We start from the raw sequence: 457,714 nt of genomic DNA, 5'->3' as shown, positions 1-457,714 counted from the left end.
CTCCCACATCAGCTTCTCGATCTTCTCCGACACGTCGAACAGGGTCGGGTTGCCGCCTTCCGTGCACAGCTTGCGGGAGACTTCCTTGATGATCTCGTTGCGCGGATCGGACACCGTGTACACCGGGTGGCCAAAGCCGATGATGATTTCCTTGCGCTCCACGCGGGCGCGGATGTCCGCTTCCGCCTCGGCCGCGTTGCGGTAGCGGGCGATGATCTCCATCGCCACTTCGTTCGCGCCGCCGTGCTTGGGACCACGCAGCGCACCAATCGCACCGGTGATCGCCGAGTACATGTCCGAGCCCGTGCCGGCGATCACGCGTGCGGTGAAGGTGGACGCGTTGAACTCGTGCTCGGCGTACAGGATCAGCGACTTGTCCAACGAATGCGTGCACAGCTCGCTGGGCTTCTTGCCGTGCAGCAGGTGCAGGAAGTGACCGGCGATGGATTCGTCTTCGGTCACCGTTTCGATGCGCTTGCCGTTGTGGCTGAAGTGGAACCAGTACAGCAGGATCGAACCGAAGCTCGCCATCAGGCGGTCGGCGATGTCGCGCGCGCCGGTGACGTTGTGGTCATCCTTCTCCGGCAACACCGTGCCCAACACCGAGCAACCGGTGCGCATCACGTCCATCGGATGAGTGGCGGCAGGCAGCAGTTCCAGCGCGCTCTTCACCGGCGCCGGCAGGCCGCGCAGGCGCTTGAGCTTGGCGCGATAGGCATTCAACTCCGCCCAGTTCGGCAGCACGCCGTGCACCAGCAGGTAGGCCACTTCCTCGAAACAACCCTTGGCCGCCAGGTCATGGATGTCGTAACCGCGGTAATGCAAGTCGTTGCCGCTGCGGCCCACCGTGCACAGCGCGGTGTTGCCGGCAGCCACGCCCGACAGCGCGACGGATTTCTTGGGCTTGGGAAGAGTTTGCTCAGTCATTCGGTACATCTCCTGAAGACATGCTTGCGTCAAACGTGGACGGCACCGTGATGCCGGTTATCTCGATGGGGTCGATCAGCTCTTCTTGGAAAAGAGCTCATCCAGTCGGCGCTCGTAGTCGTGGTAGCCGATGCGGTCGTAAAGCTCTTCGCGCGTCTGCATGGTGTCGATCACGTTGCGCTGGTGGCCATCACGGCGGATGGCCTGGTAGACGTTCTCCGCCGCCTTGTTCATGGCGCGGAACGCCGAAAGCGGATACAGCACGATGCCCACGCCTGCGCTGGCGAGCTCTTCCACGCTGAACAGCGGCGTCTGGCCGAACTCGGTGATATTGGCCAGCACCGGCACCTTCACGGCATCGACAAAGCGGCGATAGGTCGGCAGGTCGTAGGCAGCCTCGGCAAAGATGCCGTCGGCGCCCGCTTCGACGCAGGCAATGGCGCGCTCGATCGCTGCATCCACACCGTCCACGGCAATCGCGTCGGTGCGCGCAATCAGGAAAAAATCGGCATCGGTTTTCGCATCTGCGGCTGCCTTGACGCGATCGGCCATCTCGCTGGTCGACACGATCTCCTTGCCGGGACGATGACCGCAGCGCTTGGCGCCCACCTGGTCCTCGATATGGCAGGCCGCGGCGCCGAACTTGATCAGGCTCTTCACGGTGCGGGCGATATTGAACGCGCTCGGACCGAAGCCGGTGTCGATGTCCACCATCAGCGGCAGGTCGCACACATCGGTGATGCGGCGCACGTCAGTCAGCACGTCGTCCAGCGTATTGATACCCAGATCCGGCAGCCCCAGCGAACCCGCCGCGACACCGCCGCCCGAGAGATAGATGGCGCGATAACCGGCTCGCTTGGCGAGCAACGCATGGTTCGCGTTGATGGCACCGATCACCTGCAAGGGGTGTTCTGCCGCGAGGGCGGCGCGGAATTTCGCGCCGGGGGATGCGATGTGGGCCATGAAACCTCCGCTTAAAGAGGAGATTTTAGCGCACCGTTTGTAAGGGGGCTGTTGCGCGGCAGCATGAATGGTTTCGAAGGGAGCGTGTAGTTAGTTGGTGGCTGCATCGTATGGTGCGGCGGTGTTTTCCTTGGGTTTTCGTGGGGCTAAAGCGCTGGGCTTGAACTGCCTGCGCGCTCGCCTGTGGGAGCGCACCCTGTGCGCGACCGCCACGTTGGGATGTATCGCTCCGTAGGCTTGTCGCGCACAGGGTGCGCTCCCACAGTAGCCCGTCAACGCGATGCACCCACTTCTCCCTCTCCCCGCCTGGGAGAGGGGCGGTGCTCGGGGGAACGTGTGTGTCTTCTTTTGTGGGAGCGCACTTGTGCACGACCGCCACGCGGGGATGTACCGCTCCGTAGGCTTGTCACGCACAAGTGCGCTCCCACAGTAGATCCGCAGCTCCTGGCTCCTGGCTCTTGGCTCTTGGCTCTTGGCTCTTGGCTCTTGGCTCTCGGGGGTCCCCGTATGACGCGGCGGGTGGGTGGAGGATCAGCCCGAAGGGTGGCCCGCAGGGATGCGGGCCAGTTTTTCGCCAGGGCAGGATGCCCTGTCGAAAAACCCCGCAACCCACTCGCGCACCTGGAGGGCCGCAGGCCCGGAAGGCGCGTCATCCGGGGGGCCCTTCTCTTTGGTTACTTTCTCTTGGGCAAGCAAGAGAAAGTGACCCGGCCTCCGGCAGGAGGACGGAAGCCCGCGGCAGGCGAGCCAGGTCGCCGTATCGCGACAACCGAAGACTGACGAAACTGGATGACCAGCCTTCGGCTGTTGAAAAACGCCTCCGGCCTGCGCCGGGATGACGAGCTAGGAGCGCTCCCGAGAGCACCCGCCCCTCACCCAACCCTTTCCCCGGAGGGGAGAGGGAGAAGGCTAGCGCCCGACTTATCCGCCTTGATCGGGTCCGCGCTCCAACGCCCGCCGCACCTCTTCCAACGCCCCCGGATCATCCAGCGTCGAAAGATCACCCGGATCGGCGTGATGCACCAGCGCCTGCAACGAACGTCTCAACAGTTTTCCCGAACGCGTCTTGGGCAACGCATTGACCACGTAGATACGCGCCGGCCGCGCGATCTTCCCAAGCTGGTCCACCACACATTGCTGCATGCCTTTGGCCACATCCACCGAACCTTCCGTCACACCTTGGCGTAGCGTGGCAAACACCACCGGCACCTGCCACTTCACTTCGTCCTGCATGCCGATTACCGCGGCCTCGGCACATGCGGGATGCATCGCCACGGACTCTTCGATCTCCCGCGTGCCCAAGCGGTGCCCTGCTACGTTGATCACGTCATCGGTGCGGCCGAGAATGGTCGTGTAGCCGTTCTCGTCGCGGATGGCCCAGTCCAGCGAGCTATACAGCAGTTCCTTGAAGTGGCTGAAATAGCTCGCCACGTAGCGTTCGTCGTTGCGCCATACGGTGGTGAGGCAGCCCGGTGGCAACGGCGGCACGAACACCAGCACGCCTTTCTGGTTCGGCGGAAGCTCCTCGCCGGTGACTTCGTCGATCACTTTCATGCGATAGCCGGGACTTGGAAATCCCGGGGAGCCGAACTTCACCTGCTTCAAGTCGAGGCCGGGCATCAAGGTGATCGCAGGCCATCCGGTTTCGGTCTGCCAGTAGTTGTCGATCACCGGCACGCCGAGTCCGTCGGTGGCCCAATGCGCGGTCGGTTCGTCGAGCGGTTCGCCGGCGAGGAACAGCCATTTGAGCCGGGACAGGTCGTACTTTTTCAGCCAGCTGGCGTCCTGCTTTTTCAGTACGCGAATGGCGGTAGGCGAGGAGAACATACTGCGCACGCCGTAACGCTCGCACAGGCGCCACCAGATGCCCGGATCGGGGTGGGCTGGCAGGCCTTCGTACAACAATGAGGTGGCACCGCCGATCAGCGGTGCGTACACGTTGTACGAATGGCCGACGGCCCAGCCCACGTCCGAGGTGGAAAACATCACCTGCCCCGGCTTGATGTCGAAGATCGTCTCGATCGACATCGCCATGGCCACCGCATAGCCGCCCACGTCGCGTTGGATGCCTTTGGGCTTGCCGGTAGTGCCCGAGGTGTAGAGCAGATAGCTCGGTTCGTTGGATTCGAGCCATTCCACCGGAACTTCGGCGCCCTCATAGGAAGCGCGCAAGCTCGCGTAGTCGAGATCGCGTCCGGCCACGCGGGTCATTTGCGGATCGAGCCCGCGATCGATCATGAGCACCCGCGGAGGCGGACGCTTCGCTTCTTCCAGCGCCGCATCCACCAGCGGTTTGTACGGGATCACCTTGCCGCCGCGCATGCCCGCGTCGGCGGCAATCAGCAGCGCCGGCTCGGCATCGTCGATGCGCAAGGCGAGGTTGTGCGCCGCGAAACCGCCGAATACCACCGAGTGGATGGCACCGATGCGCGCGCACGCCAGCATGGCGAAGACCGCTTCGGCGATGTTGGGCAGGTAGATCACCACGCGATCGCCGCTGACCACGCCCAGCGACGTCAGCACGGCGGCAAACGTATTCACTTCGCGATACAGATCGCGATAGCTCAGTTCGCGCGTGATGCCCGTTTCGGAGGAAATCGCCACCAGCGCCAGCTGGCCGCCGCGCGCTGGAAGATGCCGGTCGACGGCGTTGTAGCAGAGATTGGTGGTGCCGCCGACGAACCAGCGGCGAAACGGTGGCCGGGAAACATCGAGGATGCGTTCGGGCGGCGTATGCCAGTGGATGCGCTGCGCCTGCTCGGCCCAGAAGGCTTCGGGCTGCTCTATCGAACGCTGATAGAACTCCTCGTAACGCATCACAACATCCTCGTTGCAGCGGCTGATCGGTCTAGCCTAGATCAGCCGCGTCGAACGGGCTTTGCGACCTTGGTCGAGTCGGCTGCACGGGCCGTCGCCCGTGCAGTCAGCTCACAAGCAGGACACCGCCGCGTCGCGATAAGCGGGGTTGTAATCCTTCTTGAGGGCCTGGGTCTCGTACATCATCACCTGTGCGCCGGTACCGTCGGCAGTCACGCTGATCAGCTCATGCGCGCCCTGCTTGTCGTTGCCCGACAGCTCGCCCGACTGGTCCTTGTGCGAGGCGCTCACTTCGGCGGTCTCGGCCCACTTCGCGCGCACGCACTCCAGATAGGTCGGAATGTCCTTGTTGGTACGGCTGCTCATCTTCGGCGTGGTGTCGCGCAGACCGTGCGTGCCGCCGCAGGCGGTAAGCAAGGCGCAGAGGGAAAGGGTCGCAAGAAGTCGCTTCATGTCTTCGGTTCCGGTCGGTGCTCTGTCGATTCTACCGATACTCGGCCACATCGCCAGTCATCCGGCGAAAATCGGCGGCTGGCTCAAAAGAAATGGGCGGCCGAAGCCGCCCATTTCACACATCGCGAGGCTTGCTCGCGCGACTTACTTCTTGGCGAACAAGTGCTCGACGCCGGCGCGCTCTTCGCGCAGTTCCTTGTTGGTGGCGTCCATGCGGGCGCGCGAGAAATCGTTGATTTCCAGGCCCTGCACGATGGCGTACTTGCCGTCCTTCACGGTCACCGGGTAACCGTAGATCACGCCCGGCTCGATGCCGTACGAACCATCGGACGGAATGCCCATCGAGGCCCAGTCGCCTTCCGCGGTGCCCATCGCCCAGGTGCGCATGTGGTCGACGGCAGCCGAAGCAGCCGAAGCAGCCGAGGAAGCGCCGCGCGCCTTGATGATCGCCGCGCCGCGCTGCTGCACGGTCGGGATGAAATCGCTCTCGTACCAGGCCTGGTCGACCAGCGACAGCGCCGGCTTGCCGCCCACGGTGGCGTGGTGCAGGTCCGGGTACTGGGTGGAGCTGTGGTTGCCCCAGATGGTCATCTTCTTGATGTCGGTGCTGTGCTTGCCGGTCTTCTCGGCCAGCTGCGACAGCGCGCGGTTGTGGTCCAGGCGCACCATTGCGGTGAAGCACTTCGGATCCAGATCCGGTGCGTTCTGCTGGGCGATCAGCGCATTGGTGTTGGCCGGGTTGCCGACCACCAGCACGCGCACGTCGCGCTTGGCGTGATCGTTCAGCGCCTTGCCCTGCGGGCCGAAGATGGCGCCGTTCGCTTCGAGCAGATCCTTGCGCTCCATGCCCGGGCCGCGCGGACGCGCACCGACGAGCAGCGCGTAATCGACGTCCTTGAAGGCGACGTTGAGGTCGTCGGTGGCGACGACACCGGCCAGCGTCGGGAACGCGCAATCGTTGAGTTCCATCACCACGCCCTGCAGCGCGGGCAGCGCCGGGGTGATTTCCAGCAGGTGCAGGATCACCGGCTGATCCGGACCCAGCATGTCGCCCGCGGCAATGCGGAACAGCAGGGCGTAACCGATCTGGCCGGCAGCGCCGGTAACGGCAACACGAACGGGGGCTTTCATCGGAGAAACTCCTTCAACTTGGGCTTGTACAAAAGACAAAGGCCCACGCCGGTCGGCGCGAGCCCAAGACCATCAGGTCAGTTCAGCAAAGAACGCCTGGATGCGTTCCAACCCGGGCTGCAATTGTGCAGTTGGGCAGGTATAGGAAATGCGCATGGCGCGCGGTTCGCCAAAGGCCGAACCCGGCACGCAGGCCACGCCCGCGGCTTCGAGCAACACGGCGCACAGTTCCACGTCGTCGTTGATCTTCACGCCCTGGTGACTCTTGCCGAAGGCGACCGAGATATCGGGGAAGGCGTAGAACGCACCCTGCGGATACGGGCACACCACGCCGGGAATCGCACGCAGCGCATTGACGACCACGTCGCGCTTCTCGGCGAATTCCTTGCACTTGGCCTCGGGAATGGCCTGCGGGCCCGAGAACGCGGCAACCGCGGCCGCCGTGATCACTTCCGGCAGGCTGGTGATGTGGTTGGAATTGAGCGTGGTGATGGCCTTGGCCACGTTTTCCGGCGCCGCGATCAAACCCACGCGCCAGCCCGGCATGCCATAGGTCTTGGACACCGAGTCGACGAAGATCAGCCGCTCTTTCAGTTCCGGCTGCGCATGCACGAAGTTGTGATAGCCGATGCCGTCGAACACCATCGAGTTGTAGATGTCGTCGGTGATGATCCAGGTGTCGGGATACTTCATCAGCACGGCGGCCAGCGCGGCGATTTCATCGCGCGTATAGACCATGCCGGTGGGGTTGGACGGATTGTTGAACAGGAACACCTTGGGCTTGCGCGCGAGGGCCGCCTCAAGCTGCGCGGGCGTGAGCTTGTAGTTCTGCTCGGGACCGCAATGCAGGATGTTCGCCTTGGCGCCGAGGATGTCGGCGATGTCGCGGTAGGTGGTCCAGAACGGTGCGGCGAAGCAGATTTCCTCGCCTTCGTTCAACAGCGCTTCGCCCAGGTTGTAGAGCAGCTGCTTGGCACCGATGCCGATCGACAGATTCGCGCGGCCGTAGCCCTTGAAGCCCAGCTTTTCGATATGCACCAGGAACGCATCGAGCAGCGCATCCGCACCGCGGTTGCTGCCGTACTGGCCGGAGTCGTGCTGCAGCGCTTCGCGTGCGGCGGCGTAGACATGCTCGCCGGGAAGAAAATTGGGAACGCCGATGGAGAAGCTGATGATGTCGCGACCGGCAGCCTTGAGCTGCTTGGCCTTTTCGGCGATGACCATGATCGCGCTGGGCTTGGCGCGACCGACACGCTGGGCGAGCTGGGGCATGACTTCCTCGTAAGGGGGGACGAAGGCAGCAAACCCGGCAATTTTAGCATGTGGCGGCGCGGCATCCGACGCCCAGGGGCTACCCGATGGTCTAAAACCCGGTTCGCCCGAGCGGCCGCAGGGCGGCGTCAATGACGTTCGTCACTTGCCAAAGCGTGTCGTCAACTGGCTGATCCGCCTATAGATAAGGCCGCAACGCCGCTCTACATTCCAGCCACGACTGACAGCCAAAGGAACGTCCATGCACTGGCTTTGGGTAATCATTGTAGGTCTGGTGGTTGGCGTGATCGCCAAGATGCTCAAGCCGGGCAAGGACCCGGGTGGTTTCATCATCACCATTTCGCTCGGCATCGCCGGCTCCTTTCTTTCCACCTATGTCGGCGAAAAGCTGGGCTGGTGGGGCGAAACCGGACTGGTGCACTTCCTCGGCTCGATTGCCGGCGCCATCGTCCTGCTGTTGATCTATCACCTGCTGACCAGGCGCAGCACCACCTGACGCAGGGAAGCGAAACCGGCGGCGCCTTTGCGCGCCGCCGGCATTTTTTGGCCTCAGGCCGCGCTGGCCCCGCCAAACAGCTTGCCCGCCAGCGAGGCGAGCGAACCCAGGTCGAAACCACCCTGCCCCTGCGCCGGCACCTGGCCGTCGGGGGTGAGATGGTCGACCGCATGCGGCAACACCTGCGAAAGCTGCCCGAGCAGCTGGCCTTGATCGACGCCCAGCTTGCCCGCGGCTTCCTGCAATACCGAACCGAGGCCGCCGTTCTGCAACGCCTGGCCGAGCTGGTCGCCCGATACCTGCTGGTTGCCACCGGTGCCGACCCACGATTGCACCGCTTCGCCCATGCCGTGTTGCTGCAACATGGCGACCAGGCCCTGCACGCCGCCAGCCTTTTCGATCAGCTGGCCCGCGATCGCGACGAGAGAGGAACCGCCAGCCGGGTTGCCTTGGGCACCGCCGAGCAGATCATTGAGAAAGGACATGACTGCATCTCCTTGGGAAGGGGGAATGACACACATCATCTGACGCATGGAGCCGTTCGATTCTAGGCTCCTGAATTACGCCCCGCTATCGCGAAATCGCGCAAAAAAAACGCCGCCCGGGTGGGCGGCGTTTCTTCACGCAATCAACACGAAGGCGATCAGCCGCGCTCGTCGAGCACCGCGTTCCATTCCTTCACGCGGTCGGCCTGGGCCGCCAGCAGCGCATCGACGTCGCCTTCCACGGTGACCTTTTCGATCACGTCGCCCTGGCGGATGGCGTCGACCACGGCCTGGTCTTCCGCGCCGACGATTTCGCCGAACACGCTGTGCTTGCCGTCGAGCCACGGGGTGGCGCCATGGGTGATGAAGAACTGGCTGCCGTTGGTGCGCGGACCGGCATTGGCCATCGACAGCACGCCCGGCTTGTCATGACGCAGCGAGGCGTCGAACTCGTCCTCGAAACGGTAGCCCGGGCCACCGCGGCCGCTGCCTTCCGGGCAGCCGCCCTGGACCATGAAATCGGCGATCACGCGGTGGAAAGCCAGGCCATCGTAGTAGCCGCGACGGGCCAGATTGACGAAGCTGGCGACGGTCACCGGGGTCTTGTCCTCATGCAGGCGCAGGTGGATGGGACCGCGGTTGGTGGTCATGGTGACGTTGATGGTCATCGGAAATCCTTGTTTTAAAAGGCAGCGCGCAACCACAGGCGCCCTGCAAGCGCGCAAGGATACCGCAGCCGGTGTGGCGGACGCCGCCCCCGGCCGGGCCGACATTCAGCGAGGCGCCTGAGTCCAGGCAGGCGGCAGATCCAGCCTGAAACGGGCCAGCGGCAACGCACCTCGCGGTGTGGGCGACGGCGTAGGCACGATCGCCGGCCAGGGGGCACCCGCATAAATGTGCGCCCACAGGCGATCCAGCGCCGCGTAGCCATACGGCAGCAGCGGCACGTGCTGCTCGCCAAAACCGGGAATGGCCAGGAACGCGTCGAAATGCTGGGCGTACGGCACCTTCCAGTACAACGGATGCCCACCGTTGCTGCGCAGCCATGCCACATAAGGTTCGGAAGTGAATGCCGTGGGCAGCAGGCCATCGGAGGCGCCGTGCACGATCCACAACGGCAGACTGGGGCGCGGCGCTTTTACTGTGGTAGCGGCCACGCCATCGCGCAGGGGCTGCGTGCTCGCATCGGTGTCTTCCCACAGCGCACGCAGGCAGAGCGCGCCCGGCAAGGTCGGATCGGGCGAGTGATCCGTGCCGCCGAACAGGCCCACGCCGTTGCCGGGCGGAATGCCCGATGCATCGGCCCACCAGCTCGCGCGCAGCGCGGGATCCACCGCGGCCGCCGCCCCCTTGGCGCCGACACCGCCGTAGCGGAAACCGCAGGGCATATCGTCCGGACCGCGGCGCATATAGGCGGACGCATAGGCGGCCGTGATCGCTCGCCACAGATCCAGCGACGTGGTGGAAGCGGCGGTGGCCATCGCCTGGTCCGTCCAGCCGCCGGCACGCAGATGTTCGTAAGCCTGTGCAGCTTGTGCGGCTACGCGTGTGCCGCTCACCAATTCGCGTTCGTGCAGTTGGTGACAACGCTGCGCCCACGCCGGTGGCACTTCGCCTTCCGGCGTGCGCGCCATCGGTGTTTTGTCGAAGCGTGCATCGGCGAGTGCGCAGGGCAACCAGATCGACGCGTCGGTGGCGTAGTCGAACAAGGCGCGGCCCTGCTCCGGCACGCGCACATTCGGTTCCAGTGCGACCACGCCCGCGAACAGACGGTCATCGTCCAGGCCCGCTGCCTGCAGCACGGCGCCACCGCCGTTGGAAAGGCCCGTCGCGATGATGCGGGTGTTCTGCGCCGTGAAAGGCGCCTGATCGGGAAACGCGCGATCGAGCATGGCCAGCCCGAACCGCGCGGCCTGAAGTACGTGGCGACCCCAGTCGGCTTCCGGGTTGTCGCCCGAGTGCGCATGCTTCACCGCGACGCCGGTGTGCGCGGTGTCGGCGACCGGTTCGAACTCCAGCATGGCCGAACCGCGTTTGGCGCGCGTGCCATCGAGGGCGACGCCGCTGTTGTCGGCGAGATCGAAGTAGCCGCCGCTGGTGCCCTTGTCGGTATAGGCCACCGCGCAGCCACGCGGCAATCCCCAGGCACCCGCCAGCGCAATGGCGCCGTAGATGCCGCGCGAGCCCGACGATGCGGTCACCACCAGGCAACGGCGCGAACGGTCGAAATTGTCCGGCACCTGCAGCAGTACGCGATGCGGCGCATGTGCATCGGGGATCCATGCAAACGCCTGGTACTCGCGACCGGGTACATCGGGCACGCCGCCGTAGACGCGTCCATAGCCGCCGAGCGGACCCAGATCGGCAATGCCCTTCCAGCTGGCCTGGATCGCGCGACGCCGCAATTCAGCCGGCGTGGGCTGCAACGGATGGGCGATCGGCGCCGGCGCACCGGCCAGCCCTTCCAGTCCCAGGCCTGCACTCAGCAGATCGTCGCCCTGGCGATGTTCGGTCTCGCGCACGTCGCCGCGCACAAAATCGGGGGCCTGCATGCCGGACTCCTTGGTCACGGTCGGTGCTGCGCACGACACCAGCAGCGGTGCGATCAGCAGCATCCATCGGGAAAGGCGATTGGTCATGCCCACCACCATAACAAGCAGGCACCGGCCCGCCATCGTACGAAAGTCCAGCATAGAGGCAGTCGCCCTTAAGTGATGACGTGACTTTATGATCTCGACGTCAGCCGTGACCTTGGCTAACTTCAGCGTCATGACACGCCTGCTGATCGCCGACGACCATCCCCTGTTTCGCGCTGCACTGCGGCAAGCCGCCAACGACAGCGTGGACAATTGCGCCGTGGTCGAGGCCGACGACCTCGAAAGCGTGCTCGATGCGCTTGCCGGCGATCCGGACATCGACCTGGTGCTGCTGGATCTGCACATGCCCGGCAGCCAGGGGCTGTCGGGCCTGGCCACGCTGCGCGGCCAGTTTCCCGGCGTGGCCGTGCTGGTGGTATCGGCTCACGACGAAGTGCGCACCGTGCGTCGTGCGCTGGATCACGGCGCTGCGGGTTTCATTCCCAAGAGCGCCAGCCCTGTCGAGATCGGCGACGCCATCCGCAGCGTGCTCGATTGCGGCAGCTGGCTGCCGCCTGCCCTGGCGCAGGCCATCAAGGCGCTGCCTGCCGATCCTTCCGACCTCGACCTCGCTTCACGCCTCGCGCGCCTCACCGAGCAGCAGTACCGCGTGCTCGCGCTGTTGGGCGAAGGTCTGCTCAATAAGCAAATCGCGGATCGCCTGACCATTCAGGAGCGCACCGTGAAGGCGCACGTCACCGCCATTTTCGAAAAGCTGGGCGTGCGCAATCGTACGCAGGCGGGTGTGTTGCTGCACTCGCTGGATTTGAGCGACTCGGCGCGGATCTAGGCATCGCGGGGACGGATTTCGCCGGAGGTTGTGGCAGTCGCGCACAAGTGCGCTCCCACAGGGGCAATGGCAGGTCTCTTGTGGGAGCGCACTTGTGCGCGACAGGCCCGCACGAAGCTGAGCCACCACCGACAAGCGGCCTACTGCCGCGCCACCGCCACCCGCTGCAGCACCTGCCGCAACGCCAACGGCTTGAGCGGCTTGTACAACACATGGATGCCACGATCGAGCAAACGCTGACGCAATTCGCCGTCGCGGTCGGCAGTGAGGATCACCGTGGGCACGTCGCGTCCGCCGTCGCCGAGTTCGTGCAACACATCGAGTCCGGTTCGCCCGGCATCGAGGTGATAGTCGAAGATATGCAGGTCCGGCATCCACGGCGCCGTGCGCGCCTGCTCCAGCGTGCGTGCCGCATGCACCTGCCAGCCCCAGTTTGCCAGCAGCACGCTCAGCGCCGACAACGCCGCGGGCTCATTGTCGAGCACCAGTGCGCGCCCGGCGGGTAGCGGTTGCGGCGCGTCGACGGAAGGCAACGGCTGCGACGCCGCTTGTGCCAGCGGTACCGACAGGGCGAACACGCTGCCGCGCCCGGGCCACGAATGCAGGCTGATGGGATGATCGAGCAACGCCGCCATACGCTGGGCAATCGACAAGCCCAGTCCCAGCCCCTGCCCGCCCACGGCGCTGCCGCGACGGAACTCGTCGAAGATCCACGGCTGTTCGCTCGGCTCGATGCCCGGGCCGTTGTCCCACACCTGCAGCAACAGCCGGTCGCCGCGGCGACGCACACCGAGCAGCACGCGTCCGCGCTCGGCATAACGCAACGCGTTGGAGAGGAAATTCTGCAGCACGCGGCGCAACAGTTGCGGGTCCGATTGCACCCAGTGATGCGACGCGATCACATCCAGGCGGATGCCCTTGTCGCTCGCCATGGCGTGGAATTCGGCGGCCAACGGATCGAACACCTCGGCCAGCGCGAACGCGCGAATCTGCGGTTGCAGGCGCCCGGCCTCCAGCCGCGCCATGTCGAGCAGGCCGGCCAGTAAACCTTCGGTCGCCGACAAGGCACCGTGCAGATGACGCACGGTCGGTGCATCGGTACCGCGCTCGGCCAACGTGTGCGCAAACAACTGCGCGGCGTGCAGCGGCTGCATCAGGTCATGGCTTACCGCGGCGAGGAAGCGACTCTTCGCCTGATTCGCGCGTTGCGCTTCGGCTGTCGCTTCGACGAGTGCGCGGGTGCGTTCGTCCACGCGCTGCTCCAGCGTTTCGTTGGAAGCCTTGAGCGCCTGCTCAGCCTGACGGAATGCGGTGACATCGGTGAACGTCGCCACGAAGCCACCGCCCGGCATGGGATTGCCACGGATTTCCACCATCGTGCCATCGGGAAAACGCCGCTCGGACAGCTGCCGCGTGCCCGCACGCATATGCGTGAGGCGACGTTGCACGCCTTCGTCCGTGGCCACCGCGCCGATCATGCCTCGCGCGATGTTGTAGCGCGTCAGGTCGGCCACCGGCCGTCCTACCTGCAGCAGCTCGGCGGGGTAATCGAACAGGCTCGCGTAGCGCCGATTCCAGGCGACCAGGCGCAGTTCCGCGTCCACCACGCAGATGCCCTGGCTCATGTTCTCCAGCGCGGCCTCGAGCACGCGCTGGTTGAAGCGAAGATCCTGCGCTGCCTCGCCCACGATCGCGGCGACCGTGTCGAGTTCCTCGCGGCGATGTTGCCGCACGACTTCGAGCAACAGACGCGCGGATGCCGCGCCGATCACTGCAGCGAGATCATGTTCCACGGCCGCCACGCGCGCATTGCCGGCCATGCCCTGCATCGCGGCATCGTCGAACAGATGGGCAACGCGCTCGCCCGGCAGGAAACGCAAAGCCAGCGCGCGCAGTTCGGCCAGGCCGATGTCGCCGACGTTGACCGCACGCGGTGCATGGCCAAAGCGCGAACCGGACACGGCGGCCATCACGGCCACATTGGCCATAAGGTTGGCCATCACGGCGCGCCCCAGCCGACTCCAGTCACTGAGCCCCAGCAAGCCATCGGGGCCCAGCCAGGCGATGCCGAACGGCCCGTCGTGCCACCACGCGGGGCCGTGCGGCTCCATCGTCGGCAGCAGCACGTACAGCCACACCAGCGTGCCCACCGCGAGACCGGCAGCCACGGCGCGCGGCCCGAGTTGGGGACGATAGACCGCGGCCAGCAACGCCGGCGCAAGCCCTGCCAGTGCCGAGAACGAGATCGCGCCGATGTCGGCCAGCGCATCGTTGCGCGCCAGCACGCGGCTGTAGCACCACGCCAGCAGGATGACCGCGACAATCACCACGCGTCGCTGGTTGATCACTTCACCGCGTAGATCGCCCCGTTCATCGCGTCCCCAACCCGCACGTACCCGCAGCGGCGCGATGAAGTGGTTCACGATCATCAGGCTTAGCGCCAGCGTCGCCACCACCACCATGCTGGTCGCCGCGCTGAGGCCGCCGAGAAACGCCAGCAACGCGAGCCCATGCTGTCCGCGCGCCAACGGCAGCGCCAGCACGTAGAGATCGGAAGGCACACCGCCGGGCCCCAGCCACGCATCGCCCAAGCGCGCGAGCGGCAGGATCGGCAGCGAGATCAGCAACATGTACAGGGGAAACAGCCACCGCGCCGTGCGCAGATGCGAGCTGTCGCGGCATTCCACTACGCCGGCGTGGAACTGATGCGGCAAGGTGAACATCGCCAGCGCACCGAGCAGGATCAGCGCGGGAAAACCGGTGCTGTCGTGTTGCGTGGGCGCACTGGCGATCAAGTGGCGGCTGGTGGGCGACAACAGCAAGGTGCCCAGCGCCAGCATCGCGCCCAGCTTGAACAACGACTCGAATGCCATCGCCAGCACCAACCCGCGATTGTGCGCCATCGCCGAGGCGCGCCGCGTGCCGAACAGCATCGCGAACAGCGCCATCAGCAAGGCCACATAGAGCGCGCTGTCCTGCCAGGGATCGGTTTCGGACAACTGGCCGCGGCTCAACATGCCATAGCTCATCGCCACCGCTTTCAGCTGCAGCGCGATGTAGGGAACGATGCCGATCAGCACCACCACCGTCACCAGCGCAGCCAGCCCCGTATGCCGTCCCAGCCGCACCGCAATGAGGTCGGCCAGCGAACCGGCGTTGTAATCGCGCGCCAGTTGCACCAGCCGCCGCAAGACGACCACCGCGAAGACATACATGAGGATCGCGCCCACGAACGTGGGCGGCAGCCACCAGCCGGAACGACTGGCCTGGGTGACGGTGCCGTAGAACGTCCATGAGGTGCAGTGGATGGCCAGCGACAGCGCGTAGACCACCGACCAGCGCCGTGCGAACAGGTTGGGGCGGCGCTCGCCGATGAGGGCTACGCCGAACAGCAGGCCTAGCCATACGAGCGCGGCGACAGCGATGGTGCTGGCAGTCAGCATGCGCGCCGTTCACTCCCTCTCCCCTCCGGGGAGAGGGCTGGGGTGAGGGGGCAATCTAGCCTCAAGGTGTTGACCATGCGCGCGATTTTTTTCTTCAATGAGAAGCTCGCCCGGTGAACCGTTCCCGCGAGCACCCGCCCCTCACCCCAGCCCTCTCCCCAAAGGGGAGAGGGCGTCAGGGCGCGGGCAGTCCCAACGCTTTGACGGCATCGACCAGCCAGCGCAATTGCACGCCCTGGCGGCTGTCGTAGTTGTCCCCGGAGTATCCCCACCAGTCCCAGCATGCCTGCGGATTCATGGGCGCGGTGCTCGCGCGGGTTTGAGGATACAGGACGACCACGTCGTACACGTCGGCCCATCGATTGAAGCCGGCATCCTTCACGAATGCCTCGCCCACGGCGTCGGCGTTCTGCTTGCAGCCGTGGAACGCCACCAGCAGGCCGCAGCGTTTGCCGGCGATGCAATCGGGCGGCAGGTACACGTAGCCGGTCGAAGCGAGGAACGCATCGGCTGCGCCAGGACGGTAGGCGTCTTGATCGAATTGGCGCAGCTCACCCTTGGCGGCCGATGCAGCTGCGGCCGGCTTGCCGAACATCTGCTGGAAGATTTCCCCGGCCGCGTCGAAACCGCAATGACCCAGATACGGCGACACCGACTTGTCGCAATCGTCGCCGGTTGCCACCACCGGCAGGTTGTGTGCAAAGGCGCGCTGTCCATCGTCCTTGACCTGCAACGACTTCAGCGCGGGCACGCCATCGCGCAATTGCTCGTAGAAGCGTGCACCGGCTTCGGCCACGGCGGGAGCGACCAAGGCGTCGTCCTTGCCGTGCAGCAGATAGACGCGTCCGTGCGCGAGATCCTTCAGCGCACCGATCTCACCGGCGGCAGCACGCTGCTCCGCCTTCGCCGCCAGCGCGGCCGGATCGGGTGCCGGCACGCCCTTCATGCAGGTGCTGAGCGCCAGATCCAAGCGCCCCGCTGCACAGCCGAATGGACCGCCTGCCACCAGCGCAGCCGATGCAAACCACTCGGGATACGCCATCTGCAGCTGCGCGGCCATGTATGCACCGGACGACAGGCCGGCCACCGCCACTTTCGCCGGGTTGATCTTCAGCGTCGGCAACGGCGGCGCATCGCCCGCGCAGGCAACGCCGGACAGCAGAAACACCCCACAGATCAAGCCGGTCAAGCGTCGCATGCGCATCTCCTGGGAATCAGAACGTGTACTTGGCCGTGAGCGTAACCATGCGCGGCGCGCCGTAGTAGCCCGTGACGATGCCCAGCGCGGCAATGTTGTAGCCGGTAGTGCGATACGACTTGTTGGCCAGGTTGCTGCCCTGCAGGCTCAATGTCCACGGCTGATCGATGCGCCACACGATGCCTGCGTTCCACAGGCCGTAGGACGGCTGCATGATCAGCGGCGACAGCGTGGTCTCCGGATACACGCTCGTTTGATAGGTGTAGTTGATGCGCCCGCTGACGCTGCCGCCATTGCTCAGCGGAATGGTGTGCTCCAGGTTCAGGCCGCCCGACCATTTCGGCGCATTGGTGAAGCGCTGCGTGTCGGCGATGTTGACGCCGCCGCTTTCGAAGTCGGTGTATTTGGTATGCAGATAGGCCCAGTTGCCGCTCAGCGTCCAGTTTTCCACCGGCGTCCAGGCGAACTCCTCTTCCCAGCCGTCGATATGGCCCTTGCCGGCATTGGTGAAGTCGCCGAAGAAGCCTTGCGTGCCGTTGGGCAGCGTGTACGAGGTGAATACGGACAGCTGGATATCCGAGTAGATATTGTGGAAGAACGCCGTGTTCATCATCAGCGTGTCGTCGAAGAACGACATCTTGCTGCCCAGCTCGTACGAGGTGACCTTCTCGTCAGCGATCGGGCGGCACGAGGTGGGAATCGCCGAGCAGTTCGCGCGGATATTGTAGCCGCCCGAGTGGAAGCCCTGGCTGTAGCTGGCGTACAGCTTCACCTGATCGGTCAGGCTGTAATCGAGCGAGAGCTTGGGCGACACGTTGTGCGAGGTGTGCGCACCGGTGAAGTCGGCCAGCGTGGAGGTTGGCGTGGTAAACGTGGCATCCGAATAGCCGTAGTTCTGGATGACTGCCGACTTCTTCTCGCTGGTATAGCGCAGGCCCAGATCCAGGCTCCACTGCGGGCTGATGTCCCAGGTGAAGTCGCCGTAACCGGCATAACTCTTGGTGCCGATGTCGCCACCGGTGCCGCCGTACTGCGAGAACAGCGGGTAATACGGCGGCGAGCCCAGGAAGATGTTGTGGATGTAGCCCTTGGCCGTGCCGTCGAAATAGAACAGGCCGAACACGCCGTGGATCGAGCCGCCGTTGTCGTAGTTGGCCTGCAGCTCCTGGGTGAACTGGTGGTCCTTGTAGACCGCGTTCACGTCGGCGATCTTTTCCGGCAGCGTGTCGAAATCGATATTGGTGTCGGTGGACGAGCCGCGATACGCGGTGATGGATTTGAGCGTCCAGTCCTGGCTCACGATCCAGTTCAGCGTCAGCGCCGTGCCCCACAGCGTGGTGTTGTTGAGCTGGGCCATGCCGCTGCGCGTATCGTAGTCGCTCGACAACGGCGCATAGCCCGGGTCGAACGAGTTGGGCGTGAGCATCTTGGCGCCACGCGGATTGGAGTTGTCGCGCAGGCCATCCACCGACAGCTGCGCATTGAAGTCGGACGACGGGAAGAAGCCCAGCGACGCACGCGCCGCGTTGCTGTTCTTGTTGCCGTTGCGGCTGTCGGTGAGCAGGTTCGTGCCGTAGCCGTCGTTGTGCTCGCTGGCATAGGCAATGCGTCCGCGCCACACGCCATCGGACGTTGCGCCGCCCAGGCTGGCCTTGATGTCCTTCTCGCCGTGCGTGCCCACGGTGCCTTCCACCGAGCCGGTGGTCTGCGTGGGCAGCGGATTGGAGACGTACTTGATCGCGCCACCGATGGTGTTCTTGCCATACAGGCTGCCCTGCGGACCGCGCAGCACTTCGATGCGGTTGGTGTCGAACACGTCGAGCACAGTGCCCTGCGGGCGCGCCATGTAGACGTCGTCGAGATAGATGCCGACCGCCGGATCGAAGCCCCAGGTGGGATCGGCCTGGCCGACGCCGCGGATATACGCGGTCAGCGTGGTGTTGGAGCCGCGCGCCGCGTAGATCTGCAGCGACGGCACCTTGCCTTGCAGGTCGGCCAGGTTCTGCACGTTCTGGTTGAACAGGGTCTGCGCGGTGAACGCACTGACGGCGATGGGCACGTCCTGCAGTGTTTCCTCGCGTTTGCGCGCGGTGACCTTGATGCCTTCGAGCTGTTTGGCGTCGGAGGTTTTAGCCGTGGTCGCCGGCGCTGCGTTGTCTTGCGGCGCGTCCTCGGCATGCGCCATGGCAACACAGGACAGCCCCACCACCAGACCGATCGCCAGACTCAGATGCGTGCGTTTCATAAGCTCCCCAGCTCCCCTCGCTTTGACGCATCCCATGGACACCAGGATGCCGAATGCGATGGAGCTTAGGCAGCACCCACCCGCCTCACACTTGTACCTTCGTACAGTGCCGCCGGCCGGCAAGGCTCCGGATACTCGTGCCACGACGATGCTCATCGCGAGCGTCCGGGGAATCGACGATGGCATTTCTGATCGTGCTGGCCGCGCTGGGTTTTCTGATGTTGGCGGCGTATCGCGGCTACAGCGTGATCCTGTTTGCACCGGTGGCGGCACTGGGCGCGGTGCTGCTGACCGATCCGTCGCTGGTGGCACCGATCTTCACCGGCCTGTTCATGGACAAGATGGTCGGCTTCCTCAAGCTCTATTTCCCGGTGTTCATGCTGGGCGCGCTGTTTGGCAAGGTGATCGAACTCTCGGGGTTCTCCCAGTCCATCGTTGCCGCCACCATCGGCTTGGTCGGGCGCAGCCGCGCGATGCTGTCCATCGTGATCGTCTGCGCCTTGCTCACCTACGGCGGCGTGTCGCTGTTCGTGGTGGTGTTTGCGGTGTATCCGTTCGCGGCCGAGTTGTTCCGCCAGTCGAATATCCCCAAGCGGCTCATTCCCGGCACCATCGCGCTGGGCGCGTTTACTTTCACCATGGATTCGTTGCCGGGCACGCCGCAGATCCAGAACATCATTCCCACCTCGTTCTTCGGCACCACTACCTGGGCGGCACCGTGGCTGGGCACGCTGGGCGCGGTGTTCATCCTGATCGTGGGGCTGCTTTACCTGGAATCGCGCCGGCGCAAGGCGCTGGCATCGGGTGAGGGCTACGGCACCGAGCTGGTCAACGAGCCGGTGGCTTTCGAGGGCGGCAAGCTCACCCATCCGCTGATCGCGCTGCTGCCGCTGGTGTTGGTTGGCGTGTTGAACAAGCTGCTGGGCGATGCGATTCCACGCCTCTATGGCAGCAACCACAGCTTCGTGCCCGCGGTGATCGGCGAGGCCAAGCCGGTAGTGCAGGAAATTGCGAAGATCGCCGCCATCTGGGCGGTGGAAGGCGCGCTGCTGGTGGGCATCCTCTGCGTGCTCGCCTGCGCCTGGCGCCCGGTGACCCGGCGCTTTGCCGAGGGCAGCAAGGCCGCCGTGGGCGGGGCGTTGCTGGCGTCGATGAACACGGCCTCCGAATACGGCTTCGGCGCGGTCATCGCCGCCCTGCCCGGCTTCCGGCTGATCGCCAACGCGCTGCATGCCATTCCGCAACCGCTGGTGAACGAGGCCGTGACCGTCACCGCGCTGGCCGGCATCACCGGCTCGGCCTCGGGCGGCATGAGCATCGCCCTGGCCGCCATGGCCGAGACCTTCATCCATAACGCCCAGGCGGCCGGCATCCCGATGGAAGTGCTCCATCGCGTAGCCGCCATGGCCTCCGGCGGCATGGACACCCTGCCCCACAACGGCGCCGTGATCACCCTGCTGGCCGTGACGGGGCTCACCCATCGCCAGTCCTACCGGGACATTTTCGCCATCACCCTGATCAAGACGGCGGCCGTGTTCGTGGTGATTCTGATCTACTCGCTGACCGGTCTGGTCTAGCGGCCCCGATGTCTCCCCGAACCATCTACCCCTCACCGTCATTCCGGCGCAGGCCGGAATCCAGTGGCGGCCACAGGGAGTTGTCGCGATGCCCCCGCGCTCTGGAAGGGACGGCGAAAACCACTAACCGACGCCACTGGATTCCGGCCTGCGCCGGAATGACGGTGAGGGGAATGGGCGTCCCGCCGGGATTTTGAACCGACGCCAAGCCCCACCGGCCCCTCCCTCCAAAGCCTCTCCCCTTCGGCCCGCCAGCCTGCCTCGGCGGGCCGCTTTCTTTGCCTGAACGAATTTACTAAGACTTTTCAAGCAAGCGGTCACATAACCCCGTATAATTGGCGGGTTATCCCTACCGAAACCTCACGCGGCGGCTTCATCCCGCCCGAGCCGACCTCATGTCCATCGAAAATCTGCGCAATATCGCCATCGTCGCCCACGTCGACCATGGCAAGACCACGCTCGTCGACCAGCTGCTCAAGCAGTCCGGCACGCTCAATGAGCGCACCGTGCTCGCCGAGCGCGTGATGGACAGCAACGACCAGGAAAAGGAGCGTGGCATCACGATCCTGGCCAAGAACACGGCCATCACCTGGGAAAACAAGAAGACCGGCGCCAAGAACCGCATCAACATCGTCGACACCCCAGGCCATGCCGACTTCGGCGGCGAGGTGGAGCGCGTGCTGTCGATGGTGGACACCGTGCTGATCCTGGTCGACGCGATGGACGGCCCGATGCCGCAGACGCGCTTCGTGACCCAGAAGGCGTTCGCCATGGGCTTCAAGCCGATCGTGGTGGTCAACAAGGTCGACCGCCCCGGCGCCCGTCCAGAGTGGGTCGTTGAACAGGTATGGGATCTGTTCGAGAAGCTCGGCGCCACCGACGAGCAGATGGAATTCCCGATCGTCTACGCCTCGGCGCTGAACGGTTATGCCTCGCTGGACGAGAACGCCCGCGAAGGCGACATGACCCCGCTGTACGAAGCGATCATGCAGCACGCGCCCAAGCCGGACGTCGATCCGGACGGCGCCTTCCAGATGCGCATCAGCCAGCTCGACTACAACAACTTCGTCGGCGTCATCGGCATCGGCCGCATCCAGCGCGGCACCCTGAAGAAGGGCATGTCGGTCGCCGTGATCGACCGTGAAGGCAAGAAGCGCCAGGGCAAGATCGGCCAGGTGCTCGGCTTCCTCGGCCTTGAGCGCATCGAGCAGGATTCGGCCGAAGCCGGCGATATCGTCGCCATCTCGGGCATTTCCGAGCTGACCATTTCCGATACCGTCACCTCGCTCGAAGTGCCCGAAGCGCTGCCGGCGCTGAGCGTCGACGAGCCGATGATCAGCATGACCTTCCAGGTCAACAACTCGCCGTTCGTCGGCAACAAGGATCTGTCGGGCGGCAAGTTCCTCACCAGCCGCCAGCTGCGTGAGCGCCTGGACCGCGAGAAGGTGCACAACGTGGCCCTGCGCGTGGAAGACGGCTCCGACGCCGACAAGTTCCTGGTCTCGGGCCGTGGCGAACTGCATCTGTCGGTGCTGATCGAAAACATGCGTCGCGAAGGCTACGAGCTGGCCGTGTCGCGTCCGGAAGTGATCATCAAGGACATCGACGGCCAGAAGATGGAGCCGATCGAACAGCTGGTGGTCGACATCGAAGAGCAGCACCAGGGCGGCGTGATGGAGCGCCTGGGCATCCGCAAGGGTGACCTGAAGAACATGGTGTCGGACGGCAAGGGCCGCGTGCGCCTCGAGTACCTGATCCCGGCCCGTGGCCTGATCGGCTTCCAGAACCAGTTCAAGACCCTGACTCAGGGTTCGGGCCTGCTGTTCCACGTGTTCGACCATTACGGTCCGTACACCCCGGTGGCGATCGCCAAGCGCCTCAACGGCGTGATGATCGCCAACGCCGGCGGCACCACCCCGGCCTACTCGCTTGGACCGCTGCAGGATCGCGGCAAGCTGTTCGCCGCCGAAGGCGACTCGGTGTACGAAGGCCAGCTGATCGGCATCCACGCCAAGGACAACGACCTCACCGTCAACGCCATCAAGCCCAAGCCGCTGACCAACATGCGCGCCTCCGGCAAGGACGATGCGATCCAGCTCACCCCGGCGACCAAGTTCTCGCTGGAACAGGCGCTGGACTTCATCGACGACGACGAGCTGGTCGAAGTCACCCCGAAGGAAATCCGCATGCGCAAGAAGCACCTGACGGAAAACGACCGCAAGAAGGCTTCGCGCGGCGTGGCTTGATCTTCGGATCGCGTTGGGTAATGAAAAGGCCGCCGAAAGGCGGCCTTTTTGCGTCGTGAGGTGCGGTGACTCATGGCCGAACCCGGCAACCCTGTGGGAGTGCAGTTGCGCGACGGGTGAACTGCAGCGTTATCGCTACGTAGGCTTGTCGCGCACAAGTGCGCTCCCACAAGGTAACTAGAAACGGGTTGCGAAAAGGCCGCCCAAAGGCGGCCTTTTTTTATGAGCGGACTGCAGCAACTCATGGCTGCAATCACTGTGGGAGCGCACCCTGTGCGCGACCGCCACGCCTGGATGTATCGCTCCGTAGGTTTGTCGCGCACAGGGTGCGCTCCCACACGGGAGGGGTGTTTTCAAACGGCGGACTGCGCCCGCTCCAACGCCGCCACGCGCCGCTCCAACCGCGGCCCCAGATAGCAATGCGACCCGCACGGCATCAGCCCCGCTTCGTTGAACGCCTTCAGATACCAGGACGGCGCACGCGAATGGAACCCGTCCATGTCGCCATCCACGCCATCCTTGCTGGTGAACACTTCAAGGAAGGCCACGCCTTCCAGCATGTCGCTGATGCCGCCGAGGCCGGCGCGGATCTCGGCGGGCTTGAGGTAGTGCAAGACGTCGGTGCAAACGATCACGTCGAAACGCTGGTCGAAGCGCAGGTATTCCAGCTGTCCGAAGCTGGCCAGGCCGATGTTCCGTGCGCGGCCGTAACGCGCCACCGCGTACTCGCTCGCATCGATGCCCTGGTACAGCAAGCCGGGCCGCAACTTGAGCAAGGGTGCGCGCCACACGCCCTCGCCACAGCCGACGTCGAGCACCGAGCGCACGGGTCGCCCGAGGTAGTACTCCGCCTGGGCGATGACCATGGCGATCTTGCGGCGCAACTCGGCGGGCGAGGCCACCGTATGGTCCGGATGGCGATACCACTTGTCGAAATAAGCGCGGTCGTAAATCTTGGGCACAGGCGGGTCTCCGGCGTAGGCATGAATAGTAACGTAGCCCTGGCTCTCACCTGGCCTGTACATCGATTCTCGCAGCATAGGGGCGCAGGAAGCAGGAGCCGCCCCCATGACCACTATCCGCATCCGCATGACCGGCAGCCGTGAAGATGCCGACACCTTGCTCACCGTCCTTCATGGCATCGACGGCATCGAGCGCGTCGAAGAGCTCGACGATGAAACCGCGTACGCGCGTGACGATTCCAGTTCCAACGAACTGACCGATGACAATGGCAGCGAACTCTTCATGATCGAGGTGCTTGCCTCCGATCGATTGCATGGCGATGCCGTGCGAGCCGTCACCGAAGTGGAAGCTTCCCTGCTCGGCGCCGTCGTCGAGTTCGTCGACGAGTTCTGAAACACGCGTCGACGCCTCCCGAACGCCTGCCGCCAAAGACCTGCGGGACGAAATCCGCAGCGCATCACAGCACCGCAGGAGTGAAGCATCGACCATGCGGCCGACGGCGACGGTCGATGCCGGGCTTTCGTGAGCATGACGAAAATCCAACAAACGGCCGCAGCGCATGAATCCGCGCCGAACAAAATCGCGTTACCGGTCGCCTGTTCGTAATCCCTCGCACCCTGCACCGCGTTCCCATGCCTACCGTCGACACCTTCGTCATCAGGAACCCTGACGCATGCGTGATACCTCGTACCTCGGTCTTCGTCCCTGGATGGCGGCATGCAGCATGTTGCTGGTGCTGGCCTCCGGCTCCGCAGCAGCGCGCGATGCCCGCACGCTCTCGCCGGACGACGTGGATTGGCTGCGCCGGGACAGCTTCGAACTCGACAGCGCCACCGTCGCCCTGTATCGCGACCTGGGCCGCTCGCACCTGCTCGATCGCCAATTGGACGGGCGCATCAACGATGACCTGCCCCCGCCCATCACGGCCCTGGTCAACTCCTACGAGGCGGGCAATACGCCCACGGAGCAACTGCTGACCAACCTGCGCGACGAGCAGGAAAAGATCAAGAACATGCCCGATGGCGACGACAAGACCGCCGCCAAAAAAGCCCAGCAGCAACACGCCAACGACCTGCTGCAGCAGGCGCAACAGATCGAGATGCTGCACGCCATCTACGGGCCCAACCAGCTGAAGGAACAGATGGTGTGGTTCTGGCTCAACCACTTCAGCGTCTACGGCGCCAAGGGACGCGTGCGCTGGGTGGCCGCAGACTACGTGCAGAACACGATTCGTCCGCACGCGCTGGGCAAGTTCCGCGACCTGGTGATGGCCACGCTGCAAAGCCCGGCCATGATGGAGTTCCTCGACAACGCGCAGAACGCCAAGGGCCACATCAACGAAAACTATGCCCGCGAGCTGATGGAACTGCACACGCTGGGCGTGGGCTCGGGTTATACGCAGCAGGATGTGCAGCAGTTGGCGCTGGTTCTCACCGGTGCCGGTGTGGCGCCGCTGCGCGATCCCGGCGCCATGCGTCCGCGCGTGGCCGAGATGGTCGTGCGCAACGGCATGTTCGAGTTCAATCCCAAGCGGCACGACTTCAGCGACAAGGTGTTGTTGGGTCATACCATCAAGGGCAGCGGTTTCGATGAGATCACCCAAGCGGTGGACTTGATCACCAAGCAACCGGCTTGCGCACAGTTCGTCTCGAAGAAGATCGCCGAATACTTCGTCTCCGACAATCCATCGCCCGAACTGGTGGCGAAGATGGCGCGCACGTTCCAGCGCACCGACGGCGATATCGCCGAAGTGCTGCGCACGATGTTCGATTCGAAGGAGCTGGCCGCCAGCTACGGCAAGAAGTTCAAGGACCCCATGCAGTTCGTGGTGTCCTCGGTGCGCATGGCTTACGACGGCAAGCCCATCGCCAATGCCAAGCCGCTGCTCAACTGGCTCAACCAGCTGGGCGAGCCGGTGTTCGGCCGCCTGACGCCCGATGGCTGGCCGCTAGACAGTACCGGTTGGTCGAGTTCCGGGCAGATGGCCAAACGCTTCGAGATCGCCGGCGCGATCGGCTCCGGCAACAACCGCTTGCTGACGCCCGAAGGCCAGCCCAAGAGCGGCGGCGACTTCCCCCTGCTCACCACGCGCCTTTACTACGACACGTTCGAGCCCAAGCTCAGCGCGCCCACGCGCGACGCACTCGCCAAGGCCACGACGCAGCAGGAATGGAACACCTTCCTGCTCTCCTCACCCGACTTCAATTACCGCTGAGGTAGCCATGAAACGCCGCGAATTCCTGCTCGCTGCCGCCACCGCCGCCGTCGCTGCTCCGGCCCTGTCGTTCTCGGGCAAGTTGTTTGCCCAACCGGCGAATAGCCCGCGCTTCCTGCTGGTCTTCCTGCGCGGCGGATACGACTGCAACAACCTGCTGGTGCCCTACAGCAGCGATTTCTACTACGAATCGCGTCCCACGCTGGCCATTGCCAAGCCTGATCCGGGCAACGCCAACAGCGCCATCGCGCTGGACAGCAACTGGGGACTCAACCCCGTGTTGCGCGATTCCATCTATCCGTTGTGGCAGAAACGCCAGCTAGCCTTCATCCCGTTTGCCGGCACCGACGACATGTCGCGCAGCCATTTCGAAACGCAGGACAATATCGAATCGGGCGAACCGTCGGAGCAGCGCAGCAACTATCGCTCGGGTTTCATGGCGCGACTGTCGGGGCAGATGGCCAGCGTGCCCTCCATCGCCTTTACCGACGCGCTGCCACTGTCGTTCCAGGGCAGCGGCCGCGACATTCCCAATATCTCACTGCGCGGCAATCCCAAGCCGGTGTACGACGATCGGCAGGCGGGCATTCTCGCCGGCATGTATCGCAATACCACGCTGGCTTCCGCAGCGGCCGACGGCCTGGAGCTGCGCCAGACCGTTTCCAAGGAACTGCAGGACGAGATGGTGAAGGCCAATCGCGGCGCCCCGAACGCGAAGAACTTTGCCGATGAAACCCAGCGCATCGCCACCATGATGCGCGACCAGTATCGCCTCGGCTTCGTGGATGTGGGCGGCTGGGATACGCACGTCAATCAAGGCAATACCACCGGCCAGCTGGCCAACAACCTCGCCAATCTGGGCAAAGGTCTCGCCGCGTACGCCGATGCCCTGGGCGACGAGTGGAACAACACGGTGGTGGTGGTCGTTTCCGAATTCGGCCGCACGTTCCGCGAGAACGGAAACAAGGGCACCGATCACGGTCACGGCACCGTGTATTGGGTGCTGGGCGGCAAGGTGAATGGCGGACGCATCGCGGGTCAGCAGCTTGCCGTGAACGCGCAAAGCCTGCTGCAGAACCGCGACTATCCGGTGCTCAACAACTACCGCGACGTGCTGGCCGGACTGATGGGACGCATGTGGGGCTTGTCCAATAGCCAATCACAGTTGGTATTTCCCGGCGCGCACCCCAAGGATCTCCAACTGGTCTGAGCCTCAGGCCGCCTCGCTCACACTGCGCACCAACAAGCCCTTGGCGATGGCGCCATGCAGCTTGCCCAGGCCGCGCACCATGTGCAGCGTGGCAAACAACAGGAACACGCCAGCGATACAGGTCAGCACGGCCAACGGCCAATAGTTGTTGTCGCATAGCCAGTGCGGGATGCCGCATTGCAGATAGATCACGTCGTACGCGCTCAGCGCCTTGAGGATCGGCGTGCCGATGAAGGCCAGCGAGATGCTCAGGAACGTGATGGTCAGCGTGAAATAGATGATGCCCAGGGGCAGCATCAACATCATGTAGAAGATCGTGGTCCAGGTGCGTCCATCAGTGAAGATCGCACCCACGCGCTGCCAGAACGACTTGCCTCCATTGGACGGATACGGCGGCCGGCGCGGCATGCGTACGCCGAGCATGGTTTCGACGATGCGCCCTTCAATCAGCGACAACGCACGCACGGTGCCCAGGAAAAGAATGGCGAACGGCACGCCGATGATCAACACCGACAGACCCAGCGACAACGAAATGCCCGTCACCGCCCAGGTGAAATAGAAGATGCCGGTGGCCAGCGCCAGGATCATGTAGAACAGCGCACCCCAGGTATGGGAGTCGGCGGCCACGCCAAAGAAGCGTCCGAGCACCGAGCGGCGCCGCGGCATCGGCGGCGGACGCAACGCGCGCTGGATCTTGATCTCCTGGTCGCGGTAGATGTCAGCCACTTCTTCCGGTGCGCCGTACGTGCTGACCACATGCGCCAGCATGTCGGCTTCGCTGCGCTGCGGGTTGTCGGCCAGTTCGGCCCGCAAATGTTCTTCCGCGTCGTACAGTGCGTCCTGGATCAACGCACGGTCCGCGCCCTTGAGCGCAGCGCGCAGTTGATTCAGATATTCGGCAATCGTGCGTGGTGCGTTCATTACACCCCTCCTTGCAAAACGCCATCGACGGAATCGCGCGTGGCCGACCAGGCGTTCACCCAGTCGCGCAACACCTCGCGCCCTTGCTTCGTGATGCGGTAATAGCGCCGCGGCGGCCCACTGACGGAGGGCTCCACCTCGCTCGCCAACAAACCTGCCCCTTCGAGGTTGCGCAGCACGGGGTATAGCGCACTCTGCTTGCCCGCAAGCACGCCCTCGCCCACTTCTTCCAGGCGCTTGGCGATCTGGTAGCCATACATCGGCTGCCGCGTCTGCCCCAGCACCGCCAGCAGCACCAACGACACGGTGCCCGCCGACAGCTCCTTCTGGAATTTCTTCAGATGGCTGCTGTTGTCTTCCACGGCCCACCCGCACTGCCACTCATCTTGGAGTGAACAATAGTGTGAAGTTCACAGTAGTGCATGGGTATGAAGTCATGGGGGCATCTCGGTCCGTGTGGGCATGACACCAATGTACGTGCCGGTTCTACAAACATTGGTGTCAGCGGCCTCAGCTGGCCAAGAGACACACAGGAGCTTGGGCAATTGAGGGATCGATTGCGGCAGGCCAAAGGCTAAGCTTGGCCTCGCCTTAGTGGCTCACGAAAGGTCTGCTATGGATCGGAAGCAGACCTGAAGCCAGCTTATGGAACATCCCAAGTTGCCTGGCATCAGTCCGGAGCAGCCGCGGAATAAGCGTCGCTTCCTGCGTCGGCAAACGCCTCTACCGGCGACATTCAATCGCCCTCCAATACGCTGAATCTGCCCGGGTAAGCGCGCCCTCGCGACACAGTGCCAATACGACAGGTGCCCACTGTAGGCAGCTGCTCAACGGACAGTGACGGCTTCTCTTTACGGCTTCCAGTCCACCTTATATTCCTCAAGGTAGGCGTCTACGGCGGAACCGATGGTGGGATGGAGCGTGCCGAACCGCTCTAGTAGCGCGAAGCGTTTCAGCTTTTCCTTGACGGGATCTTTTATCTCGGCGAATCGAAGTTCGATGGCAGATTCGCGCAAAGCCCCTTCCAGCTCGGCGAGCATGTCCGCTGAGGTCACATCAATGCTGGTGACCGGCTCTGCGGCAACGACAATTCGTCGCACCGGTGTTGGCGATTGCGCCACCGCCTCGAGTATGCGCTGATGGAACAACTCGGCATTGGCGAAGAAGAGCGGCGCGTCCCAGCGGAACAGGATCAGACCTGGAATAAGGCGAGCCGAAGGATAACGCTTGATATCGTGATAGCCCCTGATGCCGTCGACTCGGCCCATCACGGCATAGTGCGGGCGCCATCCGTCCCAGAGAAATTCGATAATCGCGATGGCGATCGCAATGCCAATGCCGGGAATCACTCCGAGGGCCGCTACGCCGACGAAGCAAGCAATCGAAAGCCAGAATTCCCACGGCTGGATGCGGAAGATGCGGCGCAGATCATTGAACTCGAACAAGCCGATCGCCGCGGCGATCACAATCGCCGCCAGCGCGCTGCTGGGCAAGTCCTCCAGCAGGTCCGGTGCCAGTAGCAGCAAGAGCGCTACCGCCAAGGCACCGACCACACCTGCAAGCTGAGTCTTCGCGCCCGCGGCTTCGGCGACTGGTGTGCGCGACGAGCTGCTGCTGATCGGAAATCCCTGGAAAAGACCAGCCGCCAGGTTCGCGACGCCCAGGCCGATCATTTCTTGATTTGGATCGACTACAGCGCGGGTCTTGGCCGCATACGTGCGCGACAGGACACTGGTATCGGCGAACGCTACCATGGCCACGGCGCAGCCGCCGATCACCACCTGGCCAAGATCAGCCACACCGATCCATGGCATTGCAAATGATGGCAGGCCTTGTGGGAGTGGACCAAGCACCTTGATTCCGGCGCTGTCGGCCAGGCCGAACGAACCGACCACGATCGTGGCGGCTACAACGGCAATCAGAAGTCCGGGAACGCGCTTCCAACGCTTGAGAAACAAGATCAGCGTGAGAGTGCCGATGCCAACCAGGAACGCAGACCAATTGACCTGACCTCCCACAATCGCTTGGATAATCCGTATTAGGTTGCGCAGCGGCCCGGCACTATCGATGGAAAAGCCAAACAATTTGGGTAGCTGACTGATGAGCACCGTGAGCGCAATGCCGTTCATATAGCCATAGCGAATCGGCTTCGAGAGCAACTCGGTGACAAATCCCAGGCGCATGACTCCAATCAAGGTACACACCAGGCCAGACACTATCGCCATCAAGCTGGCGACGGCCACGGCGCGTATCGGATCGCCTGCAGACAGGGGGAGCACGACCGCCAGAATCACCGCGGCGAGTGAAGAATCCGGCCCCAACACGAGAATGCGGCTCGGGCCGAACACAGCATAGGCTAGCAACGGGACGATCGTGGCATACAGGCCATGGATGCCCGGGACACCCGAAGCCACGGCGTAGGCAATGCCGACCGGGACAAGCATGGTGGTCAGCACGAGGCCGGCCATCAAATCGTTCGCCAGCCAGGCCGCTTGGTATTGGCGGGCGATTTGCAGTCCGGGTAGCCAACGCGACCAGCCGTTCATGCTTTGTCCTTTATAGAGTGGAGCGCAAGCTCAGACATGCGCGGTCGCCACCTGCGCTCAGTACTGTTCCTTTACGTACTTGAATGGATAGTCCGGTTCGACGTAGTCGCCGCGCTTCTGCCGCTTCGGGAATGTAATCTTCTCGCGCGGCACTTCCTTATAGGGCACTTTGTCGAGCACGTGCCGGATAATGTTGAGACGTCCACGACGCTTGTCGTCAGTCCGCGCCACGTACCACGGCGCATACGGGGTATCGGTCGCGGCGAACATCTCATCCCGGGCTCGCGAGTAGTCGTACCACCGGCCATACGACTTCAGGTCCATCGGCGAGAGCTTCCAGAGCTTGCGTCCATCATTCGCCCGCTCCTTCAGTCGCCGGGTTTGCTCCGCTTCGCTGACTTCCAGCCAATACTTCAAAAGGACAACGCCCGACTCAACGATCGCCTTCTCCATGAGCGGCGCAACCTGCAAAAACCTGCGCACCTTTGCTTCCGGCGTGAACTCCATGACACGTTCAACACCCGCGCGGTTGTACCAGCTACGGTCGAAGATCACGATCTCCCCGGCTGCCGGCATGTGCTCCATATAGCGTTGCACATACATCTGGCTCTTCTCGCGATCCGTCGGCGCGGGCAACGCCACGACGCGGAACACCCGAGGACTTACCCGCTCCGTCAGGGCCTTGATCGTCCCGCCTTTCCCGGCCGTATCGCGCCCTTCAAATACCACGCAAACCTTGAGGCCTTTGGCGACAACCCACAGCTGCAGCTTGACCAGCTCGACGTGCAGCCTCTCCAGCTCTGCCTCGTATTCCTTCCGCTTCATCTTTTGCGGCTCTGCGCCGGCAGAGTCGTCTTGTTCGTCGCGTTTCATGTCGTTTGCTCCACTGTGGGTCGTGCTCGCCTGCAGTGATCTCAACCGTTCACCCGCCACCTCCAGATCGAAGTACACGCTCTTCGCCGAGGGTATTTCCAATTGCGTCCGCAAAAGTCCACTACCGAGTTCGGACGCGCGAGCAGCGGACATCTCTCCCCGCAGCCGCGATGTACCGTCTCGACCACGCTCTGCTGCGACCAATGATCGAGGTCCAAGATGACGTCAACCAAAGTGGGACGAACATCGCCCTCACCTGCGCCTCAACCTCCGTGTCGGCATCGCCGCACAGTCGGCTACAAGATGCGCGCGCTTCATCGCACGCCTTTCTCATTTTCGACGGCTTTATTGATGATTTCGCCATAGAGCTGGGCGATCCGCGCACCCAATGTATGGAACTCCGGATTCCGCACAACGAACTTCTCCGCGTCCTTGGCATCTTTGAGCGCATCTTTCAGAAATTCGAGTTCGGTGTCACTTAGGCGCTCGCCGCTGTCGATTCGCTGTTTTATCGCGAGCGTCCTGGGTAGCCGGAACTTCACGAGCCGTTCGAGCAGTACCTGGATCGTACCCGCGTCATCGGACTGGTCGGACATCAGGGACCTCCTACCTGCGAGCGAAGCCTGATTCTACTCTTCCACGCCGCGCAGCATCGCCTTCACGAAGGTTTCATCGCGCGATGCACGACGACGACATCTGGAGCCGGCTGTAGCCACAAATCGCGTCTGATTGGTCGGCGGCCGGGGCCTGGCCTAGGTACGGTTGGCATCGAAGCCGTATTGCATCAGCGTGCCAAAGAACGGGGTGAGAAGGCTCGACACATATTGTTCTACCGATCCCGACTTCGATGCGGTGCCCGAGGCACGCGCATCGGCATATGAACGGGAAAAGGGAAATGATACTGCGCTGAAAGCCAGTAGAACTACATAGGCAGCCGTGCTCATGGCCAAGCAAGGGCGTTTCGGCTAAGGGTTGGAGACGTTCATCTCGCTCTACTCAATTTAATGAGCTTTCTACTAACATCGCGATGGTCTTCGCTGTGCCGAGCGCCAAGAACTCATGCTTCTGTATGTCAGTGTCGCCATACCGTAAGCACATCTCCTGGCCGAACGGGTGCGATGTAAATGGACCGATCAAAACTGGGGTCAGAGTAGACTTTCCATGCAAGCAGACGGAAAAGTCCACTCTGACCCCAGTTTTGGACGCACATAAGCCCCCGTAATTTACGCCTGCTTTGGGTCGAAAGCTGACGCTTCTTCTTTGCAGCCTAGTATGTGATATCGCACTTCACAGCGCTTACTTCCGCAATGTCAGGCTGCGACTGTCCAAATCGCGCGATGGTTGTCGTTAGCAGGCCTGCTCTGCCAGAAATATCTAAACGATAGACGGATATCGATGGGTGAGGTCCTGGCCTCTCTACCGAGATAGCTAGCTGCTTAGTGTCATCCCATAGTGTGACCTGCTTCCAGCCATCGCCACCAAGCGTCGTCTCAAAATCAGCGCCCGCCAAAGTAATCGAAATTTTCCCTGCCCTCTTTGAAATCGTAGCCCGGTACGCCTTGATGTTCTCAACGCTAAGAAACGTACGTGCATCCTTCATTGCGGGATAGATGCTGCGAGTGGCACTGATACCGTCCGAGCAGTCTGCACTGAAATCTCCCTCCTCAGCAGTTGCGGCTTCACTGATCAGCATCAGTGCAACGACAGCAAACAGCCACCTTATGGGCAACCGGAGATTTGAGGGCATTGCATACTCCTTCGTACTCGTCAAAAAGACGTTCGTTCGGTGTTCTGTGAAGTTCGCTTCGGGTCGAAAGCGCACATTATGCCCCTCAGAAACCGTTGTCCGGTTTCCAAGCGGAAACGGGGCCAGGTTCACTTCTCGAGCCCAAAGCCAAGGCGTAAATGAACCTGACCCCGCTTTTGCGGATCACCCACCATGTCCATGCTCAAAGTCAAAACTTCTTGTGATGTAGAGCTCGTCGATGTCCTGAACTTGCGATGGAAAAGGATCAAATGGCGAAGCCTCATACACAGCTTTTAAAGCTTCATCATCTAGCGTCTGAAATCCGGAAGATCGCACAACGCTGGCGGATGACAACGTTCCGTCTCGCTTGACCACAGCCGTAATCAACACACTTCCATATTGCCTATCGCCTGCTGCCATGGCGAGGAATTTGCGATTGCCCACGGCCTGCACCCGACCGATCCAAGCTTTCGCATAGGCCCCCATTGCCTTTGACTGCCCAGGGTCACCTCGACGGGGGTGGAAGTTGGCCATTCGGCTCTTAACCTCCTGACGGAGCTGCTCGAGCTCTTTGGCTTTGTCAGCTTTCGACGCTTGCTCTGGAGTGCTCGCGATCTGGCCGGACTGGACTTGCGCATAAGTAACCTGCGCAGAAAGCAGCCACAGAGCGCAGCTAAAAACCAAGCAGCTCTTGATCTCCTTGATCAGTTTCATGTTCTCTCCTCACGACGCTGCCATCCCAATGGAACCCAGCGCCTGCTACGGGTCGGAAGCAGACATTGGCAATCAGATGCCTTCCCCTGCAAAGCAGGCTAGCAGAACCATCAGCGAGCCTTTCCATCCGGAATTCTCTGGAGCCGCCTCAACATTTTCTCGACAGAAACGTATGAGACAGAGCAAACGGGACGGAGGTAGTTAATTCGAGCAATGGCGGTAGGACTTAACCATCTCCGTTCCGTTTGTCGTGCGATCGTCTTTAATCAACGAGGGGACGGTAAGCGCGGACCACCGGCTTCGCTCTTTCCAGATCGTACCGCGCCTGCAGTGCCAGCCAGTAGAAGGCGGTCGTGTCGAAGGCCAGAGATAGCCGAATGGCGATCTGGGGGGTGATGGGGTGGGTGTCGGCGATGAAGGCTTTGATGTGGTGGGCGGGTATGCCGGTGCGGCGGGCGAGTTGCGCGGGGTTGAGTGCGCTTGGGATTAGGTAGGCGTGCAGCAGGATGTCGCCGGGGGCTCGCAGGGGTTGCGAGGGGTCTACTTCCGAGTGCGGGGTGAGTTGGATCAGTTCCATGGTGGTTCCTCCCTGTCGGACACGGCCGGGCAGCGGATAGGCGCTTACAGCGCTCCGTGTCAGTGAATGCTTGGCAGCTTCGTCGGTGATCGTCCGAATGCGGCGCATCGCCATGCTGGCCGATGCGCCGTAACGGCGATCATCGGAGGCGTGTGGTGGTCACTCGAGGCTCGTCGCCGAGCAGGCGGGCGTACTGCTGGAGGCAGTGGATGGCCGTGCCCAGGCTGGCCGTTACGGCCGCGGGAAGCGGCCATGGCAGCGGTCTGCCGGGGAATCCACGCGCCTGCGCAACGCGGCACTGCCCGCTGTCGATACGCAAGCGCGTGAGGGCGAGCACCGCCAGGGCGATGTCACCGCGAGCACTGCGAGTGCCATGACGCAGGGTTTCGGGCCATGCCGCAGCCGTGGATGACGGGCCGCCAAGCGGAGGAGTGAGGGTGTCGTCAGGGGGAACGGACGAGCGAATGCGTACCGTATGATCGCGGGTAGCCATGATCAACTTCCGTATGAGTTGGTGATGGTTAGCGGGTCGTGGGTGTTTGCCCACTCACGGCCCGCGCCTCATGACTTGGTAGTCATGGTCATTCGCGAGACCGTGCAATACGACAGCGCGAGTGACTGGCTGACCGTAGCAAGCCGGGTTGTCATCGTCTGTCAGGGTTGAGCGAGATGGACGTCCGCGTGGCCGCAGGCGAACGTGAGGCTCAGGGCTGTCGGTGTTATGCCCACAACCCGTAGGACATCACCACAAAGTGCCGCGCCCGAGGCGCCCCCCCCCTTTGCACGCCATCCCTTATAACGAGCTTATAAAAGAAAATTAATAATCCTTAGATTTACCTTATAAAATCAATTTCACAAATCTTACGATTATCTTAGCGAAATAAAATACGATTATTTTCTAATTATCGAATAATCATTTTGTTGCCATATTGTCATTTACCGTGACTACGGTGTCGCTCCACGTCGCCTCTCCCCAAAATCGACAACGGGCACACCATGACACGGCATATTTCGGCGCTATTCGGGCGCTCCCGCACTACGCTTGCTCTTTGCCTGGCCGCCGCCATCGCTTCCCCTGCATGGGCTGGCGACAACGCCACCGCCGACACGAGTGCCACGCCCCAACAGGCCAAGAGTCTGGATGCCGTACAGGTGACCGGCACCGACACGGTGACCACGATCGCCCCATCGCAAGCCTCCATGGTGTCCACCGAGCCGCAATCGACCATCGGCCGCGTCTACATCCAGGAGAACGTTCCGCCGACCGGCGACTACACCGACATCGCGCAGATCTCGCCGAGCGTGTACACCGTGACGCCGAACGGTTCGGGCCTGATGGAAGCGCCGGTCGTCTCCATCCGCGGCTTCCAGGACGGCCAGTACAACGTGACGTTCGACGGCATTCCGTGGATGGATTCCAACGACTTCACGCACCACTCCACCTCGTACTTCACCAACCAGCAGACCAACTCGGTGACGGTGGATCGCGGTCCGGGCACCGCCGGCACGCTCGGCAACGCCACCTTCGGCGGCACCATTTCGGTGGATTCGCTCAATCCGCAGAAGCAGTTCGGCATCAACCCGTACATCAGCCTGGGCAGCTGGGAAACGGCGATCGAAGGCGCAACGATCAATACGGGTGCATTCACCAGCAGCGGCACCAGCGCGGTGATCAACCTGCAGAACAGCTCGTCGGACGGCTACCTCACCTATGCCGGCCAGCGTCGCCAGACCGTGTTCGCCAAGCTGGTGCAGCCCCTGGGCGAGAACACCACGCTGACCTTCGTGGCCATGGACAACGAGCTGAACCAGTATGTGCCGTTCGGCGCCACCAAGGCGCAGATTGCACAGCACGGCGTCAACTATGGTCTGAACGACGATCCGGCCAGCCAGGCCTACTACCGCTACAACAAGGACGAGATCAACACCAATTTCGGTTACATCGGCCTGCATTCGGCGTTCGACGGCTGGACCATCGACAACAAGGTCTACACGTACGGCTACAACCATTTCGGCTTCAACGGCCTGGATCCGAATGGCGAAACGCCGAACGGTACGTTCTATAGCGCCACCGACGTTCCCGGCCAGCACATGCGCAACACGAACCGCTCGTGGGGCGACATCTTCCGCGTGGGCAAGGAACTGGGCCCGGGCGAATTGCGCGCCGGCGTGTGGTACGACCACCAGGACGACATCCGCTGGCTGTATGAGTTCGACGATACGATCAACCAGCTCAATCCGGTGATCGCGCCCGGCGCGTCCTCGCTGGCGCTTGCTTCAGCGGATCGGCGCATGACCGACACGCTGGTGACGATCCAGCCGTTCGTCGAGTACCAGTGGAACATCACCGACAATGCGTATGTCATCGGCGGCGTGAAGTACAACAACTTCGAGCGCGATCTGAACGCAACGGTCAACCAGAAGACCGAAACGCCGCTGGACTATTCCAAGAAGTGGAATGCCACCCTGCCTTCGGCCTCTTTCCACTACAACTTCAGCTCGAACTGGACGGCTTATGCGCAGTGGGCCAAGGGTTACCTGGCGCCCAACCTCAACCTGCTGTACGTGCCCAATCCGGCGGTTTCCGATAGCGCCGTGGCGCCGGAGAAGACCACCAATATCCAGCTCGGCACGACCTGGACCGACGATCGCCTGACGGTGTCGGGTGATGTGTACAAGATCGACTTCAACAACTTCGTCCAGAGCCAGAAGGTCGGCGGCGTCACCGAGTTCTACAACGGTGGCGGCGTGCACTACAAAGGCCTCGAGCTGGAGGGCACCTATCTGTTGGGCGCCGGCTTCAGCGTCTACGCCAACGGCTCGCTCAATCGTGCGATCCAGACCACCGACAACCAGTGGAATGCGAACACGCCGCACAAGACCGCCGCACTGGGCTTCATCTACAGCGACGGTCCCTTCTACGCCTCGCTGTTCGACAAGTTCGTCGGCAAGACCTACTACACGGCCAACGCGGAAGATGACACGCCGATCGGCGGCTATGCGATCACCAACTTTGCCGCCAGCTACAAGTTCGATCCCCACATCAGCGATGTGAAGGACATCAAGATCGGCGTGCAGCTCAACAATCTGTTCAACAACACCCACATCAACGCCCTGGCCGGCGTCACGGCGGCGGATAGTACGCCGCTGTACTGGACCATTCCGGCGCGCAACTTCAACTTCACCATTTCGGCTGATCTGTTCTGATGAAACGTATTGCGCTGTTGTCGTTGATGTTGCTGATCGGCCAGCCCGCGCTGGCCGACGGCACCGTTCCGGATCGTACGTCTATCGCGCTATCGACCCTGCTGCCGCCTCCCCCGGCAGCAGGGACGGCGGCGGCCACGCAGGATCTGCAGGCCGTGCTCGCCGCACAGCGATCGCGAACGTCCGCCGAACAGTCGGCGGCCAAAGCGGATATGGAACGTTCCGTGTTCCGCTTTGCGGATGCGCTCGGTCTATCCATGCAAGCGGCGACCTTGCCTAAGACGGCCCTATTCTTTGGACGCGTCGCTGACTTCGACAAGGCCGAGGTGAAGGACGCCAAGCTTTATTGGCGACGCGCCCGTCCTCCGGTGACGTCCGATCAGGTGCATCCGTTGTCCCAGGAAAAGCCGGACGACTGGAGCTATCCGAGCGGACACGCCACCTTCGGCTATACCGCGGCCGTCTTGCTGGCCAACATGGTGCCGGAAAAGCGCGCGGCGATTTTTGCCCGCGCCGACTTGTACGCGCAGCATCGCGTGGTGATGGGCGTGCATTTTCCGAGCGACGTGGAGGCCGGCCGTCTTGCCGGCACCGTGATCGGTGCGCAGTTGCTGCAGCAGGCCGACTGGCAGGCGGACTACCAGGCGGCGCGCGCCGAACTTCGGGCGGCACTGCAGTTGCCTGTTTCGCCCGCCCAAACACCTTGACGCCCACCCGAAGTGCGGGGCGTTACCAGCGCTCCGCACCTCGGGTCATCTGGATACCCGCGATAGCGCATCCCCATCGCGCGACCGCCAGATCTAAGGAGCGACTCTTTTTTGCTCACGGCGATCTACGGAGGAGCTTGTAGGCGGCGCGTCATTCGTGGAGACATTCGAGAGTGTATCGGCGCTCCAATTGCCTCCAACGGCCTTGATCAGGCGGATGTCCGACTCCAGTTCGCGCCGCGACAGCTCGACGTAGACGCGTCGCTGATCGAGGCTCACGCTTTGCGTGGTCACCACTTCAAGGTAGTCGGTGGCTCCCGCCTTGTAGCGTGCAAGTGCCAGCTTCTCGGCGAGACCTGAGGCAGCTACAGCGCGTTGCTGTGTGCCGGCTTCGTCGCTCAGTACCCGCACCGAAGACAAGTTGTCCTCGACATCCTGGAAAGCCGAGAGCACCGTCTGCCGATAATCCGCGGCGGCGCCCTCTTCACGGGCTTCGGCCTGGTGCAACTCCTGCTTGCGGCGGCCACCGTCGAACAGCGTGCTCACGAGTGCCGGTCCAATCGCCCAGAACCGGCTGGGCAAGGTTGCCAATTGGGTGAACCGCGACGCCTCCACGCCGCCCGATGCAGACAGCAACAAGTCGGGAAAGAACGCGGATGTGGCTTCACCGACATCGGCATTGGCGGCGGCTACCCGTCGCTCGGCAGCGGCGATGTCGGGGCGCCGCTGCAGCAGGGTCGAAGGCAGGCCCGCAGGAACCGCCGGCATGGCGATGGCGGCCGTAGATACGGGAATCGACAGCTCGGCCGGCGCCACGCCCATCAGCATGGCGATGGCATGTTCGTACCGTGCGCGGCTCTCACCGAGATCCACCAGCTGTGCGCTGGCTACCTGCAGCTGCGTTTCCGCCTCGGCCAGATCCGATTCCGATGCAATACCGCCGTTGAAGCGCACCTGCACGAGATCGTGTGCCTTCGTGTAGTCGGCCACGGTTTGTTGAAGCAATGCCGTCTCCGCGTCGACGCCACGGAGGTCCACATAATCGATGGCCAGTTCCGCATGCATCGCCAGCCGAATCGACGCAAGATCGGCTTGATCGGCCTGGTAGCGGGCCGTGGCGGCATCGACCTGATGACCGATGCGATCGAACAGATCGGGCTCCCACGACACATCCAGTCCAGCGGCATAGTCGGAGACGGTTTTCCCTGCCAATGAACGTCCCACGACATTTTGCGAGGTACGGTTGCGATTGGCGTCGACACCCGCCGTGATAGTCGGGTAATACGCGGCGCGCGCCTCCTTTGCCGCGGCCTTCGCGGCCTGCAGGTTGGCCAGGCCCTTGGCAATGGACTGATTGCCCCCATCGACACGCCCCTCCAGTGCGTTGAGCGTGTCGTCGCCGAACAGCGTCCACCAGTCACCGCGCATCGCCGTATCGCCCGGGTCGGCCGGAACCCAGCCCGGCGCTGCGCGCTGCGTTTCAGTCGCTGCCGTGGCCTTTTCCTTGAATTGATCGGGCACCTGGATGGACGGACGCACATAGGCCGGTCCCGGCGTGCAACCCACCATCAGTGTGGTTCCGACGGCGATGGCGAGCGCGCAAGTGGTGCGAGGAAGAAATGAGTTACGCATGGCTGTGTCCTCTTCGCTCAGGTTGCATCGGCAGGGTGTGCGTTGATGCGCACCGACTGTCCGTCGCTGACTGCGTCGCCCGGATTGACGATCACACGTTCATTGCCGTTCAAGCCCGCGCGAATTTCCACACGCGTTCCGAAGTCCCGGCCCAGCGTCACGGTCACCAATCGCACCAGACCCTTGGCATCGACCGTGGCTACCTGCACGCCCGCCGGTCGAAACAACAGCGTATTCGCCGGCAGCGACTGCATGGCCTTGGCGGACGTAAGCACGAGCGTGACCTGCGCATAGGCGCCCGGCGGCACGGCACCATCGGTGTTGTCCATGTCCACTTCCACGCGCAGCGTTCGGCTGACCGGATCGATCGCGCCGGCGGTTCGCGCCACGCTTCCCACGAATGACCTTCCCGGATACTGCGGCAAGGTCAGCGTTGCGCGGGCACCGATCGCCACATCGGCAGCATTGTCCTGCGGCACGTTGACGAAGACGCGCAGCTTGTCCGTTTCAGCCAGTTTGAAGAGCGCCGCAGGCGTGCCGCCGTTGCCGGCGTCGATAAGCGCACCCACATCGACATTGCGCATGGTGATGACGCCATCGAAGGGCGCATAAACCTTCTCGAACGACTGCAGCTGCTGCAACCGGTCCACGTTCGCCTGTGCGGCGGCGAGCATGGCCTGCTTGGCCCTCATGGTGCTCACGTTTTCCTGGCTCGATTGCTGGGATACGGCATTGCTCTTGAGCATTTCCTCCCAGCGAGACGCGGTGACCCGGGCGATCTGGTAGTTGGCCGACGCGGTCGCCGCATCGGCGCGGGCCTGTGCAAGCTGCGCATCGACTTCCGGCGATTCGATCTGGGCCAGCAACTGACCGGTGTGGACATGCGTGCCGATGTCGGTCAGCCAGTGACCGAGATAGCCACTGGTGCGTGCGTAGATGCTGGCCTCCTGTAATGCCTCCACGTCACCCGGCAGCACGAGTGACTGCTGCAGCGGCTCGTGGCCGGGGGCGACGACAGCCACGGTAGGCGTGCTGAGCGTGGCTGTCTGGCGCACCACGGCGGCGTGCGCGGATAGTCGCGGCAGTCCGCCGACAGCGAGCGCGAGACATACCGCGGCCACCGGCAGCACGACCAGGAGACGCGACCGCGAAGAGGGTTGAAATGGGGTGAGCGCGTTCATGGTGACTCTCCCGTCAGGGCATCGGATTAGGGGAAGGAAGGACTGGCAAGCTGTTCTGGCGACGGCCAAGCCATGCGTGCACGGCGGCGAACACCACCGGCACGAACACCAGCGTAGCCACGGTGCCGAACATCAGGCCGCCGATGACCGCACGCCCCAGCGGCGCGTTCTGCTCACCGCCGTCACCGAGGCCAAGCGCCATCGGGAGCATGCCAATGAGCATCGCCAGCGCCGTCATGAGAACCGGCCGGAAGCGCGTGCTGCCTGCATCGAAAGCGGCCTGGAGCGGCGTGGCACCATCGCGGATGCGATCACGCGCAAAGCTGATCACCAGGATGCTGTTGGCCGTCGCGATGCCGATGCACATGATCGCGCCGGTGAGCGCCGGCACGCTGATGGTGGTACGCGTCACGAACAGCATCCAGGCCATGCCGGCCAGTGCACCCGGAAGGCCGCTGATGATGATCAGGGGATCGGTCCACGACTGGAAGTTCACCACCATCAACGCGTACACCAGCAGCACCGCGAACGCGAGCCCAAGCAGCAGCCCCTTGAATGACGATTGCATGGTCTGCACTTCGCCGCGCACGGCGATACTGGAGCCGGCGGGAAGATGTCCCTTCACGCCGGCCACGAGACGATCAATGTCGCCCGCCACGGAACCCAGGTCGCGCCCCTGCACGCCCGCAAAAATGTCGATGACGGGTTGCACGTTGTAGTGCGACACAACAGCGTCCTGCGCGGTGCGGCTAAGCGTACTCAAGGACGCGAGAATGGGCGGCGCCGTTTGCGTGTTGGCGTTGCCGGCCGTCAGCGGAATATTGCCCAGGGCCTGCAGCGAATCGATGGTGTACTGCGGCGCTTCCGTCATCAACGGATAACTCACGCCATTCTTCGGATTCAACCAGAAGTTGGGCGACGTCTGCGAGCTTCCGGAAAGGGCGATGAGCAGGTTTTGCGCAATCGTGCGTTGCTGGAAGCCTGCTTCAATCGCCTTGACACGGTCCACATCCACGTTGATCGACGGCGCGTCGTTCGGCTGCTGGATACGCGGGTCCACCAGGCCGTCAACGTGGCGCAACTGGGCCAGCAATTCCTCGGCGACCTTGCGGTTGCCGGCCTTGTCGTTGCCGACCACTTGCACATCGATGGGCGAAGGCAGGCCAAAATCCAGCGTCTGGCTGATGATGTCCGCCGGAAGGAAGGAGAACGTCACCCCGGGGAACTCGCTGTTGAGATGATCGCGCAACGCGCTGACGTATTCCTCGGTGGGACGGTGACCGGCCTTGAGGGAAATCAGGATGTCCGCATCCGCCGAGCCCACGGGCAGCGACGAATCGTAGGTCATGTTGATGCCGCTCACCGGCAAACCGATGTTGTCCAGCACGCTGCCAAGCTCGCGCTGGGGGATGACTACGCGAATGCGTTGCTCCACCAGATCGACCAGGCGAGCGGTCTGTTCGATGCGCGTACCCGTGTGGGCCCGCATGTGCAACCGGATCTCACCGGTATCGGATGTCGGGAAGAAATCGCGCCCAAGGAACGGAATCAGCAACAACGATCCACCGCACACGATGGCGAACGTCACGGCCAGGCGGCCAGGATGGGCAAGCACCGTCCGCAACGCGCCTTCATAACGGGCGTGGAAGCTCTCGAAGCGGCGCTCGAAGCGTTGCTGGAACCTCCCGAGTGCACCCGGCTCCTTCTTTGCGCCCTGGGCAGCACGCTCGTTGCGGAGCATGTACATGGCCAGGGTGGGGATGAGGGCGCGCGAGAAGAAGTACGACGCCAGCATCGCGAACACCACCGCTTCGGCCAGCGGCACGAACAGATAGCGCGCCACACCGGAGAGCAGGAACATGGGCAGGAACACGATGCAGATGGAAAGCGTCGAGACCAGGGTGGGCAAGGCGATCTGCGCCGAGGCGTCGATGATCGCGTCGTGCAGCGACTTGCCCATGTCGCGATGGTGACTGATCGCCTCGATGGCCACGGTGGCATCGTCCACCAGGATGCCCACGGCCAGTGCCAGGCCACCCAGCGTCATGATGTTGATGGTCTGACCGAGCACGGAGAGCGCAATGAGCGACGTCAGCACGGACAAGGGAATGGTGATCGCAATGATCAGCGTCGAACGCCAGCTGCCAAGGAACAGCAGGATCATGATGGCCGTGAGCCCCGCGGCCACCACGCCCTCGCGAACGACGCCCGCCACGGCCGAGCTGACGAAGACCGACTGATCCGACACCGGCTTGATGTCGAGCGCTTTCGGAAGGCCCGCGGCAATCTTCGGCAGCAGACCCTTGACGGCAGCGATGATGTCGAGCGTCGACGCATCGCCCGACTTCTCCACCTGCAGCAAGGCGGACCGGGTGCCGTCCACACGCACGATATTCGTTTGCGGCGCGAAGCCATCGCGGACCGTCGCCACGTCGCGCAGATAGGTGACACCGCCGTTCGTCGCCTTGACCGGCATGAGGTTCAGTGCGTCGACCGAGGTCGGGCTGCCGTTGAGGTTCACGTTGTACTCGAGCGCGCCGATCTTGGCGGTGCCGCCTGGAAGGATCAGGTTCTGCGCATTCACCGCGTTGACCACATCCAGCGGCGAAAGGCCATGTGCCTGCAAGGCTTTCGGATCGATGTCCACCATGATCTGGCGCACCTTGCCGCCGAACGGCAACGGGATGGCGGCGCCTTGTACGGTGGCCAGCTGGGTGCGGATGAAGTTGTTGCCAAGGTCATACAGCTGCTGTTCCGGCAGCGAATGACTGGACAGCGCCAGCTGCAGGATCGGCACGGTGGACGCGTTGTACGAGATCACCAGCGGCGGCAGCGTGCCCGACGGAAGTACCCGGAGAATCGACTGCGCATTGGCCGAGGCTTCCGCAATGGCGCGATTGATGTCCGCGCCTTCGTGGAAATACACCTTGATCACGGCCACGCCGTTGACCGTCTGCGACTCCACGTGCTCGATATTGTCCACGTCGGAGGTCAACGCGCGCTCGTAGGGCGTGGTGATGCGGTTGGCCATGTCGTCCGCGGAGAATCCGTTGAACGACCACACGATGCTCAACACGGGGATATTGATGTTGGGAAAGATGTCGGTCGGCGTGCGCAGCACCATGAGCGGACCGATGATGGCCAGCAGCAAGGCCAGCACAATGAAGGTGTATGGCCGCCGTAGCGCCAGTTGGACGATCCACATAACGGGCTCCGCCTTGGACAGATCAGGTCATGCCAAGGCTAGATTTCCGGTGCTTGCCCACCCCTGACGGCTTCCTGACAAATCTGTAATCACGCTCCCGGGGCACCCCGCGTATGATCGGTTCAGGCACCACGCGAGAGTTCCCATGCGCCTGCTGGTTATCGAAGACGAGAAGAAGGCCGGCGAGTACCTGAAGAAGGGACTCGAGGAATCCGGCTTCACCGTGGATGTGGCGGCCAACGGCATCGACGGCTTGCACCATGCGCTCGAAGAGGCTTATGACCTGGTCGTACTGGACGTCATGCTTCCAGGCATCGATGGCTGGGAGGTGCTGCGCCGTATTCGTGCAAAGAAGGACACGCCGGTGCTGTTGCTCACCGCCATCGATGAGTTGGAAGAGCGCGTGCGCGGGCTGGAACTCGGCGGCGACGATTATCTGGTGAAGCCGTTCGCCTTCGTGGAACTGCTGGCGCGTATCCGCACCCTGCTCCGCCGCGGCCCGCCGCGCGATATCGAGCACGTCCATATCGGCGACCTGGAAATCGACGCCGTTCGCCGCCGCGTGCGCCGAAGCGGCCAGCGCATCGATCTGACGCCCAAGGAGTTCGCATTGCTGCAGCTCCTGGCCAGACGGCGTGGCGAAGTGTTGAGTCGCACGCAGATCGCGTCCTACGTGTGGGACATGAATTTCGACAGCGACACCAACGTGGTCGAGGTCGCCATCCGCCGCTTGCGCGCGAAGATCGATGATGGCCACGACCTCAAACTCATCCATACCGTTCGCGGCATGGGCTACGTGCTCGACGAAGACCGCGAGGCCGGCTGATGCGCAGCCTTTCCCTCAGTACGCGCCTCACCGCCACCTTCACGGTGATCACGGCGGTGTGCTTCATTCTGGTGGGATGGCTTCTGTACCGGGCGGCCGAGCAACGCATCTATGCGCAGGACGAGACGAACCTCGTGCTCTCTGCTCGCCATCTACGGCGGTTTGTCGCCGAGCTGGACTCCATAGCCGACCTGAAGGCCCATCAGGATCGCATGGTGGTCAGCGTCCTGGGCGATCCCAGCAATGCACTGCGCATCGTCGATGACACAGGGCAGATCATTGCCGACCACAACCCGACGGGCTTCCCCGTCGATCTGCAACCCGCGGTGCCCACGGGGCAGCGAATCCTCACCAGCATGCTGCGCACGTGGCGTGACGATCATGGCTTGTCCATACGGGGCGTGGCGGTGACCGGGCAACTGCGCGACGGTACACACGTGACCATTGCCGTGGCACGCTCGCTTGCCGATCGTGAAGCACTGCTGCGGCACTATCGGCGCGACATGGCGCTGCGCCTGCTGGCCGGCCTGATCGCAGCGATCGTGCTCAGCCACCTGCTGGTGCGCCGCGCACTGCGACCGTTGCGCTCCATGGCCATCGATGCCGCCACCATCCATGCGCAGAGCCTCCACAAGCGCTTGACGGCAGGCAACGCGCCGGCCGAGTTGCATGCGCTGTCGGGCGCCTTGAATGACATGCTCGATCGCCTCGAGGGCGGCTTCGCTCGCGTCTGGCAATTCACGGTGGATCTCGCCCATGACCTGCGCACGCCCATCGGGAACCTACGCGGCACCAACGAAGTGGCGCTCGCGCATCCGCGCACACCGGCCGAATACCAGGCCCTGCTCGGCTCCAACATCGAAGAGTGCGACCGCGTCAGCCGCACCATCGAAAGCGTGCTGTTCCTGGCCCGCGCGGACAATCCTCAGTTTGCACTTCAGCGCGCGCCACTCGACGTCGGCACGGAACTGGAGCGCATCACCGAGTACTTCGAAGGGTTGGCCTCGGAAGCCGGGGTCCATATCAAGGTGCAGGGGCGCGCGACCGTTCATGCGGATCGCGACCTCTTCCGAAGGGCGGTGGGAAATCTTCTGTCCAACGCCCTGCGCTATACCCCGCCCGGGGAGACGATTACGCTGCTTGCCGAGCGATCCGACGGCGCCGTCATGATTGCCGTGGAGAACCCCGGCGAGGGCATTCCGCCCGAGCATCTGGCGCAGCTGTTCGACCGTTTCTACCGGGTGGATCGCTCCCGCAACGACTCGGCGAACTCCACCGGCCTTGGCCTATCCATCGTGAAAAGCATCATGGAACTCCATGGCGGCCGGGTCAGCGTGGACAGCCAGCCGCACGGCATGACCCGCTTCACGCTATGGTTTCCGGGCGACTGAGTAACGAATCCTCCCTACGAGCAAACCAACCCGTTGCACTGCGCCCCGGAAGTAGTCACTTCGGGTCATGCCTGGCATCGAAAGATCACCGGTCAGTCCCCCAGATCACCTGTCCGCCACGGATGGTGTCGCGCACGCGAGCGAAGGCGGTGGGATCGCTAGCTGGATCGCCATCGAGGAGCACGAGATCGGCGTCCATGCCCGGAGCGATGCGTCCCTTGTGCGCGGCATAGCCAAAGCGAGACGCTGGCGCGGTGGTCAACGCGACCAATATCTGGCGCCAATCGAGAGCGCCGGACATGAGGCGGTATTCCTCGGTGGTGTCGTAGGCGTCGGTGTAACCGACGTCGGTGCCGAACAGGATTTCGCCGCCAGCGGCGGAGAAATCCTTCACTTCGGAGGTGATCAGTTTGATCGTCTGCGCCAGGATCTCCGGATTCTGGTGGATTTTCTGCGACTCCCACTCGAACAGCGTCATGGTGGGAGTCAGCGCCATGTGGTGCGCGCGTATGCGTGCGATCAGTGCGGGCGTCCAGCCATAAGGATCGTGGCTGCCGTCTTCCGTCGCCGTGGTGTGCGCCAGGATGTCCACGCCGGAGTCGATCGCCACGTTGATGCCGGCATAGTTGGAAGGATGCGCGAAAGCAGGTTTGCCACGCTTATGCGCTTCGGCCACCACGACCTTGGCGATGTCCAGGCGCATGGGCAGCACGCCAATGTCACCGCCCACGATGGCGCCAGCGAATATCTTCACCGCATCCGTGCCACGGTTGAGCTGCCGCACCGCGCGGTCGGCGGCCTCTTTCGGCGTCGTGACTTCCTCGTTGGCCCAGCCGTGATCAGCCAGGTATTGCCGCACGTAGATCGGCGTACCGCCTTCGGGAAAGAACGGATCGCCGCACGTAAGAATCATGGGCCCGGCAAGCTCTCCGGATGCGATGCGCTCACGCAATGCCAGCGTGTTGTCGGTAGAGGACCCCAGATCGAAGACGGTGGTGAAGCCCCAGCGCGTCAGCATCGCCTGCAGGCCGCCTTCGAGCGCCGCCGCCTTGGCTGTCTTCGCGCCCATGAGGTCGGACGGCATGATATGGACGTGACTGTTCCAGAAGCCGGCAGTGAGAACCGCGCCGTGCGCGTCAATGACGCGAGCGCCCTTGGGAACGGAAACCTCTGAACGGGTGCCTACTTTGACGATCTTGCCGTCCTGCACGAGGACGACACCGTCACGTATCTGGGGAGCGTTGGGCGACGGATAGATCTCGGTATTCACGATGGCGAGCGGCTTGGCCATGGCCTGCCCCGATAAAGCGCAGGCGACGGCCAGCACTGCGGCCGCGATTTTTGCGATGGCACTCACTGAGTTCTCCTTCAGGAAAAGGATTGAAGACAATGGCGGAGCTGGGCGCGAAACAGCGTCCGGAACTGTTTGTCGCTGGAAAAGCGCTTGGCGCGCTGCATGGAGACCAGCCCCTGCGCCATGCCTGCGAGCGCCAATGCGACATCCACCGCTGGCGTGCCGCCGAGACGTCCGTCCGCTTTGGCCTGGTCGATCCTGACCATGATCATCGCGATGACCGGCGAACGGCCCGCTACGAAGTCATCGGGATAGCGCCGGGCCTCGGGGGCCGGAAGGAAGAAGGCGGCGTCGAACCTGTGTGGTTGGGTGAGCGCGAATTTGAGGAACGCCTCGATCACCGCCTCCAGCCACTCCATCGGATCTTCGGCCCGGATGGCGCGGACGACCTTCTCCCAGGCGGCGAGGCCGTCATCCATCAGCGCGTTCAAGAGGGCATCCTTGTCGGCGAAATGCCGATACATCGCCATGGTCGAGACGCCGGCGCGTGCCGCCACTTTGCGCACCGAAAGCCCTTCGATCCCCTCGTGGTCGAGAATGGCCCTGGCGGCGTCGAAGATGCGGTCTTTGCTCATGTGTACATCGTACGCTCATAAGCGTACGCTGTACACAGCCATTCGGCGACCTTCTTCCGGAGGCGGCCGCGCGTCAGTGTGCCTGTGTCGCCGTTTGCGTCAGCAGGGCATCCACGGCGTTGGCCACGGCCACTGGCTGGTCCAGTTGGATATCGTGCGACGCATGGTCGACCAGGATGCGTCGGCCGTGGGTTGTCGTGGCTAGAATCTTCGCCTGGGTGGCGTCTCTCGCTGCTTCCAGCGTCCCGCGAATGTCGCCAGGAGCATCCGCATAAGTGTCGGAGGCAGTCAGTACGGTCACGGGCAATGCGCCCAAGGTTTCCCTGGGCGATACGGGCTGACCATAGATGACAGCGTTGTCCCGAAGTTCCGATTCCAAGGTGCGCCAGAACACCGGCTTGAATTTATATGCAGCAATGCTTGCATTCACCTTGGCGCTTGCGGCTGGATTGCCGCCGGCCACGCACGCCGCCAATGCGGACGGTGGCGAAGCCAGCTGATGTTTTTCGGCACCGGCTTCGCACTGGTGGATAAAGCTAAAGCGTTGCTCGCTCATCTGGGCCTCTTGCTTGGCCCACTCCGGCGCAACTGACGCTACATCCTGAGCTGGCGGGTCAATCAGGACCAGCCCATTCAAATCGGCTGGATATCGCTGCGCGTACAGTCGAGCGATATTGCTTCCCCTTGAGTGCCCGACCAGCAGCAATGGCGTATGTAACTTTGCGTGTTGGATCAAAGCATGCAAGTCCGCAACCTCGGCGGCCAGGTCTCGCGGCAATGGACCGCCGTCGCTGAAGCCATAACCGGCCCGATCGTACGAACACACCTTGGCCGACGCTGCCAGCAGCGGCTGCAACTTGAACCAGGTCGTGGTGTCGGCATGCGAGCCGGCTTCGAGAATCACGGTCTGGGGACCGTTGCCTTCGCAGCGTAGATTCAAACTTCGGCCCGGCGCGATCGCGACGAGGGTTCCCGCCTTGGCATAGCTGTCCGGAATGCGCTCGGGAACCGCTGCAAGCTCGGCGCTGCCAGCATGTGCGCAGCCCGCCAAAGCCATCCACAAGGTTACGTGTCCTGCCTTACGAAACGTTCCGTTCAAGGCTATCCCTCCGATGTGTGGCAACTCACCGAGCCGCCGGCTCAGTGCACATATCGACTCAACCGGCGCTGGAAAGTTCGCTACGGCGGGTACGAAGGCCATCGTGACCCAGGCCTCCCACCGGCACGCCTCGATCATGCATGTTGATGTTTCGCGGGATCGCTAAGGCAATAGGTACAGCGACTGCGGGGTCAACGTGCGCTTTTCGTCGACCTTTCAAAGAACTGAGAAAAGGCGCCTCTACCCCTCACTTGGGTCGAAGGTCGGCGCACACTGATCCTATGGGGCAAGCCATCGCCGGAGTTCAGATATCTTCACTTGAGCTCAAACGACGTGCGAAGCGGCACACTGGCCTTCCGGACATTGTCCTTCAGCAAGACGCGCAACACCCACGTGCCCGAAGAATCGCTGGAATCGCCAGTCCATCCGATAACCGAGGGGGCCAGGAAAGTATGGGTAACGGGTTCGTGGATGGCACCCTTGAAACAGGGTACGTCCAGCTGATGAAACGATGACTTCCCGTCGGGCCGAAGCACATCGATATCGCATGTTATATCTGCGGTGCCGTCCTCCTTTAAGAGGGGGTTGGCAAAGAAGATCAGGAAAAAAACCTGTTGCCCTCTGGGAACAATTTTCGCCACGGAGAAATGGGGAACGGTGTCGGATGGCGTTTGCCATTTGGCCTGCCAATCCGCATCTGGCGTGACCACCAATGAACCGCCGAATCCGTTGACCGACCGCCGGGAGTCAGTGTCACGTGCCGGATGCCCGTGCTCGTCTCTCCACCCGTCCTGGCAAAACGCTGGGAAGCACAGCAAGCTCAGAAGTAGAAAACTCAGTAGCTTTGACATGGATCCCCCATCCAGTTGAAAGCCACGCCAGTGTTCAGGCGTTTCCCGGTGGCGTCAATCCGTGCAGGAACGACTTCTTCCGGTTGCGGATTCTTCCGTTCGATGCAACACACCGAAGACTGCGCGAACAGCGGCGTGTTGCATCAAGCTGTTGAAGCGAACATTCCCTCGTTTGTGGACTCTGCTCCACTTACCCCTGGCAACGAAGATCCATCTCGGCAGCATGCTGACGTCGTGCCGCAAGGCCGAAGCCGCGCAGGTTCAACGCGCGGCTTGGAGACTCCTATCCGCCTTCGCCTGGATCTTGTCCTTGTCGGCTTCGATGACGTCGTCGGCAATCGCGTCGGGCAGGATGTCCTCCAGGCATCGGATCGGGCGATACGAGTACGCGGCCACGCTCCACAACACCACGAACGCGCCTGACAGCATCAGGATGAGCCCAATGCCACGGCCGGGGCCCATGCCGGTCAGCCAGGCAAACGTCGACGCCCACTCCCCTCCCTTCGCCATCAGGGGCTCGAAGACCCGGTCGGCGAGCGGGCCGGCGGCCAGATAGCCGAGCGGTACCGTGGCCTCCATCAACATGAAGTTGGTGGCGATCACGCGCCCCTGCAGTTCCTGGCCGACCTTCGCCTGGATGGTGGAGATCCAATGGGCGTTCGCCAAGGCCAGGGCAAAACCAAAACCGAACATGCCCAATGCCTGGATCAACACGGCGGGGTTGGAGCCCGCGATGGCGATGCACAATCCGGACAGGAGCACGCTGCCCAAGGCGCCGTCGATGCGACGACGGGTGCCGCCCCAGATGCTCATCACGGTGCTGCCGGCGAGTATGCCCGCGCCGTTCGCCGCCATGACGACGCCCAGCGACGCCGGATTGCCGGAAGCCAATACGAGTGGCGTGACCAGGGATTCGATGAGTCCGGCAACGAAGTTGGCGATGGTGGTCATCAGGATCATCGCAACCAGGCTGTGACGCTTGATGATGTAGCGCCAGCCTCCGATCATTTCCTTGAAGAAGGGTTCCTCCCGCCGCTCGAACAGGCTGTCGGGGAGTCGCACGGAAAGAAGCGCCGATACGGCAATCAGGAAGGTCACGAAGTCGGTCATCACGATGCCGCCGAGACCGATCAGGCCCATCAACGCACCCGCCAACGCCGGACCGAGGAAAGCGCCCAGGCCGGTACCGAGCTGCACGAACCCGTTGGCCTTGCCGTAATACCGCTTGGGCACGATCTGCGTCACCACGGACATGTACGCCGGCAACCGGAACGCATTGGCCACCGCGATCACCGCAGCGATGACATAGACGTGCCATATCTGCAGATGGTTGGTCCAGATCAGGGCTGCCGTGGTCGCCGTGGATAGTCCGGCGAGGCAGTTGTTGACGACCATGATCTTCTTTCGATCGATGCGGTCGGCGAGCGTGCCCGCGATGGGAGCAAGCGCGATTGCCGGCAGGATGATGAAAACCATCATCAAGGCATAGCTCGAGACGAGGGCGGTCTTCTGATAGACCCAGACACCCAGGGCGAAGGAGGTCAAGGTGCTTCCGATCACCGAGATGATCTCGCCGATGGCGACGGTGAAGAACGTCCTCAGGCTCGGCTTGGCGACCGTCTTTTCAGTTTTCGCGGGCGCCTCATCGAGGTGCGGTTTCGCCATCGGTTCCGGCAGCGCTACCGGCTCTTCCCGGGACTGCGCAATGCCGGCCTCGATGATCTCGCCGAGATCGCCCGGTTGGTGCTTGATGAAATAGTGGCCGGCCTTCGGGATCACCGCATAATCGACGAAGTCGCTGAAGTATTCCCACTCGCGGTAACGTTCCTGATACAGCGTGGTGGCGCGATCCATTTCGCCGATCACGCTGGTCAAGGGCGTCTTGAGCTTCTGGAACGGCGCGCTGTAGAGCTGGGTGTAGAAGTCTTCGATCTCCTGGTGCTCGCGCACGAAGTGCCCCATCACGAAGTCCTGCTGTGCCTTGTCGGTGATCTCGTCGAAGAAACCGAAGGATTTGAGCAGGTCGAAGGCGGAGCGATCGGACGCCCACTTGTGGATCGGGAAGACCCTGCGGAAAAACTCGAACACCTTTCCGGACAGGTGCGGCGTCGGGAAATGTCCGCCGATGAAAAGCCTCGAGATCTCCACGCCTGCCTGCTCGAGTTCGGCCGCAATGGCAATCGTCAGAGCGCCGCCGGCGCAGTGGCCGTAGAACGCGATAGGTCCGGTCACGTCGCGGCGTATTTCTGCGGCACAGCGACGGGCGATTTCCTCGAGAGGCAGCGTCTGCTCGTCGCGTCGACCGAAATCGTGCCCCGGTATCTCCAGACCCAACACCTTGCAGCCCGGCGGCATGACCCGGGCCAGCGGCTGATACGAGATCGGCCCGCCACCGGGGAACGGTATGCAGATGAGCGTCAACGTCTTCCGTTCGGCGGGAATGGGCTTGGTGAGTTCGTGCAGCATCCCATCCGATGTCGACCTGCCACCGGAGATGCGCTCGGCAAGTTGTCGCACGGTCGGATACTTGAACAGTTCCGTGACGCCGATGCCGCTGCCGATCCGGCCAACCACACGGAAGGCCTTGAACGATTCGCCACCGAGGTCGAAGAAATTGTCGTTGATGCCGATGTTCTCGATGCCGAGAACCTCGGTCCAGATCTGGGCAATACGGGTCTCTTGCTCGTTGCGCGGCGCCTGGAAATCCGACTCGGCACGGATGGGCGCTAGGTCGGGTGCCGGCAACGCCTTGCGATCGAGCTTGCCGTTGGGCAGCAATGGCATGGATTCCATCCAGACGAAGGCCTGGGGAACCATGTGCTTGGGCAATTGCGCGGAGAGGTGTGTCCTGAGCACTTCGGCTTTGAAGGCCTGCGGCGCCACATAGTAGGCGACGAGGGCTTTGTCGCCGGGCACGTCCTCACGCGCGAGCACTAGCGCCTCGCGAATGTCCGGGTGCTCGGTCAGTTTGGTCTCGATCTCGCCGAGTTCGATGCGGAAGCCGCGGAACTTCACCTGGTGATCGTTGCGGCCGAGAAACTCGATGTTGCCATCGGGCATCCAGCGGACCAGATCGCCGGTGCGGTACATGCGCGCGCCGGTGCTGCCGCAGAACGGATCGCGCACGAAGCGTTCCGCCGTCAGCTCGGGTCGATTCACATAGCCGCGCGCCACGCCCGCCCCGCCGATATAAAGCTCGCCCGCCACGCCCACCGGCACCGGGTGCAGGTGCGCATCGAGGATATAGGTCTGCGTATTGCCGATGGGCTGACCGATTGGTGCGTTGCGATGAAGATCCTTCATCGGCGCGTACGCGCTGGAGAACACCGTGGTCTCGGTGGGTCCATAGCCATTGACGATCTTCACCCCACGTCCCGGCTTGGACGACTGGATGCGATGCAACGTCGATTCCAGCAGCGGCTCGACGCCAACCAGCAGGTAGTCGAAGGGAAGTTCCAGCCCGGAGCCCGCCATCAGTTCATCCATCTGGCGAACGAAGAACGGCGGCAGATAGGCGAAGTTGATTCGATGCTGCGCAAACCATTCGAACAGCAGCGTCGGCTCACCGCGGATATCGTCGGGCACGATATTTACCGTCGCGCCCACGGACAGCGGAACGAACAGCTCGAACACGGAGACGTCGAAGCTGAAACTCGTCCACAGCGACGCCTGCAAAGGCGTGGTCCTTTCCAGATCCTCGAAACGATGCAGGCAATCGGTCATCAGGTTGATGACGTTGCGGTGCTCGACCATGACGCCCTTGGGCGTTCCGGTGGATCCCGATGTGTAGATCACATAGGCGAGGTTGGAAGCATGGAGCCCGATCGCATGCGTTGCTGGATTCGTGTCCGGCTGATCGGCGAAGGACTGCGCCAGGTCCAGCACGGGCATGTTGCCGTCGAGCGCGTCCGCGACGCCCTCGGGCAGATCGCCCAGCGTCAGCAGCGCCTTCGGAGCGCTGTCGGCGAGGATGTGCTTGAGTTGCTGCTGCGGATAGGTGGGGTCCATCGCCACGTAGGCAGCGCCTGCCTTGAGCGTTCCCAGTAGCCCGACCAGCATGTCGAGGCCCCGCTCCAGGCAGATGGCCACGCGGTCGTCCGGCTTTACGCCGATGGCTCTCAGTCGATGGGCCAGTCGATTCGCGCGTCGGTTGAGCTCCGCATAGGCAAGGCGCTCACCCTTGAAGGCGATAGCAGTTGCATCCGGCGTGCGCGATACCTGATCCTCGAAGATCTCGTGCACGCAGCGGTGACTCGGATACGGCGATGCCGTGGCGTTCCATGCTTGCGTGACGAGCGCGTGCTCCGCCTGGCCGAGGATCGGAATCGATGCGAGCGGACGAGCGTCGTTCTCGGCCATGCCGGCGAGCAACGCCTGGTAGTAGCCGGCTATCCGTTCGACGGTCTCCCGCTTGAACAGTGCCGTCGAGTACTCCAGCGCGCCTTCGAACTGCCCGTTCGATTCGCGCAGCGATATCGACAGATCGAACTTCGCCACCTTGTAGCTCGTGCCATCCAACGGCTCGGACGTCACGCCCGGCAACTGCGGACGAAGTCCGCCGTCTTCTTCCCAGGAGAACGCCACCTGGAACAACGGGCTGTGCGCGACATTGCGAGCAGGATTGACCAGCTCAACCACCTGCTCGAAAGGCAGGTCCTGGTTCTCTTGCGCGCCCAGCGAACAGGCCCTCACCCGATCCAGAAAACCGGCGACCGTGGGGTCACCCGACAGATCCAGTCGCAGCGCCAGGGTGTTCACGAAGAAACCGATCAGGCCTTCGATCTCTGCACGGCCGCGGTTCGCTGCTGGCGTGCCGACGACCACGTCGTCCTGCCCCGAAAGCCTGGACAGGAGCGCCGCCCATCCCGCCAGCAGAACCATGAATGGCGTCGCTCCATGACGCAGGCCCATGGACTTCAACGCCTTTGTGACCGTGCCGCTTACCACCAGCGGCACGGAGTCGCCCGCATAGCTTTGCTCGGGAGGGCGTGGGTAATCGATCGGCAAGGTCAGCAGTTCCGGCCCGCCAAGCAGGGAGGTTTTCCAGTACGCCTCCTGCTTCCTGAGCAACTCCCCGGACAGCCATGTTCTCTGCCACACCGCATAGTCGGCGTAGTGCAGATCCAAGGGCGGCAGCGGATCTTCTTCGCCCTTCGCGTAGGCCTCGTAGAGTCGGCCCAGTTCACCGACGAACACCCCCATCGACCAGCCGTCCGAGACAATGTGGTGCATGGTGATGAGCAGCGCGTGACGGTCTTCCGCCTCGCGTACGAGCAGACCGCGAATCAGCGGGCCGTGTTCGAGGTCGAAACGGGCCGCGATGTCGACGTTCGCCAGGCGTACCATCTCTTCGGCGTTGGCGGCTGTCTTTTCCGTCAACGCGAAGCCACCTTCTGTCGGCGATGCGATCCGCTGCCTTGGCTCGCCATCGATGGCAATGAAAGCGGTGCGAAGCGATTCGTGACGCGCGACGATACGATCGAGCGCCCGACGCAGCGCCGCGACATCGAGCGGCCCCTCTAGTTTCAGCCCGTAGGGCACGTGGTACGCGGCGGCCGCACCGTCGATCTGCGCCAGGAACCACTGCCGACGCTGGGCAAAGGACGTGGGCAGCAGTTCCCCGCGATCCGCCCTGGTCATCGGAGGAAGCTGGGCAGGCGCCGCCTCGGCCACCAGGCCGGCCAACTCAGCCAGCGTCGGGTGGCTGAACATGGCGCTGATCGGCACGTCGACATTCAACTTCACACGCAGCCGCGAGACCACTTTGGTGGTCAGCAGCGAATGTCCGCCGAGTTCGAAGAAGCCGTCCTGTCTTCCGATCCGCTCGACCTTCAGCAGCTCCGACCAGATGGCCGCGAGCACCGTTTCGAACTCGCCGACAGGCGCTTCGTAATCGCGTGAGGCGTAAGCCGTTCCCTCGGGAGCGGGCAACGCCTTTCGCGCCAACTTGCCATTCGGGTCGAGCGGGAAGGCTTCCATTCGAATGAAAGCCGCAGGAATCATGTGGCCGGGCAGACGATCGGACAGATGACCGCGGAGTGCCTCGACCTTCAAGTCGGTTCCACCGACGTAATACGCGACGAGACGCTTGTCGCCAGGGACGTCCTCGCGTGCGAGCACAACCGCTTCTTGCAGCCCGGCATATTCGCGCAACCGGGCTTCGATCTCGCCGAGCTCGATGCGGAACCCGCGAATCTTCACCTGGAAATCGTTGCGCCCCAGGAAATCGATGGTGCCGTCCGGACGCCAGCGGCCCAGGTCACCCGTCTTGTACATCCGGGCACTCGCATCCGTGCTGAAAGGATCGTCGAGGAAACGCTCGGCGGTCAGCTCGGGCCGATTCAGATAGCCGCGCGCCACGCCTGCGCCACCGATGTACAGCTCGCCAGCGACGCCGACAGGCACCGGCTCGCCGTGAGCGTCGAGGATGTAGATACGGGTGTTCGACATCGGCCGGCCGATCGGCGGCGTACCGGCAAAGTCCGACGGGCAGTCGTACAGCGAGGCCACCACCGTTATTTCGGTCGGGCCGTACGCGTTGACCAGGCGTCGCCCGTTCGCCCATCGCCGCACAATGTCTTGCGTCAGCACGTCGCCGCCCACAACAAGCAAGGTGAGCGTTTCGAGAGCTTCCTCCGCGGGAATGCCGGCCAGCACGGCAGGCGGGAGCAGCGCGTGGGTGATGGCGGCCGAGCGGATGCACTCGACCAGGCTTTCCCCGGCCAGGGGAATGTTCGATGCAGGGATGACGAGCGTCGCACCGCTACTGAATGCCAAGAGCATCTCGAAGACGCAGGCATCGAAGCTGTAGGAGGCAAACTGCAGCACGCGGCTGCCCTGCCCTGTCTCGAAATGCGCGGCTTGGGCTGCGATCAGATGGCAGGCGCTTTGGTGCTCGACCATCACACCCTTGGGCTTTCCCGTGGAACCCGAGGTGTAGATCACGTAGGCCAGATTCGCCGGCGAGAGCCCAACCTCTGCCGGCGGAAGATCCGTCGTGGCGCACTCCGGCAGCGCGTCGAGATCCAGGATCGGTACGTCGCCTGCAATGTCGGGACAGTTCCCCTTGACCAGCAACATGACGGGCGCGCTGTCGTCGACGATGTACCGCAGGCGCTCCATTGGATAGTTCGGGTCGAGCGGCACGTACGCGCCGCCCGCCTTGAGGATGCCGAGAACGCCGATCACCCGCTCGAATCCGCGGTCGATGCAGATCGCCACGCGGTCGTCCGGTTTCAGGCCAAGGGCGCGCAACCTGTGCGCCACTTTGTTTGCCGCGACGTTCAGTGCCTCGTAGCTCAGCGAAGCTTGGCCAAACTCCAGGGCCACGGCCGCTGGAGCAAGCCTGGCTTGTTCCTCAAAGAACTCATGGATGCAGCGATCCCGGCGATAAGGCGCCTCGGTCGTGTTGAACGTTTCCACGACTTGACCGCGAGCCTCCACGGAGAGCATCGGCAAGCGGCTGACGCTCAACCCATCGTCCGCAACCATGCCTTCCATCAGCGTTCGATAGCAGCTGGCGATTCGTTCCATCGTCGCCGGATCGAACAAGGATGTGGCGTACTCGAGGGTGGCTTCGACGGCGGATGGGGATTCCTTCATCGACAAGGTCAGGTCGAATTTGGAGATCAGGTAATCCGTCGGCCTGCGTGGCGTTACTTGCAGGCCCGACAATGCCAGAGCCTCCTGGTCATCCTTCTCCCAGGTGAACATCACCTGGAACAGCGGGTTGTACGCCAGGGACCGGGTGGGATTCACCAGCTCAACGACTTGTTCGAACGGAAGATCCTGATGCTCCTGCGCTTGCAACGCTTGCGTCTTCACGCGCTGCAGGAGCTTAGCCACCGAAGGATCGCCGGAGAGATCCAACCGCAACGCCAATGTGTTGACGAAGAAACCGATGAGCCCTTCGATTTCCGCCCGTCCCCGGTTGGCGGCCGCCGTGCCCACGACGATATCGTCCTGGCCGGCGAAGCGGGATAGCAGGATCGTCCAGCCCGCAAGCAGCGTCATGTACATGGTGGCGCCGTGGCGCGCACTCAGCGCCCGCAGGGAACGCGCCAGTGCTTCGTCCAGGACGAACGACATGCGCCGGCCCGCGTAGCTTTGCTCCGGTGGCCTTGGACGATCCGTCGGAAGCGAAAGAAGCTCCGGCGCGCCAGCCAGCGCGGATCGCCAATAATCCGCCTGCGCTTCCAGCAGACGTCCCGAGACACAGGCTTCCTGCCAGACGGCATAGTCGGCGTACTGCACGGTCAATGGCGGCAGTGGATCGGACGCGCCCTTGGCATAGGCGTTGTAGAGCGCGCTCAGCTCCTTGGCGAACACGCCCATCGACCAACCGTCCGAGACGATGTGATGCATCGTGATCAGCAGCGTATGCAGATCGTCCGACTCGCGCAGCAGCCGGCCGCGAACCGGCAGCGCCCGCTCCAGATCGAAGGGCGCCAACTCTTCTTCCCTGGCCAGCGTGACCAGGTCCTCGGGCGTCCTCGCTTCCATCTCGAGCAAGGGAAAGCCATGTTCTAGCGCCGAGCCGATGCGCTGCACCGGCTCGCCATCGACCCGCACGAAGGTCGTGCGCAAGGCCTCGTGGCGCTCGATGATCCGGTCCAGCGCGCGGCGCAGCGCTTGCCTGTCGAGCCGCCCCTGCAAGCGCAACGCATAAGGGATGTAATAGGCCTCGCTGCCGCCCTGCATCTGCGCCAGGAACCACAGGCGCCGCTGGGCAAACGACAGCGGAAGTTTTTCGTGACGCTGTACCTTGGTCACCGGCGGGAGCCGGTCGGCAGCGGCGCCCGACACCAGGCGCGCGAAGTCGGCGAGTACGGGCGAGGCGAAAAGCGCGTTCAATGGAACGTCGACACGGAGCGCCGTTCGCAAGCGCGAGATCACCTGCACGATCAGCAGGGAGTGTCCACCCAGCGCGAAGAAGCTGTCGCGGCGCCCGATCCGATCCACCTTGAGCAGTGCCGACCAGATCGAGGCAATGAGCGTCTCGGTCTCGTCAGCGGGGGCTTCGTACTCACTCGTCGCATAGGCATCCGCGTCAGGAGCAGGAAGCGCCCTCAGGTTGAGTTTTCCATTGGACGTCAAAGGCAGCGCCTGCATCGGCACATAGGCCGCCGGCACCATGTAGGCGGGCAATCGGCGTGAGAGCTGACTTCTGAAATCCTCGGCAGCGATGGTTCCGCTCGTCACGAGATAAGCGACCAACTGCGGTTCGCCTACTCTGCCTTCGCGCGAGACGACCGCGGCCTCTCGAACGGCGGGAAGCTCCAGCAGTGCCGCCTCGATTTCCCCAAGCTCGATGCGAAAGCCGCGAATCTTCACCTGGAAATCGTTGCGGCCCATGAACTCGATGGTTCCGTCCGGCAACCAGCGTCCCATGTCGCCGGTTTTGTACATCCGCCCCGCGGGATCGTCGCCGAACGGATCGGCGACGAACTGCTGCGCGGTCAGTTCAGGGCGATGCAGATAGCCTCGCGCCACTCCCGCGCCGCCGATATGAATTTGCCCCACCACGCCCACTGGCACGGGCGTGTCATGCGCATCCAGGATGTAGATGCGCGCGCTTGCGATCGGGCGACCGATCGGCACGCTGGTGCCCACGGCGTCCGTTGTGCAGGGATGCATCGTGGCCCAGACGGTACCTTCGGTCGGTCCGTATTCGTTGAACACGGTGGCCTGTGGTTCGCGCAGGGCCGACTTCGCCAGGAGCGTGGGTGGACAGGCCTCGCCGGCGACGATCACCTTGGTCAGGCGTCTGTCACGATGCTGCGAATCGCTGAAATCAAGGTAATTTCCGTAAAGCGAAGGAACGCACAGTAGCGTGTCGATCCTTTGCTCGCGCAGCATATCGTCGAGCTGCGAGGCATCCCGGATCACGGACTGTTCCGCCACCACCAGCGTGCCTGCGTTGGTGAGCGTTCCGAAGATGCCCGCGACGGAGCTGTCGAAGTAGATGGGAGAGAGCAGCAGGAACCGCCCCGTCTCCCCATAGGCGGCATGCCGCGCACGTGTCGACGCGACGAGGTTGCGATGTTCGACCATCACGCCCTTGGGCTTGCCCGTCGAACCGGATGTGTAGATCACGTACGCCAGATGCTGCGGCTTCAACCCGGTCTCGGCCGCATCGAGGTTCGTCTCGGTATAGCTCTCGAACGAGAGCGCCAGATCCACCACGCGAAGGTCTTCGGGCAGACCGGCCACGAGGCCCTCAGGCAGCTCGCCCATCGTCAATAGCGCGACAGGTGCACTGTCGGACAGCAAGTGGTGCAGGCGTTCCACCGGGAGCGAAGGATCCAAGGGCACATACGCACCGCCGGCTTTAAGCACGGCCAGCGGCCCCACGATCATCTCCAGGCTCCGCTCCGCGCAGATCGCCACCAGGCTGTCCGGCCCCACCCCAAGTGCACGGAGTCGATGTGCCAACCGGTTGGCTCGCGCATTCAACGCCGCATAGGTGAGCACCTGATCCCTGTAGACCACGGCAACGGCGTCAGGCGTCTTGCGTACTTGCTGCTCGAACAGTTCGTGGATGCAAAGCTCGCTAGCATCCGGAAGGCCCAGGGGATTCCGGGCCTGCAGCACCAGGGCATGCTCGGCGTCGGAGAGAATCGGGAGTTCGGCAATTCGCGCGGCATCGTTCGACGCCATGCCTGCAAGCAGAGCCTGGTAATACCCGATCATCCGCTCCACGGTGTCCCGTTCGAACAGCGCCGTCGAATATTCCAGTTCGCCGTGGATCCCTGCACGCGTTTCCCGCATGGTGAGAATCAGGTCGAACTGCGTGGTCCGATGATCGACGTCGACCGGCGATTGCTCGATCAATCCGGGGAACTCGAGGCGCAGGCCGTCGTCGTTCTCCCATACGAACATCACCTGGAACAGCGGGCTGTAGGCAAGGCTGCGGACCGGATTAACCAATTCCACCACGTGTTCGAACGGAACGTCCTGATGCTCCTGCGCCTCGAGCGCCCGATCGCTCACGTGTCGAAGGAATTCGGCGACGGTGGGGGCATTCGATAGATCCACCCTCAACGCCAGCGTGTTCACGAAGAACCCGATGAGCTGCTCGATCTCGGCCCGCCCGCGGTTTGCCATCGGCGTGCCGATGACGACGTCGTCCTGCCCCGAGAGCCGGGACAGCAACGCAGCCCAACCCGCGAGAAGCGTGACGAACCGGGTTGTGCCTTGCCGCAGGCTCAACGCGCCGAGTGCCCGCGCTTGCGATGCCTCGAGCGCGAAATCGATCTTCGCACCCGCAAAACTTTGTTCGTCCGGGCGCGCATGATCCAGCGGCAAGGTGAGCAGTTCCGGCGCGCCTGACAACGCGTTTTTCCAGTAGTCGCCCTTGGTTCGAAGAAGATCCCCCGAGATCCATTCCTTTTGCCAGGTCGCGTAATCCGCGTACTGGATGTCCAATGGCAGCAGTGGATCGTCCGCGCCCTTCAGGAAAGCGGCGTAGAGGGCGTTCAGCTCATGCATGAAGAGCCGCATCGACCATCCGTCGGACACGATGTGGTGCATCGTGATCAACAGCGCGTGGCGGTCCGCGCCCTCGCGAATCAGCCGGCCGCGGATCAGAGGACCGTTTTCCAGATCGAAGGGCTGCGCCGCCTCGTCGTTCGCCAGCTGCGCCAGTTCCTCGGGCGATCGCGCCTCCTGCTCAAGCAGATGCATGCCGCCTGCCTGCGCGGCGACGCGCTGCATGGGCGCTCCGTCGACTACGACGAACGTCGTTCGCAGCGCTTCGTGGCGTTCCACGATGCCATTCAGGGCGCGCCGAAGGGCGATGACATCGAGCGCGCCCCGCATCTTCCATCCAAAAGAAAGATGATAGGCCTCGCTCGCTCCCTTGATCTGGGCCAGAAACCAGAGGCGCTGCTGCGCAAAGGACAAGACCTCGCACGCCTTCCGCTCCTGGCGAATCACCGGAGGAATCTGCACGGGAACGGCGCCAGCCACCCGCTCGGCGAATTCCCACAGCGTATCGCTGGTGAAAAGCGCCCGGAACGGCACGTCCACATGCAGCGCATCGCGCAGTCGCGAGATGACCTGCATCGTCAACAGCGAGTGCCCGCCGAGTTCGAGGAAATTATCGTTTCTGCCGACGCGTTCCAGCTTGAGCAGCTCGGACCAGATCGCAGCAATGGTGATTTCGATACCGTTGCGCGGCGGCTCGAACGCGCGACTGGTGAAGGCCTCGTGGGACGGCGCGGGCAAGCGCTTCGCATCCAGCTTGCCGTTGGACGTCAGCGGCAGCCTGTCCAGTTGGACGAACGCCGCGGGCACCATGTAGTCGGGAAGATGGTCGGACAGGTGCTTCCTGAGCGCATCGATCTCCAGGCGCTCGGCGCCCGAGACATACGCTACGAGGCGCTGGTTTCCCGGCGAGTCCTCCCGTGCAAGCACGGCCGTTTCCGTGACCCCGGGATACTCGGCCAGCTTCGCCTCGATCTCGCCCAGCTCGACGCGAAAACCACGCACCTTCACCTGGGAATCGTTGCGCCCCAGGAATTCGATGGTTCCATCGGAAAGCCACCGCCCAAGGTCGCCAGTCCTGTACATCCGCGCCCCGGCAACACGGCTGAAGGGATCCGCCAGGAACCGCTCGGCCGTCAGGTCGGGATTGTTGAGATAGCCTCGTGCCACACCGGCTCCAGCGATGTGAATTTCCCCGGGCACGCCCACCGGCACGGGCTGCCGATGTTCATCGAGCATATAGATGCGCGTATTGGCGATCGGGCGGCCAATGGGCGCATGCCGATGTCGTTCGGCGATCTCCTGGTACGCCGTACAAAACACGGTCGCCTCGGTCGGCCCGTAACCATTGACGATCGCCAGCCCCGGCGTGACGCTTTGAATCCAGTGCAGATCAGCTTCGGAGAGCGACTCCACGCCGACGAGAACGTGTTTGAAGGGAAGCTGCCGTCCGGAGTTCTCCAACAGCCCCTTCAGATGGCGCACAAAGAAAGGAGGCAGGAAACCGAAGCTGATCTTTCTGCGAATGAACCAGTCCAGGAGCGCGGACGGATCAGCTCGAATGGCATCGGGAACGATATGGAGGGTTCCGCCCGCCGAGAGGGTGGCGAAGATCTCGAATACGGATACGTCAAAACAAAAGCTGGCCCACAGGGATGCCTGGAACGGATGGCTTTCTCCAAAGCCTTTACATCGATCCGTCCAGTCGAAGATCAGGTTCACCAGACTCTTGTGCTCGACGGCAACCGCTTTCGGCGTGCCTGTCGAGCCCGAGGTATAGATCACATAGGCCAATGAGCCGGACGTCGAATCTCCGCTGGCAGGAACAGGATTTGTATTGGGTTGATCGTCAAAATCATCCTGCAAATCGAGTTCTGGGATGCCATGCGCCCAAACGTGAGCGCCTTCACCCTTTTTAAGCAGCACCGTTGAACCGCTGTCCTCGAGCATGAAGCGCAGGCGGTCTTCCGGGTAGTCGGGATCAAGCGGTACGTAGCAGCCCCCTGCTTTCAGAATGGCGAGAATCCCGACCATCATCTCGACACTGCGTTCCACGCAGATCGCCACGCGCGTATCTGGTTTCACGCCCAGCCATTGCAGCCGATGGGCGAGACGATTGGCCCGGGAGTTCAACTCGCCGTAGGAGAGCTGCCTGTCGCCGAACACCACCGCTTGTGCAAGGGGATTCCGGGTGGCTTGCTCCTCGAAAAGCATGTGAATGCATCGGTCGCTAGGATACGGCGCCTCGGTCGCATTCCACGTGTCGATGACCAGGCAACGCTCGGCATCGGAAATCATCGGCAGACGCGTGATGCACGCCGTCTCATCGGCCAGCATTCCCTCCAGTAGGACGCCATAGTTCTCAGCGATCCGCTCCGCGGTTTCTCGTTTGAACAGGGAGGAAGCGTAAGAAAGACGGGCCGACATCTCTCCGTCATGATGTTGGATCAACAGGGCGAGGTGGAAAGCGGCAGCATCACGCTCATGGCCAACCGGTGCACGAGTCGAGCGAGGCGATTTCCCTGTCTCGTTGCCGCCCTGATCGAGCGCAAACATCGTCTGAAACAAGGGATGATACGAAGGATTTCGAACCAGGCCCGTTAGATCGATGATCTGATCAAGAGATAGGCCGCTGTTCTCTCGTGCATTGCGCGCTTCGCTCCTGCAGCGATCCAGGAACTCGGCCACGGTCGGTTGACCCGAAAGATTTAGCCTTAGTGGAAGCGTGGGCGCGGAAGATTCATTCGGCGCTGTTTCATCCAACGGATCGCATGTCGTCCCGACAACGACATCATCCTGACATGAAAGGCGTGCAATGAGCGCTGCCCACGCAGCCAGCAGCGATATGCATGGTGCTATCCCGCGATCGTGTTCAAGCCTTTCAAGGCCGTCCCTTACCGCCCTGCCGAACGTGAAAGTCACGACACCTTCGGCACCGTCCCCTATCGCGGGGCGCGGGAAATCCGTGTGTATCGTCAGGCGTTCCGGCGCACCGAAGAGCGTGGTTTTCCAGAAGGCTTCCTGCTTCTGGGGCGATTGATCATTCCATCCATTGCCACTGCTCAATTCCCGCTCCTTGTGGAAAAATGAATCGTGTCCTTCACATAACTGACGAGCATAGTTTGCGTGCGCGCACTTCCGCAACCGATGCTGCGATGACATGTTTCAATTCTGTCGAGAGGCTACTCACACCATGTATCGTCCGGAAAAATCACGAAGCAACCTGACTTTTGTTGCGCTGCCGCGCACCGCGCGCTTGTGATTTTCTTGAACCCAGGCCCGCAACATGCACGACGATCCTTTTGACGATGCTGAAGAAATTCGATCGAACATCCCGTCAGCAGCTCCAAAAGACGGACAAGCCGTGATGCTTCGCACCACGCAATGGCTCGACCTGGGGCACGACGATCCGCGAATGCCGCCGGCTTTCGTGATTGCATTTTCCGTTGCGGCATTCACCACGTCCGCGTTCGAACAGCACGGCGTGCCGTTCCCTGCGACGCTTCAAAAAGCCGTTCCAAAACGACAGGCCGAGTTCCTCATGGGCCGGTTGGCCGCGCGCCACGCCATCGAACACCTTGGCGTGGCTGCAGCAGCGCCGGGTATCGGCACCTCGAGGGAACCACTGTGGCAGACCGGTGTGACCGGCAGCATCACGCATACCAAGGACATGGCCGGCGCTATTGCCGTCGATTCATCGACCGTGCACGGCATTGGCATCGACATCGAGAACGTCGTCGACGCGGACGCTCGTCGTGCGCTGGAAGCATTGGCGATCACCGCGGAGGAGCGGGCGCTGCTGGAGGCGCGACGGGAGCATCTTTCCGTGGATGCCATTCTCACGATCGCCTTTTCGGCCAAGGAGAGCTTCTTCAAGGGCACCTTTGGCACCGTAGGCCGCTATTTTGATTTCAGCGCTGCGAGAGTGACATCCCTGCACGTGAATTCCGGCCGCTTGACGCTAACGCTGGAGGAGGACCTCGCCCCTGCCCTGCCCAAAGGCCGCTCTTTCACAGTCTGCTTCAGGATGCTTACCCTGGACACCGTGGTGACAAGCTTCGTCTGGTGAAGAGAACGTCGTTCGCGCTTCGCTTGTGAATCGAGCGCGCATGTCTGTTTCACGACGGTTGGATCCAGATCGATCCCTCAGAGGGGGCCGCACTGGATCGGAAGCGGACATTACCCGATAGGCCTTAAGGCGGCCGGAAACGCGGATGCGGCGTCCCGCCCGACGGCTTCTTCTGTATCGCCCTTGCTTGAGCTCCAAGCACGATTGAGATGCGCGTAGACATGGCCAAGATCTATTCGAAAAGTGTCCTGGTCATAGTCCGGAGTTTGGTCGATGTCCTTCACTAGCTTGTCGAGATGCTCAAGGGCGTCAGTCAGCTCATACATGACGTCGGACCATTCAAGCGGCCGAAGCTTTCGGTCAATCATCTGGCATCCGTTTGGCCAAATCTATTGATGTGAAAATGTTTGCTACGGGTCGGAAGCGGACGCTACTTCAAATCACCGCGAAACCGGGACGTCGCTGCTATGAATTTTTCCGCGTCTTCTGGCGAAGCGAACGGGCCAACCAAATCACCAGAATGCCTGTTCTTGAATGTGGTTCCTTCAACCCATTCCTGCTCGTCGAGATATGTCTCACCACTGTGGAATTCCAGCACCGCCGCAGCTCGCTTTCCATCCACGCTGTAAAGCGTGGACGCGGTTCGGTACTCCTGCCCATGTAGCGAAGGCTTATCCATTTATTTCCTCACATTTCATGCTTATGACTGGGGGAATACAGGTGGCTAGCCGTTTCAGGAAGGTCCGCTCTGGGTCGGAAGTGGACATTACTGAGCGCGCATGCTGCGGCACTCAACAACTGGATTGTGAGGCCGGCTAAGACCCCCGCAAATTGCCGAAAATACTTTTCCGCTCCGACTTGCGAGGACTGCCTTGCAGTTGAATGGTTGCCCGATTGTGCTGAAGAGGTCCGGGGCTTGGGCTTCCCCGAAGGTGCCAAACTCAACCAGAACTTTGGCAGCGGTGACCTCTGAGGAAGCAAAACCCTCCCGAGCCAAAGACGCGAACAGATACGCCGAGTAGTGCGCGATGAGCTCCCTGGCTATTGGTCCCTCCGGCGTCGCCTTGCCATGCAGCAAATCAAGCTCGACAACCGTGTCCGGGAGACCTTCGATCTCTCGCTGAATCTGCCCAATACCCCAGTAGCCTGAAACGTCATTGTTTCGGCTCACGAAGGTACCGACGAGACCGCTGGCAATGCTCTTTAGCACACGCGAACTTGGCATATGGCTGGTTTACGGTCCTCATCCATGCAGTTTCTGAAGCGTCTGCTTCGCGTCGAAAGCGGACCTTACAAGCAAGACAATCCGCTCAAGGGACCTTGTAGCCACTCAGAAGATCGGCCGGATTGCGGAATGTAGGGCCACCAGGATGCGATACCCGCCCAGTGTGCTTATCAATGATGATTGGCTCGCCACTCTTTGCGCCGGCAATACCTATTCTCGGCGTGACCTGCCAGCTCTCTCCCCGATCGACCAGGGTGTCAGCGCTTCCGCAACCGGCGATATAGCGCCCGAAATAGATCTGAGCCATGGCACCAGCTTGATCCTGAGTCACGCCCGCCTTGAGGTTAACCCCTTCAACAACAGTCCATGCGTCAGAGCCTTGTGTCGCAGAGACGACCCAGGATCCAAAGGTCAAAGGCAACAGGACCACCACTGCAATCCATTTGGTTCGACTCATGAGTCGTCGATCTCCGGGGCCATTAGTCACCAATCTGCGTCCACTTCGGGTTGGAAGCGGACCCCACTCATCATCAGTGATGTCGCAGTCGATACATGCCGTTGAAGGTAACGTTCAATCCTCCACAAGCATGGTTATCCGCAGCGATAAGGAAGTCACCGACCACGCGAACGGCTATCTGGCAACCATCCGACTCATTCACAACTAGGTCATTTTCTGGAACCGCGGTTACGTCGAAGCCTCCGAAGTGAGGATTGGCTTCAGGTCCCCAGATGGCGTTACCTTGAAGGTGCAGTTGGTTGGCGTCGGTTGATTCAATCGTGATCCTTGCCCATTCGTTCTGCCAGACGCCAACCCATTGGCCCGGTGACTGGGCATTGCTTTTGGAAGCGTGCCAGCGCTCGGCGGGTATCCAGCCGTATTGGGTGCCAAGCTTTCCTTTACCGGGCACGCTGATACAGACCCACGGACCTGACTGCCCAAGCTTCAAGCCATTGGCTCCCGCATTCGCGGCACACGAACCCTCATTGCAGGTCGATGCCGGGTTGTCCAGCACCTGACGCAGGCCAATGGGGCGTCCTCCGGTGACCGTTCCCGCGGAAACGTCCGCGATGCGCCCGGCCACCGTGTCACCGTCCGGCTGATTGGAAGTGCAGAGCGTACTTTCCTTTGCATTGGCGCTGCCGGCGATTGCGGCCAGCAAAATCAGCAGGAACGCAGCGAGATGACGCACGGCATGTTGCTTAGGGTTCATTCGGACACTCGGTTGCGATGACATATGCGCTCCCTTAGAGCAAGGGAGCTATTGGTAACGTCCGCTATGGGCCGGAAGCGGCCCCCTCAATCACTGTCGCCCTCTGAGCTTCGTCCATCAAGCGGAACATCGCAGTTGACGCATTTGGGAGAGAGGCCGCTCCAGTACCACGAGCAGTAGAACAACTGCTTGCACCGCGGGCACGTACTAAACGACCAAGCAACCACAGGAACGATCATCAAACCCAGGGTTACAAGCGCGATGTACGGAAACAGTTTGGGCGAGATCGCTGACGCCAGGGCAAAGATTAGAGGGGCGCAGAGCATGGCGCCGATGGCAAACCTTCTCCTTTGCATTATCCGCACAAGCCCGCCCGCGATGGCCGGAGAAATTGGATCTCCATACATGTACTTTCCGGTCACTTAAGTCCCCCTTCGAAAAGTCGGCTATGGGTCGGAAGCGGACTTTAGACACGACCTAACGACGCAATCCATATGGTGAAACTCAGTCCGACACCACTACGGCGACGTCAAGGGTCAACACCGCGCCATTGCTATTTCTCGATGAACTGCAGGATATGCGACACAAAGGTTTTGTCCTGACCAGCGAAGCCATGATGCGCGCTGAATCGGCAAGGATTCTCAGGATCGTCGTTTCCACCGCTCATCCAGATGACTTCGACTCGTTTGCCGCCCCATGCCTGGAATGGCGCTACACCGGCGGGATTCGTCCATCGGCAGCGGTCGTCGCGATGGTGGATCACCAAGGTTGAAGGCAGCAGCGCCGGCGACTTCAACAGCGAGGCGACGCTATCGGCCGGTCCCGATGCTTCACTCAAAAAGCCGGAAGAGAGCACCAGCTTATCCGGTCTGGCACCTTGTGCCAGACCTTCCGCCGCCCGCTGCGTTCCCTTGCTGGTTGCGACAATCACTACGGGACGCTTCAGCTTGGCCATGTAGTCGGTGGCGGCGGCAAGATTCGTCCCCAGTTCGAGCAGCAATACGTCGTAGCCCCCGTTTACCAGCGCATCGCGATTGCGAATGAGGACATTGTCTGCGCCCTCCGTAAAGCGAGCACTCGCCATCACATTCAATCGGCCGTCGCCTCCCGTGAGCAAGAGGATGCTCCCGTTGGGATGCTTCGCGCGAACCAAAATACTCGTCACGCCGCCGATGTCGACGGTTTCTCCTGCGTCGACGGTGACGGTGTTCTGGATATCGGCCGCACATGCGCCCCTCATGGGCAGCACGACCATTGCGGCGAATCCAAAAAACCATCCGGCCTTTCTAAGAGGATCCAACAAAAAACGCATGCATACCCTCGCTCGCCCAAACATGTTGAAGTGCGGACACAAGAACAAGACCCTGCAAGTATCGAATGGATCCACTACATGCGGCCGTGACTCATTGACCGCTCACGCGCTGAATGAGTCGGTGTCTCTCCCCTGCCCCGCCGCTCTGTAGGGTCATGGACATATCAGCTCCGGCGACTCACATGCGCCGTCACTTTACGAAGCCCATGCTAGTTGGCCGTCTGATCAATGCCATATCTCATCGCCGCTTTCAGCGTCTCTACGCTGATGTCGCTCAGCGTTCTGAACTTGATGCAGTACCCGGTGACCTTGGCCTTGCCAAGATCCCTTCCAAAGGCCTGGGCCAGGTATTTTCTGTCTTCGAGGCCAAGAATGTAGACGGAAATACCGGTGGTGTTTGCACTGATGCCAATCTGGTAGAACTCCCGGGTGTCTCCGTTGGCATACTTCAGCGCCTGAGTTCCGTACCCTACGTTTGGGTTGGAAACGGTTTTTCCCGAACCGTCCTTGCCATCCATGAACCACAATTTGCACTTCGGCATGAGACCCAGGATGGCGCGATGCAACTCCCTCATATCCGTACGCTTGGGCTCCGGCTGAGCAGCGAAATAATCGTCGATTTGTTCGTCAATGCGCGGCATATGGGAAACCAGTATGTATCTTCTGAATAAGGAGATTCAGTGCCACGAACTCACCCGCTTTTGAAGAACTGTCCGCCTATCCTCGCTCTCGCCACCACTTGGCCACCACCGGCCAGAACGCCCAGATCGCACCCACGACGAGAATTCCCAAGGTTATCCAGGTCTCCACCCGGGAGGGCGGATTGAGATGGTTCCACCGCAATAGCGCCAGTGCAATGGTGTCGTTCGGACTGCCGGATTGCATTTGCATCCCCGATAAGCTGCCTGGTCTGAGTATCCGTTCCGAGCCGGAAGCGGACGCAACCAGATCGGACTCTTCAGCCTGCCTTTTCAGTTTCGCCATCTTGCATGAGGCGGGAGGGCCAGCCGATGCGGACGAGAAGCCCATCTGGACCGGCTATCCCGACTTCATAGAGACCCCACTCGCGGTGCCGCAGGACGCCTCCAGGGCGAATAATGAGGTCATCCACGCGTGCGGCGATAGCGTCCACGTCCGGCGTACGGATGAAGACGCCGAAGGGGTTGTGCTCTTCCGGGACGGCCCGGGGGCCAGTTCCTGCCTGGGTGAGGTGCACCTCGCAGCCCCAGCCGGTCATGATGAAGTAGTTGGCGTCACCGCCCGTGCGGGCAAAGCCCATGCGCTCCCAGAAGGGAATCGCGGCGTGCAGATCATTGCTGGGAACGATGGCGAATGCACCGACGGTAGAGGGAATGGTCATACATCTACTCCGGACAGGGGTGGCTCTCGCGGGATGCACTGGTGCCTGGTCTTGTCACCTCTGTTAGAGGCATGTCTGCCATACGTAGAAATCGCAATCCATGCCTTGGCGCCGCTGCCTGTCGTTGACCAGGATGACTGCGCGGCGGTGCTGCGCGTCGACACACCCGCCATCCTCTACGAGGCCGCGTGCACACCGCCATCGACGACCGGCTATGACTGCGCATTCTAGCGTTCGAAGAGCTTCCAGTGCCCCTCGGAGACGATCTCGACGATGCCGTCCACGACCTTGATCGCCGTCTCGTCATCGACCGCGTAGCCCGGCACGGGCAGGCGTGCGGCCCACTTCACGGCATCGGCCATGGTGTTCTCCGGACACATGGCGTTGTCCAGATGCGGAAAGATCGAGAAACCGACCATGCCCAATGCGCTGTCGCCGCCAGCGGCCGGCTTCCAGCCGACGAACCTCTCGCCGACGCAGGGAGCCATCACCATACTGCCGGCGCTCAGCCCCACGTAAACCGTCTCGGTGAGCGACGGAAACAGATCCGCCAAGCCGGATTCACGCATCCAGTGATGCAAGTACAGAGTGTCGCCGCCGCACACCAACAGTGCATCCGTCTCCCGGACCAAGGGGACCCAATTCCTTTCGTCAATGCTGGGCAGCGCAGTCAGCTCAAGCATCCCAACAGACTTCCATCCCAGCTCGACCAGGGGCGTGGGTGTCTGCCCGGCTATCTGCCGCCACGTCATGACCGCAGTGTCGGGCAGCATGCCGTACATCGCGGTGGGAGTGCACAGGGCGGTGGACTCGGCGATGGGTTTGCCCAACATGTCGACGAGGGCATCGCGGATGCTCTGATTGCTGACGCCGCCTGAGGTGAGGAGAAGTTTCATCGTGCCGTCCTTGTCTATCGAGAGCCGGGATCGAGCACGGTGAGGTGTGCAAGCGTTCGAACATCGGATGCGGCGAACACGAAACCATCGATATGGGGCACGACTGTCTCCTTGGCGGAAAAGGTGGCCGGCGCGGCCGCCTTCATGTGCGCGACGAAGGAGCACTAGCAGAATCGACACTGAGCCCGATCCAGGCCCATCTGGGGAAGGGTCGCCTGGGTCTGGGGTCGGAAACGGACGCAGCTGCCCGGAAGCGGTTCCAGTCGCATGGCACTTGGGACGTTATGGGTATCTCGCGGGGCGGACTGTTCCTTGCCTCGCGCGACTACTCATCGTCATCGGCAAGAAGAAAAGACAGTCCTAACCTCCTGCACCGAGGTACCTGCCCCACTCAATGGCGTCGGGTCGTCGCGGCCCATGCAAACGGCATCTCGCTACCTCGTTGGTATCGAGAGTCACTCATTGTAGGGTGCCGAGTGGACCGTTACCTGCGCCCCATGTTCGATCTCCAAAGAGCCCACTCAGCAATATTTTTCCCAGCCACCTACCGCGACAACTCGCAAATCCAGTTCACTTCCCAATGTTTTCCGCCATCCGGGGAGAATGATTGCTCCATGCGTGCCGATTTCGGCGAAATGTTCAACCACATGTAGCGCACCAGGATCACGCGCCCTTTCCAGGGCTGCTGGTTGTAGAACTCGCCGCGGTCACCGTGGAACTCGCCCACCACGGGCACCGGGAAATCGAGTTCGCCTTTGTCCAGGTCAAGGCCGTAGATGCTCCACTGATGCGTCTGCGGGTTGTACATCCTCAAGGTTTGCGCCTTGATGTGCAGTTTCTTGTCCGGACTGGTCACCTCGAACTGTTCGAGATTGGCATTGGTATCGAATACCTTGTGGTGATTCGAAATGCCGTCGTAGACGTCCCATTTATCGGAGTTGTTCAGGCGGTCGGGCAAGCGGCGGACATGGGCCTTCCATTCGCCGATAAGGAAATCGAAATCGTGTGATCCATCGCGTTGCGGAGCGGCGAATACCGCCGTCGGATTCGCGGGTTCGTCAGCTGCCTCCTTGGCGACTATTGAACCCGTGAAAGCGGTCATTCCAACGATGCATGCAGCAGCGAACTTCAGCGGGATCGATTTGGTGCGGAACATGCTGACCTCCGATCGAGTTCATGCAGTGACGCGGTGAAACCCTATGCTACCTACGGAGCGATATGAGCCTGCGTGAAGATCACTTGCCAGCGGCCGTCGCGCTTGGCCCATACATCGACAAAGCGGGCGCGCATCGTGAAAGGCTTGCCGCGATCCGATCCCTTGGCATCGACCATGCCGCCGAGCACGGCACCGTTCGGCCACACTTTGCTCACTTGCTGGGTGATGGCGACATAGGTGGTCTTGCTCCCTGGCGCCGTCGAGTCGGCGATGAACTCCGCTTTAGTCTGATTGCGGCCGTTGCTGCCCGCCAGGGTGTAATCGTCGGCCAGTAGCCGTTCGAGTTCGGCACGATCGGATTTGAACTGCGCCAGATCATAGGCAGTCGCTGCGGCAGCGAGGTCCTGGGGCAGGCCCCGGTAGTCGCCCACTTCCTGTCCCGCGTGAGCCTGCGTCGCGATCGACGCCGCCAGAATGATCCAACTCCAGTGCGATAACCGCATGGCTCTCTCTCCTTGGCCGTTGTATTCGCGCCAAGGTAGTGGAGAACGTCGGCGGCGCAATGACCTGTAAGGCTGAAAATCGGCCCGTATTGGTCATATCCGCCGCCGAGCCGCTACTGAGTTCGCGGCTCGGCGCAGATGGCGGCGGGACGGCAGGCCGTGCACGCCGCACCGCCTCCCCTTGCTTGATTTACGCCGTCAGCAAGATCGCCACGCATGCCAACGCATTGTTGGCTGCATGCAATGCCACGGAGGCGGCCAGTCCACCCGTACGCTTCACCAGCCACCCGCCCATCAGCCCCAGCGCGAAATAGAAGGCGAAGTGAGTCATGTCGAAGTGCAGGAGCGCGAAAAGGAGCGCCTGCCAGAGATTGGCCCAGCCAAAGGCGATGTGGCGGCTAAGACCACCCAGGATGAAACCGCGAAAGACCAGCTCTTCGTAAACGGGCACCAGCACCGCAACGATAAGCAAAGCCAGCCCAACGCCGCCGACGTGGGTCGCCGCCGAGGCAAGCGCGGACACCGACCGGTCATGCGGTGTGCTGTTGAACACCCCCGCGGCGTGCGGCGCATGCGCTGCCGCCATCAGCAGAAATCCCTTGAACAAGGTCCAGGAGATCACCGTGATGAGCGCCGCGTCCATGCCTCGCTCGCCCAGCCATCGCCGCCATGAAAGATGCCGCAGTGCGGGGAGCAGGCACAGCGCACCCATGAACAGCATCGCCAATTGCGAGAGGATCACCGCTCGTTCTTCGGATGACGTCATCGGGCGATGCGCCACCAAGGCCTGCACGCTGCCTGCAGGGCTCAGCAAGGGGACCATGATCGATATGACCAGAAAAGTGGCCAGGCCGATCCACATGTGTCGCAAACCCAGCGGTTCGAACAGAGGCTGCGCCGGCTTTTGCTCGCGCGCCCTCACCGTTCCGCGATAGTGCGCGGGAAACGCAACCAGGCCAGGCAAGCAGAGCAACGCCGCCAACAGGGCCAACATCGATAGCGCCAAGGGCGCCAGTGATGGCGTGAACAGCTCGCCGGGTGCACGCGCAAGCACGGATCCATACGCAAACAGCAGCGGCCCCGTGATGCCTGTCTTGCCGAACCAGTCGCGAAGCGCCGCCGATGCAGCCTTTGGATCGCTCTGGCCTACCGAGATGTTCACGCGCAGCTGGTATTGCTCCACGCTCTGGAAACTTGGCTGCGTCTTCATCATGGCCAGCATCTTCGCCGCGTCCGCGTACCTGCCCGCCCGCTGATAGATGCGGGCCGAAAGCCATGGATCGACGGGTGTCTTGCTGTCCTGGACGCGCTGCAGTTCAGTCAGTGCGGCAGATGCACTGAGATTGTCGGCCGCAAAGCGGAGCCGTTGCCCGCCCATCCATGCGGGAGACGGCGCGGGCGCCTTGGCCAGCATGGACTCCGCCAGCAGGCGTCGGCCGTCGTCACAAAGAAAGCGAAGCGCGGGAATAAGCTGGTTGCTGCCGGGATCCAGTTGGACGGCCGCCAAGGCCTCCTGCCCGGCCAGGCGAGTGTCCTTGGTGGCGAGATACGCGCGAGCAAAGACCGCATGCAATCGCGAACGCTGTTGGGTCGTCCAGTTGCCGCTGAGCGGCAGCAGCGTGCGCGCATAGGCAAGCGCGGCCTTTCCGTAGCGATGCTCGGCGGTGAAGAGACCCGCTTCGGCATCGCCATGGAAGCGTGTATCGAGATCGTTCAGGCAGCCCTGGAGATCTGCCTGCGCAGCCTCGCCCCAGGTCGGCCCCTCATCGTCATCGAGGGCAAAGCCTTCCGTGAAACGACACCGCGCCAGAACCAGCGATACGTCGCCAGGAAGAGCTGTTTCCTCTTTGGCGTATGCGGATAGCACCTGCTTGTACGCATCCTGCTGCCGCTCCGACACCAGCGCGATCGCGTGTGCCGGTGTACGCAAGTCTTCGACGGCGACGGGCATAGCGTCCGCCCGGCATCTCGCGCTGGCTGCCATGCAGAGCGCCGCGACCAGAACATGCCCAAAGCCCACAACCCTTCGCCAGGCGTCAGCCCCTGTTGCCTTTGCCGCCAGGCCACGGATATCCGCGGCCATCGTTGCCGCATTGTCCCTGCGATTCACAGCGCCTCCTTGGATGCCGCACGCAGCGCTCCCCCGAGCGCACGATCGATGCGACAAAGCCAAGCGTAACGTACTGGCATGAGCTTCGACCAGTTGGCGCAAGCGCTATCGAAATCGGCCTACATCAGGCCGGAAACAGATGTTCGTCACTCCGAAGCCGGCAGCCCTAGTTTCCCTCGATTGATCCTGTCTACACCCCAGGAAAGAGTGACAAGGACAACCCCGCCAAGCGAGAGTGCTGCCCAAATTGTGGCGTGCTGATCATCAAGCTTCAGCAGGAATGTAGATACCGCCAGAATCGACGAGACGTAGAGTCGGTGTTCTTGAAGCAGGTTTCTATGGATGGGCTTTATCTCGAAAGCTCCCTGGCTGTCTCGAACGACTTTGCGCAAGCGAAAAACCTTCCAAATACCATGGGCCAGCTGAGTGAGAAGGACGACATACAGAACCGGCAGGCCACGCGTCGACGTGGACATGGCGATCAAGGCGATAAGCAGACATACCCAGGTGATTCGAAGCGACGCCAGAGTGGTGCCGGCTTCCGGAATCGCGTACCCCATGTATCGAGACTTGGCGAGGTCCGCAGCCGATGGACATACAAACCTAAACGCGGATTGCTTGCCTTGAATCGCTGTGATCATGAAGTTTCCTGGAGGCGTGTCAGCATGACTCGTCTGAATCGAGGCTGTTTGCCGCCGTTTCTCTCTCTGCGTCGAAAGGCTGACCTTGCCAGATCGCCGATTCATCGGGTCGAAGAACTTGCACCAAGTGACTCCAGGGTATGAAGCAAAGCGGCGACTCGATTGGGATCGATGGATATGCCCGACATGGATCGAAAGCGGGCATGACGCCATTCCCTTACAGCCTTGGCGGAAGAGTATTCGCGTCTCCAATAGTCTTCAATTCGGAGTCGCCCAAACCCATTCTGCGAAGCACCGACAGGATGAAATCCGTTTTTCCCGCGATATAGCTGTCGATATCTTCCGGGAAGCGCGCGGCGAGTAGCTGCTTGATCCGACTGTACTGCAGGACAGAGGCGGGTTCGCTGCGCAGGAAATCTCGAAGGGCCAAGTGGTTCGCGAGTGCGGTGCTGCCCTGCAGGCAGACGTAGAGATGGTGGGCGGGTAACTCTGGCGGAGACTTGAATGCCTCCCGATCCTCGATCCCAAGATTGCCGCGATGGCCGTAGCCCAGGGTCGCCAATCGCTGGATGGCTTCCGGCATTCTGTCCGCTGAGGCCACAACCACATCCATATCAATGATGGGCTTGGCGGCAAGTCCCGGGACCGCCGTACTGCCGACGTGCTCCACGGCGACGGCAATGTCGCGGACCGCCGCCCATACGGGCGCTCGCAAGGCTTCGAACGTCGCGGGCCATGAAAGATCGTAATCCACGACCACGACGCTACGTTGATTCTCGATCATGCCACCCGAACTCCGCGTTGGTGCCTGCCTTGGGCATGAGATGCCGCCCCCTAAAGGTGCCCGATCGCCCGTGTGCAGATCGTGCCCTGCTTGGCGCGCAAGACAAGGCCCGGAAGCCATCAGCTCCCCCTGCCCGCCATCCCGAATGGTTCGAAGGATGCTCCATGTAAATTTTCCGGACGACCTGTCGAATTCTTCCGTCGCCGTTCGACGTGATAGTAAGAACCAACGGCGGCCGGGAGCCAAACCAGCGATCTTCGCCGTCCGGAGTGGCAAATTGCTGAGATCAATCCAGGCCGACCCTCGGTCGAACTGGCCCAAGGAGAGAGCAATGAGAAAGTTGATCCTGACCATGTCCATGACGCTCGACGGCTTCGTCAGCGACCCCAAAGGCGACGTCCAATGGATATTCAGCGGCGACCAGGAAGCGATCGCCTGGAAGGTGCAGAAGCTGGGAGAGGCCGGGCTGATCATCATGGGCAGCCGCTCGTTCCGGGACATGTCCCCTTTTTGGCCAACATCGAGCTCGGTCTTCGCGCCGCCAATGAACCAGATTCCCAAGGCTGTCTTTTCCAGGCAAGGGCCAGCGGTACTTGAACCCGCCATCGCGGCGATCAAGAACGCCAAGTCCGGAGAGCTTCAAGCCGGCGCCGAGAGCTGGTCGACGCCCCACCTCTGCACGGGCAACCTGGCCGACGACATCGCTAGGTTGAAGGCCCAGGACGGCAAACCCATCATCGCTTTGGGAGGCGCCGCTTTCGCACGCAGCCTGATCGCTCAAAACCTGGTCGACGAATACGCCCTGATGATCCATCCCATTGCCTTGGGGAAAGGCGTACCGATCTTCTCCGACCTGCCCGAGCCGAGGCCACTCGAACTGGTCAGCTCCAAGGCGTTTCCGCTGGGCTCGGTGGCGCAGATTTATCGGCCGGCTTGATCGAGCGCGACGCCCCTCCCAGTCCGTGCGCTATGGGTCACGTATTCAGCCGGTCGTTGCAACGCACTAAAGACTCCGCGAGCAGCAGGAGTGTTGCAACGACCGGCTGAATACGCAGTCAAAGGCGGACACTGCAGACGCGTCGCTTCGTGACGTGGAGTCAGTCCCTGCCGGGCGCATGGAACCCGTGGAACACCCACCGCAGAGCCAGGAAAAGCACGGCCGGCGCCAAGACTCCAGTGAGAAAAATTGCGGTCAATTCCGCAGCTGCATAGTTGGCATGGAAGATAGAAACAGCGCGAGCAACGATGAATACCATCCAAGCGGCCCAGAGGACCAGATATGACCGGGTAAGTCCCCGCTTCCAGTTCAAGCTCAACGTCCTTCCTCCCTGTAACGATTTTTCCTGCGAATTTGCGGCGAATACCGCTCTGGCACAAAAACTAGCGTGGCCGAACCGGTCAGGCAATGGTGTGCTGCCATGCCCTCCTCGGGATGGCCATATGGGCGATCCTCGAGAAAGGAGCACCGGCTCGATGCCTGCCGGGCGGGCGCTTCGCAGCGAGCCGACATAGTCCAGCCGAAGCCACTGCCGAAGCCCGGGGCAGCAGCTTTCCGCCCCGGGCTCCTCGTGCTGTTCGCGCTTAGTGGATAGCGGTATAGCTGGCCGGAATCCAGGTATAGCTGTTCTTGCCGGAAGCGCTGACGTGGCCCACGCCGGGGAACGACAAGTGGGCGCCGGCGATCCAGTAACCCTGCTTGGCAGCATCGGCCAACAGTGCCAGTCGGGCTGCTTCGGCCGACTTGCTATCGGCATCGAAATGAATGGTGATCGTGGGATGAGCAAATTGCACCGCGCCCACGTGGATCACATCACCCCAGGCCAGCAGCTTCTGACCTTCGCTTTCGATCATGTAGCCAGCGTGTCCGGGGGTGTGACCGGGTAGAAGCACGGGCTTGATGCCGGGCACCAACTCCGCGGTGCCGTCGAACGGCTTGTATCTGCCGGAGTCCACATAGGGCTTGAGCGCAGCCTGGGCGCCCTGGAAGAAGCCCTTTTCATCCTTTCCGGCCTTGTCCAGGTTGGCCTGGCTCAACCAGAAGTCGCCTTCGCGCTGGTCGGCGCGCACGATCGCGTTGGGAAACACGGCCTTGCCGTTGGCCACCAGGCCGCCAATGTGATCCGGATGCATGTGCGTGATGTAGATCTCGTCCACCTGCTCAGGGGTGTAGCCGGAAGCCTTCAGCGCATCGATCATCTTGCCCAGGTTGGGACCGAACAGGGCGCCTGCTCCGGTATCGATCAGCACGAGCTTGTCGCCGGTGTTGATCACGAAAGCATTGAAGTTCATCTCGTAAGGCATGCTGATGTAGTTCGCCGCAAGCGCCTTCTTCACCTGCTCAGGCGTGGTCTGCGTCAGCAGTTGGTCGACCGGCAGCGCCGTCGTGCCATCGGAGAGCGCGGTGACTTCGAACTTGCCAAGCATGAATCGGTAATACGCAGCACCCGACTTCTTGATCTGCGGTGCCGACGCATGGGCCTGCTGCACCGGCGCTGCCACAGCACCCAAACCGAGGATCACGGCCATTGCAAGGCCGGCACGCATCAACACACCCGAGGATTTCATTATCGATGACCTTATTTTTTGCAGTAAGACAACGGGGTACCTCGCGACGTTGCACCGTCGAGGCATGGAGGGAAGCAAGATTTCACATTCTGGACTAAATGGTCCACAATGGAGCCACGCACTGTCAAGGTGAGGACGTCATGACGAAATCTGTGTCCCGCGCCGGCCGACCTCGATCGTTCGATCAACAGGTGGCTCTGGGCGATGCCCTGGACGTGTTCTGGCGCAAAGGCTACGAAGCCACGTCGCTGGATGACCTCACCGAAGCGACCCAACTCAGCCGCTCGAGCTTCTACGCCGCATTTGGCTCGAAGCGTGAGCTTCTCCTGCATGCCTATCGGCGCTATGCCGATGCGTTCCATGCCGATATGAAGGCACTGGCCGAAGAGCACGACGATGCAAACGCCGCCCTAAGGGCCGTGGTCAAGGCCATGGTGGACGCCCGGCCCGACAACCGCGGCTGCTTTTGTGTGAATGCCATCGTGGAGCTGGCCCCCTGCGACCCGGAGCTGGCTGAACTCGGACGTGCGCACATCCAGCGCATGTGCGCGCTGCTCGAAGAACTCATCACACGACGCGGTACCCGGCGGCCCTTGGCGCGATCCCTGGCGGCCACACTCATGACATTGACCATGGGCAGCGCCGTCTTTCGCAAAGCCAGCGTCGCCGAAGACACGCTTAAATCCGTGCAAAAGCAGGCCCTCGGCTTGCTCGACCTTGGCTAAGCCGTAGCGACGGAAGATCGGTCACTGCGACGCCATGCGTACACCTTCAAAATTGATTCGCCAGGCCGTCGATCGTGGGCGGCGTGAGACTCAAGTCCGAACATCGCAAGCGGTCGCCGTGTACGCTTTTGCAATCTTGGTATCTCACGATACCCACCGTTATCCCCAGCAATGTGACTTATGAACAAGCCCTCCTCTCCCATCGACTCCGAACTCGGCGCAGCCGTCTATTCCGACCGAGTACTGAAGATCTACGACCGCTGGGTCCTCGGCTTTTCCAACCGCTACGCATGGAAGTGTCCGACGAACACCGTATTGCTGCCCTTCTTTCAGGAGCACCTAAGCGCCAACCATCTGGATGTAGGCGTGGGTTCGGGCTACTACCTGGCACACAGCTCAGACAGGCCGGAGCAGAAAGTCACCCTGCTGGACCTCAATGACAACAGCCTGAAGGCCGCCGGTTCGCGCATTGCGCACTTGCAGCCGTCGCTGGTTCGCGATGACGTACTGCAGCCCAGCGGTGCACTCGGGGACAGGAAGTTCGATTCCATTTCCCTGTTCTACCTCTTGCACTGCCTGCCGGGAAACATGGCCGAGAAAGGACGCCGGGTGTTTTCCACGCTTGGTGCCCACCTGGCCCCTGGCGGCGTGCTGTATGGCGCGACGATCCTCGGCGACGAAGCCAACCACAACTGGATCGGTCGCCGGCTCATGAAGCTTTACAACCGCAAGGGCATTTTTGGAAACCAGCACGACACGCAGGAAGGCTTGCAGTCGGCTCTCAACGAGCACTTTGCCAAGGTTGCCGTGTGGAAGGTCGGAAAGGTCGCCCTGTTCACGGCGGAAAAGCCGTCAGCTTAATTCGAGCTGCGCGCGGTGGACACGTAGCGAAGCCGCAGACCATCGACTCGACTGATCAGAACTCGGATCGCGATGAAGTGACTTGCGCGCTTTCTCGCGATTTCCGAGGAAGGCTCAGCCGGTAGCGCGGCGCGCACGAAGTTTACAGGCGAACTTGGTAAATTTCGCCTCATCTGCACGCGAAATCCACTCTCCCGAGTGTTTGCTATGCCTTCTCATCGAAAGCAATCTGCGTGTCGGTGGCACGTGGAAAGGATCGCCCTGCAGCCGGTCTGAAGTGAACTCTCCAGGCGTGGTCTGTCTAGCCATCGACGAGCCCAGTGCCCAGGACGAATTCTCACTTGCATGGCTGTCCGATCCGAATGCGCAATCATTGACCGATTACTGAGATCCGTGCGTTCGAGCCAAAGGCTCGGCAAGGATTGCCGGCCTACGTAACGGAAGGAGCGCTTGCCCCGCCTCATGAGCGCAGCAGACAAAGACTTCGAAAGAAGCCGCAGGGAACAGCCCTATGCCTTGCGGAACATCAGCCTCTCAACCGATCGATTAGAGAAGGAGAAGGTCAGTGTCCAAGAAGCCCACCATCGTATTCTGTCACGGCATCTGGGCCGATGGCTCATGCTTCAGCAAGGTGATCCCTGCCTTGCAGGCAGACGGTCACGAAGTCATTTCCGTTCAATACGGCCTGGATTCGTATGTGGAGGATTTGGCGACGGTAAAGCGCACGCTCAACCGTGTTGGTAGCCCCGTCCTCCTCGTGGGTCACTCTTATGGGGGCGCCACGATCACTGGCGCGGGCCTGGATGAGCGAGTCGTCGGCCTGGTTTATATCGCGGCGGTCGCGCCAGATACCGGCGAAACGGTGCAGAGCCAGCTCAACAAATATCCGACGGACATCTTTACCCGTATCGAAGTCGCCGATGGGCGGGTCTGGCTGCGGCCGAATGGCGTTGAGTTTTTCGCGGGCGACCTTCCGCAAGAGGAACAGAAGCTGGTCTGGGCCACGCACTACGCGCCCGTTGCCGATCTGTTTGAGCAACAGAAGCTCGAAAACGTTGCATGGAAGTCGAAGCCAAGCTGGTTCATTGTGGCCAAGAACGACCGTACCGTTCACCCCGACCTCCAACATTTCCTCGCCAAGCGCATGGGGGCAACCGTAGTCGAAGTGGAGAGCAGCCATGTTCCGATGCTCTCAAAGCCTGACGTTGTCATCGACGTGATCCGCAAAGCCGCCGCGGCAGTGCAAAAGTCTTAGAGAAGGCATCCCATCGCGGAGAAGATGGTTCGAGACCGTGCCGCGCTGACGGTCTCTGCCACCCCATCGCCGATGGTCATGCGGTGAAATGGGTTCGAGACAATTTGCCGTGAGCCCACCACTATGCTCGGCTCGACGCGATCCCGCAGCTCACCGCGCGCGACGCAAGCTGTGTCTGTCCGACGACTCGTGCTTCCCCAGATTTTCGAATGGCCAAGATCGCGCACCCTTCGTGGATTTTTTTACGGGAACATCGTCAACCCTGCGGGCTGGACGATAGAGCTTGCATCCATGGCTTCGAACGGTACCGATCCCAGCCGTCCGGAAGGATGGTGACAATCGGGCCGTTCACTTGGCCCCGGGCCGCAACGCGCATCGCCGCTGCTACGTTTGTGCCTGAGGATCCGCCCACAAGAAGGCCCTCTTCGCGAATCAAGCGCCGGGTCACCTCAAAGCTCTCGTCATCGGAAATGCGTTCGACGCTATCGATGACATCGCGATGCAAGTTGGCAGGTGGCTCGGCTGCGCCGATGCCTTCTACGGCGTACGATCCATCGGGTCCGGGGATGCCCGTCTCAACCCAATGGGCCAGAGCCGACCCCACGGGGTCGGCCAGAACCACCAAGGTGTCTTTGTGGTGCCCCTTCAGTCGCCTGCCTACGCCGGAAATCGTGCCGCCGGTGCCCGCGCCTGCTACGAAGGCACCGAATCGTCCGCCAGTCTGCTCGATGATCTCTCGCGCGGTCGTCGCCTCGTGAACACGAACATTCGCGGGATTGCTGAATTGGTCCGCGAGAAACCAGCCGTTTTCGCGCGAAAGGCGTTGGGCCACATTGCGGAAATTATCGTCGCTCGATGGTGGCGCGTTTGGCGTGATGATGACCTTTGCGCCGAGCGCCGTCAGGGCGCTGCGTTTGTCCGAGGACATTTTTTCAGGCATGACGCAAACAAGCCTGTAATCACGCGCCGCTGCCACCAGTGCGAGGCCGACGCCGGTATTGCCGGCCGTGGCCTCGATCAGTGTCATGCCCGGGTGCAACATCCCGCGCGCTTCGGCGTCATCGACAATGGCCAGCGCAATACGGTCCTTGATCGACCCGCCCGGATTCAGATGCTCGCACTTCACCCAGATCTCGCAGGGCAAATGGCTGCCGACCCGCCTGAGACGCACCAAGGGTGTGCGACCGATTTGCTTGAGGATATCTTGGCTCATCGAGTGATCCATTCATGTCCCATGACAAACGGCACATCGCGCCGCACATCGAGCAGCGATACAAGCTGCGCAATCACCTCACTGCACTATCCCAGTAGTCACATGGACGTGCCGTGCCAATAGGCCGATCATCGGCACAACAGTCGATCCATGGACCCCGAGCCCTTCGCCAACGGCGGATGGATAACCCGATGCATGCTTTCCCTCCTCCTCCCGCCTTGGCGCCAGCCAGCCGGCAGTGCTACGCCCCGAGTCATAGCCTGGATCGCCACTGCCACTATACCGCCTACGCTACGGTGATCCTGGGCGGCTCCTACCTGGAGGCCGGCGACGAGGGAAGGCATACCGTGCAGGCAGGTGATGCACTGGTGCATCGTGCGTTCGAGTCGCACCTGGATTTCTTTTCCGCACGCGGTGCCGACGTCCTGATCATTCCCATGCCTTTCGCGGCCCGATTGCCGGTGCGTGGGCGTGTACGCGACGTCGATGCCCTGGCGCGCATGGCCGAACGTTCGCCCGCCTGCGCCTGGACCGCATTCGCCGAAGCGTTCGAGGCCGATGGTTCAGGCCACGACGATTGGCCGGATCTGCTGGCACGGAAACTTCGCGAGCAGCCGGATACGCATTTGGGCGAATGGGCGGAAGCAACGGGCTTGCGCGCCGAATCGATCAGCCGCGGCTTTTGCCGGGCCTATGGCATCTCTCCGAAGGCCTACCGCGCACAGGTGCGTGCGCGAGCCGCCTGGGAAGCCATCTGCGGGTCGTCGCTCGCCCTGGGCCGACTGGCGACGGAACTCGGATTCGCCGATCAGGCGCACATGACCCGTGCCGTGAAGAGCCTCACCGGACATCGGCCGCAGGCCTGGCGCATGGCGGCCGACGCCTGAATCAAGGGCGGCCCGCGTCAACTGGATTCAAGACGATATACACGGCGGCCCCCTATCGTCGCTGCCAACACTCTCTTACGGATCGATCATGCGCAAGACCCTGCTCGCCCTCGCCGTTGCGTTCTTCGTATCGCCGCTCACGGCGATGCCCGCCGATCACGTGGCCCAGGTGCTTGCGGCCAACCAAGCAGCAACCGCGGGCAATCATTGGGAGGCAAAGGACAGGCTTGAGCTTCACTATGCCTACTCCGGCCAAGGGCTCACCGGCCGCACCGCCTTTACGCAGGATCTCCAACGCGGTCGCTTCGTCGATCGCTGGGAGGTCGGCCCAAGCCACACCACCACGGGCTTCGACGGCAAGAAAGCGTGGGAAGTGGAGTCCTCCGGCACGGCAACGCCGCAGGAGGGTGGCGATGTTCGCCAACTCGCGGTCAACGAGGCATACCGTCTGCAGAACCTCTGGTGGCGAAGCGACCGGGGCGGTGCCACGATCACCGATGCGGGATGCAAGAGCGACGGCGGCAAGCCATACGACGTGCTCATCGTTGCGCCCAAAGAAGGCAAACCGTTCGAGGTGTGGTTCGACGCGACCACCCATCTCATGGCGCGCACGATAGAGGCGAATTCCACGCTTACGATCCGCACCGACTATGCCGACTTTGCGCCGACCGACGGCGTGCAGCTGGCGCACTCCGTGGTCATCGATGATGGCGGTGGCCAGGCCAACCTGCAGAGGATGACACTGTCATCGGCCACCTTCTCGACGGGTGGCGACGATGCAGCCTTTGCACTGCCCAAGACCGACCTGCACGATTTCGAACTTGCGCCCGGCACGACGCAAGCGAAGGTGCCGTTCCTGCTGGCCAACAACCATGTCTATGTGCAGGCATCGTTCAATGGCGGCAAACCGCTCACGGTCATCGTGGATACGGGCGGCCACAACATCCTGGTGCCGGATTCCGCATCGGCCCTGGGCATCAAGGTGCAAGGCGCGCAAACCGCCAGCGGCGGCGGCGACTCGGTGCAACAAAGCGGGTTGGCGCAGGTGCAGTCCATCCGCGTGGGTGGCGCCACGCTGAAGAACCAGACGATCAGCGTGCTGCAGTTCTCCAACGCCGCCGAAGGCCTCGATGAGCAAGGCATGATCGGTTACGAGTTTCTCGCGCGTTTCATTACGCGCTTCGATTACGGCAGCCATGAGCTGACCTTCATCGACAAGAAGCATTTCGATCCCAGCGATGCGGGCACCCCCGTGCCCTTCCGGCTCTATCATCAGTTTCCCGAAGTGCTGGGCAGCTACGACGGCGTGCCCGGACGCTTCGGCATCGATACCGGCGCACGCACGGTGCTGTCGCTTACGCGCCCGTTCTCCGAGCGCCATCATCTTCGCGAGCACGAGAAGAACGGAACCGAAGCATTGACCGGATGGGGCGTGGGTGGGTCAGAGTACGCCTATGTGTTCCACGGCAAGGATCTGCAGCTCGGCGACGTCACGGTGAAATCCTTTCTGGCCGAACTCAGCCTGGACAAGGGCGGTGCCGGCGGCGTCGAAGCCTTCCCCAACAATGTCGGGGGCGGCCTGCTCAAACGTTTCGTGGTCACTCTCGATTACGACCACCAGCTGATGTACCTCAAGCCCATTGCAGGCAAGGTAGACGATCTCGATACGTTCGACCGATCCGGCATGTGGCTGAACGTTGCCGACGAGGGCTTTGGCATCGTCAGCGTGAGCAGCGGCTCGCCCGCGGCGCAAGCGGGGCTCGCAGCGGGAGATGTGATCGAAACAGTGGATGGCAAAGCGGTGTCGTCCATCCATCTCTACGACCTGCGGCGACGCCTGCGCGATGAACCACCCGGTACGAAAGTGGCGTTGACCGTCGAGCGCAACGGCCATCCGCGCGAGGTCACGCTGGTGTTGCGGGACTTGATCTGACGCCGGCCGCATCCTTAGCCGGGAAAATACATTTGCATCGGTGGCGCTTGCAGGTGCTGCCGGAGACGTCGACACCCCAAGGTTCGGTCGTCGTGCAAGGACCACTGAAAGCTTTGAAATCATCCACACGTTGCTGGCAAACCCAGCGTCGTCCATCTGCCGTGCACCAAGGAGAAGTCATGAAGGATCTCAAGCCACGACCCACCGCGCTGGCGACAGTTCGTTCTACCAGGAACCTTTTAGCCACGACGCTGTTAGGCCTTCTCGCTGCTTCGCCCATCATGGCCGCACCGCTGTCATCCTCGCGCGACAGCGCGCTCAAGGAACTGCTTGAGCGCAGTGCCGCGACGAAAAGCGACGCCGTCGTGATCTGGCAGGACGGCCACGAACTCGGTCATTACTACGCCAACGACAGGGCGCCAGGTCCCATCGAGCTAATGTCGGTAACCAAGTCGGTCGTGGCGCTGGCCATCGGCCCACTGCTGGCAGATGGCCGAATCAAATCGCTCGACCAACCCGTCGCCGATTTCTATCCGGAGTGGCGGCAGGGGCAAAAGGCCAAAATCACGATCCGAATGATCATGAACCACACCTCGGGCATGCAGAACTTTCTCCGCACCGACGTGGAAATCCAGCCTGCGCCGGATGCCATCCAGTTGGCGCTGGCGGCGGAACTTTCGAACGCGCCAGGCGAGAAACCCGCCTATAACAACAAGGCGGTGAACCTGCTCAGCGGCATCATCGAGAAGGCGGCGGGAAAGCCGCTGGATGCGTTCCTGCACGACGGTCTCTTCAAGCAGATGGATATCCATCCGGGTCCGTGGGACAAGGACAAGGCCGGGCATCCGTACGCGATGTCCGGGCTGCCTCTTACCGCTGCGGATCTTGGCAAGCTCGGCGAGCTTGTGTTGAACAAGGGCAATTGGCACGGCAAGCAGTTGATTCCTGCCCGCTACATCGATGGGCTTACGCAGCCGCAGTCGGAAGCCAGTATGGGCCTGCTGTGGTGGATGGCACCGCAGTACCGGCATTTCACCACCAACCCGGAGATCTTTGCGATGTTACGAAAGCGCGGCGTGCCGGAGCCGACCGTTGCCGCGCTGGAGAAGGGCCTGCAAGGCGCACAATTCGATGACAAGGAATCGATGTTGGCGGGCATCCAGCAGGCGCTGGGTCCGAATGCTCGTACCGTGTTGTTCGACGATCTGATGAGTCGTGGCATTGGTCCGCAACGCCTCTTCCATGTCACCAGCGGCCAAACGGCGGCATATTACGGCGAAGGTGATGGCGGCCAGTACTTGGTGGTCGTGCCTTCTGCAAGGATCGTCGCCGTCCGGCAGATCAAGGCCAGCGACGACAGCGAGGAAGAAGGCGAAGACTTCGTTGGCTTCATTGACAAGGTGCTTGCAGTTGCTGGGGATTCCGCAGCTCAAACCGGGGAAGCGGCACGCTGATGAGGGGCGGCGAACGGCAAGAGAGCGCCACCCCTCTCCGCTGCTCTTCGTCCTTGCGCCGTTACGGCTTCACCATCGCGCCGCATCTCGTCAGCCATCTTTAGTCTGCGCATGTTGGAACGCAAAAAGGGCCCCAAAGCAGGGCCCTTTTTTTGGCAAAGTCACAAGACCCGATGGCGATGCCGACGTTCGAGGCAGGAGCGCTCCCTCGACCGATCAGAGTCCGGCAGAGACATCGATAATCACGCCGCTTGAAATCAGGGTCAGGTAGAACTGCCCACCATCCGCGCGCACCCAGCGATAGCCGGGATCGGGACGGCGCAGGTGATACCGCGCATAGTCCGTCACGTAGTAGTCGTGTGCGTAATAGTTGGCCGGCAGGCGCTCGCCCTTCTTGTACCAGCCCTTGTGCTTGCCGTTGTCGTGACGACCATCGTCCTTGGGATTGTGGCCATGGTCGTCCCAGTGTTTGTCGTTACCGTGGCCATGATCGTCCTGCGGGAAAGCAAGGGCCGATGCACTGCCGACCAGAAGAACGGCTGCCAGGGCAAAAGCGAGAGGACGTTTCATATGGGCTCCGCGGGCGGTTGAAAGGAATGATGGACATCGCGAGGTTCGATGGCATTCGCCGTGCCGCCGTGTCCACCAGCCCCAACATTGCACAAAACCGGCGGCGCGTGTATTACCCGCCGCACGAAGCGTTCAGGGAAGGAAAAGCGAGATACGGCATGGCACCAGGCAGTGCTGCCGATGCCTGGAGCCTATCTCGCCTTGGCGCGAATCTCAGCGAATCACCCTCACGTAACAACCACCCGTGCATGCTGATGGAGCGCCAGGATAGAAAGTCTCCTCCTTGGCAGGCGTCTCAGCCACGCGGTCCTCTCTCCAACGCTATCTGAGTATTTCTCCGATCTGTATCGGAGTTGCGGCTTCGTCCGCTCTGGATTCGCCCTGCGGATCCTCACTGAAGGCAAATACTCATGTCCAATAACAACGATTCCAACGTTTCAAGCGTCAGCAGCAAGAACATCGTCGATACCGCGGCCGCCAATGGCAGCTTCCACACGCTCGGCAAAGCGCTTGAAGCGGCAGATCTCACCAACGTCCTGAAGGGCACCGGTCCCTATACCGTTTTTGCGCCGACGGATGCGGCGTTCGAGAAACTGCCCAAGGACACGCTCAACAACTGGCTCAAGCCGGAAAACAAGGCGGAGTTGATCTCGGTGCTGAAGTATCACGTCATGCCGGGTCGCGCGTCCGCCGTCGAGGTCGAGAAACTCACTGCACCGAAGATGATGCAGGGCCAGACGGCGGCGATCACCAAGGATGGCGACAAGGTCCGCATCGGCGGCGCCACCATCACGAAGTCCGACATCACGTCGAGCAACGGCATCATCCATGCCATTGACACGGTGAACGTGCCAACCAAGCAGTAACCAGGAAAGCTTTGTGGTGGGGTTCTCCCCACCACAAACCTGCACCAAGATCCACGGGGATTCGCTTTCGCGCTGTTGCGCGCTTCGAATGCCATGGCGGGCCCGATCACTATCCCAGGCAGATCAGAACAGACTTCCTTCTGGCCGCCCGAGACTCTACTTCGCCGCCCTCCCAGGCGCGGCGTTGCAACTCAAGGTGACACGCATGGCCGCCCATTTTCGCTCTCCCTCGCGACCGCCCAGGCTGGCGCGATTCGTCCGATACATGGAGGATCTGTTCGACCACATGTTTGGCGAACGGTACTCGCAGCCCTTGCCCGTCACGTCCCGGAAACAGCAGCTTGCCGCAGCGGTGGAAGCGGCACGAAGACTCAGGCGAGGCGGCAGTCGATGATCCCCAATGCCGTCGCGAGATTCTCGTATTTCTTCCGGCCTTTCCGACGAGGCGCTTATCGGCATGCGCCATCGATTGAAGAGCTCTATGTGATGCGACAAAGCTTGAGATCCCGGGTAAGCGGTTTATGTCGTGGACTCGTTCGCACCATCCGAGAGATCGCGGGGCGATAGGCCCATGGCTCTTACCCGGTCGCAGCTTGCCGAGGAACTCCGCTCTCTGGATGCAGAATTGCTGAGTCTTGAGGCAAAGGGCGCGCCACAGGAAGCGATCCAGTTGGTGTTTGAGCGCATGGTTGGCGCCTCGACACGTACGGTGGGGCCGAGAGATCGCATGTGGTGGTGGGGCCAGTTGTATTCGGCCATGGATCGGCAGGCGATTCGAGCTCGACATTCGGCGATGGCCTCCCTGGCCGGCCATCCGATGGTTGCCGGTCAGGGAGGCCACTGCCTGTGATTTGTCGCCATGCTCGATGAAGGACGCCATCGAGCGGCCGGCGCACTGCCCTACCAGCGGTAGGACAGGCCGAGATACCCCTGCGTGTCCGGCGTCGCGGTGTTCAAGCCCATGTTGGCGCCCAGGTCCAACTGCAGGTTCGGATTCACCACGTAGACGAACGCGATGTCGCCCGACTCCTGCTTCACGTGGCCGGATGGGTCGCGGTTGTCCTGGCGCCAGTATTCAACGGCCACGGAAAGCTTGCTGGTCAGCGAATGGAAAACGTTGACGAGGTTCGTCACCGAAAGGTGGCGGCCATGTCCGTCCACGTCGGCCAAGGTATCGAGTTCGGGGCCGATCGTCACGGTGAAACCGCCGCCCACGGCGGCGCTCATCGGCATCGCCACGCCGCCCTCCCATTGGCCGTTGCCCATGCTGTGCGATGCCGTCGGCGCCTTGACGAAGGGAATGATCGAGGCGCCGAACCAGTCGCCGGTATACAGGTTCGTCTTGACGCGCACGTACAGGTCGCCCGCACCGTTCGCGGTGTGGTGTTCGCCATCGGTGCTGGTGCGAATGCGAATGTCCGGCGCCCAGTTCACTTCGATGTCGGTATGGCTGCCGATGCCGTACTTGAGATACGGATTGAGGAAGTACAGGGTCTCGGTGCTGCTGCCGCCGTGCGCATCGCGGGTGTAGTTGCCGACGTCCGTTTCCAGCTGCCACATGCCTTCGGGCACGGTGCAGGTGGCATTGGCCTTGGTGGGGCGGTCCGTACAGATGGGAGAAGCGTCGTCCGCTCGCGCCGTGAAAGCCGGTAGAGCGATAGCCAAAGCAAGCGGGAAAAGCAGGATGGAGCGGGGAGTCATGGTCACGCCTTTGGATCAAGGATGACCACCCATGCTAGGCACATGCATCTAAGGACGGTGCAGCATTCTCCGACGCGATATCAAGACGCCATCAAGACGACTCGACGATGCCGGCGAGGCGATAGCCCACCTGCAACTCGGTCACCAGGTGGCGGGGGCGCGCAGGCTGTTCCTCCAGTTTCTGCCGCAGGTTCGCCATGTACACGCGCACATAGTGCGAACGCGAGGCATGGCCGGGGCCCCACACATCGATCAACAACTGCCGATGCGTCAGCACTTTGCCCTGCCCGCGCACCAGCGTCGCCAACAGGCGAAACTCGATCGGCGTCAGGTGCACCGCTTCGCTACCGCGCGCCACTTCGTGGGTGGCGAGATTCACCTCGATATCGCCAAAGCGCACGATCGCGCTCGCCTGCCCGCGCGCACCGGCGAGGCTGGCGCGGCGCAGCTGGGCTCGAACCCGCGCCACCAGCTCCGGCACGCCAAAGGGTTTGACCAGGTAGTCGTCGGCACCCGATTCCAGTGCGGCCACTTTCTCCGCCTCGCTCTCGCGCGCAGACAACACGATGATCGGCGCCGACGACCAGCCACGCACATCGCGAATCACCGCCTTGCCATCGTCATCGGGGAGGCCGAGGTCGAGCACGATCAGGTCGGGCTGGCGACTGGCGGCATCGATGCGCGCCTGCAGCGCATCGCCGGCTTCGAATACCGTCATGTCCTCGCGTTCCAGCGCAAGGCGCAGAAAGCGGCGGATGTCGGTTTCGTCTTCCACCACCAGGATGCGTGGCTTGTTCATGCGGGATCTTCCAGATCGACGGCCGGCGGCTCGCCAGTAGCCAGGAGGATGTCGAAGCAGGCGCCGTGCGGCTCACGGCGCGAGGCCGAAATGCTGCCACCGTGTGCCTCGACGATGCGGCGCGACAGCGACAGCCCCAACCCCACGCCGGGTACGGCCGATTCGCGCGTCCCCCGCGCGAATTCGGCAAACAGCGCCTGGATGTCGATGCCAGGCGGAAAGCCCGGGCCGTCGTCTTCCACACGCAGGCGCAGCTTCGAGCCGGTGTGGCCGGCCCGGATATAGAGCGTGGCATCGCCGGGCGTGTACTTTGTCGCGTTGTCGAACAGGTTGACCAGCACGTGTTCGAACAAGGTGGCGTCCAGTTCCACCAAGGGAAGCTCGGCCGGGATGTCGACCACCACCTGCCGTGCACCCAGCGGCGTTGCCGCCAGCGCGGAGCCGACCAGTTCGTCCAGTGCATGCCATTGCAGATCCAGACGCACACCTTCGCTTTGCAGGCGTACAGCATCCAGCAGGTTCGTCACTTGCCGTTGCATGCGATCGGCCTGATTGACGATGGCTTGCGCCACCTCGCTTTCGCCCAACATGCCGGCCATGCCACGGATGGCCGTCAACGGCGTGCGCATGTCGTGCGATACGGCCGAAAGCAGCGCGTTGCGCAGACGCTCGCCTTCCACGTGCAACTGGGTTTCGTGCGCAACCTCGACGAAGTGCACGCGCTCGATGGCAAGCGCAAGCAACGACTGGAAGGCGCGCAACAGGCCTAGCTGCTCGGCATCCAGCGGCTGCGCCGCGCCGCGTTCGAGCATGAGCACACCGCGCGTGCGCAGAGGCGTCGTCAATGGCAGGTAGGTGGCGCTGTTCGCGGGCAACGTCTCGGTGCCACGCCCCGCCGGCAGTCCTTCTTCGAGCACCCACTGCGCGATGCCCGTATCGCCATGGCCAGACGACGGCATGCGTTCGTCCCTGCCGGGAAGCAGCAGGGTGACCTTGCCGTCGAGCAAGGGCCCGATGCGCGTGTCGCAGATGCGTGCAATGTCCTCGTCCTGCACGGCCACGGAGAGATCCGTGGCCACCGTCGCCAGGGCGTTCGCCCGTCGTTCGCCCGCCGCCGCTCCTACCGCCTCGGCGCGCAGGCGGGCAGCGAGCTGGCCGGTGATCAGCGCGACGACCAGCATCAGAAGAAACGTGAAGAGATATTGCGTGTCGGAGACGTGGAACGACCACACCGGCGGCACGAAGAAGAAATCGAAACTGGCCACGGCGACGACGGCAGCCAGAGCGCCTGCAGCCCGCCCCCAGCGCAGCGCCACCAGCATCACGGTGAGCAGGAACACCATCACCACGTTCGACAGATCGAACACCCGCAACAGCAAGGCGGCGATGCCGGTGGTGAAGGCGCAGGCTGCCACGGCGTAAACCAGCACCCGGTACTGGAACGGGCGCGACGGTATGTGTGCGGGATACGGGATCATCGCCCGTCATGATAGCGGCCCGCTGGTGGGCGCAGCTATCGCAATGAAGCTGCGCATGACCCCTTTGCCGAGGTCATCGCATCGCGCAGCGTCGACGCGCTCCCGCTCCTGCGATCCTAGTTATCGAACGTGCCCACGATGATGCTGGATGCCTTGACGATCGCGACAACGGATGTTCCTTCGCGCAACGCAAGGGAATCGAGGCTCGCGATGGTGATGATGGAAACGATGGCATTGCCGCCATCCAACTCGATGCCGACCTCCGCGTTGACGGTGCCGCGCTTCACCGACGACACCTTCCCTTTCAGCTGATTGCGCGCCGACAAGCGCATCGAGTCGTCGGGCAGGCCGATGATCACGGAGGATGCCTTGATCAGCACGAAGGCGTTCTTGCCGGGTGCGAGCCCCAGGCTCTGCGCACTCTCGTGCGTCACCGTGGCGACCAGGCGCTGCCCGCCCTGGATATCGAGCTGGATGACGTCGTTGACGGCGCCGGTTTCCACCGCAGAAACGGTACCCGCCAGTTGATTTCGCGCACTTGTCTTCATCGTGAAGCGCCTCACCAGGTCGATGTCGGAAAGCGGATCGTCGGCCACCGCCGTCAGGTGTTTGAGGAAACGTTTGTGGATGGCTTCCATGCGCTGGAACACATCGATAAGACGCTGTGCGCGCGGGGTCAACGTGGCGCTTCCGCCGCTGCGGCCACCCACCGCCCGCAGCACCAGCGGTTCGCCCGCCAGATTGTTCATCGCGTCGACGGCTTCCCAGGCCCCTTTGTAGCTCATGCCCACGTCACGTGCGGCGGCCGAGATGGAGCCCAGCTCGCCGATCTTCAGCAGCAAGGCAATGCGTTCGCGGCCGCCGAAGTTGCGTCCGTCGGATTCCAGTCCGAGCGTCCCCTTGATCGCTAGCATTTCGGGCTTGGCTCCTTCGTCATACCGGACATGTGCTCCCTGCGCTCGCTGCACCGGGACACATCGCCCTAGCCTACATCCCGCGAGCCGCCTAGAGCTTCGCCCCAGATAGCTGTCACGACAAGCACATGGGCGCGTCCAGCGGCCGCAAAAAGATGCCGCAAGAAGCTGCTGCCCGCCAAGTCCTCGCTATATAGTGCGCTACATAGCGGCAAGGCCAGGCCTCCCTCGCTATTGCCAAACCCACTGCAGTGTCGACCAAAGGACTCAACACCCATGCGTCGTGCACCCCTGTTTGCCGCCATCCTGGCGGGTTCTACCCTGTTGTCCGTCAACGCGCAGGCTTCGGATGCGCCAACACCCGCCGCCGACACGAGCGACGCCACCACGCTCGACAAAGTCACCGTCACCGCCCGCCAGCGCGAAGAGGAACTGCAGAAGGTTCCCGTGGCCGTGTCGGTGGTGAGCGGCGAATGGCTCGACCGCTCCTACACGGTCAATATCCAACAACTCAGCCTGCTGGTCCCCTCGCTCTATTACAACTCCGCGAATCCACGCAATACCGCTTACACGATTCGCGGGCTGGGCTCGAACACCTTGTCGGTCAGCGCGGCGAACGACGGCATCGAGCCGGGCGTGGGGTTCTATGTGGATGGGGTCTATCACGGCCGTCCGGCGACGGCGGCGTTCGACTTCACCGACATCGAACGCATCGAGGTGCTGCGCGGACCGCAGGGCACGCTGTTCGGCAAGAACACCACCGCGGGAGCGATCAACATCACCAGTCGCGAACCCACCTTCGTGCCGGAGGGAAGCGGCGAGCTGTCCGTCGGCGAGAACGGATTCGTGCAGGCAAAGGCGAATGTCTCTGGCCCGCTCAGCGAGCAGGTCGCGGGCCGTTTCGCCGCACAGTTCACCGAACGCGATGGCGTATTGCACAACGTCACCACCGGCAAGGACGTCAACGGACTGGACAACTACGCCCTGCGCGGGCAGCTGCTGTACAAGCCGGCCGACGAGGTCAACGTGCGGCTGATTGCCGATGTCTCCAACCTGGATTCCGACTGCTGCACGCAGAACTACCTGCGCGTCGGCTCCAGCCTGAAAAGTGCGGCGCGACAATTCGAAGGACTCTCCGCCAACCTGCCCAGCCATGGCTTTCCGGTCTATGCGCCGCCAAGCCGCAACGTCTACGACCGCCTTACCGACATCGATGCGCCCTTGCACATCGATACGCAGGATGGCGGCGTGTCGCTCAACGCGGATTGGAACGTGGGCGCGGTGACGCTGACCTCGATTACCGCCTGGCGCTATTGGAAGTGGGATGTCGCCAACGATCGCGACTACATTGGCCTGCCGATCCAGACGGTGCAGCGCATACCGTCCCGGCAGGATCAGTACAGCCAGGAGTTCCGCGTGGCCTCGAACGGCGACGGACCTTTCAGCTACGTCGGCGGCCTGTACTTCTATACGCAGGAGATCAATGGCAAGCCGATCAGTGTCTATGGTCCGGCCGCCACTTATTGGCTGGTGAGCACGACGAATTTCCCGCGCATGCCGGACAATCTCGCGGACGGCTACGGCCAATACGGCAACTCGCATTTCGAGATGAAGAGTTATGCGGCCTTCGGCGAGGCCAATTACCGCATCACCGACCGCCTGACCGCGACATTGGGTCTGCGCTACACCTACGAAGACAAGAACGGCGACTATTCGACCACCGTGTCGGGCGGCTTGCCGACCACGCCGGGCTCGTTGCAGGACAACGCCAAGCTCTCGCTGTTCCGGCCGCAAAGCTACTCGGCGGCCGATAGCGGCGGCAACGTATCCGGTCGCACCAACCTGGCCTATCAGTTCACCGACACGCTGATGGCTTATGTGAGTTATGCACGCGGTTACAAATCCGGCGGCCTCAACATGTCCGGCCTGCCGCTGGATGCGGCGAACAATCCGGCGCTGGCAACCGCCGTGATCAAGGACGAAACCAACAAGACCTGGGAAGCCGGCCTGAAATCCGCATGGTGGGACGGTCGCGCCACCTTGAACCTGGCCGCCTATCGGACCGTGGTCGACAACTACCAGGCCAATATCACCTCCAGCGTCGAGACGGCAGCGCTGCGCACCTATCCGGCCAATATTCCCGAAGTCACCGTCAAAGGCCTGGAGGCGGATTTCGCCGCCCAGGTGTTCTCCGGATTCACCCTGCATGCGTCGCTCGCCTATGCCGATGGCGAATACTCGGACTATCCGCTGGGACCGTGCCCGCTCGAATGGCAGAACCCGAACGCCGCCGGCGGCTGCCAGCCGTTCAAGGCGCCGGCCTCGTTGGCCAACAAGACCTCCAATCCTCGTGGCAACCCGAATGTTCCGGGCGCCTATGTGCTCACCGGCCTTCCCTTGGCGGGCCTGTCCAAATGGGCGGGGAGCCTGGGCGTGGATTACGAACTGCCATGGCGCAGCGGCGCATTTCTCTTCCACCTCGACTCGAGTGCGCGCAGCGGCTACAACAGCGATACCAGCAATTCGATCTACACGAGAATCGCGGGCTACGGCGTCACCAATGCCAGTGTGGGCTTCCGCTTCAACGACCACTGGGAGGCAGACGTTTTCGCGCGCAACGTGTTCGACAGCAATTACATCACCGCCCTCACCATCCAGACGGGAAATTCCGGCCTGATCCTGGGACAACCCAGCGATCCCCGCATGGTGGGAGTGACGGTGCGAGCCAACTTCTAGGGGCGCGAGCCGCGCCCGGGAACTGCCGAAGCGATGGATGCCGGAAGCTCCTTCCGGGCCGGCGAGCTTCCGGCGCCAACGTCATCAACGCAGCAACACTTTGCCGATCAGGTAGGTGGTTGCCTGGCCGCCGATCAGCACGCGATCGCCCGCCAGCTGGCAGCGCAGGTCGCCGCCGCGTTCGGACACCTGGCGCGCCAGCATCTTGGTCTTGTCGAGCTTTTCGGCCCAGTAGGGGATGAGCATGCTGTGTGCCGAGCCGGTGACCGGATCTTCGGGTACGGCATCGCCAGGACTGAAGAAACGACTGACGAAGTCATAGTCCCCGTCCCCTCGCGCAGTCACACAGACCATTTTTTCCAGCGGCAGCATCGCGTTGATATCTGGCCGGACGGCCTCGACCTGCTGCTGCGATTCAAGCACCACCATGTAGTCGCGCGCCACGCGGACTTCCTTGCATTCGCCGATACCGAGTGCCTTGAGCAACAACGGCAGCGGGGCCGACGGCTCCGTTTCCCAGGCGGGAAAGTCCAACGTCAGCCATGCGCCTTCGCGCGTAACCGTCAAGGGCCCCACGAACCGCGTGGAAAATCGAATGGTACGGCGGGGGTCGCCGAGGTGTTCGAAAATGACGTGGGCGGTCGCGAGCGTTGCATGCCCGCAAAGATTTATCTCTCCCAGCGAGGTGAACCAGCGCAGCTCGAAACCTTCATCCGTGGGAACGAAGAAGGCCGTCTCCGACTGCTTGTGCTGCTTGGCCATCTTCAGCAGGATCTCATCCGGCAACCACTCGCTGAGTGGGCAGACTGCCGCCGTGTTCCCGCCGAACGTGGCGTTGGCAAAAGCATCCACCATGTAGAAGTCGATTGATTGCATTGCATCAGGCTCTGATGGTTGTGGGTGACGGCAGGACGGAGTCATGAGTGGGGTGGCATGAAACGCCTATATGTACCAGCTCAAGGATGGCAGGGTCGAGGCAATCCCGGCGGGTCAAGGCGAGCTGCAACGACTGGGGCCGGACGCGCTGGTTGCGTCGCTGCATGCCGCCTTCAGCACCGCATCGCGGGCCGCGCGAAACTCGTCATTGGCGAACCAGTTGGGCCAATCCCGTCCCTCGGCCAGTCGCAGGCCGATGCCGAAATACAAGTCCAGATCTTGCACGGCGCCTGACCAGTCCCAGTGGGGATCGTAGGCGTCGGAAGGCTGGTGGTAGCGGTGCGTGACATAGTCGTCCAGTTGCCGGCTGCCCCAGCCTGATGGCTTGCCGATGACGTCGATGCCATTTCCCAACACGACCACCGGCAAGCCGGCACGCGAAAAACTCAGCGTATCCGAGCGATAGCGCATGCCTGCCTCGGGCAAGGTGTCGGGGGTGACGGTTCTTCCCTGCGCGGCGGCTGCCTCGCGCACGGTGCGGGCCAGTTCGGTTTGGTCGGCAACGAGTGAGATGTCCCTGGTGGCACCGAGCATGTAACTGAGCGGATCGATGTCGATGTCGGCGACGGTATGCGCCAACGGATAGAGCGGATGCGTGGCGTAGTACTGCGAGCCCAGCAATCCGTACTCCTCGCCGGTCGTCGCCATGAAGATCACGGATCGACCCGCGCCTCCCTTTCGATGGAATGCGCGCGCCAGTTCGAGCAGCCCGGCTACTCCGCTCGCGTTGTCGATGGCGCCATTGCAAATGTCGTCGCCCTTGTCGTCGGGACGGCAGCGACCCAGGTGATCCCAATGAGCCGTGTAAAGGACGTATTCGTCGGGATGGGTCTTTCCGGGCAGGACGCCCACGACGTTGTTCGACATGCCCGTCCGCGCGTTGACCTTGAAATCGAACCTCGCCGCGATCCCCAGCGAACGCGCCCTGAAGCCCGGTGTCCCGGCAGCCTTTGTCAGCGAGTCAAGACGCTCGCCGGCCAGGGCGACCAGTTTCTCGGCGCCCGCGCGAGTGATCCACGCCTCCACCAGCAGCGGCTCGTTGCTGTGATCCAGTGAAACCCGGGGACCGCTCAAGCTCGAGGTGAGCACCGAAAACGGATAACCCGCCGCCGCATCGCTGTGCACGATGATCGCAGCGGCGGCGCCCTGGCGGGCCGCTTCTTCGTATTTATAGGTCCAGCGGCCGTAGTAGGTCATGGCCGCCCCACCGAAGGCACCCACGCCGAGAGGGTTTTGCCAGTCGGGATCGTTGACGAGGATCAACACGGTCTTACCGCGAACGTCCACACCCTCGTAGTCGTCCCAATGACGCTCCGGCGCATGGATGCCGTAGCCCACGAACAGGACGTCCGTCCCCGGCAGCGCCACCCGGGACAGGTTTCTTCGCGTGTTGAGCGTGATGTCCTTTCCGTAAGAGAACGCTACGGTCCGGGCGTTCCCGGTGACCTCAAACCGCGGGGTTGGATCGGCCAAGGTCTCCGTCTGCACCAGCGGCACGGCTTGAAGGAAGCTGCCATGCGCGCCTGGTTTGAGTCCGGCCGCGTGCATGGCAGCGCCGATATAGGCGATCGCTTTGTCTTCCCCCGCGCTAAGTGGTGCACGGCCTTCGAAGGCATCGCTGCTCAGGATGCGTGTGTCGCGCTTGAGCTGGTCGACCGAAAACGCGGGCGAGGCATCGCTCGCGCAAGCCGCGCTCATGCCGATCAGCATGCCCATCATCAGCAGTACGCCGGCGTTCCGATGAGTTGTGCAGCGGTAGTCTCTTGCCATCGCTTGTCCCGTTCCTTTGCCGTGCGGTCTGGACAGACCCGACCCGCCCGGCGTGATCCAGGCCACCGAAGCATGGACGATGGGCGGTGCGGAAACGTGACATCGCGGACACCCGGCGATCCCAGTAGAACTACTGAGGCGGGCTGGCGAGTTCTACCGATGCATCGATAAACGCTGCTGGCGCAAGCTACATGCCTCAATGCTGCCGAGGGGTGGATCATGACGCCGCGCATTCACGCTACGACCATGGCTGCTGCGCTGGTGACGCTCGCGGCCTGCGGACGTCCCGAGCCCACGGCGGCACCACCTCCTCCCGCGCCTCCGGCCGCCAGCTCCGCCGCCCCCGTGGCGCAAACCGTGCCCGGCCCGGTGGCGGGCACGCGGCTCACCGAAGCCTATGCCCGCTCGGTGGCTCGCAGTGTGTATGTGTGGGCGTGGCCGATGGTCAACGTGTACAACCGGCGCATCGGATTTGCGAACCTCAAGGAGCCCGGACGTCTCGGTGGCGTGCTGCCTGCTGCGCCACCCAATCGCCTGAGCATGCTCAACAACTATGTCGAGCCCAGCGAGCGTGAGGTCGCCTGTCCCAATCAGGACGTCGTCTACGGCGGGGGCCCTCTCGCGCTCGATGTCGAACCGGTGGTGGTGCAGGTTCCCGACTTCGGCGATCGATTCTGGGTCTATCAGATCGTCGACGTTCGCACCGACAGCTTTGTCGATCTGGGCAAGATGTATGGCACCAAGCCGGGCTTCTACCTGTTGGTCGGACCGGACTGGCATGGCACGGTGCCTGCTGGCATCACCAAGGTGTTTCGCGCGAACTCCAACACGGGCTTCGCCATACCGCGTGTCTTCATGGACGATACCGATGCCGACCGCGCGGCCGTACAACCGCTGGTGAGCCAGATCGACATGTACCCGCTGTCGCAGTTCGACGGCAAGATGAAGCAAACGGACTGGAGCAAGGCGCCGTCGTTGCCTGCACCACCGCCTGAGCCCGGTGGCGGCGAATCGCCCAAGGTCATTCCGGCAAAGTTCTTCGATGAATTGGCGGCGATCTTGAAGGACGCCCAGCCGTTGCCGGGCGAACAGGCGATCTATGCCCAGGCCGAAGCGCTGCTTGCGGCGGCCAAAGCCGACCCCGCCATCCGCGCGGCCATCGACGACGAAGCCGCCAAGGCGGAGCAAGCGATCATCACTCCGCTCCTGCAGTTCCACAACTTCGGCATACCGCTGCCGCACGAGTGGACCACGGTGAGAAACGGCGCCATGTTCGGCACCGACTACTACACCCGCACCGCGGTGGCGCGATCCAACATCTTCGTGAACAAGCCGAACGAGGCTACCTACTTCTACCAGGATCTGGACGACGCCGGCACGCGCCTCAACGGCAGCAAGCGATACACCGTCACGTTCGCTGAAGGCGAGCCGCCGGTGAAGGGATTCTGGTCATTGACCCTGTACGACGCGCAGCACTTCTTCGTGCCCAACCCGATCAAGCGCTTCTCGCTCGGCACCAAGAACAAGGATCTGAAGCTCAATGCGGATGGCAGCCTGACGCTTTATATCCAGGCCGATGAACCCACCGATGCCAACCAGCGCGCCAATTGGTTGCCGTCGCCCAAGGGCAAGGACTTCTCCCTCTACATTCGCACCTACTGGCCCGATACCAGCGTGCTCAACGGACAGTGGACGCCGCCGCCGGTCAAGGCCGGAAGCTAGCCCGTTCCCGGCCCGCAGCCTGCGCTGCGGGCCGCACCGCCACCGGCCTCACCGCTCTTTCAAGGCCGGCGGGAAATAACTGCGGTCCGCGACGGCGCCCTTGGGTCGATAAAAGCGGAAGGTGAGGCTGTAGCCCGTTCCCTTCGGCGTCGGGATCCAGTTGCTCTCGGGCGCGCCGTTCGGCGTGGCACCGAAGTACAAGGTCAACGAGCCGTCCTTGTCGAACTTCAACGGCGAGAAGTTGCTCAACAGATAACGCTTCTGCGGATTGGGCAAGACCCGGCGATGGACGGAATCGACGGCGATCACCGACCAGAAGTACGTGGCAAACAACGTTGGCATTTGATCCTTCTCGAAGCGCAGCGCATACGAATGGTCGCCGTTGAGCGGCTTGCCGGAAGGACCCACAAAGGCCTTGTAGTAGATCACCTCTTCATAGCTGTTGGCCCAGATGCCGCCAAGATTGACCAGGGTGCGCAGCAGCCAGTTGTTGCCATAGACGCCGATCGTCGTAGGCAGTGCCCAACCATCCTTCACGGTGCCATCGCCGAGTGTCGGCGAGGCCTTGTAGATCGCGGGAATCGCCTGCTGCTGGATCACCTGGGCGACATGCTGACGCGCCGCAGGGTCCTCGATTGCCTTGGCCACGGCGCGCGTGCTCGCCTGCAGCTTGTCCATGCCCGGATTGGTGTCCGCCGCGCTATCCAACGCCGCGGTCGCCGACTCGAACGCTTCGACACCAGGCAACTTCTCGATGTCGAACCTCACCGTCTTCGGTACCTCGGGCAAAGCCGGGTGACCGCTGGCGCGGATGTTGAACTTCTTCTGCAGCGCGACGGCTTCGTCGGGGTTGGCGCCAAGTTCCACGCGAGAAAGCACACGCAGCGCCTTGGCGGACACATTCACGCGCTGAGTCGCTGCCGGCAGCTGGACCTGGGCGCCGTCCAGGCAAACCGCGAACTCGCCATCCGGGTGCTGCGGATACACGCGTTCGTTGATGTTGGCCAGGGTCTCGCCCCAACCATTGAGGAACTGCACGGTGTAGTACCGGCCCTTCACCTTGGGCACCGTCACCAGTGCGCAGCTCTTCTCATCGATGGCGACCCACGCCTCCGAATAAGCAACATCGAGATTGGGATTGGGCCAGTCCACCTCGCCTACCTTGCGGTGAACGAGCTGATTCCACTGGAAGCCGTTGGCGAAATCCGCCTGTTCCTGGTTGAGCACCAGCAGTCGGCTGAGCAGATAGATATAGCTGTCGCTGACGTCCTTGTCGGTGGGCAACGGCGTCGCCGCCTGCGCGTAGGCTGTTGCGGCAACGGATGCCAGCAGGATCAGGCTCAAGGACCGCGGATGAGCATTCATGATCGATCTCCCATGGCGCAGCCGACAGCGTGCACCTTCGGGACCGGTCATTTCGTCGGCAAAGTTACCGCTTGCCGCCAGGTACTTTTACTTAGCCACCGCCTGCGACGGTCACGCCTGGCTACCATCGTGCGCATGACTCGCCTTGCGGATGGCCGCCATCAGATCCGCGCGTCCGAACGGCTTGGGCAGACGCACCAGATCGAACGCGGCGCCCGAGGGAAGTTCCGCATAGCCCGATGCCAGGATCACCGGCAAGTTCGGCATGCGCGCTCTTACCTCATCGACCAGCTCGAGCCCATTCATGTTCGGCATGGCGTAGTCCGTGATCATCAGATCGATGTCCGATTGATGCTCAAGGGCGCACAGCGCATCGTGCGCGGAATGTGCTTCGATCGTCCGATGACCGATGTCGTCGAGTACGGCGACCATGGTCATGGCAATGAGCGGGTCGTCGTCGACCACGAGTATGGTGTGCGTGTCTTCGCGCATGGCCACTTCTACCTGCAGCGCGTCCTTCTTTTCGGGTTCGATCTGGGTTTCGGCGACAGGCAGCCAGATCTCGGCGGTGGTGCTTTGCCCTGAGGCACTCTTCAGCAGGAGCCTTCCGCCGGATTGCTCAGCCAGGCCATGCACCATGGACAGGCCCAGCCCCGTGCCCTTGCCCACGCCCTTGGTGGTGAAGAACGGTTCCATGGCACGATCGAGCGTCTCCTGATCCATGCCGTGCCCATTGTCGGTCACGGAAAGAGCGACATACTTCCCCGGCGCCAGCCCCGTGCGATGCACTGGCTGCGCAATCACTTCGCTCTTGCCTGCAATCACGATATGCCCGTCTTCGTCGATGGCGTCCCGCGCGTTGGTCACCAGGTTGAGCAAGGCCAGTTCGAGCTGGTTGCTGTCCATCATGATCGGCGGCAGCGTGATCGGAAATGCCGTGTCGATGACGATCGTGGGCCCGGCGGAACGCTGAAGCAGCGAGCCGATGCCGTTGACCAGCGCCTTGGGATCCACCGGGGTCGGGCGAAGTTCCTGCTTGCGCGCAAAGGCCAGCATGCGTTTGGTCAGCGCCGCGCCGCGCCTGGCACCGGAAAGCGCATTGGCCACCAGGTTGAGCGCCGAAGGGTCGTGCGCCACCTTCGCTTCGAGCAATTCCAGGCTGCCGATGACGGCCATGAGCAGGTTGTTGAAGTCGTGGGCCACGCCGCCGGTGAGCTGGCCAATGGCTTCGAGCTTCTGCGACTGAAACAGCGCTTCGCGCGCTTCCGCCAGTGCGATGTCGGCATTGCGTCGCGCCGTGATGTCGCGTGTCACCTTGGCAAAGCCGATGTGCCGGCCCGACTCGTCGTCGATCCGGTCGATGATGGCGTGGGCCCAGAAGGAGGAGCCATCCTTGCGTATGCGCAAGCCCTCGCTCTCGAAGCGGCCGGTTTCGGCGGCGATGGCCAGGTAGCGCTGCGGCTCGCCTTTGGCGCGATCGTCCGGGGTGAAGAAGGTGGCCAGGTGCTTGCCGATGATCTCGTCGCGCGTGTAACCCTTGATGCGCGCGGCACCGGTATTCCAGCTGGTGATGAAGCCGCCGGTGTCGAGCATGTAGATGGCGCAGTCGCCCACGCCCTGCACCAGCAGGCGAAACTGCTCCTCGCTGCGCCGCAGGCTCTCCCTGGCTTCCTTGCGTTCGGTCAGGTCGCGCGTGACGCAGGCATAGCCGATGACGTGCGCATCGTCGCCGGCGATCAGGTCCATCACCACGTTGGCCCAGTAGTGGGAACCATCCTTCTTTCGGCGCCAGCCTTCGACTTCGACGCTGCCGTGGCGGCGAATGCTTTCCAGCGTCTGCTCAGGAACGCCGGCCGCCTGGTCTTCTTCGGTGTAGAAACAACTGAAGTGTTGCCCGAGCGCTTCGCTCTCGGCATAACCGGTGTTGCGTTCGCAGCCATGGTTCCAGCTATCGACCATGCCATTGGCGTCCAGCAGATAGATTGCGTAGTCCACGACCGAACTCACCAGGAGCTCGTACTTGTTATTCTCGGTCGCAGCCACGTTGAACCACCTCTTCGCTAATCAATCAGCATGCTCACCCTGCGTTCGTGTACGACCCGTCAAACACAGGTTGCACGGAATGCCGGCTTTGGCTTCGTACAGGTTGCGACTTCTCGAGCCCTTCCCTTTTTCTGTGATCCTGTATTTTTGTTCAATCATGAACAAAATATTTGACGCGCAGCGGGTCGACTAATATTATCCAATTCTGGACAAAATTAGGCGCTCCGTAACGAAAGTGCCTTCTTCACGCAGGGAGCCATTCAGGCGCGTGGTCGCCGCTCCTATCGGACTTCATGTCATGACCGTCAAACGCAAGCGCATTCTCGCCAGCACGCTGCTGCTGGCACTGGCCTCGTCCCCACTGCTGGCTGCACGGGGCGCCAGCCACGCCGCCGGCGCGGAGCCCACAAGCCCATCCAACGCACGCAGCGCGCCCCACCGCGAGCCAGCGAGCGAGGTCTCGAGCAGCCGCATCAACGGGCGCTCGGACTGGGATATCGATTACCCCTCGCAGCTCGCTCCGCAAACCGTGCTGCCCAGCGGCCAGGCGAGCGCCGTGGTGGTCAATACTTCAGGTTCAGCTCCGGCACCTGCGGCCGATTGAGTTCGTAGAGGTCCTGGAACTCTTCTTCGCTGAGTTCGTCGGGAGCATAGACAGCCACGGGATCCCATACGCGATCGGTGGCCTGTGGCTGGCGCGGACCGCCTCGCAACGAAAACCAGCGGCTATCGCGCTCCAGCAGTTCGGGAGCTTCGTCGACGTGCTCGGTTTTCACGTCATGCGGAGCGAGAAGGAATACGGCGAGAATCATCGGGCTGGCTCCTCGTGTCAAAGCGAGTGCGCGCAACGCAGGGCGTGACGGCATCTGTGCCGATGCTAGCGCGTTATGCCTGCCGCGACCTCTCCCTGCGCGCCGCGCCCGCCGTGGCATTCCGCCACGGCAGGCGAGCGGCCATACCAAGGTGCAATGGCATCAGCCCGTCCGGCTGACTACGGTGGCATGCGGAAGGCTGCGCCTTCGCGGGCCGCTGGCATCATGGAGGCGCTCCACCGTGGCACTGCGCAAGCTGCCCATCGTTCCCGCCAGCTTCTTTGGCATCGTGCTTGGCGTGGGTGGCCTGGGCAACGCGTGGCGGGCCGCGCACGACGTGTGGGGCCTGCCTTCACTGGTGGGCGAGTTGTTGCTGGCCGCCGCCACGCTGATCTGGCTCTGCCTGTTGGTGCTGTACGCGGCCAAGTGGATCTATGCGCGACCTGCCGCGCTCGCCGAGATCAATCACCCGGTGCAATGTTGCTTCGTCGGCCTGGCCGGCCTCACCGCCATGGTGATCGCGGCCGCCGTGCTGCGCTATTCGCACTCGCTGGCATGGCTGCTGTTCGTGCTGGGCTTTCTCTACACGATCGCTTTCGCCGTGTGGCTGACCGGCATGCTGTGGGAAGGCGGACGGGACAAGACGCACACCACCGCCGCGCTTTATCTGCCGGTGGTGGGCGGATCGTTCGTGGCGGCCGCCGTGGTGGCGAACCTTGGCTACGCCGACTGGGGCGAGCTGGCGTTCGGTGCCGGGGCGTTTACCTGGCTGGCGATCGATGCCGTACTGCTTCACCGCCTTTACACCGCCGAGCCGATGCCGCCGATGATGCGCCCCACCCTGGGCATCCAGCTGGCACCGCCGACGGTGGGTGCGCTTGCGTATATCAACGTGAGCCACGGGCCGCCGGATTTGTTCATCCACGCGATGCTCGCCTACGGACTGATGATCGGCGTGGTACTCCTGCGCCTGCTGCCATGGATACGCGCGCAGCCATTCTCGGTGAGCTATTGGGGCTTCACCTTCGGTGTCACGGCGCTGGCCACGGCGCCGTTGCGCCTGATCGCACACGGCGAAACCGGGCCTTGGGCCCTGCTTGCACCGTACCTGTTCGTGGGTGGCAACCTGATCATTCTGCTGATGACGGTGGCGACGCTGCGCATGCTTTGGCAAGGAAGGCTGTGGTCGGTGCAATGAGCTGGCACGCAGCCCTCCTCCGTGCCGGGCACCGCATCGTCGAGGCTAGTAGCATGTCTTCCCACCTGCCCCGCAAGCGCAGAGAGACGAGCCATGGGTCACGTCGTTTCCATCAATGTCGGCCTGCCCGCGGACGTGGCATGGCGAGGCAAGATTGTTCGGACGGCCGTATGGAAGCGCCCGGTCAGCGGGCGCGTGATGGCGCGGCGCCTCAACCTCGATGGCGATGGACAAGGCGACCTGGAAGGCCACGGCGGCGTGCACCGCGCGGTGATGGTCTACCAGCTTGCCTCCTACCGCTACTGGGAACAGGTGCTGAGCCGATCGCTGAGCGAATACGGCATGTTCGGCGAGAATCTCACCATCGATGGGCTGCCGGATGACGAAGTGTGCATCGGCGATCGCTATCGCATCGGCGGCGCACTGTTCGAGGTATCGCAGCCGCGCGTCACCTGCTATCGCGTCGGCATACGCATGGATGAGCCGCGCATGCCGGCGCTGCTGGTCTCGCATCGCCGCCCCGGGTTCTATTTCCGCGTACTGGAAGAAGGCGAGATCGGCGCGGGCGACGAGATCGTTCTGGTCGAGCAAGGCCGGGAAAAAATGACCGTCGCCGAGGTCGACGGCCTGCTCTACCTGCCCGGCCATCCGGATGATCGCCTCCGTCGCGCGTCGAGCGAGCCTTCGCTCAGTCCGGGTTGGAAGCAATCGTTCGACGCGATGCTGGCGAACACCGGCAAGCTGCAGGGCAATGCGGGGTTGACCGCCGTCCTTCCCGATGTCGCGTGGCAAGGCTTTCGCCGGCTCAAGGTGGCCAGCGTGACGCGGGAGAGTGACGAGGTGACTTCGTTGCTGCTGGCCGCCACCGAGCCGCCAGCGTTGGCTCCTCCAGCGGCAGGATCGTTCGTGGTGTTGCGCATCGCGCCTGCGGACGGCGGCACACCGCTCACCCGCAGCTATTCGCTCTCCAACGTGGGCGAAGAGGGCATGTACCGGGTCAGTGTCAAACGGGGCAGCGGCGAAGGCAGTCGCTACATCCACGACAAGGTACACGCAGGCGACCTGATCGAGGTCAGTGCGCCGCGCGGGACGTTTCATCTGCAGGCCGGCGACCAGCCGATGGTTTTCCTGAGTGCCGGCATCGGCATCACGCCGGTGCTGGGCATGCTGCATCAGCTGGTGGCCGATGGCGGCGCTACGAATCGCGAGGTGTACTGGATCCATGGCGCACGCAATGGCGCCGAAGAAGTCTTTGCCCAGGAAGTCCGTCGACTGCTCGGCGCCTTGCCGCATGTCCATACGCTGGTGGCCTATAGCCAGCCGCGCGCCGAGGATCGCCAGGGCCGCGACTTCGATGTGTCCGAACGCATCAGCGCAGCCACCCTCCAGAAGCTGGGCGTGCCCGTCACGGCGCAGTTCTATCTGTGCGGCCCTGCCGCCTTCATGACGGCAATGATCGCCGGTCTCGACAGCATCGGCGTGGCGAGCACGAACATTCACAGCGAGACCTTCGGCAGCGAGGCATCGATCACGCCAGGTATCGCTGCCGCGCCCACGCGCCCGCCGCATCCACCGGTCGGCGCGCAAGGACACGGGCCAACCGTCTCCTTCAGTCGAAGCGGCCTGTCGCTACCCTGGTCCGACAGCTACGAGAGCCTGCTGGAGTTCGCCGAGGCGTGCGATGTGCCCGTGCGCTGGTCGTGCCGCATGGGCGTGTGCCATACCTGCGAAACCGCGCTGATCGCCGGCCGGGTTCGCTACGATCCCGACCCCATCGACGCGCCGGCCAATGGCAACGTGCTGATCTGTTGCGCGCGGCCCGAGAACGATATCGAACTCGATCTGTAACGTCTCACGCGCGCCGCGGAACGAAACCCGGCACGCCGGTCTCCACCACCGCGTTGAGGCGCACGCGGGTGTCGATGCCTTGTCGCATCGCCTGCATGGCATCGTCGGGCAGCCGTGCGATATCGAAGTTCTGCTCGATATGCGCCGGGTTGGTGGACGTGGTGAGGAAGGCCGTCCCGCGCTGCACTGCCCAGGACAGCGCCACCTGGGCCGGGGTCTGGTCGACGCGACGCGCAATCGCCTGGATCAGGGGATCGTCGGTGATGCGCGGTTCCATGCCATGGCCCAGTGGCGCGAAGGCGAGCAGCACGATGCCGTGTTGCCGACAGAACTCGAGCAGTTCCCATTCCGGCAGATAAGGGTGGCTTTCCACCTGCACCACGGCCGGCTGGATGCGCGCCACGGCGACAATCTCCTTCAGCGCCGGCAGCGTGATGTCGGACAGGCCGATCGCCCGGCAGCGCCCTTCATCCACCAGTCGCTCCATCGCACGCCATGTGTCGGCCAGGGTGACGCCGGTGTCGTAGATCGGGTGATCATGCTCGTCACGCGGATCCATCTCGTCGCCGGGCTGGAACGCAAACGGCGTGTGCACCAGGTACAGATCGAGGTAATCGAGTTGCAGCCGACGAAGGCTTGCCTCGAACGCGGGCCGGACCCGCTCGGGGCGATGATTGGTGTTCCACAGCTTGCTGGTCACGAAGAGCTCTTCGCGCGTCAGCGTGCCGGCGTCGAAGGCTTGCTTCACTGCATCGCCGACCACGTCTTCGTTGAGGTAGCGCTCGGCGGCATCGAGGTGGCGAAAGCCGGTTTGCAGCGCCGCCGTGACCGACCGGCTGGCCGCAGAGCGATCGGCGATCAGCGTGCCGAATCCGACGGCTGGCATCGCGCCGCCGCCGTGCGCAAGCGGGATACGGGTATGGCGAAGGTATTCGGTCGAACTCATGGCAGTGCTCAATAGCCGGTGCGCGGAGACCGGCTCCGACACCATTGAATTTTGTACTGAGTAGGATAATAATCCGACAATCGAAGGGAGGCAAGTTTTTATGCCATCACGAACAAAACTAGCCAAGACCGAAAAACGTCCGCGCGGCCGCCCTCGCGCCTACGAGCCCGAAACCGCCCTGCGCCAGGCCGCGGAGGCGTTCTGGAAGACGGGTTATTCAGGCACCTCGCTGGACGACATCTCGGCCGCCACCGGCATGAACCGGCCCAGCCTGCGCGCGGCGTTCGGCGACAAGCACGACATCTACGTCATGGCGCTCACCCATTACTGGGAGCGCAAATTCGAGGCGATGCACAAGGCCTTCGCGAGCGGCGGAACCCTGGCCGAGACCTTGATGAAGGTTTACGAGGCGGCGCTGGCGATCTACTTCTCCGGCGACGAGCAGGCGCTCGGATGTTTCGTGGTTGGCACCGCGATTACCGAAGCGCCCTTCGACGAGCAGATCCAGACGCTTGCCGCGGACGGCTTCCGCAAGCTCGATGCCGATTTCGAGGCACGCTTCAAACTGGCGCGCACGCGCGGAGAAGTAGGCGCCGATGCCGATCCCAAGGCGCTCGCCCTGCTCGCCTCCGCAACCATGCACAGCCTGGCCGTGCGCGCCCGCGCCGGCAGCTCACGCACGGAACTGAAGAAGCTCGCGCAGAAGGCTATCGCGGTGATGTGCGGGTGATGTCGTGCAGGCGGCGATGAGCAGCGAACTTCCCGACCGGATCGGTGAAGGCCTAACGGTGCTGTTTTGCGGCATCAACCCTGGCATGACAGCGGCCACGTCGGGCCATCATTTCGTCAGCCGCAGCAACCGGTTCTGGCGTGTGCTGCATCGGGCGGGTTTCACCCCGATGGAGATTTCGCCCGAGCAGGATCGCCGCATTCTTGATTACGGTTACGGCTTGACGACGGTGGTGCAGCGGCCGACGGCCAGCGCCGATCAATTGTCGCCTCACGAGTTCGCCACTGCCGCGGCGCAATTCAGACAGAAGATCGCCCGGCATGCGCCACGCTTCGTCGCCTTTCTGGGCAAACCGGCGTATGCCGCGCTGAGCGGTCGACGGGAGATTGCGTGGGGCCGGCAAACCGAGCCCATGGAAGGTTCCATCGTCTGGGTGTTGCCCAATCCCAGCGGAAGAAATCGCGCATTCTCGCTTGACGGCCTGGTCGATGCGTACCGGCCGCTGCATCTGGCCACGGTGCGGTAATGGCCACGAAGACGGACAGCACTCACGGAAGCGTTTGGATGGCTGAAAGAATACCGGTGGCCTGGCCGGGAAAACCCTTGTCGCGCGCGTTCTTCAACCGCCCCGCCACCACGCTGGCACCACGCCTGCTCAACAAGGTGCTGGCTTCGGCGGATGGTCGCGCGGGGCGCATCGTGGAAGTGGAGGCCTATGCCGGCGCGATCGATCCGGCCGCGCATACCTATCGCGGAAAGACTCCGCGCAATGCCGTGATGTTCGGACCGCCGGGCCACATGTATGTCTACTTCACCTACGGCATGCACTGGTGCGCCAATTGCGTGTCCGGCCCGGAAGGTTCCGGTTGCGGCGTGCTGATCCGCGCACTGGAGCCGCTGCAGGGGCTTGCGCAGATGCGCGCCGCGCGTCCACGCATCGCGAACGACCGCGACCTGTGTCGCGGACCTGCCCGTCTCACCCAGGCGATGGCGATCAATGGCGCGCAGAACGGCATCGATCTGGTGACCTCGCTGGACGGCTTCGCCATCGTCGACGATGGCATGGCGCCGCCCAGGAACGTGGTGGGCGGTCCGCGCATCGGCATCAGCGTCGGCAAGGATCATCCGTGGCGCTGGAGCGTGCCCGGCAGTCGCTATGTTTCCGGCACGGCCGCTCAACGCGGCTGACTCGTCATGCGCGGGCCGCGAGCTGATGTCTCGCCTCAGGTCGCTGGCCGGCGCAGCAAGGCAAGCGTGACGCCAAAGCCGATCATCATGCTTCCGCTCACGCGGTTGAGCCAGCGAAATGCCTGCGTCCGATGGGCAACTGCGCCAAGTCGCGCACCGAGTGCCGCATAGATGCCGATGGCGACCAGTTCCAGCAACAGGAACGTCGTGCCCAGCAAGGTGAAGCTGGCGGCGTAGTGAGCGCGATCGACGAACTGCGGAAAGAACGCGGTGAAGATCAGGATCGCCTTGGGGTTGCCCGCGGCCACCAGGAATTCCTGCTTGGCCAGCCGTGCCAAGGTGCCAGTGCGGCCCGGGGCTTCCTGCATGTTGCGCTCCGCCATCGCCGCCGGCAGCGATGCGGGATGAGCGCGCAACAACCGCACGCCGATCCATACCAGATAGCACGCGCCACCCAGCTTGAGCGCGGTGAACCACAGCTCCGACGCAAGCAGCAGTGCACCGAGACCAACGCCGGACAAGGCGATCATCACCGCAAACGCCAGCAATCTCCCCGACGAGGCCAGCACCGATGTACGAATGCCCACTCGTGCGCCGTTGGACAGGGACAGCACGTTGTTCGGGCCAAGCGCCATGTTGAGCGCAAAGCAGGCCGGCAGGAACAGTGCGAAGGTGGCGAGGGACAAGGAGGCAGCGTGCATGATGATCGGCTCAATGGATCGCGGGTGTGGACGGCCGGGCAAGTTGTGACCAATGTCTACAGCGTGCGTCCTGGCCGGCCACGCGGGCCCGTCGCAACGCTACTTCGCTGTCGGCGCAGTTGCGCCGTGCCCCTCCATACGGGCACGCCAGTCGGCCAGCGGAAAACTGTGGATGCGTTGATCGTCGCCGCTGTAATAGAGCGTGGAGAGATCCGGCGACAGCCGCGCCTCGATGCCCGTCGGTCCCAAGGGTTGCGGCGGGCTCCAGCCCTGCCCAGTGGCAAAGGTAATGAACAGTGCGCTGCCGCTGCTGGTCGATGGGGGTCGCGACGAACTGAACACCATGAACGACTGGTCGGGTGCCACCGCGGGATCGAAATCGCCGGTGATGCCATCGCTGAAACCCAACGGCGTCGGCGCCTGGTATTGGCCGCCCTTCCTGCGGCTGAGATAGAGGCGGAACTTGCCGCCTAGCGGATCGGGCTTCATGAAATAGAGGCTGCCGTCGGCGGCCAGAGCCGGCGAGAAGATCGACGTGCCGTCGTTGATCGCATCCGGCAAGCGCTGTGGCGTACCCCAGCCCTGCGTGGTGCGATTCACACGCCACAGGTTGCCGCCACGTCGCGGTCGTGGCTTGCCGTTGAAATAGCCGTCGATGGCGCTGCCACCCGCGTGCGCCGGTCGATTGGAGGCGAATACCAGATAGCTGCCGTCGGGCGCCATCGCCGGTTCAAGATCCATCCAGTCGCTGGAAAAGGGCAGCAAGGCGGCCGCCGACCAGTCCGCGTTGCTGCGCTCGGTCGTATAGAGGTGACGGGTCGCGCCCTCTCCGCGTGAGAACACGACGGTGTGTCCATCGGGCGAGAACGCGAGCGACGCGTCATTGGGTTGCTGCCAGGGTTCGGCAGCATGCGCGGTGCCCGCAGCGAGCAAAAGAACCAACAGGGATAGAGAGCGCATCGGGCAGATCCCTCGGAAAGTCGCGCCGAGGCTAGGCCGCGGTCAACGCGTGGTCCAAGCTTCTGTGTCGACTGGTGCCACCGCCGTGACGAGCGGCGCATGAGACGCCGCAAGCGGCGGACGTGTCGATACATGCAGGTCATCGGTCATGTGTCCATCGACACAGGCCAGGCAAATGTCCCTTCGATAAGCTGCCTGCCGCCGCCTCCGAGCCTCGGCGCGGCATGCCTGTTGCCGCATGCCGGCACCATCGGCCGCCGTAACGAACGGACCAGCGATGTCCCCACGCCCCGTGTGAGTACTTATGTTGCCTTCAAGATTGCGCCGCTTCCCGATAACGCTATGCCTTGCAGCGATCAGCCTGATGTCCGCCGGCAAGGTCGCCGCCGAATCGCCGTGGCACCAGGATGATTCCATCAGGATCGCGACGCGCGACATCCACTTCAACAGTCATGGCGTCGAGCTGGTGGGCACGCTGAGTTATCCCGAGCATGCCAACCATCTGCCTGCGTTGGTGGTGACGCATGCCGCGATGGCATCCACGCGGGACTTCGGCCTCTATCGCCATCTCGAACAGGATCTGCCGCGCCTTGGTTACGCCACCTTCGTCTACGACCGTCGTGGCAGCGGTGCATCCAAAGGCAACATCGAGGATACCGACTACCAGCTGCTGGCCGACGATGCCGTGGCAGCGCAACAGGCCATCGCCGGCGACGCTCACGTGGACCGCCACGCCATCGGCTTCTGGGGCCTGAGCCAGGGCGGCTGGCTCGCCGTGCTGGCGGCCACGCGCAGCCCCGATGCCGCCTTCGTCGTCTCCATTTCGGCGCCGCTGCAGACACCCGCGCAGCAGATGGCCGGGGCGGTCTCCAATATCCTCTTCACCAAGGGCTATGGCGCCAAGGATATCCAGCAAGCGGTCGATACCCGCCACGCGGTGGAGAACTATCTGCGCGGAACAGTCAGCACTGCCGATGCACAAGCGGCGCTGGACAAGGCGAAAACGAAGCCGTGGTTCGACGACCTCTTCATGGAACCGACGGTGAGCGGACACCCGGAGCGGTCCCGCTGGCGCACGGAGATGGATTACGACCCGACCGCGCCGCTGGTGTCGTTGAAGATTCCCGTGCTGCTACTGTTCGGTTCCGACGATCCCTGGGTATCGGTGCATGAGTCGATGGAACGCCTGGCCCAACTCGCCCCCGCGCATCCGAATGTCGAGTTCCATGTGATACCCGGCGCGGACCACATGATGATGCCGCCGCCCGCGAGCAACCCCATGGCCTATGATTCCAAGACGATGAAGACCGAAGCGCCCGCCAATCCCACCTACTTCCTCACCTTGGCCGATTGGCTGGCACGCACGGTTCACAAGCCGGACGCCGCCTCGCCGCACTGAACACGACATGGGAAGCCGCCATGCAGGAAACGCAATCGCCAGAAGTCGCCGTGATCGGGTGCGGTGGCACGCTCTCCTCGCTGGGTACCTCGTCGCTCGACTTGATGGATTATCCCGAGCACGGCAGCAAGCTGAGCATCGGCGAGCTGCTGGCGCGCATTCCCGAGGTGGCGACCGTAGCCTCCGTCATGGCGGTGCCGTTCCGCTCAGTGGGCAGCACCAACATCACGCCGGCCGACTGGTTCGAACTGCGGGCAACATTGCACCGGCTCGCGCGCGAACAGCCGCAGCTCAAGGGCTTCGTGATCGTCCATGGCACGGCCACGCTGGAGGAGACCGCGTTCTTCCTCAACCTGACCCTGGACATCGCGCAGACCGTGGTGCTGGTGGGCGCGCAGCGTCCGTTCAGCGCCGTCAGTTCCGATGCGCCGATGAATCTGCTCGGTGCGCTGCAGGTGGCGAAAGCGCGGCAGTCGCGCGGACGCGGCGTACTGGTCGTGCTCAACGACGAAATCCACGCCAGCCGCGATGTGGTGAAAACCTCCACCCTGCGACTGAACACGTTCCGTTCGGCCGAATCGGGCGCGCTGGGAGTGATCGATGCCGACGGCATCCATTTCTACCGGCGAGTTGATCGACCGCACGCGCCGGCCACCGACTTTGCCGACATGCCGGATGCACCGGCGTTGCCACGCGTCGACATCGTCTACTCCTATGCGGGTGCCGATGAGACCTTCATCGAAGCCGCCATCGCCAAAGGCGCACGCGGCATCGTCTCTGCCGGACTGGCTCCCGGCATTCCCACGGGCGCCGAGAAAGTCGCGCTGGAAGCAGCCGTGCGATCGGGCATCGCGGTGGTGCAGTGCTCGCGCGCGCCGTCGGGCCGGGTGGCGGGACGGCGCTATCTGCTCGAGCACGGCGTCATTCCCGGCGAGGACTTCAGCCCGCAAAAAGCGCGCATCCTGCTCGCGCTGGGCCTGGCACGCACGGATCGGCTCGATCAGTTGCGTGCCTGGTTCAAGCAGTATTAGCGATCCGGTTTACGGAGCGCTCGCCAGCGCGTCGCCCTCGCCTTCCTTCGCCCAGCGCGAAAACACCAGCTGGCTCGCTTCGTGCGATGACACCGCTTCACTGAACAGAAAGCCCTGCACCTGGGCGCAACCCTGCTCTTCCAGCAGCCGGGCCTGCTCGCCCGTTTCCACGCCTTCCGCGGTCACTTCCAGGCCAAGTCCCGCGCCGAGACCGACCAGCGCGCGCACGATGGCGGCACTGTCCTTGTCGGTCGACATGCTTTCGATAAAGCTGCGGTCGATCTTCAGGCGATCCACCTTGAAGTTGCGCAGGTGATAGAGGCTGGAGTAGCCAGTGCCGAAATCGTCCAGCGCAATCTTCACGCCGGCCGCGCGCAACAAGCCCAGGCATTCCTGCGCGGCCTTCAGGTCCTTCACCATCGCGCTCTCGGTGATTTCCAGTTCGAGACGCCACGACGGCAGGCCGGACCGCGCCAGGATCGCCAGCACGCGCGTCGGGAACTCCGAGTCGTGCAACAGCGTGGGCGAGACGTTGAACGCAAGCACCACGTCGCCCGGCCAGCCGGCAACGTCCGTGCATGCCTGTTCGAGCAGCTGGTCGGTCAGGCGCCCGATCAGGCCGCTCTCCTCGGCGATGGGGATGAAGCGATCGGGTGAGAGGTCTTCCAGGAACGGATGATTCCAGCGAGCCAGTGCCTCGAAGCCGCGAATCTGCCGCGACTTCAGTTCCACCAGCGGCTGGTAGAACGCCTGCAGCCGCCCTTCGTCGAGGGCCGCCAGCAGCTCCTGCTCCACGCGGTGGCGTTCGCGCACGTGGACGTCCATATCTTCTTCAAAAAAGCACAGATCGGAATAGCCGCGCGATTTGGCGCGATACAAGGCGATATCCGCCTTGCGCAACACTTCCGCCGGCGTCGTGCCGTCCTGCGGCGCCAGCGCGATGCCGATGCCCACGCCAATCAGGTGCCGGGCGTCGCCGGTGGTAACGGGGGATGCCAGGCATTCGATCACGCGCAAGGCAATGCTGGTGGCGGCTTCCGGGCCCGACAGATGCTTGGAAAGAATGGCGAACTCGTCGCCGCCGAGGCGCGCAACCAGATCGTCCTCGCGCAGGCAGGCATTGAGATACCCCGCGACACGGATCAGTACTTCGTCGCCTACCGCATGTCCGAAGACGTCGTTGACGCGCTTGAAGCCGTTGAGGTCGAGCAACAGCACCGCATGGCTGCCGCCCGCGCGCGGCGGCGAATTCACGGCGGCGAGCAATGCATCGTCGAAGCTGCGGCGATTGGGCAGCCCGGTCAGCGCATCGTGATAAGCCAATGCGCGCACTTCCTGCTCCGCGGCCACGCGCCGGCGCGTCTCCTTCTTCTGCTCGCGCAGCCGGCGGATGGTGAAGATCACCATGCAGCCGAGCACGAAGGACGAGATCAGCAGCATCTCGTTGAGGTCGATCGACTTGCCGCGCGCGTCGTCCCGCGAGAACGCTTCGAACACCTCGTACTCGAAACAGTAGTAGATGAGCAGGCAAGTGAGCAGGATGATCGAAAAACCATCCATGATCCGAACGCGATGACGCACCATGAATGCCCCCGCTCCTTTGAGTTGATCCGAGTTGCGGACCGCTTTGCCCAGGCGCTCGACGATGCTGTCCGCTGCATGCAGCGCGCGCCCTTTGTTTGAATCTAGTAGATCTGCCATGGATGCCCTGCGCGTGGCGACTTCACCACGTTCCCGTCTGTTGTTCGGCCGCACGTACAAAGCCTTGAGCGCAAGACCTTGCGAAACGGTGTTCTAGCCTGCGTTCTCGCTCGATCAAATGGCCATCCATACGCTTCGCCTTAGTGAAACTGCGGGCTGGCGAGCGTTAGCTTGCGCGAAGTTTTCGATCGTTATGCACGACATCGAGAAACTTAAAACAGCAGTGGCGTGTGTGTCGACCATCGCTGGATGTTGCGACGCATCGTGATGGATCGAGCATGTCGTTGGCGCGCTGACGAAGCGTGGGCGCGGCTCCTGCCAGCGTCCCGCGCGCTGCGAGAACAAATCACGGTCGCGATCATCGTGCACCGCGCAAACACAGTCATGCCATCAGTCATGTGTCGATGGGCACGGGATGAAGCGAGTCGGGCTGGCTAAGCTGCCACGCGCTCGATTCGCAACCGAGACAGACATCGACATTCAACCAGCCCACGCCGCTATCGCGCTTGATCACGAAGGACGCTGGCTTCGTCGATGAAACGATCGATCAGGACCGGAAGGTGGCAAGGCGCGACGCCTGGTAGGTACCGCCCCGGACAGGGATTTCATTCAAGCCAGGTGCACTTCATGCCGAACAACGCGGTCTTCGCCCATTTCGCTCGCCCTCTCGCGCTCGCCCTGCTAGCCACGGCCTGCAGCCAAAGCTTTGCTGCCGTCAACGACGCGCCGCTGACGCCGCAGGAAGGCAGCCATTGGCAAAAGCTTCCCACCGAGCCGTACAAGGGCAAGCAGGACGACATCTACTTCGTCAACCAGGATTTGGGCTTCTACGTCAACGGCAAGGGCAACATCTGGCGCAGCACGGATGGCGGACGCAGCTGGCAGAACGTGCTCAAGCAACCGGGCACTTATTTCCGCGCCATCGGCATGGTCGACGCCCGGCATGGGTTTGCCGGCAACATCGGCACCGGCTATTTCCCGGGCGTCACCGATAGCACGCCGCTGTACGAAACCACCGACGGCGGCGACCACTGGAGCCCGGTGACCACCATCCCCGGCCCGCCCATGCAGGGCATCTGCGCCATCGACGTGCTTCATCCCGATGCGCACAACCCGGCCAGCACCATCATCGATGCCGCCGGTCGCGTCGGCGGCCCGGCCCGCTTGTTGCGTTCGGTGGACGGCGGCAAGAGCTGGAGCAACATCGACATGACACCGTGGCTGGCCATGATCGTCGATGTGAAATTCTTCGATGCGAAGCATGGCGTGATCTTCGGCGGCACCGACGCGGATCTGGAAAAATCGCACGCCGTCATCGTGACTACCGACGACGGCGGCGCGCACTGGAAGCGTGCGTACGAATCCCAGCGCAAGAGCGAGCTGATCTGGAAGGGCTACTTCCCGTCGCGCAGCGTGGGCTACGCCACCATCCAGAACTACGACACGGATACCAAGGTCACCCAGCGCTGGCTGGCCAAGACCACCAACGGCGGCAAGAGCTGGAACGAGATCGCCCTGGTCGACAACAAGGAAGTCACCGAGTTCGGCGTGGGCTTCGCCAATGCCGAGCTGGGCTGGGTCGGCACCAACAAGGGCGGCTTCGAAACGACGGATGGCGGCGCGCACTGGAACCCTGTGGCGATGGGCCGCGTGATCAACAAGTTCCGCATCCTGCCCGATGGCAAGCACTTCACCGCCTACGCGATCGGTTCGGACGTCTACAAGTACACCAGCGAGCAGCTGCCGGACGTGCCCGATGCGGCGACGCCGGTACACGTCGACAAGCCGTAACCCTTTGCGCACCTACCCTGGCGCCTTATCGGCGGCCGTGCGATCGACGCGCGGTCGCTCGCATCATCGATCCTCGTTGTTGGAGAAAACCATGATCCACCGTTTGCTGGCCGCCATGATGGCGCTGGTCGTTGCCCTGCCCGTGTTCGCTGCGCCCGCTGGCGACGACACCACCGATCGCTACGCCGACGGACGCAACGTCATTGCAGGGCTCGACAAGATCGAGACGCCGCACGGCGTGCAGGAAACCTTCGAGGTGACCCTGGGTGGCGCACGCCAGGTCGTCAACGTTCGCGGCGCGGATCGCGGCAATCCAATCCTGATCTATGTCCACGGCGGCCCGGGTGCGGTGGAGATGCCTTTTGCATGGGCTTTCCAGCGCCCGTGGGAGGACTACTTCACCGTGGTGCAATGGGATCAGCGCGGTGCCGGACGCTCCTACCCGCTGAACGATCCCAAGACCCTCGCACCGACGATGACGGTGGATCGCTACCGCGACGACACCATCGAGCTGATCGAACAGCTGCGCCAGAAGTACGGCAAGAAGAAGGTGTTCCTGCTGGGCCACAGCTGGGGTTCGGTGGTGGGCATGGCGGTGGCGGCCAAGCGGCCGGACCTGCTTTACGCGTACATCGGCATGGGCCAGTTCATCGACCCCGTCGAAGGCGAGCGCAACGGGTTCGAGTGGACGCTGCAGCAGGCGCTGAAGGACAACAACACCGCGGCGGTGAAGGAACTGAAGGCGCTCGAACCCTATCCCGGCGACTTTGCCGGCGATCGCATCGACGGCGAGCGCAAGTGGGCCGTGCATTACGGCGCGTTGTTCGCGGGCCGCCAGGACGGCGATTTCTACTACCGCCTGCCGCACCTGTCGCCCGATTATTCGTCCGCCGACATCAAGGCCTGGGGCGAAGGCAGCGACTTCACCATCAAGTTGGTGGCGCCGCTGATGGCGAAGGCGAGCTTCCGTTCGCTCGACCATCTCGACTGCCCCATCATCCTGTTCGAAGGCCGCCACGACGAGCTGATTCCCTCGCCCGTGGCCTGGTCGTGGTTCGAGCGCCTGCAGGCGCCGGACAAGCACTTCGTCTGGTTCGAGAACTCCGGGCATATGATGATGATCGAGGAACCGGGTCATATGCTGGGCGCGCTGCTGCAATACGTGCGTCCGCTGGCCCCGTGAGCGAACCGCCACTGTTAGGTGCATCTTGACTACGCCAACGCTGCAACACCCCTTGCTGCTCAAGGGTCACATGATCGAACTTCGTCCGGTGGAAGAGGAAACCCTGGACGAATTGTTCGAGGTCGGTCGTGATCGCGAGATCTGGCGCCTGACCTCGGTGGATTACTCCGATCCCGCGATCTTCTATCCCAACTTCAGGACGGCCTTGAACGACCGGGCGCTCGGCAAGGCCTATCCGTTCCTGGTCTGCCTTCGCGATGGCGGTCGCGTGATCGGCACCACCCGCCTGCTGGAGATCCACCCGCAGGACAAGAAGATCGAAATCGGCGTGACCTGGATCGCCAGCGAGTTCTGGGGCAGCGGCGTCAACACCGAGTGCAAGCAGATCCTGCTGGCGTATTGTTTCGACGTGCTCGGCGTCAACCGGGTGCAGTTCCGCGCCAAGGCCGACAACGCCCGCTCGCGCCGCGCGCTGGAGAAGATCGGCGCGGTGTTCGAGGGCGTCATGCGCAAGGACAAGATCGAAGCCAACGGTCGCCCTCGTGACACCGCCTTCTACAGCATCGTGCGCGAGGAATGGCCCGAGGTGAAAGCCAGGCTCATGGCTCGACTCGTCGTCGCTTGAATCCGCCGGTTGTGTACACGCGCACAAGGCGCAGGCTGCATGGTTACGTCACGACATATTGCCTAGCATGCGCCGGCGTGATGACCGCCCAGCGAGGATGCCATGATCGATCTGTACACCTGGAAGACACCCAACGGCCGCAAGCCTGTCATAGCGCTGGAAGAACTGCAGCTCGACTACACCATCAAGCCGGTCGATATCGGCCGTGACGAACAGTTTCAGCCTGCGTTCGTGGCGATATCGCCCAACAGCAAGATTCCAGGCATGGTCGACCACGACACCTCGGTGACGTTGTTCGAGAGCGGCGCGATCCTGCAGTACCTGGCCGACAAGACCGGACAACTGCTCCCTGCCAGCGGCGCTGCGCGCTACAGCACCTTGCAATGGTTGAACTGGCAGGTCGGCGGCGTGGGGCCGATGTTCGGGCAACTCGGCTTCTTCGCCAATCGCGCGAAGGAGAAACTGCCGCTGGCGATCGATCGCTACCTCACCGAATCCAAGCGTCTTCTCGATGTGCTCGAACAGCGTCTTTCGCGCTCCGCCTATGTCGGCAACGACGAGTACAGCATCGCCGACATCGCCATCTATCCCTGGGTGGTTGGCGTAATGGACGTCAATCCAACGCTGCTGGCCGACGCGCGCAACACGCGCCCGTCGATGGACCGCTGGATGACCACGCTCGCCAAGCGACCGGCCGTGATCAAGGGCATGAAGGTCCTGCAGGACGCCTGAGCGGCTCCCTTCGGTAGGTACGTAGAACTACCTAAAAATCCCTGCGTAGTTCATCGCTTGTGACGCGGCTGGCCGGCATGGAAGCTGGGCGAACATCGTTCGCCCACGTCCGCCATCACGTCCAGGAGAATGCCATGTTGAGCCCCCCGCTCGGCCGCAGTGTCGTCGTCATCGCTCTCGCGGCATGGCTGGATCCCGCCGCGCAGGCGGCCGTCTCCACGGCGGAGGCGCGCAGCATCGCGCGCGATGCGTATGTGTTCGGCATCCCGATGGTCGATACGTATCGCGTGATGTACGCCTATAGCGTCGACAAGGACAATCCGCAGTACAAGGGACCGTTCAATTCGGTACTCAACATCGCACGTGTATTCACGCCCGACGACACGGCCTTCGTGACGCCCAACTCCGACACGCCTTATACGTTCGTGGGACTGGACCTGCGCAGCGAGCCGATCGTGGTCAGCGTGCCGAAGATGGAGAAGAACCGCTACTTCGTCTTCCAGCTGATGGATCTGTACACCTTCAACTTTGCCTATATCGGCTCGCGCACCACCGGCAACGACGGCGGCAACTATCTGATCGCCGGTCCCGGCTGGAAAGGAAGCACACCCAAAGGCATCAAGCAGGTCATCCATTCGGAAACCAGCCTGATCAGCGTCATCGGGCGCACGCAGCTGTTCGATCCCGCCGACCTCGACAACGTGAAGACGATCCAGGCGGGCTACAAGGTTCAGCCGTTGTCGGCCTTCGAGGGCACGGCCGCTCCGCCGCCAGCGCCGCCGGTGAACTGGCTCAAGCCCATCGCGCCCACCGAAGAGCGCACCTCGCTGGCCTTCTTCAACGAACTTGCCTTCCTGCTGCAGTTCACGCTGCCTCCACATCCCAGCGAAGTGGCCTTGCGCAAGCGCTTCGCCGAGATCGGCATCGAACCGGGCAAGCCGTTCGATGCGTCCGCGCTGTCGCCGGCACTGCAGGAAGCGCTCAAGCAAGGCATGCTCGACGGACAGAAGGAAATCGACGCGAAGCGTGCGTCACTGCACGGCCGCACCGACCAGTTGTTCGGCGATCGCGCCTTCCTCAAGAACGACTACGTGGCGCGCGCTACCGGCACCCAGGTAGGCATTGGCGCCAACTCGCGCGACGAAGCGCTCTACCCCATTCTCGACCACGACGCGCAGGGCGAAGCGCTCGATGGCAGCAAGCACAAGTACACGCTGCGCTTCGCCAAGGGCCAGCAACCGCCGGTGAATGCGTTCTGGTCGATCACCATGTACGACCTGCCGCAGCAGTTGCTGGTGAAGAACCCGATCGATCGCTACCTGATCAATTCGCCCATGCTCGGCCAGATGAAGACCGATCCGGACGGCGGATTGACCCTGTATATCCAGGCCGATTCGCCCGGCAAGGACAAGGAATCGAACTGGCTGCCCGCGCCCAAGGGGCCGTTCGTCACCTTCATGCGCTACTACTGGCCCAAGCCCGCGCTGCTCGACGGTCAGTGGAAAACGCCATCGATCCAGCGCGCCGATTGATGCCGAGGCAAGGCTCCGCATGTCCGCGGAGCCTTGCCGTCCCGCTCAATGATGCTCGGGTTTGGGCGTGGCGACGAAGCCGTGCCGCTTGCCGTTGCTGTCGAAGTACTCGCCGGCAACCACGCCGAAGTTGTTGATCGCGGTGACGATGGTGGCCGCGGCACCCGGCAGGTCGAGCGTCTGGAATTTGCCCTGCGACTCGACGAAACCATGGATCGCTCCGCTGGGTTCGGTGTAGTAGCCGGCGATCTGGCCGTGATCGGTGACGCCGAACGCTACCGTGGCGGCGGCACCGGGCACATCGATATTCGAGACCTTGCCGTTCGCGCTGCGATAGAAGCCGTGCGTGGCAGCCGGATCGACATCCCAGTAACCCACGATCTCGCCGCTGTCGTTGATGCCCAGCGGATAGGTATCGCGCGCACCGGCCACGTCGATCGGCGTATCCCAGCCGAAACCGCGGCGCAGGATGCCGTGAAACACACCATCGGCATCCCAGTACACGGCGGCAATGGCGCCGAAATCGTTGAGGCCGTCGACATTGGCATTGAGATGGCCGGGGAAGTCCACCGTGGCCACATGCTTTCCGCTGATTACGAAGCCGTGTTGCACGCCGCCCGCATCGGTATAGCCGCCGAAGGTCTGGCCCAGGTCGTTGGGGCCGCCCGCTGCGCTGAAATAGGTGCCCATCAGCGCCGGATCGAGCGCCTCGAAGCGGCCGTGGCGATAGGCCATGGCATGCGAGGTGCCGCCATTGACGGCGTATTGCCCGGCCAGCTCGCCGAAATCGTTGATGCCCCAGAAGATGGTGAGCGAGGAACCGGGATAGTCCAGCGTCTGGTAGCTGTAGGTCACGGCATGGCTGGCCGAGGCGGCGGTGGCGGCATCCCCTGCCATGGCGTTGCCGGCAAAACCGGCGAGTGCAAAGGCCAGCACACTGGCGGCCCTTGTGAGGCGGCCGTACGTAGAGCGATGATTCAACATGACTTCAATCCTCTTGTGGGTGCGTCGGGCGATGGCATTCCCTGGGTCTGCGGCCGTTCCAAACGGCGCCATCTCTCCTTACAGCGCAAAACAGGCGCCATCACCGACACGCCTCATGCAGAGGGAATGGCCGGCGGGGTCGTGGCAGGCATGACCGCCGATCTCCACATCACCGAAGTGCTCTCGCGCGCCGCCCACGGCGACGCGGCCGCCATCGATGCGCTGATCCCGAAGATCTACGCCACGCTGCATCGCCTGGCGCGCCATCAGCGTGCGCGCGAGTCGGCGCACACGCTGGAAACCACCGCGCTGGTGCACGAGGCCTACCTGAAACTGGTCTCGCAGGACGCCGTGACGTTCACCGATCGCGCCCACCTGTACGCGTACATGAGCCAGGTGATGCGCCATATCCTGATCGACCATGCGCGGCGCAGGAAGGCACAGAAGCGCCAGGCGCCTGAGATCACGGCGCCCGCGGACCACTCCGAGATCATCGACGTGCTGGCCATCGACGAGGCGCTGACCCGGCTAGCGGCCACCGACGAGCGACTGGCGCGCGTGGCCGAGCTGCGGCTGTTCGCCGATCTTTCCAGCCCGGACATCGCCGAGGTGATGGGCGTCAACGCACGCACGGTGGAGCGCGACTGGCTGAAGGCGCGCACCTTCCTGTCGGCCTGCCTGATGCCTGATTCGTGAATCCATGTCGGTGTTGGCAGGGTAAATACGCTATTGGGGTATATCCGCACGGGAATACGCACTGCCGATGATTTCCGCCTTTGCCCAACGCTGGCATGAGATCGAACCGCTGATCGATCGCCTGTTCGACGTCGCGCCGGCCGAGCGCGCCGAGTGGCTGCGCCAGCATTGCGCCGACGCCACGCTGCGCGTGCTGGTGGTGCAGGCGCTGGACAACGCGCCCGGCATCGACGCACTGGAACGCGGCATGGCGCAGTGGTTGCCGGTGCTGGTGGACGATGCCACCGAGTCGTTGCCGGTCATTGCAGGCTATCGCGTACTCCGCTTCGTGGGTGCGGGCGGCATGGCCAGCGTGTTCGAGGCGGAGCGCGAACTTCCCGGCGGCCCGCAGACGGTGGCGCTCAAGCTGTTGCGCATCGACGTGCACGATGCCGACGAGCGGCGCCGCTTCCTGCGCGAGCAACGCATCCTGGCGCGTCTGCAACACCCGCATATCGCGCAACTGCTCGACGCGGGTTTCTCGCCCAGCGGCACGCCGTTCCTGGCGCTGGAGTACGTGGCCGGCGACAACCTGGTGGTGCACTGCGAACGCCGGCGCCTGCCGGTGCGCGAACGCCTGTCGCTTTTCATCGACGTGTGCGCGGCGGTGGAGCATGCGCATCGCAGCCTGATCGTGCACCGCGACCTCAAACCCAGCAACGTGCTGGTGAGCGCGCAAGGCAGCGTCAAGCTGCTCGACTTCGGCATCGCCAAGCTGCTCACCGGCGACAACGACCGCACGCGCACGGAAGTGCGCCGCCTCACCCGTGCCTATGCCGCACCGGAGCAATTCGGCGGCGATGCGGCCACCACAGCCATCGACGTCTACGCGCTGGGCGTGCTGCTGGCCGAACTGCTGCAGGGCGAACTGCCGCGACGCGCGGATGATCGCGAGCTGGCGCGGACGCCTGCGTTCGACGATGAAGCCCTGCGCAAGAAACTCGGCATCGACCTGCACGCGATCGTGCAGCAGGCCACGCGCGCGGAACCGAACCGTCGCTATGCAAGCGTGGGCGCGCTCGGTGCCGACATCCAGCGCTATCTGGAGGGCAAGCCGCTGCAGGCGCGTGCCGATACGCTGGCCTACCGCGTCGCGATGTTCACCCGCAGGCATGCGCTGGGCGTTTCGGTCGGTGCCATGATTGCGATGGCGCTGGCCAGCGCCACCGCCGCCGGCCTGTACGAAGCGCGTCAGGCCAGCCGCTCCGCGCAAGAGGCCCGCGCGCAGGCGCAGGCTGCCGAGAGCGAAGCGCGTCGCGCCGGCGCGCTCAAGTCGTTTCTCGAAGGCTTGTTCGATACCTCGTCGCATGGCACGGAAGCGAACGAAACCGCGCAGGAACTGCTGGCGCGCGGACGCGAACGCGCCGACCGCGACTTCGCCATGCAGCCCGCGCTACGCGCCGAGATCATCGCGCTGGTGGGCGATCTGGAGCGCCGCAGCGGACATCCCGAGCGCGCCTGGTTGCCGCTCGAAGAAGCGGCCACGCTGGCGAAGATGGAGTTCGGCGCCACCGACCGCCGCACCCTGCACGTCGAATACCTGCTGGCCAGGGAAGCCGACGAACTGGGCCGCGTGCGCGATGCGACCTCGCGCCTGCAAACCGCCATAGCGGCCTTCGAAGCCGGCCCCAACCATGATTCGCCGGAAGAAGTGGTGGCGCTCGCCTGGCTCGCCGGCCTCGACGAACGGATCGGCGAATCGGCCAGGGCAATCGAGGTGGGCAACCAGGCGCTGGCATTGGCGCGCCGCATCCTGCCCGACGATAGCGAGGCCTTGACCGAGGCCGTGATGAACCTGGGATGGATCCTGATGGATGCCGGCCATCCCGAGCGCGCGGCGCCACTGCTGCGCGAGGCGCTGGCGCGCAAGCGCATCCACCTGGGCACGCGGCATGCCGAGATCGCCGATACGCTGGCGATCCTGACCTCGGACCTGATCAAGCTCGGGCGCTACGGCGAGAGCGAACAGACCATGCGCGATGCGATCGACATCGATGCCAGCGCCTATACGCATCCCAATGCGCACACCGCATGGCATTTGAACGATCTGGCCAATGTGTTCGTGCTCGAAGGCAAGTTCGACGAAGCCGCGGTGTTCTACGCCAAGTCGATCGCCATCGACGAGGATCTGGCGCCCGCCGGTGGCCTCAACCAGGCGATCAGCATCGGCAATCGTGGGCGGCTGCGCTTTTCGCAGGGCGCGTATGCCGATGCGGAAGCCGATCTACGCGACGCGCTGAACCGCAAGCAGCGCCTGCTGGGTGCGGACTACGCGGACAACGGCCGCAGCAACGACCGCGCGTCGCTGGCCCAGGTGCTGATCGCACGCGGCCATCTGGATGAAGCGCGCACGTTTGCCGACGGCGCGCTGTCCGAAGCGCAGCGGCGCCACCGCGATGCGCATCCGGACACCGCCTTTGCGCTGGCCGTGCAAGCCGAACTCGCCGCCGCCAACGGTGCCGATGACCGCGCGGCGATCCTGGCGCACGATGCGGTCGCGATGTACACCGCACTGGCGGACGAACGTTCGGACCGGGCCATCCGTACGCGTCTTCTGTATGGCGACATCCTGCAGTCGCTGGGACGCCACCGCGATGCCGCCAACGAACTTGCCGACGCGCTCGCCACCGCCAGCACCATCACGCCCAGCGCACCGGCCATCGTCGCCCGTGCGGATGCGGAGCTTGCGCGTGCCGATGCGGCCCTGGGCAACGACACCGCCGCCGAACCCCTGCGTACCGAAGCCAGGGCCTTGCTGACCGAAATCGAACCGGGCCCGAACACCGACCGCGACGCGACGCTACGCCTGCTCGCCGACACTCGCACCAGCAAGCACTGATCACCCGCCTAGGCAGTCCGGTGCAGCGCGACCAGACGCGTGTCCCGCCGGTTCGCCCAGCGGTTCAACGCCGCGCAGAGCAGCAGCAACGCGGCCGTGACGAAAAAGACCTCGCGCAAACCCACCCACGCGCCGATCTGCCCGCCCATCAGCGGCCCTGCGACCTGGCCGGCAAATTGCGAAGACTGCAGATAGCCCAGCGTCTTGCCGGTCTTGTGATCCTCCACCAGCGCACGCACGCCTTTGGCAACCGCGGGCAGCAGCCCGGCCATCGACATGCCCATCAGTCCGCGCAGCACCGCCAGCTGCCACCATTGCGTGACGAAGGCCTGCGGCAGCATCACCAGGGCGGTGACGAGCAGGCAGCCGATGATCACCCGGTCGCTGCCGACGCGATCGGCGAACGCGCCCAGGCGCGCCGAGGTGAGCATGCTGCCGAAGGCCGAGGTCGCCATCACGATGCCCGCGAAGCGCGCCAGACGATCGTGCGGCACGCCGAGTTGGCCGATATACACGGTGATGATCGGCTCGATCGACATGTTCGCCAGCAGCACCATCATGGCGGTGGCCAGCAAGGTCAACATCAACGGCTTGTGCGCCATGCCGGCAGGCGCGTGTTCGTGCGACGGCGCCCGCGTGTCCAGCGCTCGATCGAAATCTTCGCGCACAAAGAACAGCGTGATCAACGCAGCCAGCGCAATCACCCCGCCGCCCACGAAGAAGGTGCCGCGAATGCCCACCAGGTCCGGCAGGAAACCGCCAACCAGCGGCCCTACCAGGCTGCCCGAAAGCGCACCGATGGAAAGCACGCCCAGCGCCCAGCCAGACCGGTGGCGCGGCGCCTGTGTGCCGACCATCACCGTCGCCGCCGAGGCATAGCCGCCCACCAGGCCTGCCAGCAGGCGCAGCAGCACCAGCTCCATCACGCTGTGCGCCATGCCGATCAGCGACATCATCACCGCCATGCCGATCGCTGCACGCACCAGCATCGGCTTGCGGCCGTAGCGGTCGGCCAGATGGCCCCATAGCGGCGCGGTGAGCGCGGTGCCGAGAAAGGTCGCGCCAAAGGCAATGCCGGACCACTGCACGATCGACGCCGGCGAGCTGACGCCCAGTTGCTCGACATACAGCGGCAGGAACGGCAACAGCATGCTCAGGCTCACCAGCGTGCTGAAGGAGCCGAACACGGCAATCGCCAGATTGCGTTTCCAATAGGCGGCGTTGCGCTCGGAATAACCGGCAGCCGCGTTCGTCGCCACGCCGGGCGACTCAATGGTATCTGTGTGCATGGAGATTTCGCTTGTCCTTGGGAGCGATGCGGCGCGTCGGCCGCATCGTCGCCCGCGCTATTTCTTTTCCGCGGCCCGTTGTGCGCGGAACGCTTCCGCGGGCAAACCGCCCCAGCCCCAGTTCTCCATCTCCACTTCGTCGATCACCACGAAGGTGGAGTCCAGCGGCTTGTGCAGCACGTCGAGCAACAGCTGGCTGACGCCCTTGATCAGCAGCGCCTTCTCTTCCGCCGTCACCGCGCTGCGTCCGGGTGCGGAACCTTCGCGGGTGACCTTGATGTTCACGATAGGCATGGCTCTATCCTCCAGTGATGAGGGGTGGACGCTCGCCCACCCCTCGTGATGGATCAGTGACCGGCGCTCTGGCCGCCATCGACGTGCAGGATCTCGCCCGTCACGAAGCCCGCGGTGTCGAGATAGATCACTGCATCGGTGACATCGGAGATCTCGCCCATGCGGCCTACCGGGTGCAGGCCGGCCAGTGCACCATGGCTTTCCGGCGCATGCATCGGCGTCTTGATCACGCCCGGCGCCACCGCATTCACGCGGATGCCGCGCTTGGCGTATTCGATCGCCAGCGACTTGGTGGCGGCGTTGAGACCGCCCTTGGTCAGCGAGGCGAGTACCGAAGGCACGCCGTCGATCGCATGGTCGACCAGGCTGGTGGTGATGTTGACGATGTGGCCGCTGCCCTGCTTCTCCATTTCAGCGATGGCCAGCTGGGTAATGTGGAAGAAGCCGTTGAGGTTGACCGAAATATTGTCGGCATAGTCCTGTTCGGTGAACGCGGTGAACGGCTTGGCGGTGAAGATGCCGGCGTTGTTCACCAACGTGTCGATGCGGCCGAAGCGGGCGATCGCTTCCGCCACCACGCGCTGGGCCACGGCACGGTCGCCGATGTCGCCGGCGACGGCGATCACGTCCGGATCGCTCGACGGCTTGATCGAACGCGAGTTGGCGATCACGCGATAGTTGCGGTCGCGGAAGGCCTTGACCAGGCCTGCGCCAATGCCTTGCGAGGCACCCGTGATGATGGCGACTTTCTGCTGACTGTTCATGAGAGGGTTCACTCCAGGATGGGGATAAGAGCTTCAGCTCGATGCTGATCGGCTCTGCGTTGCCGACACCCACAATCTAGGCGCGTACCCAGCGTTAGAGAATTCCTGCTATCCGGCAGACACTCTTCCGCGCGGCGGTTGAATCGGCGCCTCGGACACGAACGAAGCGTCCTTCGCCAGGCAGGCGAAACGCGAGCGCAGGCGCGGCAAGGCAAAGTCGACGAAAGCCCTCACCTTGGGCACGGACAGACGTCCATACGGCGACACGATGTTCACCGGCAGCGGCGGGGGCTCGGCCTCGGCCAGCAGCACCTGCAACTTGCCGGCCCTGATTTCCGGTGCCACGTGGTAGGACAACAGGCGCGTCACGCCGTGGCCGTCTACCGCCGATTCGATCGCGGCGCGGATATTGTTGACCATCAGCCGCGGCGTGAACGACACGGAGCGCGATACCGACGAGCCGTCCAGGGGCGGGAAGCTCCACGAATCCATGCCCATGTGGGCCATCGCGACGATCTGCTGCTTGGCCAGGTCCGCCGGCTCGGCAATGCGTGGATGCGTGGCCAGGTAGCGCGGCGAGGCCACGATCACCCGGCGCACTTCGCCAACGGGATGCGCCACCAGCGTGGAATCGGCCAGATGGGTGATGCGCAGCGCCAGGTCCATGCCCTCTTCCACCAGGTTGACCGGGCGTTCGAGCAGGTGCATGCGCACGTTGACGGTGGGGAATTCATCGATGAAGGCATCGACGATCGGCCGCAGGATTTCCACGCCCGCGAACACCGTCGCGGAAATGGTCAGCGTGCCGCGCGGCACCGAACGCTCGCCTGCTGCGTTGCGGTCCGCTTCTTCCAGTTCCAGCAGCATCTTGCGGCAGGCGACGGCGTAGCGTTCGCCCGCTTCGCTCAACTTGATCGAGCGCGTGGTCCGATGCAGCAGCGGCACCCCGACATGCGCTTCGAGAAAAGCGATGGCGCGGCTCACCGCCGCGGCGGAACGCCCGGTCTTGCGGCTGGCGCCGGCGAGGCTGCCCTCGTCCAGCGCAGCGACGAACACCTTCATGGCGTCGATGCGATCCATGGGAATGCCTTGCCTGTCGGTGTTGAAACCGGGTCGGGAAAGTGTCCTACAACTGTTCCGATGGCGACTAGCTGCAGAACGTGATGATCAGATCAGCTCGTCGCCTGCCGCCACTCGCCGATGAGGGTCTGCATCAAAGCAGCCGAGGACATGGGCCGCGCCAGCGGTGCACCCTGCCCGGCCCAGTGCGCGCCATAGCCGGCTTCGCCAGCGGCACGTCCTGCCGCGTTCAACGCTTTGCCGGCATCGTAGGCGGTGGGATAGTCGGGAATTTCAGCATCCGCCACGCTGGCACCGAGGCGCGTGAACAGGCTGGCCAAGCTGCGCGCGGGGCGACCGGATACTGCCCGCGTCATCGCGGTGGCGTTGGCGGCGTCGCTGGCCATCGCCTGGCGATAACCGGCATCGGCCAGCGATTCGTCGGTCACCACGAACGCCGTGCCCAGCTGTGCCGCTGCGGCGCCCAGTTCCAGCGCCGCCGCGATGCCGGCGCCGTCCATGATGCCGCCTGCGGCAATCACCGGGATGCCCACGTTCTTCACCAGCAGGCGCGTCAACGCGAACGTACCCAGCCGGGTGTCGTCGAGATCGGGATCGAACATGCCGCGATGGCCGCCTGCTTCGTAACCCTGCGCCACCACCGCGTCGATGCCGGCGGCTTCGATGGCCTTGGCCTCGTGCAGGTTGGTGGCCGATGCCATCAGGAATACACCGGCATCGTGCAAGGCCTTCAGCTGGTCGGGCCGAGGCAGGCCGAAATGAAAACTCACCACGCGGGGCTTTTCAGCCACCAGCATGGCAAGCATGTCGTCATCGGCGAGAAACGAGGTGTAGATTTCTTTCAGCGCCGACGGCGGCGTGGCGCCGAAGCGCTTGAATTCCGGCGCGAGCCGCGCGATCCAGGCAGCTTCTTTCACCGCGTCCGCATGCGCGCGCCGGTGCACGAACAGGTTGATGTTGAGCGGGCCGCTGCTTGATTGGCGAAACGCGTGAGTGGCCTCGCGCGCCTTGCCTGCGTTCATCGCTCCCACGCCCAGCGAACCCAGCCCGCCGTTGTTGCTGACCGCCGCCGCCATTGCCGGCGATGAAATGCCGGCCATCGGCGCCTGGATGATGGGCACGCTCATGCCGATGGCGCTGAGCAATGACGACGATGCGACGCTGGCCATGGCGGCTGGCTCCTGGCTCGATGGGGACACCGCGGACTGTACCGTCCGCCATGCCCCATCGAAACCACCCGAGCCGGCAGTCAGTCTTCCGCGGCGCGAAAGAATGCTGCGACTTTCGTATCAAGCCGACGCGAGGCCATAGCGAGCGGCGGGCTTGGTGTGCGACAGGTTCGGCATCAGCTTCTGGCGCGCTGCTTCGTAGCTACCCCAGTCGGCCGCATCGGGCAAGGCGGGAATGGTGACCAGCTCGCCCTGGTCGAGGCCCGCCAGCGCCGCGTCCACCATGTTGTCGGCCGTCATCACCCAGGCCGGCGGCAGGTTGCTGACCGGATGGCCCAGCACGTCCCAGAACTCGGTGGCAGTTGCACCCGGCAATACGGCCTGCACCTTCACGCCCTTGTCGGCCAGTTCGTGATGCAGTGACTGGGAGAACGCCAGCACGTAGGCCTTGGAGCCGCCGTACACGCCGTTGAGCATTTCCGGTGCCACCGCCACGATGGAGGCGATGTTGACCACCGTGCCATGGCCGCGCTCGACGAAGCCGGGCACCGCCGCATAAGCGAGGCGCGTCAGCGCGTTCACGTTGAGCGAGATCATCTCGGACATGCGTGCCACGTCCGATTGCAGCAGCGGCGTCGCGGCACCGAAGCCTGCGTTGTTGACCAGCAGGGTAATGCTGCGGTCGTTGCGCAGCAGCGCTTCCACCTTGGCCAGTTCGGTCGCGTCGCCGAGGTCGGCCGGGAACACCTGCACCGAGCGGCCGGTGGCATCGGTCAGGCGGCGGGCCAGGTCGCTCAGGCGTTCGCGGTTGCGCGCCACCAGGATCAGGTCGTAGCCGCGGCGGGCCAGGCGGTCCGCATAGATGGCGCCGATGCCGGATGAGGCGCCGGTGATCAGGGCCGTGCCCTTGGGTTGGGTCGTCATGTCGTTGCTCCACAGGTGCCGGCGGGGTGCCGGGGTATGGGGATAGTTGTAAGTCGACCCCATCAAGACTTAAATGTCGCATATGCCACCTTTTAGGACACGGCGAGGCCACCCCATGCAACGTATTGGTTTTGTTATCTTTCACGGCTTCCAGATGATGAGCCTGGCGGCTGCCTCGGTGTTCGAATTCGCCAATATCGAGCTGGAGGAGAGCGTCTACGACGTCCATTACCTGTCCGAGACGGGTGCGGCCGTGCGCAGTTCGTTCGGCATGACGACGCAGAGCGAAGCGTTCTCCGCCGAGCCGTTCGACACCCTGCTGATCTGCGGCGGCGTGGGCATCCCCGAGAGCACGCCCGCACTGCTCGATTTCGTCCGCGAGGCGCCGTCGCGGGCGCGGCGGGTGGCCGCGATCTGCACCGGCACCTTCCTGCTGGCCGAAACCGGCCTGCTCGACGGACGCCGTGCCACCACCCACTGGCTGCTGGCGCGCGAGCTGGCCGAGCGCCATCCGAACGTGGATGTGGAAGAGGACCGCATCTTCATCATCGACGGCGACATCTGGACCTCGGCCGGCATGAGCGCCGGCGTGGATCTGGCCTTGGCGATGGTGGAGAAGGACTTGGGCATCGAGGTGGCGCGCAAGGTGGCGCGCAAGCTCGTGCTCTATCACCGCCGCGCGGGCGGCCAGTCGCAGTTCTCCACGTTGCTGGAACTGGAACCCAAATCCGACCGCATCCAGAGCGCGCTGACCTACGCGAAGAGCCACCTGCGCTCGACGCTGTCGGTGGAAGAACTCGCCGCTGCCGCCAACCTCAGCGCGCGCCAGTTCAGCCGTGCGTTCCGCGCGGAAACCGGCCAGTCGCCAGCCAAAGCGGTGGAGCACCTGCGCATCGAGGCGGCGCGCCTGATGATGGAGCAGACGCGCCATCCGGTCGAAGTGGTGGCGCGCGAGGTGGGATTCGCCGATCGCGAACGCATGCGCCGAGCGTTCGTTCGCGCGTTCGGCCAACCGCCACAGGCGATCCGGCGGCAGTCGCCCGTCTACGAGCCGGACGATCTGGCCACGGCCTGATGGCGCTCAGCGCGCTGCGTGCAAACGACCGTACGCAGCAGGCGGCGTGCCGTAGCGTGTCTTGAATGCGCGGGCAAACGCCGCTTCCGAGGCATAGCCGGCCAACTCCGCCGCCCTGCCCGCCGACAAGCGCCCCGCGCGCAGCGACTGCGCCGCCACGCCCAGGCGCACGCCGTTGACCCAGTCCATCGGCGTCATCCCGCTGATCTCGCTGAAGTGCCGCGCGAAGCTGGCGCGCGAGGTATGCGCCACCTCCGCCATGCTTTGCAGCGTCCAGGCGTGCGCAGGATCTTTCAGCACCGCATCCACCACCAGGGCCATCTTCGGGTGCGCCAGCATGCCCAGGATACCCAGCTGCAGCTGTCCGCTCGCCGTCATGCTGCGAAGGATCAGCGTGAACATCGCGCCGGTGACGCTTTCGACCACGGTGCCCCCGCCCGGCAAGGGGCGCGCCGCTTCGTCACGCAGGACCTGGATGAGTCCGAGCAGCGCATCGCGATGCTCCGTCCTCACGTGCAGCACCTTGGGCAAGCCGGTCCATAAGGCATCGGTAGCGCCCGATAGCTGGAACGCACCGCACAGCATGTCCAGCGCCGGACCGTCGCCGCCATGTTCGATCAGCGTGACGCGGCCATGCGGCCGGCGCCGGTTTTCCAGCATCGGGCGTTGACCATCGATGCCAGCCGTGGTGCTGCGCAGGATGTGCGCGTCGCCGTAGGGAAACAGCAGCACGTCGCCCGGGACCAGCGCGCTGGTCTTGCCGTCCAGCTCCAGCTCGGCGTGGCCGGCCAGGATGATGTGGTACGGCAGATGGTTGGGCGGTGTCGACGGATGGTCGAGCGTCCAATCCCCGGCGAAATGGCATTGCAGCTCCACGGAACCGGTGGGTGCGACGGCGTGCACCAGTCGATCGAGGCCATCCATCGGTTGAGACTCCCGGGCAAAGGATTGAGACGCGCGTGTGCGGAACGAAGGGGGCTCCGTTCCTATCATTTTCACACGGTCAAGGTTTCACCACACACCAACTCTTCAACCCAATACCAGGAGTACATGTCATGAGCCGTCTTGCCACCATCAATGTTGCCGAAGCACCGGAAGAGTCCGCCGCCCTGTTTGCCGCCATCAAGAAGGCGGTCGGCAAGGTGCCCAACGCCTACGCCACCATCGGCAGCAGTGCCCCGAACGTGCTGGCCCATGTGCTGCACACCGGCGCCGTGCTGAAGCAGGGCGAGCTCTCGCCGCTGGAGCTCGAAGCGATCAATCTCGCGGTGAGCGAAGCGTCGCAGTGTGACTACTGTCTCGCCGCCCACAGCATGACCGGCAAGATGGCCGGCTACACCGCCGAGCAGATCCAGCAGATCCGCAAGGGCGGCCTCGAAGGCAACGCCAAGGTCGACGCGCTGATCAAGTTCGCACTGACGCTGGTGACCACCAGCAACACCGTGTCCGCCGACGAAGTCGCCAAGGTGAAGGCCGTCGGTTACAGCGATCGCCAGATCCTGGAAGCGATCCTGGCCATCAGCGCGATCCTGTTCACCAATATGGTCAACCGCGTCAACGACACGGTGCTCGACTTCCCCAAGGCGGCCTGAGGCTGCACGCCGGATCGCGATGCAGATCGCGATCCGGCCGTTCGGCGTGTGCCACGCGCAAAGCTGTCGTTTTGGCAACACAGGATTGGTCACGACGCGATGCACACACCGGTGTCACACGCCCGGGATCGCGCGCCCACTACGGTTTTGTCACCTCTTCCAGTGGAACAAGGTGGCCGTCATGCATCGATCATCCCTCATTATCGCCACGGCATTGTTCATCTCGGTGCCGTTGAGCAGCGAACTCTGGGCCCAGGCCGCCACGTCAGGCGAATCGCCATCGGCGCAGAGTCCCGTATCGGACCAGGAGTTCTTCACCAAGGCTTCCAGCGATGGCGCCGGTGAAGTGCAGATGGGCCAGCTGGCCATGCAGAAGGCCTCTTCGCCGCAAACCAAGGCGCTTGCGCAGCAACTGGTGAAGGACCATACCGCCGCCAACAAGCAGCTGGCCGCGCTGGCCAGCCGCAAACATGCCAACGTGGTGCTGCAGCCACCGCCGTCGGACGTGATGGACAAGCTGCAATCCCTGAGCGGCAGCGATTTCGACAAGGCCTATGCATCGGCGATGGTGGGCGGCCACCAGAAAGCCATTGCGCTGTTCGACGCCGCCTCGCACAGCAGCGACCCGGACGTGAAGGCGTTTGCCAGCGCGACCTTGCCGACGCTCAAGCACCACCTGGAAATGGCCGAAGCGCTGTCCACCCATCCGCCGATGGGCACGCCCTGATCGCCGAACGGTGAACACGCCAAAGCCACGCGATCCCCGTCAAGGGATCGCGTGGCTCATGCCACCCGCAACCATTAATGCGTGGTGGTTGCCGGAGCCGGCGAGCTCTGTGGATAAGCGGGCGTCGGCGCCGTGGCGGGCGTGGCCGGCGATACCGGAGCCGGCGCGGCCGCGGTGCTGGCCGGTGCGGGCGGCGGCGTACTGGCGCTGTCGTCACCCTGGTGACTGCAACCGGCAACGGCTACCAAAGCCAGCACCAGCGGTGCACACATCTTGCGTGTCGAAAAAACCATGGGTTACCTCCGTGGGCGTGAACCAATGAAACCGTGAACCCATAGAACATGGGTCGATAGTGCGCGAGTGGAGCGGAACCGAGTCGTCCTATGTTGCGGTCATGCACGCGCCTTGCGGGTACGGGCTGCCTTCTTGGCAGCGGCGGGACGGCCAGCGGCACCCTTGGTGCGCGCGGCCTTCTTGGCAGCGGTCGAGCGCGATGCGCTGGTGCGCTTTTTCGCGCTCGCCTTCGCCTGCTTGGACACCGCCGAATGCGTGGCGGCCGTGTGCCCTTCCTTCTTCAATGCGCGGGTGGTGGCCCGCGAACGGGTAGTCGAGGGTTTGCGGCGATGCTTGGCGGCGGTCTCGTCCTGCGCGGCTTTCTTGCGCGTCGATGTGCTCGCCGTCTTGCTCACCGGCGCCTTGACGCCAGCGCGCCTGGCCTTGGACAGGCCGATGGCAATCGCCTGCTTGGTGGAACGCGCACCGTGTTTGCCTTCGCGTACGTGTTCGATTTCCTCGCGCACGAACTCACCGGCCTGCGTACTGGCCGATTTGCCTTGCCGTTTGTCGCGCGTCACGGCTTTGCGCGTCTTTGCTTCGGGCATAGCGGACTCCTGATCGAGTGTGCCTAATGATCTAAGCCACCGGATGTGCAGCGCACGTCATCCTTTCGCACAACATTCGACCACGTTCAGTGAAGACTCATGCTCCTGCCCACGTCGGTCACATGCCGACACCACGGCGTTCACGCCGGCCATGCAAGCCTGCGGGCATGAAAATCCGGCATGTCTACAGCACCGTCGGCATCGGCGCCGCGAACCGCGCCATCCAGGCCGCGCGCGAAGCCGGCATCGCCGATCGCGACATTTCGCTGGTCGCGCGCGACGATATTTCGATGGATCGCATCCCGGACGATCGCAAACTGGTGATGAACGACTTCTATCCGGCCGCACTTCGCGGCGCCGTCACCGGCGGCGCTTCCGGACTGATTGCGGGCATGCTGGCCCTGGTCACGCCCATCGGCCTGACCATTGCCGGTGTGGGCGCCATGGCGCTGATTGGCGTGGCGACAGGCGCCTGGGTGAGCGCATTGGTGGGCTCGTCGGTACCCGATGTGGTGCACCGGGAGTTCGAGCAGGAGATTCGCGAAGGAAAGATTCTTATCGTGATCGATGGCGATGTCGACACGCTGCATCGCGCACATCACGCCCTGATGGCCCTGGGTGCGCGTCACCTGGACTTTCATCGCGCCACCGCATTGACCTAGCCGGTCCGGGAGGACACGCCGTGAGCAATCTGATCGTGGCCAAATTCGACAACCAGTTCGCCGCCGCCTCGGCCTTCGACAAGCTGATGTCCCGCGGCCTGCCCCGGCGCAAAGGCGTCGTGCAATGCGACGAAAGCGTGGGCCGCTCGGCCGCCAGCGCCAGTGCGCCGACCACCGTGGTGTCGCGCGTCAGTCACCGCGGCGAGCGCGAGGGCGAGCAACACCATCTGCGCGCACCCGACGTGCTGCCGCCGCCGGTGGAGATCGGTTTCGCCGTGCTTACCGTGGAGATCGACGACGACGGTTCGCTCGAAGAAGTGATCGCCGTGATGCGCGAGCTGGAGGCGATCGCTGTGCATATCCTCGCCGGCGAATCGCTGAAGGAAGACGATGCATCGCTCTGGCCCGAACAGGGCATGGGCGACCGCACGGATGTGGAGCGTGCCATCCGCGCCTCGCAGCATGGGAAACACCGCCTGCACTAGCCTCAAAACCTCCTGTGGGAGCGCACCCTGTACGCGACAAACCTACGGAGCGATACATCCCAGCGCACCCGTCGCGCACAGGGTGCGCTCCCACAGGTCGCCTACTTAGGCGAAATTACCTAAGCCGCGGCCCGTAGATGTTCGCTAGCCCGGCGCGGCCCAAGCGGATGAAATACGTGCGCGAAGCGCCCTATGTAGGACGGGCCGCTTCGCCACGGGGCGCCCTCCGCCAGGCGCAGCTCAAACCCGTTCCGCACCGCCTGGCGACCGACATCCGCGGGAGTAGCCCATGGGCGCGCTGGCAAAGATCAAACACGAAATGTTGAAGATGCTGCCGCCGACCATCTTCTTCTTCGTCATGCTCAATCTGGTCGTGCTGGTTCGCGGACTGTTGACCCGCGGCACCGGCCTCTCGCTGCCCACCTTCGCCACCGTGGCGATCTCCGCGCTGATCCTGGGCAAGGCGGTGCTGCTGGCCAACATGCTGCCCTTCATCAACCGGTTTCCGGAAAAGCCGTTGCTGTGGAATGTGCTGTGGAAGACGGTGATCTACAACTTGATCGCCACCTTCATCCACTATCTGGAGCGGCTGCACGAAGCCTGGAAGGACACGCACGACTGGGGCGCGGCACATCACCAGTTGCTCGCCACGATGAACTGGCCGCATTTCTGGGCCATCCAGATCCTGCTGCTGGTGCTCATCTTCAACTACTGCGTGTTTGCCGAGCTGGCGCGCGTGATCGGCGTGGAACGGCTCCGCGCGATGTTCCTCGGGCCGATGCCGGCGAAACCGGATGCGATGTCGGGCGCCTAGAGAGCGGCCGCCGCGCTCGTGGCCCGCGCGTCGGTCGCGGTCACCGTGGCGCTGCCTGCGCTGATCGCCAGGCATTGATCCGCCACCGAGGCCACGCCGGCGCGGTGCGACACCACGATCACAATGGTCTGTGGCAACCGGCGTTTCAAGGCGGCCAGCACGGCCAGTTCCGCGTCGGGATCCAGCGCACTGGTCGCCTCGTCCAGCAGGGCAATCGCCGGACGATGCAGCAGCACCTGCGCCAGCAGCAGCCGCTGCAATTCGCCGCCGGACAGGCGGCTGGACGAACTGCTCAAGGTGGTGTCGAGTGCGCTGGATGTATCGGCCAGCCGCTTGTCCAGGCCGACATCGGCGAGCGCTTGCAGCATCGCGGCATCCGCCGCCTCGGGCGCAGCCCAGCGCAGGCATTCGCGCACCGTGGTCTGCCATGGGCGCACGCTCTGGCTGACATAGGCACCCTTGCTCACCAAGGCCGCGTAGGTAGAAAAATCGACGGCACGCTCGCCCATGCGCGCGTGAAACTGCGCCGGTGCCGTCATGCCGGCCAGCACGTCGATCAGGCTGCTCTTGCCGATGCCCGAGTCGCCGCAGACCAGGGTCAGTTCGCCGGGTACCAGGGTGAGTTCGCGCAGGTCGAGCGGCGTGGGCGCATCGAGCCGAAGCTGGCGGATATGCAGCGCTTCGCGCAGGGCCATCGGCGGGATCGCCGCGGCCGGCACGGCCGCCGCCACGCCGACATGGCGCAACCACAACTGGAACGCCGGAATGGAAGTCCGCAGCTGCTGAAAGTTCTGCCGCGTGGACACCAGGTAAGGCAGCAGGCGCGCCAACAGCAGGCACACGGCGATCAGCGCGGCGCGATCCACGCCGTGCCACCGGTTGGCGATGAAGAAGATCGCGGCAATGCCCAGCGCGGCCAGCATCTCCAGTACCAGCCGGCCCGTGGCGATCAGATCCAGCTGGTGACGATAGCCGTTGCCAAGGCGCTGCGAGATGTCGGCGTAATGCGCCTTCTCGGCATCCTCGCGGCCGAACGAGCGGATATGCCGCCAGCGGCGGGGAAAGTCTTCGCTCATCCAGAACAAACGGGTCAGGTCGGCCACGTACTGCCTGCTGACCGTGGCCTGCTCGCGCCCGTTGATGCGCGAAGCGACCAGCGCGAAACCCACCACCAGCGGCATCGCCAGCAACAGCGCTGGCGACAGCCACAAGGCCATGGCAAGGCAGACCATGGTGGTCATGGCAGCCACCAGCAATTGCAGCAGCGCATTGAAGCCCTGCGTGACGATCTCGACGTTGTAGGTGAGCACGTGGGCGATTTCAGCCGAGGTGGCATCCGACAACGAGGACAACGGCGCATCGATGCGCCGCGCATGCACGGTCTGGCGCAGGTACATACCGTAGCGGCTGGCCAATCGCGTGCCCACGCGGGCCGCCTGCCAGCGCAGCAAGGCAAATATCGCCGAGGCGATGACGAAGGCGAGCGCCTGCATGTCGGGCTCGCCGCGCAGCAACCAGCCCAGACCCGATGGCATCGACTGGTTCGGTGCCACCAGGGGAACGAGGCAGATGGCAGCGAGATTCCCGCTCAGCGCGCTGCCCAACGACAAGGCGACGTACCACGCCATGCCGCCGAAGCCCAGCTTCGCCAGCGTCTCAAAAAAAGGCCGCGACAGGCCACGCAACTGCTCTTGCGACCGCGTGCTTGCGCTTTGCATGACTAGGCAACCACGCGGTGTCTTACACGCGCCCGTCGCGGCACAGTTGGCACCTGATGACAGTGCAGAAAAACACCTCGATCCGCTTCAGCTCCCATGCCCGTAGGTGCCAGGCGGGAAGCGGAAGGTTGCCCGGCTCAGCCAAGCAGTTGCAGCAGCGCGTCCACCGAGTCCGAGGGGTGGCGTCCGCGCCGCAGCTCATAGGCGCCACGGCGCTCCACGGTCTGCACGAAGGCATCCCAGCCAAGCTGCGACGCGGCGTAAGGCTGTTCGGCGAGCAATCTGGGCAGCAGTTCACCGGCGGGAACCGGCCGGACCAGATCCTGCGGATTTTCAGCGGGCTGGCGGGATACGAACACCACGCAGGCCAGTTCCAGGGGCTCCTGCGCGAGGCGGCCACGCCCGTCGCGCAGATCCACTTCGTATTTCTCCACGCCGCTGCGGCGATGAATCGTGGGCGACTGTTCGATCCATCGGCGTTGCCCGGCGTCGTCGATGAAATGCAGCGCATCGCGCTGCACGTGCAGATAATTGGCCACGCCGGTGGCCAGGCCGCTTTCGGGATGCACGAACACCGCATCCTCGGACAGGAAATCCATGCCGCGCAGCAGGCTGTGCAAGGCCAGCGTCGACTTGCCCGCGCCGCTGTCGCCCATCACCAGCGCGCCGCGGCCCTGCCAGCCGACGCAGGCGCCATGCAGCGGCGCCAGCCCCAGTGCGCGCGTGGCCAGCGTGAACACGCTGAACTCGATCAGCTCGTAACGCAGGTGATACGGCCGTTCCAGCATGTCCGGCGAGGCGACCACGAGCGCGCGATGCTGCTCGGGGAACAGCACCGCGTAGTTGCACGCGTCCATCACGCCGCACAGGAAGCCCGCACCCGATTGCAGGTTGACCGGCGGTGGTTCATGCCCCGGCGGCAGCACCCGTGCAGGCCCCAGCCGCAGCTCCACCAGCAAGTCCGGTGGCGTGACCGGCAGTACATGCGGGGGCAGGCCCGCATAGGCCATCGCCGCCACGTTCAGCAAGGCGGCGCTGTCGCTATGGAAACGGACGTGGACGCCCAGCACATGGACGTCCATCGAACACCGTTCAGGCGTCCGCTCGAGAAAGGGGTCGGGGCTCAGTTCGCCCGTCGGTAGGTCTGCGCTGTGGGCCATGGACGTCGTTCAGCAGGATGCGGCGCTGTGATAACACAAGGTTTCGCGCCGCGACATCGAAATATTTTCGCCACAGGCCGCAACCGCGCTCAGTTTCCCCGGCACTCACCTCGGACAAGCGTTGAACGCTGAACGATTGAGGCACGTCGAAGATGCTAACGATTCAGGTGGGCCACTCCTACTTCCTGAGGTTCGACCGCAAGCAATGGGAACGTGGCAAGCCCTACCCGCCGCTGGCCACCATGCAGGTGGCTGCGCTGCTGCGGCGCATGGGCCACCAGGTTTCCCTGTTCGACGCCATGCTCGCCGAGGGCGTGGAAGAGTACGAGGCCTCGTTGAACGCGTCCTCGCCCGACGTGGTGGTCATCTACGAAGACAACTTCAACTATCTCACCAAGATGTGTCTTGGGCGCATGCGCGACGCCGCCTGCGAGATGATCGCCCTGGCGCACGCGAAAGGCGCGCGGGTGATCGTGGCGGGCTCCGATGCCTCCGATCAACCCGATGCCTTCCTTGCCGCCGGCGCCGATGCGGTGTTGATCGGCGAAGGCATCGCGCCGCTGGTGGAATTGATCCGCCGCATCGAAGAGAACCCGGCGATCCGCACGCGCGAATGGGTGGCCAATCTCTCCGGCGTCGCCGCGATGGTGGGCGGACAGATGCAACTGACGCGCGTGGGCGCGGTGCCGCCCGATCCGCGCATCGTCGGCCAGCCGGCCTGGGATCTGGTCGATATCGAGCGCTACCGCACGCTGTGGCGCGAACGTCACGGTTACTTCAGCCTCAACATGGCGGCATCGCGCGGCTGTCCGTTCCGCTGCAACTGGTGCGCCAAGCCGATCTGGGGCAACCACTACAACCGCCGTACCGCCGAAGACGTGGCGGCGGAGATGACCTATCTCAAGCAAACCTTCCAGGCGGATCACATCTGGCTCGCCGATGACATCTTCGGTTTCCACGTGGATTGGGTCGAAGCGTTCGCAGCCCATGTCAACGCATCGAACGGCTCGATTCCCTTCACCATCCAGACCCGCGCCGACCTGATCAGCGAGCGCATGGCCACCGCATTGAGCCACGCCGGTTGCGCCGAGGCGTGGATCGGCGCCGAGAGCGGCAGCCAGCGCGTGCTCGACCACATGAACAAGGGCACCACGGTCGAAGACCTGATCATCGCGCGCGAACGCCTGGGCGCGGCGCGCATCCGGGTCGGCTACTTCATCCAGCTCGGCTACCTCGGCGAGCATCTCGAAGACCTGATGGCCACGCGCGACCTGATCACCCGCGCCGCACCCGACGACATCGGCGTCAGCGTGTCCTATCCCCTGCCCGGCACGCGTTTCTACGAGCAGGTAAAGGCGCAGCTCGGCGAGAAGACGCATTGGCAGGACAGCGGCGACCTGGCGATGATGTTCCAGGGTGCCTACGATTCGGAGTTCTACCGCCACGTACGCGACCTGCTGCACGAACAGGTGATCGTGCAGCAGTGGAAAGTGGTCGGCCATGCCGATCGCCACCGCACGGCTTCGCACGCACTCGACGCGCGCTGGGATGCCCTGATCGCGACCGAGGCCGTTCATCGCACGGGCGCCGAGCAGGTGACGCTGCGGCCCAGGACCTCGTGTCATGTGTGATGCCTCGCAGGTGGCTGCCACATTGCCGCCGCTGGGCGTGATCAAGTCGGCGCTGGAGCGCACCACGGAAACGTTGGCGGCCGAACTGGCCCATCCCAGCGGCGAAACGCCGGACTGGACGGAACTCGAATGGCGGCTGGCCACCGCGGTGGCCGCGGCGCACGGCGTCGCGCCGCTGCTGTCGGTCTGCCCGCGCTGGCAGAACCCGGCCTGGAACCGCTTCATCGACAGCCAGTACGAACATGTGGCGCAACGTCATCAACGCATCGCCGCCCTGCTCGACCGCATCGATGCCGATGCCCGCGACGCCGGCATCGCGCTGGTCGCGTTGAAGGGTTCGGCGCTGCATGCGCTGGGCATCTATACGCCCGGCGAACGGCCGATGGCGGACATCGACCTGCTGGTCAGCGACGCCGAGGCGGAGCGCGCCGGACACCTGCTGGAAGCACTCGGCTACGTCCCATCGTTCGCGTCCTGGAAGCATCGCGTGTACAAGCCTGCATCGGGCAAGCCGGTGATGAGCCTGGGCGAGCATCGCGATACGCCGGTCAACATCGAACTGCATACGCGCATCCAGGAACGGCTGCCGGTGTCGGTGGTCGACATCACCGAGCGCGTCTATCCGCGCGATCCGCAGCCGGGCATCAATGCCTATCCGTCGTTGGGCGCGTTGATGAGCCATCTGTTGCTGCATGCCGCCGGCAATGTCTGCGGCCGTTCGCTGCGGCTGATCCATCTCAACGATATTTCGCTGCTCGCCTCGCGCATGCTTCGCAGCGACTGGCATGTACTGCGGAACCGCGACACCGGCGAGACCCCGTGGTGGGCGCTGCCGCCGCTGCGGCTGGTCGCGCGCTATTACCAGCACGCCGTGCCGGCTGCGTTGCTGTACGAACTGGAACTCGACTGCCATGCCCTGTTGCGCAGCGTGTCGCGGCACCAGACGCTGACCCAGGCGTCGTGTTCGGAGCTTTGGATTCACGCGTGGGCAGGCTTCGAATGGGTACGTTCGGCGCGTGAAGTGGGCTCCTATGTCGCCCATCGCCTGCGGCCTTCGAAGGAAGCGCGGCAGGAGCGCGAGGACATGCTGCGCACCCAGCTGTGGCTGCAGGCCACGCCCTGGCTGAAGTCGCGGCAGTGGCTGCGCATCTTCACCCTGCTGACCCGCTCGGTGCCGCGCATGGACACCATGTACGTGGTGCGTGCCGCGCTGGCCCAAGCCCCCGCCGCTCGTACTTAACGCGCCGAATCCGCCGTCAGCACCTGCAGATAGAGCGCCTCGAACGTGCGGGCGGTGTAGTCGGCGTCTTCCGTCACCGCACGCCGCTGCGCGGCAACGGCCAGACGCAGGCGCAGCTCATCGTCTTCCAGCACGCGGCCGATCGCCTCGGCCAGTGCCGCCCAGTCGCCCACCGGCACCGCCAGCGCAGCGGTCGGCGACCATTCCGCGATATGGCCCACGGCCGTGCCCACGGTGGGCAGGCCCATCACCGCCGCCTCGAGCAACACCAGCGGTCCGGCTTCGTGACGCGACGACATCACCAGCACGTCGGCGGCCTCCATCATCGGCCGCAGCTCACGCTGCGTCTTGAAGCCGTGGAAATGCACGTGCCGATCGAGGCCGAGGTCGTGCGCGAGCCGCTGGATCTCGCCGTCCAGCGTATCCACGCCGACGATATCCATCTGGAAATCCACGCCCGCTTCCACCAGCACGGTCAGCGCGCGCAACAGCGTGGCCTGGTCCTTGACGCGGTTGAGGCTGGCGACATGGATCAGCCGTGCGCGGCCCGTACGCCGGCAGCGCGGCGGCAGTGGCGACCAGGCGCGCAGATCCACGCCCAGCGGCACGCGGCGCGCTTTCAGTCCGAGCGCCTGCAGGGATTCGATGATCGGCACGCTGGCCGCGGTCACGGCATCGGCGGCGCGCAACACGAGTGCTTCGCGCAATCGTCCTTTCCAGCGACGGCGGCCACCGTAGTCGATCTCGTCCAGGGCCACCAGTTCACCGCCGGCGATATGCACGAAGCTCGGCAGTCCAAGCAGGATCGCCGCCGCGACGGCCACCATGCTGCACGAGCCCGAGAAGATCGCATGCACCAGGTCGAACGGCGCCCGCTTGTGTTCGTCGCGGATGGCGCGGATCGCGCGCAGCCGCGACCAGCCGTCGCCAATGTTATGGATGCGCGCGCCAGCCAGGGACCAGCAATCGGCCGAGGCTTCCTGGCGCAGGGCGAATACGTGTACTTCGTGCTCGCGGGCCAGCCGCCGGATCAACGCCAGCAGCACGGGAATGACGCGAAATTCGCCGGTGCGATCGACGCCGCCCGGCACGACCAGTGCCAGCTTCATGGCGTGACCTCCCGTCGCACGTACAACAGCTGCGCGTAGGCTTCGCCCCAGCGCCGTCCCAGCGCCTGCGGCGACAAGGCATCATCGAAATGCGCACGTACTTCTGCAGGCGACGGCCGCTGAGCAGCGCTTCGCAACAGCGCATCGGCCAGCGCCTTGGCGTCGCCGCGCGGCCAGAGCCGGCCGACCTCGCCGACCAGCGCGCGAAACGAAGGAATATCGGTCACCACCGGCGTCACGCCGCAGGCCATGGCTTCCAGCACGGCATAACCGCAGCTCTCCGCATGACTGCCCGAGACGAACAGGTCGGCGGCGCGCATCAGCGACTGCACGTGTTCGTGCGACACCTTGCCCAGCAGATGCACGCGCCCCGCCAGGCGGTCGTCGCCGTCGATGCGCCGTTGCACCTGGTCCAGCAAGGGCGCACTGCCGAAGGCGCACCACAACTGCAGCTGCGGCAGCCGCATGGACGCTTCGGCGATGCCGTCCAGTACCGTCAACGGGTCCTTGCCCGATTGCAGATGACCCACCCAGAGCACGCCAGGGTCGCCGTGCAGGCCGGTCTGCTCGCGCGCCTGCGCACGGCTCCCCGGAGTGAAGCGGCTGGTGGATTCGGGGATCACGAACACGCGCGTGGACGGGTTCACCAGATCGGCCGTCACGAAGGGACGCGCCAGCTCGGCGGCTGTGAACGCCATGCCATGCACGGCGGCGTACCAGCGCCGCCAGCGCGAACGGCGCCAGCGTGATGGCACGCGGTCGGCATGGTCCTGCAGCAGGATCGGGAGATTCGGCAACTCGCGCGACAGCGCGTACGCATCGCCCGCCGCACCCAGACTGTGCACATGCGCGACATCCGCGTTGATCGCATCGAGCAGCCGTGCCACCCGGCGCGCCCGCTCGGTGACGCTGGTGTCATACGCCGGCACGAAGTGATAGGTCACCCCGTTGCGATGGAGTTGTTCGGCCTGTGCGGCCAGCTGGATCACCGTGACGCGCGTACCTGCACTGGCGGCCGATTCGGCGATGTCCACCAGCGACGGCCATGCCTCCAGCGCTTCGGCCAGACCCAGGCCATCCGGTGCGGGGAAGTAGTTGAGCTGCGCGACATGCAATGGCGGCACGGCTCAGAGTCCCGATACCTGGGGCATGCGAAGGCGGACGATGCGATTGGCGAGATTCAATTCCCACGGACTGTCGTAGCGCCGCAGCCGATAGCGCCACGATGCCGCCGCCGCCAGCGTGCGCTTGGCCCAGGTCGGCGAGCGCAAGTCCTGTACGGTGGGATAGCGGCAACGCAACACGGTGACGAAATCGTGGATGCGTCGGCGCAGCTTGTCGTTGAGCCAGGGCGCATCCGCATGGCAGGCATAGTCCACCCACTGCTTCTGCGTCCACTCCTCGGGCGTCGAGGGAAACACCAGCGGCTCGCCCTGCTGATCGCGCAGCGGCGTCGAGGCGCGCTTGCCGCGGTCCTTCTCATGCTTGCTGCTTTCCGGCAGCGGCGTGTAGACGTAGACGATGATCTCCGACTGCGGATTGACACGCTTGAGTTCGCGAATGAACTCGAAGGTGTGCTCGGTTTCCTCTTCCGTGTTCTCCGGCGGCGCCACCATGAACGACAGCTCCGGGATCACGCCCTGGCGCCGGCACAGTTCGGCCACGGCCAGCGTCTGGTCGGGGCGCGTGCCCTTGCGGATTTCCTTGAGCATGCTTGGGCTGGCCGATTCCGCGCCGATATAGGCCATGCGCAGCTTGCTCTTGCGCACCAGTTTCCAGGTGCTTTCCGACAGATTGAGCAACGCATCCGCGCGTGCGTAGCACCACCACGGCAATTCGTAGCGCGCCATGATTTCCAGCAGCGGAATCATGTCCTGCTCGCGGTCGAAGAAATTGTGGTCGAAGTACTGGATGGAATCGGCGCCCAGTTCGTACTTCAGGTATTGAAGGTCGCGCTCCAGGCGGGCCATCGGCGGCAGCGCGGTGGCGCCGCCGAACATCGCGGCCACGCCGCAGAAGGTGCAGCGGAAACGGCAACCCACCGAGGCCTGGTGCGCCGCCGTGCGGCGGCCCAGGAACGTGCGCGCCAAATAACGACGCGGGTCGCCGAGTTTGTCGTAGGGCAGCACTACCGGCGGTCCGTTGCGCGAGAACGGCCGGCTCGCGTTGTGCACCAGTTCTCCATCGCGCAGCCATGAAAGCCCGTTGATGGTGGGAAGTTTCGCCGTATCGCCCGCATGCAGCGCGGCGATCAGTTCGGGCATGCTGTCTTCGCCCTGCCCCCGAATCGCGTAATCCACGTAGGGCGCCCGCAGCGCCGTCTCGGTGTACAGCGTGGGGAAATAGCCGCCCCACACGATGGGTACATCCGGCCGATGCGCGCGGATGGCCTGCGATACCGCAATGGCCGGCTCGATCTGCGGTCCGCCCATCACGCTGATGCCGACCGCCGTGCAGCTGCGTTCGTCCAGCGCGTGCAGCGTCTTGTCGACGAAGTCGCGATCCATGTTGCCGTCGATGATGCGGCTGCTGCCGTCGCGATCCAGCGTGGTCGACAGATGCAGCAACGCCAACGGAAAGCGCGCGCTGGAACGCGACGTGATGGTCGGATTGATCAGCAGCGTATGCGGTGTGTGGTTCATCAGATAGGCATCGTCATGGCTTGCGCCACAGTTGGAAAACGAGCGCCACCGGCACTTCCAGCGCAGCGCGGTCGAAGTTCGCGCCGGGTGGAATGTCGATCGGATCGAGCATCGGTTCGAGCACGCTGCCGATCTCCAGTCCCACCCTGGCGCAGGCAGCGTGCCAATCGCTATACAGGTGCGCCGTGTGGCGCACGGCATAACGTTGCCCTTCGGCCTTGAAGTCGCGCAGCCAGCCAAGCGCGTGGCCAATGGGGTGCACGTCGCTGCACAACACCATGCCGCCGGGCTGGGTGACGCGGCACAGTTCCGCCAGCACCGGTTCCAGTTGCTCGACGTGGCCGACGGCCAGGCCGCAGACAGTGAGATCGGCCCAGGCATCGGTGACGGGTAAATCGTCCAGGCTGCCCTGCATCAGTTCGGTCGATACGCGCCGATGGCCCGCGCCAAGCTCGGCTTCGGCACGCAGCAGCATCTCCGGCGAAAGATCCACGCCGGCAATCCGCGCCGCGCCACGCTGCATGGCATAGCGCATATAGCGACCGGTGCCGCAGCCCGCGTCGAGCACGTTGCGTCCGCTGAGATCCTGCGGCAGCAGGCCGAGCATCGCCCGCTCCTCGGCCAGCATCACCGGGTTGTGGGCGCGCGCGGGATAGCTGGGTGCCCACAAGGCGTACGCTTCGGCCGGATCGAGTATGGGGGTGTGGTGCAGCATCAGCAGCGGGCCTCGATGGTGATGGCCGACGCCAGCGCACGGTCGCGCGCGTCGGCGAATTCGAGGCCGGGTTCCAGCGCCAACAGCGCCGGATCGGCCAGCGATTTCGCCAGCAGCTTGGGTCGGCCGTCGAGCATCACCGGCACGGTGTCGACCTCGGCCAGCGCGAACCAGTCGGCAAAGTCGGGGTCGGCCATGCACGGCAGGCCCTCGCGTACCACGGCGCGAATCCGGCTGCGCTCGAGGCCGATCAGGCTGCTTGCCTCATAGCCGCCGCGATCTTCCACGATCAGCAGATCCGCATGCGCGCCGACTTGCAGATGGCCGCGCCATGGCAGGCGCAGCATGCGCGCCGCGTCGGTGGACACCAGTGCGAGCATCTGCCGTGGCGTCAGTTCATCGTGGACGGCGACATGGCGCAGCTCTTCCAGAAGATCGCGCGAGCCGCTCAGGCGCGAATCCGTACCCAACGCCAGGCGCCCGGCATCGGCCAACCGGCGCGGATCGAGCGTGCGTCCCAGCAGCCGTTCGTTGCTGCTTGGGCACCACACCACGCCTGCACCGACCTCGAGGATCCGATCGATGTCCTGCGCGCGCAGGCCCACACCGTGCACCAGCACGCTGCGGGCGGCGAGGCAGCCGAGCTCGTCCAGATGCGCCAGTTCGGCCTGCGCGACGGCGTCGGTGCCTTCGGCGAGATGAATGATCCAGGGGCGGTCGACCGGCGTCTGCGCAAAGCTCTGCTGCACCGGCGGGCCGTACGAATTCCAGCCGAGCGCATAGCTCCAGCCGTACTCGCGCAGCAAGGCCACCGGAAAATCGGGCGCATCGAGCGCTTCATGCCACGGATCGTGATGCGCAACGAACGTGGTGCCGGCCAGCAGGTTCTTCAGCGCGCCATGGCGCAAGCGCAAGGCCTTGGGCACGCGCAACGCAGCCATCACCGCTGCGTCGTTGAAGTGGGCCTGGAACGCTTCGATCCAGGCATAGCTATTGGGAAACACCTCCGCCGTGGCCAGCGGCGGCACCGCGTTGATCTGCAGATGCTCGTGCGCGTTGATCAGCGCGGGAAAGATCAGGTGATCGCGCAGGTCGATCTGCGGCGCCCACGCCGGCAGCGACGCGTGGATGCGCCCGCCGCACAGCAGCAGCGGTGCCCGGGAGACGCCCTCCGGCGTGACGCATGCCGCGCCGCGGAGACTGGCATGGGTTCGGGCGAACCAGGTGTCCATGGCATCAACGCTTGCGCATCACGATCAGGAAGTGATCGCCCATGTCGCGCAGCAGCGGCAGCGCGCCCAGGCGATCGTCGAGCCGGCCCATCCGCTCGTACCAGGAGCGGCGGCGGCGGTAGGTATCCACCAGGTACGGCGGCGGCATGAACAGGCTCAGCGCGCGATAGCTCTCCAGCGAGAACAGGCTGTCGAAGGCACGATAGAACTCGCGTGGCAGGTAGTAGTACGTCCAGATGGTGTGCTTGTTCATGCCGACCGCGGCAGGGCCGCGCGTGCCGCGCACGCTGGCGCGGCGAAAGCGTCCGCGCATGGCGTAGTGGCCCATTTCCCACGGACAGATGCGGCCGATCACCGAGAACACCAGCTTGCCGCCGGGCTTGATCAGGCGTGCGCACTGCTCGGCCACGGCATGCAGGTCCGGCGCGCAATTGAGCGGTCCGAAATTGGAATAGATGCCGTCGAACTCGTCCTTCAGCTGATCCAGCTCCTGCACACCCAGGTGCACGGCCATCACGTTGGATTCCAGCCCGGCTACGGCAGCGCGCGAGCGCGTGCGCCCGACCATCGCGGGCGACCAGTCGCTGGCCACCACCTGGTAGCCGCGACTTGCAAACTCCAGCGCGTCGATGCCGGTGCCGCAGCCGATGTCCAGCAGCTGCGAACCGGCCGGCACTTCCCTGGCCACCGTGTCCCACAGCGTCACCCGCATGCGCTGGATCAGTTCGTTGTTGCCACGCGGACCGTCGTAATCGGCGGCCACGCTGTCGAACGCGCGCTGCGTGTCCAGCAATTGCGCTTCGTTCAAGGAGGCCTCCATCGAGCGCCGGTTCGCATAACCCATGACTGACTCCAACACTCGCTTGCAGATTGATCGATGCGGCGCCACGCGCGCCGTCTCCCGGTAGGTGCCCTCAGACCGTCGTTTGGTTGAACGACACCGTCGCCACCTGACGACGGCGCAAGGCATTGCGCGCGATCGCGGCGAACGCACCCAGCGAGAGGCCAAACAGGATGCCGATGCCCCAGATCAGCGTGAGATTGGGAAACACCGGGCCCTGCGGCACGTACACCGGCCACATCAGCGAGGTCTGGTAGGTGTAGTTGTGGGTCAGGCGGATGCTCAGATCGCCGCGTGTTTGCCGCAGGTCGCGGATCTGCGCATCGGTGGCGGTGAGCAACATGGACGCCACGCCCTGCTCCTGGGCGTCCTTGGCGGTGCCTGGTTTTGCCGTCTGCTCGAGCTGGTTGCGCGTCGCTTCGGCGGCCTTCAGGTCGGCATCGACATCGTTCAATCGCGCCTGGGTCAGCTCCAGCGGCTTGGCCATCAATGCTTGATGCACGATCTGCAGTTCCGCCACGGTGGCCTCGGCGAACTGGCGTGCCTGTGCCGGCGACCAGCCCCGCACGCTGAATTTCACCAGCGGACCGGCGTACGGCAGCGGGTCCAGTTTCACGCTCTTGCGATACAGCCGGGCCTCCGGGGCGTCTTCCTTGATGCCGATATTGGCCAGCACGTGATTCTGGAACGGCACCAGCTGCAGGCGCTCGAGCACGCGTGCCAATGGCTCGACCTTGGGATCGGTGCCCGACAGCGCCGGCACCTGGCCGATCTGGATATACGCGGTGGCCTCCCACTGGCGTCGCGCCGAATGCGAGAACGCGAATACGGCGATCAATACCGCCAGCAGGCCGGCCAGGAACCACGCCCATTCGCGCAGCAGGATATGCCACAGGTCCACTACGTAAACTTCGTCTCGTTGCATGATGGGTTCACTCATGAAAGGCGGGGCGGGACCATGCCGCGGCTTGCCGGCAAGGCCGAATCGATGAGGCCGGGTGCATCGGACTGCCGGTGGTTCGGCAGCAGCGCCGCGATCAGCTGCAACAGCAGACACAGCAGGATGAAACCGGCATTGGTCCAGGTGAACGCCTGCGGCGCGAACGGCGCCATCAGGCAGGTGTAGGACACGCGCAGAAAGATCAGCAGGCCGAACAGCGGCACCGTGGGCTGCAGTCGCCGCACGCTCCACAGCAGCAGCGCATACAGCGCGACGATCGAACCCGCCGCGCCCATCGGGCCCCACGCCATCAGGAACGGAAAGAACTCCGTGCCCACATTGATGTTCGCGGCATCCAGCGGAATGCCGGTGCCAGCCGTGGCAATGGAACCGGACATCGGCACCAGCTGGTTGAACAGGAAGTGGCTGTCCGTGTACTGCTTGGCGAGGATGGAGCCGAAGTTGTACGGACCGGCGCTGGCGTACAGCAGCAGCCACTTCACGCCTTGCGGCGCGGCCTTGTACATGTCGCTGAAGGGCAGCGTCACATAGTCGAGCGTGCCCGAACGCAGGATGCCCAGCACGGAGAACAACGTCGCCCCACCGAGCACCAGCAGCGTCACGCTCTTCCACGGCAGCGGGCGGGCATCGTCGCGACGCAACAGGATCACCAGCACCACGGAGAACAACGCGGCGAAAATGCGGTTGCGATCGATCACCAGCACGGGGAACAGGAAACCGACCGCGATCAGCGCAGCCCGCAGCCCCTTGTGGCGCGTGCACAGCATGCCGATGGGCGGCAGCACCCAGCACATGTCCGACACATGGCGAATATGATCGCGACCGCCCTCCATGTTCGCGTAGGCCGACGGCGTGGCGAACAACGGGATGGGAAACAAGGTGAGGTCGAGCAGGCAGAACACGATGATGAGCGCGGCCAACAGCAGCGCCACGAAGCCATCGCGCGTGCCGGCATAGTCGCGCCGACGGAACAGCGCGCTGGCCGGCAGCCGGGTGCCGGCCACCAGGTCGAACGCGAAGATGGCCAGCGCCATCGTCACCAGCAGCAGGAGTCCTTCGAGATAATCCGGCGGCAGGTCGTAGGTCAGCACGGTCAGCCCGCAGGTCAACAGCAGCGGCAGGCTGAGATAGAACGATGGCAGGCGCAGCAGCTTTTTCATGCCCGCTCCAGCACGTGATGGGCCACCCGGCGGCGCGTCCTGGACATCAGCAACATCAGCGCATAAGCCGCCATGTGCACCGTCACCGCACACACGCGCCGCTCCAGGAAACCGATCTTGGCCCCGATGTAATGCGACTGGGCCAGCAGCAGCGTGCGATACGGTTCCTCGAACATCGCCGAACGGCGGATCGCCACATCGCGAGCCTCCATCAGGTGATGCACGCGCAGGCGCGGGTCGCGCGTCCGGCTGAGGTTGCTGGTGTGGATGCGATACGCGCACACGTTTTGATCGATGAAACCGATGGCGTCGTGCGCCGCCAGCCGCAGGAAGAAATCCCAGTCGTCGATGCGCAGGCTTTCGCTCCAGCCCGCCACGGTTTCCAGCGCGCGGCGGCGCACCAGGGTCACCGGACCGCCAATCGCCCACTGCGAGATCACCGCACGGCGGATGCCGTCGTCGGTCGCGTAGAGGCTCTTGTCGGCGTGGTGCAGGTCGCGCATGCCGCTGTCGTAGAGGCGGCGCCCATCCTGGTCCACCACTTCCGAATCGCCGACCACCGCCCATTTGTCCGGGTGGCCCAGCAGATAGTCCACCTGCGCATCGAGGCCGCCGGGCAGCAGATAGTCGTCGCTGGCGCCCAGCCGCAGGAAGTCGCCACGGGCCCGCGCCGCCAGCTCGTTGAGCGTGGCGGCCACGCCCTTGTTGGCGCGGCGCACGTATTCGACCGGAATATCGTTGCCGTGGCGCGCGGTCCACGCGGCGATCCGGCGACCGGTACCGTCGGTCGAGCCATCGTCGATGATGACGATTTCTTTCGCCGGATAGGGATCTTCCAACACGCTGTCCAGGCAGCGCTCCACGAAGCGCTCATGGTTGTACGCAGGCACCAGCACGGACACCAGCGGCATCGGGCTACCCGGCGGTAGCGCATCGTGCATTCTCATAGCTCCCCCAGGTAACGTCGTACCACGATCACGTTGAAGACGAGGTAGAGCACGTAGTTCACGCAGAACGCGTACATCGTCCCGACCAGGCCGAAGCGCGCGGTAAACAGGTAGACCAGCACGAGGTAACTGATCGCGAAGGCCACTTCGGAGGCGACGAACAGGCGCGTCATGGCTTTGGCGAGCATCACGTAGGACAGGACGAACGAGGCGATCTTCACCACGTCGCCGATCAGCTGCGGCGCATAGAGGCTGTTGGCGGTGGCGAAGTCCGCACTGAACAGCAGCATCGTCACCCAATCCCTGCACACGTACACGCCCACCGCCAGCAGCACCACCGCCGGCATGATGTAGCGATAGGCCTGCCGCAGCTCCAGCACCAACGGCGCACGTGCATGCGTCGAGGCGAGCTTGGGCAGGTAATACACGTTGATCGCCGTGGTGAGGAACAACAGATAGGCATCCGATACCTTGCTCACCGCCTGCCAGTAACCCACCTGTTCCCAGCCGAACTGCGCGGCGAGGTGATCGCGCACCGCGATGTTCACCAGCGGCGGCAGCAGCGCCGAGGTCAGCGTCATCACCGAGAAGGCGGCCAGCCGCAGCGTCATCTCGCGGTCGAAGCGCATGCGCAACATGCCGCGCTGGAAGTACGGGCTGCGCCACCACGCCGGCAGGCCAACGGCGAGCACCAGCAACTGGCCGATCACCAGCGCAAGCAAAGCACCATAGAGATTCAGCCACCGCGCCAGCACCAGCGCCAGCGCGATACTGAGCAGCGAACCGAGCACCTGGATGAAGGCCAGGCGCTTCACGTCCATGAAGCCGTTGATCACGGAAAGGATGTAGTTCACCAGCGCGATGCCCAGCTGCACGGCGGCAAGCACGGCGATCAGACCCTGGTAGCGCACGTCGCCCAGCAACCATCCGGCAATCTGCCCGCTGAGCAACAAACCGATGCAGCCGATCAGACAGGACGCGCACAGCGCGTACCACAGCGCGGCGGAGAGCAGCCGCGACAGGCGCTGGGGATCGTGCCGATATTCGGCCACGTACTTGACCACACCGGCGCTGATGCCGCCGCCGGCCAACACCGCCAGCACCGACATCAGGCTCATGAACTGGCCGAGACGGCCGACACCTTCCGGCCCCGCCATCCAAGCGACCAGCTTGAGTATCACCAGACCCGCGAGCAGTTTGGCCGCGGTGGCGATGGAGGCATAGAAGCCGGCGCGCACGATGTTCATGGCGCACGCCCGAACGCATTGCAGGCATTGATCACCTGGTCGATGGCCGCCGTGCTCATCGCCGGACCGATCGGCAAGCTCAGTACTTCGTCGTGCAACTGCTCGGTGATCGGCAGGCGCAGCTCATGCAGCGACGAATACGCCGGCTGGCGATGCGGCGGCACCGGATAATGCACCTGGCTCTGCACGCCGTGCGCATGCAGATGCTGCTGGAGTCGATCGCGCTCGCCGCACCGGACCACGAACAGATGCCAGGCGTGGCGTGCTTCGCCGGCCACCTGCGGCAGCAGGATCTGGGCATTCCGGATACCGTCGCGATAGCGGCGCGCCACGTCCTGGCGCATGGCCACTTCGTCATCCAGATGCGCCAGCTTCACCCGCAACATGGCGGCCTGGATCTCGTCCAGGCGCGAATTGCAGCCCTGGTACAGGTGCTGGTATTTCACTTCCGAACCGTAGTTGCGCAGCGCCAGCACGCGCGCCGCCAGCTCGTCGTTGTCGGTGACGATGGCACCGCCGTCGCCGAGCGCGCCCAGGTTCTTGGTCGGAAAGAAACTGAAACCGGCCGCATCGCCCAGCGCACCCGCGCGGCGCCTGTCCGCCACCGCACCGTGCGCCTGCGCTGCATCCTCGATCACCAGAAGACGGTGCTGCCTGGCGATGGTGGAAAGTGAGGCCATATCGGCCAACTGGCCGTACAAGTGCACCGGCATGATCGCCCGCGTACGCGGGCTGATGGCCGCCTCGACGCGTGCCGGGTCGAGATTGAAGGTGGCAGCATCGGGCTCCACCAGCACGGGCACCAGCTGGTTGGCGGTGATGGCCAGCAACGTGGCAATGAATGTATTGGCGGGAACGATCACCTCGTCGCCGTCGCGCAGCGCGCCCAGCTCCTTGTAGCCGCGCAGGATCAGCGACAGCGCATCCAGGCCGTTGCCCACGCCCACGGCATGGGCAACACCGCAGTAGGCGGCGAACTCGCGTTCGAACGCACGCAGCTCCTCGCCCATCACGTACCAGCCGGAATCGATCACGCGCGACGCGGCCGCCCTGAGCTCGTCGGCGTAACGGGCGTTGACATCCCTGAGCGAGAGGAATGGCACGTCCATCACAACACCCACTCGTAGAAGTCGTGCACCACGGCGCGCGCACCGAACGATTCCTTCTGCGCGATCAACCCGCTGTTGAGCACCGAGCCCTGCTGTTCGGTGGAGATGCCAAAACTGAAATACGTGCGATCGGCATAGGTTTCGCTGACCAGTTCACCGAGCAGCAGGCTCAGCGCATCGATGCGCCTGCCCTCTTCCGAGGCGGCGATGTATTGCGAATGCACAGTGCGCCCGAAGTCGTAGACCAGCACGCCGGCCAGCAGCGTGCCGCCCTGCCGTGCCTCGTGCAAAATGATTTGTCCGGGAAAGCGCGACTGCAGCAGCTGCAGTTCGGCAAGACTATGCGTGGGCACGGCCTCGTGCCGCCGCAGCACCTCGCCCAGCAAGGCGTGGTAGTCGGCCAGATCGTGGCCGCGACGCACCTGCACACCTGCAGCAGCCGCCCGGCGGACGGCCCGGCGGCGCGCATCCGAGAAACTCACGCGCTCCCGCAAGGGCACCACGGACGAAATATCCCGGCGCAGCAGCCGCGCACCCACGCGCTGCAAGGCGTACAGATCCTCCTCCGCGGGATAGGCATGAAACACATGTGGCACCGGCTTGTAGATCACTTGCGAGATACCCGCCTGCCGGTAGTGCTCGCCCATCAGCTCGAATACCGCCAGGGTGTTATCGGCACGCAGGTCGTGCGTGGCGATCAGGCCGGCATAGGTGAGTCCGCCATGGCTGGTCACCACGGCGTCGCGGACGCTCGCCGGAAAGACCGCGACGATTTCCGATCCGCGCTCCACGATCAACGAGCGGTCGGTGAACCGGTCGGCGTGATAGTCCATGTAACCGCGCCGGTGCAGGAAATTGCCGTTCCTCGACCGTCCCACCACGGCATCCCAGGCGGCGGCATCCGAGGCGTGATAGGGCCGCAGCTTAATCATGCATGCCACCCAGCACGGGGTCGTGCGTCAGCGCCACGCCAAAGCCATCCAGGCCCATGTCGTTGCCGTTGTAGAACATCAGCACGTCGTCGCCGCGCCGGATCAGCGCGGGATAGCAAAGGGTGCGCGAATCCCAGCCGCTTTCGGACAGGGCCAGCCCCAGTGCATCGTCGCGGCGCTCCCAGCCGACGCCGTCGTCACTGAAGGCAACGCCCGGAAAATATTCGCCGGTCACGTTGCCGCGGGTGAAATACATCGCATAGCGCTCGTCGACGCGATACACCCGCGGCCGGCCGATGCGGTACTCGCTGCCGCGGGGCAGCAGGCAGACGTGATCGTCGCGCGGTATGTCCGACAGGTCGCGCGTGCTCACGCAGCGAATGTGGTAGCGGGGAAAGGGACGCCCGTCGATGACTTCCCAGTCGTCGCCCACGGCATACCACAGGCGCCATTCCCCGCCATGGAACATCGCCGAGTGCACCGCCGCGATGGTGCTGCGGCCCGGCGCCCGGTCGAGGATGGGTGTTTCCTGCACGCGTTCGAACCGCTCGCCGCCATCGGTGGACACCGCCAGACCCGTGAAGGCCAGGAACTTGGCCCGCGCCACGCGCTGAAAGCCGACGTAGAACATATGCAAGCCACCCGGCGCCTGCACCACGTCGCCGAGGATCATGCCGTTGTCGTCGAAACAACCGCCCCGGCCGACATCGAGCACGGGTTGCTCGCTGACCCGAACGACCTGCGACGGATCGTCCGCCCGCACATCCACGTAACCGATGCGGCTTACCCCGTCGTCGTCGCGAAAACCGGCATAGACGCGGATGGTGTCCCGGTCGAGTCGCCATGGCGTGGGGGTCAGGGCGGAATGGCGCATCCATCCGCCCACGCCCTGCTTCGCGGTATCGAATACCAGGCCTTGTTTGCGCCATGCCGTCACGGCGCTCAGAGCCTCACGTCGAAACTGGAACGGTCCGGTACCGCCTTGGCCGGCGAGCCGACATAGATGCGGCCTTGCTCTGTATCGCGATGCACCAGCGCACCGGAACCGATCACGTTGTCGGCGGCCACTTTCACGTGGTCGTTGAAGGTGGTGTTGACGCCGACGAAACTGCTCTCGCCGATTTCGCAGAAACCCGAGATGACCGCGTGCGAGGCGACGAACACATGGTCGTGCACCACCGTGCGGTGGCCGACGTGGTTGCCGCTCCACAGGATGCAATTGTTGCCGATGCTGACGAACGGCTGGATCACGTTGTTCTCGAAGATGAAGCTGTTCTCGCCGATGCGCGCGTTGCGCCAGACGAACGCGCGCGAACTGACGTAGGTGGCGAAGCGATAGCCGCGCCGCTTGGCATCCAGGTAGAAGCGCGTGCGCAGACGATTGAGCTGGCTGGCCGGAATGGCCACGAAGGCCTCGTACTCCGTGGGCGGAAAATGCGTTTCCAGCGCCTCGTACGGCACCACCGGCCGGTCGGCCAGCGTGGTATCCGTCAGGTATTGCTGCTCGACACTGAAGCCCGCCACTTCGTAATCACTGTCGTGCTCGAAGTATTCGCAGGCGATCTGCGCCATCTCCCCCGCGCCGATCAGGACTAGGCGCTTTGGCATGCGACCAGTTCCGTGGCATAGGCGATGCCGCGCGTTTCGCGCAGGAATTCATCGTAGTCGGTGATGTAATCGGCGGGATCGTAGAGGTGATCGGCCAGCACCATCAGCACGCAGTCGTCGCTGAAGTCGTACAGCTCACGCCATACCATGCGGCCCATCAGCAGGCCCTGCGAGGGATCGTTCAGCACCACCTCGAACGGGCCGCTGCCATCGTCGAGCAGGAAGGTGACCGAGCCGCGCACGGCCACCGCCAGCTGGTGCAGGTGGCGGTGCGCATGCTTGCCGCGGTGCACGTCGCGCTGCGTCGCGAAAATGTAATAAACGCGACGAATCTCGAAAGGTACGTTGCGGTCCTGCTCCAATGCGATGAGCATGCCGCCGTGATCGCCATGTGGTTGCAGTTGAACTCGTTCGATTTCCATGGGGTCATCCGGTCTCAAGAGTGTCGACGACGGCTCTTGTCACTGAGTGCCTGACCGATCGTTAAAGGTTGCGTCTCCGCCCGCGACAACCTTTCCGTGCCCATGGGGCACTTACCGCCACAAAGCTCGTTTCATTCCGCGTGCGTCACTTGCCCCCGCATGTCCAGGCGGCGGGAAAGCGCGTGATGTGAACGACCCGCGGTGAGGTTCAGAGGCCCCGACATGGAATGGCAGAAAGAGACTCCGCCAACGACGACTGCCGACACGACGCCGCCCCCCGGCGTCGCCGCAGACACCGCTGACGAAGCGCCGACGCGCCCTCGCGCGCTCGTGTGGATGCACTGGCTGACCGCGCTGTTCCTGGCCATCGCCGCCGCCCTGATCCTGACCCGCGATGAAGTGGATGGCCGCAGCCTGCGCATGTGGCTGCTGGAAGGGCACCGCCACTTCGGCCTGTTCGTGCTGCTGCTTTTTCTTGCCCGCGTCGCGTTCCGCTTCCGCGTGGGCAAGCTGCCCAGCGAAGGCAACGCCTCGGCCTTGATCCGGCTTGCGGCGGGCACGACGCATATGGCGCTGTATGTCCTGCTGCTGGCGCAGCCACTGCTGGGCTGGGCGCTCAGCAACGCCGAGGGCAAGCCGGTGCATTTCTTCGGCATCACGCTGCCCGCCCTGGTGGCCAGCGACGACGACCTCGCCGACAGCCTCACCGTGTGGCACCAGGACGTGGCCTGGGTGCTGCTCGCCTTGATCACGCTGCATATCGGCGCCGCGCTATGGCATCACTTCGTGCTGCGCGACCGCACGCTTCGCATGATGTTGCCGGGACGTCGCCGCCGATGAGTGCCGGAGTTTTCGCCAGCCGCACCCTATCGAGACAAGGAGTTCTTATGTCGTCCTCTCTGCCCCTGCGCCTGCGGCGCGCCGCCTATGCACCTTGGTTGCTGCTCGTTGCGCTGTTGATGTTCGCCAGCAACAGCGCGCATGCCATCCCCGCGTATGCGCGCCAGACCGGTTCGGCCTGCGCGGATTGCCATGCCGGCGCCTATGGTCCGGCGCTCACGCCCTACGGCATGCGCTTCAAGCTCAACGGTTATACCGATACCGATGGCCAGGGCACCAAGATCCCGCTGGCCGCGCAGATCACCGGTTCGCGCAACGTGCCCGAGCGCGGCGAGAGCACCACCCAGCTCAGCGAAGCGGACGTCTATCTGGCCGGCCGCATCAGCGATCACCTGGGCGGCTTCGTCAAGGTGGTGACGGAGAACATCGGCGACGATCACTACAACACCAAGCTGAGCAACCTGGACCTGCGTTTCGTGGCGAAGGACCTGAAGATCGCCGGCAAGGAAACCACCGTCGGCGTTGCCATCAACAACAGTCCGGGCTTCGATGACCCCATCGCCGCCCTGCCGTATGCATCGTCCCTGGGGCCGCCGGCCGTTTCTGGCACGTTGTTGAACCTGTCCAGTGCCCACACGTTGTACAACCGCGTGATCGGCGGCAGCGTGTACGCGCTCTACGACAACGACTGGTACGGCGAGATCGGCACCTACAACACCATGCCGACCTCGATGATCGACCATCTCGGCTACAACCCGGCCAGCGATCCGGGCCGTCTCAGCGACACCGGTTATTTCCGCTTTGCGTACATGAAGGACCTGAAGCGGCAGTTCTTCTCCGCCGGCGTGGTGGCGCTCACCACCAAGCGGCAGTTGCCGCGCAATGCGCCCAGCGACGACATCACGGATCTCGGTTACGACCTCACCTACCAATTCCTGGGCAATCGCGAACACATCGTGCAGGTGAGCTACGTCAACATCCTGGAGCAGCGCGATTACGGCAGCACGCCGGTGGTCGGCGGCATCGCGGCCAAATCGCAGGGCAATGCGCGTGACCAGACACTCAGCGTGACGTACACCTTCAAGCAGAGCTACGCGTTGCAGGTAGCGCACCTGATCAGCACCGGAAGCCAGGACCCCGTGCGCTATCCGCCATTCGGCAAGCCCGACAGCACGGCCAACATGATCAGCCTGTACTGGACGCCGTTCGGCAAGGACGACTCGTTCACCTCGCTGGCGAACTTGAAGATCGCCGGCACCTGGTACCGCTACACCCGCTTCAACGGCGCCAGCATGAACATCTTCGGCGCCCCGGTGGGTGCGCTGATCACCAATGCGAAAGACCTCGATGCATTCACCTTGAGCGCGAGTGTTGCGTTCTGACCGAACCAGGAGCCCCGAAGTGAGCAAGACACGATTTGGGAGAGCGGCGCACTGCGCCTTGATGACAGGACTGTTGTTCTACGGCGCCGGCACGTTGCCCGCGCTGGCCGGCGATGCGGACGCCGGCAAGGATGTCTTCAAGCAGGAATGCTCGGAGTGCCACAGTCCCCGTGAAGGCAAGAACAAGAAGGGACCGAGCCTGTTCGGCATCGTCGGGCGCAATGCGGGCAGCATCGGCGACTACAACTATTCCGACGCGCTCAAGAACGCCAAATGGGTGTGGACCGAAGACAAGCTGCACTGGTACCTGTCGCAGCCTGCAAAACAGGCCAACCCGGGCACCAAGATGAAGTATCCGGGCCTGGACAATGCCAAACAGCTCGACGACCTGATCAGCTACCTGCAATCGAACCATTGACGCCCTGTTGCATGTTCGCGTGTACACCATCCCTTGCCTGCTACTAACCTTGGACGGCGCCAACGCGGCTTACGCAAAGGACGGATGTTGCAGGTCGATTTCTTAGCCAGCGGTTGCCGGGCTCTTCTGCCCGCGGCGATACAGAAGCCGCGGCGCAGGGCCGTGGACGACTGACATGGCCTTCACGCGACAGCTTCGTCGTCGCATCGCGCTCGTGGTCATCGCCGCGGGCGCCGGGCTGCCATGGGCGGCACAGGCGCAATCGAGCACGGTCAACGGCACGGTGGCGCTCAGTTCGCAGCTGGTCGATCGCGGCCTGGCGATCACCCAGGACACCGCCGTGTTGCAAGGCGCCGTCTCGATTGCGCTGCCCTCGGGCTGGTCGTTCGGCGCCTCGGCCAGCGCCGAGCTGCGCGACGTCTCGCCGCCGGCCGAGGCCTTCGTGCAGGCCTCCCGCTACTGGCGGATCGCGCCGGACTGGCAATTCCAGGCCGGGCTCGTCTACTACGACTACCCCGGACGCGGCGGCGGCGCGTTCAATCGTACGGAAGGCAGCGTCAACTGGATCTACCGCGACGTGCTCACTCTCGGCGTATCGGCCATCTACCCCACGGGCAGCTCCAGCAACCGGCTGCGGGGGGCCGCCGACGTGGCCTTCCACTGGCCGCTGCCGTGGAATCTTTCGTTTTCCGCCGGCGCCGGCTATGCCCAGACCCAGGTGCCCTACTACCGCAGCTACGCCAACGGCCAGGGCGGCAGTTACGGCTATCACGGCGGCGACCGCGTAAACTCCTATGGCTACGGCCACCTGGGCCTGATCTGGGCCCACGGACCGTGGCACGTGGAGCTGGACCGGATGATCGTCGACCACGCCATGCGGGCGGAAAATCTGGCCGCTTCCCCCTGGGTGGCCACGATTTCGTTCGATTTCTAAGCCACGGCAACCATTTCGGCCTGATCGGGCACTTACGTAGCAATACCTGATGCGTGCGTCCTACCCATGAAAGATGCCGATATCGACGCTGACGAGACGGACCGCCTGCTGCTCCAACGCATGGCGGCGGGCGACCGCGCCGCGCTGACGACGCTGTACCGCAGCTACCACGGACGATTGTGCCGGTTCCTGTCGCGGCTGACGCGACGGGCCGACCTGATCGAGGAAGTCATCAACGACTGCTTCTGGGTGGTGTGGCAGAAGGCCGAGAGCTTCAAGGGCGAGTCGCGCGTGTCGACCTGGATCATCGGCATCGCCTACCGCTGCGGCCTCAAGGCGCTGCGCCAGCGTGGCGACGAGCCGGTGGACGACGAAGGACTGCCGGAAGACCGCCTGCCGTCCCACGACCCCGGCGAGGACCGCGAACTGCGCGACTGGCTGAGCAAGGGCATGGAACGGCTGTCGGCCGACCAGCGCGTGGTGGTGGAACTGGTCTACGGCGTGGGCCACACGCTGGACGACGTGGCCGCCATCATGCAATGCCCGGTGGGCACGGTGAAGGCGCGGCTGTTCCACGCGCGAGTGAAATTACGAAACGTACTTCCAGCCTTGGCTGGTGACCAGCTCACGCAGAAAGAGAGCGTGCCATGAAGTTGACGAAGGATACCGACAGGGATTGTGCCCAAGCCTGGGAAGCGATGCCGTGGGTGCTGCAGGACAGCGCCTCGCAGGAGCAGAGCGCCTGGCTTACCGATCACCTTGCCCGCTGCGAAGCCTGCCGCGAAGAGTTCGCGCAGCAGAGCCAGCTGCGGCTTGCACTCGCCCTGCCCACCGAGATCGAGCTCGATCCCGAGGTCGGCCTCAAGCGCCTGCTGGGTCGCATTGATGCGGCGGAAACGGAACAGACCACCAGCCATGCGCGCAGCGTGCGCAGCGGCACCTGGTTCACCCGCGCGCTGGTCGCCGCGGTACTGGTGCAGGCGCTCGGCATCGGCGTGCTCGGCGTGAAGCTGTGGTCCGAAGATGCGGCGCAGACCTACCGCACGCTCAGCGATCCGGCCCAGGCGGCCATGCCCGGCGCCATCCACGTGGTGCCGGATGCGAACATGAAACTGGCCGACTGGAACACGCTGCTGCATTCGCTGCAGTTGCAGGTGGTCGGCGGGCCGAACGACGTGGGTGCCTATACGGTGGTGCCGGCGCATGCGCCGGCCACGCAGGACACGCTGCAGCAGCTGCGTGCGACGCACGGCATCCGCCTCGCCGAACCGGCCACCACCAGCCCGTGAACACGTGTCCATGAAACCGGGTCTGTTGTTGCTACTGCTGGCCGTGACGGTGCTGAGTGCGTGCGCTCCTTCGCGGCCGGCATCGCAGCAAGGCACCACCGTCACGCCGTCGGCAACGTCGAGCGACCACGTGGCCGCCATGAACAGCGCCCGCGACATCGTGCTTGCCGTCGCCAACCCGCAGGAGCCGCCGCCCACGCATGCCGGTTCCAGCATGCTCGGCTATGCGCCGCCGACCAACTACGGCGCGGGACAGCGCGCCATCTCCATGCTCGCCAACATGCGCGAGCACTACGGCTGGCGTGAAGTCACCGGCTGGCCGATCAAGGCGCTGAGCCTCTACTGCATCGTGCTCGAACCGCCGGCCGGCATGAGCCGCGAGGATCTGCTCGCCGCCCTGGCCAAGGACGAACGCGTGGCGCTCGCCCAGCCGCTGCAGGATTACACCGTGTATTCCGCGCAGAACGCCGACGGCCCACACAAGTACAACGATCCGTACGCCGACCTGCAGCGCGGCTTCGTGGAAACCGATGCCGCGCTGGCGCACAACACCAGCCAGGGCGACGCGGTGCACATCGCCATCGTCGACACCGGCGTGGACACCGCGCACCCGGACCTGCAGGGCCGCATCCACGACGTCAGCAACGAAGTCGACGACGACCCACCCGCCTTCAACCGCGATCCGCACGGCACCGAAGTGGCCGGCATCATCGGCGCCATCGGCGACAACCACGTGGGCATCGTGGGCATCGCGCCCAAATCCATCCTCAGCATCTACAAGGCGTGCTGGTATCCCACCACGGTGGAAGCCGGCGCGCGCTGCAACTCTTTCACGCTGGCCAAGGCGATGGCGGCGATCCTCGATACCGATGCGCGGGTGATCAATCTAAGTCTCGGCGGCCCCGCCGATCCGTTGCTCAACAAACTGCTGATGCAGTTGCTCGAGCAGCGGCGCATCGTGGTGGCCGCGCTGCCGCCCGACGGCAGCACGCGAGGATTCCCCGATAGTGCGCCCGGCGTACTGGTGGTGCGGGTGAGCGGGGCCAAGCCTGCGCCGCCCGATGTGCTCAGCGCGCCGGGCAACGACATCCTCACCACCCAACCCGGCGGGGGCTACGACTTCACCTCCGGCTCGTCCATGGCTGCCGCTCACGTGAGCGGCATCGTTGCGTTGTTGCTTGCGCTGTCGCCGGAACTCGATGCGCACAGCATCCGCGAGCTGCTGCTGAGCACCAGCAAGACGGTGGGCGGCATGCGCCAGGTGGATGCCGCTGCGGCGGTCACCGCGCTGCGCAAGAACCTCGCCTCGACCCGGCGTTGACGGGCCGGCTCCCTTCCCCACCATCGCGGATCCCCACCGTGAAGCAAAACGCCGAAGCTCCCTCCCGCCTCCCCGACGTCGCCGTCCAGCCCCATCTTGGCGGTGCCCTGGATTGGGTCGGCATGGCGGGTATCGTCGCCCCCGTGCGCATCGATGCAGGGGACGGGACGACGCAAGCCGTGCATGCGCGCATCGATGCCTTCGTCAACCTGGTGCGCACGGACCGGCGCGGCATCCACATGTCGCGCCTGTACCTGCTGATCGACGAATACCTCGGCGCCACGCCGCTCAGCCCGTTCACGCTGGAGCGTCTGCTGCGCGCCTTCCTGCAGTCGCATCACGAGCTGGCCGACCGCGCGCGCATCCAGCTGCGCTTCGATCAGCTGGTGCGGCGCAAGGCGCTGCGCAGCGATCACCATGGCTGGCGCAACTATCCGGTGAACATCGAGGCCACGCTGGGCCACGACGGCTTCGCAGTGACACTGGCGACCGACATCGTCTATTCCTCCACCTGCCCCGCCTCCGCCGCGCTCGCGCGCCAGCTGATCCAGCAGCGCTTCGCCGAGGATTTCCCGCCGGCAGCGAGCGTGCCGCACGCCGAGGTGCTGGCCTGGCTGGGCAGCGAACAAGGCATCGTGGCCACGCCGCACGCGCAGCGCAGCATCGCCCACGTCTCGGCCCGGCTCGCCCACGATGCACCGCTGGATGTGATCGACCTGATCGACCGGGTGGAAGCCGCGCTGGGCACGCCGGTGCAGACGGCGGTGAAACGCGAGGACGAGCAGGCCTTCGCGCTCGCCAATGGCAGCAACCTGATGTTCTGCGAGGACGCCGCACGCCGCATCCAGCGCGCGCTCGATGCCGACGACCGCCTCGCCGATTTCCACGTGCGCCTGGAGCACCAGGAAAGCCTGCATGCGCACGATGCGGTGGCGTTTGCGAGCAAGCAGGGGCGCTAGCAGCAACACTTTCCACGACCGCCTTCACACCTTGTTGGCGAGCCTGGGTATCGACTTGAGCGGACGCCCTGCGACCCGGCATGGCCCCTGTGGAGACCCCTCGCATGTCCGAGCACGTCTACAAGTCCATCGAACTCACCGGCTCCTCCAAGACCAGCTGCGACGACGCCATCCGCACCGCCATCGCCCACGCGTCCAAGACCGTGCGCAATATCCGCTGGTTCCACGTCATCGAAACGCGCGGTCATGTGGATAACGGCAAAGTCGAGTACTGGCAGGTGACGCTGAAAGTCGGCTTCACCCTCGAATAACCCTCTCGTGGATCGTTGTGCGATGCGCCTGCTCATCGCGAGCAGGCATGTCGCGCTGTGCCACGATGCGAACTTTCCTGCTGGAGTCATTGCATGCATATCGATCTCAGCGGCCGCACGGCCATCGTCACCGGCTCCACCGCGGGCATCGGCCTGGCCATCGCCAGCGGCCTTGCCGGCACCGGCGCACAGGTGGTCGTCACGGGCCGCACCCAGGCGCGCGTGGACGAGGCCATCGCCTCGATCAAGAGCGCCGTGCCGAAAGCCAGGCTCACCGGCGTGGCAAGCGACCTGGGCAGCGCGGAAGGCGCACGCCAGCTGATTGCCCAGGTGCCGGACACGGACATCCTGATCAACAACCTCGGCATCTTCGAGCCCAAGCCGTTCTTCGAGATTCCCGACGACGACTGGATGCGCTTCTTCGAAGTGAATGTGTTGAGCGGCGTGCGCCTGTCGCGGCATTACGCCCAGGGCATGGCCAGGCGTGGCTGGGGTCGCATCCAGTTCGTGTCGAGCGAGTCGGGCCTGCAGATTCCCGCCGAAATGATCCACTACGGCACCACCAAGACGGCGCAGCTGGCGGTCTCGCGCGGCCTGGCCGAAGCGCTTGCCGGCACCGGCGTCACCGTGAATGCCATCCTGCCGGGGCCGACGCGCTCCGAAGGCGTCGGCGACTTCTTCGCCAAGATCGCCAAGGACCAGGGCATTTCGCAGGACCAGGTCGAGCGCGATTTCATCCAGACGCATCGCCCCTCGTCACTGCTCAAGCGTCTTGCCACGGTGGAGGAAGTGGCCAACCTGTCGGTCTATCTCGCTTCCGAACAAGCCTCGGCCACCAACGGCGCGGCCATGCGCGTGGATGGCGGCGTGGTGCGTTCGATCGCCTGAGCGGCGCGGCAGCGCCTGGCGTCAGGACAACAGCCACGCGACGCAGCGATCGATATCGCCGGCCGCGTGCCAGCCGTGCAGCGCGATGCGCAGATAGCCTTCGCGCGTGCTGGTGCTGATGCCGCGGGCTTCGGCGTTGCGCAGAAGTTCCGCGCAACGTTCCGCCGGCAGCGCGAACGACAACGTCGAACCGACCCGGCCCGCCTGCACCAGCGCATCGAGTCGACGCGCTTCGGCCGCCCACGCCGGATGCTTGGCCAGCGCCGCCAGCAATGCGCGTTGCAAACCGGTGATGTGCGATTGCAGCGCCGCCGCGCCGCCGCTTTCCACCAGCAGGCGGATGGACGACGCCAATGCCGCGCACGAGAGAATCGACGGACTGCCTGCTTCCAGTCGCCGTCCGTCGTCGGCCCACAACGCATCGCTGACGGTCTGCGTGCCGCCCTGCGAGAAGTGATCGGGTGCCGACAACCACGTGCCCAGCGGAATCAGCTGCTGGCGAAACGCGTGATCGGTCCACAGCAGGCCCTGACCCTGCAAGCCAAGCAAGCCTTTGTGTCCACCGGTGGCGAACGCACTCACGCCATCGAACGAGGTCGCCATCGTGCCCGCACCCTGGATGCCGTCGACGACGAGATGCACGCCTCGCTCGCGACAGCCACGCCCGAGCTTTTCCAGATCGAGACGAATGCCATCCTGGTAGCGCACCCACGACACCGCGATCACCCGCGTGCTCGGCGTGATCGCCGCCAGCAGACGTTGTTCGGGTTCGATCGAGGCATCGGGCACAGCGGCAGGCTGCGCGGCATGGCCGTCCCACAAGGCCACTTCCGTGCAACTCACGCCCTTGCTCGCCAGCGCCAGCCACGGCAGCCGGTTGCTGGGGAATTCGCCCACGGGAATAAGCACCTCGTCGCCGTGCTGCCAGGGATAACCCAGCGCCACGGCTTCCAGCCCACTCGACGTGCACGTCACCAGACTGATGTCCCGCGCATCGACGCCAAGCAAGGTGGCACCGACCTCGCGCAATGCGCGCTGCACGTCCAGGAAATCCTCGTTCCACTGCAGCTCCCACGGCCGCAGCTCGGTGCCCAGCAGCGCGCGCAACGCTTCGGCGGAAGCGCGCGGCAGCAGGCCATCCTTGCAGTGCGAGAGCCACAGCACTTCCGGCGGCAGGTCGAACAGATCGGGAGACAACAGGGGAGTGGCAACGGGCGGCACTGCGCGTATTCCATGCATCGGAAAGATGGCGACGCTAGCACAACGGATTACGCGCACGCCCCGGAGGAATTCGCGCGTTACGCATTCACACCGTCTGCACGAAAACGTCCGCGTGCTGTGTCCGCAGTCCGCGATGCTTGTCCGGACATCGTCCGCGGACACTGCATGCACGACGCAGCACTTTCCCGAAATGGCTCAACGGCGCGGCTTTTCAGCGAAATTCGAGGTTGGCACGGGCCTTGCCATATACCCAGTGAAAGCCACCCAACCCCGTCAAGGAGTACGACCATGAAATTCGAGAACCTGATGCTGCACAGCCTGTTCGCCGCCTGCCTGCTGGTTTGCGTGCTGACCCTGGGCGCCATGATCGCTGCCCCCGCCGTTTACACCAACGCCTCCGTGGCGAGCGCAGCGCCCGCCGCCGCAACGGCCCAGCCGGCCGGCTGAGGAAAAGAAGCTTGCACGCGCTCTTGATCGTCGCAGCATCTGTTGCCGCAACAGATGACGGCCCGCTCACCCGGCCGCCCTCACAAGACTAGCCCCGGGATCTCCCGGGGCTCGATGAAACTCCCTCTCGCCTGACTTCAGCGTCCGCCGGACGCGCGGCGAGTGAGCTCGGTCAGTCCGTGGCGTTCCATCAAGGTGTAGACCTGCTCCCACCACCAGCGGCGATCCGCCGGCTCGATGGTCGAGGATGGAACATGGGCCAGTTGTTCGAACGCCGCCCAGAGGTTTTCCTCGGGGGCATCGAGCATGGCCAGGCGGATCAACTCCGCATCGAGTTCGGCAAACCTGCTCGCCAGTTGTTCTCTGGAGTAACGCACGATCGTTGCACCGCTGCTTCGATTCGCGCACCGTGGCACCGTCGCCTTTCTCCTTCATTTCATGTGGCAGGCGTCGCCCTGCAGCCTTCGCGCTTGACGCTGATTTCACCCGTGAAAGAGGACTCTTTTGCCCTCTGTGGGAGCGCACTGGTGCGCGACAGCCGGATCGCGGCGCGAGCTGCCAACTTTCTGTCGCGCACCAGTGCGCTCCCACAAAAACACGTGCCAGCCGCGTCGAATTTTTTGCAGCCGACAACCCGCCCGGCGTTGGCTGTGCGACGCACGCCATCCAAACGGAACACCAGCCACAGGGACATTCGCGCAGGGGAGATCAACGTGTCTTCGCGTTGTCGTGCGCGTCTGCTTTGCTGGTTCCCGCTCGAACGCTTCAACCCACACGCTGGCGTCACCGGCGCCAGGCTCCCGTCCCGCGCAACACAACCAACAGGTGAAAGCACATGGGCAGCAGCATGATCACCACCAAAGATGGCGTCGAGATCTACTACAAGGACTGGGGCAAGGGCCAGCCCATCGTGTTCAGCCATGGCTGGCCGCTGTCCGCCGACGACTGGGATGTGCAGATGCTGTTCTTCCTCGCCCAGGGCTATCGCGTGATCGCGCATGATCGTCGTGGCCATGGCCGCTCCACCCAGACCGAAGACGGCAACGACATGGAACACTATGCCGACGACCTGGCCGCGCTCACCGAGAAACTCGACCTGCACGATGCCATCCACGTCGGCCATTCCACCGGCGGCGGCGAAGTGGTGCGCTACGTGGCCAAGCACGGCTTGAAGCGCACGGCCAGGATCGTGCTGATCAGCGCGGTACCGCCGGTCATGGTGAAGAGCAAGCAGAACCCCGAGGGAACGCCGCTGGAAGTCTTCGACGGCTTCCGTGCCGCGCTCGCGGCCAACCGTGCGCAGTTCTACATCGACGTCGCCTCGGGTCCGTTCTACGGATACAACCGGCCTGGCGCCAAGCCCTCCCAGGGCATCATCGACAATTGGTGGCGCCAGGGCATGATGGGCGGCACCAAGGCCCATTACGACTGCATCAAGGCGTTCTCCGAAACGGATTTCACCGACGACCTGAAGAAGATCGACAAGCCCGCCCTGGTGTTGCATGGCGACGACGACCAGGTGGTGCCGTACAAGGATGCCGGCGTGCTGTCGGCGAAACTGCTGAAGAACGCGACGCTGAAGATCTATCCCGGTTTCCCTCATGGCGCCCCGACCACGCACCACGAGGCGATCAACCAGGACATGCTGGCGTTCTTCAAGAGCTGATCCTCCGGGCAGCCCCTGCGCTCGCTCCGGGGGCTGCTTCCCGGGCGCACCGGCAGCCTGCCGGTGCCGGTGTCCGATGCTTCGGCCACACGCCCTCCTCACGCCGTTCACATCGCCATCGATATACCGATGGCGTTGCCGTGGTGCGTGCTTTCCACCGCGCTGGTCGACCGCCCCCGCTGCCAGCGCGCCCTCTGCACGGCCTGTGACCGGAGCCACGGTGACTCGACAAGGATCGTCCGATAGTCTGGCGCACGATTCCCGGGAGACAGATGGCAGTGCCGGCTCCACGCTCACACGATGAAGAACGACGGCTCGAACGCCTGCTCTCGCTCGGCGTGCTCGACACCGAGGCCGAACCGTTGTTCGACGCACTTACCAAGGCCGCCTCGTTGCTCACCGGTGCGCCGATCGCGCTGATGACCCTGGTCGACGATCGGCGCCAATGGTTCAAGTCCAACGTGGGCCTGGATGGCCCCACGGAAACCTCGCGCGACGTGGCGTTCTGCTCGTACACCATTCTCGACGACCGCCCCTTCGTGGTGCCGGACGCATTGATGGACCCGCGCTTCGCCAACAACCCGCTGGTCACCGACGCCCCGCGTATCCGCTTCTACGCCGGTGCACCGATCACGCTCAGCGACGGCCTGCGCATGGGTGCGCTGTGCGTCATCGATCGCCAGCCCCGGCAGCTGCCGGACGAACACGCCGCCATTCTCCGCCAGCTGGCGCGCGCCGCCGCCGAGGCCCTGGAACAGCGCAAGGCGGCGCTGGAACGCGGCGAATCGCTGCACCGCGAAGCCTTGCTGCACCGCCTGCTGATGGACGACCGCACGCGCCTCGCCGCGATCCTCGACGCCTCGCAGGCCGGCACCTGGGAATGGAACGTGCAGACCGGCGAAATGCGTTTCAACGAACAATGGGCCAGCATCCTCGGCTACGCGCTGGAAGATCTCGACCTGCTTTCATCGAGCGTATGGCGCGACATCCGCGAAGACGAAGGCGGCATCATCCAGGGCGCCCAGCGCCGCCTGACCCATCCCGACGACCTGCCGCAGATGGACGAACGCCTGCAGGAACACCTGCGCGGCGAACGCCCGCTGTTCGAGAGCGAGGCGCGTCTGCGGCACAAGGACGGGCACTGGCTGTGGGGCCTGCTGCGCGGCCGTGTGATCAGCCGCACCGACGACGGCCAGCCGCTGTGGATCTACGGCACCATGGTGGACGTGTCCGAGCGCAAGCGGATGGAGCGCCGCCTGCACGAAAGCGAGGCCTTCCTCGATCGCTCCGGCCGCGTGGCCGGCGTGGGCGGCTGGCAGTTGGACTTGGTCACCAACCAGCTCACCTGGTCCGACCAGACCTGCGCCATCCACGATCTGCCGGCAGGCCACCACCCCACGCTGAGCGAAGCGGTGCACTACTACGCCCCCGAAGCGCGCGAGCAGATCCAGCAAGCGGTGACCAAGGGCATCGAGGACGGCAAGGGCTGGGATCTCGAACTGCCGATGATCACCGCCAAGGGTCGCCACATCTGGGTGCGCGCCGCCGGCGCGGTCGAATTCGATCACGGCAAACCCTGCCTGCTGATCGGCGCGATCCAGGACATCACCGCGCGCAAGCAGGCGGTGGAATCGGTGCAGCGCAGCGAGCATCGCTTCCGCAAGCTATTCGAGGAAAGCCTGGGATTGATCTGCACCCACGATCTCAACGGCACCATCCTTTCGGTCAATCCCGCGGCGGCGCAATCGCTGGGCTATTCGATGGGCGAGCTGCTCGGCCGCCCATTCAAGGAGCTGATGGAACCGGCGCTGCATGGCATGTTCGACGAGTATCTCCATCGCGTCACCACACGGGGCGTGGCGCACGGCCTGTTGCAGATCAAGGCCAAGGACGGACGCAGCCTGGCCTGGCAGTACCACAACTCGCTGGACATCGAGAACGACGAACCCTACGTGCTTGGCCACGCACTCGACGTCACCGAGCGCATGCGCCACGAAAGCCAGCTGCGCGAATGGAGCGTGCGCGATTCGCTCACCGGCCTGTTCAATCGCCGCTACCTGAGCCAGATCGCCGACAAGCTCGAGCGCGACGAACGCTGGGGTTGCATCATGATCGACCTGGAAAACTTCAAGTCGGTCAACGATACCCATGGTCATCAGCGGGGCGACGAAGTACTGGTGGCGATGGGCCACTTCCTCACCATGCATGTGCGCCCGAACGACATCGTGATCCGCTCCGGCGGCGACGAGTTCGTGATCCTGCTGCCCAACGCGGGCGAACAGGAAACCGCGGCGATCATCCGCCGTCTGGAGGCTGCGCGTGCAAGCGCCCCCATCCGCTTCACCATGGGCCACGCCATCCGCTTGCGCGACACGCCGCTCGATGCCGCATTGGCCAGCGCGGACAACCAGCTCTACCGCGTGCGGCGGGAGCGCGGCTACCAGGGGCGCTGAATCGCGGCAGCGCCCTCGCCTTTCGCTCAGCGAAACAGATTGGTCTTGGCCAACTCGATCAGTTCGTCGCCGCGTCCGTTGATGACGGTGCGCAATGCCCACAATCCGAAACCCTTGACCTGTTCCAGCGTGATATTGGGCGGCACCGCCAGTTCCTGCGTATTGGTCACCACGTCGAGCAAGGCCGGGCCGTCATGAGCGAGGATGTCCTTGATGGCGGCAGCGAGATCCGCCGGATCTTCCACCCGAATCGCATGCACCCCCACCGCACGCGCCATGGCGGCGAAATCCGGATTCACCAGCGAGGTGCCGGTTTCCAGAAAACCGCCCGCCTTCATTTCCAGCGCCACGAAACCCAGCGTGTGGTTGTTGAACACCACCACCTTCACCGGCAGCTTGTGCTGCACCAGGGTGAGGAAGTCACCCATCAACATGGTGAAGCCGCCGTCGCCGGAGAGACTGATGATCTGCCGATTCGGATAGGCGGCCTGCGCACCGATCGCCTGCGGCATCGCGTTCGCCATCGAGCCATGCACCAGCGAACCGACCAGCCGGCGTTTGCCGTTCATGCGCAGGTAGCGCGCGGCCCATATCGACGGCGTGCCCACATCGAAGGTGAAGACGGCATCGTCCGACGCCGCTTCGCTCACCAGCCTGGCCAGGTACTGGGGATGGATCGGCTTGCGGCCCGGCTGTCCGGTCGCCAGTTCGTCCAGTCCCTCGCGTGCCTTGCGGTAATGCGCAACGCAGGTATCGAGATAGCTCGTGTCCTGCTTCGGCTTCAATGACGGCAGCAACGCCTCGATGGTGGCGGCCACATCGCCCACCATGCCCAGGTCCAGGCGCGCGTGGCGGCCCAGGCTGTCGGCGCGCAGATCCACCTGCGCGATCTTCGCCTCGGTGGGATAGAACTGCCGATACGGAAAGCCGGTGCCGAGCATCAGCAGGGTGTCGCAGTTCAACATCGCGTGATAGCCGGAACTGAAACCGATCAGGCCGGTCATGCCGACGTCGTACGGGTTGTCGTATTCCAGGTATTCCTTGCCGCCGAAGGCGTGCACGATCGGCGCCTGCAACGTCCCGGCCAGCTTCACCACCGCATCGTGCGCACCGGCGCAGCCACGGCCGCATAACAAGGTGACCTTCCTGCCATCGTTGAGCAGTTGCGCCAGCGCCACGATGTCCTCGTCCGCAGGACGCACCACCGGCGCGCGAAGTGCGATCGAACCACCGGCCGACGGCTTAGCCTCCAACTCGAGCAGAGCCACATCGCCGGGGATGACCACCACCGCCACCCCGCGCAGGCCGATCGCCGCGCGCATGGCGCTTTCGAGCACGGCCGGCAATTGTTCGGGCGTGGAGACCAGTTCGCAGTAATGGCTGCACTCGCGGAACAGCGATTCCGGATGCGTCTCCTGGAAATAACCGCGACCGATTTCCGCGCTGGGAATCTGCGCCGCAATCGCCAGCACCGGCACGCGCGAGCGGTGGCAATCGAACAGTCCATTGATGAGATGCAGGTTGCCGGGACCGCAGCTTCCTGCGCACACCGCCAGCTCCCCCGTCAGATGCGCCTCGGCCCCGGCAGCGAACGCCGCAGCCTCCTCGTGGCGCATATGAATCCAGTCGATGTCGCCACGCTCGCGCAACGACTCGGTGATGCCATTGAGGCTGTCCCCCACCACGCCGTAGATCCGGCGCACGCCCGCCACATGCAGCGTTTCCGTAACGACATCAGCCACTTTCGTATGTGCCATAACCCAGGCCCCTTCGATGGAAGACATGCGCCGCACGCGATTCCAACGAGTATCGCCTCGCCGATGTGACAACCATGTCAGCCGGTACTGGCCAGATTCGCGTCCGCACGACTCGGCTGAGCCGTGCGGATGCGCGGTACGGCTTATTTGGAGATCAGCAGCAACAGCGACTGGCCGCACTGGCCATAGGTGGTCCCAGCCCCGCCGATCAGCGTCTCGCTGCCAGGAGCGGCGAATGTATTGGCACCATCGTTCCAATTACAGGTGTCGGTGACGCGATACCACTGCGTGCCGGTGGGCGGCGCCGGCAGCGTGAAGGTGACGCTGCCCGACCAGCCGTTGTAGGCGACGTAGATCGAGTTGCTGTCGCCCAGCGACGGGCCGTTGATGGTGTAGGCCAGCGCGTAGTTGCTGGTGTTGTTCCAGTAGTTGGTGTCCGCCGTGGCGCCGCTGGGCTGATACCACACCAGTTGGCTGCCGGTATACCAGGTGGCTGGACGCAGCGCGGGATGCGCCTTGCGGAAGGCGATCAGACGCTGGGCAAAGGTGTAGAAGTTCGACTGATCAGTGGTCCAGCTGCTGCTCAGCCAGTTCGCGCTGGAGTCGAGGTTGTACGCATTGTTGTTGCACTGGAGCGTGCGCAGGTGTTCATCGCCTCCCTGCATCAGCGGCGTGCCCGCCGAGAGCATCTCGAAGGCCATGCCCGTGCGGGCAGCGCGACGCTGGTCCAACGCCGTGCCGGTGCCTGCGGACATGCCCTGGTCCCAGCTGTAGTTCGTACTGGTGCCGCCATCCGACGGCCCGTACGGCCACGCCTGGCTGTTGCTAGCGCCGTTGCACGAATAGACGTCCTTCAAGGTCAGACCGTCGTGTACGTCGATGAAGTTCACCGAGTTCCACGGCGCGCGTCCGTTGGCCTGAAACAGGTTGGAGGAACCCGAGAAGTCGTTCGCATCCTGGGTGATGTGGATGGTCATGCTGCCCAGTTCGTTCTGCGCCTGACGCAGGCTGTCGCGGAACAAGCCGTTCCACTCCGACCATCCCTGCGGAAATCCGCCGAGCTGGTAGGAGTTGCCGTTGATCGCCCACGGTTCGGCGAACAGATCCAGACCGCTGCCGCCGCCGGCGGGACGCACGGTGAATTCGCGCAGGATGCGGTTGATCGCCACGTTGCTGTCCGCCGCATCGAAGTTGTAGCCGCCGTTGGGGCAGTTCGGCGCCGAGGCGTTGTACGCACCGTTGAGACAGCTGTTGCCCAGCACCGAGGCGAGATCGAAGCGGAAGCCGTCCACGCCCATCGTGTTCGCCCAATAGGCCAGCGAATCCACGATCAGGTTCTGCGCCACCGTGTTGTACGTGTTGAAGTTCGCGCCGGTGCCGGTGTTGTCGTAGAAGTATTGATGGTCGGCGGTGAGCTCGTAATAGGTGCCGTTGTCCAGGCCGCGCCACGAGTAGATGGTTGCCGTGGTCGGATCGCTGCCCGTCCAGGTGCCCCCTTCGGCGGTGTGGTTGTAGACCACGTCCATATAGACCTTGATGCCGGCATTGTGGAACGCCTGCACCATCGCCCGGAATTCCGCCGTGGGGCCGCCGGGTGCCTTGTTATAGGCGTAGCGGCGATCCGGCGAAAAATAGTTCTCGGTCATGTAGCCCCAGTAGTTCTGGTTGGCATCCGAGTTGGGCACGACGTCGTTCGCGTCGTTCTGCGTTTCCTGCACGGGCAGGAATTCCACCGCCGTCACGCCCAGGCTGGCCAGGTAACTCGCCTTGAGGCCAGCGCCGTAGTACGTGCCGCGATACTGCGCGGCGATCGAGGTATCCTGCTCTGTGAAGCCGCGCACATGGACTTCGTAGATCACGTCGTCTTTCTGCGCCCGCGTGGGCTTGCTGCCGGTGCTCTGTGTGATGGGTGCCAGCACCACCCCCTTGGGCGCATAGATGCCGCTGTCGGTGGTGCGGTAACTGGCGCCGGAGGCGAACACGTTGCCGTTCTGGTTCGACGGGTTCTGCGGGTCCTGGCTCACTTCCTGCGCATACGGATCGAGCAGCAGCTTGTTCGGATTGAAACGATTGCCGCTGGTATCGACGTCCGACACAAAACCGGCCTGCGAACCCTTGCCCCAGCTGCTGTTGTACGGCCAGTTCGGTCCCCAGGCGCGATAGCCGTAATAGACCGAACCGGTGATGCCTGCCGCCTGGATCGACGACACCGGCACAGTCACCGCCCATACGCCGCTCCCCACCGAGCTGAGCGGATACGTAGCCGACTCCTGCACGCCGTAGCCGGCCGAATACAAATACAGCACGAGGCGCGTGGCGGTGGAGGAATAGACGCGGAAGGTGATGCTGGTCTGCGCCGCGTTGTAGCTCGCGCCCAGACTCATGCTGTTGATGGCCGCCTGGGCCGGTGTCGCGGGCACGCCGCTGAGCGCCGCGCAGGCCAGCAGCGCGGCGAGAATCTTCGAGCACTTCATGGGTAAGCCTCCATTCTGCTTCGTTGACGATCAGGTCAAACAGCATCGGCGCCACGGAGTGCATCCCTGCCGCGGCTGGCGGACAAGCAACATCACTGTCGTTCGCAAGAAGAGGGTTGCCGCGCATTTCCTTGCGCAGCAGCCATTCGGGCGGCAGTGCTGCGCATCGTAGAAAGCATCGCAATGCAGCAACCAGCGGCTGCATACGTATTCATTGCGAACAGCGTCCGCAAAAAGCATTACGGGTTGGCGGAACGCTCCCAGCGGGCCAGTTGTTCGCGCAAGGCCTCGTTGTCGGCCTTCAGCTCGATCACTTCGGCGCTCAGCTCGGCGACGCGGCGACGCAAGGTCGGCATGTCTTCATCGCCCGCCTCAGGCTCCTTGCGCGGCTTGCGCTTGGCTTCGCGCACGCGCTTGGCCGCCTGCTTGAGTTCGTCATCGCCCGCCACGGCCGCGGCGCGCTGCTCGTCTTCCGGCAGCGTTGCCACAGCGGCGGCGGCGTTGATCGACAACACGCCCGACTTCACCGCCGCCACCACTTCCGGCGCGGCCTGCTTCTGGATCTTCTCGATCATCACCACCTGGCTGTTGCTGAGACGCGCCTCGCGCGCGATCGCTTGCCGGCTCGGCAACGGCTCGGGCTTGGCGGGCGGCTCCGCTACGGTGACCGATGGCGTCGCTTCGGGCACGGCACCCGCCTCTTCTTCCACCGGCCTGGCGCGCGAGCGGCGCTCCTGCAGAATCTCCCGCTTGCGCAGCGCCAGCACGCCGCGCTGGAAGTCGGACACGCTGCGCCGCCCCAGATGTTGCTCGATCATCCACAGATGCACGTCGTCCATCGACTGGAAGCGGGTGTTCTGCACCGTGTTGAACGGCAGGTCGTGCTTGCGGCAGATGCCGTAGCGATTGTGTCCGTCCACCAGGACATTGCCCCAGAGCACCAGCGAATCGCGGCAACCTTCCGCGAGCAGGCTGCGTTCGAGCGCCTCGTATTCGTCCGGCGTGAGCGGGTCGATATAGGCCTTGAGTTCTTCGTTGACAACGATATCCATGGGTCGGGCAAGAGCGGGCAAAGGGGCGGCATTGTAGAGAACCCTGGCCCGCGTTTCGCGGCTTGTATTGAGGGCGGGAACGTGCACCACCATCCCGGGCCCTGCTCTGCTACCTTGCAGGCTTTCCGACCCGGGGGTTCCCATGCTGCTGCGCCACTGCCTTGCTCTTGCGCTTGCCGTTTCGCTGTCCGCCACCGTGGCAGCCGACGAGGCGAAGCCCGCACACACGCCTTCGCCCAAGGAACTGCTGGCCAAGTCGCAGCCGCAGGAATGGCGCACGCCCGATCCGCAGAACCTGCTGGTGATGCAGCTGCCGCAAGGGCGCGTGCTGATCGAACTGGCGCCGGACTTCGCCCCGCTGCACGTGGCCAATATCCGGACCATGGCGCACGAGCACTATTACGACGGGCTCGCCATCGTGCGCGTGCACGACAACTTCGTCACCCAATGGGGCGACCCGGCCAGCGACGACAACGGCGACAAGAGCAAGCTCAAATCGCTGGGCTCGGCCAAGGACAAGCTGCCGCCGGAATACACCCGCCCCTACGACGCCAAGCTTCCCTTCACCGCCTTGAAGGACGGCGATTTCTACGCACCGGAAGTCGGCTTCTCCGAAGGCTTCCCGGTCGCACGCGACCAGGCCAACCATCAGGAATGGCTCACCCATTGCTACGGCATGGTGGGCGTGGGCCGCGATATCGATCCGGAAACTGGCAGCGGCAGCGAGCTCTACGCGGTGATCGGCCAGGCGCCGCGCGCGCTGGACCGCAACATCGCCGTGGTGGGCCGCGTGCTGCAAGGCGTGGAATACCTCTCCGGCCTGCCCCGCGGCACCGGTCCGCTGGGCTTCTACGAGCAGCCCGATCAGCGCATCGCGATCGGCTCGGTGCGCCTGGCCGCCGATCTTCCCGCCGACCAGCGCCCGGCCATCCAGGTGCTGCGCACCGATAGCGCCACCTTTGCCGCGCTGGTCGATGCGAAGCGCAATCGCCTGGACGATTTCTATCGTTTCCCGGTGCACAAGGTGGACCTGTGCAGCGTGAGCATCCCGGTTCGTGACGCCAAGACGTTGCATTGATCTGGATGAACCCCCGCCCGCGCCCATCACCGCATGACGACACGCCCTTCACCGGGCGAGTCGGCAGGATGTCGTGGCGATATCGCGGTGGGAGTCATGCATGCGGCGGGGCTGGAAAATACTGATATGGATCATCGGCGTCTGCCTGGCGCTGATCGTGGTGCTGTTGATCGTCATCGCCACGTTCGACTGGAATCGCCTCAAGCCCACCGTCAATGCCCGCGTCAGTGAATCGATTGGACGGCCGTTTGCCATCAATGGCGACTTGAGCGTTCGCTGGCGGCGCGAAGAGCGCGCCAGCGGCATCGAGAGCTGGGTGCCGTGGCCGGAGTTCGTCGCGCAGAACATCAGCATCGGCAATCCAGAGTGGACCGACCAGCCGCATTTCGCCCAGCTGGATGCGCTGCGTTTCCGCATCTCGCCGCTGCCGTTGATCGTGCATCGGGTGGAAATCCCCGTGCTGTATCTCACCCAGCCCAGCATCGACCTGGAGCGCAATGCACAAGGCCAGGCCAACTGGGATTTCGCCTTCGCCAACGATGGCAAGCCGTCGGCGTGGACGCTGGACCTGCACGCGATCGGCTTCGACCGCGGCCATATCGCGCTCAACGACGCCATCAGCAAGGCAGACCTGCAGATCACCATGGAAGCGCTGCAGCGGGCGATCCCGTATGGCGACATCGTTTCGCAACAGTCCGCCGACGCACGCGAACAGGCCAGCAAGACCGTCGGCGCCAGCGCCAAGACCGCACTGGCCAAGGATGCGGGCACGCAGGAAAACGAACCCGGCCACACCAACGCCGCCTACCAGTTTGCCTGGCAGGCGCTGGGCAAGTACCAGGGTGCCCCCGTCGATGGTCATGGCAAGACCGGTGGCGTGCTGGCCCTGCAGCAGACCGACCAGCCCTTCCCGATTCAAGGCGACGTGCACATCGGCGATACGCACATCGCGCTGGTGGGCACGCTCACCGATCCGCTGCATCTCGCCGCGCTGGACATCCGCCTGTGGTTCTCCGGCAGCAGCATGGCCAAGCTCTATCCGCTGATCGGCGTGACCCTGCCCGACACGCCGCAGTATGCGACCGAAGGCCATCTGCGCGCGAACCTGAAGCGCGGCGCCAGCCACTTCGAGTACGACCATTTCCGTGGCCGCGTGGGCGGCAGCGACCTGCAAGGCGATCTGGCCTTCGATACCGGCGGCGCGCGGCCCAAACTCAGCGGCACGGTGAAATCGCAGCTGCTGCGCTTCTCCGATCTGGCGCCCTTGATCGGTGCCGACTCGAATGCCGAAAAGGAGCAGCGCGGCGATGCGACGCCCACACCCAGCGACAAGGTGCTGCCGGTCGAGCCCTTCCGCACCGATCGCTGGCGCGCCATGGATGCCGACGTCAACTTCAGCGCAGCCCGGATCGTGCGCGACACCGCGCTGCCGATCAATGCGCTCTCGACGCACCTGGTGATGGACAACGGCGTGCTCACGCTCAATCCGCTGGGATTCGATTTCGCCAGCGGAAAGATCGACAGCAACCTGCGCCTCGACGGCAGCACCACGCCGATGAAGGGCGACATCAAGCTCAAGGCGCGCCACCTCAAGCTCAAGGAACTGTTTCCCAAATTCGCGCCGATGCAGACCAGTTTCGGCGAGATCAACGGCGACGCCGCGCTCAACGCCCGCGGCAATTCGGTGAGCGAGCTGATGGGCACCTCCACCGGCGAGCTGAAGCTGCTGATGAACGATGGCGCGATCAGCAAGGCACTGCTGGAAACGGCCGGCCTGAACGTGGCGAACATCGTGATCGTCAAGCTGTTCGGCGACAAGACGGTGAAGATCAACTGCGCCGCCTCCGATCTGACCGCCACCAACGGCCTGTACCAGACGCAGCTGTTCGTGTTCGACACCGAGGACGCCACCATCCGCGTGAACGGCACGGTGAACTTCGCCAACGAGAAGCTCGACCTGGACGTGCGACCGGAGTCGAAAGGGCTGCGCATCTTCTCGCTGCGCTCGCCGCTGTACGTGAAGGGCACCTTGAAGGATCCCGACGTGGGCGTGCAGCCGGGGCCGCTGATCCTGCGCGGCGGCGGTGCGGTGGCGCTGGGCGTACTGGCCACGCCGATCGCTGCGCTGCTGCCGCTGGTGGCCACCAGCAAGGGCGAGCAGGACAACACCTGCGCCACCGTGCTGGAACAGATGCGCGGCGCCTCCAAGTCACGCCCCGCACCGCTGCCCAGCAAGAACAAGGCAGCCACCACTCACTGAGCATGCGCGGCAACGCTAGAATGCCGAGTCTCCCCTCGCCGACATTCGCGCATGCAACCGGTCAACAAGGCCCGCTGGCAGATCCATTTCTGCGTCCTGCTGTGGGGCTTCACCGCCATCCTGGGCAAAACGATCACGCTGCCGGCAATGCAGCTGGTGTGGTGGCGCATGCTGCTGGTCTCCGCCGCACTGCTGCTGATTCCCCGGGTATGGCGCGGCCTGAAGGCGATGCCGGCAAAGCTGCGCTGGGGTTACGCGGGCATCGGCGTGCTCGTATCGCTGCACTGGCTGACCTTCTATGCCGCCATCAAGCTGGCCAATGCATCGGTGGGCGCCACCTGCATCGCGCTGGGACCGGTATTCCTGTCGCTGGTGGAACCGTGGATCGCGCGCCGCAAGTTCGACCCGCGCGAGCTGCTGATCGGCGTGGCCGTGGTGCCTGGCGTGGCGATGGTGGTGGGCGGCGTGCCGACCGATATGCGTCTGGGCATCGTGGTGGGCGCGCTGTCGGCTCTGCTGGTGGCGCTGTTCGGCGCGTTCAACAAGCGGCTGGTGGAACATGGCGACCCGCTCACCGTGACCTGCCTGGAACTGGGCACGGGCACGCTGTTCCTCACCCTGCTGGCCCCCTTGCTGCCGCATGCGGGTCCGGCCTTCGTGCTGCCCAGCCTGCACGACGCCACCCTGCTGGTGCTGCTTTCCTTCGGCTGCACGCTGCTGCCGTTCGCGCTGGCGCTGGTGGCGTTGCGCCACATGACCGCCTTCGGCACGCAGATGGTGACCAATCTGGAACCGGTCTATGCGATCGTGCTGGCGATCGTCCTGCTGGGCGAGCAACGCGAACTGGACGGCTGGTTCTACGCGGGCGTGGCGGTGATCCTGGCCGCCGTGTTCATGCATCCGCTGCTGACGCGCACGCAGGCGACGCCTTCGCAGCCCGAGCTGTTGGGCACAGCCGAAAGCCACAGTGTGGTTGAATAAGCCGCCGTCGCAGCGGTGAGGTCCGCTATTTCCTGCGACAGCGGGTAACCGGCGCGATGCCATGCATCGCCTCACGGCAGTCGGGAGTGCTTGCGATGAGGTTGGGTGGTTTCCCAAGGCTTCTGCGGCGCGAGTGGTTCCTGGCCGTCAGCGTCGCCACGTCCATCGCGTTTGTTTGCTACGGCACGCGCCTGCTGGACGGACTCGACGGTCCGCTGTGGCTCACGGTGATCTTCCTGTGGCTGTTCGCGGTGATCCTGGGTTCCGCGCTCGCCGTGGTGCGCCATGCGGAACATCTGGGCCACCGGCTGGGCGAGCCGTACGGCACCCTGGTGCTGACCCTGTCGATCACCGCCATCGAGGTGATCAGCATCACCGCGATCATGCTGCACGGTGACAACAACCCCACGCTGGCGCGCGACACCTTGTTCGCCGTCACCATGATCGTGCTCAACGGCATGGTCGGCCTGTCGCTGCTGGCCGGCGGCTGGCGGCATCGCGAGCAGCAGTACAACCTGCAAGGCGCGAATGCGTACCTCGGCGTGGTGATTCCGCTGGGCATCCTGGCGCTGGTGATGCCCAACTACACGGCCTATCCGCAGAAGACGCTCACCTTCGCGCAGGAGGCCTTTCTGGCCGTGATCTGCGCGGGCTTGTACATCGCCTTTCTCGCCCTGCAGACACGCCGGCATCGCGCCTATTTCGCCGCCACGGAAGATGACGACGAAACCGCGTCGGTGATGCACGGCGGCGCGGCGCGCACCACCTTCCACGCACTGTTCCTGCTGGCCTATATGATTCCGGTGGTGTATCTCGCCGAGAAACTCGCGCACCCGGTGGATTACGTCGTGGAAACGCTGGGCAAGCCGGCCGCGCTGGCAGGACTGGTGATGGCGGTGCTGGTGGCCACGCCCGAAGGCATCGGCGCCGTGCGCGCCGCCCGCGGCAACCACATGCAGCGCTCGGTGAATATTTTCCTCGGCTCGGTGCTGTCCACCATCGGCCTCACCATTCCGGCCATCCTGATCATCAGCCATCTCACGGCCCATCCGATCGAACTGGGACTGCAGCACACCGACCTGGTGTTGTTCCTGCTCACCCTCACGGTGAGCCTGGTGACGTTTTCCAGCGGACACACCAACGTGCTGCAAGGCGCCGTGCACCTGATCCTGTTCGTGGCCTACCTGTTCTACATGTTCCAGGGCTGAGCGCGCTCGGCTTTTCCTTCACGTTTCCCGCGTCATCGTCCGCCCACCTCCCCTCATCCCCGCTGGAGAGCAACTTTCATGAAGATCGCCTTGTTCGGTGCAACAGGCCATGTGGGCCGCGCCATTCTCGACGAAGCCCTTGCACGTGGCGACGAGGTCACGGCCATCGTGCGCGACCCGGCACGCCTCGACACGACGGACCCGCGTATCGCGGTGGCGACCGGCGATATCGCCCATCCGGAAAGCTGGCTGGACGCCGTGCGGGGCTGCGACGTGCTCGTGGTGAGCATCTCCGCCCGCCGCGACGGCTCCAACGACGCGGTGCCTGCGCTGGCGGCCACGGTCCTGGACTACCTGCCCAAGGCCGGCGTGCGTCGACTCGTATGGGTGGGCGGCGCCGCCTCGCTGGAAACCTCGCCCGGCGTGCGCGTGATCGACGACCCGCATTTTCCCGAGGCATGGAAAGCGGAAGCCCAGGGCCAGATCAAGGCGCTGGAAGTCTTCCGCCACGGCAAGAGCGAGGTGGAATGGACGTATATGAGTCCGGCGGCCTTGCTCGAGGACGGCCCGCGCACCGGCAAGTATCGCGTGGGCAGCGATCAGTTGCTGGTCGATGCCGATGGCAAGAGCCGGATCAGCGTGGCGGACTATGCGGTGGCGCTATTGGATCGCGTCGAGAAGAACGATGCGCGCCGGCAGCGGATCACCGTGGCTTATTGAGGCTGCACCGAGGGAGCTGTATTTCCAGCGCCCTCTGGCGCTTCAAAGCCAGATCCGAACACCGGCCACCCATGTCGTCTCGTTCGCATGCACCAAAGGCATGCCAGGCATGCTGTCGATATCGCCAAATCGCCGCGTCCAGTCCACGCCGAGGTAAGGCGCGAATTTGCGACTGAACTCGTAGCGCAAGCGCAGACCCGCTTCCACGTTCGAAAGACCCGATGAAATGCCTCGCTGCGGATCATCCTTGCCGTAGACGTTGAGGTCCACCTTCGGAGTGAGGATCAACTTCTGGGTGAAGCGCAGGTCGTAGCTGGTTTCCAGTCGCAGCGCAGTCCGGCCCTGCTCGCCCAGATAGAACGTGGTCTGCGTTTCGAACCAGTACGGCGCGAGTCCTTCCACACCCACGGCAAGCCACTGGCGGTTCGGCCCCTGGCCGAAGTCCTGGCGCGCACCCAGCTGCCAATCCCAGAAGCTGGTCCAGGCATGGCTCCACAGGGCTTCCAGGCGGGCGTCCTGCGTGCCCTCATTGCCTCGCTCGCCCTCGGTCTTCAGCCACAGGCGATCGATGGCGTTGCCGTACCAGCCTTCCGCTTCCCAACTCGTCGCCATGTCGCCGGACGTACTGCGGCTGCGTTCGAGGCGATCGACCAGCAACATGCCGATCGATTCGTTGTCGTCCATCTGCATCATGGCGTTCATCTGCGATGGCGACATCGCGTGCAGCACGGTTTGCGGCGGCGACGGCGGTACGTGATCGTTCGGCGGCAACGCACTGACAGCCATGTCATGGCCCGCATGCTGCGCATCGTCCGGTGGCGTCGTGCTGCCATGATCGTCGTGCGGGGCGGGCATCGACATGCCCGGCATGTCCTGCATCGACATGCTTTGCGCCAGCGCGGCCACCGGCAGCGCGCCGAGACAGGCGGCGATCCAGCATGAAAGCACCCTGCTCATGCCACCACCACTTCGCGGAACATGCCCGCTTCCATGTGGTAGAGCAGATGGCAGTGATAGGCCCAGCGCCCCATCGCGTCCGCGCTCACGCGATAGGCGACGCGCTGCGCGGGCTGCACCATCACCGTGTGCTTGCGCACCTGGAACGTGCCATCCGGCGATTCAAGCTCGCTCCACATCCCGTGCAGATGGATGGGATGGGTCATCATGGTGTCGTTCACCAGCACGATCCGCACGTGTTCGCCGTAACGCAGGCGCAGCGGCTCAGCGCCCGAGTAGCGCGTGCCGTCGAACGACCAGAGATAGCGCTCCATGTTGCCGGTAAGGCGCAAGGTCATCTCGCGATCCACCTGCGGCGAAATGGGCGCATCGACGGCGTGCAGGTCGGCATAGGTGAGCACACGGCGACCGTTGTCGCGCAGGCCCACGCCCGGGTCGTCGAGATTGCCGCGCGGCGTCGCCACGCGCATGTCCACTTCGGGGCCGGTCTTCAGCGGCTCGGCCGGCGCATTCGCGTGCGGCATCGCCATGCCGGGCATGGCCATCATGTCCATGCCGGACATGTCGTGGCCCATGGCGTGGTGATCCATGCTGCCGTGGTCCATCGCGCCCATCATGTCGCCCATGCTGAGCAGCGGACGCGGGTCAAGCGGCGGCACGTCGGCCGTCATGCCGGCGCGCGGCGCCAGCGTGGCACGCGCGTAGCCGGTGCGGTCCATGCTTTGCGCAAAGATGGTCCACGCGCGATCGGCCGATGGCTGCACGATCACGTCGTAGGTCTCGGCGGTGCCGATGCGGAATTCATCCACGCTCACCGGTTCGATGGCCTGGCCGTCGGCGGCGACCACGGTCATCTTCAAGCCGGGAATGCGCACGTCGAAGAACGTCATCGACGAGCCGTTGATGAAGCGGAGCTGCACTTTCTCGCCCGCATTGAACAGGCCAGTCCAATTGCCGGCCGGCGTGCAACCGTTGGTCAGATAGGTATAGGCCACCGAGGAGACATCCGCCAGGTCGGTGGGATCCATGCGCATCTGGTTCCACATGCGGCGATCGTCCAGCGCCTTGGCGATGCCTGCGCGGTGGGTGTCGTGCATGAAATCGCCCACGGTGCGCTTGCCGACGTTGTAGTAATCGCTCTGCTTTTTCAGGTTCGCGTAGATCGTTTCCGGATCGAGATCGGTCCAGTCGTTGAGCATCACCACGTAGTCGCGATCGGCCGGATAGCGCTCGCCGTCGCGCGGCTCGACCACGATGGGACCGAGCAGGCCGGTCTGTTCCTGGAAGCGCGAATGGCTGTGGTACCAGTACGTGCCGCTCTGGTTCACGGTGAACCGGTAGGTGTATTCGCCGCCCGCGGGAATGCCCTCGAAACTCAGGCCCGGCACGCCGTCCATATCCGCTGGCAACACGATGCCGTGCCAATGGATGGAACTCGTGACCTTGAGTCGATTGCGTACGCGCAGGCTCACCGTATCGCCCTGCCGCCAGCGCAGCAGCGGCGCCGGCAGCTGGCCGTTCACCACGGTGGCGATGCGCTTGCGCCCGGTGAAATCGACCGGCAACTCGCCGATCTCCAGTTCGAAATGGTTGCCGCGCAACTCCGCTCGCGGTGTGCTGGCCTGCGCCATCGCATTGCCGCGCCAAAGCCCCAGCCCGGCAGCGACGCCACCCAGCGCGAGTCCCTGTACGAAACGCCGACGCGGCAACTGAAATCCACGTGGTTCCTGCTTGTTCATCCCATTGCTCCGTGTCGCACGCCCGCATGCAGGCGCATCGCATCGACCGGCAGGCGCCGGCCCGTGACCTTCAACGGAGAATCAGGCGAGCGGTGGCCGCAGCGGCGGATCGTAGGCAGGTTGCGGCGCAACTTGGCGATGCGACTGCCACACCGCGATGTCCGCCTGCACGTGCAGCACGTGCGGCACGATCGACTCCGGCACGCTCGCCGGTGCGTGGGTGCAGCAGCTATCGGACATCACGGTGGATGGGTGCGTAGCCGCGTGATCGTGCTGCGCGGCCTTCGTCGGCGGGCAACAATCGTCGTGCTGCGGCATCGCCCACGCCACGCTGGACAGCGCCAGCCAGGCGCATAACGCCAGCACCATTAAGGTGCGGCAGCGGCGCAGGTGACGGAACAAATGGCGGGGCATGGGGGCAAGCATAGCGATGGGGTGGGCGGAGGCTCAACTCTGGAGTTGGGTCTTGCTGGTTTCCGGAGACACGCCTCGGCCTTTATTTGTCGCGATTCCGCGATCTGGCCGCTTACGACGCGAAGCTAGTCCCGTGGGACGCAGCGGGCGTTTCGATCGGCTGCCGCCGCTCGAGTCACTTTTCTTTGCTGGCCCACGCATGCGCAGGAGCGCATGCGAACGGCGAAGCCGGCCCGAAGGGCGGAGGGCAGGATGCCCGGAGTAAAGAAAAGTAACCCAAAGAAATGGCCTTTAGAGCTGGCAGCATCGTGTTGAATCCAAGCACGAACGCCCGAGGCGCGTCCTGCCGGATCTCCATGGGAGGGTACCCCAGGGGTACTTCCAAGCACTGCGCAACGCGCCCGACTCGCTGAGGACTTAAGGCGGAGCCTCGCTTCGCATCGCCCTTGGCTTGTCTTCGCGATGCACCCCACTTGTCCCTCTCCCCGCCGGGGAGAGGGACGGGGTGAGGGGCGGGTGCTCGCGGAAACGTATGCGCTTTTCTGTAGGAGCGCACCCTGTGCGCGACCGTCACGCTGGGATGTACCGCTCCGTAGGATGGTCGCGCACAGGGTGCGCTCCTACAGTAGACCTGCAGCTCTTGCTCCGGCTCTTGGCTCTTGGGGTCCCCGTATGACGCGGCGGGTGGGTGGAGGAAAGCCCGAAGGGTGGCCCGCATGGATGCGGGCCAGTTTTTCGCCAGGGCAGGATGCCCTGTCGAAAAACCCCGCAACCCACCCGCGCACCTGGAGGGCCGCTAGGCCCCTAAGGCGCGTCATCCGGGGGGCCCTTCTCTTTGGTTACTTTCTCTTGGGCAAGCAAGAGAAAGTGACCCGGCCTCCGGCAGGAGGACGGAAGCCCGCGGCAGGCGAGCCAGGTCGCGATCACGCGACAACCGAGCGCAAAGGCACTGGGCCCGGCCTCCTCCGGGATGCCGAACAAAAGCGCGAGCACACCCCACCCCCTATACTGTCCAACCGCCTGCCCCTCCCCCCTTCATGAACTATCGCCACGCCTACCACGCCGGCAACTTCGCCGATGTCCTCAAGCACAGCGTGCTGTTCGCGCTGATCGAAGCGATGCAGGCGAAGGCCACGCAGTTCGCCTTCATCGACACCCACGCCGGCAGCGGCTGCTACGCCCTGGACGGTGTCGAGGCGGGCAAGACCGGCGAATACAAGGACGGCATCTCGCGCCTGCTGTTCCCCGACCTGCATCCCAACAGCGGCAAGGGCCAGGCACTGCCGCCGCTGCTGCGCCGCTGGCTCGACGCCATCCTGCGCCTGCCGGGCAACGATCATGGGCTGAAGCTCTACCCGGGCTCGCCGCTGCAGGTGGCGAACGCGATGCGCGAGATCGACAGCGCGCAGCTGTGCGAATTGCATCCGGAAGAAGCCACGCGCCTGCGCGACCTGTTCCATCACGATCACCGCGTGCACGTGCACCAGCGCAACGGCTACGAAGCGCTCAAGGCCCTGCTGCCGCCCAAGGAAAAGCGCGGGCTGGTGCTGATCGACCCGCCGTACGAGGCCCAGGAAGCCGAATACCGCGTGATCGAAAAAGCCTTGAAAGCCGCACTGGAACGCTGGCCTACCGGCGTCTATGCCGTGTGGTATCCGATCAAGTTGCGCAGCCAGGTGCAGCCGTTCCATCGCTGGTTGCAGCACTGCAGCGCACGACGCGTACTGCGCGCGGAGCTGCTGGTGCACCCGGACGACTCGCCGTTGCGTCTCAACGGTTCGGGCATGGTGATCCTCAATGCCCCATGGAAACTGGACGAGGCGCTGCGCGACTCCCTGCGGGTGATGGCACCCATGCTGTCGCAGGAACGTCCTGCCCAGTGGCGGCTCGACTGGCTGGTGGAAGACAGCGCCAGCTGAACGCTCAACGGGACTTCCACCCGCTGTATACCTTCCGCGCGGTGAGCCCGTTAAGCTCAATCCAACGCCACCCGGAAGACGGCCATGACCCAGCTCACCAGCACCCTACTGCGCAGTACCATCGCTCTCGGCATGCTGGCGCTGGCCGCATGCGCGCCCGCGCCCATCTACAAGCCCTCGCCGGCCACCGTAGCCACCGCGCCCAACATCGTGGCGCAATCGCCCGACCGCTACGCCAACGCCGATGTGATCTGGGGCGGCACCGTGGTGCAGGTGAGCAATTTCCCCGACCGCAGTGAAGTGGAAATCGTCGGCTATCCGCTGGACAGCTCGCAGCGGCCCAAGCTGGACAACAACGGCGGCTGGGGCCGCTTCGTCGCGGTGATGCCCGGCTTCGTGGAACCCTTCAACTACCCGACCGGCGCGCTGATCACCCTGAGCGGACGGATCACCGGCACCCGCCCCGGCAACGTGGGCCAGGCCACCTACGTGTTCCCCACGGTGAGCGTGGCCCAGTCGCACGTGTGGACGCCGGCGGAGATGGAAGCGGGCAAGTCGAACGTGAGCTTCGGGATCGGTGTGGGTGGCGTCATACACTGACGACGAACAGCCCTTTAAACTGCCTGCCTTCGTCCAAAGGAAGGCACGATGTCAGGCCAAGCTAATTCACTGAGGGCGATCCTGCTCGCCCTCGGCGCCAATTTCGCCATCTTCGTCAGCAAGCTGGTCGCCGCATTGATCACCGGCTCCGGCGCCATGCTCGCCGAGGCCGTGCATTCGCTGGCCGACTGCGGCAACCAGGGCCTGTTGTTGCTGGGCATGCGCCAGGCCGATCGCCCGCCGTCGGATGAATACCCGTTGGGCTGGGGCCGCGCGCTGTACTTCTGGTCGTTTCTCGTCGCCATCCTGCTTTTCAGCGTGGGCGGCATGTTTTCCATCTACGAAGGCATCCACAAGTTCAGCCATCCCGAGCCCCTGAAATGGCCGTGGCTGGCAGTGGGCGTGCTGGCGTTCGGCGTGGTCGCCGAATCCATTTCCATGCACGGTTGCCTCAAGGAAGTGAACAAGGCGCGCGATGGCCGCAGCCTGTGGCGCTGGTTCCGCGAAACGCGCTCCAGCGAATTGCTGGTGATCTTCGGCGAAGACCTCGCCGCCCTGCTCGGCCTCACCATCGCACTGATCGCCGTGCTGGCCACCATGCTCACCGGCAACCTGCTCTACGACGCCGGGGGCACCATCGCCATCGGCGTGCTGCTGGTGGTCGTGGCGGTCGTCGTGGCGAGCGAAGTGAAAGACCTGCTGATCGGCCAGGGGGTGGAGCCGAAGCGTCGCGAAGAGCTGGTCGCTTTCATCAACGCCCAGCCGGAAGTCGACGTGCTGCTCAACCTGATCACCTTGCAGATGGGCCCGGACGTGATGGTGGCGGTGAAAGCGCGCATGTCCCCCGCACCGGACCAGACCGCACTGGTCGAAGCGATCAACCGCGTGGAACGCGCCATGAAGACGCAGTTCCCGGATGTCCGCTGGAGTTTCTTCGAGCCGGATATTGCGGACTGAGCGCTAGATCGCCGTGTAAAGACCCCTGAAATGTGGGAGCGCACTTGTGCGCGACGGCCACCTGCATGGCTCCACTGGGCAGGCTTGTCGCGCCCAAGTGCGCTCCCACAGAAGAGCACCCGGAATCACCCCAGGTTGAGCTGCAACAAATCCCACTTGTTGCCATACAGGTCCTGAAACACCACCACGGTGCCATAGGCCTCTTCGCGCGGCGTTTCGCAGAACGTGGCGCCCGCGGCCTCCATGCGCCGGTAATCGCGCCAGAAGTCGTCGGTATGCAACAACAGGAAGACGCGGCCGCCGGTCTGGTCGCCCACGCGCGCGGACTGTTCCGGCGTGGATGCCTTCGCCAGCAACACCCGCGTTTCGGTAGCGCCCGGCGGCGCCACCACCACCCAGCGCTTGCCGCCGCCCATGTCGGTGTCTTCGACCAGCGTGAAACCAAGCACGCGGGTGTACCAGTCGATGGCCTCGTCGTAGTCGGCCACGACCAGCGCGATGCTGCCGATGTATTGCTTCACTTCTTGCGCTCCTTCGATGGCGGCCACTCGCCCAACTCGGCCTGCAGTTTCTTGGTCAGCTTGGCGCGGATCAGCCCGTAGGCCGTGCGGATCAGATCCGACAGTTCCGCGGTGCTGAAGCGCTTGGGCTCCACCACCGAAATCCAGCGGGCCCGGGCAAGATAGGGGGCGGCGATCATACCCGGCTGGTCGCTGAGTTCCAGAAAACGCTCGTCCTCCACCTTGAACGAGATCCGCCCGCCCTCGGTGGGCATGACCGCGAACATCTTGCCGCCCACGCTCATGACCAGGTCGGCGCCCCATTTGATGTCCCGGGTGACGCCGGGCCAGCTCCCACAGAGCTTTTCCAGCTGTGCCGGGGTGATGCCTTTGGACGCAGTAGCCATCGATTTCACTCTCCCTCAACGCAGGCGTGCGTGGGCTGGGGCATTCTGCCCGGGTCGGGATGGCTCTCGCAGGAATCCCGCGGTTCACGGCAATGCGGTGCGACATGAAGTCATGCGATATCCAGTCCGCCATGGGCTTTTGTTCATGTTGCACTGCACACAGTACGCTAAAGTATGGTCATGACTCCGGCTCTCGACTACTACTCCAACAGCCACGCGCTGGTTCCCGTGCGCAGCCCTGAGCGCTTTGCGCGCCCTCAGCTGGTGGAGGTGCCCAAGCCTCCCAAGGGCGAGCGAGTCCACACCCACGACGGCCGCGAGCTGTCCCTGCGCAGCATCGAACCCGCCGACGTGGCCGCGCTGAAGCGCCAGTTCTCGCGCCTGTCGCCGGAAGACATCCGGCGCCGCTTCCTGCATTCGATGGGCGAACTGCCCGATTCGATGGCGCAACGCCTGACCCACATCGATCCCGAGCTGGAAACCGCCTTCGTGCTGATGGACGAAACCGTGCAGCCGGCCGAGTTGCGCGGCGTCGGCCGCATCTTCGTGGACCAGGCCGCCAACAGCGCCGAGTTCTCCGTGCTGGTCGAGCACGATTGGGCGCGCCAGGGCCTGGGCGCCCTGCTCATGCAGCGCCTGGTGGACGACTGCCGCCGGCGCGGCCTGAGCGAGATCTGGGGTTACGTGCTGCTGGAAAACCGCCCCATGCTGCAGCTGTGCAAAGAGCTGGGCTTCGTGCGCCGGCTGACGCCCGACGAGCCCGGCACCACGCAGATCTCGCTGCAGCTCTGAACAGGCTCTGCAGCATCCAGGGCTTGTCGCGCAGCGAGCGCGCTCCCATATAGGGAACTCCATCCGCCCCGGCCTGTCCGGGGCGGTCGCGTTAAACTTGCCCGCTTTCCGGCGCGGCCTGGTGTCACGCCACTGATTGTTGGGTTCGCATGGCCGATACGATTCCCCACCCCTCCCTGCCCACCACCCCCAAGCAGCGCCGCTTCTGGACGCCGCCGCACGGTTCCTCGCGCGCCCTGCTGGTGGCCGAGGCTGCGCGCACGCATCAGGGGCTGCTGGTCGCCGTCACGCGCGACACGCAGCGGGCAAGCGCGCTGGAGGACGAGCTGCGCGTGTTCGCGGGCAATCTTCCCGTGCTGCATTTTCCCGACTGGGAAACCCTGCCCTACGACGTCTTCAGTCCACATCCGGACATCGTCTCGCAGCGCATCGCCACGCTGTACCAATTGCCGAACGTGCAACGCGGCGTCTTGGTGGTGCCGATCGCCACGCTGATGCAGCGCATCGCCCCGCGCAGCCACATCACCGGCGCCGGCCTGGTGATGAGAAAGGCGCAGAAACTGGATCTCGCCGCCGAACAGCGCCGGCTCGAGGCCGCCGGTTACCGCAACGTGCCGCAGGTCGGCGAACCGGGCGACTTCGCCGTGCGCGGCGCGCTGATCGACATCTTCCCGATGGGCGCGGCCGAGCCTTACCGCATCGAACTGTTCGACGACGAAGTGGAATCCATCCGCAGCTTCGATCCGGAAACGCAGCGCTCGCAGCAGCAAGTGGAAACCATCGAGCTGTTGCCGGCACGCGAATTCCCGCTCACCGAAAACGCCGCCAAGGATTTCCGCACGCGCCTGCGCGAACGCTTTCCCATCGACGTGCGCCGCTGCCCGCTCTACCAGGACATGAAGGAAGGCGTGACGCCGGGCGGTATCGAGTATTACCTGCCGATGTTCTTCGAACAGACGGCCACCTTGTTCGACTACCTCGCCGACAACGCCGTGTTCCTGCTCGGCGAGGGCGCGCTGGAATCGGCCGAACAGTTCTGGACCCAGAGCGGCGAACGCTACGACCAGCGCGCGCACGATATCGAACGCCCGGTGCTGCCGCCGGCCGAGCTCTACCTGCCGCCCGAACTGCTGCGCGAACAACTCAACAAGCGCTTGCGCATCGAAGTGGTGGAAAGCGGTCACGAACACGCGCTGCCCAGCGGCACACAGCCGGCACCGGAACTGCCGCTCAACCGCAAGGGCGAGGAACCGGGCACGTCGCTACGCCACTTCCTGTCCAGCTATCCGGGACGGGTGTTGATCACCGCCGACTCGGCCGGCCGGCGCGAAGCGCTGATCGAACAGCTGGCGGGCGCGGGGCTGAAGCCCGATACCGTCGACGGCTGGCAAGCCTTCCTCACGGGCGGCGACAAGCTGCGCCTCGCCATCACCACCGCTGGGCTCGAACAAGGCTTCGCACTCACCAAGCCCGCCTTCACCGTACTCACTGAACGCGAATTGTTCGGCGAGCGTGTGCGCACCGAGCGCAAGCGTCGGCGCGGTGCAGCGCGCGATCCGGAAAGCATCATCCGCGATCTCACCGAGCTGACCATCGGCGCGCCCATTGTCCACGTCGATCACGGCGTGGGTCGCTACCAGGGCCTGGTGTCGATGGAACTGGGCGGCATGGAGGGCGAGTTCCTCACCATCGAATACGCCAAGGGCGACAAGCTTTACGTGCCGGTGGCGCAGTTGGGCCTGGTCAGCCGCTACACCGGCACCGCGCCGGAACTGGCACCGCTGCATTCGCTGGGCGGCGACGCCTGGGAGCGCGCGCGCAAGAAGGCCGCGGAAAAAGTGCGCGACGTGGCGGCCGAACTGCTCGGCATCTATGCGCAGCGCGAAGCACGCGGCGGCGAATCGATGCCGATCGACCGCCAGATGGTGGAGGAATTCGGCGCCACCTTCCCGTTCGAGGAAACGCCCGACCAGCTGCAGGCGATCGATTCGGTCTTGCACGATCTGGCCGCGCCGCGCGCGATGGATCGCGTGATCTGTGGCGACGTGGGTTTCGGCAAGACCGAAGTGGCACTGCGCGCCGCCTTCGCGGCCGCTACGGCGGGTCGCCAGGTGGCCGTGCTGGTGCCCACCACCCTGCTGGCACAACAGCACTACCGCAACTTCGCCGACCGTTTCGCCGACTGGCCGGTAAAGGTCGATGTGCTGTCGCGCTTCAAGTCGACCAAGGAAGTGAACGACGCGCTGAAGCGCCTCGCCGACGGCCAGATCGACGTGATCGTGGGCACGCACAAGCTGCTGGCGCCGGAGATCAAGTTCAAGAACCTGGGCCTGGTGATCGTCGACGAGGAACAGCGCTTTGGCGTGCGCCAGAAGGAACAGCTGAAGAAGCTGCGCGCGGAAGTGGACCTGCTCACCATGACCGCCACGCCGATCCCACGCACGCTCAACATGGCGATGAGCGGCCTGCGCGATCTGTCGCTGATCGCCACGCCACCCGCCCACCGCATGGCCGTGCGCACGTTCGTCGCGCAATGGGAGCCGGCGCTGGCCCGCGAAGCGTTCCAACGCGAGCTACAGCGCGGCGGCCAGGTGTACTTCCTGCACAACGAGGTCGACACCATCGAGCGCGCCGCGCGCGAAGTGCAGGAACTGATTCCCGAAGCGCGCATCGGCGTGGCCCATGGACAGATGCCCGAACGCGATCTCGAACGGGTGATGGCGGATTTCCACCGCCAGCGCTTCAACGTGCTGGTGTGCACCACCATCATTGAAACCGGCATCGATATCCCCACCGCCAACACCATCATCATCAACCGCGCCGACCGCTTCGGCCTCGCCCAGCTGCACCAGCTGCGCGGACGCGTGGGCCGCTCGCATCACCGTGCGTACGCCTATCTGGTGGTGCCCGACCGCAAGGCGATGACCGCCGATGCGGAGAAGCGCCTGGAAGCGATTGCCTCGCTGGAAGAACTGGGCGCGGGCTTCACCCTCGCCACGCACGACCTGGAAATCCGCGGCGCGGGCGAGTTGCTCGGCGACGAGCAGTCGGGCCAGATCCAGGAAATCGGCTTCGGCCTCTACACGGAACTGCTCGAACGCGCCGTGCGTGCGCTGAAGTCCGGCAAGGTGCCCGACTTCGACCTCAGCAGCGAACACGAAACCGAAGTCGAACTGCATCTGCCCGCGCTGATTCCCGACGACTACCTGCCGGACGTCCACACGCGCCTGACGTTGTACAAGCGCATCGCCAGCGCCCGCAACGACGAACACCTGCGCGACCTGCAGGTGGAAATGATCGACCGCTTCGGCCTGCTGCCCGATCCGGCCAAGCAGTTGTTCGCCATCGCCCAGCTCAAGCTGATGGCCACGCCGCTGGGCATCCGCAAACTGGACTTCGGCGCCAACGGCGGACGCATCACCTTCCGCGACAAGCCGGAACTGGACCCGATGGCGATCATCCGACTGATCCAGGGACAGCCGCGCGTCTACAAGCTCGATGGCCAGGACAAGCTGAAGGTGAACCTGGAGTTGCCGGGTGCCACCGAACGCATGCGTTCGGCGCAGGAGGTGTTGGTGCAACTGGGGGCGCGTCGGCCGGGCTAAAGCGCCGCCGCTTCGGCAATCAAGCACACGGTAAACCACTGTGGGAGCGCACTTGTGCGCGACAGCCTAACGGAGCGTTACGCCCGAGCGCCAACGTCGCGCACAAGTGCGCTCCCACAATGGCGCGCCGGCCTTCCACCTGTCGTACCATCCCGCCACACTCGTTCGAAAGGCCCGAACATGTTGTCCGAGGACGAACTGGCACTGCTGGAAGCGATCCGGGAAAGCGGCAGTCTCTCGCGCGCTGCTGCGCGTCTAGGCAAGGCGCCCTCGACCATTTCGCACGCCGCCCGCCAACTGGAAGCGCGCTTCGACGCGCTGCTGTTCGACCGTCGCCGCTATCGCCTGCAGCTCACGCCCGCCGGTCAGTTGTTGGCGCTCGAAGCCGCCCGGCTGATGCAGGATGTGTCGCGGCTCAGCAAGCGCGTGAAGCAGATTGCCAGCGGCTGGGAAGACCGGCTGTGGATCGTCACCGACGAAATCCTCGAATTCGAAATCCTCGCGCCGGTCATTCGCAGCTTCGATGCGCTGCAATCGGGCGTGGCCCTGCGCATGACGCACGAAGTGCTTGGCGGCACCTGGGAAGCGCTGCGCGATGGCCGCGCCGATCTCATCATCGGCGCCACCAACGAACCACCGGTCATCCCCAAACTGCGCTGGCTCGAGCTGGGCGTGATGGAGTGGGTCTTCGCCGTGTCGCCGCGGCATCCGCTGGCCAAGGCGGCCGAACCGCTGGAGCGCGAAACCGTGCTGCGTCATCGCAGCGTGGTGGTGGCCGATTCGTCGCGCAGTTCCGCAGGGCGCGCCTATGGCCTGCTGGGCGGACAGGCGACGCTGGCGGTGCCGAGCATGGCCGCGAAGATCCATGCGCAGGTGGAAAACCTCGGCGTGGGATGGTTGCCGCGCCACCGCGTCGCCGGCTTGCTCAAACGGGGCGAACTGATCGAAAAGCGCATGGCCGATCCACGCGAACCGAACGTGCTGTACGTGGCCTGGCGGGGCGACCAGGAAGGACGCGCGCTGTCGTGGTGGCTGGAGCAGTTGCGCCAGCCGCGACTGGCCAAGCGGCTGGTGCGCGGCATCGAGATCGCCGGCTGAGCACATCGGCCGGGAATGTTGCATGATCAACCGTCGCACCATGCCGCCTGTCTTCCCTTGAGGACATCGGCGGCCGACGCTGGACGTTTTGCCATCCATTGCCGATCTCGACCCCGCCGATGGGCGGCGCCCCAAGCGATGCACCTGAGCCGGAGAACCCATGAGCCTCGACTCAACGACCCTCGAAGCGCAACCGATGTTCCAGCCGAAGATGCTGATACGCCCCGCCGTTGCCTGGGGCACGGTGGTGCTGTTCCTGGTCTTCGGTTCGGACTGGATGCAACACCTGAGCAGCCACGCGATCGGCATCTCGCTGTTTGCCTGGCTGTTCCTGGTGATCGTGTGGGGATCGTTCGGCGTGGTGCACGAAGCCGAGGAACTCGCCGGCCTGCTGGGCGAACCGGTGGGCACGCTGGTGCTCACCTTGTCGATCGTGCTGATCGAAGTGGTGCTGATCTCGGCGGTGATGCTGGGTGCCGGCGACACCGCCACGCTGGCGCGCGACACCATGTTCGCGGTGTTGATGATCGTGTTGAACGGCGTGGTGGGACTGGGCTTGTTGATCGGCGGCATGCGCCACCATGAGCAGGCCTACAACCTGCACGGCGCGTCCGCGTTCCTGGCGGTGATCATTCCGCTTGCCACCATTGCACTGGTCCTGCCCAGTTTCACCGCATCCACGCCCGACGGCTCGCTGACCACCCTGCAGGCGGTGAGCTTCTCGATTCTCACCATCGGGTTGTACGGCATGTTCCTGTGGTTGCAGACGGGCCGCCACCAGGGCTATTTCGTGGCGCCACGTTCCGATACCGACCAGATCGTGCCGGAAGAACCGCCGCCGCCACCGCGCCGTGCACGCAAGGGCGAGATGGCACTCCATCTGGTGTTGCTGCTGGTCAACATCCTGCCGATCGTGATCCTGTCCAAGAGCCTCGCCAAGGTGCTGGACTACGGCATCGCGGCGACCGGCGCGCCGCATGCGCTGGGCGGCGTCATCATCGCCATGCTGGTATTCACGCCCGAAGGCATCTCGGCACTGATCGCCATTCGCCGCGATCAGCTCACACGCGCGATCAACCTGTGCCTGGGCGGCGCAGCGTCGACGGTGGGGCTCACCGTGCCCGCGGTGCTGGCGATTGGCCTGTTCACCGGCAAGCCGGTCGTGCTGGGCCTGCCGCCGGCCAGCATCGTGCTGCTCGCCTCGACGCTGGTGTTGAGCACGCTGACCTTCTCGGGATGGCGCACCACGATGCTCGAAGGCGCCGTGCACCTGTCGATGTTCGCGGTGTTCCTGGTGCTGGTGTTCAGCCCCTAGCGGAGCGCACTCGCAAGAGCGCGCCCTGCCCGCCTCAGGCGCCGCGTGCCCCGGCTCGCACGAGGTAGTACACGGCGAACATCCCTTGCGGATCGGTCCACTCGTGAGCCACCGCAAGGCCTGCCTTGCCGGCGAGCGCGGCGAAGTCTTCCGGCGAATACTTGCAGCTGTATTCCACCTGCATCGCCTCTTCAGCCGTGAAACCCACCTGCTGCTTGCCCACGCGTACCTTCTGGTCGCGCGTGCTGACGATGAAGGTTTCGATGCGCCCGGCCATCACGTTGTAGTGCGAGCGATGGCGGAAGCTCGACAGGTCGAAGTCGCTGCCGATCTCGCGATTCAGGCGCACCAGCATGTTGAGCGTGAACTCGCTGGTCACGCCGGCCTTGTCGTTGTACGCGGCCTCGATCGTCGCCGTGTCCTTCTTCAGGTCGGCGCCGATCAGGATGCCGCCGTTGTCGCCCATCTCGCCACGCATCTTGCGCAGCAGATCTGCCGCATCGCGCGCCTCGAAATTGCCGATGGTGGAGCCGGGGAAATAGATCACCGTGCGCCGTGGCGCCCGCGGCGGAATCGGTAGCCGCAGCGGGCGCGTGAAGTCGGCATGCAGCGCCTGCACCGGCACGCCGGGAAAGCGCTCGTTCAAGGCCTGCGTGCTGTTGCGCAGCGGCTCGGCGGAAATCTCCACCGGCACATACGACACCGGTGCGTGCAGGTGCTCCAGCAGCATGCGCGTCTTGATCGCATTGCCGCTGCCGTATTCCACCAGGCGCACGTCGGGACCCAGCACGTCGGCGATGTCGCCCGCGTGCGTGTCCATCAACGCGATCTCGCTGCGCGTCAGGTAGTACTCGGGCTGCTCGCAGATGTCTTCGAACAATTGCGAACCGCGTTCGTCGTAGAACAGCCAGGACGGCAAGCGCTTGGGCCGCGCACGCAGCCCGCGTTGCACGATGCCGAGCAGGTCGTCGACCGGTGGGCGGCGATCGTCGTCGCGGATATCGAAGGAAGCTTGCACACTCATCGGTCCTGTCCCAAGCGTATCCCCATGAACTGCCAGCGGGCATGAGGAGGAAAGAAATTCCGGTAGGTCGCGCGCAGGTGTTCGCGTGGCGTCGCACAGGAACCGCCGCGCAGCACCCACTGCCCGTTCATGAACTTGCCGTTGTATTCGCCCAGCGCGCCGGCCAGCGGACGGAAGCCGGGATAGCTGACGTAGGGCGAGGCGGTCCACTCCCACACGTCGCCGAACATCTGCAGCATCCCCTCGCCGGCCGTGGCGGCCTGGGGATGGAACGCCATCGCATCGAGCAGGTTGCCCTGCACGGGCACCGAAGAAGCGGCACTCTCCCATTCCGCTTCGGTGGGCAGGCGTGCGCCGGCCCAGTGCGCGAAGGCGTCGGCTTCGAAATAGCTGATGTGGCTCACCGGCGCATCCGGATCGATCGGCTGCACGCCGGCCAGCGTGAATTCGCTGGACAGGTCTTCCTGCCAGTAGAACGGCCGCTGCCATTGCTCACGACGAATGGTGTCCCACCCTTCGGACAACCACAGCGAAGGCTCGCTATAGCCGCCGTCGCGCACGAAGGCGGCGTATTCGGCATTGGTCACCGGCCGGTTGGCCAGCGCGTGCGGCTGCAGCAGCGTGCGATGGCGAGGCGACTCGTTGTCGAAGGCGAAGCCGTTGCCCCGATGCCCCATTTCCACGATGCCTTCCCGGCCCGGGATGAAGGTCATCGGCACCGACGTGGTGGCCGACGACGAGGCCAGCGGCGCGGTATACGCGGGCAACAACGGATTGATCGAGAACGCGTGCTTGATGTCGGTGATCAGCAGCTCCTGATGCTGCTGTTCGTGCTCCAGGCCCAGTTCGATGATGCCTTGGGTGGTGGCATCGACGCCGCGCGACAGCCAGTCGCCGATCGCCTCGTCGACGCGTTCGCGGTAGTCGCGTATCTGCGCCACGCCGGGACGCGACAGCAGGCCCCGCTGAGGGCGCGCATGCATCGGCCCGACCGACTGGTAGTAGGAGTTGAACAGGTAGTTCCACTCCGGATGCGGCGAGCGATAGGCGGCATCGCGCTCGAGCACGAAGCGTTCGAAGAACCAGGTGGTATGCGCAAGATGCCACTTCGCCGGACTGGCGTCCGGCATCGATTGCACCATCATGTCTTCAGGCGTCAGCGCAGCACACAAGGCCATGCTGCGGGAGCGGATTCTCCGGAATCGCAGCGTCAACGCCTCGGCTTGCGCGGCCGAATGCGCCAACGTCATCGCGACCTCCGGGATAGGGTGACGCCGTGGCCGGCCGAGCCAGTCGTTTGTTGAACACTCATACCGTGGCCAGTGCGCCGTGACATGCGCGCACGATGCCGCAGGGAACGTTCAAAAGTTGTGATAGGAGGATGGCGGATTGCTGACGACGGCGCGCTCCGCCTGGGGTTTCCGCGCTGCAAAAAAAAGAAACCCGGCACAAGGCCGGGCTTCTTCGTATCGACATGCTGCTACGCGATCAGTGACCGTGACCGTAGTAACGGTAGCCACCGCGATAGTAGTAACCGCCGCGATGGTAGTAGCCCGGGTGGCCACCGACCACGACCGCCGCGCCGACTGCCGGGTACACCACCGGACCGCCGTACACGGGACCGCCGTAGACCACGGGGGCCGGAGCCGGCGCGTAATACACCGGCGGAGGCGGTGCGTACACCACCGGGGCCGGTGCGTAGTAACCCACGCCCACGGCCGGCAGACCGATACCCACGTTCAAGCTGACATGGCCCGCGAACGCCGGGGCAACGGCGGCACAGCCAACGACCAAGGCCGTGGCCACTGCAACGCGCTTGAGGGTGGAAATCTTCGTCTTGTTCATGAAATTGTCTCCCAAGGGAGGCTTGATTCCGACAGAAGGACTCGACCTTGCCTTCTATCGCTCTTTGCCGGGATCAATGCTGTGACTTTTGCGCTGAATCCGGACTGAGTAGAAACCGTGAAAATGCTTAACGCCTGCTCTTGTTCCGGACGTGGTTCACACTCTCGCCCCAGGGCGATTCCTGCGGATGCAGGCGCAGCAGCCAGCAGCCGTGGATGTCCGAGCGGCGGGTGAAGTCGAACGGGATGCTGGGCGCACTCCAGTCCTCGATGAGGAACCGTTCAGCCAACGCTTCCTGGTTCAACTTGAAGCGCCGGAAGTTGTTCGAGAACACCAGCACGCCGTCGCTGGAAAGACGCTCGGCACAGGCCAGCAACAACGGCACGTGGTCGCGCTGGACGTCGAAGTCTTCCGCCCGCTTGGAGTTGGAGAACGTCGGCGGATCGACGTAGATCAATCCGTAGCGTTCCTTGTCCTGCTTGAGGAAGGTCATCGCATCCGCCTGCATCAGGCGATGCTTGCCGCCGGTGAAGCCATTGAGCGCCAGATTGCGCGAGGCCCAATCCAGGTAGGTGGCCGAGAGATCCACGCTGGTGGTGTCCCGCGCCTCGCCCGCGGCCGCATAGACGCTCGCCGTGGCGGTATAGGCAAACAGGTTGAGGAAGCGACGGCCCGAGGCGAGCTCGCGCAGCTTGGCGCGCACCAGGCGGTGATCGATGAACAGCCCGGTGTCCAGGTAGTCGGTGAGGTTCGCCAGGAAACGCAGGCCGCCTTCGGCCACCTCGATGAACTCGCCGCGCTGGTCGAACTGGCCGTACTTGGAGCCGCCCTTGCCGCGCTCACGCGTCTTCAGCGCAATGCGTTCGCGCGGCACGCCGAGCACTTCGCCAGCCACGCGCACGATCTCGCGCAGGCGATGGCGGGCGGTCTCGACGGGGATCTCCACCGGCGCCCTGTATTCCTGGATATGCAGCCACGGTTCGGCGCCCTCGCGGCCGTAGACGTCGATGGCGGCCGCATATTCGGGCAGGTCCTGGTCATAGGCGCGCCAGCAGTGGATGCCCTCGCGATCGAGGCGCTTGCGCTGGTGGCGCACGGTTTTCTCCAGCCGGTTGCGCAGCATCTGCGCGCCTTCGGAAAGCGGCTTCACCTCGCGCGGCGTTTCGCTGCGCGCATGCAGTTCGAACACCAGCAGCTGCGTTTCCAGTGCGCCGTTGTAGAGCGCGTATTTCTTTTCGGCGCGCAGCGGAATGGCGTGCCCCAACTCCTCGTCTCCCGCCAGCACGGCGGCACGCCAGCCGGCAAAACGCTCGCGCAAGGTTTCACCGAGGGCACGGTAGAGCCGTGGCATTTCCACCCGGTCGCCCAGGCGCTCGCCATAGGGCGGATTGGTGATCACCAGCCCGCGCGTATAGCCCGGCGGCGGCGACACATGGGTGGCATCGTGCTTGTCCAGCGTAAGGAAACCGGCGACGCCCGCTTCCTGCGCATTGCGCTTGGCCGTCTGCACCATGCGCGAATCCGCGTCGCTGCCGAAGAAGCAGCTGCGCAGCGCGCGCAGGCCGGTTTCGGCGCGCTGGCGCGCCTCTTCCAACAGGCCACGCCACACAGCGATGTCGTGCTGGGCCCAACCCAGAAAACCGTAGTACTCGCGATGCAGGCCCGGGGCGACGTCGGCCGCCATCCAGGCGCCCTCCACCAATAGCGTGCCCGAACCGCACATGGGATCGAGCAGCGCGCCGCCTTCGGCATAGATCTCCGGCCAACGCGCGCGCAACAGCATCGCGGCCGCGAGGTTTTCCTTCAGCGGCGCTTCGCCCTGCACTTCGCGCCAGCCGCGGCGATGCAGCGGCGCACCGGCCAGGTCGAGCGAGAGCGTGGCGCGGTCGCGGCGCAGGCGCAGGTTGATGCGTACGTCCGGTTCGTCGGTATCCACGCCGGGGCGCGAGCCGTCGCGCTGGCGGAACTGGTCGACCACCGCATCCTTCACGCGCTGCGCGAGGAACTGGCTATGCGTGAGTTTGCTCTGCGCCGAGTTGGCGTCGACCGCCAGGGTGGCATGCGAGGCCAGATGCTGCGACCAGTCGATGGACTGCACGCCTGCATACAGCGCATCGTCGGTGGCCGCGTCGAACTCGGCCAGCGGCATCAGCACGCGGCTGGCCAGGCGCGACCACAGGCAGGCGCGATAGGCGGTTTCCAGCGTGCCGGAGAAATGCACGCCGGCCAGCGCCTCGCGCACGTCGCCCGCACCGAGCGCGACCAGTTCGTCGCGCAGCAGGTATTCCAGGCCCTTGGGACAGCTGGCGAAGAAGGCGCTCATGCGGCTGCCACTGCGGTGAGGAACAAGCCGAACTGCTCGACGATACGATCGACGCTGTCGCTCAGGCGATGGTCGTCATCGACCATGATCAGCGGCAGGCGGCGGCGGGCGGAGAATGCAATCACGCCTTCGGGCGGACATACGTCGTCGCGCCAGCCGTGGTAGAGCAGCGTGGGCACGCCCTCGGCCGAGCCGAATGCCTGGCGGTAGCCGGGGATCTCGCTGGGCGTGGCCAGCAGGAACAGGCCCGCCACCGGGCGCTGCAGCGAAGCCAGGCCGGATACGAAGGCGCCCATGCTGGAACCGACCAGCACCGGCGGCGCGTCTACCGCATCGATGGCGGCGAGCAGGCGCTGCAGACGCGGATCGACCGAGCCGGCGTGGCCCGCCAGATCATCGCTGCGATAGTCCGGGCGCTGGGTTTTCCAACCCAGGGCCTCGGCAAAGGCGGCCAGCACGCTGACCTTGGTGGCATCCGGACCGGAGTCCGAGCCATGCGAAAGAATGATCTGGCCGCGCATCGCGGTCTCCACTAACTGCGTCCATCAGGCCGCGCATGGTAACAGGCGACGTCCTGGGCCACCGTCGCATAGACTCCCGCCCATGCCGCTGACCATCATTGAACACCCGCTTCCGTACGTCTCCCTGTTGCCCGAGCGCCCCGTCGAGGCGGTGGACATGGTGGTGATCCACTGCACCGAGCTGCCGGATCTCGCCATCGCCCGCGAGTACGGCGAGCGGGTGCTCTACGAAAGCGGTGCGGGCGCCAGCGGGCATTACTACATCGACCGGGACGGCAGCACCTACCAGTACGTGCCGGCAACGCGCGTGGCCCACCATGTGCGCGGCCACAACCCCCATTCCATCGGGATCGAGCTGGTCAACCTGGGACGCTACCCGGACTGGTGGGACTCGCGCCGCCAGACCATGACCGAGCCCTACCCGCCGGCCCAGCTCGCCGCGCTGCGAGCCCTGCTGGAGCAGCTGAGGCAGGAGTTTCCCCGTTTGCGGTTGATCGCCGGCCATGAGCAGCTGGACACCGACCGCATGCCGGCCAGCGACGATCCAACCCGGGATGTACCGCGCAAGCTCGACCCCGGCCCGATGTTCCCCTGGCCAGAGGTGTTGGAAGGCAGCGGCCTGACCCGTTGGACCCCGGCTAGCGGCTAGCCGCCACGGGCGCGGATTGGCGCGCCAGTGCGACCGCCAGCATCACCGCGACGCGCGCCTGCGGGCTGCTGCGCCAGCAGGTGGCGCCCAGCAAAGTGCTGATCTGCAGCAGCAAATCGTCCACTTCAGCACCCGCCAATTGCTCCAGCGAGCAGATGCCGATCTGCTCCAGGCGGGAGATCACCGAGAGCCCAACGCCCGGCGGGTCCAGCAAACGCTGCCGTTCCCAGTCTGAAAACTGTTCCATGACGGCCGCCCCTGATGGTTTAGGCGATGAATACCGTCGCGGCCAGCGACTCGTCTGCCGGACAAATCCGACCGAGACAGTCGGAGACAATCGCTATAATCGGCGGCCACCCACTTGAGCCTGCCCTCCATGACGGAAAACCACGTCCGCGAACTCGTCGACCTGCTCGAACTGGAGCGTCTGGAGGACAACCTGTTCCGCGGCCAGAGCCGGGACATCGGCACGCATTTCGTGTTCGGCGGCCAGGTGCTGGGCCAGGCGCTGTCCGCCGCCCAGCGCACGGTGGATCCGGACCGCGAAGCCCACTCGCTGCACGCCTATTTCCTGCGCGCGGGCGACATCAAGGCGCCGATCGTCTACAACGTCGAGCGCACGCGCGACGGCGGTACGTTCTCGTCGCGCCGCGTGGTGGCGATCCAGCACGGCCAGCCGATCCTCAACGGCTCGATCTCTTTCCAGGTGCCGGAAACCGGCTTCGAGCATCAGTCCTCGATGCCTGAAGTGCCGATGCCCGAAGACATCGAACCGATGCAGGCAGTGCCGCCGGAACAGCTGGCCAAGCTGCCGGAGAAGCTGCAGCGCTGGCTGGGCGTCGATGCGCCGTTCGAATTCCGCCATGTGTGGCCGCAGGACAAACTGCACCCCACCAAGCGGCCGCCGATCCAGCACATCTGGTTCCGCCTGAGCGCGCGCGTCGGCGATTCGCCGGCGCTGCAGCGCTCGCTGCTTGCCTACGCCTCGGACTTCAACCTGATCGGCACCGCCACCCTGCCGCACGGCATCTCGTACTACACGCACAACGTGCAGATGGCGAGCCTGGACCACGCGCTGTGGTTCCACCGCCCGTTCCGGGTCGACGAATGGCTGCTGTACTCGTTCGACAGCCCGACTGCCCAGGGTTCCCGAGGCCTCGCGCGCGGCCAGATCTTCAGCCGCGACGGCCGCCTGGTCGCCTCGACGGCCCAGGAGGGCCTGATCCGCCTGCGCGGCTGAGGCGCTGGACCAGCGTAGTAATATCGGTCTGGCCGATCCCCGCGGCCAGTCATTCCCGCACCTGCCCGCCCGGCGAACCAAGGTTTCCTTATGCGTCAGCTCTACACATCGCCCCGCCAGGAAAACATCGATCGGGTTGCCAAACTCCTCAAGGAGCAAGGCATCGAGTGCACCATCGAGAACCGCTCGAACTACAACCGCGGGACCTACCAGCGCTTCAGCTACACGCAGCGCCAGGAGAACCGGGACAACTGGGCCCAGGTCTGGGTGACCCGGGCGGACGACTACACCCGCGCCCGCGCCCTGCTGAAAGAGCTGGGCATCGAGCCGGTGATCCGCCACGGCGAGGAGCTGGCGCTGGCCCGCAACGCCACCCCGGACATGAAGCGCCAGGGCATGGCCAACCGGGTACGCCGTATTGTCATGTTGGCCGTGGCCGGCGCCTTTGTGGTGCTGATGCTGCGCTATATGGGTGTCATCTGACCTGTTCAGGGTCCCCTGAGCGCTGTATCAGATTTGTCCTACTGACACAGTGATGCAGACCGGACATAGAATCAGGCCATGCGCTCTGACCGTGTCCGCCTCTTCCAAACCCTGCCGCACGCCTGCGGCTACTTTGCCGAGCGCACGGCACAGAACCTGGTGATCGATCCGGCCGCCCCGCAACTGGACCAGTTGTACGGTCCGGCGCTGGAGCGTGGCTTCCGACGCGCGGGTGGGCATCTGTACTACCCGTACTGCACCAGCTGCCGGGCCTGCACGCCCTGCCGCATCGACGTCGAGCGCTTCACGCCCGACCGCAGCCAGCGCCGTTGCCTCAAGCGCAACGAGGACCTGCAGGTGATCGAGTCGATGGCCGGCTACAACGCCGAACGCCACGCGCTGTACGAGCGCTACCTGCGCCAGCGCCACCCCGGCGGCGGCATGGACGAAGCCGACGCCAGCGACTTCCGCCGCTTCCTCACCGCGCCGTGGAGCCCGACCATGTTCCTGGAGTTCCGCCAGGGCCCGCGCCTGCTCGGCGTGGCCGTGACGGACGTCTGCCAGCAGGGGCTTTCGGCCGTCTATACGTTCTACGAGCCGGAAGAAACCGCGCGCAGCCTGGGCACGTTCTCGATCCTGCAGCAGGTCGCGCTGGCCAAGCGCCGCGGCCTGCCCTGGATCTACCTGGGCTTCTGGATCGCCGGCCATCCGAAGATGGACTACAAGCGCAAGTTCCGCCCGATGCAGATCCGCACCAGCGAGGGCTGGGTGGAGATGGCGGAAGGTTGAGTCCCCCGTGGTGCGCGACAGCAATCATTCCGCCAACACCTTGTGGGAGCGCGCTTGCGCGCGGCAAACGACGGAGCGGTACACCGCAGCGTGCCAGTCGCGCACAAGTGCGCTCCCACAGGTGGAGTTTGCGGTGTTTGCGCTGTTTACGCCTGCGTCGCCGCGCGTGGCACCACCGGATACGGATACAACTTCACCAGCGGCACCGAAATGCCATCGTCGCCCACGATGCGGCAATGGTTTCGATTGAGCTGTCGCGGTTCGTCCACGCCGCAGCTGTGCGCAATGATGCCCACCTCATGCATCACGTTGGTGGCGTAGTTCGCCACGCGCTCGCGCTTGTCGGCCACTACCAGCCCGCGCTGCAACTTGGGGTTTTGCGTAGTGATGCCGGTGGGACAGGTGTTGCGATTGCACTGCAGCGACTGGATGCAGCCCAGCGCCAACATGAAGCCGCGCGCCGAATTGACGAAGTCCGCGCCCATCGACAGCGCCCACGCCACGTCGTATGCCGTGATGCACTTGCCCGAGCAGATCACCTTCACGCGCTCGCGCAATCCCTTCACCACCAGCAGGTCGACCAGTGCCGGCAAGGCTTCGTGCAACGGCAGGCCCACGCCTTCCATCAAGGTTTGCGGCGCGGCGCCGGTACCGCCTTCCGAACCGTCGACGATGATGAAATCCGGCGCGCTTTCGATGCCGCGCCTGCTCACTTCGTCGCATAGGTCGGCGATCCAGTCCACGCCGCCGAATACCGCCTTGAAGCCCACCGGTTTGCCGGTGAGTTCGCGGATGTGCTGGATCGAATCCATCAGCTCCTGCACGTTGCCGATGTCGAGGTGGCGATTGGGACTCTGCGAATCCTCGCCCACCGGAATGCCGCGGATGGCGGCGATTTCCGGCGTCACCTTGGCCGCCGGCAGCAGGCCGCCCATGCCGGGCTTGGCGCCCTGGCCGAGCTTGATGCTGACCATCTTCACCTGCGGGTGCGCGCAGATATCCAGCAGTTTCTTGTCATCGAGCTTGCCGTCGGGCGTGCGCACGCCGTATTTCGCCGTGCCGATCTCGAAGATGATGTCGCAGCCGCCTTCCAGGTGATACGGCGCCAGTCCGCCCTCGCCCGTGTCCATCCAGATGCCGGCCTTCTTCGCGCCGTGCGACAGCGCGCGTACCGCCGGTGCCGACAATGCACCGAAACTCATCGCCGAGATATTGAAGAACGCGGCGTGCGAATACGGTTCGCGCGAATACGGACCCAGCGTCACCGGCAACGGATCGACATGCTTTTCGCCCAACGCCGGAAACGGCGCATTGACGAAGAACGGCACGCCTTCGCCACGCAGGTCGCGGGTGGAGCCGAACGCATTGGTGTTATCCACGTTCTTCGCCGCGCGGTACACCCAGGTACGCTGCGCGCGGTTGAACGGCAGTTCTTCGCGATCGCTGGAATACAGGTACTGGCGGAAGAATTCGCCCAGGTGCAGGAACCAGTAGCGGAAGTGGCCGATCACCGGGAAGTTGCGCAGCACCGAGTTGCTGGTCTGGTTGCGATCCACCAGCCAGACCACGCCGATCACCACGACCAGCAGCACCAACAGCAGCAGGAACAAGGCCGCGAAGGTTTCAATCATCACGACCAGCCAATGTGCGAAGCCTGTCGGTTGCATCGGTGTCTCCCCAATCTTCAGCGTGTTGCAGGTCATCCATGCGGCGCGCGGGACGATCTCCCGGGCAGCCGCCACTCGATCAACGATACAACCGTTTTCCTTTCACGCCCCGCACTAAGCGACTGCTTACCCTCTCACCGTCATTCCCGCGCAGGCCGGAATCCAGTGACCTCTGTCACGGGTTTTCGCGAGACCTATCCATGGAACGTGGCTGGCTATCGCGATAACTCGGCGTATTCGCTACTGGATTCCGGCCTGCGCCGGAATGACGGTGAGAAGTAGTGGTTATCGAGAGATATTGCACCAGCGCTAAGACGTTACAGCGTGACCCGAATGCTCTTGGCCGCGCGGATGGCCTTGGCCTTCGCCGCCTCCACGCTCTCGTCGCGCGCCAGCGTCACGGCCATGCGGCGACGCCCCTTCACCGTCGGCTTGCCGAAGATGCGCAGCTGCGTGTCGGGCTCCTTCAAGGCGTCGGCGACGTTGTGATACTGCGGCGCCTCGCCATCGCCCTCCACCAGCACCGCGCACGACGCCGACGGGCCGAGCTGGCGAATGACGGGAATCGGCAGGCCGAGGATCGCGCGTGCGTGCAGGGCGAATTCCGAAAGGTCTTGCGAGATCAGCGTCACCAGGCCGGTGTCGTGCGGGCGCGGACTGACTTCCGAGAAGATCACGCTGTCGCCCTTGACGAAGAACTCCACCCCGAACACGCCCCAGCCACCCAGCGCGCCGGTAATCGCGGCTGCTTGCCGCTGGGCTTCCTGCAGCGCGACCTCGCTCATCGGTTGCGGCTGCCAGGATTCGCGATAGTCGCCGTCTTCCTGGCGATGGCCGATCGGCGCGCAGAAGCTGACGCCGTCCTGGTGGCGCACGGTGAGCAAGGTGATTTCGTAGTCGAAATCGACGAAGCCTTCGACGATCACCCGCCCCTTGCCGGCGCGGCCGCCGGACTGCGCGTAATCCCAGGCGTGCTGCAACTCGCCCTCTTCGCGCACCACGCTCTGGCCCTTGCCGGAGGAGCTCATCACCGGCTTGATCACGAACGGCAGGCCGATGTTGGCAACGGCCTCGCGATAGTGGGTTTCGGTGTCGCAGAACCGGTAGCGCGAGGTCGGCAGCTGCAGCTCTTCGGCAGCCAGGCGGCGGATGCCTTCGCGATCCATGGTGAGCCAGGCAGCACGTGCGGTCGGGATGACGCGCAGGCCTTCCTTCTCCAGCTCGATCAGCGTGGGCGTGTGGATCGCCTCGATCTCCGGCACCACCAGATCGGGCTTCTCCTGCTCGATCAGTGCGCGCAATGCGGCGCCATCGAGCATGTCGATCACATGACTGCGATGGGCCACCTGCATGGCCGGCGCGTGGGCATAGCGATCCGCCGCGATCACCTCCACCGCGTAGCGCTGCAACTCGATCGCCACTTCCTTGCCTAGTTCGCCCGATCCCAGCAACAGCACGCGCAACGCGCGATCGGAATAAGGCGTGCCAAAGGGCTTCATCGGTCTCTCCGGAGGGGCAAAGCGCCATTGTAAGCGGCCCTTTGGACAATCGCGCCACGCCACGTCGTCATCACGCAAATTCCATTGACGAACGACATCGACCGGCATTGACTGTAGTCGTCACCGTCCCCACGGAGCGACCGATGCGCCAATGGCTTGCCGCGCTATGGATGGCGCTCGCGCTCAGTCCCGCACCCAGCCTCGTTGCCGGGACGGTGGAGAGCGTATCCAGCGACACCACCTGGATGACGGTGCAGTTGGCGGGGAGGCGCATCGGCCACCTGCGCATCGACCGGGTGAACGACGGCAAGCAGGTCACCACCACCCAGGACCTGCGGATCGAGATCAACCGCAACGGCAAGACCATCCCCATGAGCGTGCTCACCCGCAGCGTCGAGACGCTGGATAGCCAGCCGCTGGGGTTCTATTCGCGCAGCATGCTGTCGACCTCCGACAGCATCGTCGACGGCCGGCGCCAGGCCGACGGCCGCTATGCCGTGACCACCACGGTGGCGGGACGGGCCAGCGAGTCCACCCTGGCATGGCCCGTCGGCGCCTTGCTGAGCGACGGCCAGCGGCAGGCCATGGCCGGCGCGGCCAGCCGCAGCGGCCACTACACGCTGAGCCTGTTCGATCCCGCCAGCCAGGATGTCGCCACGGTGGACATCGAAGTGCTGGGCAACGAGCGCGTGTCGCTGCCGGACGGCAGCGAGGTGTTGAACCACCAGCGCGAAGTGCTGCAGACGCCACGCGGCGTGCAGCGCATGGACCTGTGGGTCAACCAGCGAGGCGAGACGCGCAAGAGCTCGCTGGACATGCTGGGCCACCCATTGGATCTGCTCGCCTGCAGCGAAGCCTGCGCGCTGGCGCCGGTGGAGGCCATCGACATGCTGCGCGCCTCGATGGTCGATTCGCCCCAGGGCCTGTCGGTCTCGATGCGCCAGGGCGGCCTGCGCTACGTCATCCACGTGGCCGACGGCGACTCGCAACCGGTGATCTCGACCGACGAGCAGCGCGTCAGTCGTCTCGGCAACGGCGATTGGCTGGTGGATGTGGGCAACGCCGTGCCCGGCGGTCAGGCGCCACCGACGCCGGCGGACACCCAGGCCAATGCCTGGGTGCAATCGGATGCCCCACCGATTCGAGCGCTGGCGGCGGAGGCCAGCATCAGCGCCGAGGACGACCAGCAGAAGATCCTCCAGCTGCGTGACTTCGTGAGCGGCTACATCCAACCCCATGGCCGCGATATCGGCTACGCCTCGGCGCTTGAAGTGGTGCGCCTGCGCGCCGGCGACTGCAAGGCGCACGCCGTGTTGCTGGCGGCGCTGGCGCGGGCGCAGCACATTCCGGCGCGTGTGGTCACCGGCATGGTCTATGCCGACCGCTACGGTGGCAGCCGGCAGGTGTTCGTCCCGCACGCCTGGGTCCAGGCCTGGGTGCATGGCCGCTGGCAGAGTTTCGATGCGGCGCTGGGCCACTTCGACAGCGCCCATCTCGCCCTGGACAGCGGCGACGGCGACCCGTGGCACTTCGTCAACCTGGCCAACCTGTTCGGCCAGATGCGGATCGCCCATGTCGGCGCGGCGCCTGAGCAGGCGGCGACCGCCATGGGCGGCGCGGTGGCGACCCGGGACTAATCCCCCTCCTTGCAGTAGATATCATTTTGATATCTAATCGCCGCACCCAGGGAGGAACCCCCCATGAACGAACAGCAAGGTTTTTCGACCGCCGGCATCCCCACGGTCTTTTTCGTGATTCTTCTGGCCTTCGTCGGTTTGGCGCTCGAAGGCTACGGGCTGGTGCACCAGGCGCCGGTCGTCGTCGCGCTCGCCCTCGGCATCTTCATGCACGTGGTGGCGGTGTTCATGGCCAAGGGCTTCTTCCAGGTGGCTCCGAACGAAGGCCAGGTGTTGCAGTTGTTCGGCAAGTACCACGGCACCGTGCGCGAGGAAGGCCTGCGCTGGACCAACCCGTTCTGCACCCGCCGCCGCGTCTCGCTGCGCGTGCGCAACTTCGAAAGCAGCAAGCTCAAGGTCAACGACAGCGACGGCAACCCGATCGAAATCGCCGCCGTGGTGGTATGGGAAGTGGTCGACACCGCCGAAGCCGTCTTCTGCGTGGACGACTACGAGAATTTCGTCAGCATCCAGAGCGAGTCGGCGCTGCGCCAGATGGCACAGAACTACCCATACGACTCGCACGACGATGGCAAGCCGGCCCTGCGCAGCCACGGCGAAGTGATCAACAACCACCTGCGCGATGAAATCCAGAACCGCCTGGAAAAAGCCGGCGTACGCGTCATCGAGGCGCGCATCAGCCACCTCGCCTACGCCCAGGAAATCGCCCAGGCCATGCTGCAACGCCAGCAGGCCAGCGCCATCGTGGCAGCGCGCGAGCGCATCGTCGAAGGCGCCGTGGGCATGGTGGCGATGGCGCTGGACAAGCTCAAGCAGCAAGGCGTCGTCGAACTGGACGAGGAGCGCAAGGCCGCCATGGTCAGCAACCTGCTGGTGGTGCTGTGCGGCGACCGCTCCACGCAACCGGTGGTCAATGCCGGCACGCTCTATGGCGGTTGAGAAAAAAGCCTATCCCCTACGCATCAGCGCTGCCGTGCTCGAGGCCATGCAGCGCTGGGCCGACGACGATCTGCGCAGCGTCAATGCGCAGATCGAATTCGTTCTGCGCGAGGCTTTGCGCAAGCAGGGGCGGTTGAAACGCGACACGTCCGAACCGGTACAGGACGACGACGCCGGTTGAGGCGCAAACGCCCCCGCATTGATCTCGCTTCGACGCGACCTGCACGACACCGGGGCTAGCTTCGGCGCTTCACACACCGTGATGTCCCGGAGAACCGCCATGGCCAACAGCCAAACCTATCGCCCGCTCCCCGACGGCCCCGTGTTGTGCGACGCCTGTCTGCGTACGGGCTCGAGCATCGAGATGGAGCCGCACGATTCGCTGCCGGAAGAAGCCGTGGCGTGGTCCGAGAAGCAGGATGCGGAGCTGCAGAGCTACCGCTGCCCGGAATGCGAATCCGTGCAGGTGTTCCGCGTCGACTGAGGCGGACAGTCACTCCCCATCCAACGGGCCGATGACCGCCAACTGGTTTTGCACCGGCTGCAAGCTGCCGCCAGGCAGCGCATCGGTGTTGCTGGCAGGTTGCGGATAGTTGTATTTCCCCAACCAGCGTACCGGTTCGTGCGGACCCGGCACGTAGACCAGCCACTTGCCATAGTTTTGCGTGGCACGGTCTTGCACCATGCCGAAGTGCACCGGTACACGCACCAGCCAGGCACCATCGGCCAGATTGCCCGCGCCCGTGACATCGAAGGTCCAATACTTCGCGACGTTGACGCAAGTCTCCGCAAAGATCCTGCGGATCTGGGCCTGCATGGATGCTTCCGTCACCGTATCGAGGTTCACCTGCTCGGCGGCGACGTCGGTGACCTTGCCGCTGGCGTCCACCCGCATCAGCAGATAGACGTCGCCGGAAATGCGGTTCTGATAAGCGAACAACGGATATCGTGGCGACACCCGCGACTTGTAGCGGATCTGGCCGTCAAGCTTCCGATCGCCGAACGTCGCGCCACGGATCCGACTTCGATAAGCCCCGTCCGGCTCGGTCCGGGCCACGATGCGCAAGGTCATGGTGACGTGTCGGGTATCCGCATCGCCCGATGGATCGGCGGGAAAACGCCACTTCGCCGAGGCGCGATCGATCAGCGAGGCCACCTCGGCCGGCAGCTCCTGGCGGTGATCGATCGCCATGGACGAGAGCGTCCCATCCGGCGCGATGTCGATCGAACCCGTGACCAGCATGCTGGCTTCCGCACGCTCCTGCATCGAAGCAACCGTCTCCGTGCAAAGAGCGGGCGTCGCAACCAGCATGCAAAGCAAACAGACGATTTTGCGCATGGCCTTCCCCTGGATACCCCGCGAGCAATGTGCCCCAGGGAACCCGCCGGCGACAGGGCAAAAGAGGCCAGACCCGTCTTGCGCAAGATCCGGATGGCCGCCAGGCGCGGTAGGCGCGAAGCTGGCACCGTTACTTCAACGGAGCGCTTTCCATGTCCTTCCGCATTTCCGGCCTGCCCGCCGAACCGTTCGCCGAACTGTTCTCCCTGTCCGATGAAGCCCTGGCGGAACGTCGCGCCATGCGCATCGTGGCCGACAGCGACAGCGGCTTTCCCTGCCGCATCAGCCTGACCGATGCCAGGCGCGGCCAGACGCTGCTGCTGGTGAACTACGAGCATCAAACGGCGAACACGCCCTATCGCTCCAATTACGCGATCTATATCCGCGAGGACGAACAGCAATACGACCGCACCAACGAGGTGCCGGAACAGTTTCGCCGTCGCCTGCTCTCGGTTCGCGGTTTCGACGAACGGGGCATCCTGCTCGATGCGGACGTGACCCAGGGCACCGAGCTGGAACCGCTGATCGACCGCTTGTTCGAGAACAAACAGATCGCCTACCTGCATGTGCACAACGCGCGTCCCGGCTGCTACGCCGCCCGCATCGACCGCGCCTGATCAGTCCGTGTCGCGGCTGGCCCGGGCGGCCAGCGCGATGCCCAGTGCGATCCAGCCAACGATGAAGGCCACGCCGCCCAGCGGCGTGATCGCGCCGAACCAGCGTGGCGCCCCCAGCGCCAGCGCGTAAAGGCTGCCGCTGAAGATCACGATGCCGATGGCGAAAGCCGCGAGGGCGACGCGTCGTGCCCGCCCCGCGCCGGCCATCACGGCCAGGACCAGGGCGAGCGCGTGCCAGAAGTGATAGCTCACCGCGGTGTGCCACAACTCGGTCCCGCGCGCATCGAGAACGCCGCGCAAGGCGTGCGCGCCGAAGGCACCGAAAACGACGGCGGTGGCGCCGGTCAGCCCGACCAGCAGGCCGGTCGCCAAGGCAGGTTGTCGCATCTGCGTTGCTCCTCGATTCGCCACGCTCCGGCCGGGCGGCCAGTGTCGTATGCTCACCCGATGATTCCTATCGATTCTCGCATGAAGCTTTGTCGCACCCGCCGCTGGCTGTTGCTGCTGATGCTGGCGCTTGGCACCCTGCTGCTCGCTGGCTGTCATCGCGACGACGGCGTCGAGTGGCAGCTTAATAACGTCAGCGGCCATATGCCCGATCTGGATTTCCAACTTGTCGACGATCACGGCAAGAACGTGACCGCGCAGGACTATCGCGGCAAAGTGGTGCTGCTCTATTTCGGCTACACGCATTGCCCGGATGTGTGCCCGTTGACGCTGGCGCAATTGCACGTGGTGATGCAGCGGCTGGGGCCACTGGCCGACGGTGCGCGCATCCTGTTCGTCAGCGTCGATCCGGCGCGCGATACGCCTGAGGTGATGCATGCCTATGTCAACGCGTTCGATCCGCGCGCCGTGGGCCTGTCGGGACCGGCCCGCGAGATCGAGGCACTGAGCAAGCGCTACCGTTCGGCTTTCACGCGCGAACCCGATCGCGCCGACGGCCAGTATGAAGTGAGCCACAGTTCGGCCATCTATCTGTTCGACGGCAACGGCAAGGCGCGCCTGCTGTCGACGCCAAGCAACACGCAGGACCAGATGGTTCACGACCTGCATCTGCTACTGAGCCTGGGAACCCATTCATGAGCCTGCGTTTCACCCTGCCCCTGCTTGCTGCCGGCCTGCTGCTGACGGCGGGCGTGCACGCCACCGAGGCGCAACATGTTCGCGCCAGCGCGGCGTGGATCCGCGTGCTGCCCGGCGACCTCCCTGCCGGCGCGTACGTCACGCTGGAAAACACCGGCGACCAGGCCGCCAGCCTGCGCGGCGCGCACAGCCCGAACTACGCCGACGCCATGCTGCACCAGAGCAGCAGCGCGGGTGGCGTCAGTCGCATGTCGATGGTGAACGAGCTCGCCATTCCCGCGCACGGCAAGGTGGAACTCTCGCCCGGCGGTTATCACCTGATGCTGATGAAGGCCACTTCGCCGGTGAAGATCGGCGACAAGGTCAAGGTGACGCTGAGCTTCGGCGACGGCAGCACGCTGGATGCGGATTTCGTTGCGCGGCCGGCGAACGCGACCGGCGCCGAGCAGTAACTCAAAGCACCCTTGTGGGAGCGCACTTGTGCGCGACTGTCACCTTCATGCCGCCTCGCAGTCGCGCACAAGTGCGCTCCCACAAAAGAAATTCAGCGGGCTGAAGTAGCAGCCGACCTTCTCGTCGGCCACGGCTTGCGCCGGATGCGCCCGCTGCGCGAAAGCCGGAGCCACTGGCGCATCGCCAGCAGCGCGCCGATGGACTCGATCAGTGCCGCCGGTACCCACATGATCACACCGCCCACCAGCTGTGCCGTCAGCACGTTGAAGGTGAAGGCGCGGCCGCAGATTTCGAAGATCGGGTAGAGATCGGTCTTGGAGAACGTGACGATGGCGCCGGCCAGGATCTGCGGCGTCATGGTGATGCCGGGCGACAACACGCGGATGCCCGGCGTCATGCGGCCCGGCGGACGCGGGCGATGGTCGAGCACCAGCCACCAGTAGGTGAAGCCGCTGGCCAGCATCGACCAGTTCATGAAGCGGTAGATGCGCCAATCCAGCATCGCCAGCGTCTGCATGGACGGGATCAGCCAGATCAGGATGAACGCCACGAACAGCACCGTAGCCACGGCGGGGTTGCACCACACCGCGCTGGCCATGCGCCAAGGCATCGAACGGCGCACCGGGCGCAGCGCGCGCAGCCGCCAGCCGAACGGCAAGCCCTTGTGCAACACGGTGCCGGGATAGGAGGCGATGATCAGCAGCGGCGCCAGATGGTGCAGCACGATCTGCTGGATGCGGTGCATGAAGAACTCATGCTCGAAGAAATAATCCAGGTAGGTGTGCAGCGACACGTAGATCATCGCCATGCCGAGCCAGAACGACAGGCGGCGTCCGAAGCTCACCTGCAGGCGACGGCAACCGCGCACATACAGCACGCTGCAGGCGATGAAGCCCAGCAGGAAAACCCAGGAGAACTCCCAGGGCACGATCCACTTGAGCACGCTTGCGATCATCGAACGTACCCGGACCGAATCACTGGCGACTGCCCATCATACGCGCGAGCGACGCGGCATCGACGGCGCGCGCCTGCGACACATCAGCGCCGGCCATCGCGCTCATGCCTGCCGCCTGCTGCGGCGAGAGCGGCGCCAGCCATAGAGCAGGCCGATCAGGGTCACCAGCAACGGAATCAGCACGATATTGATGAACTTCAGGCGCAGGCCGAGCGCGTCGATCTCCGCGTTGAACTGGTGCTGCACGTCGCGCAATTCCTTGTTGATCGCCAGCTGGCGCTGCAGGAACTGCTCGATCTCCGCTCGCTGCTCCGGCGTGGCCGTATCGCCGCGACCCGTCCCCTTGGAGGGCTGCAATTCGCTCAGGCGCGAGCGCGTCACCGCCAGTTCGCGCTGCAGCTCCTGCATCTTGGCCTGGAACTTCTGGTCGGCGGCGCTGCGCAGCGCGGCAACGCGCGTGAAAGGACGCTGCGAACTCACCCGGCCATGGATGGAAAGCAACGCCGAGGAACCGCTGAGGTTGTCGGCGATGTTGGTGATCAGGTCGCCGTTGTTGGCGATCGCGCTCAATTGCGGCTGGCCCAGCAGGCTCTGCGCATAGGACACCCACAGCCGGTCGCTCAACAGGTCGGTATCGGCCACCAGGATCACTTCCGCGGTGCCCGCGACACCTGCGAGGTGGCCCGCTTCGTTGGAGCGCTCGGGGAAGGCGGTGGGAAACTGGCCGCGCACGCGGGCGGCGATCACGTAATGCAGGTTGTCGGGCTTGTAGTTGTCGAGCAGCCCGGCCGGATTGTTGATCGATTCGCGCACGCGCTGGCTGGACACCACTTCGGCATCGGTGGTCGACTGCATCAACGGCGTCAGGCGCGAAGTGGTGCCCGGCGCTAGGTCGAAATAGCCCACGCTGGAGACGTTGATGCGCTGCAGGCTCGCCGTGGTCACGTCGTCGTGGTTGAGCTCCTGGGTGCCCAGGCCCAGCATCGCCGGATGGCTCATCGAACTGTTGTCGGCCAGCTCGATGCGCAGGGCGCGCGACCGGTCGAGCACGACTTTCTGCGGGTCGTACTGCACGCCCCACGCGGCGAACAGGCGCGACAGATCCGAGTTGTGATCGTCGGTGACGCCGCTGCTGTCGATGAACGGCGTGTTGTCCATCTCGGCGACGGGATCGACGAACACCACCAGGTGCCCGCCGTGCAGCACGTACTGGTCGATCGCGTAGAGCGCATCGGCCGGCAGGTGCTTGGGATGAATCACCAGCAGCGCCTTCAGGTCGCTGTCGATGTGCTTGAGCTTGGCCCCATCCAGCGACTTCACGTCGAACTGCTGGGCCAGCTGGCGCATGACCGTCCAGGGTTCTTCGCCGATCACCGGGTTGCCCTGCACTGGCAGGCTGCTGATCACACCGATCAGCGGCTTGGACGGCTGGTCCAGTTCGTAGAGCAGCTTGGCGATGTCGTACTCGAGGAAGGTCTCGCGCGACGGATCGAACAACGGGATCGCCTGCACCTTCTTGGGCAGATGATCCTCGCCATCGCCGTCCGCATCGGGATTGGCCGGCAGCGTGCTGCCGACCAGGCCGAAGAACACGCGCTCGCCGTTGGTGCCGCCATTGATCGGCGACAAACCGTAACCCTCGGCGCTGGTCTCGTCGTCGGAATACGGCACCGGGTCGACGATCTGCAGGCGCAGGTGGCCATGCGAGCGGGCCACCATTTCCTGCAGCATCTCGGCCACGCGCTGTTCGTAGCTGCGCAGTTGCGGCAGGTCGCGCGTGGCATGGCTGGAGAAATAAAGCGTCAGGCGCAGCGGCGCATGCAATCCGTCCACGATGTGCAGCGTGCCCGGCGTGAGCGTGTAGAGCTGGTCGGAGGTGAGGTCCACGCGGCCCATGCGCCAGCGGCTGCTGGCCAGCACGAACACCACGAACAGCATGCCCAGCAGCACCAGGGCCGCCGACAGCACGGCGCGACGACTGAAATGGATGCGCTTGTTGCTCATGGCGTGCGCTTCAGGTCGAGCGTCAGCACGCCGGCAGTGAGCCACGCGGCCATGCTCGCCACGAAGTACAGCAGGTCGCGCAGGTCGAGCACGCCGCGCGAGATGGCTTCGAAGTGACGCACCATGCTCAGGTGCGCCAGGCCGTTCACCAGCTTGCGCGGCAACGCACCCTGGAAGAATTCCATCACCTGCGGCTGCCCCACCAGGATCAGCAGGAAGCACACCACCAGCGTCAGCACGAAAGCCACCACCTGGCTCTGCGTCACCGCCGACAGGCACGCGCCGATGGCCAGGAACGCGCCCGCCATCAACCAGCTGCCGATGTAGCCGGCGAGGATCACGCCGTTGTCCGGCGAGCCGAGGTAGTTCACGGTGATCCAGATCGGCAAGGTCAGCACCAGCGCCAGGCCGATGAAAATCCACGCCGCGAAGAACTTGCCGAGCATCGCCTGCGCCAGCGTCAACGGCAGGCTCATCAGCAACTCCAGCGTGCCGCCCTTGGCTTCCTCCGCCCACATGCGCATCGACACCGCAGGCACCAGCACCAGGTAAAGCCACGGATGCATGACGAAGAACGGTTGCAGGTCGGCCTGGTTGCGTTCGTAGAAATCGCCCGCGTAGAACGTGAGGATGCCCGACAGCACCAGGAAGATGACCAGGAACACGTACGCCACCGGCGTCACGAAATAACTGCGCAGCTCGCGGCGCGTCACCGCGGCGATCGGACTCATGCCCTGCTCTCCGCGCCGGTGGTGATCTGGCGGAACACTTCGTCGAGTCGTCCGCGCTCCAGTTGGATCTCCGACACTTCCAGGCCCTGCTGGCGCAGCAGCGTCTCCACCGGTTCGAGGATGCGTTCGCCCGGCCGCGGGAACACCGTGATGCGACCGTCCATCGGATCGACTTCGATCGACGCGACCTGCGGCAGGCGCCCGAGCATTTCCTGCGAGACGCCGCTGCCCGGCGCGCTGAACGACACCGCGCCGTGATAGCGCGAGCGCGATTCGAGTTCGGCCGGCGTGGCGTCCACCATCAGCCGCCCGTTGGCGATGATCACCACGCGGTTGCACAGCGCGTGCACTTCTTCGAGCAGATGCGTGGAGATGAGGATGGTGCGATCGCGCGCCATCTGGTCGATCAACTGGCGCACCGTGTGTTTCTGGTTCGGATCGAGACCGTCGGTGGGCTCGTCGAGCATCAGCACCTGCGGGTTGTGCACGATGGCCTGGGCCAGGCCCACGCGACGCTTGAGGCCCTTGGACAAGGTGTCGATGCACTGGTCGAGCACGCCCTCGAGCTGCAGCCCGCCGACCACGCGTTCGAAGCGGCGATAGCCTTCCTCGCGCTGCAGGCCGCGCATGCGCATCACGAAGGTGAGGAATTCGCGCACGGTCAGTTCGCCGTAGCTCGGCGCGCCTTCGGGCAGATAGCCCAGCGCACGCTTGGCCTTCAACGGCTCCTTGCGCACGTCGTAGCCGCATACCCGCGCCGTGCCCGAGCTCGGCTCAAGGAAGCCGGCGATCATGCGCATGGCGGTGGTCTTGCCGGCCCCGTTGGGACCCAGCAGGCCCAGCACCTGGCCCGGCTCGGCGCGGAAACTCAGCGAGTCCACCGCGGTGAGGGCGCCGTAGCGTCGAGTGAGCAGTTCGGTTTCGATCATGTCCTGGGCAGTCAGTGGCGCGCAATGCTGCGCGCGTGTCGCGGCTGCGATGTCGACCCGCACTGTAACCGAAAAGTTCGCCGGAACCGCTTGAAGCGAGGCCTGAAAATGAAAAGGCCCTTCGCGAGGAAGGGCCTTTTCGATGCTTGCCGCTGGCGACTTACTTGCCGGCGCTGGCAGCGCTGGCCGGAGCCGCGGCGGTGCCGGACGAGGCCGGTGCCTGCTCGCTGCTGCTGTCGTCGAGCGTCGGCGGCTTGATGCCCGCAGCCTGTTCCGGCGTCTGGTCCGGAGCCCAGCTCAGCGGCAGGTACACGTCGAACTCGGCGTACTGGGTGACTTCGTCGCCCTGCTTCACTTCCGGCTTGGCTTCGATGTCGTAGAAACGGCCGACCACTTCGTCGAACTTGTAGCCGTGGGTCTGCGCATAGGCCTTCATCAGGTCGCGGGTCTGCGGCACGCCGGCGGCGGTACCGTTCCACACGGCCTTGAGGGCCGGGCCACCGAAGGCAAGGAAGGCGCGCACGTCGTTGTCGACGATCAGGCGACCGAAGCGATCGTGGCCACCCGGCGTGGTGTCGCCGGTCGTGCTGGCGGCATCGGCGCTGGTGCTGGCCGCAGCGGCCGTCAGATCGGGAGCCTTGGCTGCCGCCAGTTCAACGTTCTGGCCGCCTACGTTCAGGCTGGTCGCGCTGATCGGCATGGCCACGTCGAACGAGTAGTTCTGATCGCCGTAGTTGGTCGTGTAGATGATGCGCGGACCGGTGGTGGTCACGCCCAGCTTCTTGGCAGCGGCCTGGATCTGGCCAATGGCCTTGTCGGTCGCGTCGTTGAGGGCCTCGAGGCCACCCTTGCGCTCGATCGAGGTCGACACCATCAGCACCGGCGTGGGCTGGGTCTGCTCGATGTACGGAATGAGCTTGGTATAGTCCACGTTCTGGACCGACGCCACCACGTTCTGCAGGTTGTTCAGGCTGAACTGGATGAAGGCATCCGGGTCGCCGTGAATGTAAAGATTGGAGTAGCGGTTGATCAGGTTGAAGCCGTAGTCGACGTCATACGACCAGGTCACCTTGGTCAGCTGGCCGCGGCTGCCGTTGCGCTCGAGGTCGAGCGTGAAGTGCTTGTCGTTGCCGCGCCAGTCGTTGTCGACGTTCCACACGATGGTGGCTTTGCGGGCGGTCGAGTCGATCTTGTCGAAGCTCGGCTCGGCGGAGGCGATGGTGAACTTGCCGTTGCCGACCTTGCCGTCGTCGCTGGCCCAGCTGATTTCAGCGCCGGGGCCGTAAGCCTTGCCCGAGAAGTCGAACTTGATGTTGCGGTCGTACTCGCGCTGCACGGAGTATTCCGGGAAGCGACGGAAGTTGTTGAGCACGTCGTAGACCTGACGCATGTCCTTGCCGACGACCAGCGACCGTTCGACATGGCCGCTGCCAGGCATCACCACGCCCACTACCACCGCCACGACGGCGACGATGATCAGGGCAACAATAAACTCAAGAACACGCATCATTCCAGGATTCTCCGCACGTCTCATCTGGTACACGGCACAAAGGCAGTCGCCGGAGACCGGCCCGCCACGGGAGATTCCCGAAGAATCACGGCATGAACGGGGGGTCGGCCAGCGCCGAATTGCCCGATACTACTTGCTCCGGCGTCCAGCCGTAAAGACTGCCTGACGCGTGCCTTCCAGACGCCTGCGAATGGCGTCCGGCAAGGCCCCGCAAGGTTTTAGCCTGTTTACCGGCGCTTAGACGATGCCAAGCTCCAGCGCCTTCAGCACGGCGCGCGTGCGGTCGCGCACGCCCAGCTTGGAGAGAATGTTGGAAACGTGGTTCTTCACCGTTCCCTCCGCCACCTTCAGCGAGTTGGCGATCTCCTTGTTGCTGTAGCCGCCCGACAGCAGGCGGAGGATCTCCGTCTCGCGCTCGGTCAGGGGATCGGGCTGTTCCAGGCTGGTGAACTGGTTCTGCATGCGGCCCAAGCCGGCCAGCAGGCGCTGGGTCACCATCGGTGCCACCAGCGAGCCGCCAGCGGCCACGGTGCGAACCGCCTCCACCAGTTGCTCCAGCGAGACGTCCTTGAGCAGGTAGCCGCGGGCGCCGGCCTTCAAGCCCTGCAGCACCAGCTGATCGTCATCGAAGGTGGTGAGGATGATGGTGGGCGGCAATTCGTTGCGGGCGGACAGTGCCTGCAGCACTTCCAGGCCGCTCATGTTGGGCATGCGCAGGTCCAGCAGCACCACATCGGGCTTGATCCGTGGAATGTCCTGCACGGCCTGGGCGCCATCGGCGCATTCGGCCACCACGCGGATGTCCTCCGCCAGGTCCAGCAGTGAACGGACACCCTGGCGAACCAGGTTCTGGTCGTCGACGAGACAGACGGAAATCATCGCGGATCCTCGAAACGTAGGTGGCCGGCGTGCGATGCCCGCGGCCAACGGAGAGAACGATGCTGCTTTCCAAGCAACACATTTTTACACGACAACCGGGCAAGGCTACAGCATGCCCAGGGCCGGGGGCTCGAACCGTGACGGCGTATGGGCGAGTTGCGCTACCTCGCCCAGCGGCAGCCGCACGGTCAACGCAAAACCTTGCAGGAGCGCCGCGTCCACCGTCACGCTGCCCTCGAATTCGACCAGCCGCTCGCGCATGCCGGACAAGCCGTTGCCCGGCCGGAAGTTGGTCGCGCCACGGCCATCGTCGCGGGCGTACAGCTCCAGCAGGTTGGCATTGACGTAGTCGAAGCGCAGCCACAGGTTGCGGGCGCCGGCATGGCGAGCGGTATTGGTGATGATTTCCTGCGCACAGCGCAACAGCACCTGGGCTCGGCGCGGGTCCTCCACGCTGAACCGGGGCGGCGTTTCCATGTGCACGTTCAGGCCGGGCACGCCCTCGGTGAGGCTGCGCAGGGCCACGGTGAGGTCGATCGCGTCGTCCTGGCGCAACTCGCTGACCACTTCGCGCACATCCGACAGCAGATGCTTGGCGGTGACCTGGGCCTTGTGCACGTGCTCGGCCGCCTGGGCATTGACCAGATGGCTGGCCACTTCCAGGTTGAGGCTGAGCGCGGTCAGGTGATGGCCCACCAGGTCGTGCAGGTCGCGGGCGATGCGCATGCGCTCGGCAATGCGGGTGGATTCGGCCAGCAGGGCGCGGGTGGCGCGCAGCTCGGAATTCAGGCGCCGCTGCACCTCGCGCTCCTCGGCCTGCAGGCTGGCGATCATCGAGGTGAAGAAGACCAGCGCCGAAATGCCCAGGTACATGCACACCTGCAGGAACGCGGTGACCACCGTCCAGCCGGCAAAGCTGGCGAAGATGGGCATCAGCATCAGGTTCTGCAGCAGCATCCAGACCAGCCCGGCACCCACCGGCAGCTGCCAGGGCAGGACCACCGCGATCACCAGCATCAGCATCGCCGACAGGCCGCTCTGGCTGAACCAGCCCATCGCCACCGCCGAACCGGTAAGCACCACCAGCCCGAACAGCTTGACCACCGAGGGATAGCTGGTCTGGCGCGCCATGCCCGAGCGCCGCGTCAGCAGCAGATAGGTCACCCCATAGATGAGGTAGGAAAGCAGCCAGCCGGTGATGTTCGGGTTGCTCCACCAGGCGCTGACCTCGGCGAGCCCCCCGGGACCGGACAGCAACGGCAACGCCACGCACAGGTACGTGAACAGACCAGCGTACCGGAGCAGCCGGATGTGATTAATGTTTGACCAGGCCATGCCTGCATCATTCGCTACCTGCAGGCGTGGTGCAATGCGCGAGAAGTCATTAGCCTCCCCCTGCCAGAAGGCATGACTGAGGGCGCTTTACAAAGGTTTTACATGGTGCGCCGTGTTATGTGCGGCCGCCGGGCACATGCCATAATGCCGATGTCACGCGAGGCCGAACCAACGGTCTTACCCTCGAATCAAACCAAGCGGAGCAACGAATGGCCCTTGCCATCCGCGACGTGCGTGAGCACGACCTGGATGCCGTACTGGCGCTCAACAACGCCGCCGGCCGCACCATCCTCGCCCTGGACTCGGCACAGCTGCGCTACTTCTTCGACCATGCGGACTATTTCCGGGTGGCCGAGATCGATGGCCAACTCGCCGGGTTTCTCATCGCGCTCCGCGAAGGTCGCGATTACGACAGTCCGAACTATCACTGGTTCTCCCAGCACTACCCGCAGTTTGCCTATATCGATCGCATCGTCATCGCCAACGCCTATCGCCGTCATGGCCTGGGTCGCATCTTCTATTGCGACGTGACCAGCTATGCGGAAGTGCGCGTGCCGCTGCTGACCTGCGAGGTTTTCCTGGAGCCGCGCGACGACGTGGTGGTGCTGTTCCACGGCACCTACGGTTTCCAGGAAGTGGGCCAGCAACGCATGGGCAGCGACGGTCCGCAGGTGAGCCTGCTGGCCAAGGACCTGCCCAGCTACGCCTTTGTGCGAGAGACCTATCTGGACCACGACGGCCTTCCCGATGTGCCGTGGCTGGCCGAACGCCAGCATTCGTCCCCTCCTCCCGATACCACCCAGCGCCGCCTCGCGGGAGAGCAGCGCCCGTGAATGCAAAGATGGATCAACAAGACGCCTGTGACCTGCGCTTCGGCCAGGTCGGCATAGCCAACGTGCGCATCAAGCGCGTGGATGCGGCCGCGCTGTGCGAAGAGCTGGAACGCCGCGTCCGTGCCGCCCCCCAATTGTTCTCACGCGCCGCCGTGGTGCTGGATCTCAGCCATCTGCTGAAGCTGCCGGACGACGGCACGGTCGACGCCCTGCTCGAAGCCATCCGCAGTGCCGGCATGCTGCCGGTGGGGCTGGCCTACGGCACCAGCGAAGTCGATGCGCTGGCGCAGCGCATGGGCCTGCCGTTGATCGCCAAGTTCCGCGCCGCCTACGAACCAGCCGACGGCGGCAGCATCGCGCCGCCGGCGCCGTCCGCCGCTGCCGCGGAACCGCCGCGCCGCGCGGAACCGGTGCGACAGGAAGCAGAACCCGCCGCTCCGGTGTCCACGCTCGGCGCGCAGCACTACGAAGGCACCGTGCGTTCGGGCCAGCAGGTGTATGCGCGCGATCGCGACCTGGTCGTCACCGGCGCCATCGCCAACGCCGCCGAAGTGATTGCCGACGGCAGCATCCATGTCTACGGCGCCGTGCGCGGCCGCGCGATGGCCGGCGCACAGGGTGATGAGAAAGCGCGCATATACATTTCAGACTTCCGCGCGGAGTTGGTGGCCATCGCCGGGCACTACCGCGTGTTTGAACAAATTCCAAAGGACCTCGAAGGCCAGTCTGTGCGATGCTGGCTCGAAGGGGAAAAATTGCTGATCGCCAAGCTGTGACGATCAGTCATTACAACTACAAAGAACCATGCGGAGATGAGCCTTGACTGCTGAGATTATCGTTGTCACCTCGGGCAAGGGTGGCGTGGGCAAGACCACGACCAGTGCCTCGCTTGCCACGGGCCTCGCCATGGCCGGCAAGAAAGTCGCGGTGATCGATTTCGACGTCGGCCTGCGCAACCTCGACCTCATCATGGGCTGCGAGCGGCGCGTGGTGTACGACTTCGTCAACGTCGTGCACGGCGAAGCCACGCTCAAGCAGGCGCTGATCAAGGACAAGCGCTACGAGACCCTCTACGTGCTGGCGGCCAGCCAGACGCGCGACAAGGACGCGCTGACCCAGGAAGGCGTCGAGAAGGTGCTCGAGGACCTGGGCAAGGAAGGCTTCGATTTCGTCGTCTGTGATTCGCCTGCCGGCATCGAAAAGGGTGCGCACCTGGCGATGTATTTCGCCGACCACGCCGTGGTGGTGGTGAACCCGGAAGTGTCCTCGGTGCGCGACTCGGACCGCATCCTGGGCCTGCTCGCCAGCAAGACCCGCCGCGCCGAACGCGGCGACGGCGCGATCAAGCAGCACCTGCTGCTGACGCGCTACAACCCGGCCCGCGTGGCGGTGGGCGAAATGCTCAGCGTGAAGGACGTCGAGGAAATCCTCGGCATCAACGTGGTGGGCGTGATTCCCGAATCGGAAAACGTACTGGCGGCATCCAACGCCGGCGTGCCGGTGATCCTGGACGACAACTCGTTCGCGGGTCAGGCGTACAGCGACACCGTTGCCCGCATCCTTGGTGAAGAACGTGCCCTGCGCTTCCTCGAAGTGCCGAAGAAGGGCTTCTTCCAGCGCGTATTCGGAGGCTGATCGGCATGGGTATTCTTGATTTCCTGAAGCGCAAGCCGGAACCCACCGCTGGACTCGCCAAGGAGCGTCTTCGCATCATCGTGGCTCAGGAGCGCTCGACCCGTGGCGCTCCCGACTACCTGCCGTTGCTGCGCAACGAGCTGCTCGAAGTGATCAAGAAATACGTCCACGTCGACCTCGAAGCCATCAACATCAATGTCGAGCGCGACAGCGGACACGAGATCCTCGAGCTCTCCGTGGCGCTGCCCGAGAACACGCCAGCCAAAACCGTGTGATCGACGTGGCGCGGATCTTCCGCGCCACGCATTGCACCGCCTTCGCCGCTGCGATCCGGCGGCGACTTTCATCCGATGCCTGTTGCCCTTCCCTCCTCCACTGACGAAGCAAGCGTGATGCGCGTGGCCGAGATCGGCTTCGAAGCGCCGGCGACGCTGCTTGCCCGTTACGGACTCGCGCTCGAACGGGTGGCGCCCGGCACAGCCATTCCGGGCAGTTTCTGGGGCGACGAGGAAGCCGGCATCATCGGCACCACGGTGTATGCACGCGACGACACGCCGGTGCATTCGCTGCTGCACGAGGCCGGCCATCTGATCGTGCTGCCGCCCGAGCGGCGCAGCCAGGTGCATACCGATGCCACCGATTCCATCGCCGAGGAAGACGCCACCTGCTATCTGCAGATCGTGCTGGCCGACGAGTTGCCCGGCGTCGGCCGCGCGCGCCTGATGGCCGACATGGACGCCTGGGGCTACACCTTCCGGCTCGGCTCCGCCCAGGCATGGTTTGGCGAAGACGCCGCCAATGCCAGGCTTTGGCTGGTGGAACACGGTCTGCTGGACGCTCAGGGAAGACCGGTTTTCAGCTGACCGCGACCGCTTCGGGGCAAGCAAAACCTTGCTTAGAGCCTGTTCATGATCTCCGCGTGGCCCGCGCCGGGATCTGTTTGCGCGCAGGACAAGGAAGAGGGAAGGAGTGTACGTCCGTACACGACTGAGTGATGACGCCGGCCTGTGGGCAAACAGACCCGGCCCGGCGGGTTGTTCTTGAGTGGCCGCCAGGCGGTAGCGCGCGGCTTGACCTGCCCACCAGGCAGGCGCAGCGCCACGCACTACCGCCTGGCGGCCACTCAAGAACAACGCGGGCTACGCGGAGATCATGAACAGGCTCTAATCTCACGTCGACACAACACCCGCTGGCGCAGTGTGATATCGCCAAACGGGAGACCGTGCGTGACACCCTGGCTCAAGACAGCGGTCAGCGTTCTGTGCGCCGCGATGCTGGCCACCAGCGCAGCCGGTGATGTCACCGGTGGCTCGCCGCGTCCCGACAGCTTCGTGGCACACATCGAACTCACCGGCGCCATCGGACCGGCCGCCGCCGAATACGTCGATGCCTCCTTGCAACGCGCCGCACGCGATGGCGCCCGCGCCGTCGTGCTGCAGATGGATACGCCGGGAGGCCTGTCCGATTCGATGCGGCAGATCATCGCCAGCATCCTCGCTTCCCCTCAGCCGGTGATCGGCTACGTCGCGCCCAGCGGTGCACGTGCGGCCTCGGCCGGCACCTACATCCTCTACGCCTGCCACATTGCGGCGATGGCGCCTGCCACCCATCTGGGTGCGGCCACGCCGGTGGCGCTCGGTGGCGGCAGCCCCCTGCCCTCGCCGGCCGCATCGGCACCGGGCAACGCGAAAACCGATGCCGAATCCAACAAGGCGATCAACGATGCGGTCGCATCGATCCGTTCGCTGGCGCAGCTCAATGGCCGCAATGCGGAGTGGGCCGCGCAGTCGGTGCAAGGCGCGGCAACACTCACCGCCGACGAAGCCCTGCAGAAGCACGTGGTGGATCTGGTCGCCGCGGATCTCACCGCGCTGCTCTTGAGCGTGGAGGGACGGCGCGTGCACGTTGGCGGCAAAGACGTAGTGCTGCATCTGTCCCAGCTGCCCGTGCGCAATTACGCGCCCAACTGGCGCACCCATCTGCTGAGCCTGATCACCCATCCCACCATCGCCTACCTGCTGCTGCTCGCCGGCATCTACGGACTGGTGCTGGAAGCGTTCCATCCCGGCGTGCTGGTGCCCGGTATCGCCGGTGCCATCTGCCTGCTGGTCGGCCTGTACGCACTGCAGCTGTTGCCGGTGAACTATGCAGGCCTCGCCTTGATGCTGCTGGGCGTGGGGCTGGTGCTGGCCGAAGCCATGATGCCGTCGGTCGGTGCCATCGGCCTGGGCGGCGTGGTGGCGTTCGTGATCGGCTCGATCATGCTGTTCGATGCCGACGTGCCGGGGTACGAAGTGAATGTGGGGGTGATTGCCGGCATCGCCCTGGGCGGCGTGGCGGTGTTGATGGTCTTGCTGCGCCTGGTGGCGCGCACGCGCCGCGTGCGGACGTTCAACGGCGACGAACAGATGTTGCACAGCACCGGCGAACTGATCCAGCCGCTCGATGCAGCCGGCGACGGCTGGGCGCGCATCGGCGGCGAGCAATGGCGCGTGCATGGCGATGCCAGCCTGCCGGCCGGCTCACGTATCCGCGTGGTGGGACGCGACGGCCTGCTGCTGCGCATCACCCGCGCCTGACTTCAGCAAAGGAGAAACACATGATTGGCTTCGTCGGCGTGATCGTGATCTGGGTGATCGCCCTATTGTTCCTGTCGATCAAGGTGCTGCCGGAATACCAGCGCGGCGTGGTGCTCACGCTCGGCCGCTACACCGGCACCAAAGGACCGGGCCTGGTGCTGCTGGTGCCGATCGTGCAGCGCATGATGCGGGTGGATTTGCGCGTGACCGTGATGGACGTGCCGCCGCAAGACGTGATCTCGCGCGACAACGTCTCCGTGCGCGTCAACGCGGTGGTCTACTTCCGCGTGGTGGAACCAGACAAGGCGATGCTGCAGGTGGCCGATTTCTACCAGGCCACCAGCCAGCTGGCGCAGACGCGCCTGCGCTCGGTGCTCGGCCAGCACGAACTGGACGATATTCTTTCGCAACGCGATTCGATCAATCACAGCCTGCAGCAGATCCTGGACGAAGCGACCGATCCCTGGGGCATCAAGGTCAGCAACGTCGAAATCAAGGATGTCGACCTCAACGAAACCATGGTGCGCGCGATCGCCCGCCAAGCCGAAGCCGAACGCGAGCGCCGCGCCAAGGTGATCCATGCGGAAGGCGAACTGCAGGCCGCGGAAAAATTGCGCGATGCCGCCGCCGTGCTCGCGCAGCAACCGCAGGCGTTGCAGCTGCGCTACATGCAGACCATGTCGGACATGTCCAACAGCGGCAAGGCGTCGACCATCGTGTTCCCGCTGCCGCTGGACCTGTTGAAGCCGCTGCTGGGACCAAGCGGCTGAGCGCCTGGGTTCGTCTGTGGGAGCGCACCCTGTGCGCGACTGGCCTGGCCTCGGGGCAAGGTTGAGTCGCGCACAGGGTGCGCTCCTACGGGGGTGAGGACGCGTGTGTCTGTACAATGAGCGGCCATTCGCCAGCCGCGCCGCCATGTCCAGCACGCCCACCCATGTCAGCGTCGCCATCATCGGCGGCGGCCCCGCCGGCCTGATGGCGGCCGAGGCCGCGCATGCGGCCGGGGTATCGGTGGATGTGTTCGATGCCAAGGGCTCGGTAGGACGCAAGTTCCTCATCGCCGGCAAGGGCGGCATGAACCTCACCCACGGCGAAGCGAAGCCCGATTTCGTGCAGCGTTACGGCACACGTTCGCGCGAAGTGGGCGAATGGCTGGACGATTTCGACGCAGAGGACTTGCGCGCCTGGGCCCGTGGCCTGGGCGTGGAAACCTTCGTCGGCACCTCGGGACGCGTGTTTCCCAGCGACCTGAAAGCCGCGCCGTTGTTGCGTGGCTGGGTGCGCCGCCTGCGCGAAAGCGGCGTGCGCTTCCATGTGCATCACCGCTGGCTGGGCTGGACCGACGATGGCGCGCTGCGCTTCGCCACGCCCGAGGGCGAGCAGGCAGTTCGCGCCGATGCGGTGGTGCTCGCGATGGGCGGCGGCAGCTGGCCGGAGCTGGGTTCGGACGGTGCATGGCAGGCGCCCTTGCGCGAGCGCGGCGTCGATGTATCGCCGCTGGTGCCGTCCAACTGCGGTTTCGACATCGGCTGGAGCGAACACATCGCCGGCCGTTTTGCCGGCGCGCCGCTGAAGCCCGTGACGATCCACCTGCGCGACCAGCACGGCCACGAGCACGCACGCCAAGGCGAATGCGTGATCACTGCCGGCGGCATCGAAGGCAGCTTGATCTACGCGTATTCCGCGCTGATCCGCGATGCCATCGCCGCGCACGGGCCGCTCACCATCGAACTCGATCTCTCGCCCGACCGCACGCTCGAACGCCTGCGCGCCGATCTTGCCAAGCCGCGGGGCAAACATTCCATGAGCGACCACCTGCGTCGCCAGACCGGCCTCACCGGGGTGAAGGCCGCGCTGCTGCACGAAGTGCTCGACCGCGAGCAGTTCCACGACACGGACAGTCTGGCGCGCACCATCAAGCGCCTGCCGCTGCGGCTCGCCCATGCGCGTCCCATCGAGGAAGCGATCAGCAGCGGCGGCGGCGTGCGGCTGGAGGCGCTGAACCCGGCGCTGATGCTCGACGCCTGCCCCGGCGTGTTCTGCGCCGGCGAAATGCTCGACTGGGAGGCCCCCACCGGCGGCTACCTGCTTACTGCCTGCTTCGCCAGCGGACGCCGCGCCGGGCTCGGCGCCGCCGACTGGATCAAGCATTTGCCGCCGGCGGCCGATAACTGAGCAGAGCGTCGCAAGGCAGATCCGTGGCGCTACATATTTCCCGCCGGCGGCCGATACACCGAGCGTAGCGGGTGCCACACGAGGGAGCTGGCAGCACGATGATGGGGAACTGGTGGCGAGTATTCGGACGTGAGCGCGCGGCGGAACCCATGGCGGCGCGCCCCTCCGTGCCCGAACCGGAACACTCCGACGCGCCCGTGCCGCACGACACGGTGTCGGGCGACGAACTCGCCGAGCGCTTCGTCCGCTTCATCCTCAACCAACCGGTGGACGCGGGCGATGCGCCCGACAAGCAGCGCGAACAGGCCATTCTCCAGCGCCTGAAGGATCAGTGCGAAAACGGCCGCTTCGACGTGCGCAGCCTGCCGCGCATGCCCACCGTGCTGCCGCAGCTGATGCGCGCAATGAAGAACGACAAGCTCAGCGGCGCCCAGCTGGCCGACCTGATCAAGCGCGATCCCGTACTGGTGGGCGAAGTGATGCGCGTCACCGGCAGCGTCACCTACCGCACCGCCCATCCGATCGGCAGCCTGCAGCACGCGGTGGTGCTGCTCGGCCAGATCGGCCTGCGCCACGTGGTGACCTCGTACGTGATGAAGCCCATCCTGATGGCCAGCGCCGGCGCCAACGGACAGATCGTGGGCCAGCGACTGTGGGACCACGCCGAACGTTGCGCGCATGCCGCGGTGTACCTGAGCAAGGGACAGTGCGACGCGTTCGAGGCGTACCTGGTGGCCCTGGTCGGCTACAGCGGCCTCGGTGCGGTGGCGCGCCTGCTCGATCGCGAGTTGCAGAACACCGAGCTGCCCGCCAGTTCCACCGCCTTCATCGACAGCTGCGTGCAGCTCGCCGCGCAGCTCACCGTGCAGGCGGGCCAGCACTGGGAGCTGCCGCCGCCCGTGCAGGACGCGCTGGTGGAGCACCTGGAGCACGGCCATGCCGCGCTGATGCTGCCGATGAGCCGCGTGCTCTACGTATCGCAGCGGCTGGCGATGAACCAGCTGCTGGCCGAGCAGGGCATGCTCGATCTGGACTCCGGTTACAGCGAGGATCCGGTCGCCACCTTCCCGCCGCAACTGCTGGCACGTTGCCAGCAGGACCTGCGCCGGAGTTTCGCCGCGACCTGATCGACCTCACTTTGCCGCGAGGAGACGCTCTCTCACCTCGGCCACGACGGCGAACGAACGACAACGCGCCTCGTGCTCGAACACGTTGGCGGTGATCATCAACTCGTCAGGCCGATGGCGCTCGACGAAGGCCTCGATCCCGTCCTTCACCGTGTCGGCACTGCCCACCACGGCGCAGGCGAGCGCCTGTTGCACGCCGAACTTCTCGGTGGGCGTCCAGTAGTTTTCGATGTTGTCGATCGGCGGCGGAATCAGTCCGGGTCGCCCGCGGCGCAGATTGACGAAACTCTGCTGCTGGGTGGTGAACAGGCGCCGGGCTTCCGCATCGCTGGCCGCGGCCACGATGTTTATCCCCAACATGGCGTGGGGCGCCTGCAGGCGTTGCGACGGCCGGAAATCGCGACGGTAGAGGGCCAGGGCCTCATCCATCGCATCGGGCGCAAAGTGCGAGGCGAAGGCAAACGGCAGCCCCATCGCCGCCGCCAGCCGGGCACTGAACAGGCTGGAACCCAGCAGCCACACCGGCACCTCGATGCCGGCGCCAGGGACGGCGCGCACCGGCTGGTTGGGCGTGGCGGGTTCGAAATAGGACAGCAGCTCGGCCACGTCCTGGGGGAACTGCTCGGCGCTGTCGAAATAGCGGCGCAAGGCGCGCGCCGTGGCGTGATCGGTGCCCGGCGCACGGCCCAGGCCCAGATCGATACGCCCCGGATACAGCGAAGCCAGCGTGCCGAACTGCTCGGCCACCTGCAGCGGCGCGTGGTTCGGCAACATGATGCCGCCGGCACCCACCCGAATGGTCGAGGTACCGCCCGCCACATGGCCGATCAGCACGGCGGTGGCAGCGCTGGCGATGCCCGGCATGTTGTGGTGTTCGGCCAGCCAGTAGCGGTTGTAGCCCAGCGTTTCGGCGCGGCGCGCCAGATCCAGCGTGTTGGCGAACGCCTGGGTGGTATCGCTGCCCTCGGTAACGGGCGCCAGATCAAGTACGGAAAAAGGAATCATGGAGCTTCCTCGACGGGGAAGCCCTTGTATCTGGGGACGGGGCCGGCAAATGCCAGCCCCGCCGCCTGCGCTTAGCGCATGATGCCGGTATGGCCCAGCGAATAGCGGCCCGGCTGCGGCCACACGGCCAGACCGTGCGGCTCCTGGCCTACCTTGATCTTGCGCACCTGGCCGGTGCTGGTGTCGATCGCATAGACCTCGTCATCGAAGCGGCCCGAGAGCCACAGCGTCTTGCCGTCGGCGCTCACGTTGCCCATGTCCGGGCTGCCGCCGCCGGGGATCGGCCAGTTCGCCACCTCCTTCTGCGAGGCGAAGTCGATCACCGACACGCTGCCCTTGCCGCCGCGCGGACCGTGCACCTTGTTGGAGCCGCGGTTGGCCACGTACAACTTGCTGCCGTCGCGGCTGGGGTACAGGCCGTGCGTGCCCACGCCGGTCTTGATGAAGCCCACCTGCTTGAAGCTGGCGCCGTCGATCAGGTACACGCCGTCGGCCATCATGTCGGCCACGTAGAACGTCTTGCCGTCAGGAGACGCACGAATGTCCTGCGGCATGCCCTTCTTGGACAGATCCAGGTAACCGAGCACCTTGCGGTTGACCATGTCGATCTTCACCAGCTTGCCGGTGAACTCGCAGGTGAAAATCGCATAGCTGCCGTCGATGGCGAAGTCGGCATGGTTGATGCCCTTGCACTCCGGCGCGCTGAGGCTGGAGTGCTCCTTCATGCTGTGCGCATCGCGGAAATCCAGGCGCGCGAACGCTTCGGCGACGACGATGGCTTCCTTGCCGTCCGGCGTGAAGTACATGTTGTACGGGTCATCCACCGGCACCGCCGTGCCCGGCTTGCCGGTGGCGGCATCGATCGGCGTGAGGCTGCCGGTCTTCTTGCGCTCGGCGTTGTTGGTGACCCATAGCGTGCGCAGGTCCCACGACGGCACCACGTGCTGCGGACCCTCGCCCACCTTGAACTTGTCCACCACCTTGTAGGTGGCCGGATCGATCACGTAGACGTCGTTCGAACGCAGGTTGGGCACGTAGATGCGTGCCGGATCGTTCTTCACCACCGAGCTGAGGTGGCCCAGGCCCGACTCGCTGTACATGTTGGCGGGATTCACCACCGGCGGCATGCCGGGCACGGTGTTCACGGACGAGGCTGCCAGGGCATTGCCGCCCAGGCACGCAGCGGCAAGCGCCAACGGTGCGAGGCGGAACAAACGGGAGGAACGCAGGGATTTAACGATGGCCATGAGTCACAACTTGGTTTGGGTGATATGGGGAAGGTCAACGTGCCTGCGTGTCGCGACGCAAGGCATTGACCGTATTTACCACAATAGCATCCACGCCCAGCTGACCGAGCTCAGCCGAGGAGCGGCGCGGATCGCCGCCATAGACGCCATCGGCCGCGCCCAGCTTGGGGCCGTCCTGCAATTGGCCCAGGCGCACCATCTTCGGATCGGCGGCGAGCTGCAGCGAGGTATCGGCTAGGCCGGCATGCGTGCCGATCTCGTTGTCCTTGACGCCGTGCTGGCGCAGGATCTGGTTGAAGCCGTCGGACGAGGTGGCGTAGTACTCCGGCGGCACGAGGGCACGCGCCTTGCCGCCCCAGCCCTTGTTCAACTTGGCGGCCACGCGATCCAGATCTTTCTGATAGCCGCCGTGGTCGCCCAGCAGGACGATGTTGCGGAAGCCATGCACGGCGAAGCTTTGCGCCGCCGATTCCAGCAGCTGCTCGAACACCGCATCGGGAATCGTGATGGTGCCGGGAAAACGCATGTGCGAACTCGGCGGCGCGGTGCCGCCTTCGGGCACGTAAGTCACCACCGGCGCCACCAGCGCGTTGCCCAGTCGCTCGGCGATCTTCTGCGCGAGAAAGGCCGCGCGTGCATTGTGCTTGCCCACCGCGATGTATGGGCCGCTCTGCTCGGTGCCGCCGATCGGAATGATGATGGTGGTCTTGCCGGCCTGCACCTGGTCGCGGATTTCAGTCCAGGTGAGGTCTTGCAGCTGCACGGTGTGCGGCGTCTGGGCGAAGGCGGTCGAGGCGCCCAATAGCAAAAGTCCGCAGGCAAGCGCGCGGAGCGACAAGGAAGGCATGGCATCGTCCTGAAAAGCAGACACCCAGTGTAGAACGCCCTCCTGTGAGAGCGCACCCTATGCGCGACTGCCACATGCGGGCGGCTGGCTCCGTTGACGTGTCGCGCACAGGGGAGTCGGGAGACCGGCAACTACCGCGCTTTTTGCCACGATCTCACCGCCGTGGCCGCAGCGATGCGTACCTCGCCCCGTTGTGGGAGCGCACTTGTGCGCGACGCTGACGCATCGGCGCCCTCAGCCATGGCTGTTCGCGAACAACAAAGACAGCGGAGATCATGAGAGGTGGCAGTCGCGGACAAGTCCGTTCCCACACCATTCGTTGCGGCGATCAGTCCGGCGGCTGCAACGGATGCCGCTCTTTCCACGCGGCGAGCGCCTCGCGATACTTGCCCATCGCTTCATCGTAGAAATCGAAGATGCAGGGCACGCAGCCCTGGCCGCAGCAGTCTTCGTCGTCGGGGCGTTGCGGTGGGATGGGCGGTGGATCGTCGGAGGGCGCGGGTACGCCCTCCGGCGGGGCTTTCGGTGAATCGTTCAACAGAATATTCCGCTCAGAAGATCAACCCGGCTTGCGGAAACGATAGACGAACTGGTCGGTATGACCGCGGATCGACTTGTCGAATACCTTGATGTTGTGCGGGTCTGCAGGATTGCGCAGCACGTCGCTCTCGCCGTCGAAGACGAAGCCCACCGACTCGACCTGCTTCTTCACGATGGCCGGATCGATGCGATGCAGCGTGTCGGTGTCGCGCATGCCCGAACCGGCTTCGGCCACGTGGTCGATCACCACGAACAGGCCGCCGGGCTTGAGCGAATCGAACACCTGCTTGTCGAACGTCACCGGATCGACGCTGCCCATGAACTTGTCCGGATAGTCGTGGTAGTTCTGCGACGTGAAGACGAGGTCAACCTTCACCGGCGTCTTGAACTCCTTGGCCGGCACCATCAGCACGCCGACGTTGGCGTAATGCGGCTGCGCCACGAGCGCCTTGGAGGCCTGCACGTCGGACTGGGCCTCCTTGCCGTATTCGTTCGGCCATACCGCGAAAACCTTGCCCTTCGGACCCACCACGCCGCTGAACACGCGGGTGAAATAGCCGCTGCCCGGGATCAGGTCCACCACGGACTGGCCCGGCTTCACTTCGGCAAACGCCATCAGGTCGGCGATTTTCCGGCGATCGTCGTTGGCGGTGTCGTCCTTGCGGGCCGGATCGTTGACCGCCGCGGTGACGTAGGAAGGGACTTCCGTTGACGCCGGCGCAGCGGCCAGCGCAGCGGTGACGGGAAAAGCGAGGGCTACCAGCACTGCAAGTACGGTCGGTCGCATGACGAACTCCGTGGTGTGGCGGGTGTGGGGCGCATTGTGCGCCCCCACAGGATAAAGCGCAGCAGGTGTCTCGACACAGTGCTCCGTCGCGTTATTTGCCCGTGCCCGGTCCGGCCAGCGCGGTCAACAGCACGTGCCAATAGGTCACATCGTCATAGAACGACTTCACCGGCACGCGCTCGTTGAGACCATGCGCGAACGAATCGCTGTTCTTCATGAACATGCCGTTGACGCCATAGGCGGGAATGCCCGCCGCGCGGAAATAGATGCCGTCGGTGGCGCCCGATTCCTGCTCCGGCGTAATCGCCACGCCCGGGCGAATGGCATGCACCGCCTTGGTCACGGCCGCGACCACGTCGGGGCGCAACGGCGAGGCATCGCTGGAGATCGCCTTGCCGATCAGCACGACCTCCACCTTCGGGCCGACCAGATCGGCCAGCGTCTTGCGCACGGTCTCGATCGCCACGCCCGGGAAGATGCGGCAATTGATGTTCGCCGTCGCCGACTGCGGCAACGCATTGTCCGCATGGCCGCCGCGCAGCATGGTGGCGACGCAGGTGGTGCGCGTCTTGCCCACTTCCGACGGTTCCGCCGCCAGCACGGCGGCAGCATTCGCGTCGTGCGGATTCTTGGCGAAGTCGCGCATCGCCTGACCCAGCTTGCCCTGCGTGGTCGCGCCCAAGGCCTTGAACGAAGCGATAGTGGTGTCGTTGGACATCACCGGGAACGCGTAGCCCTGCACTTTCTTCAGCGCATCGGCCAGCTCGTAGATGGCGTTGTCCGCACGCGGCAGCGAACTGTGGCCGCCGGCGTTGCGCGTGGTCAGTTCGAAATCCGCATAGGCCTTTTCCGCCGTTTGCAGACCGAACACCAGCGGCTTGCCGTCTTCGCTCAGCTCGCCGCCACCCGCATCCGTATTGAGCGCGAACTCGGCATCGACCAGGTCGCGATGGTTTTTCACCAGGTCGTCCATGGTCTCCTGGGTGGTTTCCTCGTCGCCGGTGTAGACGATGATCAGGTCGCGCGTGGGCACGAAGCCGGCCTTCTTCAACTGGATGAAGTTGGCCGCCAGCACAGTGACGCCGCTCTTGATGTCTTCGGTGCCGCGACCGTAGAAGTAACCGTTCTCCTCGATCAGCTTGAACGGGTCGCGCTGCCAGTCTTCCGGCTTGGCGGTGACCACGTCCATGTGCGCCATCAGCGCGATCGGCTTGCCGCCCGTGCCGTTGCCGCGGTAGCGCACGACCATCGCCGCGGTCTCGCCGTGCGGGATGATATGGATGTCCGCATCGGGGAAGCCTGCGGCGCGGAACTGGTCCGCCAGATACTTCGCCATCACCGGCACCTGGCCCTGCCCGATCTCCGTCTTGAAGGCGATGAGGTGACTGAAGATGTCACGCGCCTGCGCCTGGTTGGCGTCCGGCGTCGCCGCGACGGCGGGAAGTGCGACGGAACAGGTCAGCAGCGTAGCGAGCAAGGGTCGGAACATGGGCATCTCACCGGCGTCGGAGGGAGTCGTGAGTATGTCTGGTTCGCCGCCGACGGAACACTGCGGACGCCCCATCCCCGCTGTCTTGAGGCGCCAGCGCCGGCCTGGTACGAAGTCACTGGCCAGCGCTGCGGATGATGCCGTGCAGCAACGAGGATTCCTGTACGCAAACGGACGCAGCGCGAAGGCGCAGGCACGCTTGCGCGGAGCGTCCCCTTCGGGAGTAATCTGGTGCCGCCGGCGCATCCCCAGGCCCGGCATCCACATCGACAAACGCTGCCGTCAGGAGGAAGAACATGGCTTTCTCTGCACGTGTTTCGCATGCTCCGCTCGCCCAGATCAACATCACGCCGCTGGTGGATGTCCTGCTGGTGCTGCTGGTGATCACCATGATCACCTCGCCCGTGCTGACGCACAAATTGAAACTCGACCTGCCGCAGCCCGGTGCCACCTTCGACCCACCGATCGAGCCGAGCATGGTGCAGTTGTCCATCCATGCCGATGGCTCGATGTACTGGAACGATGCACCCATCGACGCTGCGATGCTGTCCTCGCAGCTGGCCATCGCTTCGCACCTGCCAGTGCGACCCCATTTGGTCATCGACCCAGCCGACGGCGTCTCGTATCAGACCGTGGCCAGCGTGATTTCCGACGCCAAGCGACAAGGCCTGCAGAAGATCGATTTCATGGATCCCCGCTAAGCGTGAGCCCGATCGCCGACGAGGACGCACCGCGTCCTCGTCGGTGCCAAGACAACGCAAACGTCACACCGCACCGACATAAGCAAACCGCGCCGAAAGTCGCAGGAAAATGCGGCCCGGTGTTGTGCTGGCGTGCACATCGGCAGACCTACGCTTCCCTTCGTGCGATCTCGCCGCACTGCTGGAGGGAATGTTGATGAAACACAACCCGTCTATCGCAGGACGTAACACACTCGCCGCCGCCGCGATGGCCGTGGCATGCATGGCGCTGCCGCTGCCGGTGCTCGCGCAATACCACCATGGCCCGCCGCCGGCGCACTACGAACATCACGACTATCACGGTCATTACGACAATCACTACAGCCATTACGACCACTACGATCACCACGACAACAGCGGTGCGATCGTCGCCGGTGCGCTGCTGGGCGTCGCCGCGGGCGTGGCCATTTCCAATGCGAACACGCCGCAACCGCCGCCGACGGTGGTCTATACCTCGCCGCCGCCCCCGCCACCGCCGGGCGTCGTTTACTACAACGACGGCTACTAGATGGCTGCCGCCATTCACTGCATAGGGAGTACCGACGATGAAAAATTCGCTTCGTAGTCTGACCCTGCCGGCGCTGGTCTCCTTGGCGCTGGTGGCGGCTCCGGCATGGGCCCAGCAGGCCACGCCGGCCACACCCCCTGCCGCCCAGAAATTGCCCACCACCACGCCGCCGGGCGCGCAGGATCACGGACAGAAACATGCGGATGCGGTCGAACAACGCATTGCCGACCTGCATGCCCAGCTGAAGATCACCGATCAACAGGCCAAGCCATGGGATACCTTCGCGCAGACCATGCGCGACAACGCGCGCAAGGCCGACCAGGCTTTCCGCGAGCGGGCGCAGAAGTTGTCCACGATGACGGCGGAAGACGCCATGAAGTCCTATGCCGATCTCACCGAGACGCACGCGGACAACATGAAGAAACTCTCGTCGGCCTTCAGCGACCTATATGACGCGCTCTCGCCCGCGCAGAAACAGATTGCCGATGCGATGTACCGCAATCCCGGCGGCGGCAAGGGCGCCAGTCCGCACAAGGGTGGCAAGGCCAGCAAGGCCGCACCTGCCGGCGCGTCGTCATCGGCGCATAGCTGATCCACGCTGCACGGCCATCAAGCGCGGCACGATCATCGTGCCGCGCTTTTTTATGGCGCGCCCGCCGCTGTTACCAGCGCCGATGCCAGCGCGACACGGCGAACGCCGCCGAGCGGCCCGAAATGGTCCTGCGCCTCGTAGGTGGCATATCGAAGCTCGCTCACCTTCAGCCATGAAGGCGGCGGCACCACCGCACCCAGCCGACGACGAATCACCTCGGCCGGCACGCATCGACGATACAAACCCAGCGTGATGTGGGCGATATAAGGCGCTTGCCTGATCTCAGGGCTGCCCACAGCCAACGCCTCGCGCCAGCGCGCCAAGCGGCCCATGGGATCGCCCACCGGAATGAAGGCTGCACTGGCAAAGCTGTCCAGTGCCGCCAGCGGCAACGCGCATTCGGTGCCCGCGTGCGCTTCCAGCAAAGCTACCTGATGGTCGAGACGATGCAGCGGGAAATCGTCATCGCGGTCGCCGGCGCCATGAAAGCCGCAGACGTAGACCGTGACATGCGCCTGACGACGCGGACTGGGATGAATCAGGTCCGCCAGTTGTGCACGCGCCGCATCGATGTATTGGAGCAACGCGGGATCGTCGACCGGCAGCATCCAGATGCCGTAGCGGCGGCGCCCCCGATGCCACTCGGGGTAATCGCGCAGGTCGGCGACCAGGGTTTCGGCAGGGCCGCCGATGGGATCGGAAAACAGCATGACGCCGATAGTAACGGCAGCCGACATGGGGGCGGCGCGGCCCGGCATGTTGCGGGCCGGCCCGGTTGGTTTAGAGTGGCCACGCCAGACGCCACGGAGAACCGCATGCCTCGCTCGCGTCATCCCCTGCTCGCCGCCATCCTCTGGGGCGGATTCGTCGCCGGCACGCTGGACATCGGCGCCGCCAGCCTGATCAGCGGTTACGGTCCGCTGGTGATCCTCCGATACATCGCCGCCGGACTGCTCGGCAAAGCCGCGCTGGCCGGAGGCGCCACGGAAGCCGCACTCGGCCTGGTACTGCAGTGGGCCATGTCGCTGCTGATCGCCGCGATCTTCGTGCTCATCGTAGGGCGGCGCGTGGCCGCCACGCCACGCTGGCCGGTCTGGGGCGTGGCCTACGGCGTGGTGGTGTTCGCGGTGATGAACTACGTGGTGGTACCGCTCTCGGCACTGAGCAAGGTGCCGCATTTCAGCGTCTTCAGCTTCATCGCCAACCTGGCTGCGATGCTGCTGTTCGGCTGGATCATCGCGTTTTTCGCGCGCACCAAGTTGTCCAATCGGGCCGCGTAAACCAGGCCGTTGCGGCACACTAGGTGCAATGACTCACACGACCGAATCCGCCGCCAGTGGCTGGTGCCTGTACCTGATCGAATGCCGCGACGGCACCTACTACGCCGGCATCACCAACGACCTCGATGCGCGCTACCAGGCGCACGTCAGCGGCAAGGGCGCGCGCTATACGCGTTCGCATCCGCCGCTGCGCCTGCTGGGTTCGCGTGCCTACGACAACCGCGCAGCGGCATCGCGGGCGGAATGGGAGATCAAGCAATTGCCCAAGCATCGGAAGCTCGGCTACCTGAGCCGCGCGTCAGCGGCGGAAGCCGTCACCCCGCAAGCGGAATGACGGCATCCCAAACCAGCCGCGCTACGAGGATTTCTTCAGCAGCGCGGTGAGCTTGTCCAGCTGTTCGCGGTAGCCGTCGAGCGTCTTCGCGGTGACCTGTGCGTACTGGTTCGCCTCGTCCCAGCGGCGTCCTTCGATCGCCTCGCGCACGCCCGGCACGGTCTTCACGCCATAGCCGGTGAGCATGCCCGGCGCATACACCATGTGCTTGAACCAGGGCCGCTCCGGCAGGCCGGCCGCGCTGGTGAGCGATTGTTCCATCTGCCCCATCAGCGCGTTGATCTGCTGCAGCTGCGCGGCCGGCAGATTGAAATCGCTGGCGGCACGCTGGCTGTAGGCCGCCTCGAACGCCTGCGCGCTCTTCTTCAGTTTCCTGGCGGCATCGTCGAGCGGCGCGAGCTTGATGTCCGGCACGTCCGAATCGCGCTCGGGCGGCAGCAAGGGCCGGGTGGGATCGGAGGTGAGTGCGTACGCGTGTTTGTCGAGCAATTGATGCTGTTGCTCGGTGTCCTTGCGCGTATCGCCCACCAGCTTGTGCAACTCCTCGACGTAGCGATCGAAGGTATCGCTGAAGTCGTTGAAGCGCATCGGCAACACGCTGGCGCCGGCCGTGCGCAACACGATGTGGCCGGCCACTTTCGACAACGCCACGCCGTACTGGAAGTCCGGATCGCCGAAGCGCACGTAGTGCTCGAACGTATCGTAGGCCGAGTGATAGATGCCGTCCTGGTCGTCCTCGCCGCTGAAGCCGAGGTCGAGCGAGGCGATGCCCAGATGTTCGAGGAACGTGCTGTAGTCGGAGCCCGAACCCAGCGCCTCGATCGGCACGTCGCCACCGGCAGCGGCGAGCTTGGCGAATTCCTTGGCTTCGGGCTTGGCGTCCTTGGCATTGCCGGCAACCATCACATGCGCACGCCGGCGTTCCAGCACGCTGCCCTTGGTTTCCGGATCGGTCACGCCCTCGGCCACCTGGTTCACCAGGTGCTGGTAGGAGTGGCTGCCACCGGCTTCGAGGAAACCGCGGCCGTTGGTATCGGAGTTGAGATAAAGCACGGCCTTCTGCTTCAACTCGTCGCCATGCGTTTCGGCCCATTCGGTGGAACCGAGCAGGCCGGCCTCTTCGCCATCCCAGCTCGCGTAGACCAACGTGCGCTGCGGGCGCCAGCCCTGCTTGTACAGCGTGCCGATGGCCTTGGCTTCGGCCAGCAGGGCCACGTTGCCGGCCAGCGGATCCCACGCGCCGAAGACCCAACCGTCGTGATGGTTGCCGCGCACGATCCAACGATCGGGTTCGGTGGCACCCTTGAGCGTGGCGATCACGTCGTACACCGGCTTCTGGCCCCAGTCCGACAGCACGGTCAAATGCACCGGCGCTGCGCTGGGTCCGATGTGATAAGTGATTGGCAGCGAACCGCGCCAGCCACCCGGCGCCACCGGACCGGTGAGCGATTTCAGCAGCGGCGTGGCATCGGCATAGGAGATCGGCAAGACCGGAATCTTCAGGATGGTCTTGGCGTCCTTCAGATCGAGACGCTTCGCATCGGCGGTGGAACCGTAGCCGGGCGTGAGCGGATCGCCGGGATACTGCTGCATGTCGGCCACCGAGCCGCGCTGCACGCCATCTTCCGGACGCCAGCCGCCCTGCGCATAGGTGTCGCCCTGGGCGTAGCCGTCGTCGTGCGGATCGGAATAGATCAGGCAACCCACGGCGCCGTGCTGCTGCGCCAGCTTGGGCTTGAGGCCGCGCCAGCCGCCGCCGTAGCGCGCGATGACGATCTTGCCGCGCACGTCGATGCCGCGGCGGGCCAGATCCTTGTAGTCGTCCGGCATACCGTAGTTCACGTAGACCAGCGGCGCACTGACGTCGCCATCGCCTCCGTAGACGTTGTACGGCGGCAGCACGTCGGTCTTGATCGCCGAGCTGGCATCGCCTGCCACCGCGGGCTCATGCAGCTTGGCGGTATACGGGTGCGGCCCCTTCAGCTCCAGCGCGACTTTCTTCGGCGTGGGATAGAGCACGTTGAAGGTTTCGATATGGGCATCCCAGCCCCACTCCTTGAACTTGGCCAGCATGAACTCTGCGTTCGCCTTGTCGTGCGGCGAGCCGACCTGGTTGGGTGCGGCGGACATCTGCTTGAGCCATTCGCGCTGGTCGGCCGGATCGAGCAAGGCATCGAAGCGCTGCTCCAGGCTCTTCTGCGCGGCGGCACCGCTGGCACTGAAGCCGAGCATGCCCTGCTCGGGGGCGTGTTCATCAGCGGCCAGTGCGCTGCCCATGGAAGCCAGCAGGCAGGCCGCCAGCAGCGGCCGTATCGTCAAACGGGTCATGCATTCTCTCCCCAGCGGTGGTGCGTAGAGGCATGTCGCGATCTCTCGCCGCGACGACATTCAAGGCTGTCGTGGCACTTATACCCTGTGCCCGGTGGCGACCGTCTAGGACAAAGGTCATGCATGGCGGGAAAAACCACTGAAGTTCGACCGCCCGGCGCCGATAACCCCCATGGCGCCGCAAGACCGCGCCACCACCAACCCCTCCAAGGCGGGACACGTATGCTGCAAACGGCGCCGAACATCGCGTATCTCAAAGCCGCATGGGCCGCGTTCGCCGGCATCAGCGGTGCCAACGCCAAGCAGAGCTACGAGGCGGCAGGCCTGAGCTTCACGCGCATCAATCACTCCACCCTGGTGCGCAAGAACGACGTGCAGGTGTCCACCATGCCCATTCACTACACGCGGCACGACTTGCGTGTGGGCTTTCTGGGCCGCATCGAGAACGAGGTGCGCAAGGCGGCGTTCGAAATGGATGCGGTGTTCTACCGCGACCTGGAGCTGCCCGAAGGCCATCATCTGGTGATCGAACTGGAGGAGTGCCTGCGTCTGCTGCGCCGCCGCGGCAACCGCTCGTTGTCCATCCTGATCGAGCCCGATGGCAGCATCCCGCTGGATGCGGCGGTGCGCGTGGAAATGCGCGTATTCCTCGACGCGCCCCGCGCCTGTGTGTACGCCTGCGCCGCCGATGCGAGCGGCCAGGTCGACCTGCTGGACGGCGCCGCCAAGCGTGCCCGCATGCCCCGCGCCTCCGACTATGCCGGACTGGCCGCGCAGATAAGCAGCACCCTCAACGACGCGTTCGCCGCGTTGCCGCGCGCCCAATTGGCCGCCTGAACGTCTATTCCACCGGAATGTACAGATCGGTTTCCGAGGACGGATCGTCCGGCGCCACGAAGCGTTCGTCGTAACGTTCGAAGCCCACGCCCGCCTGCGCGCGCAAACCCAGCTTGGGCAGCAGGCGCGTGTGGATGGTCTGGATGGTCTCGCCGATTTGCCTGGCCACGCCGCGGTGGGTGAACACGCCGTACTTCTGGGCGGGCACCTGGAACTTCACCATCCCCTCGGGCAGCGCCGCATCGTCCGCCACCGACAAGCCCGCCACATAACGCAGCATGCCGTCCGGCAGCGCTGCGCACACGCCATAGGCCACGCCGGGTTCCACGTTCGGCGCCACTTCCTGCTCCCGTGGCAGGAAGCGCTCCCACAACGGGCCGATACCGTTCGGGCTACGGGCAATGTATTCCAGTCCGACGACGGTAAAGGCAGGCAGCGACACGATCCGGTGATCCATGGCTTTCGTCCTGGCGGAAACGTTGAACGAGCCCCAAGACTACGGCAATGGGCGGATGTGACAACAGGGTGAAAGTGGCCACTTGCGGGATGTCGATATGCCAGGTGCCCGTTCGTCGAGAGAGTAGACGCGGCATTCGCCTCTCGCGGCGGAGCGCGCGTCCCTCCCCCATGACGCTGAGGTTGTCCACCATGACGCAAGCCCCCGCCCTGGTCCCCGTGGCCGAACTGGTCAAGCGCAACGGCGTACGGTTCGCCGGCGAAAGCCAGGCCTACCGTCGCGCCCGCGACGAATTGCTGGCCGAAGAAATCGAACTGCGCCGACACATCGAACGCGTCGCCGAACAGCGGCGCGACCTGCCGCCCGGGCCGGAAGCGAAAGGCGACTACCGCTTCGCGGGCGAACACGGCCCGCTCGATCTCGCCGGGCTGTTCGGCGACAAGCAGACCCTGGTCACCTACAACTACATGTTCGGTCCGCAGCGCGAACGCCCCTGCCCCATGTGCACCTCGCTGCTGAGCGCCTGGAACGGCGAAGCGGCCGATATCCAGCAGCGCGTGGCACTGGCCGTGATTGCCCGCTCGCCGATCGAACGCCTGCTCGCCTTCAAGCGGGAGCGCGGTTGGCGCGACCTGCCGCTGTATTCGGACCTCAACGGCGAATTCAGCCGCGACTACCACGCCATCGCCCCCGATGGCGGCGACGATCCCGCGTTCTGCGTGTTCACCCGTCGCGATGGCCACATCCGCCTGTTCTGGGCGGGTGAAATGGGCACGGAAACCGCCGATCCCGGCCAGGACCCGCGTGGCGCGCCCGACCTGATGCCGATCTGGACCATTCTCGACTGCGTGCCCGAAGGCCGCGGCGGCAACTGGTATCCGAAGCTCGATTACGGCACCTGACGACCGATGCGACGGGCCGCCTGATGGTGGCCCGTCGCATGGCCCGGCTCACGCGCCGGGCGTCTTCAGGCAATTGACCATCCAGGACTTGCCGTAGCGATCGGTGAGCATGCCGAAGCGGTGGGCCCAGAAGGTTTCGTCGATCGGCATGTCGACCTTGCCGCCTTCGGACAAGGCCTTGAACACGCGCTCGGCTTCGGCCGGATCGTCGACGGTCACGTTCACGCAGCCCTTGGTGCTGGCGCTATGGGGCGGGCCGTCGGCGCCCATCAGGATGCCGCTGCCGGGTGTCTCCAGCTTCGAATGCATCACCCGGCCATGGGTCTCCGGCGGCATCTGCGCGGCCATCGGCGATTCGCCGTAGGTCATGCGCGCGGTGATCTTGCCCTGGAACGCCTTGGCGTAGAAATCGAACGCCTCCCGCGCCTGGCCGTCGAAATCGAGATAGGGAATGAATTGCATGGGAGCTACTCCTGCGAGTGGGGGATCAGCACGCGTTTCAGGGAAGCATGCCTTCGTCGGTGTTTCAGCCCGGTGTTCATGAGCATGACGAACGAGTGCCGCGTGGATCGACAGGAAGGCCGCAGGCGACATAGGCTGTGTACCCTCGGCCTGCCCTCTTCAACCACCAGGAGCGATCCGTGCCTTCCATCGTGACGCAACCCGTGGCTGCCCGGCTGACCCATGCAGCCATCTTCCTGGTGGTGACGCTGAAGCCCGATCCGCGCTGCGGCGATGCGGTGCGTGCGCTCTGCGGCGACTTGCCGTCGCTGTTGCGGGCGATCGGCTTTCGCAATCCCGACCGGCGGCTTTCCTGCGTGATGGGCTTCGGATCGGCGGCGTGGGATTCGCTGTTTGGCCAACCGCGGCCGGCCGAACTGCATCCATTTCGCGAGATCAAGGGCGTGCACCACGCGGTCTCCACGCCGGGCGACATCCTTTTCCATATCCGCGCCACGCACATGGACCTGTGCTTTGAACTGGCCACGCAGATCATGTGCCGCATCGGCGAGGTGGCGACCGCGGTCGACGAAGTGCATGGCTTCAAGTATTTCGACGAACGCGATCTGCTGGGCTTCGTCGACGGTACCGAAAACCCGGTGGATCAGGACGCCATGGATGCCACCATCATCGGCGACGAAGACCCGGCGTTCACCGGCGGCAGCTACGTGATCGTGCAGAAGTACCTGCACGACCTGACGGCCTGGAACGCGCTGCCGGTCGAGCGGCAGGAAACCATCATCGGCCGCAGAAAGCTCTCGGATATCGAACTGGACGACGATGCCAAGGCGCCCTATGCGCACAACGTGCTCACCAGCATCGAGGAAAACGGCCAGGCGCTGGAAATCGTGCGCGACAACATGCCGTTCGGCGAGGTGGGCAAAGGCGAGTTCGGCACCTATTTCATCGGCTACGCACGGTCTCCTGCACGCATCGAGCAGATGCTCACCAACATGTTCGTGGGACAGCCGCCCGGCAATTACGATCGCCTGCTCGACTTCAGCACCGCCGTCACCGGTTCGCTGTTCTTCGTGCCATCGGCGAGCTTCCTCGAGAACGTACCGGTCCCGGCCCAGGGTTCAACGGCTTAGCAACCAGCTCAGGCCTTCACCAGGCCCTCGCTTTCGGTGTCGGACATGACGCGATTGCGCCCGGTACGCTTGGCGCGATAGAGCGCGGCGTCGGCCTCCTTGCGCAGGTGTTGCAGTTCGTAGCCGGAGGTGTCGGTGGACGCCAGCCCGATGCTGGCGGAGAACGCGACCAGGCCGCCCTCGCCATTGACCGGCGTCGCCTCGATGGCCGTGCGGATGCGGTCGGCGATGGCCATGCCCTGGTCGAGCGTGCACTCGGGCAACAGGATGCCAAACTCCTCGCCACCCAGACGTCCAAACAGATCGGTGGGACGCAGCTGGCGCTGGCACAACGCCACGGTGTGCTTGAGCACGACGTCGCCGGTGGCGTGGCCGTGCGTGTCGTTGATCTGCTTGAAGTGATCCAGGTCGATGGAGATCAGGCAGGCGCTGCCCTGGCGCTTTTCCAGCCCACGCAGCGTGCGTTCGGCTTCGCTCACGAAATGCTGGTGATTGAAGATGCCGGTGAGGCCGTCGTGGTGGGAAAGCATCTTGAAGCGCAGCTGCGAGCGCTTGATCCTCAGCAGCCAGAAGAAGATCGAGACCAGCACCAGCAACAGCAAGATGATGTACAGGCGGCTGGTTTCGACGGCCTTGGTATCCAGTGCCTGCTGCAGGCGCAGGATGCTGTTCTGCTTGCTCAGTCCCTCGGTTTCCAGCTTTTGCGCCAGCACGTGCTGCTGCACGGCGGCATAGGCCAGCGACCTTGCGCTGATGTCGTCGAGGTAGCCCTTGTCCTGCGCCGCGTAGAGTTCGTAGTAGGTCAGCGTGGCGTTGAGGTTGCCGCGCTTCTTCTCGATCCGGTAAAGCAGGTCGTAGGTTTCGCGCAGCCATTCGCTGATTTCGTCCGGCTCGCTCATGGCCAGCACGGCGAGGGCCGCCTTGCGCGCGTTGTTGTCTTCGCCGAGCTTTTCGTAGGTGAGCGCGAGTTGCTCCTGCACGCCGCGCATGTGCGAGTAGTAGCGGCTGGCGGTGATGCTGGGAAGAATGCGCTTGAGCAGATCCAGCGCCTTGGTCGGCTGCCCTTCGTTCAAGTAGAGGCTGCTCTTGATCAGCCGCAAGGTGTTGGCGAACACCGGCTGCCCGGCGGCCAGGCAGGTGTCGATGCCTTCCTGCAGCATCGGGCTGGACGAGGTGAGCCGGTTGCTCTTGTCGAGCGCGCTGAGCTCCATCGACAACGGGTTGCACAGGGTTTCGCCCGGCGGCAGCGTGTCCTCCATCATCCTGGCGTACTTGATCGCCAGATCGGTCTGCCCGGCGTAGACCATCAGCTGCGAGAGATTGGCCAGCACCGTGAAGCGGGTCAGCTTGTCGGTGACCTCCGGCAGCTCCGAGGCCAGTTGATTGGCGAGGGTGAAGGCTTCTTCGTAGTGATTGCTGATGCCCAGGTTGTGCATGAGCAAGGCGGAGGCCTTGGCCTTCAGCGTGATGTCGCCGGAATGATCGATGACATCGCGCAGCATGCTGTTGGCCTTGGGGGCATCGCCCTCGAAGGCCGTCTGCCAGGCTTCCAGATAGCGCAGATACCAGCGCTGACCGGAGGTCAGCTGCGGCGCCTCGCTGCGCATCTGCTCCAGCATGAGCACGAACCGCGGGTGGTCGCTGGTGCGCACACGCTCGGTCTGTTCGAGGAACGCGCCGGGATCGGCGATCTCCGGCGCTGCATGAACCGCCTCGGCCAGTACGCACAAGGCCAGGCCCGCCGAGGCGAGCCATGGCCAGTAACGACGCCACCGTTGCGGCATGTCGGCTGCCTAGCCTTTCGGCGAAGCCGCGCCCTTCTGGGGCTCGGCGGGATCCAGCGGCTCCCCTTCGTCCTCGCGCTCGGGCTCGTCGCCCTCGGGGAACGTCTGCGAGCTCTGGGTCACGTGCATGACCCGCTTGCCGAACTCCTGCGCCAGCCACGAGCTGTCGCCCGAGGCCACCGCGGCCATCAACGCTTCGGACGCTTCCGCGGCCTCGAGCGTGCTGTTCAATTCGTCGGCCGGTGCGTGACGCAGCGTGGCGTCCTGGCCAATGGCTTCGAGCCAATCCATCGTGTCAGTCATACATTTCCCCCAAGTGTGTTCCGGTGATGTTCCGCCATCGTGTTCGGTACTTGCCAACCTTGTCTTGCGGCACCAGCTTGCTGAAACATGATGACGTTCGCCATCGCTGTTCGACCGTTGCCGTGAACGCTGCGGGCCTCTCCCCCGCGGCGTGCTTCAACTGTACCGCCTTACGCCGGCATGCCGGCTTTTTCCTGCGCGTCCAGCGCAGCCAGCCTTGCCTGGATGGCGAGGTTGGGTTTGAGCGTTTCGGCCGGAGGCAGGATCACGGTTTCCTCGGCCGGCAACTCGATGTTGGGCAGATCCCGCAAGGCGACGCGCCGGATGCCGGGCTGCTGGATCGGCAGCGTGGCCGCGCGGTAGACGATCACCTCGTGGTCCAGCGGATAGTGTTCGCTCAGCAGTTCCACCAGCACCTGGCGATAGGCCGGCCCGGTCTGGAAGCGCGCCAGCGAACGATCGCCGACCAGCCCGACCTGCCATAGCACCAGGTAGCCGGTGGGATCGATGCGGCGCTCGAACAGCAGGAGCTGGCTCGCCTCGAAATGCTGGCAGCCGAAACGGCCGGGGTCGATCCCCAGATCGGCGTAGAGGCAGTCCTCGGCGGAAATGCCCGGCTCCATGTGCGCGGCGTAACCTTCGGCGCGGGCCGCCTCGATCACCTTGTGCGGCGCCCAGGCGAAGATGCCCGGATGCCCGTAGAACACGCCGCAGACGCGCTTGCCGGCACGCACCTCGGCCATCATCAGCTCGACCCACTGGCGATAGGTGGTGAGCCGCGACTTGCCTTCCTGGTAGTAGGACTGGAGGCTGCGCACGTCCGGATGCATGCGCTGCAGCCACATCTCCACGATGCCGTCGGAAAGACCCGCAAACACCACGTCCGCCTGCGCGATATGACTGCGCGCCAGCGGGGTGAGGTGCGAGCCCAGGGTCATGCCCAGGCCGACGCAGGCCAGGCTTCCGCGCGGCGTGGCTTTTGTGGGCTGAGTCTCAGGATTTGTCATCGCTTGATAGTAGGGCAATTTCAGGGGTCTGCGCACGTCAAGAGACATATGACAAACAGAAGGTCAGGCATGCCTGCAAGCGGATGCGGCAGCCTCAGTACGTAAGCGCCTGACCTTCCTGCGTGGCGTCACACAAGGCGGGGCGGACAGAAAGCGTTTACAACGTTTGCTCGATATTCGTCCAAGGGTGCGCCCTCGCGCGGCCTACAACGGCCGGACTATCGAAAGCGCGATGATTTTGCGTCTGCACCGCGATCCGGCCGCCCGGCCCGGCAGGCGCCCATCCCGCCGGAACCGCAACGGCATTGCGTCCGGACAGCATTGCTTGCAGTCCCGTGGGGCACCCGGCAAGCTTCTCCGTTTCGCCAAACTGGAAGTGCCATGTCCTCACAAGAAATCATCATCCAGATCATGCCCGCCACCGGCTGGGTTGCCGTGTTCGACGAGAGTGGCGACGAAAGCGCGGAAGCGCTGGTCTGCTTCGCGCTGGTGGAATCCACCCAGGGCGGCGGCACGCGCCGCGACGTGCGCCCGATGCTGGTGAACGGCAAGCAGATCAGCTTTGCCGACTCGGCGCCGAATTTCCTGCGCGTCGAAGAACTGGAAACCTTCGAAGACGAAGGCGAGGAAGAAGAGGAAGAAGACGGCGAGGAGTAATCCCTCGCTGCGGGCTTCACTCGAAGGCCGGCGCCGGTGCGCCGGCCTTCTTTATTTCGCGATCTCGATCACCACCTTGCCGCGTGCTTCGCGCTGTTCGATCAAGGCGTGAGCGTCGGCCACGCTGTCGAGATCGAAGCGGTGGGCATCCACGAACGGGGTGATCTTGCCCGCCTCGGCCAAGCGCGTGACCTCGCGCAGGATCTCGCCATGGTGTTCGCGCCCCTCGCCCGTCAACAGCGGCAACAGCGTGAACACGCCCGAATAAGTGCCTGCGCGAAACGACAGCGGTGCCAGCGCGTGCGTGCCCCAGCCCAACGCACTCACCACATGGCCGAAGCGCCTGACCGCCTGGAACGATGCATCCAGTCCCGCGCCGCCCACGCTGTCGTAGACCAGCTCGAAGCCCAGGCCGCCGGTGTGTTCGTCAACGTAGCGTTCAACCGAAGTCGTGCGATCGATCGGCGTCGCGCCCCAGCGGCCGATATCCTGCGCCTTGGCTGCGCCATCCACGGCGAACACCCTGGCGCCAAACGCCGCCGCCAGCTGGATGACGGCATTACCGACGCCACCGGCGCCCTGCACCAGTACGGTCTGGCCCGCCCTTACCTGGGCGCGATCCACCAGCCCTTCCCACGCGGTGATGAACGCCAGCGGCAATGAGGCCGCCTCGCGCATGCTGAAGTGGGCAGGTTTGGGCGCCAGCAGGCGCGCGTCCACGGCGGCGTACTCGGCCAGCGAACCCTGGATGCCGCCCACGCCACCGGTCATGCCGTACACCTCGTCGCCGACGCGGAACGTGCTGACGCCCGGCCCGACGCTCTCCACCACGCCGGCCAGATCGATGCCGAGAATGGCCGGCAGCGGATGCCGCGCATGGTCGGCCTTGCCTTCGCGGATCTTCAGATCGAGCGGATTCACCCCGCTGGCCATCACACGCACCAGCACCTGCCCCGGGCCGGCCAGCGGCCGCGCCACGGCGGTGCGGCGAAAGACCTTGCCATGCTGTTCGAGCACGGCGGCTTGCATCGAAGCTTGAGCGTTCACGGCGACTTCCTCGTTTTGGAATGCACACAAGGTACGCCAGTACCAATTGCATGAAAACTAAATAAAATGCATTCTTTCCATGCATAAATGCATGACATGGCCGACCGGCAAATCCAAGGCATCCACGATGGAATGGAGCGACCTGCGCATCTTTCTCGCCATCGCCCGCGAAGGCACGCTGGGCGCAGCGGCCCGCACGCTCGGGCAAACCCAGCCCACCATGGGCCGGCGACTGCGGGCCCTGGAGGCTTCGCTGGGCCAGACCCTGTTCCAGCGCACCAGCGACGGCTTCGTGCTGACCGAGGAAGGCGCGGTGGTGTGCCAGCACGCCGAGCGCATGGAGCAGGAAGTGCTCGCCTTCGAGCGCACACTGGCCGGCCAGCAACAGGAACTCGACGGCCTGCTGCGCATCACTTCGTCGGACTGGTTCGGCAGCCATGTGCTGACCCCGGTGCTGGCGGAGTTTTCGCGCGAGCATCCGCGCGTCACGCTGGAACTGCTCACCGATACGCGCTTCCTCAGCCTGGCCCGCCGCGAGGCCGACCTCGCCTTCCGCATCAAGCCTTTCGAAGAGCCCGACGTGGTCTCGCGCAAACTGCTGCGCATGCCTTATGCGGTCTATCTGAAGAAAGGCGCGCGCCGGCCGAAGCCGGGCGATGGCAAGGGCGCATCGCTGATCACCATGGACCAGGCCTTCGGCGACATGCCGGACGTCGCCTGGCTGCAGGCCCAGTTTCCCCACGCCACGGTGGCGTTTCGCAGCAACGCGCGCGACGTGCACGCGCGCCTGTGCGCCCAGGGCGTGGGGCTGGCCGTATTGCCGCGACCGCTGGGCGACGCCACCCAGGGCATCGAGCGCCTGCCGATGAAAGAAGATCCGCCGCCGCGCGACACCTGGATCGGCTATCACCGCGACCTGCGCCGACTCGCGCGCCTGCGCGCCCTGCTCGATCTGGTGATCGAACGGCTCGCGTAGAGCAAGCTTCCACGACAGCAGCCTCCCGTGGGAGCGGCCTTCTGTGGGAGCGGCCTTGGCCGCGACAAGCCGGTACAGAGGCAGCGGCGCGACTCCGCGGTCGCGCGCAAGCGCGCTCCCACAAAGGCGGTGAGCCGGCTGCTCATGCCATGGGCTTTTGTGGGAGCGGCCTTAGCCGCGACAAGCCGGTACAGAGGCAGCGGCGCGACTCCGCGGTCGCGCACGAGTGCGCTCTCCCATTTGGCGGCGAGGTGCTCAAGCGGTTCGCGAGGAGCGCGAGGCCATGCGCTCGTTGACGCGTTCGCTCTCCCGGCACAGGTCCCGCGCATAGGCCTCGAAGATCGGCTGGAAATCCGGCATGGTCTTTCTCAGCAGCGCAAACACCAGGCCGGAAAAACGCTCCTGCATGCTGAACTCGATCGCGCCGTCGTCCAGCGGGCGCAGCTCGAAACGGCGCACGCCCCGGAAGACGAAACGCAGGCCATCGCTCCACACCATGCGCCGCGGCGCCTGCACCTGCGACACCCTTGGCGTGAACACCCGCTCGACGCCAGGCACACGCAGCCCAAGACGCTCGCCTTCGCGGATATCGCCGTCGATGCGTTCCACCGTCGAGTTCCACTGCGAGAACCCCTGCGCATCGGTGAGCACCCACCAGATCACCTCCTGCGGCGCAAAAATGGCCATGCGCACGCAGCAGGTCATCGAGTAACGGTCGCTGGTCTGGATAAACACCGGCTCACTCATGAGCCGGTACGCCCAGGCAAGCGGCCTTCGCCGAGTTGCCGATCAGCCACGCCACCGGCATGCCGACCAGCACCACATGACTGAACATCTGTTCCATCACGCCGGTGCCGGTGAAGTGCGGAAACACCGTGGGCCAGCGCAGCGGTAGCACCACCAGGTACATCGTCGCCCACAGCAGCAGCCCATAGGCGGCGCCGGCAAGCACGGGCTGCGACGCGAGCTTCGACCAGAAGCGGACGGCCAGCGCGAACACGTACACCATCACCAGCATGATGGCGAAGTGCAGCAGCACGCCGACCACGATGGCTGCACCGGGCGAACTCTTCGCACCCGGCCAGATGGCCGAGGCGATGCCGATCGGCACGATCAACGCGTTGCGTCCTTCGAGCAAGGCGTAGACGAAGGCGGAAAGCAGATCCAGCACACCGGCGATCGCGGTCGCCTGGAGAATGACACTCATGGGAATGTGGACGGTCGGTTTCATGTCGTATCCGATGCGAAGGGAAAGGGCTGCGCCTTCAAGGACAGCAGGCCAAAACTAGGGCGCCTCCGACACAACCGAAACGTGATTTCGACCAGCGGACCGTTCGAAACCGCTGAACGGTACGGCGCATGCTTTTCTGCCGAGAGGGGCTGGCGCACACTGTGTTGCCTATGACGCACAGCAAAGAACCCTTCGGACGTCGCCAGTTCTGGCTGTTCCAGACCGTTGGCTGGCTCGCCTATGGGCTGGTCAGCGCGCTGGGTGCATTGCCGTACAAGGACACCTATCCGGTCCTGCTGTACTTCCTCGGCACCTCCGTATCGGCGTTCTTCGCCAGCCTGCTGATGCTGCTGCTCTGCCGCCGACTGATCTCGCGGCAGACACCGTGGTTCAAGACGGTGCTGCTGGTCGTGCTGTGCGCTTACCTGCTGGGCATCGTCTGTTCGATCATCGGCACCGCACTCGAAGCGACCGTGGGCCATGCCCGCCCCGGCGGCCCGCATTGGGGTTCCATCGCGCTGGTCGGTTTTGCGAACGCGTTCGGGCCTGCCATCGTGCTGCTGGCATGGAGTGCGTTGTATCGCGGCGCCTGGCACTGGCGTGAAATCCGCGATCGCGAACGGCAACTGCTGCTGGCCGAATCCCTGATGCGCGACGCGCAGCTCAAGGCACTGCGTTACCAGATCACTCCGCACTTCCTGTTCAACACGCTCAACGGCATTTCCACGCTGGTGGGCGAAGGCGAGACGCAGTCCGCGCGACGCATGATCTCCCTGCTGGCGGACTTCCTGCGCTCCACCCTGGAGCCGGCGCGGCAAGGCGATGTGACCATCGCGCAGGAACTCACCCAGCTCATGCAATACGTGGAGATCGAACAGGTGCGGCTGGGCACGCGGCTGACGGTGTCGGTGCACTGCGATCCCGAGGCCAGGGAGACGCAGATTCCCCACCTGCTGCTGCAGCCGCTGGTGGAGAACGCCATCCGCCACGGCATCGCGCCCTGCCACGATGCCGGCATGCTGTCGGTGGCCGTGACGGCCAAGGGCGACAAGGTGCGCATCTCCATCTACAACAGCGCCGGGACCGAGCATGCGCGCTGCCAGGCCAACGGCCTTGGCCTGACCAATACCTCGGCACGCCTGGCCGCGCGCTACCAGGAAGACTATCGCTTCTCCGCCGCTGGCGATGCGCGGCACGGATGGAACACCATCATCGAGATCCCGCGCCACGGCAGCACGGGACGCTCGACATGATCCGCGTGCTGATCGTCGATGACGAACCGCTGGCACGGCGCGGTGTTCGCGTCTGCCTTCGCCGTGCGGCGGATGTCACCGTGGTGGGCGAAGCCGAGTGCAGCGACGATGCCCTGGCGATGATCGACCGGCTTCGCCCCGACCTCGTTTTCCTGGACGTGCAGATGCCGGGCGTGGACGGCTTCGGCATGCTCGCGCAGATGCACAGCGACGCGCCGCCGCTGGTCGTCTTTCTCACCGCCCACGAGGCCTATGCGCTCAAGGCCTTTGACGTGCGGGCCATCGACTATGTGATGAAGCCCATCGACGATGACCGCTTCGATGAAGCGCTTCGCCTGGCACGCCAACGCCTGCGCGAACGCTCCGCCGAAAGGCAGCTGGCGCACCAGCGGGAAACAGCCGCGGCGTGGGAGCCGGCGCAAGGCGAACGCTGGCAGACCCGCTTTGAAATACGCCATGGTGGAAAAATGCGCTGGGTCGAGGCCGGCGACATCGACTGGATCGAAGCCAGCGGCGACTACGTGACCTTGCATGTGGGTTCGCGCATCCACATGATCCACGCCAGCCTCGACAGCATCGAACAACGGCTCGACCCTTCGCGCTTCACGCGCATCCACCGCTCCAGCATCGTTGCGCTCGACCGCATGCAGGGTTTCAGCCTGCTACCCAGCAGGGATGCCATCATCACGCTCAAGGATGGCACCGAGCTGCGTGTGAGCCGGCGTTTCCGGCATCGGCTACGGCTTGACGCGATACGCACGTTGTAATGCCCATCGAGATGCGGCAAGCCTGGGCTGCGCTATAGTGCCCCTTCCGCACTTTCTCGCCTCGCATGAGCAGGCGACCTTCGTCTGGATACCCCATGCGCATCGCGGCTTCCTGGTTCTGGCTTGCATGTCTCGGATGGATCACGGCAGCGAATGCTGCCGATGCGCCAGGCTTCGATACCCGCCCGGAACAGGCCGTCATCGCCCGCCTGTTGCCGCAGCAGGCCACGCAGTTCGAACTCGCTGCGTTGCCCGCGAACGATGGCAGCGAACGCTTTCGCATCAGCCGCGCCAATCAGCACATCAAAGTGGAAGGCAGCACCCCGAGCGCGTTGCTGTTTGGCGTGAACTGGTATCTGAAGTACGCGGCTCAGGTACAGATCTCTCCCAACGGCGACCGCGTCGGTTCCGCTCCGTTTCCCCTGCCGGACCACACCATCGAGGGGCAAGCCCACTATGCCCATCGTTATGCGCTGAACGAGAACGTCGACGGCTACACCGCACCCTATTGGGACTGGCCGCGCTGGCAACGGGAAATCGACGTGCTCGCGCTTTCGGGCGTCAACGCCGTGCTGGTCGAGCGCGGCATGGACAGCGTGCTGTACCAGACGTTCCGCGACGTGGGCTATGCGGACGCCGAGATCCGCCAATGGATCACCCAGCCCGCGCACCAGAACTGGCAATTGATGGGCAACCTGTGCTGCTTCAACGGCCCCATCAGCACGACACTGATGCAACAACGCGCCGCGTCGGCCAGGCAGATCGTGGCGCGGCTGCGCGAACTGGGCATCACGCCGGTGCTGCCCGGTTTCTACGGCATCGTGCCCGCCGACTTCCAGAAAAAATTTCCACAGGCCCATGTGGTGCCGCAGGGCGAGTGGGCCGGTTTCACTCGACCGGGCTGGCTCGATCCGCGCGATCCGCTGTTCGCCAAGCTGGCGGCGTCGTTCTACCGGCACCAACACGATATCTTCGGCGACAGCAGCATTTACGATATGGAAGTGTTCCAGGAAGGCGGCGATGCCGGTGACGTTCCCGTGCCTGAAGCGGCGCGCGACGTGCAGAACGCCTTGCTGTCCGCGCATCCGGGCGCCAAGTGGATGATGCTCGCCTGGCAAGGCAACCCCCGCCAGGACTTGCTCGCCGGCGTCGACCGCCAGCATCTGCTGATCGTCGATATCGATCACGACCGCGTGCCGCGCGACAACCGCGAGAAAGACTTCCAGGATGCGTCCTTCCTGTTCGGCGGCATCTGGGAATTCGGCGGCCGCACCACGCTGGGCGCCAATATCCGCAACATCACCGAGCGGCTGCAGCGGCTGGGACGAACCCAACGCAACATGGCCGGCACCGCACTCTTTACCGAAGGCATGGACACCAATCCCTTCGCTTTCGATCTGTTCACGGAAATGGCCTGGCGCATCGACCCCGTCGACACGAAGCAGTGGACGGCGAACTATGTGCGCCGCCGCTATGGCGCGGACGACGCGCACGCCATCGCTGCCTGGAACGTGCTGCTCGCCACGGCGTACGACATCCGTATCGACGAAGTGGTGTTCAACAGCGAGCGCGACGCAGCGCAGGAATCGCTGTTCGACGCGCAGCCCAGCCTGACGGTCAACCGCGCTTCGAACTGGTCGCCCGAGGCCATGCGCTACAGCGCCGAGGCGTTCAAGCAAGCGCTGCCCGAGATGCTGAAGGTGTCGCCCGCGCTGCGTGGCAGCGAAACCTATCGATACGATCTGGTGGACATCGCCCGCCAGACCCTCGCCAACGAAAGCCGCCTGCTGCTGCCGCAGATCAAGGCTGCATACGACGGCAAGGATCGCCCGCGTTTCCACACCCTCACGCAACGCTGGCTGCAACTGATGGATCTGCAGGACGAGTTGCTGTCCACCAACCGCTTCTTCCTGGTGGGCCGTTGGCTCGCCGCCATCGAGCCGTGGGCGTCGACGCCGGAAGAGCGCGAGCGGCTCAGCTACGACGGCCGCTCCCTGCTGACTACCTGGGGTGATCGCAAAGCGAGCGAAGGCGCCAGTCTGCACGACTACGGCAACAAGGATTGGGCGGGCCTGACCCGCGACTACTACCGACTGCGCTGGGCCACCTACTTCAACGGGCTGGACGAAGCACTGCGCACCGGCGCCACCGCCAAACCGATCGACTGGTTCGCCATGGGCGATGCCTGGAACCACGGCACGCAACACTATCCCGACCAACCGGCCGGCGATGCTCATGAAGTGGCGTCGCGAATCGAGAAGGTACTCGCGCCCTCCCGTCACTGAGGCAGCTTGCGACTGGTTCGAATCGTCTTCGCACCGTGCGAATTGGCAAAGCGTCTTTCGTTATCGACAACGCGAATCGACGTGCCGCCCCAGGCTTGGAAACCGTCCGGACGGCTAAAGTCCTCGCGCTGCAGGAACACCCATGCGTCACGCATCACCCGTGGAATCGATCGCCTTGCCGCACGGCTATCCCGGCCCGCTGCGCGAACGGGGTACCGCCATGGCCGCGTCGACCGACGCGCCGATCGCCATTCCTGCTCTGGGCTTGACGCTATGGGTTCGTCTCTCGCCCGACACCTTCGGCGGTGCTGCGTCGGTGATCGAAACCCTGCATGCGCCGGGCTTCGGCCCTCCGCTCCACCGTCACGCCGAGACGGAAGTCTTCCGCGTGCTCCAGGGCCGCTATCTCATGCGCCTGGACGACCGCTGTTTCGAGATCACTGAGGGCGAAGTCGTCACGGTGCCGGGCGGCACGCCGCACGCCTTCGTCAATCTAAGCGATCGGCCATCGCGTCAGCTCGTGTTGATCACGCCCGGCATGCATGCGGACGTGTTCTTCCGCGAGCTGAGTGCCCTGATGGCGGGCGGGCCACCAGCCCGAACCGCACTGGATGCATTCGGCCGCCAATGGGGCGTGGAGTTCCTTGGGCCGCCGCTGCAGCTCGATGACGTTGCCAACGTGGCCTGAAAACTAAGGCAGCGGAGCCAGGAAATCCGCAACTGGTTCGAGCACCAGTTCCGGCAGGCTCTCGGCAATGCAATCGCGCATCCGTTGCCAGGCCTCCGGGTCGACCGACGGGCGTGCCAGCCCCTCGGCTTTTGCCGCGGCCGATGGCCATTGCGTGTAGCTGTACCAGATATCGTCCGGCCCCCGATGCAAGCGCGAACCCAACGAGCCTCGCTCGGCCCGCAGCAGTTGAGTCACACGCGACCACGCTTCGACAAATGCCGGTTCGGAACCGGCATGCAGCCGCCAACGGTAAAGCGCGCAAAACGCGGGAGTAGCGTTGCTCATCAGGTCTCCTGGGGGATCGGGCATTCACCCGGGCGGGCAACCCAAGCTTGCCCGAAAAATTCCACAGGAACAGCCGTTGCACGCCCGATGCGCCGTCCACACTCGGAAAAATCGAGCGCCCACGCCAACGTCCTGGCTGGGTCGTACAACCAACTCGAATAACCCAAGGAAGCTGCGCATGAAGCGATGGATGTTGATGGTGTGCCTGCTGTTCGCCGGCGGAAGCGCTTGCGCGGACCCCATGGTCTGGCAGCCCGCCGCCGGCCACACGCAAATACCGCTCTGGCCGGGCGCAGCGCCCGATGTGCAGCCTGTCCCCGGACCGGAAACCCTCACCAAGGGGGCAATCACCAATGTCACGCGTCCCACCATGACGGTGTACTCGCCCACCGGAGTGAATACCGGTGCTGCGGTGATGGTGATTCCGGGCGGCGGTTTCCAGATCCTGGCCATCGACCTGGAAGGTACCGAGATCTGCGACTGGCTCACCGCCAAGGGCATCACCTGCATCCTGCTGAAATACCGCGTTCCCAGCGTGCCCTATGTATGGCAATGCGATTGCCGTCCGCACAACTTCACTACGTCGGTGCCCTCGCTGCAGGACAGCCAGCGGGCGCTTCGACTGGTGCGCGCCCGTGCCGCCGAATGGCACATCGATCCGCACAGGATCGGCGTGCTCGGATTCTCGGCGGGCGGCTATCTGGTGGCGGAAGTGAGTACGCGCTTCAAGAAGGATCTGTATAAACCGGTGGACGCGGCGGACCGGCAAAGCAGCCGCCCGGACTTCGCCGTCGCCATCTATCCGGGCCACCTGGCCACGGAGGACGACAAGTTCAACAAGAACGTCACCGTCTCCCACGACACGCCGCCCACCTTTCTGGCCCAGGCCGAAGACGACGACGTCGATGGCGTGAACCAGTCGCTGGTCTACTACGCCGCGCTGAAGAAGGCCGACGTTCCGGTGGAGATGCATCTGTACACGCACGGCGGCCACGCGTTCGGCCTGCGCAAGACGGCACAGCCGATTTCCGACTGGCCGCATCTGGTCGAGGTGTGGCTGCGCACCATTGGCATGGTGCAGAACTGAGCGACGGGTTCCCGGAGGGAGTCCTATCGAACGCGCGAAAAGTAATAGGTCTTCAAGACCGGCACGCCCTGGTCGCCGAAATACGCGGACGTCTCGACGAGATGCTTGCCGTCCGGCTCCACGCTGTAGATGCGCGTGGAGCCGGGAATGCCGCCCTTGCTCAAACTCATGATCAGCACATTGGGTGCGGGCATCTTGAACGCGGCGACATCTGCCTCCGGGCTGCCCTGCACGGCGACTGGCGCGCCGTCGAGTGCGCCGGTTCCGAGCGCATGGCTTTCCGCGCCGTCGGCACTGACGATATCGACGTGCGTCGTCCACTTGCCGCCCGCATCGCTGAAACTGATCGTCACGCTCTTCGGCCGCGCCTCGGGCGCCAATGACATGCGCGATGTATCGAGGGCCCAACTGCCGAGCAAGGAAGCACTCCCTGCGGCTCGCGCGGTAAGCGGCACGCTCTGCGCCAAACCGGCGATCAGCATCAGGGTGACGAGTGCTTTCATGAGGTCTCTCTCCTTGGTTGGCCTTCCACACGACAGCGTTTGAATCGGTCTATATGCGGCCGTTGCCAGGGTACCGACGCTTGCGGCGCCCGCCACGCCATCCGCGCGGCCACTATAAGCTCCTGCGCTTTCAGTGGCATAGCGCAGCGGCAAGCCGATAGCGGGGGCAAATCGCCATGGTGTCTGCGCAGGGGGTCACAAATTCCTAGTGACCGTGTGTACACAAATGTCACGACACCGTGGACAATGGCGGGATTACCACTCCGGAAGGGGGAGCCGGAACCATGACTCATAGCGATACCGCGGGCCGCCCCGTGGCCCAACTGCTGGTCGTCACTCGCAGCCTCGTGGAGCTGACCGATCGGGCTGTATCCGACAGTGAGTTGTCGCACGCGGCCGCCGATGTGCTGGTGTTCGCGGCTCGCCAGGCGGCACGCCTGGTGGAAGACGTGGTGAGCCTTCGTTCGCGCGACCCCGATGGCGCATCGGCCTTCGTGCAGTGCTCCAGCAGCACCGACCTGGACCGCGCCTATAGCGACCTGGAATGCCTTGCCGAAGCGGCTGGCATGATCCGCGCGCACGGTATCGGCACGCAGTACCGTGCCCACCTGGCGTACCTGATGCGTTATGCCGCGGAGTCCGCGTGCAGCGCGCTGGAGCGCGCGGAGCAATCGATGAACCTGGCCGACATCACCAGCCTGACCAACAGCTGGGCGATGGACGCGCACAACTGAGGCGCGCGCCCTCGCCTTCCCCGCATCGAGCCGGACTTACGGCTTGGCGGCGGCTTCCGGCGGCGAGGCCTGCTGCAACGGTCCCACCGTGACGTGACCGGCCCAGCCGTCGAAGACATTCACGGCAGCGGCATCCACCGTCTTCATCACCATCTGCACCGGCGGGCAACTCATCGGATCGGCCGGCGGCTTGGACGGATCGTTCATGCCGGCCATGCAGTACTTCGCGCCCTGATTGCTCAAGCGATTGAGCATGGCCATGCCATCGGCATAGCGGCGTTCGGCGCGCGGCGCCGCGGTGGCGTCGGCATAGACCGGACGCAGTGCGGCCAGCTGTTGTTCGGCGGCCTTGCGTTCCGCATCGGTCGCCTTCTTCCAGGCCGTGTCGTGGGCCTGCTTGAAGTCGGAATTCGCTCGCTCGGACGCCAACGCAAGCCAGGCCAGTCCCAGCGGACGATTCACCGGCTGGTGGTCGCCGTTGAGCGCCATCACGCCCAACACGTATTGGGCCGGCTTGCTCGCCCAGCTGGCCGCCGTCTTGAAGAAGCGCTGCGAGTTCTCATAGCGACCCAGGCCGTACGACTGCGAGCCCAGGCAGTAGTAGTAGTCACCGGGAAGGAATTTCTCCTCGCCGGACACGCAACGCGTGTTGGCGAGATCGGCATCGGTGGGCGGCGTGTCGGCATCAGGCGCCGCGTTGCTTGTCTGCGCACCGGCCAGCGGCGCAACCAAAACCATCAGCGTGGCCAGCGCCACAGCCCACGCCCTGTTCTGCCATCCGTGCATTGTCTTGCCCTCTGCGGTGGATACATCGTGCCGATCTGACGGCTTATCCTAACGTCGCAGAACGCGCTTGGCGCACCTGGAAAACAAAGCATTTTCTTGCGCCGCAAGGAGTTACACCAGCGGCGCCCCGTCGCGTGATGTCAGACAGGTGTTCCTAGGCACGCATCCGCGCACCATCACGACGAGGCGCGCGGATTGTGTCGATCGCGACGCGCCGCTTCCTTGCGTCCAATCGCAAATTCGCATGCTGCGTGGGGCGGCATCCGCCCCGCGTGACGGAGCGCTCAGTGGAACCGCCCCGAAACGACGCCGCGAGCGCTTAGCCCCGTTCTCGCCGCCTGCGACAGGACCGCACGATGATGCGGGACATCTCCCGCCCGCTCGGCGAGAATGTGCCCATGAGCGAGTCGCCCTTTTGCCCGACGTGAGCCATAGCCTCGATCTGCCACTGGAAAGCCCGATCCAGCCGGGCCTGATGGTCATCCATGGCAATCGCATGGAAGACCTGCGCGACCTGCTGACCGCATGGCTGGCGCGCGCGCCCCTGCGCCCGCTGGAAGACGAACTGATGCTGGTGCAGAGCAACGGCATCGCCCAGTGGCTGAAATGGGCGCTGGCGCGGCCGGCCGGCGAAGGCGGCCTGGGCATCAGCGCGGCCATCGACGTGCAGTTGCCCGGCCGTTTCCTGTGGGCGGCCTATCGCAGCGTGCTGGGTCGCGAGGCCGTGGCCACCACCTCGCCGTTCGACAAATCCCGCCTCAGCTGGCGTCTGCTGCGCCTGTTGCCGGCCCATCTGCACGAAGCCGATTTCGCGCCGCTGCGCGATTTTCTCCGCGACGATCCGGACGAGCGCAAGCGCTTCCAACTGGCCGAACGCGTGGCCGACCTGTTCGACCAGTACCAGGTCTACCGCGCGGACTGGCTGATCGACTGGGAGCGCGACCGCTACGTCTTGCGCGACGACCTGCGCGGCACGCACACCGACTTGCCGGCCGACCAGCGCTGGCAGGCGCGGCTCTGGCAACTCCTGCTCGACGACGTGGGCGAGCAACGCCACAACCATCGCGCCGCCGTGCACCAGGCCTTCCTGGAACGCATCGCCAGCCTCGCCACGCGCCCGGCGAGCCTGCCGCGACGCATCGTAGTGTTCGGCATCTCCTCCTTGCCGCAGCAGACGCTGGAAGCGCTTACCGCGCTGTCGCGCTTCAGCCAGGTGATGTTGCTGGTGGCCAATCCCTGCCGGCACTACTGGGCCGACATCATCGAGGATCGCGAACTGCTCAAGGCCAGCCAGCGTCGGCATGGACTGAAGCCGGGCCTGCCGAGCGAACCGCGCTACGAAGACCTGCACCTGCACGCCAATCCGCTGCTGGCCGCGTGGGGACGACAGGGCCGCGACTACATCCGACTGCTGGATGCGTTCGACAAACCCGAGGGCTATCGCAAGCAGTTCAGCGCATGGAATCGCAGCATCGACCTGTTTGCCGATACCGACGCCAGCACCCTGCTGCGACAGATGCAGCAAGCGATCCTGGATCTCGAACCGTTGCCGCCCGACCCCTCGCAACGCAAGGCGTGGCAGCACGGTGATACCTCGTTGCGTTTCCATGTCGCGCACAATCCGCAGCGCGAAGTGGAAGTCCTGCACGACCAGTTGCTGGCCATGTTCGAAGATGCCGCGCAACGTGGCGAGCCACTTTCCCCGCGCGACATCATCGTGATGGTGCCCGACATCCAGGGCTACGCGCCGCACGTGCAAGCCGTGTTCGGTCGCCTGCCACCGGACGACGCGCGCCACCTGCCCTTCTCGGTGGCGGACCAACCCTCGCGTGGCGCCGTGCCGTTGATGGTGGCGCTGGAACACCTGCTCTCGCTGCCCGAATCGCGTTTCGCCGTGAGCGACCTGCTCGACCTGCTCGACGTGCCCGCGCTGCGCGCCCGCTTCGGCATCGACGACAACGGCCTGCCCACGCTGCGCCGCTGGATCGAAGGCGCCGGCATCCGCTGGGGGCTCGACCGCCAGCAGAAGCAAAGCCTCGAACTGCCGGGCATCGAACAGAACACCTGGCGTTTCGGCTTGCGCCGCATGCTGCTCGGTTACGCCGTGGGCGATGGCGAGACCTGGCACGGCATCGCTCCGTATGGCGAAGTCGGCGGACTCGATGCCGCGCTGATCGGTCCGCTCATCCAACTGCTCGGCCGGCTGGAACAGTGGTGGTCACGCATGCGCGAGCCAGCTGCGCCAAATGCATGGCACCAGCGCCTGCAGCAACTGCTGATCGACTTCTTCGATGCGGACGATCCGTCGGACAGCGACCGCCTTACGCGTTTGAACGATGCGCTGGACGAATGGCAGCAGGCGTGCATCGAAGCGGATTTCACCGCACCGCTGCCGCTTAACATCGTGCGCGAGCACTGGCTGAAATCCATGGACGAAAGCCGCCTGTCGCAGCGATTCATGGGCGGCGCGGTGAGCTTCTGCACCTTGATGCCGATGCGCGCGATCCCGTTCCGCGTGGTCTGCCTGCTCGGCATGAACGATGGCGACTACCCGCGCCGCCAGGCACCCGCCGATTTCGATCTGATGGCCCAGCCGGGCCATGCCCGTCCCGGCGACCGTTCGCGCCGCGAAGACGATCGCTACCTGTTCCTCGAAGCCCTGGCCTCCGCGCGCGACGCGCTCTACATCAGCTGGGTGGGCCGCAACGTGCGCGACAACAGCGTGCTGCCGCCCTCGGTGCTGGTGGGCCAGCTGCGCGGTTACGTGGCGGCCGGCTGGGTCCGCCAGGGCGACGACGCGAGTGAGCCCCGTGCCGGCGAGCACTTGCTCGATGCCATGACCACGGTGCATCCGCTGCAGCCTTTTTCACGGCGCTATTTCAGCGCGGATGCCGATGCCCGCCTGTTCACCTATGCGCGCGAATGGCGTCAGGCGCATCGCGGTCACGAGGATGCGTCGGCCCATGCACCGCTCGCCGCGTGGGAACCGGATGCCGCCGTCGGCATCGGCTTGCTGCAAAGTTTTCTGGCACGCCCCGTCCGTCACTTCTTCAACCATCGCCTGAAGGTGCACTTTGGCGAGCGCGATGAAGAAACCATGGACGACGAACCGTTCGGCCTCAACGCGCTCGAACGCCATATCGCCACCACCGGCGTGCTGCGGGCGGCGGTGGCCGCCACGGATGCGCGGGCGGCCGTCGACGTCGCCACCCGGCAGTTGTCCGACCAGGGCAGCCTGCCGCCCGGTGGTTTTGGCGAACTGGCGCGCGACGCGCTGGCTCGCGAAGGCGGCGATCTCGCCACGCGCTGGCTGGCCGCCTGCGCGCGCTGGCCGCTGGCCGCCGAGAAGATCGAAGTGCTGCACGAAGCGCACGGCGTGCGGCTGGAAGACTGGCTCACCGATCTGCGCCAAGGCGACGACACGACGCTGGTGAGGCTCGAGCTGGCCACCGGCAAGCTGCTGCAGAAAGGCGACCTTCGCTACGACAAGGCCATCAACGCGTGGGTCATCCATGTGGTGGCACACGCCGTGGGGCTGCACATGCAGACCCGCATCATCGGCGTGGACGGCACGCTCCTGCTGCCGCCGATCAGCACCGACGACGCCGTCATGTGCCTCAACGCGCTGCTCTCCAGCCTGCGCGAAGGCATGCGCATGCCGCTGCCGATCGCCCGCAAGACGGCTTTCGCGTGGCTGCAGAACCTCGACGACCCGGACAAGGCACGCAAGCAGGCGCAGCTCGCCTATGAAGGCAGCGGTTTCGGCGCCGTGGGCGAATTGCAGGAGGACGCTTACCTCGCTCGTTCATGGCCACGATTCGAGGCGCTGGAGGCGGGCGGCTTTCATCACTGGCTGGCGCTTTACCAACCGATACTCACCGCGCTTTCCCACGAGGCGGATGCATGAGCACCACGGCGCCGCTGCAACCTTTGCAACTGCCCTTGCACGGCATCCAGCTGATCGAAGCCAGTGCCGGCACCGGCAAGACCTGGACCATCGCCGCGCTTTACCTGCGACTGGTGCTGGGTCACGGCACGCCGGGCGGCAAAACGCTGCTGCCTTCGCAGATCCTCGTGCTCACCTTCACCAAGGCCGCCACGGCGGAGTTGCGCGAACGCATCCGCGAGCGATTGAGCGAAGCGGCCGACGCGTTTCGCGGGCGTCGCGAAGCGGACGATTTCCTGCGCGACCTGATCGCCGCCTATGCCGACGACGATGCCCGGGCTCGTGCCGCGCGCCAGCTGGATCTGGCCGCGCAGTGGATGGACGAATCGGCGATCCACACCATCCATGCGTGGTGCCAGCGCATGCTGAGCCAGCATGCGTTCGACAGCGGGCACCCGTTCGTGCAGGACACCGATACGGATGAAAGCGCGCTGCTCGCGGACATCGTGCGCGATTACTGGCGCTGCCATTTCTTTCCGCTGGATCGCGATGGCGCCGCCCTGGTGACGCGCTGGTGGAAAAGCCCCGCCGACCTGCAGACCGACCTGCGCCCCCTGTTGCGCCAACCGCCCGAGAGCCTGCGGCTGGACGGCAAGCCGCTGCCCGACCCGGCGCATGTGCTCGATCGATTTCGCGATCACGTCGGCACGGTTGCCGTCGCCGAAGCGCAGGCCCGGCAGCGCTGGCTGGAGGATATCGACGCTATCGACGCGATGTTCCTGCAGGCGCTCGAGGCCGGTGCGTTGAACGGCAACAAGATGCGCCGCGAAAAAGTGCTCGACGAACTGGCCGTGCTTCGCGCCTGGGCGAACGACGGCGCGGATGCGTCGGCCACCCTGCCCCGCTACACCCAGTCGGCGCTCGCGGCGGCCAAGAACAAGAACGCGCAAGCACTGCAGCACGCCGCCTTCAGCGCCATCGAAGCCTGTGTGGAAGCGCAAGGCTTGATCGCGCCGTGGCGTGCCCCGGTACTGGCGCATGCCACACGCTGGGTGGCGGCCAAGCTGGAAGAAACCAAGCTGCGCCGCTCGCAGCTGGGCTTCGACGACATGCTCAAGCGCCTCGATGGCGCCTTGCACGGCCATACCGGCAAGCGCCTGGCCGATACCATCGCTGCGCAATATCCGATGGCGTTGATCGACGAATTCCAGGACACCGATACGCTGCAGTGGCGCATCTTCCATCGGGTGTATGCACGTCGCGACACCACTGGACTGTTGTTGATCGGCGATCCCAAGCAGGCGATCTACGGCTTTCGCGGCGCGGACATCCACACTTATCTTCGCGCCCGCACCAGCGCGCAGCAACCGATGTGGACGCTGGGCACCAACTATCGCTCCACCCAGCCGCTGGTGGCGGCAGTGAACCGCGTATTCGCGTTCGCCGACACGCATGAGGACGGCGCGTTTGCGTTCGGACGCGGCCGCGATGCCCTGCCGTTCTTTGCCGTGGATGCACGCGGGCGCAACGATCAACTGGTGCTGGACGACCAGCCGCTGCCGCCCCTGCAACTGGCCGTACAGCAAAGCGACGAAGCCATCAGCAGCACGGCCTATACCGAGCTGATGGCACGCCACGCGGCCAGCTATCTGGTGGAACTGCTGGCCGCCGCGCAGGACGGCCGCTGCGGATTTCGCAGCGCCAACGGCGCACTGCGCCCGCTTAGACCCGGCGACATCGCCATCCTCGTTCGCCGTGGCGCCGAGGCGGCCAAGGTGCGCGAGGAGATGCAGCGCCGCGGACTGAAGAGCGTCTATCTCTCCGATCGCGATTCGGTCTACGCCTCGCCGGAGGCGGCCGATCTGCTGCGCTGGTTGCGCGCCTGCGCGGAACCGGGCTCCGACCGCGCCATGCGCGCCGCGCTGGCCACGCCGACGCTGGGACAGAGCGACCAGGAACTCGATCGCCTCAATCTCGACGAACACCACTGGGAAGCCTGCGGCGACCGCTTCCGCCAGTTGCACTTCACCTGGCAGCGCCACGGCGTCCTGGCGATGCTGCACGACCTGTTGCATGCCTTCGATCTGCCGGCGCGCCTGCTCGTCCATGCCGACGGCGAGCGTGCGCTGACCAATCTGCTGCATCTGGCGGAACTGCTGCAGCATGCGGCGGCGACGCTGGATGGCGAGCATGCGCTGATCCGTTATCTCGCCGCGCAGATGGCCACCGCGCACGATCCACAGGCGGAAACCGCCGACGAACAGATCGTGCGCCTGGAAAGCGAAGCGGCGTTGATCAAGGTCGTGACGATCCACAAGTCCAAGGGACTGGAATACCCGCTGGTGTTGCTGCCCTTCCTCTGCTCGGCGCGCGAACTGAAGGCGGACGATAGCTTCACCTGGCACGACGAGGATGGCGAACGTCGCATGGATCTTCGCGCCAACGACGCCGCCCTCGCCCAGGCCGATCGCGAACGCCTGCAGGAAGACTTGCGCCTGCTGTATGTCGCTCTGACGCGTGCCCAATACGCCTGCTGGATGGGCGTGGCGTGCACGCGTTCGGGCAATGGCAAGGCATCGACGCTGCACAAGTCGGCATTCGGTTATGTGTTGTCGGGTGGTGCGCGGATCGAGCCTGCCGAGCTGATGCCGCGCCTGCAGGCGCTGCGCGATGCCGAGCCCGGCATGGCGATCCGCACGCTCGACATGCCCGGCATGCATCCTCTTCCGGCGACGCAGGACGAGGTCGCCCCGCTATGGGAAGCACGTCTCTACCAGGGACCGGCGGCGGAGCGCTGGCGCGTATCCAGTTACAGCGGCCTGAAATATGCCGAGGTGGAAGAGACCCGTGTTCCGGCACCGGAAACGGCCACGCAGGACATCCTGATCGAGGCCAGCGCCGAGCAGCCCGCACCGTCCGATGTTCCGAGTGCACCCGCGCAAGGCATCCACGCGTTCCATGCCGGCGCGGAAGCCGGCACCTTCCTGCACGACCTGCTCGAATGGGCCGCCGACGAAGGATTCGCCACGGCTGCGGAAAATACTGCGGCGTTGGAAAAGGAGATCGCCCGCCGCTGCCAGCGCTGCGGTTGGCAAGCGCACATCCCCATGCTCACGGCATGGATGGCCGGCCTGCTGCGCACGCCGCTGGACCTGCCCGACGGCAGCAGCGCAGCGCTGTCTCAGATGTCCAGCCACTACGCCGAACTGGAGTTCTGGTTCGAGGCGCAACACGTCGATACGCTGGTGCTCGATCGCCTGGTCACCGCGCATACGCTGGAGGCCCGCCCGCGCATCGCGTTGCTGGCCGAGCGCATCCATGGCCTGCTCAAGGGCTTTATCGACCTGGTGGTGGAACAGCAAGGCCGCTATTACGTGATCGACTACAAATCGAACAAGCTGGGCAACGATGCGAGCGCGTATACCGCGGAAGCGATGCGCGATTCGATCCTGCGCGAACGCTACGACCTGCAGTACGCGCTGTACACGCTGGCCTTGCATCGACAGCTGCGCGCACGATTGCCCGGCTACGATTACGAACGCCATATGGGCGGCGTCGCCTATCTGTATCTGCGCGGTGTCGATGGCGCGGGCCACGGCGTGCATGTCGAGCGGCTGCCCAAGGGGTTGATCGACGCCATGGATCGCTTGTTCGCCACCGGGGAGCATGCCCGTGTCGCATGATGCTCAGGCCACGTCCATGGAACTGGCCATCGAACGCGGCTGGCTGCGACCGCTGGATGCGGCCTTTGCGCAATTCCTCGTGGCCCAGGATCCTGCCGCATCGCCGGCACTGCCCTTGCTTGGCGCACTGGTGAGCCGACAACAGGCCGATGGCCATCTGTGCCTGGATCTGGCGGCCTGGGAATCGCTGGCCGACGATGCGGGCTGGCCGGCCGGTTGGCGCGCCATGCTTGCGGAAGCAGCAGGCGCATCGTCATCGTTGCTGCCATCGGCACTGGTCGCATCGTCGGACGATGCATCCTCGTCGGGATCGCCCTTGGTGCTCGACGGCAGCCGCCTCTATCTGCGCCGCTACTGGAACCACGAACAGCGCGTGGCGCAGGCGATCGGACAACGGCTGGCACGCACGCACGAGGTGTCGCCGCTGCTGTCGGCGCAACTGGCGCGCCTGTTCCCCGCCTCTTCCGCCGACTCTCCCGATTGGCAACGCGTGGCTTGCGCACTCGCCGCCCGTGGCGCCTTCACCGTGATCACCGGCGGTCCCGGTACCGGCAAGACCACCACCGTGGTGCGCCTGCTGGGCCTGCTGCAGACGTTGCATCGCAAGGAAACCGCGCGATCGTTGCGCATTCGCCTGGCGGCGCCCACCGGCAAAGCCGCAGCGCGCTTGCAGTCGTCGATCAGCACGCAAATTGCCCAGCTCGATGTCGACAGCGACGTGCGCGCCAGCATTCCCCATCAGGTGGATACGCTGCACCGGCTGCTGGGCGCGCGGCCGGATACCCGGCGCTTCCGTCACGACAGCAGCCATCCGCTGCATCTGGATGTGCTGGTGATCGACGAGGCGTCGATGATCGATCTGGAAATGATGTCCGCCGTACTGGCGGCCTTGCCGGAAGACGCGCGATTGATCCTGCTCGGCGACAAGGACCAGCTTTCGTCGGTGGAAGCCGGCGCCGTGCTCGGCGACCTGTGCCGGCGCGCCGAGACCGGCCACTACGACGAAACGACCGCGCAATGGCTGCGCGAAACCACCGGCGACCGCATCGATGCCTGGGTACGCGGCGACGCGCGCCCGCTCGACCAGCACGTCGCCATGCTGCGCCACAGCCATCGCTTCGGCGCGGACAGCGGCATCGGCACGCTGGCGCAACGCGTCAACGAAGGTCATGCGAGCCAGGTGCACGCACTGCTTTCGCAACGCCATGCGGACATCGCCTGGATCGACGCCGCCGCGGACGCGCGCTCGCTCACCGACCTGGTGCTGGACGGCGGCGCCTCGCGCTTCCTGCCGCACGACGGCGGCTTGCACGCTCGAGGCTATCGCCACTACCTCCAATGGCTGCAGCGCGAACGCCCCGCGCCCCGCGCCGATGCGAAAGCCTGGGACGATTGGGCTCGCGGCGTACTGCAGGCGTTTGGCAGCTTCCAGTTGCTGTGCGCGCTGCGACACGGCCCGTTCGGCGCGGAAGGCCTCAATCGCCAGATCGCCGGCATCCTCCATCAGGCGCAGCTGATCGACACCACCCACGAGTGGTACGAAGGACGCCCCGTACTGGTCACGCGCAACGACTACAGCCTTGGCCTGATGAATGGCGACGTGGGCATCGCACTGCGCGTCCCGGACGAGCAAGGCGTACTCCATTTGCGCGTGGCGTTCGAGGTCGCCGGCGGCGCGGACGACAGCAGCACGCGTATCCGCTTCGTCCTGCCTTCGCGACTCAGCGAGCGGGAAACCGTGTACGCCATGACGGTGCACAAATCCCAGGGTTCGGAGTTCGATCACGCCGCGCTGGTCCTGCCGACCGAAGCGAGCGCGGTGCTGACGCGCGAACTGCTCTACACCGGCATCACCCGCGCCCGCCGCTGGTTCAGCCTGCTGGCACCCTCAGCCATGCTGCGCCAGGCGGCGGAACAACCCGTGCACCGCCACTCGGGCCTGCACCAGCGCTGGTCGTAAGGCGGCGGCGTTCCTTCTTGCAAGGCCGCCGCCGCGGCACGATGAGTCGCACACAAGTGCGCTCCCACAGTGGCGTCGTTATTTGTGGGAGCGCACTTGTGCGCAACTCAACGAAGCGACTCACCTCCAATCGCCCGTGCCCTCCACGCAACAAGGGCGCAAACACGACCACCACTCAAACCCTCACCAGCATCCATCCGCCCCAGCCGTCCGCGTCCCGCGCTGATTGAGCGTCAACGTGCTGCACTGCGTATCGCGGCCGAGCTGCGCCGTGGTCGGTGTCGCCGTCACCGTGAACGAGGTGGACGTGGTCGCGGGCACCAGCGTGTAGTTGCGGGCGATCTGCGACTGGCAGTCCAGATGCGGATCGGCATTGGCGACACCCGCCGCCGTCTGGTCGTAGCGCAGGTTGCCGGTGTAGTAACGCTCCATGTAGTTGGCGTACTCCGCCATGCACGCCTGCGCGGCAACGCGATTGGTCTTTCCCACGTGCCGCAGGTAAGACGGCATGGCGATGGCGGCAAGAATGGCGATGATCGCCACCACGATCATCATCTCGATCAGGCTGAAGCCCGTGCCCTTGCTGCGGTGATGGCGTGACATCTGGCGTGTTCTCCTCGTTCGCATGGGGCTACCTCAGGGGTTGATCAGTTCGCGCCACGACACGCGCTTGAAGGTTCCTTGCGAGCCCGCGGTGTACACGCTGCTGTTGGAGCCGTTGTCGAAACTCACCAGCATCACGCCGCCCACGAAGATCGGGTTGTTCGGCAGCGAGCTGAAACCGATACCGCTGTTGGTGTAGGTGTTGTTGCCCGAGGTGACCTTGTCGGCGTCGTTGATCGCACCATTGCCGTTGAGATCGAAGAAGCTGGTGCTGGCCGCCGTGCCGCTGAAGGGATCGAGCGCCATGATCCAGCCACGGCCGGAGGGGTTGCAGGCATCGGTCGCCACCGGAATACGCGTGGTCCCCAGCAGCATGCTGCCCTGGAACTGGTTGGCCGTGACGATGCGTTCGCCTTCGGCACCATTGAGTGGCGAGGTCAGGTCCATATACCAGCCGGACTTGTCGGTCAGATCGCTGGTGCTCGGCTTGGCGGTAACCGCGCGTCCGGGCGATACCGGCGGCGTGGCCGTGCTGTCGCCCGCCGTTTCGACCAGGATCTCGCGCTGCTTCAGCGCCGCCCTTCCCTTGGAGATCAGGTCGGTGACCACCGTACCGCCGCTTGCCTGCACGATCAGGCCGTACCACGACTGCGTGGCCTTGCTGTTGAGATCCGTGGTGGACAGGTATTGGCCGGTGCCGAAGAACAGCCACAGGTTGCTGGTGGCCGGATCGCGCCCCATCAACATGCCGGCGGTGATCGGCTGCGCGTTGTTGCCCGAATCCTTGGCGGTGAATACCAGCTCGCCGATGCTGTTGGGCGTGGCGGCGGTGCCGTCGTTGAGCCCGAACTTCCACACCTGGCCCTTGGCGTCGCCCGCGTAGGCGACCGTGCTGATTCCGTTGGCGCTGTTGCCGATCCACACCGCCGGAGCCGCCAGGCCGTTGCCCGTGGCGGCATCGCTGGTGGTGTGCACCGTCAGGGCGCCATCGGTGATGCCGAACTGCAGCAGCGCCGCCGCGCCGTTACTGCTGTTGTAGCCATTGCCGATCAACACCGACCAAGAACCGTCGGCGGTTTGTGCGACGACCGGCTTGCCATTCATCTGGCCGATGTAGCTGCTGTTGGTGAGGCCATCGGCCGCCGAGCGTTCCCACAGCAACTTGAAGACGGTGGGATCGGAGACGTCGAGCGCATAGACCGACTTGGCCAGGCCCCGGCCCGTCGTGCCCACCGCCACCGTGTGCCACGCACCCGGGCTGCCGTAGTACACGTCGGCCACCGTCAACTCGCCATCGTTGAAGTACTGGTGCGTCACGTCGGTGCCGCCGTAAGCGGGATCGGCCAGTTGCTTGAGATTGCTGGTGATCACGGCCGACGGCAGATACGCATAGACCTCGGCGCCGGTGCTGGCATTGAAGGCGTGCAACATGCCGTCGTTCGCTGCAACCAGGATGAGGCCCGCCTGATTCGCCTTGCCCGAGGCGTAACTGGCGAAGGTGGTCGACCCGGTAAAGCTCTTGCCGACGAACTGGTTGGCGTTGGGCGCCCCCACGTACACCGGCTGCGAATTGACGATGTCGCCGAGCGGCGTGTCGCGGTTGCGCAAGGTGCCGGAGTTGCGCTGCTCCTTCGAGGTATCGCCCAGGAGATAGTTGATCATCGTCTGCTGCGCGGCCGTGCTGGCGCCCAGCGCATTCTGCTGCGCAGTGGACAGCATGCCGACATTGTCCGCGGTGTACTGGAACACCGGCAGATTGGGCGACGTGGCCGATGCGTTGTACGTGTACACCTTGCGGCTGGTGTAGGTGGGCAATGCCGCTGTCGCCGTCCAATCCGGGTTGGTGGCGATTGCTCCGGAGTTCGGATTGATCGACAACGCTTTCAGGTCGCCCTTCCACTTCGCCGTGTAGTAGTTGGCCTGATAGGCGACCGTACCGGTCTTCAGCTGCGTGGAGTTGGCGGCCAGGCTGGCACCCGTGCCGACGCGCTCGGTCGCGCGCTTGAGCGCATCCTTGAGGGCGCTGGTGAAGGCCTCGGGGCTGGTCGCGGAATAGAAGCCGCCGTGCCCGTTGACTGCCGCATGCGCCAGGTCGGCGATGTTGTTGATGCTGTCGGAACTGGGCGTGGGCCAGCTGAAATTGCTGATCGCCGTGCCACCGCGTGCCCAGTTGAAGATCTGGTCCACCGTGGTGCCAGTGGGCGAGATGCCGGTGGGCGTGAAGCCCAGGCCCAGCGTAAAGGTGGTCATGTGCTGCCAGAACGCCGGGTCTTCATTGTTGACCGGCACTTCGTTGGAGGTGTTCGTGCGCAGGTCGTTGACCCAGTAGTACATGGCGACGTCGGCCAGCGTTCCGGACAGGCTGTCCTTGTACGGCTTGGCCGCGGTGAACGTATAAGACTGGTTGTTGGCGCCCGTGTTGGTCTTCGACGTGCTGTCCGCATCGCCGATCGCCGTGGAGGCAGCCGCGCCGTTCCAGAAGCCGTCGGTGGTCAGAATGGTGTACGACTGGCGACAGGCCAACTCGGTGCTGCCGCTGGCCGTGCCGTAGTCAGGATCGGAACTCATCGAACCCCACGGCTGGTCGGTCTTGTAGTACTGACCCACGGCATCGAGCGCCGAACGCAACGGCGTGCCACTGCTGGCCGTTTCGCCCTCGAGCCAGGTCCAGAACGCACTCTTCTGGCTGCTGAAGGGTTTGACGTTGGCGATCTTGATGTCGTTCTTGCTGGACTGGTCGCTGGGCAGCTTGGAATCGTTGTTGCCGTCGATCGAGCCAAAGCCCACGCGGAAGGTGGGATCCAGGCCCGAAAACGAACTCATCAGGCCGCTCTTGGCCATCAGGATGCGCGTGCGGTAGTACGAGAACCAATTGGCCACGTTCTGCTGCGCGGTCGTGCTGTCGTCGCAGGTGGTCAAGGTGAGGCCTGCCGCTGCGCAGGCACCGGTCTTGCCGATGTACTTGCGCGTGTAGGTGCCGTTGCTCTGCAGCTGGGTATAGGTGAACAGGTTGGTCGTGGTGGTGACCGTGGTGATCTTCTGGCACAGCAGGCTGGCCGGCAAATACGTGTCGGGACTGGTGCAGCCGGTAGTGTTCGGATTGCGGTAAGTCGTGTTGCCGCCACTGGTGCGCTTGCATAGGCCGTTGTTGGCGCTGCCATCCTTCACCAGCGTACCGCTGCTGCATGTGGGAGTGGCAGCATACGTGCTGGTGTTGTTCGATGTCGTCGTGATGGCCGAGTAGTACTTGAAGTAGTGGTACGAGGTGCTGTTTCCCGCCGAACAGTTGCGCGAACTCACGTTGTTGTAGTCGCAGAAACTGTCGGACGCGTACTGCGTCGCATCGGTGGTTGTAGTGCTGCGGAAACCGTCGACGAACGCGCTGTCGATGCCGCTTGGCGTCGTATAACGGGTGCCATCGGCTTTGACGGGCGGCGTATAGGTCACCGCCGGGTTGTAGTAGGTGCCGTTGTTGCCGGCATAGCGAAGCGCATCGAGGTCCACCAGCGTGGTGCCGTTGCTGGTCGTTGCACCGCTGAGGAATTTCGCATCGGGCATGAAATCCCAGGCCATCGAGCCGGAATCGTCGAACATCAGCACGATGTTGGGCGGCAGCGATTTCTGGATGATCAACGGCTGTTGATCCACCGTTACCGCCGACGCAGGTGTCGAAAGGACACCCAGCGCCAGCACCGTCACGCTGGTGGAAAGCAACCGATTGGCAAAACGCCTCACGCGGCCGTGCAGACTGACGTGGTTTTTCATGGAACCGCCCCTAGAGGTGAACGGCGCGCCGTCGGCAGCGCCTGTCGATGGAACTCAGCGCTGCTTGACGATGGCCTGCAGAACGACGACGGCCCGGTCGCCCACGACCGCGGGATCGCCGCTACGCGCGGTGATGCGGTAATAGACGGCCGTGGTCGAACCGCCGGAATTGCCGTAGTTGTAGGAGTTGGCGCTCTGATCGAAACCGGTATCGGATTCGGGATCGGCCCAGTTGCCCATGTTCTCGATGACGTACTGCGGCTTGCTGGCCGCCATCGCGGATGCACTGAACTGCCCTGCCGCCGTGCCTGCGTTCACGTCGTAGATGCTGCCGGTGGGCAGATTCGCGTCGTTGAACGGGTTGGACAGGCACACCGTCGAACCCGTGCGGCAATTGCGCGCGACCTCGGCCGGATTGCCGATGATGCGCAACTTGGCGGCACGCAATGCTGCTTCGGCGCTTTGGAAGGCGATCTGCCGGTCGTACTGGTTGGCCGCCATCTTCTGCTGGATCAGCGTGCCGCGGATGGCGGCAAAACCCACCAGGGTCAACACCACCAGCAGGATCAGGGCAATCACCAGCGCCACGCCCCTTTGCGCCTTACCTGCAGGCACCGCGCAATGCTGCTTCCGATGCCTGCGTGTCGATGCTGCCGGGCTACTTGAAGGAGTGATCGGTTTCATGTCATTCCACCCGGTTGCGCACGGTCGTGGTCGTGGTGAACGAGCGGTCGATCGGGCTGGCGCCCGCGGTGCCGTCGCTGCTCTGCACTCTCAAGTTGATCCGCACCGCCGAGACCAGCGCCCAGTTGGTGACGGTGGCGGCATCCACGAACTGCGTGGACAGGCCGGGCTGAAAATAGGTGAGCCCCATGGAGACCACGCCGCGCACCATTTCCAACCGCTCAAAGGCATTGCCGTTGCGCGTCAGGCGGTACAGCGAGGTGCCATTCGCGGGATTCCTTCCCACGTACCAATCGGCCGCGTTGAGCTGGGTGATCAGCGCGTTCGCGCCGAACGTGTAGCTGTTGGCGGTACCGGTGCACACGGTGGGGTAGCCCAGCCCGGCGGAACAATTGCCGCCAGCGGTGCCGTGCGCGATCGTCTTGGCCCCGTTGTTGAACGCGCTGGCCTTGAAGATCGCAGCGTGGTCGAAATCGCAGACGACGTAGACGCCACTCGCATTCAAGTCGGCGCTGCTTTCGTTGAGCGTGAACGTCGCGGTGGTCGGATCGTGCGTCGCCACACTGAAACTGCTTTCATCGCCACCGATCAATTGAACCGACGGCGTACCGGCGATGCGATCCCCTGCGTTCGTGCCTGCAGCCACATCGGTGTCGTCACCCGCAAAACCGCGGACGGCATGGCCCCAGTCGGCCCACCATGCCGTACCGCCGGCGTTGGGCCCGGAGTTCAACACGTTGCCGATACGGCCGCTGTTGCTGCACGCGGTAAGCCCTGCATTGCGAATGTCGCGCGCCAGCAACTCGAAGGCCACGCGCGAGCTGTCCTGTACATCGCTGAGTGCGCGATTGGTACGGTAAACGCGCTGATTGGAAAGAAACACGCTGCCGACACCCGCAATGACCACCAGGCCAAGCAGCATCGCCACCATCAGCTCGATCAGGGTGAAGCCACGTGCACTCGCGGCGGGAAGGCGCATCTGCCTCATAGCATCGCCCTCGTCACCACCGTCTGATTGCGCTCTCCGCCTTTGCCGGCCCGGCTGTCGTCGAACTGGATGGTGATGGTGCAATCGCCTTCCGTGCCGACGCAGTTGATGCTGCCGGTGGTGGTGTCGACTTCGCCCAGCGCGCCCTTCAGCATCTCGCACCAGTCATGCTTCTGCGTGTCCACCATCGAAGTCCCCGCAGCCGGACAGGCACTCGCTTTGAGCGGCGTGCCGGTGTTGTAGCTACCTTGCTTGGCCGCCGCGAGATCGGCGCGCATGGCATCGAGAATGGAATAGCTCGCCATCGTCGCCATGCTTCGCGCCATCGCACTGTTGTTGGTCGAAAGCGACATGGCCTGCAGTGCCGCGATGCCAAGGAAGGCAACGGACAGCACCAGCACCGCCACCAGCACTTCGATGAGACCGACGCCACGCTGCTGCCGTCCCATGCCACGCGAGCACGCGCCACTCCTGGGTGTCTGGAATATCGTCATGGCGAGCATCCGGTTGAAGTTTCCGTGTCCGTTTGCAGGACGGAACCAGCAGCCATCCTGATCACGCGATGGTTGTCGCCACTCAGCGAGGGCGTACAGATATCCGCCACCGTTCCGGTATAAGGCGCTGAACTACTGGTGGCGTGAGCAATGCCCTGGGCACTGAAGCGAAGTGCCGTCACGTTGCCGTGCAACTGCAGGTCGCCGGTCAGGCTGAGGTTGCTTTCGCGCACCACCACCGCATTCGCGCCGGATAGCGCGACCACGGCGCCCGCGGATGCATCGCAAGCATCGCCAAGCGTATCGGTGGTATTGCTGGTATCGGAGTTGCTGCAGAACTGCGTGCGCGCGTTGCGCTTGATCGCTTCCATCCGGGCGGTCTGGATCGCACCGACCAGCTCGTTCGCATTGGTGGTCAAACGATTGGAAAGCGTGATGCTGCGAAAGCTCGGCACCGCCACCGCCATCAGCACGACGAGCACGGCAAGCGTCACCATCAACTCGACCAGCGTGAAGCCCCGCTGGCGACCTCGCCCGCTTGCGCAGGCATCGTGCTGCCTCGCCTCGACATGCATTGCCAAGCCTCCCCTATGACTTGGGAGCAGGCTATTCCTTACAGGAAGAATCGCAAAGTCTTGCGACGACGAGCGGTATGAACTTGCCGATTAACGGCAAGAACTTGCTGTTCGTGATGTTGGCACTCAACGCTGAAGCCGAATAAATCTTTATAAATCAAAATAATATGTAACGTTCACGCATCATCATATGCCGGTCTATAGCTGCCGCGTTTCGTAATTTCTTGCCGACGGCAACACTTACCCACCACCGCCAGCGGAAGCCAAGACGCAAAAAACCCCGCGGCGAGGCGGGGTTTCGGCCACTGCAGGCATCGTACGGACGACTGCGAATGAGTACATGGTGCCGGAAATAGGAATCGAACCTACGACCTACGCATTACGAATGCGTTTACGTAACCAATATAATCAATTACTTATATATTTAATCGTAATTGATGCCACACTTTTGCCACATTCGTGGCAAAGGCATCCAGCATGGCAACGTATCGGCGGCGTGGACGGTATTCATGGGAGGCGCAGGTACGCAGGCGCGGATGGCCGTCCCAGACCAAGACCTTCGATACCAAAGCGGAAGCCGAAGCCTGGGCCGCCATGATCGAGTCGGAAATGAATCGTGGTGTGTGGCTCGATCGTAGTGAAGCAGAGAGCACTACGCTGGGAGCACTCCTGGATCGCTACGAGGCAGAAGTGGTACCTGCACTGAAGGGGGCCATCAGAGAGCGGTCCATACTCCATCTTTGGCGACAGACGCCCCTGGCAAAGCGAACGGTGGCCACCATTCGTAGCGGCGACGTTGCGCAGCAGCGCGACGCTTGGCTAACGAACGGGCTGGCTCCGGCTACTGTGCTGCGACGCCTGGCGCGTCTCTCGCACTTGTTCAATACGGCTCGGAAGGAATGGGGCATGGAAAGCCTTTCTAACCCCGTCGAGCTTGTGCGTAAGCCAACACCGAACAATGCACGCACACGACGCGTTGCGGCGCACCCTGCCAACAACCGCCATCGTGGTCATACGAAAGACGAACTGTCCCGCATCACCGAGGCCAGTGAATCGCAGATGCTTCCCACGATCATCACGCTGGCTGTAGAAACAGCGATGAGGCGCGGGGAAATCGCCTCTTTGCGTTGGGAGCATATTGACCTGGTCAGGCGAGTTGCACATCTACCTGAAACGAAGAATGGCAACAGCCGTGATGTCCCATTGTCCCAGGCAGCCTTGGAAGCATTTATTGCATTGCTGCCGGGACATGAGGGTACGACAAGGCGGCGCAAGACGCCTGCCGTGCCGCCCTCGCTCAGAGGGCCGGTCTTTGCCGTACATCCGGATGGCATTACGCAGGCTTTTGAGCGCGCATTGCAACGAGCTAGAAAAGCATACGAAACGGAATGCATGGAGCGCGGGCACGACCCGAAGCCTTCATTTTTGAAGGATTTGAGATTTCATGATCTCAGGCACGAGGCTACCTCTCGTTTGGCATCGCGGTTTCAACTCCACGAACTAGCCAAGATCACCGGCCACCGTGACACAAGGATGCTGCTGCGGTACTACCATCCAGATGCCGGAGAGCTGGCCAAACGGATGGGCTAATCGAAACAGGAGGGGCAATGGTGGCGAGCGGGTTGGGCGGCATCTCGGAACAAGAGCCGATAATTGTCAGGCCTTATGCGGTCGGACTGTTCGACGTACTTGGGTTTAAGAGGAAGTTCGAAAGCCTTGGTCTTGAGCAGATCATTGCGAAATACGCCGCATTGATTGATATCGTCGTCGAAGGTGATCGCCGAAGGGCTGAGCTAGATAGTCTCTTTCCCAACCGGAAAGAGGGACCCTATTGGTGTAGCGGTGGCGAGATCGTGATCGACAGCCGTGTCTATATGGCTTACGCGAGCGATACGCTATTGGTCTGGTCGAATTACATCTGGGCGGATCGGTTGGTTCAAGCTGAAGGAAGACTCGAAGAATTGGCTCAGGACCCTCGCCATGATTGGCTGTTCTGCCCTGTGCCCTGCGACCCCTTTCTGGATGTTTGCAATGAACTAATTTGCCGCAGCCTCCAAATTGGATTGCCGCTCCGAGGCGCCGTAGCCGTTGGAGATGCCGTACTGGACAAAGCCAGAAACATCTTTCTGGGTCAGCCCATCATTGAGGCAAATCTGCTGGAGCACGGCCAGCGATTCATTGGTGCCGGTATGTGCCAGTCGTTCACCCAACAGACCATTCCTTCGCGCTACAGCTTGGAATTCAGTGAGCAATTAAAAGAGCCGTTTACAGGAGAGGCTAGCGGCTTAGTTTTAGATTGGCCGAGGCATTGGAGAAACACCCGGAAGTTCGACGTCAGACCAGTCATTGAGTCACTGAGCGATGACGGCGATAGCGCTGGCTACTATCAGAACACATTGGCTTCTGTGGAGCTGTCGAAGCAATTTGCAAACGACTTCGAACCAGGCGAAGCATGCCCTATTCGAAGCAACTACGAGCAGTTCTCGTATGCCAGGCAAGGTGAGATTGCTGCGTACGCGCGACCCGTCCGTAGAGCAACCGCCGAGGATGTGCAGGCACTTTCTGGACAGTTGCCACACGGGTCGCCCGTGCGAAGTCGCGATCGATAGTCGCTTATCACTTCGTGATTTCAGGTGTCTCACGTTTGCGACCCACTACTACGGAGTACCACGGCGCCCCGAGATTTGCGTATAAGCGCATAACCACGACCAAGAAGGAGCCATGAACATCTTCGTGCCAACCCGAAGTTAAGTAGAACTCCTCGTCCATAGGCGGCATGTCCCGTCCATCACCCCCTATCAAGTGACTAATTTCTTCGCTGCGCCCGAGGATGAGATCCAGAAGCAATGGCTCGAAGGACTCAAGTCCAATTTCCGCCACGGCGTACCCGTGAGCCACCTTCGCCAAAAAGCGTGCAAACGTAATTGGTCGTAGGCCGCCCAAATGCAGACCCTCCTGAGTCGGCCTCACTCTTTGCAACGCTGCCTCAGCCTCCCAGGCGCGGCACCAGAATTCCCAAGTGATCTCACCAGATGGAAGTAGGCCGGAGAGTATGCCGGGGAGCCGAAGGAACTTGAGACAGAAGTAGGCTACCGGCACCTCCATGATCGGGATTGCCATCCGCTCGCCGCTGTCCTGAAGCGGTCCGTCACCCAAGCGGCGACCGATGCCGACCAGCGGCTCCGCAGGACGATCCTTACGGCGCCTAGTCGGGGAATTTATTCGGTGTCTAAACAGGCCTAGACCCTGCTTCAGAAGCTCATTTTCGACCTTGCCCGTGACAGCAGCGCAAGTGGAGCAACTAGCCGCCGGAAATACCAGCGCATTGCCGGCAATACCTAGCGGCAAAATGTGTTCTTCGCCCAACTTGGATTGCGAATCACCACAATAGATGCAGAATCCGGCTGGATCGTATTTGCGCCCACCGCCCACACGCTCAGTCATGCTTATGCCCCTGCCTGTGCTCACTCAACGAGTGTCCGCGGGCCCTCTCGCCTTTAGTCCATTGCACCCATAACGTTGCCGCAGAATCGCGTGAAAGCGATCAGTGCCCTAGGCTCACGCTCCAGCGCCCTCTTTCCTTGCGCAACCGCCGCAGCCAAGCGAGCGTTGTAACTCCCAACAGCCGCCCGTGCGACACGCTGGCAATGGCGTTCGATTTTTCTCTGCAGGTCGTTAACAAGGGCTTCCTCGCTCGGCCCATACCCATCGATTCCAAGTGCGTCGCAGATTTGCCCCCGCAGCAAGTGCTTCCCTAGTCCACGAAGAGGCTTATTGGGCTCATGCCGTACGTTCACGCTGGACCTCCAAAATGTCGTAACGCTTTACGATTTAGTTGGATAACGATCACGCAGCACTTGAGTGAAGCGCCATATATCGAGAGCTCGCCCATCTGCTACAGCAATGCGGAGTGCATCCAAGATCACCGCATCCGAGAGTCCCTCAGCATTCCGTGCAGCTGACCGCGACTCAGCAGCCTGCCGCCTCGCCGCCCGATACCGTGCGGCTCGCTCCGCATCACTCATTGCTACTCCACCAGCAGGCGGACGCCCGCGCTTGCGAGTCGTCATGTTGGCGTCCCCTTCTTTGCTGGGGCCTTCTCGTCGCACATCGCATCATCCGCGCTGGTGGTGAAATAATATCGTGACGCGTCACAAATAAACAAGAGCAAATTGCTCTTGTAACGCGTCACGAAATATACATCTTGCCGGCATTGCCGGCGCCGCTCACGCGGCATGCCCCCGAGCTAACGCAGCTCGGGGGCGAGGTGCTCGCTATCACGCTCCGGACGGAGCGCGGAATCGTTGCCCACGACCTCAACTGCCGTCTCGTACGTTGCCACCACCGCGGCCCGCGCAATGGCATCATCGTGGTCACAGACCACGGCAGCCAGCATCCGGCCCTCCTCGGTGCGTGGCTCGCGCCCATCGGCAAGACGGGTGCGCACATGGTCGATCAGGGCCTGTGCGCGGCCCTGCTCGACGAGCTCCTGCACGCGGGCCTGTTCACCGGGCCACCACTTGGCCAACGCAGCAGCGCAGTGTTCTTCGTCGTTGTCGCTGGCCAACGCCTTGGCAGTGCCATAGATGGCCACTGCGTCCCAATCAACCTGGCCGGCCTTACGGGTCTCGTTGTAGGCAAGCTGCAAGCAGTACGGTGCCCCTGGCGTCTCAACCTTCCCAGCCTCAAAGCGCGCGGCGCGGAGCTGGTCTAGCGCCGGCAATGCCGGCGCTAGCTCTGGCGTGACCTCGGTGGCCAACTCAACGGCCTCGACAGCGGCAGCCTCGGCGACGGCCAGCTCTGCGCGGATCTTGGCGAGCTGCACTTGGTCGGCCTGGTACTGTGCCTCGATAGCCGGCCGATGCCTGGCTTCTTCGGCGGCCTGCTCGCGCCGGATCTCGTTATGGCGGTCGATGGCCTGCAGACCGGCCTGCTTGTGTTGCTCCGCCTGACGCAGCCAGTCTGCTTGGTTGGCCTCGATCTGGCGCAATTCCTTGGGCTTCACGATGCCCGCGAGCATGGCACGCACCGGATGCTCTCGCTTCCAGTCGGAGGCCCGCTTGGCCTGGCTCTCAGCGCTGAGTCGCGCCGTGTCATAAGCCTGCTCATCGCGGGCGGCCTCGACGCGCAACTGTCGACGGGCGGCACGTCCTGCAGCCAATGTCGGCACAGCATCCAGCCGTTGGGCCACGGTTCGTGAGAGGCGGGCAGCTTCTGTCCGCAGTTCATCGACCGGCCTTGGTGGGGCGGTAATCGAGGGACTCATCGTGGTGGCCTCTGGTGGGTTTAATGGGCCAACGCTGGCCCAGTTCATGGGATCGACTGGGCCAACGCTGGCCCAGTTCGTGGGATCGACTGGGCCAACGCTGGCCCAGTTCGTGGGATCGACTGGGCCAACGCTGGCCCAGTTCGTGAGATCGACTGCGCCAGCATTGGCCCAGCTCGGCGCGTCCTCGGCGACGACCACCTGGGCTGCGGCCTCGTCCCATTCGGCCATAACGGCCTGGGCGGCCCGTGCCTCGGCTGTGATCTCGGTCTCACGCTGGGCGGCGCGCGCATCAACCCGCTTCTGGCCTCGATCGCTACGCACGTAATGGGCGCGGCGATCCATTGCCATGGCGTGCACGCCCACATGGGTCTGCGCTGGCCGGTCGAGCGCGAAGGCGGTCTGCAGGTCGCCACGCTCCATGGCAGCGACCTGCTGATCAGCGAGGCTACGGTGATCAATACGCGCCTCCTGGCCAGCGTTGCCCAACGCCCTGTTGGCCATCTCGGCCCAGCATTCGCGCAGTGCCTTCACTTCGTCAGCCGCCGGCGACAAGCCGAGTTGCCGGCGCTTCGTGTCTGATAACTCAATGCTCGCCTTTTCGCCCAGCACGCCGCCGGCGACAACGCGCGTCGTTGTCAGCACATGGGCGTGATGGTTGCGCTTGTCGCCTTCGCGGTCGGGCTCGTGAATTGCCACGTCGACGGCCACGCCGTAGCGGGTAGCCAGTTCCCTGCCGAACTCGCGCACCAGAACGGCGCGCTCTTCGTCATCCAGTTCCGCCGGCAACGCGAGCACCCACTCACGAGCCGTGCGGGCGTCCTTCCTTGCTTCCGCTTGCTCGGCCGCGTTCCACAACTCCGCACGATCGAGGATCACTCCACCTGGCGCGATCAGCTCGGACGCAACCACACCCGAACGGCGGGTGTAGTCGTGGATGACCCCGGTCCGCCGGTCGATCAGCACCACGCCGGCACGATACGCAGCCGCCGCTACGGACGAACGTCCGGCGGAACGGCTAAGTGGTTTCGTGCTGGCGTGGAAGATGGCGATGGGTTGGCCTTGGCTCTTGATCTTGCTTTCGCCCGAAGGGCCGCACGGACTTGGCGAAGCCAAGTCGTAAGTGCGCCCTTGCTCGTGCTTTCGCACGGCGGCGGGATGACCACGATAGACATCAGGTTATTATCGCGATACCGTAAAAATCAAACATTTAGACGCCTAAACGTCTATTTGATTAACAACGGTAAATGGAGACAAGAAGTGATGAACAAAGAGAAACAGAGCGCCATCCTTCAGCAAAAGATTGAGCGCACAGCCGCCCGTCTCGCTGAGCTAAAGGCGCAGGCACAAGCTCGCGATGCTCGCGCAAAGGCCCGAAACGAGAAGATCGCCCGTCGCCAACGGACGCGCGCTCTCGTTTTGTGGGGCATCGCCCTGGAACGCGAGACGCGATTCAGCCAAGACGCGCCGGCCGTCGTTCGTCAGATCCTGGAAAAGCACCTGACGCGTGACGGCGAACGCGCGGCCGCTCTGCTTCTTCTGAATCAAATAGCCACGCCCGAGGTCAACTGATGACTACGCAAGATCTTCTAGGTTCAATACCTATCGCAGTCGGCGTGCTCGTGATTTTTAAAGCCGCAGGTGGATCGAAATACGCCCCTCCACCCAACGGCGGCCCGGGGGGAGACATGGGCCTCGGCCGCACATTCAAGAAGGCCGTCCATAGCCTGATGCCCTCCCACTCTCACGACGACGAAGAGAGGTGATCGTGAAGTCGTTTCTGACATGTATCCTGCTGCTCGCCCTCGCCGGCGCAAACGCAGGCACAGAGGAAGTTACCGGCGCCGAAGGCATCAAGAAGTGTCAAGACAACGCGCAGGCTCTAAGACAACATGGATTCTGCAGCCAAGGCGATTCGGCATGTGTGCAGCGCCTAGGAAACGAGTTGGAACAGAACGTTGGGAAGGTCTGCCAGAAAGCATTGGAAGCGCTGCGGCCTCAGTCGCGCCCCCGCCCCTGATCTCCAGCCATCCGACTCGCAATGGCGCCCATGCCGCCGTCGGCGGCCCGTCACGCTCGCGCTAGCCGCGATGGCAGGACGGAGACGCTTTTTTGGTTCGGCGACGCCCAGAGGCCCACGTAGTGCACTCTAGAGCGTCGACCTCGCGGCAACCTCGGTCTATTCCACGCTAAACCGCCTTTCCGGCGCTTCGGAGTATGTCGGCGTCTGTACTTGCGCGAGGCTCGACGTACTTGCGTGCATCAGCACTTAGGCAGCTCTCTCAGCCGTATGCATGCATACATGTATACGGACCTACGCTCCGTAGGCGAGGCCTCGCCAAGATCTACGCGGCGCGATGCGCCGCGTGGGTCAATGCCGCGCGACGGCGTAGCCGTCGCACGGCATCGACCGGTACTAGTGCTCTTCTAAGTAGATAGTGCTTTTCTCACTGGTGCTCTTCATCACTAGTGCTTTTACTGCTCTTACAAACGGCATTGCCGAAGTTCGGCTCACCGGGCCCCGGTTCAACCGGGTCCGGTTTACCCGTCTTCGGTGACTGAGGGGTGTCGTAAATGTAGGTTTCCGTTTTCCAACGCCCCTTAGCATCCTGGCTGCGAACCTGGACGACGTATCCGACCCAGCGCAGCTCCGCCAACGCCTTGTAGAGCGCGTCACGCCCCTCCCGCGGCGACGTTGGCATCCGCTCTTCGCTCACTGCCTCGGCAGCAAGCATGGTCATAGGCATGCGATAACCATCTCTGTTGGACAACAACCGTACAGCTAGTCCGCGAGCGCGAAATGAAAGCCTCTTGTCCCTCAGAAGCGCGACAGGGAGTCTTTCCCAAGGATCGTCTGGGCGTGGTGCCCTAATGATGTAACCCCCGCTCATCGCGTAGGCCCTGTTGCCGCCAGCCGAGCACGCTGCTCCGCCTTCGTGGGACGCCCTCGCCTCGGCCGAGGCGCCTCGGAAGACATGGGCTGGGTCTCTACAGCGACGGCTGCGGCAAGCCACGCTAGGACATCATCTTTGCGCCACAGCAAGCGCTTCTGCCCCGGGAGGGCACAACGAGGCGGAAGACGGTATGGCGCCCGTGAGGCGTCATTACGGATGGTATGAACCTGCCTATGCAGGAGGGCAGCGAGATCGTCAACGTCGAACATCTCGCCGGCGAGCGCAGCAGAGCGAGCAGCACGGTCGGAGTTGGTGGCAGTCATGCAAATCTCCATGCACCACACCCAACGGGTATGGCGAATCGAGATCGCGGAAGCCCACCTTGCTCATATGAGCAGAGGGCCAAGGTTTTGCTCAGGCCAGCCCTCAGCGGGCAGGGTTTCCCCTGCGGGGCATTCGCCCCATTGACTGCACTATCCCCGCCGTGACGCTTTCAAGCCCAGGCTCTCTTGCTGGGGGTCACGAACCACGGCCGCCTGTTATGGCTGGCCTAGGGCAGGCCGTTACCGGCCTCATTCTTCGTGTGGCAGCTTTCCGCTTCGCCCGCCACACGTGTTGGACTCACACCCAGCCAATTGCCTCTTGCCTAGCCAAGCTTTGTGACCAACGCGCCCACGCAATCTATCCCTACGTCCATCCTTGTTCAACACGTGCGCGACGTAGCGCGGCGTTCCACCGCCACAAATTTGCCACACGAACAGTGACAAATCGTGGGATACAAAGACAAACAGCGGTATACGCTGTTATGCGTATACCGCTGTTTTTATTCAAAAATATGGTGCCGGAAATAGGAATCGAACCTACGACCTACGCATTACGAATGCGCCGCTCTACCAACTGAGCTATTCCGGCGAGGAACCGTGAATTCTACGGAGCGGAGCGGAGCCGCGCAAGACGTCGGCGATCACAGGGTCGCGGAAACGCCGCCGGTCAGGCGCAGTTCCTTGGGCAGTGCGAAGGTGATCGTCTCCGGCTCGCCATCGAGTTCGCGCACGGAGCCCGCGCCCCACGATTGCAGGCGAGCGATGACCTCGCGCACAAGCTTCTCCGGGGCCGACGCGCCGGCGGTAAGGCCGATGCGGGTGACGCCGTCGAGCCAGCTGCGCTCGATATGCTCGGCGCCGTCGATGAGGAAGGAACGCACGCCTTCCTTCTCCGCCAGCTCGCGCAGGCGGTTGGAATTGGAGCTGTTGACCGAGCCCACCACCAGCATCAGATCCACCGAGGCAGCGAGGCGACGCACGGCATCCTGGCGATTCTGGGTGGCGTAGCAGATGTCGTCCTTGCGCGGGCCTTCGATGTCGGTGAACTTCGCGCGCAACGCTTCGATGATCGCCTTGGTGTCGTCCACCGACAGCGTGGTCTGCGTAACGTAGGAAAGCTCGTGCGGAAATTTCGGTTCCAGCGTGGCCACGCAATCCACCGATTCCACCAGCAGGATCTCGCCCGTATTGGCGGGATTCCACTGGCCCATGGTGCCTTCCACTTCCGGATGGCCCGCATGACCGATCAGCACCACACTGCGACCCAGTCGACCCAGGCGCGCCACTTCCATATGCACCTTGGTGACCAGCGGACAGGTGGCGTCGAACACTTTCAGGCCACGCTGATCGGCTTCCTCGCGCACGGCCTTCGACACGCCGTGGGCGCTGAAGATCACCGTGGCACCATCGGGCACTTCGTGCAGTTCTTCGACGAACACCGCGCCATCGGCGCGCAGCTTGTCGACCACATAGCGGTTGTGCACCACTTCGTGACGCACGTAGATGGGGGCGCCATAGGATTCGAGCGCGCGTTCGACAATGGCAATGGCGCGATCGACACCGGCACAAAAGCCACGGGGATTGGCGAGCAGGATGTCCACGGAAACTCCGGACCTAAGACTGACTGAAAGGCATTATCGCACGGTCGGTGTGACCGTACGTGAGCGCGGGGTCAGCCCTTGGCCTTGCCCTGGAACAAGCCGAAAACCACCAGCATCACCGCGCCCACGGTGATCCCACAGTCGGCGAGATTGAACACGGGGTAGTTCCACTCGCGGAAATACACGTGAATGAAATCGGTGACCTGCGAGGCATGCAGGCGGTCGATCACGTTGCCCAGGGCGCCACCCACGATCAGGCCCAGCGGCAGCGCCGTCTTCCAGTCGCCGCGCGGCGTGCGCGACAGCCACACCGCCAGCACGCCGCTGATCACCACTGCCAGCAGCACGAAGAACCAGCGCTGCCAGCCATCGCTATTGGCCAGAAAGCTGAAGGCCGCGCCGGTGTTGAAGGCCAGTGTCCAGTTGAGGAACCCGGGAATAACCGGATGCGGCGTGCCGGCTGGCTGCAACGCCGAGAGCGCCCACCATTTGCTCAATTGATCGAGCACGATGACGACGAGGGAAAGCAGCAACCAGGACAGGGCGTTGGTTTTGGGCTTCATAAGTCCGATCTAGCGAACGTTTGCTCCCTCGCCCCTTCGGGGAGAGGGTTGGAGTGAGGGGCCAATCTTGGGGCAAGTTTGAGGCGGAGCGAAGAAGGCTTTGTTGAAGCCTTCCCGCGAGCACCCGCCCCTCACCTCGGTCCTCTCCCCGGAGGGGAGAGGAGGCAGAGCATCAGAACCAGCGACGATTCTCGCCCGGCCCTTCCACATTGCCGATGCAGCGATCGCACAGTTCCGGATGCGCCGCATGCGTGCCGACGTCGTCGCGGCGCTGCCAGCAACGCACGCACTTGGCCGCATCGCTCACCGTCGCCGACACCCACACGTCCGCACCTTCCAGTTCGGTCAACACCGCGTCGGCCGGTTGGCCACCGGCCAGGTCCAGCCGCACATCGGAGCTGATGAAGAAGAAGCGCAACTCGAAAGCGGCCGCCTGATAGCGCGCCACCACCGCCGCATCAGCATGGATGGCCACCTTCGCTTCCAGCGATGCGCCGATCTGCTCCGCCTTGCGCATGCCTTCGAGCACGCGCGACGCGGTATCGCGGATCGCCAACAGGTCCGACCAGTAGCGGCGCTGTTCCGGCGAACCCTGCGTTGCCGCCAGGCCGTCGTACCAGGTTTCGAACAGCACGCTTTCGCTGCGCGTGCCCGGCATGTGTTGCCAGATTTCTTCCGCGGTAAAGGTGAGCACCGGCGCCAGCCAGCGCACCAATGCCTCGGCGACCCGATACATCGCACTCTGCGCGCTGCGGCGACCGTGGCTTTCGGTCGGCATCGTGTAGAGACGATCCTTGGTGATGTCGAGATACAGCGCGCCCAGCTCGTTGGTGCAGAAGTTCTGCACGCGCTGGACGATTTCCGGGAAATCGTAACGATCGTACGCCGCCGCTACCGCCTGCTGGACGTCATGAGCCTGCTGCACCACCCACTGGTCGAGCAGCGTGCTCTCTTCCACCGGCACCAGGTGCCTGGCCGGATCGAAGCCGTCCAGGTTGCCGAGCAGGAAGCGCGCGGTATTGCGGATGCGGCGATAGGTGTCCGACACGCGCTTCAGGATTTCGTCCGACAGCGACATCTCGTTGCGATAATCGGTCGAGCAGATCCACAGGCGCAGGATGTCCGCGCCCAGGTTCTTCATGATGTCCTGCGGCTCGATGCCGTTGCCCAACGACTTGGACATCTTGCGGCCCTGCGCATCCACGGTGAAACCGTGGGTGAGCACGTCGTTGTACGGCGCCTTGGCGAACATCGCCGACGAGGTGAGCAAGGAGGACTGGAACCAGCCGCGATGCTGGTCCGAGCCTTCCAGGTACATCACCTTGTAGCTCGATGCATTGCCCTGCTGCAGCTCGGGACGCTGGCCCACCACGGTGAAATGGCTGGCGCCGGAATCGAACCACACGTCGAGCACGTCGAGGACTTTTTCATAGTCCTTCGCCTGGTCGCCGAGCAGTTCGGCCGCATCCAGCGCATACCACGCGTCGATGCCGCCCTGCTCGATGCGCTTGGCCACTTGTTCCAGCAAAGCGACGGAATCGGGATGCGGTTCCTGCGTGCTCTTGTTGATGAACAACGCGATCGGCACGCCCCACGTACGCTGGCGCGAGATGCACCAGTCGGGACGGTCGCCCACCATGCCGGCGATGCGTTCCTCGCCCCAGCCCGGTACCCAGCGCACCTGCTTGATCGCATCGAGCGCGGTCTGGCGCAGGCCTTCCTTCTCCATGCTGATGAACCACTGCGGCGTGGTGCGGAAGATCACCGGCGTCTTGTGGCGCCAGCAATGCGGATAGCTGTGTTCGATCTTGGCGAAGGCCAGCAGCACGCCGCGACGACGCAGCAGCTCGACGATTTCGTCGTTGGCCTTCCACAGGTGCTTGCCCGCGATCACCGTGCCGTCGAGCGCGGCCGGCGTGTCGGCGCGATAGGTGCCGCGCGCTTCGGTGTAGTTGAGCGTCTCGATGCCGTACTTGCGCGAGACGACGAAGTCTTCCACGCCGTGGTCGGGCGAGGTGTGCACGGCGCCGGTACCGTCTTCGGCAGACACATGGTCGCCGATTAGCACGGGCACTTCGCGTGCGTAGAACGGGTGCTTCAGCAGCACGCCTTCCAGCGCCTGCCCGTCGACATGGCCCAGCACCTTCGGCGCTTCGATGCCGTAGCGATGCGCGGCCTTCTCGACCAGCGCGCTGGCGATCACCAGCAACACGCGCTGGCCATCGCGCGCCGGACCTTCGATCAGCGCGTATTCGAGTTCGCCGCCCAGCGACACCGCCTGGCTTTCCGGCAGCGTCCACGGCGTGGTGGTCCAGATCGGAATGGCGACGATGGCGTCGCCCGCATCCACGCCGAACTTCTGCGCGAGCGTCTTCGGATCGATCGCGTCGTACGCGACGTCCACCGCCGGTGACACCTTGTCGGCGTATTCGATTTCCGCTTCGGCCAGCGCCGAACCGCAGTCGAAACACCAGTACACCGGCTTGGCGCCACGCACAACGTGGCCGTTGCCGACGATCCTGGCCAGCGCGCGCACCATGTCGGCTTCGTACTTGAAGTCCATCGTGCGATACGGGTGTTCCCAATCGCCCAGCACGCCGAGGCGCTTGAAGTCGGTTCGCTGCAGGTCGATCTGCTGCTGCGCATACTCGCGACACTTCTGGCGGAAGGCGGCAGCGTCGAGCTTGTCGCCCACGCGCCCGAATTTCTTCTCGATCGCCACTTCGATCGGCAGGCCGTGGCAATCCCAGCCCGGCACGTAGGGCGCGCGGAAACCGGCCAGCAGGCGCGACTTCACCACCACGTCCTTGAGCACCTTGTTCACCGCGTGGCCCAGGTGGATCGCGCCGTTGGCGTACGGCGGGCCGTCGTGCAGCACAAACACCTTGTCGCGACCGGCGGCGCGTTCTTGGATCTGCGCATAGCGGCCGACCTGCTCCCAGTCGGCCAGCCACTTGGGCTCGCGCTTGGGCAGGTCGCCGCGCATCGGGAATTCCGTCTGCGGCAGGTTGATGGTGTTCTTGTAATCCTGGGTCATTGCCTGGGGATGCTCTGATGGTTTACTGGATGTCGAGAAAGTGCGTTCCCGCACTTTCTCGACTCGCCAAGTTCGGCACATGTCCGAACTTGGCTGCGTAGAGCAAGCATTCACTATGCTTGCTCTACGAGCAGGCCATCCCTGGCCTGCGCCGGCAAGCTGCCTTCGACAGCTTGCCGGGTGGCGCCGGGATGACGTGGCGAAAGCGCCAACGTTACCGGATTTGGCCCGGTTACGCCTCGCTGAGACGCGGATTCATGCCCAGCAATTCGCGGGCCTGGCGCGCGTCTTTGGCCATCTGGACGGTCAAATCGTCCAGGTTGCCGAATTTCTGCTCATCGCGGAGCTTGGCCACGAACTCCACCGCCATGCGCTGGCCGTAGAGGTCGCCCTCGAAGTCGAACAGATGGACTTCCAGCAGCGGCTCCGGCACTTCGTTCACCGTGGGCCGCACGCCCAGGCTCGCCACGCCCGGCCAGCTGCATTCGCTTTCGCCCAGGCCCACGCGGACCGCAAAAATGCCGTGCACCGGGCTGGATCGGTCGCGCAAATGGATATTGGCGGTGGGATAGCCCAGCTGGCGGCCCAGCTGCTTGCCGTATTCCACCTTGCCCTCGATCACGAACGGACGGCCCAGCAGCGGTGCGGCGCCGGAAAATTCGCCAGCCGCCAGCAGCATGCGCACCCGCGTCGCCGACACCCGCGCGCCGTCCAGCAGCACCGACGGCATCGTACGGGCGGTGAAACCCAGCTCGGGACCGACCCGCTCCAGCATCGCCACGTCGCCGCTGCGCTTGTGGCCGAAGCGGAAATCCGCACCGACCCACACTTCACGCGCGTTCAACCGCTGCACCAGCACGCGCTGCACGAAATCCTCGGCACTCATCGATGTGAGGGCGCGATTGAAGCGCAGCAAGAGCACCTGCTCCATGCCGGCCTCGTCGAACCCGCGCAGCTTTTCGCGCACGCTGGAAAGCCGCGCCACCGGCTCGGGCGAAAAATACGCCCGCGGCAACGGCTCGAAGCTCACCACGATCGGCGTGAGGCCAAGCTTGGCCGCACGTTCATGCACCTGCGCAAGCAAGGCCTGGTGGCCACGATGCAGGCCATCGAACGCGCCGACAGCCACCACGCTGCCGCCGGGCGCCAGAGGGGGGCCGGCGACGTCCCTGGAAAGTCTCATCATCGGGCGAGTATAGCGGCTCAGGCGCCGTGTTTCGGCCCGAGCGGAAGCTCAGACGCCGCGCAGTTCACGCATGCGGAATCCCGCCGCGAACAGCGTCGCCACATAGGCGCCGCCGCCCGCCAAGACCAGCACGGCCAGACGCCACACGCGGGTCCGATTGTCCGCGTTCGTCCAGTCCGGCCATAACCACATGCCGACCACCAGCACGGCCACCATCACCGCGCAGGCCAGCACCAGGCGTAGCGTATGGCGCGCCCAACCGGGCTGGCGCTGATACACGCCCGCCTTGCGCAACCAATGCCACAACAGACCCAGGTTGATATAGCTGGCCAGCGCACTGGCCATGCCCAGCGCCATATGCAGACCCGGCACCGCGGCAATGCCGTCCAGCCAGGGCAACTGGCGCTGCTCGGGCGTGGCCCACAGCACATAAAGCAAGGCCACGAAGATGACGTTGAGCACCATGTTCGCCACCAGCGAGGCCACGCCAGCGCGCACCGGGGTACGCGTGTCCTGGCGCGAATAGAACGCCGGCAGCGCCACCTTGACCAGCGCGAACGCCGGCAGGCCGAAGCTCAGCGCGGTGATCGACAGCGTCGCCATGCGCGTATCGAACGGGGTGAACTGGCCGTGCTGGAACAAGGTCGCCACCAGCGGCTTGGCCAGCAGCATCAGCGCGAACATCGCCGGCACCGCAATCAGCAGCGTGGTGCGCAGGCCCCAGTCCAGCGCCTTGGAAAAACCTTCGCGGTCGGTGGTCACGTGATGGCGCGACAGCGACGGCAGGATCACCGTACCCAGCGCCACGCCGAACAAGCCCAACGGCAGCTCCAGGAAACGGTCCGCCTGCGACAGCCAGCTCTGCGAACCCGTCATCAGATAGGCGGCAATCACAGTGTCCAGCAGCAGATTGATCTGCGCGATGGATGAGCCGAACAGCGTGGGCACCATCAGGGTGAGGATCCGGCGCACGTCCGGATGACTCCAGCCCCAGCGCGGCAACGTCAGCAGGTCCAGGCCGCGCAGCGAAGGCAACTGGAACAGCAACTGCAGCAGGCCCGCCAGCAGGATCGCCCAGCCCATCGCCATGATCGGCGGGTGCAGATGCTTCGACAGCCACAGCGCGCCGCCGATCATGCACAGGTTGAGGATCACCGGCGTCAGCGCCGGCAGCGCGAACTTGTGGAAACTGTTGAGCGCGCCGCCGCACAACGCGGTGAGCGAAACGAACAGCAGGAACGGAAAGGTCAGCCGCAGCAGTTGCGCCGTGAGCTCGAATTTTTCCGGCGTTTCGGCCGCGCCCTGCGAAAACAGCGCCGCCACCTGCGGCGCGAAGATCACGCCCAGCGCCGTGATCACCAGCAACACGCCGCCCAGCGTGCCCGATACGCGCGCCATCAGCTGCTTGAGATCGTCGTGGCTGCGCGTCTCCTTCACTTCGGTGAAGACGGGCACGAACGCCGTGGAGAAGGAGCCCTCGGCAAACAGGCGACGCATGAAGTTGGGGATGCGAAACGCCACCCAGAACGCATCGGTCGCCGCGTTGGCACCGAAGGTGGCGTTGATCGACATGTCCCGGACCAGCCCGAGTACGCGCGAAATCATGGTCATGCTGCTGAACGACAGCAGCCCGCGGAACATGCTGGGAGACTTCATGCCTTGAGGTCGTACCTATGCTGGTGAGACGCGCTGCGCGCCGGAGCCCCCTGCCCCGGCGGCGAAAGGCGCGTAGTTTGACAGCCCCGGATGGAAAGATGACAGCGCAACCATGGCATAATCAGGGCGGTCCGTTCCCCCTAGGCCGCCCTGTGGGTGGCAGGACGCTCCGCGGAGCGCCTTGACAACGGCTAAGCTGTTGACGCAGCGGCGCATTGGCCGCATACTTGCCGTCTTTTTCCAACCCAGCAATTCATTTCGGAGTTCTACCTTGGCCAACATCAAGTCCGCGAAGAAGCGCGCGCGCCAGTCCGAGCAGCGCCGCCTGCGCAACGTCAGCGCCCGTTCCATGGTGCGCACCGCCCTCAAGAAGGTCGTCAAGGCGATCGAGGCCAAGGACAAGGCTGCAGCCGTTGAAGCCTTTGCCGCTGCCCAGCCGGTCATGGACCGCTACGCTGCCCGCGGCCTGATCCACAAGAACAAGGCTGCTCGCCATAAGAGCCGCCTCAACGCGAAGATCCACGAGCTGGCGTAAGCCAGCCCGTTTGTTGAATCTCGGGTTGGCGAAGAAGCCGGCGCAAGCCGGCTTTTTTGTGTGCCTGATCGAATGGCCGGCTTAAGCCGGCTTTTTTGTTATGTCGCCAGGCGGTTCCTGGCCAGAGCCAGAGCTCAAGATCTGTGCGAGCGCACCCTGTGCGCGACAAACCTACGGAGCGGCACATCCCCGCGCGGCTGTCGCGCACAGGGTGCGCTGCCACAGAGACAGCCCTACCTTCGTGACGGTCCGGCTCCCAATCCTTCAGACTGGCTGCTGAAAAGCACCTTCCGCCTGCGCCGAAAGACGAGCAAAAGGCTGGATGCCCGAGCATAAAAAAAGCGGCCATCGGCCGCTTCTTTATGAGTCAGTCCAGCAGAGCGCCCAGCAGGCTCACTCCACCAAATCTCCCCCACGCAACCGCACATCCCCCGGATGCATATCGTCGCGCTCCTCGCGCGCCATATGCTCCGCATCGAGGAAACGCCACACCTGCTGGCACACCGGCAGCGTGTTCTCACGCGAGATGGCCGAGACCAGGAACGATGGCTCCTTCCACCCCAGGCGCTGCACCACGTCGTCAGCGACAGCCTGGCGCTCGTCTTCCGGCAATACGTCCGCCTTGTTCATCACCAGCCAGCGGGGACGCTCGAGCAGTTCCGGGTCGAACTTCTCCAGCTCCTGCTCGATCGCGCGCACCTGCTCGACCGGATCGGAACCGTCGATCGGCGCGATGTCCACCACGTGCAGCAGCAGTCGCGTGCGCGACACGTGGCGCAGGAACTGGATGCCCAGGCCCGCACCATCCGCGGCGCCTTCGATAAGGCCCGGGATATCGGCGATCACGAAGCTCTGGTCCGTGCCCAGACTCACCACGCCAAGATTCGGATGCAGCGTCGTGAACGGGTAATCGGCCACGCGCGGCGTAGCGGCGGAAACGGCGCGGATGAAAGTGGACTTGCCCGCGTTGGGGAAGCCCAGCAGGCCCACGTCGGCCAGCAGCTTCAGTTCCAGCTTCAGTTCGCGCAGATCGCCCGGCGTGCCCGGCGTCGACTTGCGCGGCGCGCGGTTCACCGAGCTCTTGAAATGGATATTGCCCAGGCCACCCTTGCCACCTTGTGCCACCAGCAGGCGCTGGCCGTTCTGGGTGAGGTCGCCGATGGTTTCGTCGGTGTCGACGTTGATCACCACCGTGCCCACCGGCACGCGGATATAGGTGTCTTCGCCGCCCTTGCCGTACATCTGGCTGCCCATGCCGTTCTGGCCGCGCTCGGCCTTGAACGAGCGCTGGTGACGGAAGTCGATCAGCGTGTTGAGGCCTTCGTCGGCCACCAGCCACACCGAGCCGCCGCTGCCGCCGTCGCCGCCATCGGGGCCGCCGAACGGAATGAATTTTTCGCGACGGAAGCTGATGCACCCGTTGCCGCCGTCACCGGCTTTGACATTGATGATGGCTTCGTCGACGAATTTCATAGGAGGGTCAATAGTGAGTGGTTAATAGTAAAGGGGAAAAAGCGTCGCAAGTCCGTGAGTGGCCGGCCACGCAGGGCAGCTTTTCCATTCACCATTGACCATTTGCCCAACAAAACAAAAGCCCCGCCGAAGCGGGGCCTTCGCTGCAACGTCGAAAGAGAATTAACCCTTGATGACGCTGACGAAACGACGATTGTGCTCGCCGCGCACCTTGAACTCGACGGTGCCGTCGACCAGTGCGAACAGGGTGTGGTCACGACCCAGGCCCACGCCCTGACCGGCATGGAACTTGGTGCCGCGCTGACGCACGATGATGTTGCCGGCTTCGATGGCCTGGCCGCCATAGATCTTGACGCCGAGGTACTTCGGGTTCGAATCGCGACCGTTGCGGCTGGAACCTACGCCTTTTTTATGTGCCATGACTCAGTGCTCCAGTTGCTCAGGCGTTGATGCCCGTGATCTCGACTTCGGTGAAATGCTGACGATGTCCCTGCTGCTTCTTGTGGTGCTTGCGGCGGCGGAACTTGATGATGCGGATCTTGTCGGCACGGCCGTGCTTGCGCACGGTGGCGCTGACGGTGGCACCGGCCACGATGGGCGCACCGACGGTGATCGACTCACCGGCGCCGACCAGGAGGACCTGATCGAAGGTGAAGGCGGCGCCTTCTTCGGCGTTCAGCAGCTCCACGCGCAGGACGTCGCCCTGCTGAACGCGGTACTGCTTGCCGCCGGTCTTGATGACTGCGTAACTCATGGGATTATCCCTTCTGTCGTTATTCTCTTGGGTTCACCGGACCCATCAGGCACCGGTGAACTCGGGAGTATAACGAAGCCCCACCGGCCTGGTCAATTACTGACCAGCTTGTCCGCTGGTGGTGGCGGCCGGCTTGGTCTCGGTCTTGGCCGGCGCGGGCTTGGCGCTGGTCTTGGCCGGGGCCTTGGCGGCAGGCTTGGCCGGCGTCTTGGCGGAAGTGCTCTTCTTCGGCGCCGGCTTGGTGGTCTTCTTGGTCGGGGTCTTCGAGTGCGAGGCGGCCTTCGCGGCGGCCGGCTTGGGCGCCTGCGATTCGCCGTCCTGGGCACCCGACCTGGGCGCCTGCGGCTCGCCGTTTTCAGCCGCCTTGATCGCGGCGGCACCCTCCAGGGCGGTACCGGACATAGGCGACGACGCCGGCTTGCCCGGGCAGCGCCCTGAAGCATCCAGCGTACCCATGTGCTTGAGCTCCATCACCATCTGGTCGCTGCGCTCGTGGCTCCACTCCTGCCCGGCCTGGTTGGCCTCGGCCATGGTGATGGGCATTTCGTTGATGACTTTCTGGCCCAGCGGCGAACGGTAGAACTTCAGCAGGCCGGCCATCTCGTCGGCCGTGAAATGCTTCTGGTAGACCGGCACCAGCCGGCCGATGAACAGCTGGGTCTGGTTCGCATCCATGTAGTTCTGCCAGAACTCGGGCTGCACGCAGGGCATCGACTGCTGCAGCGTGGTCACCGCCTGGGTGTTCATCTGGAGCAGCATCTTGCCGACTCCGACCACCTCCATCAGCTGGCGAACCTGGTCTTCGGTGGCGGGGCCTGATGCCGCCATGGCCTGTCCCATGCCCATTGCAAGCGCAAGGGCTACACCCCATCTCGTCAACTTGCCCATCCGCACTCTCTATTCGCTGGCCAGGAAACCGGCCAAAGATTCCATTAAGCCATACTCGGCCGGATCTTCTCTTAAGAGTTTGTTGGGAGGCGTCGTACGGCAATAACCGTACTGACAAGTTTGATATAGTACAGTTTTCCCCTTCCCCAACCGACACCGGGCGATATGGATACGATCCGCATTCGCGGCGCGCGCACGCACAATCTCAAAAACATCGACCTCGACCTGCCCCGCGACAAACTGATCGTCATTACCGGTCTGTCGGGTTCGGGCAAATCGTCGCTGGCGTTCGACACCATCTATGCGGAAGGTCAGCGCCGCTATGTCGAATCGTTGTCCGCGTACGCCAGGCAATTCCTTTCCATGATGGAGAAGCCGGACGTCGACCACATCGAGGGTCTGTCGCCGGCCATTTCCATCGAGCAGAAATCGACCTCGCACAATCCGCGCTCCACCGTGGGCACGATCACCGAGGTCTACGACTACCTGCGTCTGCTGTATGCCCGCGTCGGCACGCCACGTTGCCCGGATCACGGCATCCCGCTGGAAGCCCAGACGGTGAGCCAGATGGTGGACTCGACGCTCGCGCTCGATCCCGAGAAGCGCTTCATGCTGCTGGCGCCGGTGATCCGCGAGCGCAAGGGCGAGCACGTGCAGGTGTTCGACCAGCTGCGCGCGCAGGGTTTCGTGCGCGCTCGCGTCGATGGCGCCGTGTACGACCTCGACGCCGTGCCGCCGCTCACGCTGCGCCAGAAGCACACCATCGAAGTGGTGATCGATCGTTTCCGTCCGCGCGACGACATCAAGCAGCGTCTGGCCGAATCGTTCGAGACCGCGCTGCGCCTGGGCGACGGCATTGCCATCGTGGTCGACATGGATGACGCGAAGGCGCCCGAACAGTTGCTGTCGTCACGCTACTCCTGCCCGGTGTGCGATTACTCGTTGCCGGAACTCGAGCCGCGCCTGTTCTCGTTCAACTCGCCGGTCGGCGCCTGCCCCAGCTGCGATGGCCTGGGCGTCACCCAGGTATTCGACCCCGCACGCGTGGTGGCACATCCGGAGCTGTCGCTCGCCGGTGGCGCCATCCGTGGCTGGGATCGCCGCAACGCGCATTATTTCCAGCTGATCATGTCGCTGGCCGCGCATTACAAGGTCGACGTGGATACGCCGTGGCGCAAGCTGCCGGCGGACGTCCAGAAGGCCATCCTGTATGGCAGCGGCAAGGAAACGATCGCGTTCAAGTACATCACCGAACGCGGCGGCCGCGTGACGCGCGAGCACACCTTCGAAGGCATCCTTCCGAACATGGATCGCCGCTACAAGGAAACCGAATCGCCCGCCGTGCGCGAGGAACTGGCCAAATACATCAGCGACCAGCCTTGTCCCGACTGCGCAGGCCAGCGCCTGAACCGCTCGGCGCGCAACGTGTTCGTGGCCGACCACGCCCTGCCCTCGCTCACCTCGCGTTCGATCGACGACTCGCTGGCGTTCTTCGAGCAGCTGACGCTCACCGGCTGGCGCGGCGAGATCGCGGTGAAGATCGTCAAGGAGATCCGCGAGCGCCTGACCTTCCTCAACGACGTGGGCCTGAACTACCTCACGCTGGATCGCCAGGCCGATTCGCTCTCGGGCGGCGAAGCGCAGCGCATCCGCCTGGCCTCGCAGATCGGCGCCGGCCTGGTCGGCGTGATGTACGTGCTCGACGAGCCGTCCATCGGCCTGCACCAGCGCGACAACGAACGCCTGCTCGGCACGCTCACCCGCCTGCGCGATCTGGGCAATACGGTGATCGTGGTCGAGCACGACGAAGACGCCATCCGCATGGCCGATCACGTGCTCGACATCGGTCCGGGCGCCGGCGTGCACGGCGGCGAAATCGTGGCCCAGGGTTCGTTCAAGGACCTGCTGGCATCGCCGCGCTCGGTCACCGGGCAGTACCTGTCCGGCAAGCGTGGCATCAAGGTGCCGGAGGAACGCCGTCAGCAACTGGACGCCGACTCGTGGCTGCACTTGAAGGGCGCCAGCGGCAACAACCTGAAGAACGTGGACCTGGCCATTCCGGCGGGCCTGTTCACCTGCGTGACCGGCGTATCGGGCTCGGGCAAGTCCACCCTGGTCAACGACACGCTGTTCCGCCTCGCTGCCGCCGAGCTCAACGGTTCGAGCGGCCAGGCTGCGCCGTACAAATCCGTCGATGGACTGGAACTGTTCGACAAGGTGGTCGACATCGACCAGTCGCCGATCGGCCGCACGCCGCGCTCAAACCCGGCCACGTATACCGGCCTGTTCACGCCGCTGCGCGAGCTGTTCGCCCAGGTACCCGAAGCGCGTGCGCGCGGCTACACGCCGGGCCGCTTCAGCTTCAACGTGCGCGGTGGCCGCTGCGAAGCCTGCGAAGGCGACGGCATGATCAAGGTGGAGATGCACTTCCTGCCGGACGTCTACGTGCCTTGCGACGTCTGCCACGGCAAGCGCTACAACCGCGAAACGCTGGAAGTCCATTACAAGGGCAACACCATTGCCGACGTGCTCGAGATGACGGTGGAAGACGCGTTCAAGCTGTTCGAGAACGTGCCGACCATCGCACGCAAGCTCGAAACGCTGCGCGCCGTGGGCCTGGATTACATCAAGCTTGGCCAGAGCGCGACCACGCTGTCGGGCGGTGAAGCGCAGCGCGTGAAGCTGTCCAAGGAATTGTCCAAGCGCGACACCGGACGCACCCTGTACATCCTGGACGAGCCCACCACCGGCCTGCATTTCCACGACATCGAGCAGTTGCTCGACGTGCTGCATCAGCTGGTGGACCAGGGCAACACGGTGGTGGTGATCGAGCACAATCTGGACGTGATCAAGACCGCCGACTGGCTGGTCGATCTCGGCCCGGAAGGCGGTGCCGGCGGCGGTCGCATCCTCGTCACCGGCACGCCGGAAGCGGTAGCTGCCACGCCGGGCTCGCACACCGGACACTTCCTTGCCTCGCATCTGGACATGAAGCCCGCCAAGGCGGCCAAGGCCCAGGGCAACGGCAAGAGCAAACCTGCACTACGGAAGAAGACTGCATGAGCTCCACCCACCCCGTGCCTGAAAAGCGCACACGCAAGGCCAGGGCGCAGGAAAGCGCCCCGGCACTGATCGATGCGCAGGCACCCGAGGCAACGAACGCAGCGCTGTTCGTTGCCCCGATCGGCGTACGTTGGCGCGATCTGGACGCGTTCAATCACGTCAACAACGCCAACTACCTCACCTACCTCGAAGAAGCACGCCTGCAATGGCTGCAGCACGTGCCGGGCTGGTTCAACGAACACTCGATGCCCGTGCTGGCCGCCAGCGAAGTGAACTACCGGCGCCCCATCGAGTGGCCCGCGCAGTTGAACGTGGAACTGTTCTGCGAACGCCTGGGCAACAGTTCGATCACCCTAGCCCATCGCATCGTCGATGCGCATGACGACGCCCTCTACAGCGACGGCAAGGTGGTGCTGGTATGGATGGATCCGGCCACCGGCAAGCCCGTGCCGCTGCCGCAGTCGATCCGCGACGCCGCCGAAAGCGGCGGTTGAACGGCCCGGCGCGCATTCGGGGTTAAGCCTTTCGGCATCACGGATGCCGCAGCTTCATGCGGCACCCGTACTATCGGCGGCGACCACCCGAAAGGAGTTCGCCCGTGATCCCGCTTCCCCTCCGTACCCTCGCCCTTGCCATCGCCACCACCGCCAGCGCGGCAGCCACCGCCGCCACCGCGGGTACCTCGTTGACGCTCTATCGCAGCGACGACAATGCCCTGTACAGCGCTGGCGATAGCGGTTCCGTGCAATCGGGCCACGCCGTGGCACGCGAAACGCGCCAGCTCGATCTCAAGGCCGGCGCACAGGACGTCAGTCTCGACGGGCTGCCGCAATACGTCGACCCGGAAACCATCGCGCTGAGCGTCGATGGCGACGCGGCCAAGGTGCTCTCGCAGCGCCTTCGCCTGGGCCAGGGCCAGTACGCCGCGCTCGGCAGCCTGATCGGGCAGCCGGTCGACGTGACCGGTCCCAACGGCGAAACACTGGCCAGCGGAACCTTGTTGCGTGCGGACGGCAGCGGCCTGATGGTACGTGACACCTCCACCCCGAACGAACGCACCGCGTTGATTCGCGAGTACGGCGCGGTCAAGGCGCACGGCGTCTTCCAGGCGGGCTCGGGCCTGCAGTTGCGCGTCGATGCCGCGCACGCTGGCAAGGCCAACGCGAGCTTGAGCTATTCCACCTCGGGCCTGGGCTGGCGCGCGGCCTATGTCGGCACGCTGGCACCGGGGGACGGCTGCAAGATGCAGTTCGAATCGCGGGCCAGCATCGCCAACCGCAGCGGCCGCGACTGGAACAACGTGCAACTGATGCTGGTGGCCGGCGAGCCGCAGCTGACGCCATCTCCGGGCCCGCGTCCCGTGATGTTCAACGCGCGCGCCAAGACCGCGGATGCCGCGTTGCCCGAGCAATCCACGCTCGCCGACTACCGCACTTATTCGCTGCCCGGCCTGGTCGATCTGCCCGACGGCAGCGTGACCCAGGTGCCGCTGTATGCAACGCGCAGCGTCGCCTGCGAACGCACGTCGCTGTATGAAACGGGCGCGACGTGGACACCGCCGCAACCCATCATTGGCCGGGATGCCATCAACAACGGCAGTCCCGAGGGTATCGTCAGCACGCTGCAGCTGCGCGCGTTCGACAGCCTGCCAGCCGGCAACCTCCGTGTACTGTCCGCCGATCGCAACGGCACGCCGCAATTGATCGGCAGCGGCCGCATCAACGACACCCCCAAGGGCAGCGATGCGCATATCACGCTGGGTACGTCGTTCGATCTGCGCGCCAGCCGCGAGCGCACGGTTTTCACCGTGGACAAGAACGGGCACACGCTGGATGAAGGCTTTCGCACCACCTTTACCAATGCCGGCGACACGCCGCGCACGATCACGGTGCGCGAGCATCCCCAGCGCTGGCGTCAATGGACGCTGGCATCGTCCAGCAGCAAACCCAGCGCACAGACCACCGACACGCTGGAATTCAAGGTGACCGTGCCGGCCAACGGGACGACCACGCTGGACTACGTGGTGCGCTACCAGTGGACCGCGGACGACCAGCCGCAGGGGTGATCGACAAGTGAAGACGAGTGGGCAGCATGGCAAGGCGGCAGCACGCCGTCTTTGCTAATCTCGCTGCTCACTCTCCACTTCAATCCGGCCAAAGCCATGCTCAACCTGATCACGCACGACGCCATCGTCGAAATCAACATGGCGCGTCCGCCGGTGAACGCGCTGAACATCGATCTGCTTCGCGCCATCCGCGATGCGGTCGACAACGCCGTGGCCGGCGGCGCGCGCGGCATCGTATTTTCGGGACTGCCCGGCATGTTCTCGGCCGGCGTCGACGTGCCCTCGCTGCTGGGGCGCGACCGCGACGGCGTGCGCCAGTTCTGGCGCGAGTTCTTTGCCACCTGCTCCAAGCTGGCGATGTCGCCGGCGCCCACCGTGGCCGCCATCACCGGCCACAGCCCCGCGGGCGGCGCCGTGCTTTCCCTGTTCTGCGACTACCGCGTGATGGCCGAAGGCCCGTTCCGTATCGGCCTCAACGAAGTGCAGGTGGGCCTGGTGGTGCCGGAAAGCATCCAGATGGCCCTACGCCGCATCGTGGGCGGCTATCGTGCCGAACGCCTGATGGTGGCCGGAGCCATGGTGGAATCGGCGGACGCCTTGCAGTTCGGACTGGTGGATGAAATCACCAACGTCGAACAAGTGGTGACGCGTGCGCTGGTGTGGATGCAGGGCATGATCGCCCTGCCTTCCAACGCGATGCTGAAGACACGTGCCATTGCGCGTGCCGATCTGACCAAGGTATGGGCCGATCCGGAACAATTGCCGATCGATGAATTCGTCGACGCGTATTTCCATCCGGAAACGCAGGCGGTGCTGGAGAAGCTGGTGGCGCGGCTGAAGAAGAAGGACTGACCCACCGCGGCCCGGCCTATCTCTGTGGGAGCGCACTTGTGCGCGACAGGCGCCGCAACGCACGTCAGTCGCGCACAAGTGCGCTTCCACAAGGTATTCGCGGTTTAGCCCGGCTCCGAACCCTTTGCCACCGGCCGGCTCGCATCGCTCACCCAACCGCTCCAAGACGGCGCATATAGCCGCGAACCGCCCAGCCCCGCATGCTCCATCGCCAGCAGGTTGTGGCACGCGGTGACGCCGGAGCCGCACATGTGCACCACGTCGCTGGAAGCATGTGCACCGAGCAGCGCCTGGAATTCCTGGCGCAACACATCGGCCTGTTTGAAACGGCCATCCTCGCGCAGATTCTCGGCGAAGGGTCGATTGAGCGCCCCCGGCACATGGCCGCCGACCGGATCGATCGGCTCGACCTCGCCGCGATAACGTGGCGCGGCGCGGGCATCGAGCAGCACGCGTGCGGGATCGTTGCGCAGCAAGTCGTGCTCGACCAGGTATTGTTCCGCATCGAAATACACGCTCACCGGTCGCGGTTCGCGATGCACGTCGCCCGATTCCACCGGCATGCCCGCAGCCACCCAGGCCTGATAGCCGCCGTCGAGCACGGCCACGTCGCGGATGCCGGCCAATCGCAGCAGCCACCACAAGCGTGCAGCGGCCAGCGAACCGTTGGCGGCGTCGTAGCACACGACCTGCATGCCTTCATGCCAGGCCCAGCGCGACAGGACTTCCGAGAATGCCGCTTCCAGGGGCAACGGATGCCGCCCCAGACCCTGCGCCTTGCGCGCGAGGTCGGAAAGATCCGTGTCGAGACTGGCGTAAACCGCACCCGGAATATGCCCATCGCGATAGTCGCGCTCGCCCTTGCCCACATCGCGCTCACCGGTGCCCGGTGCCATGAGCTCGAAGCGGCAATCGACGATCAATACATCGGCGGGCGCCAGCGCCGCCAGTTCCTGCACATCGATCAGCGTGGTCTTGAGTGTCATGTGCGGCCCATTCTCTGCAGCAGGTTGAACACCATCGCGGCCGTGGCACCCCAGATGCGATGGCCGCCGTGCACGAATTCAAGCATGTCGCGGCGATGACCGCGAAAATCCATGGTGTAGCGCCGCAGATTGCGCGGCTCGAGGAAGAACGACAACGGCACCTCGAACACTTCGGCCACTTCGGCCGGCGCGGCATACAGGCGGGCGTCCGCATCGATGCGCGCCACCACCGGTGTCACGGTGTAACCGCTGATCGTCTCGAAGCGATCGAGAAACCCCATCGGCGTCACCAGCCGGCGTTCGAGGCCGATCTCTTCTTCGCTCTCGCGCAGCGCGGTGGCGATCGCATCGGCATCGCCCGGATCGGTGCGGCCGCCGGGAAACGCCACCTGCCCCGCGTGATCCTGCAGATGATCGGTGCGCACGGTGAGCACGAGGCGCGGCTGCACGCCTTCGCGCACGCCCACCAGCACCGCGGCGGCGCGACGCGGCGTATCGCCGATCAACTGCACCATGTCGGCGTGATTCCAACCCGATCCGGTCGGCGGTGACGACAGGGGCAATACTGCGTGACTCAGCTCGGTCAGCAGCTCACCCATCACGGGAGCTTCCGGGTGGGCAGCACGTCGCGCATGTAGCGGCGGCGCTCGTCGTCGTCCATGGCACGCCAGCGTGCAATCTCGTCACCCGTGCGCAGGCAACCGATGCAATAGCCACGTGTGTCCAGCCGGCAAATGCCGATGCAAGGACTGAGTGGATTGCTGGTGGGACCAGGAGAGCAGTCTGCCGCCGTCATGCTGCAAGCGATATCTACGAAGCGAGGCACGGGACGTGCCAAGGAAGCGAACATGCTATCGCACGGGGCCTGGGCTGTCATGCGAGCGACGCCTTCGGCCGGGCACGCTGCGTCGGCTTTCACCATCTTCATTCTTGCCCCCCGTCATTCCGGCGCAGGCCGGAATCCCGTAGCGACCACGATGAGTGGTCGCGATGGGTGGCGATGTCTTAAAGGCCTGGCGAAAACCCGATACGGCGGCCCTGGATTCCGGCCTGCGCCGGAATGACGGTGAGGAAAAACGGGCGCCTGGAAACGATTCCGGACACGCTCTCAGGGTTTGATTTCGAGCAGCTCGATCTCGAACACCAGCGCCTCATTGGGCCCGATGCGCGGCGGATCGCCCTTGATGCCATACGCCATGGCCGGCGGCACCGTGACCTTCCACAAGTCGCCCACGTGCATGCGCTGGATCACTTCCTGCCAACCCGGAATCACTTTGTTGTTCACCACGAAGCTCACCGGCGAACCGTGCGCCCACGAGCTGTCGAATTCGGTGCCGTCGATCAGCATGGCGCGGAAATTCACCGTGACCACCGACCCTTCCGGTACCGGCTTGGTGCCCGTGCCCTTCTTCACCACTTCGTACTGGATGCCCGACGGCAGCTGGATCACGCCCGGCTTGCTGCGGTTGCTCTCCATGTACGCGGCGCTCTTGCGCGCATTGGTTTCGGCCGCGCGCTTGAACTGCGCCAGCGCCTGGCTATGCATCTGTTCGTCGAGTGCACGCAGCTGGTCGTGCATGTCGCGCATCGGCACGGCGGGACGCTTCTTGGTATAGGCGTCCTGGATCGCTCGCTGCAAGGTGGGGATGTCCACATCGGGTTCGCCGTTGGCGAACTGGCTGCCGATCTGAAAACCGATGGCGTAGGACAGCTTGGTCTTGTCGATCTTGACCTGCGACTGATCCTGCGGGGCGCCACTGACCTGGGCATGCGCCAGACCACCCCATACCAGGATGCCCAGAGCGAGCCAACGCAGTTGTGCCATGCCTTCCTCCATTGCGGCTGCAACCTGGCCATCGTAAGCGGTCCGGGCGAATCGTGCAGCGATGCCGGTCGATCCGGCGTCGCTGGCTTTGAACGCACGAGGCTCCAAAGGTTCCGCTGCTTAGAGCCTGTTCAAGATCTCCGCGTGGCCCGCGCCGGGTTCTGTTTGCCCGCAGGACAAGGAAGAGGGAAGGAGTGTACGTCCGTACACGACTGAGTGATGACGCCGGCCTGGGGGCAAACAGACCCGGCCCGAAGGGTTGTTCTTGAGTGGCCGCCAGGCGGCAGCGCGCGGCTTGACCTGCCAGCCAGGCAGGCGCTGCGCCACGCGCTACCGCCTGGCGGCCACTCAAGAACAACGCGGGCTACGCGGAGATCTTGAACAGGCTCTAACATGGCGCCCTTTCTTGGCGGAGTGGAATCAATGGGCTATCGCAATCTGGAGATCACCAACCGGGGCGCCGTGCGCACCATCACCGTCAATCGCCCGGACAAGCTCAACGCGCTCAACCGGGAGACGCTCAACGAGTTGACGCTGGCCTTCACCCAGGCGGCCCAGGACGATGCCGTGCGCGTGGTCGTGCTGGCCGGCGCGGGCGAGAAGGCCTTCGTGGCGGGTGCGGACATTGCCGAGATGAACGGCTACACGCCGGTGCAGGCACAGAGTTTCTCGCGCACCGGCCAGCGCCTGATGAGCCTGGTGGAACGCCTCGGCAAGCCGGTGATCGCACGCATCCAGGGCTTTGCCCTGGGCGGCGGCATGGAGCTGGCGATGTGCTGCCACCTGCGCGTGGCGAGCGAGAAGGCGAAGTTCGGCCAGCCCGAGATCAACCTCGGCCTGATCCCCGGCTTCGGCGGCACCCAGCGCCTGCTGCGCCTGGCCGGCCGTGGCGCGGCACTGGAACTGTGCCTGCTCGGTGCGCCGATCAACGCCCAGCGCGCGTACGAGCTGGGCGTGGTGACCCGCGTGGTTGCGCCCGAGGCACTGGATGAAGCCGTCAACGCCCTTGCCGACCAGCTCGCCGCCGCCGCACCGCTCGCTGCTGCCGGCATTCTGGACGCCGTGCTGCAGGGTGGCGAAACCTCGATCGATCAGGGCCTGGAGTTTGAAACGCAGGCGTTCGCGCTGGCCTTCGCCACCGAGGACATGCGCGAGGGCACCACCGCGTTCCTGGAAAAGCGCAAGGCGGACTTCAAGGGACGCTGATGCAAAAACACGACGGCCAGCTTCGCGCTGGCCGTCGTGTTGTCGTTGATCGAACAGCGGTCAGTGATGGCTGCCGCGGTAATTCTTCTCGCCCGCGGTCACGGCCAGATCCAGCCGATTTTCCGGCGGCGCCAGCGGACAGGTGGCATACGGCGTGAACGCACACGGCGGGTTGTAGGCGCGGTTGAAATCGAGCACGACCTTGCCGTCCTTCGGCAGATCGGCATACAGGAAACGCGCCGCGCCGTAGGTTTCCTTGCCGGAGGTGCGATCGGCGATCACGAAGAACAGCGAGTCGGGTTCTTCCTGGATCGGCATCAGTTCGTAGGTGTGGCCATCGCGATGGAACACCGCCTTGCCGGGCACCTTCTCCTTGTTGATCGTGCCCAGCACCGAGCCGATCTCCAGCTCGTGCGGCGGATCGAACGGCACCCAGTCGGCCACGATGCGCCACGACGGATCGGCCGCGAAGTAATCGAGTCCCTGGAAGTGCGTGCGCGTTTCGGCGTTGCTGTCCTTCACGCGCAAGGCCTTGCGGCCGTCGCGCTCGATCACCAGGAAGCTGGCCGAACCGAATGCCACCACGGACGGCGAACCGTCGCCGGCGTGCGCATCGTCGACCAGCGTCGCTTCCGGCACCGTCTTGCCGTCCACGGTGGCGCCGCTGTGCGGGGCGAACACGATGTGCGTGCTGCCATCCTTCGACAAGGTCACCACGCCCAGGTGGGCGGGGCCGGCTTTCAGCACCAGGTCGTTGTCTGCCGCGCTGCCCACCCGGTTGGCGCCTTCCTTCAACCAGTCCAGGCCGATCAGGCTCAACCATCCGTTCGGCGCGGTGAGGCCGGTCAGGCGCTTGCTCTGCCAGTTGGTGTTCTGCTGGGAAAAATCCGTCGAAGCGGCGGCAGCGGGGGTTTGAGCTTGCACGGCGGCAACTCCAAGACTCAGAGCAAAGGCGAAAACGGCGGTACGCAACATGGCAGGCCCCGTCGGAATGAGGTCCGAGTATGGCCGTCCATTTGCAGACGGCGCAAGCGCACGCCGTACAGAAAATCAACGCCCGCGAAGAAAGAGCTTGTCGAGCTCGGGCAGGCTCAGCTGGGTCCAGGTGGGCCGACCGTGGTTGCACTGGCCCGAACGCTCGGTGGCTTCCATCTCGCGCAGCAAGGCATTCATTTCCGGAAGCGTGAGACGCCGACCCGCACGCACCGAGCCATGACAGGCCATGGTCGAGAGCAATTCGTTCTCCAGCTCCTGCAGACGGCGCGAGCTGCCGTGCTGCGCCAGCTCGGAAAGCACGTCGCGACAAAGTTGCGCGACGTCGGCGCCTTCGAGCAGCGCGGGAATACGCCGCACCACCACACCGGAAGGACCGCTGCGCGACAATTCCATGCCCCACTCGGCCAACGCATCGGCATGCTCTTCCGCGGCGGCCGCTTCCTTCGCGCTCACGGCCACGTTCAACGGCACCAGCAACAGCTGCGAACGCAGGTTGCTGCAGGCGCGACCGGCCTTGAGCTTTTCGTAGGTGATGCGTTCGTGCGCGGCGTGCATGTCGACCAGGATCAGGCCATGCGCATTTTCCGCGAGGATGTAGATGCTCTTTAGCTGCGCGATGGCAAAGCCCAGCGGCGGCGCTTCCTCTTCGGAGGCATCCGGCATCGGCGCATTGGCGGCAAACGACAAGGGCGTGGCACCCGCCGCCGGCTCGCCCAGCAACGCGGCGTAGCCGGCGAGCGGATCGTCCCGCACGCCCAGGCTCAGGCGGCTCTGGCTCAAGGCATTGGGCCACGCGGGCGCGGAACTTGCCGCTGCCGATGACGAACCCATGCTGTAGCTGTACGACGGCGGCGCACTCGACATCGGCGACTCGGCGGCCGGCAATCCCACGTTGCCGGCACGCGTCTGCGCGAGCGCTTCGTGCAGCGTGCGGAACAGGAAATCGTGCACCAGCCGCTGTTCGCGGAAACGCACTTCGCTCTTGGCCGGATGGACATTCACATCCACGCCAACCGGATCGAGTTCCAGATACAACACGAACGCGGGATGGCGGCCATGGAACAGCACATCCGCGTACGCCTGACGCACCGCATGCGCCACGATGCGATCGCGCACCAGGCGGCCGTTGACGTAGAAATACTGCGAATCGGCCTGCGAACGCGATGCGGTAGGCAGACCTACCCACCCCGACAGATGCAAGCCCGCCGCAGCATGATCGATGCGCAGGCTTTGCGCCGGGAATTCCTCGCCCAGCACTTCGGCCACGCGTTGCAACGCGGCGCTCTCATCGCGCGCCGCCTTGAGGATGCGCACCGGCTTGCCGTTGTGGCTCAGGCGAAATTCCACCGAGCCGCGCGCCAGGGCGAGCGACTTGAGCAGATCGTCGATGTGCGCGAACTCGGTGCGTTCGGCGCGGAGGAACTTGCGCCGCGCCGGCACGTTGTAGAACAGGTCGCGCACTTCCACGCTGCTGCCCTGCGGGTGCTGCGCCGGACGCGCGGCCTGCATCTTGCCGCCGTCCACTTCGATGCGGAACGCGGTATCCAAACCTTGTGCGCGCGAGGTCAGCGCGAAGCGTGCCACCGAGGACACCGAAGCCAGCGCCTCGCCACGAAAGCCCATGCTGGCCACGTGTTCCAGGTCGTCGAAGCTGCCGATCTTGCTGGTGGCATGCGAGGCCACCGCCAGCTGCAATTCGTCCGGATCGATGCCGCAACCGTCGTCGCGCACGCGGATCAAGCGGGCACCGCCCTGCTCGATATCCACTTCGATGCGCGTGGCGCCGGCGTCGAGACTGTTTTCGACCAGTTCCTTCACGACGGAGGAAGGCCGCTCGATCACTTCACCGGCAGCGATCTGGTTGATGAGTTCAGGGGGAAGGGCACGAATGACTGGCATCGGCGAAGCTTAGAACGTGCCGCCCCTGGACGAAAGCAGAACGCCGCCCGGAGGCGGCGTGGCTGGTCAATTCTTGAACAGGCGGCCTCAGCCGGCAGGGATGGCCAGCATCATGCCCACGCGCACGGAGCTGTCGCTTTCCAGCTTGTTGGCGTTCTTGATCGCGTTGATGCTGACGCCGTACTGCTTGGCGATGCTGCGCAGGCTCTCGCCCCGTTCGACGCGATGCAGGTCCTGCACGCCGTCGTCGGCGCGCGCCGTGGCGCTGGGCGTGGAAGCCATGGCCTGGGCCACCGCACGGGTCGCCTTGGCCGAGGTATCGTCGTCGCCCTGCGAGGTGGCCACATTCGCCACGCCACTGCGACGCGAAGCCTGTGCGGCAAACCAGCTGCCCGGCGGCGGCGTGGCTTCGAAATAGCCGCGCACGCCGGTCATCACCGCAGCGGCGAGACGCGACTGGTGCGACGGATCGCGCAGCTTGCGCTCTTCGTCCGGATTGCTGATGAAAGCCGTCTCGACCAGGATCGAAGGCACGTCCGGCGAGCGCAGCACCACGAAGTTGGCGCGCTCCACATAGCCGCGATGGGTGGGGCCGAGATTGCCCAACGCCTTCAACACGTTGCCGGCAACCGACTCGCTCGCCTGCATGGAATAGCCCTGCTGCAGGTCGAGCAGCACGGCGGCCAGGCCGTCGTTCTTGTCGTCCAGGGTCACGCCGCCGATCAGGTCGGCACGGTTCTGACCGTCCGCCAGCCAGCGCGCGGCCATGCTGGTCTTGCCGCGCGGCGACAGCACCCACACGGACGAACCCTTGGCATCGCCGTTGATGAACGCGTCGGCGTGGATCGAGACGAACAGGTCGGCCGAATTGTTGCGGGCGATCTGATAGCGCTGCGCCAGCGGAATGAAGAAATCGCCGCTGCGGGTCAACACGGCGCGCATGCCGGGCTGCTGGTTGATCTGGTCCGCCAGCTGGCGCGCCACCGCGAGGGTGACGTTCTTTTCCAGCGTCCCGCCGGGGCCATGGGCGCCCGGATCTTCGCCGCCGTGGCCGGCGTCGATGGCGATCACCACCTTGCGTTCGCCATTGAGCAGCGCGGCAGCCGCACGGGTGGAGGCCATGCCGCTCTGGGTCGGCTTGAGCGAAGACTTGGGCGAGCTGCGCACGGGCTCGGGAGCGGGTGCCGGCGGCGGAGCTACGTCGGGCGTGGCGGCCGCAGCCGTCGAGATGCCCTCGCCATCGTCATCCGACGGCGCGGGAGCTGCGACCACGGAGGATTTGCCCGGCGACGAGGTTTTCGCCATGGAGCCGCTGCCCGGATAAAGATCGACCACCAACCGATAGCCGTACTCCGCCTGCGGCTTGAGCAGGAAGCTCTTGACGCTGCTCGACGGGTCGACCTTGGCGGTCAGGCGCACATTGTTGCCCTGCTTCGCGCCGCTCATGCCCTTGTACAGGCCGGTGGCGCCCGGCGAGCTGAAGCCGCCGGAGATCGAGCTGGCGTTGAGGTCCACCGTCAGCTGGTCGCCATCCTGGTTGACCTTGTAGGTGACCGGGCCGGAGACATCGAGCACGACGCGCGTGTATTCGGGACCGGCCCAGACGCGCGCCGACTTCACATCGGCCGCGCGGGAGACACAAAAAGGCGCCAGGGCCAGCAAGGCCACGGCGCCAAACAGAGCAGGATGCGTCCTATATCCCTTCATGGGCGGAATTGAAGCCCAGCCGCCCCGGGATTGCAATAGGTTTTCCCTTGAATATCCATAACCTGCGGAAGCTTTGTTAGGCAACATCCAGCTATCGGCCGCAAGCCACGCAATCTGAAGCCGAAGTCGCCCGGCAAAAATCTCAGCAACTACCGATACTTAGGTGCGGCCGGCGATCAGGGCCGGTCACGCAAGACGGGACGCCACGGCCTCGCCGCGGCTCGTCCGCGTTTCCATGCGGGCATGGCGCCCGCTGCCGGCATAACCCAGATGCAGCACCAGATCCGGAGCCGGAAGCGCCCCGGCGCCGCGTTCGGGCCATTCCACCAGCACCAGGGCGGAGGGATCGGACAGCGCGTCCAGACCCAGCCATTCCAGCTCGCCGGGATCGGCGATGCGATAGAGATCCAGATGCCAGGCGGCACGGCCGTTGGCGAGGTAGGACTCGACCAGGCTGTAGGTGGGACTCTTGATCCGCTCGCCCACGCCCAGCGCGCCAAGCAACGCCCGGGCAAAGCTGGTCTTGCCGGCGCCCAGGTCGCCATGCAGATAGACCACCAGGCCGCCATCGAGCACGCCGGCCATGCGCGTGGCGAGCGCCGCGGTGGCGGCTTCGTCGGGGAGATTCCAGTGGGGCTCGGTCATGCGTCCCGTCCATTGAGCAGCAAACGCAGCGGCTCCAGCAGATCGGTGGCGATCAGCCCGCGCTCGCCGCCGTGTTTCGCCGCCAGATCGCCTGCGCGGGCGTGCAACGACACGCCAAGCGTGGCCGCCTGCCAGGCGTCGCAACCTTGCGCCATCAGCGCCGCAACGATGCCGGTGAGCAGATCGCCCATCCCTCCCGTGGCCATACCGGGGTTGCCCCATCGACACACGGCCACGCGACCTTGCGGATCAGCCACCAGGCTCCCCGCGCCTTTCAGCACCACGACCGCGCCATAGCGCTTGGCCAGTTCGCGCACGGCGGCGTAGCGGTCGATGGCAATCGTCCTGGTATCGCAGCCGAGCAGGCGAGCGGCCTCGCCCGGGTGCGGCGTCATCACCACCGGGCCCGAGAAACCGCGTGGCTCGCGCGCGAGCAGGTTCAGGCCATCGGCGTCGAGCACCAGTGGCAGTTGGGCATCGAGCGCCGTCAGCCACAAGGCGTGGCCCCAGGCGCCCTGCCCCAATCCAGGTCCCACCGCGAGCACGGTGGCGCGCGGCAGCAACGCTTCCAGCGCCTGCGGACCGTTCACCTCGTGCGCCATCAGCTCCGGCCGTGCGCTGTTGAGTGCGATCAGGTGCTCGGCGCGCGTCGCCACGCTGACCAGCCCCGCGCCGCCGCGCAACGCAGCCTCGCTGCACAGGCGAATGGCGCCCGCCGTGCCGTGGTCGCCGCCGATCGCCAGCACGTGACCGTTGTTGCCCTTGTGCGATTGGCGCGGCCGCGGCGGCAGCGTCTGCGGCCGCATGAGTTCGGCATCGGCGCGGGCGCCTTGCCAGAGCGTCTCCGGCAGACCCAGCGATTCGAGCTGCACCGTGCCCACGTAGCCCGGCGCCAGCCCCGTGTAGAGACCGCGCTTGGGCGCGATGAACGTCACCGTGACCTGGACCTGCACGGCCTCGCCCGGCACATCGCCCGTATTCGCGTTGACGCCCGATGGGACATCCAGCGCCAACACCGGCGCGCCCGTCGCGTGCACGCGGCCGACCAGCGCAGCAACCTCCGGCGCCAGCGCACGCTGAAGGCCGGTGCCGTACAGGGCGTCGACGTGCACATCGACCGGCGGCAGCGCGACCGCTTCGTTCCACGCGACGACCGTGCCGCCACCATGCTCGAACTCGCGACGCGCACGGATGGCATCGTCGCCACGGCTCTCGCCCAGCGCAAAAACCTCGGCGTGGATGCCCGCCTCGCGTGCCAGCGCCCCGAGCAGGAACCCATCGCCGCCGTTGTTGCCGGGGCCGCAGTACACCGCGATCCGGCGAGCCTGCGGCCAGTGCTGTCGAAGGCAAACCAGCGCGGCAGCGGCGGCGCGCTGCATCAGTTCATAAGCGGGAATGCCGAGCTCGTCGATGGCGCGGCGATCGAGCGCTCGCACCTGATCGACGGTGTAGAGCGAATGACGATGGTCGTGGGCGGTCATGCGTGAATTATAGGCATGCCCGCAGCGGGCTAGCGCCTACAATAGGCCCATGCCTTCCGTTGCCGCCCCACCTGCCGACTACGCTGCGCTTGCGCTCGATATCAAGCGCTGGGCGCAGGAGCTCGGTTTCGCCGATTGCGGCATCGCCGGCACCGAGCTGGGCGAGGACGAAGTGCACCTCAAACGCTGGCTCGACGACGGCCATCATGGCGAGATGGATTACATGGCTCGCCACGGCGACAAGCGCAGCCGTCCCGCCGAACTGGAGCCGGGCACGCTGCGGGTGATTTCCGTGCGCATGGACTATGTGCCGCCGGGCACGCGCAACGCGTGGAATGTATTGCGCGATGCCGATGCGGGTTACGTGGCGCGCTATGCGCTGGGCCGCGACTATCACAAGCTGATGCGTAACCGCCTGCAGAAACTCGCCGAGCGCATCCATGGCGTCATTGGCGATTTTGGTTATCGAGCTTTCGTCGATTCGGCGCCGGTGCTGGAAAAAGCACTCGCGCGCAACGCAGGATTGGGCTGGATCGGCAAGCACACCGTGCTGATCAACCGCAGCGCCGGGTCGTACTTTTTCCTCGGCGAGTTGTACACCAACCTGCCGCTGCCCATCGATGCGCCGGCCAGCGCGCATTGCGGCAGCTGTCGCCGCTGCATCGACATCTGCCCCACGCAGGCCATCGTCGGTCCCTACAAACTCGATGCGCGACGCTGCATTTCCTATCTCACCATCGAGTTGCGCGGCAGCATTCCCGAAGACCTGCGGGCGCCGATGGGCAACCGCATTTTCGGCTGCGACGACTGCCAGCTGATCTGCCCCTGGAACAAGTTCGCGCAGGATGCGACGGAACCGGACTTCGCGCCGCGCCACCGTCTCGACGGCGCGAAGCTGGTGGAACTGTTCGGCTGGAGCGAGCAGGAATTCCTGCAACGCACGGAAGGCATGGCCATCCGCCGCACCGGCTACGAAGGCTGGCTGCGCAATATCGCGGTGGCGTTGGGCAATGCGCCTGATTCGGAGGAGGTGCGGCAGGCGTTGCTTGCGCGTGCGGATCATCCGTCGGAGATCGTGCGCGAGCATGTGGCGTGGGCGCTGGGGCGTCACCCGCATAGCATTTGAGAATACTGTGGGAGCGCACCCTGTGCGCGACTCAGCCTTGCGTCAAGGCAAGGCCGAGTCGCGCACAGGGTGCGCTCCCACAGTTTTTTAGACCTTGCGGCGCTCGCGAATCACCTCGATCAACGCCTGCGTCGACGCATCCAGACCGGCAACACTCTTCGCCCCGCTCTCATCCAGCGCCGGCAAGATCTGCCGCGCGATCGACTTGCCCAGCTCCACGCCCCACTGGTCGAACGCGTTGATGCCCCACAGGTGGCCGAGCATGAACACCTTGTGCTCGTAAAGCGCGATCAGCGCGCCCAGGCTTTCCGGCGTCAGCGCATCCAGCAGCATCACCGTGCTCGGACGATCGCCGGGGAAGGTGCGTTGCGCGGCCAGCACGCGGCGTTCTTCGTCCGACCCGCTCTTCGCCTCGGCCAGCGCCTCGTCGAACGTCTTGCCGAGCGCCAGCGCGGCCGCCTGCGCGAGCAGGTTCGACAGCAGCGCTTCGTGATTGGCGGTGAGATCGTGCGCGGGCTTCACCACGCCGATGAATTCCAGCGGCACGGTGTCGGTGCCCTGATGCAACGACTGGAAATACGCGTGCTGCGCATTCGTGCCCACGCTGCCCCACACCACCGCCGAGGTGGGCTGCGCCACCGGCTGGCCCTGCTTGGTCACCTGCTTGCCCAGGCTCTCCATTTCCAGCTGCTGCAGATACGAGGTGAGATCGGTGAGCAGATCTGCGTAGGGAATCACAGCACGACTGCCGCGGCCCTGTGCATCGCGGTTCCAGTACTCCACCAGGCTCAGCAACACCGGCAGGTTTTCCGACCACGCCGCGCTGCGGAAATGATCGTCGACCAGCGCGGCGCCCTTCAGGAACTGATGGAAGTTGTACGAGCCGATCGACAGCGCCAGCGACAAACCCACTGCCGACCACACCGAGAAACGGCCGCCGACGAAGTCCCACATCGGATACACCTGCGCCGCCGGCACGCCCCACTTCTCCGCTTCGGCCACGTTGGCGCTCACCGCCAGGAAGTGCCGCGACACAGCCGCGTTGTCGCCGTCGTAGGCACGGCTGATCCAGTCGCGCATGACGTTGCCGTTGAGCAGCGTTTCCTGCGTGGTGAACGTCTTGGACACCACGATCACCAGCGTGCGCCTGGGATCGAGCTGATGCATCAGCTCATAGGCCGACTGGCCATCGACGTTGGTGAGGAAATGGCTGCGCAGGCCGGGCACGTGATACGGCGTCAGCGCACGCACGGCGAGGCGGGGCCCGAGATCCGAGCCGCCGATGCCGATGTTGACGATGTCGGTGATGCCGGGCGCCACGCCAAAGGCGGTGGCGTCGCCGAGTTCGACGGCCTTGGTCAGCGCATCGATGCGCTGCAGGGTCTGCGCGATTTCCTTCAGCGCATCGCGCGGTGCAGCCGATGGCAGCTGCGAACCGGACGCACGCAGCGCGGTATGCAGTACCGGGCGGTCTTCGGAGGTATTGATGGCCTCGCCCGCGAACATGGCGTCGCGCGCGGCCTGCCAGCCGCTGGCTTCGACATGCGCGCCCAGCGCATCGAGCGCGGACTGGTCGAGCTTCTGCCGGCTGAGGTCCAGCAGGATCGGCCCGAGCCGGTGTCGCAGCCGTTTGCCGCGCGCGGCGTCCTTCAGCAATTCACGCAGGTGGGTACCTGCCAGGCGATCGAGATGTTCTGCCAGAAAAGACGGACGGCGCTCGGACGACATGGGGGACTCATGCTCGGCGAAGGGAACGTCGATCTTACGCAGCTTCGCGCATCATGCGCCAGCAGATTGTTGCAGCGCATCCACGCCCCGCTCGAAAGCGGGGCGGCAAACTTCAGGCAGCGGCCATCTGCTTGGGAATCGAGCGATTGGTGTGCGAGATGGCGTTGTTCGCATCCACGTACACCAGCGTCGGCTGGAACTGCTCCAGTTCGGCTTCGGACAACTGGCAGAACGCGGCGATGATGACCAGGTCGCCCGGCTGCGCGCGGTGGGCGGCGCTGCCGTTCACGGAAATGATGCCCGAGCCTTCTTCCGCACGCAGCGCATAGGTGACGAAGCGCTTGCCGTTGTTGATGTTCCACGCGTGGATCTGCTCATACTCGCGGATGCCCGACGCATCGAGCAGCAGGCCGTCGATGGCGATGGAGCCTTCGTAGTGGAGCTCGGCGTGGGTCACCGTGGCACGGTGAATCTTGGCCTTGAGCATGTTCAGGTTCATGACTTCAGTTTCCGGCAAATCGGTCTGCGTAGCTCGCCATTATCCAGCGGGGACACGCCGCGTCGCAACATGAGCCCCGTCAGGGCCTCAATGGGGTCGCTCAGTCGAAAGGCAAGTTGTCGATCAGGCGGGTGGAACCCAGCCGGGCCGCGATCAGGGCGACCAGGCCCTCGCTCTCGCCGTCGCCCGGCTCGGCCAGGTCCTCGGCGCGCCGGATGGCGGTGTAATCGGGCTCGAAACCGGCCCGGGCCAGCTTGGAGGCCGCCGCCTGTTCGACCACCGGCCAGGCGTGGCCCTTGGAGACCAGTTCGCGCATTTGCTGCAGGGTGGCGTAGATCTGCGGCGCCAGCTCGCGGTCGTCGGCCGAGAGGTACTGGTTGCGCGAGCTCAGGGCGAGGCCATCGTCGGCCCGCAGCGTCGGTGCAGCCATGATCTTCACCGGCAGCGAGAGGTCGCGGACCATCCGCTCGATCACCTTCAGCTGCTGGAAATCCTTCTGGCCGAACACCGCCAGATCGGGCTGCACCAGGTTGAACAGCTTGCACACCACCGTGGCCACGCCATCGAAGTGGCCTGGGCGATGGGCGCCTTCCAGCGTTTCGGTGAGCTGGGGCACGTGGATGCTTACGCTGTGCTCGGCACCGAACGGGTATAGCGTGGCCACATCCGGCGCGAACAGCAGATCGCAATCGTGCTCGGCCAGGCCGACCTGGTCCTGCACCAGCGTGCGCGGATAGCGCTCGAAATCCTCGTTGGGGCCGAACTGGGTGGGATTGACGAACACGCTCGCCACTACCCGATCGGCGCGGGCACGGGCCAGCTTGATCAGCGAGTGGTGACCGGCGTGAAGGTTGCCCATGGTGGGCACGAAGCCCACGGTAAGGCCCTGGCCGCGCCAGCCGCGGATGGTGGCGCGGAGCGCCGCGGCGTCTTGCACAGTCTGCATGTCTGCTTTGCTCTGCTGTGTGGCTTCAGTCGAAGCCATGTTCCGGTGCCGGGAAGGCGCCACTGCGCACGTCCTCGGCATAGGCCGCGATCGCCGCAGCCACAGAATCGCGTCCTGCGAGGAAATCCTTGCTGAATTTGGGTCGCTTGCCGGGTGTCACAGCCAGCATGTCGTGCAGCACCAGCACCTGGCCGTCGCAATGCGGACCGGCGCCAATGCCGATGGTGGGAATGGAAACGGCGCGCGTGATGCGCTCGCCCAGGGCCGTCGGAATGCCCTCCAGCACCAGCAGGTCGGCACCGGCCGCCTCCACCGCCTTGGCGTCTTCCACCAGCCGGTCGGCGGCATCCTGTGCGCGGCCCTGGATGCGGAATCCGCCGAACTTGTGCACGGATTGCGGCGTCAGGCCCAGGTGCGCGCAGACGGGAATGGCGCGCTCGACCAGGGCGGTGATCGCTTCGAGGATATGCGGCGAAGCGCCCTCGATCTTGACCATCGCCGCGCCGCCTTCGCCAACCAGCTGCGCGCCCGCTTCCAGCACGTGCGCCACGTCGCGATCGGCCATGAACGGCAGGTCGGCGATGAGCAGGGTGGCGTCGAGTCCGCGCGAGACGATGCTGGTGTGATAGACCATGTGGTCCAGCGTCACCGGCAGCGTGCTCTTGTGACCCTGGATCACCATGCCCAGCGAATCGCCGACCAAGGCCACGTCGATGCCGGCCATTTCCAGCTGCGCCGCGAAGCTCGCGTCGTAGCAGGTGAGCATCACGATGCGACGGCCTTCCGCCTTCATCGCGCGCAACGACGGTACGGTGACCGGCTTGCGCGTGGGTGCGTTCGCTTTTTGCGCGTACACGAAAATTCCTAGAACGGAGGCGGACGCGGATTATCCCGCCTGGAACGTGAAGGGCTCAAGCGAGTCGCTCGCAACCGGCGGTTTCCACCGCCGCCAGCAAGTCCGCTACCCGGCCCTGGCCCGCCAGCACCAGCCCGGGCGCCAGTTCGTTGAACGGCAGCAACACGAACGCACGCTCGGCGATGCGCGGATGCGGCAGCGTGAGGCGCTCGTCCGACAGCTCGACGCCATCCATGTACAGCACGTCCAGATCGAGCGTGCGCGGGCCCCAGCGTTCGCCGTCGCGTACGCGCCCTGCAGTCCGCTCGATGCCCAACAGACCATCCAGCAGGTCGTGCGGCGAAAGTGTCGTGTCGATGCGCGCCACCGCATTGATGAAAGCCGGTTGCTCGAGCACGCCCCAGGGCGGCGTCAGGTACAGCGACGAGCGCTCAAGCAGACGCGTGTATGGCAGGCGATCCAGCGCATCGAATGCGCCCAGCACCTGGCCGCGCGCATCGCCGAGATTGCTGCCCAGTGCGATGAATGCGAGCGTCACGCAGGATCGGACTTGTTGCCCGCCTTCGAGGTCGGCTTGCGGCGGCGACGCTTGCGCGGCTTGGCTGCGGGCGCACTGCTTTCCGCGCCGCCTGCACTACCGGACAATGCCGCCGCCAGCGTTTCGTGCGGCAGTTGCTGCGCGTGCTGCCACCATGCGCCCAGTTCGCGCACCGCCGGCGATTCGGCCGCGCGCAGCAGCAGAAAGTCGAACGCGGCGCGAAAGCGCGGATGCGCCATCAGGCGGAACACGCGCTTGCGCTGCACTTGTTCGAAGCGCGGCTGCATGCCCCAGATTTCTTCCATGGTGAGCGTGAAACGGCGCGGAATCGCTACGCGCTGGCACTGCTCGGCGATGACGTGCGTGGCGGCGCGCTCCCAGGCGGCCACCGGCTCCATCTCCTTGGTGATCCAGGTATGCGCCAGGTCGCGCACCTCGCCCCACAGCAGCACGGCAAACAGGAAAGCCGGCGTCACCGATTTGCCTTCGGCCACGCGCGCGTCGGTATTGGCCAGGCCCTGCTCGATCAAGGCGCGCAGCGCCTTGTCGCCGCGCTTGAGCGCACGCGCCGTGGCCGGGAACATGAACTTCAGCAGGCCCGTCTGTTCGAGCATGTGGAAGCTCTTCAGGCCGTGGCCGGAAAGGAACAGCTTGAGCGATTCGTCGAACAGGCGCGCCGGCGCGGCGTCGCCCAGCAGCGGCCCCAGCTCGTCGAACGGCGCGGCAGCCGCTTTGTCGATGCGGAAATTGAGCTTCGCAGCGAGACGCACGGCACGCAGCATGCGCACCGGATCTTCGCGGTAGCGCGTCTCCGGGTCGCCGATCAGGTGCAGCACGCGATCTTCCACGTCCTGCATGCCGCCGACGTAGTCGCGCACCGAGAAATCGCTGATGTCGTAGTAAAGCGCGTTGACGCGGAAGTCGCGGCGGATGGCGTCCTCTTCGATCGAACCCCATACGTTGTCGCGCACGATGCGGCCGTCGACGATATGGCGGTCGCCCTCGCCTTCTTCCTCGCCGGTGCCGCGGAAAGTCGCCACTTCGATGATCTCCGGCCCGTACACCACATGGGCGAGACGGAAGCGGCGACCGATCAGGCGCGAATTGCGGAAGAGTTTCTTGACCTCATCGGGCGTGGCGTTGGTGGCCACGTCGAAATCCTTGGGATGGCCGCCCAGCAGGAGGTCGCGTACCGCGCCGCCGACCAGATAGGCCTGGTAGCCCGCCTCATTGAGGCGGTAGAGCACGCGCAGCGCGGCCTTGCTGATGTTCTTGCGCGAAATCACGTGCTGCTCGCGCGGAATGATGCGCAATGCAGGCGTGGCGTTGGTCCTTGCGTCGTGATTCAAGCGGTTTGGATCCTTGCAGGCGCTTGGCGCCATTCAAAGCGATCGATTGCGGCACATCGTTCCGCCGCCTCCACATTCCACCGTGCCCATGGGCTGGTGGCCCTCCGCCCGGTCGGTCCGTGAGCCCCTGAGGCCATTGCCGGGCGAAGCAATTCCGCTATACTAGCGCGCTCCGGTGCATTTCGCTCCCTTCGTCTAGTGGCCTAGGACACCGCCCTCTCAAGGCGGGAACACGAGTTCGAACCTCGTAGGGAGCGCCACTTCCGGCCTGGCACGGGCCCCGGCTCATTCAAGACAGGCACGAGAGCGTATGACTTTTGTCGTCACCGACAACTGCATCAAGTGCAAATACACCGACTGCGTCGAGGTTTGCCCTGTCGACGCCTTCCACGAAGGCCCCAACTTCCTGGTGATCGATCCGGACGAGTGCATCGATTGCACCTTGTGCGAGCCCGAGTGCCCGATCAACGCGATCTATCCGGAAGACGACGTGCCCGCCGGGCAGGAAAGCTTCACGGCGCTGAACGCGGAGCTGGCCAAGAGCTGGCCGGTGATCACCGAGCGCAAGGACGGCCTGGCCGACGCCAAGGACTGGGAAAACAAGCCCAACAAGCTCGACCTGCTCGAACGCTGAGCTTGGCGGCCTTCGCGGCCGACGCGTTCAGGCATAAAAAAACGCCGCCCTCGGGCGGCGTTTTTGTTGCTCGCAAGGCTGCGGATCAACCGCCGCCCATGCGGCCCTTGAGGGTATCGACCACCTTGGCCACGGCCGCGGCATCGCCCTGCGCGCGCACTTCGCTGGCCTTCTCGCCGCTGGTGCCGATAGTCACCAGGACCTGGTGCGGGGTGGCACCCGGGGCGTCGGCCGACTGCTTGGACTTGCCGTTGAACATGCTGCTGAAGAAGCCCTTCTTCTGGGTGGGCTGATCCGAAGCGACCACGCTCAGGGTGTAGGTGTGAGCGGCGTCGTCATGGCCGACCACCTGGCCGATATCGCCATTCTCCAGGGCCTGGCCCACGCGACGATAGGTGTTGTCGACATTGTCGGCCAACACGAAGCCGTCGGCGATCTGCTGACTGGCAGCGCCCACGCGCGCGGTGGCGCCGTTGGCGGTCGGGTTGTTGGCGCCCGCTTCCGGAATGACCAGCGCAGCGCTGGTGGACGGCGTATCCAGGCCCGGCGGGATTTCCAGCGGCGTTTCCTGTTTGGCGGTTTCCCAGGCCTTCTGCGAACGGAACATGCCGCAGCCGGAGAGCAGCAAGGCAGACAGGGCCAGTACCGGCAGGGCCACGACAAGCGGGGATTTCTTCATGTAAGCAGATTCCGTAGGAGTATCAGTTGCCCGAAATGTCAGGCCGCATTCGCCAAGGATGCCAGACCCGCCAGCGCTTCGCGAAGTCGCGCGCGGTCCGGACCATCCTCCAATTCAACCAGGGGCAGGCGCGGCACCGCCAACCCCAGCCCCAGCGAGGGCAACCCGGCCTTCACCGCGATCGGGTTCGGCGCGCAATTGAGCGCCGAAACCAGCGGTGCCAGCATGGCGTCGCAACGCTGTGCCTCGGCGCGGTCACCCGCCGTGGCAGCATCGCACAGCATGCGGAACGCACGAGGCACCAGATTGGCTACCACCGAGATCGTCCCCGCACCGCCAACGAGCATCGCCTTGCAGGCCGTGCCGTCGTCACCCGACAAATAGACGAAATCCGGACGCGCAAGTTCCGCGATGGCGCGGATTCGCTCGTCGCTGCCCTGCGCTTCCTTCAGGCCGACGATGGCCGGATGGTCGCGCAGCGCCGCCACCGTCTCCGGCAGCAGGTCGCACGCGGTGCGGGTGGGCACGTTGTACAGCAGCACCGGCAGGCCGCCCTGCTCGGCCACTTCCAGGAAATGGCGGCGCAGGCCTTCCTGCGTGGGTCGCACGTAGTAAGGCGCCACCACCAGCGCCGCATCGGCGCCCAGGCTCTTGGCGCGACGCGTGAGCGCCACGGTCTTGGCCGTGCCGGCCTCGCCCGTGCCGGCGATCACCGGGATGCGACCGGCCACCCGCTCCACGGCAAACGCGAGCAGACGCTCGTATTCGTCGTGTTCGAGCATATGCGCTTCACCGGTGGAACCCGCCACCACCACGCCTTCGGTTCCGCCGTCGATCTGGTAATCCAGCAGCTTGCCGAAAGCCGCAAGATCAAGCGCCCCGTCCGCCGTGAACGGCGTGACCAGCGCACAGATGCTTCCGCGAATGTTCAAGGCCGACTCCGGCTGAAACTCAAACCCTGCATGTTACTGGAAAAGCCTCTCGCGCCAATACGGACGCCGCAATAACCCGGCGTCGCCTTATTCGTCTTCCGTTGCGGGGGTGTTGAGACCCCGAGATCCGGCCTGCGACGGTGGTGTTGTTGGGAGGAAAAACCTTACTTGCGGGTCTCCGGCGGCGGCAAGTAAGCTCGGCCGACGTGCTTTCTTGACCCGCATCGTGCGGGAGCGCCACAGGTGGACTCCTTGAACCGTTCTTCCGCGCGCACCGGCAGCGACAACCAGTTGCTGATCCAGACCCTGACTCCCTCCTCCAGCGCGCCCCTGCTCACGCTGGCCAAACGCATCGCCGAAGCCGGCTGCAACCTGGCCGATGCGCGGGTGGCTTCGCTCGGCGCCGATACCTCGCTGACCCTGCTCGCCACCGGCGCATGGGACGCCGTGGCCAAGCTCGAAACCGCGCTGGCCAAGACCGCCCGCGACGAAGACCTGCGGCTGTCGTTCTATCGCACCGGTCCGCGCGAACATCACTCGCATCTGCTGCCGTATCTGATCGAGGTGATTTCGGCGGATCGCCCGGGCATCCTGGTCAAGATCATCGACTTCTTCGACCGCCGCGACATCGTCATCGAGCAGCTGAGCTCGCTGCGCTACCAGGCGATGCAGACCGGTGCGGACATGTTCCAGGCGCAGATCACCATCGGCATTCCGGCGGCCACGCATATCGCCGCGCTGCGTGATGATTTCCTGGAATTCTGCGATGGCCTGAACCTCGACGCCATCATGGATCCGGTGAAATTCTGAGCGGCGGATGTCGCACGCAAAACCGGGGATTCCGGCGTGCTCGCCGGGTCCTTGAGCATGCTCCCTGAGGCGTCCTGCTGCAAGGACTGTCATTCCCTACACGGCAAGCGCTAGTCTCTGACCCCAAGAGCAGTACCGGAGAGATGGCATGCAGCAGGCGGGTCGATTTGCACCGATCGCAGGGCGAGCCCTGACCGCCTTGGCACCCACCTCCGCTGCCTCGTTTCCCTTGATCGACGACACCCAGTCGAAGCCGGCCACGGCTTCGCAGGAGAACCTATGCCCGAAGTTGGCAAGAAAGTCCCCAAGCTCAAAGGCCTCACCGGCGATGGCAGCGAACTGAAGCTGGACAGCCTGAAGGGCCAGTGGGTGGTGGTGTACTTCTACCCGAAGGACAGCACCCCCGGTTGCACCAACGAAGCGAAAGATTTCCGCGACCTCTATCCGAAGTTCCAGAAGCGCCATGCGCAGATCATCGGCGTCTCGCGCGATTCGGTGAAATCCCACGCCAATTTCGCCACCAAGCAGGAGCTGCCGTTCCCGCTGCTTTCCGACCCCGACGAAACCTGGTGCAACGCCTTCGACGTGATCCACGAGAAGGTGCTGTACGGAAAACGTCACATGGGTGTTGTACGAAGCACTTTCCTGATCGATCCCGAAGGAAGGCTGGCCCAGGAATGGCGCAACGTGAAAGTCCCGGGGCACGCCCAGGCCGTGCTCGACGCCATTCCCGCCCAGTGACCCGCGACCGCCCCTTTCGCCATGCCGCTACCCGTCCCTGCGGACGACTCCTTCCCGTGCATGGCACCCCGGCCGTTTCGGCCGACTTCCCGCGGCATGCCGCATGCCGCGGTTCTTCCACCTCGCACTCCAAAGAGGTTTCTTCCGTATGACCGGAAGCAAGCGCATCTACGCTCTCGACACCAATGTGTTGCTGCACGATCCGACTTCGCTGTTCCGCTTCGAAGAGCACGATGTCTTCATTCCCATGACGGTGTTGGAGGAACTGGACGAAAAGAAAAAGGGCGCCTCCGAGGTTTCGCGCAATGGCCGCCAGGTCAGCCGCTTCCTCAATGAACTGATCGTGCGCGGCAACGGCCACGGCATCAGCAACGGCCTGGAACTGACCAATCCGGAAGGCGTCAATCTCAAGCGCGGCGGCGCGGTGGGCCGGCTGTATTTCCAGCAGCGCACCACCAACGGCCACGGCAAGGCGGACAACCTGATCCTGTCGGCGGTGATCGAACTGCGCGACCAGAACCCCGAGCGCTCGGTGGTGCTGGTCAGCAAGGACATCAACCTGCGCATCAAGGCCAAGATCTACGGCATCGATGCGGAAGACTACGAAAACGACCGCGCGCTGGATGACTTTGCACTGCTCTACACCGGCTCCACCGAGCTGGGCGAGGATTTCTGGGACAAACACCCCGAAGTCCAATCGTGGAACGAACGCGGACGCACCTTCTACAAACTCGACCGCCGCGACGACGAGGACTGGTATCCCAATCAGTGCCTGTTCCTGCCCGGTGACAACAGCGTGGAACTGCGCGTGCTGCACGTGGACGACGCCAAGGCCACGCTGGTGCTGCTGGACGATCACAGCCACGCCAATCACGCCGTGTGGGGCATCGCGGCGCGCAACCGCGAGCAGAACTTCGCGCTCAACGTGCTGATGGATCCGGATGTCGATTTCGTCACCCTGCTCGGCACGGCAGGCACGGGCAAGACGCTGCTCGCGCTCGCCGCCGGCCTGGCGCAGGTGATGGACCAGCAGCGTTATCGCGAAATCATCATGACGCGCGCCACCGTCTCGGTGGGCGAAGACATCGGCTTCCTGCCCGGCACGGAGGAAGAAAAGATGACGCCATGGATGGGCGCGCTCACCGACAACCTCGAAGTGCTCGCCAACCCGGAGGAAGGCGGCAGCTGGGGACGCCAGGCCACCAACGACCTGCTCGCCTCACGCATCAAGATCCGCTCGCTGAACTTCATGCGCGGCCGCACCTTCCTCTCGCGTTATCTGATCATCGACGAGGCGCAGAATCTGACGCCGAAGCAGATGAAGACGCTGATCACGCGTGCAGGCCCGGGCACCAAGATCGTCTGCCTGGGCAACGTCGAGCAGATCGATACGCCCTACCTCACTGAAACCACTTCGGGCCTCACTTACGCGGTGGATCGCTTCAAGCACTGGGAGCATTCGGCGCATATCACCTTGCGTCGCGGCGAGCGTTCGCGGCTGGCGGATTTTGCGTCGGAAGCGTTGTAGCGTCAGCTCGTCATTCCGGCGCAGGCCGGAATCCAGGGAGACAACGCCATGGATGGCAAAAGGCCTTGCGTGTACATGCTTACCAGCAAACAAAATGGCACGCTGTATGTTGGTGTGACGAGCAATCTGATAAAGCGTGTATTTGAGCATCGAAGTGAAGCCGTTGCGGGCTTCACTTCGAATTATCACGTTCATGACCTCGTGTGGTACGAGCTGCATGAAACGATGGAATCGGCCATTCTTCGCGAGAAGCAGGTCAAGCAATGGAAGCGTGCTTGGAAGCTACGGCTTATTGAAGGCGAAAATCCCGAATGGCGCGACCTTTACCAAACGTTGCTGTAACTGGATTCCGGCCTGCGCCGGAATGACGAGCGGGGAAGGCTTTCGCACTTGATCGTCATTCCGGCGCAGGCCGGAATCCAGTAGCGACCACGCCCAACATCGCGATAATTCATACGCAAGAAAGGCAAAGACGCTAATCATGCCCCACACCGCCCCACCCATCGCCCTCACCATCGCCGGCTCCGACTCCGGTGGTGGCGCCGGTATCCAGGCCGATCTGAAAACCTTTCACGCACGCGAAGTGCACGGCCTCTCGGTGATCGCAGCGATCACCTCGCAGAACACGCAGGGCGTGACGGCGGTGCACACGGTTCCGCTTAAACACATCCGCAGCCAGTTGGACGCCGTGTTCGACGACTTCGCCATCGGTGCGGTGAAGACCGGCATGCTGGGAAGTGCCTCCGTCACGAAACTCGTGGCGAAGGAGATGCGTACGCGCAAACCCGCATGGCTGGTCGTCGACCCCGTGATGATCTCCACCAGCGGCGCGCGACTGCTCGACGAAGACGCCGTGCAGGCCATGGTGGAAGAACTCATTCCATTGGCCGACGTACTCACGCCCAATCTGCCCGAGGCCGAAGCCCTGCTCGGCAAAAAACTGCGCAAGGCGCAGGATTTCGACCGTGCCGGCAAGGCCTTGCTGGCCCTTGGCGCACGCGCTGTGCTGCTGAAAGGCGGCCATTCGGACGAGCGCCAGGTGATCGATCGTTTCTACGACGAAAGCGGCGTGATGGAGCTGCGCCACCGGCGCCTCCCCATCGAGGGTCATGGCACCGGCTGCACGCTGGCCTCGGCCATCGCGGCCGAACTGGCCAAGGGCAACGCGCCACGCTCGGCCGTACGCCGCGCCGTGGCTTATGTGCAGCGCGCGCTGGAGCGCAGCTATCGCCCCGGCGGCGGCGAGGTGCATGTGCTCGGCCATTGATGCGGCCAATCCGCACGGCCGCTGAACCGGCGCCCGAGCGGGCGGGCGTGCAGGGAGTAGAATGCGCGCTTCGCTCCCCGCCATGTCCCGTCCATGATCCTTGCCCCGCGCCTCGTGCTGTTGATCCTGTTTGCACTGTTCGCACTGTGCGTGCTGCTGGTGCATCTGCGCGGACGCGCCAGGCTGCGCTTCGATCGGCAGCTGGTCGATCATTCGGCGGTATTCGCGCCATACAACCTGCTGATGTACGCGTTCTCCGCGGTGCCGGCCACGCCGATCCTGGATCGCCGCGGCTTCCCCCAGCTGGATCTGCTGCAGGCGAACTGGCAGGCGATTCGCGAGGAAGCCCTGCACTTGTTCGACGAGGGCTACATCCGCGCGGCGGAGAAGAACAACGATGCGAGCTTCAACAGCTTCTTCAAGCAGGGTTGGAAGCGTTTTTATCTCAAGTGGTACGGCGAACCGCTGGCTTCCGCCGAAACGCTTTGTCCGCGGACGGTGGCCCTGCTCAATGCCATTCCCAGCGTGAAGGCGGCGATGTTCGCCCTGCTGCCGCCGGGCAGCAAGCTCAACCCGCACCGCGATCCGTTTGCCGGTTCGCTGCGCTATCACCTGGGCCTGATCACGCCGAACTCGGAAGACTGCCGCATCTTCGTCGACGGCGAGATGCACAGCTGGGGCGACGGCAAGGACGTGGTGTTCGACGAAACCTACGTGCACTGGGCGGAGAACCGTACCGGCCAGACGCGGGTGATCCTGTTCGCCGACGTCGAGCGTCCGTTGCGCACGCGTTTCATGAACGCCATCAATCATCGCGTGGGTGCCTTCATGGGCAAGATCACCGCGTCACCCAACACCGAATCGCCGGAAGAGAAGACCGGCTTCGTCAACCGCGTGTTCGCGCTCAACCAGCGCAGCCGCGAGCGCAATCGCGCCTTCAAGAAGAAGCACCCCAAGCTGTTCCGCGTGGCGAAGTACATCGGCATGCTGGTGCTGATCTGGATCATCTTCCTGGCGCCGTGGCCGTTCTTCCGCTGAGCTGTCACGAAGCATGAGTCCCGCGCGTCTTTGAGGTGTCTTCCCCGGAGAACGCCATGGATGCCGCCACCGCCACCTTCCAGAAGTACCGACCGCGCCTGCTCGGCCTGGCCTATCGCATGCTGGGTACCCAGGCGGATGCCGAGGACGTGCTGCACGATGCCTGGCTGCGCTGGCATCAGCAGGACACACAGGCGCTGGACGAGGCCGAGGCCTGGCTGGTCACCGTCACCACGCGCCTGGCGCTCGACCGCCTGCGCCGCGCCAAGACCGAACGCCAGCACTACACCGGCCCCTGGCTGCCCGAGCCGCTGGTGCAGGAGACGGAACAACCGGAAGCGGAACTGGAGCGGGTGGAGAGCCTCAATCTTTCCTTCCTCGCCCTGCTCGAACGCCTCAGCCCCGACGAACGCGCCGCGTTCCTGCTGGTCCAGGTATTCGATTACAGCCACGCTGAAACCGCGCAGATGCTGCAGATCAGCGAGGACGCCTGCCGGCAGCGCGTGCATCGCGCACGTCAGCGCCTGCGCGAGGGGCGTCCGCGCTTCACGCATGCGCCCGAGGTGCAGCGCCGGCTGCTGGAGAAATTCCGCGACGCATTGGAAACCGCCAGCGTCGAATCGTTGCAGGCGCTGTTCGCGGAAGACGCCGTGCACCTTGCCGATGGCGGCGGCAAGGCCCGGGCCACGCTGCGTCCGCTGCACGGCGCCGAACGCGTGGTGCGGCTATACAGCATCATCGCGCAGCGTTATCGCGACTACGCCATCGTGCATCGCCTGCAATGGCTTAACGGTGCGCCCGCCTTGCTCACCTGGCTGGAAGCGAAACTCGTCACCGTGGCCTGGATCGAAACCGACGGCGAGCGCATCACCAGCATCCACTCGCTGCGCAATCCGGAAAAACTCGCCCGATTGGAAGCTGTCACGAATCCGCAGGCTGGTACGTCCTTGTCTTGAACGGCCACGGTGGCCGCACCCCAAGGATCCCGTCATGTCCAAGCGTCTTTCGATCATGAAGCATTTCCCGAACCTCAAGCCGCTGCTCGACTTCAGCGCAGCGATGCATCAGCTCGGCCTCGAACGCCCGCTGGTGGAACTCGTGCTGATGCGCGTCTCGCAGATCAACGGCTGCGCCTATTGCATGGACATGCACAGCAAGGACGCGCGCGCCGCGGGCGAAACCGAGCAGCGCCTGTACGTGCTGGCCGGCTGGCGCGAAGCGTCGTTCTACAGCGAGCGCGAACGCGCGGCGCTGGACTGGGCCGAAGCGGTCACCCGCCTTGGCGAGCACGGCGTGTCGGACGATGTATACGACCGCGCCCGCGCAGCGTTCAGCGAGGAAGAGCTGCTGAACCTCACCCTGGTGATCGGCATGATCAACACCTGGAACCGCGTCAACGTGGCGTTCCAGACGCCGGCCGGCAGCTACCAGCCGGCCAAGCAGGCCGCCTGAGCCACAAAAAAAGCCCCTCGTTCGAGGGGCTTTTCATTTCACGAGTGGAGCAACAATCAGCCCTTCACGCGCTTCACGAGGGCGTCGCCGAAGCTCGACGTGCTGCCCTTGCCGCCGATGTCCGGCGTGACGCTGTCGCGGTCGTTGACCATGGTGTCGCGGATCGCGTTGCGCAGCTTGTCGCCCTTCTCCACCATGCCCAGGTGATCGAGCATGTCGGCCGCTGCCAGTAGCAGCGCGCACGGATTGGCGATGCCCTTGCCGGCGATGTCCGGCGCCGAGCCGTGCACCGCTTCGAAGATCGCCGCTTCGGTACCGATGTTGTCGCCCGGGGCCAGGCCCAGGCCGCCCACCAGGCCGGCGCACAGATCCGAGAGGATGTCGCCGAACAGGTTGGTGGTGACGATCACATCGAACTGTTCCGGCTTCATCACCAGCTGCATGCAGGCGTTGTCCACGATCATCTCGTTGAACTCGATCTGCGGATATTCCTTGGCGATTTCGCGCGCCACGTTGAGGAACAGGCCCGAGGCGGTCTTGATGATGTTGGCCTTGTGCACGGCCGTGACCTTCTTGCGGCCCTTCTTCACGGCCAGTTCGAAGGCGTAGCGCACGATGCGGCTGGAACCCTTGCGCGTGTTGCGGATCATCGAGATGGCGGTTTCGCCGTCTTCGGAAATCGACTGGCCTTCGGACAGGTACGCGCCTTCGGTGTTCTCGCGCACCGTGATGATGTCGATGTTGTCGAAGCGCGCCTTGGTGCCCGGGAAGCTGATCGCCGGACGCACGTTGGCGTACAAGTCGAAATGACGGCGCAGGGTCACGTTGATGGAGGTGAAGCCGCCGCCCACCGGGGTGGTCAGCGGGCCCTTCAGGGCCACCTTGTGCTTGGCGATGGCGTCGAGCGTCGGCTGCGGCAGCAGGTCGCCGCTCTTTTCCAGCGCGACCATGCCGGCATCGACGAATTCATAGGACAGGCCGCAGTCCAGGGCGTCGAGCACACGCAGCGTGGCGTTCATGATCTCGGGGCCGATACCGTCGCCCGGAATCACGGCAATGGTCTTGCTCATGGGGACACTCCTTGGGATATGAATCGAGCAACCCTGTGGCGGGGTACGACAGGGCTGCAAATCCCGTCAATTATCCCCGATGCGGCGCGATGCAGCCAGAGCGGAGGGCCCGGCCGCCGATGCAAATCCTCGCACGCAGCATTGAATAAACTCGCATGCGTCAACGGGGCGGCAAGGAGGGAGCCGCCCCGAGGCAAGATCAGGCGTGACTGGCGCAGTCCGCCGCGGGCGTGGCGCCTTCGTCCGATTCCAGCTGGTCCAGGAAATCCACCGCCCGGCGCAGGTGCGGGATCACGATCGAGCCACCCACCACCAGTCCGACGCTGAAGGTTTCGAAGAATTCTTCGCGGGTGACGCCCGCTTCCTTGCACTGGGCCACGTGGTAGCTGATGCAGTCGTCGCAGCGCAACACCATGGAGGCGACCAGGCCGAGCAGCTCCTTGGTCTTCACGTCCAGCGCGCCGGGCTTGTAGGTCTGCGTATCGAGCGCAAAGAAACGGCGGACGACCTGGTTGTCCTCCGACAGGATGCGCTCGTTCATGCGCTGGCGAAATGCCGTGAATTCGGCGACGCGATCCTTGCCGGTCTCATCCTTGGGTGCGCTCATGCATTGATCTCCAGCAGTTCGGCGAGCTTGCCACTGCGGTCGGCAGCGACGAGATCGTCGAAACCGCCCACATGATGGTCGTTGATGAAAATCTGCGGCACCGTGCGGCGGCCTCCGCTGCGGGCCAGCATCAGGTCGCGCTGCGCCGGATCCAGATCGATGCGCACTTCGCTCCACTCCAGCCCCTTGGACTTGAGCAGGTTTTTGGCAGACACGCAGTACGGACATACCGCGGTGGAATAGACCTCAATCTTGGGCACGACACACTCCGAAAATCTGGGAACCCTACGGCAGCCCTACATGGGGTCGGCCAAGGGGTAAACAACGGTGAAGACGGGTGAACTGACACGGCCACCTGCTGTCTCTAATGCTATTGTCGCTGACCTATGCGCATGGCACCACGCCCCGAGCCGGAAACAGCCCGTTTCCCCCTCAAGAAGGGGGGCAAACCCGTTGGGCGGACTAACGAAAACGGAACACATGACCACGCAAAGCCTGCGGGCAGGACGCCCATGAGCCGCTTCACGCCCACCCGCCTGCTGACCGCCCTGCTCTGCGCCGGCCTCACCTTCGGCGCGGCCGCGCAGGACAAGGACGTGCGCCTGCCCGATCTGGGCAGTTCGGCCAACGCCCTGATCTCGCCGCAGGAAGCACAGGAGTACGGCGCGGCCATGCTGCGGCAGATGCGTGCGCTGGACATGGTGGTCGACGACCCCATGCTGGACGACTACATCAACGACCTGGGCTATCGCCTGGTTTCCGGCAGCGAAAAGCCGAAGGAGCATTTCTCCTTCTTCATCGCGAAGGAAAACGTGATCAACGCGTTTGCCGCCCCCGGCGGCTATATCGCGGTGAACTCGGGCCTGATCATCATCACCAACAGCGAAAGCGAGCTGGCCGGCGTGATGGCCCACGAAATCGGCCATATCACGCAGAACCACCTGCAGCGCGCGTTCGAGGCGTCCAAGAAGGACACGCCGCTGATGGCCCTGATCCTGTTGGGCGCGCTGGCCGCGGGTGCGGGCGCCGGCGCGGGCGATGCCGCCGGCGCCATCCTAATGGGCGGCCAGGGCATGTTGATGCAGCGCCAGATCAACTTCACCCGCAAGGACGAGATCGAAGCCGACCGCGCCGGCATTCAGACGCTGTCCAACGCCGGCTACGACCCCAATGCCATGGCTTCGTTTTTCGGCCGCATGGAAGACACCCTGCGCGTGGGTTCGGGCGGTGAGATCGGCGACGTGCCGGCGCTACTGCAGGACCACCCGGTCAGCCTGGACCGCATCAGCGACGCCAAGGCGCGTGCCGGCGCCCTGATCGCCCAGCAGAAACAGCGCCCCAACGGTTCAACGCTCGACAAGAGCCAATGGGAAAAGAGCACCGCGCCGATCGCCTTCGTGAAAGACCCCACCGCCATCGCCACCCGCGACAGCAAGGGCGGACTCGATGTGTACCTGCTGATGCGCGAACGGGTTCGCGTGCTGTCCGGCGATCCCGGCCAGTTGGCCACCTATTACGCCACCAACCTGCAGAACGAGCGCGGCTTCGACACGCCCTCGAATCGCTATGGCTACGCCTTGGCGCTGATCCGCAGCAACCGTGGCAGCAAGGCCATCGAAACATTGCAGCCCGTGCTTGCCGCGCACCCGGATAGCCAGGTCGTCCAGCTCGCCATGGCCGATGCCAAGTTGCAGGCCGGGCGCCGCGCCGAGGCCCTCACCCTGTACGCCGGGCTCAACCAGCAATCGCCGCGCAATCGCGCCATCGCCATGGGCTATGCCAAGGCGCTGACCGACGCCGGCTCGCCCGACGAAGCCAGGCAGGCTGCAACCATGCTGATGCCGATGCTGGACAACAACGACGAGCCGGAGCTCTACCGGACCTACGCCCGCGCCTCCGAGAAAGCCGGCGACCCGGTGCGCTCCGGCGAGGCCTACGCCGATGCCTCCTACCTCTCGGGCCGCCCCTTCGACGCCATGGAGCAGCTCAAGAGCCTGCTCAAGCGCCCCGACCTCGACTACTACTCCCGCGCCCGCATCCAGGCCCGCATCAACGACCTGACCCCGCTGGTGATGGAACTGCGCAAGCGCCGTATCCAGACCGACGACAATCCCGACGGCCGCAGCCAGCAGCTGCAGAACAGCGGGAGCTGCCAGGGGCGGCTGTGCTTCGGCGCACCTGTGCGCTGATTTCCGGCCCGAATGAGACGAAAAGCGCACGATGTTGTTGTGATCATGTGAAATGTCATCCGGGCGTAACATTGGACCGCTGCAATAAATGCGTCACAGCCCCTCCCCCAGCGGACCCAACGTGTGCACAAGCGCATCCTGATTGTCGAAGACGAAGCTTCGATCCGCGACATGGTCGCCTTTGCCCTGCGCAAGGCTGGCATGGACGCTGTCCACGCCGCTGACGCGCGTGCCGCCCAACTGGCCATCGCCGAACAGGTGCCGGACCTCATCCTGCTCGACTGGATGCTGCCGGGCACCAGCGGCCTCGACCTCGCGCGCCGCCTGCGCAAGGAAGAGCTGAGCCGCGAGGTTCCGATCATCATGCTCACCGCCCGCGGCGAGGAGATGGACCGCGTCAACGGCCTGGAAGCGGGCGTGGACGACTACGTGGTCAAGCCGTTCTCCACCCGCGAACTGGTGGCCCGCATCAAGGCCGTGCTCCGCCGCAGCCAGGGCGACGACGGCTCGGGCATGGTGGAACTGGGCGGCCTGCGCATCGACGGCCCGGCGCACCGCGTGTTCGCCGGCGACGACCCGGTGACCATCGGCCCGACCGAATACCGCCTGCTGTATTTCTTCATGACGCACCCCGAGCGCGTGTATTCGCGCGCGCAGCTGCTCGATCACGTGTGGGGCGGCAGCGTGTACGTGGAAGAACGCACCGTGGACGTGCATATCCGCCGCCTGCGCAAGACGCTCGAACCGTGGAAGCTCGATGACATGGTGCAGACCGTGCGTGGCGCCGGCTATCGGTTTTCCGCCAGCGTCTGACCTTCCTATTGCGGGAACGAAAGCTTTTGCCGATGCTGGCGAACCGCCAGCCCGGCACGACCGAAACCTCCCCTATGCCACCGACCTTCGACCGCTCCTGGAAGCTGCCGGCCGCGCTGATCGCCGGACTGCTTGCGGGCGCAGCCGCGGGATGGCTTGCGGGAGGTTACGTGGCCACCGGTTTGGCGTTGGTCGCGGCGGTCGAAATCGTCTTTCTGGTGACCCGAATCCGTCATCAAGCACAGCTCATGATGACGCAAAATCCAACGCCGGCCTCCCTCCAGCATGACCGTTTCATGACGCGCTCCCGCCGAATCGCTTCCAGTTTGCGTGACCTGCGCAGTGCCGCCGGCAGTCTGCCGGACGCCGTCGTGCTGCTCGACAACGAGCAACACGTGCGCTGGTTCAACCACGCTGCCGAAGACCTGCTCGGCCTGCGCCGTCCGCAGGACCGCGGCGCGCACCTGGACGAACGCCTGAGCACCACCGAGCTGGCCACCTGGTTGAAGGAAGGCGCGCGCGAACCGCTCAACGACGTCGCCGCACCGGGCCATCCCAACCGGCACATCAACGTGACGCTGCTGCCGTTCGGCCGTCGCCAACGCCTGCTGCTGGCGCGCGACATCAGCCATCTCACGCGCCTGGAACAGATTCGCCGCGACTTCGTCGCCAACGTGTCGCACGAATTGCGCACGCCGCTGACGGTGATCCACGGCTATCTCGAACTGCTCGACCCGGAAGACGTGCCGGAACTCGCTCCGGTGCTCAACGAGATGCGCGCGCAGTCCAAGCGCATGGGCCAGATCGTGGAAGACCTGCTCACGCTGTCGCGCCTGGAAACCCAGGAGCACGTGCAGGACGAGCGCGTGCAGATGACGCCACTGCTCGCCACCATCCGCAAGGAAGCCGAAGCGCTGAGCCAGGGCCGTCACCAGATCACGGTGGAATCCACCGCCGAAGCGGACCTGCTCGGCTCGGTAAAGGACTTGCACAGCGCGCTCTCCAACCTGGTGAGCAACGCCGTGCGCTACACGCCCACCGGCGGCCGCATCAGCATCCGCTGGCGCCGCACCTCCGAAGGCGCGGTCTACTCGGTCACCGATACGGGCTACGGCATTCCCGCTTCGCACCTGGCGCGCCTCACCGAACGCTTCTACCGCGTCTCCTCCAGCCGTTCGCGCGAAAGCGGCGGCACCGGCCTGGGCCTGTCCATCGTCAAGCACGTGCTGAACCTGCATCAGGCCCGCCTGGACATCCAGAGCGAGCCGGGCCAGGGCTCCACGTTCTCCTGCTGGTTCAGTGCCGAACGTCTGCTCGCACCGGGTGTGGGCGATCCGGACTGAGCCCGGCGCCTGGAAGCGCAAGCCGCGTTCCAGCTGAACGACCATCACACTACGCGGCACTGCGCCATGTAACAAAGCGCCGTATCGGCCAGAATGCACGGATGCGTCGCAAGCCTGCCACCCCACCACCGATCGTCGACCGCGCTGCTCCCGAGCTGTTTCTCAGCCGCGAGCTGGCTGCGCTCGAATTCAATTTCCGCGTGCTGGCGCAGGCGCGCGACGAACGCATTCCGCTGCTGGAACGGTTGCGTTTCCTCAGCATCGTGGCCAACAACCTCGACGAGTTCTTCGAGGTGCGCGTGGCCATGCTCAAGCATCACCACATGTTCGGCTCGGCCGCGCCCGGTCCGGACGAGCTGTCGTCGGGCGAGTTGCTGACGCGCATCCGCACGCGCGTGCTCGACCTGGTCGATCAGCAGTACGACACCTGGCAACACGAACTGCGGCCGGCACTGGATGCGGAGAACATCCATTTCCTCACCCGCGACAGCTGGACGGCGCGCCAACGGCGGTGGCTGCAGGGTTATTTCGAAAACGAAGTGATGCCGGTGCTGTCGCCGCTGGGCCTGGACCCGGCGCATCCGTTCCCGCGCATCCTCAACAAGACGCTCAATGTGGCGGTGGTGCTGAAGGGGCGCGATGCGTTCGGCCGCGAAGGCCATATGGCGCTGGTGCGTGCGCCGCGCTCGCTGCCGCGCATCATCCGGCTGCCGAACGAGGTATGCGACGGCGGCGATCACTACATCTTCCTGGCCGAGTTGCTGCAGGGCTTCGTCGACCTGATGTTCCCCGGCTTCAAGGTGGCCGGCTCGTATCAGTTCCGCGTCACGCGCAACAGCGAACTGATGGTGGAAGAGGCCGAGGTGGACAACCTCGCCCGCGCGCTGAGCGAAGAACTGATCGGCCGCGGCTATGCACGCCCGGTGCGGCTGGAGATCGGCAACGACTGCCCCAAGGCGATCGTGGCCATGCTGATCGCCAACTTCGAGCTGGAAGAAACGGACGTCTATCGTTGCGACGGTCCGGTCAACATCATCCGCGCCGGCACCATCTACGACGGACTGGATCGCCCGGAACTGAAATTCCCGCGTTTCATCGCGCAGCTGCCGGCCGCGTTCAACGGCAGCCGCTGCAAGTTCGAAGTGCTGCGCCAGCGCGACGTGCTGCTGCACCATCCGTACGAATCGTTCGCGACCGTGGTCGATCTGTTGCGCCAGGCGTCGCAGGATGCCTCGGTGCTCGCCATCAAGCAGACGCTCTATCGCGCCGGTGCCGATACGCCGCTGGTGGATCTGCTGGTGGAGGCGGCGCGCAACGGCAAGGACGTCACCGTGGTGATCGAGCTGCGCGCGCGCTTCGACGAAGAGGCGAACATCCGTCTCGCCACGCGTCTGCAGGAAGCCGGCGTGCAGGTGGTGTACGGCGTGGTCGGCTACAAGACCCACGCCAAGATGCTGCTGATCGTGCGCCGCGAGGATGAGGTGCTGCGCCGCTATGTGCATTTGTCCACCGGCAACTATCACCAGGGCAACAGCCGCAGCTATACCGACATCGGCCTGATGACCGCCGATCCTGGCATCGGCGAGGATCTGCACAAGGTCTTCCAGCAGCTTTCCGGGCTGGGCCCGATGATCGAGCTGAAGCATCTGCTGCATTCGCCGTTCACGCTCTACCGATGCGTGCTGGCCAAGATCGAGCGTGAGACGGTACACGCCCAGGCCGGCCAGCCCGCGCGCATCGTGGCCAAGCTCAATGCGCTCAACGAAGCCCACGTCATCTCGGCGCTCTACCGGGCCTCGCAGGCAGGCGTGGAGATCGACCTGATCGTGCGCGGCGCCTGCACCCTGCGTCCCGGCGTGCCCGGCGTCTCCGAGCGCATCCGCGTGCGCTCGATCGTGGGCCGCTTCCTCGAGCACAGCCGCGTGTACTGGTTCGGCAACGACGGCTCGCCCGAGATTTATTGCGCCAGCGCCGACTGGATGGAGCGCAACCTCAAGCGCCGCATCGAGGTGGCCTTCCCGATCCTCGATCCGGTGCTGGCCGCGCGCGTCTACGACGAAACCCTGGCCAATTATCTCGCCGACAACACCGAGGCGTGGTTGCTGGACGACGACGGTCGCTATGCCCGGGCCACGCCGGGCGACGAACCGCCGCACAGCGCGCAGCAGTGGCTGCTGGAGAAGCTCACGCCAGGCACGGTGTAGCGCGGAAAAATTCGCGCTACTCGCCCCGGGTCCCGCGTGAGAGAATTCACCCTCTGCAGCCCGGAACGAGCCCCGCATGAGTCATGGCGATCAGATCCAGATCAAGGACGGCGAACTGATCGCTGCCGTCGACATGGGCTCCAACAGCTATCACATGGTGGTGGCGCGCGTGGAACACGGCGAGCCCCGCGTAATCGATCGCCTGCGCGAAACCGTGCGCATGGCCGCCGGCCTGCGCGCCGACGGCACCCTGGATGCCGAACATCGCGCACGCGCGCTCAACTGCCTGGCACGCTTTGGCCAGCGCATCGCCGGCGTGCCGTCCAGCCGCGTGCGCGCGGTGGCCACCAACACGGTGCGCCGGCTGGCCTCGCCGCAAACCTTCCTCACCGCGGCGGAAGCCTCGCTCGGCCATCCGGTGGAAATCGTCTCCGGCCGCGAAGAGGGCCGCCTGATCTTCCTGGGCGCCTCGCACGACCTGCCCGCGTCGCGCGAGAGCCGCCTGGTGATCGACGTGGGCGGCGGCAGCACCGAGTTCATCATCGGCCGCGGCTTTGCGCCGATGCATACGGAAAGCGTGCAGGCCGGCTGCATTGCCTCGACGCTGCGCTTCTTTCCCGGTGGCAAGCTCAACCGCAAGCGCTGGCAGCGCGCCAACAACGAAATCGGCGTGCTGCTGCAGCAATTCGCCGAAGACTATCGCGAATCGGGCTGGGTGGAAGCGTTCGGTTCGTCCGGCACCGCCAAGGCCATCGGTTCGGTGGTGCATGCCATGCGCTTCTCCGACGATGGCATCACTCCATCCTCGCTGGCGCAGCTGCGCGACGCCCTGCTCGCACAAGGCCAGATCGAAGCGCTCAAGTTGCCCGGCCTGGCGGACGATCGCGCGCCGGTGATCGCCGGCGGCGTGGTGATTTTCGAAGCCGCGTTCGAAGCCTTGGGCATCGAACGCCTGCGGGTCTGCGAAAGCTCGATGCGCGAAGGCCTGTTGTGGGATCTGCTGGGCCGCGCCGGCGGCAGCGATCCGCGCACCGCCAGCGTCGATGCACTGGCCAACCGCTACGGCGTCGACCGCGCCCAGGCACGCCGCGTGGAATCGACCGCGTTGATGTTCTTCGACCAGATCGCACGCTTCTGGAAGCTCGATGCCGAAGCGCGCGAGTGGCTCTCCTGGGCGGCGCGCGTGCACGAGATCGGCCTGGCCATCGCACACAGCCAGCACCACCACCATGGCGCCTACATCCTGCGCAACGCCGACCTGGCCGGCTTCTCGCGGCAGGAACAGCAACTGCTGGCGGCCATCGTGGAGTCGCATCGCCGCAAGCCGGACAAGGCCACCTTCTCCGCGCTGCCGCAGCGCTACCGGCAGCTGGCACGCTACATCACCGCCCTGCTGCGCCTGGGCGTGCTGTTCCGCCGGGCGCGGCGCGCCGAGTCGCTGCCGCAGATGCAACTGGCCGCCACCGCCCAGCGCCTGCGGCTCACCGTGCCCTCCTCCTGGCTGGACCAGCACCCGCTCAGCGAGGCCGATCTGGAGCAGGAGCAAGCCCCCTTGAACGAGCTGGGCCTGCTGCTGGAAGTCCATCCATCCTGACCTTTGACGGTACGGGCCGCTCAGAGGCCCGGCCATGGGACCACTCCGCCGCGTATGATGTCCTGATGCCAAACGCCGCCCGCCCTGCCATGCACCGACTCCTGCTCGCCGCCGCGCTCCTGCTGCTTCCCTCCTCCGTGCTACTGGCCCAGGCCAGCAAGCCCGCTGCCACCGCGCCCGCCGCGGCGCATCCACAGGTGGTGCTGCACACCTCGCAGGGCGACATCACGCTGGAGCTCTATCCCGACAAGTCGCCCAAGAGCGTGGCGAACTTCCTGCAGTACGTGCGCGACGGCTTCTACAGCGGCACCGTGTTCCACCGCGCCATCCCCGGCTACCTGGTCCAGGGCGGCCTGTACACGCGCGACCTGCAGGCCAAGCGCACGCGCTCGGCCATCCCCAGCGAAGCGGACAACGGGCTCTCCAATCTGCGTGGCACGGTCGCCGTGGCGCGCGGTGCCGATCCGAATTCCGGCACGGCGCAGTTCTTCTTCAACCTGGTCGACAACCGCCGCCTCGATTTCGTCGGCAACCAGAGCGGCCTGACCTGGGGCTATGCCGTGTTCGGCAAGGTCATCAAGGGCATGGACGTGGTCGACAAGATGGCTGCCCTGCCTACCCGCGGCCTGGGACCGTTTGCCGGCGACGTGCCCAACCCGCTGGTGGTGATCGACAGCGCCAGCGTGGTGGGTGAAGAACCTGCCGCCACGCCCGCACCGGCCCAAGCTGCGCCTGCAACCAACGAACCCGCCAAGAAATCGGGCGGCAAGAAGGGCTGAGCAGCATGGCAATCCTGTTTATCGCCGACCTGCATCTGGACGATAGCCGTCCGGAGATCACGGGGCTGTTCGAATCGTTCCTGGCCAGCGACGAGGCGCGCTCGGCCGACGCGGTCTACATCCTCGGCGACCTGGTCGAAGCATGGATCGGTGACGACGACGACGCCGAGCTGCCCAGCCGCATTGCGCGCGCCACCCGGGCGCTGAGCGAACACGGCGTGCCCGTCTACTTCATCGTGGGCAACCGCGACTTCCTGCTCGGCCAGGATTTCGCCGAGCGCGCCGGCTTCAGCCTGCTCGAGGACGGCACCGTCCACGAACTGTACGGGCGCCCCACCCTGCTGATGCACGGCGACGTGCTGTGCACGGACGATGTTGCCTACCAGACGATACGCAAGCAGGTGCGCACGCCGGAATGGAAGGCGCAGATCCTGGCAATGTCGCTGGATGCGCGCCGCGCGTTCGCCGCCAAGGCGCGCGCCGACAGCAAGGCGCATACGGGCAGCAGCATGGAAACCATCATGGACGTCAACGCCGACGCCGTTGCCGACACCATGCGCAAGGCCGGGGTGACCCGGCTGATCCACGGCCACACGCACCGCCCCGCCGTCCACCGCTTCGATCTGGATGGCCAGACGGCTGAACGCATCGTGCTGGGCGACTGGTACGAACACGGTTCGGTGTTGCGCGTCACGCCGGAAGGCGTGGAACTGCGGGGCCTCGCACTCTCTTGATGCCCCGGAAATCGCTCGCCGCGCGGCGAGCGATCCTCCTCCGCGTGCAATCAGTGCGATTGCAGGGCGCTATGGAAGCCGGGGCTGTTGAGCATGCTGTTGCTCAACTTCAGCACGGCGTTGGACAAGGTCTCGTAGTAGTTGTCCGCCTTGTACGAACGACCGAAGTTGTTGGCGCCGCCACCGGCGATGCCCTGCCACAGCACCTTGCCCGAGGCATTGCTCAGCGTCACGTAGACCGTGACGTTGCCCACGTACTGGTCGCTCTCGTTGACGAAGAAGTCGCGCACTTCGCCCGACACGATGAAGTCGCCACCGTTGTCGACCACGTTGATGCCGGCCTTGCTGAAGCTGTCCTTCACGTGCTGGGTGACGAACGCGGCCACGTTGTCCCTCGTGGTGACCTGGCGCACCGGCTGCTTCTCGGTGTTCTCGGCGATCAGGGCCGGATTCTTGCGTACATCGGTGAATCCGTTGAACTGCACCTTGACGTTGCCGATGCCGCTGAGATCGACCGCGCCAAACTCCGCAAAGCTCTGCGTGGGCGTCCACTCCAACGGGATATTGCTCAAGTCCTTCGCCGCCATCGCACTGCCTGACGCAGCGAGCAGCGCTACAAAAACGATACGCTTAAACATCGACTCCCCTCTCCTTGTTTCGATGATCGAATGAGCGGCTACTTCCGTATCCGCGCAGCCCGGAAACGGACCACTGCCCATTCTAATGGAACGGACGAGGACCGCCCCAACGAAGAACGCCGACGGCGGAGCGTCGGCGTTCTTCGCTTCCAGCGTCAGGCTCGATGGATCAGCGATGCTCCCCTCCGCCGTGATGCGGCGCCGCCTGTGCATGCGGTGCTGCCGGATGTGCCGGCGCGTGATAGGCCGGCGCCGCCGGACGCGCCGCGTGCGCGGCGTAGGAAGGCTGCGCATGCGCGCTCGCGTGGTAGCCGGCGCCCGGATTCGACGGGCCACGCGTGTAGGCGGCATGGTTCGTTGCCGGCGATGCATGGTTCGAATTCACGGTGCCCGGGGCGTTCGTCCCCGCACCATGCGGCGCAAAGCCGGCCGAATGCAGCGCCATGGCGTTGCGCCCAGCCGCAGCCGGAACATTCGGGTGGCCGGCCGGCGCCGAAGCGTCGCCCGTGCCATGGAAGGCGCCTGCACGCGGCGTTGCGGCGATCGACGGGGCACCATGATTGAACGAGGCGCGCATTGCCTGGTTCTGGCTGGCCATGGTGCGTTGCTGCTCCTGCGCCGCCACCGGCGATACGTGCCGCTCGCGTGCGTAGTTCATCTCCTGCGGCGACGGACGCGCCTCGATGCCGCCGCGACCGCCATTGAAGCTGGCCCGATTGACGTTGTTCACCACCGTGCGGTTGTAGACATTGGTGATGTGTACGTTGTCGATGTGGTTCACCGAGCGGTTGTAGTAGAACGAATGACCTCGCCAGTAGCCGCCCGCGTAGCCCACGCCGGTGTAGCCGAAGCCGTAGTTGATGCCGCCGTAGAAGCCCACGTGCGCGCCCCAGTAGCCGCGATGGAACACATACGCGCCGCCACCCCAGCCCCAGTAACCCGGCGTCCACAGCGCACCGGCATAGGGCGGCATGATCCAGGTGCCAGGAACCCAGTAGTAGCCATCGCCGTCCCAGGCCCAATAGCCCGGCGTCCAGATGTAACCGGGGCTGGGAATCGCCGGCTGCGCGTAGACCGGCAACGGCGGCGGCGCCACGCCGACCGATACGCCGATGCCTACGGAGACACCGGCGCTTGCGCCCATCGGAAGCGCTGAGGCGACAGCCAGTACGCACGCAGCGATGGCGGTGCGGAGCAGTCGCTGCTGCGAGGTCGAGCGGCTGTTTGCGAGCTTCTCCATAACGCTTACTCCCGGTCGTGGCACTTGGGAAAAATAACGCGTGAGATGGCGCAAGGTTGTACGCCCTGGGGAAGTTCGGGTTCGGTAGGGTTCAGGCGCGAGGTGCTGAGTTTGCGCGTACTCGCCACGTCCAGCATGGCGATGAAGCAACTTGTGGGAGCGCACTTGTGCGCGACAAGCCAACGGCGCGGTGCCGACGAGACTCCGCGGTCGCGCGCAAGCGCGCTCCCACATGGGTTTGGTGCGGAGGCTGGCCAGGATTCAAACAGGCAAAACCCAGTCCTTCGTTGGAGTGTGCGTTAGCGTGGAGGTGGGGATTGTTCGGCCCATCCATGGGCCTCACCCCTGCGCGCTTCGCGCTCCGGGGCCAGCCTGCGGCTGTCCAAATTTGTTCCTGACAAATTTGTGTTCGGCCCGTCCTTGAGTTTCACCCCTGCGCGCTTGCGCGCTCCGGGGCCAGCCTGCGGCTGTCCAAATTTTTGTTCCTGACAAATTCGTCGAACCGGTGGGTTCGTCCACAACTCTCTCCGCCGGATACGCAAAAGCCCCGGGGCTTCGTTGAAGTGCGCGTTAGCGTGGAGGTGGGGATTGTTCGGCCCGTCCTTGAGTTTCACCCCTGCGCGCTTGCGCGCTACGGGGCCAGCCTGCGGCTGTCCAAATTTGTTCCTGACAAATTTGTCGAACCCGGGAGGTTTCGTCCACCACCTCTCTCCGCCAGATACGCAAAAAGCCCCTTGCGGGGCTTTTTGCGTATCTGGCGGAGAGAGAGGGATTCGAACCCTCGATAAGGCTTTTGACCCTATACTCCCTTAGCAGGGGAGCCCCTTCGGCCTCTCGGGCATCTCTCCGTTTTTCGTCCGCATTCCTGCGGAGCCGGCAAGGATACTAACCGGCGCGCTCGAGGTAAAGCATTTCTTGCTTGTCAGTGTTCGCCAGTTCCGCCGGAGGCAGTGCCATCCGGCTCGTGCTCGTTCTTGATCCGCTGATAGATCTCTTCGCGATGCACGGCAACGTTCTTAGGCGCATTAATACCGATGCGCACCTGGTTGCCCTTGACGCCGAGAACGGTAACGGTCACCTCGTCACCGATCATCAAGGTTTCACCGACCCTGCGGGTCAGAATCAACATGTTTGCCACTCCATGAATACTTTGGTCACAGGCCCACAGACGGTTAAACCTCACCCCTGAGCTTCACCGCCTGAACATTTCGACGATGCTACCGCCGAAGGCCCTACCGCCTTCCACCGGTTACACAGACGAGGCATCCCCTGTGATGCCATGTCGAGCGACACCGTTGCAACTGTTCGGTGCCAGCAGTGGCTTGGATACTAGCCGAGCGTCCGATGGCAGCGCAATGCGTAAACGGCAACGGACTCCCGCAGGTTGACCTGCTCAGCCAGCCAAACGCTGACCGATCCAGTCAGCCAAACCCTCCAAAATGCCGGGCAATTCTGGCAGGTCAGAGCCACCGCCCTGGGCCATGTCGGGGCGGCCGCCGCCCTTGCCGTCGATCTGGCTGGCAACGTGGGCCACGATATCGCCGGCCTTGACGCGCCCCAGTGCCTTGCCATTGACGCCGGCGACCAGCGAGACGCGGCCATCGGCGGCACCGGCCAGCAGCACCACGCAATCGCCCAGTTGCTGCTTGAGCTGGTCCATGCTGTCGCGCAGCGCCTTGGCGTCCAGCCCTTCCAGGCGAGCGGCGATGACCTTGATACCGGCCACCTCCTTCGCCGTGGAGGCCAGGTCGGCGGTGGCCGAACCGGCGGCCTTGGCGCGCAACGATTCGAGTTCGCGCTCCAGCTTTTTCTGCTTGTCGAACAGCTGGCGGAGCTTCTCCACCGCATCGTCGCCGCTGGAGGACAGCAACTGGGCGAACTCGCCCAGGCGACGCTCCTCGTCGGCCACATACGCCAGTGCGCCCGCACCCGTCACTGCTTCGATGCGGCGCACGCCGGAGGCGACGCCCGCTTCGCTGACGATCTTGAACAGACCGATGTCGCCGGTGCGGCTGACGTGGGTGCCACCGCAGAGTTCGGTGGAAAAGCCGCCCATCTTCAGCACGCGCACTTCGTCGCCGTACTTCTCGCCGAACAGTGCCATGGCGCCGAATTCGATCGCCTCGTTGTAACCCATGTGATGCACTTCGGCGGCCTCGTTGCGGCGCACCTCGGCATTCACCAGCGCTTCGATCTGGCGCAGTTCGTCCGCGCTCATCGGCTTGAAATGGGAGAAGTCGAAACGCAGGCGCTCGGGCGCCACCAGCGAACCCTTCTGGGTCACATGCTCGCCGAGCACCTTGCGCAACGCCGCATGCAGGAGATGGGTGGCCGAGTGGTTGAGCACGATGGCCTGGCGGCGCGAGCCGTCGACGTCGGCATCGACCACATCGCCTACGCGCAGCGCCTGCTTGCCGTTCCAACGACCGGCATGGCCGAAGAACACGCCGCCCATCTTGAGCGTATCGGCCACCGCGAACGAACCCGCCGCATTCACCAGCACGCCGGTATCGCCCACCTGGCCGCCGGACTCGGCGTAGAACGGGGTGCGATCGAGCATGACCAGGGCTTCTTCGCCCTCGCCAAGCTGGTCGTACTGCTTGCCGCCACGCACGATGCCGACCACCTTGCTGCCCTGGCTCATCAGCGCGTCGTAACCGAGGAACGCCGTCGGCTGCAGCTGGCTGGCCAGCTCCGCCGGCATCTGCCCCTTGGCTTCGAACTTGCCGCCTTCGCGGCTGCGCTCCTGCTGCTCCCGCATGGATTGCTCGAAGCCGTCCATGTCCACCGTGAGGCCGCGCTCGCGCGCGATATCGGCGGTGAGATCAACCGGGAAGCCGTAGGTGTCGTACAGGCGGAAGGCATCGGCACCGGGAATGCTGTCGTTCGATTTCGCTGCCACCGCATCGAACAGGCGCATGCCGTTTTCCAGCGTCTCGCCGAAGCGGCGCTCTTCGGTGCGCAACGCGTCTTCCACGAAGGCCTGTTTCTGCGCAAGTTCCGGATAGGCCTCGCCCATTTCCTCGACCAGCGGCTGCACCATCTTCCAGAAGAAGTCGCCGCGCACGCCGAGCATCCAGCCGTGGCGCAGCGCGCGACGGATGATGCGGCGGAGCACGTAACCGCGACCTTCGTTGGACGGCAGCACGCCGTCGACGATCAGGAACGAGCAGGCGCGGATGTGATCGGCGATCACGCGCAGCGACTTGTTGGCGAGATCCTTCGTCGCGGTGAGTTCGGCGGCGACCTTGATCAGGTGTTCGAACAGGTCGATCTCGTAGTTCGAATGCACGTGCTGCAGCACCGCGGCGAGACGCTCCAGGCCCATGCCGGTGTCCACGCACGGCGCCGGCAGCGGCGACAGCGTGCCATCGGGCGCGCGGTCGAACTGCATGAACACCAGGTTCCAGATTTCGATGTAGCGGTCGCCGTCTTCATCAGGCGAGCCCGGCGGACCTCCGGCGATCTCTTCGCCGTGGTCGTAGAAGATTTCCGTGCACGGACCGCAGGGGCCGGTGTCGGCCATCTGCCAGAAATTGTCCGACGCGAATGGTGCGCCCTTGTTGTCGCCGATGCGCACGATGCGCTCGGCGGGCACGCCGATGTCCTTGTTCCACAGGTCGAAGGCTTCGTCATCGGTGTGATAGACGGTGACCCACAGCTTGTCCTTGGGCAGCTTGAACACGCCCGTCAACAGCTCCCAGGCAAACGCAATCGCGTCGCGCTTGAAGTAGTCGCCGAACGACCAGTTGCCCAGCATTTCGAAGAAGGTGTGGTGGCGCGCGGTGTAGCCCACCGCATCGAGGTCGTTGTGCTTGCCGCCGGCACGCAGGCAGCGCTGTACGTCGGCCGCGCGCACGTACGACAGCTTCTCGCTGCCCAGGAATACGTTCTTGAACTGCACCATGCCCGAGTTGGTGAACAGCAGCGTGGGATCGCTGGCAGGCACCAGGGAACTCGACGGCACGATGGTGTGGCCTTTCGAGCGGAAATAGTCGAGGAAGGTCGAGCGGATTTCGGCGGTTTTCATGCGGCTGGGGAAGGACCTGGCGGATGGGTCACGCCTTCGGAGCACCGCCGAAACGACGGCGACCCGCCCCAACAGCGGGGAGGTCAGGCTTCGTCGTCGGCTGCGTCGTCCACGTCGGCGTGGGTAACACTCCGTACTGTGGCGGCGGGAAAGCCCCGACGCAAGAGGAATTGCGCCCGACGTGCCTTTTCTGCGTGATCCGGCGGCGATTTGCCGCCAAAACGGCGCCCGACCTGCGCCAGCGCACTGGCATCCCAGTCCACCGCTTCCTCTTCCAGCACGGCCCGGATGCGCGCGTCGGACAGGCCATGGCTCTTCAATTCCGCCCGCACGCGCATGGGGCCGTAGCCCTGCGCCACCCGGCTGCGCACCAGCGAGTGGGCGAAGCGTTCGTCGTCCTGGTAACGCTGCTCGCCCAGGCGGTCGATGGCCTCGCCGGCTTCGCCGCCTTCGTAGCCTTTCTGCTTCAGCTTCAGCTTGAGCTCGCGGCGCGAGTGCTCGCGACGCGCAAGCAAACCCAGGGCCCGGTCATAGGCCGAGGTCTTGGGTTTGTCATCGGGTTCTCGCGGCATGGGTAAAGCCTATGGCCTTGCCTCCAGAAAGGCGGCGAGCGCCACCCTTCTGAACGGGAACGGCACATGCCGGACCGTGCGCGAGCGCGGCCCGGCGTGTGCCTGGTGCCCGATCAGGCTTCTTCGGTTTCCACTGCCGGCAGCGGCGAGGTGCCGTTGCTGACCAGCAGGCGGGCGCGCAGTTCGGCGTCCACTTCGTTGGCGATGGCCGGGTTGTCGCGCAGGAACTGGCGCACGTTCTCCTTGCCCTGGCCGATGCGGTCGCCCTTGTAGCTGTACCAGGCGCCGGACTTGTCGATCAGGTTCTGCGCCACGCCCAGCTCGATGATTTCGCCTTCGCGTGAGGTGCCTTCGCCATAGAGGATTTCGAATTCAGCCTGGCGGAACGGCGGCGCCACCTTGTTCTTGACGACCTTGACGCGGGTTTCCGAACCGATCACCTCTTCGCCCTTCTTCACCGCGCCGATGCGGCGGATATCCAGGCGCACCGAGGCGTAGAACTTCAGCGCGTTGCCGCCGGTGGTGGTTTCCGGGCTGCCGAACATCACGCCGATCTTCATGCGGATCTGGTTGATGAAGATCACCAGGCAGTTGGATTTCTTGATGTTGGCGGTGAGCTTGCGCAGCGCCTGGCTCATCAGGCGGGCGTGCAGGCCGACGTGGGAATCGCCCATTTCGCCTTCGATTTCAGCCTTGGGCGTGAGCGCGGCGACCGAGTCGACCACCACCACGTCCACCGCGCCGGAGCGCACCAGCATGTCGGCGATTTCCAGCGCCTGTTCGCCGGTGTCGGGCTGGGAGACCAGCAGGTCTTCCACGTTGACGCCCAGCTTGGCGGCGTAGGTGGGATCGAGCGCGTGCTCGGCGTCCACGAACGCGGCGGTGCCGCCGTTCTTCTGGCAGTTGGCGATGACCTGCAGGGTCAGCGTGGTCTTGCCCGAGGACTCCGGGCCGTAGATCTCGACCACGCGGCCGCGCGGCAGACCGCCGATGCCGAGCGCGATATCCAGGCCCAGCGAGCCGGTGGACACGGTGTCGATGGCGTCGTCGACGCGATCGCCCAGGCGCATGACGGCGCCCTTGCCAAATTGCTTCTCGATCTGGCCGAGGGCGGAAGTGAGCGCCTTGCGCTTGTTGTCATCCATCGTCTTGAATCCCGGAGTGGCAGTGAATGAGGACATGATGCCCGCGGCTGGTCTCACGGGCTGCGATCTGTGAGTGGGGTCTGTGAGCACGATCCGCGTAGCCCGCGTTGCTCGTGCTCACAGGCCCCATGAGTATCCCATACCGGTCAAGCGAGTCCGCGGCCGCCTTTCGACTCAATCCGTCAGCGCCTTGATGACGCCATTGAGCGCCGCGGCCACGGTCTGACGGCGCACCGCCTCGCGGTCGCCGGCGAAGTGGAACAGGGTGGCGTGGGCGTAACCGCCGCGCCGCTTCCAGCTGATCCACACGGTGCCGACCGGCTTATCGGGCGTACCGCCGGTGGGTCCGGCGATACCGGTGACCGCCACGGCCATGCCGGCGCCAAATCGCGCCAGCGCGCCCGAGACCATCTCCAGCGCGGTTTCCTCGCTGACGGCTCCCGTTCGTTCGAGCGTACGCGGGTTGACGCCCAGCAGGGCTTCCTTGGCGCCGTAGCTGTAGGTGACCACGCCCGCGTCGAACCAGGCGGAACTGCCGGGCAGATCGGTGAGCGCCTTGGCGATCCAGCCGCCGGTGCACGATTCGGCCGTCACCAGCATCAGGCGACGCTGCTGGGCGGTGGTGGCCACCTGCTCGGCCAGGGCATACAGATCGGCGTCGGTGGGGACAGGCACAGTCATGGGGATTCCTGGGGACACGGACGGAAGCCGACCGTTCTACCCCGACTGCGCCATTCCGCCAAGAGTCCGGTCAGCTGCCCCAGACGGTCTGGGCGTAGCGCAGGAAGTTGAGCCCCAGGATTTTTTCGATCCGCCCGCTGGAGTAGCCCTTTTGCGCCAGCAACTGCGCCAGCCGGTGGAATTGCTGCGGCCCACGCAGGTCGACCACGAAGGGATAGGTATCGGGCCGCTCGCCCGCCGCGCTGATGCCGGCCGCGCGGCGCTGCGCGATCTCCTTGGCCAGCTCCGCCTGGTAGGCCTGCAGATCGTCGATCTGGGTCACCGAGCCATCGGTGCCGATGCCGACATGATCCTCGCCGCACACCTTCACCGCATGATCGATATGCGCCACCACGTCGTCGGCGTGGGCATGGCCCGAGGCATTGAGGAACGGCATGAAGTAGATGCCGACGAAACCGCCCTTCTCCGCCACCAGGCGAAGTTCGGCATCGGTCTTGTTGCGCGGCAGATCGGTCACCGCGCGGCAACCGGTGTGATTGATCGAGATGGGCGCCGTGGATACCCGCGCCGCCTCCAGGCAGGTTTGCTCGCCGCTGTGCGAAAGATCGACCATCACGCGGCACGCATTGAGCCGCGCCACCACCTCGCGACCGAACGGCGTCAGCCCCCGGTTTTCCTTGGCCATCGATCCATCGCCCAGCTGGTTGGCGGGGTTATAGGTGAGCTGGAATACGCGTACGCCAAGGTCCGCGAAGATATCGACGCGCCTGGCGTCCTTGCCCATCATCGCGCCATTCTGGAAACCATAGATCAGGCCGATCTTGCGCTCGGCCTTGGCCCGGCGAATGTCGGCCGCCGTGAGGATTTTCATCACGTCGCCCGCGTGCCCGCGCACCAGCGCATCGGTGGCGGCGATGTCGCGCACGCTGGCCTCGAACGGATCGTCGGGACCGGACACATAGCCCAGCGTGATGTTCACCGCCGTCAGGCCCGAGGCATGCGCTTCGGCCAGCACGCGCGGCGTCAGTTCGGGTACCAGCGCATTGGAACCGAGGTTGGGATCACCCAGTCCGCCCAGCGCGTTGACGATGATGCCGCCGTTGCGCGCGCCCGCATCTGCTTGCACTGCGCCACGGGCATCCCATGGCAGCAACGACGCCGCGGCCGCCCAGCTCATGCCGGTCAGGAAGGTCCGCCGATCAATCGTCGTCATCGCCCATCTCCTCTTTCGTCACCTGCCGGTAGTCGGCGCGCGGATAGGCATGGCCGCGCTTCACCGTCATGCGGATGCTGCGGAGGTTGCCGATGTCCTTCAGCGGATCGGCGGTGAGCACGGCGAAATTCGCCAGCTTGCCCGCTTCGATCGAACCCATATCCTTGGCCTGCCCTGCCGCTTCGGCGCCGATCAGCGTGGCCGAACGGATGGCCTGCAGTGGCGGCATGCCGACGTCATGGGTGAGGAAAAAGATCTCGTCGTAAACGGACGGCCAAACGTGCTTGAAGTCGGGGTCGCTGTCGGTCCCCGCCGAGATCGGCACGCCGGCCTGCCACGCCTGGCGGACCAGACGGATCGTGGTGGGCCCCGTGCAGCGCAGCGGCCGGCGATCCGGATGCGCCTTGCGTTCGGCGTCGTACTGAACGAACAGGCTGCCGGTGGCATCGAGAATCGTGCCGTGCTTGAGCATGTCGCGGTACAGGCCGGCCATCACCGGATCGTCGCCGTTCTTGGCCAGCAGGTCCTCGTGGACCGGCGTGTGATCCTCGTAGGCCTTGAGCATTACCGGTTCCAGCTGATAGGCCTGGTAGCAGGCGTGGCTGACCACGTCGACGCCGGCGTCGATCACGTCGGCCGGTCGCGTGGGAAACACGGCGCTGTGCGCCCACACCATCATGTGTTGGCGATGTGCCTCGGCCGTGATCGCCTTCACCAGCTCCGGCGGCAGGTCGGCATAGACCTTGAGGGCCGTGGCCGAGGTGCCGCGCGCCAGTGTCACCGCCTCGCGCAGATCGGTCTTCCCGTCGATCGACTGCATCCACGGGCTGGTGCCCGGCTTGACGCCGTAGCTGGCCGCGGCCACGCGTGGATCGGCAAAGAACTCCGGGCCGGCCATCACCACCGCGTAGTAGATGTCGGGCGAGGGAATCTCGCCGGTACGCGCCTCGCGCGCCAGTTCGCCGACCGAACGCAGATCGTCCGCCATGTCGCGCACGGCGGTGACGCCAGCATAGAGATTGCGCCGCAGGATCGCCTGCGCGCGCTTCGGATTGGGCGGCGTGGCGATGTGCACGTGGCTGTCGATCAGGCCCGGGATCACATAGCGGCCGTGCAGGTCGACGGTTTTCACCGTGGCGCCTTTGGCCTCTGCCAGCGATCCGTGCGGTCCCACTGCCACGATGCGTTCGCCGCGCACCAGGATGTCCTGATCGGGCTGCGCCGGGGCGCCGGTGCCGTCGATGATGGTCGCGCCGGCATAGAGCGTGAGCGCATCGGCAGGCGACGGCTTGGCCTCCTTGTCGGTGGCGAAAGCAGCGGAAGCACACAGCGCGACGAGCAGCGCTGTCAGCAGTGGGGTCGCGGAACGTAGGCGTCTATGCATAGCGGTCGATCCTACACATCTGATTCCGCCCATCACAAGGACATCCGCGGCAAACACCGGCTATGCCAAGCCCGCCCGCCGAACCGTGTCCCGCGGGATACATGGCAGGCCAATTCGGTTATCTTGGCGAGCATTTTTCAAACGGCGCGCAGCGCCGTCCCGCCATGGCCGGTTTCACTCTAAGGCCCGACAGAACAGCACGTTATGGTCGCCCAGGATTTCGAAAGCCACACCCCTTTCATGCGCCAGTACCTGACCGCCAAGGCGGCGCACCCGGAGGTGCTGCTGTTCTTCCGGATGGGCGATTTCTACGAGCTGTTCTACGACGACGCGCGCAAGGCCGCGCGACTGCTGGACATCACGCTGACCCAGCGCGGCCAGTCGGGAGGCCAACCCATTCCGATGGCCGGCGTGCCTTACCACGCGGCCGAGAACTACCTGGCGCGGCTGGTGCGGCTGGGCGAGTCGGTGGCGATCTGCGAGCAGATCGGCGATCCGGCCACCTCCAAGGGTCCGGTGGAACGCAAGGTGGTGCGCATCGTCACGCCGGGCACGGTGACCGATGCCGCGCTGCTGGAAGAACGCCGCGACAATCTGCTGATGTCCATCGCGGCCGGTGCGCATGGCGCCTATGGCCTGGCGTGGGTGGATCTGGCCAGCGGCCGTTTCCTGCTCAGCGAAGTGCCGAGCGCCGAAGCGCTCGCCTCGGAACTGGCGCGCCTGCAGCCGGCGGAAACGCTGGTGGGCGAGGATGTCGCGTGGCCGAAACTGGTCAGCGCCCTGCCCGGCCTGCGCAAACGTCCGCCGTGGCATTTCGACGGCGATGCGGCCAAGCGCGAACTCAACCGCTTCTTCGGCACGCGCGATCTCGGCGGTTTCGGCGTCGATCGCCTGCCGCTCGCGGTGGCCGCCGCGGGTTGCCTGCTCGGCTATGTGGAAGAAACGCAGAAGAGCGCGCTGCCGCATATCTCCGGCATGTCGGTGGAAAGCGCCGGCGACACCATCTCGCTGGACGCGGCCACGCGTCGCAATCTCGAACTCGATACCCATCCCAGCGGCCGCACCGAGCACACCTTGCTCGGCGTGCTGGACGAAACCGTTACCCCGATGGGCGCGCGCCTGATGCGCCGCTGGCTCAATCGACCGCTGCGCTCGCGCGAGTTGCTGCGCGCACGCCATCAGGCCATCGGCACCTTGATCGATCATCGCCAGCACGAAGCCTTGCGCGAGCGGTTGCGCAGCATCGGCGATCTGGAGCGCATCCTGGCGCGCGTGGCCTTGCGTTCGGCGCGGCCGCGCGACCTGTCGACGCTGCGCGATGGCCTGGCCGCCGCACCGCTGTTGCGCGGTTTGATCGCCTCCCTCGACAGCCCTCTATTGCACGCGCTGGTAGAACGCATCGGCGATCACGCCGAGACCGCCGCCCTGCTCGTTCGCGCGGTGGTGGAACAACCGCCCGTCCTGCAGCGCGACGGCGGCGTCATGGCCGACGGCTACGACGCCGAACTCGACGAACTGCGCCGCCTCGCCACGCATGCCGACCAGTATCTGGTCGAGTTGGAGGAACGCGAGAAAGCCGCCAGCGGCATCACCACGCTGAAGGTCGGCTACAACCGCGTGCACGGCTACTACATCGAGATCAGCAAGGGCCAGGCCGACAAGGCGCCCACGCATTACACGCGCCGCCAGACCACCAAGAACGCCGAACGCTACATCACCGAAGAACTGAAGAACTTCGAGGACAAGGTGCTCTCGGCCAAGGAACGGTCGCTGATGCGCGAGCGCGCGCTGTACGAAGCGCTGCTCGACACGCTGACCGCGCACCTGGAGCCGCTCAAGAGCGCCGCCTCCGCCATGGCCGAACTGGACGTGGTGGCGACGCTGGCCGAGCGTGCCATCACGCTGGACTGGAGCGTGCCCGAACTCACCGACGAACCGGGCATCGCGATCGAGCGCGGCCGTCATCCGGTGGTGGAAAAAGTACGCGAGGAACCGTTCGAACCGAACGACCTGGTGCTGGACGACAGCCGCCGCATGCTGGTGATCACCGGCCCCAACATGGGCGGTAAATCCACCTATATGCGCCAGAACGCGCTGATCGTGCTGCTGGCGCATATCGGCAGCTACGTGCCGGCGTCGCGCGCGGTGATCGGTCCGATCGATCGCGTATTCACCCGCATCGGCGCGGGCGACGACCTGTCGCGCGGCCAGTCCACCTTCATGGTGGAAATGAGCGAGACGGCCAACATCCTGCACAACGCCACCGAGCACAGCCTGGTGCTGATGGACGAAGTGGGCCGCGGCACCAGCACCTACGACGGCCTCGCGCTTGCCCGCGCAGCCGCCGTGCATCTGGCCGCCAGCAGCCGCTCGTACACGCTGTTCGCTACGCATTACTTCGAACTCACCGAACTGGCCAACGAATACGCCTCCATCGCCAACGTGCACCTGGACGCGGTGGAATACGGCGAGCAACTGGTGTTCATGCATGCGGTGAAGGAAGGCCCCGCCAATCGCAGCTTCGGCCTGCAGGTGGCCGCGCTGGCGGGTTTGCCGAAGACGGTGATTGCCGACGCACGCCGCACGCTGGCCGAACTCGAACGCGGCATGCATCAACATGCCTCGGCCGCTGTTACCAAGACGCCGGCGCAGGAGTCGCCGCAGATGGGCCTGTTCGCCGCTGCAACGTCGGTGGTGGAGCGCGCGCTGGAAGGCATCGATCCCGACGCCCTGACGCCACGCGAGGCGCTGGAAGCGCTCTATCGGCTCAAGTCGCTGGCCTGAGCGTCGGCAAGCATCGGCTCGCCGGAGGGACGAGCCGATGCGATGAAACGCGCGCTAGTGCGGATACTCCGACTTGCGCGCGTTGCCGATCGCTTCCAGCACCGGCGTGGGCAGGTGGTCGAGATCCAGCACCACCTTGCCTGAGTGCACGGCGCGCACCGCGCTGGCGGGTATCTCGAAATCCCCGCCGTTCTCGATGTAGACCAGCAATGCACTGCCGCCCGCAAGCAGCCGGCGCACTGAGCCGATGCCGTCTTCGCCGTCGGCCACGAAGACCATGTCGCCTTCCTGGATGCTCTCTGCCACGACACGCCTCCGCGGGAATGAAGGCAGGCATCGTCAGTCACACCGGGTCGCGTGTGCGTGAAAGCCCCGGCGTCATGCAGGGCGATTCTCAACCGGTGTCATTTCTGCAGGGCTGTGCCTTGTCCCGGAACACTTGCGCAACGTCCATAGGCCATGGCTATGAATCACATCGGAACAATCGAATTCCGTAAATGAGCCGAGCTACCTAGAGTCGGGGTCAAGCCAGCCATCGCCAGCCATCCCCACGCAAGGAGCCCACGCATGACCACGCATCGCAAGACCCTCACCACCGCCTCCGGCGCAGCGGTTCCCGACAACCAGAACGCTCTTACCGCCGGCCCGCGTGGACCGCTGCTGGTGCAGGACCATCAGCTGTTCGAGAAGCACGCGCATTTCAATCGCGAACGCATTCCCGAACGCGTGGTGCATGCCGTGGGCTCGGCCGCGCATGGCACGCTGACCATCACGCACGACATCACCCGCTATTCCCGCGCCAGGGTGTTCAAGCCCGGCACGAAAACGCCGCTATTCCTGCGCTTCTCCACCGTGGCCGGCGAGCGCGGTGCGGCGGACGCGGAGCGCGACGTGCGCGGCTTCGCCATCAAGTTCTACACCGAGGAAGGCAACTGGGATCTGGTAGGCAACAACACACCGATATTCTTCGTGCGCGATCCGTACAAATTCCCGGACTTCATCCACACGCAGAAGCGCGATCCGCGCAGCAACATGCGCAACCCCACCGCCATGTGGGACTTCTGGTCGTTGTCGCCCGAATCGCTGCATCAGGTGACCATCCTGATGAGCGATCGCGGCCTGCCTGCCACGCTTCGCCATATGCACGGCTTCGGCAGTCATACCTATAGCTTCTGGAACGACCTGGGTGAACGCTACTGGGTGAAGTTCCACTTCAAGACGCAGCAAGGCATCGAGAACTGGACCAACGAGAAAGCAGCCGGCGTGATCGGCCAGGATCGCGAATCGCACCAGCGCGACCTGTACCAGGCGATCGAGCGCAAGGATTTCCCGAAGTGGACGATGTACGTGCAGGTGATGCCGGAAGCCGAGGCGCAGAACACGCCGTACAACCCGTTCGACCTCACCAAGGTGTGGCCACACAAGGATTACCCGCTGATCGAAGTGGGCGTGCTGGAACTCAACCGCAATCCGGACAACTACTTCGGCGAAGTGGAACAGTCGAGCTTCTCGCCGGCGAACGTGGTTCCCGGCATCAGCCACAGCCCCGACAAGATGCTGCAGTTCCGCATCTTTTCCTACGCGGACGCCGCCCGCCATCGCCTGGGTACCAACCACGAGGCGCTGGAGATCAATCGTCCGCGCTGCCCGGTGCACAACTACTACCGCGACGGCCAGATGCGATTCGACGGCAACGGCGGCGGCAGCGTGAACTACGAGCCGAACTCGTTCGACGGACCGGTGGAAGACAAGTCGGCACAGGAGCCGCCGCTGACGATTTCAGGCGATGCCGATCGCTACAACCATCGCGACGGCAATGACGACTACACCCAGCCGGGCGATCTGTTCCGCCTGATGAGTGCAGATCAGCAACAGCAACTGTTCCGCAACATTGCCGCGGCCATGCAAGGCGTGCCGGAAGCTATCATCCGCCGCCAGCTCGGTCACTTCAGCAAGGCCGATCCTGCCTACGGCGCAGGCGTGGCGAAGGCGGTGGGCATCACGCTCTGACGATGGTGCAAACGACAAGGGCGACGTCTCGCGAGAGCGTCGCCCTTGGTTTTCCTGCGCGGAGAACGCTCAGGCCGCCATTTCAGGCACGTCGATCGGTGCGGGTTCGTCGGTGGCATTGGCCAGCATGGCCGGGATGGTTTCCACTGGCACCGAGACCGGCAGCGACACCACTTTCGCCGCTTCGCGCGCCGAAAGCCGGCCGAAGCCCACCAGACGATCGATACTGCGCGCCACTTCCGACTGTCCGAACGGCTTGCTGATGAAATCGTCGGCACCGAAGCGCTGCACGTAGAACTGCTCCGTCGCCTGCTGGTTGCCGCTGATCATCACGATGGGCACATGCTGCGTGGCCGGATCGTGGCGCAGCGCGCGCAACACGGCAAAACCGTTCATGCCCGGCAGCACGATATCCAGAAAGATCATCGCCGGTGGCTCGGCACGCGCCATCTCCAGCGCGCTCTCGCCGTCGGCCGCGCGCACGACTTCGTAACCGTCCACTTCCAGCATGCGGCCGAGCACGGCGCGAATGGTCGCCGAATCGTCCACCACCAGTATCCGTGCACCATGCGTGGTCTTGCGCCACGTCTGCTCGCCCTGCCCCGGCGTCGCGCTCGAAAGCAGTCGCTTCAGGAATCCCATGCCCGCCATTGTCGCCCTCCCACTGCTTATCCCTGTGGGAAGACCGCGCGCCCGCGCGGTCTTCCGTGGAGGACATGCTTGCGCAGAACGGCTATGCGTTCTGAGATGGGTGACTCACATGGAATCCTTAAGCCGTCGCAATTCTCGACGTGCCTGCTTGTCCGGACGCCCTGGCGGGGCCATGGCGCCCAATAACTTACGCTGAGCCTTCGCCGCCTCGCGGGCGGCGATGCTGGCCTCGCTTTCGCGATAAAGCGCCTGCGCGGCACTGGCCGGGCCACGTTTTTCCGACAGCGCCAGCACTTCCACTTCGAGCCGTTCCTCGCCGCGATGGATGCGAAATACATCGCCGACCTGAACCGCCTTGGCGGGCTTGCAGCTGCCGTCGTTAAGGTCGATCTTGCCGCCGTCGATGGCCTGCTTGGCGAGGCTGCGAGTCTTGAAGAAACGCGCGGCCCAGAGCCATACATCGGCGCGTACGGGGGATGTGGGGGATGAGGGCTGTGACATGCCGCCATTGTCGCGCAGTCCGACCCACCTTGTAGCTGCCATTGTGGGAGCGCACTTGTGCGCGACAGCCTTTCGCGATGTCACGGCATGAGGTCGATCGAAGCGCCCCCGTCGCGCACAAGTGCGCTCCCACAAGGGGGCGGTTGGTGGCTCTACAGCACGGTGCCCTGGTGGAACAGCATCTGCCATTGCCCGTCGCGCAAGCGCCAGATCGAACTGCGCAACGAGTCCGACGCGGGCCGCTGCGGCGTGGCGAAGCGATGCCCGCGGTAGGTCACCAGGGCCACCCCGTCGGCCAGCATGGTCACCTTGAAATCGGTGACTTCACGTGGCGAAAAGGCTTCGCCGCGCAGTGCCTCGACGATCGCATCGCGCGTCCACACGGTACCGGAGACGCCGAACTCGAAGAACTCCTCGGCGATCAGCCGCCGCAGCGCCGCTTCATCGGCGCGCACCTCCTGCCGGTGCAATTGCGTTTCCAGATCGAACAGATGTGCAGCGATATCCATGAGATTTCCTCAGCCGCCCAGCAGCAGATTGCCCAGCGGAATGGTGATCAGCGACAACACGATGCCCGCACCCAGCAGGGTATTGGCGAGCGACGGCTCCAGCTTGTATTCGTCGGCCAGAATCGCGGCGGAAATCATCGGCGCCATGCCCGCCTGCAACACACCCACCGTCAAGGTGAGACCGCCGACGCCTGCCGCCTCGCCCAGCAACACGGCTACGAGGGGCGCGAGCAGCAGCTTCCATCCCAGACCCAACAGCACGGCTGGCAGCTGGCGTTCGCCCAGATGGAACTTGAACTGCAAACCTACCGAAAACAGCGCCAGCGGCGTGAGCGTGGCGCCGATGGGCGTGAAGACATCATCTAACAGCGGCGGCCAGCCGCCCAGCGCGCCCACGATCACGGCCAGCAGCAGGGCAAGGAACGATGGGAACGTGAGAATGCGGCGCGCAATCACGCCCGCTTGCGGCGATCGACCCGCATAGATGGATGCCACTGCCACGCCGGCCGACGACAGCAGCGGAAAACATCCCAGCTGATCGGCCACCACGGCAAGCGCCAGGCCCTGCTTGCCGTGCAGGGCCTCCATCATCGGATAGCCCATGAACGCGGTATTGCCCAAGCCGCAGACCAGCGTGAGCGCGCCAATGCGTTCGCGCGACCAGTGAAGCAGCTTGCCCAGCACGGCGAACAGCAGCCACGCACCGAAGAACGTCACCCACATGGCCGCCACGGGAAACCACAGCTGCGCGTCCACTTTCACCTTGGGCACCAGCGCCAACACCAGCGCCGGCAACGCCACGTTGATCACCCACCAGTTGACCCCATGCACGATACCCGCCGGCGGTTTGGCAAACCGCGCAACCAGCACGCCCAGCAGAAGGCAGGTGAATAGCAGGAGCAACGCGCTCATGGGGTTCCAGGGAAACAAAACGGCCGCAGTATAGCGGCCGTGTTAGGGCGGGCCTTGAGCCGCCCCGTATGAAACGCTTCCGCGAGCACCCGCCCCTCACCCCGGCCCTCTCCCCAGAGGGGAGAGGGAGAAGTGCGGTGCATCGCGAGGACTAACCGGCGATCAAGCGATTCAACCGCTGCACGAATGCCGCCGGATCCGGCAACTGCGCCCCTGCCGCAATCTCGGCCTGATCCAGCAGCAGATTCGCCAGATCGGCAGACTTCGCCGCATCGCTCTCGCCCTCGACCCGCTTCAGCAACGGATGCTGCGGATTCACTTCCAGCGTCGGCTTCGCCGCGGGAACGTCATGCCCCGCCTCGCGCAACAAACGGGCCAGATGCGGTGCCATCTCATAATCGGACAACGCCAGGCACGACGGCGAATCGGTCAGACGCGCCGACACGCGCACATCGCCCACGCGATCGCCCAGCAGTTCCTTGAGCTTGTGCACCAGCGGCTCGGCCGCCTTGCTCGCCTCTTCCTGCTGCTTCTTGTCCGCCTCGTCCAACGGCAGTTCGCCCTTGGCCACGTTGCGCAGCTTCTTGCCGCTGTATTCGGTGAGGCTGTTGAGCATCCACTCGTCGATGCGATCGGACATCAGCAGCACTTCGATGCCCTTGGCCTTGAACGCTTCCAGCTGCGGGCTGCCCACGGCGGCGGTATAGCTGTCGGCGGTGATGTACCACACGGTGTCCTGGTCGATCGCCATGCGGCCGATGTAGTCATCGAGCGACACGGTCTGCGTTGCGCCGTCGCCCTTGGTCGAGGCAAAACGCAGCAGCTTGGCGATGCGTTCGCGGTTGGCGGCATCCTCGGCGATGCCTTCCTTCAAGGTGTTGCCGAAGGCCTTGTAGAACGTCACGAACTTCTCGGGCTCGTCGCGCGAGAGCTTCTCCAACAAGTCGAGCACGCGCTTTACGCAGGCGGCGCGAATGCGTTCCAGCTGGCGATTGTGCTGCAGGATTTCGCGGCTCACGTTGAGCGGCAGATCGTCCGCATCCACCACGCCGCGCACGAAACGCAGGTAGTTGGGCAGTAGTTCTTCGGCGGCGTCCATGATGAAGACGCGCTTGATGTAGAGCTTGAGGCCCTTGCGCTCGTCGCGACCGCCCATCATCAGGTCGAACGGCGGCTGCTCGGGGATGTACAGCAGCGTGGTGAAACTCTGGCTGCCTTCGACGCGGTTGTGCGTCCACGCCAGCGCATCGTTGAAGTCGTGGCCCAGCGACTTGTAGAAGCCCTGGTAGTCCTCGTCGGAAATCTCGTTGCGCGGCTTGGTCCACAGCGCCGAGGCATCGTTGACGGTCTCCCACTCGCCGGTCGGCTTGCCGTCTTCTTCCTTCGGGCAGCGGATCGGGAACGCGACGTGATCGGAGTACTTGCGGATCAGCGAGCGCAGCTCCCAGCCCTTGAGGAACTCGTCCTCGTCGGCCTTCAGGTGCAGGATCACCGCCGTGCCACGCTCGGGCAGATCCACCTGGGCCAGGCTATATTCGCCCTTGCCATCGCTCTCCCACTTCACGCCCTCGCTCGCCGGCAGATCGGCGCGACGGCTCAGCACGGTGACGCGGTCGGCCACCACGAACGAGGAGTAGAAGCCGACGCCGAACTGGCCGATCAGGCGCGCGTCGGTTTTCTGTTCCGCGCTCATCGCCTCGAGGAAGCGGCGCGTGCCGGAGCTGGCGATGGTGCCGATGTTGGCAACCACTTCATCGCGGCCCATGCCGATACCGTTGTCGCGCACGGTGACGGTGCGCGCCTGCGGGTCCCAGCTCACGTCGATCTGCAATTCGCCGTCGCCGGACAGCAGGTCGGGATGGGCAATCGACTCGAAGCGCAGCTTGTCGCACGCATCGGAGGCGTTGGAAATCAGTTCGCGCAGGAAGATTTCCTTGTGCGAGTAGAGCGAGTGCGTGACCAGATGCAGGACCTGGGCGACTTCGGCTTCGAATTTGCGGGTTTCGGGGGCGTTGTTCGTCATGCGAAAAGACTCATGCAAAGGTCGGTCGAAGGAAGGGACAAGCGAAGGGGCCGATAAATCGGCCCCTTATGATGCCCGCTCTCGGTGCGAAAGCGGGTGAAATCAGGCGTTGGCCGACGCGTTCTGCAGGGCGGCAATGCGCTCTTCCAGCGGCGGGTGGCTCATGAAGAGGCGCTTGAAGCCGGTGGCCAGATGGCCGGAGATGCCGAACGCGGCGATGGTCTGCGGCAACGTGCTCTCGCCGTGCTGTACCTGCAGCCGCTGCAGCGCCGAGATCATGGCACCGCGACCGGCAAACTTGGCGCCGGCGGCATCGGCGCGGAATTCGCGCCAGCGCGAGAAGGCCGACACGATCATCGAGGCGAACAGGCCGAACACCAGCTGCAGCACCAGCACCGAGACGAAGTAACCGATGCCGCCACCGCCGTCGCGGTCGCGGCCGCCGGACAGCCAGCTGTCGACCAGGCGGCCGACCACGCGGGCCGCCACGATCACCAGCGTGTTCACCACGCCCTGGATCAGGGTCAGCGTGACCATGTCGCCGTTGGCGACGTGGCCGATCTCGTGGCCGAGCACGGCGGACACCTGCTCGCGATCCATCTGCTGCAGCAAGCCGGTGCTCACCGCGACCAGCGAGCTGTTCTTGGTCATGCCGGTGGCGAACGCGTTCATTTCCGGCGCGTCGTAGATCGCCACCTCGGGCATGCCGATGCCGGCGGCCTGGGCGTGGCGGCGCACGGTGTCCAGCAGCCAGCGCTCGGCTTCGTTTTGCGGCTGCTCGATCACGCGGGCGCCGGTGGACATCTTCGCCATCCACTTGGACATGGCCAGCGAGATGAAGGCGCCGCCCATGCCGAATACCGCGGCATAGAGCAGCAAGCCGCCCATGCCGCCGTAACCACGGGCGGCGGCCCACTGATCGATGCCGAACAGGCGGCAGACGATGCTCAGCAGGAACAGGACGGCGATATTGGTAAGCAGGAACAATGCGATGCGACGCATGGCTGTCTCTCGGGCAGTCATGAAAGGGGATACGGCTTGGCCGTGGTGGAAGGATCGTGGCGAAATCTTGCGGTTTCAAGGGCCATGAGCCGGGAATCTTCAGTGCAGCTGCCAAGGCTTCAACAACGCGTCAGCTACACATGACACCGGACCGCTCCTGCAAGGAGCCGCCCCACCCGTAAAATGGCCCGATGAACTACCGCGGACGATTCGCTCCCTCTCCGACCGGCCATCTCCATTTCGGTTCCCTCGTGGCGGCCGTGGGCAGTTGGTTGTGCGCCCGACACGCGGGGGGCGCCTGGCTGCTGCGCGTGGAAGACATCGATCCGCCGCGCGAGATGCCCGGCTCCGCGGAAAGCATCCTGGCCGCCCTGCCCGCCTTCGGCCTGGCGGCGGATCAGCCCGCACTGTTTCAATCGCAGCGCCATGCGGCCTACGAGGCGGCCTTCGAACAGCTCAAGGCCGCCGGGATGGTCTTTCCCTGCTGGTGCAGCCGCAACGACCTCGCCGGGGGACTGCATCTGGACGGACAATGCCTGGCAGCCCCTGCCGATGGACGCGAACCCGCCTGGCGCCTGCGCGTGCCGGACATCGAGGTCTGCTTCGTGGATGCGCTGCAGGGCCCGCAGAACCAGAACCTGCGGCTGAGCGCCGGGGATTTCGTGATACGCCGGGTGGAGGGCTACTACGCCTACCAACTCGCCTGCGTGGTGGACGATGCCTTCCAGGGCATCACCGAGGTGGTGCGGGGCAACGACCTGCTCGATTCCACGCCACGCCAGATCTTCCTGCAGCGCTGCCTTAAGCTGCCCACGCCCACCTATCTGCACCTGCCGCTGGCGCTCGATGGCGAAGGCCGCAAGCTGTCCAAGTCCGAGCGCGCCCATCCGGTCGACCCCACCGATCCATTGCCTGCGCTCCGTCGCGCGCTGGATTTCCTCGATCTGCCGGTCTCTTCCACGGCGCGCGATCCGGCCGGCCTGCTGGCACATGCCCTCGACCATTTCACGCCGGACCGGCTGCCGCACTGCAGCGAACGCGCTGCAGCCTAAACGCGTTCAGCGGCCACCTACCGCATCGGGACCCAAGACGGCGTACCCTGCGTAGACGTTTTGCCATGTCGCGCGTGGTAGACATGGCAGCATCCCGGTTGCACGATCGGGGTTGATCGCACACTCGCATCTTTGGAGAACAGGCATGACGCAACGCACGGCATTGGTCACTGGCGGCACGGGTGGTATCGGTACGGCGATCATTCGCTATCTCGGGCGCCAGGGACATCGGGTCGCCACCAACTACCGCGACCAGGCCAAAGCGGAAGCGATGAAGGAAATGATGGCGAAGGAAGGCATCGAAGTCTTGCTGGTGCCGGGCGACGTGAAGGATCCCGATTCCTGCGAAGCGATGGTGCGCATCATCGAGAGCGCCATGGGCCCGGTGGAGATCCTGGTCAACAACGCCGGCATCACGCGCGACACCACCTTCCACAAGATGAGCTATCCCCAGTGGATGGAAGTGGTCAACACCAACCTCAATGCCTGCTTCAACGTCACCCGCCCGGTGATCGAAAGCATGCGGCACAACAAATGGGGCCGCATCGTGCAGATCAGCTCCATCAACGGCCAGAAGGGCCAGTACGGCCAGGCCAACTACGCCGCCGCCAAGGCCGGCATGCATGGCTTCACCATTTCGCTGGCGCAGGAAAACGCCAAGTTCGGCATCACCGTGAACACCGTCTCGCCCGGTTACGTGGGCACCGACATGGTGATGGCCGTGCCTGAAGAAGTCCGCGAGAAGATCGTCGCGCAGATCCCGGTGGGTCGCCTCGGCAAGCCCGAGGAAATCGCACACGCCGTGGCTTTCCTTACCGGCGAAGAAGCGGCGTGGATCACGGGCGCCAACCTGTCGATCAATGGCGGGCATTACATGGGGTGGTGACAGCACCACAGGCCAGCCCATTGTAGGAGCGCACCCTGTGCGCGACCGGCCGGAGCGGATGCGCCGCGCTGGCCGGTCGCGCACAAGGTGCGCTCCTGCAGAGGCTTAGCTTGCCAACAAGCGCTCCATCACTCTGCCCACCGCGGCAAACGCAAACGCTCCCGTGACATGCGTGGCGGCGCCCAGCCCACCGCCACACGCAAGATTCAACGCCTCCGTGCCATCCGCCACCGGTGGCCGCGTACCGCACACCGTGCCATCCGGCTGCGGGTACTGCACGTTCTGCAGCGAATACACCGCCGACACGCCGAAGTAGCGATCCGGATTCTTGGGGAAGTTGAAATCCTGTCGGAGCTTCTTGCGGATCAGACTGAACATCGCATCGTGCTCCGTGCGCGACAGGTCGCGCACGCGGATCTGCGTGGGATCCGTACGGCCACCCGCCGAGCCCACCGTCACCATCGGCAACTTGCGGCGCCGGCACCAGGCGATGGCCTCCAGCTTCACGCGGAACGCGTCGCAGGCATCGAGCACCACGTCGTAACCGCGATCGAGCAATTCGTCCAGCGTGGACGTGGTGAGGAAGCGCTCGATGGCGTCGATCCTGATCGCCGGGTTGATCGCCCGCAGGCGCTCCTCGATCACTTTCACTTTCGACTTGCCGAACTGCCCGTCCAGCGCATGCAGCTGGCGATTGGTATTGGATAGGCAGATCTCGTCGGCATCGATCAAGGTGAGACGGCCCACGCCCGTGCGCGCCAGCGCCTCGGCAGCCCACGAACCGACGCCGCCGATGCCGATCACGCAGACGTGGCTGTGCATCAGCTTGTCCAGGCTGCCCACGCCATAGAGACGCTCCACCCCGGCAAAGCGTTCACGTGGAAACACCGGGCCGGCCTCGTCGGCGGCCAGCGCGATCGGTGCTTCCAGCGGGGTGACGTTTTCGGTCTGCATCATCGAAGCCATGACAACATCTTGAAGAAGAGCCATTTTATCGGGAACTGTGCGCCGCTGCAGGCGGCCGCTATGCTGGGGGTTCCTATGCGTCTCCAGGGAGTTTCACCGCATGCGTTCCGCCCTCTTGATCGTGCTTGGCCTGGCCATCGGCATCGTCGGCACCGTGTTTGCCATGAATGCGCTGCATTCGCGCGAACCGTACTCGCACACCGTGATGACCATGATGTCGCATCATGCCGGCGCGCTCAGCGCAGCCGTGAAGGCACAGAAATGCGATGCGGTGCAATCGCAGCGGCACCTTTCGCGACTGCTGGAGACCCAGGCCGACTTCGATGAGGCCTTTCCGGGCGTCGATCAGCCATTCAAGGACGAGGCGACCAAGCTGCGCGAGAAAACCCAGGCGGCGCTGCAGGCTGCACCGGCCGACTGCAAGGCACTGGCTGCGGCGATCAAGCCGATCGGCGAGACCTGCCAGTCGTGCCATCAGCAGTACCGCTGAGCAATCCTCCTGCAGGAGCGCACCCTGTGCGCAAAAAGCGGGCGGAGCAGTGACACCCAACTCTGCGGTCGCGCACAGGGTGCGCTCCTACAAAGGGCGCGTGTAGCACTCAGATCTTCACCTTGCCGCGCAGGATCTGCCAGTACATCACCCAGTCGCCCATCAGGCTGTACAGCGGGTGGGTGAACGTCGCGGGCCGGTTTTTCTCGAACACGTAGTGCCCGATCCAGGCAAAGCCATAACCGGCCACGGGCGCCAGCAGCAACCACCACGCATTGCCGCTGACGATGGCCAGCACGATCACCGCCAGCACCAGGGTGCTGCCGGCGAAGTGCATGCGCCGGCATTGCACGTTGCCGTGTTCGTTGAGGTACAACGGATAGAACTCGCGGAAGCTGCGGTAGCCGGACATGCGCGTCACCCCGTTGGCCTGCCCTGAAGCCTAAATCGCCTTTCCGGCAGATGCAGCATGCAGCGCGTCATGCCGGCAGCGGGATGTACTCTTCCTCGTCGCCCACCACCTTGCCCATGCGCTGGGCGGCCCAGTCCGCCTTGGCCTGCTCGATGCGCTCGCGCGTGCTGGCCACGAAGTTCCACCACAGGTGGCGCTCGCCATCCAGCGGCGCACCGCCGAACAACATCACGCGGCTCTTGCTGCGCGCGCGCAGCGGCGGCGAGGTCGGACCGGTCTGCACCGCCGCGTGCATCGGCACCACGGTGACGCCATCCCACTCCACTTCGCCGTCCACCACGCAGACGCCGCGCTCCACGTGCTGGTCCGGCCAGGGCAACTCAGTGCCCTCTTCCAGCGTGGCATCGATGAAGAACATCGGCGCGAACACTTTCACCGGCGATTCCTTGCCGTAACCGGTGCCCGCGATCAACACCAGCTCCGCGCCGGGCAGCGACATGCGCGGCAATTCGTCGGCGCCGTGATGGTGGAATTCCGGCTCGACCTCCGCATCTTTCTGCGGCAGCGCCACCCACACCTGGATGCCGTGCGTGCGCAGGCCGCCGCCGCGCGCTTCCGGCGGCGTGCGCTCCGAGTGCACGATGCCGCGACCGGCCGTCATCCAGTTCACTTCGCCGGCACGGATATCGGCAATGCTGCCGAGGCTGTCGCGATGCCGGATCACGCCATCGAACAACCACGTCACCGTGGCCAGGCCGATGTGCGGATGCGGCCGCACATCGATGCCCTTGTCGTCGAGGAACGTCACCGGCCCCATGTAATCGAAGAACACGAACGGGCCCACATGGCGAGCCTGCAGCACCGGCAGCAGGCGTCGCACGTTGAAGCCATCGCCCAGGTCGTGCACGCGTCCATCGATCAGTGTCGGTTGCTGTTCCATCGTCTCTCCTTCAGTTACCAGGCGCGCTGGTATTGCTCGGGCGCAGGGATCGTAACGCCAAGCTCCTGCGCGGCGCGGCGCGGGAAATAGGGATCGCGCAGACTCTCGCGCGCGATCAGCACCAGGTCGGCCGCCCCCTCGTCGATGATGCGCGCCGCGTGTGTGGATTCGGTGATGAGACCCACCGCACCCGTGGCGACACCGGCGTCATGGCGCACGCGGGCGGCAAACGGCACCTGGTAGCCCGGTGCCAGCGGGATCTTTACATGCGGAACCAGTCCGCCGCTGGAGACATCGACCAGGTCGACGCCCATCGACTTCACTTCGCGGGCCAGTTGCACTGTCTGCTCGACATCCCAGCCGCCCTCGCTCCAGTCCGTGGCGGAAATGCGCAGCCACAGCGGCAGGTGCTCGGGCCACACTTCGCGCACGGCAGCGATCACCTCGCGCACCAGCCGTGTGCGGTTCTCGAAACTGCCGCCGTACTGGTCGGTGCGCTGGTTGCTTAGCGGCGAAAGAAACTGATGCAGGAGGTAGCCGTGCGCGCCGTGCAGCTCGATCAGCTGGAAACCGGCGGCCAGCGCGCGCTCGGCGGCGGCGCGGAAATCCGCAATCACTTGCGCAATGCTGGCCGCGTCGAGCGCCTGCGGCACGTGCCAATGCGCATCGAACGGTACCGCCGACGGCGCCACGGTTTGCCAGGCGCCCGCGTCGGCCGCCAGCGGACCGCCGCCTTCCCACGGACGCATCGAACTGGCCTTGCGTCCCGCGTGGGCCAACTGCACGCCGGCCGCGGCACCGTGTGCCTTGATGAAGGCGACGATCGGCTGCCAGGCCTTCTGCTGCACCTCGTTCCACAGCCCCACATCGGCTGCGGAAATGCGGCCTTCGGGCGAGATCGCGGTCGCTTCGGTGATCAGCAGTCCGGCACCGCCCACGGCGCGGCTGCCCAGATGGACGAAGTGCCAGTCGTTGGGCAGACCATCGGTGGCGGAGTATTCGCACATCGGTGCAACGACGATGCGGTTGCGCAGCGAAATGCTGCGCTGGGTAAACGGGGTGAAGAGTTTCATGGGCCTGCTCTGAAAAGCGTTCTGCCAGACATGCCGTCGCGTTGTCCCGGCTTCAAGTGCCCGAACCGCTAGTTTGTGCATGCAGCCACTGCGCGATGCGCATCGCGACTGCCTCGGGTGCTTTCATCCAGCCGAAGTGATCGGCCCGCTCGATGCCCAGCTGGCCAGCCGTCATCACCTGTTGCGTGTTCGGGCTGCGCGGCATCTTTCCGAGCAACCATGACAGCGACGCCTGCGGTGCGAGCCAGTCGTCGTGCATGCGCACGCCGATGATCGGCAACTCGAGCTGGCCCATCAGCGCCTCGAAATCGACAGCCATGCCGGCGGCGGCATAGCGGCCGGTGCGTCCGGTACGCGCCCAGTCGTCGATCAGCTGCCGCGCCTCGTTGCCGCCGAAGCCGATCCGCCGTCCCGGCAGATGGCCGACCAGGCGCGCCAGCCACGGTGCCGACGCATACGCCAACCACAACAGGCGGCCCTGGGGGAACTGGCGCCAATAGGGCGAGCCGCTGGCCACGACCAGCAGGGCCGCCACGTCGCGCGGATGCACGCTGGCATAGAGGGCCGCCAGCTGGCCACCAAGGCTGTGACCGCCCAGCAGCAGGCGCCCTCGGGGCAGGCGGGCGCGCAGGGCCGCGATGCCAGCGGGTATGTCGTCTTCCAGCAATTGACGGTAGCCCCAGTCTTGATGGCGGTCGGCCCGCTTGTCGCTGGAACCGATGCCGCGCCATTCGTGGATCGCCACCGCGATCCCACGCTCCGCCAACGCCTGCGCCAGCGGCAGGTAATGCTTGGCCGCCACGCCCAACGCCGGCAGCCAGTAAACCGTCTGCGTCGCCTCCGATGCGGGGCGCTGTAGCAGCAATTCCGCTCGCGCTCCATCGGCCGCCAACACGGGAAACAGTTCGTGCGCGGGCAGCGCGGTGGCAGCGGAAAGGGAATCGGACATGCTCGGCACGCATCGTGGATAAGCGGAGCAGGCTACGCCAATTCGCGCGCGACTAAAAAGCCGGCCAAAGAAAAGGCCGGCATGCGCCGGCCTTTTCTTCATGCAGTAAATATCCAGATGAACTCAGGCGGGCGCCACTTCATCGGCTTGCAGACCCTTCTGCCCCTGCACCACCTTGAAGCTCACCTTTTGCCCCTCTTTCAGGCTGCGGAAACCCGAGCCGCTGATTGCCCGAAAATGCACAAACACATCCGGGCCGCTTTCACGGCTGATGAAACCAAAGCCCTTGGCGTCGTTGAACCATTTCACAGTGCCAACTTCACGATCCGACATGACTCACTCCGATCAACTCGATGCTGAGACAAGTCAGCCTCCCCTTTGGCCGACGGCTTACTGCGCATGCAGGGATCGGGTGTAGCGATGTGGACTCATCAAGAGTCGCGCATCGGGCACGCACGTGACCGAGCAACCACAGTGAATCCAGCATAACGGATTTCTTTAATGCAAGTGAATGGCTTTAATCACCGCTTTTGATTTTCACATTTCAATGACATTTGCGAATAAACAAAAAGGCCAGGCATTGCTGCCTGGCCTTTTCTTTGGCGTTTGGAACGCCTAATTACCGCGGGCTTACTTAATTACTGCGGGATCACTTCGTCGGCCTGCAGGCCCTTCTGACCCTGCACGACCTTGAAGGAGACCTTCTGGCCTTCCTGCAGGCTCTTGAAGCCGTTGCCCTGAATCGCGCGGAAATGCACGAAAACGTCCGGGCCGTTGTCACGGCTGATGAAGCCGAAGCCCTTGGCATCGTTGAACCACTTGACGGTACCAATCTGACGATCAGACATGTAAATCACTCCATAGGATTTGAACAGACTCAGCCCGACATGTGCAGGCCGGCTTACTGGTGTGCAAGGAAACCCTAGGGGTGAGGCGATGAGGCTAGATCGAGATCAGCGGCATCGGGTCACAAAACTCTGGTGACCCCAGCAAACACAGTATGTGCATCATAGCCGCTCCCCGGTCGCAAAGCGACTAGGCCAGTAGGAATAAACCTGAATGGACTACCGTCAGCGCTTACTCAAAGACGTTTGATTTTCACGCCATCTTCGCATTTCATCTCGTCACTTGATCAGCACAAAACCCGTCTTGCTCAATCGTCGCCAGGAGAAGCTTTCATGATGTTCCGTCGCCACCACCGTCTTGCCCTCCTTGCCCTGGCCGCCGGTGGCGTCATCCTGGCCGGCTGCTCCAGCAAGCCCGAAACGCGACCGGTCACCACGGCGCATGGCAGCACCGCTACCACCGCTCCATCAGGTTCGCGCGCTGCCAGCGCCGGCACGACCACGAGCAAACCCCGCACCGGCACGGTGACCACCTCCGGCGGCAGCCCGTTGCCCAATAGCACAGGCATTGCGGCCTGCGACGACTATCTGGCCAGTTACATGTCCTGCCATGCGGCCGCTGGCGTGTACCCGGCCGACCAGCTGCAGTCCCGCTATCAGGACATGCGCACCAGCCTGCTGCAGGATTCGGTCGACCCCAACAAGCGCCCCCTGATGGGTGCCCGCTGCACGGCGTTGGCCAAGCAGTTGCGCGAAACGCTGAAGGGCAAGTCCTGCGCACCCGTGAGCCCGGCAAGCAACGCCAGCGCGCATTGATCTTCAGCGCAGCAACGCACGCAGCGCTGCGGCCACCGACGCGGGCCGGCTGCGTGCGATTTTCACCTTGGGGGTTCCGTGCCATTGCGCCGTGGTGCGCAGCGCGCCAGCCACTTCTTCTAGCAGGCGCGGGGTAGGCTCCACCTCCGGTTCGAGGTACAGCGCCTTGACCTCGAACACGCCCTCGCGACGATGTGCCTTCGCATCCAGTCTTCCCACCAGCGCTCCACGATGGAGCACGGGCAACACGTAGTAGCCATAGCGCCGCTTGGGCGCCGGCACGTAGCACTCGATGGTGTATTCGAAACCGAACAGCGCTTCGGCGCGCGCACGATCCCATACCACCGGATCGAACGGCGACAGCAATGCGGTGTGCGTCGCGCGCAACTGGCCTGACGATGCCTGCAGCAACAGCGCGGCGTGATCGCGGTGCACATACGCGGGCACGGTCCAGCCGGCCACCTGCACCATCAGCAGTTCGCCGTCGGCCACCAGCGGCGCCAGTTCCTTGTCGGTGACGGCAGGTTTCAGGCGGTAGTAGTCGGCAATCCAGCGTGCCTGCGCGATGCCGAGTGCGCGCACGCTGTCCAGGATGAAGCGGCGACGCAACGCCTCGTGATCGAGTGCGAGCAAGCCGCGATCCATCGGTGGATCGAGTTTCTCGAGCACGCGTTCCGTCAGGTCGTACACGCGCTGGAAGCGCTCGCGCCGCGTCACCATCAATTCGCCGAGCGCGAACCACGCTTCCAGCCAGCGCTTTTCCGGCTTCCACGACCACCAGCCACCGCCGCCGCGCGTTTCGCTTTCGAAATCCGCCGCGCGTGCCGCACCGTTGTCGCGAATACGCGCAAGCAAGCCATCCATGCCATCGCGATGTTCCCGGTGCATGCGATCGGCGTGCTTGGACGCCCAGTGCATCGAACGTTGCATGCGCCAGGCCTGATGCAATGCAAGATCCGTCGCCGGCACGAAGCACGCTTCGTGCGCCCAGCTTTCGGCGATGCGACCGGCCTCCAATGCATCCTCCAGCCATTGCGGCTCGTAGTCGCCAAGACGCGAGTGCAGCACCAGGTAAGGACTGCGCGCCACCACATGGATGCTGTCGATCTGCAACAGCCGCATGCGCGTCACCGCCGCCACCACGTCGGCGGGCTTTGCACGCGACTTCGGCTTGTTGAGCAGACCTTGCGCCGCCAGGTGCAGACGCTGTGCCTGCACCAACTTCAACGCCGTGTGTGATGCGGATGAAGAAACCGACAACGGTAACGAGGGTTTCACGTGTTCACGATGCCTTTATTGAGGCGGCATTTAGCCGTGTTTTGTTAGTTTGGTCCACAGCGCGAAGGACATGCAGCGCGACACGCATTCCATCCCTGCCCCATCGCGCGCATCCGTTCACAAGCCACGCATTCTGGCATGGAGTCATGACGATGAAATCCCGCACACCCTTGATCGCTCTTGTTACCGCCGGCTCGATGATGCTGGCCGGTTCGGTGTTGGCGCAGGACCAGACCATGCCAACTCCACCGCCTCCGCCGCAACCGGTGCAAAGCATGCCGGCAACGCCGCCGCCTCCGCCGCCGCCCGGGCAGGACATGTCCGCGCGACCGACGCCTCCGGTACCGACCCAGGTCATGCCCGCCACGCAACCCACGCCGCCGCCTCCGCCGGGCGGCACACAGGCACAGACTGCCAGTGCGGGCCAGCAGGTCACGATCAATTCGAGCGTTCCGCCGGTCAATCCCGGTCCGGCGCCGAGTTTCGAGCAGCTCGCCAATGGCAAGAGCTATATTTCGGAGAACGACGCATCGGCCTATCCGTTGCTGGCCAACGACTGGGCTTATGTGGACAAAGGGCACGCCGGCCGCGTGACCAAGAAACAGTACGAAGCCTGGTTGAACCACAACCAGTAAGATGGGGTCTTCCGACGCGGGTCGCCGGCAACGGCGGCCCGCGTCGTCACATGCGATACAGCAAGGCGCTGGTATTTGATCGGTCCCCGGCACTGCGTTTGTGTTCGCACGCCCGCCCAGGATGACTCCCACGATGCGACGTACTTCCCTGGCAGCCCTTTCGATCACGCTTGGCCTGCCTACCTTCGCTGCGCATGCGCAGAACCCCAGTCCGATGGACATTCGCGCATGCACCGCGATCGAGACGGATGCGCAGCGCCTCGCCTGCTACGACCGGGCAACGGGACGCGACAATCTCCCCGCAGCGCAAAAGAAGAGCGATGCTGCTGCCCAGGCGCCTGTTCCGCCGTCGACGACACCTTCGACCAATGCGTTCGGCCACGAAACGCCCAGGACGAGCACGCAGATCGCTGCCACCGAGAGCGCCGAGGCCACGCCGGAAGTAAAGCCGCTGTCGCTGCTCGACAGCCGCTGGGAGCTTTCGCCGGAGAGCAAGCTCGGCACCTTCAATCTGCGCGGCTACAAGCCCATCGTGGTGATGCCGTTCTTCGCCAGCAGCAACCAGAACCGCCAGCCCAACAGTCCCAATCCGCTCAATACGGTGACCTCGCCGGAGCAGCTGGACAACATCGAGAGCAAGTTCCAGCTGAGCCTGAAGACCAAACTCTGGCAGGGCGTGTTCGGCGACGAAGGCGATATATGGGCCGCGTTTACCCAGTCGTCCCGCTGGCAGGTCTACAACGAAAAGGAATCGCGCCCCTTCCGCGAAACCAACTACGAACCCGAAGTCATGCTGATGTTCAACACGAACTACCAGCTGGCCGGATGGAATGGACGCCTGCTCGGCATCGGCCTCGATCACGAATCCAACGGGCAATCCGATCCGCTGTCGCGCAGCTGGAACCGCGTGATGGGTTACATCGGTTTCGAGCGTCCGACCTGGACGGTGATGTTCCGCCCCTGGTGGCGCATTCCCGAGGGCGGCCCGGATGACAACAACCCGGACATCGACAATTACATGGGCCGGGCCGACATGCAGATCATCCACGAATGGAAGGGCCAGGAATTCGGCCTGATGCTGCGCCATTCCCTGCGTGCCGGCAGCGAGAGCCACGGCGCGGCGCAATTCACCTGGTCGTTCCCGGTGGCCGGCAACCTGCGCGGCTACATGGAATTGTTCAAGGGTTACGGCGAAAGCATGATCGACTACAACCATAACGCGACCTATCTCGGCATCGGCGTGTCGCTGCTCGACTGGTACTGATGCTTACCACCAGCTTGTCTTGGTGCCGGTGAGGATGCGCAGCATCTGTCCGCGCGCCAGCGGCAGGCGTCCCAACGGACCGAAGACACCATCGCGCACGGTGGCCAGCGCATCGCGGTTGGATTGGAACAGCGGCGTCAGCCATCGACTCAGGCGCTGATAGATGGCGACGTGCCGACGTCGCGCTTTTCGATACGCATGCAGTGCCGCGCCCAGCTCGTCGTGCGACGCCAGGGCGTCCGCCAGCGCCTGTGCATCGAGCAGCGCCATGTTCACGCCCTGCCCCAGCTGCGGACTCATGGCGTGCGCCGCATCGCCCACGAACACCGTCTGACCTTCGACGGTCGAGCGCAGCAACACGTCGCGATAGCGGGCACGATGCAGCTGGGTGGATGAGTGGATGCCGGAAAGACACGGCAAGGCCTCGGGCCACAGCTCGGCTACCCGCTGGCGAAGTCGCTCGAATGCAGCCTCATCGAACGCATCCACCTGCTCGCCGGGAAGACTGTAGAAGAACGTGAGCCAGCGCTGATCGGAATCGTCGCGGCGCCCGACCGGCATCAGGCCGATCATCTCCCGCGCTCCCGCATAACGCTGATGCAGCACCGTGCTGTGCGGCCAATCCGCTGCGGGCAGCAGGCACCACATGGCGCCCCAGGGATACAGCTGCTCGCTGCGCACCACGCTGGTGCGATGACGCAGGGCGGAATGCGCGCCGTCGGCGGCGATCACCAGGTCGAAGGGTCCGTGCTGTTGTCCACCGGCGTCGATGAGGAACCTGCCATCGTCCGAGCGTCGCTCGATGCGCGTGCCGGTGACGATCGCGTCCCGATCCGCATAGGCGCGATGCAACAGCGAGAACAGCGCGCCACGCGTCATGCCCAGGCCGAAGCAGTCGGGGGCGTGATCGCGATAGTGCATGTCCATCACCATGCGGCCGGCGAGATTGCAACCGTAGAGTTGCTCGATGCGTTGGCCGCTCGCGAGCGCCTGGCCATGCAGGCCTAGCCGGGCCAGCACGGAAAGACCGGTGGGTTGCAACAGGAAGCCGGCGCCAACGGGACCGGGCGCAGCCGCCTGCTCGAATACGGTAAGGGAGTGCCCGGCCTCGGCCAACAACAGGCAGCTTGCCTGGCCGGCCACGCCGTAGCCCACGACGGCGATGCGCAACTTCCCTTGCATGACCACTCCTTGTCTGATCGCGCAGTGTGCACGATCCATGCGACGGCTTCATGCCTCGCAGGGAACGGCGTCGACGGGATCGCCGACGCCGTTCTTCGTCACTCAGTGGTGATGGCCGCCTTCACCGTGCACGTGGCCGTGCGAAAGCTCTTCCTCGCTGGCCGGGCGCACTTCAGTCACTTCGACGTCGAAATGCAGGGTCTGGCCGGCGAGCGGGTGATTGCCGTCGATGTGCACCTTGCCGTCTTCGATCTTGGTGACGGTGACATTGATCACGCCCTGCGGGCCGCGGCCCTGGAACTGCATGCCCGGCTGGATGTCTTCCACGCCCTGGAAGGCCTCGCGCGGCACTTCCTGCACGAGCTCGGCGTGATGCACGCCATAGCCTTCTTCCGGCGCCACGTCGACCTTGAACTGGTCGCCGACCTGGCGGCCTTCCATCGCCTTTTCCAGGCCCGGGACGATCTGGCCCACGCCCTGGAGGTACACGAGCGGCTCGCGACCCTGCGAGCTGTCGAGGATCTGGCCGTTGTCGTCGGTCAGCGTGTAATGGAAGGAAACGACGGAGTTGTTCTCGATCTGCATGATGGTCTCTAAAAGGGGAATGGCACCGGCTGAGCCCGGTACGAATCTCCAAGATTAACAGAGCCCTTGTGACGATGCCGGCTAGGCGCGGGCATGCCGGATTGGCCATACTCCGGCCATGGTTCTCGAGAAACAGCTGCTACGCCGCGCTCGGGCCGCCTTTTTCGGGCTGGCGTTGGCGGGTTTGCCGGTGTCGCTACTGGCCACGCCGCAAAATCAGGTCCTTCCCGCACAAGCGCCTGCCAGCGCGGCCTCGCTGGCCCAGCAGATCGACGCGGTGATCGGACAGGCGCGCTTTGCCGGTGCCGACTGGGGCATCGCGGTGGTGTCGCTCAGCAACGGCCGCACGGTCTACAGCCATCACGCGGACCAGCTGTTCCAACCCGCCTCCACCGCCAAGCTGTTCACCGCGGCGGTGACGCTCAGCGAACTGGGTGCCGACTACCGCATCCCCACGCGTGTGCTGGCCGGTGGCGAGATACGCAACGGCAGGCTCGACGGGCCGCTGATCCTCTACGGCATGGGCGACCCCACCCTCGGCGCCGACGTGGCCACGCTGGGCTGGGCCAATCAGCTGGCCGAGCAACTGGCGGCGCAGGGCCTGCGCCATGTGCGTGGCGACCTGATCGCCGACTCGACCTACTTCGCCAGCCCCGCCATGGGCACCGGGTGGGAAGCAATCGATCTGCAGAGCTGGTTCGCCGTGCCGTCCAGCGCCTTGAGCGTGGGCGAGAACCAGGTCGACGTCACGGTGACGCCGGGCGCCGGTGCCGGCCTGCCGGCCCAGTTGCGCTTCGATCCCGCCAACGCGATACCCAGCGTGGCCAACGAGGTGGTGACCAGCGCGCAGCGCACGCACAACGACGTGAACCTCTATCGCGCACCGGGCGATGGCGTGCTGTACGCGTTCGGCAACATCGCGGCCAAGTCGCCCGCGCAAAACTACAAGCTCGCCCTGCCCGACCCCGCGCAATTCGCCGGCCAGTTGTTGAAGGAGGCGCTGCAGCGCCATGGCATCCAGCTCGACGGCAAGCTGCTCACCGTGCGCTGGCCGCGTCGCGACACTTTCCTGCCGGCACAGCCGCAGACCCTGGCCGAAGTGTTGTCGCCGCCGATCGGCGAGATCCTCGAACGCGGCCTCAAGCGCTCGCAGAATCTCTATCTGCAGAACCTGCTGTTGCTCGCCGGCGTGAAGGCTCAGGCGGATATGGAGCAACGCGAAGGCAGCATGGGTTTCATCACCAGCGAGCGCTGGGGCATCCGCGCGATGCATCAGCTGCTGGAACAGATCGGCATCGCGCCGGCCGCCAGCCTGATCGAGGAAGGCACGGGACTGTCGCGGCGCAATCTCGCCACCCCGCGTGCGATGGCGCAGTTGCTCGCCTTCCTCGCCGGCCAGCCGTACGGACCGGCGTTGGCGGAGGCGCTGCCGATTGCCGGTGTCGACGGCACGCTGCAATGGCGCATGCGCAACACGCCGGCTGAAAACAACCTGCGCGCCAAGACGGGCAGCATGAGTTTCGTGCACTGCCTGGCGGGCTACGTCACCAGCGGCGACGGCGAGCGGCTGGCATTCGCCATCATGCTCAACAACTACGATCCACCCGCGGGCGCGCCCAGCGCCACCCGCGACATCGACCAGATCGCCGTACTGCTGGCCGGATCGCGGCAGCCAGCGTCAACGCCGGCGGTGGCGACTCAGCCTGCCAACTGATTGCGCAGGTCCTTGCCGATCTTTTCCGGCGTGTCGGTGGGCGCGTAGCGCTTCACCACCTGGCCATCGCGATCGACCAGGAACTTGGTGAAGTTCCACTTGATCGATTCGCTGCCCAGGATGCCTTTGCCCTCGCTCTTGAGCCACTTGTAGAGCGGGTGCGCGCCATCGCCATTGACCTCGACCTTGGCGAACAGCGGGAAGCTCACGTCGTAGCTGGTGGAACAGAAGTTGCGGATCTCGGCCTCGTCGCCAGGCTCCTGATGGCCGAACTGGTCGCAGGGAAAACCCAGCACCACCAGGCCCTTGTCGCGGTCGGCGCGCCACAGCGCCTCCAGCCCGGTGTATTGCGGCGTGAATCCGCACTTGGAGGCCACGTTGACGACCAGCAGCGTCTTGCCGCGAAAGTCGGCCAGCGAGCGCTCGTTGCCATCGATGTCGCGCGCGGAGAAATCGTAGATGGAGGTCATCGCAGCCATTCCTCATTGAAAGGACGCCAGTCTAGCCCCATGCAGGCTCACGGTGCCTTATGCTTGCCACCGTCCGGCTCGCCCGGCAGCGGCCCCAGGGCTCGCGCTTCCCCGGTTTTCCGAAGGTATCTCGTGATCAGATTCCAGGATGTTCATAAGTCCTACCGCGTCGACGGGCGGGACGTTCCCGCCCTGCAAGCTTTCAACCTCGACATCGCCGATGGCGAAGTGTTCGGCATCATCGGCCATTCGGGTGCGGGCAAATCGACGCTTATACGTCTGATCAACCTGCTCGAACGGCCCAGCGGCGGACACGTGCTGATCGGCGATACCGAGATGACGGCGCTGACGGAAGCGCAGCTTCGGCTCGAGCGTCAGCGCATCGGCATGATCTTCCAGCACTTCAACCTGCTCTCTTCGCAGACCGTGGCGGAGAACGTGGCGTTTCCACTGCGACTGGCCGGCGAGCACGACAACGCCTCGATCCGCCAGCGCGTGGATGAGCTGCTCGCGCGCGTCGGCCTGACCGCCCATGCGGACAAATATCCCTCGCAGCTTTCCGGTGGCCAAAAGCAGCGCGTGGGCATTGCACGTGCGCTGGCCAATCGGCCGTCCATCCTGTTGTGCGACGAGGCCACCAGCGCGCTCGATCCGCAGACCACGGCTTCCGTGCTCGAACTGCTCGCCGAGATCAATCGCGAATTGAAGCTCACCATCGTGCTGATCACCCACGAAATGGACGTGGTGCGCCGCGTCTGCGACCGCGTCGCGGTGCTCGACGCCGGACGCATCGTGGAAACGGGCGCCGTCGCCGATGTCTTCCTGCATCCGCAACACGCCACCACGCGCCGCTTCGTCAACGAGGCATTGCCGGAAGAAGCGGCGGGCGAGCAGGCGCCGTTTGCGCATGTCGCGGGCCGTATTCTTCGCCTGTCGTTCCGCGGCGAGGCCACCTGGACACCTGCACTGGGACGCGTGGCACGCGAGACCGGCGTCGATTTCAACATCCTGGCCGGACGCATCGACCGCATCAAGGACCTGCCCTATGGCCAGCTCACGCTCGCCATGCAGGGCGAACGCGTGGACGACGCCTTGGCCACGTTGCGCGAAGCCGGCATCGAAATCGAAGAAATCACCCCCTTGCCGGAGAGCCGCGCATGAGCGCCCCGCTGCAGAATCTTTTTCCGAATATCGACGACTGGAGCGAGATCGGTCATGCCTGCATCGATACCTTGCTGATGCTGGGCGGCTCGCTGTTGCTCACCATCGTGGTCGGCCTGCCGCTGGGCGTGCTGCTGTATCTCACCGGCAAGGGCCAACTGCGCGCCATGCCCAAGCTGTATGCGGTGCTGTCGCTGCTGGTGAATATCCTGCGCTCGATTCCCTTCATCATCCTGATGATCGTGTTGATGCCGCTCACCTATGTGCTGGTGGGCACCAAGCTGGGCATTCGCGGCGCGATTCCGCCATTGGTGATCGGTGCGGCGCCGTTCTTCGCGCGGCTGGTGGAAACCGCCTTGCGCGAAGTGCAGCGCGGCGTGATCGAAGCCAGCCAGGCGATGGGCGCCAGCACCTGGCAGATCGTGCGCCATGTGCTGCTGCCAGAGGCCCGCGGCGGCCTGATCGCCGGCATCACCGTGACAGCTATTGCACTGGTGGGCTATACCGCCATGGGCGGCGCCATCGGCGCGGGCGGCCTGGGCGACCTGGCTTATCGCTACGGCTATCTCAGCTACAAATCGGACTACATGGTGGTCACGGTGGTGCTGCTGATCGTGCTGGTGCAGCTGCTGCAGATGGCCGGCGACCGTATCGTGGCGCGCTATACGCGGCATTGAGACGGCCGCGTCCCGGCGTTTTTGCATTCGGCGGTATGGACGGCTATTCTGTTGCGCCGCACCAAGCGTTTCCGCCCATATGACGAAAATGAATAAGCTCATTGCCATGCTTGCCGCCCTGCTCCTGCTGGCGGGCTGTTCGTCGTCCAATGGCAGCGGCGACGCCAACAGCCAGAAGCTGGTGGTGGCCGCCACTGCTGTGCCGCACGCCGAGATCCTCAAGCAGGTCAAGCCGATCCTGGCCAAGCAAGGCATCGATCTGGAGATCAAGGTATTCGCCGACTACGTGCAACCCAACGTGCAGGTGCTGGAGAAGTCGATCGATGCCAATTACTTCCAGACCGGGCCCTATCTCGACGCGTTCAACCGCGAGCGCGGCACCAATCTCGCCATCGTGACCGGCGTGCACATCGAGCCGTTTGGCGCCTACTCGCGCAAGCTCAAGTCGATCGACCAGCTGCCGGACGGCGCCTCGGTGACCCTGCCCAACGATCCCAGCAACAACAGCCGCGCGCTGCTGCTGCTCGCCAAGCACGGCTTGATCACGCTGAAGGATCCGAGCAACGAACTGTCCACGCAGAAGGACATCACGGCCAACCCGAAGCACCTCAAGCTGCGCGAACTGGAAGCCGCCATGTTGCCGCGCACGCTGGACGAGGTGGACCTGTCGCTGATCAACACCAACTATGCGCTGGCCGCCGGCCTTAACCCGACCAAGGATGCGCTGTTGATCGAGGACAAGGATTCGCCGTACGTGAACTACCTGGTCGCCCGTCCGGACAACAAGGACGACCCGCGCGTCCAGGCGCTGGCCAAGGCGCTGACCAGTCCCGAGATCAAGGCGTTCATCGAGCAGAAGTACCAGGGCGCGGTGCTGCCGGCGTTCTGATCGACAGCTGTCATTGCCTGTGGGAGCGCACCCTGTGCGCGACACGTGCGCCACGTCGACACCTCGACGCAGCGACCGTCGCGCACAGGGTGCGCTCCCACAGTGTTTTTGGGTGACTCAGGAGGTCACGGCTTCCGGCTCGGCCGGAATCTCGAACACCTGCCGCAGATACGCCACGTAGGCAGCGTCCTCGCACATGTTCTTGCCCGGCGTGTCGCTGAGCTTGGCCACCGGCTGACCGTTGCATCGGATCATCTTGATGACGATCTGCAGCGGCTCGGGCCCGACATCGTTGGTGAGATTGGTGCCCACGCCGAAGGCCAGCTGGCAGCGGCCGTGGAAGTGCTCGTACAACTGCATCACCTTCGGCACGTCCAGGCCATCGCTGAATACCAGCACCTTGGTGCGCGGGTCGACGCGATTGGCGCGGTAGTGCGCAAGCACCCGCTCGCCCCAGGCAAACGGATCGCCCGAGTCATGGCGCGTGCCATCGAACAGCTTGCAGAAATACATGTCGAAGTCGCGCAGGAAGGCGCTCAGTCCGTAGACGTCGGACAGCGCGATGCCAAGATCGCCGCGGTATTCCCGCGCCCACGTTTCCAGCGCGGCCACCTGCGAATCGCGCAAGCGTGGACCCAGCGCCTGGTGCGCCTGCAGATACTCGTGCGCCAGCGTGCCCAGCGGCGTCAGGCCGAGCTTCCACGCCAGCCACACGTTGCTGGTGCCGGCGAGCTGGCGGCCCAGGCCGTCGCGCAGGGTGGTGGCCACTTCGGCATGCCAGGCGCGCGAGAAACGGCGGCGCGTGCCGTAGTCGGCGATGCGGCAATCCTGAAAACCATCCGTGTCGCGCAACAGGGCGATCTTCTCGCGCAGGCGACGGCGGCCTTCGTCCAGCGAAAGGCCGGGCTGGGTATTGCGGAAATACACTTCGTTGACGATCGCCAGCAACGGCACTTCGAACAGGATGGTGTGCAGCCAGGGACCGCGGATGTGGATGTCGATGTCGCCTGGCCCCTCCTGCGCCGGCGTGATTTCCACGTACTTCGCGTTGAGCTGGAACAGCCCGAGGAAATCGATGAAGTCGCTCTTGATGAACCGCCAGGTGCGCAGGTAATCCAGTTCCTCCGGCGTGAAGCGCAGCGCGCACAGCCCTTCCAGCTCGCGGCGGATCTCGGCGATATAGGGAACCAGGTCGATGCCCGGGTTGCGACACTTGAATTTGTATTCGACCTGCGCCGCCGGATAGTGATGCAGCACAACCTGCATCATGGAGAACTTGTACAGATCGGTGTCGAGCAGGGAGGTGACGATCATCAGTCGCTCAAGCGGCGGGGGATGCGTCGATTATCCTCGCCCAGCCGCACTCGCGGCGAGTCGGCGCCAAACGACAGGCAATAAAAAACCCCGGTAGCCAGGGGAGGGGCTAGCGGGGTTTGTCAGGCCGGTCCATAACAAAGAGGGGAAAAAGGACCGACCCCTCAGTGGCACGATGCTGCTGTACCACTTCTTGTCGCCGTCACGGCGATACGTCTCCTTAGTGTGGCCGGCCCGGAGCTAGTTCAAGCGCCTCGGCGGTTTTGTTCAGCTTTTGGCAAGCTGGCCGACTCGTCGACCAAGAGACGCTTACAATCGACGGCTTTCCGGACGGGATGATCGCGCCATGCTCAGCCTGCTACGCCGCCTGTGCCTGCTGGCCCTGGCCATCGCCCTGCCCCTGCATGCCGCCGATCTCACGGTGGACCTGGGCCACGGGTCGAAGACCTATAGCACCGCACAACTGCTGGCCCGCGGCGACATCCGCGAGATCGCGATTCCCGACGATGTCTCCTTCAAACGCGCCATGCGCTATCGCGCCGTGCCCTTGAAGGCGCTGCTCGAGGGCGTCTCGCCCGACGATACCTTGCAGTTCGTAGCCTCCGACGGCTTTGCCGCGCAAATTCCCGCCGCCTTGATCGTCCGCGCCCAGGGCTCGGAAGCCTGGCTGGCGGTCGAGGACCCGGCCCATCCCTGGCCGATGCTGGCCGAGATCAAGGGCGATGCCGGTCCCTTCTACGTGGTGTGGACGAATCCGGCGGCGATGAAGATCGGGCCGGAGCAATGGCCGTTCCAGCTGGCCTCGATCCGGCGCCAGCCGCCCGTGGCGGAACGCTTCCCCGCCGTCCGCCCCGATCCCGCCCTGAAGGCCGACAGCCCCGTGCTGCGCGGCTTCGCGGTGTTCCAGCGCACCTGCTTCGCCTGCCACACCCTCAACGGCCAGGGCGACGCCAAGCTGGGCCCGGACCTCAACGTCCCGCACAGCCCCACCGAGTACCTGCGCGAGGACCTGCTGCGCGCCTATATCCGCGACCCGCAGTCCTTGCGCCACTGGCCGCAGGCGCGCATGCCGGGCTTCGATCGCAAGGCGCTGTCCGACCGGGACCTGGACGACCTGCTGGCCTATCTGCAGCACATGGCGGGTCGCAAACAGCCTTAAAGCGAGGGTGCGACCTGGGGCTGCCCGGTGGCATCCAGCCACTGCTGCAGCGAACGCTGGCGCTGCGCATACGGCTGCCGCGCAAACTCGCGCACGCTGCCGTAGAACGCCGGCCACTGCCCTTCCGCATGGCGGAACAGCGCCAGGAATACCGGCGTCCAGCGATCGTAGATGCCGAACGGCAGCAGCCGCGCATTGTTGATCGGACCGTTGACCCAGGCGTCGTAGCGATGGTCGTTCGGCCAGTCCAGGTCGCGCCATTGCACGTAGCGCAGGCGGAAGTCGTCGATGGCCTGCTGCTTGCCGGCCGCCATGGCCGTGTCGTCCACGCCGCTGGCGTAGAGTTTCTTCAGGCGGTCGCGCAGATCCATCACCAGCCAGGTGAAGCCGTCGTCCATGGTCTTGTCGCGATCGTCCTGCGGCGGCAGCCCGCGCGACTGGCGCCATTGGCGCAGGCCTTCCTCCTGCACGAAGCTGGCGAAGGATTCGTTGAACGAACTGTCGTCCTTCACGTAGATCAGCTGGTGCGCGAGCTCGTGGAAGATGGTGCCGGCCAGTTCGTCGTCGTCCCAGCGCATCATGCTGCTGAGGATGGAATCGGAAAACCATCCCAGCGTGGAATACGCCGGCACGCCGCCCACGTAGGTGTCGTTGCCCGCGGCCTCCAGCTGCGCCGCCTCGGCCTTCGCCTTGTCGCGGGAAAAGTAACCGCGATACGCCACGCAACCGGCAAACGGAAAGCAGTGCTGGATCGGCGAGATGGAAAAGCGCGGCGCGGCGAACACGTTCCACACCACGTAGGAGCGGTCGAGCTTCACGTAACTGGTGTAGCTGCGGTTGTCCGGCAGATCCAGGTGCTCGGAGGCGAAATGGCGGGCTTGCTGCGCCAGCTCGAGGCGCTGCCGGGTCGCGGCATCGGTCGACGGATCGCGCAGCACCTCGCTCACGTCGCGGCGGCTCATCACCAGCTCGCCCTGGCCCTTGGCCACGTGTGCGTAGTAGTCGACGGTGCTGCAGGCACCAAGCAGCAGGCCCATCGCCAAGATGACGATGGGCCTGAGGGATCTATGCAGGGTCGGCGCGCGGCATGGCAACGTCATGCCGCGATTGTGCCGCGATTTCAGTGACCGCGACCGCCGTTGTTCCAACCGCCGTGGCCACCGCCGCCGTGGCCGCCGCCATGGCCGCCGCTCCAGTTGCCGCGACCGCCGCGATAGTAGTTGCCGCCGCCGTGGTAATAGCCGCCACCTCGGTAGTAGCCGCGACCGCCGTAGTAACCGCGGTAGCCACCGTAGTGGCCGCCGATGCCGATGCTCACCGCCGGTCCGTAGCAGCAGCCGTAGTAGCCGTAGCTCGGATAGTAGTAACCGGGGTAATAACCGCCGCTATAGGTGACGCCCGTGCCGTAGTAGGCGTCGCCGCCGCCAGTGGCAACCGGGCGCACATAGCTGTAGCCCGGATCGTAGTAACAGCCGGATAGCGCCGCGGTGGCGACCGCCAAGGCAAGACCGGCAAGCACGCGTTTCATACGTAAGGCCTTCATGGGGAGGAAGACAGCCCCACTGTGAACCTGTGCTGGTAAGTGCGCACTGAACGTTATCGGCATGGCTGGCAGGTATTTACCTGCCAGCCATGCCGGGAACCGACTTTGCTCTGCCGGTTCAGTTATTGCCGCTACGCTCGGGCGGCTGGCGGATGTGTCCGTACACCGCTTCGCTGGAAACGCCAGCGTTGCTGGCGCCCGCGCCGAGATTGCCGTTGTTGCCACTGGGGTGCTCGTCGGCACCTGGCCAGGTGGGTCCCTGGCGCACCCTTTCCTGCTTGGCTTCGAGCAGGGCCTGGATGTGTTCCGCCGCTTCCTGCGGCGTCAACCGCTTGCGTGCGGCACGGCGCGGCCGGGTAGTGGCGGTCGCGGTACGGCTGCGTCGTGCGGCGGGTGTTTTCTTGGTGGCGGTCTTGCGGGTTGCCGCGGCGGCCTTGCCAGCTGTGACGCGCTTGGTGGCCGCCTTTCGTGTGGCCGCTTTCTTGGTGGCCTTCTTGGCAGTGGCACGCTTGCGGGCCGTCTTCTTCGCCGCCGATTTGCGCGGAGCGGCTTTCTTGGCGGCGGTCTTGCGTGCCGTCTTGCGGACCGCGGTCTTGCGGGTCGCCTTCTTCGCGGCCGTCTTGCGTGCCGGCGACTTGCGGGTGGCGGTCTTGCGGGCCGTCTTGCGAGTGGCCTTCTTGGCCGCCGTCTTGCGAGTCGCCTTCTTCGCGGCGGTCTTGCGGGTGGCCGACTTGCGCGTGGCTACCTTGCGGGCAGCGGTCTTGCGAACGGCGCGTTTGGCGGTGGCACGTTTGCGTGCGGTGGTTTTCTTGGCAGTGGATTTACGGGTGGCTGCTTTCTTGGCCGAGGATTTCTTCGCGGCCGGCTTGCGCTTCGTTGCCATGCGTCTTCACTCCTCTGTTGTCGAGAAAGCCCGACGCCCCATCACGCCAGGCTAAACCGACAAGTAACACCAACAACATGTATCAGGGGTGAGCAAAACCGCACTTTTTCAACATCGCGTTGCGCTCAGAACCTCGGTTGCGAGAGCGCGGCGAGGAAGTGGGAGATCACTTCCGGTCGAACCACCACGGTGAACGCCACGCCGAACGCCGCGCCCCACAAGTGCGCGCTGTGGTTGACGTTGCCCTGCCCGCGGCGATCCATGTAGATCGAATAGGCCACATAAAGCACGGCATAGACGATCGCCGGCACCGGCACCACGAACACGATGATGCGCGACCACGGCGCCAGCAGCACGAACGAAAACAGCACCGCCGACACCGCGCCCGACGCGCCCAGGCTGCGGTAGTTCGGGTTGTTCTTGTTGCTCAGGTAGGTCGGCAGGATCGAGACCACCAGCGCCAGGATGTAGAACAGCGCAAAGCCCAGCATGCCCAGCGAGGCGGTGAAAAACCCTTCCATGCTGCGGCCGAAGAAGAACAGCGTGATCATGTTGAACAGCAGGTGGCCGAAATCGGCGTGCACCACGCCGTAGGTCACCAGCCGGTGATATTCGCGGCTGCGGGTGATGGCGGGCGGCCACAGGATCAGATCGTTCATCAGGCGGGCGTTGTTGAACGCCATGAAGGAGACGACACAGGTGATGGCGATGATGATCAGCGTGATCATGCGGACTTCCGTACGGGGCTGAAGACTGAAGACAAAGAATCCGCATCTTGGCGTCGCGGCGGGCACTTGTCGACTGAGCAAGCCCGAAAAGCCCGCGCACAGGGCGAAATTCCGCACTATCATGCCCGGCTCCAAGCGTTTCCCCACGCCCCAGGCACTCCCCATGTCGATTCGTTACCTGCATCTGGACGTCTTTGCCGCCACGCCCGGCGGCGGCAACCACCTGGGCGTCGTCACCGACGCCACCGGTTGGAGCGATGCCCGCATGCAAGCCTTCGCCCGCTGGACCAACCTCGTCGAAACCACCTTCCTGCTGCCGCCCAGCCAACCGGGCGCGAGCTACCGCGTGCGCATCTTCACGCCGCACAAGGAAATTCCCTTCGCCGGTCATCCCAGCATCGGCAGCGCGCACGCCGTGCTGCTGTGCGACCGAGCCGAGCCCGTGGACGGCGTGCTGTGGCAGGAATGCGGCGCGGGCGTGTTGCCCATCCGCGTCGAAGGCACCGATGGCGCCCAACAGTTGCTGCTGAAATCACCCCGCTCCACCGTCGAGAAAACCGGCCGCGACGCGCATCCGCTGCTCGATGCGGCACTTGCCGGCATCGATCTCGGCACGCTGCCGCCGGCCTACGTCTCGGGCGGCCGCCATTGGTGGCTGGCCGAATGCGCCGATGAAGCCTCGCTGCGCCAGTGGAAGCCCGACCACGCCGCCATCGGCGCGCTGGCCAAGGCGACCGACAGCGTGGGCCTGTGCGTGTTCGCGCGCAGTGCGCAGCCGGGCTATCAACTCGTCGTGCGCGCACTGCCCGCCGGCGTGGGCCTGGTGGAAGATCCTGCGTCCGGTGCCGCCAATGGCCTGATCGCGGCGTATATCGCCCACGCCGAGCCCAACGGTCCACTCGCGGGTGGCTACGTGGTGAGCCAGGGCCGCGAGATCGGCCACGATGCCAGCCTCACCGTGCGCATCGACGGCGACAGCGTGTGGATCGGCGGACATACCAACACCATCATCGACGGCACGCTGCACTGGAGCGGCCAGTGAGCGCGCGGCCGCAGATCTGGGTCGATGCCGACGCCTGCCCTGCGGCCATCAAGGAAGTGCTGTTTCGCGCGGCGGACCGCGAGCAGGTGCACGTCACGCTGGTCGCCAACCAGTGGCTGCGCACGCCGCCGTCGCGTTTCGTGCGCGCCATCCAGGTGCCGGGAGGCTTCGACGTGGCCGATGCCGAGATCGTGGAGCGCGTGAGCGCGGGCGACCTGGTGGTGACGCAGGATATTCCGCTTGCGGCCCTGGTGATCGAAAAAGGCGCGCTTGCCGTGCATCCCCGCGGCGAGCTCTACACGCCCGATACCATCGCGCAACGCCTCTCCATGCGCAATTTCATGGACGAATTGCGCGGTTCCGGTGTCGATACCGGCGGCCCGGCGGCTTTCCATGCGCGCGACAAGCAGGCCTTTGCCAATCAGCTGGATCGGTGGTTGGTGAAGTTCCGCAGCACACGGTAAACATCACTGTAGGAGCGCACCCTTTGCGCGACCGCAGAGCTGAGGATCTCCTCTTCGATCGGCCGTCGCGCACAGGGTGCGCTCCCACGGATTTGATGGACGGGTATGGTCAGAGCTCGCGCTCGTCCAGATGCGCCCGCCGCGCGGCCACTTCCGCCATGATCGACCAGTCAACGTCTTCCTTGCCGCCGGCCAAGGCCTCGAGCAGGCTGTCACGCAACAGCCCCGCCAGCGGCAACGGCACGCGTGTGGCATCCGCTGCCGCGAGCGCGAGGCCGATGTCCTTGTAGCCCAGCGGCAAGGCAAATCCGGCCGGCGTGTAGCGCGATTCGGCGATCAGCTTGGCGTAGCCCTGATAGGCAGGCGCAGCGAACAAGGTGTTGGTCATCACCTCGAGAAAATCGGCCGCGCTCACGCCGTGGGCGCGAGCCAGCGCCGAGGCCTCGGCCATGCTTTCGATGGCGGCACCAAGCATGAAGTTGCCCGCAATCTTCACCACGTTCGCCCGTTCGGGCTCCTCGCCCAGTGGCCAGATACGGCTGGCCATTGCTTCGAGCAGCGGGCGCAGGCGATCGATCAGCGCCGGCTTGCCCGCCGCGAGCATGTTGAGCTTGCCCGCTGCCGCCACGTCGGGACGACCGAACACGGGCGCCGCCAGGTAATCGAGGCCGCGACGCGCATGTTGCTCGGCCAGCTCGCGCGCCAGCGCCACCGAAATGGTGGCGTGATTGACGTGCACCGTGCCTTTGTCCATGCCATCGAGCAGACCGTCGTCGAAGAACACCTGGCGTACGGCCTGGTCGTTGGCCAGCATGCTGAAGAGCACGTCGCCCTGCGCCGCGCGATCAGCCGTCTTCACCACCTTGGCACCCAGCGATACGAACGGCTCGGTGGGACCGGGCGAGCGATTCCACACGATGACCTCGTGTCCGGCCTTGATCAGGTTGCTGGCCATGGCGCTGCCCATGGCTCCCAGGCCGATAAAACCTAATTTCATGCGATAACTCCGGAGAAGACAACTTTTTCAGTGGATCACGCACAGCGTTCACCCGGTGCGAAATTACGCCACCTCGCCTGCGGCATGCCCCGATGCCCATGCCCACTGGAAGTTGTAGCCGCCCAGCCAGCCGGTCACGTCGACCACTTCGCCAATGAAATACAGGCCGTTCACGAGTTTCGATTGCATGGTGGACGATGAGATGCCGTCGGTATCGACGCCGCCCAAAGTGACTTCGGCCGTTCGATAACCTTCCGTGCCACTGGCCACGATGGGCCAGTCATGCAGTTGTTCGCCGATGCTCTTGAGTTCCGCTTCGCGATACTGGCGCATCGGCCGGCTCTCGAACCACAGCTCGCACAAGCGCTGTGCGAGGCGGCGCGGCAACACGTCGCCTAGCACGTTCTTCAGTTCCGCCGCGGGACGCGCCACGCGCTGCTCTTGTAGCCACGCCGCGAGATCGCGTTCGGGATGCAGATCGATGCGCAGGTCGTCGCCCGCCTGCCAGTACGAGGAAATCTGCAGGATCGACGGTCCGCTGAGGCCGCGATGGGTAAACAGCATGCCGGCGCGAAACGAATGCTTGCCCACGCGGGTTTCGGTCAGCGGCAGAGCCACGCCGGAAAGATCCTGGTAGCGCTCCTGATGCTTGCCGCTCAAGGTCAGCGGCACCAGTCCGGCCCGCGTGGGCAGCACCGCATGGCCGAACTGCCGAGCCAGTTCGTAGCCGAAGCCGCTGGCGCCCATGCTGGGAATCGACAGGCCGCCGGTGGCGACGACCAGCGATTGCGCGTGCACCTCGCCATGCGCGGTGACGACATTGAAACCCTCGTCGGTCTTGCGCACGCGCTTCACGCCGCAGCTGGTTTCGATGCGCACGCCGGCCTGCGCGCACTCGTCCAGCAGCATGCGCACGATCAGCTTGGAGGACTCGTCGCAAAAAAGCTGGCCCAGCTCCTTCTCGTGGTACGCGATGCGGTGCTTCTCCACCAGCGCGATGAAATCCCAGGGCGTGTAACGGGCCAGTGCCGACTTGGCGAAGTGCGGATTGGCGGACAGGTAAGCCGCCGGTGTCACGCCCGTGTTGGTGAAATTGCAGCGGCCGCCGCCCGACATCAGGATCTTCTTGCCGACCTTGTTGGCATGGTCGACCACCAGCACGCTGCGTCCCCGCTGGCCGGCCACGATGGCGCACATCAGCCCGGCGGCGCCGGCGCCGATGACCAGTACGTCTACTTTCACGCGCGCACCGCCGCCATGCCCTGCTCCCGTTCAATTGACCGCGCATTATCCTTCAGGATGCGCCAGATGGCTTAAACTCGGGTTTTCCCTGCAGCGGACCGCCACCATGCCTTCCTTTGACGTCGTTTCCGAAGTCGACAAGCACGAATTGACCAATGCCGTGGACCAGGCCAACCGCGAGCTGTCGAGCCGTTTCGATTTCAAGGGCACCGACGCGAAGTTCGAGCTGGACGAGTTCGTGATCACCCAGTCGGCCCCCAGCGAATTCCAGCTGGAACAGATGCTGGACATCCTGCGTGGCCGCCTCACCTCACGCAAGATCGACATCCGCGCGTTGGACGTGGGCAGCGCCGAGACCAATCTTGGCGGTTCGCGCCAGAAAGTCACCGTCAAGCAGGGCATCGAGCAGCCGATCGCCAAGAAGCTGGTGGCAACGCTGAAAGCGGCCAAGCTGAAGGTCGAGGCGCAGATCAACGGCGACAAGTTGCGCGTCACCGGCAAGAAGCGCGACGATCTGCAGGAAGCCATGGCCGTGCTGCGCAAGGCCGACGTGGAACTGCCGCTGCAGTTCGACAATTTCCGCGATTGACAGGGCTCGCACCCTGGCTCGTCATTCCGGCGCAGGCCGGAATCCAGCAGCCTCGGTTTCCGGTCTTCGCCAAAGACCGACACCAAAAGCATGCGAGGCCATCGCGAGAATCAGTCGCCTCGCCACTGGATTCCGGCCTGCGCCGGAATGACGGGTAGGAAAGGTGACGGCCGCGAGACGCCCTACCCCGCCAGCCCCGCCGCGATATTCACGCTGATCGCAATGATGAATACGTTGAAGAAGAACGCGATCACGCTGTGCAGCAAAGCCACGCGGCGCAGGTAGCGGCTGCTGATCTGTACATCGGAAACCTGGAAGGTCATGCCGATGACGATCGAGAAATACATGAAGTCCCAGTAGTCGGGCTCTTCCGTGCCAGGGAAATCCAGGCCCTCGTGTTTCGCGCCGAAATCCCCGTAGAAGCCATGCGCATAGTGCATGCCGAACATCACGTTGAAGAACAGCCACGACAGCACGATGCTGGTCGCGGCGATGATCAGCGCCTTCCCGTCGCCGCCCTTCGCGCCGCCCATCTCGGTGGTGAGCGCCAGCGAGACGAAGCCGGTCAGGACCAGCGAAGTCCACAGCACGCCCCAGCGCCCGGTGTCCTGCTTGCGCGCCTGCCCACGCATCACCTCGGGCGATGTGGAGCGGCAGAACAGGATGGTCAGCGCGATCAGATATACCGCCACGCCCAGGTCAAAGCCGAGCAACAGCGCCTTGGCCGGCTTCAGGTCGAACTGGTGCCAGAGCGCGAGGCCCACGATCAACGCGACGGCGCCCGAGACCATCAGGCGCGGACGGGCGCGAAAGGTCCGGAACGGAACGAACTTGCGCCGGTGCGAATGGTTGCGGCCGTTGGCGGCGCTCATGCGCAGGTCCTTGCGACGTTCGGGCTACTGGTCTTCACGAGCGCTTTCTCCATGACCCGGAAGCGGGCATGGCGCATCTTAAAGCCAGTTCAGCGCATTCTCGTAGCCGCAGGTTTCGCCGCTCAGACGTGCAGGTCCTGGTACTCCGGATGGCGGGTCATCCAGATCTCCGAATACGAACAGGCGGGATCGACCTTCCAGTGTTCCACGCGCGCCGTATCCAATGCGGTACGCACGAGATTGGAAGCGATGCCGCGACCGCCCACCGCCGACGGAACGATCGTGTGGGTGATCGTCATGACATCGCCGTCGAGCGTGTAGTCGAGCACGCAAGGCACGCCGTCGACCTTGGTCTCGAAACGATGCGCCCTGGAGTTGTGATTGATCTCGGCAGACATGAAACGCGCCCTCGCGAAGCTGGGGATGCTCCGGAAGCGCAGGTTAAAGCAGGTGACAGCGAACCAGGCGTGAAGAGCATCGCCTTCGGCGTTCGCATTTCGTGGATGAATCTTTCGGCAAGCTTCCCGGACATTTTGCATGCTCCCGGGAGCCGAACATGAAAAGAAACGCATCCGCCGCCTGGTCCGGCGGGCTCAAGGAAGGTTCCGGCACGATATCCACCGCTTCGGGCGTGCTGCACGAAGCGCGCTACGGCTTCCAGTCGCGCTTTGCGGAAGGCCCGGGCACCAATCCCGAGGAACTGCTCGGTGCAGCCCATGCCGGTTGCTACACGATGGCGCTGGCGCTGGGCCTCGAACAAGCGGGCCACGCCGCCACGCGCATCGAGACCAAGGCGGTGGTGACGCTGGACAAGGATGGCGACGGCTTCTCCATCACCACGGTCGATCTCACCTGCCGCGCGAAAGTGGACGGTATCGACGCCGCCAGCTTCGACAAGATCGCCAAGGCGACCAAGGAAGGCTGCCCGGTATCGAAGGTGCTGAAGGCAACCATCAACCTCGACGCCAAACTCGAAAGTTAACCAAGACACCCCGCGCGCACCGTCCGCTGTGCCGCTGCCCGGGCAACGCGGCGGGCGCGTACGGCCTGGGCGAGGCGTTCGAGCACCTGGGTGGAGGCCTCCCAGTCGATGCAGCCGTCGGTGATGCTCTGCCCGTAACGCAGCGGCTGGCCTTCCAGCAGATCCTGACGTCCGCCGACCAGATGGCTTTCCACCATCACGCCGACGATGCGCTGCTCGCCGGACGAAAGCTGGGCGGCGATGTCGTCGACCACCCGCGGCTGGTTTTCCGGCTGCTTGTCGCTGTTCGCATGGCTGGCGTCGATCATCACGCGCGGCGTCTGCCCGCCCTTGGCGATGGCGATACAGGCCGCTTCCACGCTGGCCGCGTCGTAGTTCGGCGTCTTGCCGCCGCGCAGGATCAGGTGACAGTCCTCGTTGCCGGTGGTGGCGGCGATGGCGGTGTGGCCTTCCTTGGTCACGGCCATGAAATGGTGCGGCTGCGAGGCGGCACTCACCGCATCCACCGCGATCTTCACGTTGCCGTCGGTGCCGTTCTTGAAACCCACCGGGCACGACAGCCCGGAGGCCAGTTCGCGATGCACCTGGCTCTCGGTGGTGCGCGCACCGATCGCGCCCCACGCCACCAGGTCAGCGATGTATTGCGGCGTGATCATGTCGAGGAATTCGCAACCGGCCGGCACGCCCAGTTCGTTGATGTCGCGCAGCAGTCCGCGCGCCAGCCGCAGGCCCTGGTCGATGCGGAAACTGCCGTCGAGACCCGGGTCGTTGATCAGCCCTTTCCAGCCCACCGTGGTGCGCGGCTTTTCGAAGTACACGCGCATCACGATTTCCAGCTCGCCCGCATGTTGCTTGCGCTGTGCCGCGAGGCGCCCGGCGTATTCCAGCGCGGCCCGGGTGTCGTGGATCGAACACGGGCCGATCACCACGGCCAGGCGGTCGTCCTCGCCGGCCAGGATGCGATGCAGCGCCTGCCTTGCGGCACTCACGGTATGCACGGCGTGCACGCTGGCGGCGCAGTCGCGCATCACCTCGGCAGGCGCGCTGAGCGGGGTGATGGCGCGGATGCGCAAATCGTCGGTGGAAGGGTTCACGGTGGTCTCCTGGGGGATTCACTCGCGACCATGAAAAAGGCCGCCAGTGGTGGGCTGGCGGCCTTTTGGGATTTGGTGTCTTGTCGTTACGACAGTCGAGACCAACCCTCCGCCAGCGGCATCGGATAGCCGTAAAACCAAAAATACTGGCGGGCGGTGGGGAAGGTCATGGGCGCTAGGAATAGCACAGGCTTTTCGCGCGTGCAAAGGATGCATGTGAAACCAAGCATTACACTCAGCCCCATGTCATTGCCATGGAATCTGCTCACCCGCCCTGCCCGCGAGCCCATTCGACGCTGGGTGCTCAGCGCGTTTCCGCGCGGTGGCGGCGGCCACGTGGACTACGATCATCCGCCCGGCGATCCCGGCCTGTTCGGCCCGGACAGCGCCACCTGGCGCGTGCACGCGGACTTTCCCGCCATGCTGGCGGGCGGACTGGCGGCGTTGATGTTGCAGACCCTGCACCCGCTTGCGCTGGCGGGCGTGTGGGATCACTCGAACTTTCGCGACGACCTGATCGGCCGGTTGCGCCGCACGACGTCGTTCGTCAGTGGTACCACCTACGCGCCGCTCGAACAGGCACATGCCTTGATCGAACGCGTGAAGCACATCCATACGCAGGTGAAAGGCAGCGCCGAAGATGGACGTCCATACTCCGCCGACGATCCCGACCTGCTGACCTGGGTCCATGTGACCGAAGCCTATAGTTTCCTGCAGGGCTATCGCCGCTACAGCCATATCGCCATGCCGGCCGGCGCCGGCGACCGCTACTACGACGAAGTGCGCCGCCTTGCCGAAGCGCTCGGCGCGCGCGACGTGCCGGCATCGGAAGCCCAGGTCACCGCCTATTTCCGGCGCGTGCGCGCGCAACTGTGTTTCAGCGAGCGTTCGCGTGCCGTGCTGGACGTGTTGTATCGCGTGCGCCTGCCGGTGCCGGTGGCGGGCCTGTCGCGCGATGTGTTCCTGCAGGCAGGCGCTGCCCTGCTGCCGGTCTGGGCGGATACCTTGCTGGAACGCACGCCGCTGCAGCGCGCGCAGTCGCGACTGGCGGCGCGGGCCCTGTGGTCGGTGGCGCCGGTGTTCCGCATGGCCTTGCAGGACGGCATCGGCAGCCATGCCTGCGCACGCGTCGGCGTGCCCACCGATACGCTGCAACGCTGGCGTTGATGCAGCCCTGAGCGGGCCTTGCGGGGCCCGCGAGATTGACACGCCCTGCCGATCCGTTAACGTCGCCGGACCTGAACGCACCGCGCGTACAAGGAATGGCACGAGGCAGGCTCTCCATTGGCGACGCTCATCCCATCCCGCAACAGTTGCCTGCCGCAGATGACCAGCGGCGAAAAGCGCTTTTCCGAGCGGCTGGAGCAGAAGCTCGAGGACGACTATCTGCTTTGGTACGACGTGGCCATCGGCCCCCGCCAGCGGCGTCCCGACTTCATCGTGTTCCATCCGCGCCGCGGCCTGCTGGTGCTGGAGGTGAAGGACTGGAAGCCCGGCACCATCCAGCAGGCCGACCGCACCCAGTTCACGCTGATCACCGGCAGCAACAGCGTGAAGGAACACAACCCGCTGATGCAGGCACGCGACGGCGCCAGCGAGATCTACAAGGTGCTGGCGCAGGACCCCGCCCTGCGTCACCCGCCCGGCCACAGCTACGAAGGCAAGCTGCTGATGCCGTGGGGCTACGGCGTGGTACTGGCCAACATCAGCCGCAAGCAGTTCGAGGCAGGGCAGCTGGAGGCGGTGATTCCTGCCCACCTGGTGATCTGCCAGGACGAGATGTACGAAACGGTGGAATCGGAAGCGTTCCAGGAACGCCTGTGGGCGATGTTCCCGCAGGTGTTTCCCACCGCCCTCACGCTGCCGCAGATCGATCGCGTGCGCTGGCACCTGTTCCCGGAAATCCGCGTGGAACCGGGCGACGGCCAGTTCGGCCTGTTCGGCTCGGCCGGCAGCGCTTCAACCAAGCTGGCCATCCCGGACCTGATCAAGGTGATGGATGCCCAGCAGGAACTGCTGGCCCGTTCGCTGGGCGACGAGCATCGCATCATTCACGGCGTGGCGGGCTCGGGCAAGACGATGATCCTGGGCTTCCGCGCGATGGAGCTGGCACGCGCGCTGTCCAAGCCGATCCTGGTGCTTTGCTACAACAAGACGCTGGCGGCGCGGCTCGAACAGCTGATGGGCGAGCGCGGCCTCAGCGACAAGGTGCAGGTGTACAACTTCCACAAGTGGTGCCGCAGCATGCTTACGGCCTACCACGTTCCGCTGCCCGAAGACGGCCCGCATTTCGCCGAGGAATTGCCGCCCGCGGTGATTGCCGGCGTGGACAACGGACAGATCCCGCGCTTCCAGTATGGCGCCGTGCTGATCGACGAAGGCCACGACTTCGAGCCGGAGTGGTACAAGCTGATCGTGCAGATGATCGATCCCAACACCAACTCGTTGCTGGTGCTGTACGACGACGCACAGAACATCTACGGACAGGCCACCCGCAAGAAGCTCAGCTGGAAGAGCCTGGGCGTGCAGGCGCAGGGCCGCACGACGATCCTCAAGCTCAACTACCGCAACACGCTGGAAATCCTCTCGGTGGCACGCGGCTTCGCCAACGAGCTGCTGCTGGGACGCAGCGACGACGACGACGGCGTGCCGCTGATTGCACCCGAAAGCGCCGGCCGCCGCGGCGCGCTGCCCGAGCTGATCCGCGTGGAGCGCCAGGAGGAACAGCTGCCGGCGATCATCCAGCGCCTGCGCGACGAACTGGCTGCGGGCCGGAGCCTGTCGGACATGGCCGTGATCTTCCGCAACGGCTGGGAGGGCGAAAAATTGCATGAGGCGCTGCAGCGGGCCGGCATTGCCAGCCAGCTCGCCGAGGGCAACGGCAAGAGTTCGCTGTTCGTGGTGGACGACACGGTCAAGCTGGTCACCATGCATTCCAGCAAGGGACTGGAATTCCCGTTGGTGATCATCCCCGGCCTGGGCTCGCTGCCCAAACCGGGCAAGAACGAGGCCGAAGAAGCACGCCTGCTCTACGTCGCGATGACGCGTGCGACGGAGCGGCTGGTGCTGATCCACCACGAGGATTCGATCTTCAGCCAGCGCATCCGCAACTCCATCAACGACGTGCAACAGCAGCTGGCGAATGCTTGAGCGCAGGGCCGCCGGGGCCGATACTCGGGCAAACAGCTGCCGGCCGTTCTTCCCATGCATGATCTGTTCGACGATGCCGTTCTTGCTGCGCAACCGCTCGATGTCGCGCTGACGCTGCCCGCCCGCTTCTATACCGATCCGCGCATGCCGATGCTGGATGCGCGCGCCATCTTCGCCCGCAGCTGGCAGCTGGTTGGCCATCAGTCGCAGGTGGCCGATGTCGGCGACCACATGGTCACCGAGATCGCGGGGCTGCCCTTGATCGTGGTGCGCGGCGAAGACGCCGTCATTCGTGCGTTCCACAACGTCTGCCGTCATCGTGCGGGCCCGATCGCCAGTTGCGATGGCCGTGGCGCGAAGGCCTTGCGTTGCCGCTATCACGGCTGGACCTACGGCCTCGACGGCGTGCTGCGCGGCGCGCCGGAGATGGGCCGCACGAAGGATTTCAATCCGTCGGACATCCGCCTGCCCGAAGTGCGCGTGCAGCTGTGGCAGGGGCTGGTGTTCGTCGCCATCGGCGATGCGCCGCCGTTTGCCGAGGTGGTAGCCGGCATCGACGAACGGTTGGGACCGGAGCGCTCGCTGGAGCACTACCAATTCCATCACCGCGCCAGCTACGAGGTGGCGTGCAACTGGAAGGTGTACGTGGACAACTACCTGGAGGGTTACCACGTGCCGCACATCCATCCCGGCCTCAACAAGCTGCTCGACTACCGCAGCTACATCACCGAGACGGCACCCTGGTATTCGTTCCAGTACAGCCCGCTGGAAAGCGCCGGCGACCTGTACGGCAGCGGCGAGGCGCTGTACTACTTCATCCATCCCAACACCATGCTCAACATCCTGCCCTCGCGCCTGCAGACCAATCGCGTGCTGCCGCTGGGCGTGGATCGCTGCCGGGTGGAGTTCGATTTCTACTATCCCGCCGACGACAGCGCCGAGGCGCATGCGCGCCGCGCACGCGACGTCGAGTTCAGCGACGAGGTGCAGGACGAGGACGTGACCATCTGCGCGGACGTGCAGCGCGGGCTTGCCTCCGGTTCGTACGAAGCGGGGCGTCTGAATCCGTTGCGGGAAAATGCCGTGCATCACTTCCACGAGATGGTGCGCCGCGCGTATCGCGAATCGCTTGCCGAGGGATGACCGAGCGAGTCCGCTCGGCGGCTGAACGCATGAACTCGCGACCGGCCAAGCTGACGCAGGATTGACGCATCCTTCGCGGATGGCGCAGTCTCATCGGGCCCTATATTCGGGAGAGGCGCACATGAAGCGGTTTGTCTGGACCGTGTTGTTGGTCTTGGGATGTGCCAGTCCTGCCGCATTCGCGCAGGGCTTGAACGGCGTGGTGACCGCGTACGTCGATCTCTATGCCGGCCCCGACGCCGGCTATCCCACCATCGCCCAGCTGCCGGCTGGCACGCCGGTGGCGATTCAAGGCTGCACCCAGGGCTATGGCTGGTGCGATGTGATCACTCAAGGCCTGCGCGGCTGGGTGGCGGCCACGTTCGTGCAGTATTCCTACCAGAGCCAACCCGTTTACGTGGCCGATTACGGGCCGCGCATCGGCATTCCGATCGTTGCCTTCTCGATCGGCGCGTATTGGGGTTCGTACTACACCAATCGCCCGTTCTATCGGAACCGCGATTACTGGTATGGCCGTCCCTACACGCCGCGCCCGCCGCCGCGTCCGCCGGGCTGGCATCCGGGTTCGCGCCTGCCGCCGCCGGGTCATCGGCCGCCGCCGGGGGGTGGCCATCGTCCGCCGCCGCCGGGCCACCGTCCGCCGCCGCACGGCAATCGCCCGCCCCCGGGCAATCGTCCGCCGCCGAACCAGGGCAACCGGCCGCCGCCGTCGCAGGGACACCGTCCGCCATCGAACAACCGGCCACCGTCGAATCCGGGCACGCATCCGCCGGGCTCGGGCCGACCGCCGGGCGGCGGGCCGCCGCAGGGCCATCGCCCACCGCCGAACCAGGGCGGCGGCAATCATCCGGCCCCTCATCCGCAGGCGCGGCCCGCCCCGGAGAAGAAGGGCGACAACAAGGCCGCCTGATGCCTGCCAGCGAAGCACGAACCGGCGCCCCAGTGCGTCGGTTTGTGTCCGCGTGCGTCGGTTTGCGCTCGGCCGCGTTTTCCGCCGATAAGCGCTGAAACCCCGCTTTTTGCCGATGTTGCGCGGCTATCGCCGAGCAAGTCCCGTGGCACGACTCTTGCCCTTCAAATCAAGGAGAAGCGGAGTTCTGGCAGGACGCCGTCGGGGTCATTCAGGCATGCGCCGGCCAGGCATGCGGAGGTGCCTGTCACCGGGATACCGGTGGGCAGCATCCTCCGTGGTCGACCAACGCGATGCCGTTGCAGCAGCGAGCCTTCGCATGAGCGTCAACGCACGAGACTGGTCCAGGCGACGACCGTTCCCCGTAACGGTCCGCCTGCCGTTTGCCGCGGCCAACGACAGCCGCGTGCATCGGCGTCACTACGTGCCGGTCTGCCTGAAGTTCGTGCTGGCTCTGGTCCTCGCGCTGGCGTGGGCCGTGTTCGCGTATGCCATGGCTCAGCATTGGATGGGCGAACTGACGCCGGGCAGGCAGTGGACGGCGCACCTGCTGGTGATCGGCGTCGCCGTGCTGCCCGCCTTCATGCATGTGTTTCTCGCGGTGGGCCTGCTGCTCGATCGCCGCCCGCCCCGCTCGCACTTCGCCGACGATGATTTTCCCAGCATCACGATCCTGATCGCCGCGCACAACGAGCAGGACAGCATCCTCGACACGCTCGCCAGCATCGCCGCGCAACGCTACCCCGCGCGCATCGAAGTGATGGTGATCAACGACGGTTCCACCGATGCCACGCTGGAACGGCTGCATAGCGTGTCGTATCCCTGGCTGGAAGTGCTCGATCTGCAAAGCGCAGGCGGCAAGGCCAATGCGTTGAATGCGGGACTGCGGCTGGCTTCCTGCCCGCTCACCGTGACCCTCGATGCGGATGCGCACCTGCAACCGCATGCCTTGCGACGCCTGGTGACGCGCTACATGAGCGATCCGCCGAATACCGTGGCGGTCGCCGGCGCCGTGCTCGTACGCAACTCGCGGCAGAGCCTGGTCACGCGCATGCAGGAGTGGGATTACTTCCAGGGCATCGCCGCCAGCAAGCGCCTGCAGAGCCTGTTTCAGGGCACGCTGGTGGCCCCGGGCACGTTTTCGCTGTACCGCACCGACATCCTGCGCGTGGTGGGCGGCTGGCCCTCCTGCGCGGGCGAAGACACCGTGCTCACCTGGGCCATCCTGCAAGACCACCATCGCGTGGGCTACTGCGAAGACGCCATCGCCTTCGCGCGCGTGCCCGCGTCGCTCGCGTCGTTTCTCCAGCAACGCCAGCAGTGGGCGCGCGGCCTCATCGAGGCGTTCAAGGCGCAGGGTTCGCTGCTTTTCCGCCGCCGCCTGAGTACGTTCTTCATCGGCTGGAATCTTCTGTTCCCATACATGGATCTGGCCTACACGATTGCCCTGATACCCGCCGTCCTGCTGGCATGTACCGGCGTCTACTGGCTGGCGGGTGCGATGCTGGCGTTCGTGCTGCCGGCGAGCCTGTTGGCCAACCTGGTCGTTTATGCGGTGCAGGCGCGCATGTTCCGCTCCGTCGGACTCACCGTACGGCGCAATCCGTTCGGCCTGTTCGGCTACGCCATGCTCTACGGACTCGTGCTCAAGCCGGCGAGCGTGATGGGCTATCTTTCCGGTCTGCTGGGATGGCGCCCGCGCGACTATTGGCGATGAGCGCGGTCTTTCACGCCATCGGCCAAGGCCACCAGCCGGCGCGGTGTTGCGCGTAGCGATCCGCGGCGCGCTCGAAACGGTTTCGCACGCTGATGCCGCCGCACAGCGCGTACAGCGGCAGAAACAACGGTCCCAGCACCATGTACTGGTAGACATGCGCGCGCTCATGGTCCGCCAATGAAATGCGCGGCTCGCTGCGATGTCCCGCGCGATGCGCATAGGTGAAGCACGGCGTATCGAGCTCGTCGCAGGAATACAGGATCACGTTGCCCAGGGTGAGCGCTCCGCCGCTGCCCCGATGAGGCATGCGCCGGAAGGCCAGCGCCCATTCCCCGCGGCGCCATTGCGGCCGCGCACCCCACGGCATGCACGCCAGGCCCGCAAGCAGGCCCAGCAGGCTGTTGGGCAGGGTCCAGCTAGCGCCCGCCAGCAGGGCGAGCCATCGGCCCGTCGAGTTCCTGCTATCCAGGCCCTGCACGTTCGGCCTCCTTGTTTAGCGGCGCGACGGACACCATCTGATGCTGCATCGAGTTTTGGCCACCGAGGCCTGCCATGTCCACTCCGTTGAGCATCCCCTGCCCCCACTGTGCAGCCTTGAATCGCGTGCCTGAAGACCGTCTCGGTCAACATCCCGTGTGCGGCCGCTGCAAGCAGCCGCTGTTCGAGGGCAAACCGGTGGCACTGACCGCCGGCAACTTCGATGCCGTGGCAGGGCGCGGCGAGCTGCCCGTGGTGATCGATTTCTGGGCACCCTGGTGCGGACCCTGCCTGAGTTTTGCGCCGGTGTTCGCCGAAGCGGCGGCCAGCCTGGAGCCGCAGCTGCGGCTGGCCAAGGTCGATACCGAAGCACAACCGGCGTTGGCGCAGCGCTTCGGCATCCGCAGCATTCCCACGTTGCTGGTGTTGCGCAACGGCAAGGAAGTCGCGCGCCAGGCGGGCGCGCTCAACGGCATGCAGCTGCGCCAGTTCCTCGCCAACGCGCTGCGCTGAAGCAACTCACGAACTGCACGAGAGCATGGAACAGCCGGCCTTGTGCGCGGCCCAGGCCGGCCGTTTCTGCGCGTAGCGTTCGCGGCCCGGTTGATCGTCGTACGGGCGGCGCATGACCTCGAGCAATTCGTGGATGCCGGCGTAATCGCCCTGCGTCGCGCGATCGATCGCTTCCTGCGCAAGGTAGTTGCGCATCACATAGCGCGGGTTCGCCAGACGCATGCGCGTGCGCCGTTGCTCGTTGGAAAGCGCATCGCTGCGCGCACGTGCCGCGTAACTTTCGAGCCACGCCTGAAAAGCGGGTTCGAACGCCTGCCGCTTGGCCTCGTCGTAGAACGCATCGAGCAGCGGCGCCAACGAAGGCTGCGCCGGATCCACCTCCGCCAACGCACGGAAGAACAAGGTCATGTCGACTTCGGCATCGGCGAGCAGGGCATGGAGTTCGCGCATGCGCTCCACATCGCCGTCCTCGCACGCTGAAAAACCCAGTTTCGCGGCGATGCTGGCACGGTCCGCCTCGGCGTAGACCGCCGCATAGCGATCGAGGCCCGCCTGCAACGGCTCGGTGCCGCTGAACAGCGGTGCCAACGCCATCGCGAGTCGACTCAGGTTCCACCAGGCCACGTTCGGTTGCTGGCCGAAACGATAGCGGCGACGACCTGCGTCGGTGGTGTTGGGTGTCCACTCCGGATCGAAGTTGTCGACCCAGCCGTACGGACCGTAGTCGATGGTGAGACCGAGGATGGACATGTTGTCCGTGTTCATGACGCCATGCACGAAACCCACGCGCATCCACTGCGCCACCATCTGCGCCGTACGCTCGCACACCTGTGCGAACCACGCGGCGTAAAGAGACTCGCCTTCGCCCTGCAATTGAGGGAAATCGCGCGCCATGGTGAAGTCGACCAGTTGGCGCAACAGTGCGATGTCGCCGCGCGCGGCCGGCAATTCGAAATTGCCGAAGCGGATGAACGACGGCGCCACACGGCAGACGATGGCACCCGGCTCCTCCTGCGGATGACCGTCGTAGAACATGTCGCGCACCACCGCGTCGCCTGTCACCACCAGGCTGAGTGCGCGCGTCGTCGGCACGCCCAGATGGTGCATCGCTTCGCTGCAGAGAAATTCTCGGATCGACGAACGCAGGACCGCGCGTCCATCCGCACCGCGCGAATACGGCGTACGTCCTGCCCCCTTGAGCTGGAGTTCCCAGCGATGACCATCGCCAGTGATCGCCTCGCCCAGCGAAATGGCGCGTCCATCGCCCAGTTGATCGGCCCAGACGCCGAACTGGTGACCGCCGTAATTGGCGGCGAAAGGCGTCATGCCTTCGAGCAGGGCGTTTCCACCGAGCACCTGGGCGAGTTCGGTGCTTTCCATGTCCGCCTCATCCAAACCCAGCGCCCGCGCCATTTCCGCGGACCACGCCACGACGCGCGGCGCGGCCACCGGGGTGGGCCGGACGTGAGAGTAGAGGGCACCCAGAACCTGGCGCTGACGCGGTCCCTGCTCCGGATCTCCCGGCAAGTCGCGCGCGAAGGCGTTATCGAAGATCAACTGCGGCATGTTTGGGTCCTGCAAAAAGCTGGATTGGCAGCGCTGTCATCGCGAGGGAAACGTCGTTTGCCCGCGCTGAAATCGCAGAACATTGCGTGGTTCACTTTTGTGAAGATGACGACTTCGCTTAAGACAAACTTACGCCAAAATTCAGTAGCTATTGGCATTTGTGTATCGCGTGTGAAGCTGCTTATATGTGCCCTGAACGGCCACGCAGGGGTGGCCCGGAGTCGACACATGCACATGCTTCTTGCACGTTCCGCCATCGAGCGCGGAATGCAGCTGGTAGCAGGGATGCTGAACCATCGGGACACGTCGGACGTCCCTCATAGCCACCATCAGGATCGCAGCGCTTTTCAGCTGGTGTCCTGGCAACCTGGCGCTCATTCTCGACGCGAGGACGAACTCGCCCGACGCCGCGAGCATCCGTTCGGTTAAAACTTCGCGATTTCCCGCGCGCATCAACCGCCCGCCGGCGATGCAAAGATGCGCGCGATCTCCTGTTCTTCAAGCGCTCGCCATTCCCCTGGCTGCAGACCTTCGAGCGTCAGAGCCCCCACCGAAATCCTCGACAGCGCTTCGACGTGGTTGCCCACCGCGGCGAACATGCGTCGTACCTGGTGGTAGCGACCCTCGGTGAGCGTCACTCGCGCACGGCGCGGTTCCAGCACTTCGAGCGTCACCGGTTCCAACGGATCGGTTTCCGATTCCAGCATCATGCTGCCGCTGGCGAACAGCACGCCTTCGTCGCCGCGCAAGTCGTTCGCCAACGTGGCTTCGTATACTTTCGCCACGCGCGCCTTGGGCGAAATGATCCGGTGCAGCAACGCGCCGTCGTCGGTGAACAACAACAGGCCCGAGGTATCGCGATCGAGTCGTCCCACCGTGGACAACGCCGGATCGCGCACGCGATAGCGCGGCGGCAGCAGGTCGTAGACCACCCGCCCGATGTCCTTGCGCGAACAGGTCGCGCCCAGTGGCTTGTACATCGCCAGCACCATGCCGGCGGGTGGATCGAGCGGCTCCTCGTCGATGCGGATGTGTTCGTGCGGCACCTTGTCGTCCGCGTACAGCACCTCGCCATCGGGGTCGGTGATGCGGCCTTCGCGAAACATCAACGTCACTTCCTTGCGGCTGCCATAGCCCAGGTTGGCGATCAGCTTGACCAGTTTCATGCGCGCACTCCGCGTGCTTCGATCACTTTGAATCCGTCCTGCGTTACCACCGTGCGTACCTCGTTGAAACGTGCGGCCAGCGTGGCCTCGTAGGGAAGATGCCGATTGGCCACCAGCCAGAGCCTGCCGTGTGGCAGCAGCGCGTCGGCGGCGACATCGATGAAGGCGCGCCCGAGTTCGGGAAGATCGGCGCGCCCCTGGTGAAATGGCGGATTGCTGACGATGGCGTCGTAGCGTCGCGGCAAGCCTTGCGTGACGTCGTGCCAGTGCAGCGCATACGTTGCGGCACGCGCATGTTCGCGCTGCGCGCGATCCAGGTTCTGTCGCGCCGGTTCCAGCGCGCGCGCCTCGGCTTCGAACAGATCGATCGACGATACCGCCGGGCAACGCGCCAGCAGCTGGGCCGACAAATAACCGTAGCCGGCGCCCAGGTCCGCCACGCTGCCGTGCAAATCCGTGGGCAAACAAGCCGCCAGCAAGGCCGAAGCGGTATCCACGCGATCCCAGGCGAACAGGCCGGGGCGACTCACATAGCCGGCCGGGCTGAGCCGCGGCGTATCCAGCGATGCCCAGCTTTCCAGCAGTTCGCGATCGAGCTGCGCGCCTAGCGGCTGGGTCCAGAACACGCGGCATTTGTGCTTGGAAAGATGGCTGAGCGGCCCAGCCAGACTAGCCAGATCGCCCTCGGCGGACTTGGCGCCTTCCGCATTGGGCACGGCCACCAGCACCACGCCGCCAGCCGAGGTCCGCTGCAAGGCGTGCGCAAACAGCGCGCGCGCCTCGTCGCGCTGACGCGGCGGCAATACCAGCACCATGGGGAACGGCTCGCTGGCACCGGGCGAGGCGACGGTGAGACCGCTGCGCTCCAGTGCCTCGGCGAACGGCTTGAAGCTTTGCTCGCACACCCACTGCTTTTGCGCCATCTCGCGCAGCCGGAAGCCGTCGCGGGCGCGCAGGAACAGCACGCGGCCATCGGCAGGCAGCGTCAGCTCGCCCGATGCAAAGGGCACGAAGATGGCCTCCAGCGCCGCGTCGTGGGCTGCGGGAGAGAAAGAGACAGGCATCGGCCGGTCGGTCCTGGAAGGGGCTGGCTATATTACCGCCTGGACCTGCGACTCATTCGAGCGAGAGCAGCGCCAGCTCGCTGACGAACTCCCGCGGCTGGCCGCTCAGCGGATCGACAAAAGCCAGCCTCCGCGCCAGCAATTGCAGCGGTCGCGCATGATCGTCGGGCTGCGGCTCGGGTAGCTCGGGATAGAACGGATCGTGCAGGATCGGCGCACCCAGCCCCGCCATGTGCACGCGCAACTGGTGCTTCTTGCCGGTGACCGGCTCCAGCGCATAGCGCCAGTGCGCGGCGTGGCGTTCCAGCACGTCGATGCGCGTCTCGCTGTTGGGCTCGCCCGCCACCTCCTGCATGCGGAAGAACGGCTCGCCCGCCGCGATGCGCGAACGCCTCACCTGCGGGAAGGAGAGATTCGGCAGCGGCGCCGCCCACGCCTCATAGCTCTTGCGGATGCGCCGCTGGGGGAACAAGGCCTGATACGCCGCACGACTGGCGGGATCGGCCGAAAACATCACCAGCCCGGCGGTGTGGCGGTCGATGCGATGCAAGGGCACCAGGTCGGCATTGCCCAGGGTCCGCGTCAGCCGCGCCAGCACGGTTTCCTCGACGAACCCGCCCGCGGGCGTCACCGGCAGAAAATGCGGCTTGTCCACCACCACCAGGTGCGCATCCACATGCAGCAGCGTCTCGCGGAACGGGATCGGCGGTTCCTGCGCCACTTCGCGGAAATAGCGCACGCACAAGCCCACCCGGTACGGCGTACCGGCAGCCAGCGGCTGCCCCGCCTCGTCGAGCACCCGGCCGCGCGCAAAGCGGTCTTCCCACATGCTCCTGTCGATACGGGGAAACAGCGCACACAGCCCGTCCAGCACCGTGGCCCATGATCCCTGGGGCAGGTGCACCGTGCTGGCGGCGGGAGGAACGGACATCGGGCGACTCTCCATCGATCAAGGGAGCTTAAACCTGCGCTGCTTACTTGGCGAAAGTCGGCCGCGAAGCACTGCCATCACTTACGACGTACACCATTCCAACCGGCAAGCCGTTGGATAAACTCACCCAACAACGGGTTCCGCACCCGGGGATGGCGCCACCACAGCGCGCCGACAATCAGACGAGGCAGCACATGGACAAGCCGGCAACCCGTGCTCGGCAAGCGCTTACTTCGAAAACCCGGCGCGCGTGGCGGCCTGCCGCGTGGCTGGCCGCACTGGCATGGATGGCGTTGCCATCGCTGCATGCGGCGACGATGGACCCGGCGGTGCTGCCGCAGGTGCAAGGCGCCACCTTCGAGGTGGTGATTCTCAAGCCGGTGAAGGATCCGTTGAGCTACGAGAAGCCGCTGCCGTTCGACCAGCTGCCCTACCAGCAGCGCACGGACAAGTACTACTCGGTCGGCACCGCGTTCGCCATCGGCGACAACCGCTACGTGACCGCCGGCCACGTGCTGTCGCTGGGCATCGACAGCCTGATGGGCGAGCCGGCCCTGCGCGACGCCGCGGGCCATGTCTATGCGATCGACAAAGTCACCCGCTACTCGCTGCATGAGGACTTCGTCGAGTTCACGCTGAAGGATCCGCCCAAGGTGACGCCGCTGGCGTTGAACACGCAGCCGGCCCTGAACGAAGTGGTTTACGCGGTGGGCAATGCGCTGGGCACGGGCATCGTGATCCGCGACGGCCTCTACACCTCGCAGACGCCGGAGGAACAGGACGGCCGCTGGAAGTGGCTGCGCTTCTCCGCCGCCGCCTCGCCCGGCAACAGCGGCGGACCGCTGCTGGACAAGGACGGCAAGGTCATCGGCATCGTGGTGATGAAGTCGCCGGACGAAAACCTCAATTACGCGCTGCCGATCGACCGGGTGCTCAACGCGCCCGCCAATCTGGCCAGCATCGACACGCGCGAGAGCTACCAGCTCGATGTGATCGAGGACAAGCACACCGGTCCGTTCAAGGCGCAGTTTCCGCTGCCCAAGAGCTTCGCCGAGTTCAGCGCGACCTACCAGAAGCTGCACAACGCCGACGTCGACCAGAAACTGCATGACCTGCTGGCCGAGAACGCGGCCACGATGTTTCCCAACGGCCAGGGCGCCAGCCGCCTGCTGCACGTCAATTCCGATCTCAACGCCTTCCCCACCCTGCTCCACCGCAACAGCAACGGCAATTGGGTGAGCGCCAAGGCCAACGAGAACAAGGCCGTGCTTCCGCACAACGGCTACATCGGCCGCGCGGCGGTGGGACAGCAGGTGATGTTCCACCTGCGCAAGCCGGACGACGTCACCAGCAAACAGCTGTACGGCGACTCCAAGCTGTTCATGGACCTGGTGCTGAAAGGCGCCCCGATGCAACGGCGCGTGGGCAGCGAAGCGATCAAGATCACCTCGCTGGGCGCACCGTCGCTGCAACGCAATTTCACCGACAACTATCAGCGCCGCTGGCAGATCCGCGAATGGCCGATGGCGTACGACAACGAGCTGGTGATCGCCTTCCTGCTGCCGGTGCCCGATGGCTACGCGGCGATGGTCCGCCTGACCAGCAACCGCTCCGAGCACGAGGACATCGCCGACATGCAGGCCTTGGCCAACTTCGTCGACGTGTCCTACAGCGGCACGCTGGCGCAGTGGAAGGAATTCCTGGCCAACACCGAGCTGCTGCCCAGCGTGCTGTCCGACATCGCCATCCGCTTCAACTACGGCGACGACTTCAAGTACCAGTCCAAGCGCCTCGGTTTCGCCTATACGCCGTCGCTGCAGAAGATCGATGCGGACAGCCAGCTGGTGCTCGGCATGTCCTACTTCGAGGATCACGGCAAGACCGTGTGGGACGTCTCCAAGGTGGAAGTGAAATCCAACCTCGACAATGCCGAGCATGTGATGGTCAATCGCCACGTGGCTCCGTCGGACGACCTGGACGACAGCTTCCGCAACCGCTGGGGCAAGATCGTGCATCGCAGCCATCCGGACGACGGCGTGCCGTACAGCGAAAACGACATGACCTACATCGGCACCGTCGGCGGCACCCAGGTCAGCGCGGAATCCAAACCGGAAGTGCTGTACACCGCCTTCTACGGCGTGGACGGCCCGCGACCGGAAGACGCCATGAAGGGCAAGCTCAATCTGTTGCTGGAGAAGCTGCAGGTCAACGAGCACTGATGACGATGGTGCGGGGCCGCCGTGCCCCGCACCTGTTCAAACACCGGTCGACAGCTCAACGCGGCTCGGTGATTTCCGTCTGCAGATCCACATCCACCTCGGCCGTGGCGGTATGCGGTACGCGGGGCTGCCGGGTCAGGCGTCCGTACCAACGCCAGGCGAACCAGCCGGTCAAGGTCAGCGCGCTGGCGCCCAGCGCCAGGTACACCATGTGGCCCGACAGCAGCGGCGACAGCACGCCCGCTACCACCGCGCACATCAGCAGGCTGCCAAACGCCTGCACCGACGAGGCGCCGCCGCGTCGCTGCGGAAAACGGTCCAGCAGCAACAGCGTGAGCGTGGGAAAAGCGATCTGCACGCCGATGCCGTGCAGCACCAGCGGCAGCATCGACCAGGGCAGCAGCGGCTCGCGGGTGACCAGCCCCATCAGCAGATGCGCGGCGCATGCCAGCAACATGAAGCCGTAGCCGAGGTTCACCGTATAGGCCGCGCTGCGGCGATGGGCGAGGCGCCCCGATATCCACGCACCGGTCATCAGGCCCGCCACCGTCGGCAGGAACAGCCACGGGAAACCCTGCGCGGACAGATGCAGCAGATCGCGAATGATGTGCGGCGCCGAGGAGATGTACAAAAACAGCCCGGCGAAGTTCACCGAGCAGGAAATCAGCAACGGCCAGAACGGTCGATCCTTGCCGAAATTCACATAGCCGCGCACCAGCGTGCCCGCGCGAAACGGCGTGCGTGCGGCGACCGGATGGGTTTCGTCGAGGAATACCATCAAGGCCAGCGCCAGCATCAGCGTGAAGCCCAGCAGCACCCAGAAGATGCCGTGCCAGCCGTTGAGGAACAACAGCTGCGCGCCCACGATCGGCGCGATCACCGGCGCGATGCTGAAGATCAGCATCACGCGCGACATCATCTGTTGTGCCGCGGGTCCCTCCAGGCTGTCGCGGACGATGGCGCGGCCCACCACCAGACCCGCACCGGCGCAGACGCCCTGCAAGGCGCGGCAACTGAGCAGCATCGGGTACGAGGTGGACAGCGCCGCGCCCGCGGAGGCCAGCGCATACACCAGCATGCCGGTGACGATCACCGGCTTGCGGCCGACGGCATCGGAAATGGCGCCGTGGAACAGGCTCATCACGGCATAGGTGATCAGGTAGGTGCTGATCATCTGCTGCAGCCCGGTGCTGTCCACCCCAAAGCGGTCGCCGATCAGCGGAAACGCCGGGAACACGGCGTCGATCGAGAACGGACCGATCATCGACACGCCCGCCAGCAGGAATGGCAGGCTGCGCCGGACGGGGCGCGATGTGGGGGTCATGGGCATGGCACAGCGGGCGAGGTGACGGAAGTATAGCGGTGCCTTCCGCGCGGCTGATCCATGACGTTCGAGGGATCATCGGCTAGGATGAACGGCACAGGGAGATGGCATGCCTCCCGCCGCGGCCACGCCGTGGCAAACCACCTTCGGGTTGATGATGCCTGCACCGCCGGACATTCCGGGGCGCAGGCGTGTGCCTGTGTCCGGGAAGTCCTTCCGATCGAAGTTCTTCTGCAAGAGGAGGCCACAACGTGGGCTTTACCGGATTTCTCGCCGTCGGCATAGGCGGCGTATTGGGTTGCTGGTTGCGCTGGACCCTGGGTGTGCTGTTCAACCCGCTGTTCCCCACCGTGCCGCTGGGCACGCTCGCCGCCAACCTGATCGGCGGCCTGTTGATGGGCGTGGTGCTGGGCGTCTTCGACCATTTCCAGACCCTGCCGCCCGAGCTTCGCCTGTTCGTCGCCACCGGCTTCCTGGGCGGGCTGACCACCTTTTCCACCTTCTCGGCCGAATCGACCACCCTGCTGCTGCGGCAGCAGTACCTCTGGTTCGGCGGACACGTGGCCCTGCACCTGCTCGGCTCGATCGCGCTGACCGTGGCCGGCATCGCTCTCACCCGCGCCGTGTTGCGCTAGGAGACCCCATGGAAACCACGCAGCAAGGCGTCCAGCTCAGTTTCTACACCCATGCCCGCGCACGCCACGACGGCAAACTGGTCTTCGAATGGTTGCTCGAGCACGCACGCAGCCAGGGCATCGGCGGCGGTTCGGCGTTTCGCGCCATCTGCGGCTTCGGCCGGCATGGTGTGCTGCGCGAAGAACAATTCTTCGAACTGGCCGACGATCTCGCGGTGAAGGTGGAATTCCTGCTTACCGACGCGCAGTCGCAGGCGCTGCTGCAAACCGTTCGCGAAAGCGGCGTCGACGCAGTCTTTGCAATTGCTCCCGCAAGCTTTGGGATACTAGGCAGGACGCCGACACCCCGTTGAGTCTACGGCGCCGTCCTGCCCTTCTCGTCACCATGGCATACGAGGACCGCATGAGTCAGGATTCATTGAAGTCACGTGCCGCCACACTGCTCGAGCACGCCGGCATTTTTCTCGATGGTTCGCGCCCCACCGACATGCGGGTGCACGACGAACGACTTTACGCACGCGTCTTCGCGCACGGCTCGCTGGGCCTGGGCGAAAGCTATATGGACGGCTGGTGGGACAGCGAGGATCTGCCCGGGCTGTTCACCCGCGTACTCGGCGCGCAGCTGGACAACGAACTGAAGACGCTCGATACGCTGCTTGCGCATCTGAAGGCGCGCTTCATCAACCTGCAGCGCGGCGACCACGCCTTCGATATCGGCCGCGTGCATTACGACCTGGGCAACGACCTGTTCCAGGCCATGCTCGGCAAGCGGCTGGTGTATTCGTGCGGCTACTGGGCACAGGCGAACAATCTCGACGACGCGCAGGAGGCCAAGCTCGACCTGATCTGTCGCAAGTTGCGCCTGAAGCCCGGCCAGCGCGTGCTGGACATCGGCTGCGGCTGGGGCGAAGCGCTGAAGTTCGCCGCCGAGCGCTACGGCGTGCAGGGCGTGGGCGTCACCGTGTCGAAGGAACAGGCAGCGTTTGCGCGCGAACTGTGCCAGGGCCTGCCGGTGGATATCCGCCTGCAGGACTATCGCGAACTCGACGAACCGTTCGACGCGATCTTCTCCATCGGCATGTTCGAGCATGTGGGCGCGCTCAACTACCGCACCTATTTCGAGGTGGTGCGCCGCTGCCTGCGCGACGACGGCCTGTTCGTGCTGCACAGCATCGGCAGCAACGGTTCGCCCAGCCGGCCCGATCCGTGGATCGAGAAATACATCTTCCCCAACTCGATGATTCCCGCCGCCAGCCAGGTGGCCGAGGCGTCGCAGAACCTGTTCGTGGTGGAGGACTGGCACAACTTCGGCGCCGACTACGACCTCACGCTGTCGGCATGGCGGGCCAACTTCGACGCCGCATGGCCGCAGCTGGCGGCAAACTACGACGACCGCTTCCGCCGCATGTGGCGCTTCTACCTCTCGGTATCGGCCGCGGTGTTCCGCAGCCGCCGCGACCAGCTCTGGCAGCTCACCCTGAGTCCCCACGGTGTGCCCGGCGGCTATCGCGTTCCCCGTTGAGAATGCTTGCAGCAAGCCACTTCGCGCACGATAGTGCAGCTATCAGCGGGCCGCATGACGGTGGCCCGCTACGACGCGTTGTCCGCCCCTGATCCGGAATTTGCCTTGAAACTGTTTCGACGCCTTGCGGCCGCCCTGGCCCTCAACCTGTTGCTCGTCGCGGTCGCGGTAGCCCAGCCCGGGTTGTGGGTCGCCAAGAACGAGCACGCGACGGTGTACCTGTTCGGCACCGTGCATCTGCTGCCTACGGATACGAACTGGCAATCGCACGCGCTGGACAAGGCGCTGGACGAGAGCCAGCGGCTGAGCATCGAGATCGTCGACGACGATTCGGCGGCCATGCAGGGTCTGGTGATGCAGTACGGCGTCGACCTGAGCCAGTCGCTGTCCAGCAAGCTCGACGAGAAGGACCGCGGCGAACTGGAGAAGGCGGCCGAAGTCGCGAAGCTGCCCGGCGGCATCGCCGCGCTGCAGCCCATGCGTCCCTGGCTGGCCGCGCTCACGCTCACCATGGCGCCGCTGATGCAGGCGGGACTGGACCCGAACCAGGGCGTCGACAAGCTGCTCAAGGCGCGCATGCAGCAGGCCGGCAAACCCATCGACGGGCTGGAAACCGCGGAAAAGCAGATCCGCATGCTGGCCGACCTGCCCGAGGCGATGCAGCTGGAATTCCTGCGCCAGTCCTTCAAGGAAGTGGCCGACGGCCCTTCCAAGCTGCGCGAACTGATCGACGCTTGGCGCACCGGCGACACCGCCGCCATCGCCCGGATCGAGGACGAGGACCTGCGCAAGGACAGCCCGCTGCTCTACCAGCGGCTGATCGTCGAGCGCAACGAAGCCTGGGCGAAGACCATCGCCGAGCGCATGCAGCAGCCGGGCGTGAGTTTCGTCGCCGTGGGCGCGGGCCACCTGGCGGGGCCGGACAGCTTGCAGGAGCAGTTGCGCAAGCTGGGGGTGAAGACTATCCGCATCGAGAACTGACAGCCCAACGCCCCCTTGTGGGAGCGCACCCTGTGCGCGACCGCGGAGCCACGCAGTTCCTCGGTGGACGGCTTTCGCGCCACGGCCGCAAGGCTTCACCGCTCCGCCGGCTGTCGCGCACAGGGTGCGCTCCCACAGGAGGCAAACTGACCCTGCCCCTCGCCCCCCAGCCCCCCTTTCTGGCACCATCGTCCGGTTAAGCGCGCCGCCTGCGCGCAGCCCATCTGACGCAAACCCATGAATTTGCAAGCCAATTTCGAACAGATCCCGCTCAAGGAATACGCCGAGCGGGCCTACCTCGACTACTCGATGTATGTGGTACTGGACCGCGCCCTGCCCTTCGTGGGCGATGGCCTGAAGCCGGTGCAGCGTCGCATCGTCTACGCCATGAGCGAGCTGGGCCTGGCGGCTTCGTCCAAGCCCAAGAAGTCCGCGCGCACCATCGGCGACGTGATCGGCAAGTTCCATCCGCACGGCGACACCTCGTGCTACGAGGCGATGGTGCTGATGGCCCAGCCGTTCTCGTACCGCTATCCGCTGGTCGACGGCCAGGGCAACTTCGGCTCGCCGGACGATCCGAAAAGCTTCGCCGCGATGCGCTACACCGAGTCGCGCCTGAGCCCGATCGCCGAAGCGCTGCTGGGCGAACTCGGCCAGGGCACGGTGGACTGGGTGCCGAACTTCGACGGCACGCTGGAAGAACCCAGTTGGCTGCCCTCGCGCGTGCCGCACGTGCTGCTCAACGGTTCGATGGGCATCGCCGTGGGCATGGCCACCGACATTCCGCCGCACAACCTGCGCGAAGTGGTGAGCGCGTGCATCCGCCTGCTGGATGATCCGGACGCCACCGTCGCCGACCTGTGCGAACACATCCAGGGTCCGGACTACCCGACCGAAGCGGAAATCATCACGCCGCGCAACGAACTGCTGGCGATGTACCAGAACGGCACCGGTTCGGTGCGTGCCCGCGCCGTGTACCACATGGACGAGGGCAACATCGTCATCACCGCGCTGCCGCACCAGGTGAGCCCGTCCAAGATCCTCGAGCAGATCGCCGCGCAGATGCGCGCGAAGAAACTGCCGATGGTGGAAGACCTGCGCGACGAATCCGATCACGAGAATCCGATCCGCCTGGTGGTGGTGCCGCGTTCGAACCGCATCGACGCCGCCGAGGTGATGCAGCACCTGTTCGCCACCACGGACATGGAAAAGAGCTTCCGCATCAACCTCAACATGATCGGTCTGGACGGCCGTCCGCAGGTGAAGGATCTCAAGCGGATCCTCAGCGAGTGGCTGCACTTCCGCACCGATACGGTGACGCGCCGCCTCAACCATCGCCTGGCCAAGGTCGAGCGCCGCCTGCACCTGTTGGAAGGTTTGCGCATCGCCTACCTCAACCTGGACGAGGTGATCCGCATCGTCCGCACCGAGGACGAACCCAAGCCCGTGCTGATGGCGCGCTTCGGCCTCAGCGAAGAGCAGACCGACTACATCCTCGAGACCAAGCTGCGCCAGCTGGCGCGCCTCGAGGAAATGAAGATCAATGCCGAGCGCGACCAGCTCGAAGAAGAACGCGCACGCATCAACGTGCTGCTGAAATCGCCGGCCAAGCTCAAGGGCCTGATCAAGGAAGAACTGCGCGCCGACGCGGCCAAGTTCGGCGACGAGCGCCGCTCGCCGCTGGTGCAGCGCAATGCCGCGCAGGCGCTGGACGAAAGCGCGCTGGTCGCCAGCGAACCGGTCACCGTGGTGCTGAGCGCCAAGGGCTGGATCCGCGCCGCCAAGGGCCACGACATCGATGCCGACGGCCTCAACTATCGCGAAGGCGACAGCCTGCTCGCCGCGGTGAAGGCACGCACCACCCAGCAGGTCGCGGTGATCGACTCCACCGGCCGCAGCTATTCCATGGCGGCGCATACGCTGCCCTCGGCACGCGGCAACGGCGAGCCCGTCACCGGCCGCTTCAGCCCACCGTCGGGCGCCAGCTTCGACGCGCTCGCCGCCGGCGACAACGACACCCGGCTGATCCTCGCCACCGACCACGGCTACGGCTTCGTGACGCGCTTCGAGGCGCTCACCGGCCGCAACAAGGCGGGCAAGCAGATCATCACCCTGGGCGATGGCGCCAAGGTGCTGGCGCCGCAGGTCAGCGCCGATCCGGCACGCGACCGCATCGTGGTGGTCACCACCGAAGGCCACCTGCTGATGTTCTCGGTGGCCGAGCTGCCGGAGCTGGACAAGGGCAAGGGCAACAAGCTGATCGACGTGCCCAAGGCCAAGCTGAGTGCGGGCGTGAAGGTCGTCGGTGTGGCGGTGGTCGCCGAAGGCAAGGGTGAGGTGACGCTCTATGCCGGCCAGCGCAAGCTCACGCTGAAGTGGTCGAACCTGGTCGAGTACGGCGGCAACCGCGCCACCCGCGGCGGCCTGCTGCCGCAGGGCTTGCGCCGGGTGGAGCGGATCGAGACCACGGGCTGATCCAGCCTTTCCATTCCCTGCTTACCCTGTGGGAGCGCACCCTGTGCGCGACGGGCCGGAGGCAAGGCCCGTCGCGCACAGGGTGCGCTCCCACAGTTTTGGGGTCAGCCCTAGACCTTCTTTCATGTTGACGGACGCCCCGCCCGGGCCTTATCCAGTGTGCTCCCGCCGCAGCACAAGGATGGTCCATGCGCACGTCAAGACTGTCGGCGCTTATCGCCGGCCTGTTGTTCGCAGTAACGGCTCACGCCGCGGATACCGACCAATGGCAACTGCCGGTGGCCGTGAAGAAACTGGACAACGGCCTCACCGTGGTCGTTTCCGAAGACCATAGTTCGCCCACCGTCGGCATCAGCACGGTTTACCACGTAGGCATGCGGCTGGAGCCGCAAGGGCGCACGGGCTTTGCCCACCTGTTCGAGCATCTGATGTTCGAAGGCACGCCCAATGCACCCAAGGGCACGTTCGATCGCGTAATCCAGGGCGGTGGTGGCGTCAACAATGGCTCCACCCGCGCCGACTACACCAACTACGTCGAATCGGCGCCCATTTCGGCGCTCGAGCCGTTGCTGTGGCTCGAAGCCGATCGCATGAAGACGCTCGATTTCAGCGAAAAGAATCTCGACAACCAGCGCGATGTGGTGAAGGAAGAGATTCGCGTCAACGTAAAGAACCAGCCCTATGCCGCGTTCTACTGGCTCGACCTCAACGCGCTGGCCTTCGACAAATGGCCGAACAAGCACGACGGCTACGGTTCGTTCGAAGACCTGGACCACGCCAGCATCGCCGACGTGAAAGCGTTCCACGACACCTTCTATCAGCCCGCCAACGCGGTGATCGGCATCTCCGGCGACGTCACGCCCGAACAGGCCTTTGCGCTGGCGCAGAAATACTTCGGCTCGATTCCTTCGCGCGCGTTGCCGCCGCGTGCGGACATTGCCGAACCGCTGAACACCAAAGCTCGCCACCTCGAGCAGACCGATACGATGGCCAAAGCGCCGGCGATTGCGGTGGGCTGGAAGGCGCCCGAGCGCGGCAGCAAGGACCAGATGCCGATGCTGGTGCTGGCGCAACTGCTGGTGGGTGACGACGCGTCTCGCTTCTACCAGGGCCTGGTGAAGGGTCGCGAACAGCTGCTGCAGATCCAGGGCGGCTTGAATTTCGCGCTCGGCAGCGGCACCGACTATGCCGGTCCCACCTTGTTCGGCCTGTTTGCGATCTACAAGCCCAATGCGCAGCCGGATCAGGTGCTGGCGGCGCTCGACGAGGAGATCGCCAAGGTCGCCCACGACGGTGTCGACGACGCCACGCTGGCGCGCGTGAAAACCAAGATGCTGTCGGACTGGTACGGCGGCATGGAGGATTTCCTCTCGCGCGCCGACACGCTCGCCAAACTGCAGACGCTGTGGGGCGATGCCAAGGTGGTGAATCAAGTGCCCGGCTGGATCAACCAGGTGACGTCCGACGACGTACGCCGCGTGGCGCAGACCTATCTCACCGATGCCAATCGCAGCGTGATCATCCGCCGCCCGGTGGCGGCCCATGCCAAGGACGCCGGCGCCAAGCCGGCCAAGCACTGAGGAGAGCCAAGGTCATGATCACGACGACTCTGAAAGCATCCCTACTCGCTGCCGCCCTTGGCATCGCCCTGACCGCCCAAGCGGTCGAAGCCCCCATGCCCAAGGAACTACCGCCGTACGGTCCCGAACGACCGCTGCCGGTGCCGCAGATCACGCAGCGCACGCTGTCCAACGGCCTCACCGTGTGGGTGATTCCACGCCACGGCCTGCCCAAGGTTAACGTGCAGCTGGCCGTGCTGGGTGGCACCTCCTACGACGACGCGCAGCATCCCGCCCAGGCCGAACTGATGGCCGCGTTGTTCAACGAAGGCACCGACAAGCTCGACTCCAAACAGATCGCCGAAAAGCTGCAAGCGATCGGTGGCGACTATGGCGCCAACGCTGGACGCGATTCCATCGGCGTCAGCGCCAGCGCGCTGTCCAGCCATGCGGACGAACTGCTCGAACTGGTCGCCGACACGGCGCTGCATCCGAGCTTCCCGGCCAAGGAAGTCACGCTGGAAAAGACCAACGCACTGCAGTCGCTGAAGGTGAACGAGGCCGACCCCGACTGGCAATCGATGCGCGCGTTCAACCATGCGGTGTACGGCGATCATCCGTATGCGCGCGACGAACTCACCGAGGCAAGCATCCAGGCGGTCACGCCCGCGTCGCTGCACGCGTTGCACGATCAACGCATGCGACCGGAGCGCGCGCTGCTGGTGATCGTCGGCAAGGTCGATGCCGACCAGGTGCTCAAGACGGTCGAGCAGCAGTTCGGCAGCTGGACGGCACAAGGACCCGCGCCCGCCAATGTGGCCCAGGTACCTACCGGTGCGCCTGCGCAAAAGTTGCTGGTGGCACGCGCCGGCGCGGTGCAGACCAATATCCGCTTCGGCCAGCCCACGGCGCCCATGCGTGACCCGGACTTCATCCCGCTCACCGTGGCCAACACGGTGCTCGGCGGTGGCTTCAGCAGCCGCATCACGCAGGACATCCGCGAGGACAAGGGCTATTCGTACAGCCCCTACTCCACCCTGGACGTGCGCCGCAACGGCGGCAACACGCTGGCCGTGGTGGATGTGCGCAACGAGGTCACCGGCGCCACGCTGAGTGAACTGTCCAGGCTCTACCAAGGCATGGGCACCGAGCCGGCCAGTCCCGAAGAACTGCTGCGCGCCAAGCGCCTGATCGCGGGCATCTACCTGTTGCGCAACCAGATCCAGTCGGCCCTGGCCAACACGCTGGCACGCTACTGGGTGAGCGGCATGCCGCCCTCATTCATGACCACGTATGTCACCGACACCGGCAAGGTCACCGCCGAGCAGGTACAGGCGATGGGGCGGAAGTACTTTGCGCCGGAGAAACAGAGCATCATCCTGGTTGGCGACCCCATGGCGATCGATCCGCAGTTGAAGCCGATCGGCCGCTTTACGCCGTACCAGCCTTGAGCAACCCCGCATGGCGGCGGGAACTCCCGTCGCCATGCGTCGTCCAAGGGAGACGTGTCCACACCGGCGACGGTGGCGCGTTATAGGCCTCACGTCCCCGGAGCGCTTTTCCATGAAGATCTTCCGCTTCACTGTTTTCGCCGCTGCCAGCCTGCTGGCGGCCACGGCCTGGGCCCAGAACGCCGACCAGCCGTTGAACCTGAAGCTCCCGGCCAACCTTCCTGCCGCCAGCACCAGCGCGGCGCCGCCGGCCGCACCGGCGACGACCGTGGCCAACAGCAGCGGACGCCAGGCACCCGCCGCCAACACCCAGGCCAATGCCCAGGCCGGCGGCCAGACCGCCAGCTACACCAAGGATCCGCCGGGCACCTACTACGGCGACACCAGCGGTGCGCTGGGCGACACCCAGGCGGCGGTCAGCGCCGAGCCTACTGTCACCTGCGACGACGCGACCTACAACCAGCCGCAGGTCCACGGCTCGGTCACCACCGGCGTGGTGGCGGGCAACCACGTCAGCGGCAGCTATACCGGCGGCGGCGTCACCCTCAGCCAGGCCTTCGGCAGCTGCGAGCACCCGACGGGCGGCATGAGCATCTCGATCGGCGGCACCCAGGGCCATTTCGGCCGCTGAACGCTCCCCGCGGGACCAGGGGTCGAAAGTTCTTGGAAAGGGTCGGTCGTCAGACTGACCCCATGATTTACTGTCATCTTTCCGCGCGGCACCTGCCCCGGACTTCCCCGATAGCCTGTAGCTCCGGAGCTCCCAAGTGATTCAAGACGTCGAGTTCCGCTACGAGGGCGGTCGCAGCGGTGTGCTGCTTATCCACGGCCTGACCGGCACCCCGACCGAGATGCGCCTGCTCGGCAAGGGCCTCAATCGCGCGGGCTACACGGTGCACGGCATGCAGCTGGCGGGCCATTGCGGCGACGTCGACGACCTGCTGAAGACCGGCTGGCGCGACTGGTACGCCAGCGTGGAGGCCGCCGCCGACAAGATGCGCCACGAGGTCGACCACCTGTTCGTGGCCGGCCTGTCGATGGGCGCCGTGCTGGCGCTCAAGCTCGCCGCCGAGCGCCCGGCATGGGTGAAGGGCGTGGGCGTGTACGGGGCTACGTTCCGCTACGACGGCTGGGCGATTCCGTTCATCGGCAAGTTCTCCTTCATGCTGCCGCTGCTGCACAAGTTTGGCATCGGCAAGCACCGCATGGTGCACGAGGGCGAGCCGTACGGCATTCGCGACGAGCGCCTGCGCGCGCAGATCAGCGGCGCCATGCTGAGCGGCGACAGCGCCGCGGCGGGCCTGCCCGGCAATCCGTGGCCGTCGCTGGCGGAGATGTACAACATGGCCGCCGTGGTGAAGCGCGAGCTGCCCAAGGTGACGGCGCCCTGCCTGATCGCGCACGCCACCGAAGACGACATCGCCAGCATCGAGAACGCCTACCTGGTGCAGCGTGGCGTGTCCGGTCCGGTGGAAACGCTGTGGCTGAAGGACAGCTACCATATGATCACGGTGGATCGGGAACGTCGCCTGCTGACCGACCGCTCGGCGGAGTTCTTCCGCCAGATCGCCGCCACCTACGAACCCGTCGCGCGCGCTGCGGCCTGAGGACTCCCGATGAGTCCCCTGGTTGTCGCGTTGTGGCTGCTCAACGTCACGCTCGATACCGTCGGCCAGTTGTCCTTCAAGGCAGCGGCCGGCGATCCTCGTGCGGGTGACGGCGTCGCGCGCTGGAAGTACATGGCGGCGCGTCCGTGGATCTGGATCGGCGTGCTCTCCTACGTCGCCGAATTCCTGGTCTGGATCGCGTTCCTCTCGCTGGTCGATCTTTCCGAAGGCGTGCTGCTGGGTTCGATCAACATCGTGGTGGTGATGATCGCCGGGCGCCTGTTGTTCAAGGAAAAACTGACGCCGCTGCGAGTGACGGGCATGCTGCTGGTGACCGCGGGCGTGGCCATCGTCGGCATGGCAGGAGGTTGAGGGATGTCGATGAAGCTAGCCCGTTTCTACGCCATCGGCTTCACCATCCTGGTGTTGTTCGACACGCTGGTGCAGCTGAGTTTCAAGTACGCCGGCGATCACGCCTTCCCGCCCGAGGCGAACTGGGCGTGGATCGTGCGCGTGTTTGGCCATCCGTGGATCTATGTCGCGGTGATCGGCTACGTCGGCAACTTCTTCACCTGGATGACGCTGCTCAAGCACGCGCCGATCGGCCCCGCGTTCGCGGTCACGCATCTTGAAGTGGTGAGCGTGATGCTGTTCTCCGTGTGGCTGTTCCACGAGCCGCTGACGGCATCGCGCATCATTGGCGCCGTCGCCATCGTGGCCGGCATCATCTGCCTGGCGTTCGCGGAAAGCGGCGCCCATCCGGAAGGCGACCCGCCCACCGAAGCGAAGGGTGCGCTGGGCGTCGTCGCGGGAGACTGACGTGCCTCGCGAGCTGCCGCCGACTGCCGGACTGCCGCTGCGCCTGAGCGACCTGTGGCCCGGTCGCGCCCCGTTTGCAGCACGTGCCGCGGCGTGGCTCGGCGTCGAGCACCTTCAGCTGGAATGCTCCGGTACCGCGGCAATGGTGGTGGCGCTGCGTGCGATGCACGGCCTGCGGCCGCAACGCGACGAAGTGATCGTGCCCGCGTGGACCTGCCCGCTGGTGGCGCTGGCCATCCATCGCGCCGGACTCAAGCTGCGGTTGTGCGATCTCGCGCCCAATCATTTCGACATGGACCCCGAACAGCTTCGCGTGCTGAGCGGACCGCGCACCTTGGCAATCGTGCCGACCCATCTGGCCGGCCGCGTGGCCGACGTGAATGCCGCGCTGGACGTGGGCCATCGCGTGGGTGCCTACGTGCTGGAAGACGCTGCGCAAGCCCTGGGCGCACAACAGAACGGGCGCAGCGTGGGCCTGCTTGGCGACGCAGGCTTTTTCAGCCTTGCCGTGGGCAAGGGACTCACCCTGTTCGAAGGCGGCCTGCTGCTGACCCGCGATACCGTGCTGCGCGACGCCTTCGCCGCCAGCCACGACGCCGTCATCCATGCCGATGCCAGGATGGATTGGCAACGCGCGCTGGAGTTGATCGGCTACACCGTGGCCTATCGCCCCTCGCTGCTGCCGTTGGCGTATGGACGTCCGTTGCGCAAGGCCCTGGCGCAACACGATCCGGTCGCCGCGGTCGGCGACGATTTCGGTCCCGATATTCCACTGCACACCGTGAGCGGCTGGCGCCAGGCGGTGGGTGCGCGCGCGCTGCCCCGGCTGCCGGCATTTCTCGAAACGACCCGTGTGCAAGCCTTGTCTCGCGTACAGCGCCTGAAGCGCATTACCGGCATCACCGTGTTCGACGACGCACTGGGGCAGCAAGGCGTGTGGCCATTCCTGCTGCTGACGTTGCCGAACGAGGCCGCGCGCGATGCGGCATTGAACACGCTGTGGACCGCCGGCCTGGGGGTCAGCCGGTTGTTCATCCATGCGCTGCCCGATTACGACTATCTGCGCGAGATCGTGGCCGATACGCCGCTGCCCCATGCACGAAGCTTCGCTGCGCGCTCGCTCACCATCACCAATAGCCCGTGGCTGGACGACGCCACGTTCGAGTCGATCTGCCTCACGCTGGAACGCGCGGCCGCCTGAGAGACGCGCTCAATGCGTCGCGCGCTCGCGGCTTTCCGCCCGCTTGTTGCCGGACAGGAACAACAGCGCGCCCACGCACAGGCTCAGGCAGGGCCCGACCAGCGACATGCCCATGCCGGAGGGAATCGTCACGCCCATCATCACCACGGCATTGGACGCCGCGTGCATGAACACGCACAACAGGATGCTGCGCGTATGGCTGTAGAGCCAGCCGAACAGCAACGCATTGCCCATCACGCCCACCAGGAACAAGGCAAACCCGGCGTGGTACTGCGCCACCCCGGGCAGGAAAAACAGCGGCAGGTGCCAGATCGCCCAGATCGGCCCGATCATCAGGGCCGCACGGGAAGCGCCCAGGGTGTGCCCCCACTCTTCCTGCGCAATGCCACGCCAACCCAGTTCCTCCAGGCCGCCGCCGATGATGGTCATCAGGAAGTACAAGGGGAACAGGTACCACGGGCGAAAACTCACCAGCGGACCCAGCGCCGGTTTCAACGCCACCGCGATGCCGACGGCGAAGAAGCCCAGCACGATCGGAAGCCCCAGCGCCAGCAGATACCACACGGGTTGAACGCGCCAGCGTCCCAGGCGCTGGTTGAATTCGCGCAGTGGCGCCTCGTCGCGCGTGCGCCACACGGCAATATAGGCGGCCATGGTCGGTCCCAGACCGCCCAGCACGTAGAGCGTCATGAACGGCCAGCTGCCGTAGCGGGTCAGTTGCGCCTGTGCGAGCGCGACCAGCGCGCCCCAGGCGATCCAGGTGATGCCGAAGGCGCTGGCCAGGAAGATCAGCGTGCGGCGGCTGCTAGGAAAATGGTCGGTCATGTCACGGCATCGCCTCGTGCGTCGCCGGAACGAGCCGGCTCTCGACTTGCGTGCAACAGTCCTGCCCGTTCACTACGGCTTCGGCGTCAATGATCGATCGATCATCGTTGCGCTGCTTTACACGCTGCTTTCGGCAATCGCCGCGAGCAGGCGTGCATTGAACGCCCGCTGCTGCGCCTGCCAGGCATCCAGTTCGCTTTGCGGCACCGGCTCCTGGCCGTCCATGCCACTGAGCATGCGCTTCCACCATGTGCGGTACTGGTAGGCGGAGACTTCGCCGTTGATGTCGCTGGCCACGATGCGTCCACGCAACGCCTCGATGATCGCCATCGCATGCGATTCCTCCAGCCGTCCCTGGTCCCAGTTGGTACGCGCGGTATCGACGCTGAACGCGTCCTTGTCGATCGACAGATAGGTCGGCTGCGGCGCCTGCTTCAGCTGCCGCACGAACGCGGTGGTGAGTTCGTCCGGGTCGTCGAAGCGGCGGAACGCATCGGCCAGGCCCAGCTTGGCTGCCCAATCCACGTTCACATCCATGCACCAGTAACTGAGCTTGCCGGCCTGCAAGGGCCGCAGGTAGTTCTCCCACGCGTGTTTAGCGCCGATATCGCCCGAGGTGATGCCGACCACGTGCACGTGCGTCACGAACGGCAGCATCGCCACCCGGCGCACCCACGAACCGCAATGGATGCCCCAGGGAAAACGCATGTTGTCCGGATGATTGTCGAACACCACCAGCTGGAACGGTCCGCGCGCACGCTGGCGCTGCACCAGCGGCCAGGTGAGATGGTGGTAGTCGCCCGAACCCATCAGCACGGTGCCGTAGTTTTCCGGCAGGCGCGTGTCGAGATAGTCGCGCAGGCGGTTGAACGTGCGCAGCGTGCAGCCGAAGCGGATCGCTTCCTGCCAGTCGGTCAGCGGCAGCGTGGTCGCGCCGGCCATCTCGCCGACCGAGCTGTCGAAATCCAGGATCAGTGGTTCACGCCTGCTCATGCGTCGCCCATTGGCTGTCGCTCTCGAAGAATCGGCTCAGGCGGCGTGCCAGCATGCGCAGGAGTGGATTGCGCAGGTAGATCGCGTGCCGCGTGAGGGTGAATTGTGCACCCAGCGACGCCTTCACCTGTGGGTCGGTCCAGCCGGCCACGTAGTGCGTCAGCTGCTGGGCGCGCGCAAAGGCCAGGTTGTGGAACCAACTGGTGAAATACAGGTTCTGCTCGCGGGCCTGCGGATAGGCGAAGCCCACGTACTTGTCGATCAGCTTGCCTTCGACCACGAAGCACAGGTTCCAGCCGATCATCTGTTCCTGATGGCGATAGACGAACACCACGCCGCCATTGGTCGCATCGCGCAGCACCGCGGCGAAAAAATCGCGACTCAACTTGTCGAAGTGGATCTCGCTCTGCGCGTAGACGTTCTCGTACAGCGCGTAATACGCGTCGACCACGGCATCGTCGCTGAACACGGCGTCGCCGCAATGCAGCGACGTCACCGCCGTCTCGTCGCGCTTGCGCAGCTTGCGGCGGATGTCCTTGCGCCGGCCGGAGGAAAGCCGCGCGAGATAATCGTCCTCGCTGGAGAAATCGATCGTCACATACGCCAGCGCCTGCCCTTCCAGCAGCACGAAACCGGCCGACTCGCAGGCGTCGGCAAAACGCCGGCACCACTGGCCCGTGGCCGCATCGAACAGCGGCGAGGCCTGCGGAATGTCCTTCACCACCAGCAGGCGCTGGCGCCGGCCCAACTGGTCGCGCAGGGCCTTGGCCAGCGCGTCGGGTTGGGCGTCGCGCGGGAACAACGCGTATTCGGACACCGTGGTGCCCACGAAGGCCGTGCGCCAGCGCAGCAGCCGCCCCCACCAGCGATAGCCGGGCGCGCCCATCACCTTGGCGCGCGCCTCGTCATCGGCGGTGGTGAGCAGGTCGAACGGCGCCACGAAGGCCGGCGTTTCCGCGACCTGAAGCACACTGAAATCGATGGGGGGATGTTCGGCGAACCGGGCGATCAGTGCGTCCGGCTCGAGCTGATTGAGGTACTGCACGCGACAGGCCCACGAGTCACAAGGCCATAGGATACGACTCCCGCCCCGGCCTGGCACGGCCACCGCCACTTTTCGGCCGATAAGGCTGCCGAAAGGCACTTGGCAGAAGCTGAATCAGGAGGCGTTCTGGACTTTATCCTGACGCTTCGTCAGGCTTGCGTAACGGCATCCCGAGGATGCCGCGTGACCCGGCGCCGTGGAACTCAGGAAATCAAACATGAGCAACGTTCAGCAGGAAACCTTCGACATCATTGCCAAGCAGGCCAAGATCGAGCTCGACACGATCAAGCCGGAGTCCACCCTGAAGGACCTGGGCATCGCCTCGCTGGATGCCATCGAGGTGATCTTCGACATCGAAGAGCACTTCAACATCAACCTGCCCAACGAAGACACCGACTTCGACGGCGGCACCGTCGGCCAGCTGGTGGAAGCCATCGAGCGCCAGCTCGCCCAGAAGACCAGCGAATAATCCATGCGCCGTATCGTGATCACCGGCATGGGCGCGATCTGCGCGCTCGGCCACGATGCACCTTCCGTGTGGAAGGCCATGACGGAAGGCGTTTCGGGCATCGGTCCGCTGACGCGCTTTGACGCTTCGGCGCTGCGTAGCGGCGGCATTGCCGCAGAGATCAAGCAGTTCGATCCAAGCCGGCATTTCGCCGAAGCGCGCCTGGCCTTTCTCGATCCGTTGAGCCAGTACGCGCTGGTCGCGGCGCGCGAAGCGGTCGAGCAATCGGGCATTTCCTTCGACGGTGAACGCGCCTCGCGCACCGCCGTGCTGGTGGGCGTGGGTGTCGCCGGCGAGGAGACGCGCGAAGGACTGTACAAGCGCCTCTACGAGGAACGCGCCACGCGTTTCCACCCGTTGGGCATCGTGCGCATCATGACCAACGCGCCGGCCAGCCAGATCAGCATGGCGCACGGCATCACCGGTCCCACCTTCGCGGTGGCGAGCGCTTGTGCTTCATCGAACCATGCCATTGCGCAGGCCGCGCTGATGATTCGCGCCGGCCTGGTGGATGCGGCCGTGGTCGGCGGCGCGGAAGCCAGCCTCACGCTGGGGTTGATGCGCGCATGGGAATCCATGCGCGTGCTGGCACCCGATACCTGCCGCCCGTTCAGCGCGGGACGCAAGGGACTGGTGCTGGGTGAAGGCAGCGCCATGTTCGTGATCGAGACGCTGGAATCGGCGCAGGCGCGCGGGGCCACGATCCTGTGCGAACTGGCGGGCACGGGCATGAGTGCCGACGCGGGCGACATCGCCGCGCCCTCGGCCGTGGGCGCGTCCGCCGCCATGAGCATGGCGCTGCGTGACGCCGGCCTGGCGCCCGAGGCCATCGGCTACGTCAACGCGCATGGCACCGGAACGGTCGCCAACGACAGCACGGAAACCCGCGCGCTGCACAGCGTATTCGGCGCGCATGCGCCTGCGCTGGCGATTTCCTCGACCAAGCCCATGCACGGCCACGCGCTGGGCGCGGGCGGCGCGCTGGAGTTGATCGGCACCATCGGCGCCCTGCGTGACGGCATCGTGCCGCCGACGCTCAACTACCTCGAACCCGACCCGGCCTGCGATCTGGACTATGTGCCGAATGTGGCACGCGAGAAGAAGATCGACGCGGCGATCAGCAATTCGTTTGCGTTTGGCGGGTTGAATGCGGTGGTGGCGGTGAAGCGGATGGGGTGATGGTGGATGGCGCGTTGCGCTGAGTTTGCTCGTCATTCCGGCGCAGGCCGGAATCCAGAGCCTCGGTGTTTGGTTTCTGCGTTGACGCCAGGGTGCCGCCTACGCGGCGGGCGTTTCGATCGGCTGCCGCCGCTCGAGTCACTTTTCTTTTGCTGGCCCAAAAGAAAAGTAACCCAAAGAAAATGGCCTCAGAAGCTCACACCGACTGCGGTATACAAGCCTGAAGGATTTGGGGCTCGGATCGTCACGATCTCCCTAATCAACGGTATGGCTACATCGCGAGTAAGGCGGTGCTGAGGACTTAAAGCGGAGCCTCGCTTCGCATCGCCTTTTGCGGTGCACGGCAATTCTCCCTCTCCCCTCCGGGGAGAGGGCTGGGGTGAGGGGTCAATCTTGCGGATGGGTGGCTACGTGCGTAGCTGCGACTGCCGGCAAAATAGACTCGCGGCTCAAGCGCGCAATCGGCATATCTCCAAGCGCAGCCGGATCGACCCAGCACACGCCCTCAATTTCCGCCTGCGCCACAAACGGCCCATCGGCTTTTACTTCATAGACCTCGGCCTCGACGACATGGCCCGGCTCGTTGGCTGCCGGCGCGCTGAAACGCCCGATCCAACGGGCGCCTTCCTCATGCATCGTGCAGCCGAGCTCTTCGTGCAGTTCACGCGCCAACGTGTGCAGATCGTTGCGGTCGTCCGCGTCGCGCTTGCCGCCTGGCTGCTGCCATACCTCGGCACCGCGTTTGCGCACCATCAGCACCCTGCCCTGCACGTCGCGTATCACCGCGGCAACGATGCGGATGATCTTCTCGCCATTCACAGCCGCGAGAACGACCAGGACTGCATGCGGCCGTCCTTGTACGGCATCACGCCGTGGAATGGGCGGGGATCCTGATCGAATACCAGCGGCAGGAAATGGCGGTCGCCTTCCCACATCGGCAGGTCCATCAGGCGGTCCAGCGGTACCCATTCCAGCGTGCCTTCGGGGTTGGAGGTCATCGGCGTGCCGCTGAAACGGTCGATGACGAAGATGAAGCCCAGCCAGTCTTCGCCCTGCTTGCCGAAACCCGGCCAGTTGAGGGTGCCGCGCAGCGACATCGACTCGCAGGTAATGCCGGCCTCTTCAAGGATTTCCCTGCGCATGCAGGCGGCGATGTCTTCCTCCGGCTCCATCTTGCCGCCCAGGCCGTTGTATTTGCCCAGGTGCATGTCGTCGGGCCGCGAGTTGCGGTGGATCATCAGGACTTGTCGACGATCCGGCGACAGCACATAGCCGAGAGTGGCGACGATGGGGGTATAGGGCATCGGTACGCTGCGGGTCGAGGAGGAAAGCGGCCAGTATAGTGATCCATCGGTTTCAACGGCTCTGCGCGATGCGCCACAGCACGCCGCTGGGATCGAACAAGACAAAATCGCGCATACCCCACGACTGGTCCTGCGGCGGGCTTCCCCGAACGCCGTAGCGCTCGATCACTCCGCTGTCCTCAACGTGCCGCCACCAGGCGTCAACGTCAGCCACCACCAGATGCATCATGAAATTGTCGGCAAGTTCTTTTACATAGAAGTTCTGCAGTAAAAAACTGGTGCCGCCGTGCCGGAAGCAGGTCAATTCATCGGAGGCCCAGTCTGCGTCAAAACCCAGGCCGATATAGAACGCCTGACTCAACGCGTAATCCCGCGCCGGCACGAAGGTCTTGATCTCGACAGTGTCCAGCGTGTGCATGGCATGGCTCCCTTTCTGCTGGTGAGGTGCCCAGCCATGCTAGCGGATGGCGGCCACGGGATTTTTCTCCCAAACGTCTCGCCGGACTTGCGCCAGCACGGTCAGGGCGGCGACCATCGGGGAATGTGGAACGCTTCAGACCGCCCGCTGTCCCGACTGCGCCTCTCGCTGTGCTGGCTGCTGCTGGCCCTGGTGCTGGTGGCCGGCTGCGATCGCCAGGCGCAGGCGGTGTCCAGCAAGGAACAGGTGTTCGATAACCAGAACTTCCGCGTGGTCCGCATCGACCTGAAGCGCGAAACCCTGAGCCTGCACTGGAAAGATCCGGAAAGCGGCGAACCCTTCGGCACCATCAACGCGTTGCGCCAATGGGGCATGACGCACAACCGCCGCATGCTGTTCGCCGCCAACGCGGGCATCTACGACCGCCAGTTCGCGCCGCTCGGTCTCTACGTGGAAAACGGCAAGACCACGGTGCCGCTGAACCTGTCCCATGGCAATCCGGCATCGGGCAATTTCTCGCTGCTGCCCAATGGCGTGTTCGCCATCTATCCCGACGGCCACGCCGCCGTACAGACCAGCACCGCCTTCAAGGCCGCCGCCAAACCGACGACATGGGCCAGCCAGTCCGGTCCCATGCTGGTCATCGACGGCAAGCTCAACGATCAGTTCATCGACGACTCCAACAGCCTCAAGTGGCGCAGCGGCGTGTGCGCCAAGACGCCGCACCATGTCGTGTTCGCGGTGAGCGAGGCGCCGGTGAATTTCCACACCTTCGCGCGGCTGTTCAAGGAAGAACTCGGTTGCCGCGATGCGCTCTACCTGGACGGCACCATTTCCCAGTTCTACGTGGACGGCGAAGGCTATGCCGGCGCGCCCACTTTCATGGTCAAGCCGTATGCCGGCATTTTCGCGGTGTTCTCGCAAACCACGCCCTGACCGCGCACGTCGACGGTCACCCACCCTCCGGATCGAGCCACTCGCGCCATGAATCAACCCCGACGTTTCCGCTGGCTTCGCTATCTGCTCGGAACCTTGCTGATCCTGCTGCTGGGCGTCTTCGTCGCCGGCTGGTTCCTGCTGGCCGGCAGCCGCGCGCAACTCGATGGCGAGGTGAAGCTCGGCAACCTCGGCGATGCCGTCTCGATCACGCGCGACGCACTCGGCACCACCACGCTGCAAGGCAAGAACCGCGACGACCTCACCTACGCCATGGGCTTCGTGCATGCGCAGGAGCGCTTCTTCGCGATGGACCTGATGCGTCGCCTGCCCGCGGGCGAGCTCTCCGAACTGGTGGGCGCCAAGGCGCTGGATACCGACATCAACCATCGTCGCCATCGCCTGCGCAGCGTGGCCCAGGCCGCCTATGCGGCGCTGCCGCCGGAGCAGAAGCGCACGCTCGACCTGTACGCGGCCGGCGTCAACGCGGGGCTTGCACACTTGCACGTGAAGCCGTGGGAATACCTGCTGCTGAATGCCAAGCCGCAACCGTGGCGCGCCGAAGACACCTTCCTGGTCATCGCGGCGATGTACCTGGATCTGAACGGTGACGGCCGCAACGAGCGCGAGCTGCACATGGCCGAACTGCGCTCGACCCTGCCCGCGCCGGTGGCCGACTTCCTGCTCTCGCCCGATCCGGATTGGGAGGCGCCGCTGCAAGGCGATCTTTCGCATCCGCCGGTGATTCCGGGCGCCGAGACGTTCGACCTGCACAAGCTCGCACCCGCCGCGCCGGGCGACCGGAGCGCGATGACCGCCGCCCTGCTCCCTGCGCTGGACGCCGCGCGACCGGGCAGCAACAGCTTCGCCGTGGCGGGCAACCTCACCGAATCGGGCGCCGCCATCGTGGCGAACGACATGCATCTGTCGCTGCGCGTGCCCAACATCTGGTTCCGCGTACGCCTGCGCTATCCGGATGCGTCGGCACCGGGCGGACAACGCGACGCCAACGGCGTATCCCTGCCCGGCACACCCGCGCTGGTGGTTGGCTCGAACGGCCAGGTCGCCTGGGGTTTCACCAACAGCTACGGCGACTGGACGGACTGGGTACGCGTTCTGCGCGACCCCAACGATGCCTCGCGCTACAAGGTGCCCGAAGGCTGGGCCGCGATCGAGACGCACGAGGAAGTCATCCACATCAAGGACGCTCCCGACCATACGCTGAAGGTAGAAGCCACGCGCTGGGGCCCGATCATGGGCAAGGACGTGGACGGCACGCCGCTGGCACTGGCATGGATCGGCGATCGCCCGGGCGGCTACAACCTGGGCGTGATGCAGCTGGAACACATCGACAGCGCGCATGCGGCACTCGATCTGGCGCCGGGCATGGGCATGCCGCCGCAGAACCTGCTCGCGGGCGACAGCGCCGGCCACATCGGCTGGACGGTCACGGGCACCTGCATTCCGCTGCGCAAAGGCTTCGATCCGCAGCTGCCGGCCGACTGGTCCGCCGCCGATACCGGCTGGCTGGGTTGCGCGCAAGCATCGCAGTACCCGCGCGTGGAAGACCCTGCCGACGGCCGCTTGTGGACGGCCAACAACCGCACGGTGGACGGCAGCGAACTCGAACTGCTCGGCAACGGCGGCCACGATCTTGGCGCACGCGCGCAACAGATTCGCGACGATCTGCGCGCCCGCAACAGCTTCACGCCCGGCAATATGCTCGACGTGCAGCTGGACAATCGCGCCGTGCTGCTCACGCGCTGGCAGCGGCTGCTGCAGGACACGCTGGCGGGTACGCACGACCCGGAGCTGGAGCAACTGCGCCAGCTCACCGCGACCTGGGCAGGCCGTGCCTCGACCGACAGCGTCGACTATCGACTGGTGCGTGCCTTCCGCGACAAGGTGAAGGAGAAGGTGCTCGCGCCCTTCGTGGCGCAGGTAAAAGCCAAGCACGACGACTTCGCCTGGCCCGGCCTGGTCGACGCCGAGGCCGCGGTGTGGACGATGGTGCGCGATCGCCCGATGAACCTGCTCGATCCCAGCTACGACAACTGGAACGCCTTGCTCAATGCAGCGGCTCACGACGTTGTCGACGAGCTGGGCAAGCAGCCGGGCGGCCTCGCCGCACGCAGCTGGGGCGAACACAACCGCACGGACATCCGTCATCCGCTGTCGCGCGCCCTGCCCGGCTTCATCGGCCGTTTCCTCGACATGCCGGACGAACCGGTGGCCGGCGACCACAACATGCCGCGCGTCGTATCACCGGGCTTCGGTGCATCGGAACGGCTCGACGCGATGCCCGGCCAGGAAGCGCAAAGCATCCTGCACATGCCCGGCGGCCAGAGCGACAACCCGCTGTCGCCCTATCACGGCGCGGGCCAGGAAGACTGGGTGAACGGCCGTCCCACGCCATTGCTGCCCGGACCCGACCAGCACACGCTGACGCTACTTCCCGCCAAGTCATAAGCCAAAAAAAGCCGCCTTCGGGCGGCCTTTTTTGTGGCGTCAGATCAGCCCAGCAAGCGGATGCAGATCGCCTCGTACAGCGACGGCAGTTTTTCCAGGTCGGCCACCGATACGCATTCGTCCACCTTGTGGATGGTGGCGTTCACCGGTCCCAGCTCCACCACTTCGGCACCCAGCGGCGCGATGAAGCGGCCGTCCGAGGTGCCGCCGCCCGTGCTCTCTTCCGGCGGAACACCGCAAAGGTCGCGGCACACCGACACCACCGCCTCGCGCACGGCGCCGCCCGGCGGCGTGAGGAACGGCTCACCGGACAGCGACCAATCGACTTGCCAATCCAGGCCGTGCTTGTCGAGGATGGCCTCGGTGCGCTTGCGGAGATCCCCGGCGCTGCTGGCCGTGCTGTAGCGGAAATTGATCAAGGCCGTGAGCGCGCCGGGAATCACGTTGTTCGCACCGGTACCCGCGTTGAGGTTGGAGACCTGGAACGAGGTGGGCGGGAAATCCTGGTTGCCCTCGTCCCAGCGCTCCGCCGCCAGTTCCGCCAGTGCCGGTGCAAACGCGTGGATCGGATTGCGCGCCTTCTCCGGGTACGCCACATGGCCCTGGATGCCGCGCACCTGCAGCGTGCCCGACAAGGAGCCGCGACGTCCCACCCGAATCAGGTCGCCGAGTTTTTCCTTCGACGACGGCTCGCCCACCACGCACCAGTCGATGCGTTCGCCCGTGGCACGGAAATGCTCGGCTACGCGGCGCACGCCGTCGAGATTGGTCGGCCCTTCCTCGTCGCTGGTCAGCAGCAGGCCAACACGGCCGCGGTGATCGGGATGCGCCGCGACAAACGCTTCCAGCGCCACCACCATCGCCGCCACCGAGCCCTTCATGTCCGCCGCACCGCGGCCGTATAGAAGGCCATCGCGAATCACCGGCTCGAACGGATCGGTGGTCCAGCTCTCAGCCGGCCCGGACGGCACCACGTCGGTATGCCCGAGAAACACCAGCAGCGGCCCACCCTGCCCGTGCGTCGCCCACAGGTTGTCGACCTCGCCAAAGCGCAGGTGCTGCACCGCAAAGCCCGCTCGCTGCAGACGTTCGCCAATCGAGGCCTGGCAGCCGCGGTCCTCCGGGGTGACTGAGCGGCGGCGAATGAGATCACAAGCAAGGTCGATAACGTCGGACATGACATCTGCGGGTCGGTGAGGTCTGCTGAGGATAGCAAGGCCTCCGGAAACTCCTTCAGGCAGCAGCACTGGACAAGCAGCAAAAATCGGCGCAGCATTCATTTGTATGCAATCGTATGCAAAGGAACACACCTATGTCCGTGTCCATCCCGCTGTCCGTACGCGTTCCCCAGGACGACTTCGAATGGCTGACCTCGCTGGACATCAAGGGCGCCAACACGCCGTCGGACAAACTCCGCGCCGTGATCCAGCTGCACCGCCGGGAACATGACGGCAGCCAGTCCTACGAGCTTGCGCTGAGTTGGCTGAGGGATGTGGTGCAGCCTTTCGCGCGCGAAGTGGCGGCCTACGAGCACCGCTCGTCCAAGCGCTCCGAAGTAGTAGCGGCGATGCTTGAATGGGTGCCGCAACTCATGGCGCTGCTCGCCTCCGAACATATCCACACCGACGCCAGCCCGGCGCGCGCCCGCCAGGTGGAGGACATGCTGCTCCAGCGCAGCGTCTCCCTGCTCAGCACGCTGCTGCGGCTGGGCATCACGCCGGCCAGTTCCACCTACGACGACAACGCCATCGCGCGGCAATTGCCGCGCCTCGGCGAACTGATCGACGCGGTGCGCGCTGCACAACCCCAGTCCTGAGTTTTCACGACTTTCATCAAGGAGAACGGCTATGTCCGACAGCCTGCAGGATCGTGTTGTCCGTCTCATCAGCGGCAGTGCCCACGCGCTGCTCGACAAGGTCGAAGGCCTGGCACCGGAAGCCGTACTGGCACAGGCCATCCGCGAGATCGACCAGGTCGTGGATGAAGTGCGCATGGAACTGGGCCGCATCGAGGCAGCCAAGCATCAATTGGCCACCCGCATCGGCAAGCTCGCCGGGGAACACGAGGATCTTTCCGGCAAGGCCGAGCTCGCGGTGCAGGAGCAGCGCGACGATCTGGCTGTTGCCTGCCTGGAACGGCAGACACTGATCGAAGACCAGTTGCCGGTGCTCGAGCAGAATCTTGCCAGCCAACGCGAACGGGGCGTCGAGTGCGAGGGCTATCTGCGTGCGCTGTTGGCGCGCAAGGAAGAACGCGAAGCCATCCTTGCGGAGTTCGTCGCCACGCGCCGTCGGGACGACGCGCCGGGGCAGGCGCCGACCCACGGCGCCCGCGAAGGCAAGGTCACCCGTGCCGAGTCGGCCTTCGACCGCGTGATGGCTCGTGAAACAGGCGTGGTAGGCTTCGGTACCGCACCGGGGGATGCGATGAAACTCAAGGAACTGGCCGACCTGCAACGCAGGAAGCGCATCGACGAACGCCTCGCCGCCCTGAAGACCACGGGTTCGACGCACTCATGAGTTTCTTCCTGCTGCCCGAATCGCTGCCCTATGTCGCGGCGCTGGGCGTGCTGATTGCGCTCGGCATCATCGAGGGGCTTTCTCTGTTGTTCGGCGCCAGTGCCTGGCACTGGCTCGACGGCATGGTCGGCCACGAACCTCCCGATGGTTTCCTGGGATGGTTGCACGTGGGACGCGCGCCGCTGCTGGTGCTGGTGGCGATCTTCCTCACCATGTTTGCGACCACCGGCCTCGTCATCAACATGCTGGGCGCGGGCTTGCTGCACCTGGTACCGCCGCGCTGGGCATCCGTGCCACTGGCCGTGCTCGCCAGTATCCCCGTGATGCGCGCGCTGGGCACCGGCATCGGCCGACTGATGCCGCGCGAGGAAACCTATGCTGTCTCTTTCGCCAGCCTGGTGGGTAGGGTCGCCACCATGCTGGGACACGCCCGCGCGGGTTACGCGGCACAGGCCAAGACCTCCGACGGCCAAGGCCACACGCTGTACCTGATGGTGGAACCCGACGAAACGGTAGGCGAACTGGCGATTGGCAGCGATGTGCTGCTGGTACGTCAGATCGACGGATCCCGCTTCGTCGCCATACCCAACCCGCGACCCGATCTACTCGTCTGAGAAGGATTTGAGATGAACAGCTTGATTGAAATTGCCATTGTGGTTGGCATCGTGCTCATTGGCCTGATCGTGGTGGGCTTGACCATTGCCCGCCTCTACCGGCGCTCTTCCAAGGAAATGTCGTTCGTCCGCACGGGCATGGGCGGACAAAAGGTCATCATGGATGGCGGCGCACTGGTGCTGCCCGTGTTCCATGAAATCATGTCGGTGAACATGAACACGCTCAAGCTCGAAGTGGCGCGCGCAGGCAAGGACAGCTTGTTCACCCGTGATCGCATGCGTGTCGACGTGGTGGCGGGCTTCTTCGTTCGTGTCATCCCGAGTGTGGAAGGCATTGCCAACGCGGCGCAGACCTTGGGCCAACGCACCATGGCGCCCGACAGCCTGCGCGAATTGGTCGAAGACAAGTTCGTCGACTCCCTGCGCGCCGCCGCGGTGTCGATGACCATGCAAGAGCTGCTGGACAAGCGCCAGGACTTCATCCAGGCCGTGCAGCACGCCGTATCCGAGGACCTGTTGAAGAACGGCCTGGAACTGGAGAGCGTATCGCTCACGCGTGTCGACCAGACCCCGATGCAGTACTTCGATCCCAACAACGCGTTCGACGCGGAAGGCCTCACCAAGCTTACCGAGGCCACCCAGCTGCGCACCAAGCAGCGCAACGAGATTGAGCAGACGACTGCTGTCTCCATTGCGCAAATGAACTACGAGGCGACCAACAAGCGGCTGGAGATCGACAAGCAGCAAACATTCGCCACGCTGAGCCAGCAGCAAGAGGTGGCTACTCGCGAAGCTCAGCAGAAGGCCGAGATCGCCGCCATCCAATCGCAGCGCGAACGCGAGGCGGAGCAGGCGAAAATCGACGCCGAGCGCCTGGTGCGTGAAGCGCAGGTCGAAAAAGAACGCGCCGTCAAGCAACGCCAGATCGAAGCCGAACGCGAAATCCAGGTCTCGCAGATCGAACAGCAGAAGCGCACGACGCTCGCCGACCAGGAAAAGCTGATCGCCATCGCCGAACGCTCCAAGGCGCAATCGGAAGCCGAACAGGTGGCGAACGAGGCTCGCGCCCTCGCGGCACGGGCTGAGGAACAAGTCAAAACCGCGCGCGACGTGGCCATTGCCGAGCGCGACAAGCAGATTGCGTTGGTGGCCGCCGAACAGGATGCGCAACAGCAGGCCATCGGCGTCAAGGTATCCGCCGAAGCCGAGCGCGACGCTGCTGACAACCATGCCCAGGCCGTTCGCATCCGCGCCGAAGCCGATCGCGTGCGCTTTGAAGTGGAGGCCGCAGGCATTCGCATGCGCAACGAATCGCTCAACACGTTGGGATCCGAGCAGATCATGCTGCAGATCAAACAGGCGCTGATTGCCGCATTGCCCGGCATCATCGAAGCCTCGGTCAAACCGATGGAGAAGATCGACGGCATCAAGATCGTGCAGGTCGATGGACTCAATCGTGGCAACGCTTCCGCAGGGCCGGGGGCTTCGGCCAGCGCAGGCGGCGGCAACCTTGCGGAACAAGCGGTGTCGGCCGCCCTCGCCTATCGCGCCCAGCAGCCGATACTGGATGCTGTGCTCGGCGAGATCGGCATGAAGGGTGACAGCCTTGCCGGCCTGGTCAATGGTGTGAAACATGACCTGAGCAGCACCACCACGCTGCCAGTGGAGACGGTGCCTAGCGACACTCATTGAGGCGTTAAGCCCGGAACAAAAAAAGCCCGCTTTTCGGCGGGCTTTTTTTATCAAGCAGGGACAGCTGTCAACCCGCCAGCGCCGTTCCCAACACGTGCCCCACCACGTACGTGATGCCCGCCGCTGCCACCGTGATGCCCAGCTGGCGCGCGATGGAAAACACCATGCTGCGGCCGGTGAACAGTGCGGTGCCCATGCCGATCAGCACCAGTCCGGCGATGGTCGAGGCGATGCTGGCGACGAAGGCGGCGTGGCCGTGCAGGAACAAGTACGGTGCCACGGGAAAGAGCGCGCCCAATGCGAACAGGCAGAACGAGGAAAGGGCGGCACCGTAGGCGGAGCCTCCCAATTCATCCGGATCGATGCCGAGGTCTTCGCGCACCAGGGTATCGAGCGCCGTGCGTGGGTGCTCGGCCACCTGGGTGGCCAATTCCTCGGCGACCTTGGCGTCCATGCCTTTCTGCCGATAGATGCCGACGAGACTGCGCTTGCCGTCTTCCGGCGATACGGCCAGGCGCTCGGCGCGTGCGGCGATCTGCGCCTGATAGAACTCGCGCGAGCTGTTGACCGACAGCCATTCGCCCAGCGCCATCGAACAGGCGCCGGCCACCAGGCCCGCAAAGCCCGCAAGCAGGATGGCGTGATCGCCCGCTGCCGCACCGGCCATGCCCATCACCAGGCTGCCGTTGGAAACGAGTCCGTCGTTGGCGCCGAGCACGGCGGCGCGCAGGGTGTTGCCGCTCTGGGTGCGATGGCGGCCACCGCGCGCGGTGGGCGTCGATGTTTCGAGGAAATGGTTGCGGTGCCCTTCCCGATCCACCGGCGTCGGCAGATGGTCGGCATGTTCCAGCCGCACCACGGTCGGCATCACGAACTCGGTGCCGAAGCGACGCGCAAACAAGGTGAGCACCTTCACGCGCGCACCGATGCGTGCCGGGGGTACCTGCACACCCATCTGCGTCAGCTGCGCCTCCCAGAACGCGGCATTGGCTTGCTCGCCCTCGGCGATGCGCCGGTAGGCACGGCGCAGGCGCTGGTCGGCGGCGAGTTCGGACAGCCGTTCGTAAAGCGCCGCGTTGTCGCGCTCGATACGAAGATTGCTGCGGTAGTGTCGTGCGCGACGATCCATCACGGCGTCTCCAGCGGATTCATTCGTCCAACTCGCCGTCGCGTTGGCCGAGATAGACCAGCGCCACCAGCAACACGGCCACGAAGCGGAATGCACTCTCCAGCCCGTTCCACTGCGTGGACATCCACATGCCGAACCACTCGCCACCCACCGCGATGAAGCCGCCCAGCCACAGCGCCACGCCCACGCTGAGGCCGAGCACGCTCATGCGCTTGGCGCGATGGAACAACGCCGCCGGGAGCTTGCGAGCGCGCCACAGCCTCCACACACCCAGCCAGCACAGCACCGCCGCCAGCGTTTCCGTGGCGATGATCAGTGCATAGGCGAGGTGTTGCAGCCAGGGCGAGGTGATCGCCCGATAGTGGATGCCCGCGCCGGGAAAAATGGTGTCCATCGCCAGCACATGCTGCACGAAGGGCCAGTTGCTGCCGTAGTCGGTGAGGTTGCCGAAGGCCACCAGCACGAGCCACAGCGCGATGGCGGCGAGCAACACGATCCGGGAGAGGCGAACCACCATGGCAGCGAGGTCCTCAGCGTCCGAACAGTTTCTTGAAACCGTTATCGGTGAAACCCACGCTGACCGAATCGTCGTCCTGCACGACTACCGGACGACGCACCAGCGCCGGATACTCCTTGAGCAACAGCGTCCACTCCGGGTCGCTGGCGGGGTTCTTGCGTTGCGGCAGCAATGTGCGCCAGGTGGTGGAGGATTTGTTGACCAGCTTTTCCCAGCCGCCCAGTTGCTGCGCCCAGCTCTTCAGCGTGGCCGCGGGCACGGGGTTTGCCCGATAGTCGACGAAGGTGTAGGCCACCTCGAAGCGGTCGAGCCAGTTGCGCGCCTTGCGGCAGGTATCGCAGGTAGTGAGGCCGTACAGGGTCACGCTCATTCGGCGCTCCGCAGCAGTTCGTTGATGCCGGTCTTGCTACGTGTCTTCTCGTCCACCTGCTTGACGATGATCGCCGCGTAGAGGCTGTGCGAGCCATCCTTCGCCGGCAGGCTGCCCGACACCACCACGCTGCCGGCCGGTACACGGCCATAGCTGATCTCGCCGGTGGCGCGGTTGTAGATGCGCGTGGACTGGCCGAGGAACACGCCCATGCCGATCACGCTGCCCTTCTCCACGATCACGCCTTCGACCACTTCCGAACGCGCGCCGATGAAGCAGTTGTCTTCGATGATGGTCGGGTTGGCCTGCAGCGGTTCCAGCACGCCGCCGATGCCCACGCCACCCGACAGATGCACGCCGGCGCCGATCTGTGCGCACGAGCCCACCGTGGCCCAGGTGTCGACCATGGTGCCTGCGCCGACATAGGCGCCGATATTCACGTAGCTCGGCATCAGCACGGCATCTTTCGCTACGTGCGCGCCGCGGCGCACCAGCGCGCCGGGCACCACGCGCGCGCCCAGCCCTTCCAGCTCAGCGCCGTTGCCGTGCGCAAAACGCAGCGGCACCTTGTCGAACGCCATCGCCGGGCCGCCATCCACCACGCGGTTGCCGTTGAGGCGGAAATACAGCAGCACGGCCTTCTTGATCCACTGGTTCACTGCCCAGCCGCCGTTGCCATCGGGCTCGGCGACGCGGCGCTCGCCCGATTCCAGCAGGTCGATCACCTGCTCCACAGCGGGACGCAGATGCGTGTCGATCTCGGCCTGGGTCAGTTCGTTGCGTCGTTCGAAGGCGTCGTTGATGAGGGTTTCAAGAGTCTGCATGGTGGTCACGGCAAGGGAAACGGGAGGAAGCGGCAATGCGGCGCGCCGCAGAGGACAAGGAATTCTGACAAGAAAAGGCCGGCATCGCGAGTCGCGCGCAGGCCAGCTCAGGCACGCAGCTCTTTCGCCGGTCCGAGCCGTTCGACCAAGGCATGCAGCAGTCGATCCTGCAGCTCGATGGATAGCGGCGCATCGTGGCGATCGGTGATGAGAAAGAAATCTTCCACGCGCTCGCCGAACGTGGCGATGCGCGCATCGTGCACGCGCACGCCCGCATCCATCATGCCCTGCGCCACCGCAGCGAGCAGGCCCGGGCGATCGCTGCACACCAGCGCCAGCCGCGTGCGTCCGTTCACCGTACTGAAGGCGATCTTCGGCGCCGCCTGGAAATGCTTGAGATGGCGCGACATGCTGCGGCGCGACGGCTGGTGCACGTGGCCTGGCTGCGACAGCGCGCGATGCAGGCGTTGCTTGAGTTCGTCGGCGCGCTCCGGCGTCGCCGGCTGCTGGGTGTCCGCTTCGAGCAGCAGGAACGTATCCAGTGCCATGCCCGTGGGCGAACTCAGGATGCGCGCTTCCATCACCGAGAAATGCAGGCGGTCGAGCATGGCGGTGACAGCGGCAAACAAGCCGTCGCGATCGGGCACGTAGACAAACAGCTCGGTGGTGCCGCGCACCGATTTCGGGTGCACCTCGACCAGTGGCGTGGCGCCTTTCGCACGCAGGATGGCCGACGTCTGCCAGGCGATCTGTTCCGGGCGATGGCGCAGGAAGCTCGATTCGGGAAAGCCGCGCCACACGCGCTGGCATACGTCGGCCGTAAAACCTTCCTGCTCCAGCAACGCCAATGCCTGCTCGCTGCAGCTGCGCACGCGCGCGGCAGCGTCCGAAGGCAGCTCCTCCTCGCTATGCAGCGCGTAGCGCGTGGAGGTGTAGAGGTCCGCAAGCAAACGATCCTTCCAGCCGTTCCACAACTTGGGGCTGGTGCCGATGATGTCGGCGATGGTCAGCAGATACAGGTAATCCAGCCGCGTGGACGTGCCCACCGTATCGGCGAAACGATGCACCACGTCCGGATCGGTGATGTCCTGCCGCTGCGCCGTGGTACTCATCAGCAGATGCCAGCGCACCAGCCAGGCGATCAGTTGCGTGTCTTCTTCCGGCAGACCAAGGCGACGGCCGAAGGCGAGCGCCTCTTCCTCGCCCAGCACGGAGTGATCGCCGCCGCGCCCCTTGGCGATGTCATGGAACAGCGCCGCCAGCAGCAACAGTTCCGGCTTGGGCAGGCTCGGCCAGATCTTGCAGGCGATGGGGAAATCGGTCGCGGCATCGGCATCGGCGAAACGCGCCACGTTGCGCAGCACGCGCAGCGTGTGCTCATCGACCGTATACACATGGAACAGGTCGTACTGCATGCGGCCGAAGACTTTGCCGAACGCAGGCAAGATTGCCGCCAGCAGGCCGTGGCGATTCATACGCCACATCGCCTCGACCGCAGGGGCACCCTGTTGCAACAGGCGCAGGAACGCCGCCAGCACGTCGGGATCGTCGGCCAGCGCGCCATCCAGCAACGCCGATGCCTGGTGCATGCGACGCATGGTTTCCGCCGTGAAACCGGTGATGCCCGGTTCGCCCAGCCTGGCGATGAACGCTTCGACCAGCGACGCCGGTCGGCGCATGAACAGATCAGGGTCGCGCACGGCGATGCGCTTGCCGTAGCGCACGAAATCCTCGCCGACCGCTTGCGGATTGGCCGGCGGTTCCAGCATCTCCTCGAAGCGCTCGACGATCTGCACGCCAAGCCGTTCGACCTGGCTGGCAGCGCGGTAGTAGCCCTGCATGAACTGCTCGACGCCGAGGTTCTTCTCGTGCTCGTCCTGGAAACCCAGCCGCGCAGCCAGCGCACGCTGGTAGTCGAACAGCAGGCGCTCTTCGGCACGCCCCGCCTCCAGATGCAAGGCAAAGCGATAGCGGCGCAGCGTCGACTCCGATTGTTCCAGCGTGTCCTTTTCGGCGGGATCGAGCAGGCCCTCGACGACCATGTCGTCGAAGTCGTCCGCATGTGCGAGACGACGGCCCAGCCAGCGCAACGCATCGAGCGTGCGCAGGCCGCCCGGGCCATCCTTGAGATTGGGTTCGAGGTTGTAGGCGGTGTCGTTGTAGCGTGCGTGGCGCGCATCGCGCTCGGACAGGCGCACCGCCAGATACTCTGCCGGCGGCCACAACGCCGGATCGTCGACGATCGCCTTGAGGCCCTTCTCCATCGACGGATCGCCGACCAGGCGACGCGCATCGAGCAGGCTGGTGAACACGCTGGCGTCCTGCTTGGCCAGCACACGGCACTGCGGCAGGTCGCGCACGGCGTGACCCACTTTCAGGCCGATATCCCACAAGGTGGCAAAGCATTGTTCCAACGCCCGCAGTCGCGCCGGTTCGGACGGCCCCACCAGCGCGAGCAGATCCACATCCGAATGGGGGAACAGCAAACCGCGCCCAAAGCCGCCCACGGCAAACAAGGCGGCGTCGCTCACCTCGCCAAGGCAGGCGTTCCACACATGCACCACGATGCGCTGCACCGACTCGCCGCGCCGCTGCGCCAACGCCGCTGCATCCGCGCCATCGCGAAAGGCCGTGGCCAACGCGCGATCCACGTCCCCGAGCAACTGCCGCAACGCTCGCCTTGCATCCACCGACACACCCGACCGCGGCACCGCCGCAGGGAGGCGTGGCAAGGGGGGCAATACGATCGGAGCAACAGGCATGGACAGGGACGCATGTGGCGATGCAGCAAGTCTGCCACGCATGGGGGGATAGTGCAGGCGTAAATTGCGGCCGACGACAGATCTAGAGCGTCAACTGAGGCTTCTGTTGCGAGCCTGCCGCGAGCACCCGCCCCTCTCCCCGCGGGGGAAGTGCGGTGCACCGCCTTTAGTCCTCAGCACGAGCAAAAAAGAAAGGCCGCCGCAGCGACCTTTCCTCCAAAACTCAAAACCATCCGCCCTCAAGCCGCATCCGGCCAAGGCGTCAAGATCTCGAACCCATCATCCGTCACCGCAATGGTGTGCTCCCACTGCGCCGACAACGAGTGATCCTTGGTCACCACCGTCCATCCGTCCGGCAACTGCTTGGTCTGCGGCTTGCCCGCATTGACCATCGGCTCGACCGTGAAGGTCATGCCCTTTTTCAGCTCCAGGCCCGTGCTCGGACGACCGTAATGCAGCACCTGCGGCTCGTCGTGATAGACCTTGCCGATGCCGTGGCCGCAATACTCGCGCACCACCGAGAAGCCGGCCGCCTCGGCATGCTTCTGGATGGCCGCGCCGATGTCGCCCAGCGTCGCGCCCGGGCGCACCGCCTGGATACCGTGCATCATCGCTTCGTAGGTGGTGTCCACTAGGCGCTTGGCCAGCACCGAGGGCGTGCCGACGAAATACATGCGGCTGGTGTCGCCGTGCCAGCCGTCCCTGATCACGGTGACATCGAGATTGATGATGTCGCCATCCTTCAGCACCTTGCCGGGTGTCGGGATGCCGTGGCAGATCACGTGGTTGACCGAGGTGCACAGCGTCTTGGGAAAGCCGTTGTAGCCCACGTTGGCCGGGATCGCCTTCTGCACGTTGACGATGTGCTCGTAGGCCAGCCGGTCGAGGTCTTCGGTGGTCACGCCGGGCTTCACATGCTCCTTGAGCATGGCAAGCACTTCGGCGGCCAGCTTGCCGGCCTCGCGCATGGCCTGGATGTCTTCGGGGGTTTTAAGAGTGACTGCCATAGTTCTACTCACATGGCGGCAAACCTGCTGAAAATCCAGCGACTTGCCGCATCGCCGGCGCACCGGCTACAATTTCGAAGTTTTGCTGACCCGAGGTGTCCGTTTTCAACGGTCCGCGCGGTCGTCGCAAAGCGAGGGAGATTGTAACCGCGTTGCGGTGCAACCCCCACAAGTCCTTGATTGGACACTTAAACGCCACACACGCATCGGCACCGTCTTCGGGGTGCCTCGATCAGCCTTCCCAATCATAGCGGGCTGCCGGGGTCGAAGTCGGGGATGCGTGGAGGTCCCAACCCCCGGGCCACTTACCTCCCTGATGGGACGGCCCAACAATTTGGAGTTACACCCATGGCTCAAGTCACCATGCGCCAGATGCTCGAAGCCGGCGTGCATTTCGGTCACCAGACCCGTTACTGGAACCCGAAGATGGCCCCGTACATTTTCGGCGCCCGCGGCAAGATCCACATCATCAACCTCGAGAAGACGCTGCCGCTCTTCACCGACGCGATGAACTTCCTCTCGGCCATCGCGCAGAAGCGCGGCACCGTGCTGTTCGTCGGCACCAAGCGTTCGGCCCGCGAGCCGTTGGCCGAGGAAGCCGCACGCGCCGGCATGCCGTTCGTCACCGCCCGCTGGCTCGGCGGCATGCTGACCAACTTCCGCACCGTGAAGCAGTCGGTCGGCCGCCTGAAGGAACTGGAAGCCGCTGAAACCGACGGCAGCTTCGAGAAGCTGGTCAAGCACGAAGTGCTGGCCCGCCGCCGCGAGCGCGACAAGCTGCAGAACTCGCTGGGCGGCATCAAGGACATGAACCGTCTGCCCGACGCCCTCTTCATCATCGACATCGGTCATGAAGACATCGCCGTGCAGGAAGCCAAGAAGCTCGGCATCCCGGTGATCGCCGTGGTCGACACCAACTACAACCCGGAACTGGTCGACTACGCCATCCCGGGCAACGACGACGCCATCCGCGCCATCCAGCTGTACGCCCGCGCTGCCGCTGACGCCATCCTGGAAGGCAAGGCCGCCGCGCCGGCCGCCGCCCAGGGCGACGCCAACGAATTCGTCGAACTCGACGAAGAAGGCAACCCGGTCGCCAAGGACGAGCGCAAGGCTGCCCCGCGCCGCGACGACCGCAACAACCGTGGTCCGGCCAAGAAGGGCGCTGGCGCGCCGCGTCGTGACGGTGGCCGTGGCGGCCGCGGTCGCACCGACGAATCCTCGTCCGACGCCGAGTAAGCCTTACCGCCCCGGCCCGTCACGGGCCGGGGCGCATCAAAGATATTCGAGGACCCCAGATGACTGCCATTTCCGCAAAACTGGTTAGCGAACTGCGCGAGCGCTCCGGCGCCGGCATGATGGATTGCAAGAAGGCGCTGGTCGAGAACAACGGCGACATCGACGCCGCCATCGAGTACCTGCGCAAGACCGGCCTGGCCAAGGCCGACAAGAAGGCCGACCGCGTGGCCGCCGAAGGTCGCGTCGCTACCGCCCAGGCCAACGGCCATGCCGTGCTGGTCGAAGTGAACAGCGAAACCGACTTCGTCGCCAAGGCGCCGAACTTCGTGCAGTTCACCAACGACGTCGCCGAGGCCGTGCTGGCTTCGGGCGCCGCCGACATCGACGCCGCCAAGGCTGCTGCCTTCCCGGGCGCCGACAACGTCGAGGCTGCCGCCAAGTCCCAGACCGCCACCATCGGCGAGAAGATCGAAGTGCGCCGCGTGGCCCATGTGGCCAACGACGGCCCGCTGGCCACCTACTCGCACGGCGGCCGCATCGGCGTGATCGTGGCGCTCAAGGGCGGCTCGGAAGAGCTGGCCAAGGGCATCGCCATGCACGTGGCGGCCATGAACCCGCCGCACATCAAGCCGGAGCACGTGCCGGCCGAGTTCATCGCGAAGGAAAAAGAGATCGCGCTGAGCCAGATGACCGACAAGGACAAGGCCAAGCCGGCCGACATCCTGGAGAAGATCATCTCCGGCAAGATCAACAAGATCGTCTCGGAAGTGACCCTGGTCGGCCAGCCGTACGTGCTGGACACCAACGTCACCGTCGGCGACGCGCTGAAGAAGGAAGGCGCGGACGTCGTGGCCGTCGCCCGCCTGGTGGTCGGCGAAGGCATCGAGAAGGTGCAGGAAGACTACCTGGCCGAAGTGGCCAAGGCGATGCAGGTCTAAGGCCTCGCCACCCGGAAGTCTCGAAAAAAGCCGCGGGCAACCGCGGCTTTTTTTGTGCACCCCGTTGCCCCCGCGCCCGAACCCGGGGACCGGCCGGGCACCTCATCGATTCACCGCCAAACCCACGCCGAAACCGGGTTTTCCCTACGCCCTGGACTGCCGCAACCCTTACCCCTTCGCGTCACTGCCGTTACAATGCGCGCGTTTTGCCCCACACAATCCGGAGACCCCATGAGCGCACCGCTTAATTACCGCCGCATCCTGCTCAAACTCTCCGGCGAAGCCTTGATGGGCGAGGCAGATTACGGCATCGACCCCAAGGTGATCGGCCGCCTGGCCGACGAAATCATCGAAGTCCAGAAGGCCGGCATCCAGATCGGCGTCGTCATCGGCGGCGGCAACATCTTCCGCGGCGCCGGCCTTGCCGCTGCCGGCATGGACCGCGTCACCGGCGACCACATGGGCATGCTGGCCACCGTGATGAACGCGCTGGCCATGCAGGACGCCATCGAGCGCCGCGGCGGCTATGCGCGCGTGATGAGCGCCATCCAGATCCACGACGTGGCGGAAGACTTCATCCGCCGCCGCGCCATCCGCCATATCGAGAAGGGCCGCATCGTGCTGTTCGCTGCCGGCACCGGCAACCCGTTCTTCACCACCGACTCGGCCGCGGCGCTGCGCGCCGTGGAAGTGGGCGCGGACCTGCTGCTGAAGGCGACCAAGGTCGATGGCGTGTACACCGCCGATCCGGCCCGCCACAAGGACGCCACGCGCTACGACACGCTCAACTACGACCAGGTGATCGAGCGCAAGCTGGCCGTGATGGACACGGCCGCCATCGCGCTGTGCCGCGACCACCGTATGCCGCTGCGCATCTACGACATGACCGTGCCGGGCAACCTCATGCGCATCATGCATGGCGAGGCGGTGGGCACGCTGGTGTCGGAAGGCTGAAACGACGAGGGATGGGGGGGCAGGCCCACCCATCCCTCGTCCATCCCACCCCCTGCTATACTCGCCGGCTTGCACGGTTTGAGGGGTGTTTCCCATGCTTAACGACATCAAGAACGATGCCCAGACCCGCATGGGCAAGAGCATCGACTCGCTCAAGCACACGCTGACGAGGCTGCGCACCGGCCGCGCCAGCATCGCCCTGGTCGACGGCATCAAGGTGCCGTATTACGGCTCGGACATGCCGCTGAACCAGGTCGCCACGGTTGCGCTGGGCGATTCCCGCTCCATCATCATCACGCCGTTCGAAAAGAGCCTGGTGGCGCCGATCGAAAAGGCCATCATGGCGTCGGACGTCGGCATCACGCCGAACACCGCCGGCACCACCATCCGCCTCAACATGCCGCCGCTCACCGAAGAGCGCCGCCGCGAGCTGGCCAAGCACGTGGCGCATGAAGGCGAGGACGCCAAGATCGCCATCCGCAACGTGCGACGCGACGCCATGCAGCAGGTCAAGGACCTGCTCAAGGAAAAGCTGATCACCGAAGACGACGAGCGCAAGGCGGAAGACGAAATCCAGAAGCTCACCGACCGCTTCGTGAAAGACGTGGACAGCGTCGTCAAGCACAAGGAAGAGGAGCTGATGGCGCTCTGAGCGCCATCGCTGCCAGCCTCTGAAGCACATGACCAGCGTCGACCCCTCGCGAGTGCCGCGCCACGTCGCCATCGTGATGGACGGCAACGGCCGCTGGGCAAAACTTCGCCATCGCCCGCGCACCTTCGGCCACAACGCCGGACGCAAGGCCGTGCGCAACGTGGTCGAGAGCTGCCTGCGCCAGGGCGTCAAGGTACTCACGCTGTTCGCCTTCTCCAGCGAGAACTGGCAGCGTCCGCAGGATGAAGTCGGCGCGCTGATGGAATTGTTCGTGCGCGCGCTGGACAAGGAAGTGGACGAGCTGCATGGCAATGGCGTGCGCATCCGCTTCGTCGGCGACCTGGCCAGTTTCGAGAGCAGCTTGCGCCAGCGCATGCTGGCCGCCATGGCACGCACCGCCGGTAACGACGCACTGCACCTGAACATCGCGGTGAGCTACGGTGGCCGCTGGGACATCGTGCAGGCCGCGCGCAAGGCCGCCGAAGCGGTGGCGCGCGGCGAGCTGCGCGCCGAGGACATCGACGAGAAGCTGCTCGGCCACTGGATGTGCCTGGCCGACCTGCCGCCGCTGGATCTTTTCATCCGCACCGGCGGCGAATGCCGCGTCAGCAATTTTCTTTTGTGGCAGCTTGCCTACGCGGAGCTGCACTTTACCGATACGCTGTGGCCCGATTTCGACGAGGCTTGCCTGAAGAGCGCCATCGACGATTACGCACGCCGCGAACGCCGCTTCGGCAAGACCGGCGATCAAGTCGCCAAACAGGCGTAAGGACATCCATGCTGCTCCAGCGCACCCTGACCGCACTGCTGCTTGCCCCGCTGGTGATCGCCCTGATCCTGCTGGCGCCGACGGGTCTTTTCGCCGCAATCGTCGCCCTCGCCTTCCTGGCCGCGATGTGGGAATGGACCCGGCTGTCGGGCCTGAAGGCCACCGGTGCGCGCGCCGGCCTGCTGGTGCTCACTGCCGCGATCTTCGCGCTGTGCTGGTGGCAGCGCGGCGGCATCGCCTGGCCGGTGCTGATCGGCATCGGCGTGAGCTGGTGGATCGTGGTCGGTCAATGGCTGCGTCACTTCGCCTTCGGGGCCGCGCCCACGCGCGAAAATGTCCTGATCAAGCTGGGTGCCGGCCTGCTGACCATCGTACCGGCGTGGATCGCCACCGTGACCATTCACGGCGCGGCCGACCGCGGCAACTGGTGGACCATGCTCGCGCTGCTGATCGTCTGGGCCGCCGATATCGGCGCCTATTTCAGCGGTCGCCAGTTCGGTCGCCGCAAGCTCGCTCCCACCATCAGCCCCGGCAAGACCTGGGCGGGCGTCTACGGTGCTTTCGTGGCGGGCGCCATCGTCGCCGGCGTGGGCGGCTCGCTGCTCGGCGTCACCGGCGGCAAGCTGATCGGCCTGCTGGTGCTGTCGGTGTTCGTGGTGGTCGTCTCGATCGTGGGCGACCTGTTCGAGAGCCTGATGAAGCGCCATGCGGCGGTGAAGGATTCCGGCAACCTGTTTCCCGGCCATGGCGGCCTGCTCGATCGGCTGGACAGCGTGTTCGCGGCCCTGCCCGTCTTCGCTGCCGGCATGTTGCTGCTGGGCCTATGAGTCAGCCGTTGCGCAAGGTCGCCGTGCTCGGCGCCACCGGCTCGATCGGCGGCAGCACGCTCGACGTCATCGCCCGCCATCCCGATCGTTTTCGCGCCACCGTGCTCACGGCGCACAGCAACGTCGCCGCGCTGGCCGATCTGTGCATCCGTTTTCGTCCGGAACTGGCGGTCATTGCCGATCCCGCGCTGGAAGGCGAACTATCCCGCCGCCTGAGCGCGGCCGGCGTCCGCTGCGATGTGGCCAGCGGACATGACGCCGTGACGCAGGCCGTCGCGGGCGCGCTGTGCGACACCGTGGTGGCCGCCATCGTGGGCGCGGCGGGGCTCGATTCGACCCTGGCCGCGGCGCGCACGGGCAAGCGCTTGCTGCTGGCCAACAAGGAATCCATCGTGATGGCCGGCCCGCTGCTGCTCGAGGCGCTGGCCGTGGGCGGTGGCGAACTGATTCCGGTGGATTCGGAACACAACGCGATCTTCCAGTGCCTGCCGGGCGGCCGCCCCAACCTGGCGGCGAGCGGCGTGCGCCGGCTCATCCTGACCGCCTCCGGCGGGCCGTTCCGTGGGCGTAGCCGCGCCGAGCTTGCGAGCATTACCCCGGAGCAGGCCTGCAAGCATCCGAACTGGGTGATGGGACGCAAGATTTCGGTGGACTCGGCCACCCTGATGAACAAGGGCCTCGAAGTCATCGAGGCGCATCACCTGTTCGGCGCGGCCGCCGACCGGATCGACGTGCTGGTGCATCCGCAAAGCCTGGTGCACTCGATGGTCGAATACGTCGACGGTTCGGTGCTGGCCCAGCTGGGCAACCCGGACATGCGTACGGCGATTGCCCATGCGCTGGCGTGGCCGGCGCGCATCGAAGCTGGCGTGGCGCCGCTGGACCTCGCCGCCTGCGCGCCGCTCGCCTTCGAGCAACCCGACCTGGCGACCTTCCGCTGCCTGGCGCTGGCCTTCCAGGCCCTGCGCGCCGGCGGCGACGCCACCGCCATTCTCAATGCCGCCAACGAGGTCGCCGTGGAGGCATTCCTGGCCGGCGCGCTACCCTTCCTCGGCATTGCCGATCTGGTCGAGAGCGTACTCACGGAACTGCCGCCGCAAGCTGTGGTCGATGTTCAGTCTCTCAATGAACGCGACCGTTCGGCCCGCGCGGCTGCCCGCCGCATTCTTCGCAACGCTTGCTGACAAGCCTGATAAGCTCTCACCGATGAATAGTGTATTTGGCTCAGTGTTTTGGTTACTTGTCACGCTAGGCGTGCTGGTGACCTTTCACGAATTTGGACACTACTGGGTAGCACGGCGTTGCGGCGTCAAGGTGCTGCGTTTTTCCGTGGGCTTCGGCAAGGCCATCTGGAAGCGCATCGGCAAGGACGGCACCGAGTACCAGGTTGCCATGATCCCCCTGGGCGGCTACGTGAAGATGCTCGACGCCCGCGAAGGCGAGGTCGATCCCGCGCTCGCCGGCCAGGAGTTCACCGCCAAGCCGGTGTGGCAGCGCATCGCCATCGTGGCCGCCGGCCCGGCCTTCAATCTGATCTTCACCCTGTTCGCGTTCTGGCTGATGTTCCTGGTCGGCAAGCCGGACATCGCGCCGGTGGTGGCCGCCACGCCCAAGAGCATCGCCGCCGAAGCGGGCGTGCGCACCGGCGACCGCATCCTGAGCGTGGACGGCCGCGAAGTGGCCACCCTGAGCGACTCCATGGATGCCGTGGTCAACGCCCTGCTCGGCCGCGACCCGCTGCCCATGCAGGTGCGCGGCTCGGACGGCGCCACGCGCAACCTGGTGTTACCGCTCAACCAGCTGCCGGCGGGCCAGGACATCGGCCAGTACCTGGACGAGCTGGGCCTGAAGCCGGCGCCGACGCCGGCCGTGGTGGGCGTGGTGCTTCCCGGCAAGCCGGCCTCCGTCGGCGGCATGCAGGGCGGCGACCGGATCAAGAGCCTCAACGGCACCGCCGTCGACAGCTACGAAGAGTTCCAGCGCCTGGTGCCCCAGGAAGCGGCCAAGTCGCCGACCCTGGCGATCGTGGTGGACCGCAACGGCAGCACCCTGCCGCTGTCCGTCACCGCCCGCATGGAGTCGCTGGAAGGCCAGCCGACCAACTGGGTGATCGGCGTGCAGTTCACCCAGCGCGAGCCGGCCGTGCTCCGCTACGGCCCGCTGAAGGCCATCGGCGCCTCGTTCGAAATGACCTGGAACAGCGCCGCCTCCACTTTCAACATGATCGGCAAGATGCTGACCGGACAGGCTTCGACCAAGAACCTTTCCGGCGTCATCGGCATCGCCCAGGTGGCCAATGCCTCGGCGAACATGGGCATCGGCTGGTTCTTCAGCTTCCTGGCCCTGGTCTCGCTAAGTCTTGCGATCCTCAACCTCATGCCGATTCCCGTCTTGGACGGTGGTTGGCTGCTGTATTACCTTATTGAGTTGGTTAAAGGCAGCCCCGTCAGCGAACGTGCGATGATGGCAGGTCAGTATGTCGGCCTGGTCATGTTGTTCACGTTAATGGGACTGGCTTTCTACAACGACATCCACCGCTTCCTGCCCTCGTGACGCGTACCGGCTTTGCCGAAAGTCGCGCGACGTCCGACGGACAGCCGTATCTGCAGCGTGCGCGATCACGCGCTTGCTACGGAAACACGGCGGTGGTTTACCCGGCGCATCTGGGGAAGATGCAAGCACCCTTTCAAGGCTGGGCTTGTCCTGGCTTCACGTATTGATCGGGGCGGTTTCGGCCGCCTCATCGGAATAAACCAACGGAATCGACGATGAAGCGTATCGCCGCCCTGATCCTGCTTGCCTCACTCTCCGCCAATGTTCTCGCTTTCGAGCCCTTTGTCGTTTCCGATATCCGTATCGATGGCCTCAGCCGCATTTCCGCTGGCACGGTGCTCAACTACCTGCCGGTCAACCGTGGCGACCGTCTGACCAACGACGCCGCCCAGCGTGCGATTCGCGCGCTGTACCAGACCAAGTTCTTCAGCGACGTGGAAATCGATCGCGAAGGCGACATCATGGTCATCAAGGTGGTCGAGCGTCCCTCGATCGCCAAGCTCACCCTGCGCGGCAACAAGGACATCAAAGAAGAAGATCTGCGCAAGGGCCTGAAAGAAATCGGCCTGTCCGAAGGCGAGACCTTCGACCGCCTGTCGCTCGATCGCGTGCAGCAGGAACTGGTGCGCCAGTACTACAACCGCGGCAAGTACAACGTGTCGGTCGATCCGCACGTGACCCAGCTCGA

The 457,714-nt window shown here is 64.6% G+C and carries 415 protein-coding genes, 3 tRNA genes and 1 riboswitch (2 of these 419 running past the window's edge); of the genes, 190 read left to right on the top strand and 228 right to left on the bottom strand.

Going from position 1 to position 457,714, the window contains the following annotated elements:
- From prpC to ISP20_RS02360, 6 genes are all read right to left on the bottom strand, one after another.
- A protein-coding gene (gene prpC / locus ISP20_RS02385) for a bifunctional 2-methylcitrate synthase/citrate synthase (RefSeq protein WP_204634455.1) crosses the window boundary here: on the bottom strand, positions 1-927 show its 5' portion. 219 nt of this gene lie to the left of the window's left edge; the window shows 927 of its 1,146 coding nt (coding positions 1-927); the start codon lies at positions 925-927; its stop codon lies off the left edge, out of view.
- A gap of 75 nt (positions 928-1,002) precedes the next feature.
- The gene (gene prpB / locus ISP20_RS02380; protein ID WP_204634454.1) at positions 1,003-1,890 is read right to left on the bottom strand and encodes a methylisocitrate lyase; all 888 of its coding nucleotides are present in this window, start codon (positions 1,888-1,890) and stop codon (positions 1,003-1,005) included.
- Positions 1,891-2,811: 921 nt separating this feature from the next.
- Positions 2,812-4,707 carry a propionate--CoA ligase gene (prpE, locus tag ISP20_RS02375; protein WP_204634453.1) on the bottom strand — a complete coding sequence of 632 codons (1,896 nt, stop codon included), beginning with the start codon at positions 4,705-4,707 and terminating at the stop codon, positions 2,812-2,814.
- A gap of 111 nt (positions 4,708-4,818) precedes the next feature.
- On the bottom strand, positions 4,819-5,160 hold the full coding sequence (locus ISP20_RS02370) for a hypothetical protein (protein ID WP_204634452.1): 342 nt from the start codon (positions 5,158-5,160) through the stop codon (positions 4,819-4,821).
- Positions 5,161-5,304: 144 nt separating this feature from the next.
- Entirely contained in the window at positions 5,305-6,291 is a 987-nt protein-coding gene (locus tag ISP20_RS02365) for a malate dehydrogenase (protein ID WP_046972585.1), read from the bottom strand.
- A 72-nt stretch (positions 6,292-6,363) separates the two neighbouring features.
- The gene (locus ISP20_RS02360; RefSeq protein ID WP_204634451.1) at positions 6,364-7,563 is read right to left on the bottom strand and encodes a pyridoxal phosphate-dependent aminotransferase; all 1,200 of its coding nucleotides are present in this window, start codon (positions 7,561-7,563) and stop codon (positions 6,364-6,366) included.
- A gap of 241 nt (positions 7,564-7,804) precedes the next feature.
- Between ISP20_RS02360 and ISP20_RS02355 the strand changes: the two genes are divergently transcribed.
- A complete protein-coding gene (locus ISP20_RS02355) occupies positions 7,805-8,059 on the top strand; it encodes a GlsB/YeaQ/YmgE family stress response membrane protein (protein WP_204634450.1) in 255 nt (84 codons plus the stop codon).
- A 53-nt stretch (positions 8,060-8,112) separates the two neighbouring features.
- Here the strand turns inward: ISP20_RS02355 and ISP20_RS02350 are convergent, their stop codons facing one another.
- The 3 genes from ISP20_RS02350 to ISP20_RS02340 all read right to left on the bottom strand — a co-directional run bounded on the left by ISP20_RS02350 (position 8,113) and on the right by ISP20_RS02340 (position 11,183).
- Complete coding sequence (locus tag ISP20_RS02350) at positions 8,113-8,580, bottom strand: YidB family protein (protein WP_484489044.1); 468 nt, start codon at positions 8,578-8,580, stop codon at positions 8,113-8,115.
- 122 nt (positions 8,581-8,702) lie between these two features.
- Positions 8,703-9,212, bottom strand: coding sequence for a peptidylprolyl isomerase (locus tag ISP20_RS02345; protein WP_204634448.1), 510 nt, complete (start codon positions 9,210-9,212; stop codon positions 8,703-8,705).
- Positions 9,213-9,317: 105 nt separating this feature from the next.
- Positions 9,318-11,183 (bottom strand): D-(-)-3-hydroxybutyrate oligomer hydrolase, encoded by a 1,866-nt coding sequence (locus ISP20_RS02340; protein ID WP_239535173.1) that lies wholly within the window; start codon positions 11,181-11,183, stop codon positions 9,318-9,320.
- A 130-nt stretch (positions 11,184-11,313) separates the two neighbouring features.
- On the opposite strand from ISP20_RS02340, the gene ISP20_RS02335 reads away from it, so the two are divergent.
- Positions 11,314-11,970 (top strand): response regulator transcription factor, encoded by a 657-nt coding sequence (locus ISP20_RS02335; RefSeq protein WP_204634611.1) that lies wholly within the window; start codon positions 11,314-11,316, stop codon positions 11,968-11,970.
- A 140-nt stretch (positions 11,971-12,110) separates the two neighbouring features.
- Here ISP20_RS02335 and ISP20_RS02330 read toward each other — a convergent pair whose 3' ends face one another.
- The 3 genes from ISP20_RS02330 to ISP20_RS02320 form a co-directional block, all read right to left on the bottom strand.
- Positions 12,111-15,413 (bottom strand): hybrid sensor histidine kinase/response regulator, encoded by a 3,303-nt coding sequence (locus ISP20_RS02330; RefSeq protein ID WP_204634446.1) that lies wholly within the window; start codon positions 15,411-15,413, stop codon positions 12,111-12,113.
- Between the two features lie 175 nt (positions 15,414-15,588).
- On the bottom strand, positions 15,589-16,611 hold the full coding sequence (locus ISP20_RS02325; RefSeq protein WP_204634445.1) for an extracellular catalytic domain type 2 short-chain-length polyhydroxyalkanoate depolymerase: 1,023 nt from the start codon (positions 16,609-16,611) through the stop codon (positions 15,589-15,591).
- A 16-nt stretch (positions 16,612-16,627) separates the two neighbouring features.
- Positions 16,628-18,856: a TonB-dependent receptor gene (locus ISP20_RS02320; RefSeq protein WP_204634444.1), complete on the bottom strand. Its 2,229-nt coding sequence runs from the start codon at positions 18,854-18,856 to the stop codon at positions 16,628-16,630.
- 179 nt (positions 18,857-19,035) lie between these two features.
- On the opposite strand from ISP20_RS02320, the gene ISP20_RS02315 reads away from it, so the two are divergent.
- Both ISP20_RS02315 and typA read left to right on the top strand, forming a co-directional pair.
- Positions 19,036-20,433, top strand: coding sequence for a GntP family permease (locus ISP20_RS02315; RefSeq protein ID WP_204634443.1), 1,398 nt, complete (start codon positions 19,036-19,038; stop codon positions 20,431-20,433).
- 395 nt (positions 20,434-20,828) lie between these two features.
- Positions 20,829-22,679, top strand: coding sequence for a translational GTPase TypA (typA, locus tag ISP20_RS02310; protein WP_204634442.1), 1,851 nt, complete (start codon positions 20,829-20,831; stop codon positions 22,677-22,679).
- 353 nt (positions 22,680-23,032) lie between these two features.
- Here typA and ISP20_RS02305 read toward each other — a convergent pair whose 3' ends face one another.
- Entirely contained in the window at positions 23,033-23,641 is a 609-nt protein-coding gene (locus tag ISP20_RS02305) for a methyltransferase (RefSeq protein ID WP_204634441.1), read from the bottom strand.
- 106 nt (positions 23,642-23,747) lie between these two features.
- Between ISP20_RS02305 and ISP20_RS02300 the strand changes: the two genes are divergently transcribed.
- The 3 genes from ISP20_RS02300 to ISP20_RS02290 all read left to right on the top strand — a co-directional run bounded on the left by ISP20_RS02300 (position 23,748) and on the right by ISP20_RS02290 (position 27,067).
- Positions 23,748-24,035 (top strand): hypothetical protein, encoded by a 288-nt coding sequence (locus tag ISP20_RS02300; protein ID WP_204634440.1) that lies wholly within the window; start codon positions 23,748-23,750, stop codon positions 24,033-24,035.
- Between the two features lie 280 nt (positions 24,036-24,315).
- The gene (locus ISP20_RS02295) at positions 24,316-25,857 is read left to right on the top strand and encodes a DUF1800 domain-containing protein (protein ID WP_204634439.1); all 1,542 of its coding nucleotides are present in this window, start codon (positions 24,316-24,318) and stop codon (positions 25,855-25,857) included.
- A gap of 7 nt (positions 25,858-25,864) precedes the next feature.
- The gene (locus tag ISP20_RS02290; RefSeq protein ID WP_204634438.1) at positions 25,865-27,067 is read left to right on the top strand and encodes a DUF1501 domain-containing protein; all 1,203 of its coding nucleotides are present in this window, start codon (positions 25,865-25,867) and stop codon (positions 27,065-27,067) included.
- A 3-nt stretch (positions 27,068-27,070) separates the two neighbouring features.
- Here ISP20_RS02290 and ISP20_RS02285 read toward each other — a convergent pair whose 3' ends face one another.
- The 9 genes from ISP20_RS02285 to ISP20_RS02245 all read right to left on the bottom strand — a co-directional run bounded on the left by ISP20_RS02285 (position 27,071) and on the right by ISP20_RS02245 (position 34,938).
- On the bottom strand, positions 27,071-27,988 hold the full coding sequence (locus tag ISP20_RS02285) for a sensor domain-containing protein (RefSeq protein WP_204634437.1): 918 nt from the start codon (positions 27,986-27,988) through the stop codon (positions 27,071-27,073).
- Positions 27,988-28,350, bottom strand: a complete 363-nt coding sequence (locus tag ISP20_RS02280) for a helix-turn-helix transcriptional regulator (protein ID WP_204634436.1) — start codon at positions 28,348-28,350, stop codon at positions 27,988-27,990. Before ISP20_RS02280 ends, ISP20_RS02285 begins: the two co-directional genes overlap by 1 nt.
- 489 nt (positions 28,351-28,839) lie before the next feature.
- Positions 28,840-30,534, bottom strand: a complete 1,695-nt coding sequence (locus tag ISP20_RS02275; RefSeq protein ID WP_204634435.1) for a SulP family inorganic anion transporter — start codon at positions 30,532-30,534, stop codon at positions 28,840-28,842.
- A 57-nt stretch (positions 30,535-30,591) separates the two neighbouring features.
- Positions 30,592-31,407, bottom strand: a complete 816-nt coding sequence (ppk2, locus tag ISP20_RS02270; protein WP_204634434.1) for a polyphosphate kinase 2 — start codon at positions 31,405-31,407, stop codon at positions 30,592-30,594.
- 314 nt (positions 31,408-31,721) lie between these two features.
- Entirely contained in the window at positions 31,722-32,003 is a 282-nt protein-coding gene (locus ISP20_RS02265) for a hypothetical protein (RefSeq protein WP_204634433.1), read from the bottom strand.
- A 671-nt stretch (positions 32,004-32,674) separates the two neighbouring features.
- Complete coding sequence (locus ISP20_RS02260) at positions 32,675-33,154, bottom strand: hypothetical protein (RefSeq protein ID WP_204634432.1); 480 nt, start codon at positions 33,152-33,154, stop codon at positions 32,675-32,677.
- 183 nt (positions 33,155-33,337) lie between these two features.
- Positions 33,338-33,868: an energy transducer TonB family protein gene (locus tag ISP20_RS02255; RefSeq protein WP_204634431.1), complete on the bottom strand. Its 531-nt coding sequence runs from the start codon at positions 33,866-33,868 to the stop codon at positions 33,338-33,340.
- A gap of 262 nt (positions 33,869-34,130) precedes the next feature.
- A complete protein-coding gene (locus ISP20_RS02250) occupies positions 34,131-34,445 on the bottom strand; it encodes a HigA family addiction module antitoxin (protein WP_204634430.1) in 315 nt (104 codons plus the stop codon).
- A 139-nt stretch (positions 34,446-34,584) separates the two neighbouring features.
- Entirely contained in the window at positions 34,585-34,938 is a 354-nt protein-coding gene (locus tag ISP20_RS02245) for a hypothetical protein (RefSeq protein WP_204634429.1), read from the bottom strand.
- Between the two features lie 503 nt (positions 34,939-35,441).
- Here ISP20_RS02245 and ISP20_RS02240 point away from each other — a divergent pair.
- Together ISP20_RS02240 and ISP20_RS02235 are read left to right on the top strand one after the other, a co-directional pair.
- Entirely contained in the window at positions 35,442-37,652 is a 2,211-nt protein-coding gene (locus tag ISP20_RS02240) for a TonB-dependent receptor (protein ID WP_204634428.1), read from the top strand.
- Complete coding sequence (locus ISP20_RS02235) at positions 37,652-38,359, top strand: phosphatase PAP2 family protein (RefSeq protein WP_204634427.1); 708 nt, start codon at positions 37,652-37,654, stop codon at positions 38,357-38,359. Before ISP20_RS02240 ends, ISP20_RS02235 begins: the two co-directional genes overlap by 1 nt.
- 93 nt (positions 38,360-38,452) lie before the next feature.
- Here ISP20_RS02235 and ISP20_RS02230 read toward each other — a convergent pair whose 3' ends face one another.
- The 3 genes from ISP20_RS02230 to ISP20_RS02220 are packed head-to-tail and all read right to left on the bottom strand — an operon-like array spanning position 38,453 to position 44,377.
- Positions 38,453-39,991: an efflux transporter outer membrane subunit gene (locus ISP20_RS02230; protein WP_204634426.1), complete on the bottom strand. Its 1,539-nt coding sequence runs from the start codon at positions 39,989-39,991 to the stop codon at positions 38,453-38,455.
- 17 nt (positions 39,992-40,008) lie between these two features.
- Positions 40,009-41,172 carry an efflux RND transporter periplasmic adaptor subunit gene (locus ISP20_RS02225; RefSeq protein ID WP_204634425.1) on the bottom strand — a complete coding sequence of 388 codons (1,164 nt, stop codon included), beginning with the start codon at positions 41,170-41,172 and terminating at the stop codon, positions 40,009-40,011.
- Between the two features lie 13 nt (positions 41,173-41,185).
- Complete coding sequence (locus ISP20_RS02220) at positions 41,186-44,377, bottom strand: efflux RND transporter permease subunit (protein WP_204634424.1); 3,192 nt, start codon at positions 44,375-44,377, stop codon at positions 41,186-41,188.
- A gap of 145 nt (positions 44,378-44,522) precedes the next feature.
- On the opposite strand from ISP20_RS02220, the gene ISP20_RS02215 reads away from it, so the two are divergent.
- The gene (locus tag ISP20_RS02215) at positions 44,523-45,203 is read left to right on the top strand and encodes a heavy metal response regulator transcription factor (RefSeq protein WP_204634423.1); all 681 of its coding nucleotides are present in this window, start codon (positions 44,523-44,525) and stop codon (positions 45,201-45,203) included.
- A complete protein-coding gene (locus tag ISP20_RS02210; protein ID WP_204634422.1) occupies positions 45,203-46,594 on the top strand; it encodes a heavy metal sensor histidine kinase in 1,392 nt (463 codons plus the stop codon). The genes ISP20_RS02215 and ISP20_RS02210 overlap by 1 nt, the downstream gene beginning before the upstream one ends.
- Before the next feature lie 85 nt (positions 46,595-46,679).
- On the opposite strand, the gene ISP20_RS02205 is transcribed toward ISP20_RS02210, so the two are convergent.
- The 5 genes from ISP20_RS02205 to ISP20_RS02185 form a co-directional block, all read right to left on the bottom strand.
- Positions 46,680-47,951, bottom strand: a complete 1,272-nt coding sequence (locus tag ISP20_RS02205; RefSeq protein ID WP_204634421.1) for an amidohydrolase family protein — start codon at positions 47,949-47,951, stop codon at positions 46,680-46,682.
- A gap of 11 nt (positions 47,952-47,962) precedes the next feature.
- Positions 47,963-48,523 carry a TetR/AcrR family transcriptional regulator gene (locus tag ISP20_RS02200; protein WP_204634420.1) on the bottom strand — a complete coding sequence of 187 codons (561 nt, stop codon included), beginning with the start codon at positions 48,521-48,523 and terminating at the stop codon, positions 47,963-47,965.
- A gap of 73 nt (positions 48,524-48,596) precedes the next feature.
- Positions 48,597-49,622 (bottom strand): alpha/beta fold hydrolase, encoded by a 1,026-nt coding sequence (locus ISP20_RS02195; RefSeq protein WP_204634419.1) that lies wholly within the window; start codon positions 49,620-49,622, stop codon positions 48,597-48,599.
- Positions 49,623-49,936: 314 nt separating this feature from the next.
- Positions 49,937-50,473 carry a hypothetical protein gene (locus ISP20_RS02190; protein WP_204634418.1) on the bottom strand — a complete coding sequence of 179 codons (537 nt, stop codon included), beginning with the start codon at positions 50,471-50,473 and terminating at the stop codon, positions 49,937-49,939.
- A 261-nt stretch (positions 50,474-50,734) separates the two neighbouring features.
- Entirely contained in the window at positions 50,735-65,122 is a 14,388-nt protein-coding gene (locus ISP20_RS02185; protein WP_239535171.1) for a non-ribosomal peptide synthetase/MFS transporter, read from the bottom strand.
- Between the two features lie 124 nt (positions 65,123-65,246).
- Between ISP20_RS02185 and ISP20_RS02180 the strand changes: the two genes are divergently transcribed.
- Entirely contained in the window at positions 65,247-66,029 is a 783-nt protein-coding gene (locus ISP20_RS02180; RefSeq protein WP_204634413.1) for a 4'-phosphopantetheinyl transferase family protein, read from the top strand.
- Between the two features lie 110 nt (positions 66,030-66,139).
- Here ISP20_RS02180 and ISP20_RS02175 read toward each other — a convergent pair whose 3' ends face one another.
- The 13 genes from ISP20_RS02175 to ISP20_RS02115 form a co-directional block, all read right to left on the bottom strand.
- Positions 66,140-66,397, bottom strand: a complete 258-nt coding sequence (locus tag ISP20_RS02175; protein ID WP_204634412.1) for a hypothetical protein — start codon at positions 66,395-66,397, stop codon at positions 66,140-66,142.
- Positions 66,398-66,459: 62 nt separating this feature from the next.
- Positions 66,460-66,708 (bottom strand): hypothetical protein, encoded by a 249-nt coding sequence (locus ISP20_RS02170; RefSeq protein WP_204634411.1) that lies wholly within the window; start codon positions 66,706-66,708, stop codon positions 66,460-66,462.
- 631 nt (positions 66,709-67,339) lie between these two features.
- Positions 67,340-67,711, bottom strand: coding sequence for a hypothetical protein (locus tag ISP20_RS02165; protein ID WP_204634410.1), 372 nt, complete (start codon positions 67,709-67,711; stop codon positions 67,340-67,342).
- Positions 67,712-67,784: 73 nt separating this feature from the next.
- A complete protein-coding gene (locus tag ISP20_RS02160) occupies positions 67,785-68,465 on the bottom strand; it encodes a hypothetical protein (RefSeq protein ID WP_204634409.1) in 681 nt (226 codons plus the stop codon).
- A 553-nt stretch (positions 68,466-69,018) separates the two neighbouring features.
- Positions 69,019-69,777, bottom strand: a complete 759-nt coding sequence (locus ISP20_RS02155) for a hypothetical protein (RefSeq protein ID WP_204634408.1) — start codon at positions 69,775-69,777, stop codon at positions 69,019-69,021.
- A gap of 209 nt (positions 69,778-69,986) precedes the next feature.
- Entirely contained in the window at positions 69,987-70,418 is a 432-nt protein-coding gene (locus ISP20_RS02150) for a hypothetical protein (RefSeq protein ID WP_204634407.1), read from the bottom strand.
- Positions 70,419-70,735: 317 nt separating this feature from the next.
- On the bottom strand, positions 70,736-71,137 hold the full coding sequence (locus ISP20_RS02145) for a VOC family protein (RefSeq protein WP_204634406.1): 402 nt from the start codon (positions 71,135-71,137) through the stop codon (positions 70,736-70,738).
- Between the two features lie 227 nt (positions 71,138-71,364).
- Positions 71,365-72,033 carry a Type 1 glutamine amidotransferase-like domain-containing protein gene (locus tag ISP20_RS02140; RefSeq protein WP_204634405.1) on the bottom strand — a complete coding sequence of 223 codons (669 nt, stop codon included), beginning with the start codon at positions 72,031-72,033 and terminating at the stop codon, positions 71,365-71,367.
- Between the two features lie 544 nt (positions 72,034-72,577).
- A complete protein-coding gene (locus tag ISP20_RS02135; protein ID WP_204634404.1) occupies positions 72,578-73,189 on the bottom strand; it encodes a hypothetical protein in 612 nt (203 codons plus the stop codon).
- A 50-nt stretch (positions 73,190-73,239) separates the two neighbouring features.
- On the bottom strand, positions 73,240-73,692 hold the full coding sequence (locus ISP20_RS02130; RefSeq protein ID WP_204634403.1) for a nuclear transport factor 2 family protein: 453 nt from the start codon (positions 73,690-73,692) through the stop codon (positions 73,240-73,242).
- Between the two features lie 190 nt (positions 73,693-73,882).
- On the bottom strand, positions 73,883-75,802 hold the full coding sequence (locus ISP20_RS21780; RefSeq protein ID WP_204634402.1) for a CPBP family glutamic-type intramembrane protease: 1,920 nt from the start codon (positions 75,800-75,802) through the stop codon (positions 73,883-73,885).
- Positions 75,803-75,948: 146 nt separating this feature from the next.
- On the bottom strand, positions 75,949-76,443 hold the full coding sequence (locus tag ISP20_RS02120) for a hypothetical protein (protein ID WP_204634401.1): 495 nt from the start codon (positions 76,441-76,443) through the stop codon (positions 75,949-75,951).
- 217 nt (positions 76,444-76,660) lie between these two features.
- On the bottom strand, positions 76,661-77,227 hold the full coding sequence (locus ISP20_RS02115; RefSeq protein WP_204634400.1) for a GrpB family protein: 567 nt from the start codon (positions 77,225-77,227) through the stop codon (positions 76,661-76,663).
- A 331-nt stretch (positions 77,228-77,558) separates the two neighbouring features.
- Here ISP20_RS02115 and ISP20_RS02110 point away from each other — a divergent pair, with 331 nt between their 5' ends.
- Positions 77,559-78,164 carry a dihydrofolate reductase family protein gene (locus ISP20_RS02110; RefSeq protein WP_204634399.1) on the top strand — a complete coding sequence of 202 codons (606 nt, stop codon included), beginning with the start codon at positions 77,559-77,561 and terminating at the stop codon, positions 78,162-78,164.
- A 644-nt stretch (positions 78,165-78,808) separates the two neighbouring features.
- On the opposite strand, the gene ISP20_RS02105 is transcribed toward ISP20_RS02110, so the two are convergent.
- Positions 78,809-79,771, bottom strand: a complete 963-nt coding sequence (locus ISP20_RS02105) for an MBL fold metallo-hydrolase (RefSeq protein ID WP_204634398.1) — start codon at positions 79,769-79,771, stop codon at positions 78,809-78,811.
- 161 nt (positions 79,772-79,932) lie between these two features.
- On the opposite strand from ISP20_RS02105, the gene ISP20_RS02100 reads away from it, so the two are divergent.
- The 3 genes from ISP20_RS02100 to ISP20_RS02090 all read left to right on the top strand — a co-directional run bounded on the left by ISP20_RS02100 (position 79,933) and on the right by ISP20_RS02090 (position 82,633).
- Positions 79,933-80,517 (top strand): TetR/AcrR family transcriptional regulator, encoded by a 585-nt coding sequence (locus tag ISP20_RS02100; RefSeq protein WP_204634397.1) that lies wholly within the window; start codon positions 79,933-79,935, stop codon positions 80,515-80,517.
- A gap of 180 nt (positions 80,518-80,697) precedes the next feature.
- Complete coding sequence (locus tag ISP20_RS02095; RefSeq protein ID WP_204634396.1) at positions 80,698-81,378, top strand: class I SAM-dependent methyltransferase; 681 nt, start codon at positions 80,698-80,700, stop codon at positions 81,376-81,378.
- Between the two features lie 565 nt (positions 81,379-81,943).
- Positions 81,944-82,633, top strand: coding sequence for an alpha/beta fold hydrolase (locus ISP20_RS02090; RefSeq protein WP_204634395.1), 690 nt, complete (start codon positions 81,944-81,946; stop codon positions 82,631-82,633).
- 256 nt (positions 82,634-82,889) lie between these two features.
- Here ISP20_RS02090 and ISP20_RS02085 read toward each other — a convergent pair whose 3' ends face one another.
- Positions 82,890-83,846, bottom strand: a complete 957-nt coding sequence (locus tag ISP20_RS02085) for a PLP-dependent cysteine synthase family protein (RefSeq protein ID WP_204634394.1) — start codon at positions 83,844-83,846, stop codon at positions 82,890-82,892.
- Positions 83,847-84,037: 191 nt separating this feature from the next.
- Between ISP20_RS02085 and ISP20_RS02080 the strand changes: the two genes are divergently transcribed.
- From ISP20_RS02080 to ISP20_RS02070, 3 genes are all read left to right on the top strand, one after another.
- Positions 84,038-84,733, top strand: coding sequence for a helix-turn-helix domain-containing protein (locus ISP20_RS02080; protein ID WP_204634393.1), 696 nt, complete (start codon positions 84,038-84,040; stop codon positions 84,731-84,733).
- Between the two features lie 88 nt (positions 84,734-84,821).
- Complete coding sequence (locus tag ISP20_RS02075) at positions 84,822-86,666, top strand: aspartyl protease family protein (RefSeq protein WP_204634392.1); 1,845 nt, start codon at positions 84,822-84,824, stop codon at positions 86,664-86,666.
- 179 nt (positions 86,667-86,845) lie between these two features.
- Positions 86,846-88,120: a serine hydrolase domain-containing protein gene (locus ISP20_RS02070; RefSeq protein WP_239535169.1), complete on the top strand. Its 1,275-nt coding sequence runs from the start codon at positions 86,846-86,848 to the stop codon at positions 88,118-88,120.
- A gap of 216 nt (positions 88,121-88,336) precedes the next feature.
- Here the strand turns inward: ISP20_RS02070 and ISP20_RS02065 are convergent, their stop codons facing one another.
- A complete protein-coding gene (locus ISP20_RS02065; protein WP_204634391.1) occupies positions 88,337-88,690 on the bottom strand; it encodes an RcnB family protein in 354 nt (117 codons plus the stop codon).
- Between the two features lie 410 nt (positions 88,691-89,100).
- Here ISP20_RS02065 and ISP20_RS02060 point away from each other — a divergent pair, with 410 nt between their 5' ends.
- Entirely contained in the window at positions 89,101-89,556 is a 456-nt protein-coding gene (locus tag ISP20_RS02060) for a fasciclin domain-containing protein (RefSeq protein WP_204634390.1), read from the top strand.
- A gap of 571 nt (positions 89,557-90,127) precedes the next feature.
- Positions 90,128-90,406, top strand: a complete 279-nt coding sequence (locus ISP20_RS02055) for a hypothetical protein (RefSeq protein ID WP_204634389.1) — start codon at positions 90,128-90,130, stop codon at positions 90,404-90,406.
- 50 nt (positions 90,407-90,456) lie between these two features.
- On the opposite strand, the gene ISP20_RS02050 is transcribed toward ISP20_RS02055, so the two are convergent.
- From ISP20_RS02050 to ISP20_RS02035, 4 genes are all read right to left on the bottom strand, one after another.
- Positions 90,457-91,257 carry a transporter gene (locus ISP20_RS02050; protein WP_204634388.1) on the bottom strand — a complete coding sequence of 267 codons (801 nt, stop codon included), beginning with the start codon at positions 91,255-91,257 and terminating at the stop codon, positions 90,457-90,459.
- Positions 91,258-91,348: 91 nt separating this feature from the next.
- The gene (locus ISP20_RS02045; protein ID WP_204634387.1) at positions 91,349-92,056 is read right to left on the bottom strand and encodes a response regulator; all 708 of its coding nucleotides are present in this window, start codon (positions 92,054-92,056) and stop codon (positions 91,349-91,351) included.
- Positions 92,053-93,534, bottom strand: coding sequence for a DUF4118 domain-containing protein (locus tag ISP20_RS02040; protein ID WP_204634386.1), 1,482 nt, complete (start codon positions 93,532-93,534; stop codon positions 92,053-92,055). Before ISP20_RS02040 ends, ISP20_RS02045 begins: the two co-directional genes overlap by 4 nt.
- Before the next feature lie 116 nt (positions 93,535-93,650).
- A complete protein-coding gene (locus ISP20_RS02035) occupies positions 93,651-94,448 on the bottom strand; it encodes a TOBE domain-containing protein (RefSeq protein WP_204634385.1) in 798 nt (265 codons plus the stop codon).
- 276 nt (positions 94,449-94,724) lie between these two features.
- Here ISP20_RS02035 and ISP20_RS02030 point away from each other — a divergent pair, with 276 nt between their 5' ends.
- Entirely contained in the window at positions 94,725-97,184 is a 2,460-nt protein-coding gene (locus tag ISP20_RS02030) for a TonB-dependent receptor (protein ID WP_204634384.1), read from the top strand.
- Between the two features lie 84 nt (positions 97,185-97,268).
- On the opposite strand, the gene ISP20_RS02025 is transcribed toward ISP20_RS02030, so the two are convergent.
- Together ISP20_RS02025 and ISP20_RS02020 are read right to left on the bottom strand one after the other, a co-directional pair.
- Positions 97,269-98,105 (bottom strand): PhzF family phenazine biosynthesis protein, encoded by an 837-nt coding sequence (locus ISP20_RS02025; RefSeq protein WP_204634383.1) that lies wholly within the window; start codon positions 98,103-98,105, stop codon positions 97,269-97,271.
- A 69-nt stretch (positions 98,106-98,174) separates the two neighbouring features.
- Positions 98,175-99,839 carry a M28 family peptidase gene (locus tag ISP20_RS02020; protein ID WP_204634382.1) on the bottom strand — a complete coding sequence of 555 codons (1,665 nt, stop codon included), beginning with the start codon at positions 99,837-99,839 and terminating at the stop codon, positions 98,175-98,177.
- Between the two features lie 270 nt (positions 99,840-100,109).
- Between ISP20_RS02020 and ISP20_RS02015 the strand changes: the two genes are divergently transcribed.
- Entirely contained in the window at positions 100,110-101,612 is a 1,503-nt protein-coding gene (locus ISP20_RS02015; RefSeq protein ID WP_204634381.1) for a DUF1254 domain-containing protein, read from the top strand.
- A 48-nt stretch (positions 101,613-101,660) separates the two neighbouring features.
- On the opposite strand, the gene ISP20_RS02010 is transcribed toward ISP20_RS02015, so the two are convergent.
- Together ISP20_RS02010 and ISP20_RS02005 are read right to left on the bottom strand one after the other, a co-directional pair.
- Entirely contained in the window at positions 101,661-102,977 is a 1,317-nt protein-coding gene (locus ISP20_RS02010; RefSeq protein WP_204634380.1) for a DUF1214 domain-containing protein, read from the bottom strand.
- Positions 102,978-103,088: 111 nt separating this feature from the next.
- Positions 103,089-105,020 carry a PAS domain S-box protein gene (locus ISP20_RS02005; protein WP_204634379.1) on the bottom strand — a complete coding sequence of 644 codons (1,932 nt, stop codon included), beginning with the start codon at positions 105,018-105,020 and terminating at the stop codon, positions 103,089-103,091.
- Positions 105,021-105,318: 298 nt separating this feature from the next.
- On the opposite strand from ISP20_RS02005, the gene ISP20_RS02000 reads away from it, so the two are divergent.
- On the top strand, positions 105,319-105,624 hold the full coding sequence (locus ISP20_RS02000) for a hypothetical protein (protein WP_204634378.1): 306 nt from the start codon (positions 105,319-105,321) through the stop codon (positions 105,622-105,624).
- Here the strand turns inward: ISP20_RS02000 and ISP20_RS01995 are convergent.
- Complete coding sequence (locus tag ISP20_RS01995; protein ID WP_204634377.1) at positions 105,584-105,832, bottom strand: hypothetical protein; 249 nt, start codon at positions 105,830-105,832, stop codon at positions 105,584-105,586. The two genes, ISP20_RS02000 and ISP20_RS01995, sit on opposite strands and share 41 nt — an antisense overlap.
- A 241-nt stretch (positions 105,833-106,073) precedes the next feature.
- On the opposite strand from ISP20_RS01995, the gene tehA reads away from it, so the two are divergent.
- Together tehA and ISP20_RS01985 are read left to right on the top strand one after the other, a co-directional pair.
- A complete protein-coding gene (gene tehA / locus ISP20_RS01990) occupies positions 106,074-107,030 on the top strand; it encodes a dicarboxylate transporter/tellurite-resistance protein TehA (protein ID WP_204634376.1) in 957 nt (318 codons plus the stop codon).
- Between the two features lie 93 nt (positions 107,031-107,123).
- Positions 107,124-108,878, top strand: a complete 1,755-nt coding sequence (locus ISP20_RS01985; RefSeq protein WP_204634375.1) for an MOSC and FAD-binding oxidoreductase domain-containing protein — start codon at positions 107,124-107,126, stop codon at positions 108,876-108,878.
- A gap of 4 nt (positions 108,879-108,882) precedes the next feature.
- On the opposite strand, the gene ISP20_RS01980 is transcribed toward ISP20_RS01985, so the two are convergent.
- On the bottom strand, positions 108,883-109,824 hold the full coding sequence (locus tag ISP20_RS01980) for an aldo/keto reductase (protein WP_204634374.1): 942 nt from the start codon (positions 109,822-109,824) through the stop codon (positions 108,883-108,885).
- Between the two features lie 100 nt (positions 109,825-109,924).
- Between ISP20_RS01980 and ISP20_RS01975 the strand changes: the two genes are divergently transcribed.
- Genes ISP20_RS01975 through ISP20_RS01965 form a run of 3 tightly spaced genes read left to right on the top strand, consistent with a single transcriptional unit; the run spans position 109,925 to position 111,742 of the window.
- Positions 109,925-110,554 carry a TetR/AcrR family transcriptional regulator gene (locus ISP20_RS01975; protein ID WP_204634373.1) on the top strand — a complete coding sequence of 210 codons (630 nt, stop codon included), beginning with the start codon at positions 109,925-109,927 and terminating at the stop codon, positions 110,552-110,554.
- Between the two features lie 16 nt (positions 110,555-110,570).
- Positions 110,571-111,080, top strand: a complete 510-nt coding sequence (mug, locus tag ISP20_RS01970) for a G/U mismatch-specific DNA glycosylase (protein ID WP_204634372.1) — start codon at positions 110,571-110,573, stop codon at positions 111,078-111,080.
- Between the two features lie 38 nt (positions 111,081-111,118).
- Positions 111,119-111,742, top strand: coding sequence for a DNA-3-methyladenine glycosylase (locus ISP20_RS01965; RefSeq protein WP_204634371.1), 624 nt, complete (start codon positions 111,119-111,121; stop codon positions 111,740-111,742).
- A gap of 35 nt (positions 111,743-111,777) precedes the next feature.
- On the opposite strand, the gene ISP20_RS01960 is transcribed toward ISP20_RS01965, so the two are convergent.
- Both ISP20_RS01960 and ISP20_RS01955 read right to left on the bottom strand, forming a co-directional pair.
- Positions 111,778-112,443: a LysE family translocator gene (locus ISP20_RS01960; protein ID WP_204634370.1), complete on the bottom strand. Its 666-nt coding sequence runs from the start codon at positions 112,441-112,443 to the stop codon at positions 111,778-111,780.
- 99 nt (positions 112,444-112,542) lie between these two features.
- The gene (locus tag ISP20_RS01955) at positions 112,543-113,403 is read right to left on the bottom strand and encodes a TolB family protein (protein ID WP_204634369.1); all 861 of its coding nucleotides are present in this window, start codon (positions 113,401-113,403) and stop codon (positions 112,543-112,545) included.
- A gap of 364 nt (positions 113,404-113,767) precedes the next feature.
- On the opposite strand from ISP20_RS01955, the gene ISP20_RS01950 reads away from it, so the two are divergent.
- Both ISP20_RS01950 and ISP20_RS01945 read left to right on the top strand, forming a co-directional pair.
- Positions 113,768-114,802 carry an alpha/beta hydrolase family protein gene (locus tag ISP20_RS01950; protein WP_204634368.1) on the top strand — a complete coding sequence of 345 codons (1,035 nt, stop codon included), beginning with the start codon at positions 113,768-113,770 and terminating at the stop codon, positions 114,800-114,802.
- A gap of 20 nt (positions 114,803-114,822) precedes the next feature.
- Positions 114,823-115,833: an asparaginase gene (locus tag ISP20_RS01945; RefSeq protein WP_204634367.1), complete on the top strand. Its 1,011-nt coding sequence runs from the start codon at positions 114,823-114,825 to the stop codon at positions 115,831-115,833.
- A gap of 9 nt (positions 115,834-115,842) precedes the next feature.
- Here the strand turns inward: ISP20_RS01945 and ISP20_RS01940 are convergent, their stop codons facing one another.
- Positions 115,843-117,417 (bottom strand): putative bifunctional diguanylate cyclase/phosphodiesterase, encoded by a 1,575-nt coding sequence (locus tag ISP20_RS01940; protein WP_204634366.1) that lies wholly within the window; start codon positions 117,415-117,417, stop codon positions 115,843-115,845.
- A gap of 744 nt (positions 117,418-118,161) precedes the next feature.
- Between ISP20_RS01940 and ISP20_RS01935 the strand changes: the two genes are divergently transcribed.
- The 5 genes from ISP20_RS01935 (at position 118,162) to ISP20_RS01915 (ending at position 123,397) form a co-directional block, all read left to right on the top strand.
- Positions 118,162-119,325: a WD40/YVTN/BNR-like repeat-containing protein gene (locus tag ISP20_RS01935; RefSeq protein ID WP_204634365.1), complete on the top strand. Its 1,164-nt coding sequence runs from the start codon at positions 118,162-118,164 to the stop codon at positions 119,323-119,325.
- A gap of 91 nt (positions 119,326-119,416) precedes the next feature.
- Positions 119,417-120,508: an alpha/beta fold hydrolase gene (locus ISP20_RS01930; RefSeq protein WP_204634364.1), complete on the top strand. Its 1,092-nt coding sequence runs from the start codon at positions 119,417-119,419 to the stop codon at positions 120,506-120,508.
- Positions 120,509-120,533: 25 nt separating this feature from the next.
- Positions 120,534-121,133, top strand: coding sequence for a GNAT family N-acetyltransferase (locus ISP20_RS01925; RefSeq protein ID WP_239535167.1), 600 nt, complete (start codon positions 120,534-120,536; stop codon positions 121,131-121,133).
- Between the two features lie 102 nt (positions 121,134-121,235).
- Positions 121,236-121,865, top strand: a complete 630-nt coding sequence (locus ISP20_RS01920; RefSeq protein WP_204634363.1) for a glutathione S-transferase N-terminal domain-containing protein — start codon at positions 121,236-121,238, stop codon at positions 121,863-121,865.
- Positions 121,866-121,999: 134 nt separating this feature from the next.
- The gene (locus tag ISP20_RS01915) at positions 122,000-123,397 is read left to right on the top strand and encodes a DUF1254 domain-containing protein (RefSeq protein ID WP_204634362.1); all 1,398 of its coding nucleotides are present in this window, start codon (positions 122,000-122,002) and stop codon (positions 123,395-123,397) included.
- Between the two features lie 45 nt (positions 123,398-123,442).
- On the opposite strand, the gene ISP20_RS01910 is transcribed toward ISP20_RS01915, so the two are convergent.
- Positions 123,443-124,381 (bottom strand): hypothetical protein, encoded by a 939-nt coding sequence (locus ISP20_RS01910; protein WP_204634361.1) that lies wholly within the window; start codon positions 124,379-124,381, stop codon positions 123,443-123,445.
- 150 nt (positions 124,382-124,531) lie between these two features.
- Here ISP20_RS01910 and ISP20_RS01905 point away from each other — a divergent pair, with 150 nt between their 5' ends.
- Together ISP20_RS01905 and ISP20_RS01900 are read left to right on the top strand one after the other, a co-directional pair.
- Positions 124,532-125,077 carry an ECF-type sigma factor gene (locus ISP20_RS01905; RefSeq protein WP_204634360.1) on the top strand — a complete coding sequence of 182 codons (546 nt, stop codon included), beginning with the start codon at positions 124,532-124,534 and terminating at the stop codon, positions 125,075-125,077.
- A 67-nt stretch (positions 125,078-125,144) separates the two neighbouring features.
- Entirely contained in the window at positions 125,145-127,955 is a 2,811-nt protein-coding gene (locus ISP20_RS01900; protein ID WP_204634359.1) for a serine/threonine-protein kinase, read from the top strand.
- A gap of 8 nt (positions 127,956-127,963) precedes the next feature.
- Here the strand turns inward: ISP20_RS01900 and ISP20_RS01895 are convergent, their stop codons facing one another.
- The 6 genes from ISP20_RS01895 to ISP20_RS01870 all read right to left on the bottom strand — a co-directional run bounded on the left by ISP20_RS01895 (position 127,964) and on the right by ISP20_RS01870 (position 133,475).
- On the bottom strand, positions 127,964-129,244 hold the full coding sequence (locus ISP20_RS01895) for an MFS transporter (RefSeq protein ID WP_204634358.1): 1,281 nt from the start codon (positions 129,242-129,244) through the stop codon (positions 127,964-127,966).
- Positions 129,245-129,301: 57 nt separating this feature from the next.
- Positions 129,302-129,538, bottom strand: coding sequence for a tautomerase family protein (locus tag ISP20_RS01890; protein ID WP_204634357.1), 237 nt, complete (start codon positions 129,536-129,538; stop codon positions 129,302-129,304).
- Between the two features lie 53 nt (positions 129,539-129,591).
- Positions 129,592-130,302 (bottom strand): SDR family NAD(P)-dependent oxidoreductase, encoded by a 711-nt coding sequence (locus tag ISP20_RS01885; protein WP_204634356.1) that lies wholly within the window; start codon positions 130,300-130,302, stop codon positions 129,592-129,594.
- 108 nt (positions 130,303-130,410) lie between these two features.
- Entirely contained in the window at positions 130,411-131,382 is a 972-nt protein-coding gene (locus tag ISP20_RS01880) for a LysR family transcriptional regulator (RefSeq protein WP_204634355.1), read from the bottom strand.
- Positions 131,383-131,474: 92 nt separating this feature from the next.
- Positions 131,475-132,551, bottom strand: coding sequence for an NAD(P)H-dependent flavin oxidoreductase (locus tag ISP20_RS01875; RefSeq protein WP_204634354.1), 1,077 nt, complete (start codon positions 132,549-132,551; stop codon positions 131,475-131,477).
- Positions 132,552-132,671: 120 nt separating this feature from the next.
- Complete coding sequence (locus ISP20_RS01870; RefSeq protein WP_204634353.1) at positions 132,672-133,475, bottom strand: SDR family NAD(P)-dependent oxidoreductase; 804 nt, start codon at positions 133,473-133,475, stop codon at positions 132,672-132,674.
- A 115-nt stretch (positions 133,476-133,590) separates the two neighbouring features.
- Here ISP20_RS01870 and ISP20_RS01865 point away from each other — a divergent pair, with 115 nt between their 5' ends.
- The gene (locus tag ISP20_RS01865; protein ID WP_204634352.1) at positions 133,591-134,550 is read left to right on the top strand and encodes a GlxA family transcriptional regulator; all 960 of its coding nucleotides are present in this window, start codon (positions 133,591-133,593) and stop codon (positions 134,548-134,550) included.
- 6 nt (positions 134,551-134,556) lie between these two features.
- On the opposite strand, the gene ISP20_RS01860 is transcribed toward ISP20_RS01865, so the two are convergent.
- Complete coding sequence (locus ISP20_RS01860; RefSeq protein WP_204634351.1) at positions 134,557-135,474, bottom strand: AraC family transcriptional regulator; 918 nt, start codon at positions 135,472-135,474, stop codon at positions 134,557-134,559.
- A 131-nt stretch (positions 135,475-135,605) separates the two neighbouring features.
- Here ISP20_RS01860 and ISP20_RS01855 point away from each other — a divergent pair, with 131 nt between their 5' ends.
- Both ISP20_RS01855 and ISP20_RS01850 read left to right on the top strand, forming a co-directional pair.
- Complete coding sequence (locus tag ISP20_RS01855) at positions 135,606-136,142, top strand: carboxymuconolactone decarboxylase family protein (RefSeq protein WP_204634350.1); 537 nt, start codon at positions 135,606-135,608, stop codon at positions 136,140-136,142.
- 181 nt (positions 136,143-136,323) lie between these two features.
- Entirely contained in the window at positions 136,324-136,869 is a 546-nt protein-coding gene (locus tag ISP20_RS01850; RefSeq protein WP_204634349.1) for a DUF4142 domain-containing protein, read from the top strand.
- Positions 136,870-136,943: 74 nt separating this feature from the next.
- On the opposite strand, the gene ISP20_RS01845 is transcribed toward ISP20_RS01850, so the two are convergent.
- Positions 136,944-137,162, bottom strand: a complete 219-nt coding sequence (locus ISP20_RS01845; protein ID WP_239535165.1) for a hypothetical protein — start codon at positions 137,160-137,162, stop codon at positions 136,944-136,946.
- 99 nt (positions 137,163-137,261) lie between these two features.
- The gene (locus ISP20_RS01840) at positions 137,262-137,750 is read right to left on the bottom strand and encodes a DUF6496 domain-containing protein (protein ID WP_204634348.1); all 489 of its coding nucleotides are present in this window, start codon (positions 137,748-137,750) and stop codon (positions 137,262-137,264) included.
- 167 nt (positions 137,751-137,917) lie between these two features.
- Here ISP20_RS01840 and ISP20_RS01835 point away from each other — a divergent pair, with 167 nt between their 5' ends.
- The 3 genes from ISP20_RS01835 to ISP20_RS01825 all read left to right on the top strand — a co-directional run bounded on the left by ISP20_RS01835 (position 137,918) and on the right by ISP20_RS01825 (position 139,711).
- Positions 137,918-138,412 carry a hypothetical protein gene (locus tag ISP20_RS01835; RefSeq protein WP_204634347.1) on the top strand — a complete coding sequence of 165 codons (495 nt, stop codon included), beginning with the start codon at positions 137,918-137,920 and terminating at the stop codon, positions 138,410-138,412.
- A 20-nt stretch (positions 138,413-138,432) separates the two neighbouring features.
- A complete protein-coding gene (locus ISP20_RS01830; RefSeq protein WP_204634346.1) occupies positions 138,433-138,897 on the top strand; it encodes a hypothetical protein in 465 nt (154 codons plus the stop codon).
- A gap of 289 nt (positions 138,898-139,186) precedes the next feature.
- Positions 139,187-139,711 carry a hypothetical protein gene (locus ISP20_RS01825; protein WP_204634345.1) on the top strand — a complete coding sequence of 175 codons (525 nt, stop codon included), beginning with the start codon at positions 139,187-139,189 and terminating at the stop codon, positions 139,709-139,711.
- Here ISP20_RS01825 and ISP20_RS01820 read toward each other — a convergent pair.
- Positions 139,708-141,429 carry an ATP-binding cassette domain-containing protein gene (locus ISP20_RS01820; protein ID WP_204634344.1) on the bottom strand — a complete coding sequence of 574 codons (1,722 nt, stop codon included), beginning with the start codon at positions 141,427-141,429 and terminating at the stop codon, positions 139,708-139,710. The two genes, ISP20_RS01825 and ISP20_RS01820, sit on opposite strands and share 4 nt — an antisense overlap.
- A gap of 137 nt (positions 141,430-141,566) precedes the next feature.
- Entirely contained in the window at positions 141,567-142,511 is a 945-nt protein-coding gene (locus ISP20_RS01815) for a phosphoenolpyruvate carboxykinase (ATP) (protein WP_239535163.1), read from the bottom strand.
- 230 nt (positions 142,512-142,741) lie between these two features.
- On the opposite strand from ISP20_RS01815, the gene ISP20_RS01810 reads away from it, so the two are divergent.
- Both ISP20_RS01810 and ISP20_RS01805 read left to right on the top strand, forming a co-directional pair.
- Positions 142,742-144,220 carry a B12-binding domain-containing radical SAM protein gene (locus ISP20_RS01810; protein WP_204634342.1) on the top strand — a complete coding sequence of 493 codons (1,479 nt, stop codon included), beginning with the start codon at positions 142,742-142,744 and terminating at the stop codon, positions 144,218-144,220.
- Between the two features lie 22 nt (positions 144,221-144,242).
- Positions 144,243-145,460 (top strand): nucleotidyltransferase family protein, encoded by a 1,218-nt coding sequence (locus ISP20_RS01805; RefSeq protein ID WP_425490763.1) that lies wholly within the window; start codon positions 144,243-144,245, stop codon positions 145,458-145,460.
- On the opposite strand, the gene ISP20_RS01800 is transcribed toward ISP20_RS01805, so the two are convergent.
- The 15 genes from ISP20_RS01800 to ISP20_RS01730 form a co-directional block, all read right to left on the bottom strand.
- Complete coding sequence (locus tag ISP20_RS01800) at positions 145,457-146,569, bottom strand: glycosyltransferase family 4 protein (protein WP_204634340.1); 1,113 nt, start codon at positions 146,567-146,569, stop codon at positions 145,457-145,459. The two genes, ISP20_RS01805 and ISP20_RS01800, sit on opposite strands and share 4 nt — an antisense overlap.
- Positions 146,566-147,684, bottom strand: coding sequence for a glycosyltransferase family 4 protein (locus tag ISP20_RS01795; RefSeq protein WP_204634607.1), 1,119 nt, complete (start codon positions 147,682-147,684; stop codon positions 146,566-146,568). The genes ISP20_RS01800 and ISP20_RS01795 overlap by 4 nt, the downstream gene beginning before the upstream one ends.
- Before the next feature lie 12 nt (positions 147,685-147,696).
- Entirely contained in the window at positions 147,697-149,211 is a 1,515-nt protein-coding gene (locus ISP20_RS01790) for a B12-binding domain-containing radical SAM protein (RefSeq protein WP_204634339.1), read from the bottom strand.
- Positions 149,212-149,224: 13 nt separating this feature from the next.
- Positions 149,225-149,926 carry a class I SAM-dependent methyltransferase gene (locus ISP20_RS01785; RefSeq protein WP_425490754.1) on the bottom strand — a complete coding sequence of 234 codons (702 nt, stop codon included), beginning with the start codon at positions 149,924-149,926 and terminating at the stop codon, positions 149,225-149,227.
- On the bottom strand, positions 149,926-151,158 hold the full coding sequence (locus ISP20_RS01780; RefSeq protein ID WP_204634338.1) for an amidohydrolase family protein: 1,233 nt from the start codon (positions 151,156-151,158) through the stop codon (positions 149,926-149,928). The genes ISP20_RS01785 and ISP20_RS01780 overlap by 1 nt, the downstream gene beginning before the upstream one ends.
- A 4-nt stretch (positions 151,159-151,162) precedes the next feature.
- Positions 151,163-152,002 carry a class I SAM-dependent methyltransferase gene (locus tag ISP20_RS01775; protein ID WP_204634337.1) on the bottom strand — a complete coding sequence of 280 codons (840 nt, stop codon included), beginning with the start codon at positions 152,000-152,002 and terminating at the stop codon, positions 151,163-151,165.
- Between the two features lie 70 nt (positions 152,003-152,072).
- Positions 152,073-152,924: a GumC domain-containing protein gene (locus ISP20_RS01770; RefSeq protein ID WP_204634336.1), complete on the bottom strand. Its 852-nt coding sequence runs from the start codon at positions 152,922-152,924 to the stop codon at positions 152,073-152,075.
- An 11-nt stretch (positions 152,925-152,935) separates the two neighbouring features.
- Positions 152,936-154,120 carry a hypothetical protein gene (locus ISP20_RS01765; protein WP_204634335.1) on the bottom strand — a complete coding sequence of 395 codons (1,185 nt, stop codon included), beginning with the start codon at positions 154,118-154,120 and terminating at the stop codon, positions 152,936-152,938.
- A complete protein-coding gene (locus tag ISP20_RS01760; protein ID WP_239535162.1) occupies positions 154,117-155,061 on the bottom strand; it encodes a glycosyltransferase in 945 nt (314 codons plus the stop codon). The genes ISP20_RS01765 and ISP20_RS01760 overlap by 4 nt, the downstream gene beginning before the upstream one ends.
- A gap of 2 nt (positions 155,062-155,063) precedes the next feature.
- Complete coding sequence (locus ISP20_RS01755; RefSeq protein ID WP_204634334.1) at positions 155,064-156,314, bottom strand: O-antigen translocase; 1,251 nt, start codon at positions 156,312-156,314, stop codon at positions 155,064-155,066.
- Positions 156,311-157,423 carry a DegT/DnrJ/EryC1/StrS family aminotransferase gene (locus ISP20_RS01750; RefSeq protein WP_204634333.1) on the bottom strand — a complete coding sequence of 371 codons (1,113 nt, stop codon included), beginning with the start codon at positions 157,421-157,423 and terminating at the stop codon, positions 156,311-156,313. Before ISP20_RS01750 ends, ISP20_RS01755 begins: the two co-directional genes overlap by 4 nt.
- Positions 157,423-158,355, bottom strand: a complete 933-nt coding sequence (locus tag ISP20_RS01745) for a GNAT family N-acetyltransferase (protein WP_204634332.1) — start codon at positions 158,353-158,355, stop codon at positions 157,423-157,425. The genes ISP20_RS01750 and ISP20_RS01745 overlap by 1 nt, the downstream gene beginning before the upstream one ends.
- On the bottom strand, positions 158,348-159,292 hold the full coding sequence (locus tag ISP20_RS01740) for a glycoside hydrolase family protein (RefSeq protein WP_204634331.1): 945 nt from the start codon (positions 159,290-159,292) through the stop codon (positions 158,348-158,350). Before ISP20_RS01740 ends, ISP20_RS01745 begins: the two co-directional genes overlap by 8 nt.
- Positions 159,293-159,297: 5 nt before the next feature.
- Positions 159,298-159,963, bottom strand: a complete 666-nt coding sequence (locus ISP20_RS01735) for an acetyltransferase (protein WP_204634330.1) — start codon at positions 159,961-159,963, stop codon at positions 159,298-159,300.
- Positions 159,948-160,385, bottom strand: a complete 438-nt coding sequence (locus ISP20_RS01730; RefSeq protein WP_204634329.1) for a sugar 3,4-ketoisomerase — start codon at positions 160,383-160,385, stop codon at positions 159,948-159,950. The genes ISP20_RS01735 and ISP20_RS01730 overlap by 16 nt, the downstream gene beginning before the upstream one ends.
- Before the next feature lie 222 nt (positions 160,386-160,607).
- Between ISP20_RS01730 and ISP20_RS01725 the strand changes: the two genes are divergently transcribed.
- The 10 genes from ISP20_RS01725 (at position 160,608) to ISP20_RS01680 (ending at position 168,727) form a co-directional block, all read left to right on the top strand.
- Positions 160,608-161,225: a cytochrome b gene (locus ISP20_RS01725; RefSeq protein ID WP_204634328.1), complete on the top strand. Its 618-nt coding sequence runs from the start codon at positions 160,608-160,610 to the stop codon at positions 161,223-161,225.
- 47 nt (positions 161,226-161,272) lie between these two features.
- The gene (locus ISP20_RS01720) at positions 161,273-162,607 is read left to right on the top strand and encodes a cytochrome C (protein ID WP_204634327.1); all 1,335 of its coding nucleotides are present in this window, start codon (positions 161,273-161,275) and stop codon (positions 162,605-162,607) included.
- Positions 162,608-162,668: 61 nt separating this feature from the next.
- Entirely contained in the window at positions 162,669-163,025 is a 357-nt protein-coding gene (locus tag ISP20_RS01715; RefSeq protein ID WP_204634604.1) for a c-type cytochrome, read from the top strand.
- A 175-nt stretch (positions 163,026-163,200) separates the two neighbouring features.
- A complete protein-coding gene (locus ISP20_RS01710; RefSeq protein ID WP_204634326.1) occupies positions 163,201-163,959 on the top strand; it encodes a TorF family putative porin in 759 nt (252 codons plus the stop codon).
- A 66-nt stretch (positions 163,960-164,025) separates the two neighbouring features.
- Entirely contained in the window at positions 164,026-164,610 is a 585-nt protein-coding gene (locus tag ISP20_RS01705) for an RNA polymerase sigma factor (RefSeq protein ID WP_204634325.1), read from the top strand.
- Complete coding sequence (locus ISP20_RS01700) at positions 164,607-165,248, top strand: anti-sigma factor (RefSeq protein ID WP_204634324.1); 642 nt, start codon at positions 164,607-164,609, stop codon at positions 165,246-165,248. The genes ISP20_RS01705 and ISP20_RS01700 overlap by 4 nt, the downstream gene beginning before the upstream one ends.
- Positions 165,249-165,258: 10 nt before the next feature.
- Complete coding sequence (locus ISP20_RS01695; protein WP_204634323.1) at positions 165,259-166,569, top strand: S8 family serine peptidase; 1,311 nt, start codon at positions 165,259-165,261, stop codon at positions 166,567-166,569.
- A 38-nt stretch (positions 166,570-166,607) separates the two neighbouring features.
- Positions 166,608-167,528, top strand: a complete 921-nt coding sequence (folE2, locus tag ISP20_RS01690; RefSeq protein ID WP_204634322.1) for a GTP cyclohydrolase FolE2 — start codon at positions 166,608-166,610, stop codon at positions 167,526-167,528.
- 104 nt (positions 167,529-167,632) lie between these two features.
- On the top strand, positions 167,633-167,839 hold the full coding sequence (locus ISP20_RS01685) for a dodecin (RefSeq protein WP_204634321.1): 207 nt from the start codon (positions 167,633-167,635) through the stop codon (positions 167,837-167,839).
- Positions 167,840-167,932: 93 nt separating this feature from the next.
- On the top strand, positions 167,933-168,727 hold the full coding sequence (locus tag ISP20_RS01680) for an SDR family NAD(P)-dependent oxidoreductase (RefSeq protein WP_204634320.1): 795 nt from the start codon (positions 167,933-167,935) through the stop codon (positions 168,725-168,727).
- Positions 168,728-168,748: 21 nt separating this feature from the next.
- Here the strand turns inward: ISP20_RS01680 and ISP20_RS01675 are convergent, their stop codons facing one another.
- Complete coding sequence (locus tag ISP20_RS01675) at positions 168,749-169,948, bottom strand: aminotransferase class V-fold PLP-dependent enzyme (RefSeq protein ID WP_204634319.1); 1,200 nt, start codon at positions 169,946-169,948, stop codon at positions 168,749-168,751.
- Between the two features lie 288 nt (positions 169,949-170,236).
- Here ISP20_RS01675 and ISP20_RS01670 point away from each other — a divergent pair, with 288 nt between their 5' ends.
- Positions 170,237-170,395 (top strand): hypothetical protein, encoded by a 159-nt coding sequence (locus tag ISP20_RS01670; protein ID WP_204634318.1) that lies wholly within the window; start codon positions 170,237-170,239, stop codon positions 170,393-170,395.
- A 137-nt stretch (positions 170,396-170,532) separates the two neighbouring features.
- Here ISP20_RS01670 and ISP20_RS01665 read toward each other — a convergent pair whose 3' ends face one another.
- Complete coding sequence (locus tag ISP20_RS01665) at positions 170,533-170,772, bottom strand: hypothetical protein (RefSeq protein ID WP_204634317.1); 240 nt, start codon at positions 170,770-170,772, stop codon at positions 170,533-170,535.
- 470 nt (positions 170,773-171,242) lie between these two features.
- On the opposite strand from ISP20_RS01665, the gene ISP20_RS01660 reads away from it, so the two are divergent.
- Positions 171,243-172,061 carry an alpha/beta fold hydrolase gene (locus ISP20_RS01660; protein ID WP_338030953.1) on the top strand — a complete coding sequence of 273 codons (819 nt, stop codon included), beginning with the start codon at positions 171,243-171,245 and terminating at the stop codon, positions 172,059-172,061.
- A gap of 272 nt (positions 172,062-172,333) precedes the next feature.
- Complete coding sequence (locus tag ISP20_RS01655; protein WP_204634315.1) at positions 172,334-174,514, top strand: PAS domain S-box protein; 2,181 nt, start codon at positions 172,334-172,336, stop codon at positions 174,512-174,514.
- Positions 174,515-174,540: 26 nt separating this feature from the next.
- Here ISP20_RS01655 and poxB read toward each other — a convergent pair whose 3' ends face one another.
- The 3 genes from poxB to ISP20_RS01640 all read right to left on the bottom strand — a co-directional run bounded on the left by poxB (position 174,541) and on the right by ISP20_RS01640 (position 179,797).
- Complete coding sequence (gene poxB, locus ISP20_RS01650; RefSeq protein ID WP_425490762.1) at positions 174,541-176,256, bottom strand: ubiquinone-dependent pyruvate dehydrogenase; 1,716 nt, start codon at positions 176,254-176,256, stop codon at positions 174,541-174,543.
- Positions 176,257-176,414: 158 nt separating this feature from the next.
- Entirely contained in the window at positions 176,415-178,745 is a 2,331-nt protein-coding gene (locus ISP20_RS01645; protein ID WP_204634313.1) for an isoamylase, read from the bottom strand.
- Between the two features lie 239 nt (positions 178,746-178,984).
- Positions 178,985-179,797, bottom strand: a complete 813-nt coding sequence (locus ISP20_RS01640; RefSeq protein WP_204634312.1) for a ParB N-terminal domain-containing protein — start codon at positions 179,795-179,797, stop codon at positions 178,985-178,987.
- A gap of 142 nt (positions 179,798-179,939) precedes the next feature.
- Here ISP20_RS01640 and ISP20_RS01635 point away from each other — a divergent pair, with 142 nt between their 5' ends.
- The 5 genes from ISP20_RS01635 to ISP20_RS01615 all read left to right on the top strand — a co-directional run bounded on the left by ISP20_RS01635 (position 179,940) and on the right by ISP20_RS01615 (position 186,044).
- Positions 179,940-180,875: a peptidylprolyl isomerase gene (locus tag ISP20_RS01635; protein ID WP_204634311.1), complete on the top strand. Its 936-nt coding sequence runs from the start codon at positions 179,940-179,942 to the stop codon at positions 180,873-180,875.
- Between the two features lie 100 nt (positions 180,876-180,975).
- Positions 180,976-183,135, top strand: a complete 2,160-nt coding sequence (locus ISP20_RS01630) for an AsmA family protein (protein WP_204634310.1) — start codon at positions 180,976-180,978, stop codon at positions 183,133-183,135.
- Between the two features lie 51 nt (positions 183,136-183,186).
- Positions 183,187-184,116 (top strand): DMT family transporter, encoded by a 930-nt coding sequence (locus ISP20_RS01625; RefSeq protein WP_204634309.1) that lies wholly within the window; start codon positions 183,187-183,189, stop codon positions 184,114-184,116.
- Positions 184,117-184,211: 95 nt separating this feature from the next.
- On the top strand, positions 184,212-185,324 hold the full coding sequence (locus ISP20_RS01620) for a calcium:cation antiporter (RefSeq protein ID WP_204634308.1): 1,113 nt from the start codon (positions 184,212-184,214) through the stop codon (positions 185,322-185,324).
- Between the two features lie 78 nt (positions 185,325-185,402).
- The gene (locus ISP20_RS01615) at positions 185,403-186,044 is read left to right on the top strand and encodes an NAD(P)-dependent oxidoreductase (protein ID WP_204634307.1); all 642 of its coding nucleotides are present in this window, start codon (positions 185,403-185,405) and stop codon (positions 186,042-186,044) included.
- Between the two features lie 42 nt (positions 186,045-186,086).
- On the opposite strand, the gene ISP20_RS01610 is transcribed toward ISP20_RS01615, so the two are convergent.
- The 3 genes from ISP20_RS01610 to ISP20_RS01600 form a co-directional block, all read right to left on the bottom strand.
- Positions 186,087-187,001 carry a copper resistance protein B gene (locus tag ISP20_RS01610; protein WP_204634306.1) on the bottom strand — a complete coding sequence of 305 codons (915 nt, stop codon included), beginning with the start codon at positions 186,999-187,001 and terminating at the stop codon, positions 186,087-186,089.
- A complete protein-coding gene (locus tag ISP20_RS01605; protein ID WP_204634305.1) occupies positions 186,998-188,740 on the bottom strand; it encodes a copper resistance system multicopper oxidase in 1,743 nt (580 codons plus the stop codon). The genes ISP20_RS01610 and ISP20_RS01605 overlap by 4 nt, the downstream gene beginning before the upstream one ends.
- Before the next feature lie 81 nt (positions 188,741-188,821).
- Entirely contained in the window at positions 188,822-189,154 is a 333-nt protein-coding gene (locus ISP20_RS01600) for a hypothetical protein (RefSeq protein ID WP_204634304.1), read from the bottom strand.
- A 1,037-nt stretch (positions 189,155-190,191) separates the two neighbouring features.
- On the opposite strand from ISP20_RS01600, the gene ISP20_RS01595 reads away from it, so the two are divergent.
- From ISP20_RS01595 to ISP20_RS01585, 3 genes are all read left to right on the top strand, one after another.
- On the top strand, positions 190,192-191,073 hold the full coding sequence (locus ISP20_RS01595) for a 23S rRNA (adenine(2030)-N(6))-methyltransferase RlmJ (protein ID WP_204634303.1): 882 nt from the start codon (positions 190,192-190,194) through the stop codon (positions 191,071-191,073).
- 84 nt (positions 191,074-191,157) lie between these two features.
- Positions 191,158-191,673 carry a Slp family lipoprotein gene (locus tag ISP20_RS01590; RefSeq protein ID WP_204634302.1) on the top strand — a complete coding sequence of 172 codons (516 nt, stop codon included), beginning with the start codon at positions 191,158-191,160 and terminating at the stop codon, positions 191,671-191,673.
- 48 nt (positions 191,674-191,721) lie between these two features.
- The gene (locus ISP20_RS01585; RefSeq protein ID WP_204634301.1) at positions 191,722-192,630 is read left to right on the top strand and encodes a cation diffusion facilitator family transporter; all 909 of its coding nucleotides are present in this window, start codon (positions 191,722-191,724) and stop codon (positions 192,628-192,630) included.
- Between the two features lie 125 nt (positions 192,631-192,755).
- Here ISP20_RS01585 and ISP20_RS01580 read toward each other — a convergent pair whose 3' ends face one another.
- Both ISP20_RS01580 and ISP20_RS01575 read right to left on the bottom strand, forming a co-directional pair.
- Positions 192,756-193,151: a VOC family protein gene (locus tag ISP20_RS01580; RefSeq protein ID WP_204634300.1), complete on the bottom strand. Its 396-nt coding sequence runs from the start codon at positions 193,149-193,151 to the stop codon at positions 192,756-192,758.
- Entirely contained in the window at positions 193,148-193,537 is a 390-nt protein-coding gene (locus tag ISP20_RS01575) for an MmcQ/YjbR family DNA-binding protein (RefSeq protein ID WP_204634299.1), read from the bottom strand. Before ISP20_RS01575 ends, ISP20_RS01580 begins: the two co-directional genes overlap by 4 nt.
- A 180-nt stretch (positions 193,538-193,717) precedes the next feature.
- On the opposite strand from ISP20_RS01575, the gene ISP20_RS01570 reads away from it, so the two are divergent.
- From ISP20_RS01570 to ISP20_RS01555, 4 genes are all read left to right on the top strand, one after another.
- The gene (locus tag ISP20_RS01570) at positions 193,718-194,329 is read left to right on the top strand and encodes a GNAT family N-acetyltransferase (RefSeq protein ID WP_204634298.1); all 612 of its coding nucleotides are present in this window, start codon (positions 193,718-193,720) and stop codon (positions 194,327-194,329) included.
- A gap of 149 nt (positions 194,330-194,478) precedes the next feature.
- Positions 194,479-197,934 (top strand): transcription-repair coupling factor, encoded by a 3,456-nt coding sequence (mfd, locus tag ISP20_RS01565; RefSeq protein ID WP_204634297.1) that lies wholly within the window; start codon positions 194,479-194,481, stop codon positions 197,932-197,934.
- A gap of 180 nt (positions 197,935-198,114) precedes the next feature.
- Complete coding sequence (locus tag ISP20_RS01560; RefSeq protein WP_204634296.1) at positions 198,115-199,032, top strand: LysR family transcriptional regulator; 918 nt, start codon at positions 198,115-198,117, stop codon at positions 199,030-199,032.
- A 160-nt stretch (positions 199,033-199,192) separates the two neighbouring features.
- The gene (locus ISP20_RS01555) at positions 199,193-200,347 is read left to right on the top strand and encodes a calcium:cation antiporter (protein ID WP_204634295.1); all 1,155 of its coding nucleotides are present in this window, start codon (positions 199,193-199,195) and stop codon (positions 200,345-200,347) included.
- A gap of 34 nt (positions 200,348-200,381) precedes the next feature.
- Here ISP20_RS01555 and egtD read toward each other — a convergent pair whose 3' ends face one another.
- The 5 genes from egtD to ISP20_RS01530 all read right to left on the bottom strand — a co-directional run bounded on the left by egtD (position 200,382) and on the right by ISP20_RS01530 (position 206,060).
- On the bottom strand, positions 200,382-201,371 hold the full coding sequence (gene egtD / locus ISP20_RS01550) for an L-histidine N(alpha)-methyltransferase (RefSeq protein ID WP_204634294.1): 990 nt from the start codon (positions 201,369-201,371) through the stop codon (positions 200,382-200,384).
- A complete protein-coding gene (egtB, locus tag ISP20_RS01545; RefSeq protein ID WP_204634293.1) occupies positions 201,368-202,621 on the bottom strand; it encodes an ergothioneine biosynthesis protein EgtB in 1,254 nt (417 codons plus the stop codon). The genes egtD and egtB overlap by 4 nt, the downstream gene beginning before the upstream one ends.
- A 238-nt stretch (positions 202,622-202,859) precedes the next feature.
- Positions 202,860-203,216, bottom strand: a complete 357-nt coding sequence (locus ISP20_RS01540) for a hypothetical protein (RefSeq protein ID WP_204634292.1) — start codon at positions 203,214-203,216, stop codon at positions 202,860-202,862.
- A 127-nt stretch (positions 203,217-203,343) separates the two neighbouring features.
- The gene (gene rlmKL, locus ISP20_RS01535; protein WP_204634291.1) at positions 203,344-205,539 is read right to left on the bottom strand and encodes a bifunctional 23S rRNA (guanine(2069)-N(7))-methyltransferase RlmK/23S rRNA (guanine(2445)-N(2))-methyltransferase RlmL; all 2,196 of its coding nucleotides are present in this window, start codon (positions 205,537-205,539) and stop codon (positions 203,344-203,346) included.
- Positions 205,536-206,060 carry an alpha/beta hydrolase gene (locus tag ISP20_RS01530; protein ID WP_204634290.1) on the bottom strand — a complete coding sequence of 175 codons (525 nt, stop codon included), beginning with the start codon at positions 206,058-206,060 and terminating at the stop codon, positions 205,536-205,538. Before ISP20_RS01530 ends, rlmKL begins: the two co-directional genes overlap by 4 nt.
- Before the next feature lie 82 nt (positions 206,061-206,142).
- Between ISP20_RS01530 and ISP20_RS01525 the strand changes: the two genes are divergently transcribed.
- Positions 206,143-206,709: an N-acetylmuramoyl-L-alanine amidase gene (locus ISP20_RS01525; protein WP_204634289.1), complete on the top strand. Its 567-nt coding sequence runs from the start codon at positions 206,143-206,145 to the stop codon at positions 206,707-206,709.
- Here ISP20_RS01525 and ISP20_RS01520 read toward each other — a convergent pair.
- Complete coding sequence (locus ISP20_RS01520) at positions 206,699-206,956, bottom strand: helix-hairpin-helix domain-containing protein (protein ID WP_204634288.1); 258 nt, start codon at positions 206,954-206,956, stop codon at positions 206,699-206,701. The two genes, ISP20_RS01525 and ISP20_RS01520, sit on opposite strands and share 11 nt — an antisense overlap.
- Before the next feature lie 129 nt (positions 206,957-207,085).
- On the opposite strand from ISP20_RS01520, the gene tesB reads away from it, so the two are divergent.
- The 3 genes from tesB (at position 207,086) to ISP20_RS01505 (ending at position 209,221) form a co-directional block, all read left to right on the top strand.
- Positions 207,086-207,949: an acyl-CoA thioesterase II gene (tesB, locus tag ISP20_RS01515; protein WP_204634287.1), complete on the top strand. Its 864-nt coding sequence runs from the start codon at positions 207,086-207,088 to the stop codon at positions 207,947-207,949.
- A gap of 90 nt (positions 207,950-208,039) precedes the next feature.
- Positions 208,040-208,432, top strand: a complete 393-nt coding sequence (locus ISP20_RS01510; protein ID WP_204634286.1) for a putative signal transducing protein — start codon at positions 208,040-208,042, stop codon at positions 208,430-208,432.
- A gap of 78 nt (positions 208,433-208,510) precedes the next feature.
- Positions 208,511-209,221, top strand: coding sequence for an arginyltransferase (locus ISP20_RS01505; protein WP_204634285.1), 711 nt, complete (start codon positions 208,511-208,513; stop codon positions 209,219-209,221).
- Positions 209,222-209,367: 146 nt separating this feature from the next.
- On the opposite strand, the gene ISP20_RS01500 is transcribed toward ISP20_RS01505, so the two are convergent.
- Together ISP20_RS01500 and purT are read right to left on the bottom strand one after the other, a co-directional pair.
- Positions 209,368-210,888 (bottom strand): FMN-binding glutamate synthase family protein, encoded by a 1,521-nt coding sequence (locus tag ISP20_RS01500; protein ID WP_204634284.1) that lies wholly within the window; start codon positions 210,886-210,888, stop codon positions 209,368-209,370.
- A 317-nt stretch (positions 210,889-211,205) separates the two neighbouring features.
- Positions 211,206-212,387, bottom strand: a complete 1,182-nt coding sequence (purT, locus tag ISP20_RS01495) for a formate-dependent phosphoribosylglycinamide formyltransferase (RefSeq protein ID WP_204634283.1) — start codon at positions 212,385-212,387, stop codon at positions 211,206-211,208.
- Positions 212,388-212,530: 143 nt separating this feature from the next.
- Here purT and ISP20_RS01490 point away from each other — a divergent pair, with 143 nt between their 5' ends.
- The 4 genes from ISP20_RS01490 (at position 212,531) to ISP20_RS01475 (ending at position 215,447) form a co-directional block, all read left to right on the top strand.
- Positions 212,531-214,024, top strand: coding sequence for a transglutaminase-like domain-containing protein (locus ISP20_RS01490; RefSeq protein WP_204634282.1), 1,494 nt, complete (start codon positions 212,531-212,533; stop codon positions 214,022-214,024).
- 63 nt (positions 214,025-214,087) lie between these two features.
- Positions 214,088-214,963 carry an SPFH domain-containing protein gene (locus tag ISP20_RS01485; RefSeq protein ID WP_204634281.1) on the top strand — a complete coding sequence of 292 codons (876 nt, stop codon included), beginning with the start codon at positions 214,088-214,090 and terminating at the stop codon, positions 214,961-214,963.
- Entirely contained in the window at positions 214,953-215,144 is a 192-nt protein-coding gene (locus ISP20_RS01480; RefSeq protein WP_204634280.1) for a type II toxin-antitoxin system antitoxin, read from the top strand. Before ISP20_RS01485 ends, ISP20_RS01480 begins: the two co-directional genes overlap by 11 nt.
- Positions 215,145-215,243: 99 nt before the next feature.
- Entirely contained in the window at positions 215,244-215,447 is a 204-nt protein-coding gene (locus tag ISP20_RS01475; protein ID WP_204634279.1) for a hypothetical protein, read from the top strand.
- Between the two features lie 9 nt (positions 215,448-215,456).
- Here ISP20_RS01475 and ISP20_RS01470 read toward each other — a convergent pair whose 3' ends face one another.
- A complete protein-coding gene (locus tag ISP20_RS01470) occupies positions 215,457-216,230 on the bottom strand; it encodes an energy transducer TonB (RefSeq protein WP_204634278.1) in 774 nt (257 codons plus the stop codon).
- A 224-nt stretch (positions 216,231-216,454) separates the two neighbouring features.
- Here ISP20_RS01470 and ISP20_RS01465 point away from each other — a divergent pair, with 224 nt between their 5' ends.
- Positions 216,455-216,919: a DUF1203 domain-containing protein gene (locus ISP20_RS01465; protein ID WP_204634277.1), complete on the top strand. Its 465-nt coding sequence runs from the start codon at positions 216,455-216,457 to the stop codon at positions 216,917-216,919.
- Here ISP20_RS01465 and ISP20_RS01460 read toward each other — a convergent pair whose 3' ends face one another.
- Entirely contained in the window at positions 216,920-217,306 is a 387-nt protein-coding gene (locus ISP20_RS01460; RefSeq protein WP_204634276.1) for a DUF423 domain-containing protein, read from the bottom strand.
- Positions 217,307-217,387: 81 nt separating this feature from the next.
- Between ISP20_RS01460 and ISP20_RS01455 the strand changes: the two genes are divergently transcribed.
- Complete coding sequence (locus tag ISP20_RS01455) at positions 217,388-218,005, top strand: SCO family protein (protein ID WP_204634275.1); 618 nt, start codon at positions 217,388-217,390, stop codon at positions 218,003-218,005.
- On the top strand, positions 218,002-218,457 hold the full coding sequence (locus tag ISP20_RS01450; RefSeq protein WP_204634274.1) for a copper chaperone PCu(A)C: 456 nt from the start codon (positions 218,002-218,004) through the stop codon (positions 218,455-218,457). The genes ISP20_RS01455 and ISP20_RS01450 overlap by 4 nt, the downstream gene beginning before the upstream one ends.
- A gap of 92 nt (positions 218,458-218,549) precedes the next feature.
- On the opposite strand, the gene ISP20_RS01445 is transcribed toward ISP20_RS01450, so the two are convergent.
- The 7 genes from ISP20_RS01445 to ISP20_RS01415 all read right to left on the bottom strand — a co-directional run bounded on the left by ISP20_RS01445 (position 218,550) and on the right by ISP20_RS01415 (position 226,801).
- Positions 218,550-219,413 carry a cytochrome c oxidase assembly protein gene (locus tag ISP20_RS01445; protein WP_204634273.1) on the bottom strand — a complete coding sequence of 288 codons (864 nt, stop codon included), beginning with the start codon at positions 219,411-219,413 and terminating at the stop codon, positions 218,550-218,552.
- 102 nt (positions 219,414-219,515) lie between these two features.
- Positions 219,516-221,417 (bottom strand): GldG family protein, encoded by a 1,902-nt coding sequence (locus tag ISP20_RS01440; RefSeq protein ID WP_204634272.1) that lies wholly within the window; start codon positions 221,415-221,417, stop codon positions 219,516-219,518.
- A complete protein-coding gene (locus ISP20_RS01435) occupies positions 221,414-222,148 on the bottom strand; it encodes an ABC transporter permease subunit (RefSeq protein WP_204634271.1) in 735 nt (244 codons plus the stop codon). The genes ISP20_RS01440 and ISP20_RS01435 overlap by 4 nt, the downstream gene beginning before the upstream one ends.
- Positions 222,145-223,077, bottom strand: coding sequence for an ABC transporter ATP-binding protein (locus ISP20_RS01430; RefSeq protein WP_204634270.1), 933 nt, complete (start codon positions 223,075-223,077; stop codon positions 222,145-222,147). The genes ISP20_RS01435 and ISP20_RS01430 overlap by 4 nt, the downstream gene beginning before the upstream one ends.
- A 160-nt stretch (positions 223,078-223,237) precedes the next feature.
- A complete protein-coding gene (locus tag ISP20_RS01425; protein WP_204634269.1) occupies positions 223,238-224,587 on the bottom strand; it encodes an SRPBCC family protein in 1,350 nt (449 codons plus the stop codon).
- A 237-nt stretch (positions 224,588-224,824) separates the two neighbouring features.
- Complete coding sequence (locus ISP20_RS01420) at positions 224,825-225,466, bottom strand: response regulator (protein ID WP_204634268.1); 642 nt, start codon at positions 225,464-225,466, stop codon at positions 224,825-224,827.
- Between the two features lie 105 nt (positions 225,467-225,571).
- Positions 225,572-226,801 carry a sensor histidine kinase gene (locus ISP20_RS01415; RefSeq protein ID WP_204634267.1) on the bottom strand — a complete coding sequence of 410 codons (1,230 nt, stop codon included), beginning with the start codon at positions 226,799-226,801 and terminating at the stop codon, positions 225,572-225,574.
- Positions 226,802-227,010: 209 nt separating this feature from the next.
- Here ISP20_RS01415 and ISP20_RS01410 point away from each other — a divergent pair, with 209 nt between their 5' ends.
- The 9 genes from ISP20_RS01410 (at position 227,011) to ISP20_RS01370 (ending at position 235,150) form a co-directional block, all read left to right on the top strand.
- A complete protein-coding gene (locus ISP20_RS01410; RefSeq protein ID WP_204634266.1) occupies positions 227,011-227,634 on the top strand; it encodes a GNAT family N-acetyltransferase in 624 nt (207 codons plus the stop codon).
- An 8-nt stretch (positions 227,635-227,642) separates the two neighbouring features.
- Positions 227,643-228,410 carry a septum site-determining protein MinC gene (gene minC / locus ISP20_RS01405; RefSeq protein WP_239535158.1) on the top strand — a complete coding sequence of 256 codons (768 nt, stop codon included), beginning with the start codon at positions 227,643-227,645 and terminating at the stop codon, positions 228,408-228,410.
- 43 nt (positions 228,411-228,453) lie between these two features.
- On the top strand, positions 228,454-229,269 hold the full coding sequence (minD, locus tag ISP20_RS01400) for a septum site-determining protein MinD (protein WP_204634264.1): 816 nt from the start codon (positions 228,454-228,456) through the stop codon (positions 229,267-229,269).
- Positions 229,270-229,274: 5 nt separating this feature from the next.
- Entirely contained in the window at positions 229,275-229,544 is a 270-nt protein-coding gene (minE, locus tag ISP20_RS01395; protein ID WP_204634263.1) for a cell division topological specificity factor MinE, read from the top strand.
- A 75-nt stretch (positions 229,545-229,619) separates the two neighbouring features.
- Positions 229,620-230,132 (top strand): hypothetical protein, encoded by a 513-nt coding sequence (locus ISP20_RS01390; RefSeq protein WP_204634262.1) that lies wholly within the window; start codon positions 229,620-229,622, stop codon positions 230,130-230,132.
- 363 nt (positions 230,133-230,495) lie between these two features.
- Positions 230,496-231,848, top strand: a complete 1,353-nt coding sequence (locus ISP20_RS01385) for an NfeD family protein (RefSeq protein WP_338030952.1) — start codon at positions 230,496-230,498, stop codon at positions 231,846-231,848.
- Positions 231,849-231,868: 20 nt separating this feature from the next.
- A complete protein-coding gene (locus ISP20_RS01380) occupies positions 231,869-232,618 on the top strand; it encodes a slipin family protein (RefSeq protein WP_204634261.1) in 750 nt (249 codons plus the stop codon).
- A 145-nt stretch (positions 232,619-232,763) separates the two neighbouring features.
- Positions 232,764-234,023 (top strand): TIGR03862 family flavoprotein, encoded by a 1,260-nt coding sequence (locus ISP20_RS01375; protein ID WP_204634602.1) that lies wholly within the window; start codon positions 232,764-232,766, stop codon positions 234,021-234,023.
- A gap of 149 nt (positions 234,024-234,172) precedes the next feature.
- The gene (locus tag ISP20_RS01370) at positions 234,173-235,150 is read left to right on the top strand and encodes an HDOD domain-containing protein (RefSeq protein WP_239535156.1); all 978 of its coding nucleotides are present in this window, start codon (positions 234,173-234,175) and stop codon (positions 235,148-235,150) included.
- Between the two features lie 6 nt (positions 235,151-235,156).
- On the opposite strand, the gene ISP20_RS01365 is transcribed toward ISP20_RS01370, so the two are convergent.
- The 6 genes from ISP20_RS01365 to ISP20_RS01340 all read right to left on the bottom strand — a co-directional run bounded on the left by ISP20_RS01365 (position 235,157) and on the right by ISP20_RS01340 (position 241,065).
- Positions 235,157-236,155, bottom strand: a complete 999-nt coding sequence (locus ISP20_RS01365) for an LLM class flavin-dependent oxidoreductase (RefSeq protein ID WP_204634260.1) — start codon at positions 236,153-236,155, stop codon at positions 235,157-235,159.
- Between the two features lie 71 nt (positions 236,156-236,226).
- Positions 236,227-237,402 carry a YncE family protein gene (locus tag ISP20_RS01360; protein WP_204634259.1) on the bottom strand — a complete coding sequence of 392 codons (1,176 nt, stop codon included), beginning with the start codon at positions 237,400-237,402 and terminating at the stop codon, positions 236,227-236,229.
- A gap of 34 nt (positions 237,403-237,436) precedes the next feature.
- Positions 237,437-238,249: a creatininase family protein gene (locus tag ISP20_RS01355; protein WP_204634258.1), complete on the bottom strand. Its 813-nt coding sequence runs from the start codon at positions 238,247-238,249 to the stop codon at positions 237,437-237,439.
- A 328-nt stretch (positions 238,250-238,577) separates the two neighbouring features.
- Positions 238,578-238,787, bottom strand: coding sequence for an oxidoreductase-like domain-containing protein (locus ISP20_RS01350; protein ID WP_204634257.1), 210 nt, complete (start codon positions 238,785-238,787; stop codon positions 238,578-238,580).
- 21 nt (positions 238,788-238,808) lie between these two features.
- Complete coding sequence (locus tag ISP20_RS01345; protein WP_204634256.1) at positions 238,809-239,576, bottom strand: class I SAM-dependent methyltransferase; 768 nt, start codon at positions 239,574-239,576, stop codon at positions 238,809-238,811.
- A 91-nt stretch (positions 239,577-239,667) separates the two neighbouring features.
- Complete coding sequence (locus ISP20_RS01340) at positions 239,668-241,065, bottom strand: M20/M25/M40 family metallo-hydrolase (protein ID WP_204634255.1); 1,398 nt, start codon at positions 241,063-241,065, stop codon at positions 239,668-239,670.
- Positions 241,066-241,361: 296 nt separating this feature from the next.
- Here ISP20_RS01340 and ISP20_RS01335 point away from each other — a divergent pair, with 296 nt between their 5' ends.
- The 3 genes from ISP20_RS01335 (at position 241,362) to ISP20_RS01325 (ending at position 242,905) form a co-directional block, all read left to right on the top strand.
- Positions 241,362-241,766, top strand: a complete 405-nt coding sequence (locus ISP20_RS01335; RefSeq protein ID WP_204634254.1) for an ExbD/TolR family protein — start codon at positions 241,362-241,364, stop codon at positions 241,764-241,766.
- Positions 241,767-241,962: 196 nt separating this feature from the next.
- Positions 241,963-242,313 carry a hypothetical protein gene (locus ISP20_RS01330; RefSeq protein WP_204634253.1) on the top strand — a complete coding sequence of 117 codons (351 nt, stop codon included), beginning with the start codon at positions 241,963-241,965 and terminating at the stop codon, positions 242,311-242,313.
- 37 nt (positions 242,314-242,350) lie between these two features.
- The gene (locus ISP20_RS01325) at positions 242,351-242,905 is read left to right on the top strand and encodes a Spy/CpxP family protein refolding chaperone (RefSeq protein WP_204634252.1); all 555 of its coding nucleotides are present in this window, start codon (positions 242,351-242,353) and stop codon (positions 242,903-242,905) included.
- A gap of 50 nt (positions 242,906-242,955) precedes the next feature.
- On the opposite strand, the gene ISP20_RS01320 is transcribed toward ISP20_RS01325, so the two are convergent.
- Positions 242,956-243,642 carry a 2'-5' RNA ligase family protein gene (locus ISP20_RS01320; RefSeq protein WP_204634251.1) on the bottom strand — a complete coding sequence of 229 codons (687 nt, stop codon included), beginning with the start codon at positions 243,640-243,642 and terminating at the stop codon, positions 242,956-242,958.
- Positions 243,643-243,720: 78 nt separating this feature from the next.
- Between ISP20_RS01320 and ISP20_RS01315 the strand changes: the two genes are divergently transcribed.
- Positions 243,721-244,185, top strand: coding sequence for a hypothetical protein (locus tag ISP20_RS01315; RefSeq protein WP_204634250.1), 465 nt, complete (start codon positions 243,721-243,723; stop codon positions 244,183-244,185).
- Positions 244,186-244,213: 28 nt separating this feature from the next.
- A complete protein-coding gene (locus ISP20_RS01310; protein ID WP_204634249.1) occupies positions 244,214-244,519 on the top strand; it encodes a GIY-YIG nuclease family protein in 306 nt (101 codons plus the stop codon).
- A gap of 21 nt (positions 244,520-244,540) precedes the next feature.
- Here ISP20_RS01310 and ISP20_RS01305 read toward each other — a convergent pair whose 3' ends face one another.
- Complete coding sequence (locus ISP20_RS01305) at positions 244,541-246,847, bottom strand: transferrin receptor-like dimerization domain-containing protein (RefSeq protein ID WP_204634248.1); 2,307 nt, start codon at positions 246,845-246,847, stop codon at positions 244,541-244,543.
- Between the two features lie 222 nt (positions 246,848-247,069).
- Here ISP20_RS01305 and ISP20_RS01300 point away from each other — a divergent pair, with 222 nt between their 5' ends.
- Positions 247,070-247,684, top strand: a complete 615-nt coding sequence (locus ISP20_RS01300) for a hypothetical protein (RefSeq protein ID WP_204634247.1) — start codon at positions 247,070-247,072, stop codon at positions 247,682-247,684.
- A gap of 4 nt (positions 247,685-247,688) precedes the next feature.
- Here the strand turns inward: ISP20_RS01300 and ISP20_RS01295 are convergent, their stop codons facing one another.
- Positions 247,689-248,141 carry a GyrI-like domain-containing protein gene (locus tag ISP20_RS01295; protein WP_204634246.1) on the bottom strand — a complete coding sequence of 151 codons (453 nt, stop codon included), beginning with the start codon at positions 248,139-248,141 and terminating at the stop codon, positions 247,689-247,691.
- Between the two features lie 191 nt (positions 248,142-248,332).
- On the opposite strand from ISP20_RS01295, the gene ISP20_RS01290 reads away from it, so the two are divergent.
- Positions 248,333-249,043, top strand: coding sequence for a DUF899 family protein (locus tag ISP20_RS01290; RefSeq protein ID WP_204634245.1), 711 nt, complete (start codon positions 248,333-248,335; stop codon positions 249,041-249,043).
- Positions 249,044-249,091: 48 nt separating this feature from the next.
- Here the strand turns inward: ISP20_RS01290 and ISP20_RS01285 are convergent, their stop codons facing one another.
- Positions 249,092-249,505, bottom strand: coding sequence for a VOC family protein (locus ISP20_RS01285; protein WP_204634244.1), 414 nt, complete (start codon positions 249,503-249,505; stop codon positions 249,092-249,094).
- A 179-nt stretch (positions 249,506-249,684) separates the two neighbouring features.
- Between ISP20_RS01285 and ISP20_RS01280 the strand changes: the two genes are divergently transcribed.
- A complete protein-coding gene (locus tag ISP20_RS01280; protein ID WP_204634243.1) occupies positions 249,685-250,635 on the top strand; it encodes a Dyp-type peroxidase in 951 nt (316 codons plus the stop codon).
- Positions 250,636-250,643: 8 nt separating this feature from the next.
- Here ISP20_RS01280 and ISP20_RS01275 read toward each other — a convergent pair whose 3' ends face one another.
- The 3 genes from ISP20_RS01275 to ISP20_RS01265 form a co-directional block, all read right to left on the bottom strand.
- The gene (locus ISP20_RS01275) at positions 250,644-252,419 is read right to left on the bottom strand and encodes a tetratricopeptide repeat-containing diguanylate cyclase (RefSeq protein WP_204634242.1); all 1,776 of its coding nucleotides are present in this window, start codon (positions 252,417-252,419) and stop codon (positions 250,644-250,646) included.
- A 9-nt stretch (positions 252,420-252,428) separates the two neighbouring features.
- Positions 252,429-252,722 carry a hypothetical protein gene (locus ISP20_RS01270; protein WP_204634241.1) on the bottom strand — a complete coding sequence of 98 codons (294 nt, stop codon included), beginning with the start codon at positions 252,720-252,722 and terminating at the stop codon, positions 252,429-252,431.
- Between the two features lie 170 nt (positions 252,723-252,892).
- A complete protein-coding gene (locus tag ISP20_RS01265) occupies positions 252,893-253,729 on the bottom strand; it encodes an SAM-dependent methyltransferase (protein ID WP_204634240.1) in 837 nt (278 codons plus the stop codon).
- A gap of 381 nt (positions 253,730-254,110) precedes the next feature.
- Here ISP20_RS01265 and ISP20_RS01260 point away from each other — a divergent pair, with 381 nt between their 5' ends.
- A complete protein-coding gene (locus tag ISP20_RS01260; protein ID WP_204634239.1) occupies positions 254,111-254,386 on the top strand; it encodes a hypothetical protein in 276 nt (91 codons plus the stop codon).
- Between the two features lie 51 nt (positions 254,387-254,437).
- Here ISP20_RS01260 and ISP20_RS01255 read toward each other — a convergent pair whose 3' ends face one another.
- On the bottom strand, positions 254,438-255,433 hold the full coding sequence (locus ISP20_RS01255) for a zinc-dependent alcohol dehydrogenase family protein (RefSeq protein ID WP_338030951.1): 996 nt from the start codon (positions 255,431-255,433) through the stop codon (positions 254,438-254,440).
- A gap of 91 nt (positions 255,434-255,524) precedes the next feature.
- Here ISP20_RS01255 and ISP20_RS01250 point away from each other — a divergent pair, with 91 nt between their 5' ends.
- Positions 255,525-256,409 (top strand): LysR family transcriptional regulator, encoded by an 885-nt coding sequence (locus ISP20_RS01250; RefSeq protein WP_239535152.1) that lies wholly within the window; start codon positions 255,525-255,527, stop codon positions 256,407-256,409.
- A gap of 255 nt (positions 256,410-256,664) precedes the next feature.
- Here the strand turns inward: ISP20_RS01250 and ISP20_RS01245 are convergent, their stop codons facing one another.
- Complete coding sequence (locus ISP20_RS01245; RefSeq protein WP_204634238.1) at positions 256,665-257,156, bottom strand: SRPBCC domain-containing protein; 492 nt, start codon at positions 257,154-257,156, stop codon at positions 256,665-256,667.
- Positions 257,149-257,640 (bottom strand): hypothetical protein, encoded by a 492-nt coding sequence (locus tag ISP20_RS01240; RefSeq protein ID WP_204634237.1) that lies wholly within the window; start codon positions 257,638-257,640, stop codon positions 257,149-257,151. Before ISP20_RS01240 ends, ISP20_RS01245 begins: the two co-directional genes overlap by 8 nt.
- A 170-nt stretch (positions 257,641-257,810) precedes the next feature.
- Between ISP20_RS01240 and ISP20_RS01235 the strand changes: the two genes are divergently transcribed.
- From ISP20_RS01235 to ISP20_RS01220, 4 genes are all read left to right on the top strand, one after another.
- Positions 257,811-258,893 (top strand): sensor histidine kinase, encoded by a 1,083-nt coding sequence (locus ISP20_RS01235; RefSeq protein ID WP_204634236.1) that lies wholly within the window; start codon positions 257,811-257,813, stop codon positions 258,891-258,893.
- Complete coding sequence (locus ISP20_RS01230; RefSeq protein WP_204634235.1) at positions 258,890-259,660, top strand: LytR/AlgR family response regulator transcription factor; 771 nt, start codon at positions 258,890-258,892, stop codon at positions 259,658-259,660. Before ISP20_RS01235 ends, ISP20_RS01230 begins: the two co-directional genes overlap by 4 nt.
- Positions 259,661-259,755: 95 nt before the next feature.
- Positions 259,756-261,945, top strand: a complete 2,190-nt coding sequence (locus ISP20_RS01225; protein ID WP_204634234.1) for an alpha-N-acetylglucosaminidase — start codon at positions 259,756-259,758, stop codon at positions 261,943-261,945.
- Positions 261,946-262,087: 142 nt separating this feature from the next.
- A complete protein-coding gene (locus ISP20_RS01220; protein ID WP_204634233.1) occupies positions 262,088-262,633 on the top strand; it encodes a cupin domain-containing protein in 546 nt (181 codons plus the stop codon).
- A gap of 3 nt (positions 262,634-262,636) precedes the next feature.
- Here ISP20_RS01220 and ISP20_RS01215 read toward each other — a convergent pair whose 3' ends face one another.
- A complete protein-coding gene (locus ISP20_RS01215; RefSeq protein WP_204634232.1) occupies positions 262,637-262,960 on the bottom strand; it encodes an antibiotic biosynthesis monooxygenase family protein in 324 nt (107 codons plus the stop codon).
- A 193-nt stretch (positions 262,961-263,153) separates the two neighbouring features.
- On the opposite strand from ISP20_RS01215, the gene ISP20_RS01210 reads away from it, so the two are divergent.
- Entirely contained in the window at positions 263,154-264,047 is an 894-nt protein-coding gene (locus tag ISP20_RS01210) for an alpha/beta hydrolase (RefSeq protein ID WP_425490761.1), read from the top strand.
- Positions 264,048-264,070: 23 nt separating this feature from the next.
- On the opposite strand, the gene ISP20_RS01205 is transcribed toward ISP20_RS01210, so the two are convergent.
- Entirely contained in the window at positions 264,071-264,550 is a 480-nt protein-coding gene (locus ISP20_RS01205; RefSeq protein ID WP_204634230.1) for a hypothetical protein, read from the bottom strand.
- 284 nt (positions 264,551-264,834) lie between these two features.
- On the opposite strand from ISP20_RS01205, the gene ISP20_RS01200 reads away from it, so the two are divergent.
- Complete coding sequence (locus tag ISP20_RS01200) at positions 264,835-265,284, top strand: hypothetical protein (protein ID WP_204634229.1); 450 nt, start codon at positions 264,835-264,837, stop codon at positions 265,282-265,284.
- Between the two features lie 36 nt (positions 265,285-265,320).
- Here ISP20_RS01200 and ISP20_RS01195 read toward each other — a convergent pair whose 3' ends face one another.
- The gene (locus ISP20_RS01195) at positions 265,321-266,022 is read right to left on the bottom strand and encodes a hypothetical protein (RefSeq protein ID WP_204634228.1); all 702 of its coding nucleotides are present in this window, start codon (positions 266,020-266,022) and stop codon (positions 265,321-265,323) included.
- 472 nt (positions 266,023-266,494) lie between these two features.
- Here ISP20_RS01195 and recC point away from each other — a divergent pair, with 472 nt between their 5' ends.
- From recC to recD, 3 genes are read left to right on the top strand one after another with little or no spacing between them, the layout of a single operon-like run.
- Complete coding sequence (gene recC, locus ISP20_RS01190; protein WP_204634598.1) at positions 266,495-269,977, top strand: exodeoxyribonuclease V subunit gamma; 3,483 nt, start codon at positions 266,495-266,497, stop codon at positions 269,975-269,977.
- Positions 269,974-273,639, top strand: a complete 3,666-nt coding sequence (gene recB, locus ISP20_RS01185; protein WP_204634227.1) for an exodeoxyribonuclease V subunit beta — start codon at positions 269,974-269,976, stop codon at positions 273,637-273,639. Before recC ends, recB begins: the two co-directional genes overlap by 4 nt.
- Positions 273,623-275,599, top strand: a complete 1,977-nt coding sequence (recD, locus tag ISP20_RS01180; RefSeq protein ID WP_204634226.1) for an exodeoxyribonuclease V subunit alpha — start codon at positions 273,623-273,625, stop codon at positions 275,597-275,599. Before recB ends, recD begins: the two co-directional genes overlap by 17 nt.
- A 183-nt stretch (positions 275,600-275,782) precedes the next feature.
- Here recD and ISP20_RS01175 read toward each other — a convergent pair whose 3' ends face one another.
- The 6 genes from ISP20_RS01175 to ISP20_RS01150 form a co-directional block, all read right to left on the bottom strand.
- Positions 275,783-276,202, bottom strand: coding sequence for a type IV pilin protein (locus ISP20_RS01175; protein WP_204634225.1), 420 nt, complete (start codon positions 276,200-276,202; stop codon positions 275,783-275,785).
- A gap of 33 nt (positions 276,203-276,235) precedes the next feature.
- Positions 276,236-279,967 carry a pilus assembly protein gene (locus ISP20_RS01170; RefSeq protein WP_204634224.1) on the bottom strand — a complete coding sequence of 1,244 codons (3,732 nt, stop codon included), beginning with the start codon at positions 279,965-279,967 and terminating at the stop codon, positions 276,236-276,238.
- A gap of 54 nt (positions 279,968-280,021) precedes the next feature.
- Positions 280,022-280,555 carry a pilus assembly PilX family protein gene (locus ISP20_RS01165; protein ID WP_338030950.1) on the bottom strand — a complete coding sequence of 178 codons (534 nt, stop codon included), beginning with the start codon at positions 280,553-280,555 and terminating at the stop codon, positions 280,022-280,024.
- A gap of 97 nt (positions 280,556-280,652) precedes the next feature.
- On the bottom strand, positions 280,653-281,630 hold the full coding sequence (locus ISP20_RS01160) for a PilW family protein (protein WP_204634222.1): 978 nt from the start codon (positions 281,628-281,630) through the stop codon (positions 280,653-280,655).
- A 5-nt stretch (positions 281,631-281,635) separates the two neighbouring features.
- Positions 281,636-282,133: a type IV pilus modification protein PilV gene (gene pilV, locus ISP20_RS01155; RefSeq protein ID WP_239535148.1), complete on the bottom strand. Its 498-nt coding sequence runs from the start codon at positions 282,131-282,133 to the stop codon at positions 281,636-281,638.
- Positions 282,130-282,708, bottom strand: a complete 579-nt coding sequence (locus ISP20_RS01150) for a GspH/FimT family pseudopilin (protein WP_204634220.1) — start codon at positions 282,706-282,708, stop codon at positions 282,130-282,132. Before ISP20_RS01150 ends, pilV begins: the two co-directional genes overlap by 4 nt.
- A 477-nt stretch (positions 282,709-283,185) precedes the next feature.
- Between ISP20_RS01150 and ISP20_RS01145 the strand changes: the two genes are divergently transcribed.
- On the top strand, positions 283,186-284,298 hold the full coding sequence (locus tag ISP20_RS01145) for a tyrosine-type recombinase/integrase (RefSeq protein ID WP_204634219.1): 1,113 nt from the start codon (positions 283,186-283,188) through the stop codon (positions 284,296-284,298).
- Positions 284,299-284,315: 17 nt separating this feature from the next.
- Positions 284,316-285,317: a hypothetical protein gene (locus ISP20_RS01140; protein ID WP_204634218.1), complete on the top strand. Its 1,002-nt coding sequence runs from the start codon at positions 284,316-284,318 to the stop codon at positions 285,315-285,317.
- Between the two features lie 7 nt (positions 285,318-285,324).
- Here the strand turns inward: ISP20_RS01140 and ISP20_RS01135 are convergent, their stop codons facing one another.
- Positions 285,325-286,152 (bottom strand): hypothetical protein, encoded by an 828-nt coding sequence (locus ISP20_RS01135; protein ID WP_204634217.1) that lies wholly within the window; start codon positions 286,150-286,152, stop codon positions 285,325-285,327.
- 802 nt (positions 286,153-286,954) lie between these two features.
- Positions 286,955-289,123, bottom strand: a complete 2,169-nt coding sequence (mobQ, locus tag ISP20_RS01130) for a MobQ family relaxase (protein ID WP_338030949.1) — start codon at positions 289,121-289,123, stop codon at positions 286,955-286,957.
- Positions 289,124-289,237: 114 nt separating this feature from the next.
- On the opposite strand from mobQ, the gene ISP20_RS01125 reads away from it, so the two are divergent.
- Complete coding sequence (locus tag ISP20_RS01125) at positions 289,238-289,546, top strand: hypothetical protein (RefSeq protein WP_204634215.1); 309 nt, start codon at positions 289,238-289,240, stop codon at positions 289,544-289,546.
- An 875-nt stretch (positions 289,547-290,421) separates the two neighbouring features.
- Here ISP20_RS01125 and ISP20_RS01120 read toward each other — a convergent pair.
- From ISP20_RS01120 to murJ, 7 genes are all read right to left on the bottom strand, one after another.
- Positions 290,422-290,721 carry a hypothetical protein gene (locus ISP20_RS01120; RefSeq protein WP_204634214.1) on the bottom strand — a complete coding sequence of 100 codons (300 nt, stop codon included), beginning with the start codon at positions 290,719-290,721 and terminating at the stop codon, positions 290,422-290,424.
- A gap of 983 nt (positions 290,722-291,704) precedes the next feature.
- Positions 291,705-291,780, bottom strand: a tRNA-Thr gene (locus ISP20_RS01115).
- 52 nt (positions 291,781-291,832) lie between these two features.
- Positions 291,833-292,792 carry a 4-hydroxy-3-methylbut-2-enyl diphosphate reductase gene (gene ispH / locus ISP20_RS01110; RefSeq protein ID WP_204634213.1) on the bottom strand — a complete coding sequence of 320 codons (960 nt, stop codon included), beginning with the start codon at positions 292,790-292,792 and terminating at the stop codon, positions 291,833-291,835.
- Positions 292,793-292,863: 71 nt separating this feature from the next.
- Positions 292,864-293,355: a signal peptidase II gene (gene lspA / locus ISP20_RS01105; protein WP_204634212.1), complete on the bottom strand. Its 492-nt coding sequence runs from the start codon at positions 293,353-293,355 to the stop codon at positions 292,864-292,866.
- A 172-nt stretch (positions 293,356-293,527) separates the two neighbouring features.
- Positions 293,528-296,392 (bottom strand): isoleucine--tRNA ligase, encoded by a 2,865-nt coding sequence (gene ileS, locus ISP20_RS01100; protein WP_204634211.1) that lies wholly within the window; start codon positions 296,390-296,392, stop codon positions 293,528-293,530.
- 232 nt (positions 296,393-296,624) lie between these two features.
- Positions 296,625-297,578: a bifunctional riboflavin kinase/FAD synthetase gene (locus ISP20_RS01095; RefSeq protein WP_204634210.1), complete on the bottom strand. Its 954-nt coding sequence runs from the start codon at positions 297,576-297,578 to the stop codon at positions 296,625-296,627.
- Positions 297,579-297,626: 48 nt separating this feature from the next.
- Complete coding sequence (murJ, locus tag ISP20_RS01090; protein WP_204634597.1) at positions 297,627-299,219, bottom strand: murein biosynthesis integral membrane protein MurJ; 1,593 nt, start codon at positions 299,217-299,219, stop codon at positions 297,627-297,629.
- Between the two features lie 286 nt (positions 299,220-299,505).
- Between murJ and rpsT the strand changes: the two genes are divergently transcribed.
- Positions 299,506-299,769 carry a 30S ribosomal protein S20 gene (gene rpsT / locus ISP20_RS01085; protein ID WP_008213299.1) on the top strand — a complete coding sequence of 88 codons (264 nt, stop codon included), beginning with the start codon at positions 299,506-299,508 and terminating at the stop codon, positions 299,767-299,769.
- A gap of 393 nt (positions 299,770-300,162) precedes the next feature.
- On the opposite strand, the gene cgtA is transcribed toward rpsT, so the two are convergent.
- From cgtA to ISP20_RS01065, 4 genes are all read right to left on the bottom strand, one after another.
- Positions 300,163-301,242 carry an Obg family GTPase CgtA gene (gene cgtA / locus ISP20_RS01080; protein ID WP_204634209.1) on the bottom strand — a complete coding sequence of 360 codons (1,080 nt, stop codon included), beginning with the start codon at positions 301,240-301,242 and terminating at the stop codon, positions 300,163-300,165.
- Positions 301,243-301,404: 162 nt separating this feature from the next.
- The gene (gene rpmA / locus ISP20_RS01075) at positions 301,405-301,662 is read right to left on the bottom strand and encodes a 50S ribosomal protein L27 (RefSeq protein WP_204634208.1); all 258 of its coding nucleotides are present in this window, start codon (positions 301,660-301,662) and stop codon (positions 301,405-301,407) included.
- A 19-nt stretch (positions 301,663-301,681) separates the two neighbouring features.
- Positions 301,682-301,996: a 50S ribosomal protein L21 gene (rplU, locus tag ISP20_RS01070; RefSeq protein ID WP_038616498.1), complete on the bottom strand. Its 315-nt coding sequence runs from the start codon at positions 301,994-301,996 to the stop codon at positions 301,682-301,684.
- 96 nt (positions 301,997-302,092) lie between these two features.
- Positions 302,093-302,824 carry a DUF2059 domain-containing protein gene (locus tag ISP20_RS01065; RefSeq protein ID WP_239535146.1) on the bottom strand — a complete coding sequence of 244 codons (732 nt, stop codon included), beginning with the start codon at positions 302,822-302,824 and terminating at the stop codon, positions 302,093-302,095.
- A gap of 225 nt (positions 302,825-303,049) precedes the next feature.
- Between ISP20_RS01065 and uvrA the strand changes: the two genes are divergently transcribed.
- The 4 genes from uvrA (at position 303,050) to ISP20_RS01045 (ending at position 308,864) form a co-directional block, all read left to right on the top strand.
- Entirely contained in the window at positions 303,050-305,947 is a 2,898-nt protein-coding gene (gene uvrA / locus ISP20_RS01060; RefSeq protein ID WP_204634206.1) for an excinuclease ABC subunit UvrA, read from the top strand.
- Positions 305,944-306,441 carry an acyl-CoA thioesterase gene (locus ISP20_RS01055; RefSeq protein WP_204634205.1) on the top strand — a complete coding sequence of 166 codons (498 nt, stop codon included), beginning with the start codon at positions 305,944-305,946 and terminating at the stop codon, positions 306,439-306,441. The genes uvrA and ISP20_RS01055 overlap by 4 nt, the downstream gene beginning before the upstream one ends.
- 104 nt (positions 306,442-306,545) lie before the next feature.
- Positions 306,546-308,012: a DUF4139 domain-containing protein gene (locus ISP20_RS01050; RefSeq protein WP_338030948.1), complete on the top strand. Its 1,467-nt coding sequence runs from the start codon at positions 306,546-306,548 to the stop codon at positions 308,010-308,012.
- Between the two features lie 96 nt (positions 308,013-308,108).
- Positions 308,109-308,864 (top strand): enoyl-CoA hydratase/isomerase family protein, encoded by a 756-nt coding sequence (locus tag ISP20_RS01045; RefSeq protein ID WP_204634203.1) that lies wholly within the window; start codon positions 308,109-308,111, stop codon positions 308,862-308,864.
- A 104-nt stretch (positions 308,865-308,968) separates the two neighbouring features.
- Here ISP20_RS01045 and ISP20_RS01040 read toward each other — a convergent pair whose 3' ends face one another.
- From ISP20_RS01040 to ISP20_RS01030, 4 genes are all read right to left on the bottom strand, one after another.
- The gene (locus tag ISP20_RS01040; protein WP_204634202.1) at positions 308,969-309,850 is read right to left on the bottom strand and encodes a sulfurtransferase; all 882 of its coding nucleotides are present in this window, start codon (positions 309,848-309,850) and stop codon (positions 308,969-308,971) included.
- Positions 309,847-310,449, bottom strand: a complete 603-nt coding sequence (locus ISP20_RS01035) for a CoA pyrophosphatase (RefSeq protein ID WP_425490753.1) — start codon at positions 310,447-310,449, stop codon at positions 309,847-309,849. The genes ISP20_RS01040 and ISP20_RS01035 overlap by 4 nt, the downstream gene beginning before the upstream one ends.
- Entirely contained in the window at positions 310,449-310,646 is a 198-nt protein-coding gene (locus ISP20_RS21830; protein WP_425490760.1) for a DUF1289 domain-containing protein, read from the bottom strand. Before ISP20_RS21830 ends, ISP20_RS01035 begins: the two co-directional genes overlap by 1 nt.
- Positions 310,647-310,958: 312 nt before the next feature.
- Complete coding sequence (locus ISP20_RS01030; protein WP_239535144.1) at positions 310,959-311,675, bottom strand: FKBP-type peptidyl-prolyl cis-trans isomerase; 717 nt, start codon at positions 311,673-311,675, stop codon at positions 310,959-310,961.
- A gap of 423 nt (positions 311,676-312,098) precedes the next feature.
- Between ISP20_RS01030 and ISP20_RS01025 the strand changes: the two genes are divergently transcribed.
- Complete coding sequence (locus tag ISP20_RS01025; RefSeq protein WP_204634200.1) at positions 312,099-312,881, top strand: enoyl-CoA hydratase/isomerase family protein; 783 nt, start codon at positions 312,099-312,101, stop codon at positions 312,879-312,881.
- A gap of 60 nt (positions 312,882-312,941) precedes the next feature.
- Here ISP20_RS01025 and ISP20_RS01020 read toward each other — a convergent pair whose 3' ends face one another.
- From ISP20_RS01020 to ISP20_RS01000, 5 genes are all read right to left on the bottom strand, one after another.
- The gene (locus ISP20_RS01020; protein ID WP_204634199.1) at positions 312,942-313,856 is read right to left on the bottom strand and encodes a DUF1684 domain-containing protein; all 915 of its coding nucleotides are present in this window, start codon (positions 313,854-313,856) and stop codon (positions 312,942-312,944) included.
- A gap of 75 nt (positions 313,857-313,931) precedes the next feature.
- Positions 313,932-315,776 carry a DNA mismatch repair endonuclease MutL gene (mutL, locus tag ISP20_RS01015; RefSeq protein ID WP_204634198.1) on the bottom strand — a complete coding sequence of 615 codons (1,845 nt, stop codon included), beginning with the start codon at positions 315,774-315,776 and terminating at the stop codon, positions 313,932-313,934.
- Positions 315,777-315,863: 87 nt separating this feature from the next.
- Positions 315,864-317,483: an N-acetylmuramoyl-L-alanine amidase gene (locus tag ISP20_RS01010; RefSeq protein WP_204634197.1), complete on the bottom strand. Its 1,620-nt coding sequence runs from the start codon at positions 317,481-317,483 to the stop codon at positions 315,864-315,866.
- Positions 317,484-317,669: 186 nt separating this feature from the next.
- Positions 317,670-318,128 carry a tRNA (adenosine(37)-N6)-threonylcarbamoyltransferase complex ATPase subunit type 1 TsaE gene (gene tsaE / locus ISP20_RS01005; protein ID WP_204634196.1) on the bottom strand — a complete coding sequence of 153 codons (459 nt, stop codon included), beginning with the start codon at positions 318,126-318,128 and terminating at the stop codon, positions 317,670-317,672.
- Positions 318,125-319,609 carry an NAD(P)H-hydrate dehydratase gene (locus ISP20_RS01000; RefSeq protein ID WP_204634195.1) on the bottom strand — a complete coding sequence of 495 codons (1,485 nt, stop codon included), beginning with the start codon at positions 319,607-319,609 and terminating at the stop codon, positions 318,125-318,127. Before ISP20_RS01000 ends, tsaE begins: the two co-directional genes overlap by 4 nt.
- A gap of 49 nt (positions 319,610-319,658) precedes the next feature.
- Here ISP20_RS01000 and queG point away from each other — a divergent pair, with 49 nt between their 5' ends.
- Positions 319,659-320,735 (top strand): tRNA epoxyqueuosine(34) reductase QueG, encoded by a 1,077-nt coding sequence (gene queG / locus ISP20_RS00995; RefSeq protein ID WP_204634194.1) that lies wholly within the window; start codon positions 319,659-319,661, stop codon positions 320,733-320,735.
- A gap of 87 nt (positions 320,736-320,822) precedes the next feature.
- Here queG and pgi read toward each other — a convergent pair whose 3' ends face one another.
- From pgi to pcnB, 6 genes are all read right to left on the bottom strand, one after another.
- A complete protein-coding gene (gene pgi, locus ISP20_RS00990; protein ID WP_204634193.1) occupies positions 320,823-322,463 on the bottom strand; it encodes a glucose-6-phosphate isomerase in 1,641 nt (546 codons plus the stop codon).
- Between the two features lie 112 nt (positions 322,464-322,575).
- Positions 322,576-322,962: an aspartate 1-decarboxylase gene (panD, locus tag ISP20_RS00985; RefSeq protein ID WP_046971832.1), complete on the bottom strand. Its 387-nt coding sequence runs from the start codon at positions 322,960-322,962 to the stop codon at positions 322,576-322,578.
- Between the two features lie 100 nt (positions 322,963-323,062).
- On the bottom strand, positions 323,063-323,908 hold the full coding sequence (panC, locus tag ISP20_RS00980; RefSeq protein ID WP_204634192.1) for a pantoate--beta-alanine ligase: 846 nt from the start codon (positions 323,906-323,908) through the stop codon (positions 323,063-323,065).
- Between the two features lie 25 nt (positions 323,909-323,933).
- On the bottom strand, positions 323,934-324,764 hold the full coding sequence (gene panB / locus ISP20_RS00975; RefSeq protein WP_204634191.1) for a 3-methyl-2-oxobutanoate hydroxymethyltransferase: 831 nt from the start codon (positions 324,762-324,764) through the stop codon (positions 323,934-323,936).
- A 55-nt stretch (positions 324,765-324,819) separates the two neighbouring features.
- Positions 324,820-325,302: a 2-amino-4-hydroxy-6-hydroxymethyldihydropteridine diphosphokinase gene (gene folK, locus ISP20_RS00970; RefSeq protein ID WP_204634190.1), complete on the bottom strand. Its 483-nt coding sequence runs from the start codon at positions 325,300-325,302 to the stop codon at positions 324,820-324,822.
- Positions 325,299-326,651, bottom strand: coding sequence for a polynucleotide adenylyltransferase PcnB (pcnB, locus tag ISP20_RS00965; protein ID WP_204634189.1), 1,353 nt, complete (start codon positions 326,649-326,651; stop codon positions 325,299-325,301). The genes folK and pcnB overlap by 4 nt, the downstream gene beginning before the upstream one ends.
- A gap of 184 nt (positions 326,652-326,835) precedes the next feature.
- On the opposite strand from pcnB, the gene ISP20_RS00960 reads away from it, so the two are divergent.
- A tRNA-Glu gene (locus tag ISP20_RS00960) sits at positions 326,836-326,911 on the top strand.
- A gap of 50 nt (positions 326,912-326,961) precedes the next feature.
- Positions 326,962-327,285, top strand: coding sequence for a ferredoxin FdxA (fdxA, locus tag ISP20_RS00955; protein ID WP_046971836.1), 324 nt, complete (start codon positions 326,962-326,964; stop codon positions 327,283-327,285).
- Positions 327,286-327,370: 85 nt separating this feature from the next.
- Here the strand turns inward: fdxA and ISP20_RS00950 are convergent, their stop codons facing one another.
- Together ISP20_RS00950 and dapA are read right to left on the bottom strand one after the other, a co-directional pair.
- On the bottom strand, positions 327,371-327,964 hold the full coding sequence (locus ISP20_RS00950; protein ID WP_204634188.1) for a hypothetical protein: 594 nt from the start codon (positions 327,962-327,964) through the stop codon (positions 327,371-327,373).
- Positions 327,965-328,002: 38 nt separating this feature from the next.
- Entirely contained in the window at positions 328,003-328,896 is an 894-nt protein-coding gene (gene dapA, locus ISP20_RS00945; protein WP_204634187.1) for a 4-hydroxy-tetrahydrodipicolinate synthase, read from the bottom strand.
- Between the two features lie 243 nt (positions 328,897-329,139).
- Between dapA and ISP20_RS00940 the strand changes: the two genes are divergently transcribed.
- The 8 genes from ISP20_RS00940 (at position 329,140) to ISP20_RS00905 (ending at position 335,732) form a co-directional block, all read left to right on the top strand.
- Positions 329,140-329,706 (top strand): glycine cleavage system transcriptional repressor, encoded by a 567-nt coding sequence (locus ISP20_RS00940; RefSeq protein ID WP_204634186.1) that lies wholly within the window; start codon positions 329,140-329,142, stop codon positions 329,704-329,706.
- Positions 329,707-329,985: 279 nt separating this feature from the next.
- Positions 329,986-330,447, top strand: a complete 462-nt coding sequence (locus ISP20_RS00935) for a peroxiredoxin (RefSeq protein ID WP_204634185.1) — start codon at positions 329,986-329,988, stop codon at positions 330,445-330,447.
- Positions 330,448-330,595: 148 nt separating this feature from the next.
- On the top strand, positions 330,596-331,975 hold the full coding sequence (locus tag ISP20_RS00930; RefSeq protein ID WP_204634184.1) for a PhoH family protein: 1,380 nt from the start codon (positions 330,596-330,598) through the stop codon (positions 331,973-331,975).
- A 48-nt stretch (positions 331,976-332,023) separates the two neighbouring features.
- Positions 332,024-332,317 (top strand): GIY-YIG nuclease family protein, encoded by a 294-nt coding sequence (locus tag ISP20_RS00925; protein ID WP_204634183.1) that lies wholly within the window; start codon positions 332,024-332,026, stop codon positions 332,315-332,317.
- Between the two features lie 139 nt (positions 332,318-332,456).
- Entirely contained in the window at positions 332,457-333,242 is a 786-nt protein-coding gene (gene thiD, locus ISP20_RS00920; RefSeq protein ID WP_204634182.1) for a bifunctional hydroxymethylpyrimidine kinase/phosphomethylpyrimidine kinase, read from the top strand.
- Positions 333,243-333,335: 93 nt separating this feature from the next.
- Positions 333,336-334,280, top strand: coding sequence for an aspartyl/asparaginyl beta-hydroxylase domain-containing protein (locus ISP20_RS00915; protein ID WP_204634181.1), 945 nt, complete (start codon positions 333,336-333,338; stop codon positions 334,278-334,280).
- A 56-nt stretch (positions 334,281-334,336) separates the two neighbouring features.
- Complete coding sequence (gene sigJ, locus ISP20_RS00910; RefSeq protein WP_204634180.1) at positions 334,337-335,236, top strand: RNA polymerase sigma factor SigJ; 900 nt, start codon at positions 334,337-334,339, stop codon at positions 335,234-335,236.
- Between the two features lie 34 nt (positions 335,237-335,270).
- Entirely contained in the window at positions 335,271-335,732 is a 462-nt protein-coding gene (locus ISP20_RS00905) for a carboxymuconolactone decarboxylase family protein (RefSeq protein ID WP_204634179.1), read from the top strand.
- A 56-nt stretch (positions 335,733-335,788) separates the two neighbouring features.
- On the opposite strand, the gene ISP20_RS00900 is transcribed toward ISP20_RS00905, so the two are convergent.
- The 3 genes from ISP20_RS00900 to grxC all read right to left on the bottom strand — a co-directional run bounded on the left by ISP20_RS00900 (position 335,789) and on the right by grxC (position 337,669).
- Positions 335,789-336,802: an isocitrate dehydrogenase gene (locus ISP20_RS00900; RefSeq protein WP_204634178.1), complete on the bottom strand. Its 1,014-nt coding sequence runs from the start codon at positions 336,800-336,802 to the stop codon at positions 335,789-335,791.
- 199 nt (positions 336,803-337,001) lie between these two features.
- A complete protein-coding gene (locus ISP20_RS00895) occupies positions 337,002-337,409 on the bottom strand; it encodes a carboxymuconolactone decarboxylase family protein (protein WP_204634177.1) in 408 nt (135 codons plus the stop codon).
- The gene (gene grxC / locus ISP20_RS00890; RefSeq protein ID WP_204634176.1) at positions 337,406-337,669 is read right to left on the bottom strand and encodes a glutaredoxin 3; all 264 of its coding nucleotides are present in this window, start codon (positions 337,667-337,669) and stop codon (positions 337,406-337,408) included. Before grxC ends, ISP20_RS00895 begins: the two co-directional genes overlap by 4 nt.
- Before the next feature lie 252 nt (positions 337,670-337,921).
- On the opposite strand from grxC, the gene ISP20_RS00885 reads away from it, so the two are divergent.
- From ISP20_RS00885 to ISP20_RS00855, 7 genes are all read left to right on the top strand, one after another.
- Complete coding sequence (locus tag ISP20_RS00885; protein ID WP_204634175.1) at positions 337,922-339,598, top strand: M48 family metalloprotease; 1,677 nt, start codon at positions 337,922-337,924, stop codon at positions 339,596-339,598.
- Positions 339,599-339,721: 123 nt separating this feature from the next.
- Entirely contained in the window at positions 339,722-340,411 is a 690-nt protein-coding gene (gene phoB, locus ISP20_RS00880; RefSeq protein ID WP_204634174.1) for a phosphate regulon transcriptional regulator PhoB, read from the top strand.
- A gap of 74 nt (positions 340,412-340,485) precedes the next feature.
- On the top strand, positions 340,486-341,754 hold the full coding sequence (gene phoR / locus ISP20_RS00875; protein WP_204634173.1) for a phosphate regulon sensor histidine kinase PhoR: 1,269 nt from the start codon (positions 340,486-340,488) through the stop codon (positions 341,752-341,754).
- Between the two features lie 101 nt (positions 341,755-341,855).
- Positions 341,856-343,958 (top strand): polyphosphate kinase 1, encoded by a 2,103-nt coding sequence (gene ppk1, locus ISP20_RS00870; protein WP_204634172.1) that lies wholly within the window; start codon positions 341,856-341,858, stop codon positions 343,956-343,958.
- Between the two features lie 76 nt (positions 343,959-344,034).
- Positions 344,035-345,552 carry a Ppx/GppA phosphatase family protein gene (locus ISP20_RS00865; RefSeq protein ID WP_204634171.1) on the top strand — a complete coding sequence of 506 codons (1,518 nt, stop codon included), beginning with the start codon at positions 344,035-344,037 and terminating at the stop codon, positions 345,550-345,552.
- 89 nt (positions 345,553-345,641) lie between these two features.
- Positions 345,642-346,331, top strand: a complete 690-nt coding sequence (locus ISP20_RS00860) for a peptidylprolyl isomerase (RefSeq protein ID WP_204634170.1) — start codon at positions 345,642-345,644, stop codon at positions 346,329-346,331.
- Between the two features lie 5 nt (positions 346,332-346,336).
- Complete coding sequence (locus tag ISP20_RS00855) at positions 346,337-347,065, top strand: UDP-2,3-diacylglucosamine diphosphatase (protein WP_204634169.1); 729 nt, start codon at positions 346,337-346,339, stop codon at positions 347,063-347,065.
- Positions 347,066-347,115: 50 nt separating this feature from the next.
- Here ISP20_RS00855 and ISP20_RS00850 read toward each other — a convergent pair whose 3' ends face one another.
- From ISP20_RS00850 to ISP20_RS00805, 10 genes are all read right to left on the bottom strand, one after another.
- Positions 347,116-347,703 (bottom strand): hypothetical protein, encoded by a 588-nt coding sequence (locus ISP20_RS00850; RefSeq protein ID WP_204634168.1) that lies wholly within the window; start codon positions 347,701-347,703, stop codon positions 347,116-347,118.
- Positions 347,704-347,872: 169 nt separating this feature from the next.
- Positions 347,873-348,943: a YXWGXW repeat-containing protein gene (locus ISP20_RS00845; protein WP_204634167.1), complete on the bottom strand. Its 1,071-nt coding sequence runs from the start codon at positions 348,941-348,943 to the stop codon at positions 347,873-347,875.
- 755 nt (positions 348,944-349,698) lie between these two features.
- Positions 349,699-349,791, bottom strand: a tRNA-Ser gene (locus tag ISP20_RS00840).
- Positions 349,792-349,865: 74 nt separating this feature from the next.
- Positions 349,866-350,072, bottom strand: a complete 207-nt coding sequence (csrA, locus tag ISP20_RS00835) for a carbon storage regulator CsrA (RefSeq protein WP_046971859.1) — start codon at positions 350,070-350,072, stop codon at positions 349,866-349,868.
- A 264-nt stretch (positions 350,073-350,336) separates the two neighbouring features.
- Positions 350,337-352,973, bottom strand: a complete 2,637-nt coding sequence (gene alaS, locus ISP20_RS00830) for an alanine--tRNA ligase (RefSeq protein ID WP_204634166.1) — start codon at positions 352,971-352,973, stop codon at positions 350,337-350,339.
- A gap of 83 nt (positions 352,974-353,056) precedes the next feature.
- A complete protein-coding gene (locus ISP20_RS00825) occupies positions 353,057-353,545 on the bottom strand; it encodes a regulatory protein RecX (RefSeq protein ID WP_204634165.1) in 489 nt (162 codons plus the stop codon).
- A gap of 113 nt (positions 353,546-353,658) precedes the next feature.
- Positions 353,659-354,690, bottom strand: coding sequence for a recombinase RecA (gene recA, locus ISP20_RS00820; RefSeq protein ID WP_204634164.1), 1,032 nt, complete (start codon positions 354,688-354,690; stop codon positions 353,659-353,661).
- 174 nt (positions 354,691-354,864) lie between these two features.
- Entirely contained in the window at positions 354,865-355,371 is a 507-nt protein-coding gene (locus ISP20_RS00815) for a CinA family protein (protein ID WP_204634163.1), read from the bottom strand.
- A gap of 70 nt (positions 355,372-355,441) precedes the next feature.
- A complete protein-coding gene (locus ISP20_RS00810; protein WP_239535142.1) occupies positions 355,442-356,584 on the bottom strand; it encodes a dipeptidase in 1,143 nt (380 codons plus the stop codon).
- Complete coding sequence (locus tag ISP20_RS00805) at positions 356,571-357,968, bottom strand: amidohydrolase family protein (protein WP_204634162.1); 1,398 nt, start codon at positions 357,966-357,968, stop codon at positions 356,571-356,573. Before ISP20_RS00805 ends, ISP20_RS00810 begins: the two co-directional genes overlap by 14 nt.
- Before the next feature lie 204 nt (positions 357,969-358,172).
- Here ISP20_RS00805 and mutS point away from each other — a divergent pair, with 204 nt between their 5' ends.
- Entirely contained in the window at positions 358,173-360,752 is a 2,580-nt protein-coding gene (gene mutS, locus ISP20_RS00800; protein ID WP_239535140.1) for a DNA mismatch repair protein MutS, read from the top strand.
- A 54-nt stretch (positions 360,753-360,806) separates the two neighbouring features.
- Here the strand turns inward: mutS and ISP20_RS00795 are convergent, their stop codons facing one another.
- Entirely contained in the window at positions 360,807-361,058 is a 252-nt protein-coding gene (locus ISP20_RS00795; protein ID WP_204634161.1) for a hypothetical protein, read from the bottom strand.
- A 261-nt stretch (positions 361,059-361,319) separates the two neighbouring features.
- Between ISP20_RS00795 and ISP20_RS00790 the strand changes: the two genes are divergently transcribed.
- Positions 361,320-362,762: a catalase gene (locus tag ISP20_RS00790; protein ID WP_204634160.1), complete on the top strand. Its 1,443-nt coding sequence runs from the start codon at positions 361,320-361,322 to the stop codon at positions 362,760-362,762.
- A gap of 69 nt (positions 362,763-362,831) precedes the next feature.
- Here ISP20_RS00790 and ISP20_RS00785 read toward each other — a convergent pair whose 3' ends face one another.
- The 6 genes from ISP20_RS00785 to htpX form a co-directional block, all read right to left on the bottom strand.
- Entirely contained in the window at positions 362,832-363,413 is a 582-nt protein-coding gene (locus ISP20_RS00785) for a response regulator (protein ID WP_204634159.1), read from the bottom strand.
- Between the two features lie 105 nt (positions 363,414-363,518).
- Positions 363,519-363,914, bottom strand: a complete 396-nt coding sequence (locus ISP20_RS00780; protein ID WP_204634158.1) for an RNA-binding S4 domain-containing protein — start codon at positions 363,912-363,914, stop codon at positions 363,519-363,521.
- Between the two features lie 152 nt (positions 363,915-364,066).
- Positions 364,067-364,423 (bottom strand): nuclear transport factor 2 family protein, encoded by a 357-nt coding sequence (locus ISP20_RS00775; protein ID WP_204634157.1) that lies wholly within the window; start codon positions 364,421-364,423, stop codon positions 364,067-364,069.
- Between the two features lie 9 nt (positions 364,424-364,432).
- Entirely contained in the window at positions 364,433-365,335 is a 903-nt protein-coding gene (locus ISP20_RS00770; RefSeq protein ID WP_204634156.1) for an AEC family transporter, read from the bottom strand.
- Between the two features lie 151 nt (positions 365,336-365,486).
- Complete coding sequence (htpG, locus tag ISP20_RS00765; RefSeq protein ID WP_204634155.1) at positions 365,487-367,358, bottom strand: molecular chaperone HtpG; 1,872 nt, start codon at positions 367,356-367,358, stop codon at positions 365,487-365,489.
- A 102-nt stretch (positions 367,359-367,460) separates the two neighbouring features.
- A complete protein-coding gene (gene htpX, locus ISP20_RS00760; RefSeq protein ID WP_204634154.1) occupies positions 367,461-368,360 on the bottom strand; it encodes a protease HtpX in 900 nt (299 codons plus the stop codon).
- A gap of 191 nt (positions 368,361-368,551) precedes the next feature.
- Here htpX and gluQRS point away from each other — a divergent pair, with 191 nt between their 5' ends.
- Together gluQRS and phbB are read left to right on the top strand one after the other, a co-directional pair.
- Positions 368,552-369,412, top strand: a complete 861-nt coding sequence (gene gluQRS / locus ISP20_RS00755; protein WP_204634153.1) for a tRNA glutamyl-Q(34) synthetase GluQRS — start codon at positions 368,552-368,554, stop codon at positions 369,410-369,412.
- A 145-nt stretch (positions 369,413-369,557) separates the two neighbouring features.
- Positions 369,558-370,298 (top strand): acetoacetyl-CoA reductase, encoded by a 741-nt coding sequence (gene phbB, locus ISP20_RS00750; RefSeq protein ID WP_204634152.1) that lies wholly within the window; start codon positions 369,558-369,560, stop codon positions 370,296-370,298.
- A gap of 105 nt (positions 370,299-370,403) precedes the next feature.
- Here phbB and ISP20_RS00745 read toward each other — a convergent pair whose 3' ends face one another.
- Positions 370,404-371,252 (bottom strand): tRNA threonylcarbamoyladenosine dehydratase, encoded by an 849-nt coding sequence (locus ISP20_RS00745; protein ID WP_425490759.1) that lies wholly within the window; start codon positions 371,250-371,252, stop codon positions 370,404-370,406.
- A gap of 112 nt (positions 371,253-371,364) precedes the next feature.
- Here ISP20_RS00745 and ISP20_RS00740 point away from each other — a divergent pair, with 112 nt between their 5' ends.
- A complete protein-coding gene (locus ISP20_RS00740; RefSeq protein WP_204634151.1) occupies positions 371,365-371,754 on the top strand; it encodes a cytochrome c in 390 nt (129 codons plus the stop codon).
- Between the two features lie 109 nt (positions 371,755-371,863).
- Here ISP20_RS00740 and ISP20_RS00735 read toward each other — a convergent pair whose 3' ends face one another.
- The 6 genes from ISP20_RS00735 to ISP20_RS00710 all read right to left on the bottom strand — a co-directional run bounded on the left by ISP20_RS00735 (position 371,864) and on the right by ISP20_RS00710 (position 375,976).
- Positions 371,864-372,166, bottom strand: a complete 303-nt coding sequence (locus tag ISP20_RS00735) for an Mpo1-like protein (RefSeq protein ID WP_204634150.1) — start codon at positions 372,164-372,166, stop codon at positions 371,864-371,866.
- Between the two features lie 67 nt (positions 372,167-372,233).
- Positions 372,234-373,106, bottom strand: coding sequence for a pirin family protein (locus ISP20_RS00730; RefSeq protein ID WP_204634149.1), 873 nt, complete (start codon positions 373,104-373,106; stop codon positions 372,234-372,236).
- A gap of 14 nt (positions 373,107-373,120) precedes the next feature.
- A complete protein-coding gene (locus ISP20_RS00725) occupies positions 373,121-374,179 on the bottom strand; it encodes an NADH:flavin oxidoreductase/NADH oxidase (protein ID WP_204634148.1) in 1,059 nt (352 codons plus the stop codon).
- Positions 374,180-374,231: 52 nt separating this feature from the next.
- Positions 374,232-375,128, bottom strand: a complete 897-nt coding sequence (locus ISP20_RS00720) for an alpha/beta hydrolase family protein (protein WP_204634147.1) — start codon at positions 375,126-375,128, stop codon at positions 374,232-374,234.
- Positions 375,129-375,251: 123 nt separating this feature from the next.
- On the bottom strand, positions 375,252-375,461 hold the full coding sequence (locus ISP20_RS00715) for a cold-shock protein (protein ID WP_019465668.1): 210 nt from the start codon (positions 375,459-375,461) through the stop codon (positions 375,252-375,254).
- A gap of 305 nt (positions 375,462-375,766) precedes the next feature.
- Positions 375,767-375,976, bottom strand: a complete 210-nt coding sequence (locus ISP20_RS00710) for a cold-shock protein (RefSeq protein ID WP_038616297.1) — start codon at positions 375,974-375,976, stop codon at positions 375,767-375,769.
- Between the two features lie 330 nt (positions 375,977-376,306).
- Between ISP20_RS00710 and ISP20_RS00705 the strand changes: the two genes are divergently transcribed.
- A complete protein-coding gene (locus tag ISP20_RS00705) occupies positions 376,307-376,789 on the top strand; it encodes a hypothetical protein (RefSeq protein WP_239535138.1) in 483 nt (160 codons plus the stop codon).
- Positions 376,790-376,792: 3 nt separating this feature from the next.
- Here the strand turns inward: ISP20_RS00705 and ISP20_RS00700 are convergent, their stop codons facing one another.
- Entirely contained in the window at positions 376,793-378,007 is a 1,215-nt protein-coding gene (locus ISP20_RS00700) for a winged helix-turn-helix domain-containing protein (RefSeq protein ID WP_338030947.1), read from the bottom strand.
- A gap of 212 nt (positions 378,008-378,219) precedes the next feature.
- On the opposite strand from ISP20_RS00700, the gene ISP20_RS00695 reads away from it, so the two are divergent.
- Positions 378,220-378,702 carry a hypothetical protein gene (locus ISP20_RS00695; protein WP_204634146.1) on the top strand — a complete coding sequence of 161 codons (483 nt, stop codon included), beginning with the start codon at positions 378,220-378,222 and terminating at the stop codon, positions 378,700-378,702.
- A 133-nt stretch (positions 378,703-378,835) separates the two neighbouring features.
- Positions 378,836-379,966: a phospholipase A gene (locus tag ISP20_RS00690; protein ID WP_204634145.1), complete on the top strand. Its 1,131-nt coding sequence runs from the start codon at positions 378,836-378,838 to the stop codon at positions 379,964-379,966.
- A gap of 3 nt (positions 379,967-379,969) precedes the next feature.
- On the opposite strand, the gene ISP20_RS00685 is transcribed toward ISP20_RS00690, so the two are convergent.
- A complete protein-coding gene (locus tag ISP20_RS00685; RefSeq protein ID WP_204634144.1) occupies positions 379,970-381,148 on the bottom strand; it encodes an FAD-dependent oxidoreductase in 1,179 nt (392 codons plus the stop codon).
- 102 nt (positions 381,149-381,250) lie between these two features.
- On the bottom strand, positions 381,251-381,733 hold the full coding sequence (locus ISP20_RS00680) for an FKBP-type peptidyl-prolyl cis-trans isomerase (RefSeq protein ID WP_239535136.1): 483 nt from the start codon (positions 381,731-381,733) through the stop codon (positions 381,251-381,253).
- A 118-nt stretch (positions 381,734-381,851) separates the two neighbouring features.
- Between ISP20_RS00680 and dacB the strand changes: the two genes are divergently transcribed.
- On the top strand, positions 381,852-383,447 hold the full coding sequence (dacB, locus tag ISP20_RS00675) for a D-alanyl-D-alanine carboxypeptidase/D-alanyl-D-alanine endopeptidase (protein ID WP_204634143.1): 1,596 nt from the start codon (positions 381,852-381,854) through the stop codon (positions 383,445-383,447).
- Here dacB and ISP20_RS00670 read toward each other — a convergent pair.
- Positions 383,432-383,917 carry a glutathione peroxidase gene (locus ISP20_RS00670; protein WP_204634142.1) on the bottom strand — a complete coding sequence of 162 codons (486 nt, stop codon included), beginning with the start codon at positions 383,915-383,917 and terminating at the stop codon, positions 383,432-383,434. The genes dacB and ISP20_RS00670 overlap by 16 nt on opposite strands.
- Positions 383,918-384,049: 132 nt before the next feature.
- Between ISP20_RS00670 and ISP20_RS00665 the strand changes: the two genes are divergently transcribed.
- From ISP20_RS00665 to ISP20_RS00655, 3 genes are all read left to right on the top strand, one after another.
- Positions 384,050-385,078 carry an ATP-binding cassette domain-containing protein gene (locus tag ISP20_RS00665; protein ID WP_204634141.1) on the top strand — a complete coding sequence of 343 codons (1,029 nt, stop codon included), beginning with the start codon at positions 384,050-384,052 and terminating at the stop codon, positions 385,076-385,078.
- Positions 385,075-385,755: a methionine ABC transporter permease gene (locus tag ISP20_RS00660; RefSeq protein WP_204634140.1), complete on the top strand. Its 681-nt coding sequence runs from the start codon at positions 385,075-385,077 to the stop codon at positions 385,753-385,755. The genes ISP20_RS00665 and ISP20_RS00660 overlap by 4 nt, the downstream gene beginning before the upstream one ends.
- Before the next feature lie 88 nt (positions 385,756-385,843).
- Positions 385,844-386,644: a MetQ/NlpA family ABC transporter substrate-binding protein gene (locus ISP20_RS00655; RefSeq protein ID WP_204634139.1), complete on the top strand. Its 801-nt coding sequence runs from the start codon at positions 385,844-385,846 to the stop codon at positions 386,642-386,644.
- Positions 386,645-386,761: 117 nt separating this feature from the next.
- On the opposite strand, the gene pncB is transcribed toward ISP20_RS00655, so the two are convergent.
- Complete coding sequence (pncB, locus tag ISP20_RS00650) at positions 386,762-387,958, bottom strand: nicotinate phosphoribosyltransferase (RefSeq protein WP_204634138.1); 1,197 nt, start codon at positions 387,956-387,958, stop codon at positions 386,762-386,764.
- Between the two features lie 346 nt (positions 387,959-388,304).
- On the opposite strand from pncB, the gene ISP20_RS00645 reads away from it, so the two are divergent.
- The gene (locus ISP20_RS00645) at positions 388,305-389,117 is read left to right on the top strand and encodes a cytochrome c (RefSeq protein WP_204634137.1); all 813 of its coding nucleotides are present in this window, start codon (positions 388,305-388,307) and stop codon (positions 389,115-389,117) included.
- Here ISP20_RS00645 and ISP20_RS00640 read toward each other — a convergent pair.
- From ISP20_RS00640 to ISP20_RS00625, 4 genes are all read right to left on the bottom strand, one after another.
- On the bottom strand, positions 389,114-390,154 hold the full coding sequence (locus ISP20_RS00640) for an aminopeptidase (RefSeq protein ID WP_204634590.1): 1,041 nt from the start codon (positions 390,152-390,154) through the stop codon (positions 389,114-389,116). The genes ISP20_RS00645 and ISP20_RS00640 overlap by 4 nt on opposite strands.
- Positions 390,155-390,237: 83 nt before the next feature.
- The gene (locus ISP20_RS00635; protein WP_239535135.1) at positions 390,238-390,645 is read right to left on the bottom strand and encodes a hypothetical protein; all 408 of its coding nucleotides are present in this window, start codon (positions 390,643-390,645) and stop codon (positions 390,238-390,240) included.
- A 133-nt stretch (positions 390,646-390,778) separates the two neighbouring features.
- A complete protein-coding gene (locus tag ISP20_RS00630) occupies positions 390,779-391,543 on the bottom strand; it encodes a histone H1-like repetitive region-containing protein (protein WP_204634136.1) in 765 nt (254 codons plus the stop codon).
- Between the two features lie 125 nt (positions 391,544-391,668).
- Positions 391,669-392,271 carry a rhomboid family intramembrane serine protease gene (locus ISP20_RS00625; RefSeq protein WP_204634135.1) on the bottom strand — a complete coding sequence of 201 codons (603 nt, stop codon included), beginning with the start codon at positions 392,269-392,271 and terminating at the stop codon, positions 391,669-391,671.
- A 163-nt stretch (positions 392,272-392,434) separates the two neighbouring features.
- On the opposite strand from ISP20_RS00625, the gene ISP20_RS00620 reads away from it, so the two are divergent.
- Both ISP20_RS00620 and ISP20_RS00615 read left to right on the top strand, forming a co-directional pair.
- The gene (locus tag ISP20_RS00620; RefSeq protein WP_204634134.1) at positions 392,435-393,313 is read left to right on the top strand and encodes a PhzF family phenazine biosynthesis protein; all 879 of its coding nucleotides are present in this window, start codon (positions 392,435-392,437) and stop codon (positions 393,311-393,313) included.
- Positions 393,310-393,777: a YaiI/YqxD family protein gene (locus tag ISP20_RS00615; RefSeq protein WP_204634133.1), complete on the top strand. Its 468-nt coding sequence runs from the start codon at positions 393,310-393,312 to the stop codon at positions 393,775-393,777. The genes ISP20_RS00620 and ISP20_RS00615 overlap by 4 nt, the downstream gene beginning before the upstream one ends.
- Positions 393,778-393,886: 109 nt before the next feature.
- Here ISP20_RS00615 and ISP20_RS00610 read toward each other — a convergent pair whose 3' ends face one another.
- A complete protein-coding gene (locus tag ISP20_RS00610) occupies positions 393,887-394,774 on the bottom strand; it encodes an NAD(P)-dependent oxidoreductase (RefSeq protein WP_204634132.1) in 888 nt (295 codons plus the stop codon).
- A gap of 63 nt (positions 394,775-394,837) precedes the next feature.
- Positions 394,838-396,016 carry an aminoacetone oxidase family FAD-binding enzyme gene (locus ISP20_RS00605; RefSeq protein WP_204634131.1) on the bottom strand — a complete coding sequence of 393 codons (1,179 nt, stop codon included), beginning with the start codon at positions 396,014-396,016 and terminating at the stop codon, positions 394,838-394,840.
- A 106-nt stretch (positions 396,017-396,122) separates the two neighbouring features.
- Between ISP20_RS00605 and ISP20_RS00600 the strand changes: the two genes are divergently transcribed.
- Entirely contained in the window at positions 396,123-396,605 is a 483-nt protein-coding gene (locus tag ISP20_RS00600; RefSeq protein WP_204634130.1) for a YajQ family cyclic di-GMP-binding protein, read from the top strand.
- A 182-nt stretch (positions 396,606-396,787) separates the two neighbouring features.
- Here the strand turns inward: ISP20_RS00600 and ISP20_RS00595 are convergent, their stop codons facing one another.
- Complete coding sequence (locus tag ISP20_RS00595) at positions 396,788-397,477, bottom strand: DUF1345 domain-containing protein (RefSeq protein ID WP_204634129.1); 690 nt, start codon at positions 397,475-397,477, stop codon at positions 396,788-396,790.
- 122 nt (positions 397,478-397,599) lie between these two features.
- Entirely contained in the window at positions 397,600-397,875 is a 276-nt protein-coding gene (locus ISP20_RS00590) for a GNAT family N-acetyltransferase (protein WP_204634128.1), read from the bottom strand.
- Between the two features lie 158 nt (positions 397,876-398,033).
- On the opposite strand from ISP20_RS00590, the gene ISP20_RS00585 reads away from it, so the two are divergent.
- Positions 398,034-398,459 (top strand): OsmC family protein, encoded by a 426-nt coding sequence (locus ISP20_RS00585; protein WP_204634127.1) that lies wholly within the window; start codon positions 398,034-398,036, stop codon positions 398,457-398,459.
- Here the strand turns inward: ISP20_RS00585 and ISP20_RS00580 are convergent.
- Positions 398,456-399,553 (bottom strand): 3-deoxy-7-phosphoheptulonate synthase, encoded by a 1,098-nt coding sequence (locus ISP20_RS00580; protein ID WP_204634126.1) that lies wholly within the window; start codon positions 399,551-399,553, stop codon positions 398,456-398,458. The two genes, ISP20_RS00585 and ISP20_RS00580, sit on opposite strands and share 4 nt — an antisense overlap.
- Positions 399,554-399,796: 243 nt before the next feature.
- Here ISP20_RS00580 and ISP20_RS00575 point away from each other — a divergent pair, with 243 nt between their 5' ends.
- From ISP20_RS00575 to ISP20_RS00555, 5 genes are all read left to right on the top strand, one after another.
- Positions 399,797-400,720 (top strand): oxygenase MpaB family protein, encoded by a 924-nt coding sequence (locus ISP20_RS00575; protein WP_204634125.1) that lies wholly within the window; start codon positions 399,797-399,799, stop codon positions 400,718-400,720.
- Positions 400,721-400,879: 159 nt separating this feature from the next.
- Positions 400,880-402,703, top strand: a complete 1,824-nt coding sequence (locus ISP20_RS00570; RefSeq protein WP_204634588.1) for a DEAD/DEAH box helicase — start codon at positions 400,880-400,882, stop codon at positions 402,701-402,703.
- Between the two features lie 54 nt (positions 402,704-402,757).
- A complete protein-coding gene (locus tag ISP20_RS00565) occupies positions 402,758-403,846 on the top strand; it encodes an aromatic ring-hydroxylating oxygenase subunit alpha (RefSeq protein WP_204634124.1) in 1,089 nt (362 codons plus the stop codon).
- A gap of 121 nt (positions 403,847-403,967) precedes the next feature.
- Entirely contained in the window at positions 403,968-404,756 is a 789-nt protein-coding gene (locus ISP20_RS21690; protein WP_204634123.1) for an SH3 domain-containing protein, read from the top strand.
- Positions 404,757-405,075: 319 nt separating this feature from the next.
- A complete protein-coding gene (locus ISP20_RS00555) occupies positions 405,076-406,473 on the top strand; it encodes a glycosyltransferase family 2 protein (protein ID WP_204634122.1) in 1,398 nt (465 codons plus the stop codon).
- 10 nt (positions 406,474-406,483) lie between these two features.
- Here ISP20_RS00555 and ISP20_RS00550 read toward each other — a convergent pair whose 3' ends face one another.
- Positions 406,484-406,840 carry a hypothetical protein gene (locus ISP20_RS00550; RefSeq protein WP_239535203.1) on the bottom strand — a complete coding sequence of 119 codons (357 nt, stop codon included), beginning with the start codon at positions 406,838-406,840 and terminating at the stop codon, positions 406,484-406,486.
- Between the two features lie 185 nt (positions 406,841-407,025).
- On the opposite strand from ISP20_RS00550, the gene trxC reads away from it, so the two are divergent.
- Positions 407,026-407,463, top strand: a complete 438-nt coding sequence (gene trxC, locus ISP20_RS00545) for a thioredoxin TrxC (protein WP_204634121.1) — start codon at positions 407,026-407,028, stop codon at positions 407,461-407,463.
- Between the two features lie 6 nt (positions 407,464-407,469).
- Here trxC and ISP20_RS00540 read toward each other — a convergent pair whose 3' ends face one another.
- The 4 genes from ISP20_RS00540 to ISP20_RS00525 all read right to left on the bottom strand — a co-directional run bounded on the left by ISP20_RS00540 (position 407,470) and on the right by ISP20_RS00525 (position 412,190).
- Positions 407,470-409,029 carry a protein adenylyltransferase SelO gene (locus ISP20_RS00540; protein WP_204634120.1) on the bottom strand — a complete coding sequence of 520 codons (1,560 nt, stop codon included), beginning with the start codon at positions 409,027-409,029 and terminating at the stop codon, positions 407,470-407,472.
- A 452-nt stretch (positions 409,030-409,481) separates the two neighbouring features.
- The gene (locus ISP20_RS00535; RefSeq protein WP_204634119.1) at positions 409,482-410,195 is read right to left on the bottom strand and encodes a pseudouridine synthase; all 714 of its coding nucleotides are present in this window, start codon (positions 410,193-410,195) and stop codon (positions 409,482-409,484) included.
- Complete coding sequence (locus ISP20_RS00530; protein ID WP_204634118.1) at positions 410,192-411,259, bottom strand: class I SAM-dependent methyltransferase; 1,068 nt, start codon at positions 411,257-411,259, stop codon at positions 410,192-410,194. The genes ISP20_RS00535 and ISP20_RS00530 overlap by 4 nt, the downstream gene beginning before the upstream one ends.
- A 52-nt stretch (positions 411,260-411,311) precedes the next feature.
- Positions 411,312-412,190 (bottom strand): pseudouridine synthase, encoded by an 879-nt coding sequence (locus tag ISP20_RS00525; protein ID WP_239535133.1) that lies wholly within the window; start codon positions 412,188-412,190, stop codon positions 411,312-411,314.
- A 194-nt stretch (positions 412,191-412,384) separates the two neighbouring features.
- Here ISP20_RS00525 and ISP20_RS21685 point away from each other — a divergent pair, with 194 nt between their 5' ends.
- The gene (locus ISP20_RS21685) at positions 412,385-414,409 is read left to right on the top strand and encodes a S1 family peptidase (protein ID WP_204634116.1); all 2,025 of its coding nucleotides are present in this window, start codon (positions 412,385-412,387) and stop codon (positions 414,407-414,409) included.
- A gap of 55 nt (positions 414,410-414,464) precedes the next feature.
- Here ISP20_RS21685 and ISP20_RS00515 read toward each other — a convergent pair whose 3' ends face one another.
- Positions 414,465-415,733, bottom strand: a complete 1,269-nt coding sequence (locus tag ISP20_RS00515) for a multidrug effflux MFS transporter (protein ID WP_204634115.1) — start codon at positions 415,731-415,733, stop codon at positions 414,465-414,467.
- 91 nt (positions 415,734-415,824) lie between these two features.
- A riboswitch (Fluoride riboswitch) is annotated at positions 415,825-415,904 on the top strand.
- 80 nt (positions 415,905-415,984) lie between these two features.
- On the opposite strand from ISP20_RS00515, the gene crcB reads away from it, so the two are divergent.
- The 12 genes from crcB to ISP20_RS00455 all read left to right on the top strand — a co-directional run bounded on the left by crcB (position 415,985) and on the right by ISP20_RS00455 (position 427,983).
- Positions 415,985-416,368: a fluoride efflux transporter CrcB gene (crcB, locus tag ISP20_RS00510; protein WP_204634114.1), complete on the top strand. Its 384-nt coding sequence runs from the start codon at positions 415,985-415,987 to the stop codon at positions 416,366-416,368.
- A gap of 8 nt (positions 416,369-416,376) precedes the next feature.
- Positions 416,377-416,721 (top strand): DUF190 domain-containing protein, encoded by a 345-nt coding sequence (locus ISP20_RS00505; protein ID WP_204634113.1) that lies wholly within the window; start codon positions 416,377-416,379, stop codon positions 416,719-416,721.
- Positions 416,722-416,771: 50 nt separating this feature from the next.
- Positions 416,772-417,890 (top strand): cyclopropane fatty acyl phospholipid synthase, encoded by a 1,119-nt coding sequence (cfa, locus tag ISP20_RS00500; RefSeq protein WP_204634112.1) that lies wholly within the window; start codon positions 416,772-416,774, stop codon positions 417,888-417,890.
- Positions 417,891-417,995: 105 nt separating this feature from the next.
- Positions 417,996-418,871 (top strand): TraB/GumN family protein, encoded by an 876-nt coding sequence (locus tag ISP20_RS00495; protein ID WP_204634111.1) that lies wholly within the window; start codon positions 417,996-417,998, stop codon positions 418,869-418,871.
- Positions 418,872-419,108: 237 nt separating this feature from the next.
- On the top strand, positions 419,109-421,346 hold the full coding sequence (parC, locus tag ISP20_RS00490) for a DNA topoisomerase IV subunit A (protein WP_204634110.1): 2,238 nt from the start codon (positions 419,109-419,111) through the stop codon (positions 421,344-421,346).
- 188 nt (positions 421,347-421,534) lie between these two features.
- Positions 421,535-422,926 (top strand): M16 family metallopeptidase, encoded by a 1,392-nt coding sequence (locus ISP20_RS00485; RefSeq protein ID WP_204634109.1) that lies wholly within the window; start codon positions 421,535-421,537, stop codon positions 422,924-422,926.
- A gap of 14 nt (positions 422,927-422,940) precedes the next feature.
- Positions 422,941-424,356, top strand: a complete 1,416-nt coding sequence (locus ISP20_RS00480; RefSeq protein ID WP_204634108.1) for a M16 family metallopeptidase — start codon at positions 422,941-422,943, stop codon at positions 424,354-424,356.
- Positions 424,357-424,468: 112 nt separating this feature from the next.
- Positions 424,469-424,987 (top strand): hypothetical protein, encoded by a 519-nt coding sequence (locus ISP20_RS00475; protein WP_204634107.1) that lies wholly within the window; start codon positions 424,469-424,471, stop codon positions 424,985-424,987.
- A gap of 136 nt (positions 424,988-425,123) precedes the next feature.
- Entirely contained in the window at positions 425,124-425,963 is an 840-nt protein-coding gene (locus ISP20_RS00470) for an alpha/beta fold hydrolase (RefSeq protein ID WP_204634106.1), read from the top strand.
- A gap of 9 nt (positions 425,964-425,972) precedes the next feature.
- Complete coding sequence (locus ISP20_RS00465; RefSeq protein WP_204634105.1) at positions 425,973-426,335, top strand: EamA family transporter; 363 nt, start codon at positions 425,973-425,975, stop codon at positions 426,333-426,335.
- 3 nt (positions 426,336-426,338) lie between these two features.
- Positions 426,339-426,782: a DMT family transporter gene (locus tag ISP20_RS00460; protein WP_204634104.1), complete on the top strand. Its 444-nt coding sequence runs from the start codon at positions 426,339-426,341 to the stop codon at positions 426,780-426,782.
- 1 nt (position 426,783) lies between these two features.
- Entirely contained in the window at positions 426,784-427,983 is a 1,200-nt protein-coding gene (locus ISP20_RS00455) for a DegT/DnrJ/EryC1/StrS family aminotransferase (RefSeq protein ID WP_204634103.1), read from the top strand.
- A gap of 9 nt (positions 427,984-427,992) precedes the next feature.
- Here ISP20_RS00455 and ISP20_RS00450 read toward each other — a convergent pair whose 3' ends face one another.
- The 3 genes from ISP20_RS00450 to ISP20_RS00440 form a co-directional block, all read right to left on the bottom strand.
- Positions 427,993-428,808, bottom strand: coding sequence for a CPBP family intramembrane glutamic endopeptidase (locus ISP20_RS00450; protein ID WP_204634102.1), 816 nt, complete (start codon positions 428,806-428,808; stop codon positions 427,993-427,995).
- A 117-nt stretch (positions 428,809-428,925) separates the two neighbouring features.
- Positions 428,926-429,801, bottom strand: coding sequence for an arginase family protein (locus ISP20_RS00445; RefSeq protein ID WP_204634101.1), 876 nt, complete (start codon positions 429,799-429,801; stop codon positions 428,926-428,928).
- Entirely contained in the window at positions 429,788-430,846 is a 1,059-nt protein-coding gene (locus ISP20_RS00440) for a GNAT family N-acetyltransferase (RefSeq protein WP_204634100.1), read from the bottom strand. Before ISP20_RS00440 ends, ISP20_RS00445 begins: the two co-directional genes overlap by 14 nt.
- Positions 430,847-431,063: 217 nt before the next feature.
- Here ISP20_RS00440 and ISP20_RS00435 point away from each other — a divergent pair, with 217 nt between their 5' ends.
- Entirely contained in the window at positions 431,064-431,315 is a 252-nt protein-coding gene (locus ISP20_RS00435; protein ID WP_046971921.1) for an acyl carrier protein, read from the top strand.
- 3 nt (positions 431,316-431,318) lie between these two features.
- The gene (locus tag ISP20_RS00430) at positions 431,319-432,533 is read left to right on the top strand and encodes a beta-ketoacyl-[acyl-carrier-protein] synthase family protein (RefSeq protein WP_204634099.1); all 1,215 of its coding nucleotides are present in this window, start codon (positions 431,319-431,321) and stop codon (positions 432,531-432,533) included.
- Between the two features lie 387 nt (positions 432,534-432,920).
- Here ISP20_RS00430 and ISP20_RS00425 read toward each other — a convergent pair whose 3' ends face one another.
- From ISP20_RS00425 to ISP20_RS00415, 3 genes are read right to left on the bottom strand one after another with little or no spacing between them, the layout of a single operon-like run.
- A complete protein-coding gene (locus tag ISP20_RS00425; RefSeq protein WP_204634098.1) occupies positions 432,921-433,352 on the bottom strand; it encodes an NUDIX domain-containing protein in 432 nt (143 codons plus the stop codon).
- Entirely contained in the window at positions 433,349-433,837 is a 489-nt protein-coding gene (locus tag ISP20_RS00420; protein WP_204634097.1) for an NUDIX hydrolase, read from the bottom strand. Before ISP20_RS00420 ends, ISP20_RS00425 begins: the two co-directional genes overlap by 4 nt.
- 52 nt (positions 433,838-433,889) lie before the next feature.
- Positions 433,890-434,255, bottom strand: coding sequence for a VOC family protein (locus ISP20_RS00415; RefSeq protein WP_204634096.1), 366 nt, complete (start codon positions 434,253-434,255; stop codon positions 433,890-433,892).
- 123 nt (positions 434,256-434,378) lie between these two features.
- On the opposite strand from ISP20_RS00415, the gene ISP20_RS00410 reads away from it, so the two are divergent.
- Positions 434,379-435,191 (top strand): phosphodiester glycosidase family protein, encoded by an 813-nt coding sequence (locus tag ISP20_RS00410; RefSeq protein ID WP_204634095.1) that lies wholly within the window; start codon positions 434,379-434,381, stop codon positions 435,189-435,191.
- Between the two features lie 48 nt (positions 435,192-435,239).
- On the top strand, positions 435,240-437,660 hold the full coding sequence (locus tag ISP20_RS00405; RefSeq protein ID WP_204634094.1) for a penicillin acylase family protein: 2,421 nt from the start codon (positions 435,240-435,242) through the stop codon (positions 437,658-437,660).
- Between the two features lie 44 nt (positions 437,661-437,704).
- Here ISP20_RS00405 and dapE read toward each other — a convergent pair whose 3' ends face one another.
- Complete coding sequence (gene dapE, locus ISP20_RS00400) at positions 437,705-438,838, bottom strand: succinyl-diaminopimelate desuccinylase (RefSeq protein WP_204634093.1); 1,134 nt, start codon at positions 438,836-438,838, stop codon at positions 437,705-437,707.
- Positions 438,839-438,972: 134 nt separating this feature from the next.
- On the opposite strand from dapE, the gene ISP20_RS00395 reads away from it, so the two are divergent.
- From ISP20_RS00395 to ISP20_RS00380, 4 genes are read left to right on the top strand one after another with little or no spacing between them, the layout of a single operon-like run.
- Positions 438,973-439,476, top strand: a complete 504-nt coding sequence (locus tag ISP20_RS00395) for a hypothetical protein (protein ID WP_204634092.1) — start codon at positions 438,973-438,975, stop codon at positions 439,474-439,476.
- A gap of 31 nt (positions 439,477-439,507) precedes the next feature.
- Positions 439,508-440,179, top strand: a complete 672-nt coding sequence (locus tag ISP20_RS00390) for a PspA/IM30 family protein (RefSeq protein ID WP_204634091.1) — start codon at positions 439,508-439,510, stop codon at positions 440,177-440,179.
- Complete coding sequence (locus ISP20_RS00385) at positions 440,176-440,793, top strand: OB-fold-containig protein (protein ID WP_204634090.1); 618 nt, start codon at positions 440,176-440,178, stop codon at positions 440,791-440,793. Before ISP20_RS00390 ends, ISP20_RS00385 begins: the two co-directional genes overlap by 4 nt.
- Positions 440,794-440,805: 12 nt before the next feature.
- A complete protein-coding gene (locus ISP20_RS00380) occupies positions 440,806-442,485 on the top strand; it encodes a flotillin family protein (protein ID WP_204634089.1) in 1,680 nt (559 codons plus the stop codon).
- A gap of 67 nt (positions 442,486-442,552) precedes the next feature.
- On the opposite strand, the gene ISP20_RS00375 is transcribed toward ISP20_RS00380, so the two are convergent.
- From ISP20_RS00375 to map, 6 genes are all read right to left on the bottom strand, one after another.
- A complete protein-coding gene (locus ISP20_RS00375) occupies positions 442,553-443,614 on the bottom strand; it encodes a VIT1/CCC1 transporter family protein (RefSeq protein ID WP_239535131.1) in 1,062 nt (353 codons plus the stop codon).
- A gap of 19 nt (positions 443,615-443,633) precedes the next feature.
- Positions 443,634-444,131 carry a DUF2165 family protein gene (locus ISP20_RS00370; protein WP_204634087.1) on the bottom strand — a complete coding sequence of 166 codons (498 nt, stop codon included), beginning with the start codon at positions 444,129-444,131 and terminating at the stop codon, positions 443,634-443,636.
- Between the two features lie 13 nt (positions 444,132-444,144).
- On the bottom strand, positions 444,145-444,501 hold the full coding sequence (locus ISP20_RS00365) for a Spx/MgsR family RNA polymerase-binding regulatory protein (protein ID WP_204634086.1): 357 nt from the start codon (positions 444,499-444,501) through the stop codon (positions 444,145-444,147).
- Positions 444,498-445,508: a 2,3,4,5-tetrahydropyridine-2,6-dicarboxylate N-succinyltransferase gene (gene dapD, locus ISP20_RS00360; protein WP_338030957.1), complete on the bottom strand. Its 1,011-nt coding sequence runs from the start codon at positions 445,506-445,508 to the stop codon at positions 444,498-444,500. Before dapD ends, ISP20_RS00365 begins: the two co-directional genes overlap by 4 nt.
- Positions 445,433-448,087 carry a [protein-PII] uridylyltransferase gene (gene glnD / locus ISP20_RS00355; RefSeq protein WP_204634084.1) on the bottom strand — a complete coding sequence of 885 codons (2,655 nt, stop codon included), beginning with the start codon at positions 448,085-448,087 and terminating at the stop codon, positions 445,433-445,435. Before glnD ends, dapD begins: the two co-directional genes overlap by 76 nt.
- A 239-nt stretch (positions 448,088-448,326) precedes the next feature.
- Entirely contained in the window at positions 448,327-449,094 is a 768-nt protein-coding gene (gene map, locus ISP20_RS00350; protein ID WP_204634083.1) for a type I methionyl aminopeptidase, read from the bottom strand.
- A gap of 348 nt (positions 449,095-449,442) precedes the next feature.
- On the opposite strand from map, the gene rpsB reads away from it, so the two are divergent.
- From rpsB to bamA, 9 genes are all read left to right on the top strand, one after another.
- Positions 449,443-450,333 carry a 30S ribosomal protein S2 gene (gene rpsB, locus ISP20_RS00345; protein WP_204634082.1) on the top strand — a complete coding sequence of 297 codons (891 nt, stop codon included), beginning with the start codon at positions 449,443-449,445 and terminating at the stop codon, positions 450,331-450,333.
- Between the two features lie 59 nt (positions 450,334-450,392).
- Positions 450,393-451,271 carry a translation elongation factor Ts gene (tsf, locus tag ISP20_RS00340; protein ID WP_204634081.1) on the top strand — a complete coding sequence of 293 codons (879 nt, stop codon included), beginning with the start codon at positions 450,393-450,395 and terminating at the stop codon, positions 451,269-451,271.
- A gap of 231 nt (positions 451,272-451,502) precedes the next feature.
- Positions 451,503-452,225 (top strand): UMP kinase, encoded by a 723-nt coding sequence (gene pyrH, locus ISP20_RS00335; protein ID WP_204634080.1) that lies wholly within the window; start codon positions 451,503-451,505, stop codon positions 452,223-452,225.
- A gap of 94 nt (positions 452,226-452,319) precedes the next feature.
- Positions 452,320-452,877: a ribosome recycling factor gene (frr, locus tag ISP20_RS00330; RefSeq protein WP_204634079.1), complete on the top strand. Its 558-nt coding sequence runs from the start codon at positions 452,320-452,322 to the stop codon at positions 452,875-452,877.
- A gap of 28 nt (positions 452,878-452,905) precedes the next feature.
- Positions 452,906-453,646 carry a polyprenyl diphosphate synthase gene (gene uppS / locus ISP20_RS00325; protein WP_204634078.1) on the top strand — a complete coding sequence of 247 codons (741 nt, stop codon included), beginning with the start codon at positions 452,906-452,908 and terminating at the stop codon, positions 453,644-453,646.
- 8 nt (positions 453,647-453,654) lie between these two features.
- Positions 453,655-454,473, top strand: coding sequence for a phosphatidate cytidylyltransferase (locus ISP20_RS00320; RefSeq protein WP_204634077.1), 819 nt, complete (start codon positions 453,655-453,657; stop codon positions 454,471-454,473).
- On the top strand, positions 454,470-455,657 hold the full coding sequence (locus ISP20_RS00315; protein ID WP_239535129.1) for a 1-deoxy-D-xylulose-5-phosphate reductoisomerase: 1,188 nt from the start codon (positions 454,470-454,472) through the stop codon (positions 455,655-455,657). Before ISP20_RS00320 ends, ISP20_RS00315 begins: the two co-directional genes overlap by 4 nt.
- Positions 455,658-455,679: 22 nt before the next feature.
- Complete coding sequence (gene rseP / locus ISP20_RS00310; protein ID WP_204634076.1) at positions 455,680-457,026, top strand: RIP metalloprotease RseP; 1,347 nt, start codon at positions 455,680-455,682, stop codon at positions 457,024-457,026.
- A 215-nt stretch (positions 457,027-457,241) separates the two neighbouring features.
- Positions 457,242-457,714 carry the 5' portion of an outer membrane protein assembly factor BamA gene (gene bamA / locus ISP20_RS00305; RefSeq protein WP_204634075.1) on the top strand. 1,996 nt of this gene lie beyond the right edge of the window, so only the first 473 of its 2,469 coding nucleotides appear in the window; its start codon is at positions 457,242-457,244; its stop codon lies off the right edge, out of view.

It is taken from the genome of Dyella kyungheensis (assembly GCF_016905005.1).
In the GTDB taxonomy this organism is placed as follows: domain Bacteria; phylum Pseudomonadota; class Gammaproteobacteria; order Xanthomonadales; family Rhodanobacteraceae; genus Dyella; species Dyella kyungheensis.
This window is presented reverse-complemented; position numbering and strand designations above follow the sequence as displayed.

What these genes read in the sequence shown, in the direction of transcription:
- prpB (WP_204634454.1), bottom strand. Translation starts at nt 1,890, where the DNA reads ATGGCCCACATCGCATCCCCCGGCGCGAAATTCCGCGCCGCCCTCGCG.
- prpE (WP_204634453.1), bottom strand. Translation starts at nt 4,707, where the DNA reads ATGCGTTACGAGGAGTTCTATCAGCGTTCGATAGAGCAGCCCGAAGCC.
- ISP20_RS02370 (WP_204634452.1), bottom strand. Translation starts at nt 5,160, where the DNA reads ATGAAGCGACTTCTTGCGACCCTTTCCCTCTGCGCCTTGCTTACCGCC.
- ISP20_RS02365 (WP_046972585.1), bottom strand. Translation starts at nt 6,291, where the DNA reads ATGAAAGCCCCCGTTCGTGTTGCCGTTACCGGCGCTGCCGGCCAGATC.
- ISP20_RS02360 (WP_204634451.1), bottom strand. Translation starts at nt 7,563, where the DNA reads ATGCCCCAGCTCGCCCAGCGTGTCGGTCGCGCCAAGCCCAGCGCGATC.
- ISP20_RS02355 (WP_204634450.1), top strand. Translation starts at nt 7,805, where the DNA reads ATGCACTGGCTTTGGGTAATCATTGTAGGTCTGGTGGTTGGCGTGATC.
- ISP20_RS02350 (WP_484489044.1), bottom strand. Translation starts at nt 8,580, where the DNA reads ATGTGTGTCATTCCCCCTTCCCAAGGAGATGCAGTCATGTCCTTTCTC.
- ISP20_RS02345 (WP_204634448.1), bottom strand. Translation starts at nt 9,212, where the DNA reads ATGACCATCAACGTCACCATGACCACCAACCGCGGTCCCATCCACCTG.
- ISP20_RS02340 (WP_239535173.1), bottom strand. Translation starts at nt 11,183, where the DNA reads ATGACCAATCGCCTTTCCCGATGGATGCTGCTGATCGCACCGCTGCTG.
- ISP20_RS02335 (WP_204634611.1), top strand. Translation starts at nt 11,314, where the DNA reads ATGACACGCCTGCTGATCGCCGACGACCATCCCCTGTTTCGCGCTGCA.
- ISP20_RS02330 (WP_204634446.1), bottom strand. Translation starts at nt 15,413, where the DNA reads ATGCTGACTGCCAGCACCATCGCTGTCGCCGCGCTCGTATGGCTAGGC.
- ISP20_RS02325 (WP_204634445.1), bottom strand. Translation starts at nt 16,611, where the DNA reads ATGCGACGCTTGACCGGCTTGATCTGTGGGGTGTTTCTGCTGTCCGGC.
- ISP20_RS02320 (WP_204634444.1), bottom strand. Translation starts at nt 18,856, where the DNA reads ATGAAACGCACGCATCTGAGTCTGGCGATCGGTCTGGTGGTGGGGCTG.
- ISP20_RS02315 (WP_204634443.1), top strand. Translation starts at nt 19,036, where the DNA reads ATGGCATTTCTGATCGTGCTGGCCGCGCTGGGTTTTCTGATGTTGGCG.
- typA (WP_204634442.1), top strand. Translation starts at nt 20,829, where the DNA reads ATGTCCATCGAAAATCTGCGCAATATCGCCATCGTCGCCCACGTCGAC.
- ISP20_RS02300 (WP_204634440.1), top strand. Translation starts at nt 23,748, where the DNA reads ATGACCACTATCCGCATCCGCATGACCGGCAGCCGTGAAGATGCCGAC.
- ISP20_RS02295 (WP_204634439.1), top strand. Translation starts at nt 24,316, where the DNA reads ATGCGTGATACCTCGTACCTCGGTCTTCGTCCCTGGATGGCGGCATGC.
- ISP20_RS02290 (WP_204634438.1), top strand. Translation starts at nt 25,865, where the DNA reads ATGAAACGCCGCGAATTCCTGCTCGCTGCCGCCACCGCCGCCGTCGCT.
- ISP20_RS02285 (WP_204634437.1), bottom strand. Translation starts at nt 27,988, where the DNA reads ATGAACGCACCACGCACGATTGCCGAATATCTGAATCAACTGCGCGCT.
- ISP20_RS02275 (WP_204634435.1), bottom strand. Translation starts at nt 30,534, where the DNA reads ATGAACGGCTGGTCGCGTTGGCTACCCGGACTGCAAATCGCCCGCCAA.
- ppk2 (WP_204634434.1), bottom strand. Translation starts at nt 31,407, where the DNA reads ATGAAACGCGACGAACAAGACGACTCTGCCGGCGCAGAGCCGCAAAAG.
- ISP20_RS02265 (WP_204634433.1), bottom strand. Translation starts at nt 32,003, where the DNA reads ATGTCCGACCAGTCCGATGACGCGGGTACGATCCAGGTACTGCTCGAA.
- ISP20_RS02260 (WP_204634432.1), bottom strand. Translation starts at nt 33,154, where the DNA reads ATGCCCTCAAATCTCCGGTTGCCCATAAGGTGGCTGTTTGCTGTCGTT.
- ISP20_RS02255 (WP_204634431.1), bottom strand. Translation starts at nt 33,868, where the DNA reads ATGAAACTGATCAAGGAGATCAAGAGCTGCTTGGTTTTTAGCTGCGCT.
- ISP20_RS02250 (WP_204634430.1), bottom strand. Translation starts at nt 34,445, where the DNA reads ATGGAACTGATCCAACTCACCCCGCACTCGGAAGTAGACCCCTCGCAA.
- ISP20_RS02245 (WP_204634429.1), bottom strand. Translation starts at nt 34,938, where the DNA reads ATGGCTACCCGCGATCATACGGTACGCATTCGCTCGTCCGTTCCCCCT.
- ISP20_RS02240 (WP_204634428.1), top strand. Translation starts at nt 35,442, where the DNA reads ATGACACGGCATATTTCGGCGCTATTCGGGCGCTCCCGCACTACGCTT.
- ISP20_RS02235 (WP_204634427.1), top strand. Translation starts at nt 37,652, where the DNA reads ATGAAACGTATTGCGCTGTTGTCGTTGATGTTGCTGATCGGCCAGCCC.
- ISP20_RS02230 (WP_204634426.1), bottom strand. Translation starts at nt 39,991, where the DNA reads ATGCGTAACTCATTTCTTCCTCGCACCACTTGCGCGCTCGCCATCGCC.
- ISP20_RS02225 (WP_204634425.1), bottom strand. Translation starts at nt 41,172, where the DNA reads ATGAACGCGCTCACCCCATTTCAACCCTCTTCGCGGTCGCGTCTCCTG.
- ISP20_RS02220 (WP_204634424.1), bottom strand. Translation starts at nt 44,377, where the DNA reads ATGTGGATCGTCCAACTGGCGCTACGGCGGCCATACACCTTCATTGTG.
- ISP20_RS02215 (WP_204634423.1), top strand. Translation starts at nt 44,523, where the DNA reads ATGCGCCTGCTGGTTATCGAAGACGAGAAGAAGGCCGGCGAGTACCTG.
- ISP20_RS02210 (WP_204634422.1), top strand. Translation starts at nt 45,203, where the DNA reads ATGCGCAGCCTTTCCCTCAGTACGCGCCTCACCGCCACCTTCACGGTG.
- ISP20_RS02200 (WP_204634420.1), bottom strand. Translation starts at nt 48,523, where the DNA reads ATGAGCAAAGACCGCATCTTCGACGCCGCCAGGGCCATTCTCGACCAC.
- ISP20_RS02190 (WP_204634418.1), bottom strand. Translation starts at nt 50,473, where the DNA reads ATGTCAAAGCTACTGAGTTTTCTACTTCTGAGCTTGCTGTGCTTCCCA.
- ISP20_RS02185 (WP_239535171.1), bottom strand. Translation starts at nt 65,122, where the DNA reads ATGTCATCGCAGCATCGGTTGCGGAAGTGCGCGCACGCAAACTATGCT.
- ISP20_RS02180 (WP_204634413.1), top strand. Translation starts at nt 65,247, where the DNA reads ATGCACGACGATCCTTTTGACGATGCTGAAGAAATTCGATCGAACATC.
- ISP20_RS02175 (WP_204634412.1), bottom strand. Translation starts at nt 66,397, where the DNA reads ATGATTGACCGAAAGCTTCGGCCGCTTGAATGGTCCGACGTCATGTAT.
- ISP20_RS02170 (WP_204634411.1), bottom strand. Translation starts at nt 66,708, where the DNA reads ATGGATAAGCCTTCGCTACATGGGCAGGAGTACCGAACCGCGTCCACG.
- ISP20_RS02165 (WP_204634410.1), bottom strand. Translation starts at nt 67,711, where the DNA reads ATGAGTCGAACCAAATGGATTGCAGTGGTGGTCCTGTTGCCTTTGACC.
- ISP20_RS02160 (WP_204634409.1), bottom strand. Translation starts at nt 68,465, where the DNA reads ATGAACCCTAAGCAACATGCCGTGCGTCATCTCGCTGCGTTCCTGCTG.
- ISP20_RS02155 (WP_204634408.1), bottom strand. Translation starts at nt 69,777, where the DNA reads ATGCGTTTTTTGTTGGATCCTCTTAGAAAGGCCGGATGGTTTTTTGGA.
- ISP20_RS02150 (WP_204634407.1), bottom strand. Translation starts at nt 70,418, where the DNA reads ATGCCGCGCATTGACGAACAAATCGACGATTATTTCGCTGCTCAGCCG.
- ISP20_RS02145 (WP_204634406.1), bottom strand. Translation starts at nt 71,137, where the DNA reads ATGACCATTCCCTCTACCGTCGGTGCATTCGCCATCGTTCCCAGCAAT.
- ISP20_RS02140 (WP_204634405.1), bottom strand. Translation starts at nt 72,033, where the DNA reads ATGAAACTTCTCCTCACCTCAGGCGGCGTCAGCAATCAGAGCATCCGC.
- ISP20_RS02135 (WP_204634404.1), bottom strand. Translation starts at nt 73,189, where the DNA reads ATGTTCCGCACCAAATCGATCCCGCTGAAGTTCGCTGCTGCATGCATC.
- ISP20_RS02130 (WP_204634403.1), bottom strand. Translation starts at nt 73,692, where the DNA reads ATGCGGTTATCGCACTGGAGTTGGATCATTCTGGCGGCGTCGATCGCG.
- ISP20_RS02120 (WP_204634401.1), bottom strand. Translation starts at nt 76,443, where the DNA reads ATGATCACAGCGATTCAAGGCAAGCAATCCGCGTTTAGGTTTGTATGT.
- ISP20_RS02115 (WP_204634400.1), bottom strand. Translation starts at nt 77,227, where the DNA reads ATGATCGAGAATCAACGTAGCGTCGTGGTCGTGGATTACGATCTTTCA.
- ISP20_RS02110 (WP_204634399.1), top strand. Translation starts at nt 77,559, where the DNA reads ATGAGAAAGTTGATCCTGACCATGTCCATGACGCTCGACGGCTTCGTC.
- ISP20_RS02105 (WP_204634398.1), bottom strand. Translation starts at nt 79,771, where the DNA reads ATGCGTGCCGGCCTTGCAATGGCCGTGATCCTCGGTTTGGGTGCTGTG.
- ISP20_RS02100 (WP_204634397.1), top strand. Translation starts at nt 79,933, where the DNA reads ATGACGAAATCTGTGTCCCGCGCCGGCCGACCTCGATCGTTCGATCAA.
- ISP20_RS02095 (WP_204634396.1), top strand. Translation starts at nt 80,698, where the DNA reads ATGAACAAGCCCTCCTCTCCCATCGACTCCGAACTCGGCGCAGCCGTC.
- ISP20_RS02085 (WP_204634394.1), bottom strand. Translation starts at nt 83,846, where the DNA reads ATGAGCCAAGATATCCTCAAGCAAATCGGTCGCACACCCTTGGTGCGT.
- ISP20_RS02080 (WP_204634393.1), top strand. Translation starts at nt 84,038, where the DNA reads ATGCATGCTTTCCCTCCTCCTCCCGCCTTGGCGCCAGCCAGCCGGCAG.
- ISP20_RS02075 (WP_204634392.1), top strand. Translation starts at nt 84,822, where the DNA reads ATGCGCAAGACCCTGCTCGCCCTCGCCGTTGCGTTCTTCGTATCGCCG.
- ISP20_RS02070 (WP_239535169.1), top strand. Translation starts at nt 86,846, where the DNA reads ATGAAGGATCTCAAGCCACGACCCACCGCGCTGGCGACAGTTCGTTCT.
- ISP20_RS02065 (WP_204634391.1), bottom strand. Translation starts at nt 88,690, where the DNA reads ATGAAACGTCCTCTCGCTTTTGCCCTGGCAGCCGTTCTTCTGGTCGGC.
- ISP20_RS02060 (WP_204634390.1), top strand. Translation starts at nt 89,101, where the DNA reads ATGTCCAATAACAACGATTCCAACGTTTCAAGCGTCAGCAGCAAGAAC.
- ISP20_RS02055 (WP_204634389.1), top strand. Translation starts at nt 90,128, where the DNA reads ATGGCTCTTACCCGGTCGCAGCTTGCCGAGGAACTCCGCTCTCTGGAT.
- ISP20_RS02050 (WP_204634388.1), bottom strand. Translation starts at nt 91,257, where the DNA reads ATGACTCCCCGCTCCATCCTGCTTTTCCCGCTTGCTTTGGCTATCGCT.
- ISP20_RS02045 (WP_204634387.1), bottom strand. Translation starts at nt 92,056, where the DNA reads ATGAACAAGCCACGCATCCTGGTGGTGGAAGACGAAACCGACATCCGC.
- ISP20_RS02040 (WP_204634386.1), bottom strand. Translation starts at nt 93,534, where the DNA reads ATGATCCCGTATCCCGCACACATACCGTCGCGCCCGTTCCAGTACCGG.
- ISP20_RS02035 (WP_204634385.1), bottom strand. Translation starts at nt 94,448, where the DNA reads ATGCTAGCGATCAAGGGGACGCTCGGACTGGAATCCGACGGACGCAAC.
- ISP20_RS02030 (WP_204634384.1), top strand. Translation starts at nt 94,725, where the DNA reads ATGCGTCGTGCACCCCTGTTTGCCGCCATCCTGGCGGGTTCTACCCTG.
- ISP20_RS02025 (WP_204634383.1), bottom strand. Translation starts at nt 98,105, where the DNA reads ATGACTCCGTCCTGCCGTCACCCACAACCATCAGAGCCTGATGCAATG.
- ISP20_RS02020 (WP_204634382.1), bottom strand. Translation starts at nt 99,839, where the DNA reads ATGATGGGCATGCTGATCGGCATGAGCGCGGCTTGCGCGAGCGATGCC.
- ISP20_RS02015 (WP_204634381.1), top strand. Translation starts at nt 100,110, where the DNA reads ATGACGCCGCGCATTCACGCTACGACCATGGCTGCTGCGCTGGTGACG.
- ISP20_RS02010 (WP_204634380.1), bottom strand. Translation starts at nt 102,977, where the DNA reads ATGAATGCTCATCCGCGGTCCTTGAGCCTGATCCTGCTGGCATCCGTT.
- ISP20_RS02000 (WP_204634378.1), top strand. Translation starts at nt 105,319, where the DNA reads ATGACCGTCAAACGCAAGCGCATTCTCGCCAGCACGCTGCTGCTGGCA.
- ISP20_RS01995 (WP_204634377.1), bottom strand. Translation starts at nt 105,832, where the DNA reads ATGATTCTCGCCGTATTCCTTCTCGCTCCGCATGACGTGAAAACCGAG.
- ISP20_RS01985 (WP_204634375.1), top strand. Translation starts at nt 107,124, where the DNA reads ATGGGTCACGTCGTTTCCATCAATGTCGGCCTGCCCGCGGACGTGGCA.
- ISP20_RS01980 (WP_204634374.1), bottom strand. Translation starts at nt 109,824, where the DNA reads ATGAGTTCGACCGAATACCTTCGCCATACCCGTATCCCGCTTGCGCAC.
- ISP20_RS01975 (WP_204634373.1), top strand. Translation starts at nt 109,925, where the DNA reads ATGCCATCACGAACAAAACTAGCCAAGACCGAAAAACGTCCGCGCGGC.
- mug (WP_204634372.1), top strand. Translation starts at nt 110,571, where the DNA reads ATGAGCAGCGAACTTCCCGACCGGATCGGTGAAGGCCTAACGGTGCTG.
- ISP20_RS01965 (WP_204634371.1), top strand. Translation starts at nt 111,119, where the DNA reads ATGGCTGAAAGAATACCGGTGGCCTGGCCGGGAAAACCCTTGTCGCGC.
- ISP20_RS01960 (WP_204634370.1), bottom strand. Translation starts at nt 112,443, where the DNA reads ATGCACGCTGCCTCCTTGTCCCTCGCCACCTTCGCACTGTTCCTGCCG.
- ISP20_RS01955 (WP_204634369.1), bottom strand. Translation starts at nt 113,403, where the DNA reads ATGCGCTCTCTATCCCTGTTGGTTCTTTTGCTCGCTGCGGGCACCGCG.
- ISP20_RS01950 (WP_204634368.1), top strand. Translation starts at nt 113,768, where the DNA reads ATGTCCGCCGGCAAGGTCGCCGCCGAATCGCCGTGGCACCAGGATGAT.
- ISP20_RS01945 (WP_204634367.1), top strand. Translation starts at nt 114,823, where the DNA reads ATGCAGGAAACGCAATCGCCAGAAGTCGCCGTGATCGGGTGCGGTGGC.
- ISP20_RS01940 (WP_204634366.1), bottom strand. Translation starts at nt 117,417, where the DNA reads ATGGTGCGTCATCGCGTTCGGATCATGGATGGTTTTTCGATCATCCTG.
- ISP20_RS01935 (WP_204634365.1), top strand. Translation starts at nt 118,162, where the DNA reads ATGCCGAACAACGCGGTCTTCGCCCATTTCGCTCGCCCTCTCGCGCTC.
- ISP20_RS01930 (WP_204634364.1), top strand. Translation starts at nt 119,417, where the DNA reads ATGATCCACCGTTTGCTGGCCGCCATGATGGCGCTGGTCGTTGCCCTG.
- ISP20_RS01920 (WP_204634363.1), top strand. Translation starts at nt 121,236, where the DNA reads ATGATCGATCTGTACACCTGGAAGACACCCAACGGCCGCAAGCCTGTC.
- ISP20_RS01915 (WP_204634362.1), top strand. Translation starts at nt 122,000, where the DNA reads ATGTTGAGCCCCCCGCTCGGCCGCAGTGTCGTCGTCATCGCTCTCGCG.
- ISP20_RS01910 (WP_204634361.1), bottom strand. Translation starts at nt 124,381, where the DNA reads ATGTTGAATCATCGCTCTACGTACGGCCGCCTCACAAGGGCCGCCAGT.
- ISP20_RS01905 (WP_204634360.1), top strand. Translation starts at nt 124,532, where the DNA reads ATGACCGCCGATCTCCACATCACCGAAGTGCTCTCGCGCGCCGCCCAC.
- ISP20_RS01900 (WP_204634359.1), top strand. Translation starts at nt 125,145, where the DNA reads ATGATTTCCGCCTTTGCCCAACGCTGGCATGAGATCGAACCGCTGATC.
- ISP20_RS01895 (WP_204634358.1), bottom strand. Translation starts at nt 129,244, where the DNA reads ATGCACACAGATACCATTGAGTCGCCCGGCGTGGCGACGAACGCGGCT.
- ISP20_RS01890 (WP_204634357.1), bottom strand. Translation starts at nt 129,538, where the DNA reads ATGCCTATCGTGAACATCAAGGTCACCCGCGAAGGTTCCGCACCCGGA.
- ISP20_RS01885 (WP_204634356.1), bottom strand. Translation starts at nt 130,302, where the DNA reads ATGAACAGTCAGCAGAAAGTCGCCATCATCACGGGTGCCTCGCAAGGC.
- ISP20_RS01880 (WP_204634355.1), bottom strand. Translation starts at nt 131,382, where the DNA reads ATGGATCGCATCGACGCCATGAAGGTGTTCGTCGCTGCGCTGGACGAG.
- ISP20_RS01875 (WP_204634354.1), bottom strand. Translation starts at nt 132,551, where the DNA reads ATGGCCAGCGTCGCATCGTCGTCATTGCTCAGCGCCATCGGCATGAGC.
- ISP20_RS01870 (WP_204634353.1), bottom strand. Translation starts at nt 133,475, where the DNA reads ATGACGACCCAACCCAAGGGCACGGCCCTGATCACCGGCGCCTCATCC.
- ISP20_RS01865 (WP_204634352.1), top strand. Translation starts at nt 133,591, where the DNA reads ATGCAACGTATTGGTTTTGTTATCTTTCACGGCTTCCAGATGATGAGC.
- ISP20_RS01860 (WP_204634351.1), bottom strand. Translation starts at nt 135,474, where the DNA reads ATGGATGGCCTCGATCGACTGGTGCACGCCGTCGCACCCACCGGTTCC.
- ISP20_RS01855 (WP_204634350.1), top strand. Translation starts at nt 135,606, where the DNA reads ATGAGCCGTCTTGCCACCATCAATGTTGCCGAAGCACCGGAAGAGTCC.
- ISP20_RS01850 (WP_204634349.1), top strand. Translation starts at nt 136,324, where the DNA reads ATGCATCGATCATCCCTCATTATCGCCACGGCATTGTTCATCTCGGTG.
- ISP20_RS01845 (WP_239535165.1), bottom strand. Translation starts at nt 137,162, where the DNA reads ATGGTTTTTTCGACACGCAAGATGTGTGCACCGCTGGTGCTGGCTTTG.
- ISP20_RS01840 (WP_204634348.1), bottom strand. Translation starts at nt 137,750, where the DNA reads ATGCCCGAAGCAAAGACGCGCAAAGCCGTGACGCGCGACAAACGGCAA.
- ISP20_RS01835 (WP_204634347.1), top strand. Translation starts at nt 137,918, where the DNA reads ATGAAAATCCGGCATGTCTACAGCACCGTCGGCATCGGCGCCGCGAAC.
- ISP20_RS01825 (WP_204634345.1), top strand. Translation starts at nt 139,187, where the DNA reads ATGGGCGCGCTGGCAAAGATCAAACACGAAATGTTGAAGATGCTGCCG.
- ISP20_RS01820 (WP_204634344.1), bottom strand. Translation starts at nt 141,429, where the DNA reads ATGCAAAGCGCAAGCACGCGGTCGCAAGAGCAGTTGCGTGGCCTGTCG.
- ISP20_RS01815 (WP_239535163.1), bottom strand. Translation starts at nt 142,511, where the DNA reads ATGGACGTCCATGTGCTGGGCGTCCACGTCCGTTTCCATAGCGACAGC.
- ISP20_RS01810 (WP_204634342.1), top strand. Translation starts at nt 142,742, where the DNA reads ATGCTAACGATTCAGGTGGGCCACTCCTACTTCCTGAGGTTCGACCGC.
- ISP20_RS01800 (WP_204634340.1), bottom strand. Translation starts at nt 146,569, where the DNA reads ATGAAGCTGGCACTGGTCGTGCCGGGCGGCGTCGATCGCACCGGCGAA.
- ISP20_RS01790 (WP_204634339.1), bottom strand. Translation starts at nt 149,211, where the DNA reads ATGAACCACACACCGCATACGCTGCTGATCAATCCGACCATCACGTCG.
- ISP20_RS01785 (WP_425490754.1), bottom strand. Translation starts at nt 149,926, where the DNA reads ATGCTGCACCACACCCCCATACTCGATCCGGCCGAAGCGTACGCCTTG.
- ISP20_RS01780 (WP_204634338.1), bottom strand. Translation starts at nt 151,158, where the DNA reads ATGGACACCTGGTTCGCCCGAACCCATGCCAGTCTCCGCGGCGCGGCA.
- ISP20_RS01775 (WP_204634337.1), bottom strand. Translation starts at nt 152,002, where the DNA reads ATGGGTTATGCGAACCGGCGCTCGATGGAGGCCTCCTTGAACGAAGCG.
- ISP20_RS01770 (WP_204634336.1), bottom strand. Translation starts at nt 152,924, where the DNA reads ATGCAACGAGACGAAGTTTACGTAGTGGACCTGTGGCATATCCTGCTG.
- ISP20_RS01765 (WP_204634335.1), bottom strand. Translation starts at nt 154,120, where the DNA reads ATGAAAAAGCTGCTGCGCCTGCCATCGTTCTATCTCAGCCTGCCGCTG.
- ISP20_RS01760 (WP_239535162.1), bottom strand. Translation starts at nt 155,061, where the DNA reads ATGCACGATGCGCTACCGCCGGGTAGCCCGATGCCGCTGGTGTCCGTG.
- ISP20_RS01755 (WP_204634334.1), bottom strand. Translation starts at nt 156,314, where the DNA reads ATGAACATCGTGCGCGCCGGCTTCTATGCCTCCATCGCCACCGCGGCC.
- ISP20_RS01750 (WP_204634333.1), bottom strand. Translation starts at nt 157,423, where the DNA reads ATGGACGTGCCATTCCTCTCGCTCAGGGATGTCAACGCCCGTTACGCC.
- ISP20_RS01745 (WP_204634332.1), bottom strand. Translation starts at nt 158,355, where the DNA reads ATGATTAAGCTGCGGCCCTATCACGCCTCGGATGCCGCCGCCTGGGAT.
- ISP20_RS01735 (WP_204634330.1), bottom strand. Translation starts at nt 159,963, where the DNA reads ATGCCAAAGCGCCTAGTCCTGATCGGCGCGGGGGAGATGGCGCAGATC.
- ISP20_RS01730 (WP_204634329.1), bottom strand. Translation starts at nt 160,385, where the DNA reads ATGGAAATCGAACGAGTTCAACTGCAACCACATGGCGATCACGGCGGC.
- ISP20_RS01725 (WP_204634328.1), top strand. Translation starts at nt 160,608, where the DNA reads ATGGAATGGCAGAAAGAGACTCCGCCAACGACGACTGCCGACACGACG.
- ISP20_RS01720 (WP_204634327.1), top strand. Translation starts at nt 161,273, where the DNA reads ATGTCGTCCTCTCTGCCCCTGCGCCTGCGGCGCGCCGCCTATGCACCT.
- ISP20_RS01715 (WP_204634604.1), top strand. Translation starts at nt 162,669, where the DNA reads ATGACAGGACTGTTGTTCTACGGCGCCGGCACGTTGCCCGCGCTGGCC.
- ISP20_RS01710 (WP_204634326.1), top strand. Translation starts at nt 163,201, where the DNA reads ATGGCCTTCACGCGACAGCTTCGTCGTCGCATCGCGCTCGTGGTCATC.
- ISP20_RS01705 (WP_204634325.1), top strand. Translation starts at nt 164,026, where the DNA reads ATGAAAGATGCCGATATCGACGCTGACGAGACGGACCGCCTGCTGCTC.
- ISP20_RS01700 (WP_204634324.1), top strand. Translation starts at nt 164,607, where the DNA reads ATGAAGTTGACGAAGGATACCGACAGGGATTGTGCCCAAGCCTGGGAA.
- ISP20_RS01695 (WP_204634323.1), top strand. Translation starts at nt 165,259, where the DNA reads ATGAAACCGGGTCTGTTGTTGCTACTGCTGGCCGTGACGGTGCTGAGT.
- ISP20_RS01685 (WP_204634321.1), top strand. Translation starts at nt 167,633, where the DNA reads ATGTCCGAGCACGTCTACAAGTCCATCGAACTCACCGGCTCCTCCAAG.
- ISP20_RS01680 (WP_204634320.1), top strand. Translation starts at nt 167,933, where the DNA reads ATGCATATCGATCTCAGCGGCCGCACGGCCATCGTCACCGGCTCCACC.
- ISP20_RS01670 (WP_204634318.1), top strand. Translation starts at nt 170,237, where the DNA reads ATGAAATTCGAGAACCTGATGCTGCACAGCCTGTTCGCCGCCTGCCTG.
- ISP20_RS01660 (WP_338030953.1), top strand. Translation starts at nt 171,243, where the DNA reads ATGATCACCACCAAAGATGGCGTCGAGATCTACTACAAGGACTGGGGC.
- ISP20_RS01655 (WP_204634315.1), top strand. Translation starts at nt 172,334, where the DNA reads ATGGCAGTGCCGGCTCCACGCTCACACGATGAAGAACGACGGCTCGAA.
- ISP20_RS01645 (WP_204634313.1), bottom strand. Translation starts at nt 178,745, where the DNA reads ATGAAGTGCTCGAAGATTCTCGCCGCGCTGCTGGCCTGCGCGGCGCTC.
- ISP20_RS01640 (WP_204634312.1), bottom strand. Translation starts at nt 179,797, where the DNA reads ATGGATATCGTTGTCAACGAAGAACTCAAGGCCTATATCGACCCGCTC.
- ISP20_RS01635 (WP_204634311.1), top strand. Translation starts at nt 179,940, where the DNA reads ATGCTGCTGCGCCACTGCCTTGCTCTTGCGCTTGCCGTTTCGCTGTCC.
- ISP20_RS01630 (WP_204634310.1), top strand. Translation starts at nt 180,976, where the DNA reads ATGCGGCGGGGCTGGAAAATACTGATATGGATCATCGGCGTCTGCCTG.
- ISP20_RS01625 (WP_204634309.1), top strand. Translation starts at nt 183,187, where the DNA reads ATGCAACCGGTCAACAAGGCCCGCTGGCAGATCCATTTCTGCGTCCTG.
- ISP20_RS01620 (WP_204634308.1), top strand. Translation starts at nt 184,212, where the DNA reads ATGAGGTTGGGTGGTTTCCCAAGGCTTCTGCGGCGCGAGTGGTTCCTG.
- ISP20_RS01615 (WP_204634307.1), top strand. Translation starts at nt 185,403, where the DNA reads ATGAAGATCGCCTTGTTCGGTGCAACAGGCCATGTGGGCCGCGCCATT.
- ISP20_RS01610 (WP_204634306.1), bottom strand. Translation starts at nt 187,001, where the DNA reads ATGAGCAGGGTGCTTTCATGCTGGATCGCCGCCTGTCTCGGCGCGCTG.
- ISP20_RS01605 (WP_204634305.1), bottom strand. Translation starts at nt 188,740, where the DNA reads ATGAACAAGCAGGAACCACGTGGATTTCAGTTGCCGCGTCGGCGTTTC.
- ISP20_RS01600 (WP_204634304.1), bottom strand. Translation starts at nt 189,154, where the DNA reads ATGCCCCGCCATTTGTTCCGTCACCTGCGCCGCTGCCGCACCTTAATG.
- ISP20_RS01595 (WP_204634303.1), top strand. Translation starts at nt 190,192, where the DNA reads ATGAACTATCGCCACGCCTACCACGCCGGCAACTTCGCCGATGTCCTC.
- ISP20_RS01590 (WP_204634302.1), top strand. Translation starts at nt 191,158, where the DNA reads ATGACCCAGCTCACCAGCACCCTACTGCGCAGTACCATCGCTCTCGGC.
- ISP20_RS01585 (WP_204634301.1), top strand. Translation starts at nt 191,722, where the DNA reads ATGTCAGGCCAAGCTAATTCACTGAGGGCGATCCTGCTCGCCCTCGGC.
- ISP20_RS01575 (WP_204634299.1), bottom strand. Translation starts at nt 193,537, where the DNA reads ATGGCTACTGCGTCCAAAGGCATCACCCCGGCACAGCTGGAAAAGCTC.
- ISP20_RS01570 (WP_204634298.1), top strand. Translation starts at nt 193,718, where the DNA reads ATGACTCCGGCTCTCGACTACTACTCCAACAGCCACGCGCTGGTTCCC.
- mfd (WP_204634297.1), top strand. Translation starts at nt 194,479, where the DNA reads ATGGCCGATACGATTCCCCACCCCTCCCTGCCCACCACCCCCAAGCAG.
- ISP20_RS01560 (WP_204634296.1), top strand. Translation starts at nt 198,115, where the DNA reads ATGTTGTCCGAGGACGAACTGGCACTGCTGGAAGCGATCCGGGAAAGC.
- ISP20_RS01555 (WP_204634295.1), top strand. Translation starts at nt 199,193, where the DNA reads ATGAGCCTCGACTCAACGACCCTCGAAGCGCAACCGATGTTCCAGCCG.
- egtD (WP_204634294.1), bottom strand. Translation starts at nt 201,371, where the DNA reads ATGAGTGTGCAAGCTTCCTTCGATATCCGCGACGACGATCGCCGCCCA.
- egtB (WP_204634293.1), bottom strand. Translation starts at nt 202,621, where the DNA reads ATGACGTTGGCGCATTCGGCCGCGCAAGCCGAGGCGTTGACGCTGCGA.
- ISP20_RS01540 (WP_204634292.1), bottom strand. Translation starts at nt 203,216, where the DNA reads ATGAACAAGACGAAGATTTCCACCCTCAAGCGCGTTGCAGTGGCCACG.
- rlmKL (WP_204634291.1), bottom strand. Translation starts at nt 205,539, where the DNA reads ATGAGCGCCTTCTTCGCCAGCTGTCCCAAGGGCCTGGAATACCTGCTG.
- ISP20_RS01530 (WP_204634290.1), bottom strand. Translation starts at nt 206,060, where the DNA reads ATGCGCGGCCAGATCATTCTTTCGCATGGCTCGGACTCCGGTCCGGAT.
- ISP20_RS01525 (WP_204634289.1), top strand. Translation starts at nt 206,143, where the DNA reads ATGCCGCTGACCATCATTGAACACCCGCTTCCGTACGTCTCCCTGTTG.
- ISP20_RS01520 (WP_204634288.1), bottom strand. Translation starts at nt 206,956, where the DNA reads ATGGAACAGTTTTCAGACTGGGAACGGCAGCGTTTGCTGGACCCGCCG.
- tesB (WP_204634287.1), top strand. Translation starts at nt 207,086, where the DNA reads ATGACGGAAAACCACGTCCGCGAACTCGTCGACCTGCTCGAACTGGAG.
- ISP20_RS01510 (WP_204634286.1), top strand. Translation starts at nt 208,040, where the DNA reads ATGCGTCAGCTCTACACATCGCCCCGCCAGGAAAACATCGATCGGGTT.
- ISP20_RS01505 (WP_204634285.1), top strand. Translation starts at nt 208,511, where the DNA reads ATGCGCTCTGACCGTGTCCGCCTCTTCCAAACCCTGCCGCACGCCTGC.
- ISP20_RS01500 (WP_204634284.1), bottom strand. Translation starts at nt 210,888, where the DNA reads ATGCAACCGACAGGCTTCGCACATTGGCTGGTCGTGATGATTGAAACC.
- purT (WP_204634283.1), bottom strand. Translation starts at nt 212,387, where the DNA reads ATGAAGCCCTTTGGCACGCCTTATTCCGATCGCGCGTTGCGCGTGCTG.
- ISP20_RS01490 (WP_204634282.1), top strand. Translation starts at nt 212,531, where the DNA reads ATGCGCCAATGGCTTGCCGCGCTATGGATGGCGCTCGCGCTCAGTCCC.
- ISP20_RS01485 (WP_204634281.1), top strand. Translation starts at nt 214,088, where the DNA reads ATGAACGAACAGCAAGGTTTTTCGACCGCCGGCATCCCCACGGTCTTT.
- ISP20_RS01480 (WP_204634280.1), top strand. Translation starts at nt 214,953, where the DNA reads ATGGCGGTTGAGAAAAAAGCCTATCCCCTACGCATCAGCGCTGCCGTG.
- ISP20_RS01475 (WP_204634279.1), top strand. Translation starts at nt 215,244, where the DNA reads ATGGCCAACAGCCAAACCTATCGCCCGCTCCCCGACGGCCCCGTGTTG.
- ISP20_RS01470 (WP_204634278.1), bottom strand. Translation starts at nt 216,230, where the DNA reads ATGCAGGAGCGTGCGGAAGCCAGCATGCTGGTCACGGGTTCGATCGAC.
- ISP20_RS01465 (WP_204634277.1), top strand. Translation starts at nt 216,455, where the DNA reads ATGTCCTTCCGCATTTCCGGCCTGCCCGCCGAACCGTTCGCCGAACTG.
- ISP20_RS01460 (WP_204634276.1), bottom strand. Translation starts at nt 217,306, where the DNA reads ATGCGACAACCTGCCTTGGCGACCGGCCTGCTGGTCGGGCTGACCGGC.
- ISP20_RS01455 (WP_204634275.1), top strand. Translation starts at nt 217,388, where the DNA reads ATGAAGCTTTGTCGCACCCGCCGCTGGCTGTTGCTGCTGATGCTGGCG.
- ISP20_RS01450 (WP_204634274.1), top strand. Translation starts at nt 218,002, where the DNA reads ATGAGCCTGCGTTTCACCCTGCCCCTGCTTGCTGCCGGCCTGCTGCTG.
- ISP20_RS01445 (WP_204634273.1), bottom strand. Translation starts at nt 219,413, where the DNA reads ATGATCGCAAGCGTGCTCAAGTGGATCGTGCCCTGGGAGTTCTCCTGG.
- ISP20_RS01440 (WP_204634272.1), bottom strand. Translation starts at nt 221,417, where the DNA reads ATGAGCAACAAGCGCATCCATTTCAGTCGTCGCGCCGTGCTGTCGGCG.
- ISP20_RS01435 (WP_204634271.1), bottom strand. Translation starts at nt 222,148, where the DNA reads ATGAGTCCGATCGCCGCGGTGACGCGCCGCGAGCTGCGCAGTTATTTC.
- ISP20_RS01430 (WP_204634270.1), bottom strand. Translation starts at nt 223,077, where the DNA reads ATGATCGAAACCGAACTGCTCACTCGACGCTACGGCGCCCTCACCGCG.
- ISP20_RS01425 (WP_204634269.1), bottom strand. Translation starts at nt 224,587, where the DNA reads ATGATGCGTGTTCTTGAGTTTATTGTTGCCCTGATCATCGTCGCCGTC.
- ISP20_RS01420 (WP_204634268.1), bottom strand. Translation starts at nt 225,466, where the DNA reads ATGATTTCCGTCTGTCTCGTCGACGACCAGAACCTGGTTCGCCAGGGT.
- ISP20_RS01415 (WP_204634267.1), bottom strand. Translation starts at nt 226,801, where the DNA reads ATGGCCTGGTCAAACATTAATCACATCCGGCTGCTCCGGTACGCTGGT.
- ISP20_RS01410 (WP_204634266.1), top strand. Translation starts at nt 227,011, where the DNA reads ATGGCCCTTGCCATCCGCGACGTGCGTGAGCACGACCTGGATGCCGTA.
- minC (WP_239535158.1), top strand. Translation starts at nt 227,643, where the DNA reads ATGGATCAACAAGACGCCTGTGACCTGCGCTTCGGCCAGGTCGGCATA.
- minE (WP_204634263.1), top strand. Translation starts at nt 229,275, where the DNA reads ATGGGTATTCTTGATTTCCTGAAGCGCAAGCCGGAACCCACCGCTGGA.
- ISP20_RS01390 (WP_204634262.1), top strand. Translation starts at nt 229,620, where the DNA reads ATGCCTGTTGCCCTTCCCTCCTCCACTGACGAAGCAAGCGTGATGCGC.
- ISP20_RS01380 (WP_204634261.1), top strand. Translation starts at nt 231,869, where the DNA reads ATGATTGGCTTCGTCGGCGTGATCGTGATCTGGGTGATCGCCCTATTG.
- ISP20_RS01375 (WP_204634602.1), top strand. Translation starts at nt 232,764, where the DNA reads ATGTCCAGCACGCCCACCCATGTCAGCGTCGCCATCATCGGCGGCGGC.
- ISP20_RS01370 (WP_239535156.1), top strand. Translation starts at nt 234,173, where the DNA reads ATGGCGGCGCGCCCCTCCGTGCCCGAACCGGAACACTCCGACGCGCCC.
- ISP20_RS01365 (WP_204634260.1), bottom strand. Translation starts at nt 236,155, where the DNA reads ATGATTCCTTTTTCCGTACTTGATCTGGCGCCCGTTACCGAGGGCAGC.
- ISP20_RS01360 (WP_204634259.1), bottom strand. Translation starts at nt 237,402, where the DNA reads ATGGCCATCGTTAAATCCCTGCGTTCCTCCCGTTTGTTCCGCCTCGCA.
- ISP20_RS01355 (WP_204634258.1), bottom strand. Translation starts at nt 238,249, where the DNA reads ATGCCTTCCTTGTCGCTCCGCGCGCTTGCCTGCGGACTTTTGCTATTG.
- ISP20_RS01345 (WP_204634256.1), bottom strand. Translation starts at nt 239,576, where the DNA reads ATGCGACCGACCGTACTTGCAGTGCTGGTAGCCCTCGCTTTTCCCGTC.
- ISP20_RS01340 (WP_204634255.1), bottom strand. Translation starts at nt 241,065, where the DNA reads ATGTTCCGACCCTTGCTCGCTACGCTGCTGACCTGTTCCGTCGCACTT.
- ISP20_RS01335 (WP_204634254.1), top strand. Translation starts at nt 241,362, where the DNA reads ATGGCTTTCTCTGCACGTGTTTCGCATGCTCCGCTCGCCCAGATCAAC.
- ISP20_RS01330 (WP_204634253.1), top strand. Translation starts at nt 241,963, where the DNA reads ATGAAACACAACCCGTCTATCGCAGGACGTAACACACTCGCCGCCGCC.
- ISP20_RS01325 (WP_204634252.1), top strand. Translation starts at nt 242,351, where the DNA reads ATGAAAAATTCGCTTCGTAGTCTGACCCTGCCGGCGCTGGTCTCCTTG.
- ISP20_RS01320 (WP_204634251.1), bottom strand. Translation starts at nt 243,642, where the DNA reads ATGTCGGCTGCCGTTACTATCGGCGTCATGCTGTTTTCCGATCCCATC.
- ISP20_RS01315 (WP_204634250.1), top strand. Translation starts at nt 243,721, where the DNA reads ATGCCTCGCTCGCGTCATCCCCTGCTCGCCGCCATCCTCTGGGGCGGA.
- ISP20_RS01310 (WP_204634249.1), top strand. Translation starts at nt 244,214, where the DNA reads ATGACTCACACGACCGAATCCGCCGCCAGTGGCTGGTGCCTGTACCTG.
- ISP20_RS01305 (WP_204634248.1), bottom strand. Translation starts at nt 246,847, where the DNA reads ATGACCCGTTTGACGATACGGCCGCTGCTGGCGGCCTGCCTGCTGGCT.
- ISP20_RS01300 (WP_204634247.1), top strand. Translation starts at nt 247,070, where the DNA reads ATGCTGCAAACGGCGCCGAACATCGCGTATCTCAAAGCCGCATGGGCC.
- ISP20_RS01295 (WP_204634246.1), bottom strand. Translation starts at nt 248,141, where the DNA reads ATGGATCACCGGATCGTGTCGCTGCCTGCCTTTACCGTCGTCGGACTG.
- ISP20_RS01290 (WP_204634245.1), top strand. Translation starts at nt 248,333, where the DNA reads ATGACGCAAGCCCCCGCCCTGGTCCCCGTGGCCGAACTGGTCAAGCGC.
- ISP20_RS01285 (WP_204634244.1), bottom strand. Translation starts at nt 249,505, where the DNA reads ATGCAATTCATTCCCTATCTCGATTTCGACGGCCAGGCGCGGGAGGCG.
- ISP20_RS01275 (WP_204634242.1), bottom strand. Translation starts at nt 252,419, where the DNA reads ATGCCGCAACGGTGGCGTCGTTACTGGCCATGGCTCGCCTCGGCGGGC.
- ISP20_RS01270 (WP_204634241.1), bottom strand. Translation starts at nt 252,722, where the DNA reads ATGACTGACACGATGGATTGGCTCGAAGCCATTGGCCAGGACGCCACG.
- ISP20_RS01265 (WP_204634240.1), bottom strand. Translation starts at nt 253,729, where the DNA reads ATGACAAATCCTGAGACTCAGCCCACAAAAGCCACGCCGCGCGGAAGC.
- ISP20_RS01260 (WP_204634239.1), top strand. Translation starts at nt 254,111, where the DNA reads ATGTCCTCACAAGAAATCATCATCCAGATCATGCCCGCCACCGGCTGG.
- ISP20_RS01250 (WP_239535152.1), top strand. Translation starts at nt 255,525, where the DNA reads ATGACATGGCCGACCGGCAAATCCAAGGCATCCACGATGGAATGGAGC.
- ISP20_RS01245 (WP_204634238.1), bottom strand. Translation starts at nt 257,156, where the DNA reads ATGAGTGAGCCGGTGTTTATCCAGACCAGCGACCGTTACTCGATGACC.
- ISP20_RS01240 (WP_204634237.1), bottom strand. Translation starts at nt 257,640, where the DNA reads ATGAAACCGACCGTCCACATTCCCATGAGTGTCATTCTCCAGGCGACC.
- ISP20_RS01235 (WP_204634236.1), top strand. Translation starts at nt 257,811, where the DNA reads ATGACGCACAGCAAAGAACCCTTCGGACGTCGCCAGTTCTGGCTGTTC.
- ISP20_RS01230 (WP_204634235.1), top strand. Translation starts at nt 258,890, where the DNA reads ATGATCCGCGTGCTGATCGTCGATGACGAACCGCTGGCACGGCGCGGT.
- ISP20_RS01225 (WP_204634234.1), top strand. Translation starts at nt 259,756, where the DNA reads ATGCGCATCGCGGCTTCCTGGTTCTGGCTTGCATGTCTCGGATGGATC.
- ISP20_RS01220 (WP_204634233.1), top strand. Translation starts at nt 262,088, where the DNA reads ATGCGTCACGCATCACCCGTGGAATCGATCGCCTTGCCGCACGGCTAT.
- ISP20_RS01215 (WP_204634232.1), bottom strand. Translation starts at nt 262,960, where the DNA reads ATGAGCAACGCTACTCCCGCGTTTTGCGCGCTTTACCGTTGGCGGCTG.
- ISP20_RS01205 (WP_204634230.1), bottom strand. Translation starts at nt 264,550, where the DNA reads ATGAAAGCACTCGTCACCCTGATGCTGATCGCCGGTTTGGCGCAGAGC.
- ISP20_RS01200 (WP_204634229.1), top strand. Translation starts at nt 264,835, where the DNA reads ATGACTCATAGCGATACCGCGGGCCGCCCCGTGGCCCAACTGCTGGTC.
- ISP20_RS01195 (WP_204634228.1), bottom strand. Translation starts at nt 266,022, where the DNA reads ATGGTTTTGGTTGCGCCGCTGGCCGGTGCGCAGACAAGCAACGCGGCG.
- recB (WP_204634227.1), top strand. Translation starts at nt 269,974, where the DNA reads ATGAGCACCACGGCGCCGCTGCAACCTTTGCAACTGCCCTTGCACGGC.
- recD (WP_204634226.1), top strand. Translation starts at nt 273,623, where the DNA reads ATGCCCGTGTCGCATGATGCTCAGGCCACGTCCATGGAACTGGCCATC.
- ISP20_RS01175 (WP_204634225.1), bottom strand. Translation starts at nt 276,202, where the DNA reads ATGTCACGCCATCACCGCAGCAAGGGCACGGGCTTCAGCCTGATCGAG.
- ISP20_RS01170 (WP_204634224.1), bottom strand. Translation starts at nt 279,967, where the DNA reads ATGAAAAACCACGTCAGTCTGCACGGCCGCGTGAGGCGTTTTGCCAAT.
- ISP20_RS01160 (WP_204634222.1), bottom strand. Translation starts at nt 281,630, where the DNA reads ATGCGCCTTCCCGCCGCGAGTGCACGTGGCTTCACCCTGATCGAGCTG.
- pilV (WP_239535148.1), bottom strand. Translation starts at nt 282,133, where the DNA reads ATGACGATATTCCAGACACCCAGGAGTGGCGCGTGCTCGCGTGGCATG.
- ISP20_RS01150 (WP_204634220.1), bottom strand. Translation starts at nt 282,708, where the DNA reads ATGCATGTCGAGGCGAGGCAGCACGATGCCTGCGCAAGCGGGCGAGGT.
- ISP20_RS01145 (WP_204634219.1), top strand. Translation starts at nt 283,186, where the DNA reads ATGGCAACGTATCGGCGGCGTGGACGGTATTCATGGGAGGCGCAGGTA.
- ISP20_RS01140 (WP_204634218.1), top strand. Translation starts at nt 284,316, where the DNA reads ATGGTGGCGAGCGGGTTGGGCGGCATCTCGGAACAAGAGCCGATAATT.
- ISP20_RS01135 (WP_204634217.1), bottom strand. Translation starts at nt 286,152, where the DNA reads ATGACTGAGCGTGTGGGCGGTGGGCGCAAATACGATCCAGCCGGATTC.
- ISP20_RS01125 (WP_204634215.1), top strand. Translation starts at nt 289,238, where the DNA reads ATGAACAAAGAGAAACAGAGCGCCATCCTTCAGCAAAAGATTGAGCGC.
- ISP20_RS01120 (WP_204634214.1), bottom strand. Translation starts at nt 290,721, where the DNA reads ATGCCTATGACCATGCTTGCTGCCGAGGCAGTGAGCGAAGAGCGGATG.
- lspA (WP_204634212.1), bottom strand. Translation starts at nt 293,355, where the DNA reads ATGAAGCCCAAAACCAACGCCCTGTCCTGGTTGCTGCTTTCCCTCGTC.
- ileS (WP_204634211.1), bottom strand. Translation starts at nt 296,392, where the DNA reads ATGACCCAGGATTACAAGAACACCATCAACCTGCCGCAGACGGAATTC.
- ISP20_RS01095 (WP_204634210.1), bottom strand. Translation starts at nt 297,578, where the DNA reads ATGATGAGACTTTCCAGGGACGTCGCCGGCCCCCCTCTGGCGCCCGGC.
- murJ (WP_204634597.1), bottom strand. Translation starts at nt 299,219, where the DNA reads ATGTTCCGCGGGCTGCTGTCGTTCAGCAGCATGACCATGATTTCGCGC.
- cgtA (WP_204634209.1), bottom strand. Translation starts at nt 301,242, where the DNA reads ATGAAATTCGTCGACGAAGCCATCATCAATGTCAAAGCCGGTGACGGC.
- rpmA (WP_204634208.1), bottom strand. Translation starts at nt 301,662, where the DNA reads ATGGCACATAAAAAAGGCGTAGGTTCCAGCCGCAACGGTCGCGATTCG.
- rplU (WP_038616498.1), bottom strand. Translation starts at nt 301,996, where the DNA reads ATGAGTTACGCAGTCATCAAGACCGGCGGCAAGCAGTACCGCGTTCAG.
- ISP20_RS01065 (WP_239535146.1), bottom strand. Translation starts at nt 302,824, where the DNA reads ATGGCGGCATCAGGCCCCGCCACCGAAGACCAGGTTCGCCAGCTGATG.
- uvrA (WP_204634206.1), top strand. Translation starts at nt 303,050, where the DNA reads ATGGATACGATCCGCATTCGCGGCGCGCGCACGCACAATCTCAAAAAC.
- ISP20_RS01055 (WP_204634205.1), top strand. Translation starts at nt 305,944, where the DNA reads ATGAGCTCCACCCACCCCGTGCCTGAAAAGCGCACACGCAAGGCCAGG.
- ISP20_RS01045 (WP_204634203.1), top strand. Translation starts at nt 308,109, where the DNA reads ATGCTCAACCTGATCACGCACGACGCCATCGTCGAAATCAACATGGCG.
- ISP20_RS01040 (WP_204634202.1), bottom strand. Translation starts at nt 309,850, where the DNA reads ATGACACTCAAGACCACGCTGATCGATGTGCAGGAACTGGCGGCGCTG.
- ISP20_RS01035 (WP_425490753.1), bottom strand. Translation starts at nt 310,449, where the DNA reads ATGGGTGAGCTGCTGACCGAGCTGAGTCACGCAGTATTGCCCCTGTCG.
- ISP20_RS21830 (WP_425490760.1), bottom strand. Translation starts at nt 310,646, where the DNA reads ATGACGGCGGCAGACTGCTCTCCTGGTCCCACCAGCAATCCACTCAGT.
- ISP20_RS01030 (WP_239535144.1), bottom strand. Translation starts at nt 311,675, where the DNA reads ATGGCACAACTGCGTTGGCTCGCTCTGGGCATCCTGGTATGGGGTGGT.
- ISP20_RS01025 (WP_204634200.1), top strand. Translation starts at nt 312,099, where the DNA reads ATGGGCTATCGCAATCTGGAGATCACCAACCGGGGCGCCGTGCGCACC.
- ISP20_RS01020 (WP_204634199.1), bottom strand. Translation starts at nt 313,856, where the DNA reads ATGTTGCGTACCGCCGTTTTCGCCTTTGCTCTGAGTCTTGGAGTTGCC.
- mutL (WP_204634198.1), bottom strand. Translation starts at nt 315,776, where the DNA reads ATGCCAGTCATTCGTGCCCTTCCCCCTGAACTCATCAACCAGATCGCT.
- ISP20_RS01010 (WP_204634197.1), bottom strand. Translation starts at nt 317,483, where the DNA reads ATGAAGGGATATAGGACGCATCCTGCTCTGTTTGGCGCCGTGGCCTTG.
- tsaE (WP_204634196.1), bottom strand. Translation starts at nt 318,128, where the DNA reads ATGACCGAGCCCCACTGGAATCTCCCCGACGAAGCCGCCACCGCGGCG.
- ISP20_RS01000 (WP_204634195.1), bottom strand. Translation starts at nt 319,609, where the DNA reads ATGACCGCCCACGACCATCGTCATTCGCTCTACACCGTCGATCAGGTG.
- queG (WP_204634194.1), top strand. Translation starts at nt 319,659, where the DNA reads ATGCCTTCCGTTGCCGCCCCACCTGCCGACTACGCTGCGCTTGCGCTC.
- pgi (WP_204634193.1), bottom strand. Translation starts at nt 322,463, where the DNA reads ATGTCGTCCGAGCGCCGTCCGTCTTTTCTGGCAGAACATCTCGATCGC.
- panD (WP_046971832.1), bottom strand. Translation starts at nt 322,962, where the DNA reads ATGAACCTGAACATGCTCAAGGCCAAGATTCACCGTGCCACGGTGACC.
- panC (WP_204634192.1), bottom strand. Translation starts at nt 323,908, where the DNA reads ATGCAGACTGTGCAAGACGCCGCGGCGCTCCGCGCCACCATCCGCGGC.
- fdxA (WP_046971836.1), top strand. Translation starts at nt 326,962, where the DNA reads ATGACTTTTGTCGTCACCGACAACTGCATCAAGTGCAAATACACCGAC.
- ISP20_RS00950 (WP_204634188.1), bottom strand. Translation starts at nt 327,964, where the DNA reads ATGAAGAAATCCCCGCTTGTCGTGGCCCTGCCGGTACTGGCCCTGTCT.
- ISP20_RS00935 (WP_204634185.1), top strand. Translation starts at nt 329,986, where the DNA reads ATGCCCGAAGTTGGCAAGAAAGTCCCCAAGCTCAAAGGCCTCACCGGC.
- ISP20_RS00930 (WP_204634184.1), top strand. Translation starts at nt 330,596, where the DNA reads ATGACCGGAAGCAAGCGCATCTACGCTCTCGACACCAATGTGTTGCTG.
- ISP20_RS00925 (WP_204634183.1), top strand. Translation starts at nt 332,024, where the DNA reads ATGGATGGCAAAAGGCCTTGCGTGTACATGCTTACCAGCAAACAAAAT.
- thiD (WP_204634182.1), top strand. Translation starts at nt 332,457, where the DNA reads ATGCCCCACACCGCCCCACCCATCGCCCTCACCATCGCCGGCTCCGAC.
- ISP20_RS00915 (WP_204634181.1), top strand. Translation starts at nt 333,336, where the DNA reads ATGATCCTTGCCCCGCGCCTCGTGCTGTTGATCCTGTTTGCACTGTTC.
- sigJ (WP_204634180.1), top strand. Translation starts at nt 334,337, where the DNA reads ATGGATGCCGCCACCGCCACCTTCCAGAAGTACCGACCGCGCCTGCTC.
- ISP20_RS00905 (WP_204634179.1), top strand. Translation starts at nt 335,271, where the DNA reads ATGTCCAAGCGTCTTTCGATCATGAAGCATTTCCCGAACCTCAAGCCG.
- ISP20_RS00900 (WP_204634178.1), bottom strand. Translation starts at nt 336,802, where the DNA reads ATGAGCAAGACCATTGCCGTGATTCCGGGCGACGGTATCGGCCCCGAG.
- ISP20_RS00895 (WP_204634177.1), bottom strand. Translation starts at nt 337,409, where the DNA reads ATGAGCGCACCCAAGGATGAGACCGGCAAGGATCGCGTCGCCGAATTC.
- ISP20_RS00885 (WP_204634175.1), top strand. Translation starts at nt 337,922, where the DNA reads ATGAGCCGCTTCACGCCCACCCGCCTGCTGACCGCCCTGCTCTGCGCC.
- phoR (WP_204634173.1), top strand. Translation starts at nt 340,486, where the DNA reads ATGCCACCGACCTTCGACCGCTCCTGGAAGCTGCCGGCCGCGCTGATC.
- ppk1 (WP_204634172.1), top strand. Translation starts at nt 341,856, where the DNA reads ATGCGTCGCAAGCCTGCCACCCCACCACCGATCGTCGACCGCGCTGCT.
- ISP20_RS00865 (WP_204634171.1), top strand. Translation starts at nt 344,035, where the DNA reads ATGAGTCATGGCGATCAGATCCAGATCAAGGACGGCGAACTGATCGCT.
- ISP20_RS00860 (WP_204634170.1), top strand. Translation starts at nt 345,642, where the DNA reads ATGCACCGACTCCTGCTCGCCGCCGCGCTCCTGCTGCTTCCCTCCTCC.
- ISP20_RS00855 (WP_204634169.1), top strand. Translation starts at nt 346,337, where the DNA reads ATGGCAATCCTGTTTATCGCCGACCTGCATCTGGACGATAGCCGTCCG.
- ISP20_RS00850 (WP_204634168.1), bottom strand. Translation starts at nt 347,703, where the DNA reads ATGTTTAAGCGTATCGTTTTTGTAGCGCTGCTCGCTGCGTCAGGCAGT.
- ISP20_RS00845 (WP_204634167.1), bottom strand. Translation starts at nt 348,943, where the DNA reads ATGGAGAAGCTCGCAAACAGCCGCTCGACCTCGCAGCAGCGACTGCTC.
- csrA (WP_046971859.1), bottom strand. Translation starts at nt 350,072, where the DNA reads ATGTTGATTCTGACCCGCAGGGTCGGTGAAACCTTGATGATCGGTGAC.
- alaS (WP_204634166.1), bottom strand. Translation starts at nt 352,973, where the DNA reads ATGAAAACCGCCGAAATCCGCTCGACCTTCCTCGACTATTTCCGCTCG.
- ISP20_RS00825 (WP_204634165.1), bottom strand. Translation starts at nt 353,545, where the DNA reads ATGCCGCGAGAACCCGATGACAAACCCAAGACCTCGGCCTATGACCGG.
- recA (WP_204634164.1), bottom strand. Translation starts at nt 354,690, where the DNA reads ATGGATGACAACAAGCGCAAGGCGCTCACTTCCGCCCTCGGCCAGATC.
- ISP20_RS00815 (WP_204634163.1), bottom strand. Translation starts at nt 355,371, where the DNA reads ATGACTGTGCCTGTCCCCACCGACGCCGATCTGTATGCCCTGGCCGAG.
- ISP20_RS00810 (WP_239535142.1), bottom strand. Translation starts at nt 356,584, where the DNA reads ATGACGACGATTGATCGGCGGACCTTCCTGACCGGCATGAGCTGGGCG.
- ISP20_RS00805 (WP_204634162.1), bottom strand. Translation starts at nt 357,968, where the DNA reads ATGCATAGACGCCTACGTTCCGCGACCCCACTGCTGACAGCGCTGCTC.
- mutS (WP_239535140.1), top strand. Translation starts at nt 358,173, where the DNA reads ATGGTCGCCCAGGATTTCGAAAGCCACACCCCTTTCATGCGCCAGTAC.
- ISP20_RS00790 (WP_204634160.1), top strand. Translation starts at nt 361,320, where the DNA reads ATGACCACGCATCGCAAGACCCTCACCACCGCCTCCGGCGCAGCGGTT.
- ISP20_RS00785 (WP_204634159.1), bottom strand. Translation starts at nt 363,413, where the DNA reads ATGGCGGGCATGGGATTCCTGAAGCGACTGCTTTCGAGCGCGACGCCG.
- ISP20_RS00780 (WP_204634158.1), bottom strand. Translation starts at nt 363,914, where the DNA reads ATGTCACAGCCCTCATCCCCCACATCCCCCGTACGCGCCGATGTATGG.
- ISP20_RS00775 (WP_204634157.1), bottom strand. Translation starts at nt 364,423, where the DNA reads ATGGATATCGCTGCACATCTGTTCGATCTGGAAACGCAATTGCACCGG.
- ISP20_RS00770 (WP_204634156.1), bottom strand. Translation starts at nt 365,335, where the DNA reads ATGAGCGCGTTGCTCCTGCTATTCACCTGCCTTCTGCTGGGCGTGCTG.
- htpG (WP_204634155.1), bottom strand. Translation starts at nt 367,358, where the DNA reads ATGACGAACAACGCCCCCGAAACCCGCAAATTCGAAGCCGAAGTCGCC.
- htpX (WP_204634154.1), bottom strand. Translation starts at nt 368,360, where the DNA reads ATGCGTCGCATCGCATTGTTCCTGCTTACCAATATCGCCGTCCTGTTC.
- gluQRS (WP_204634153.1), top strand. Translation starts at nt 368,552, where the DNA reads ATGAACTACCGCGGACGATTCGCTCCCTCTCCGACCGGCCATCTCCAT.
- phbB (WP_204634152.1), top strand. Translation starts at nt 369,558, where the DNA reads ATGACGCAACGCACGGCATTGGTCACTGGCGGCACGGGTGGTATCGGT.
- ISP20_RS00745 (WP_425490759.1), bottom strand. Translation starts at nt 371,252, where the DNA reads ATGCAGACCGAAAACGTCACCCCGCTGGAAGCACCGATCGCGCTGGCC.
- ISP20_RS00740 (WP_204634151.1), top strand. Translation starts at nt 371,365, where the DNA reads ATGCGTTCCGCCCTCTTGATCGTGCTTGGCCTGGCCATCGGCATCGTC.
- ISP20_RS00735 (WP_204634150.1), bottom strand. Translation starts at nt 372,166, where the DNA reads ATGTCCGGCTACCGCAGCTTCCGCGAGTTCTATCCGTTGTACCTCAAC.
- ISP20_RS00730 (WP_204634149.1), bottom strand. Translation starts at nt 373,106, where the DNA reads ATGGAACAGCAACCGACACTGATCGATGGACGCGTGCACGACCTGGGC.
- ISP20_RS00725 (WP_204634148.1), bottom strand. Translation starts at nt 374,179, where the DNA reads ATGAAACTCTTCACCCCGTTTACCCAGCGCAGCATTTCGCTGCGCAAC.
- ISP20_RS00720 (WP_204634147.1), bottom strand. Translation starts at nt 375,128, where the DNA reads ATGTCCGATTCCCTTTCCGCTGCCACCGCGCTGCCCGCGCACGAACTG.
- ISP20_RS00715 (WP_019465668.1), bottom strand. Translation starts at nt 375,461, where the DNA reads ATGTCGGATCGTGAAGTTGGCACTGTGAAATGGTTCAACGACGCCAAG.
- ISP20_RS00710 (WP_038616297.1), bottom strand. Translation starts at nt 375,976, where the DNA reads ATGTCTGATCGTCAGATTGGTACCGTCAAGTGGTTCAACGATGCCAAG.
- ISP20_RS00705 (WP_239535138.1), top strand. Translation starts at nt 376,307, where the DNA reads ATGATGTTCCGTCGCCACCACCGTCTTGCCCTCCTTGCCCTGGCCGCC.
- ISP20_RS00695 (WP_204634146.1), top strand. Translation starts at nt 378,220, where the DNA reads ATGAAATCCCGCACACCCTTGATCGCTCTTGTTACCGCCGGCTCGATG.
- ISP20_RS00690 (WP_204634145.1), top strand. Translation starts at nt 378,836, where the DNA reads ATGCGACGTACTTCCCTGGCAGCCCTTTCGATCACGCTTGGCCTGCCT.
- ISP20_RS00685 (WP_204634144.1), bottom strand. Translation starts at nt 381,148, where the DNA reads ATGCAAGGGAAGTTGCGCATCGCCGTCGTGGGCTACGGCGTGGCCGGC.
- ISP20_RS00680 (WP_239535136.1), bottom strand. Translation starts at nt 381,733, where the DNA reads ATGCAGATCGAGAACAACTCCGTCGTTTCCTTCCATTACACGCTGACC.
- dacB (WP_204634143.1), top strand. Translation starts at nt 381,852, where the DNA reads ATGGTTCTCGAGAAACAGCTGCTACGCCGCGCTCGGGCCGCCTTTTTC.
- ISP20_RS00670 (WP_204634142.1), bottom strand. Translation starts at nt 383,917, where the DNA reads ATGACCTCCATCTACGATTTCTCCGCGCGCGACATCGATGGCAACGAG.
- ISP20_RS00660 (WP_204634140.1), top strand. Translation starts at nt 385,075, where the DNA reads ATGAGCGCCCCGCTGCAGAATCTTTTTCCGAATATCGACGACTGGAGC.
- ISP20_RS00655 (WP_204634139.1), top strand. Translation starts at nt 385,844, where the DNA reads ATGAATAAGCTCATTGCCATGCTTGCCGCCCTGCTCCTGCTGGCGGGC.
- pncB (WP_204634138.1), bottom strand. Translation starts at nt 387,958, where the DNA reads ATGATCGTCACCTCCCTGCTCGACACCGATCTGTACAAGTTCTCCATG.
- ISP20_RS00645 (WP_204634137.1), top strand. Translation starts at nt 388,305, where the DNA reads ATGCTCAGCCTGCTACGCCGCCTGTGCCTGCTGGCCCTGGCCATCGCC.
- ISP20_RS00640 (WP_204634590.1), bottom strand. Translation starts at nt 390,154, where the DNA reads ATGGGCCTGCTGCTTGGTGCCTGCAGCACCGTCGACTACTACGCACAC.
- ISP20_RS00635 (WP_239535135.1), bottom strand. Translation starts at nt 390,645, where the DNA reads ATGAAACGCGTGCTTGCCGGTCTTGCCTTGGCGGTCGCCACCGCGGCG.
- ISP20_RS00630 (WP_204634136.1), bottom strand. Translation starts at nt 391,543, where the DNA reads ATGGCAACGAAGCGCAAGCCGGCCGCGAAGAAATCCTCGGCCAAGAAA.
- ISP20_RS00625 (WP_204634135.1), bottom strand. Translation starts at nt 392,271, where the DNA reads ATGATCACGCTGATCATCATCGCCATCACCTGTGTCGTCTCCTTCATG.
- ISP20_RS00620 (WP_204634134.1), top strand. Translation starts at nt 392,435, where the DNA reads ATGTCGATTCGTTACCTGCATCTGGACGTCTTTGCCGCCACGCCCGGC.
- ISP20_RS00610 (WP_204634132.1), bottom strand. Translation starts at nt 394,774, where the DNA reads ATGAAATTAGGTTTTATCGGCCTGGGAGCCATGGGCAGCGCCATGGCC.
- ISP20_RS00600 (WP_204634130.1), top strand. Translation starts at nt 396,123, where the DNA reads ATGCCTTCCTTTGACGTCGTTTCCGAAGTCGACAAGCACGAATTGACC.
- ISP20_RS00595 (WP_204634129.1), bottom strand. Translation starts at nt 397,477, where the DNA reads ATGAGCGCCGCCAACGGCCGCAACCATTCGCACCGGCGCAAGTTCGTT.
- ISP20_RS00590 (WP_204634128.1), bottom strand. Translation starts at nt 397,875, where the DNA reads ATGTCTGCCGAGATCAATCACAACTCCAGGGCGCATCGTTTCGAGACC.
- ISP20_RS00585 (WP_204634127.1), top strand. Translation starts at nt 398,034, where the DNA reads ATGAAAAGAAACGCATCCGCCGCCTGGTCCGGCGGGCTCAAGGAAGGT.
- ISP20_RS00575 (WP_204634125.1), top strand. Translation starts at nt 399,797, where the DNA reads ATGTCATTGCCATGGAATCTGCTCACCCGCCCTGCCCGCGAGCCCATT.
- ISP20_RS00570 (WP_204634588.1), top strand. Translation starts at nt 400,880, where the DNA reads ATGACCAGCGGCGAAAAGCGCTTTTCCGAGCGGCTGGAGCAGAAGCTC.
- ISP20_RS00565 (WP_204634124.1), top strand. Translation starts at nt 402,758, where the DNA reads ATGCATGATCTGTTCGACGATGCCGTTCTTGCTGCGCAACCGCTCGAT.
- ISP20_RS21690 (WP_204634123.1), top strand. Translation starts at nt 403,968, where the DNA reads ATGAAGCGGTTTGTCTGGACCGTGTTGTTGGTCTTGGGATGTGCCAGT.
- ISP20_RS00555 (WP_204634122.1), top strand. Translation starts at nt 405,076, where the DNA reads ATGAGCGTCAACGCACGAGACTGGTCCAGGCGACGACCGTTCCCCGTA.
- ISP20_RS00550 (WP_239535203.1), bottom strand. Translation starts at nt 406,840, where the DNA reads ATGCCGTGGGGTGCGCGGCCGCAATGGCGCCGCGGGGAATGGGCGCTG.
- trxC (WP_204634121.1), top strand. Translation starts at nt 407,026, where the DNA reads ATGTCCACTCCGTTGAGCATCCCCTGCCCCCACTGTGCAGCCTTGAAT.
- ISP20_RS00540 (WP_204634120.1), bottom strand. Translation starts at nt 409,029, where the DNA reads ATGCCGCAGTTGATCTTCGATAACGCCTTCGCGCGCGACTTGCCGGGA.
- ISP20_RS00535 (WP_204634119.1), bottom strand. Translation starts at nt 410,195, where the DNA reads ATGAAACTGGTCAAGCTGATCGCCAACCTGGGCTATGGCAGCCGCAAG.
- ISP20_RS00530 (WP_204634118.1), bottom strand. Translation starts at nt 411,259, where the DNA reads ATGCCTGTCTCTTTCTCTCCCGCAGCCCACGACGCGGCGCTGGAGGCC.
- ISP20_RS00525 (WP_239535133.1), bottom strand. Translation starts at nt 412,190, where the DNA reads ATGTCCGTTCCTCCCGCCGCCAGCACGGTGCACCTGCCCCAGGGATCA.
- ISP20_RS21685 (WP_204634116.1), top strand. Translation starts at nt 412,385, where the DNA reads ATGGACAAGCCGGCAACCCGTGCTCGGCAAGCGCTTACTTCGAAAACC.
- ISP20_RS00515 (WP_204634115.1), bottom strand. Translation starts at nt 415,733, where the DNA reads ATGACCCCCACATCGCGCCCCGTCCGGCGCAGCCTGCCATTCCTGCTG.
- ISP20_RS00505 (WP_204634113.1), top strand. Translation starts at nt 416,377, where the DNA reads ATGGAAACCACGCAGCAAGGCGTCCAGCTCAGTTTCTACACCCATGCC.
- cfa (WP_204634112.1), top strand. Translation starts at nt 416,772, where the DNA reads ATGAGTCAGGATTCATTGAAGTCACGTGCCGCCACACTGCTCGAGCAC.
- parC (WP_204634110.1), top strand. Translation starts at nt 419,109, where the DNA reads ATGAATTTGCAAGCCAATTTCGAACAGATCCCGCTCAAGGAATACGCC.
- ISP20_RS00485 (WP_204634109.1), top strand. Translation starts at nt 421,535, where the DNA reads ATGCGCACGTCAAGACTGTCGGCGCTTATCGCCGGCCTGTTGTTCGCA.
- ISP20_RS00480 (WP_204634108.1), top strand. Translation starts at nt 422,941, where the DNA reads ATGATCACGACGACTCTGAAAGCATCCCTACTCGCTGCCGCCCTTGGC.
- ISP20_RS00475 (WP_204634107.1), top strand. Translation starts at nt 424,469, where the DNA reads ATGAAGATCTTCCGCTTCACTGTTTTCGCCGCTGCCAGCCTGCTGGCG.
- ISP20_RS00465 (WP_204634105.1), top strand. Translation starts at nt 425,973, where the DNA reads ATGAGTCCCCTGGTTGTCGCGTTGTGGCTGCTCAACGTCACGCTCGAT.
- ISP20_RS00460 (WP_204634104.1), top strand. Translation starts at nt 426,339, where the DNA reads ATGTCGATGAAGCTAGCCCGTTTCTACGCCATCGGCTTCACCATCCTG.
- ISP20_RS00450 (WP_204634102.1), bottom strand. Translation starts at nt 428,808, where the DNA reads ATGACCGACCATTTTCCTAGCAGCCGCCGCACGCTGATCTTCCTGGCC.
- ISP20_RS00445 (WP_204634101.1), bottom strand. Translation starts at nt 429,801, where the DNA reads ATGAGCAGGCGTGAACCACTGATCCTGGATTTCGACAGCTCGGTCGGC.
- ISP20_RS00435 (WP_046971921.1), top strand. Translation starts at nt 431,064, where the DNA reads ATGAGCAACGTTCAGCAGGAAACCTTCGACATCATTGCCAAGCAGGCC.
- ISP20_RS00430 (WP_204634099.1), top strand. Translation starts at nt 431,319, where the DNA reads ATGCGCCGTATCGTGATCACCGGCATGGGCGCGATCTGCGCGCTCGGC.
- ISP20_RS00420 (WP_204634097.1), bottom strand. Translation starts at nt 433,837, where the DNA reads ATGCCCTATACCCCCATCGTCGCCACTCTCGGCTATGTGCTGTCGCCG.
- ISP20_RS00415 (WP_204634096.1), bottom strand. Translation starts at nt 434,255, where the DNA reads ATGCACACGCTGGACACTGTCGAGATCAAGACCTTCGTGCCGGCGCGG.
- ISP20_RS00410 (WP_204634095.1), top strand. Translation starts at nt 434,379, where the DNA reads ATGTGGAACGCTTCAGACCGCCCGCTGTCCCGACTGCGCCTCTCGCTG.
- ISP20_RS00405 (WP_204634094.1), top strand. Translation starts at nt 435,240, where the DNA reads ATGAATCAACCCCGACGTTTCCGCTGGCTTCGCTATCTGCTCGGAACC.
- dapE (WP_204634093.1), bottom strand. Translation starts at nt 438,838, where the DNA reads ATGTCCGACGTTATCGACCTTGCTTGTGATCTCATTCGCCGCCGCTCA.
- ISP20_RS00395 (WP_204634092.1), top strand. Translation starts at nt 438,973, where the DNA reads ATGTCCGTGTCCATCCCGCTGTCCGTACGCGTTCCCCAGGACGACTTC.
- ISP20_RS00390 (WP_204634091.1), top strand. Translation starts at nt 439,508, where the DNA reads ATGTCCGACAGCCTGCAGGATCGTGTTGTCCGTCTCATCAGCGGCAGT.
- ISP20_RS00385 (WP_204634090.1), top strand. Translation starts at nt 440,176, where the DNA reads ATGAGTTTCTTCCTGCTGCCCGAATCGCTGCCCTATGTCGCGGCGCTG.
- ISP20_RS00380 (WP_204634089.1), top strand. Translation starts at nt 440,806, where the DNA reads ATGAACAGCTTGATTGAAATTGCCATTGTGGTTGGCATCGTGCTCATT.
- ISP20_RS00375 (WP_239535131.1), bottom strand. Translation starts at nt 443,614, where the DNA reads ATGGATCGTCGCGCACGACACTACCGCAGCAATCTTCGTATCGAGCGC.
- ISP20_RS00370 (WP_204634087.1), bottom strand. Translation starts at nt 444,131, where the DNA reads ATGGTGGTTCGCCTCTCCCGGATCGTGTTGCTCGCCGCCATCGCGCTG.
- ISP20_RS00365 (WP_204634086.1), bottom strand. Translation starts at nt 444,501, where the DNA reads ATGAGCGTGACCCTGTACGGCCTCACTACCTGCGATACCTGCCGCAAG.
- glnD (WP_204634084.1), bottom strand. Translation starts at nt 448,087, where the DNA reads ATGCCTGTTGCTCCGATCGTATTGCCCCCCTTGCCACGCCTCCCTGCG.
- map (WP_204634083.1), bottom strand. Translation starts at nt 449,094, where the DNA reads ATGGCAGTCACTCTTAAAACCCCCGAAGACATCCAGGCCATGCGCGAG.
- rpsB (WP_204634082.1), top strand. Translation starts at nt 449,443, where the DNA reads ATGGCTCAAGTCACCATGCGCCAGATGCTCGAAGCCGGCGTGCATTTC.
- tsf (WP_204634081.1), top strand. Translation starts at nt 450,393, where the DNA reads ATGACTGCCATTTCCGCAAAACTGGTTAGCGAACTGCGCGAGCGCTCC.
- pyrH (WP_204634080.1), top strand. Translation starts at nt 451,503, where the DNA reads ATGAGCGCACCGCTTAATTACCGCCGCATCCTGCTCAAACTCTCCGGC.
- frr (WP_204634079.1), top strand. Translation starts at nt 452,320, where the DNA reads ATGCTTAACGACATCAAGAACGATGCCCAGACCCGCATGGGCAAGAGC.
- uppS (WP_204634078.1), top strand. Translation starts at nt 452,906, where the DNA reads ATGACCAGCGTCGACCCCTCGCGAGTGCCGCGCCACGTCGCCATCGTG.
- ISP20_RS00320 (WP_204634077.1), top strand. Translation starts at nt 453,655, where the DNA reads ATGCTGCTCCAGCGCACCCTGACCGCACTGCTGCTTGCCCCGCTGGTG.
- ISP20_RS00315 (WP_239535129.1), top strand. Translation starts at nt 454,470, where the DNA reads ATGAGTCAGCCGTTGCGCAAGGTCGCCGTGCTCGGCGCCACCGGCTCG.
- rseP (WP_204634076.1), top strand. Translation starts at nt 455,680, where the DNA reads ATGAATAGTGTATTTGGCTCAGTGTTTTGGTTACTTGTCACGCTAGGC.